General features: G+C 65.0%; 420 protein-coding genes, 9 pseudogenes and 2 riboswitches (2 of these 431 running past the window's edge). Of the genes and pseudogenes, 205 read left to right on the forward strand and 224 right to left on the reverse strand.

Annotation, left to right across the window (positions count from 1 at the left end; genetic code table 11):
- On the forward strand, positions 1-287 hold the 3' portion of the coding sequence (locus tag AC4QBL_RS16315) for a MaoC family dehydratase (protein ID WP_472900113.1). The gene continues 211 nt to the left of window position 1, outside the view; the window shows 287 of its 498 coding nt (coding positions 212-498); its start codon lies off the left edge, out of view; the stop codon is at positions 285-287.
- 71 nt (positions 288-358) lie between these two features.
- Complete coding sequence (locus AC4QBL_RS16320) at positions 359-976, forward strand: MarC family protein (protein WP_472900112.1); 618 nt, start codon at positions 359-361, stop codon at positions 974-976.
- Positions 977-982: 6 nt separating this feature from the next.
- Here AC4QBL_RS16320 and AC4QBL_RS16325 read toward each other — a convergent pair whose 3' ends face one another.
- The 10 genes from AC4QBL_RS16325 to hpaR all read right to left on the reverse strand — a co-directional run bounded on the left by AC4QBL_RS16325 (position 983) and on the right by hpaR (position 9,585).
- On the reverse strand, positions 983-1,981 hold the full coding sequence (locus tag AC4QBL_RS16325; RefSeq protein WP_472908271.1) for a 2-dehydropantoate 2-reductase: 999 nt from the start codon (positions 1,979-1,981) through the stop codon (positions 983-985).
- A 4-nt stretch (positions 1,982-1,985) separates the two neighbouring features.
- Positions 1,986-2,786 carry a class II aldolase/adducin family protein gene (locus AC4QBL_RS16330; RefSeq protein ID WP_472908270.1) on the reverse strand — a complete coding sequence of 267 codons (801 nt, stop codon included), beginning with the start codon at positions 2,784-2,786 and terminating at the stop codon, positions 1,986-1,988.
- 29 nt (positions 2,787-2,815) lie between these two features.
- Entirely contained in the window at positions 2,816-3,634 is an 819-nt protein-coding gene (locus tag AC4QBL_RS16335; protein ID WP_472908269.1) for an aldolase/citrate lyase family protein, read from the reverse strand.
- 14 nt (positions 3,635-3,648) lie between these two features.
- Positions 3,649-4,476, reverse strand: coding sequence for a 2-oxo-hept-4-ene-1,7-dioate hydratase (gene hpaH / locus AC4QBL_RS16340; RefSeq protein WP_472908268.1), 828 nt, complete (start codon positions 4,474-4,476; stop codon positions 3,649-3,651).
- Between the two features lie 4 nt (positions 4,477-4,480).
- Positions 4,481-4,927, reverse strand: a complete 447-nt coding sequence (locus AC4QBL_RS16345) for a 5-carboxymethyl-2-hydroxymuconate isomerase (protein ID WP_472908267.1) — start codon at positions 4,925-4,927, stop codon at positions 4,481-4,483.
- Positions 4,928-4,941: 14 nt separating this feature from the next.
- On the reverse strand, positions 4,942-5,868 hold the full coding sequence (hpaD, locus tag AC4QBL_RS16350; RefSeq protein WP_472908266.1) for a 3,4-dihydroxyphenylacetate 2,3-dioxygenase: 927 nt from the start codon (positions 5,866-5,868) through the stop codon (positions 4,942-4,944).
- 348 nt (positions 5,869-6,216) lie between these two features.
- Positions 6,217-7,689, reverse strand: a complete 1,473-nt coding sequence (hpaE, locus tag AC4QBL_RS16355) for a 5-carboxymethyl-2-hydroxymuconate semialdehyde dehydrogenase (RefSeq protein ID WP_472908265.1) — start codon at positions 7,687-7,689, stop codon at positions 6,217-6,219.
- Positions 7,686-8,459 (reverse strand): fumarylacetoacetate hydrolase family protein, encoded by a 774-nt coding sequence (locus AC4QBL_RS16360; RefSeq protein ID WP_472908264.1) that lies wholly within the window; start codon positions 8,457-8,459, stop codon positions 7,686-7,688. The genes hpaE and AC4QBL_RS16360 overlap by 4 nt, the downstream gene beginning before the upstream one ends.
- The gene (locus AC4QBL_RS16365; protein ID WP_472908263.1) at positions 8,456-9,106 is read right to left on the reverse strand and encodes a fumarylacetoacetate hydrolase family protein; all 651 of its coding nucleotides are present in this window, start codon (positions 9,104-9,106) and stop codon (positions 8,456-8,458) included. The genes AC4QBL_RS16360 and AC4QBL_RS16365 overlap by 4 nt, the downstream gene beginning before the upstream one ends.
- The gene (gene hpaR, locus AC4QBL_RS16370; RefSeq protein WP_472908262.1) at positions 9,103-9,585 is read right to left on the reverse strand and encodes a homoprotocatechuate degradation operon regulator HpaR; all 483 of its coding nucleotides are present in this window, start codon (positions 9,583-9,585) and stop codon (positions 9,103-9,105) included. The genes AC4QBL_RS16365 and hpaR overlap by 4 nt, the downstream gene beginning before the upstream one ends.
- A 104-nt stretch (positions 9,586-9,689) precedes the next feature.
- Between hpaR and AC4QBL_RS16375 the strand changes: the two genes are divergently transcribed.
- Both AC4QBL_RS16375 and AC4QBL_RS16380 read left to right on the forward strand, forming a co-directional pair.
- On the forward strand, positions 9,690-10,742 hold the full coding sequence (locus AC4QBL_RS16375) for an NAD(P)H-dependent flavin oxidoreductase (protein WP_472908261.1): 1,053 nt from the start codon (positions 9,690-9,692) through the stop codon (positions 10,740-10,742).
- A complete protein-coding gene (locus AC4QBL_RS16380) occupies positions 10,730-11,026 on the forward strand; it encodes an antibiotic biosynthesis monooxygenase family protein (RefSeq protein WP_472908260.1) in 297 nt (98 codons plus the stop codon). The genes AC4QBL_RS16375 and AC4QBL_RS16380 overlap by 13 nt, the downstream gene beginning before the upstream one ends.
- A gap of 19 nt (positions 11,027-11,045) precedes the next feature.
- Here AC4QBL_RS16380 and AC4QBL_RS16385 read toward each other — a convergent pair whose 3' ends face one another.
- Positions 11,046-12,188: a YceH family protein gene (locus tag AC4QBL_RS16385; protein ID WP_472908259.1), complete on the reverse strand. Its 1,143-nt coding sequence runs from the start codon at positions 12,186-12,188 to the stop codon at positions 11,046-11,048.
- A 63-nt stretch (positions 12,189-12,251) separates the two neighbouring features.
- Between AC4QBL_RS16385 and radA the strand changes: the two genes are divergently transcribed.
- The 5 genes from radA to AC4QBL_RS16410 are packed head-to-tail and all read left to right on the forward strand — an operon-like array spanning position 12,252 to position 15,971.
- Positions 12,252-13,745, forward strand: coding sequence for a DNA repair protein RadA (gene radA / locus AC4QBL_RS16390; RefSeq protein ID WP_472908276.1), 1,494 nt, complete (start codon positions 12,252-12,254; stop codon positions 13,743-13,745).
- Positions 13,746-13,747: 2 nt separating this feature from the next.
- Positions 13,748-14,176: a glycerate kinase gene (locus AC4QBL_RS16395; protein WP_472908258.1), complete on the forward strand. Its 429-nt coding sequence runs from the start codon at positions 13,748-13,750 to the stop codon at positions 14,174-14,176.
- A 33-nt stretch (positions 14,177-14,209) separates the two neighbouring features.
- Positions 14,210-15,160, forward strand: coding sequence for a branched-chain amino acid transaminase (locus tag AC4QBL_RS16400; protein ID WP_472908257.1), 951 nt, complete (start codon positions 14,210-14,212; stop codon positions 15,158-15,160).
- A gap of 11 nt (positions 15,161-15,171) precedes the next feature.
- Positions 15,172-15,378: a zinc-finger domain-containing protein gene (locus AC4QBL_RS16405; protein ID WP_472908256.1), complete on the forward strand. Its 207-nt coding sequence runs from the start codon at positions 15,172-15,174 to the stop codon at positions 15,376-15,378.
- A 20-nt stretch (positions 15,379-15,398) separates the two neighbouring features.
- A complete protein-coding gene (locus tag AC4QBL_RS16410) occupies positions 15,399-15,971 on the forward strand; it encodes a methyltransferase domain-containing protein (protein ID WP_472908255.1) in 573 nt (190 codons plus the stop codon).
- A 21-nt stretch (positions 15,972-15,992) separates the two neighbouring features.
- Here AC4QBL_RS16410 and AC4QBL_RS16415 read toward each other — a convergent pair whose 3' ends face one another.
- Complete coding sequence (locus AC4QBL_RS16415; protein WP_472908254.1) at positions 15,993-16,595, reverse strand: hypothetical protein; 603 nt, start codon at positions 16,593-16,595, stop codon at positions 15,993-15,995.
- 866 nt (positions 16,596-17,461) lie between these two features.
- On the opposite strand from AC4QBL_RS16415, the gene istA (AC4QBL_RS16420) reads away from it, so the two are divergent.
- Genes istA (AC4QBL_RS16420) through AC4QBL_RS16430 form a run of 3 tightly spaced genes read left to right on the forward strand, consistent with a single transcriptional unit; the run spans position 17,462 to position 19,939 of the window.
- Complete coding sequence (istA, locus tag AC4QBL_RS16420; protein ID WP_472906279.1) at positions 17,462-18,973, forward strand: IS21 family transposase; 1,512 nt, start codon at positions 17,462-17,464, stop codon at positions 18,971-18,973.
- Positions 18,960-19,724: an IS21-like element helper ATPase IstB gene (gene istB / locus AC4QBL_RS16425; RefSeq protein ID WP_472906280.1), complete on the forward strand. Its 765-nt coding sequence runs from the start codon at positions 18,960-18,962 to the stop codon at positions 19,722-19,724. Before istA (AC4QBL_RS16420) ends, istB (AC4QBL_RS16425) begins: the two co-directional genes overlap by 14 nt.
- On the forward strand, positions 19,721-19,939 hold the full coding sequence (locus AC4QBL_RS16430; protein WP_472901141.1) for a hypothetical protein: 219 nt from the start codon (positions 19,721-19,723) through the stop codon (positions 19,937-19,939). The genes istB (AC4QBL_RS16425) and AC4QBL_RS16430 overlap by 4 nt, the downstream gene beginning before the upstream one ends.
- A gap of 174 nt (positions 19,940-20,113) precedes the next feature.
- Here AC4QBL_RS16430 and AC4QBL_RS16435 read toward each other — a convergent pair whose 3' ends face one another.
- Positions 20,114-20,452, reverse strand: a complete 339-nt coding sequence (locus AC4QBL_RS16435) for a glycosyltransferase family 2 protein (protein ID WP_472908079.1) — start codon at positions 20,450-20,452, stop codon at positions 20,114-20,116.
- 59 nt (positions 20,453-20,511) lie between these two features.
- Here AC4QBL_RS16435 and AC4QBL_RS16440 point away from each other — a divergent pair, with 59 nt between their 5' ends.
- The 8 genes from AC4QBL_RS16440 (at position 20,512) to rfbC (ending at position 27,153) form a co-directional block, all read left to right on the forward strand.
- On the forward strand, positions 20,512-21,417 hold the full coding sequence (locus tag AC4QBL_RS16440) for a glycosyltransferase family 2 protein (protein ID WP_472908080.1): 906 nt from the start codon (positions 20,512-20,514) through the stop codon (positions 21,415-21,417).
- A 320-nt stretch (positions 21,418-21,737) separates the two neighbouring features.
- Entirely contained in the window at positions 21,738-22,907 is a 1,170-nt protein-coding gene (locus AC4QBL_RS16445; protein ID WP_472908081.1) for a sulfatase-like hydrolase/transferase, read from the forward strand.
- Positions 22,908-23,026: 119 nt separating this feature from the next.
- On the forward strand, positions 23,027-24,094 hold the full coding sequence (rfbB, locus tag AC4QBL_RS16450; RefSeq protein ID WP_472908082.1) for a dTDP-glucose 4,6-dehydratase: 1,068 nt from the start codon (positions 23,027-23,029) through the stop codon (positions 24,092-24,094).
- Complete coding sequence (gene rfbD / locus AC4QBL_RS16455; RefSeq protein ID WP_472908083.1) at positions 24,091-24,990, forward strand: dTDP-4-dehydrorhamnose reductase; 900 nt, start codon at positions 24,091-24,093, stop codon at positions 24,988-24,990. Before rfbB ends, rfbD begins: the two co-directional genes overlap by 4 nt.
- 135 nt (positions 24,991-25,125) lie before the next feature.
- Complete coding sequence (locus AC4QBL_RS16460) at positions 25,126-25,320, forward strand: type II toxin-antitoxin system VapB family antitoxin (RefSeq protein ID WP_472908084.1); 195 nt, start codon at positions 25,126-25,128, stop codon at positions 25,318-25,320.
- Entirely contained in the window at positions 25,317-25,688 is a 372-nt protein-coding gene (locus AC4QBL_RS16465; protein ID WP_472908085.1) for a type II toxin-antitoxin system VapC family toxin, read from the forward strand. The genes AC4QBL_RS16460 and AC4QBL_RS16465 overlap by 4 nt, the downstream gene beginning before the upstream one ends.
- A gap of 32 nt (positions 25,689-25,720) precedes the next feature.
- Positions 25,721-26,608: a glucose-1-phosphate thymidylyltransferase RfbA gene (gene rfbA, locus AC4QBL_RS16470; RefSeq protein ID WP_472908086.1), complete on the forward strand. Its 888-nt coding sequence runs from the start codon at positions 25,721-25,723 to the stop codon at positions 26,606-26,608.
- Positions 26,605-27,153, forward strand: coding sequence for a dTDP-4-dehydrorhamnose 3,5-epimerase (rfbC, locus tag AC4QBL_RS16475; protein WP_472908087.1), 549 nt, complete (start codon positions 26,605-26,607; stop codon positions 27,151-27,153). The genes rfbA and rfbC overlap by 4 nt, the downstream gene beginning before the upstream one ends.
- A gap of 25 nt (positions 27,154-27,178) precedes the next feature.
- On the opposite strand, the gene AC4QBL_RS16480 is transcribed toward rfbC, so the two are convergent.
- The 27 genes and pseudogenes from AC4QBL_RS16480 to AC4QBL_RS16610 all read right to left on the reverse strand — a co-directional run bounded on the left by AC4QBL_RS16480 (position 27,179) and on the right by AC4QBL_RS16610 (position 54,124).
- Positions 27,179-28,624: a mannose-1-phosphate guanylyltransferase/mannose-6-phosphate isomerase gene (locus AC4QBL_RS16480; protein WP_472908088.1), complete on the reverse strand. Its 1,446-nt coding sequence runs from the start codon at positions 28,622-28,624 to the stop codon at positions 27,179-27,181.
- Positions 28,625-29,022: 398 nt separating this feature from the next.
- Entirely contained in the window at positions 29,023-30,330 is a 1,308-nt protein-coding gene (locus AC4QBL_RS16485; RefSeq protein ID WP_472908089.1) for a sensor histidine kinase, read from the reverse strand.
- 44 nt (positions 30,331-30,374) lie between these two features.
- Positions 30,375-31,103, reverse strand: a complete 729-nt coding sequence (locus AC4QBL_RS16490) for a response regulator (RefSeq protein WP_472900079.1) — start codon at positions 31,101-31,103, stop codon at positions 30,375-30,377.
- A gap of 54 nt (positions 31,104-31,157) precedes the next feature.
- Positions 31,158-31,916 carry a sulfite exporter TauE/SafE family protein gene (locus AC4QBL_RS16495; RefSeq protein WP_472900078.1) on the reverse strand — a complete coding sequence of 253 codons (759 nt, stop codon included), beginning with the start codon at positions 31,914-31,916 and terminating at the stop codon, positions 31,158-31,160.
- Positions 31,917-32,104: 188 nt separating this feature from the next.
- The gene (locus AC4QBL_RS16500; protein ID WP_472900077.1) at positions 32,105-33,451 is read right to left on the reverse strand and encodes a PAS domain-containing sensor histidine kinase; all 1,347 of its coding nucleotides are present in this window, start codon (positions 33,449-33,451) and stop codon (positions 32,105-32,107) included.
- Between the two features lie 153 nt (positions 33,452-33,604).
- Complete coding sequence (locus AC4QBL_RS16505; RefSeq protein WP_305334659.1) at positions 33,605-35,062, reverse strand: nickel-dependent hydrogenase large subunit; 1,458 nt, start codon at positions 35,060-35,062, stop codon at positions 33,605-33,607.
- Positions 35,059-36,009, reverse strand: a complete 951-nt coding sequence (locus tag AC4QBL_RS16510) for an NADH-quinone oxidoreductase subunit B family protein (protein ID WP_492131605.1) — start codon at positions 36,007-36,009, stop codon at positions 35,059-35,061. The genes AC4QBL_RS16505 and AC4QBL_RS16510 overlap by 4 nt, the downstream gene beginning before the upstream one ends.
- A gap of 175 nt (positions 36,010-36,184) precedes the next feature.
- Positions 36,185-37,645 (reverse strand): sigma-54-dependent transcriptional regulator, encoded by a 1,461-nt coding sequence (locus tag AC4QBL_RS16515; protein ID WP_304836613.1) that lies wholly within the window; start codon positions 37,643-37,645, stop codon positions 36,185-36,187.
- Positions 37,642-39,387 carry an enoyl-CoA hydratase-related protein gene (locus AC4QBL_RS16520; RefSeq protein ID WP_472908090.1) on the reverse strand — a complete coding sequence of 582 codons (1,746 nt, stop codon included), beginning with the start codon at positions 39,385-39,387 and terminating at the stop codon, positions 37,642-37,644. The genes AC4QBL_RS16515 and AC4QBL_RS16520 overlap by 4 nt, the downstream gene beginning before the upstream one ends.
- A 165-nt stretch (positions 39,388-39,552) precedes the next feature.
- On the reverse strand, positions 39,553-40,560 hold the full coding sequence (hypE, locus tag AC4QBL_RS16525) for a hydrogenase expression/formation protein HypE (RefSeq protein ID WP_472908108.1): 1,008 nt from the start codon (positions 40,558-40,560) through the stop codon (positions 39,553-39,555).
- A 101-nt stretch (positions 40,561-40,661) separates the two neighbouring features.
- Positions 40,662-41,837, reverse strand: a complete 1,176-nt coding sequence (hypD, locus tag AC4QBL_RS16530) for a hydrogenase formation protein HypD (protein WP_472908091.1) — start codon at positions 41,835-41,837, stop codon at positions 40,662-40,664.
- Positions 41,838-42,115: 278 nt separating this feature from the next.
- Positions 42,116-42,337, reverse strand: a pseudogene (locus AC4QBL_RS16535) (HypC/HybG/HupF family hydrogenase formation chaperone); the annotation flags it as partial.
- On the reverse strand, positions 42,328-43,476 hold the full coding sequence (locus tag AC4QBL_RS16540; RefSeq protein ID WP_304836626.1) for a Kae1-like domain-containing protein: 1,149 nt from the start codon (positions 43,474-43,476) through the stop codon (positions 42,328-42,330). The gene AC4QBL_RS16540 and the pseudogene AC4QBL_RS16535, both read right to left, overlap by 10 nt.
- A gap of 4 nt (positions 43,477-43,480) precedes the next feature.
- Positions 43,481-44,560, reverse strand: a complete 1,080-nt coding sequence (gene hypB / locus AC4QBL_RS16545; protein ID WP_304836628.1) for a hydrogenase nickel incorporation protein HypB — start codon at positions 44,558-44,560, stop codon at positions 43,481-43,483.
- A gap of 31 nt (positions 44,561-44,591) precedes the next feature.
- Complete coding sequence (locus AC4QBL_RS16550) at positions 44,592-44,939, reverse strand: hydrogenase maturation nickel metallochaperone HypA/HybF (RefSeq protein ID WP_305334664.1); 348 nt, start codon at positions 44,937-44,939, stop codon at positions 44,592-44,594.
- Positions 44,932-46,110, reverse strand: a complete 1,179-nt coding sequence (locus AC4QBL_RS16555; protein ID WP_472908092.1) for a hypothetical protein — start codon at positions 46,108-46,110, stop codon at positions 44,932-44,934. Before AC4QBL_RS16555 ends, AC4QBL_RS16550 begins: the two co-directional genes overlap by 8 nt.
- The gene (gene hybE / locus AC4QBL_RS16560) at positions 46,107-46,688 is read right to left on the reverse strand and encodes a [NiFe]-hydrogenase assembly chaperone HybE (RefSeq protein ID WP_492131606.1); all 582 of its coding nucleotides are present in this window, start codon (positions 46,686-46,688) and stop codon (positions 46,107-46,109) included. The genes AC4QBL_RS16555 and hybE overlap by 4 nt, the downstream gene beginning before the upstream one ends.
- A 1-nt stretch (position 46,689) precedes the next feature.
- Entirely contained in the window at positions 46,690-46,926 is a 237-nt protein-coding gene (locus AC4QBL_RS16565) for a rubredoxin (RefSeq protein WP_304836668.1), read from the reverse strand.
- A gap of 83 nt (positions 46,927-47,009) precedes the next feature.
- Positions 47,010-47,891, reverse strand: a complete 882-nt coding sequence (locus AC4QBL_RS16570) for a hydrogenase expression/formation protein (RefSeq protein ID WP_305334666.1) — start codon at positions 47,889-47,891, stop codon at positions 47,010-47,012.
- Between the two features lie 26 nt (positions 47,892-47,917).
- Positions 47,918-48,418, reverse strand: coding sequence for a thioredoxin domain-containing protein (locus AC4QBL_RS16575; RefSeq protein WP_472900070.1), 501 nt, complete (start codon positions 48,416-48,418; stop codon positions 47,918-47,920).
- 22 nt (positions 48,419-48,440) lie between these two features.
- Positions 48,441-48,746, reverse strand: a complete 306-nt coding sequence (locus tag AC4QBL_RS16580) for a HypC/HybG/HupF family hydrogenase formation chaperone (protein ID WP_304834369.1) — start codon at positions 48,744-48,746, stop codon at positions 48,441-48,443.
- A 1-nt stretch (position 48,747) separates the two neighbouring features.
- Positions 48,748-49,524, reverse strand: coding sequence for a HyaD/HybD family hydrogenase maturation endopeptidase (locus AC4QBL_RS16585; RefSeq protein WP_370870989.1), 777 nt, complete (start codon positions 49,522-49,524; stop codon positions 48,748-48,750).
- A 20-nt stretch (positions 49,525-49,544) separates the two neighbouring features.
- Complete coding sequence (locus AC4QBL_RS16590; protein WP_304834370.1) at positions 49,545-49,892, reverse strand: HigA family addiction module antitoxin; 348 nt, start codon at positions 49,890-49,892, stop codon at positions 49,545-49,547.
- Between the two features lie 118 nt (positions 49,893-50,010).
- On the reverse strand, positions 50,011-50,760 hold the full coding sequence (gene cybH, locus AC4QBL_RS16595; protein ID WP_472900069.1) for a Ni/Fe-hydrogenase, b-type cytochrome subunit: 750 nt from the start codon (positions 50,758-50,760) through the stop codon (positions 50,011-50,013).
- Between the two features lie 26 nt (positions 50,761-50,786).
- Positions 50,787-51,005 carry a hypothetical protein gene (locus tag AC4QBL_RS16600; RefSeq protein ID WP_304834372.1) on the reverse strand — a complete coding sequence of 73 codons (219 nt, stop codon included), beginning with the start codon at positions 51,003-51,005 and terminating at the stop codon, positions 50,787-50,789.
- Positions 51,006-51,161: 156 nt separating this feature from the next.
- Positions 51,162-53,021, reverse strand: coding sequence for a nickel-dependent hydrogenase large subunit (locus AC4QBL_RS16605; RefSeq protein ID WP_304834373.1), 1,860 nt, complete (start codon positions 53,019-53,021; stop codon positions 51,162-51,164).
- Between the two features lie 20 nt (positions 53,022-53,041).
- Positions 53,042-54,124: a hydrogenase small subunit gene (locus AC4QBL_RS16610; RefSeq protein ID WP_304834425.1), complete on the reverse strand. Its 1,083-nt coding sequence runs from the start codon at positions 54,122-54,124 to the stop codon at positions 53,042-53,044.
- A 635-nt stretch (positions 54,125-54,759) separates the two neighbouring features.
- On the opposite strand from AC4QBL_RS16610, the gene AC4QBL_RS16615 reads away from it, so the two are divergent.
- Positions 54,760-55,137: a hypothetical protein gene (locus AC4QBL_RS16615; protein ID WP_472908094.1), complete on the forward strand. Its 378-nt coding sequence runs from the start codon at positions 54,760-54,762 to the stop codon at positions 55,135-55,137.
- On the opposite strand, the gene AC4QBL_RS16620 is transcribed toward AC4QBL_RS16615, so the two are convergent.
- Positions 55,134-56,798: a GMC family oxidoreductase gene (locus AC4QBL_RS16620; protein WP_472908095.1), complete on the reverse strand. Its 1,665-nt coding sequence runs from the start codon at positions 56,796-56,798 to the stop codon at positions 55,134-55,136. The genes AC4QBL_RS16615 and AC4QBL_RS16620 overlap by 4 nt on opposite strands.
- 33 nt (positions 56,799-56,831) lie before the next feature.
- A complete protein-coding gene (locus AC4QBL_RS16625; protein WP_472908096.1) occupies positions 56,832-57,116 on the reverse strand; it encodes a putative signal transducing protein in 285 nt (94 codons plus the stop codon).
- 129 nt (positions 57,117-57,245) lie between these two features.
- Here AC4QBL_RS16625 and AC4QBL_RS16630 point away from each other — a divergent pair, with 129 nt between their 5' ends.
- The gene (locus tag AC4QBL_RS16630) at positions 57,246-58,178 is read left to right on the forward strand and encodes a LysR family transcriptional regulator (protein WP_472908097.1); all 933 of its coding nucleotides are present in this window, start codon (positions 57,246-57,248) and stop codon (positions 58,176-58,178) included.
- Between the two features lie 38 nt (positions 58,179-58,216).
- On the opposite strand, the gene AC4QBL_RS16635 is transcribed toward AC4QBL_RS16630, so the two are convergent.
- Positions 58,217-61,378 (reverse strand): ATP-binding protein, encoded by a 3,162-nt coding sequence (locus AC4QBL_RS16635; protein ID WP_304834377.1) that lies wholly within the window; start codon positions 61,376-61,378, stop codon positions 58,217-58,219.
- A gap of 132 nt (positions 61,379-61,510) precedes the next feature.
- Here AC4QBL_RS16635 and AC4QBL_RS16640 point away from each other — a divergent pair, with 132 nt between their 5' ends.
- Complete coding sequence (locus AC4QBL_RS16640; RefSeq protein WP_304834378.1) at positions 61,511-61,726, forward strand: hypothetical protein; 216 nt, start codon at positions 61,511-61,513, stop codon at positions 61,724-61,726.
- 47 nt (positions 61,727-61,773) lie between these two features.
- Positions 61,774-62,145 (forward strand): group I truncated hemoglobin, encoded by a 372-nt coding sequence (locus AC4QBL_RS16645; RefSeq protein WP_304834380.1) that lies wholly within the window; start codon positions 61,774-61,776, stop codon positions 62,143-62,145.
- Between the two features lie 9 nt (positions 62,146-62,154).
- On the opposite strand, the gene AC4QBL_RS16650 is transcribed toward AC4QBL_RS16645, so the two are convergent.
- Together AC4QBL_RS16650 and AC4QBL_RS16655 are read right to left on the reverse strand one after the other, a co-directional pair.
- Positions 62,155-63,087 (reverse strand): OmpA family protein, encoded by a 933-nt coding sequence (locus tag AC4QBL_RS16650; protein WP_304834382.1) that lies wholly within the window; start codon positions 63,085-63,087, stop codon positions 62,155-62,157.
- A gap of 50 nt (positions 63,088-63,137) precedes the next feature.
- Positions 63,138-63,551: a DUF4398 domain-containing protein gene (locus AC4QBL_RS16655; RefSeq protein ID WP_472908098.1), complete on the reverse strand. Its 414-nt coding sequence runs from the start codon at positions 63,549-63,551 to the stop codon at positions 63,138-63,140.
- Positions 63,552-63,808: 257 nt separating this feature from the next.
- Here AC4QBL_RS16655 and AC4QBL_RS16660 point away from each other — a divergent pair, with 257 nt between their 5' ends.
- Complete coding sequence (locus AC4QBL_RS16660; RefSeq protein WP_472908099.1) at positions 63,809-64,072, forward strand: CsbD family protein; 264 nt, start codon at positions 63,809-63,811, stop codon at positions 64,070-64,072.
- Positions 64,073-64,184: 112 nt separating this feature from the next.
- Here the strand turns inward: AC4QBL_RS16660 and AC4QBL_RS16665 are convergent, their stop codons facing one another.
- On the reverse strand, positions 64,185-64,817 hold the full coding sequence (locus AC4QBL_RS16665; RefSeq protein ID WP_472900214.1) for a Crp/Fnr family transcriptional regulator: 633 nt from the start codon (positions 64,815-64,817) through the stop codon (positions 64,185-64,187).
- Between the two features lie 371 nt (positions 64,818-65,188).
- Here AC4QBL_RS16665 and AC4QBL_RS16670 point away from each other — a divergent pair, with 371 nt between their 5' ends.
- Together AC4QBL_RS16670 and AC4QBL_RS16675 are read left to right on the forward strand one after the other, a co-directional pair.
- Complete coding sequence (locus AC4QBL_RS16670) at positions 65,189-65,815, forward strand: glycine zipper 2TM domain-containing protein (RefSeq protein ID WP_472908100.1); 627 nt, start codon at positions 65,189-65,191, stop codon at positions 65,813-65,815.
- A 99-nt stretch (positions 65,816-65,914) separates the two neighbouring features.
- Entirely contained in the window at positions 65,915-66,664 is a 750-nt protein-coding gene (locus AC4QBL_RS16675; protein WP_472908101.1) for an SDR family NAD(P)-dependent oxidoreductase, read from the forward strand.
- A gap of 32 nt (positions 66,665-66,696) precedes the next feature.
- On the opposite strand, the gene AC4QBL_RS16680 is transcribed toward AC4QBL_RS16675, so the two are convergent.
- The 9 genes from AC4QBL_RS16680 to AC4QBL_RS16720 form a co-directional block, all read right to left on the reverse strand.
- A complete protein-coding gene (locus AC4QBL_RS16680) occupies positions 66,697-67,536 on the reverse strand; it encodes a response regulator (RefSeq protein ID WP_472900062.1) in 840 nt (279 codons plus the stop codon).
- Positions 67,533-69,212 (reverse strand): PAS domain-containing hybrid sensor histidine kinase/response regulator, encoded by a 1,680-nt coding sequence (locus tag AC4QBL_RS16685; protein ID WP_472908102.1) that lies wholly within the window; start codon positions 69,210-69,212, stop codon positions 67,533-67,535. The genes AC4QBL_RS16680 and AC4QBL_RS16685 overlap by 4 nt, the downstream gene beginning before the upstream one ends.
- 100 nt (positions 69,213-69,312) lie before the next feature.
- The gene (locus AC4QBL_RS16690) at positions 69,313-69,462 is read right to left on the reverse strand and encodes a lmo0937 family membrane protein (RefSeq protein ID WP_472900060.1); all 150 of its coding nucleotides are present in this window, start codon (positions 69,460-69,462) and stop codon (positions 69,313-69,315) included.
- A 15-nt stretch (positions 69,463-69,477) separates the two neighbouring features.
- On the reverse strand, positions 69,478-69,903 hold the full coding sequence (locus AC4QBL_RS16695; RefSeq protein WP_472908103.1) for a hypothetical protein: 426 nt from the start codon (positions 69,901-69,903) through the stop codon (positions 69,478-69,480).
- Positions 69,900-70,283: a hypothetical protein gene (locus tag AC4QBL_RS16700; protein WP_472908104.1), complete on the reverse strand. Its 384-nt coding sequence runs from the start codon at positions 70,281-70,283 to the stop codon at positions 69,900-69,902. The genes AC4QBL_RS16695 and AC4QBL_RS16700 overlap by 4 nt, the downstream gene beginning before the upstream one ends.
- A 17-nt stretch (positions 70,284-70,300) precedes the next feature.
- Positions 70,301-70,669, reverse strand: coding sequence for a hypothetical protein (locus tag AC4QBL_RS16705; protein WP_472908105.1), 369 nt, complete (start codon positions 70,667-70,669; stop codon positions 70,301-70,303).
- Between the two features lie 71 nt (positions 70,670-70,740).
- Positions 70,741-70,974: a YMGG-like glycine zipper-containing protein gene (locus AC4QBL_RS16710; RefSeq protein ID WP_472900056.1), complete on the reverse strand. Its 234-nt coding sequence runs from the start codon at positions 70,972-70,974 to the stop codon at positions 70,741-70,743.
- A gap of 65 nt (positions 70,975-71,039) precedes the next feature.
- Entirely contained in the window at positions 71,040-71,354 is a 315-nt protein-coding gene (locus AC4QBL_RS16715) for a BON domain-containing protein (protein ID WP_472908106.1), read from the reverse strand.
- A 254-nt stretch (positions 71,355-71,608) separates the two neighbouring features.
- Positions 71,609-72,427: a ParB N-terminal domain-containing protein gene (locus AC4QBL_RS16720; RefSeq protein WP_472908107.1), complete on the reverse strand. Its 819-nt coding sequence runs from the start codon at positions 72,425-72,427 to the stop codon at positions 71,609-71,611.
- 109 nt (positions 72,428-72,536) lie between these two features.
- Between AC4QBL_RS16720 and AC4QBL_RS16725 the strand changes: the two genes are divergently transcribed.
- Positions 72,537-72,992 (forward strand): acyl-CoA thioesterase, encoded by a 456-nt coding sequence (locus AC4QBL_RS16725; protein WP_472902337.1) that lies wholly within the window; start codon positions 72,537-72,539, stop codon positions 72,990-72,992.
- Positions 72,993-73,013: 21 nt separating this feature from the next.
- Here the strand turns inward: AC4QBL_RS16725 and AC4QBL_RS16730 are convergent, their stop codons facing one another.
- The 4 genes from AC4QBL_RS16730 to AC4QBL_RS16745 all read right to left on the reverse strand — a co-directional run bounded on the left by AC4QBL_RS16730 (position 73,014) and on the right by AC4QBL_RS16745 (position 75,523).
- Positions 73,014-73,220: a hypothetical protein gene (locus AC4QBL_RS16730; protein ID WP_472902338.1), complete on the reverse strand. Its 207-nt coding sequence runs from the start codon at positions 73,218-73,220 to the stop codon at positions 73,014-73,016.
- 49 nt (positions 73,221-73,269) lie between these two features.
- The gene (locus tag AC4QBL_RS16735; RefSeq protein WP_472902339.1) at positions 73,270-73,581 is read right to left on the reverse strand and encodes a BON domain-containing protein; all 312 of its coding nucleotides are present in this window, start codon (positions 73,579-73,581) and stop codon (positions 73,270-73,272) included.
- A 142-nt stretch (positions 73,582-73,723) separates the two neighbouring features.
- Entirely contained in the window at positions 73,724-74,920 is a 1,197-nt protein-coding gene (locus AC4QBL_RS16740; protein ID WP_472902340.1) for a multidrug effflux MFS transporter, read from the reverse strand.
- Positions 74,921-75,049: 129 nt separating this feature from the next.
- Complete coding sequence (locus AC4QBL_RS16745) at positions 75,050-75,523, reverse strand: acyl-CoA thioesterase (protein ID WP_472902341.1); 474 nt, start codon at positions 75,521-75,523, stop codon at positions 75,050-75,052.
- 187 nt (positions 75,524-75,710) lie between these two features.
- Between AC4QBL_RS16745 and AC4QBL_RS16750 the strand changes: the two genes are divergently transcribed.
- Entirely contained in the window at positions 75,711-77,036 is a 1,326-nt protein-coding gene (locus AC4QBL_RS16750) for an IS1182 family transposase (RefSeq protein WP_472907800.1), read from the forward strand.
- Positions 77,037-77,259: 223 nt separating this feature from the next.
- Entirely contained in the window at positions 77,260-77,757 is a 498-nt protein-coding gene (locus tag AC4QBL_RS16755) for a GlcG/HbpS family heme-binding protein (protein WP_472908373.1), read from the forward strand.
- A 3-nt stretch (positions 77,758-77,760) separates the two neighbouring features.
- Here the strand turns inward: AC4QBL_RS16755 and AC4QBL_RS16760 are convergent, their stop codons facing one another.
- A complete protein-coding gene (locus AC4QBL_RS16760) occupies positions 77,761-78,903 on the reverse strand; it encodes an extracellular catalytic domain type 1 short-chain-length polyhydroxyalkanoate depolymerase (RefSeq protein ID WP_472908372.1) in 1,143 nt (380 codons plus the stop codon).
- A gap of 115 nt (positions 78,904-79,018) precedes the next feature.
- A complete protein-coding gene (locus AC4QBL_RS16765) occupies positions 79,019-79,438 on the reverse strand; it encodes a CopG family transcriptional regulator (RefSeq protein ID WP_472902344.1) in 420 nt (139 codons plus the stop codon).
- Positions 79,439-79,854: 416 nt separating this feature from the next.
- Between AC4QBL_RS16765 and AC4QBL_RS16770 the strand changes: the two genes are divergently transcribed.
- From AC4QBL_RS16770 to AC4QBL_RS16780, 3 genes are read left to right on the forward strand one after another with little or no spacing between them, the layout of a single operon-like run.
- Complete coding sequence (locus AC4QBL_RS16770; RefSeq protein WP_472908371.1) at positions 79,855-80,586, forward strand: HupE/UreJ family protein; 732 nt, start codon at positions 79,855-79,857, stop codon at positions 80,584-80,586.
- Positions 80,583-81,137 (forward strand): hypothetical protein, encoded by a 555-nt coding sequence (locus tag AC4QBL_RS16775; RefSeq protein ID WP_472908370.1) that lies wholly within the window; start codon positions 80,583-80,585, stop codon positions 81,135-81,137. The genes AC4QBL_RS16770 and AC4QBL_RS16775 overlap by 4 nt, the downstream gene beginning before the upstream one ends.
- A gap of 20 nt (positions 81,138-81,157) precedes the next feature.
- Complete coding sequence (locus AC4QBL_RS16780) at positions 81,158-81,967, forward strand: DUF4198 domain-containing protein (protein WP_472908369.1); 810 nt, start codon at positions 81,158-81,160, stop codon at positions 81,965-81,967.
- A gap of 152 nt (positions 81,968-82,119) precedes the next feature.
- Here AC4QBL_RS16780 and AC4QBL_RS16785 read toward each other — a convergent pair whose 3' ends face one another.
- The 4 genes from AC4QBL_RS16785 to AC4QBL_RS16800 all read right to left on the reverse strand — a co-directional run bounded on the left by AC4QBL_RS16785 (position 82,120) and on the right by AC4QBL_RS16800 (position 85,290).
- Positions 82,120-82,740 carry a phosphoribosyltransferase gene (locus AC4QBL_RS16785; RefSeq protein ID WP_472908368.1) on the reverse strand — a complete coding sequence of 207 codons (621 nt, stop codon included), beginning with the start codon at positions 82,738-82,740 and terminating at the stop codon, positions 82,120-82,122.
- A gap of 27 nt (positions 82,741-82,767) precedes the next feature.
- Entirely contained in the window at positions 82,768-83,334 is a 567-nt protein-coding gene (locus AC4QBL_RS16790; RefSeq protein ID WP_472902078.1) for a phosphoribosyltransferase family protein, read from the reverse strand.
- Positions 83,335-83,420: 86 nt separating this feature from the next.
- Complete coding sequence (locus AC4QBL_RS16795) at positions 83,421-84,296, reverse strand: heme-dependent oxidative N-demethylase subunit alpha family protein (RefSeq protein ID WP_472908367.1); 876 nt, start codon at positions 84,294-84,296, stop codon at positions 83,421-83,423.
- A 103-nt stretch (positions 84,297-84,399) separates the two neighbouring features.
- Positions 84,400-85,290: a LysR family transcriptional regulator gene (locus AC4QBL_RS16800; RefSeq protein WP_472902080.1), complete on the reverse strand. Its 891-nt coding sequence runs from the start codon at positions 85,288-85,290 to the stop codon at positions 84,400-84,402.
- Between the two features lie 153 nt (positions 85,291-85,443).
- On the opposite strand from AC4QBL_RS16800, the gene AC4QBL_RS16805 reads away from it, so the two are divergent.
- From AC4QBL_RS16805 to AC4QBL_RS16815, 3 genes are read left to right on the forward strand one after another with little or no spacing between them, the layout of a single operon-like run.
- Positions 85,444-85,842, forward strand: coding sequence for a TerB family tellurite resistance protein (locus AC4QBL_RS16805; RefSeq protein WP_472908366.1), 399 nt, complete (start codon positions 85,444-85,446; stop codon positions 85,840-85,842).
- Between the two features lie 37 nt (positions 85,843-85,879).
- Positions 85,880-86,278, forward strand: coding sequence for a hypothetical protein (locus AC4QBL_RS16810; protein WP_472908365.1), 399 nt, complete (start codon positions 85,880-85,882; stop codon positions 86,276-86,278).
- A gap of 25 nt (positions 86,279-86,303) precedes the next feature.
- Complete coding sequence (locus AC4QBL_RS16815) at positions 86,304-86,948, forward strand: exopolysaccharide biosynthesis protein (RefSeq protein WP_472908364.1); 645 nt, start codon at positions 86,304-86,306, stop codon at positions 86,946-86,948.
- 13 nt (positions 86,949-86,961) lie between these two features.
- Here the strand turns inward: AC4QBL_RS16815 and AC4QBL_RS16820 are convergent, their stop codons facing one another.
- Positions 86,962-87,726 (reverse strand): sulfite exporter TauE/SafE family protein, encoded by a 765-nt coding sequence (locus AC4QBL_RS16820; protein WP_472908363.1) that lies wholly within the window; start codon positions 87,724-87,726, stop codon positions 86,962-86,964.
- Between the two features lie 93 nt (positions 87,727-87,819).
- Here AC4QBL_RS16820 and AC4QBL_RS16825 point away from each other — a divergent pair, with 93 nt between their 5' ends.
- From AC4QBL_RS16825 to AC4QBL_RS16845, 5 genes are all read left to right on the forward strand, one after another.
- Entirely contained in the window at positions 87,820-88,542 is a 723-nt protein-coding gene (locus AC4QBL_RS16825) for an ABC transporter ATP-binding protein (protein ID WP_472908362.1), read from the forward strand.
- On the forward strand, positions 88,526-91,042 hold the full coding sequence (locus AC4QBL_RS16830; protein ID WP_472908361.1) for an ABC transporter permease: 2,517 nt from the start codon (positions 88,526-88,528) through the stop codon (positions 91,040-91,042). The genes AC4QBL_RS16825 and AC4QBL_RS16830 overlap by 17 nt, the downstream gene beginning before the upstream one ends.
- A gap of 137 nt (positions 91,043-91,179) precedes the next feature.
- Positions 91,180-92,655: a UbiA family prenyltransferase gene (locus AC4QBL_RS16835; RefSeq protein ID WP_472908360.1), complete on the forward strand. Its 1,476-nt coding sequence runs from the start codon at positions 91,180-91,182 to the stop codon at positions 92,653-92,655.
- Positions 92,656-92,705: 50 nt separating this feature from the next.
- Positions 92,706-93,065 (forward strand): SMR family transporter, encoded by a 360-nt coding sequence (locus AC4QBL_RS16840; RefSeq protein WP_304824244.1) that lies wholly within the window; start codon positions 92,706-92,708, stop codon positions 93,063-93,065.
- A 47-nt stretch (positions 93,066-93,112) separates the two neighbouring features.
- Positions 93,113-94,663 (forward strand): ArnT family glycosyltransferase, encoded by a 1,551-nt coding sequence (locus AC4QBL_RS16845; RefSeq protein WP_472908359.1) that lies wholly within the window; start codon positions 93,113-93,115, stop codon positions 94,661-94,663.
- A gap of 5 nt (positions 94,664-94,668) precedes the next feature.
- On the opposite strand, the gene AC4QBL_RS16850 is transcribed toward AC4QBL_RS16845, so the two are convergent.
- The 7 genes from AC4QBL_RS16850 to alr all read right to left on the reverse strand — a co-directional run bounded on the left by AC4QBL_RS16850 (position 94,669) and on the right by alr (position 103,543).
- Positions 94,669-94,962, reverse strand: a complete 294-nt coding sequence (locus tag AC4QBL_RS16850) for a metal-sensing transcriptional repressor (RefSeq protein ID WP_472908358.1) — start codon at positions 94,960-94,962, stop codon at positions 94,669-94,671.
- Positions 94,959-96,008 carry an SLAC1 anion channel family protein gene (locus AC4QBL_RS16855; RefSeq protein WP_472908357.1) on the reverse strand — a complete coding sequence of 350 codons (1,050 nt, stop codon included), beginning with the start codon at positions 96,006-96,008 and terminating at the stop codon, positions 94,959-94,961. Before AC4QBL_RS16855 ends, AC4QBL_RS16850 begins: the two co-directional genes overlap by 4 nt.
- A 77-nt stretch (positions 96,009-96,085) precedes the next feature.
- On the reverse strand, positions 96,086-96,319 hold the full coding sequence (locus AC4QBL_RS16860; protein WP_472902091.1) for a YgaP family membrane protein: 234 nt from the start codon (positions 96,317-96,319) through the stop codon (positions 96,086-96,088).
- A gap of 34 nt (positions 96,320-96,353) precedes the next feature.
- The gene (locus tag AC4QBL_RS16865; RefSeq protein ID WP_472902092.1) at positions 96,354-99,632 is read right to left on the reverse strand and encodes an efflux RND transporter permease subunit; all 3,279 of its coding nucleotides are present in this window, start codon (positions 99,630-99,632) and stop codon (positions 96,354-96,356) included.
- A gap of 10 nt (positions 99,633-99,642) precedes the next feature.
- Complete coding sequence (locus AC4QBL_RS16870; protein WP_472902093.1) at positions 99,643-100,821, reverse strand: efflux RND transporter periplasmic adaptor subunit; 1,179 nt, start codon at positions 100,819-100,821, stop codon at positions 99,643-99,645.
- A 147-nt stretch (positions 100,822-100,968) separates the two neighbouring features.
- Positions 100,969-102,210, reverse strand: coding sequence for an MFS transporter (locus tag AC4QBL_RS16875; RefSeq protein ID WP_472902094.1), 1,242 nt, complete (start codon positions 102,208-102,210; stop codon positions 100,969-100,971).
- A gap of 199 nt (positions 102,211-102,409) precedes the next feature.
- Positions 102,410-103,543: an alanine racemase gene (alr, locus tag AC4QBL_RS16880; protein WP_472908356.1), complete on the reverse strand. Its 1,134-nt coding sequence runs from the start codon at positions 103,541-103,543 to the stop codon at positions 102,410-102,412.
- Between the two features lie 203 nt (positions 103,544-103,746).
- Here alr and lplT point away from each other — a divergent pair, with 203 nt between their 5' ends.
- Complete coding sequence (gene lplT / locus AC4QBL_RS16885; protein ID WP_472902096.1) at positions 103,747-105,030, forward strand: lysophospholipid transporter LplT; 1,284 nt, start codon at positions 103,747-103,749, stop codon at positions 105,028-105,030.
- A 210-nt stretch (positions 105,031-105,240) separates the two neighbouring features.
- On the opposite strand, the gene AC4QBL_RS16890 is transcribed toward lplT, so the two are convergent.
- Positions 105,241-106,353 (reverse strand): response regulator, encoded by a 1,113-nt coding sequence (locus tag AC4QBL_RS16890; protein ID WP_472908355.1) that lies wholly within the window; start codon positions 106,351-106,353, stop codon positions 105,241-105,243.
- Positions 106,354-106,542: 189 nt separating this feature from the next.
- On the reverse strand, positions 106,543-107,505 hold the full coding sequence (locus AC4QBL_RS16895) for an IS5 family transposase (protein WP_472906996.1): 963 nt from the start codon (positions 107,503-107,505) through the stop codon (positions 106,543-106,545).
- A gap of 379 nt (positions 107,506-107,884) precedes the next feature.
- On the opposite strand from AC4QBL_RS16895, the gene AC4QBL_RS16900 reads away from it, so the two are divergent.
- Positions 107,885-108,370: a glutathione peroxidase gene (locus tag AC4QBL_RS16900; RefSeq protein WP_472908394.1), complete on the forward strand. Its 486-nt coding sequence runs from the start codon at positions 107,885-107,887 to the stop codon at positions 108,368-108,370.
- A gap of 2 nt (positions 108,371-108,372) precedes the next feature.
- Here the strand turns inward: AC4QBL_RS16900 and AC4QBL_RS16905 are convergent, their stop codons facing one another.
- Together AC4QBL_RS16905 and AC4QBL_RS16910 are read right to left on the reverse strand one after the other, a co-directional pair.
- Positions 108,373-108,717, reverse strand: a complete 345-nt coding sequence (locus AC4QBL_RS16905; protein WP_492131669.1) for an Lrp/AsnC family transcriptional regulator — start codon at positions 108,715-108,717, stop codon at positions 108,373-108,375.
- Positions 108,718-108,933 (reverse strand): annotated as a pseudogene (locus tag AC4QBL_RS16910) (Lrp/AsnC family transcriptional regulator); the annotation flags it as partial. It lies immediately after the preceding gene.
- Between AC4QBL_RS16910 and AC4QBL_RS16915 the strand changes: the two are divergent.
- Positions 108,890-109,843, forward strand: a complete 954-nt coding sequence (locus tag AC4QBL_RS16915; RefSeq protein ID WP_472902100.1) for an EamA family transporter — start codon at positions 108,890-108,892, stop codon at positions 109,841-109,843. The pseudogene AC4QBL_RS16910 and the gene AC4QBL_RS16915 overlap by 44 nt on opposite strands.
- Before the next feature lie 175 nt (positions 109,844-110,018).
- On the opposite strand, the gene AC4QBL_RS16920 is transcribed toward AC4QBL_RS16915, so the two are convergent.
- The 4 genes from AC4QBL_RS16920 to glcE form a co-directional block, all read right to left on the reverse strand.
- Positions 110,019-110,768, reverse strand: coding sequence for an LrgB family protein (locus AC4QBL_RS16920; RefSeq protein ID WP_472902101.1), 750 nt, complete (start codon positions 110,766-110,768; stop codon positions 110,019-110,021).
- Entirely contained in the window at positions 110,765-111,139 is a 375-nt protein-coding gene (locus AC4QBL_RS16925; protein WP_472902102.1) for a CidA/LrgA family protein, read from the reverse strand. The genes AC4QBL_RS16920 and AC4QBL_RS16925 overlap by 4 nt, the downstream gene beginning before the upstream one ends.
- 10 nt (positions 111,140-111,149) lie before the next feature.
- The gene (gene glcF / locus AC4QBL_RS16930; protein ID WP_472908396.1) at positions 111,150-112,382 is read right to left on the reverse strand and encodes a glycolate oxidase subunit GlcF; all 1,233 of its coding nucleotides are present in this window, start codon (positions 112,380-112,382) and stop codon (positions 111,150-111,152) included.
- A 99-nt stretch (positions 112,383-112,481) separates the two neighbouring features.
- Positions 112,482-113,603: a glycolate oxidase subunit GlcE gene (glcE, locus tag AC4QBL_RS16935; protein WP_472908397.1), complete on the reverse strand. Its 1,122-nt coding sequence runs from the start codon at positions 113,601-113,603 to the stop codon at positions 112,482-112,484.
- Between the two features lie 179 nt (positions 113,604-113,782).
- On the opposite strand from glcE, the gene AC4QBL_RS16940 reads away from it, so the two are divergent.
- The 7 genes from AC4QBL_RS16940 (at position 113,783) to AC4QBL_RS16970 (ending at position 122,422) form a co-directional block, all read left to right on the forward strand.
- Positions 113,783-114,373, forward strand: coding sequence for a restriction endonuclease subunit S domain-containing protein (locus AC4QBL_RS16940; protein WP_472908398.1), 591 nt, complete (start codon positions 113,783-113,785; stop codon positions 114,371-114,373).
- A 155-nt stretch (positions 114,374-114,528) separates the two neighbouring features.
- Positions 114,529-114,774, forward strand: coding sequence for a GIY-YIG nuclease family protein (locus AC4QBL_RS16945; RefSeq protein WP_492131607.1), 246 nt, complete (start codon positions 114,529-114,531; stop codon positions 114,772-114,774).
- A 42-nt stretch (positions 114,775-114,816) separates the two neighbouring features.
- The gene (locus tag AC4QBL_RS16950; RefSeq protein WP_472908400.1) at positions 114,817-116,370 is read left to right on the forward strand and encodes a type I restriction-modification system subunit M; all 1,554 of its coding nucleotides are present in this window, start codon (positions 114,817-114,819) and stop codon (positions 116,368-116,370) included.
- The gene (dinD, locus tag AC4QBL_RS16955) at positions 116,367-117,224 is read left to right on the forward strand and encodes a DNA damage-inducible protein D (protein WP_472908401.1); all 858 of its coding nucleotides are present in this window, start codon (positions 116,367-116,369) and stop codon (positions 117,222-117,224) included. The genes AC4QBL_RS16950 and dinD overlap by 4 nt, the downstream gene beginning before the upstream one ends.
- Positions 117,221-118,429: a restriction endonuclease subunit S gene (locus tag AC4QBL_RS16960; protein WP_472908402.1), complete on the forward strand. Its 1,209-nt coding sequence runs from the start codon at positions 117,221-117,223 to the stop codon at positions 118,427-118,429. The genes dinD and AC4QBL_RS16960 overlap by 4 nt, the downstream gene beginning before the upstream one ends.
- Positions 118,426-121,731: a type I restriction endonuclease subunit R gene (locus tag AC4QBL_RS16965; RefSeq protein ID WP_472908403.1), complete on the forward strand. Its 3,306-nt coding sequence runs from the start codon at positions 118,426-118,428 to the stop codon at positions 121,729-121,731. Before AC4QBL_RS16960 ends, AC4QBL_RS16965 begins: the two co-directional genes overlap by 4 nt.
- Positions 121,724-122,422, forward strand: coding sequence for a M48 family metallopeptidase (locus tag AC4QBL_RS16970; RefSeq protein ID WP_472902169.1), 699 nt, complete (start codon positions 121,724-121,726; stop codon positions 122,420-122,422). Before AC4QBL_RS16965 ends, AC4QBL_RS16970 begins: the two co-directional genes overlap by 8 nt.
- 43 nt (positions 122,423-122,465) lie before the next feature.
- On the opposite strand, the gene AC4QBL_RS16975 is transcribed toward AC4QBL_RS16970, so the two are convergent.
- The 3 genes from AC4QBL_RS16975 to glnK all read right to left on the reverse strand — a co-directional run bounded on the left by AC4QBL_RS16975 (position 122,466) and on the right by glnK (position 124,724).
- Positions 122,466-122,711, reverse strand: a complete 246-nt coding sequence (locus AC4QBL_RS16975; protein ID WP_472902168.1) for a hypothetical protein — start codon at positions 122,709-122,711, stop codon at positions 122,466-122,468.
- A gap of 191 nt (positions 122,712-122,902) precedes the next feature.
- Positions 122,903-124,354 (reverse strand): ammonium transporter, encoded by a 1,452-nt coding sequence (locus tag AC4QBL_RS16980; protein WP_472908404.1) that lies wholly within the window; start codon positions 124,352-124,354, stop codon positions 122,903-122,905.
- Positions 124,355-124,385: 31 nt separating this feature from the next.
- Complete coding sequence (gene glnK, locus AC4QBL_RS16985; protein ID WP_056264790.1) at positions 124,386-124,724, reverse strand: P-II family nitrogen regulator; 339 nt, start codon at positions 124,722-124,724, stop codon at positions 124,386-124,388.
- A gap of 324 nt (positions 124,725-125,048) precedes the next feature.
- Here glnK and AC4QBL_RS16990 point away from each other — a divergent pair, with 324 nt between their 5' ends.
- The 4 genes from AC4QBL_RS16990 (at position 125,049) to AC4QBL_RS17005 (ending at position 129,403) form a co-directional block, all read left to right on the forward strand.
- The gene (locus AC4QBL_RS16990) at positions 125,049-126,605 is read left to right on the forward strand and encodes a YifB family Mg chelatase-like AAA ATPase (RefSeq protein ID WP_472902166.1); all 1,557 of its coding nucleotides are present in this window, start codon (positions 125,049-125,051) and stop codon (positions 126,603-126,605) included.
- A gap of 145 nt (positions 126,606-126,750) precedes the next feature.
- Positions 126,751-127,536: a hypothetical protein gene (locus tag AC4QBL_RS16995; RefSeq protein WP_472902165.1), complete on the forward strand. Its 786-nt coding sequence runs from the start codon at positions 126,751-126,753 to the stop codon at positions 127,534-127,536.
- Positions 127,537-127,595: 59 nt separating this feature from the next.
- Positions 127,596-127,913 carry a hypothetical protein gene (locus tag AC4QBL_RS17000; RefSeq protein WP_472902164.1) on the forward strand — a complete coding sequence of 106 codons (318 nt, stop codon included), beginning with the start codon at positions 127,596-127,598 and terminating at the stop codon, positions 127,911-127,913.
- Positions 127,914-128,080: 167 nt separating this feature from the next.
- On the forward strand, positions 128,081-129,403 hold the full coding sequence (locus AC4QBL_RS17005) for an ISL3 family transposase (RefSeq protein ID WP_472907315.1): 1,323 nt from the start codon (positions 128,081-128,083) through the stop codon (positions 129,401-129,403).
- Here AC4QBL_RS17005 and AC4QBL_RS17010 read toward each other — a convergent pair.
- Positions 129,384-129,866 carry a hypothetical protein gene (locus tag AC4QBL_RS17010; protein ID WP_472908479.1) on the reverse strand — a complete coding sequence of 161 codons (483 nt, stop codon included), beginning with the start codon at positions 129,864-129,866 and terminating at the stop codon, positions 129,384-129,386. The genes AC4QBL_RS17005 and AC4QBL_RS17010 overlap by 20 nt on opposite strands.
- A gap of 348 nt (positions 129,867-130,214) precedes the next feature.
- Here AC4QBL_RS17010 and AC4QBL_RS17015 point away from each other — a divergent pair, with 348 nt between their 5' ends.
- Positions 130,215-131,117: a D-hexose-6-phosphate mutarotase gene (locus AC4QBL_RS17015; RefSeq protein ID WP_472902162.1), complete on the forward strand. Its 903-nt coding sequence runs from the start codon at positions 130,215-130,217 to the stop codon at positions 131,115-131,117.
- On the opposite strand, the gene AC4QBL_RS17020 is transcribed toward AC4QBL_RS17015, so the two are convergent.
- The 3 genes and pseudogenes from AC4QBL_RS17020 to metH all read right to left on the reverse strand — a co-directional run bounded on the left by AC4QBL_RS17020 (position 131,114) and on the right by metH (position 134,729).
- Positions 131,114-131,437 carry a hypothetical protein gene (locus AC4QBL_RS17020; RefSeq protein ID WP_472908482.1) on the reverse strand — a complete coding sequence of 108 codons (324 nt, stop codon included), beginning with the start codon at positions 131,435-131,437 and terminating at the stop codon, positions 131,114-131,116. The two genes, AC4QBL_RS17015 and AC4QBL_RS17020, sit on opposite strands and share 4 nt — an antisense overlap.
- A gap of 351 nt (positions 131,438-131,788) precedes the next feature.
- Positions 131,789-131,932, reverse strand: a pseudogene (locus AC4QBL_RS17025) (zinc-ribbon domain-containing protein); the annotation flags it as partial.
- Between the two features lie 100 nt (positions 131,933-132,032).
- On the reverse strand, positions 132,033-134,729 hold the full coding sequence (gene metH / locus AC4QBL_RS17030; RefSeq protein WP_472902173.1) for a methionine synthase: 2,697 nt from the start codon (positions 134,727-134,729) through the stop codon (positions 132,033-132,035).
- A gap of 79 nt (positions 134,730-134,808) precedes the next feature.
- Positions 134,809-134,918, reverse strand: a riboswitch (S-adenosyl-L-homocysteine riboswitch).
- Positions 134,919-135,202: 284 nt separating this feature from the next.
- On the opposite strand from metH, the gene AC4QBL_RS17035 reads away from it, so the two are divergent.
- A complete protein-coding gene (locus tag AC4QBL_RS17035) occupies positions 135,203-136,798 on the forward strand; it encodes a sigma-54-dependent Fis family transcriptional regulator (protein ID WP_472908480.1) in 1,596 nt (531 codons plus the stop codon).
- A gap of 160 nt (positions 136,799-136,958) precedes the next feature.
- Here AC4QBL_RS17035 and AC4QBL_RS17040 read toward each other — a convergent pair whose 3' ends face one another.
- Both AC4QBL_RS17040 and AC4QBL_RS17045 read right to left on the reverse strand, forming a co-directional pair.
- Complete coding sequence (locus AC4QBL_RS17040; RefSeq protein WP_472902159.1) at positions 136,959-137,216, reverse strand: SWIB/MDM2 domain-containing protein; 258 nt, start codon at positions 137,214-137,216, stop codon at positions 136,959-136,961.
- A gap of 233 nt (positions 137,217-137,449) precedes the next feature.
- Positions 137,450-137,785 (reverse strand): RidA family protein, encoded by a 336-nt coding sequence (locus AC4QBL_RS17045; protein ID WP_472908481.1) that lies wholly within the window; start codon positions 137,783-137,785, stop codon positions 137,450-137,452.
- A 132-nt stretch (positions 137,786-137,917) separates the two neighbouring features.
- Here AC4QBL_RS17045 and istA (AC4QBL_RS17050) point away from each other — a divergent pair, with 132 nt between their 5' ends.
- From istA (AC4QBL_RS17050) to AC4QBL_RS17060, 3 genes are all read left to right on the forward strand, one after another.
- Positions 137,918-139,444, forward strand: coding sequence for an IS21 family transposase (gene istA / locus AC4QBL_RS17050; protein ID WP_492131608.1), 1,527 nt, complete (start codon positions 137,918-137,920; stop codon positions 139,442-139,444).
- Positions 139,437-140,252 carry an IS21-like element helper ATPase IstB gene (istB, locus tag AC4QBL_RS17055; RefSeq protein WP_472901868.1) on the forward strand — a complete coding sequence of 272 codons (816 nt, stop codon included), beginning with the start codon at positions 139,437-139,439 and terminating at the stop codon, positions 140,250-140,252. Before istA (AC4QBL_RS17050) ends, istB (AC4QBL_RS17055) begins: the two co-directional genes overlap by 8 nt.
- Positions 140,253-140,346: 94 nt before the next feature.
- Positions 140,347-140,811, forward strand: a complete 465-nt coding sequence (locus AC4QBL_RS17060) for a PaaI family thioesterase (protein ID WP_472907768.1) — start codon at positions 140,347-140,349, stop codon at positions 140,809-140,811.
- Between the two features lie 49 nt (positions 140,812-140,860).
- On the opposite strand, the gene AC4QBL_RS17065 is transcribed toward AC4QBL_RS17060, so the two are convergent.
- From AC4QBL_RS17065 to AC4QBL_RS17080, 4 genes are all read right to left on the reverse strand, one after another.
- A complete protein-coding gene (locus tag AC4QBL_RS17065; RefSeq protein ID WP_472907767.1) occupies positions 140,861-141,280 on the reverse strand; it encodes a DsrE family protein in 420 nt (139 codons plus the stop codon).
- A 190-nt stretch (positions 141,281-141,470) separates the two neighbouring features.
- Positions 141,471-143,207, reverse strand: coding sequence for a SulP family inorganic anion transporter (locus tag AC4QBL_RS17070; RefSeq protein WP_472907766.1), 1,737 nt, complete (start codon positions 143,205-143,207; stop codon positions 141,471-141,473).
- A gap of 43 nt (positions 143,208-143,250) precedes the next feature.
- Positions 143,251-144,144, reverse strand: a complete 894-nt coding sequence (locus AC4QBL_RS17075) for an MBL fold metallo-hydrolase (protein ID WP_472907765.1) — start codon at positions 144,142-144,144, stop codon at positions 143,251-143,253.
- Positions 144,145-144,257: 113 nt separating this feature from the next.
- Positions 144,258-144,896 (reverse strand): peroxiredoxin, encoded by a 639-nt coding sequence (locus tag AC4QBL_RS17080; protein ID WP_472907764.1) that lies wholly within the window; start codon positions 144,894-144,896, stop codon positions 144,258-144,260.
- On the opposite strand from AC4QBL_RS17080, the gene AC4QBL_RS17085 reads away from it, so the two are divergent.
- Positions 144,895-145,170 carry a hypothetical protein gene (locus AC4QBL_RS17085; RefSeq protein WP_472907763.1) on the forward strand — a complete coding sequence of 92 codons (276 nt, stop codon included), beginning with the start codon at positions 144,895-144,897 and terminating at the stop codon, positions 145,168-145,170. The two genes, AC4QBL_RS17080 and AC4QBL_RS17085, sit on opposite strands and share 2 nt — an antisense overlap.
- Here the strand turns inward: AC4QBL_RS17085 and AC4QBL_RS17090 are convergent.
- From AC4QBL_RS17090 to AC4QBL_RS17100, 3 genes are read right to left on the reverse strand one after another with little or no spacing between them, the layout of a single operon-like run.
- Positions 145,160-145,324 carry a DUF2474 domain-containing protein gene (locus tag AC4QBL_RS17090; protein WP_472907762.1) on the reverse strand — a complete coding sequence of 55 codons (165 nt, stop codon included), beginning with the start codon at positions 145,322-145,324 and terminating at the stop codon, positions 145,160-145,162. The genes AC4QBL_RS17085 and AC4QBL_RS17090 overlap by 11 nt on opposite strands.
- On the reverse strand, positions 145,321-146,325 hold the full coding sequence (gene cydB / locus AC4QBL_RS17095) for a cytochrome d ubiquinol oxidase subunit II (protein ID WP_472907761.1): 1,005 nt from the start codon (positions 146,323-146,325) through the stop codon (positions 145,321-145,323). Before cydB ends, AC4QBL_RS17090 begins: the two co-directional genes overlap by 4 nt.
- Before the next feature lie 10 nt (positions 146,326-146,335).
- Positions 146,336-147,748, reverse strand: coding sequence for a cytochrome ubiquinol oxidase subunit I (locus tag AC4QBL_RS17100; RefSeq protein WP_472907760.1), 1,413 nt, complete (start codon positions 147,746-147,748; stop codon positions 146,336-146,338).
- A 660-nt stretch (positions 147,749-148,408) separates the two neighbouring features.
- On the opposite strand from AC4QBL_RS17100, the gene AC4QBL_RS17105 reads away from it, so the two are divergent.
- From AC4QBL_RS17105 to AC4QBL_RS17120, 4 genes are all read left to right on the forward strand, one after another.
- Positions 148,409-148,978, forward strand: coding sequence for an OsmC family protein (locus AC4QBL_RS17105; RefSeq protein WP_472907759.1), 570 nt, complete (start codon positions 148,409-148,411; stop codon positions 148,976-148,978).
- A gap of 68 nt (positions 148,979-149,046) precedes the next feature.
- Positions 149,047-150,192 (forward strand): acyl-CoA dehydrogenase family protein, encoded by a 1,146-nt coding sequence (locus AC4QBL_RS17110; RefSeq protein WP_472907758.1) that lies wholly within the window; start codon positions 149,047-149,049, stop codon positions 150,190-150,192.
- Positions 150,189-151,487: an FAD-dependent oxidoreductase gene (locus AC4QBL_RS17115; protein WP_472907757.1), complete on the forward strand. Its 1,299-nt coding sequence runs from the start codon at positions 150,189-150,191 to the stop codon at positions 151,485-151,487. The genes AC4QBL_RS17110 and AC4QBL_RS17115 overlap by 4 nt, the downstream gene beginning before the upstream one ends.
- 156 nt (positions 151,488-151,643) lie before the next feature.
- On the forward strand, positions 151,644-153,206 hold the full coding sequence (locus tag AC4QBL_RS17120) for a methyl-accepting chemotaxis protein (RefSeq protein ID WP_472907756.1): 1,563 nt from the start codon (positions 151,644-151,646) through the stop codon (positions 153,204-153,206).
- Positions 153,207-153,357: 151 nt separating this feature from the next.
- Here AC4QBL_RS17120 and AC4QBL_RS17125 read toward each other — a convergent pair whose 3' ends face one another.
- Entirely contained in the window at positions 153,358-153,996 is a 639-nt protein-coding gene (locus AC4QBL_RS17125) for a Crp/Fnr family transcriptional regulator (protein WP_472907755.1), read from the reverse strand.
- Between the two features lie 118 nt (positions 153,997-154,114).
- Between AC4QBL_RS17125 and AC4QBL_RS17130 the strand changes: the two genes are divergently transcribed.
- Positions 154,115-154,894 carry a DUF4395 domain-containing protein gene (locus AC4QBL_RS17130; protein WP_472907754.1) on the forward strand — a complete coding sequence of 260 codons (780 nt, stop codon included), beginning with the start codon at positions 154,115-154,117 and terminating at the stop codon, positions 154,892-154,894.
- 143 nt (positions 154,895-155,037) lie between these two features.
- Here AC4QBL_RS17130 and AC4QBL_RS17135 read toward each other — a convergent pair whose 3' ends face one another.
- A complete protein-coding gene (locus AC4QBL_RS17135; RefSeq protein WP_472907753.1) occupies positions 155,038-155,445 on the reverse strand; it encodes a transcriptional regulator in 408 nt (135 codons plus the stop codon).
- A 102-nt stretch (positions 155,446-155,547) separates the two neighbouring features.
- Here AC4QBL_RS17135 and AC4QBL_RS17140 point away from each other — a divergent pair, with 102 nt between their 5' ends.
- Positions 155,548-157,683, forward strand: a complete 2,136-nt coding sequence (locus tag AC4QBL_RS17140; RefSeq protein ID WP_472907752.1) for a DNA methyltransferase — start codon at positions 155,548-155,550, stop codon at positions 157,681-157,683.
- Entirely contained in the window at positions 157,680-160,652 is a 2,973-nt protein-coding gene (locus AC4QBL_RS17145) for a DEAD/DEAH box helicase (protein WP_472907751.1), read from the forward strand. Before AC4QBL_RS17140 ends, AC4QBL_RS17145 begins: the two co-directional genes overlap by 4 nt.
- A gap of 64 nt (positions 160,653-160,716) precedes the next feature.
- On the opposite strand, the gene AC4QBL_RS17150 is transcribed toward AC4QBL_RS17145, so the two are convergent.
- Positions 160,717-161,814, reverse strand: coding sequence for an NAD(P)-dependent alcohol dehydrogenase (locus AC4QBL_RS17150; protein ID WP_472907750.1), 1,098 nt, complete (start codon positions 161,812-161,814; stop codon positions 160,717-160,719).
- 190 nt (positions 161,815-162,004) lie between these two features.
- Entirely contained in the window at positions 162,005-163,036 is a 1,032-nt protein-coding gene (locus AC4QBL_RS17155; RefSeq protein WP_472907749.1) for an RNA methyltransferase, read from the reverse strand.
- A gap of 114 nt (positions 163,037-163,150) precedes the next feature.
- On the opposite strand from AC4QBL_RS17155, the gene AC4QBL_RS17160 reads away from it, so the two are divergent.
- Positions 163,151-164,020 (forward strand): pirin family protein, encoded by an 870-nt coding sequence (locus tag AC4QBL_RS17160; protein WP_472907748.1) that lies wholly within the window; start codon positions 163,151-163,153, stop codon positions 164,018-164,020.
- A gap of 167 nt (positions 164,021-164,187) precedes the next feature.
- Here AC4QBL_RS17160 and cynS read toward each other — a convergent pair whose 3' ends face one another.
- The 6 genes from cynS to AC4QBL_RS17190 all read right to left on the reverse strand — a co-directional run bounded on the left by cynS (position 164,188) and on the right by AC4QBL_RS17190 (position 169,885).
- Positions 164,188-164,631 (reverse strand): cyanase, encoded by a 444-nt coding sequence (cynS, locus tag AC4QBL_RS17165; RefSeq protein WP_472907747.1) that lies wholly within the window; start codon positions 164,629-164,631, stop codon positions 164,188-164,190.
- Between the two features lie 74 nt (positions 164,632-164,705).
- A complete protein-coding gene (locus AC4QBL_RS17170; RefSeq protein WP_492131609.1) occupies positions 164,706-165,578 on the reverse strand; it encodes an ABC transporter ATP-binding protein in 873 nt (290 codons plus the stop codon).
- Positions 165,568-166,431, reverse strand: coding sequence for a nitrate ABC transporter permease (gene ntrB, locus AC4QBL_RS17175; protein WP_472907745.1), 864 nt, complete (start codon positions 166,429-166,431; stop codon positions 165,568-165,570). Before ntrB ends, AC4QBL_RS17170 begins: the two co-directional genes overlap by 11 nt.
- Before the next feature lie 2 nt (positions 166,432-166,433).
- Positions 166,434-167,840 carry a CmpA/NrtA family ABC transporter substrate-binding protein gene (locus AC4QBL_RS17180; RefSeq protein ID WP_472907744.1) on the reverse strand — a complete coding sequence of 469 codons (1,407 nt, stop codon included), beginning with the start codon at positions 167,838-167,840 and terminating at the stop codon, positions 166,434-166,436.
- Between the two features lie 156 nt (positions 167,841-167,996).
- On the reverse strand, positions 167,997-168,680 hold the full coding sequence (locus AC4QBL_RS17185) for a response regulator transcription factor (RefSeq protein ID WP_472907743.1): 684 nt from the start codon (positions 168,678-168,680) through the stop codon (positions 167,997-167,999).
- Positions 168,677-169,885, reverse strand: a complete 1,209-nt coding sequence (locus AC4QBL_RS17190; protein ID WP_472907742.1) for a PAS domain-containing sensor histidine kinase — start codon at positions 169,883-169,885, stop codon at positions 168,677-168,679. Before AC4QBL_RS17190 ends, AC4QBL_RS17185 begins: the two co-directional genes overlap by 4 nt.
- A 193-nt stretch (positions 169,886-170,078) precedes the next feature.
- On the opposite strand from AC4QBL_RS17190, the gene AC4QBL_RS17195 reads away from it, so the two are divergent.
- Positions 170,079-170,618 (forward strand): cyclic nucleotide-binding domain-containing protein, encoded by a 540-nt coding sequence (locus AC4QBL_RS17195; RefSeq protein ID WP_472907741.1) that lies wholly within the window; start codon positions 170,079-170,081, stop codon positions 170,616-170,618.
- A gap of 142 nt (positions 170,619-170,760) precedes the next feature.
- Here AC4QBL_RS17195 and AC4QBL_RS17200 read toward each other — a convergent pair whose 3' ends face one another.
- Together AC4QBL_RS17200 and AC4QBL_RS17205 are read right to left on the reverse strand one after the other, a co-directional pair.
- The gene (locus tag AC4QBL_RS17200) at positions 170,761-171,711 is read right to left on the reverse strand and encodes a TerC family protein (RefSeq protein WP_472907740.1); all 951 of its coding nucleotides are present in this window, start codon (positions 171,709-171,711) and stop codon (positions 170,761-170,763) included.
- Between the two features lie 266 nt (positions 171,712-171,977).
- Positions 171,978-172,166 carry a helix-turn-helix domain-containing protein gene (locus tag AC4QBL_RS17205; RefSeq protein ID WP_472901918.1) on the reverse strand — a complete coding sequence of 63 codons (189 nt, stop codon included), beginning with the start codon at positions 172,164-172,166 and terminating at the stop codon, positions 171,978-171,980.
- A gap of 159 nt (positions 172,167-172,325) precedes the next feature.
- Between AC4QBL_RS17205 and AC4QBL_RS17210 the strand changes: the two genes are divergently transcribed.
- Positions 172,326-173,051, forward strand: coding sequence for a hypothetical protein (locus AC4QBL_RS17210; protein ID WP_472901873.1), 726 nt, complete (start codon positions 172,326-172,328; stop codon positions 173,049-173,051).
- A gap of 51 nt (positions 173,052-173,102) precedes the next feature.
- On the opposite strand, the gene AC4QBL_RS17215 is transcribed toward AC4QBL_RS17210, so the two are convergent.
- Positions 173,103-174,149: a homocysteine S-methyltransferase family protein gene (locus AC4QBL_RS17215; RefSeq protein ID WP_472901874.1), complete on the reverse strand. Its 1,047-nt coding sequence runs from the start codon at positions 174,147-174,149 to the stop codon at positions 173,103-173,105.
- Positions 174,150-174,249: 100 nt separating this feature from the next.
- On the opposite strand from AC4QBL_RS17215, the gene AC4QBL_RS17220 reads away from it, so the two are divergent.
- The 4 genes from AC4QBL_RS17220 to AC4QBL_RS17235 all read left to right on the forward strand — a co-directional run bounded on the left by AC4QBL_RS17220 (position 174,250) and on the right by AC4QBL_RS17235 (position 178,056).
- Positions 174,250-174,669 (forward strand): rhodanese-like domain-containing protein, encoded by a 420-nt coding sequence (locus tag AC4QBL_RS17220; RefSeq protein WP_472901875.1) that lies wholly within the window; start codon positions 174,250-174,252, stop codon positions 174,667-174,669.
- Positions 174,670-174,702: 33 nt separating this feature from the next.
- On the forward strand, positions 174,703-176,604 hold the full coding sequence (recQ, locus tag AC4QBL_RS17225) for a DNA helicase RecQ (protein ID WP_472901876.1): 1,902 nt from the start codon (positions 174,703-174,705) through the stop codon (positions 176,602-176,604).
- 189 nt (positions 176,605-176,793) lie between these two features.
- Positions 176,794-177,138, forward strand: a complete 345-nt coding sequence (locus AC4QBL_RS17230) for a hypothetical protein (protein WP_472901877.1) — start codon at positions 176,794-176,796, stop codon at positions 177,136-177,138.
- A gap of 192 nt (positions 177,139-177,330) precedes the next feature.
- Entirely contained in the window at positions 177,331-178,056 is a 726-nt protein-coding gene (locus tag AC4QBL_RS17235; RefSeq protein WP_472901878.1) for a glutamine amidotransferase, read from the forward strand.
- On the opposite strand, the gene AC4QBL_RS17240 is transcribed toward AC4QBL_RS17235, so the two are convergent.
- Positions 178,046-180,322, reverse strand: a complete 2,277-nt coding sequence (locus AC4QBL_RS17240; RefSeq protein ID WP_472901919.1) for an ATP-binding protein — start codon at positions 180,320-180,322, stop codon at positions 178,046-178,048. The genes AC4QBL_RS17235 and AC4QBL_RS17240 overlap by 11 nt on opposite strands.
- Before the next feature lie 321 nt (positions 180,323-180,643).
- On the opposite strand from AC4QBL_RS17240, the gene AC4QBL_RS17245 reads away from it, so the two are divergent.
- From AC4QBL_RS17245 to AC4QBL_RS17265, 5 genes are all read left to right on the forward strand, one after another.
- The gene (locus AC4QBL_RS17245) at positions 180,644-181,843 is read left to right on the forward strand and encodes a threonine ammonia-lyase (protein ID WP_472907739.1); all 1,200 of its coding nucleotides are present in this window, start codon (positions 180,644-180,646) and stop codon (positions 181,841-181,843) included.
- A 162-nt stretch (positions 181,844-182,005) separates the two neighbouring features.
- Positions 182,006-183,466, forward strand: coding sequence for a mechanosensitive ion channel (locus tag AC4QBL_RS17250; RefSeq protein WP_472901880.1), 1,461 nt, complete (start codon positions 182,006-182,008; stop codon positions 183,464-183,466).
- A 4-nt stretch (positions 183,467-183,470) separates the two neighbouring features.
- On the forward strand, positions 183,471-183,902 hold the full coding sequence (locus AC4QBL_RS17255) for a PaaI family thioesterase (protein WP_472901881.1): 432 nt from the start codon (positions 183,471-183,473) through the stop codon (positions 183,900-183,902).
- A gap of 74 nt (positions 183,903-183,976) precedes the next feature.
- A complete protein-coding gene (locus AC4QBL_RS17260) occupies positions 183,977-184,120 on the forward strand; it encodes a hypothetical protein (protein WP_322303182.1) in 144 nt (47 codons plus the stop codon).
- 401 nt (positions 184,121-184,521) lie between these two features.
- A complete protein-coding gene (locus AC4QBL_RS17265) occupies positions 184,522-186,393 on the forward strand; it encodes a phosphoenolpyruvate carboxykinase (GTP) (protein WP_472901882.1) in 1,872 nt (623 codons plus the stop codon).
- Positions 186,394-186,548: 155 nt separating this feature from the next.
- On the opposite strand, the gene AC4QBL_RS17270 is transcribed toward AC4QBL_RS17265, so the two are convergent.
- The gene (locus AC4QBL_RS17270; protein WP_472901883.1) at positions 186,549-187,103 is read right to left on the reverse strand and encodes a hypothetical protein; all 555 of its coding nucleotides are present in this window, start codon (positions 187,101-187,103) and stop codon (positions 186,549-186,551) included.
- A gap of 107 nt (positions 187,104-187,210) precedes the next feature.
- On the opposite strand from AC4QBL_RS17270, the gene AC4QBL_RS17275 reads away from it, so the two are divergent.
- From AC4QBL_RS17275 to AC4QBL_RS17290, 4 genes are all read left to right on the forward strand, one after another.
- Positions 187,211-188,176 carry a LysR family transcriptional regulator gene (locus AC4QBL_RS17275; protein WP_472901884.1) on the forward strand — a complete coding sequence of 322 codons (966 nt, stop codon included), beginning with the start codon at positions 187,211-187,213 and terminating at the stop codon, positions 188,174-188,176.
- A gap of 31 nt (positions 188,177-188,207) precedes the next feature.
- Positions 188,208-188,600: a universal stress protein gene (locus AC4QBL_RS17280; protein ID WP_472901885.1), complete on the forward strand. Its 393-nt coding sequence runs from the start codon at positions 188,208-188,210 to the stop codon at positions 188,598-188,600.
- 47 nt (positions 188,601-188,647) lie between these two features.
- Positions 188,648-189,556 (forward strand): metallophosphoesterase, encoded by a 909-nt coding sequence (locus AC4QBL_RS17285; RefSeq protein WP_472907738.1) that lies wholly within the window; start codon positions 188,648-188,650, stop codon positions 189,554-189,556.
- Positions 189,557-189,639: 83 nt separating this feature from the next.
- Positions 189,640-190,062, forward strand: a complete 423-nt coding sequence (locus AC4QBL_RS17290; RefSeq protein WP_472901887.1) for a universal stress protein — start codon at positions 189,640-189,642, stop codon at positions 190,060-190,062.
- Between the two features lie 210 nt (positions 190,063-190,272).
- Here the strand turns inward: AC4QBL_RS17290 and AC4QBL_RS17295 are convergent, their stop codons facing one another.
- Positions 190,273-190,920 carry a TetR/AcrR family transcriptional regulator gene (locus AC4QBL_RS17295; RefSeq protein ID WP_472901888.1) on the reverse strand — a complete coding sequence of 216 codons (648 nt, stop codon included), beginning with the start codon at positions 190,918-190,920 and terminating at the stop codon, positions 190,273-190,275.
- Between the two features lie 232 nt (positions 190,921-191,152).
- Here AC4QBL_RS17295 and AC4QBL_RS17300 point away from each other — a divergent pair, with 232 nt between their 5' ends.
- Positions 191,153-191,608, forward strand: a complete 456-nt coding sequence (locus AC4QBL_RS17300; RefSeq protein ID WP_472901889.1) for a fasciclin domain-containing protein — start codon at positions 191,153-191,155, stop codon at positions 191,606-191,608.
- A gap of 6 nt (positions 191,609-191,614) precedes the next feature.
- Here AC4QBL_RS17300 and AC4QBL_RS17305 read toward each other — a convergent pair whose 3' ends face one another.
- Positions 191,615-192,562 (reverse strand): LysR family transcriptional regulator ArgP, encoded by a 948-nt coding sequence (locus tag AC4QBL_RS17305; protein ID WP_472901890.1) that lies wholly within the window; start codon positions 192,560-192,562, stop codon positions 191,615-191,617.
- A gap of 197 nt (positions 192,563-192,759) precedes the next feature.
- Here AC4QBL_RS17305 and AC4QBL_RS17310 point away from each other — a divergent pair, with 197 nt between their 5' ends.
- The 5 genes from AC4QBL_RS17310 to AC4QBL_RS17330 all read left to right on the forward strand — a co-directional run bounded on the left by AC4QBL_RS17310 (position 192,760) and on the right by AC4QBL_RS17330 (position 197,860).
- On the forward strand, positions 192,760-194,115 hold the full coding sequence (locus tag AC4QBL_RS17310; RefSeq protein WP_472907737.1) for a D-amino acid dehydrogenase: 1,356 nt from the start codon (positions 192,760-192,762) through the stop codon (positions 194,113-194,115).
- A 131-nt stretch (positions 194,116-194,246) separates the two neighbouring features.
- A complete protein-coding gene (locus tag AC4QBL_RS17315) occupies positions 194,247-194,468 on the forward strand; it encodes a hypothetical protein (RefSeq protein WP_472901892.1) in 222 nt (73 codons plus the stop codon).
- Positions 194,438-195,823 carry an alanine/glycine:cation symporter family protein gene (locus AC4QBL_RS17320; RefSeq protein WP_472901893.1) on the forward strand — a complete coding sequence of 462 codons (1,386 nt, stop codon included), beginning with the start codon at positions 194,438-194,440 and terminating at the stop codon, positions 195,821-195,823. Before AC4QBL_RS17315 ends, AC4QBL_RS17320 begins: the two co-directional genes overlap by 31 nt.
- A gap of 193 nt (positions 195,824-196,016) precedes the next feature.
- Positions 196,017-197,003, forward strand: coding sequence for a hypothetical protein (locus AC4QBL_RS17325; RefSeq protein ID WP_472901894.1), 987 nt, complete (start codon positions 196,017-196,019; stop codon positions 197,001-197,003).
- Positions 197,004-197,029: 26 nt separating this feature from the next.
- Positions 197,030-197,860, forward strand: a complete 831-nt coding sequence (locus AC4QBL_RS17330; RefSeq protein WP_472901895.1) for a hypothetical protein — start codon at positions 197,030-197,032, stop codon at positions 197,858-197,860.
- Between the two features lie 42 nt (positions 197,861-197,902).
- Here the strand turns inward: AC4QBL_RS17330 and AC4QBL_RS17335 are convergent, their stop codons facing one another.
- The 4 genes from AC4QBL_RS17335 to AC4QBL_RS17350 form a co-directional block, all read right to left on the reverse strand.
- Positions 197,903-198,793, reverse strand: a complete 891-nt coding sequence (locus AC4QBL_RS17335; RefSeq protein WP_472901896.1) for a M14 family zinc carboxypeptidase — start codon at positions 198,791-198,793, stop codon at positions 197,903-197,905.
- A 99-nt stretch (positions 198,794-198,892) separates the two neighbouring features.
- Positions 198,893-200,161 (reverse strand): acyl-CoA dehydrogenase family protein, encoded by a 1,269-nt coding sequence (locus AC4QBL_RS17340; protein WP_472907736.1) that lies wholly within the window; start codon positions 200,159-200,161, stop codon positions 198,893-198,895.
- Between the two features lie 32 nt (positions 200,162-200,193).
- Positions 200,194-201,006 carry an alpha/beta fold hydrolase gene (locus AC4QBL_RS17345; RefSeq protein ID WP_472907735.1) on the reverse strand — a complete coding sequence of 271 codons (813 nt, stop codon included), beginning with the start codon at positions 201,004-201,006 and terminating at the stop codon, positions 200,194-200,196.
- 73 nt (positions 201,007-201,079) lie between these two features.
- Positions 201,080-202,132 carry a 2,5-dihydroxypyridine 5,6-dioxygenase NicX family protein gene (locus AC4QBL_RS17350; RefSeq protein ID WP_472901899.1) on the reverse strand — a complete coding sequence of 351 codons (1,053 nt, stop codon included), beginning with the start codon at positions 202,130-202,132 and terminating at the stop codon, positions 201,080-201,082.
- A 120-nt stretch (positions 202,133-202,252) separates the two neighbouring features.
- Between AC4QBL_RS17350 and AC4QBL_RS17355 the strand changes: the two genes are divergently transcribed.
- Genes AC4QBL_RS17355 through AC4QBL_RS17365 form a run of 3 tightly spaced genes read left to right on the forward strand, consistent with a single transcriptional unit; the run spans position 202,253 to position 204,157 of the window.
- Complete coding sequence (locus AC4QBL_RS17355) at positions 202,253-202,774, forward strand: flavin reductase family protein (protein WP_472901900.1); 522 nt, start codon at positions 202,253-202,255, stop codon at positions 202,772-202,774.
- 2 nt (positions 202,775-202,776) lie between these two features.
- Positions 202,777-203,250: a MarR family winged helix-turn-helix transcriptional regulator gene (locus AC4QBL_RS17360; protein ID WP_472907734.1), complete on the forward strand. Its 474-nt coding sequence runs from the start codon at positions 202,777-202,779 to the stop codon at positions 203,248-203,250.
- Between the two features lie 4 nt (positions 203,251-203,254).
- Positions 203,255-204,157 carry a DMT family transporter gene (locus AC4QBL_RS17365; RefSeq protein WP_472907733.1) on the forward strand — a complete coding sequence of 301 codons (903 nt, stop codon included), beginning with the start codon at positions 203,255-203,257 and terminating at the stop codon, positions 204,155-204,157.
- A gap of 4 nt (positions 204,158-204,161) precedes the next feature.
- Here the strand turns inward: AC4QBL_RS17365 and AC4QBL_RS17370 are convergent, their stop codons facing one another.
- From AC4QBL_RS17370 to AC4QBL_RS17390, 5 genes are all read right to left on the reverse strand, one after another.
- Positions 204,162-204,722: a hypothetical protein gene (locus AC4QBL_RS17370; RefSeq protein WP_472907732.1), complete on the reverse strand. Its 561-nt coding sequence runs from the start codon at positions 204,720-204,722 to the stop codon at positions 204,162-204,164.
- Positions 204,723-204,780: 58 nt separating this feature from the next.
- Entirely contained in the window at positions 204,781-206,613 is a 1,833-nt protein-coding gene (locus AC4QBL_RS17375; protein ID WP_472907731.1) for an NAD(P)/FAD-dependent oxidoreductase, read from the reverse strand.
- Positions 206,614-206,800: 187 nt separating this feature from the next.
- Positions 206,801-208,720 carry a sigma-54-dependent Fis family transcriptional regulator gene (locus tag AC4QBL_RS17380; RefSeq protein ID WP_472901904.1) on the reverse strand — a complete coding sequence of 640 codons (1,920 nt, stop codon included), beginning with the start codon at positions 208,718-208,720 and terminating at the stop codon, positions 206,801-206,803.
- A gap of 85 nt (positions 208,721-208,805) precedes the next feature.
- The gene (locus AC4QBL_RS17385; protein ID WP_472901905.1) at positions 208,806-209,804 is read right to left on the reverse strand and encodes a tripartite tricarboxylate transporter substrate binding protein; all 999 of its coding nucleotides are present in this window, start codon (positions 209,802-209,804) and stop codon (positions 208,806-208,808) included.
- Positions 209,805-209,932: 128 nt separating this feature from the next.
- Positions 209,933-212,125 carry an acetoacetate--CoA ligase gene (locus AC4QBL_RS17390; protein ID WP_472907730.1) on the reverse strand — a complete coding sequence of 731 codons (2,193 nt, stop codon included), beginning with the start codon at positions 212,123-212,125 and terminating at the stop codon, positions 209,933-209,935.
- A 214-nt stretch (positions 212,126-212,339) separates the two neighbouring features.
- Between AC4QBL_RS17390 and AC4QBL_RS17395 the strand changes: the two genes are divergently transcribed.
- From AC4QBL_RS17395 to AC4QBL_RS17435, 9 genes are all read left to right on the forward strand, one after another.
- Positions 212,340-213,710: a vanadium-dependent haloperoxidase gene (locus AC4QBL_RS17395; RefSeq protein ID WP_472901907.1), complete on the forward strand. Its 1,371-nt coding sequence runs from the start codon at positions 212,340-212,342 to the stop codon at positions 213,708-213,710.
- Positions 213,711-213,749: 39 nt separating this feature from the next.
- Positions 213,750-214,235, forward strand: coding sequence for a DUF3237 domain-containing protein (locus AC4QBL_RS17400; RefSeq protein WP_472907729.1), 486 nt, complete (start codon positions 213,750-213,752; stop codon positions 214,233-214,235).
- 145 nt (positions 214,236-214,380) lie between these two features.
- Complete coding sequence (locus AC4QBL_RS17405) at positions 214,381-215,667, forward strand: solute carrier family 23 protein (RefSeq protein ID WP_472901909.1); 1,287 nt, start codon at positions 214,381-214,383, stop codon at positions 215,665-215,667.
- A 138-nt stretch (positions 215,668-215,805) separates the two neighbouring features.
- Complete coding sequence (locus tag AC4QBL_RS17410) at positions 215,806-220,065, forward strand: Eco57I restriction-modification methylase domain-containing protein (RefSeq protein WP_472907728.1); 4,260 nt, start codon at positions 215,806-215,808, stop codon at positions 220,063-220,065.
- A 102-nt stretch (positions 220,066-220,167) separates the two neighbouring features.
- Positions 220,168-221,301 carry an ImmA/IrrE family metallo-endopeptidase gene (locus AC4QBL_RS17415; RefSeq protein WP_472907727.1) on the forward strand — a complete coding sequence of 378 codons (1,134 nt, stop codon included), beginning with the start codon at positions 220,168-220,170 and terminating at the stop codon, positions 221,299-221,301.
- A complete protein-coding gene (locus AC4QBL_RS17420; RefSeq protein WP_472907726.1) occupies positions 221,298-221,918 on the forward strand; it encodes a hypothetical protein in 621 nt (206 codons plus the stop codon). The genes AC4QBL_RS17415 and AC4QBL_RS17420 overlap by 4 nt, the downstream gene beginning before the upstream one ends.
- Positions 221,919-221,991: 73 nt before the next feature.
- Positions 221,992-223,116 (forward strand): PilT/PilU family type 4a pilus ATPase, encoded by a 1,125-nt coding sequence (locus tag AC4QBL_RS17425; protein ID WP_472907725.1) that lies wholly within the window; start codon positions 221,992-221,994, stop codon positions 223,114-223,116.
- A gap of 219 nt (positions 223,117-223,335) precedes the next feature.
- The gene (locus tag AC4QBL_RS17430; RefSeq protein ID WP_472907724.1) at positions 223,336-223,926 is read left to right on the forward strand and encodes an OmpA family protein; all 591 of its coding nucleotides are present in this window, start codon (positions 223,336-223,338) and stop codon (positions 223,924-223,926) included.
- 4 nt (positions 223,927-223,930) lie between these two features.
- Entirely contained in the window at positions 223,931-224,797 is an 867-nt protein-coding gene (locus AC4QBL_RS17435; RefSeq protein WP_472901912.1) for a patatin-like phospholipase family protein, read from the forward strand.
- Between the two features lie 33 nt (positions 224,798-224,830).
- On the opposite strand, the gene AC4QBL_RS17440 is transcribed toward AC4QBL_RS17435, so the two are convergent.
- Positions 224,831-225,160, reverse strand: coding sequence for a hypothetical protein (locus AC4QBL_RS17440; protein WP_472901913.1), 330 nt, complete (start codon positions 225,158-225,160; stop codon positions 224,831-224,833).
- Entirely contained in the window at positions 225,157-225,726 is a 570-nt protein-coding gene (locus tag AC4QBL_RS17445; RefSeq protein ID WP_472901914.1) for a cob(I)yrinic acid a,c-diamide adenosyltransferase, read from the reverse strand. Before AC4QBL_RS17445 ends, AC4QBL_RS17440 begins: the two co-directional genes overlap by 4 nt.
- A 208-nt stretch (positions 225,727-225,934) precedes the next feature.
- On the opposite strand from AC4QBL_RS17445, the gene AC4QBL_RS17450 reads away from it, so the two are divergent.
- From AC4QBL_RS17450 to AC4QBL_RS17460, 3 genes and pseudogenes are all read left to right on the forward strand, one after another.
- Positions 225,935-226,174 (forward strand): hypothetical protein, encoded by a 240-nt coding sequence (locus AC4QBL_RS17450; RefSeq protein WP_472901915.1) that lies wholly within the window; start codon positions 225,935-225,937, stop codon positions 226,172-226,174.
- A 138-nt stretch (positions 226,175-226,312) separates the two neighbouring features.
- The gene (locus tag AC4QBL_RS17455) at positions 226,313-227,737 is read left to right on the forward strand and encodes an FAD-binding oxidoreductase (protein ID WP_472901916.1); all 1,425 of its coding nucleotides are present in this window, start codon (positions 226,313-226,315) and stop codon (positions 227,735-227,737) included.
- Positions 227,738-228,059: 322 nt separating this feature from the next.
- Positions 228,060-229,094, forward strand: a pseudogene (locus AC4QBL_RS17460) (IS630 family transposase); the annotation flags it as partial.
- A gap of 126 nt (positions 229,095-229,220) precedes the next feature.
- Here the strand turns inward: AC4QBL_RS17460 and AC4QBL_RS17465 are convergent.
- From AC4QBL_RS17465 to mnmG, 8 genes are all read right to left on the reverse strand, one after another.
- A complete protein-coding gene (locus tag AC4QBL_RS17465) occupies positions 229,221-231,698 on the reverse strand; it encodes a peptidoglycan-binding domain-containing protein (RefSeq protein ID WP_472907900.1) in 2,478 nt (825 codons plus the stop codon).
- A gap of 265 nt (positions 231,699-231,963) precedes the next feature.
- Positions 231,964-232,746 carry a class I SAM-dependent methyltransferase gene (locus AC4QBL_RS17470; RefSeq protein WP_472907901.1) on the reverse strand — a complete coding sequence of 261 codons (783 nt, stop codon included), beginning with the start codon at positions 232,744-232,746 and terminating at the stop codon, positions 231,964-231,966.
- A gap of 12 nt (positions 232,747-232,758) precedes the next feature.
- Positions 232,759-233,694, reverse strand: a complete 936-nt coding sequence (locus tag AC4QBL_RS17475) for a ParB/RepB/Spo0J family partition protein (protein WP_472907902.1) — start codon at positions 233,692-233,694, stop codon at positions 232,759-232,761.
- A gap of 10 nt (positions 233,695-233,704) precedes the next feature.
- Positions 233,705-234,244 carry an RBBP9/YdeN family alpha/beta hydrolase gene (locus AC4QBL_RS17480; RefSeq protein ID WP_472907903.1) on the reverse strand — a complete coding sequence of 180 codons (540 nt, stop codon included), beginning with the start codon at positions 234,242-234,244 and terminating at the stop codon, positions 233,705-233,707.
- A 29-nt stretch (positions 234,245-234,273) separates the two neighbouring features.
- Positions 234,274-235,044 (reverse strand): ParA family protein, encoded by a 771-nt coding sequence (locus tag AC4QBL_RS17485; protein WP_472907904.1) that lies wholly within the window; start codon positions 235,042-235,044, stop codon positions 234,274-234,276.
- A gap of 21 nt (positions 235,045-235,065) precedes the next feature.
- The gene (locus AC4QBL_RS17490) at positions 235,066-235,680 is read right to left on the reverse strand and encodes a LysE family transporter (protein WP_472907905.1); all 615 of its coding nucleotides are present in this window, start codon (positions 235,678-235,680) and stop codon (positions 235,066-235,068) included.
- 93 nt (positions 235,681-235,773) lie between these two features.
- On the reverse strand, positions 235,774-236,502 hold the full coding sequence (gene rsmG / locus AC4QBL_RS17495) for a 16S rRNA (guanine(527)-N(7))-methyltransferase RsmG (RefSeq protein WP_472907906.1): 729 nt from the start codon (positions 236,500-236,502) through the stop codon (positions 235,774-235,776).
- Complete coding sequence (mnmG, locus tag AC4QBL_RS17500; RefSeq protein ID WP_472907907.1) at positions 236,499-238,472, reverse strand: tRNA uridine-5-carboxymethylaminomethyl(34) synthesis enzyme MnmG; 1,974 nt, start codon at positions 238,470-238,472, stop codon at positions 236,499-236,501. The genes rsmG and mnmG overlap by 4 nt, the downstream gene beginning before the upstream one ends.
- A 208-nt stretch (positions 238,473-238,680) precedes the next feature.
- Here mnmG and AC4QBL_RS17505 point away from each other — a divergent pair, with 208 nt between their 5' ends.
- Both AC4QBL_RS17505 and AC4QBL_RS17510 read left to right on the forward strand, forming a co-directional pair.
- Entirely contained in the window at positions 238,681-239,271 is a 591-nt protein-coding gene (locus AC4QBL_RS17505) for an NADPH-dependent FMN reductase (protein WP_472907908.1), read from the forward strand.
- A complete protein-coding gene (locus AC4QBL_RS17510; protein WP_472907909.1) occupies positions 239,268-239,522 on the forward strand; it encodes a YkgJ family cysteine cluster protein in 255 nt (84 codons plus the stop codon). The genes AC4QBL_RS17505 and AC4QBL_RS17510 overlap by 4 nt, the downstream gene beginning before the upstream one ends.
- A gap of 148 nt (positions 239,523-239,670) precedes the next feature.
- On the opposite strand, the gene AC4QBL_RS17515 is transcribed toward AC4QBL_RS17510, so the two are convergent.
- The 3 genes from AC4QBL_RS17515 to AC4QBL_RS17525 are packed head-to-tail and all read right to left on the reverse strand — an operon-like array spanning position 239,671 to position 241,426.
- Positions 239,671-240,237: a YceI family protein gene (locus tag AC4QBL_RS17515; RefSeq protein WP_304835269.1), complete on the reverse strand. Its 567-nt coding sequence runs from the start codon at positions 240,235-240,237 to the stop codon at positions 239,671-239,673.
- Positions 240,238-240,284: 47 nt separating this feature from the next.
- A complete protein-coding gene (locus AC4QBL_RS17520) occupies positions 240,285-240,848 on the reverse strand; it encodes a YceI family protein (protein WP_472907910.1) in 564 nt (187 codons plus the stop codon).
- 20 nt (positions 240,849-240,868) lie between these two features.
- Positions 240,869-241,426: a cytochrome b gene (locus AC4QBL_RS17525; RefSeq protein WP_472907911.1), complete on the reverse strand. Its 558-nt coding sequence runs from the start codon at positions 241,424-241,426 to the stop codon at positions 240,869-240,871.
- Between the two features lie 127 nt (positions 241,427-241,553).
- On the opposite strand from AC4QBL_RS17525, the gene AC4QBL_RS17530 reads away from it, so the two are divergent.
- From AC4QBL_RS17530 to AC4QBL_RS17540, 3 genes are all read left to right on the forward strand, one after another.
- Positions 241,554-242,207, forward strand: coding sequence for a Crp/Fnr family transcriptional regulator (locus AC4QBL_RS17530; protein ID WP_304835263.1), 654 nt, complete (start codon positions 241,554-241,556; stop codon positions 242,205-242,207).
- Between the two features lie 163 nt (positions 242,208-242,370).
- On the forward strand, positions 242,371-242,556 hold the full coding sequence (locus AC4QBL_RS17535) for a YgaP family membrane protein (protein ID WP_304835261.1): 186 nt from the start codon (positions 242,371-242,373) through the stop codon (positions 242,554-242,556).
- A gap of 218 nt (positions 242,557-242,774) precedes the next feature.
- Entirely contained in the window at positions 242,775-243,548 is a 774-nt protein-coding gene (locus AC4QBL_RS17540) for a class II aldolase/adducin family protein (RefSeq protein ID WP_472907912.1), read from the forward strand.
- Between the two features lies 1 nt (position 243,549).
- Here the strand turns inward: AC4QBL_RS17540 and AC4QBL_RS17545 are convergent, their stop codons facing one another.
- The 11 genes from AC4QBL_RS17545 to AC4QBL_RS17595 form a co-directional block, all read right to left on the reverse strand.
- On the reverse strand, positions 243,550-244,320 hold the full coding sequence (locus AC4QBL_RS17545; protein ID WP_472907913.1) for a BUD32 family EKC/KEOPS complex subunit: 771 nt from the start codon (positions 244,318-244,320) through the stop codon (positions 243,550-243,552).
- Between the two features lie 64 nt (positions 244,321-244,384).
- Positions 244,385-245,695 (reverse strand): type III glutamate--ammonia ligase, encoded by a 1,311-nt coding sequence (locus AC4QBL_RS17550; RefSeq protein WP_472907914.1) that lies wholly within the window; start codon positions 245,693-245,695, stop codon positions 244,385-244,387.
- A gap of 46 nt (positions 245,696-245,741) precedes the next feature.
- Positions 245,742-247,046, reverse strand: coding sequence for a 4-aminobutyrate--2-oxoglutarate transaminase (gene gabT / locus AC4QBL_RS17555; protein ID WP_472907915.1), 1,305 nt, complete (start codon positions 247,044-247,046; stop codon positions 245,742-245,744).
- A 131-nt stretch (positions 247,047-247,177) separates the two neighbouring features.
- Positions 247,178-248,659 (reverse strand): aldehyde dehydrogenase, encoded by a 1,482-nt coding sequence (locus tag AC4QBL_RS17560; protein WP_472901701.1) that lies wholly within the window; start codon positions 248,657-248,659, stop codon positions 247,178-247,180.
- 140 nt (positions 248,660-248,799) lie between these two features.
- Positions 248,800-249,660 (reverse strand): ABC transporter permease, encoded by an 861-nt coding sequence (locus AC4QBL_RS17565; RefSeq protein ID WP_472901702.1) that lies wholly within the window; start codon positions 249,658-249,660, stop codon positions 248,800-248,802.
- Entirely contained in the window at positions 249,657-250,577 is a 921-nt protein-coding gene (locus AC4QBL_RS17570) for an ABC transporter permease (RefSeq protein WP_472907916.1), read from the reverse strand. Before AC4QBL_RS17570 ends, AC4QBL_RS17565 begins: the two co-directional genes overlap by 4 nt.
- Positions 250,578-250,727: 150 nt before the next feature.
- Positions 250,728-251,822 carry an ABC transporter ATP-binding protein gene (locus AC4QBL_RS17575; RefSeq protein ID WP_472907917.1) on the reverse strand — a complete coding sequence of 365 codons (1,095 nt, stop codon included), beginning with the start codon at positions 251,820-251,822 and terminating at the stop codon, positions 250,728-250,730.
- Positions 251,823-251,906: 84 nt separating this feature from the next.
- Positions 251,907-253,070 carry an extracellular solute-binding protein gene (locus tag AC4QBL_RS17580; protein WP_472907918.1) on the reverse strand — a complete coding sequence of 388 codons (1,164 nt, stop codon included), beginning with the start codon at positions 253,068-253,070 and terminating at the stop codon, positions 251,907-251,909.
- A gap of 144 nt (positions 253,071-253,214) precedes the next feature.
- Positions 253,215-254,654 (reverse strand): aspartate aminotransferase family protein, encoded by a 1,440-nt coding sequence (locus AC4QBL_RS17585; RefSeq protein WP_472907919.1) that lies wholly within the window; start codon positions 254,652-254,654, stop codon positions 253,215-253,217.
- Between the two features lie 22 nt (positions 254,655-254,676).
- Positions 254,677-256,044, reverse strand: coding sequence for a glutamine synthetase family protein (locus AC4QBL_RS17590; RefSeq protein ID WP_472907920.1), 1,368 nt, complete (start codon positions 256,042-256,044; stop codon positions 254,677-254,679).
- A 32-nt stretch (positions 256,045-256,076) separates the two neighbouring features.
- On the reverse strand, positions 256,077-256,874 hold the full coding sequence (locus AC4QBL_RS17595) for a gamma-glutamyl-gamma-aminobutyrate hydrolase family protein (RefSeq protein WP_472907921.1): 798 nt from the start codon (positions 256,872-256,874) through the stop codon (positions 256,077-256,079).
- Positions 256,875-256,986: 112 nt separating this feature from the next.
- Here AC4QBL_RS17595 and pdxR point away from each other — a divergent pair, with 112 nt between their 5' ends.
- Positions 256,987-258,492, forward strand: a complete 1,506-nt coding sequence (gene pdxR / locus AC4QBL_RS17600; RefSeq protein WP_472907922.1) for a MocR-like pyridoxine biosynthesis transcription factor PdxR — start codon at positions 256,987-256,989, stop codon at positions 258,490-258,492.
- 100 nt (positions 258,493-258,592) lie between these two features.
- Positions 258,593-260,026, forward strand: a complete 1,434-nt coding sequence (locus AC4QBL_RS17605) for a beta/gamma crystallin-related protein (protein WP_472907923.1) — start codon at positions 258,593-258,595, stop codon at positions 260,024-260,026.
- 43 nt (positions 260,027-260,069) lie between these two features.
- On the opposite strand, the gene AC4QBL_RS17610 is transcribed toward AC4QBL_RS17605, so the two are convergent.
- Positions 260,070-261,380, reverse strand: coding sequence for an NAD(P)/FAD-dependent oxidoreductase (locus AC4QBL_RS17610; protein WP_472907924.1), 1,311 nt, complete (start codon positions 261,378-261,380; stop codon positions 260,070-260,072).
- Between the two features lie 2 nt (positions 261,381-261,382).
- Complete coding sequence (gene speB, locus AC4QBL_RS17615) at positions 261,383-262,318, reverse strand: agmatinase (protein ID WP_472907925.1); 936 nt, start codon at positions 262,316-262,318, stop codon at positions 261,383-261,385.
- Positions 262,319-262,520: 202 nt separating this feature from the next.
- On the opposite strand from speB, the gene AC4QBL_RS17620 reads away from it, so the two are divergent.
- Positions 262,521-263,684, forward strand: a complete 1,164-nt coding sequence (locus AC4QBL_RS17620; RefSeq protein ID WP_472907926.1) for an ATP-binding protein — start codon at positions 262,521-262,523, stop codon at positions 263,682-263,684.
- A 37-nt stretch (positions 263,685-263,721) separates the two neighbouring features.
- On the opposite strand, the gene AC4QBL_RS17625 is transcribed toward AC4QBL_RS17620, so the two are convergent.
- The 5 genes from AC4QBL_RS17625 to AC4QBL_RS17645 all read right to left on the reverse strand — a co-directional run bounded on the left by AC4QBL_RS17625 (position 263,722) and on the right by AC4QBL_RS17645 (position 269,949).
- A complete protein-coding gene (locus AC4QBL_RS17625; RefSeq protein WP_472907927.1) occupies positions 263,722-264,981 on the reverse strand; it encodes a YbfB/YjiJ family MFS transporter in 1,260 nt (419 codons plus the stop codon).
- On the reverse strand, positions 264,954-265,562 hold the full coding sequence (locus tag AC4QBL_RS17630; protein WP_472907928.1) for a hypothetical protein: 609 nt from the start codon (positions 265,560-265,562) through the stop codon (positions 264,954-264,956). The genes AC4QBL_RS17625 and AC4QBL_RS17630 overlap by 28 nt, the downstream gene beginning before the upstream one ends.
- Positions 265,563-265,712: 150 nt before the next feature.
- Complete coding sequence (locus tag AC4QBL_RS17635; RefSeq protein WP_472901716.1) at positions 265,713-266,309, reverse strand: hemerythrin domain-containing protein; 597 nt, start codon at positions 266,307-266,309, stop codon at positions 265,713-265,715.
- Positions 266,310-266,454: 145 nt separating this feature from the next.
- Complete coding sequence (locus AC4QBL_RS17640; RefSeq protein WP_472907929.1) at positions 266,455-267,510, reverse strand: alkene reductase; 1,056 nt, start codon at positions 267,508-267,510, stop codon at positions 266,455-266,457.
- A 165-nt stretch (positions 267,511-267,675) separates the two neighbouring features.
- Positions 267,676-269,949 carry a heavy metal translocating P-type ATPase gene (locus AC4QBL_RS17645; RefSeq protein WP_472907948.1) on the reverse strand — a complete coding sequence of 758 codons (2,274 nt, stop codon included), beginning with the start codon at positions 269,947-269,949 and terminating at the stop codon, positions 267,676-267,678.
- A 229-nt stretch (positions 269,950-270,178) separates the two neighbouring features.
- On the opposite strand from AC4QBL_RS17645, the gene AC4QBL_RS17650 reads away from it, so the two are divergent.
- The 6 genes from AC4QBL_RS17650 to AC4QBL_RS17675 all read left to right on the forward strand — a co-directional run bounded on the left by AC4QBL_RS17650 (position 270,179) and on the right by AC4QBL_RS17675 (position 276,925).
- Entirely contained in the window at positions 270,179-270,376 is a 198-nt protein-coding gene (locus tag AC4QBL_RS17650; RefSeq protein WP_472901719.1) for a heavy-metal-associated domain-containing protein, read from the forward strand.
- Positions 270,373-270,825 (forward strand): Cu(I)-responsive transcriptional regulator, encoded by a 453-nt coding sequence (cueR, locus tag AC4QBL_RS17655; protein ID WP_472901720.1) that lies wholly within the window; start codon positions 270,373-270,375, stop codon positions 270,823-270,825. The genes AC4QBL_RS17650 and cueR overlap by 4 nt, the downstream gene beginning before the upstream one ends.
- Before the next feature lie 187 nt (positions 270,826-271,012).
- Positions 271,013-271,630, forward strand: a complete 618-nt coding sequence (locus tag AC4QBL_RS17660) for a Spy/CpxP family protein refolding chaperone (protein ID WP_472907930.1) — start codon at positions 271,013-271,015, stop codon at positions 271,628-271,630.
- Between the two features lie 110 nt (positions 271,631-271,740).
- On the forward strand, positions 271,741-272,958 hold the full coding sequence (ubiM, locus tag AC4QBL_RS17665) for a 5-demethoxyubiquinol-8 5-hydroxylase UbiM (protein WP_472907931.1): 1,218 nt from the start codon (positions 271,741-271,743) through the stop codon (positions 272,956-272,958).
- Positions 272,959-273,234: 276 nt separating this feature from the next.
- Complete coding sequence (locus AC4QBL_RS17670; protein ID WP_472907949.1) at positions 273,235-274,116, forward strand: histone deacetylase family protein; 882 nt, start codon at positions 273,235-273,237, stop codon at positions 274,114-274,116.
- A 130-nt stretch (positions 274,117-274,246) separates the two neighbouring features.
- Entirely contained in the window at positions 274,247-276,925 is a 2,679-nt protein-coding gene (locus tag AC4QBL_RS17675) for a bifunctional acetate--CoA ligase family protein/GNAT family N-acetyltransferase (protein ID WP_472907933.1), read from the forward strand.
- A gap of 1,025 nt (positions 276,926-277,950) precedes the next feature.
- On the opposite strand, the gene AC4QBL_RS17680 is transcribed toward AC4QBL_RS17675, so the two are convergent.
- Complete coding sequence (locus AC4QBL_RS17680) at positions 277,951-278,928, reverse strand: prenyltransferase (protein WP_472907934.1); 978 nt, start codon at positions 278,926-278,928, stop codon at positions 277,951-277,953.
- Positions 278,929-279,170: 242 nt separating this feature from the next.
- On the opposite strand from AC4QBL_RS17680, the gene minC reads away from it, so the two are divergent.
- The 3 genes from minC to minE all read left to right on the forward strand — a co-directional run bounded on the left by minC (position 279,171) and on the right by minE (position 281,078).
- Positions 279,171-279,938 carry a septum site-determining protein MinC gene (gene minC, locus AC4QBL_RS17685; protein WP_472907935.1) on the forward strand — a complete coding sequence of 256 codons (768 nt, stop codon included), beginning with the start codon at positions 279,171-279,173 and terminating at the stop codon, positions 279,936-279,938.
- Between the two features lie 61 nt (positions 279,939-279,999).
- On the forward strand, positions 280,000-280,815 hold the full coding sequence (minD, locus tag AC4QBL_RS17690; RefSeq protein ID WP_472901726.1) for a septum site-determining protein MinD: 816 nt from the start codon (positions 280,000-280,002) through the stop codon (positions 280,813-280,815).
- Positions 280,816-280,817: 2 nt separating this feature from the next.
- Positions 280,818-281,078, forward strand: coding sequence for a cell division topological specificity factor MinE (gene minE / locus AC4QBL_RS17695; RefSeq protein ID WP_439112399.1), 261 nt, complete (start codon positions 280,818-280,820; stop codon positions 281,076-281,078).
- 196 nt (positions 281,079-281,274) lie between these two features.
- On the opposite strand, the gene rbp (AC4QBL_RS17700) is transcribed toward minE, so the two are convergent.
- On the reverse strand, positions 281,275-281,628 hold the full coding sequence (gene rbp / locus AC4QBL_RS17700) for an RNA-binding regulator (RefSeq protein WP_472907936.1): 354 nt from the start codon (positions 281,626-281,628) through the stop codon (positions 281,275-281,277).
- 311 nt (positions 281,629-281,939) lie between these two features.
- On the opposite strand from rbp (AC4QBL_RS17700), the gene AC4QBL_RS17705 reads away from it, so the two are divergent.
- The 3 genes from AC4QBL_RS17705 to infA all read left to right on the forward strand — a co-directional run bounded on the left by AC4QBL_RS17705 (position 281,940) and on the right by infA (position 284,853).
- The gene (locus AC4QBL_RS17705; protein ID WP_472907937.1) at positions 281,940-283,643 is read left to right on the forward strand and encodes an ABC1 kinase family protein; all 1,704 of its coding nucleotides are present in this window, start codon (positions 281,940-281,942) and stop codon (positions 283,641-283,643) included.
- A 447-nt stretch (positions 283,644-284,090) separates the two neighbouring features.
- A complete protein-coding gene (locus AC4QBL_RS17710) occupies positions 284,091-284,585 on the forward strand; it encodes a hypothetical protein (RefSeq protein WP_472907938.1) in 495 nt (164 codons plus the stop codon).
- A gap of 13 nt (positions 284,586-284,598) precedes the next feature.
- Positions 284,599-284,853, forward strand: a complete 255-nt coding sequence (gene infA, locus AC4QBL_RS17715; protein WP_304826126.1) for a translation initiation factor IF-1 — start codon at positions 284,599-284,601, stop codon at positions 284,851-284,853.
- A gap of 61 nt (positions 284,854-284,914) precedes the next feature.
- Here the strand turns inward: infA and AC4QBL_RS17720 are convergent, their stop codons facing one another.
- The 6 genes from AC4QBL_RS17720 to AC4QBL_RS17745 all read right to left on the reverse strand — a co-directional run bounded on the left by AC4QBL_RS17720 (position 284,915) and on the right by AC4QBL_RS17745 (position 288,724).
- A complete protein-coding gene (locus AC4QBL_RS17720; RefSeq protein ID WP_472907939.1) occupies positions 284,915-286,027 on the reverse strand; it encodes a 3-deoxy-7-phosphoheptulonate synthase in 1,113 nt (370 codons plus the stop codon).
- A 59-nt stretch (positions 286,028-286,086) separates the two neighbouring features.
- Positions 286,087-286,557: a C40 family peptidase gene (locus AC4QBL_RS17725; RefSeq protein WP_472907940.1), complete on the reverse strand. Its 471-nt coding sequence runs from the start codon at positions 286,555-286,557 to the stop codon at positions 286,087-286,089.
- 53 nt (positions 286,558-286,610) lie between these two features.
- Entirely contained in the window at positions 286,611-287,234 is a 624-nt protein-coding gene (locus AC4QBL_RS17730; RefSeq protein WP_472907941.1) for a 3'-5' exonuclease, read from the reverse strand.
- A gap of 30 nt (positions 287,235-287,264) precedes the next feature.
- On the reverse strand, positions 287,265-287,618 hold the full coding sequence (locus AC4QBL_RS17735) for a zinc ribbon domain-containing protein YjdM (RefSeq protein WP_472902354.1): 354 nt from the start codon (positions 287,616-287,618) through the stop codon (positions 287,265-287,267).
- Between the two features lie 85 nt (positions 287,619-287,703).
- A complete protein-coding gene (locus AC4QBL_RS17740; RefSeq protein WP_472907942.1) occupies positions 287,704-288,369 on the reverse strand; it encodes a nitroreductase family protein in 666 nt (221 codons plus the stop codon).
- A gap of 121 nt (positions 288,370-288,490) precedes the next feature.
- Entirely contained in the window at positions 288,491-288,724 is a 234-nt protein-coding gene (locus AC4QBL_RS17745) for an ATP-binding protein (RefSeq protein ID WP_472907943.1), read from the reverse strand.
- A gap of 18 nt (positions 288,725-288,742) precedes the next feature.
- On the opposite strand from AC4QBL_RS17745, the gene AC4QBL_RS17750 reads away from it, so the two are divergent.
- Positions 288,743-289,153, forward strand: a complete 411-nt coding sequence (locus AC4QBL_RS17750; RefSeq protein WP_472907944.1) for a CoA-binding protein — start codon at positions 288,743-288,745, stop codon at positions 289,151-289,153.
- Between the two features lie 67 nt (positions 289,154-289,220).
- On the opposite strand, the gene rbp (AC4QBL_RS17755) is transcribed toward AC4QBL_RS17750, so the two are convergent.
- Positions 289,221-289,532, reverse strand: a complete 312-nt coding sequence (rbp, locus tag AC4QBL_RS17755) for an RNA-binding regulator (RefSeq protein WP_472907945.1) — start codon at positions 289,530-289,532, stop codon at positions 289,221-289,223.
- An 831-nt stretch (positions 289,533-290,363) separates the two neighbouring features.
- Between rbp (AC4QBL_RS17755) and AC4QBL_RS17760 the strand changes: the two genes are divergently transcribed.
- Positions 290,364-290,618 (forward strand): hypothetical protein, encoded by a 255-nt coding sequence (locus AC4QBL_RS17760; RefSeq protein ID WP_472907946.1) that lies wholly within the window; start codon positions 290,364-290,366, stop codon positions 290,616-290,618.
- 283 nt (positions 290,619-290,901) lie between these two features.
- Here AC4QBL_RS17760 and AC4QBL_RS17765 read toward each other — a convergent pair whose 3' ends face one another.
- The 3 genes from AC4QBL_RS17765 to istA (AC4QBL_RS17775) all read right to left on the reverse strand — a co-directional run bounded on the left by AC4QBL_RS17765 (position 290,902) and on the right by istA (AC4QBL_RS17775) (position 293,686).
- Positions 290,902-291,264 carry an HNH endonuclease gene (locus tag AC4QBL_RS17765; RefSeq protein WP_472907947.1) on the reverse strand — a complete coding sequence of 121 codons (363 nt, stop codon included), beginning with the start codon at positions 291,262-291,264 and terminating at the stop codon, positions 290,902-290,904.
- Between the two features lie 87 nt (positions 291,265-291,351).
- Positions 291,352-292,167 carry an IS21-like element helper ATPase IstB gene (gene istB, locus AC4QBL_RS17770; RefSeq protein WP_472901868.1) on the reverse strand — a complete coding sequence of 272 codons (816 nt, stop codon included), beginning with the start codon at positions 292,165-292,167 and terminating at the stop codon, positions 291,352-291,354.
- Complete coding sequence (gene istA / locus AC4QBL_RS17775) at positions 292,160-293,686, reverse strand: IS21 family transposase (protein ID WP_492131610.1); 1,527 nt, start codon at positions 293,684-293,686, stop codon at positions 292,160-292,162. The genes istB (AC4QBL_RS17770) and istA (AC4QBL_RS17775) overlap by 8 nt, the downstream gene beginning before the upstream one ends.
- A gap of 150 nt (positions 293,687-293,836) precedes the next feature.
- On the opposite strand from istA (AC4QBL_RS17775), the pseudogene AC4QBL_RS17780 reads away from it, so the two are divergent.
- Positions 293,837-293,974: pseudogene (locus AC4QBL_RS17780) on the forward strand (IS256 family transposase); the annotation flags it as partial.
- Between the two features lie 399 nt (positions 293,975-294,373).
- On the opposite strand, the gene gyrB reads toward AC4QBL_RS17780, so the two are convergent.
- From gyrB to dnaA, 3 genes are all read right to left on the reverse strand, one after another.
- On the reverse strand, positions 294,374-296,989 hold the full coding sequence (gyrB, locus tag AC4QBL_RS17785; protein WP_472902248.1) for a DNA topoisomerase (ATP-hydrolyzing) subunit B: 2,616 nt from the start codon (positions 296,987-296,989) through the stop codon (positions 294,374-294,376).
- 168 nt (positions 296,990-297,157) lie between these two features.
- Complete coding sequence (gene dnaN / locus AC4QBL_RS17790) at positions 297,158-298,264, reverse strand: DNA polymerase III subunit beta (protein WP_472908374.1); 1,107 nt, start codon at positions 298,262-298,264, stop codon at positions 297,158-297,160.
- A gap of 184 nt (positions 298,265-298,448) precedes the next feature.
- On the reverse strand, positions 298,449-299,855 hold the full coding sequence (dnaA, locus tag AC4QBL_RS17795) for a chromosomal replication initiator protein DnaA (protein ID WP_472902246.1): 1,407 nt from the start codon (positions 299,853-299,855) through the stop codon (positions 298,449-298,451).
- A gap of 219 nt (positions 299,856-300,074) precedes the next feature.
- Here dnaA and rpmH point away from each other — a divergent pair, with 219 nt between their 5' ends.
- From rpmH to AC4QBL_RS17830, 7 genes are all read left to right on the forward strand, one after another.
- A complete protein-coding gene (gene rpmH, locus AC4QBL_RS17800) occupies positions 300,075-300,209 on the forward strand; it encodes a 50S ribosomal protein L34 (RefSeq protein WP_066096666.1) in 135 nt (44 codons plus the stop codon).
- Between the two features lie 70 nt (positions 300,210-300,279).
- The gene (gene rnpA, locus AC4QBL_RS17805) at positions 300,280-300,735 is read left to right on the forward strand and encodes a ribonuclease P protein component (RefSeq protein ID WP_472908385.1); all 456 of its coding nucleotides are present in this window, start codon (positions 300,280-300,282) and stop codon (positions 300,733-300,735) included.
- The gene (yidD, locus tag AC4QBL_RS17810) at positions 300,725-301,012 is read left to right on the forward strand and encodes a membrane protein insertion efficiency factor YidD (RefSeq protein WP_472902245.1); all 288 of its coding nucleotides are present in this window, start codon (positions 300,725-300,727) and stop codon (positions 301,010-301,012) included. The genes rnpA and yidD overlap by 11 nt, the downstream gene beginning before the upstream one ends.
- Complete coding sequence (yidC, locus tag AC4QBL_RS17815; protein ID WP_472908375.1) at positions 301,009-302,724, forward strand: membrane protein insertase YidC; 1,716 nt, start codon at positions 301,009-301,011, stop codon at positions 302,722-302,724. The genes yidD and yidC overlap by 4 nt, the downstream gene beginning before the upstream one ends.
- A 76-nt stretch (positions 302,725-302,800) precedes the next feature.
- Positions 302,801-304,234 (forward strand): tRNA uridine-5-carboxymethylaminomethyl(34) synthesis GTPase MnmE, encoded by a 1,434-nt coding sequence (mnmE, locus tag AC4QBL_RS17820; RefSeq protein ID WP_472908376.1) that lies wholly within the window; start codon positions 302,801-302,803, stop codon positions 304,232-304,234.
- Positions 304,235-304,340: 106 nt separating this feature from the next.
- Positions 304,341-304,832: a Crp/Fnr family transcriptional regulator gene (locus tag AC4QBL_RS17825; RefSeq protein ID WP_472902242.1), complete on the forward strand. Its 492-nt coding sequence runs from the start codon at positions 304,341-304,343 to the stop codon at positions 304,830-304,832.
- Between the two features lie 90 nt (positions 304,833-304,922).
- Entirely contained in the window at positions 304,923-305,588 is a 666-nt protein-coding gene (locus AC4QBL_RS17830) for a hypothetical protein (RefSeq protein WP_472902241.1), read from the forward strand.
- Positions 305,589-305,610: 22 nt separating this feature from the next.
- On the opposite strand, the gene AC4QBL_RS17835 is transcribed toward AC4QBL_RS17830, so the two are convergent.
- The 3 genes and pseudogenes from AC4QBL_RS17835 to AC4QBL_RS17845 form a co-directional block, all read right to left on the reverse strand.
- Positions 305,611-306,156, reverse strand: a complete 546-nt coding sequence (locus AC4QBL_RS17835; RefSeq protein WP_472902240.1) for an adenine phosphoribosyltransferase — start codon at positions 306,154-306,156, stop codon at positions 305,611-305,613.
- Positions 306,157-306,251: 95 nt separating this feature from the next.
- Positions 306,252-307,214 (reverse strand): MBL fold metallo-hydrolase, encoded by a 963-nt coding sequence (locus AC4QBL_RS17840; RefSeq protein WP_472908377.1) that lies wholly within the window; start codon positions 307,212-307,214, stop codon positions 306,252-306,254.
- A gap of 115 nt (positions 307,215-307,329) precedes the next feature.
- Positions 307,330-309,315: pseudogene (locus AC4QBL_RS17845) on the reverse strand (monovalent cation:proton antiporter family protein).
- An 81-nt stretch (positions 309,316-309,396) separates the two neighbouring features.
- Here AC4QBL_RS17845 and AC4QBL_RS17850 point away from each other — a divergent pair.
- From AC4QBL_RS17850 to AC4QBL_RS17885, 8 genes are all read left to right on the forward strand, one after another.
- Positions 309,397-310,395, forward strand: a complete 999-nt coding sequence (locus AC4QBL_RS17850) for a KpsF/GutQ family sugar-phosphate isomerase (protein WP_472902003.1) — start codon at positions 309,397-309,399, stop codon at positions 310,393-310,395.
- A gap of 132 nt (positions 310,396-310,527) precedes the next feature.
- Positions 310,528-311,094, forward strand: coding sequence for a KdsC family phosphatase (locus tag AC4QBL_RS17855; RefSeq protein WP_472908378.1), 567 nt, complete (start codon positions 310,528-310,530; stop codon positions 311,092-311,094).
- Complete coding sequence (gene lptC / locus AC4QBL_RS17860) at positions 311,091-311,753, forward strand: LPS export ABC transporter periplasmic protein LptC (RefSeq protein ID WP_472908379.1); 663 nt, start codon at positions 311,091-311,093, stop codon at positions 311,751-311,753. Before AC4QBL_RS17855 ends, lptC begins: the two co-directional genes overlap by 4 nt.
- A 29-nt stretch (positions 311,754-311,782) precedes the next feature.
- The gene (locus AC4QBL_RS17865; protein WP_472908380.1) at positions 311,783-312,592 is read left to right on the forward strand and encodes an SDR family oxidoreductase; all 810 of its coding nucleotides are present in this window, start codon (positions 311,783-311,785) and stop codon (positions 312,590-312,592) included.
- A gap of 125 nt (positions 312,593-312,717) precedes the next feature.
- Positions 312,718-313,680 carry a sodium-dependent bicarbonate transport family permease gene (locus tag AC4QBL_RS17870; protein WP_472908381.1) on the forward strand — a complete coding sequence of 321 codons (963 nt, stop codon included), beginning with the start codon at positions 312,718-312,720 and terminating at the stop codon, positions 313,678-313,680.
- Between the two features lie 14 nt (positions 313,681-313,694).
- On the forward strand, positions 313,695-313,997 hold the full coding sequence (locus AC4QBL_RS17875; protein ID WP_472908382.1) for a P-II family nitrogen regulator: 303 nt from the start codon (positions 313,695-313,697) through the stop codon (positions 313,995-313,997).
- Between the two features lie 134 nt (positions 313,998-314,131).
- Positions 314,132-314,494 (forward strand): c-type cytochrome, encoded by a 363-nt coding sequence (locus AC4QBL_RS17880; RefSeq protein ID WP_472908383.1) that lies wholly within the window; start codon positions 314,132-314,134, stop codon positions 314,492-314,494.
- Positions 314,495-314,501: 7 nt separating this feature from the next.
- Complete coding sequence (locus AC4QBL_RS17885; RefSeq protein ID WP_472901996.1) at positions 314,502-315,764, forward strand: FCSD flavin-binding domain-containing protein; 1,263 nt, start codon at positions 314,502-314,504, stop codon at positions 315,762-315,764.
- A 152-nt stretch (positions 315,765-315,916) separates the two neighbouring features.
- Here the strand turns inward: AC4QBL_RS17885 and rbp (AC4QBL_RS17890) are convergent, their stop codons facing one another.
- From rbp (AC4QBL_RS17890) to AC4QBL_RS17905, 4 genes are all read right to left on the reverse strand, one after another.
- Positions 315,917-316,363 carry an RNA-binding regulator gene (gene rbp / locus AC4QBL_RS17890; RefSeq protein WP_472901995.1) on the reverse strand — a complete coding sequence of 149 codons (447 nt, stop codon included), beginning with the start codon at positions 316,361-316,363 and terminating at the stop codon, positions 315,917-315,919.
- Between the two features lie 288 nt (positions 316,364-316,651).
- Positions 316,652-319,369, reverse strand: coding sequence for a hypothetical protein (locus AC4QBL_RS17895; RefSeq protein ID WP_472908384.1), 2,718 nt, complete (start codon positions 319,367-319,369; stop codon positions 316,652-316,654).
- A 167-nt stretch (positions 319,370-319,536) separates the two neighbouring features.
- Positions 319,537-320,862: an IS1182 family transposase gene (locus tag AC4QBL_RS17900; protein ID WP_472907858.1), complete on the reverse strand. Its 1,326-nt coding sequence runs from the start codon at positions 320,860-320,862 to the stop codon at positions 319,537-319,539.
- Positions 320,863-320,889: 27 nt separating this feature from the next.
- The gene (locus AC4QBL_RS17905) at positions 320,890-321,153 is read right to left on the reverse strand and encodes a hypothetical protein (RefSeq protein ID WP_472908475.1); all 264 of its coding nucleotides are present in this window, start codon (positions 321,151-321,153) and stop codon (positions 320,890-320,892) included.
- Positions 321,154-321,346: 193 nt separating this feature from the next.
- Positions 321,347-321,419: riboswitch (SAM riboswitch) on the forward strand.
- A 72-nt stretch (positions 321,420-321,491) separates the two neighbouring features.
- On the opposite strand from AC4QBL_RS17905, the gene metX reads away from it, so the two are divergent.
- Both metX and metW read left to right on the forward strand, forming a co-directional pair.
- Positions 321,492-322,667, forward strand: a complete 1,176-nt coding sequence (gene metX / locus AC4QBL_RS17910) for a homoserine O-succinyltransferase MetX (RefSeq protein ID WP_472908474.1) — start codon at positions 321,492-321,494, stop codon at positions 322,665-322,667.
- A gap of 2 nt (positions 322,668-322,669) precedes the next feature.
- The gene (gene metW / locus AC4QBL_RS17915; protein ID WP_472901992.1) at positions 322,670-323,251 is read left to right on the forward strand and encodes a methionine biosynthesis protein MetW; all 582 of its coding nucleotides are present in this window, start codon (positions 322,670-322,672) and stop codon (positions 323,249-323,251) included.
- A gap of 5 nt (positions 323,252-323,256) precedes the next feature.
- On the opposite strand, the gene AC4QBL_RS17920 is transcribed toward metW, so the two are convergent.
- On the reverse strand, positions 323,257-323,958 hold the full coding sequence (locus AC4QBL_RS17920) for a transglutaminase-like domain-containing protein (protein WP_472908473.1): 702 nt from the start codon (positions 323,956-323,958) through the stop codon (positions 323,257-323,259).
- 321 nt (positions 323,959-324,279) lie between these two features.
- On the opposite strand from AC4QBL_RS17920, the gene AC4QBL_RS17925 reads away from it, so the two are divergent.
- From AC4QBL_RS17925 to AC4QBL_RS17940, 4 genes are all read left to right on the forward strand, one after another.
- The gene (locus AC4QBL_RS17925; protein WP_472908472.1) at positions 324,280-326,022 is read left to right on the forward strand and encodes a methyl-accepting chemotaxis protein; all 1,743 of its coding nucleotides are present in this window, start codon (positions 324,280-324,282) and stop codon (positions 326,020-326,022) included.
- A 20-nt stretch (positions 326,023-326,042) separates the two neighbouring features.
- Positions 326,043-326,567, forward strand: coding sequence for a chemotaxis protein CheW (locus tag AC4QBL_RS17930; protein WP_472908471.1), 525 nt, complete (start codon positions 326,043-326,045; stop codon positions 326,565-326,567).
- A gap of 19 nt (positions 326,568-326,586) precedes the next feature.
- Positions 326,587-328,521 carry a methyl-accepting chemotaxis protein gene (locus AC4QBL_RS17935; RefSeq protein WP_472908470.1) on the forward strand — a complete coding sequence of 645 codons (1,935 nt, stop codon included), beginning with the start codon at positions 326,587-326,589 and terminating at the stop codon, positions 328,519-328,521.
- A gap of 187 nt (positions 328,522-328,708) precedes the next feature.
- Positions 328,709-328,912: a transposase gene (locus tag AC4QBL_RS17940; protein ID WP_492131611.1), complete on the forward strand. Its 204-nt coding sequence runs from the start codon at positions 328,709-328,711 to the stop codon at positions 328,910-328,912.
- 603 nt (positions 328,913-329,515) lie between these two features.
- On the opposite strand, the gene AC4QBL_RS17945 is transcribed toward AC4QBL_RS17940, so the two are convergent.
- Positions 329,516-330,838, reverse strand: coding sequence for an ISL3 family transposase (locus AC4QBL_RS17945; protein ID WP_472907315.1), 1,323 nt, complete (start codon positions 330,836-330,838; stop codon positions 329,516-329,518).
- Positions 330,839-330,933: 95 nt separating this feature from the next.
- Here AC4QBL_RS17945 and AC4QBL_RS17950 point away from each other — a divergent pair, with 95 nt between their 5' ends.
- From AC4QBL_RS17950 to AC4QBL_RS17990, 9 genes are all read left to right on the forward strand, one after another.
- Positions 330,934-331,374 carry a hypothetical protein gene (locus AC4QBL_RS17950; RefSeq protein ID WP_472907548.1) on the forward strand — a complete coding sequence of 147 codons (441 nt, stop codon included), beginning with the start codon at positions 330,934-330,936 and terminating at the stop codon, positions 331,372-331,374.
- A gap of 291 nt (positions 331,375-331,665) precedes the next feature.
- A complete protein-coding gene (locus tag AC4QBL_RS17955; protein ID WP_472907547.1) occupies positions 331,666-332,187 on the forward strand; it encodes a chemotaxis protein CheW in 522 nt (173 codons plus the stop codon).
- Positions 332,188-332,224: 37 nt separating this feature from the next.
- Positions 332,225-334,387 (forward strand): methyl-accepting chemotaxis protein, encoded by a 2,163-nt coding sequence (locus AC4QBL_RS17960; protein WP_472907546.1) that lies wholly within the window; start codon positions 332,225-332,227, stop codon positions 334,385-334,387.
- Between the two features lie 30 nt (positions 334,388-334,417).
- Entirely contained in the window at positions 334,418-336,220 is a 1,803-nt protein-coding gene (locus AC4QBL_RS17965) for a methyl-accepting chemotaxis protein (protein ID WP_472907545.1), read from the forward strand.
- A 30-nt stretch (positions 336,221-336,250) separates the two neighbouring features.
- Positions 336,251-337,993, forward strand: a complete 1,743-nt coding sequence (locus tag AC4QBL_RS17970) for a methyl-accepting chemotaxis protein (protein ID WP_472907544.1) — start codon at positions 336,251-336,253, stop codon at positions 337,991-337,993.
- A gap of 85 nt (positions 337,994-338,078) precedes the next feature.
- On the forward strand, positions 338,079-339,518 hold the full coding sequence (locus AC4QBL_RS17975; protein ID WP_472901983.1) for a methyl-accepting chemotaxis protein: 1,440 nt from the start codon (positions 338,079-338,081) through the stop codon (positions 339,516-339,518).
- Between the two features lie 46 nt (positions 339,519-339,564).
- Positions 339,565-341,151: a methyl-accepting chemotaxis protein gene (locus AC4QBL_RS17980; RefSeq protein WP_472907543.1), complete on the forward strand. Its 1,587-nt coding sequence runs from the start codon at positions 339,565-339,567 to the stop codon at positions 341,149-341,151.
- A gap of 209 nt (positions 341,152-341,360) precedes the next feature.
- Entirely contained in the window at positions 341,361-342,860 is a 1,500-nt protein-coding gene (locus AC4QBL_RS17985; RefSeq protein ID WP_472907542.1) for a M20 family metallopeptidase, read from the forward strand.
- Between the two features lie 61 nt (positions 342,861-342,921).
- Positions 342,922-343,773, forward strand: coding sequence for an alpha/beta hydrolase (locus tag AC4QBL_RS17990; protein WP_472907541.1), 852 nt, complete (start codon positions 342,922-342,924; stop codon positions 343,771-343,773).
- 102 nt (positions 343,774-343,875) lie between these two features.
- On the opposite strand, the gene AC4QBL_RS17995 is transcribed toward AC4QBL_RS17990, so the two are convergent.
- The 4 genes from AC4QBL_RS17995 to AC4QBL_RS18010 all read right to left on the reverse strand — a co-directional run bounded on the left by AC4QBL_RS17995 (position 343,876) and on the right by AC4QBL_RS18010 (position 347,544).
- Complete coding sequence (locus AC4QBL_RS17995) at positions 343,876-344,367, reverse strand: YidB family protein (RefSeq protein WP_472901979.1); 492 nt, start codon at positions 344,365-344,367, stop codon at positions 343,876-343,878.
- Between the two features lie 83 nt (positions 344,368-344,450).
- Positions 344,451-345,626 carry an MFS transporter gene (locus tag AC4QBL_RS18000; protein ID WP_472901978.1) on the reverse strand — a complete coding sequence of 392 codons (1,176 nt, stop codon included), beginning with the start codon at positions 345,624-345,626 and terminating at the stop codon, positions 344,451-344,453.
- 72 nt (positions 345,627-345,698) lie between these two features.
- Complete coding sequence (locus tag AC4QBL_RS18005; RefSeq protein WP_472907540.1) at positions 345,699-346,442, reverse strand: 16S rRNA (uracil(1498)-N(3))-methyltransferase; 744 nt, start codon at positions 346,440-346,442, stop codon at positions 345,699-345,701.
- A gap of 10 nt (positions 346,443-346,452) precedes the next feature.
- Positions 346,453-347,544 carry an aminoglycoside phosphotransferase family protein gene (locus tag AC4QBL_RS18010; RefSeq protein WP_472907539.1) on the reverse strand — a complete coding sequence of 364 codons (1,092 nt, stop codon included), beginning with the start codon at positions 347,542-347,544 and terminating at the stop codon, positions 346,453-346,455.
- Between the two features lie 237 nt (positions 347,545-347,781).
- Here AC4QBL_RS18010 and AC4QBL_RS18015 point away from each other — a divergent pair, with 237 nt between their 5' ends.
- Genes AC4QBL_RS18015 through rsmA form a run of 3 tightly spaced genes read left to right on the forward strand, consistent with a single transcriptional unit; the run spans position 347,782 to position 352,445 of the window.
- Complete coding sequence (locus AC4QBL_RS18015; RefSeq protein WP_472907538.1) at positions 347,782-350,238, forward strand: LPS-assembly protein LptD; 2,457 nt, start codon at positions 347,782-347,784, stop codon at positions 350,236-350,238.
- Positions 350,231-351,616 (forward strand): peptidylprolyl isomerase, encoded by a 1,386-nt coding sequence (locus tag AC4QBL_RS18020; RefSeq protein ID WP_472907537.1) that lies wholly within the window; start codon positions 350,231-350,233, stop codon positions 351,614-351,616. Before AC4QBL_RS18015 ends, AC4QBL_RS18020 begins: the two co-directional genes overlap by 8 nt.
- A gap of 34 nt (positions 351,617-351,650) precedes the next feature.
- The gene (gene rsmA / locus AC4QBL_RS18025; protein WP_472907536.1) at positions 351,651-352,445 is read left to right on the forward strand and encodes a 16S rRNA (adenine(1518)-N(6)/adenine(1519)-N(6))-dimethyltransferase RsmA; all 795 of its coding nucleotides are present in this window, start codon (positions 351,651-351,653) and stop codon (positions 352,443-352,445) included.
- A gap of 270 nt (positions 352,446-352,715) precedes the next feature.
- Here the strand turns inward: rsmA and AC4QBL_RS18030 are convergent.
- The 7 genes and pseudogenes from AC4QBL_RS18030 to AC4QBL_RS18060 all read right to left on the reverse strand — a co-directional run.
- A pseudogene (locus AC4QBL_RS18030) lies at positions 352,716-353,111 on the reverse strand (barstar family protein); the annotation flags it as partial.
- Positions 353,112-353,163: 52 nt separating this feature from the next.
- A complete protein-coding gene (locus tag AC4QBL_RS18035) occupies positions 353,164-353,598 on the reverse strand; it encodes a guanyl-specific ribonuclease (RefSeq protein WP_472907535.1) in 435 nt (144 codons plus the stop codon).
- A gap of 220 nt (positions 353,599-353,818) precedes the next feature.
- Entirely contained in the window at positions 353,819-356,119 is a 2,301-nt protein-coding gene (locus AC4QBL_RS18040) for an NADP-dependent malic enzyme (RefSeq protein ID WP_472901971.1), read from the reverse strand.
- 170 nt (positions 356,120-356,289) lie between these two features.
- Positions 356,290-357,249, reverse strand: a complete 960-nt coding sequence (locus tag AC4QBL_RS18045) for a 1-phosphofructokinase family hexose kinase (protein WP_472907534.1) — start codon at positions 357,247-357,249, stop codon at positions 356,290-356,292.
- Positions 357,250-357,289: 40 nt separating this feature from the next.
- Complete coding sequence (locus tag AC4QBL_RS18050) at positions 357,290-357,865, reverse strand: MOSC domain-containing protein (RefSeq protein WP_472907533.1); 576 nt, start codon at positions 357,863-357,865, stop codon at positions 357,290-357,292.
- Positions 357,866-357,869: 4 nt separating this feature from the next.
- A complete protein-coding gene (locus AC4QBL_RS18055) occupies positions 357,870-359,276 on the reverse strand; it encodes an aminopeptidase P N-terminal domain-containing protein (protein ID WP_472907532.1) in 1,407 nt (468 codons plus the stop codon).
- 72 nt (positions 359,277-359,348) lie between these two features.
- A complete protein-coding gene (locus AC4QBL_RS18060) occupies positions 359,349-360,089 on the reverse strand; it encodes a nucleotidyltransferase family protein (RefSeq protein ID WP_472907531.1) in 741 nt (246 codons plus the stop codon).
- Positions 360,090-360,388: 299 nt separating this feature from the next.
- Between AC4QBL_RS18060 and tkt the strand changes: the two genes are divergently transcribed.
- The 3 genes from tkt to AC4QBL_RS18075 all read left to right on the forward strand — a co-directional run bounded on the left by tkt (position 360,389) and on the right by AC4QBL_RS18075 (position 365,550).
- Positions 360,389-362,377 carry a transketolase gene (gene tkt / locus AC4QBL_RS18065; RefSeq protein ID WP_492131670.1) on the forward strand — a complete coding sequence of 663 codons (1,989 nt, stop codon included), beginning with the start codon at positions 360,389-360,391 and terminating at the stop codon, positions 362,375-362,377.
- Between the two features lie 41 nt (positions 362,378-362,418).
- Positions 362,419-363,417 (forward strand): type I glyceraldehyde-3-phosphate dehydrogenase, encoded by a 999-nt coding sequence (gene gap, locus AC4QBL_RS18070; RefSeq protein ID WP_472907529.1) that lies wholly within the window; start codon positions 362,419-362,421, stop codon positions 363,415-363,417.
- A gap of 189 nt (positions 363,418-363,606) precedes the next feature.
- Complete coding sequence (locus tag AC4QBL_RS18075) at positions 363,607-365,550, forward strand: S8 family peptidase (protein ID WP_472907528.1); 1,944 nt, start codon at positions 363,607-363,609, stop codon at positions 365,548-365,550.
- 26 nt (positions 365,551-365,576) lie between these two features.
- On the opposite strand, the gene AC4QBL_RS18080 is transcribed toward AC4QBL_RS18075, so the two are convergent.
- The 3 genes and pseudogenes from AC4QBL_RS18080 to AC4QBL_RS18090 all read right to left on the reverse strand — a co-directional run.
- Positions 365,577-366,425, reverse strand: a complete 849-nt coding sequence (locus AC4QBL_RS18080) for an SPOR domain-containing protein (RefSeq protein WP_472907527.1) — start codon at positions 366,423-366,425, stop codon at positions 365,577-365,579.
- Positions 366,419-367,219, reverse strand: a complete 801-nt coding sequence (locus AC4QBL_RS18085; RefSeq protein WP_472907526.1) for a biotin--[acetyl-CoA-carboxylase] ligase — start codon at positions 367,217-367,219, stop codon at positions 366,419-366,421. Before AC4QBL_RS18085 ends, AC4QBL_RS18080 begins: the two co-directional genes overlap by 7 nt.
- A gap of 222 nt (positions 367,220-367,441) precedes the next feature.
- Positions 367,442-367,960, reverse strand: a pseudogene (locus tag AC4QBL_RS18090) (SET domain-containing protein); the annotation flags it as partial.
- Positions 367,961-368,056: 96 nt separating this feature from the next.
- Here AC4QBL_RS18090 and AC4QBL_RS18095 point away from each other — a divergent pair.
- Together AC4QBL_RS18095 and AC4QBL_RS18100 are read left to right on the forward strand one after the other, a co-directional pair.
- Positions 368,057-371,044, forward strand: coding sequence for a DNA topoisomerase III (locus AC4QBL_RS18095; protein ID WP_472907525.1), 2,988 nt, complete (start codon positions 368,057-368,059; stop codon positions 371,042-371,044).
- A 37-nt stretch (positions 371,045-371,081) separates the two neighbouring features.
- Positions 371,082-371,726, forward strand: a complete 645-nt coding sequence (locus AC4QBL_RS18100) for a glutathione S-transferase family protein (protein WP_472900510.1) — start codon at positions 371,082-371,084, stop codon at positions 371,724-371,726.
- Between the two features lie 103 nt (positions 371,727-371,829).
- Here AC4QBL_RS18100 and AC4QBL_RS18105 read toward each other — a convergent pair whose 3' ends face one another.
- The 3 genes from AC4QBL_RS18105 to AC4QBL_RS18115 form a co-directional block, all read right to left on the reverse strand.
- Complete coding sequence (locus AC4QBL_RS18105; protein ID WP_472907524.1) at positions 371,830-373,305, reverse strand: sensor histidine kinase; 1,476 nt, start codon at positions 373,303-373,305, stop codon at positions 371,830-371,832.
- Between the two features lie 139 nt (positions 373,306-373,444).
- Positions 373,445-374,119: a response regulator gene (locus AC4QBL_RS18110; RefSeq protein WP_472907523.1), complete on the reverse strand. Its 675-nt coding sequence runs from the start codon at positions 374,117-374,119 to the stop codon at positions 373,445-373,447.
- Between the two features lie 150 nt (positions 374,120-374,269).
- Positions 374,270-374,803, reverse strand: coding sequence for a MarR family winged helix-turn-helix transcriptional regulator (locus AC4QBL_RS18115; protein ID WP_472900507.1), 534 nt, complete (start codon positions 374,801-374,803; stop codon positions 374,270-374,272).
- A gap of 140 nt (positions 374,804-374,943) precedes the next feature.
- On the opposite strand from AC4QBL_RS18115, the gene recA reads away from it, so the two are divergent.
- Complete coding sequence (gene recA, locus AC4QBL_RS18120; protein ID WP_472900506.1) at positions 374,944-376,071, forward strand: recombinase RecA; 1,128 nt, start codon at positions 374,944-374,946, stop codon at positions 376,069-376,071.
- Between the two features lie 55 nt (positions 376,072-376,126).
- On the forward strand, positions 376,127-376,576 hold the full coding sequence (gene recX / locus AC4QBL_RS18125; protein ID WP_472907522.1) for a recombination regulator RecX: 450 nt from the start codon (positions 376,127-376,129) through the stop codon (positions 376,574-376,576).
- 100 nt (positions 376,577-376,676) lie between these two features.
- Here the strand turns inward: recX and argC are convergent, their stop codons facing one another.
- Positions 376,677-377,600, reverse strand: a complete 924-nt coding sequence (gene argC, locus AC4QBL_RS18130) for an N-acetyl-gamma-glutamyl-phosphate reductase (protein ID WP_472907521.1) — start codon at positions 377,598-377,600, stop codon at positions 376,677-376,679.
- 189 nt (positions 377,601-377,789) lie between these two features.
- On the opposite strand from argC, the gene sucC reads away from it, so the two are divergent.
- The 12 genes from sucC to tfpZ all read left to right on the forward strand — a co-directional run bounded on the left by sucC (position 377,790) and on the right by tfpZ (position 390,084).
- Entirely contained in the window at positions 377,790-378,953 is a 1,164-nt protein-coding gene (sucC, locus tag AC4QBL_RS18135; RefSeq protein ID WP_472900503.1) for an ADP-forming succinate--CoA ligase subunit beta, read from the forward strand.
- Between the two features lie 23 nt (positions 378,954-378,976).
- On the forward strand, positions 378,977-379,870 hold the full coding sequence (gene sucD, locus AC4QBL_RS18140) for a succinate--CoA ligase subunit alpha (RefSeq protein ID WP_472900502.1): 894 nt from the start codon (positions 378,977-378,979) through the stop codon (positions 379,868-379,870).
- Between the two features lie 241 nt (positions 379,871-380,111).
- The gene (locus tag AC4QBL_RS18145) at positions 380,112-382,868 is read left to right on the forward strand and encodes a CHASE2 domain-containing serine/threonine-protein kinase (RefSeq protein ID WP_472907520.1); all 2,757 of its coding nucleotides are present in this window, start codon (positions 380,112-380,114) and stop codon (positions 382,866-382,868) included.
- Between the two features lie 11 nt (positions 382,869-382,879).
- Positions 382,880-383,665, forward strand: coding sequence for a Stp1/IreP family PP2C-type Ser/Thr phosphatase (locus AC4QBL_RS18150; protein ID WP_472907519.1), 786 nt, complete (start codon positions 382,880-382,882; stop codon positions 383,663-383,665).
- A 44-nt stretch (positions 383,666-383,709) separates the two neighbouring features.
- Positions 383,710-384,339 (forward strand): FHA domain-containing protein, encoded by a 630-nt coding sequence (locus tag AC4QBL_RS18155; RefSeq protein ID WP_472907518.1) that lies wholly within the window; start codon positions 383,710-383,712, stop codon positions 384,337-384,339.
- 67 nt (positions 384,340-384,406) lie between these two features.
- Positions 384,407-386,668, forward strand: coding sequence for a CHASE2 domain-containing protein (locus AC4QBL_RS18160; RefSeq protein ID WP_472907517.1), 2,262 nt, complete (start codon positions 384,407-384,409; stop codon positions 386,666-386,668).
- A gap of 37 nt (positions 386,669-386,705) precedes the next feature.
- On the forward strand, positions 386,706-387,518 hold the full coding sequence (locus AC4QBL_RS18165; RefSeq protein ID WP_472907516.1) for a 3',5'-cyclic-nucleotide phosphodiesterase: 813 nt from the start codon (positions 386,706-386,708) through the stop codon (positions 387,516-387,518).
- 101 nt (positions 387,519-387,619) lie between these two features.
- Positions 387,620-387,790: a YhfG family protein gene (locus tag AC4QBL_RS18170; protein WP_472907515.1), complete on the forward strand. Its 171-nt coding sequence runs from the start codon at positions 387,620-387,622 to the stop codon at positions 387,788-387,790.
- Entirely contained in the window at positions 387,787-388,389 is a 603-nt protein-coding gene (locus tag AC4QBL_RS18175) for a putative adenosine monophosphate-protein transferase Fic (protein ID WP_472900495.1), read from the forward strand. The genes AC4QBL_RS18170 and AC4QBL_RS18175 overlap by 4 nt, the downstream gene beginning before the upstream one ends.
- Complete coding sequence (locus AC4QBL_RS18180) at positions 388,390-388,512, forward strand: hypothetical protein (protein WP_472907514.1); 123 nt, start codon at positions 388,390-388,392, stop codon at positions 388,510-388,512. It abuts the gene before it with no gap.
- Between the two features lie 196 nt (positions 388,513-388,708).
- Positions 388,709-389,224, forward strand: a complete 516-nt coding sequence (locus tag AC4QBL_RS18185) for a pilin (protein ID WP_472907513.1) — start codon at positions 388,709-388,711, stop codon at positions 389,222-389,224.
- A gap of 80 nt (positions 389,225-389,304) precedes the next feature.
- Positions 389,305-390,084 (forward strand): TfpX/TfpZ family type IV pilin accessory protein, encoded by a 780-nt coding sequence (tfpZ, locus tag AC4QBL_RS18190; protein WP_472907512.1) that lies wholly within the window; start codon positions 389,305-389,307, stop codon positions 390,082-390,084.
- Positions 390,085-390,365: 281 nt separating this feature from the next.
- Here the strand turns inward: tfpZ and AC4QBL_RS18195 are convergent, their stop codons facing one another.
- Positions 390,366-391,316 carry a GSU2403 family nucleotidyltransferase fold protein gene (locus AC4QBL_RS18195; RefSeq protein WP_472907511.1) on the reverse strand — a complete coding sequence of 317 codons (951 nt, stop codon included), beginning with the start codon at positions 391,314-391,316 and terminating at the stop codon, positions 390,366-390,368.
- 102 nt (positions 391,317-391,418) lie between these two features.
- The gene (gene moaC / locus AC4QBL_RS18200; protein WP_472907510.1) at positions 391,419-391,925 is read right to left on the reverse strand and encodes a cyclic pyranopterin monophosphate synthase MoaC; all 507 of its coding nucleotides are present in this window, start codon (positions 391,923-391,925) and stop codon (positions 391,419-391,421) included.
- A gap of 59 nt (positions 391,926-391,984) precedes the next feature.
- Between moaC and AC4QBL_RS18205 the strand changes: the two genes are divergently transcribed.
- On the forward strand, positions 391,985-393,685 hold the full coding sequence (locus tag AC4QBL_RS18205) for a M48 family metalloprotease (protein ID WP_492131612.1): 1,701 nt from the start codon (positions 391,985-391,987) through the stop codon (positions 393,683-393,685).
- 158 nt (positions 393,686-393,843) lie between these two features.
- Here AC4QBL_RS18205 and AC4QBL_RS18210 read toward each other — a convergent pair whose 3' ends face one another.
- Together AC4QBL_RS18210 and AC4QBL_RS18215 are read right to left on the reverse strand one after the other, a co-directional pair.
- A complete protein-coding gene (locus AC4QBL_RS18210) occupies positions 393,844-394,197 on the reverse strand; it encodes a phage holin family protein (protein WP_472907508.1) in 354 nt (117 codons plus the stop codon).
- A gap of 70 nt (positions 394,198-394,267) precedes the next feature.
- Complete coding sequence (locus AC4QBL_RS18215) at positions 394,268-394,987, reverse strand: TerC family protein (RefSeq protein ID WP_472900486.1); 720 nt, start codon at positions 394,985-394,987, stop codon at positions 394,268-394,270.
- Between the two features lie 210 nt (positions 394,988-395,197).
- On the opposite strand from AC4QBL_RS18215, the gene AC4QBL_RS18220 reads away from it, so the two are divergent.
- Positions 395,198-395,659, forward strand: a complete 462-nt coding sequence (locus tag AC4QBL_RS18220) for a DUF3717 domain-containing protein (protein WP_472900485.1) — start codon at positions 395,198-395,200, stop codon at positions 395,657-395,659.
- Between the two features lie 202 nt (positions 395,660-395,861).
- On the opposite strand, the gene AC4QBL_RS18225 is transcribed toward AC4QBL_RS18220, so the two are convergent.
- Both AC4QBL_RS18225 and purB read right to left on the reverse strand, forming a co-directional pair.
- Positions 395,862-396,629: an oxygen-binding di-iron domain-containing protein gene (locus AC4QBL_RS18225; protein ID WP_472907507.1), complete on the reverse strand. Its 768-nt coding sequence runs from the start codon at positions 396,627-396,629 to the stop codon at positions 395,862-395,864.
- A gap of 208 nt (positions 396,630-396,837) precedes the next feature.
- Complete coding sequence (gene purB, locus AC4QBL_RS18230; RefSeq protein ID WP_472907506.1) at positions 396,838-398,265, reverse strand: adenylosuccinate lyase; 1,428 nt, start codon at positions 398,263-398,265, stop codon at positions 396,838-396,840.
- Positions 398,266-398,401: 136 nt separating this feature from the next.
- Here purB and AC4QBL_RS18235 point away from each other — a divergent pair, with 136 nt between their 5' ends.
- Positions 398,402-399,016, forward strand: coding sequence for a glutathione S-transferase N-terminal domain-containing protein (locus AC4QBL_RS18235; RefSeq protein WP_472900482.1), 615 nt, complete (start codon positions 398,402-398,404; stop codon positions 399,014-399,016).
- A 20-nt stretch (positions 399,017-399,036) separates the two neighbouring features.
- Here AC4QBL_RS18235 and AC4QBL_RS18240 read toward each other — a convergent pair whose 3' ends face one another.
- The 9 genes and pseudogenes from AC4QBL_RS18240 to AC4QBL_RS18280 all read right to left on the reverse strand — a co-directional run bounded on the left by AC4QBL_RS18240 (position 399,037) and on the right by AC4QBL_RS18280 (position 407,522).
- A complete protein-coding gene (locus tag AC4QBL_RS18240) occupies positions 399,037-399,480 on the reverse strand; it encodes a nuclear transport factor 2 family protein (protein WP_472900481.1) in 444 nt (147 codons plus the stop codon).
- A 7-nt stretch (positions 399,481-399,487) separates the two neighbouring features.
- Positions 399,488-400,363, reverse strand: a complete 876-nt coding sequence (locus tag AC4QBL_RS18245) for an SDR family NAD(P)-dependent oxidoreductase (RefSeq protein ID WP_472907505.1) — start codon at positions 400,361-400,363, stop codon at positions 399,488-399,490.
- A 141-nt stretch (positions 400,364-400,504) separates the two neighbouring features.
- A complete protein-coding gene (locus AC4QBL_RS18250; RefSeq protein WP_472900479.1) occupies positions 400,505-401,038 on the reverse strand; it encodes a DUF3833 domain-containing protein in 534 nt (177 codons plus the stop codon).
- A gap of 10 nt (positions 401,039-401,048) precedes the next feature.
- Entirely contained in the window at positions 401,049-402,398 is a 1,350-nt protein-coding gene (locus AC4QBL_RS18255; RefSeq protein WP_472907504.1) for an MFS transporter, read from the reverse strand.
- Positions 402,395-402,994, reverse strand: coding sequence for a chalcone isomerase family protein (locus AC4QBL_RS18260; protein WP_472907503.1), 600 nt, complete (start codon positions 402,992-402,994; stop codon positions 402,395-402,397). Before AC4QBL_RS18260 ends, AC4QBL_RS18255 begins: the two co-directional genes overlap by 4 nt.
- A gap of 24 nt (positions 402,995-403,018) precedes the next feature.
- Complete coding sequence (locus tag AC4QBL_RS18265) at positions 403,019-404,248, reverse strand: class I SAM-dependent methyltransferase (RefSeq protein ID WP_472907502.1); 1,230 nt, start codon at positions 404,246-404,248, stop codon at positions 403,019-403,021.
- A 14-nt stretch (positions 404,249-404,262) separates the two neighbouring features.
- Entirely contained in the window at positions 404,263-405,126 is an 864-nt protein-coding gene (locus AC4QBL_RS18270; RefSeq protein WP_472900475.1) for a DUF1365 domain-containing protein, read from the reverse strand.
- Positions 405,123-406,542: pseudogene (locus AC4QBL_RS18275) on the reverse strand (NAD(P)/FAD-dependent oxidoreductase). The gene AC4QBL_RS18270 and the pseudogene AC4QBL_RS18275 overlap by 4 nt, the downstream one beginning before the upstream one ends.
- 344 nt (positions 406,543-406,886) lie before the next feature.
- Positions 406,887-407,522: a glutathione peroxidase gene (locus tag AC4QBL_RS18280; protein WP_472907501.1), complete on the reverse strand. Its 636-nt coding sequence runs from the start codon at positions 407,520-407,522 to the stop codon at positions 406,887-406,889.
- Between the two features lie 43 nt (positions 407,523-407,565).
- Here AC4QBL_RS18280 and AC4QBL_RS18285 point away from each other — a divergent pair, with 43 nt between their 5' ends.
- The 4 genes from AC4QBL_RS18285 (at position 407,566) to AC4QBL_RS18300 (ending at position 411,247) form a co-directional block, all read left to right on the forward strand.
- A complete protein-coding gene (locus AC4QBL_RS18285) occupies positions 407,566-408,618 on the forward strand; it encodes a MerR family transcriptional regulator (protein WP_472907500.1) in 1,053 nt (350 codons plus the stop codon).
- A gap of 62 nt (positions 408,619-408,680) precedes the next feature.
- Positions 408,681-408,755 carry a hypothetical protein gene (locus AC4QBL_RS18290; RefSeq protein WP_492131671.1) on the forward strand — a complete coding sequence of 25 codons (75 nt, stop codon included), beginning with the start codon at positions 408,681-408,683 and terminating at the stop codon, positions 408,753-408,755.
- A 12-nt stretch (positions 408,756-408,767) separates the two neighbouring features.
- Positions 408,768-410,333, forward strand: coding sequence for a cryptochrome/photolyase family protein (locus AC4QBL_RS18295; RefSeq protein WP_472907498.1), 1,566 nt, complete (start codon positions 408,768-408,770; stop codon positions 410,331-410,333).
- A 62-nt stretch (positions 410,334-410,395) separates the two neighbouring features.
- A complete protein-coding gene (locus AC4QBL_RS18300) occupies positions 410,396-411,247 on the forward strand; it encodes a ferritin family protein (RefSeq protein ID WP_472907497.1) in 852 nt (283 codons plus the stop codon).
- Positions 411,248-411,306: 59 nt separating this feature from the next.
- On the opposite strand, the gene AC4QBL_RS18305 is transcribed toward AC4QBL_RS18300, so the two are convergent.
- Together AC4QBL_RS18305 and glnE are read right to left on the reverse strand one after the other, a co-directional pair.
- Positions 411,307-411,939, reverse strand: coding sequence for a rhomboid family intramembrane serine protease (locus tag AC4QBL_RS18305; RefSeq protein ID WP_472907496.1), 633 nt, complete (start codon positions 411,937-411,939; stop codon positions 411,307-411,309).
- The gene (gene glnE / locus AC4QBL_RS18310) at positions 411,936-414,842 is read right to left on the reverse strand and encodes a bifunctional [glutamate--ammonia ligase]-adenylyl-L-tyrosine phosphorylase/[glutamate--ammonia-ligase] adenylyltransferase (RefSeq protein ID WP_472907495.1); all 2,907 of its coding nucleotides are present in this window, start codon (positions 414,840-414,842) and stop codon (positions 411,936-411,938) included. Before glnE ends, AC4QBL_RS18305 begins: the two co-directional genes overlap by 4 nt.
- A 14-nt stretch (positions 414,843-414,856) precedes the next feature.
- On the opposite strand from glnE, the gene AC4QBL_RS18315 reads away from it, so the two are divergent.
- From AC4QBL_RS18315 to AC4QBL_RS18325, 3 genes are all read left to right on the forward strand, one after another.
- Complete coding sequence (locus AC4QBL_RS18315; RefSeq protein WP_472907494.1) at positions 414,857-419,059, forward strand: YhdP family protein; 4,203 nt, start codon at positions 414,857-414,859, stop codon at positions 419,057-419,059.
- 59 nt (positions 419,060-419,118) lie between these two features.
- A complete protein-coding gene (locus AC4QBL_RS18320) occupies positions 419,119-419,925 on the forward strand; it encodes a carbon-nitrogen hydrolase family protein (RefSeq protein ID WP_472907493.1) in 807 nt (268 codons plus the stop codon).
- A 91-nt stretch (positions 419,926-420,016) separates the two neighbouring features.
- Positions 420,017-422,062: a two-component system sensor histidine kinase NtrB gene (locus tag AC4QBL_RS18325; protein WP_472907492.1), complete on the forward strand. Its 2,046-nt coding sequence runs from the start codon at positions 420,017-420,019 to the stop codon at positions 422,060-422,062.
- Between the two features lie 31 nt (positions 422,063-422,093).
- Here AC4QBL_RS18325 and mrdA read toward each other — a convergent pair whose 3' ends face one another.
- Genes mrdA through AC4QBL_RS18345 form a run of 4 tightly spaced genes read right to left on the reverse strand, consistent with a single transcriptional unit; the run spans position 422,094 to position 426,645 of the window.
- On the reverse strand, positions 422,094-424,079 hold the full coding sequence (gene mrdA, locus AC4QBL_RS18330) for a penicillin-binding protein 2 (protein ID WP_472907491.1): 1,986 nt from the start codon (positions 424,077-424,079) through the stop codon (positions 422,094-422,096).
- 2 nt (positions 424,080-424,081) lie between these two features.
- On the reverse strand, positions 424,082-424,612 hold the full coding sequence (gene mreD / locus AC4QBL_RS18335; RefSeq protein ID WP_472907490.1) for a rod shape-determining protein MreD: 531 nt from the start codon (positions 424,610-424,612) through the stop codon (positions 424,082-424,084).
- Positions 424,609-425,556, reverse strand: coding sequence for a rod shape-determining protein MreC (gene mreC / locus AC4QBL_RS18340; protein WP_472900462.1), 948 nt, complete (start codon positions 425,554-425,556; stop codon positions 424,609-424,611). Before mreC ends, mreD begins: the two co-directional genes overlap by 4 nt.
- Positions 425,557-425,601: 45 nt before the next feature.
- Positions 425,602-426,645 carry a rod shape-determining protein gene (locus tag AC4QBL_RS18345; RefSeq protein ID WP_439112553.1) on the reverse strand — a complete coding sequence of 348 codons (1,044 nt, stop codon included), beginning with the start codon at positions 426,643-426,645 and terminating at the stop codon, positions 425,602-425,604.
- Positions 426,646-426,918: 273 nt separating this feature from the next.
- Here AC4QBL_RS18345 and gatC point away from each other — a divergent pair, with 273 nt between their 5' ends.
- From gatC to gatB, 3 genes are read left to right on the forward strand one after another with little or no spacing between them, the layout of a single operon-like run.
- Positions 426,919-427,218, forward strand: a complete 300-nt coding sequence (gene gatC, locus AC4QBL_RS18350; RefSeq protein ID WP_472907489.1) for an Asp-tRNA(Asn)/Glu-tRNA(Gln) amidotransferase subunit GatC — start codon at positions 426,919-426,921, stop codon at positions 427,216-427,218.
- On the forward strand, positions 427,215-428,711 hold the full coding sequence (gatA, locus tag AC4QBL_RS18355) for an Asp-tRNA(Asn)/Glu-tRNA(Gln) amidotransferase subunit GatA (protein WP_472907488.1): 1,497 nt from the start codon (positions 427,215-427,217) through the stop codon (positions 428,709-428,711). The genes gatC and gatA overlap by 4 nt, the downstream gene beginning before the upstream one ends.
- A gap of 2 nt (positions 428,712-428,713) precedes the next feature.
- Positions 428,714-430,168, forward strand: coding sequence for an Asp-tRNA(Asn)/Glu-tRNA(Gln) amidotransferase subunit GatB (gene gatB, locus AC4QBL_RS18360; protein WP_472900460.1), 1,455 nt, complete (start codon positions 428,714-428,716; stop codon positions 430,166-430,168).
- A gap of 132 nt (positions 430,169-430,300) precedes the next feature.
- Here the strand turns inward: gatB and AC4QBL_RS18365 are convergent, their stop codons facing one another.
- Positions 430,301-430,957: a DUF4124 domain-containing protein gene (locus AC4QBL_RS18365; protein WP_472900459.1), complete on the reverse strand. Its 657-nt coding sequence runs from the start codon at positions 430,955-430,957 to the stop codon at positions 430,301-430,303.
- Positions 430,958-430,966: 9 nt separating this feature from the next.
- Complete coding sequence (gene pyrE, locus AC4QBL_RS18370; RefSeq protein WP_472907487.1) at positions 430,967-431,689, reverse strand: orotate phosphoribosyltransferase; 723 nt, start codon at positions 431,687-431,689, stop codon at positions 430,967-430,969.
- Between the two features lie 10 nt (positions 431,690-431,699).
- Between pyrE and AC4QBL_RS18375 the strand changes: the two genes are divergently transcribed.
- The 6 genes from AC4QBL_RS18375 to AC4QBL_RS18400 all read left to right on the forward strand — a co-directional run bounded on the left by AC4QBL_RS18375 (position 431,700) and on the right by AC4QBL_RS18400 (position 435,920).
- Positions 431,700-432,491 (forward strand): exodeoxyribonuclease III, encoded by a 792-nt coding sequence (locus tag AC4QBL_RS18375; RefSeq protein WP_472900458.1) that lies wholly within the window; start codon positions 431,700-431,702, stop codon positions 432,489-432,491.
- An 8-nt stretch (positions 432,492-432,499) separates the two neighbouring features.
- Complete coding sequence (locus AC4QBL_RS18380; RefSeq protein ID WP_472907486.1) at positions 432,500-433,138, forward strand: MBL fold metallo-hydrolase; 639 nt, start codon at positions 432,500-432,502, stop codon at positions 433,136-433,138.
- A 300-nt stretch (positions 433,139-433,438) separates the two neighbouring features.
- Positions 433,439-434,245: an SGNH/GDSL hydrolase family protein gene (locus AC4QBL_RS18385; protein ID WP_472907485.1), complete on the forward strand. Its 807-nt coding sequence runs from the start codon at positions 433,439-433,441 to the stop codon at positions 434,243-434,245.
- A gap of 134 nt (positions 434,246-434,379) precedes the next feature.
- Positions 434,380-434,508, forward strand: coding sequence for a hypothetical protein (locus AC4QBL_RS18390; protein ID WP_472907484.1), 129 nt, complete (start codon positions 434,380-434,382; stop codon positions 434,506-434,508).
- Between the two features lie 155 nt (positions 434,509-434,663).
- Entirely contained in the window at positions 434,664-435,530 is an 867-nt protein-coding gene (locus AC4QBL_RS18395; RefSeq protein ID WP_472907483.1) for a baeRF3 domain-containing protein, read from the forward strand.
- Positions 435,531-435,575: 45 nt separating this feature from the next.
- On the forward strand, positions 435,576-435,920 hold the full coding sequence (locus AC4QBL_RS18400) for an HPF/RaiA family ribosome-associated protein (RefSeq protein WP_472907482.1): 345 nt from the start codon (positions 435,576-435,578) through the stop codon (positions 435,918-435,920).
- A 42-nt stretch (positions 435,921-435,962) separates the two neighbouring features.
- Here AC4QBL_RS18400 and AC4QBL_RS18405 read toward each other — a convergent pair whose 3' ends face one another.
- Together AC4QBL_RS18405 and AC4QBL_RS18410 are read right to left on the reverse strand one after the other, a co-directional pair.
- Positions 435,963-437,747: a hybrid sensor histidine kinase/response regulator gene (locus AC4QBL_RS18405; RefSeq protein ID WP_472907481.1), complete on the reverse strand. Its 1,785-nt coding sequence runs from the start codon at positions 437,745-437,747 to the stop codon at positions 435,963-435,965.
- Complete coding sequence (locus AC4QBL_RS18410) at positions 437,747-438,454, reverse strand: response regulator (RefSeq protein WP_472907480.1); 708 nt, start codon at positions 438,452-438,454, stop codon at positions 437,747-437,749. Before AC4QBL_RS18410 ends, AC4QBL_RS18405 begins: the two co-directional genes overlap by 1 nt.
- Before the next feature lie 467 nt (positions 438,455-438,921).
- Here AC4QBL_RS18410 and AC4QBL_RS18415 point away from each other — a divergent pair, with 467 nt between their 5' ends.
- From AC4QBL_RS18415 to AC4QBL_RS18425, 3 genes are all read left to right on the forward strand, one after another.
- Entirely contained in the window at positions 438,922-439,959 is a 1,038-nt protein-coding gene (locus AC4QBL_RS18415) for an IS630 family transposase (RefSeq protein WP_472906699.1), read from the forward strand.
- Positions 439,960-440,017: 58 nt separating this feature from the next.
- Positions 440,018-442,150 (forward strand): hypothetical protein, encoded by a 2,133-nt coding sequence (locus AC4QBL_RS18420; protein ID WP_472907950.1) that lies wholly within the window; start codon positions 440,018-440,020, stop codon positions 442,148-442,150.
- Positions 442,151-442,234: 84 nt separating this feature from the next.
- On the forward strand, positions 442,235-442,828 hold the full coding sequence (locus AC4QBL_RS18425) for a hypothetical protein (protein ID WP_472907951.1): 594 nt from the start codon (positions 442,235-442,237) through the stop codon (positions 442,826-442,828).
- 12 nt (positions 442,829-442,840) lie between these two features.
- Here the strand turns inward: AC4QBL_RS18425 and AC4QBL_RS18430 are convergent, their stop codons facing one another.
- On the reverse strand, positions 442,841-443,719 hold the full coding sequence (locus AC4QBL_RS18430; RefSeq protein WP_472907952.1) for a M48 family metallopeptidase: 879 nt from the start codon (positions 443,717-443,719) through the stop codon (positions 442,841-442,843).
- A 59-nt stretch (positions 443,720-443,778) separates the two neighbouring features.
- On the opposite strand from AC4QBL_RS18430, the gene AC4QBL_RS18435 reads away from it, so the two are divergent.
- On the forward strand, positions 443,779-445,221 hold the full coding sequence (locus tag AC4QBL_RS18435) for an AmpG family muropeptide MFS transporter (RefSeq protein WP_472907953.1): 1,443 nt from the start codon (positions 443,779-443,781) through the stop codon (positions 445,219-445,221).
- Here the strand turns inward: AC4QBL_RS18435 and AC4QBL_RS18440 are convergent.
- A complete protein-coding gene (locus AC4QBL_RS18440; protein WP_472907954.1) occupies positions 445,191-446,786 on the reverse strand; it encodes a class I adenylate-forming enzyme family protein in 1,596 nt (531 codons plus the stop codon). The genes AC4QBL_RS18435 and AC4QBL_RS18440 overlap by 31 nt on opposite strands.
- A gap of 67 nt (positions 446,787-446,853) precedes the next feature.
- Here AC4QBL_RS18440 and AC4QBL_RS18445 point away from each other — a divergent pair, with 67 nt between their 5' ends.
- Positions 446,854-447,495 (forward strand): response regulator transcription factor, encoded by a 642-nt coding sequence (locus AC4QBL_RS18445; RefSeq protein ID WP_472907955.1) that lies wholly within the window; start codon positions 446,854-446,856, stop codon positions 447,493-447,495.
- 12 nt (positions 447,496-447,507) lie between these two features.
- Here the strand turns inward: AC4QBL_RS18445 and AC4QBL_RS18450 are convergent, their stop codons facing one another.
- Positions 447,508-447,681, reverse strand: a complete 174-nt coding sequence (locus AC4QBL_RS18450) for a hypothetical protein (protein WP_472900451.1) — start codon at positions 447,679-447,681, stop codon at positions 447,508-447,510.
- On the opposite strand from AC4QBL_RS18450, the gene mltA reads away from it, so the two are divergent.
- Positions 447,614-448,488, forward strand: the 5' portion of a protein-coding gene (mltA, locus tag AC4QBL_RS18455; protein ID WP_472907956.1) for a murein transglycosylase A. The gene runs 421 nt beyond the window's last position; 875 of the gene's 1,296 nt are visible here — the first part of the coding sequence; its start codon is at positions 447,614-447,616; its stop codon lies off the right edge, out of view. The two genes, AC4QBL_RS18450 and mltA, sit on opposite strands and share 68 nt — an antisense overlap.

The raw sequence follows: 448,488 nt of genomic DNA on the forward strand, positions 1-448,488 counted from the left end.
CCTGCGCCATGGCCATGCGGCTGATGGTGACGAACTTTTTGTGCGAAACGTCCAGCCTGGGCTCACCCGGCCTGGAGAGCCTGAAATGGACCAAGCCGGTCTACCCCGGTGACGTGCTGCGGCTGCAGCACACCATCACCGAAAAGCGCCCCATGAGCAAACGGGCGGACGTGGGCCTGGTGCGCACGGTGTGGGAAATGTTCAACCAGCACGGCGACAAGGTGCTGCACATGGAGGGCTACGGCATGTTCCGCAGACGCCTGCCGGGCGACGGATCGCCACGGTAGCGGCGCATGAATACCACCTGAAATCCGCTGATGCTGCGTGGCGGCGCGCTTCCTGCCCCACAATCCGCAGCATGGATTTCAAGCCCCTCATCACCCTGCTGGCCATCGTCAACCCGCTGGCCATCGTTCCGTTTTTCATCCACTACACGCAGGGCTTTTCGGCCAAACAGCGCCGGCGCACGGTGTTGATTTCGTCGGTCAGCGCGTTCGCGGTGATCGCCACCTGCGCCATCATCGGCCTGCAAATTCTGGAGTTTTTTGGCATCTCGCTGGCCAGCTTTCAGGTGGGCGGTGGCATGTTGCTGCTCACCTCAGCGCTGTCCATGCTGAACGCCCAACCCGCTGAAGCCAAGACCACCCAGGGCGAGGTGGACGACGCTTCGGCCCGGGCCTCCATCGCTGTGGTGCCGCTCACCATTCCGTTGCTCACCGGGCCGGCCACCATGTCCACCGTGGTGATTTACGCCGACCAGGCCGCCACCTTTTTGCAGCACGCCGCGCTGGTGGGCTACGGCGTGGTCATCGCGCTGGCCACCGCCGTGTGTTTCACGCTGGCCCAGCCCATTTCGCGGTTCCTGGGCCAGACCGGCATCAACGTGATGACCCGGCTGATGGGCCTGATCCTGGCCGCACTGGCGGTCGAGGTGATGGCCACCGGGCTGGTGAAGCTGTTTCCGGCGCTGCTGTAAACAGACTCAAGCCGGGTACAGGCCCAGCGTCTGCGCCTGCAGACGGCTGAGCCCCAGCAGCGCATCGGTGAACGGCGTGGCCACACCGGTGAGCTGCCCCAGCTCGCGCACCACGCTCACCAGCGCATCCAGCTCCACCGGCTTGCGGGCCTCCACGTCTTGCAGCATGGACGTTTTGAACGCCCCGAGCTTGAGCGTCACGGCGTGACGGTCAGCCGGCTGCTGCTCAATGGGAATGCCGATGCGCTCGCCAATGGCCTTGGCCTCCAGCATCACCGCACTGATGAAACCGCGCACCAGTTCGTCGCTCAAGATGCGGTCGGTGGTGGCGCCCGTGAGCGCACTCACGGGGTTCACCGTCATGTTGCCCCAGAGCTTGTACCAGATGTCTTTTTGAATCTGGGGCGACACCGTGGCGCTGAGCCCTGCATGCTGCAGCAGTGCGGCCAGCGCCTGCACGCGTGGGCTTTCACCCCCAGCCGGCTCACCCACGATGAGACCGTTGCCAAAGTGGTGGCGAATGGCGCCCGGCGCGTCCACCGAGCAGCTGGCGTGCACCACGCAGCCGATCACGTGGGCGGCGGGCATGGCACGGGCCAGGGCACCCTCGGGGTCGATGGTTTGCAAACGGGTGCCCGCATGGTTGCCACCAAAGCCGTCGAAAAACCACCAGGGCACGCCATTCATGGCCGTCAACACCACGGTTTTGGGGCCCAGCAACGGTGCCACCAGCGGCGCCACCTTGGCCAGCGCCGGTGCTTTCACGGCCACGATCACCAGGTCTTGCGGGCCGAGCTGGCTGCCATCGGCCACAGCTTGAACGCTCACGGTTTGCTCGCTGTCGCCGCTGCGCAAACGCAAGCCCTCGCGCTGCAAGTTGGCCAGCGTTTCGCCTCGCGCGATGGCGCTCACCGTACAGCCCGCCTGCGCCAGCCGCACACCCAGCCAGCCGCCAATGGCGCCCGCGCCCACGATGGTCACACGTTGAAATGTCGGTTCGTTCATGGTTTCAATGCTTGTAGGAATCGTCAAGGCGGTCCACCTGACGCACCAGGGCGTTGAACACGTCCTGGCCTGCGCCGTGGTTCGGGTTGAACTGCAGCGCGTCGCGGGTGCATTTTTCAGCAATGGCCTCGGGCACCGGGATGGCCGCTTCAGCTCCACCCATGCTGAAGGTGGCCAGCTGGATTTCGCAGGCCCGTTGCAGCGTCCACAAAATGGCAAAGGTCTGCGCCAGCGTGGCGCCCCAGGCCAGCAGGCCGTGGTTGCGCAAAATCACCGCCGGTTTGTTGCCGATGCTTTGCAGCACGCGCGGCCCCTCCTCCGCGTGAATGGTAATGCCCTCGAAGTCGTGGTAGGCCACCATGCCGTGCAGCTGGGCGCTGTAAAAGTTGGTCTGCTGCAGGCCGCCTTTGAGGCAGGCCACGGCCACGCCGGCCGTGGTGTGGGTGTGCATGACGCAGTGCGCGCCTTCCAGTCCACCGTGGATGGTGGCGTGCACCACGAAGCCCGCTGGATTGACCCGGTGCGAAGAGCCATCGAGCACCTCACCCTGCAGGTTGATCTTCACCAGATTGCTCGCTGTGACTTCGCTGTAGTGCAGGCCAAACGGGTTGATCAGGAACTGTTTTTCGGCGCCGCTCACGCTGTCGGGCAAGCGCAGCGTGATGTGGTTGTAGATCATCTCGGTCCAGCCCAGGTGGGCGAACACGCGGTAGCAGGCGGCCAGCTCCAAGCGGGCGGCCCACTCGTCGGGATGCATGCCGGAGGGTGCGGCCGAGGTGGTGTTGACAGGCAAGATGGCGTTCATGGGGGCATTCCTTCGCTGCAGATCAAGGGTCAGTACACACTGCCCTTGGGCAAATCGGCGGTGGCTGTGGCACCGGTCTTGAAACGTGCAGCCAACGCGCTGGTCTGGCGCGCCAGTATCTGCGTGTCCAGGCCCACCGCCACAAACACCGCGCCCAGCGCCAGGTAGTGACTGGCTTGGGCTTCGTCGGTGGTGAGGATGCCGGGCGCCTTGCCGGCGCGCAGGATGCGGCAAATGGCATCCTCAATGGCGGCCTGCACCTCGGGATGGCCAGGGTTGCCCACATGGCCGAGCGATGCCGACAAGTCGGCCGGCCCAATGAAAACCCCGTCGACCCCCGGCGTAGCGGCAATGGCGTCAAGGTGACGTAGCGACTCACGGGTTTCGGCCTGCACCAACAGGGAAACCTGTGCGTTGGCTTCCTTTGCATAGTTCGGGTATCGGCCCCACCGCGACGCACGGGCTCCCGCCATGCCGCGCACGCCACCCAGGCCATCGTCCTGCGGATAACGGCAGGCACGCACCAGCTGAGCGGCCTGCTCGGGCGTGTCCACCATGGGTACCAGCAGGGTCTGCAGGCCAAGGTCGAGGTACTGCTTGATCAGGGTCGTGTCACCGACCGGCACACGGGCGATGGCGTGCGAACCGGGGTAGGCCGCAATGGCCTGCGCCTGCGCCAGCACGTCCTGCAGTCCGTTGGGTGCATGTTCGCCGTCGATCAACAGCCAGTCGAAGCCGGCCCCGGCGCAAATTTCAGCGCTGTAAGCATGAGCCAAACCGAGCCACAGGCCAATTTGCTGCCGGCCTTGAGTGAGCGCTTGCTTGAAGGTGTTGGTGGGTGTTTTCATGCTGGAGTGTGGGTTCAGACAAAACGAAATTTCAGGCAACCCAGCGGGCCGTAGTCGGCCTCGAACAGGTCGCCTGCTTGGGCGGCCACGGGCCGCGTGAAGCTGCCCGCCAGCACCAGCTCGCCTGCCTCCAGCCGCTCGCCCCAGGGCGCGAGTTTGTTGGCCAGCCAGGCAATGCCGACAGCCGGGTCGCCCTGCACGCCCGCGGCCAGACCGGTTTCTTCCACCGCGCCGTTTTGCCGCAGGATGGCGCCGCACCACGGGCGGTTGGTGCTGTGCGGGTCGGCACGAAAAGCCGGGTCGCCGGCACCGACGACGATGCCGGCGTTGGCCGCGTTGTCGCTGATGGTGTCGTAGACCTTGCGCATGGCCTTGGTGTCGCGGTCGAACTGCTCAATGCGGGCGTCGATGATTTCGATGGCGGGGGTGATGTAAGCGGTGGCGTTGAGCACGTCGTCCACCGTCACGTTGGGCCCGGCCAGTGGCGCCTTGAGCACGAAGGCCAGCTCGACCTCCACACGCGGGGCGATGAAGTTCTTCATCGGGATCTCCAGCACCTCGCCGGCCTTCGCGGTGTAAAGCATGTTGTCGAGCAGGGTGCCGTAGTCCGGCTCGTCGATCTGGCTGCTGATCTGCATGGCGCGGCTGGTCAGGCCGATCTTGTGACCGATCACTTTGCGGCCTTCGGCTTGTTGCAGCTCGACCCAGGCGCGGCCAATGCGGTAGCCGTCTTCAATCGTCATGCCCGGGTGGCGTTTCGAAAAGTGCTCGACCGGGCTGCGCGTCTGCTGCGCGCGCTGCAGCTCGGCCGCAAGTTGCTGGATAAGGGTGTTGTCGAACATGGTTTTAGGGTTTGGGAAAGAGCGGGTGCAGCGAACTGTTCTTGGCGTCAAAGACCTCGTGGCCTTCGTCCACCTGCACGGTGATGCCGATAGGGCGTTTCGCCAGCTGTTCGGCGAAGCGCTCTTTCACGCAGGCGTTGAGCGCGTCGCCCACGCGCTGGTGCACGGCCGCGCTGCGGCCTTTGGCCATGCGCACGTTCATGTAGACAAAAGCGTAGTCACCGCCCAGCCCGGCGGCGATGCCCGCTGCGCCGCCGTCGGACACGGCGCTGTGCGCCGCCGGGTAGGCCAGCACGCGCGTGCCGCCGGTGGGGAAAACCTGGCGGTCCTGCTCGTCGCGCACCGCGAGCATCGTGTCGGCGAGTGCGCGGCAGAGGCCGGTCATGTCGACACCGCCTTCAGCAGCCGGCTTGTCCAGGTTGGGGGTGTAAAGGACGACGAGGTGAGGCATGGGGACACTTCCGGTCAGAGGCGCGAACTCACAAGGCTGAAGCCATCGGCGGCCGATGCCTGCGCCTTGGGGATGGCCTGGCCTGTGACTGGGGTGACGGGAAACACGGCGTTGATCTGGCCGGTGCCACTGGCGCCGAAGTACGGCGTGATGACCTCGGCCTTGCCGGTGTATTCGCTCCAGCCCAACACGCCCAGCATCATGGCGGTGTCGTGCATGAAGCCTTCGCCGTGGCCCTTGGCGGCGTACTCGGGCAGCATGCCGCAGAAGTCGGCCCATTCGCCGTTTTCCCACATCTGCACCACGCGGCGGTCCAGCGTTTCCAAAAATGGGCTCCAGACCTTGAAGGCGAATTCGGGCGCGAGGCCGTTCTGCGCGAAACGGTGGCTCAAGCTGCCGCTGGCGAGAAAGGCCACCGTGCCGTCGTAGTGGTCTTCCACCGCACGGCGCATGGCCCAGCCCAGCCGCGCGCTGTCGTTGAGGTAGTGAACCATGCAAAGAGCCGAGACGGAGACGGCCTTGAAGTGCTGATCGGCGTTCATGTAGCGCATGGGCACGAGGGTGCCGTATTCGGGGCCGAGCGTGGTGGCGTGGTGGGCCAGGGTTTCCACCCCGTGTTCGTTGCACACCTGGGCCAGCAGCTGACCCAGCTCGGGGTTGCCAGGAATAGCAAACGGCAGGTTGCTGATGAAGTGCGGCAGCTCGTTGCTGGTGTAGCTGCCTTCAAAATGCGGCGCGCAGTTGATGTGGTAACTGGCGTTGACGAGCCAGTGGGTGTCGAACACAACGATGGTGTCCACCCCCGCTTCGCGGCAGCGGCGGCTGATTTCCTGGTGGCCGTCTATGGCGTCTTGGCGCGTGCCTTTGCGCGGGCCGTCAAGCTCGCTCAAGTACATGGAGGGAACGTGGGTGATCTTGCCGACCAGTGCTACTTTGCCCATTTGGCTTGTCTCCGTTGGGTTGCTTGTTCGCTGCGGTTTCTCTTCTGACGTGTGTTCGGAGAAGGCGGTGACGGGCATGTACCTACGCTCATGTCCCCCGGTCCGCGCTGCGCGCAGCCCTCCGCCTTGACTTCGCTGCGGCACACCCCCATCACCACCTTCTCGCTGCGCATTGGCAATCGAACGTTGATCTCCAACATCGGCCCTGGAAGGGCGTGACGTGGCGTTCTGTGTAGCGAAGTAAAGGAGGAGAAACGGGCGCAGCCCGTCTCGGGGGACATGAGCGCAACAGAGCGCCACGGCGCGCCCTTCCCGCCCAGGTCCAAGCGTGCAATGCAGGAGAGCAAATCAAGCTCCCCAATGAGGAATGTGATGCGACCCCAGAGAAACCGCCACGTTCTTAGGCTCCAAAAACACCTCGTAACTCCAGGTCCCGCCCTCACGCCCCGTGCCCGACGCTTTGGTACCGCCAAACGGCTGCCGCAGATCGCGCACGTTCTGCGAGTTCACGAAACACATGCCCGCTTCCACCGCAGCGGCCACGCGATGCGCCTTGCCAATGTTTTCCGTCCACACGTAGCTGGAAAGGCCGTAGGCAATGTCGTTCGCCAGCTCGATCGCATGGGCCTCGTCGCGGAACGGAATCAGGCAGGCCACCGGGCCAAAAATCTCTTCCTGGGCGATACGCATGCGGTTGTCCACGTCGGCAAACACCGTGGGCCAAACGAAGTTACCCGCCTGCACATGCGCGGACAGTTCGGCCGCATAAGAGGGCCGGTCGATGCCGCCGCACAACAGCGTCGCGCCCTCTTTCGGCCCCAGCTCAATGTAGCTGCGCACCTTCGCCAGATGGGCCTTTGAAATCATCGGCCCGATGGTGGTGTTTTCGTTTTGCGGGTCGCCTACGGTGATGCGCTTGGCGCGCTCGGCGAACTTCGCGGCAAAGTCGGCGTAAATGCTCTGCTGCACCAGAATGCGACTGCCCGCCGTGCAGCGCTCGCCGTTGTTGCTGAAGATCATGAACAGGGCGGCGTCCAGCGCGCGGTCCAGATCGGCGTCGTCAAACACCACAAACGGGCTCTTGCCGCCCAGCTCCATGCTGAACTTCTTGAGGCCAGCCGCTTTGACGATGCGGTTGCCGGTGGCGGTGGAACCGGTGAAGGAAATCGCGCGCACATCGGGGTGCGCGCACAGCGGCTCGCCCGCTTCCTTGCCGAAACCGTGCACCACGTTGAGCACACCAGCTGGGATGCCGGCCTCCAGCGCCAGCTCGCCCAAGCGCGCGGCGGTCATGGGCGAAAGTTCGCTCATCTTCAGCACCGCCGTGTTGCCAAACGCCAGCGCGGGCGCCACCTTCCAGGTGGACGTCATGAACGGCACGTTCCACGGGCTGATGAGCGCGCACACCCCCACCGGGTGAAACAGCGTGTAGTTCAGGTGCGTGGGTGTGGGGTAGGTGTGGCCATCCACGCGGGTGCACATTTCGGCGAAGTAGTTGAAGTTGTCTGCTGCGCGTGGCACCAGCTGCTTGCCGGTTTGAGCAATGGTCTGACCGGTGTCGTCGGTCTCGGTCCGAGCAATTTCAGGCACGTGTTTCGCTATCAGATCACCCAGCGCACGCATTTTTTTTGCGCGCTCGGTGGCTGGCAAGCCAGCCCACTTCGGGAACGCGTCTTTGGCGGCCTGCACCGCGGCGTTCACTTCCGCTTCGGTGCCCGAAGCCACTTCGGCCAGCACACCCTGCGTGGCGGGGTTGATCGTTTCGAAGTAGTCGGCGCCGGCGACGGTTTTGCCGTTGATGAGGTGGTCAATGCGGGTCATGCGTGGCTTTCGAAAGTCATGGTGTTCGTGAGGGCGCCAATGCCCTCGATCTCGGTGACGACCACGTCACCCGGCTGGCAATCGACCACGCCGTCGGGCGTGCCGGTGAGGATCAGATCGCCGGGCATGAGCGTCATGAAGCTGCTGAAATATTCGATCAGCGTGGGCACGTCGAAGATCATGTCTTTCGTGTTGCCCTGCTGCGTGACGTTGCCGTTCACCGTGGTCTTGAGCGCCAGGTTCATCGGGTCAGGGACATCGGCCGCGTCCACCAGCCAGGGGCCGATGGGCGTGCAGGTGTCGCGGTTTTTCACCTTCAGGTTGGGGCGGTACCAGTTTTCCAGATAGTCGCGGATCGCGTAGTCGTTGGCCACGGTGTAGCCGGCCACGTGCTGCAACGCGTCAGCTTTCTTCACACGTTTCGCGGGTTTGCCAATCACCACCGCTAGCTCACATTCGTAGTGCATGAACTGCACGCCCTCGGGCCGCACGGTGAACGCGCGGTGGCCAATGAGCGAAGCCTCGCCCTTCACGAAAGCCAGCGGTTCTTCGGGCGCCTTGAAAGCCAGTTCTTTGGCGTGGTCGGCGTAGTTCAGACCCAGCGCCAGCACCGTGCGAGGGCGCGGCACGGGTGCCAGCGGCGGCAACCAGACCACCTCGTCAAACCCCACGCGGCGGCCTTTGAACGCGGGCGTGAGCAACGCCAGTTGGCCATCCGATTCGATGGCGTCGTGGACCGCTCCGGCCCAGGCGATGCGGGCTCTTTTCATAGGGACTCCTGCACGAATTGGTGGGTTAAGGGTTTGAAGCCGGCAGCTGTGATCTCCACCGCATCGCCCACCTTTGCCCGTGGCCGGTTTCCGTCGGCCAGGCAGTCGGTGCCGAGCATCAGCACGTCGCCGGGGCGCATGCTCTGGAAGGCGTTCACGTCGGCCCACAGCGTGGCGGCGTCGCGCACCAGATCGGCCAGCGAAATGACTTGCTTCAACACGCCATGCACGCGCAGTTCCAGGGTCATTGCGCCCAGCCCGGCCAGACCGCCAACGGCGTCCAGAGACACCACCTCGCGCCCGACACCCAGAAACCCGTCCACACACCGAAATTTCACTGGCGGGCGGTAATAGCTCTCGTGGGGAATCGCCACGTCGTTGAACAACACACAGCCCGCGACGGCACCGCCCTCACCCGCCACCAGGCCCAGCGAAGCGCTCACCTCCACCTCGGCCACACCGGGCGGCAGGGCAATGGCGTGGCTCGCCGGCGTGAAGGTGTTGGCGGTCTTGATGTAAAGCACCGGCGCCTGCGGCGGCTCTTTGTAGGGCGCCTCGCTCATGCGCGGCGCCCACAGTGCGTGCTCGCGCTGAAAGTTCAGCAAGGTGCCGTACACCGTGCCGGTGGGCAGGTAGGGAATGTTCATTCGGTTTCCATCTCAGGTTCGTCCTCGCCCAGGGGCGCTTCCAATGCGATCACCTGGTCCAGCAACGCATACAACTGACCCAGTTGCGCTTTGCCCAGGCGTTCTTCCATCCACGCGTAATGCGCCTCAATGGTGTGCGACAGCGTGCGCACCAGCTTCAAGCCCGCGGGCGTGGCGCGCACCACGGTGCGGCGGGCGTCTTGCGGGCAGCGGGCGCGGCGGATCAGCCCGTCGCGCTCCATACGCGTCAGCACACCGGTGAGGCTGGGGCCCAGCAACAAGGCCTCGCGCGCCACCCGGCCGGTTTCCACGCCCGCCCGCTCGGCAGCGTGTTCGCCCAGCACACGCAGCACGCGCCACTGCTGGTCTGACAAGCCGTGCTCGCGCAGGCTGGGCCGGGTGTGCTGCATCACGGCCTCACGCGCTTCGAGCAGCAGGCGCGGCAGGTTGCGGTGGACAAAAGGAGTTGGCTCGTTCATTTATTTAATATGTTAAATGTTTTGACAGCCTGCCAGGCAAGGGTTTTCCCGGATGCTTCTGCCCGAATCGCTCAGACGCGCCCACACAGGGGAAAATGCCCGCCATGACCACCTTGACCGCCCTGCTGGGCACCCCATTTCCTTTGATTCAGGCGCCCATGGCCGGCGCGCAAGGCGCAGCGCTGGCCGCCGCCGTGTGCAACGCCGGTGGACTGGGCTCGTTGCCGGGCGCCATGCTCACACCCGAGGCGCTGCAACGCGAGCTGAGCGCCCTGAGCGCAGGCACGCCGCACCCCTGGAACGTCAACTTTTTTTGCCACACGCCCCCAGCGCCCGACGCCGCCCACGAGGCGCGCTGGCGCGACGCGCTGGCACCCTTCTATGCCGAAGCCGGGCTGGACATCTCGGCTGTCCCCGCCGGCGCCGGACGCGTGCCGTTCAGCGAAGCGGTGGCCGATGTGATCGAGCCCTTTCGCCCGCCGGTGGTCAGCTTCCACTTCGGCCTGCCCGCGCCCGACTTGCTGGCACGCGTCAAAAGCTGGGGCAGCGTGGTGCTGTCCAGCGCCACCACGGTGGAAGAAGCGCGCTGGCTGGAAGCGCACGGTGCAGACGCGGTGATTGCCCAAGGCCTGGAAGCCGGTGGCCATCGGGGGCACTTTCTGTCGCACGACTTGAGCGTGCAAATGGGCACCTTCGCGCTGCTGCCGCAAATCGTGGCTACGGTGCGCGTGCCGGTGATCGCAGCCGGCGGCATTGCCGACGCTGCGGGCGTGGCTGCGGCCATGGCGCTGGGCGCCGCCGGTGTGCAGGTGGGCACGGCTTACCTGTGCAGCGCAGAAGCCACCACCAGCGCCCTGCACCGCGCCGCCCTGCAAAGTGAGGCAGCGCGCCACACGGCGCTCACCAACGTGTTCACCGGCCGGCCGGCGCGCGGCATCGTCAACCGCGCCATGCGCGAGCTCGGCCCGATGAGCCTGGCCGCCCCGGCTTTCCCGCTGGCCACTGCCGCCATGGCGCCGCTGCGCGCGCACTTCGAAGCGCTGGGCCGTGGCGACTTTTCACCGCTGTGGGCGGGGCAAAACGCGAGCGGCTGCCGTTCGTTGCCCGCGGCCGATATCACCCATCAGCTCGCCCGGGGATTCGAATGTTCGTTGTGATCTTCCGCGCCAAAGCCCGCGCGCTCGACGCCGCCTACAGCGCCATGGCCGCGCACATGCGCGAACTGGCGCTGACGCAATTCGGCTGCCTCGACTTCACCGCCGTGACCGAGGGCGAGCAGGAAATAGCGTTGTCGTATTGGCCCGACGAAGCCAGCATCCGCGCCTGGAAACAGCACACCGACCACCTGGCCGCACAGCGCCTGGGCCGCGAGCGCTGGTACGCCAGCTACACGGTGGACGTTGCCGAGGTGACACGTCATTACAGCCACCCGGCACCGTGAGCCAGGACATGCTGCCAGGTCAGCAGTAGTCGTCGGGGTCGCGATTTACTCGCACCCGGTTCGGTGCTTCGCGCTGCGCATTCAGCCAGCGCTTGAGCCCGGCGGGCTCCTGCACTTGTTCAAAGTCTCGCTCCAGCTCCGCCACGTCTTGCTCCAGCGCGTCCACCTGAGCCAGCAGGCTTTGCTTGAGCGTGTTCGGGTTGGTCACGGCGCCGGGCGGCAAGTCAAACTCGGCGGCCAGGCGCTGCTGGCGGGCCGCGCGTTCACGCTCCAGCTCGGCCACCTGCTGCTTGAGCAACAGGGTGAGCGCGGCCAGCTTGTCGTCGGCCAGGCGCGACACGGCCGCCGGGTCGGCCAGCTCGGCACGCAGCTGAATCTGCATCAGCGTCACCAGGTCTTTGCGGCCGTAGGCGGCGTTGGCCTCGCTCATGAGCGCGGTTTTGCGCAAACGCTCCTGCGCGTCGGGTTCGCGGTCGGGGTGCAAGGCGCTGGCCAGCTGGCGAAACAGCGTGCGCAACTGGGTGTCGGCATCGGCCTGCTGGGCTTGGGCTTGTTCCTGCTCGGCGCCCGGCTTCTGGCGGGCTTTGCGGGCATTTTTCTTGTCGCGGCGGCGCGCTTGCGCGGCGTCTTGCGCCTCGCGCCAGCGCGCCATGCCGGCGCGCAATAGCTCTTCCATCGGCGCGTCCGGGTCGGTGTCGGCCAGGGGCTCACCCAGCACCGCTTCCAGCTTCGCGCGCATGGCGTCGGCAGCGGCCTGCTTTTTCTGCGCCAGCGTGTGGCGGCTGTGCTGGTTGTGCAGCGCGGCCATGGCTTTGTCGCCCTCTTCGGCCAGTGTTTGGGCCAGGCGGCACAGCGCCTCGGTGGCGGTGTCGTGTTGCAGCCGGCTCAGCGTTTTGCCCTGCACGCATTCAGCCAGCCACAGGGCCATGTCGCGCGTGCGTTGGCGCTGGCGCTGCTGCAGCGGCGCCACCCAGCGGTGCAGTTCCACCCGGTGCGTCTGGCCCAGGGTGTCCAGGTCGTCGAGCTGAGCCTTGAGCTTGTCGATGCGGGCCAGTTGCAGGTTGAACGCGCGGGCGGCGCCCGAGGCGGGCACGTCGCCCGGCGCCAGCACGCGCAGCGCCTGCGCCACGGTGGGGGGAAAAGAATCGGGGCTGGTTGACAAGTGGTGTCTCACGGAAGCGGGCTGCGCCAGGGCGCGGCGGGACTCGACTATATTGCCAGCCACATGGCCAAAGAAAAAACCCAATACACCTGCAACGAATGCGGCGGCAGCAGCCCCAAGTGGCTGGGCAAGTGCCCGCACTGCAACGCCTGGAACACCCTCATCGAATCGGTGGCCGAGTCGTCAGCGCCCACCAAAAATCGCTTTGCGTCGCTGGCCAAGACCGCCGCTGTGACCGCACTGGCCGACATTGAAGCCAGCGACGTGGAGCGCACCCCCACCGGCCACGACGAGCTGGACCGGGTGCTGGGCGGCGGCATTGTGGAAGGTGGCGTGGTGCTGATCGGCGGCGACCCCGGCATTGGCAAGTCCACCCTGCTGCTGCAGGCGCTGGACTCGCTGCAGCGGCGCTGGGAAGCGGCGCCGGGCAACGCGGGGCAGCGCGGGGGCACGCTTGCCATGAGCGACGCCGGGCCGCCCCAAGGCGCGAAAGTCCCCTTGGGGGGCAGCGGACCGCGCGAAGCGGGGCAGCGTGGGGGCACGCTCTACGTCACCGGTGAAGAAAGCGGCGCCCAGGTGGCGCTGCGCGCCCGCCGGCTCGGGCTGGACGGCTCAAGGGTCAACGTGTTGGCCGAAATTCAGCTGGAAAAAATACTGGCCACGCTGGACGCGCACCGCCCTTCAGTGGCCGTGATCGACTCGATCCAGACCGTGTATTCCGAACAGCTCACCAGCGCGCCCGGCTCGGTGGCGCAGGTGCGCGAATGCGCGGCCCACCTGACGCGCGCGGCCAAGGCCAGCGGCACGGCCATTGTGCTGGTGGGGCACGTGACCAAAGAAGGTGCGCTGGCCGGCCCGCGGGTGCTGGAACACATGGTGGACACGGTGCTGTATTTCGAGGGCGACACACACAGCAGCTTTCGGCTGATTCGCGCTATCAAAAACCGCTTTGGCGCGGTGAACGAAATCGGCGTGTTTGCCATGACCGAAAAAGGGCTGAAGGGCGTGAGCAACCCCAGCGCCATCTTCCTCTCGCAACATTCGGAACCCGTGCCCGGCAGCTGCGTGATGGTGACGCTGGAAGGCACGCGGCCCATGCTGGTCGAAATTCAGGCGTTGGTGGACACGGGCGGACCCAGCCCCCGGCGCCTGAGCGTGGGCCTGGACCGCGACCGCCTGGCCATGCTGCTGGCGGTGTTGCACCGCCACGCGGGCGTGGCCTGCATGGACCAGGACGTGTTTGTGAACGCCGTGGGCGGCGTGCGCATCACCGAGCCAGCAGCTGACCTGGCAGTGATGTTAGCGATCACTTCAAGCTTGCGCGGCAAGCCCCTGCCCAAGGGCTTCCTGGCCTTTGGCGAAGTGGGCCTGGCCGGCGAGGTGCGCCCGGCGCCGCGCGGTCAGGAGCGCTTGAAAGAAGCCGCCAAACTCGGTTTCAGCGTGGCCGTGGTGCCCAAAGCCAACATGCCCAAGAAGAACGACAAGGCCTTTGAGGGCCTGACCGTGCACGGCGTGGAACGCATTGAAGAGGCCATGGAACTGGCCAGGAGCTTGTGAACATGCCCCAATTGCCTCACCGCTTGCGCGCTCTGATCTTCCCCGCCCTGGCCGCTGCCATCGCCTACGCCGCTTGGCGCAGCTACGGCGGGCAAGGCCTGATCTTGGCCGCACTCATGATCGCTTTTTGGGTGCTGCTGCATTTCACCAAGCTCATGCGCCTGCTGCGCACCGCAGCCACCCGGCCCATCGGCCATGTGCAAGACGCGCGGCGGCTGCACCGGCAACTGAAACGGGGGCAACCGCTGGTTGACGTGGTGCGCCGCACGCTCAGCCTGGGGCAACGGCTGTCGGCACCCGGGCACGAGCCCGAAGCGCTAGAGTGGCGCGACGAACAAGGCCACACCGTCACCTGTACCTTTCACCACGGCCGCCTGGACACTTTTGAGCTGCGGCTGGCCAACCCTGAAGACCCGCCAGCCGGGACGTAAAATCGCACGATCAACCCACCAAAGGCAATGCAAATGTCACCCATTCCCTCAATGTCAGACCGCGACGGCAAGATCTGGATGGACGGCCAGATGGTCGAATGGCGCGACGCCAAGATCCACGTCCTGACCCACACCCTGCACTACGGCTGTGGCGCCTTTGAGGGCGTGCGGGCTTACAAAACGGCCGACGGCGGCACCGCCATTTTCCGCCTGGAAGAGCACACCGAACGCCTGTTCAACAGCGCCAAGATTCTGCGCATGAAGCTGCCGTTCACCAAAGAAGAAGTGAACGAAGCCCAAAAGGCCGTGGTGCGCGAAAACAAGCTGGAAAGCGCCTACATCCGGCCCCTGACCTGGATCGGCGACAAAAAGCTCGGCGTGTCCCCCAAAGGCAACACCATCCACCTGATGGTGGCAGCTTGGCTGTGGGGCGCCTACCTGGGCGAAGAAGGTCTCAAGCGCGGCATCCGCGTGAAAACCAGCAGCTACACCCGCCACCACGTCAACATCACCATGACGCAGGCCAAGGCCGTGAGCAACTACACCAACAGCATCCTGGCCAACATGGAAGTGACCGACGAGGGCTACGACGAAGCCCTGCTGCTGGACACCTCGGGCTTTGTGAGCGAAGGCGCCGGCGAAAACATCTTCGTCATCAAAAACGGCGTCATCTACACGCCCGACCTTTCGGCTGGTGCACTCAACGGCATCACCCGCAACACGGTGTTCCACATCGCCAAAGACCTGGGGCTGGAGATCGTGCAAAAGCGCATCACCCGCGACGAGGTCTACATCGCCGACGAAGCCTTCTTCACCGGCACCGCCGCCGAAGTGACCCCCATCCGCGAACTCGACCGCATCGAGCTCGGCAAAGAAGACTACGTGGGCAGCCGCGGCCCCATCACCGAAAAGATCCAGAGCGCGTTCTTCGACATCGTCGGCGGCCGCAACCCCAAATACGCCCACTGGCTCACGCAGGTTTAAGGTCCACCACCATGAGCAACGCCGCCATAGAACTAACCGCCAAAGACCTCAACGCCCACGGCGGGGTGTTCTGCCCCAGCCCTCTCGCCGACATGAAGCTCTGGAACACCCACCCCAAGGTGTACCTGGACGTGGCCAAAACCGGCGAAGCCCGCTGCCCGTATTGCGGGACGGTGTACCGGCTGAAGGCTGGAGAGACCTTGGCGCACGGGCATTGACGATCTCTATGCGACTTCACTTGGACCTGGGCTGCGGCAATATACCCAGAAACCCCTATTGTTGCGAAACCCTGTACGGAATTGACATTCGTGATGGTTTGTCAGCTCCCGGTGTCGCCGCAATCGTGGCTGCCAACTTGACTCTGGAGCCTATTCCGTTTCCAGACAAGCACTTCGATAGCCTGTCTGCCTATGACTTTTTAGAGCACGTCCCCCGAGTGGGTAACAGTGCATCGGGCCATCTCAGCAGGTTCCCGTTTATCGAGTTAATGAACGAGGTGTGGCGGGTTTTGAAACCGGGTGGCCATTTCTACGCTGTTTTTCCGGCCTTCCCCCATGCATTGGCTTTCTGCGATCCGACGCATGTCAATGTGCTGACCGACCGCAGCCATCTGTATTTCACAGGCTCAAATCCCATGGGAGCCATGTACGGATTCCAAGGCCGCTTCGAATTGGTGAGGCAACATCGCATTCACCCTCGCGGCGATTACCACCCTGTAAGACGCTCTCCCAAGCTTGCCATCAAGACAGCGGTGGACCATCTTGCGGGCCGCCGAAGCCACCTGGTGTGGGAGCTCACCGCCGCACCTTAAGCTGAGGCAAACTTTGCTTCGCTACCTGCGCCAGTTCGACCAGGCCAGGTTCAGCCCAGGCCACTGCGCGGCCAGCAGCTGGACAAAGCCCCATGCCCAACCGGCCTTTGAATGTTGTTTCAAAAGCGCCCAACGGGTGCTCCAACCTTGGGCTTCACTCAAAGACAACACCAACTCACTTTGGTGCAGTTTCTTGACCAGCTTGCCGCGCCACAAATCCAACCGCCCCACAGTAGCCAGATCTTGCTGAACCTGCAGATACAACGCACGCTGGCGGCGATGCTTAACGTTCAAGCGTTGCTTATTCGCGGCCACCGTCAAACGCTCGCCAGCCCCAGCTGACACACCGCCGCGTCGGTACATCACCAGTGCCTCTTGCACGGTGATACCGCCCCCCATGCAGCTGGCCCGCAAGGCCATGGCCTGGTCCTCGTAAGGCAGATCAGCTCGAATAGGACCAAACCGTTCATGTAGTCGGCGCGTGAAAGCATGAGACGCACCCACCACATAGGGTCGCCTGCGCACCCAGTCCTCAGGGCGTCTCCAGCTTGCAAGGTCGACGACATGAATCGTGCCCATGTCCAAACCGTCAGCGCTCATATCCACCAGGTGGCTGGCCAGCAAATCAGCTTTCTGGCCCGATGCGTCCCATGTGTTAGCGGCGCTCTAAACCCGCGTAAATCTGGTGTCGGCAAGCAGTCGGTGGCGGTCATCCGCGGCAGTCAGCTGACTGCTTTGAATTTCCTTTGAATCGAAGGGTGCCCGTTGCACAGGGCACAGACGTGTCCTGAGCGTGCCTGCTTTGGCCATGGCGAGCGGGCTTGAGCCAGCGCAGGGGTATGGCGCAGCGCTGGTGTTTTGCGTTACATATCGCCTACCTGTGTAAGAAGCAGGCGCGACAGTGACAGTCACTTTCCGGTAAACCCACTGTCGCGCCCCGAGACCCACCGCTTTGGAGGGCGCCGTTGCCGCTGTCAGTATTCACGAAGCGGGCGTGGCTGTCCAGCAGCGTGGGCCCACGCATGGGAATGGACCGCCCATGCCCACTGCCCAACACGCACCACCACAGCCGCCGTCACCACCGCCCAGACGTTTTCTGTGCGCCCTGTGTCGCAGCCCTGTGCTCATCTGCAGCCACTGCGACCGCGGCCAGCGCTACTGCAGCGCAGTCTGCTCACTCCAGGCCAGAAGTTGCGCCCAGCGCGCCGCTGCCAAACGCTACCAGGACAGCCGCAAGGGCCGCCACGCTCACGCCACACGCCAGGGGCAATGGCGCGCGCGCCAACAAATAGTGACGCATCAGGGTGGCCCACCACCGCCCTGCGCTGATGTACTCCCATCCAGCGACGCAACCGCTCTGAATCCAGACGCAAGCCAGCGCTGCAAGTGCCAGTTTTGCGGCCGTTCGGTCTCGGCTTTTGTGCGTCAGGACTTTCTGCGATGCCGCTTTCGCCATCCATCCCAACCTTCCGTATGGAGTACCGACTCACATGGCCATTTCACCTGAACTCAAGGCGCAGATCCTGCGCTACCACCACGCCGAGCGCTGGCCGGTGGGAACCATCTCGTCCCAGCTGGGCGTGCACCGCGAGACCGTCATGCGCGTGCTCACCCAGGCCGGCGCGGCCCCAATCGTGCCCGCACAACGCACTTCGGGCGTGACCCCCTACCTGCCCTTTATCCAGGAGACCTTGAAGCAGTTCCCCAACCTCACGGCCAGCCGGCTGCACACCATGGCCGCCGAGCGCGGTTACGAGGGGCGCCCCGACCACTTTCGCCACATCGTCGCCCGCCACCGTCCGCGCCCCCCAGCACAGGCCTACTTGCGCCTGCGCACCTTGCCCGGTGAACAGGGGCAATGCGACTGGGGCCACTTCGGCCACATCCAGATCGGGCAAGCCCGCCGACCCTTGATGGCCTTCGTGATGGTCCTTTCCTGGTCCAGACGCATCTTCCTGCGCTTCTTCCTGGGCGCGCACATGGAGAGCTTCCTGCGCGGGCACGTCCAGGCCTTTGAATCCTGGCACAGCGTTCCCAGGGTCGTCTTGTACGACAACCTCAAGAGCGCGGTGCTCGAACGCAAGGGGCAGGCCATCCGCTTCAATCCCACGCTGCTGGCACTCTCGGCGCACTACCGTTTCGAGGCCAGGCCCGTGGCCCCGGCCCGGGGCAATGAGAAGGGGCGCGTGGAGCGGGCCATCCGCTATATCCGCACCGCCTTCTTTGAGGGACGCAGCTTCACCGATATCGACGATCTCAATGCCCAGGCCGATGCCTGGGTGGCTGGTCCTGCCAGCGCTCGGCGCTGCCCCGAGGACTCCCAGCTGTCGGTGCAGCAGGCCTTTGACCAAGAGCGCTCGCACCTGATGGACATCCCGGCCACACCGTTTTGTTGCGATGAGATCCGCGGCGTTACAGCGGCCAAGACACCCTACGTTCGGTTCGATCTGAACGACTATTCCATCCCCCACACCCACGTTCAGCGCAGCCTCACCGTGCACGCCAGCTTGCGTGAGGTGCGTATTCTGGACGGCCAGCAGGCGCTGGCCTCGCACCCGCGTTGCTGGGACAAGGCTCAGCAGATCGAGATCGAGGCCCATGTGCAGGACCTGGTGCAGCACAAGCGAGGCGCGCGAGCGCACCGCGACACGGACCGCCTGGTACACGCGCTTCCTCAGGTGCAGGATTTGCTGACAGAGGCGGCCAAGCGGGGTGAGCCGTTGGGGCGGATCGCCCGTGAGTTGCAGGAGCTCCTGGACGTGCATGGACGCACGCAGATGATGGCCGCCGTCACGGACGCCATGAGCCGCGGTGTGCCGCACCCCCATGCGGTTCGTCTGGCGCTTGAGCGCCAGCGTCAGAGCAAGAGCCAGCAGCAAACCCCGCCCCCGCTGGGCGTGGCCCTGTCTGCGCAGGTGCGCGCGCGCGACATCGCCGTGCGCCCCCACAGCCTGGACGGCTATGACCGCCTCACGCAGGAGGGTGACGATGCCAACAACTGATTCGGCCACACTCAAACTCCGAGCCCAGGCGCTGCAACTACACGGGGTGCTGTCCCACTGGGATACCTGCTGCACAGAGCCCTGGGTGGGCACGTTGCTGGAATGGGAGGAGCACGAGAGAAGTCGCCGCTCCATGGAGCGCCGGCTGCACAGTGCGCGCATCGGGCGCTTCAAACCCCTGGTGGATTACGACTGGAGCTGGCCCGAGCAGATTGACCAGGCCAGCGTGAGCGAGCTGATGACGCTGCAGTTTCTGCACAGTGCCAGCAATGCCATCCTGGTGGGCCCTTCTGGCGTGGGCAAGACAACCATTGCCCAGAACATTGCACATCAGGCGGTGCTGCAAGGGCACACCGTCATGTTCACCACCGCCGGCAAGCTGCTGGGCGAGTTGGCCAGCCTGGACAGCGATTCGGCACTGCGTACAAGACTGCGCCACTACGCCAGACCCGCGCTGCTGGTCATTGATGAGGTCGGGTATCTGTCGTATTCCAGCCGGTATGCCGATCTGCTGTTCGAGTTGATCAGCCGGCGCCACGAGCACAAGAGCACGCTGATCACCACGAACAAGTCCTTTGCCGAGTGGGGCGAAGTGTTCCCCAACGCGGCCTGCGTGGTCGCCCTCGTGGACCGCCTAGTTCACCACGCCGAAATTGTTGGCATCAAGGGCAACTCGTACCGGCACAAGGAGGCGCAAGAACATGCCCGGGCGCGCACGGTAAAGCGCAAGCCTTCAAAGGAGACCGTATGAAACCGTGGCATCCGCCTTCAGGACTGCGCCAAGGGCTGCCATTCGCGGTGGACGACACCTGGACACCGGAACAAGCCATGGCGGTGATGGAGTTGCTCGATGATCTGCGCGATCGCGTCTGGACCCATTACGGAGGGGTCATCCAGGATCTGCTGCGTGCGCAGCGCGTGACCACTGATTCACTGGAAGACTTTGACACGGACTTGCCGTTCTGAGCGCCAACGAGTCTCCCGCGCCAACAACAAGGGCCCCTGACGGGGCCCTTGTTGTTGGCACGCTCAGCACCGAAAACCGCACCCAGAATCGGCCACCAAAAATGAACGCCGGATTACGTCACCAAATTCCGCCACCACTTACCGCCGCCAAATTTACGCGGGTTTAGACCGCCGCTAACACCATGCCGCCGCCAGCGTCTGAACCCGGTGCGGCAGGCTGATGTCGTCCCCTGCGGCCGTCACCAACAGCTGCCCTGCGCTGTCATTGATGGCTGCGTTGTAGTGCGCCCCTATGCCCAGGTTCTGCGGGTTGCGGCGCACCCGCACCTGGTGTGGCCCGCGGTAGGCTGCCGCCATTTCAAGCAACAGCTCGTAGGTGCCATCGGTGGAAGCATCGTCAGACAACACAATTTCCAGCGGCTCGCCAATTTGTGCAAGGCACGACTGCACCGCCGTCTCAACCATGGTTACCTGGTTGTAGGTGAGCACAAGCAAAGAAATGCGGGGGGTCATGGGCTGAAGGTGCTTTTTCAAACTGAAGGACAATTGGACCCGAACTTAGCTCAAGCCCCATGCCCCAGACGGACACGCTTCAACACCTGGACCAGGTCACCATCATTATCGTGACCTACAACAGTGCGCACTGCCTGCAGGCACAGGTGCCCATGTTGTCTGGCGCAGCCCATGTGATGCTGGTGGACAACAACAGCCGCGACGACACCGTGACCACCGCCCGTGCCCTGCTGCCGCAAGCGCAGATCATTGAAAACACGGCCAACCGGGGTTTTGGTGCGGCCAACAACCTGGCGTTGCGGCAAGTTAAAACGCCCTACGCGCTGCTGCTAAACCCAGACTGCAACCTCTCGCCCGAAGCGCTGGGGCGCCTGGTGAACTTTGCCAAATCGAACCCTGAAACGGCCATCGTCGCACCGCAAATTGTGGACCCCAAAGGCCGACCCGACCTGAACTACCGCTGGCCCAACTTTTCGTGGAAGGCCAAAGGCCCAGCTGCCGAGGGCCCTTGCTGTGTGGGCTTCGCCTGCGGGGCCTGCCTGCTGCTCAACATGGCGCAGATGCAACAGGTGGGGTTTTTCGACGAGTCGTTCTTCCTCTATTACGAAGACGACGACCTCTGCACCCGGGCCTTTTTGCAGCAACGCCCCATCGTGGTGGTGCCCGACGCGCTGGCGGTGCACGCCTCGCGCGGCTCTGTCGGCGGGCAGTTTCGCTGGCGCTCGGAATATCTCCGCGGCTTTCACCACGCCCAATCCAAACTGTTGTACTCGCATAGATACCAAGGCCCTCAGGCCGCCAATCGACTACGCTGGCGCGTATTGACCGGTGCCCTGCTGATGATTCCCTTTCGCACTTTGTTTTTCTCCCCCTCATTAATTTCGCGCTTGGCCGGAAGGATCGCTGGACTATGGAAATTCAAAGCAAGAGCGTCCAGCATTCGCGCGACGCGAAGTAATTATTGAATATAAACGAGACATGAATAATGCGCTCAAGAGCAAAAAGCAGCCTTGGTTGGTGGCGGTTTTTTTCATAGCAGTGGCCGTCTTCTGCTACAGAATGCCCCTACTAATAGCTGGAACGTTTGGCGATATATCAGTCGAGCAACTGCTGTTTCATCTAAACACGCGCACCGAAGGAATGCCGTCATTATTTATTAAAGACTCTCTGAGAGAGTTGTTTTTTAAACCCCTCATAGCTGCGTTTTTAGTTTATCTAATTCTAACGAAACTACCATCAAAGCTTCAAACATTTACAAGGATTAGCCTTTTTTTTTGCCGCCTTATTGACGGCAACCGGACTATCTGCAACTGCAGTGACAGTCAATCTCCAAGACAGTCTTAGCAATTCTCAGGACCCTTCGACAAGCAGCGACTGGATATCAGAATGGTATCAAAATCCAGACGTAAAAAAAATCCCGCATACACCTCAATACAACTTGATATGGATCTATGTCGAGTCTCTAGAGCATAGGCATATTCCAGCAGACTCACGGCTGCTGCAGTTAGCGAAACAACACATCGCGCCCAAATTTTTTCAAATATTGCCAGGGACTCAGTGGACGTTAGCTGGGATGGTTGCCAGCCAATGCGGCATTCCCCTTATGCCCGTTGGCATGCTTGGCGGCAATAACTTAGGTCAAATAGATCAGCCGCTTCAGCGAGCCACCTGCATCGGAGACATACTCAAAACTGCTGGCTATCACAATGAATTTATCGGCGGTGCAGATCATGCCTTTGCAGGAAAGGGGCAATTCCTCAAAACACATGGATTCACCAAAATTACGGGCAAAATAGAACTAGAGACAATCTTTTCAGAAGAGAACCCTCCCAAAGGATGGTGGGGATTTTCTGACCACACAGTACTCAAACACGCACGTGAACGTCTAGATGCGCTTCGCAACCAACAGCAACCTTTTTTTCTAAATATTCTAACCCTAGACACCCACGGTCCAAAAGGAGTTCTCACACCGTATTGCCAAATGTTAGGACACTCCTCATCCATTGATGAAATCTACAACTGCTCAATCAAGCAGGTTGAACTTTTTGTAAGCTGGCTTGAGTCTACAGGCCTGAACCAGAACAGCGTCATTGTGATCACTGGCGACCATCCGTTCATGGGCCCGAGCAAAAACAACCTAAGTTTTGAGCGAATGTTGAGCCTAGGCATAAAAACATCCTCCCAAACGATACAAAGTGATATCTTCAGTTTAATCATGACGCCCGAACGCATCAGGCACCATCCCGTGATCATGAATCACTTCGACTATTTCCCTACCATACTCTCAGCCATGCACTTTAGCGTAGGAGAAAGTCGAGCAGCACTAGGCGCAGATATTTTCAAGGCAAACTCAATCAGTACCACCAGTAATTTTAACGAAGTTGGGCGGAAATTGCGATCAAAATCTGATGGCTATCTAAGGCTTTGGGATCAGAAAATTCCTTCAACACCATAGACTAAAGATCGATCTATATCTAAAAATATTCATTCGGATACCAATTAATCTGTGCGCAGATACAGATATCTGTAAATTCGCTCACTAAAACCCAATATACAACTTTAGGCACATTCAAAATGATTCTCGTCACAGGCGGCGCCGGCTTCATAGGCGCCAATTTCGTCCTCGACTGGCTCGCTCAACACAACGAGCCCGTCGTCAACCTCGACAAGCTCACCTACGCGGGCAACCTCGAAACCCTGGCCAGTCTGCAAGGCGATGCGCGCCATGTGTTTGTGCAGGGCGACATTGGCGATGCAGCCCTGGTGGCCCGCCTGCTGGCAGAGCACCGCCCACGTGCGGTGGTCAATTTCGCCGCCGAAAGTCATGTGGACCGTTCCATCCACGGCCCGGAAGACTTCATCCAGACCAACATCGTGGGCACGTTTCACCTGCTGGAAGCGGTGCGCGCTTACTGGGGCGGTTTGGCAGGCGCCGAGCGCGAGGCGTTTCGCTTGCTGCATGTGTCCACCGACGAGGTGTATGGCAGCTTGGGCAAAGATGACCCCGCGTTCACCGAGACCCATCGCTACGAGCCCAACAGCCCGTATTCGGCCAGCAAGGCCGCCAGCGACCACCTGGTGCGCGCCTACCACCACACCTATGGCCTGCCGGTGCTCACCACCAACTGCAGCAACAACTACGGGCCGTTTCACTTTCCTGAAAAGCTCATTCCGCTGATGATCGTGAACGCGCTGGCGGGCAAGGCCCTGCCGGTGTATGGCGACGGTATGCAGGTGCGCGACTGGCTGTATGTGAAGGACCACTGCAGTGCCATTCGCCGCGTGCTCGAAGCTGGCCGTCTGGGCGAGGTGTACAACGTGGGTGGCTGGAACGAGAAGCCCAACATTGAGATCGTCAACACCGTGTGTGCGCTGCTCGACGAACTGCGCACACGAACCGACGGCCAGCCTTACGCCAGCCAGATCAGCTACGTGACCGATCGCCCCGGCCACGATCGGCGCTACGCCATTGACGCCCACAAGCTGGAAGCCGAACTGGGCTGGAAGCCCGCTGAAACGTTTGAGAGCGGCATTCGCAAAACGGTGCAGTGGTACCTGGACCACCCGGACTGGGTGGCCCACGTACAAAGCGGCGCCTACCGCGAATGGGTGGGCAAGCAATACAGCGGAAGTACGGTATGAAGATCCTCCTGCTTGGCAAAAACGGCCAGGTGGGCTGGGAATTGCAGCGCAGCCTCAGCATCCTGGGTGACCTGGTGGCGCTGGACCGCCACAGCTCCGACACCGAAGGCGGCTGCGGCGACTTGACCCAGCTGGAAGCCCTGCGCCAAACCGTGCTGACCCTGCGGCCTGACGTGATCGTCAACGCCGCTGCCCACACCGCCGTGGACAGGGCCGAAAGCGAACCTGAACTGGCCCGCACCCTCAACGCGCTGGCCCCCGGCGTGCTGGCAGAAGCCGCGCACAGCATCGGCGCGCTGTTGGTGCACTATTCAACAGACTACGTATTTGACGGGGCCGGCACCACGCCCTGGACAGAAAATGCGCCCACCGGACCACTGAGCGTGTACGGCCGCACCAAGCTGGACGGCGAGCGCGCCATACAAGCCAGCGGCTGCCGCCACCTGATCTTTCGCACCAGCTGGGTGTATGCCGCGCGCGGCGGCAACTTTGCCAAAACCATGCTGCGCCTGGCCGCTGAGCGCGAGCGCCTGACCGTGATCGACGACCAACACGGTGCCCCCACCGGCGCCGACCTGATTGCCGACGTGACGGCCCACGCCATCCGACAGGTGTTGCAGCGCCCGCAGGACGCCGGCACCTACCACCTGGCCGCTGCAGGCGAAACCACCTGGAACGGCTATGCCCGCTTCGTGCTGGACACAGCACGCGCTATAAAACCCGAGCAACCGATCAAGGTGCAAGAAGTATCGCCAGTGCCCACCACCGCCTTTCCCACGCCAGCAGCCCGCCCGCTCAACTCGCGACTGAACACCACCCACCTGCGCCAGACCTTTGCCCTGGTGCTGCCCGACTGGCGACACGGCGCGCACCGCATGCTGACTGAAATTCTCTGACCCACGCTGAACACCCGTCACGCAGCACGAGAGCATCACGGCAGTCAAACCTGCGCCGGCCATGCGCGCCCATTGACCGAAACACCAATCGACGCACAAAATGATGCTTTTATTGATGCACAAAGGACCGCAACCATGAGAACGACCCTGACACTAGACGATGATTTGCTAGCCCAGGCTCAACAAATCAGTGGTTTGAAGGAACGCAGCCAGCTGTTGCGCGAAGCCTTGCTGGCCTTGGTGCAGCGCGAAAGCGCCAAGCGCCTGGCACAACTGGGCGGCAGTGAGCCTCAGCTCCAAAGCATTCCCCGGCAACCGTCCAACACATGATCTTGGTCGATACATCGGTCTGGATAGACCACCTGCGGCATGGCGAGGCTTTGCTGGCCCGGGCGCTTATGGCGATGGAAGTGGGCATACACCCCTTTGTGGTGGGTGAAATCGCCTGTGGAAATCTGAAGAACCGGCAAGAAGTGTTGCAGCTGCTGCAGGGGCTCCCGCCCATGCAGAAAGCACTGGACTCTGAGGTGATGCACTTCATTGAGCACAAGAGCCTGATGGGGCGCGGTATCGGCTATGTGGACGCACACCTGTGCGCGAGCGCCCGCCTGTCTGGGGCCAGACTCTGGACCCGAGACAAACGCCTGTTGGCCACAGCACAAGCGCTCGACCTGGCCTGGCAAGAACCCGTCCACTGACACTGAGTACAACCTTGACTGGCAATACCCCCATGACCCAACGCAAAGGCATCATCCTCGCTGGCGGCTCCGGCACCCGCCTGCACCCGGCCACGCTCGCCATCAGCAAGCAACTGCTGCCGGTGTACGACAAGCCCATGATTTATTACCCGCTGAGCACGCTCATGCTCGCGGGCATTAGGGACGTGTTGATCATCAGCACGCCGCAAGACACCCCGCGCTTTCAGCAGCTGCTGGGCGACGGTAGCGCCTGGGGCATGAACCTGCAGTACGCGGTGCAACCCAGCCCTGACGGCCTGGCCCAGGCCTTCATCATTGGTGAGCAGTTTGTTGGCAACGCGCCCAGCGCCCTGGTGCTGGGCGACAACATTTACTACGGCCACGACTTCACCACCCTGCTGGCCGACGCCGATGCCCAAAGTGGCGGCGCCACCGTGTTTGCCTACCATGTGCAAGACCCCGAGCGCTACGGCGTGGTGGCCTTTGACGCCGCGGGCAAAGCCAGCAGCATCGAAGAAAAACCGCTGCAGCCCAAGAGCAACTACGCCGTGACCGGCCTGTATTTTTACGACAACCAGGTGATGGATATTGCCAAGGCCGTAAAACCCAGCCCCAGAGGCGAGCTGGAAATAACAGCGGTAAACCAGGCCTACCTGGACTTGGACCAGCTCAACGTGCAGATCATGAAGCGGGGCTATGCCTGGCTGGACACAGGCACGCACGAGAGCCTGCTGGAAGCCAGCCAGTTCATTGCCACGCTGGAACACCGCCAAGGGCTGAAGATTGCCTGCCCGGAAGAAATTGCCTGGCGCCACGGCTGGATTGACAGCGCTGCGCTGGAAGCCCTGGCCCAGCCGCTGCTGAAAAACGGCTACGGCCAGTACTTGAAGCGTATCTTGAGCGAGAAGGTGTTTTCATGAAGGCCACACCGACCGCCATCCCCGACGTGATGGTGATTGAGCCAAAAGTATTTGGCGACGCACGCGGCTTTTTCTTTGAAAGCTTCAACCAGCAAGCCTTCAACGAAGCCACGGGCACCAACTTGAACTTTGTGCAAGACAACCACAGCCGCAGCGCCAAGGGCGTGCTGCGCGGCCTGCATTACCAACTGCAGCAGCCCCAGGACAAGCTGGTGCGGGTGGTGCGCGGCGCGGTGTTTGACGTGGCGGTGGATATACGCAAAAGTTCACCCACGTTTGGGCAATGGGTGGGTGTGGAACTGAGCGAAGACAACCACAAACAACTGTGGGTGCCAGCGGGCTTTGCGCATGGGTTCCTGGTGCTCAGCGAAACGGCGGACTTTTTGTACAAGACGACGGATTACTACGCACCGGCGCATGAGCGGTGCATTGCTTGGGATGACCCGGAAATTGGAATTGCCTGGCCAGACCTTGGTGCTGCGCCGGCTTTGTCTGTCAAGGACAGCAAGGGCACGCGATTGGCCGCCGCCGACCTGTTTGCGTAAAGCCCTTAGCTGGAACAGAGAAAGGTTACCTCCCGTACCGATCCTCAAACCGAACAATATCGTCTTCGCCTAGGTAGCTGCCCGACTGCACTTCAATGATTTCTAGCGGGATGGTGCCGGGGTTGGACAGGCGGTGCACTTCGCCCAGTGGTATGTAGGTGGACTGGTTTTCGGTCAGGACCACCACCTTGTCGCCGCAGGTAATTTCGGCGGTGCCTTTGACGACGATCCAGTGTTCGGCGCGGTGGTAGTGCTTTTGCAGGCTCAAGCTGGCCTTGGGCTTGACCTGGATGCGCTTGACCTTGAAGCGCTCAGACTCGTCAATGCTGTCGTACCAGCCCCAAGGGCGGTGCACTTTGCGGTGCAGGTTGTGTTCTTCGCGGTGCTGGTCTTGCAGCAGGCCCACGATCTGTTTGACGCCCTGGGCGCTGGCGCGGTGCGCCACCAGCACGGCGTCGGGGGTTTCAACCACCACCAGGTCATTCACCCCCAGCACGCTGACCAGGCGGCTGCTGGCGTGTACCAGGTTGTTGCGGCTGTCGACCGCCAACACGTCACCTTTTGTGGCGTTGCCGAGGCCGTCCTTGGGCAACGCGTCCCACACAGCGTCCCAGGCGCCCAGGTCGCTCCAGCCGGCGTTGAGCGGCACTACCTGAATGGGCAGGCCGCTGCCCGGGCAGTGCTCCATCACGGCGTAGTCGATCGAGTCGGCGGGTATGGCGGCGAACTCGGCTTTGCCGGGGCGCACAAACGATGCGTCGGTGCTGCGCGCCGCCCAGGCGGCCTGACTGGCTTGCACCATGTCGGGCCGAAAACGCTCAAGTGCCTGGAGCCACACCGAGGCTTTCACCACAAACATGCCCGCGTTCCACAGGTAGTCGCCCTCTTTCACGTAACGCTGGGCAGTGGCCGCGTCGGGTTTTTCGACAAAGCGCAACACAGGCCATGCCGCATGGGGCTGCCCGCCCTGCACCTGTATGTAGCCGTAGCCGGTCTCGGGCCGGGTGGGCGCCACGCCCAAAATGACGATCTGCCCTTGCGCAGCATGGGCCACGGCAGTGGTCACAGCCGATCTGAACGCCGCTTCGTCGGTGATCACGTGGTCGGCCGGGGTGACCACCAGCACGGGGTCTTGCCCCTGAGCCATCGCGGCCATCGCGGCCAGCGCCAGCGCGGGCGCGGTGTTGCGTCCCATGGGCTCCAACAGCACCGTGGCCGCGTCAGTGCTCACCTCACGCAATTGCTCCAGCACCAAAAAACGGTGGCCTTCATTGCCCACCACCAAAGGCGCCTGCAACACCACACCGGCTGACCGCAGCCCTGCCAAACGCATGGCGGTTTGCTGAAACAGACTGTGGGCACCGTCCAGACACAAAAATTGTTTGGGAAAGCCCGCGCGTGACAGCGGCCACAAACGGGTGCCGGAACCACCCGCAAGAATCACGGGGCAAATGGGGGGCATGGAAGTCATTTGAAACACCTTCTGAGGTCGAGCACGGCTGAGCACCGAGGCCGTTTGTGGCTGCTATGGACCCCACGGGTTGGAGAGTGGGCATAGCCAGTGCACAAGCATGCCACACCGGGTGAAACGCCCAAAAAAAAGCCACCTTGCGGTGGCTTTGTAAAGTCCTTGGAAGGACGTCGTTGGGAGACCAGATTCAAACGTTTTTGATAACGTATCTTGTTTGCCGGATCCGTTTTCTTCGCGGTGTTGTGACAGCAACAGGGTAAATTGTGCGCTGCCGCATAAATTTCGCCAATCCCCTATTTGGGGGAGTTGTTACATATTTTTAGGTAATAAAACCCAAAATTCAGGCCGGGTTGTCGGCACGCGGACAAGCTTGACCGCTGGCTGACAATGGCCCGCTTTCAGAGCGGCAACTCGACCACAAAGCGGGCGCCGCCGCCTTCTCGGGCTTCGCAGCGCACGTGGCCGCCGTGGCGCTCGGCAATGGTTTTGACGAGTGACAGGCCCAGGCCCACGCCACCTTCGCGTTCGCTGGCGCCGGGCAGGCGGTAAAACGGCTCAAAGATGCGTTCGCGCTGGTCGGGCGGCACACCGGGGCCGCGGTCTTCGACGCAGATCACGACCGTGGTTTGGGCCCGACCCGCACCCGGTTTTTTACCGGGTGTATTGCCGGGTTTGCCGGGCGTGTCCAGCAGGGCCATGGTCAGGCGCACGTCGGCAGCAGCGCCTTCGTCAGCCATGCTGGGCGGGGTTTTGGTGCCGTAGCGGCGGGCGTTTTCCAGCAGGTTGCGCAGCAGGCGGCGCAGCAGGCGGGCGTGGCCTTGCAGCAGCACGGGCGAAGCGCCGGGGGCGATGTCGAGATCGGCGCCGGTGCGGGCGCACTCTTCGGCGGCCAGCCCCACCAGGTCCACCTCTTCGGTGGCGCCCAGAGCCGATGGGTCGTTGGCGTCGCGGGCGTCGAGGCGGCTGGCCAGCAAGATTTCGTCAATGAGCTGGTCCAGCTCTTCGATGCTGCGCGCTATTTCCTGGCGCTGCGGAGCGCTGGCGCTGTCGCGGCCCATCAGCTCCAGCCCCATGCGGATGCGGGCCAGGGGCGAGCGCAATTCGTGTGAGGCGTTGGCCAGCAGCGCTTTGTGCGATTGCAGCAGGGTTTGCACGCGCTCGGCGGCAGCGTTGAAGCGGGTGGCCAAAAATGCAATTTCGTCATGGCCTTGCACCGGCAGGCGGGTGGACAGGTCGCCATCGCCCCAGCGTTCCACGCCTTTTTGCAGGGCTTCGAGCCGCTTGGTGAGGCGCCGCACGATGGGGTAGGCGCCCAGCGCCACGGCCAGCGCCACCAGGCCCAGCAGCCATGCAAAACCGGGGGCGGATTGCAACCAGGCCTGGGTGCGGCGCGCGGGCAGCGGGCTGCCGGGCTGGCGGTTGGCGCGGGGCAGCTGCACGTAGAGCGTTTGCCCGTCTTTCATGGTGACCTGAAACTCAAGCCCTTCGCCGGGCACGCGCACGGCGCGGGCGGGCGCCTGGCCCACAATGTCGCCGGCGCTGTTGCGCAGCACAATTTCGCGCCCGGCGCGGCTGGCGTTTTGCTCGCGCTCGTGGTCCAGCGCCACCTGCCAAAGCCAGCCCACCACCAGGGCGAGCACAGCCACAGCGGCCACCACGGCGAGCCAAATGCGCAGGTAGAGCTTTTGGCCGATCAGGGAATCCATCGGGGTTCAGTCATGGCACATGAATGGGTGCAGGCGGGGTGCCATCAGTCTTGCTGTTTGGCAAACACATAGCCCACGCCGCGCACGGTGAGGATGCGCTTGGGGTCTTTGCTGTCGGCCTCGATGGCGTTGCGGATACGGCCGATGTGCACGTCAATGGAGCGGTCAAACGCTTCCAACTCGCGCCCGCGCACGGCCTCCATGATCTGGTCTCGCGTGAGCACGCGCCCGGCGCGCTCGGCCAGGGCCACCAGCAGGTCAAACTGGTACGAGGTGAGTTCACAGGCGGTGGCGCCCACCTGCACGGTGCGGGCATCGCGGTCGATTTCGAGCGAGCCAAACCGCAGCACCGGCGTGCTGCGCGTGGCGTGGTTGGTGCCCGGCTCGCCGCGGCGGCGCAGCACGGCGCGGATGCGCGCCAGCAGCTCGCGCGGCTCAAAGGGTTTGGGTACGTAGTCGTCGGCACCCATTTCCAGGCCAATGATGCGGTCCATCGGGTCGCCCTTGGCGGTGAGCATGATCACCGGCACGCGCGCGGCGTCGCCCGGCAGGGCACGGATGCGGCGGCACACTTCCAGGCCGTCCATGCCGGGCATCATCAGGTCCAGAATGACCAGCTCGGGCAGCATCGACTGCAGGTGTTCCAGACCCTGCTCGCCGTCGGGCGCGTGGGTCACGGCAAAGCCCGACTGGCCCAGGTAGTCAACCACCATCTGGGCCAGACGGGCGTCGTCTTCAATCATCAACAGAGAGGAAGTGGGGGATTGCGCCATAGTGTTTCTACTATAGCCCCCGCAGACCCATGAGCGGGTGAGCGCCCCGGCGGCTTACCGCAGCCAGGCGTCGTAGGTGGTTTTCAAGATCAGCGCGCTCACCACCACGATGAACACCTGGCGCACGAAGCCGCTGCCGTGTTTCAGCGCCAGGCGGGTGCCCAGCAAGCTGCCCGCCACGTTGGCCACCGCCATCACCACCACAAAATGCCACCACACATGGCCTTTCCAGGCGAACAACATGAGCGCCGACAGGTTGGACGCGGTGTTGAGCAGCTTGGCGCTGGCGCTGGCATGCAGGAAGTCGTAGCCCAACCAGCGCACAAACAGAAAAACGAAAAAACTGCCGGTGCCGGGGCCAAAGAAGCCATCGTAAAAGCCAATGGTCACCCCCAGCAGGCTGGCCGCCAGCGCTTCCCGGCGGCCCGTAAAGCGGGGCGCATGGCTGTGGCCCAACTGCTTTTTGGCCAGCGTATAAGCCAGCACACCCAGCAGCACCAGCGGCAAGGCGCGGCGCAAAAAGTCGGGTGAAATCACGGTCACCGTCCAGGCGCCCACCAGCGACCCGGCAAACGCCACGGCGGCCGCCGGCAGCAGCGCGTGCCAGGGCATTTGAACCCGCCGGGCGTATTGCAACGTGGCTGCGGCGGTGCCCCACACCGAAGCCCCTTTGTTGACGCCAAACAGCGTGGCGGGATGGGTGGAGGGAAACACCGCAAACAACGCCGGCACCAAAATGAGCCCGCCGCCACCCACGATGGCATCGACAAAACCGGCAAACAGGGAGGCAAGGGTGACAAGCAGCAGTTCCATGCGGCGATTGTCACGGGAACCGCAGCAGCCGGAGCTTCCGGCTCCGACTGCTGCAACATCCTGCGCAACGGCTGGGTGCGCACCGAACCCAACGCTCACAAAATGAGAACCGCTGTCGGGCTTTTACAAGGCCGATCGGGGGCTATTTAAGCTGATGAGCGGACATCAGCGAACACCTCTCACCCGCGTCAGGCCCCTGCCAGAGGGAGCTCCATCTGGAACTCGGCCCCCCTACCTTCAGCGTTGCATGCGCTCAAGCGTCCGCCGTGCTGCTCCACGATGCCGTAGCTGATCGACAGGCCCAGACCCGTACCCTTACCCACTGGCTTGGTGGTGAAGAAGGGATCGAAGATACGCAGCAGGTGCTCGGGCGGGATGCCGGGTCCGTTGTCGCGCACGCACACGCGGGCCCGGGTGCCATCGCAAACCACAGACACCCAGACGCATGGCGCCACCGCACCAAGGCCTCCCACGGCGTCGAATGCGTTTTGCAACAGATTCATCATCACCTGCTGCAACTGGCCTGCGCTGCCCATGACGATGCAGGGCGTGCCCGCCTGCCAGCGCACATCCATGGGTGAGTGTCGACCTTTTTGCACCCAATGAATGGCGCGTTCAATCACCTCGATCAGGTTCACCGGCGTGCGCTCTTCCGGGTCCATGGCCGAGAAGCGTTTGAGTCCGTGCACGATGTCAGCGGTGCGCTGTGCGCCTTCCAGCGTGCCTTCGATGAGGGACGGCAGGTCGCCCATCAGGTGTTCGATGCGCAGCTTCTGGCGCAGCGCCTGCAGCGCCGGCTCGGGCTCGTGGGCGTGCAGCGCGGCCATGTAGGTCTGCAGGCGGTCGCAGTACTTGCGCAGCGCGTGCACATTGCCCAGCACAAAGCTGATCGGGTTGTTCAGCTCGTGCGCCACGCCGGCCACCAACTGGCCGAGCGAGGCCATTTTTTCCGAATGCAGGAGCTGCTGCTGCGTGCGCTTGAGGGCCTCGTGTGCGGAGCGCATCTCGTGGTACGCGCGCTTGAGTTCGGCCGTGGGCCGACCCACCCACACGGTGCCGACACGCCGCCCGCTGGGGCCAATGCGCGGCGTGCAGTTGGCATCGACTGGCACCGGTTGACCCTCGCGATCGAGCAAGTTGAGCTCAATGCCCTGGCCTGAACGCGGCGTATCGCTGCAGTCCATCGCGGCGCGTGCGGCGTCCACGCTGGCGGCGTCGGCCAGCAAATCGGCCAGGCAGTTGCCGCGCAGCTGTTCCTCGTGGCGCCCGACCAGCTCGCACAAGGCCGCGTTGGCCTGCTCGATCAAACCGCGCTCGTCGCACACCACCAGCACGTCCGACATCGACGTGAGCACACTGAAGATGAACTGCTGCGACTGCTCCAGTTCGGTGTTCTTCTTCTCCAGCTCCACCTCGTCGTCGATCAGTCGGGTGTAGACCTCGTCCATCTTCTGGATCACGTCCAGCCAGGTGGAATCGTCCACACCCTCCATCGGCACGGTGGGCAGCGGGCTCGGGGCGCGGTCTTTGCTCATGATGAAAAGAAGCCCTCGCAACGCGGGACAGCACCTCGTCCAGGGGTGCCGCGAAACCGGCTTCGCCGGGGCGCGGGCGCCGTCCCCCTGCCCAGCGCCGAAGGCGCGCCAGAGCGGGGGGAAGCCGCACAGCGGCGCAGGGGGGTGTCCATATCAGTGCACGGTACAGACCATGCAGGGGTCGAACGAACGCACGATGTGTTGGACGGCGATGGGTGTCTGCTCGCCATCGCGCACCGGCGCATCCACCAGCGCCTGCTCCAGCGCGCCGGGCGTTCCCTGCGCGTCACGCGGCGAAAAATTCCAGCTGGTGGGCGCGACGATCTGGTAGTTCGCGATACGCCCGCGCCGCACCACCAGCCAGTGGCCCAGGCTGCCGCGCGCGGCCTCGCTCAGGCCTACGCCACTGCCCTCGTCCGGCAGTATGGTCGGCACGCAGAAGGCCTCGGTCGGTCGGATCGCCTGCAGCCATTCTTCCATCAGCGGCACCACGCGGGCGAGCTCGATCAGCCGTGCCAGCACGCGCGTGTAGACCGTGCCGCCGTGGCGCACCACCGCGTCCAGCACCAACGGTTGGGCGCTGGCAAGTTGGCGCGCAACAGCGCCGGTTTCAACCACTTCACCACCCAGGCGCGGCGCCTTGTTCCAGGTGTAGGCGCCGGGCTTGTCGGGCTCGGGGCGGGTGATGCCGTGCAGCGGATGCAGCGGCTCGCGCGCGTGGGCCAGCCAGGTGTGGGTGGCGTCTTCGGTGATGCGGTGCGGGTTCAGCACTTCGACCGCGCCGGTCTGCGCGCGCCACACACCACCGGGCAAGGCCCAGCCACCACCCGACTGTGCATAAGCGCCATAACTCAGGTAACGCCCCGGTCCGGGGCCGAGCGTGTCGAGTTGCAGGTCGCGCACGAGGGTGAGGAAAAAGCGCAGGTCGCCGCCCAGCGGGTCCTGCGCGTGCCAGCCCCACAGCGCGGCTTCGTTGGTCAGCGCCGCCACCGCTTCGAGCGGCGCGGCGAACAGCTGGCGCTCCAGGAAACTGCGGAACTCACGCACTTTCGCCAGCAGGCGCACGCGCTCGGCGGCATCAATGGCGCGGGTGGAGCCACCGGGTTCTACCGACTGCGTGTGCGGCCACTTGCCGCCCAGCGTGCCCACCAGCGTGAACCAGCGCTGGCGCGCAGCGGTCGCCGCGCGCACCTGCTCGCCGTGGTCGGGCGCGAAGCGGCGTTGGGCTTCGACGTGCCAAGGCCGGTCGGCGTAAGCCGGGCGGGCGAAGTCCGGCATGAAAAACAGGTAGAAGTGCGTCAGGTGATCGGCCAGGTTTTCGGTCGCCAGGATCAGGTTGGTCGCGTGCTGGCCGTTGGCCGGCATGGTGATGCCGGCCAGGTCGGCCAGCGCACGCGCCGAGGCCACCGACTGAGACACCGAACAAATGCCGCAGATGCGCGGCACATAGACCAGCGCATCGTGCGGCACCTTGCCCTGCAGGATCTGTTCGAAGCCGCGGTACATGGTGGCGTTCACCTGGGCGGAGGTGACGCGGCCGTCGGCGATGTCGAGCTGGACTTCGAGGTCGCCTTCGACGCGGTTGAACGGACCGACGAGCAGGCGACTCATTTCAACCTCGTTTTTCGAACGGCGGGTATCACCACCAGGTGATCCGCCACCGCGTTGTTCTTCACCCGTTTCGGCGTCGCGCTCTTGGACAAGGAAGCCAGCGCGACGAACCAGGCCTTGGGCATGTCGGTCGGCAGGCCGATGGGAATGCCGGCGAGCTTGGGCGTTTCGTGGAACGGGTGACCGGGTTCCTGGAAGCCGGGCTCGGTGCAGGCGATACAGGCGTAGCCGCCGCGTGTGCAGCTGCCCTCGCCGTTCCACAGCCGGGTGTTGCAATCAGCGTGCACCTGCGTGCCTTTGCAGCCCATGTGCTCCATCATGCAGCCGAGGTCCGACGGCTTTTCGGCGCTGGCCTTGAACTCGTAATACTCGTTGCGCGTGCAGCCGTGGTGCACCAGTTGGTCGGCATAGAAACGCGGCCGGTTCAGCGGGTCCAGGTCGTCGGCCGTAAAGCCGTCGGCGGCCAGCGCCATGAGTGTGTCAATCACCCAGCTCGGGTGCGTGGGGCAGCCCGCGATGTTGATCACCGGCAGGCCGCTGCTGGAGCGGAAATCCGCTCCGAGCAGTCCTCCGGTGCGGTCATCTTCGTACTGCAGGCCGCAGGCGTCGGTGGGGTTGTCGCCGCCGGCGGTGATGCCACCCCAGGCCGCGCAGCTGCCGACGGCCAGCACGTGTTTCGCTTTCGCCGCCAGCTCGCGCACCCAGTGGATCATGGGCAGGCCGGTACCGGCCAGCATGTGAAAGCGCCCCGTGCCGTTCGGGCCGCGCAGCAGCGAGCCTTCGACGCACAGCGCGTCGAGCCGGGTGCTGCCGTCCAGCACCGCGTGCAGGAGCGCGATCACCTCTTCGCCACTCGCCATCGACAGCGAGGGGTGCCACAGCAAGTTCACGCCACCATCGCGCAGGTGGCCCCGGAAATCGGGGGTGTCGGCGCACAGCAGCGACATGCTGCAGCCGCCGCAACCGCCCGACTGAAGCCACAAAACGTTGAGACCAGCGCCATGCTTCACAGCGACACCTCCATCCGGCAGACGCCGCGGAACTGGCTTTGCCGTGCCACTGGCGTCACCCCCTTGAGGTGGGATGCGGCTACGCGCAAGGCGCAAGCGACGGAGGTGGACCTCACTTCGGCTCCAATCCGAAGCGCTGTATTTTGGCGCGAAGACCCACGCGGGAGAGGCCCAGTTCCTGGGCCGCTCGGGTCTTGTTCCAGCGGTGGCGCAGCAGGGTTTCGCGCAGCAGCATCGCCTCGATCACGTTCAGCCGCTCGCTCAGCGTGCCGCTTTGGGGGATGGCGGCGGTGAGGTCGTCGGCCGTGCCCGATGCGCGGCCTTGCAGCACCCGGCTGGAGAACGCCGCGGCGTCCAGCCGCGCGCCGTCGTGCAGGGCCAACGCCCGCGCGATTTCATTGCGCAGCTCGCGGATGTTGCCCGGCCAGGGGTAGGCCACCAGGCAGGCCATGGCTTCGTCGGGCAGGATCGCGCCCGGGTGCCCCAACTCGGCGGCCACGTCATGCACCAACTGGTGCGCGATGGGCGGGATGTCGGCCACGCGATCGCGCAGCGGCGGCACGGTGATCGTGATGCCGGCGATGCGGTAGTAGAGGTCTTCGCGGAACAGGCCATCGCGCACGCGCTGCTCCAGCTGGCGGTGGGTGGCAGCGATCAGGCGCACGTCCACCGGCACCGGGCGCGCACCGCCCACGGGCCGCACCTCGCCCTCCTGCAACACGCGCAGCAGCTTGACCTGGAAGGCGGGGGACGTCTCGCCGATCTCGTCGAGAAAAACGGTGCCGCCATCGCCGCGCTGGAACAGGCCCCGATGGTCTTCATACGCGCCCGTGAAAGCGCCGCGCTTGTGGCCAAAGAGCTCGGATTCGAGCAGCGTGTCGGGAATGGCCGCGCAGTTCTCTACCGCAAAGGGGCCGGTGCTCCGCGGCGAGGCGTAGTGGATGGCTCGCGCCAGCAGTTCCTTGCCCGTGCCCGATTCGCCCAGCACGAGCACCGGGATGTCGTAACGCGCGGCGCGCTGTGCCATGTTGCACACCTGGTCCAGCGGGCTGCCGGGCGCACGCACGAGGCGGTCGAAGCCGAAGCTGCTGCGCGCCTGCGCCATCTGGGTGGCGGTGCGCTGGCGCAGCACGCGCGTGTTGGTGCGCAGCTCCAGGTCGAGCCGGCTGGTCTGACGCTGCAGCGCCTGCGCCTCGACCGCGTTGCGCACCGACTCCAGCAGGTGGTCGGGCGACCAGGGTTTCAGGATGTACTGGTAGATGCCGGCCTCGTTGATGCCCGCGATGATGTCTTCGGAATCGGTGTAGCCCGAGATGACGATGCGCACCACGTCGGGCCACTGCTCGCGCACCTCCTTGAGAAAGTTCACGCCGGTCATGCCCGGCATGCGCTGGTCGCACAGGATCACGCTCACCGGCTGGCGCTGCAGCAGGCCGCGCGCCTCGTCGGCGCTGCTGGCAGTGAAGACCGTGAAGTCCTCGTCCAGCGTGCGCCTCAGCGCGTCCTGCGAACGCACCTCGTCGTCCACCACCAGCACGGTGGGCAGGGCTTCGAGAAGGAGGGGTTGCGTCACGGCCGATGCACCGCCAGATGGCGGGGTGTCCAGGCGTGCGGCTGCTTGTGCACGAAGTGGTGGCGTGCCACGTGGTAGCTGGGATCGAAGCCGTAGAAGTTGCGGTGCATGCGCGCCAGTTCCTGTTCGCGGTAAAGGGCCAGCGGACGGTGGGCCTCGTCCTGCTCGCGCCGGGCCTGCTTGGCAGCCAGCTCTCCGCTCTGATTGTAGGAGCTGGCCAGCGCCAGCGCGCGCTCCAGGCCGCGCTCTTCGAAGCCTTGGCGCGGCCCCTCATCGTTGTGGTCGAGCAGGCCGATCTTCAGCGCCTCGGCGGCCAGCAGCGGAAGGCGCTGCGTCATCAGCGCCTTTGCGCCGGCGTCGCCGAGGCGGCGCGGCAGCAGGTAGGTCCAGTACTCGGAACCATACAGGTTGCCCATGTTCTTGTAATGTGGGTTGAGCACCACGCTGCCGTGCGCCCACACCTGGTCGGCCGCCAGCGCGAGAAAGGCGCCACCCGCGCCGGCGTTGCCGCGCAGCACACTGACCGTGAGCCGGTCGGTGGTCTGCAGCACCGCCAGCGCAACGTCGTTCATGGCCTGGATGTTGCGCCACGAGGCATCGGCGGCGCTGTCGCCGGGGCGGTGCGCGGCGGCCTCGATGCTGTTGAGGTCGATGCCGTTGCTGAAAAACCCGTCGCCGCCCAGCAACAGCAGCACTTTCGTGGGCCGCTCGCGCACCTGCAGCAACGCGGCGCGCAGGCGCTCGCAGCGGGCGGTGGACATGGCACCGTTGTAGAAGTCGAAGCTCAGGCAGCCCACGCGCGCGCGCTCCGGGCCGTGCTCGGTGTAGCGCAATTCGCCCCACTCGTCCGCTGCCCGCACCAGTGGCACCGGGCGCTGCGGCAGGCATTCCGCTTCCCTGGCGAACAGCTCGGCCGCCACCTGCTTGAAGCTGCCCAGCGCGGGCGGCGTGCCGGGCGGGTCGGCGCGCCGGGCCTGACCGATCCAGACGCCACCGTCCACCGTGCAGCGCAGCAGCGCGCCTTCGCGCACGGCCAGCATGGCACCGGGTTCGGCGTCGCTGAATTCGGCCATGGCGGCGGCGCTGGCCGGGTGGGCATCGCCCAGGTAACAGGCTTGACCCCACAGCGTGTCGAACACGCCGGGCTGGCCGTCGCCGCTGCGGAGCTTGGCGAGCACGCTGGTGGTGCTTTCGGTGGCCCAGTGGATCGCGCGTTCGCTCTGGCGCAGCAGCGGCTGCCAGCGCACCAGCGGTGCGTCGTCTGGCAACGCCGGGGCTGAGCGCTCGCCACCCGCAAAGCGCTGCACGGCGGCCAACGTGGCCCGCCACGCGGCCTGCGTGACCTCACGGCGGTACAGACTGCCTTTTGTTGCAGGGCGCATGTCAAACGAGGCATGGGCCCAGACCGGGCCGGCGTCGAAATCGCCATTGGCCTGTAGCACCGTCACGCCCCAGTGCGGCTCACCGCGCCAGACCGCCCAGTCCAGCGCAGACGGCCCCTGGTCGCCCGGCGGGCCGGGGTGCACCACCAGGCAGGTCACGCGCTGCCACACCGTTGGCGGGATGCGGCGCTTGAGGAACGGTGCCAGCACCAGGTCGGGCCGGAACAGCGCCACTGCCTCTTCGGTCACGCTGTCGGCAATGTCAAGCTCCACACTCAGGGTGTGGCCGTGCGCGCGCAGCTCGGCGAACAGCCGCTGGCTGAGGCTGTTGAAGCTGTGGCAGAGCAGGAGGATGCGCAAGGGGTTCTCAGGTGACGTTTTCAAGCAAATCGGCAAACACAACGGAGCATGACCCATGCAAGCGCCCGAAGCGCGTGCAGCGACCCACCCAGAACGCCGCGGAACCGGCTTCGCCGGGCCGCCAGCGTTGCCCCCTGGGGGGTCGCGCGCAGCGCGGCGGGGGGATCAACAAATCCGTGGCAGCTGCTCTCCACTGAGCCAGTCCACCACCCGGCGGCCGCCGAAGCGCGTGGCCATCTGCACGAAGTGGTGCGGGTCGGCCGTCACTTCGCCGATGCGCTCGGCCTCTTGCCCCAGCGGGTGCGCACGCATCGCCGCCAGCACCACATCCGCGAACTCGGGCGCCACCACCGCGATCAGCTTGCCTTCGTTGGCGACGTAGAGCGGGTCCAGGCCCAGCAGTTCGCAGGCCGCGTCTACCTGCGGTTTGACGGGAATGGCGGCCTCTTGCAGCAGCATGCCCACGCCCGACTGGCGCGCCACCTCGTTGAGCGTGGTGGCGAGGCCGCCGCGCGTCGGGTCGCGCAGCACGCGCACCGCGCCGGGCGCCGCCGCGAGCATGGCGGCCACCAAGGTGTGCAGCGCGGCGGTGTCGCTGGTGATCGTGGTTTCGAAGGCGAGCGACTCGCGCTGCGAGAGCACGGCCACGCCGTGGTCGCCGATGCTGCCGGAGAGCAGCACCACGTCGCCCGCACGCGCGTGGCGACCGCTGATCTGCACGCCCGGGGGCAGCACGCCCACGCCGGTGGTGCTGATGAACACGCCATCGCCCTTGCCTTTTTCCACCACCTTGGTGTCGCCGGTGACCACCGGCACGCCAGCCTGGCGCGCCGCAGCCGCCATGGACTTGACGATGCGCTGCAGCTCGATCAGGGGGAAGCCTTCTTCGATGATGAAGCTCGCGCTCAGGTACAGCGGCTGCGCGCCCATCATCGCCACGTCGTTGACCGTGCCGTGCACCGAGAGGCAGCCGATGTCGCCACCGGGGAAAAACAGCGGCGAAATCACATGACCGTCGGTCGCCATCACGAGGCGACCCTGCGCCGGGTCGAAGGCCGGTAGCGCCAGCACCGCAGCGTCGTCACCCTGGCGCAGGAACTCGTTGTCGAAGGCGGCCAGGAACAGCTCCTCGATCAGCTGCGCCGCGGCCTTGCCGCCCGCGCCGTGGCCCATGTCGATGCGGCCGTGTTTGATGTCCAGCGGACGGATGTAATTCTTCTTCACCGGCTTGGGCGCGGGCGCCTCGCCGCCGGGGGGTTGCTCGATGTCGGCTCTCACGGGGTGGCCTCCTCGATGGCAGCGGCGGTGGCGGTGACCGGGACAATGGGAATGTCTCGGAAGCGGCCGTAGGTGTAGTGCGCGGCGCAGGCGCCTTCGCTGGACACCATGCAGGACCCGACCGGGTTTTCCGGCGTGCAGACGGTGCCGAAGATCTTGCAGTCGGTTGGCTTCTTCACGCCGCGCAGGATCGCGCCGCACTCGCAAGCCTTGTTGTCGGCCACGGGCGTGTAGTTCAGGTCAAAACGGCGTTCGGCGTCGAAGGTGGCAAACGCCTCGCGGATCTTGAGCGCGCTGTAGGGCACCTCACCCAGGCCGCGCCACTCGAAGCTGGGCCGCAGCTCGAACACCTCGGACACCAGGGCCTGGGCCTTGAGGTTGCCTTCGGGCGTGACGGCGCGGGTGAACTCGTTTTCCACATGGGCACGGCCTTCGTTGACCTGGCGCACCAGCATCAGGATGGCTTGCATCACATCCAGCGGTTCGAAGCCGGCGATCACCACCGGCTTGCGGTATTCCTCGGCGAAGTGGTCGTAGGGCGCGGAGCCGATCACGATGCTCACGTGTGCCGGGCCGATGAAGCCGTCGATCGGCACGGTGCCGAGTTGGCGCACCTCGGGCGATTCGAGGATGTGGGTGATGGCCGAGGGCGTGAGCACGTGGCAGCACAACACGCTGAAGTTGGCCAGGCCTTCGCGCGCCGCATCGCGGATGGCGAGCGCCGTGGGCGGCGTGGTGGTCTCGAAACCGATGGCGAAGAACACCACCTCGCGCTGCGGGTTCGCGCGCGCGATGGCCAGCGCGTCGGCCGCGGAATAGACCATGCGGATGTCGCCGCCGCGCGCCTTGGCCCTGATGAGTGAGAGGCTGTCGCTGGCGGGCACGCGCATGGTGTCGCCATAGGTGCAGACGATGGCGCCGCGCTCCAGGGCCAAACGGATCGCCAGGTCGATGCGACCAATGGGCAGTACGCAGACCGGGCAACCCGGGCCGTGGATCATGCGCACATTGGGCGGCAGCAGCTCGAGAACGCCGTACCGGCTGATGGCATGGGTGTGGCCGCCACAGAACTCCATGAAGCTGTAGTGGCGCTGCGGGAGCGCTTCGGCGGCGATGCGCGCGCCGATCTGGCGGGCGAGCTCGCCATCGCGGAATTCGTCGATGTATTTCATGCTGGCACCTCCACCCCCACGCTCCCCGCTTTGTGCGATTCGCTGCCCCCCGATGGGGCTGGCCCCGCTTGGGGCAGCCCGGCGCTGAGTTGCTTGAGCCCCCGCGCTTCACCGCTGCGCGATTCGCTGCCCCCCGAGGGGGCTGGCCCCGCTTGGGGCGGCCCGGCGCTGAGTTGCTTGAGCCCCCGCGCTTCACCGCTGCGCGATTCGCTGCCCCCCGAGGGGGCTGGCCCCGCTTGGGGCGGCCCGGCGCGGGTCCCGTCCTCCGGTGTGGGATCGGACGCGAACCGGGCGATGTCGGCAAACAGCGCCAGCGTGCTCAGCGCCTCTTCAGGGTCAAGCACGCCGATGGCGTGGCCCACGTGAACGATCACGTAGTCACCCACCTTCACGTCGGCCACGAGGGCGATGGAAATCTCTTTGCGGATGCCGCCGAGGTTCACCACGGCTTGGTCGTGGGGGCGCAACTCCACCAGTTGAGCGGGAATGGCTAGGCACATGGTTCGGTTTCCTTTGACGAAATGTTCTGTGGGGTCGCTGCCCGTTGCTGCGCCGCGACCCAGGCCTGACCGATCGCGAGGCCGGCGTCGCCGCAGCCTTTTTCCAGCGGTCGGTGCACACGCAGATCCGCCGCTTGCAGGCGCTCGGTCACGCGCTCGCGCAGGATGCGGTTGAAGAAGCAGCCACCGCCCAGGCACACGTCGCGGCAGCCGCGTTCGCGGGCGGCGCGCGTAGCCCATGCAGCCAGTGCGTCGGCCAGCGCGAGGTGAAAGCCCGCGGCAGCGGCGTCCGCACCCGTGGCGTCGGCATCGAACAAAGCGGGCATGAGGCCGCGCAGGTCCAGGCGGTTCTGCGCGTCGATGACCGCGCTGGGCTGCGGGGTGGTGTGTGGGTGTTGGGCGAGCCAGCGGGCGGCGGCGGTTTCGAGCGCGATGGCGGCCTGGGCTTCGTCGGCCTGGCGAACGCTGAAGGCCAGCGCGCCGGCCGCCGCGTCGAACCAGCGGCCAGCACTGCTGGTGGTGGGGCAGTTCAAGCTCTTGGCCAGCATCTGCTGCACCCCCGCGGCCACAGCCTCGCCCACGTGCGGTGCGAAGCGGGTGGTGATCTGCCCGCCCCGGCCCAGCGCGTGTAACGCGCTGGCCGCCATGCGCCAGGGCTCGCGCGCGGCGCGGTCGCCGCCGGGCAGGGCCAGCGGGAGCAGATGGCCCAGGCGCTGCCACTGCGCGCCGTCCACCCAGAGCAATTCACCGCCCCAGGCCTGCCCGTCTGTGCCCAGACCCACGCCATCCAGCGCGAGACCGATCACCGGTTCCGCGAGGCCGTGCTCGGCCACCACCGCCGCGATGTGCGCATGGTGGTGCTGGACGCCGATAGCGGGCACACCGAGCGAAGCCGCCAACTGCACCGCGAGTTGGGTGCTGAAGAAGTCTGGATGCAGATCGTGTGCCACGGCGGCAATGGGCGCACCGTGTTCGGCCAGCAGGCGCTGCACCGACGTCTCCAGCGCGGCACAGGCGGCGGGGTCGCTGAGGTCGCCGTGCACCGCCGACCACACGGGTGCGCCGTTCACCAGCAGGCAGGCGGCATTTTTCAGCCAGGCGCCGCAGGCGAGCACGGTGGGCACAGGCGTGGTGTTCATGGCGTCAGATCGAGGCGTCGGCGGAGAGGGCGGTTTCGCCGCCGGGCCGCCCCAAGGCGAAACCAGCCCCCTCGAGGGGCAGCGACCCGCGCAGCGGCGGAGTGTGGGGGCTCAATGCTGCGCGGGCTTTGGCCAGCTCGGCTTCGAGCTGCTGCACCCGATCCCGCAGCGCCGATTCCGAGACCGATGGCGCGGGCTCTTCGTGGTGGTGATGGCCGTGACCCATGGCGTGGTCCAGCCAGTGCAGCCAGGCGTCCATGCCTTCGCCGGTGGTGGCCGAGAGCTGCAAGATCTCGATGGTGGGGTTCACGCGCCGCGCCAGTTCGATGCAGCGCGCCACGTCGAACTGCACGTGCGGCAGCAGGTCGATCTTGTTGAGCACCATGAGCCGCGCGGCGGCGAACATGTCGGGGTACTTGAGCGGCTTGTCCTCGCCCTCGGTCACCGAGAGAATGGCCACCTTGGCGGCCTCGCCCAGGTCCCAGACCGCAGGACAGACCAGGTTGCCCACGTTTTCAATGAACAGCAGGCTGTGGGCATCGCCGTGGTGGTGATCGTGTGCATGACCGTGCCCATGGGCGTGGCCGTCGTGGCTGTGCAACTGTGCAAAGGCTTCGCTCACCATGGGCGCGTCGAGGTGGCAGCCCTTGCCGGTGTTGACCTGGATGGCGGGGGCGCCGGTGGCGCGAATGCGATCGGCATCGAAACTGGTCTGCTGATCGCCTTCGATCACCGCGACGTGCAGACCTGGCGCGTGGCTCTTCAAGGCTTCGATGGTCGCGCACAGCAGCGTGGTCTTGCCCGAGCCGGGGCTGGACACCAGGTTGAGCGCGGTCACGCCGTGCGCTTCGAAATGCGCGCGGTTCTGCACCGCCACGCGGTTGTTGGCGCCGAGAATGTCGGTCTCCAGCTGGATGGCGCGCGCCTGGCTCATACCGGGCACCGATACGCGGGCCGCTCCGGCACCAAAATGCAAGTCGCCATTGCCGGGGTTGACCTGCACCACGCCGGCTTCGCCCGCCTGGCTCTGCACATGCCGGGCATGGGCCACGCTGTTGTTACTGCATCCGCACACGACACACATGTTGGTTCTCCTGGTTCATTAAATCAAACAATCAATCATCGCTCACTTGCATGTCCAGCACACGCAAGGCCATGCCGCCAGTAGGCTGTAGCTGGTAGCTGCCACAGGCCGGACAGGCGTCGCCGCGCTGGGCGATAGCCACAGTCTGGGTGCAGCCCAGGCACCAGGCCTGGCCGGGGGGTTCTTCGATGTCAATCTGGGCGCCCTCGAGCACCGTACCGGGCGCCAGGCACTCCAGCGCGAAACGCAGGGCGCGCGCGTCCACCCCCGCGAGCTGACCGGCTTCGAGCCGCAGCGACAACAGACGCGAGAAGCGCTCGCGCAGGGCCGTGTCTTCGACCAGCTTCAACACACCGCAGGCCAGACTGACTTCATGCATGTGGCACCTCCTGAGCGGCAGCCAGCGGGTGCGCCACGTCAAACGGCACACAGGGGTCGAACGCCGCCATGAGCAGGCGCACGCGGCGTTCCACGGTGGCAACCGGCTCGCTCGCGCTCAAGTCGGCGATGTGTTGCGCCACCACGCCCTGCGGGTGGAAATTCCAATCGGTGGGCGCAAGCACGCGGCAGGCCAGCACCCGCGCGGGCGCATCGCCCAGGGGCGTATCGATCTCCACCTGGTGCACCAGCAGGCCACGCGCCATTTCCACCCAGGCCAGGCCTTGGCGCGGCCCGGTGTTCAGCGCGCCGAAAGACAGCCAGCCCGCACCGCTCAGGCCCGGCGCGTCGGGCTGGCACAGGCGGATCAACTCGGCCAGGCGACTGCCCAGCAAGGCCCAGGGACTCAGCGGCAGCCCGACGTCCATGCCGTTCAGTCGTGTCCAGCTGCCGGTGTGGGCGCTGGCGCCGTGCCACTGCGGGCACAGCGCGAAGGCGGGCTGCAGCGCCAGCGCAGCGGACAGGCTGCGCTGGTCCAAAACATCGGCGTGGGCGCGCAGCGCTGCGGCTGGTTGCAGCGGTGTGCCGGTGTCAACCGCGCGGGCGGCGCACAGCAACGCGGGCAACCAGCCGGTGTGGCGGCAACTCCAATCGAGCAGCCAGTCGGCACCGGACGCCTGCCAGGCCCGGAGCCATGTGGCGGCGGGCATGTGCAGCAGCTGTTCCTGCAGCCAGGCGAGCGTGGCTGGCCAGGGGGTGGGCGAGGCTGCGGCGACGAGCAGCGGACAACAAGACAGCGCGGCATGCGCCTGGGCAGCCTGCGGTCCGGGCGTGTCGGTGGCCAGCAGACGTGGCCAGTCCAGGCCCATGCGGCGGATGTGTTCCTGCGCGGTCTCGGTGCGCAGACGCTGGTCCACGGCTGGCGGTGTGCTCAGCAAGCCGGGCGCTGCGGCATCGATGGCGAGCGATGAGCACAAGCGATGCGCGTGGCCACAGAGGTTGAACAGGCTGGCCACCAGACCGGGCAAGGCCGCCACCGGCTGGCCTGGCGCCAGGCGCGCAGCCCAGTCCTGGCGCGAGCTGCGCAGGCTGAGCGGCAGCGGCGCGCCCGGTGACACGCGCAGCCGACCGGCAAGGTCTGCGAGTCCGGTGGGTGCGAACGTGGTGTTCATGGCGCGAGCGCTCCCCGGCGACCGAGCAAGAAGGCGCGGCGCGCCGGCAGGGCGCTGGGCTCTGGCAAGGGGGTGATCGGTTCGGGCGGCGCCGCTCGGGTCAGAGCGAGCGAGGCCAGCGCGGTCTCCCGCGCCAGGTCCTGGCTGTTGAAGCCATTCATGGGGGAAAACAGCGCGCAGGTCTCGTGGTACCCGACGGCGGGATCGTGCGCACCGATGAAATCGAAGCGCTCGCTGCCGAATTCACGCACGAAGCTGCGCGTCACCCGGTTTTCGTGAGGCAGGTTCGCGGCGGGCAGCCGCAGCAGGCTCATGAACCAGGGTGTGATCAACACGCCTTCGGCCACCGGCTCTGCCCCCTCTTCAGCACCACCCGCCCATGCAAAACCGACCGCCTCGACCGACAGCGCCGGGTTGAGCAAGGGAATGCCCACCATGCGCTCGGTCTGCACGTGCTTGTAGAAGTCCACCAGGGTCTGGACGCGCTGGTCCAGCACACGCTGCAGAACCGGCTCTGCCGGGCCGCTGGTGTGCTCCCCCTGCAAGGGGGAGGTCGCGGAGCGGTGTAGGGGGTTCATCTCAATCCGGCAGCATCAGGAACTGCTCGGCATCGCAATCGCAGTTCGGGCAACGCCAGTGGGCGGGTAAATCTGCAAACGGCGTTCCGGGCAGAATTTGCCACTGTGGATCCCCCAGGGCGGGATCGTAGACCCACCAGCAGATCTTGCATTCAAGACGCGACTCGGGGCGCAGCACCTCGCGGTTGCCGAGGTACGAGCCTTCAAAGCCTTCGAAGCCTTTAGGTCGGTCAGCGATCGCGCGATCCGGCGTCGGGCCGCCCCAAGCCGGATCAGCCCCCTCGGCGGGCAGCGACCCGCGCAGCGGTGGAGTGTGGTGGCTCATGCCTGTTCAAGGTAGGTCATCACGTCGAGCAGGCGCTCGTGGGAATCGCGCAGGTCTTCGGGCGCGGCCATGGCCACTTCGGGCATGTCCACCACCTCGACCGTGTTGAGGATCACCTTGTCCATCGAGTTGTAATACACCACGCGCCAGCAATTGGACAGGCGCGTGTTGGAAATGCGGCAGTTGCCGTAACCGCGCGAAAGCATGAGCACGCGACCGGTACCGAGGTGATGATCCAGGAAACCGATGTCTTCGGGTGTGACCGGCAGCAGCGTGAGGTTGACCACGTGCGGCACCTGGCCTGGTTTCCAGCCCGCGACCTGGTCGCGGATTTCTTCCACCAGCAGGGGCGCGTTCTGCACGTTGGGCGGCAGAGGGCCGGCCCAATGCGGCATCTCGCCCTGGGGCCATACATCGTCCACCGCCATCGCGCGCAGCAGCGCGGGCACCGGGCCGACCTCGAGCACATCGTCAATCAGCGTGCGCTCGCCATCCACGGTGCGCAATGTCATGAGGCGCCAGACGCCCGCCAGCACCGCTTCCTGGATGTGCACTTCCAGCGCGCCGTCTTCTTCACGCACCAGGGCGCTGACCTCGCCCTCGCCCATGATCTGGTTGATCAGCCGCAGGTCCTGCGCAGGCAGCGTGGTCAGTGACACCTGGCCGCCCGGGCCGCGCTCTGCCGTGCGGTTCAGCAACACCAGCACCTGACCGAGCACCGCGCGCGCCGCATCGCGTCCGACGAGGTCTTCGGGCTCCGGCAGCACGGGTGGGCGGTAGGTGTCCATGTCTTTGGGCATGTGCACGTAGTCCAGCTTTTCGTCTTCGACCTGGGTACCCGGGCCGAGGGCAACGAGAGGAATGGGAAATTCTTTCATGGGGCGTCCTTGTCTGTCGGTGGGTTTCAGTGGCAACCGCTGTCCTTGGCCGCACCGGACTGGCTCACCACCGGGATGCCGATGGTGGGCGGACGCGAAGGCGGCATGGCGAGCGCGGCGGCCACGCCGTGCAGGTACACGTCCCAGTCCTGCATGCCGGCGATGGCGGTCACGTACTGGCCGTCGCGAAAAAACAGCAGGGTGGGCCAGCGTTGCGAGCCGTAGCGGCGTGCCACCGCGTCCTCGCTGTCGCGCGGCACCACGGCCACCTGAAAACGGTTCGGAAAATTTTTCATCAGTTCGGGCAGCACGGCCGCCACGTCCTGGCCTTCGGGGAACCGCACCGGGTCGCCCGCGAGCAGCACCACGCGGTCACCGCCGCCGGCACTCCAGGGGGACACGCTGGTTTCATCGACCCAGGCGGCGCCGAAATCGCGCGCCAGGCGCATCACCAGCGGCGGCGCGGGGTTGGTGTCGGGCAGTGGCAAGGCAAAAGCCCGGTGGGTGGTGTCGGTGGCGGTGTTCATGGTGTCTCCTGTGTGCGAGGTTTCAGGTCTGTCCGGACAACTGCCTGAGTTGTTCGGTGGTCATTTGTGAGGGCAAGGCAAAGCCGGCATCGCCACAGGCGTCCAGGCCCTGCATGGCGTCCAGCACCAGATCCAGCGCAGCGTTCACTTCGACAGCGCGCTCGGTGGTGATGGTTTCGCGCGCGTCACCCAGGAACACCAGCAGCCAGTCGCCCGGCACCAGCGTGCCGACCAGCGCGGTGTTGACGCGACGGCGCTCGCCACGGCCTTCACACCAGGCATGGCCGGGCTCGACAGCACTGACTTGCATGGGTATGCCGATGCACATGTCAAACACCCACCTGGTTGAGAGAAGGGGCTCCGCCCGGGGGCACCGCCGGGCCGGCTTCGCCGGACGGCTGGTGCCGCCCCCCTGGGGGGGTGACGCGAAGCGGCGCGGGGGGGCTTCTGAGAAATCGTTCATCGCCCTCGCGACAGGCCGCCTCTGGCGCCGGGCGTTGCGTCTCGTAGGCGGCCAGCGCCAGCTCGTCCATGGTCACGGCTTCGCGTTCGCCCAGCGGCCTGCGCCGCGGTGCGGGCTGGCCGCCCCAGCGCGCGATCTGATCCACCCCCAGGGCCAGCGCCTCTTCCATCGCCGCCTTGACCACCGGACGCAGGCTGCCGCCGTAGTCTTCCAGCTCCTGCGGCTGGCAGCCGATCAGCAGCACCTGGGCCGGGAACTTGCCCGTGAGCTGCGCGAGCGAGAGCACCTCCTGGAAACCGGTCTGGTGCAGGCTCATCTTCTTGGCACCCATGAAGCGCGGCACCGCGTCGTCGCGCACCTGCTTGAGCGTGCCGGGTTCCAGGCCGTAGTCGATGGCATCGAAGATCAGCAGCGCGTCGGCCGCCTGTACGTGCTGGATCAGGTACAGGCCCTGGGTGCCGCCGTCGATGAGCGACACGTGTTCGGCACACTCGTAGCGACGCTGCAGGGCTTCGATGCAGCGCACACCAAAGCCCTCGTCGGCCCAGAGCAGGTTGCCGATGCCCAGCACCACGATGGTCTGCGGCTGGGCGAGGGTGTCACCACCGGGGTGACAGGTGGATTCGGACGGATGGGCGCTCATGGTGGGTGGTCCCGAAAAACTCAAGGGGAGACGGAAGGGGTGACCGGACCGGAACAGAAGCGCTTCCAGGCGTGGAAGCTGTCCCAGGCGGCCTGGTGCGCGAGCCAGAAGCCGGCGTCGATGCCGAACTGCCGCGCGCAGCGGATGGCGGTGTCGGGCGACATGGCCCGCTGACCATGCACCAATTCGTGCAGGCGGCGGCGCGAGAGGCCCAGCAAGCGCGCCGCCTGACTCTGGTTGAGCGCCAACGGCACCAGACAGGTCCGCTCCAGCAAACGCCCCGGATGCATCGGCGCACGCACCGGCACACCCCGCGGCGGGATCACCGGCGCGATAGGGTACTGACGATGTGGAGCGGAACGTGCCATATCAAAGAGCCGAAGTTGGAGCGAAGTGCCTGAATCAAGGGCGCCGAGGAACCGGCTTTGGCGGGCCTCCAGCGCTGCCCCCTGGGGGGTGACGCGAAGGCCGCGGGGGTCCATCTTTTCAGTCCTTAAACGTTCTGTAACCCGAAATCATGGTCGACACGATGCTCTGGCGCCCCATGATGTCCTCTCGGATCGCGGCGTAGATGTGCAGGATGACGAAGATGATCATGGCCCACATGCCCAGGCGGTGCCAGGTGTGCACGTCCTGGCTCTGGCCGAACAGCGGGATCACCCAGGTGGTGAACAGCGTGTGCGCCCAGGAGCCGGATTGCGTCCCTTCGCCGTAGAGCGCAAAACCGGTGACGATCATGAACAGGCCAATGCCGAGAAACAGGGTGAACATGGCGAACCTGGCCAGCGGGTTGTGTCCCACGTACTGGTTGGGCTTGGGGGCGATGAACAGATACCACGCCATCACTTGAATCACTTCGCGCCAATAGGCTTTTTGGAACATCGGTACCCAGAACAGTTCGCGCGCATGGTGGTTGCCGACGATGGCCCAGTAGGCACGCCCAGCCAGGCCCACCGCCAGGATGTAGCCGGCGGTGAAGTGCGCGAAGCGGATGTAGCCCATCAGGTAGTTGTCGCTGGCCTCGCCCGGCATGGTCGGCAGCGGCACGCCGATGAAGTAGCCGGTGATGGCCAATACCGTGATGGCCAGCGCGTTGATCCAGTGCCATATGCGCACCGGCGCTTCGTACACATAGACCGACTGGACGGACTGGCCGTTCGAGACGGCGTTCTCGTCGATGCCGGTGACATCGGCCAGACGCTGCTGGGCCAGTTCTTGGGCAGACAGTGTGGACATGGTGTGCTCCGGGTGGGGAACGACGGTCACTTCGACACGGTCTGGCCACGGCGTGCACGCCACTGACGCACAGCCCAGACGACCCCGCCCGTCCCCAGCAGGACCAGCCCCTGTTCCAGGCCAATGGCATGGGTGAGCATGTCCCACAGTTCGTGCGGTCCGTGGCCCCCGTGGGCCTGGGCTGCGCCGGTCAGGCTGGCCAGCAGCGTGCTGATCGAAAGGCGGCGGATGGTATTGGCTTGCATGTGTTTCTCCTCGTGTGGTTTCATAACGTTTCACAGATCCATGGACACTTCGAGCGGGCAACGGTCTTGGTCAAGGCACCCGTGGAACCCGCTTTGCCGGGCCACAGGGTGCGCCCCCCTTCGGGGAAGACGCGAAGCGGCGCAGGGGGCTTCATCTCACCTCACCGTGACGCGGGCCATTTCCTGACCGTCTTCGCTCATCACGTGGGTGGAGCAGGCCAGACAAGGGTCGAAACTGTGCAGTGTGCGCAAGATCTCCAGCGGCTGCTCGGGGTTGACCATGGGCGTGTTCAGGAGCGAGGCCTCGAAGGCCCCGATCTGGCCCTTGGTGTCGCGCGGCGAGCCATTCCAGGTGGTGGGCACCACGCACTGGTAGTTCTCGATCTTGCCGTCCTTGATCTTGATCCAGTGACCCAGCATGCCGCGCGGCGCAGCCACGGTGCCCACGCCCTTGGCCTCTTTGGGCCAGGTGGCGGGGTCCCATTTCTCGACGTTGACGGTGTTGCTGTCGCCGTTCTTGATGTTCTGCACCATCTGGCGGAAGTCGTCCATCATCATCTCGCCAGAGTACTGGCTCTCCAGCGCACGGGCGAGGGTGCGACCGATGGTGGTGGGCAACAGTTGCTTGAGGGTGTAGTTCGTCTCCGGCAGGCCCAGCGCCTTGGGCAGTGCGCTGTTGATGGCCACGGCCGATTCATCGACCTGTTGCTTGACGCGCTGGCAGTACTTGTTGCCTTTCATCGCATGGGCGTAACCCAGGATGTAACGCGACAGCGGGCCGACCTCGACCGAGTGTCCGCGCCAGCGCGGCGACTTGATCCAGGAGTACTTGGCGCTTTCGTCGACGGCCTCAATGTTCGTGCGCGTGCCCTTGAAGTTCGGACCCTCGGGCTTGTAGTTGGCCTCGGTCACGCCGTCCCAGGGGTGCAGGCCCTTGGACTCGTCAGCGTATTTGTACCAACTGTGGTTCACGAATTCCTGTACCTGCTCAGGGTCGCGCGGGTCGATGGCGTGGATCTTGTCCCAGTTGCCGTCCAGGATCACGCCGCCAGGCAGCTGTTGCGTGCTGGGGTCGTTCTGCACTTTCTCGTAGGTGCCGTAGTCGGCCACGTTGGTGGCCGACAGGCCACCGCCGTAGAGCCAGCCGGCCTGCTTGTAAATGGTGCCAATGGCGAGCACGTCCGGCACGTAGACGTTCTTGTTGAACTCGATGATCTCGTTGATGCGCGCTTCAACGAAGTTCAAGCGCTCCATGTTGATGGGCGCGCCGGCCGCGCCGTCGCCGTCGATGTTGATCGCGCAGGGCACGCCGCCCACCAGGTAGTTCGGGTGCGGGTTCTTGCCGCCAAAGATGGTGTGGATCTTCACCCACTCTTTTTGCAGATCCAGGGCTTCCAGGTAGTGCGTAACCGCCATCAGGTTGGCTTCGGCCGGCAACACATAGGCCTTGGAACCCCAGTAGCCGTTGGCAAAGGGGCCGAGCTGACCGCTCGCAACAAACTTCTTCAGACGGTTCTGCACGTCGCGGAAATAACCGGGCGAGGACATCGGGTGCGAGGGCGACACCAGGTGCTGCAGATCGCTGGTTTTCTTCGGGTCGGCGTTCAGGGCCGAGATCACGTCCACCCAGTCCAGCGCGTGCAGGTGGTAGAAGTGCACCGCGTGGTCGTGCACCTGCAGCGTCTTGGCCATGATTTCGCGGATGAGGTAGGCGTTGAGCGGAATCTGGATGCCCAGCGCATCCTCCACCGCGCGCACCGAGGCCAGCGCGTGGCAGCCGGTGCAAACGCCGCAGATGCGCTCCACAAAAGCCCAGGCGTCGCGCGGATCGCGGCCCTTGAGAATCACCTCCAGGCCGCGCCACATGGTGCCGGTGGACACCGCGTTGCGAATCACGTTGTTGCTGTCGAGGTTGACTTCGCAGCGCATGTGACCCTCGATGCGGGTCACGGGATCGACGACGATGCGTCGGCCGGTGTTGTCGAGCTTGAAGCCCTGTGTTTCGTAGACACCCATGATCTTTTCCTTGTTTTGTTTCAGGCGTTGGTGTTGGACTTTTCACGCGAGGTGTCGCGCGCCCGCTTGGCCACCGTGATGGCGGCGTGGGCTGCCACCGAAGCACCCACCACGGCCGCTGCCGTGCCGCCGATCTGGTCGGCGTTGGCTTCGATGCCGAAGGCGTGGATGTCGGTCAGGCGGTCGTAAAACGAGCCTTTGTCCCAGAAGCCATCTTCCGAGCAACCGATGCAGCCGTGACCGGCCTTGATGGGGAAGCTGGTGCCCTCGTTCCACTCCATGGTGGAGCAGGCGTTGTAGGTGGTCGGGCCCTTGCAGCCCACCTTGTAGAGGCAGTAACCGCGGCGCGCGGACTCGTCGTCCCAGGCCTCGACGAACTGACCGGCGTCAAAGTGCGGGCGGCGGTAGCACTTGTCGTGGATGCGCTGGCTGTAGAACATCTTCGGCCGGCCCTGGCGGTCCAGCTCGGGGATGCGGTCGAACGTCAGCATGTAGGTGATCACGCCCGTCATCACCTCGGGAATGGGCGGGCAGCCCGGCACCTTGATGATCGGCTTGTCGGTGATGACCTTGTGGATCGGCGTGGCCTGTGTCGGGTTGGGTTTGGCGGCCTGCACGCAGCCCCAGCTGGCACACGAACCCCAGGCGATGATGGCCTTGGCGTCCTTGGCCACCTTCTGCAGTTTTTCGAGAAAGGGCTTGCCCGACTGGATGCAGAACATGCCGTCTTCATTCAGCGGCGGATTCCCCTCCACGGCCAGGATGTACTGGCCTTTGTACTTCACAAGCAGCTCTTCCAGCAGCTCTTCAGCCTGATGGCCGGCGGCGGCCATCAGGGTGTCATCGTAGTCCAGCGAGATCATGGACAGCACCACGTCTTTGGCCAGCGGGTGCGCCGAACGGATGAACGCTTCGGTGCAGCAGGTGCACTCCAGCCCGTGCAGCCAGATCACCGGTGTGCGGGGCTTGTTCTCCATCGCGTAAGCAATTTGCGGGACAAACGCGGGTGCCAGCCCGAGCGAGGTGGCGGTGAGCGAGCAGTACTTCAGAAAGCTGCGGCGCGAGATGCCCTTGCGGCGCATCACCTCGTAAAAAGTTTCCATCATGGTTGTCTCCATAGGCTGGCGTGAATGGGGGCCGGCAATCGCCGGTGGGGCCACCTGATTCCATTGAACAAAAAGGCAGATGACCTACCGCTTGCAAAGCACAGGCCACCCAATGCCGGTCAAGGGAAAACACCTAATGCTTCATTTAAGTGTTTGATTTTTATCAATTTTTTTGATCAATTTGATCAGGAAAAACAAGCTCTGCCTGCGGCATGGAAGGTATGTTTCCATTTTTGAATACAAGATGTAATCGCAATATTCAGCTGATTTCCGCACACCGCCGTCGTTTGCGCGTTGCCCACAGAGGCCCAAGCCGAGGCCCGATCGGCCCCTTGCAGGCAGCGCGGCCCTGCACCCTGCGAGGCACCCTGACCGGGCCCAGGCGAAAAAAAACCAACCCCGAAGGGCTGGCTTGTGATTTCTGGCATCTCTCGGGACGCTGAAACAATTTTTTGAGTTGGACTGGGCTTGTCTCCTCGGTCCCCCGCGGTCACCAGCGGCATGCGCTGTTTGCGAGTGACGCGACTTTAAGCGCTCGCACCAGACTTGTGCATCGGGAGTTTCCCTTGGTTTCCTGGGGCTTTGGCACGGGAAATGCTGCGCACCGGGGATCGTTGGAACTGGAGCAAAAGATGTCGCAAAACGACGTATTGGCCGCGGCTGCGCACCTTCATGTGCAACTGCGCCGCAAAACCGGGCGGGTCACCGACACCGAATGGATGGCGAGCAACGCAGACTATGCGCACGCCATCGTGCGGTTTGCGCGGGAGAAAGCCGAAACCGACGGCCACGCCGAACTGCTGCCCCTGGCCCAGCGGCTGGAGACGCTGGTGGCGCAGATACAGCCCCGTGTGCGCCCACCGCTGATCGATACCGCGCAGCTGGGGTTGCGCCCCGAAACGGTGCCGTTGCAGCGCCCGGTGGAAGACCCGGACTGGAACGCCCAGGCACCGCCCGGCAGCAACGCGCGCGACGAGCTCAGCACACGCTACATCGGGCGCTTGCGTTAAACCCCTGCCAAGATCCAGCGCGCCGCCTTTTCCGCCACCATGAGCGTGGGGCTGTTGGTGTTGCCGCTGGTGATGGTGGGCATGACGCCAGCGTCCACCACACGCAAGCCCGCCACACCGCGCACGCGCAGGTGGCTGTCCACCACGGCCTGCGGGTCGCCCGCAAGTCCCATGCGCGTGGTGCCCACGGGGTGAAAAATGGTGCTGGCAATGTCGCCGGCCAGGCGGGCCAGTTCTTCATCGGTCTGGAACTGCACGCCCGGCCTGTATTCCTCGGGCTGGTAGCGGGCCAGCGCGGGCTGCGCCACGATGCGCCGGGTGACGCGCAGGCTGTCAGCGGCCACCTGGCGGTCTTCGGGCGTGCTGAGGTAGTTGGGCGCAATGGCGGGCGCGTCTTGCGGGCGCGGGCTGGTGATGTGCACATGGCCCCGGCTGGTGGGGTTGAGGTTGCACACGCTGGCGGTGAACGCGGGAAAACTGTGCAACGGCTCGCCAAAGGCGTCCAGGCTGAGCGGCTGCACGTGGTACTCGATGTTGGGCCAGGGCTGCGCCGGGTCGCTGCGGGTGAAGGCCCCGAGCTGGCTGGGCGCCATGCTCATGGGGCCGGTGCGTTTCAGGGCGTATTCGAGTCCGATCTTGGCCTTGCCCCAGAGCGAACTGGCCAGGGTGTTGAGCGTGGTGGCGCCCTGCACCTTGAACACGGTGCGGATCTGCAGGTGGTCTTGCAGGTTGGCGCCCACGCCGGGCAGATCGTGCTGCACGGCCACGCCGTGGCGCTGCAACAGCGCCGCCGGGCCAATGCCCGAGAGCTGCAAGATTTGAGGCGAATTGATGCTGCCCGCGCTCAACACCACCTCGCGCGCGGCGCGCACGCGCACCGCCTGGCCTTCGCGCACCAGCTCGGCGCCGACGCAGCGCAGTTCGCCGCTGGCCGCGCGCTGCAGGGTGAGGCGCTGCACCTGGGTTTCGGTCCACACGGTCAGGTTGGGGCGCCGCTGCGCCGGGCGCAAAAAGGCCTTGGACGCGTTCCAGCGCCAGCCGGCTTTCTGGTTCACCTCAAAGTAGCCCACGCCCTCGTTGTTGCCGGTGTTGAAGTCGGTGCTGGCGGGTACGCCGGCTTGCTGGGCGGCGGTGGCAAAGGCGTCGAGCAGGTCCCAGCGCAGGCGCTGCTTTTCAATGCGCCACTCGCCGGTGCTGCCGCGGTGTTTGTGGCCGTGCAGGGCGGCAAACGCGGGGTCGCTGGCGTTTTGCAGGTCCAGGCGGTGGTGGTCTTCGTGCGCCATGAAATCGGGCAGGCAGCGGTCCCAGCGCCAGTCGTCGTCGCCGGTGAGCTGGGCCCACTGGTCGTAGTCGCGGGCCTGGCCGCGCATGTAAATCATGCCGTTGATGCTGGAGCAGCCGCCCAGCGTTTTGCCGCGCGGGTAGCGCAGGCGGCGGCCGTTGAGCCCGGGGTCGGGCTGGGTTTCGTACAGCCAGTCGGTGCGCGGGTTGCCAATGCAATACAGGTAGCCCACGGGAATGTGGATCCAGTGGTAGTCGTCTCGGCGGCCGGCTTCCACCAGCAGCACGCGGTTGGCCGGGTTGGCGCTGAGCCGGTTGGCCAGCAGGCAGCCGGCGGTGCCGGCACCGATGACGATGAAGTCGAAGGTGGTGTCGCTCATGTTGTGGGGGGTGGTTGCGTTTGCGGTGGACATCTACGGGGTGGGGATTTGGTCGTCGGGCAGGGCAAAGTCGCCGCGCTGGTAGGCCGCCACCACCGCTTCGGCCTCGGCCATGCGGTGCGCGGGCACCATCACCCGCACCGGTATGGCGCTGGCCAGCAGCGAGTGGGTTTGCACCAGGTGGGCGTCGGCCACCACCGCGGGCACGCCGCCGGCTTGCAGGCAGCCGCGCAGCAAATAAGCCTCGGTGGGGCTGAAAAAGGTCACCAGCGTTTGCCAGTCGCCTTCGGCCGGGTCGTAGGGGCTGTCGCCGTGCATGGGTCTCCGATCGTTATTTGCGGGGCTCATGGTCTTGCGCCATCTGGGCCGGAAGTGTGAAAGCATTTTGGCCAAAAATCCAATGAATTTGTGCAGCGACCGCCATAAGCTTGGCAAATAATGGGTGCCATGACGAAGCCCGAAACCCAACGCCCCGCCCTGCCCGCGGTGGAGCCGCAAACGCTGCGCGCCTTTGCCGCGGTGGCGCGCGAAGGCAATGTGTCGCGTGCGGCCCAGCGCCTGCACCTGAGTCAGCCGGCGGTGAGCCTGCAGCTGAAAACCCTGAGCGAAGCCACCGGGCTGCTGCTGTTTGTCCGCACACCGCAGGGAATGGCGCTGACCCAGGACGGCGCGGCCCTGCTGCCCCTGGCCGACAAGGCGCTGGCCGCCCTGGCCGACTTTGGCCAGGCCGCTGCGGCGCTGCACACCACGGTGCGCGGCACGCTGCGCATCGGCACCATCCTCGACCCGGAGTTCACCCGCCTGGGTGCCTTTTTGAAGCAGCTGGTGGAAACCAGCCCGCAGGTGGGCACCGAGCTGAGCCAGAGCATGAGCGGCGATGTGCTGGCGCGCCTGGCGCGCCGCGAGCTGGACGTGGGCTTTTTTCTGGACCTGCCACAAGACCCGCTGGACGCCACCTACCGGCTGCGCCCGCTCACCCGCTTCACCTACCGCGTGCTGGCGCCGGCAGGCTGGGGGCCGCAGGTGCGCGGCAAAGACTGGAAGGCGCTCGCCGCCCTGCCCTGGCTGGCCACCCCGCCCGCCAGCGCGCACCACCGGCTGCAGCGCCGCGTGTTTGGCCCCGGTTCACTCACCGGCCTGGAGCCCCGGCGCGTGGCGCTGGTGGACCAGGAAGCGTCCATGCTGGACCTGGTGAAAAGCGGTGTGGGCCTGAGCCTGGTGCGCGACTCGATTGCCATGCGCGAAGCACAGGCGCGCGGCCTGGTGGTGGCCGACCAGGTGGCGCTGGAGTGCGACCTCAGCTTCATCTGCCTGGCCGAGCGGGCCGGCGAACCGGTGCTGGCCAGCGCCTGGGCCGCGCTGGACGCGGTGTGGGGTTGAAGGGTTGAAGGGTTGAGCAGGCTTTCCTTGCACCTTACTCAACGGCGACCGGGTGCTGCCGCGGCCAGCTGCTCACAGCGCGCCGCATCCAGCGGCTGCCCGGCCTCGCGAAAGCGCGCGGCGGCGGCCGCAAACCGGGCCACGGCGTCGTCTGCGCTGTCGCCACGGGCAGCGGCCAGGTGGCCGCGCACCTCGTCGTGCGCGGCGTACCACGCCGGCAGGCGCATCACCACGTTGGCGAGGTAGGCGCATTGGGCTTCGTGCTGACTGGCCAGCGTCAGCTCACCGGCGCGGGCGGCGGCAATGGCGGCGGGCACGGCAAAGGTGATACGGCAGCCGGGGCAGGTTTCCAGCGGGCCACGCACCGACACGCTGGCGTCTTCCATCACATGCAACGCCGCAGCCGGGTCGTCGGCGTGCAGGTTGATGCGGGTGCCGTAAATGCGGTCCAGCAAGTGAAAGCCGATGTCGGTCTGGCGCGCCACGTCCAGGGCTTCATCAATCAGGGCCTGAGCCTCGTCGCGTCGGCCTTCGTGCAGCGCCACCTCGGCCAGCCGCTGCAGCGACAGCGCTTCGCCCACCGACCCGCCAATGGCGCGGTGCAGGCGGGCGCCCTCGCGCAGGTGCAGCCGCGCGGCCGACAGGTCGCCCGCCAGCCACTCGGCTTCGCCGCGCAGCGTGACACCAAAGGCATGGCCGCGCGCGGCGCCCAGCCGCTGTGCTTCGGTGGACAGGGCGCAGGCAAATTCGATCACGTCGGCGTAGGGCCGTGCGCCGTACAGAAAGCGCTGCGTGATGCAGAGGTGACCGTCAAACACCCGCAGCGCCAGGTGCGGTACAGCGCAGGTTTCCTGCAAGTCGGCCCACACGCTGCGGTGCAACTCACCGCGGGCGTGCGCCGCCGCAGCCTGCGCCCACGATGCGATCACCAGCGCCGTGGTGTCGCCCGATTCGAGCGCCAGCCGGCGCGCCACGGCAGCCTTGGCGGTACCCATGGCGGGGTCGGCCACCCCCAGCGCGGCGGCGCCGCTGTAGGCCAGGGCTTCGCTCAGAAGGCCGTCCACCGAGGTGGGACGCACGCCCTGCAGCGCCAGCAGCGCGCCTTTCGGGTCGCCCTGCTTCACCTGCGCCAGGGCGGCCTTGGCCCGCAGATTGTGGCTGTCGGGTTCACCGGCCGCGTCCGCCGCGAGCCGGTAGGCGGCCATGGCAGCGGGGTCGCCCATGGCGTCCAGCGCTTCAGCGCGCAGTTGCAGCGCCTCGGCGTGGTCCGGCTGCAAAACCAGCAAGGGTTTGAGATGGTTCAGGGCGTCGCTGAAGGCGGCCAGCCGCACGGCCTCGCGGGCGGCGGCCACTTGCCAGGGCACGGCGTTGCGCGGCTGGCCACCTTCCAGCCAGTGGCGGGCCACGCGGGCCGGTACGGCGTCCATCTCGGCCAGTTGCGCGGCCATCTGCCGGTGCATGGGCTGGCGGCGGTGGGGCGGCACCTGGTCCATCAGGGCCTGGCGGACCAGACCGTGCCGAAAACGGTAGCGCCCGTCGGCCACCACCAGCACGCCAGCATCCAGCGCGCCATCCAGCGCCGCAAGACCGGGCACCTCGGCCAGCACCGCCAGCGCCTCCACCGTGCGCACATCCAGCTCGTCGCCACCCAGCGCCAGCCAGCGCAGCAAGGCCAAGGCATCGGCGGGCACGTCGCACAGCCGCGCGGTGATGGCCTCGGCGCTGCTGCCTGGTAGCCGTCCGTGGTGGCCCGGCGCGGCGCAGCGGGCGAGCTCGATCACGGCAAACGGGTTCCCTTCGGCGGCCTGCACGATCCGGGACAGCACCTCGTCGGGCAGCGGCGCGGGCCGCGCCTGCAGGGCAAGACGGCGACCATCGTCGTCGTCCAGCGGCTCCAGATCGATCGTCTGCAGCACGCCCGCACGCTGCAGCCGCGACACGGCCTGCGCCAATGCCGCGGCCGCGGCCAGCGGCCGTGTGGCCAGCAGCAAGCACACCGGCGCCCCCGCGATCGCCAGTTGCATCAGGACATCGACATCGGCGTCGTCCAGGCGGTGAGCGTCGTCCACCAGCAACAAGACGGGGGCGCCGGGCGCAGCCGCCAGCAGCAGGCGCCGCAGGGCACCCACCACCTGGTGGCGACCCAGCGGTCCGAGTGGTGCATGGGCCGGTGCGGCCAAAGCGCTGAGCTGCGCGAGCACGGTGCGGGCCGGCGCGCCGATGCGGTCCAGCACCGCACGGTCGTCCAGGATCAGGCGCTCGGCGAGGGACGCCACGACTTCACAGGTTCGGCCACTCCCGGCGGCATCGATACGCAGCGCGGTCCAGCCGCGCCTGCGGGCCTGGACCTCGATCTCGCGGCACAACGCGCTCTTGCCCATGCCGGCCGACCCGCGCAGCACGATGCCGGCCGGTCGCTCGGTGGCCGGCATGCCCAGCCACGCCGCCACCTGGGCCAGCACCGGCCCCCGGCCCACCAACGTGGGGCCCACGGCCTGCAAGCCGGCCACACACCGCTCGTACAAAGCCTCGGTCTGCGCTTCGGGCGACACGCCCAGCGTGTGCTGCAGCGCTTCGCGCAATTGCGCGTACCAACGCACCGCCGCGGCGCGGTTGCCCGCGGCCAGTTCGCGCTGCATCAGCGCGCGGTGGGCGGGCTCGTCGGTGGGATCCTGCTGCGCCAGTCGCTCCCACTGGGCGCTCGCGCGCAACAGCTCCAGGAAGCGCGCCTGCAGGCGTTCACGGGCCGGCTCGGTCCAGGCCTCGTAGCGGGCACCGGGCAGCAGGTCGCCCGCGTAGTGGCCTGCGGCATCGGCGCAGGCCGTGGCATCGCGCAAACCCAGCGCCGCCAGGGCGCGCTGCTCGAACGCATCGGCATCGACGCTCAACGGGCGGTCGGGCCACAGCACCAGTTCACCGGCCTGCAACACCAGACTGTCGTGCCGGCCCAGCGCCTGCCGGGCATGGTGCACGGCCTTGCGCAGGTTCGCTGCAGCGGCTTCGGGTTCCAGCTGCGGCCACAAGCTGTCCATGATCAGGTCGCGGTGCAGGCGGTGGCGTGCTTGCAGGCTCAGCAGTTGCACCAGCTGCATGGCGCGCAGGCTGGGCCAGCGGTCGGCAGCGATCTCGACGCCATCGACCGCCACGGCGAAACGCCCCAGCAAACGCACCTCCAGCGGGACTGGTTCCATCATGTCCATGACCCGCAGTGTGCGGCGCCCGACCGCACTCCGCAAGTGCCGGCGGTCCGAGGAACGTTTGAGGAACAGGGCCGGTACATGCTCCATGACGGCAGGTCAAACCCGACCTGCCGTACCGTTCAGGAGCACATCATGACCACGACCCATCTGGATGTTCACTCGCCCGGCAACGGACACGCGGCACTGACCTTGCCGCAACCGCTGTCGCCCGAGGCGCTGCTGCAACTGGAGCAGGCGCTGGCCAGCGCGCTGGGGCAGTTGCACCACGAAGTCTGCATCCACAGCAGCGACCCCGGCCAACTGGAGTACGCCTCATGGCTGCACCAACTGCGTTCGCCAGTCCCTTGAGCAACCGGGGCAGGCATCCCTTCACCGCTTCACCAAAGGAGAGCACCATGAGTCAGGACACGGCTACTTTGTACGATCGCCTCGGCCGCCACGAGGGCATCACGCGCATCACCCGCGAGCTGATCAAGAACCACATGGCGAACCCGCTCGTCAACATCCGCTACGCACAGGTCGACGACATGAACCGCCTGGAGCGCAACGTGATCGATTTCTTCTGCATGGGCGCGGGTGGCCCCGAGACCTATGGCGGCAAAGACATGCTGAGCACGCACCGGGGCATGAACATCAGCGAGCAGGAGTTTGTGACCGTGATCGACGATGCCATGGCGGCGCTGGAGACCTGTGGCATCGACCTTCCGGTGCGCAACGAAGTGCTCGCCATCCTGTGGTCGCTGAAGGGTGAGGTGGTGCGCGTCTGAGGGGCCCGCTCAGCGCGCCACGGTGCGGCCGTTGTCGTCTGACAGCACAATCTCGACGCGGCGGTTCATCTGGCGGCCGGCGGCGGTTTCGTTGCCGCTCACGGGCGAGGCCTTGCCATAGCCGCGGGCGGTCACGCGCGCGCTGTCGATGCCCTGGCGCATCAGCGCGGTGCGCACGGCGTCGGCGCGCTGGCCCGACAAGGCCAGGTTGTGGCTGTCGCTGCCGGTGCTGTCGGTAAAGCCTTCCACCAGCACCGTGCGTTGCGGGAACTCTTTGAGCACCGCCACCAGCTGGTCGACCATGCGCAGGCCGCCGGGCTTGAGTTCGGCGCGGTTGACGTCAAACAACACATCGCCCAGCGTGACCACCAGGCCGCGCGGGGTTTGCTTGGCGTTGAGTTCCTTCAGCTGGGTTTCGAGCAGGCGGTTGCGCTCCATGGCCAGCTGGGTCTGCTGCTGGGCCTGGGCCGACTCGTTGCGTGCCATCTCGGTGCTGCGCTGGGCGGCGGCGGCGTTCAGCTGCGCGGTGGTGGCGGCCTGCTGGGCCACGGTGGCGCTGCGCTGGGCGGCATCGGCTTCCTGGGTGCGGGCCTGCAACTGCACCTGGGTGCGGTCGGCACCCGCGCTGGCCACCATAGTTTCAGCGGTTTTCATGTTCATGGTTTCGCGCACGATGGCCACGCGCTGTGACGCCAGGTAGGCGAGGTGGTTGACCTGTGCTTCGTCTTCCTTGCTGCTCCAGGCGGTGTTGGCCTTGTTCATGGCGTCGCTGGCCAGTTTCATGTCGGAGCCGGCGTTGTTCTGGGCACGCGGGTCGGCTGTCACGGCGCGGTATTCGGTGCGCGCCTGCTCCAGCTGGGCATTGCCCTTGGGCACGCTGCTACAGCCCGCCAACACAGCCAGGGCAACGGCAGACAGAGCGATCAGATGGGAAGTTTTCATGGGATTCTTTCGGATGAGGATGCGGGGCGGCGTGGCGTGTGAACGGCGCTTTACTGGGCGGCTCGCTCAAGTTCCTGACGCAGCACCCGGTTGCCTTCACGCAGTTCGGTGGCGGCTTTGGCGGCCTGGACGTTGCGGGCCTTGGCCTCGGCCAGACGAGCATCCACCTGCGCGGCCTCGGCCAGCATCCGGGCGCGTTCAAACTTTTCTTCCACCATGGAGGCATTGGCCCGGGCCAGCTTGTCGCGTGCCATGGCCATTTCGGTCGGTGCCAGCGCCACGGCGCCCGCCCGCTCGGCGCTGGCCACGGCAGCGGTGCTCAGGGCCATCTGCTCGGTGGGTGCCGGAAAGCTGGCGCAGCCGATTTGCAGCGCTGCGGCCACCAGCGCCACCAAAGGCAGCCAGGGCAGCGTGCGGCGGGCGGTGGTGGGCTGGGAGGCAGCTGTTTTGGAAAAGGCGTTCATGGTGGGGTGCTCCGTGGCCATCAAATAAGGGGGTGGGTTTCGGTTGCGGATGGCCCGCGGCGTCAAGGAAACCCACCGCTGCAGCTTGCGCGCTGCGGGCGCCCGCGTCGGTGCTGTGGCGCACATAGGCCAGCCTGTTTGACAACACCCCGCTGCAGACGCACTGGCGTGTGCCAGCGCACAGACGCGCGCATGCACGCCGTTTACAAAGGGTTGGTGCGGTGAAGGTTTTCTTCGCCCCCAACCAAAGGACACACATGAACTGGGACACCATTCAAGGCAACTGGAAACAGGTCACAGGCCAGGCCAAGCAGCAATGGGGCAAGCTGACGGACGACGACCTGCAAGTCGTCGCAGGCCACCGCGATCAATTGGCGGGCAAGCTACAGGAGCGCTACGGGATCGCCAAAGACGAAGCGGAAAAGCAGCTCAAGGCATGGGAAGAGCAGGCCACAGAGGCTTGGTTCACAACAGCAGAAACCCCTGCAGCCGACAAGTCAGCGCCAGCCGACAAGGCTTGAGTCCAGGCAAGAACAGGTGGTGCGCCGCGGGTTGACCACCGACCCGAAAGCCCACCGCCATCCGGCCGCGCCGGCAACAGCAAGGCACCCTAAGCCAAGCACCGCCCGGGGCTCAAAGCTGCGGAGGCAGCAAGCGGTCGTACTCGGTCTTCACCAATTGGTAGCACTCGCATGTGCGCTGCTCCAGGCCCGGCCGGTCCAGCACACTGATGTGGCCTCGCGCGTACCGGATGAGTCCCGCCTTTTGCAAATTGAGCGCAGCCTCGGTCACGCCCTCGCGGCGCACGCCCAGCATGTTGGCAATCAGTTCCTGGGTCATCACCAGGTCGTTGCCAGGCAGGCGGTCCAGGCTTAGCAGCAGCCTGCGGCACAGCTGCTGGTCCAGCGAGTGGTGGCGGTTGCACACCGCGGTTTGCGTCATCTGGGTGATGAGCGCCTGGGTGTAGCGCAGCAGCAAATGCATCACGGGGCCGGAGCGAGCAGACTCGTCCTTGAGAGCGCTGGCCCGCAAGCGAAAGCCCTTGCCCGCGCTCTGCACCACCGCCCGGCTGGGGGTAGAGCCGCCACCCATGAAGACAGAAATACCCACCATGCCTTCGTGACCCACCACGGCAATTTCTGCTGACGCCCCACTTTCCAGCACGCAGAGCAGCGAGACGATCGCGTTGCTGGGAAAGTACACGTGGCCCATGGTGCTGCCCGACTCGTACAGCACCATGCCCAGCGGTAAATCCACCAGCTCCATCTGGGGTTGCCAGCGCAGCCATTCCGCGTCGGGCAGGGCGTCGAGCAGCTGGTTCCCGCAGGTTGGTCTGGTGGTGGTCAAGCGTGTCCTTAATTCGGCGTGTGTTTGAGAGTCGACATGCAACAAACGGTGGAGTTTTTCACGCGCATGAGCCCTCGTCTGTTCGGTATAGCACACAAGCCCAAACAAAGCGGGTAAGCGCCACCGCGTTACGCAGCGATACAAGCCGGGTGTGCGCGCCAGCGAACAGACGCGCCTACCGTGGGCGCATAACGTGGACCTGTCACCTGGTTTTTCAACCGCCCAAGCGCCCGTGGCGCCGCGCGGTTTGAAGGCCAGGCCCCGCCACGCGGTCACGCCCAAGGAACCCCATGTCACACACCACCACACCCGCACGCTTTCACTGGAAAGCCCTCGCCACCGGCCTCACCGCCGTGGCGGCCCTCACGCTGGCAGGCTGCGCCGCACCCTACCGGAGCTACGACCAGCCGGTGGTGCAAGCCGCCCCGGCCACGGTGTACACCTACCCCAGCCAGCAGGCACCCACGCGGGACTACCGCCGCCGCAGCAACGAGCAGCTGTACCAGGCCGACGTGTTGTCGGTGCGCGCCGTGATGGGCGCCACCGAACAGCGCTGCTGGATCGAGCGCGAAGAAGTGCAGCTGGACCGCCCGGCAACCAACGTGCCCGGCGCGCTGATTGGCGCGGTGATTGGTGGCGTGCTGGGCCACCAGGTGGGTGGCGGCAGCGGGCGCGACCTGGCCACCGTGGGCGGCGTGGTGGCGGGTGCGGCCATTGGCTCCACCGTGGGCACCGACCGCTACGGCAACACCGTGAGCACACAAGACGTGCAGCGCTGCGCCAACGAACCCTACCTCAACGCGCCCGCTTACTGGGATGTGACCTACACCTTCCGCGGTATCACGCACCGCGCACAGATGACATCGGCGCCCGGACGCACCATCACGGTGAACGGCGCGGGCGAACCGCGCACCTGAGCTGCAGCGGACACCGCGGGCCATTGAAACTATTTACGCTGCGTGGGTCTCACGATCCACGCGGCTTTTTTTTGCCCATCCATTCACAGGAGAACCCCCATGCTCAAGAACAAAGTGGTTTTGATCACCGGTGCCGCTTCAGGCATTGGTCGCGCCGTGGCGCTGACCTGTGCGCGCGAAGGCGCTGCGCTGCTGATCTCGGACCGGGACGACGCCGGCCTGCAAGAAACCGCCGCGCTGGTGCGCGCGGTGGGCAGCGAGGTGCTGACCGTGACCGCCGACGTGGGCAACCCCGCCGACTGCCAGAACCTGGTGGACCGCTGCTGCGCCCACTTTGGGCGGCTGGACGTGGCGGCGAACAACGCCGGCATTGGCGGCCCCAGCGCCCGCACGGCGGACTACCCGCTGGATGGCTGGGCGCAGGTGATTCAAGTGAACCTTTCGGGGGTTTTCTACGGCATGAAATACCAGATCGAGGCCATGCTGCGCACCGGCGGCGGCGCCATTGTGAACATCACGTCCATCCTGGGCGCGGTGGGCTTTGCTTCAGCGCCGGCCTACGCGGCGGCCAAACACGGCGTGGTGGGCCTCACGCAAACCGCTGCGCTGGAATACGGGGTCGAGGGCGTTCGCGTCAATGCGGTGGGGCCTGGGTTCATTCAAACGCCCATGATCGCGGCGCTGGACCAAGACCCTGCCGTGCACGACATGCTGGTGGCGGCCCACCCCATTGGGCGCCTGGGCGAGCCCGCCGAGGTGGCCGAGCTGGTGGTGTGGCTGGCATCCAGCCGCGCGTCGTTTGTGACCGGGGCCTACTACCCGGTGGACGGCGGCTACCTGGCCCGCTGAGCAGGCTGCCAAGCGGGCCGACGGGTCGGGATTCAACCCAGAATTTCGACCCCGAAGCCCCGATAACCCACAAAGTTGCAGGCAGCGTCAAACATGGGGGTGCCGCTCACGCGGTACTCTTTTTTCACGCCGTTGGGAAACAAACGGCTCAGGCGCACATCCAGAAACGGCGTGCGGGCGGTGATGCGGTCTTGCAGTGCCTGGCGCTGGGCTTCGTCCCAGCCGTCTTCAGCGGGTGCAGCAGCGGCGCCCTCGGCACCGTCAACGCTGTCCACCAGCGCATCCACACGGATACCCAGCATCTCCAGCACCGGGCCTGACACCTTGGTGAAATGCCCTGCGCTGTCTTGCTCCCAATACCAGTCGGTGGCCAGCTCGGTCAGGCTGCGGTAGCGCGCTTCGCTCTCGCGCAGCTCGGCGGTGCGCTCCAGCACCTCGGCTTCCAGCAGCTTGTTCTGGTTGGCCAGGCGCTGGTACAGCAAGCGCACTTCCACCAGGTTGTGGATGCGCGTTTTCACCTCGACCAGGTCGAACGGTTTGCTCACAAAGTCTTTGGCGCCGGCTTGCAGCGCACGCACCTTGTGGCCTGGCTGGGCCGTGATCACCAGCACCGGCACGTAATCGTTGGCGTTGTTGGCCTTCAGGCCTTCCAGCACCTGAAAGCCGTCCATCACCGGCATTTGCAGGTCCAGCAAGATCAGGTCAAACGGCTGGCGGCGGTGCAGCGCGCACACGGTGGTGGGGTCTTGCGTGCTGGTCACCTGGGTGTAGCCGGCTGCGGCCAGCATCTCTTCAAGCAGGAGCACATTGGCCGCCTGGTCGTCCACGATGAGAATGCGGGCGTTGAACAGGTCCTGGGCGGCTATCGTCATGCGGGTTCCTTGGTGAGCGCGGTGCCGCGGTCGGTCTGGGCAAATGCAAGCGCCTGGTCCAGCGCCTCCATGAACTGGTTGACCTGGATCGGCTTGGTGATGTAGTTAAAAAACCCGGCGGACATGGCGCGCGCAATGTCGCGAGGCACCGCGTTGGCGCTCAGCGCAATGATCGGAATGTGGGCGGTGCTGGGGTCGGCGCGCAAAATTTTCATGGCCTCCACCCCGCTGATGCCAGGCAGGTTGATGTCCATCAAAATCACCTCGGGCTGGTAGACCCGGGCAAATTCAATGCCCACGCTGGCGTCTGCCGCGCCCAGCAGCCGCAGGTCGGGGCGGCGCGCCACGATCAGCTCCACCAGCTCCAGGTTGGCCGGGTTGTCTTCCACATACAGCACGGTGTGTTGCGGGGCGCCCAGGGGCGCTTCGGTGCGCGGCACGTCCAGCACCAGGGCGTCGCTGGCCAGCGACTGCGGCGCGGCCGTGAGCGGCATTTCAACCCAGAACACACTGCCCACGCCGGGCGTGCTTTCCACACCAATCAAACCACCCATGAGCTCTACCAGGCGCTTGGTCACCACCAGGCCAATGCCGGTGCCCTCTTCCCCGCCAGACTCTTGCCCCAGCCGGTTGAACGGCTGAAACAGTTGGCCCAGCTGCTCGGTGGTGAGGCCGGGGCCGGTGTCGCGCACGCTGATGCGCACACGCTCTTGTGCACTCAGGGTGCAGACCACCGTCACATGCCCGCCGGACTGGTTGTATTTGATGGCGTTGAACAGGAGGTTGATCAGCACCTGCTTCAAGCGCGTGCGGTCGGCCTTGACGAAACGCGGTGCTTCCAACCGGGCAAACGTCATGCCAATACCGCGCTGGCGCGCCTGGTCTTCCACCATGGCGCGGCACTCAAGCAGCACCTCGGCCAGCGACACCGGCTCGCCCGACAGGCTCATGGTGCCGGACTCGATCAGGGCCAGGTCAAGAATTTCGTTGATCAGGTCCAGCAGGTACCAGCCGGCTTTCAGAATTTGGTTGATGCCCCGCTTTTGCGTGGGCGTGGGTGCGGGCGTGCCCGACTCGACCAGCTGCGCAAAACCCAGGATCGCGTTGAGCGGCGTGCGCAGCTCGTGGCTCATGCTGGAGATGAAGTCGGTCTTGGCGCGGTTGGCGTCTTCGGCGGCCACCAGGGCTTCGTTGAGCTGCAGTTCGACCCGCTTGCGCACCGAGTTGTCGGTGCCGATCAGCAGGTAGCCGATAAGGTCGGCATGGTCGTCGCGCAGCGCGGTGATGGACACGATGGCCGGGAACGAGCTGCCGTCTTTGCGGATGTAGGTGAGCTCGTAAATGTCCTCCATGCCGCGAGAGGCTTTGAAGGCCAGCGCCTCGAAGCCGGGCGCAATGGGCGTGTCGAGCTCCTCGCTCAGCTGCAAGGCCCGTGCACGCACCTCTTCGGGGTCGTGCATGTCGCTGGGCCGGATCAGGTTGACCACCTCGTCTGCCCGGTAGCCCAGCATGTGCTCGGCGCCCACGTTGAACAGCTGGATGATGCCTTTCTCGTCGGTCGCGATGATCGAAAAGTTGGGACTGGTCAGGATCGCGTTTTGCAACGCGCCGGCCTTCAGCAAGGCGCTGCGCCGGTCTTGCTCGGTGGTGTCTGGGCGGTGTGGTGTGTCTGGCATGTTAGTTGGGGGGACAGTGCAACCCCGGGGAAACGGGCGCAACGGCGCACCCTACCCCTGGTGGGTGGGCGGCGTCTGTGCGCCAGCCCACATAAGCCCCTTACAGCGGCTTGCGCCCGCTGATGATCCGCAACAAGACCACGACCACGGCAATCACCAGCAGCACATGGACAAAACCGCCCATGGTGGTGGAGGTGACGAGGCCCAGCAGCCACAAAATAAGCAGCACGACGGCGATGGTGTAAAGCATGGGATGACTCCGGTTTCATGGATTGGAGGGCCTGCCGCGTTGGCGCCAGCGGACCCAGAACACAGTGGCCGCGGCGAGCGCGACCGAGATCAGCACGGTTTTGGGGCGGCGGCGCAGCACCGACACCGCCGTACCCAGCACCAGCACTTGCAAAGCCGGGGTGGTGCCGTCAGACGACTTGCGCTGCCAGGCACGCACCGCCGCGCCCAGCGCCAGCGCAGCCAGCGGGTGGTTACGCCAGCGGCTGAGCCAGGGCAGGCTGGCCAGGGCCGCCAAGCCAAGGCTTGGGGCAGCGCTGCGGGTCTCGCGGTCGTGGTCGAGCCAGCCGGCCAGCTGCGCCCGGCTCAGGGTCAGCCGCTCACTGGCTGCGCTGGGCACCAGCGGCGGCACGGCCGCTCGCGCGGGTGCCGCTGCAGCGCCTGGCGTGTGCGGTGCGCTCATGCGGCGCCCGTGCGGCGCAGCAGCGCCAGGTCTTCGGCCAGTTGCAGGCGCAGGGTGGCAAACGATTCGCCGGGGTCGCGGTTTTGGCCGGCCCACACGCACACCCCACCCACCACAGCAGGCACCAGCGGGGTGAGCACAAAGACCCACAGGCTGCGCGCCACCGCTTCGGGCAAGGCAGCCCAAAGCAGCACCGCCACGCCCACCAGCACCGCAGCCACCACCAGCAAAGCCGCACCGGCCGCCTGGAGAACCACCCGCCGCTGCAGGCGAGCGCTGCTCACCGCCAGCGCTTCAGACAACAAGCCCGCATAGGCACCCGCGTGCTCTGCCAGCAGCTGGGGCTGCGCCGCAGCCAGACGAAACACCGGGTGGATCATGCGAGCGTGCCCTGCTTTCAGCGACCCGAGCCGCTGTGCTTGCTGAGCAAGGCCACCAGACCCATGAGGGCTGCGCCCACGGCAGCCGCCATGAGCACCGACTTGACCGGCTCGTGCTGGATGTAGGTGGTGGTGATGTCTTTGGCGTGCGCCGATTTCTCGCGCAGTTGGCCGGCACCGTCGCGCATGGCGTCCATGCCGCGGTGGGCCAGCGTCTCGGTGTCGTGGGCGAACTGCTTGAGCGCAGCGCTGGTGTGCGAGCGCGCGCCGTCCAGGCTTTCGGCCATGCGGTCGATGCCTTGGTGGGCTGCACGCTCGGTGCTGTTGGCCGACGAACGGGCCACGGCTGCGGCGTCGTCGCTCAGGGTTTGAATAGGGGTGCTCATAGCGTGCTTTCGAAAGGGAATGGGGGAGTCAGGCCCGCGCAGTGGCTGGGCGGGCCTGCTGGGCCGCTGGCTTATTTCTTGGTGTCAATCTGGTTGCCGATGAGGCCACCAATGGCCGCGCCGCCCAGGGTGCCGATGGTGCTGCCACCGGTCAGCACAGCGCCGCCGACCGCGCCCACGCCAGCGCCCACGGCGGTGTTCTGGTCTTGGCGCGACATGTTGCTGCAAGCTCCCAGGCCCAGGGCCAGGACGAGTGCGGCGGCCAGGGCAAGGCCGCGGGGAAGGGTTTGTGTGTGTGTGTTCATGGAGAGACCTCGAATCTAAATAGGGGGAGAAACCGCGTGGCGCCGGGTGTGGCGCCCAAGGCGGGTTACTTCAGGCGCATGTCGTTCTTGATCGAGCGCACGCCGCTGATGGCCTGCGTCACAGCCACGGCCTTGTTGATGTCGGCCTGGGTGCCGACGAAGCCGCTCAGCTGCACAGCGCCTTTGAAGGTTTCGACGTTGATCTCGGCCGACTTCAGGGTGGGCTCGTTGAAGATGGCGGCCTTCACCTTGGTGGTGATGGCGGTGTCGTCCATGTACTGGCCGGTGCTTTCTTGCGTGGCGCTGGAAGCGCAGCCGCCCAGCGTGGTGAAGGCAGCAGCAACGAGCAAGAGGATGGAGAAACGGTGGTTGATACGCATGGTGAACTTTCTTTGAAGGTTGAACGAACGGCGCAACCCAGGGGCAGCACCGCATGGCACACCAGTTGAGTTCCCAGCGCCAATGGATGGACCTTAGGGCTTGGTGCACGGCGCGTCTGTGCGCTGGCGCACGCAGGCCGAAGCGCGCAGGCGCAGGCGCAGGCCAGCCTGCCGGGGCTGGCCTGCAGGCTTGGAGCATTGAAAAAAAGCGACCAGCTGCGCGCAGCTGGCTCAACGGGCCTGGGTCTGGCCGGTCAGACCAATTGCGCTTCGAGGGCTTGCACCTGCTGGCGCAGCGCGGCGTTTTCGGCCTGCAGCGTGGCCACCTGTCGTTGCAGGGCCTGCACCGCGTCGGGCGCGTCGGTGTCCACCGGGGTGGTGGCTTCGGGTGCTGCGTCTTCGTGCGGTTTGCGCTTGGCCTCGCGCACGCGCTTGGCGGCCAGCTTCAGCTCGTCTTTGCCGGCGTGGGCGGCGGCCACTTGTTCGTCAGCGGGCAAAGAAGCCACGGCGGCGGCGGTGTTGAGCGAAATGGTGCCCGACTTCACCGCCGCCACCAGCTCGGGCGCGGCTTGCTTCTGGATCTTTTCAATCGCCACCACCTGGCTGCTGCTGAGGCGCGCGGCACGGGCAATGGCTTCGCGGCTCTTGAGCGCGTCGGGCTCGGGCGCACCCGGTGCGGCGGGCGCAACGGCCTCGCCTACGGTGCTGTCGGTGCGCTCAGCGCTGGCCGCTGCCTGGGTGCGCACGCGGCGTTCGGCCATGATCTCGCGCTGGCGCAAGGCCAGCACCCCGCGCTGGAAATCGGACACGCTGCGCCGCCCCAGGTGCTGGCCAATCATCCACAGGTGCACGTCTTCCATGGAACGAAACAGCGTGTTCTGCACGGTCTGAAACGGCAGCCCGTGTTTCTGGCAAATGCTGTAGCGGTTGTGGCCGTCCACCAGCGTGTCGCCCCACAGCACCAGCGCATCGCGGCAACCCTCGGCCAGGATGCTGCGCTCCAGCGCCTCGTATTCGTCCGGGGTCAGGGGGTCGATATAGGCTTTGAGTTCTTCGTTGACGGCGATGTGCATGGCAAGCGGTCCAGGGTGCGGGATACGGGGAAAGGGGTGCCATTCTATGTGCCGGCGACAATGCCCTGATTCCCCCCTCCAGCCCCTTTTCAGAGCACGTTTTCACCCCATGAGCCGCATCACTTTTGAACTCCCCGAGCGCTTTGTCTTTGCCACCGACATGCAGATCTACATCAGCCATGTGAACCAGGGCGGCCACCTGGACAACGCGCAGCTGCTGACGCTGGTGTCAGAGGCGCGGGTGCGGTTTTTCCGCTGGCTGGGCTACACCGAAGGCAATGTGGCCGGGAGCCCCATCGTGGTGGGGGACCTCGTGGCGCAATACAAGTCCGAGGCGTTTCACGGCGAAACCCTGCGCGTGGACATGGTGCCCGCCGACTTCAACCGCTACGGCTTCGACCTGGTGTTTCGCATGTCCGAACTGAGCCAGGGCCGCGAGGTGGCGCGCGGCAAAGTGGGCGTGGTGTTTGTGAACAAGGCCGACCGCAAGGTCGCGCCGGTGCCTGAGGCCTTTCAGCAGCGTCTGCGCGAAGCCACGCAAGCCGCTCAGCCCAAGGCGGGCTGAGCGGCTGAACGCTTGCCGGTTTCAGCGAGCGGAATTGCCCGGCGGCGCCCGGCGCGACTGCGACTGGTTGCTGCCACCCACATGCGATTCGCGGTCGCTGCGGCTGGCGGGCGTGCGCTGGCCCTGGTTGAGCTGCGTCGGGTCTTGCTCACCCACCTTGTTGGTGTCGTTTTCCACCTTGTGGGTGTGCGGCTCTTGCTTGTCTTGCGGGTTCAGGTTGTGCTTCATGGCATTGGTCTCCGTGGGATGGAAGGGGAAAGACGCGCAGGCGGGCTGCTCAGGGCCGCACCACGATGTTGTTGATGACGCTGGACACCCCGGGCGTGGTGCGCGCAATGCTTTCGGCGCGGCTCTTTTCAGCCGCGCTCTTGGCAAAGCCCGACAGCTGCACCGCGCCGCGCAGCGTTTCCACGCTGATCGACAAGGCGCTGACCTCCCGGTCTTCGGCAAACTTGGCCTTGACGCGCGCGGTGATGGTGGCGTCGTCCACGTACTCGCCCACGGTGGACTGTTCGCGCGACACCGCGCAGCCCAAGGTGCTGAGCACCAGCAGCCCGGACAGGGCCATGGCAACGGCGGGGTGTTTCATAGCGTTCTCCTTGTAAATCGTGACTTATGGCACGACCACAGGCACCCGTCAAACGCAGCGCTCAACGCGTGTTTAAAAGCCGCCCGCAAGGACCTCCAACAAAGCTTTTTTGGCCACCGGGGACCCGGTTTCGGCTGGACGGCTAGGATGGCCGCCGGTGCAGCAGCCAATGCGCCAGCGCCGCGCACAGGGCGTAGCCCAGCATCAGCAGACCCAGGTTGACGGCGCTTTCGTGCGGGAACAGGCCCACGGTGAAGCCGCCCACGGCGCCCATCATTTGCTGCATGAGGCCGGCCACGGCGGCGGCTGAGCCGGCCAGTGCGGGCACGAGGCTGACGGTGCCTGCCAGCGCCGGCGGCACCAGAAAACCGTGCCCGATGCCCAGCAAAATGAGCGGCAAGGCAAAGGCCAGCGGGGAATGCCAGCCGGCCAGCGCCAGGCCGAGCATGAGGGCCACGCCGCTCAGGGTGAGCGCCTGGCCCAGCCGCATCATGGGGCGCTCGCCGGTGCGGTGCACCAGGTGCGAGGTGAGGTAGTTGCCCACGATGTAGGCCAGCGGAATGCTCATGATGTAGTACCCAATGCCTTCCGGGCCCACGCCGTAGCTGCCGAGCACGATGGGGGCGCCGCTGAGGAAGGTGTAGAAGGTGGCCGTGATCATGGACAGGAGCGCCACATACAGGATGAACGCGGGCTCGCGGGCCAGGCGCGCATACGAGGCCCACATGGCGCGCAGCCAGTGCGGCTGCACGGTGGTGGCTTTCTGGTGGTCGGGCAGGCCGCGCCAGGCGGCCACAAACAGCACGGCGGCCAGCACCGCAATGAGCACAAAGTTGGACTGCCAGCCCAGGCGCACGTGCAGCTGCCCGCCGATGATGGTGGCCAGCGGCGGGCACAGGCCCATGGTCATGCCGATGTAGGCCATGACGCGGGTGCGCGCGGGGCCTTGAAACAGGTCTTGCACCATGGCGCGCCCCACCACCATGCCGGCCGCGCTGCCCGCGCCTTGCAGCACGCGCGCCAGGGTGAGCAGGCCGAGGTTGGGCGCCAGGGCCGCCAGCACCGAGCCCACGCCGGCCACAAAGAGGCCAAACAACAAGATGTTTTTGCGCCCCAGGCGGTCAGACAGCGGGCCGTAGAGCAACTGCAGGCCGCCGTAGGCGATCACATAGCCGCTGAAGGTGAGCTGCACGCTGGCCTGGCTGGCGCCAAATATGCTGGCCCATTCCTGCATGGAGGGCAGGCAGATGGTCATGGCCAGCAGGCCAAAGGCGAGCTGGGCCAGCAGGTTGGCTACCAAGAGCGCGTGGGTGGGGGGTGGGGTTTGGGCAGCGGTCATTCAGCGGTGCGGGGCCAGCGGCGGGCCCCAAAAAAGTCAGCGGCCTCTGTGGCCGCACGCCACTGTAACCGCCACCGGGCTGAAAGCCTGTCACCCGCAGCCGGTGGGGTGGGCCGGCCCGGCGGCGCTTCAGCGCACGGCCAGAAAGCGCTGTTCCATTTCGCGGCGCATGGCCTTGCGCACCTCGGCGGCGGCGTGGCGGCGGCGCTCGTCGGGGGTGAAGGGGCGCAGCGGCGACACCGCCGTGGGCTTGCCCGCGTCGTCCACCGCCACCATGGTGAAAAAGCAGCTGTTGACGTGGCGGTTTTCCTGCGTGCGGATGTTTTCGGCAATCACCTTGATGCCGATTTCCATGGACGAGCTGCCGGTGTGGTTGACGGAGGCCAGAAAGGTGACGAGTTCGCCCACATGGATGGGTTGTCGAAACGTGACCTGGTCGACGCTGAGCGTGACCACGTAGGTGCCGGCATAGCGGCTGGCGCAGGCGTAGGCCACCTGGTCGAGCAGTTTCAATATGGTGCCGCCGTGGACGTTGCCTGAAAAGTTGGCGGTGTCGGGCGCCATCAGCACCGACATGCTGAGCTGGTGTGCAGGGAGTTGCATGGGTTTGAATGGAAGGCGGGCGGTGGGTGAACCGCTGTTGGGGAAGCACCGATCGTGCCACGGCGCTACCGCGGCCTCGGGATGGGCATGTTGATTGACGCAACGCAGGGCGCCGCACGGGCGCTGTGGCTAGGAGTCTGCGCGGCAGAAGCGCACTGAGGTCGCGAAGGCTTGGTAAATTGTGGGCATGGCCGCAAGTTACCTCCCCTACGAACCCCAACAGCAGCGACTGCTGCCCGACGCACTGCAAGACTGGCTGCCCGAAGGGCACCTGGCGTACTTCATCAGTGACAGCGTCGACAGTCTGGATCTGAGCGCCTTCCACGCCCGGTACGCCAAGGGCGGACCGCGCAACCAGCCGTTTCACCCGGCCATGATGGTCAAGGTCCTCATCTACGGCTACGCCACGGGCACCTTCAGCTCACGCAAGCTGGCGGCCAAACTGCACGAAGACGTGGCGCTGCGGGTGCTGGCTGCGGAGAACTATCCGGCGCACCGCACGCTGTCGGACTTCCGTGCGCTGCACCTGCAGGAGTTGGCAGCCCTGTTCGTGCAGGTGGTTCACCTGGCGCGCGAGTGTGGCTTGGTCAAGCTGGGCACGGTGGCAGTGGACGGCACCAAGCTCAAGGCCAACGCCAGTCGCCACAAGGCCATGAGCTACGAGCGCATGCTCAAGGCCGAGGCCGAACTCAAAGCCCAGATCGACGGCCTGCTCAACCGAGCGAAGGCGGCCGACGATCTGGAGAAGAACGAGCCCGACATCGACATCCCCGGCGAGATCAAGCGCCGGGCCGATCGGTTGAGCGCCATCACGGCGGCCAAGCTGCGGCTGGAGCAGCGCCAGCAAGAAGCCGATGCCGCGCGCGGACGCAGCGAGAACGACCAGCGCAAACCCCGGGACAAGGACGGCAAACCCAAGGGCGGGCGCTACAAGCGCGACTTCGGCGTTCCCAAGGACAGCGCCCAGGAGAGCTTCACCGACACAGACAGCCGGATCATGAAACGCGCCGGTGGGGGCTACGACTACAGCTACAACGCGCACACGGCGGTGGACGAGACCGCGCAGATCGTGGTGGCGGCCGAGCTCACCAACAACGCCGCCGACAACGATCGCCTGCCCGTATTGCTGGCGGCAGTGAAGGCCACCCTGGGCGATGACGCCAAGCAGGTTCTGGCCGATGCGGGGTTCCGATCGGAGTCGGTGTTCGAGCGACTCAAGGACAGTCCGAGCGAGTTGATCGTGGCGCTGGGCCGCGAGGGCAAGCAGGACCTTGAGATCGACGCCCAGAAGTACCCGCACAGCGCAGCGATGGATGCCAAGTTGAAGACACCCGAAGGCAAGGCTGCCTACCGCAAGAGGAAGTGGATCGTGGAGGCGCCCAACGGTTGGATCAAGAGCGTGCTGGGGTTCAGGCAGTTCAGCCTGCGGGGATTGGAGAAGGTCAAGGCCGAGTTCAAGCTCGTGTGTCTGGCGCTCAACCTGAGGAGGATGTGCAGTTTGCGAGCAACTTGAGGGAAAACGGGGCATCGAGGGCCTCGAAACGGAGCCTTCAGACCCGCACAAGGCCGCCGCACAGACCACGCCAAACAACGGGAACGATCAAATCACCCGAGGCACCGCGCAGTTATCCTCAAATCAGCCCGCGAAACGTTCTGCCGCGCAGGCTCCTAGCATGGGTTTGGTGCGGCGGCTCGCTGGGCTGGCCGTGGTTTCAACCCTTTGTGGAGACTTCGATATGCGACACGTTGTGATGGCTGCGGCCAGTTTGTGTGTGGCTTTGCCTGCTTTTGCACAGGCCCCGGCGGCCACGTTCCAGATCAAGGCCCTGACGCCCGAAACCGCGCTGGTGGCGGCGCAGGCGGCCATGGCGGCTTGCCGCGCGCAGGGTTTTCAGGTGGGCGTGGCGGTGGTGGACCGCTCGGGCCTGACCCAGGTGTTTTTGCGCGACCGCTTTGCGGGCGCCCACACGGTGGACGTGGCGACCAACAAGGCCTGGACGGCGGCGAGTTTTCGCACGTCCACGCTGGACCTGGCCACCGAATCGCAAGCGGGCAAGCCCATGAGCGGTATTCGCAGCACACCGCGCATGCTGGCGGTGGGCGGCGGTGTGGTGATTGAGGGCGGCGGCTCCAGTTACGGTGCCATTGGCGTGTCGGGCGCGCCCGGCGGCGACGCCGACGACGCCTGCGCCAAGGCGGGCATCAAGGCGATTGCCGACAAGATCGAGTTTTAAGACTCAGCGCTGGCCCTGCCCTGGCAGCGCCAGGAAGAAGCGCAGCATTTCGGCCGACGCGTCGGGGCCATTGCCGTCGGTGAACGAGCCCGCGGCAGCACCACCCGACCAGGCGTGGCCCGCGCCGTGCAGCGTCCACGCCTCCACCAGGCACTGGCCTTGGGCATTGGTGTGGCGCGTGCGGGTGTAGCTGCGGCCGCTGGGCGACTGGCCTTGTTCGGTGCGGGCGCTGAGCCCGGCCGCGTGGGCGCTGGTGGCCTGGCGCACGATCTGCTCGCCGTTGCTGTGTTGCACGGTGTGGTCACGGTCACCATGAAACACGATCACCGGCACCGCCTGCTGGGCCTGGCGGCGCGGGTCGGCCGGCGTGCCGGGCAAGTGGCCCATGCCCATGGGGCTGTGGCCTTTCATGGCCGCCATGGCCGAAGGAATGTCGTGTGCGGCGGCATAGGGCAGGCCCGAATGGGCGCCCACGGCGGCAAACAGCTCGGGGTAGGTTTCACCCAACACCACCGCCATGGCCGCGCCGGCTGACAGCCCGGCCACATACACACGCGCGGGGTCCACCGGGTGCTCGGCCACCACGGCCTGCACCAGGCCGGCCAGCAACGCTGGCTCGCCAGCGCCGCGAACCTGGTCTTCGGCGCGAAACCAGTTCCAGCAGCGCGAGGCGTTGGCGCCCGAGGCCTGTTCGGGGTAGACCACGACAAAGCCGTGTTCGTCGGCCAGCCGGTTCATCTGGGTGCCGGCGGCAAAGTCGTCGGCCGACTGGGTGCAGCCGTGCAACATGACCACCAGCGGCAAGCTGCCGGCCTTGGGCTTTTGGGAGCCCACGGCCTGCGCCGGCACATACAGCTTGTAGGCCCGGGTGCCCGCCGGGGCGCTGAAGCTGCGCAGCACAAACTGGCCGCCGGCCGCATCCGCTTCGGCCGCCTCAGCGCCCGGCGCAGGCACTTCGCGGGCCACCACGTCGATGGTGTTGTCGTTGGGCGGGGCGGCTTGCGCTGGCGTGGCCGCTGCGCCCACCGCCAGACCCGCCGAGGCCAGTGCGTTGCGGATGGTGTCGGTCACCCCGCGCAGGGGGCCGCTCTGGGTGTCGAGCCCGGCCGACGCCAGCGCGCGTTCAATGGTTTCCTGGATGTTCATGGCAAGGGCGCTCGGTGGTGAAAAGGCAGAGGGGTTGCGGGGAAGGCGTGGGGTCAAAAAAGGCTTTCGTGTGGGGTGTCGTGTTCAGGCAGGTAGGGCGCGGTGCAAGGCGCGCTCACACCATGCGCCCGGCCAGCGCGCGGCGCACCTCGGGTGATGCATGAAACGCGCCCAGCACCGACACCGACTCGATCGCGGCCAGCGCGAGTTCGGGTGGCACGTCTTCGGCAATGCGGGCCAGGCCCACCACCTGCACCCGCAGCCGCTGGCCGGCGGCCACGGCACGCTCCAGGTCGGCCCGGCTCAGGTGCTGCAGACCCAGCATGAGGGTGCGCCGCGCCACGGTTTGGCGCACCGTGTCGGCGTGCACCGCCAGCTGGTTGCGCACGGCGGTACGGATCAGGTCGGAGCGGTTGGAATAAAAGCCTTCCTGCACCAGCAGGTCGACCTGCCCCAGGTCCACCACGCCCAGGTTGATGGTGAGTTTTTCGGTATCGCCCACCCGGGCTTTGGGTTCGGTTGGAGTGTTTGCCATCTGTAAACCATCTGTTTGGATTCCAATTGGATTCCATTTGGATGGTATTTAAACACATTGAGCGATCCAGCGCTGGCGCTGCGCGTTGAGCCCACTCAAATCGTTCGCCGGGCGCCTGTGCAAAAGTGGCGTGGTGCGGTGGCTTGCGCGCGCACACCACGATCACCCAGGCAGAGCAAGCGCACCAGCGTTTCAGCCTGGTTGCGCTGGCCGGCGGTGTGCTGGTTGCGGTGGTCATCGTGGTGTCCAAAACCTGAGCCGGGGCTGCGCCGGGTTTGCGGTTCCAGACCGTTGACGGGCGATCGGGATAGCAAGCAAGCCCCCCATATGAACATCCCCTTGAGCCCAGGGCAGGAGCCGATCGCCATGGAGACCCGCCGCCTGTTCCTGAACGGTGCTGTGAGATACTTTGTTTCATGCCCCTGAACGCTTGGTCTGCGCCGACCACACCGCACCATGACGCCGTTTTCGACGCTGCCGTCCACCGCCGATTGAAGGCGCCGAATGGGATCCGGGGCCACGGTGTCTGGGCAGGTCTGCAGGCGCTGGGTCAGCGCCTGACCCGCTGCCTCGGCCGGGTGGCTGTGGTGGTGGGCGCCTGCGCCGCTTCGGGGGCCGCTCTGGCACACGAAGCCAGCGGGGTTGCCGGAGGGTTCGCGAGCGGCTTGCTGCACCCGCTGGCTGGTCCCGACCACCTGGTGGCGATGGTCGCGGTCGGCCTCTGGGGCGCCTTTCTTGGCCGGCCGGCGCTGTGGTTGTTGCCGGTGGTGTTTCCGCTGGTGATGGCTGCGGGTGGAGCGGCCGGTGTGCTGGGCCTGCCCCTGCCGGGCGTGGAAGTGGGCATTGCGTTGTCGGCCATTGCGCTTGGTGCGGCCGTGGCCTGGGGCTGGCGGGCGCCGCTGGCGCTGGCGGCTGTGATCGTGGCGGCGTTCGCTGTTTTCCACGGCCATGCGCACGGCACCGAGCTGCCCCAGGCCGCCGATCCGATCGCCTACAGCCTGGGCTTCGTCGTTTCAACGGGCTTGCTGCATCTCTGCGGCATCGCCTTTGGTGAGCTCACCCGCTGGCCCTGGGGCACCAAGGCGGTGCGGGGGCTGGGTGCCCTCATTGCCTTGGTGGGCGCGGTGTTTCTCGTGCGCGCCTTTTGAGGTCCATCACCGTGCTGGAACCGGGCTTCGTTTCTGGGTTGACACAACCGCTGCTGGCGTCCGGCATGCTGCTGCCGTTGCTGGCCGCGGCGCTGTTCATTGGGCAGCAGTGGGGCGCGCAGCCCGGCTGGCCCGTGGTGGCGTGGCTGGCGTTTGCGCTGCCGCTGGGCGTGGCGCTGGTGCTCTCGCTGTCGGATGCACTGCCCTTGGCGCGGGTGCCTTGGCCGAGCCTGCTGGCGGCGGCGCTCGGCGGACTCGCGGTGGCGGTGGGGCGGCCCTGGGGCGCTCCCGTCACGGCAACGGTGGCGGCCATGCTCGGCGCCGGGGTGGGTTTGGCGGCCTTACCGCCTCCCGCGGCGGCGTCTGCCAACGCGCTGCCTTGGGCCCTGGCCATGGGACTCTTTGTGGGCAGTCTGGTCTGGGCGTTGGCCGCAGCGGCGCTGGTGCGTCTGCCCCGCTGGGCCTGGGCTCAGGTCGGCGTGCGCGTGCTGGCGTCGTGGGTGGCGGCGGCCTCGCTGATCGTTCTGGCCTTGAGCGCCTCTCAAACATGAATATGAACAGGAACGCTGCCATGGCCATGACCGCCCGGCTGACATCGCTTGGTCGCAGCTTGGCGTTCGCCTTGTTGATGCTGTCGGCTTGGCCGGCGATGGCGCACGACACCTGGTTTGAACGCGTGGACAACCCGGAAGGCGGCGCCGGACAGCCGCTGCAACTGGCGCTGGGCACGGGCAACCTGTACCCGCGTTACGAGGCGCCAGTGGAGCCGAAGGTGGTGACCCACTGGGCCTGTACCGATGCCAAGGGCACGGTTCACAAGCCGGCGTCAACGCGCGTGGGTCGCCGGCACACGCTGTATCGCGTGCCCGGTCCCGAGGTCGGTACGTTCAGCTGCGTGGTGCGCCTGCAGCCCTTCGAGGTCGAGCTCGCGTCCGCCATCGTCGACATCTACTTCGACGAGATCCGTGCCAGCGACACGCTGCGCGCGGTGCTCGCCCGACAGCGTGCACAAGGCCGCCCTTTTCAGGAACGTTACCTGAAGGTCGCTCGAATAGAAGGCGCAGCGGCACCGGCGCGCGACAACAGCCAGCCGCTGGATGTGCTTCGCGTGGCTCCCCGCGGCGTGCTGCAGGCCGGTAGCGATGCGGTGTTTGAGGTGCAACGCGACGGCAAGCCCCTGGCCGCTCTGCCCGTGGAGCTGCTACACGAGACCACGCCGGGCGGCCTTTGGGCGCGTACCGATGCCGCGGGACGCGTCAGCTTTCGCCTGCCCCAGCCTGGCCGCTGGTTGTTGCGTGGCGTGGACCTTCGCCCGCCGATTACAGAAGATGCGCGCTGGGAAAGCCGCTTCATCGCCTACACCTTCGAAGTGGCTCGCTGAGCGCCTTTGGCTGCGGTGCATGCACCCGGCCGAAACGGTCCGCGACGGGTTTCCCCACCGCTCCACCAGTGTCCATCTCTTCGGAGGGTGCGGTGGGCAGCTCCTGCTCTGGCGCTAACGGACTGGACAGTCTGCAGGCGGTGGGCTGCGATTCAGTCCCTCAGCAGGGCCATCACTTCGTCGTCGTCCACCTGCGGAAAGTGGCGATAAAACTGGCCGACAGCCTGGAAGTCTTCGGGGGCGTGCAGGCACACCACCTCGTCGGCCATGGTGCGGATGCGGGCCAGGGCCTCGGGCGATGACACGGGCACCGCACACACCAGTTTGGCGGGCAGGCGACGGCGCAGGCTGTGCAGGGCCGAGATCATGGTGGCGCCGGTGGCCAGACCGTCGTCGACCACGATGACGGTGCGGCCTTCGGGGTCGATGGGGGCGCGGATCGGTGAGTACTGCACGCGACGCGAGTGGATGGTTTGCAGTTGCTCGTGTTTTTCGGCGGCGATGTAGTCCTGGTCAGCCCCCACGGACGCGGCATACGGCGCGATGTAGCTCCAGCCGCTTTCATCGACCGAACCAATGGCCACCTCGGGCTGGTAGGGCGCGCGCAGTTTGCGCACCAGCACCACGTCCATATCGCCCTGCAGCAGCTCGGCCAGCACCTTGCCCATGGGCACGGCGCCGCGGGGAATGGCCAAGATCAGCGGGTGCTGGCCCCGGTAGGCGGCGAGCCGGGTGGCCAGTTGGCGGGCTGCGTCTTCGCGGTCTTTGAACATGGTGGCTCCTTGGGGCGGCGGGCGGGTTCAGCGGGCGCGCGGGGGTTGCAGCAGCTGGATGCTGAAGTCGGTTTCGTAGGGCGGCACGTGGCATTCGACGATGTGGCTGGGCGCCACTTGCAGCCGCAGGCCCACCACGTCGGCGCGCAGGGGCAGCGTGGCCACGCCACGGTCCACCAGCACGGCCACCCGCACGGCCGCGGCGTGCTTGCGGTTCAGGTGCTCCAGCACTTTCAGCAGCGACTGCCCGGTGTAGAGCACGTCGTCCACGACCAGCACGGTGACACCGCTCAGGTCCAGCGACACGTCGCGCGGGAATTCGGTGAGCTGGGTGTCGGGGTAGACGAGGGTCAGGTCGTCGGCGTAGCGTTTGACCGACAGGTCCAGCCGCAGCGGCGGCGGCAGGCCGTGGCGCAGCACCAGGCGCTCGGTGAGGCGATCGGCCAGCGGCGCACCGCGGCGCAGCACGCCCACCACCGCCACCGGGCCGTTGCCGCGCAGCAGGCCAGCCGCCTGCTGCGCCATGTGGTCCAGCACGGCGTCCAGCCCGGCGCTGTTGTAGAGACAGGTGCGTATGCCAGGCGGGAATTTCATGGGCGTGCTCGTTGGGTAGGGAGGCGTTCAGCGCACTGTAGGCCGGACGCGCCACGCGGCCTTGAGCGCTCTCAACCAACGGCGTTTCAGGGGCTCTCGAGCGCGGCCAGTTCGGCCAGCAGGCGCGGGCGCACGCCGGCCATGCCGCGGTAGGCCACCACGGCGTCGCTCATGGAGGCGAGTGCGGCGTGCAGTTCGGCTGCGCGCGTGGGCGCCACCTGCAACACGCTCGGCAGCGGGCACACCATGACGCGGATGAAAAACACGCCGCGCTGCAGGGCAGGCAGGGGCAGCGTGGTCTGGCGTTCGACGCGATAAAACACCTGTTCCAGCAGCCGCTGACCGGTGGCGTCGGCCTGCGCCACAGCGTCCTCCCAGCGGGTGCGGCGGGTTTCGGGGTGCTGCGCCAGGTCGCTGCTGGGCGAGAGCAGCCACACATGGCGCAGCATGCTGGCCTGGCGAAATGCCATGTCCACAATGCCTTTGCCGCCGGCTTGCAGCAGCGCGTTGTCGGCCACGGGGGCGTGAATGGCGGTGAAGTCCAGGCCCAGCTTGTCGGCCGGGCTCCAGTTGGACGGAAAGCACACGCCAAGCCAGCGTGTGCGCATGGCGCCCGGCTCGTCGTGCAGCACCACCATGTCTTCTTGCATGCCCAGCGCCAGCGCTTGGGCCGTGGGCGCCAGGGCCACGCCGGTTTGGGCGGCATAGGCGTCGGCAATGGCCTGCAGCACGGCGGGCTCGGCCTGGCCCACCAGGGCGCGATCTGGGTGGGTTTGCAGCACGGCCTGTTTGTGGTGGGCGTAGGCGGCAGCTTGGTCGTCGCGCAGAAACAGGGGCGGTGGCTCGGGCGGCGGTGTGTGCAGAGCCTGAGCGGCGGGCGCCAGACGCGACAAACCGGGCCGCATGCGAAACGGGCTGGCCACGGGCCAGGGCATGTGGGCGGCAGGGGTGAGGGTGTGCATGGCGGCATTTTGTGGCAGCGGGCGCTGCAACATGGCGCCACCCGGGCCAGCCGGCACGGCGCCACCGTGCACGCTGCCTCCACAGCGGGCGGTCCCTCAGGCGCTAGTCGGCCAGCTTTTGCACCAGCAGTTTTTGCACCAGCGGGTGCTGCACCTTGCGCGCCGTGCCAATGGCATAAAAGTGTTCTTGCACGCCATCGCAAGGCGCAAACCAGCTCAGGCCGTAGCCGTGCGAGAGCTTTTCGCGCATGCGCTCAGAAGCGGGAAACACGCCCATGCCGGACGAGCCAAACGTGGCCAGCAGGGCGCTGTCTTCAAACTCGCCCACCAGGTTGGGCGTGACGCTCTGGCGTTCAAACCACTGGTCAAGCCGCAGGCGCACCGAAGCGTGTGCGGTGGGCAGCAGCACGGGCACCTGGGCCAGGCTGTGCGGAAAGTTGTGGCTGGCCTGCGTCAGCCATGCCTTGGGCGCGTACCAGCCCAGCGCCGACGACCCCAGCGCGTGGCTGTAGAGCCGCAGGTTGGGGTTGGCGGGTGCGGGGCGGTCCGACAGCACCACGTCCAGGCGGTGCAGGGCCAGGTCGGCCAGCAGGTCGTCAAACTTGTCTTCGTGGCACAGCAGGCGCAGGTTGGGCTCTTCCATGGCGGGGGCCAGCAGGTCGCGCACGGCCAGCTTGGGCAAGCCATCAGAAATGCCCACCACCAAGCGCACACCGACGTGTGTGCCGGCCTCGCGCACGGCGGTTTGCAGGTGCTCACCCAGGTGAAAAATCTGCTCGGCCACTTGCAACGCGGCCTGTCCGGCGTCGGTCAACGCCAGGCCACGGCCGGCCGGCTTGAACAAGGCATGCCCCAGCGACTGTTCGAGCAGGCGCACCTGCGCGCTCACGGTTTGCACCGCCAGCCCCAGCCGGTCGGCCGCATGCGACATGCCGCCCTCTTTGGCCGTGACCCAGAAGTAATACAGGTGCTTGTAGTTGAGTTCCTGGTTCATTGTTCGTATTTTAAGGAATATTTTTCACTCATTGTCTGCTTTTTTATGCCTCCGTGGGGCCCTATCTTAGGTTCCTGTTCGGGGCACGCCAGGCGCCCCCCACAACGAACAATTGGCCTGGTTCTTTTTTGCACTCTACGAAAGCAGTGACCCATGAGAACTTACCCCACCAACAGCCCCCAGGCCGCCACGCGCCTGCTGGCCATGGCCCTTGTAGCCGACGGCAATTATTCAATGACCGAGATCCGCGCGCTGGACCGGCTGGAGGCGCCACGCCGCCTGGGCCTGCCGGCTGACGAGATCAAGGCGGTGATCGACCTGTTTTGCCAAGACCTGCTGCACGCTGCCCACGGCGAGTGGACCGGTTCGTCGCAGATCGACGATGCGACCCGCCAGGCCCTGATGAACGAGGTGCAAGACCCGCAGCTGCGCGCGCAGATCTTGGATTTGTGCGAAGGCATTGCCTTGGCCGACGGGCACCTGGCCGAAGGCGAAGCCGAGATGCTGGACGCCATGGTGAAGGCCTGGCGCACGCTGCCCGCAGCCGCATGACACCCGCCAGCCCATCACCGAAAAAAGGACGCTTTGTATGAAAGCCATGATCTGGGTCGCGTTTGTGGTGCTGGCCGGCCTGTGGACCGGGCTGGTGGCGCTGACCGTGCAAGTGACCGACTGGCTGCTGGCGGCGATGGCCTCCGGACAAGCCACCGACCTGGCCACCGCCGCGGGGCAGTGGCCCGTGCCGGCTTGGCTGGCCCTGTGGTTGGACACGGCCTGGCTGCAAGGCCTGCAGGCGGCCGCCGTGGACTTGGTGCAGTGGCTCGGGCAGGTGCTGCCGTCGGCCGATGGCCTGATGGCCTGGATCGCCCCGCTGCTGTGGATCGGCTGGGGACTGGTGATGCTGTTGCTGCTGGCGTGTGCGGTGGCTGGGCACTGGCTGGCGGGGCGCCTGGGTACACCTGCCGCGCTGCGCCGGGCACAGGCCTGATGCGTCGAAGGGCGCGCGCAACACCATGAGCATCCATCTGGCGCAGCGGCTGCGCGAGGCCGCCGACGGACACCGCGCCAGCACCGTGTCGGCCGCGGCAAGGGCCAGCAGCACCGCCGACCTGCGCCTGAGCCTGGCGGGACTGCTCGGTTTGCACCGCGAGTCATCGGCTGCGGTGTTGCTGATGCTGCTGGCCGTGGTGTGCTCGGTGCCGCTGCCGGGCACCGGCACGGCCATGAGCCTGGGCATCTGGGCGCTGGCCTGGGCCTGGGCACGCGGGCACGACACCTGGCCCCTGCCTGCCCGCCTGGGCAACGTAACGCTGAACGAACGCTGGACCGGCCGCTGTCTGCACGGCCTGACCTGGATGTACGAGCGGGGCAACCGCTGGCTGCGACCGCGGTGGGCGCTGTGCTCACACGACCGCACGCGGGTGTGGTGGGGCGTGTGGATCGCGCTGATGGGCGTGGTGATTTTCTTGCCGCTGCCACTGGGCAACCTGCTGCCCAGCCTGAGCCTGATCTTGCTCAGCCTGGGCTGGATGTTTCGCGACGGCGTGGCCCTGCTGCTGTCCACTGCCACGGGCGTGGCCGCAGTGGCCTATGTGGTTTCGCTGTGGCAACTGGTGACGCAGGCGCTGGGCCAGGCCTGGACCTGGCTCCCGGCCTAGTGGCTTGGTGGCCTCAGGCGCTGCGCGCAAAAAACAGCGCGCTCATCACCAGCCCGACCACGATCACGCCCACGCGCACCCACTGTGCGGGCAGCCGCTTGGACCAACGCGCACCAAAGAAGCCGCCCGCCGTGGCGGCCACCATCATCAACAGGCCTTCTTTCCAGGCAATGGCACCGGCCAGCACAAACGCGCCCACGGCCAGCCACGACAGCACCAGCGAGTTGAGGTTTTTCAGCGCGTTCACGGTGTTGATGCGCGACTCGCCGGCCACGGTGTACAGCGCCATGAGCAAGATGCCCAGGCCACCGTTGAAATAGCCGCCGTAAATGGCCACCAGCAACAGCCCGGGCTCGCGCCAGGCGGCCAGCCCCTGCCCTTCTTTGGATGCAGCCTGCGCGCGCCGTGCCAGCACCGGCCCTGCCGCAAACAGCGCGGTGGCAAACAACAGCAACCAGGGCACTATGCCGGCAAACAGGTGCGCCGGCGTGATCAGCAACAGCAGCGCACCCGCCACACCACCCCCCGCCGACAGCGCCATTTCACGTTGCAGGCGCCGCGTGGGCAGCTCGCGCAGCTCGGCCCGAAAACCCAGCGTGCTGCCCAGGTAGCCCGGGCTCACCGCCAGCGCACTGGTGGCGTTGGCCATGATGGGCGGCACGCCGGCAAACACCAGCGCGGGAAAGGTGAGAAAGCTGCCGCCGCCGGCGATGGCGTTGAGCACACCGGCCGCAAACGCAGCGCCGGCCAGCAGCAAAGAGGTGATCCAGAAATCCATAAGAGCGACTTGCGCAAACGCGCGGGCTGAAAGCCGGTCATTATGGCCACCCTGACACCGGGAACCTCAGCCCCAAGACTCGCTCCGACTCGCATGACAAAAACCACCGCCCTGATTGAAACCCGCCAGCTCGGCATGTCTTACCCGCTCGGCAACACCCGCGTGGACGTGCTGCGCGGGCTGGACATGCGCATCGAAGCCGGCACCCGCGTGGCCATTGCCGGCCCGTCGGGCTCGGGCAAAACCTCGCTGTTGCTGTTGCTCTCGGGGCTGGAACGGCCCAGCGCCGGGCAGGTGCTGATCGACGGCATCGACCTGGGCACGCTGGACAGCGACGGCCTGGCCGACCTGCGCCGCGAGCGCATCGGCATCGTGTTTCAGAGCTTTCACCTGTTGCCCAGCCTGAGCGCGCTGGACAACGCCGCCCTGCCGCTGCAAATGGCCGGGGCCAGCGGCGCACGCCAAGCGGCGGCCGAGATGCTGCGCCGCGTGGGCCTGGCCGACCGCATGCACCACAAGCCGTCGCAGCTCTCAGGCGGCGAGCAGCAGCGCGTGGCCATTGCCCGCGCGCTGGTGCACCGCCCGCGCCTGCTGCTGGCCGACGAACCCACCGGCAACCTGGACGACCACACCGCCGAGGCGGTGCGCGAGCTGCTGTTTGGCCTGAACCGGGAACTGGGCACCACCCTGGTGCTGGTGACGCACGACCTGGACTTTGCCGCCCGCTGCGACCGCGTGCTGCGCCTCCACGAAGGCCAGCTGCAGGAAACGCCCACCGAACGCCAGCCGGAGCACCGCCATGCTGTTTCTGCTTGACCTGGCCTGGCGCGACCTGCGCGCGAGTGGTCGGCGCCTGTGGATTTTTGTGGCCTGCCTGGTGCTGGGTGTGTCGCTGGTGGCCGCGGGCGGTGGCCTGTACCGCCAGGTGGCCGACGCGATGCGTACCGATGCCCGGCTGATCTTTGGCGGCGATGTGGAAATTGAATCGCCCCAACCCCTGCCCAACGACACGCTGGCCTGGATGCAGGCGCGCGCCACGGTATCGCGCGTGATCGAGCTGCGCACCATGCTGCGCACCGAAGACGGCCGCGCCCAGCTGATCGAGCTGCTGAGCGCCGACGCGGCCTACCCGCTGGTGGGCCAGGTGGAACTGAACCCGGCCGCGCCGCTGGCTGACGCACTGGCCCAGCGCGACGGCCAGTGGGGCGCCGCCATTGACGCCGCTTTGGCCACCCGCTTCAGCTTGCAGCCCGGCAGCCGCATTGCCATTGGCGAGCTGGAACTGGTGGTGCGTGCCATCACCGTGCGCCAGCCCGACCGCAGCCTGCGCGCCGACTGGGGCGCCGCCCCGGTGCTGGTGGCCGAGGGCGCGCTCATGGCCACCGGTCTGGTGCAGCCGCTCAGCCGGGTGGAATACCGCTACCGCGTGCGCGTGGACGAGCCCAGCGCCCAGGCCGCCACCGCCTGGCGCGACAGCTTCATGGCCGCCTTTCCCGCGCTGGACGCCGAGGTGCGCAGCTTCGACGAACGCAGCGACCGCATGGCCGAGGTGCTGGGCCAGATCGCTTCGGGTCTCATGTTGATCGGCTTTTCCGCTTTGTTCATTGGCGGCCTGGGTGTGTTCAACAGCGTGCAGGCCTACCTGCAAGGCAAGCTCACCAGCCTGGCCACGCTGCGCGCGCTGGGCCTGCGCGACGGCCGGCTGGCCGCCATGGTGCTGCTGCAAATACTCATGCTGGCGCTGCTGGCCAGCGCGGTGGGCGTGGCGCTGGGCATGGGGCTGGCGCTGGCTGGCGCCCAGCTGGCCGCCGACAAACTGCCGGTGACGCTGCTGCTGCAAGGCCTGTGGCAGCCCGCGCTGGTGGCACTGGCGTTTGGCGTGCTCACCGCGCTGGCGTTTTCGCTGCCCGCGCTGGGCCGCGCGCTGTCGGTCAGCCCGGCCACCCTGTTTCGGGGTGTGGAAGGGCAGGCGCTGCGCACGCCGCGCCGCGCCTGGTGGCTCACGGCCGCCGTGGCCACCGCCACGCTGGCGCTGCTGGTAGCGGTGCTGCCCGACCCGCGCTTTGGTCTGGCCTTTGTGCTGGCCACCGCCGCCTTGCTGGGCGTGCTCGACCTGGCCACGCGCGGCCTGCGCCGCCTGGCCGCCCGGTTGCAACACCACCCGCGCCTGCCCTTGCCGCTGCAACTGGCGCTGGCCGGTTTGCAGCAGGCGCATTCACCGCTGCGCACCGCCCTGCTTTCGCTGGGCTCGGCCCTCACGCTGCTGGTGGCCTGCACGCTGGTGGTGATGACGCTGCTGCGCACCGTGAACGACACCGTGCCCGCCAACGCACCGGCGCTGGTGTTTTACGACGTGCAGACCGAACAAATTCCGCTGCTGCGCGACACCTTGCAAAGCGCTAGCGGCAGCGCTGAACTGCGCACCGCCCCGCTAGTGCTGGGGCGGCTGTCGGCGGTGAACGGCGAAACCCTGCGCGAAAGCGGCAACAGTGAGCGCGCCCGCGAAGCCCGCGACGAACACAAGCTGAGCAACCGCTCGGGCAACTTCGACGACGTGGTGATCGACCGCGGCGCCTGGTGGCCCCAAGACCACAGCGGCGAACCGCTGGTGGCCATGGAAGACCGCGAGGCCGACGAGCTGGGCTTGAAGGTGGGCGACCAGCTGCGCTTTGAGATCATGGGCACGCCGGTGGAGGCCACGCTGGCCGCCATCTACAGCCAGCGGCGCATGCAGTCGCGCCTGTGGCTGGAAGCCATCTTCAGCGACGGCGCGCTGGAGCCCTTCATCACCCGCCATGTGGGCGCAGCCTGGCTGCCGGTGGAACAGACGCTGGACGCCCAGGACCGCCTGGCCGCCGTCGCGCCCAACATCGCCACCGTGCGCACCGAGTCGCTGCTGCGCGAAACCCGCGCCCTCATGGGTCGCGCCAGCAGCGGCCTGGCGGTGGTGGCGGGCGTGTGCCTGGCAGCCAGCCTGCTGGTGCTGGCCAGCGTGGTGGCGGCCAGCCGCAGCCGCCAGCTGTTTGACGCCACGGTGATGCACGCACTGGGCGCGCGCCACTCGCTGCTCAGGCGCGTGCTGGTGTGGGAATACGTGGTGCTCGCCACCGTCACATCGTCCTTTGCCCTGCTGGCCGGCAGCGCGCTGGCCACCGGCCTGCTGCTGTGGCGCCTGGACATGAGCCCGGTGGGCCTGTATTGGAGCGGCGGGCTCACGGCGCTGCTGGTCAGCGGCGTGAGCCTGGGCATGGGCGCGCGCTACCTGCTAGGGCAGATGCGGCTGAACCCGGCGCTGCTGCTGCGCAGCGGGGGTTGAGAGGCGCGGGGCCGCTGCGCACCACGCGCCATGGCAACGCAGGCGCTGGGCATGCTGGCGCGGCGGTTGGTGCGCAAAGCCAGCGCCGGCGGCCAGCGACCTAAAATCGCCCCAGCCCTCCCCAACGGACGCCCAGCTTGCCGCACCCCAACACACCCCCACCGCCGCACGACGCCAGCCCCCTTTATGTGGACCTGGACGGCACACTGACGCTGTCCGACACGCTGTACGAATCGGTGATGCTGCTGGTGCGCCGCAACCCGCTGAACCTGTTGCGCTTGCTGGCCTGGCTGCTGCTGGGCAAGGCGGGTTTCAAGCACCAGCTGGCCGACGCGGTGCGCCCCGATCCAGCCCGCCTGCCCTACCACGAGCGCTTTGTGCAGTACCTCCGCGACGAACACGCCCGCGGCCGCCCCCTGGTGCTGGCCAGCGCGGCGGACGCGCGCATCGTGAGCGAGGTGGCGGCACATTTCAAAATTTTTGATGGCGTGCTGGGCACCCACGGGGGCGCCGGTGGTCCCAACCTGAGCCGCGCCCACAAGCGCGCCGCCATCGACGAGCACGCCCGTGCGAGCGGCCACACCCGCTGGACCTATGCCGGCAACAGCCGCGATGACCTTGCCGTGTGGCAAGGCAGCACACAAGCCGTGGCCGTGAACGCGCCACCCGCCGTGGTGCGCGCGCTGCAGCGCCAGCACCCGCAGGCGCGCGTGTTTGAACAAGCGCCACTGAAGCTCAAGACCGTGCTGCGCGCCATTCGCCTCAAACAGTGGTCCAAAAACGCGCTGCTGTTTTTGCCGCTGCTGGCCGCGCACGCGCTCGACCCGGCGCTGTGGGGCCTGGCGGCGCTGGCCTTTGTGGCGTTTGGCCTGTGTGCGTCGGCCACCTATTTGTTCAACGACCTGCTGGACCTGCCCAACGACCGGGTGCACCGCCTAAAGCGCCACCGGCCGCTGGCTTCGGGCGCGATCAGCATTGCGCTGGCGGTGGTGCTGGGCGTGGTGATGATGGCGCTCGCCTTTGGGCTGGCGCTGGCGGTGTCGGGCGGTTTTGCCGCCATGCTGCTGGCGTACACCGTCACCACGCTGGCGTATTCGCTGTGGCTCAAACGCGTGGCGCTTTTGGATGTGCTGGTGCTCTCAGGCCTCTACACCCTGCGCATTGGCGCGGGCGGGGTGGCCGTGAGCGTGGCGCCGTCCAACTGGCTGCTAGCGATCTCAATCTTTCTGTTTTTGAGCCTGGCGCTGGTGAAACGCTGCGCCGAGCTGGAGGAACTGGACGGCGAACGCGCCGACCTGGCGCCCGGCCGGGGTTACCAGCCGCGCGACCTGGCCTCGCTGCGGGCCATGGGCTTGTCCAGCGGCTTCCTGGCGGTGCTGGTGCTCACGCTCTACATCGACAGCCAGAACAGCCAGGCGCTGTATGTGCAACCCGAGTGGCTGTGGGGCGCTGCGCCCGTGTTGCTGCTGTGGGTCATGCGCATCTGGCTCAAGACCGGGCGGCGCGAGCTGCACGGCGAAGACCCGCTGCAGTTTGCGCTGCGCGACCCCTTCAGCTGGGTCACGCTGGGCGTGATGGGCGCCATGGGGCTGGCCGCCACCGTGGGCATTTGACCGAGCCCGCGCCGACCCATTTCCTGCCGCCACCACGAGACGTCTTTTCCATGAAATCCATTGCGCTGGGCCTGGCCCTTTTTTGTGTGCTGCTGTCGTCAGCGGCTCAGCTGGCCATGAAACGCGGTATGGGCGCACCCGCAGGTGGCGACGTGGGTGCCACCTACCTGCATGCGCTCTCCAGTCCGCTGGTGTGGCTGGGCCTGGTGCTGTATGGCGCCAGCGCGGTGCTGTGGCTGTGGGTGCTGTCGCGGCTGGACGTGAGCCTAGCCTACCCGCTGGTGAGCCTGGGCTTTGTGGTGACGATGGGCCTGGGTGTACTGTGGCTGGGCGAGCCCTTTTCGTGGCTGCGGGTGGCGGGCTGCACGCTCATTGTGGTGGGCGTGAGTTTGCTGGCCATGGACGCCTGAAGCCCCGATCTGGAAAGTAATTTTTTTGTTTTGAATGACACATGGCCATGACCGCTTCTGACCTTTCCCTCGCGGGCGCACGCCGACTGTTCTGGGCCACGTTGGCGACCACGTTGTTGCTGAAGATCGGGGTGGCGGCCACGTTCCCGATGACCGGGGACGAGGCCTTTTTCTACCAGTGGGGCGTGTTCCCGGCCTGGGGCTATTCCGACCACCCGCCCATGGTGGGCTGGCTGCTGGCGGTGCTGCACGGCATCAGCGACCACCCGCTAGTGCTGCGCAGCGTGACGCTGCTGGTCACCAGCGCCATTGCGCTGCTGGTGGTCGATCTGCTGCGCCGCTTTTTGCCCGAAGCGCGCGAGTCCAGCGCCTGGCTGGCCGGCGCGGTGTACCTGGTCATGCCCTGGTCGTGGATGTTTGTGCTGGTCACGACCGACACGCCACTGATTCTGTTCATGGCGCTGTCGGCCTACGCTTACCTGCGCGCCAGCGACTGCAGCGGCCGGGGCACCGGCTGGTACGCGCTGGCGGGCCTGTTCGTGGGGCTGGCGTTTTTGTCCAAATACTTCGCTGCCCTGCTCGGCTTGGCCTACGCGGTGCATGTGCTGGGCTGGCGGCGCGAGCGCTGGTGGGCGCTGCCGCTCATGTTTGCGCTGGCGCTGCCGTCCATTGGCATCAACCTGGGCTTCAACGCCACACACGGCTGGAGCAACGTGATGTTCAACGTGTTCAACCGCCACGAGGGTTCGCACTGGCAGTTGAAGACTTTTGCCGTCTACGCCGGCATGGCGCTGTACCTGCTCACGCCCTGGCTGGTGTGGCAGGGCCTGCGTGCGCGCGCGGTGCCTGGCGTGTCGGCCAGCACACAGCGGGCGGCAGCCGTGCTGTGGCTGTTCCCCATTGTGCTGTTTGCGTTTTTAAGCCTGCGCCGCAGCGTGGGCCTGCACTGGGTGCTGGGCTTTGTGCCGTTGTTTGTGGTGTGGGCCGGGCTGAAGCTGGAGCCGCGGGCGCTGCGCCGCAGCCTGAACTGGACGGTGGCCCTGTCGGTGCCGCACCTGCTGCTGGTGGCGGCCATTGCCTGGCTGCCCTTGTCGCTGTGGCAGCCCACCAAGCTGTACGACAAAGCGGTGTTTCTGCGCGAAGCGCCGGCCATTGTGAGCGCCTTGCAGCAAGATCTGCCGCCCGGTGCCACCGTGATGGCGCGTGCGTACAGCACGGCCAGCATGCTGGGCTTTTTCCACACCGCCTATGTGCCGGTGTTTGGCGTGGGACGCCACCATGCTCGGCAAGACGACCAGCTGGTGGACTTTCGCACGCTGCAGGGCCAGCACATGCGCATCCTGGATTTCAAGGAACCGAAGCTGAGCGACTTCACGCCGTATTTCGAGGGCGTGAGCGTGCGGTCGTTTGAGGTGGCCGGCGTGCGCTACTTTGCGGTGGACGGCGAGGGCTTTCGCTACCAGCCCTACCGCGACACGGTGCTGAGCACCATCGCCCGTGAGTTTCACGATATCCCGACCTGGCTGCCGCTTCTGGGCAACCCGTTTTGCGAGCGCTACGGGTTTGCCGAGTGCTCGCCTGGCAGCCCGGGCCGCTAAGCGCTTCAGCGCGAACGCCCAAGCCGGCTCTGCAACCGGTCCAGCACGTCGGTCACGTGCTGCGCGCCTTCGGGCGAAGGTGACGACAGTTCTTGTTCGGCCACCGAGAGGTTGAGCCGCACATAGGTGCTGTCCAGCGCGTGGCGGGTGGCCAGCAGTTGCTGGGCGATCTTGGCGCAGTCGGCACCTTCGTCGAGCAACTTTTGCAGACCGCGCACCTGGCCTTCGGCCCGGCGCAGGCGGTGCATCAGCTCGGCCTTGCGCTCGGCGGGGAGGGGCTGAACGGCGGTCTTGCTCATGCCGACACGGGAATGATGTTGGCAACCGGTTCGGGTGCCAGCAGGGTGCCGTCGCGCAGGCCGCGCACGGTGGCCAAGGCCAGCCACAGCACCACCATGGAGGTGGACGCCAGCAGCAGCACGCCCGCGTTTTGCAGCAGGCCGTGCCAGCGGCTGTCGGATTGCAGTTGCGCCAGGCGCAGGGTGAGTGTGGTGAAGGCAGCGAGCGGGAACGACAGCGCCCAGAACGCCACACCAAACGGCTGCGCGACGATGCGCTTGATCACCGGCGCCACCCACAGCAGAAAGAACAGCCCCACACCCCACAACGCCTGCACCACGGGCAGCGGTGCCTGCATCTGGACGAGCACCAAGCCAATGACAGCGGGCGGCGCAATGGTGATGAACCAGGCCGGTAACACGCGCTCGGGCAGCGGACTGTGGGCGATGCGCCGCGCCAGCGTGAGCAGCAGCACCAGCGGCCAGAAAAAGACCCCAATGCCCATTTGCGCGGCCGACCAGCCGTCCATGCCCAGCGGAATACCCGCCAGGGGTGCGACCACGTTGCCCACCACCGGAATCAGCAGCACCGGCGTGACCGCCGGCCACAGCCCCGTGTTGCCCGGCCCTTGGCCCGGCTGGGCCGCTGCGGCCGGTGCGATCCAGCGGCTCAGCACCCACACGGTGGCCCAGAGCTGCGTCACGCTGCCCAGCCACCACACACCGCGCCACGCGGTGGACAAGCCCCCCGTGGCCCCGCCCAGGGCCACACCCACCGTGGCTAGCAACAGCAGTGACACCGGCAGCGCCGCCACAAAAGCGTGGCGCACCGGGTGCTTCAGGTCGTCGGCCAGGGCCTGCGGGTAGCGCACCATGCGCAGCACCGAAGCCACCAGCAACACGCCAAACACCAGCACCGCCAAACCGCCCACCACCAGCGCGATGCCGGTGGCCATGTCACCCAGGGCCGCCTGCGCGCTGTGCCAGGCCAATGCCAGCCCGCTCAGGCCCATGACCAGCGAGAACCAGCCGGGCATGAGGAATTTCAACGGGGTAGGACTGGTCATAAAGCCATTCAAAAGAAGAACACATGCGCCGACTCAGACAGCCCGCAGCGAAGCGAACGGCCGAGCACCCTACCGGTTCAGCGCTTGCCGGTGCTGCAGGCGCCGTTGCCTTCGGGCACACCCAGTTTTTTGAACAAAAACGCGGGTGGGCAAAAGCCGGTGATCCCGGATTGGAACAGGTTGAAGCCGGCGAAGGCGGTCAACGCCAGGAACCACTCGCTCACGAAGATCGGGCTTTTGTCAAAGCCCAGGGCCAGCGACAGCATGACCACAAAACCAGCCATGAGGCGGATGTAACGTTCAACAGTCATTTCAAACTCCTTTAAAAAAACACGGGGGGAAGAATCAGGTGGCAGCGGTGGCCAGCGCCTCGTACTTTTTCCGGTACACAGCGAAATACAGCACCGGAATGACCACCAGCGTGAGCAGTGTGGACACGGCGATGCCGAAGATCAGCGAGATGGCCAGGCCGTTGAAGATCGGGTCGTCCAGGATGAAGAAGGCGCCCATCATGGCGGCCAGGCCGGTGAGTGCAATGGGCTGCGCGCGCACGGTGGCAGACTGCACCACGGCTTCGGCAAACGGCACGCCGCGCCGGGTTTCCAGCTCAATAAAGTCCACCAGCAAGATGGAGTTGCGCACGATGATGCCGGCCAGCGCGATCATGCCGATCATGGAAGTGGCGGTGTACTGCGCATTAAGCAGCGCGTGGCCCGGCATGACGCCGATGATGGTGAGCGGAATGGGCGCCATGATGATCAGCGGCGTGACGTAGCTCTTGAACTGCGCCACCACCAGCAGGTAGATCAGGATCAGGCCGACGCCGTAAGCGGCGCCCATGTCGCGGAAGGTCTCGTAGGTGATCTGCCATTCGCCGTCCCACTTCACCGCGTACTGGCGGTACGGGTCTTTGGGCTGGCTGATCCAGTACTCACCGAGTTCGCCGGTGTTGGGCAATGCGGCGGCGTCCATGCGTGTGCGGATGTCAAACAGGCCGTACAGCGGCGAGTCCAGCTTGCCGGCCATGTCGCCCATCACGTAGGTCACGGGCAGCATGTTTTTGGTGAAGCGGGGCTGGTCGATCACGCCGCGTTCCACCGTCACCAGCTCGGACAAGGGCACCATCGCACCGTTGGCCGCTTTGAGGGGCAGCGCCAGCAGCGCTTCCAGCCCAACCTGCTGGTCCAGCGGCAGCTGCAGGCGCACAGGCACCGCAAACTTGGCGTGGCCGTCGTGCAGGTAGGCGGCGTCCGAGCCCGAGAGCGCGGCGTACACCGTTTGCGCAATCACCTGCACCGGAATGCCGAGCGACTCGGCGCGCTGGCGCTGGATGCGCAGGAACGCGCGTGGGGCGTGCTCTTTCAACGAGGTGTCCACACCCACGATGTCGGGCGTGTCGGCATAGGCCTGGGCCACGCGCAGTGCGAGTTCGGCACGGCCTTTTTCGTCGGGACCATAGACCTCGGCCACGATGGGCGACATGACCGGCGGGCCGGGCGGCACTTCCACCACCTTGATGCGCGCACCATGCACTGCGGCGATTTTTTCCAGATCGGGGCGGTGGCGCTGCGCGATGGCGTGGCTCTTTTCGCTGCGGTGCGCGGCGTCGGTGAGGTTGATTTGCAGGTCGCCGCTTTCCGCGTCGGCGCGCAGGTAGTACTGGCGCACCAGGCCGTTGAAGGTGATGGGGCTGGCCGTGCCGGCGTAGCCCTGCACGTTGGCCACCTCGGGCTGCTGCGCGAGCCAGGCGGTCAGGTCTTGCAGCGCAGCGGCGGTGTTTTCCAGCGGGGTGCCGGCGGGCATGTCGAGCACCACCTGGTACTCGCTCTTGTTGTCAAACGGCAGCATTTTCAGCACCACCCACTGCACCAGCGCCAGGCCCACCGACAGCAGCAGCGCAACCAGAATGCCGGCCAGCAACAGCCAGCGCTTGCGCGCGCTTTGCAGCAGCGGCGTGAGCACCCGCGCGAAGGTGTTTTGCAAAGCGTTGGTGAGCTTGCTGGGGCCGTGCGCGGCGTGGCCGGGGCCGGTCTTGGTGAGCTTCAAAGCCAGCCACGGCGTGATGGTGAACGCGATGGCCAGCGAGATCGCCATGCCCATGCTGGCGTTGATGGGAATGGGGCTCATGTAAGGGCCCATGAGGCCGCTCACAAACGCCATGGGCAGCAAGGCCGCGATGACGGTGAAGGTAGCCAGAATGGTGGGGCCGCCCACCTCGTCCACCGCGCGCGGGATGATCACCGCCAGCGATTCGTCGGGTGTGAGTTGGCGGTGCCGGTGGATGTTTTCCACCACCACGATCGCGTCGTCCACCAAGATGCCGATGGAGAAAATGAGCGCAAACAGCGACACGCGGTTGAGCGTGAAGCCCCAGGCCCAGCTGGCAAACAGCGTGGCCGTGAGCGTAAGGATCACCGCCGCGCCGACGATGATGGCTTCGCGCCGGCCCAGCGCCAAGCCCACGAGAATGATCACGCTGCCGGTGGCAAAAATCAGCTTCTGGATCAGCTTGTTGGCTTTGTCCGCGGCGGTCTGCCCGTAGTCGCGGGTGATGGCCACTTCCACGTCGTCCGGGATGATGGTGTTCTTCAGGTTGTCCAGCCGCTCGCGCACGCCAGCGGCCACGTCCACCGCGTTTTCACCCGGCTTTTTGGTCACGGTGATGGTCACGGCCGGGTGGTTCTGGCCTTGCTGGCCGGGGTGGGCCGCATCGGCCGCGCCGGGGGTGAACCACACGTAGCGCTTGGGCAGTTGGGCACCGGCTTCGACCCGCGCCACTTCGCGCAGATAGATCGGGCGACCGTTCGAAACACCCACCACGATGTCGCCCACGTCTTTTTCGTTTTGCAGAAACTCGCCCGTTTCCACCGACAACATGCCGGGCTCACCCGCGGCCGGGTTGGGGTTGATGACCGCACCCGAGGGCAGCGCCTGGTTGGCCGAGGCAATGGCGCCGTGCAGCGTCTGCACGCTCACGCCGCGCTCGCGCAGGCGGGCGGGGTCGAGCCACACGTGCACTGCACGGCCAGGGCCGCCAATGGTGACCACTTCGCGCGTGCCTGGCACGCGCTTCAGCTCGGTTTCCACCGCGTGCGCCACGCGCTCCAGGTCGTGTGCGCTTTGGGCGTCTTTCGTCCACAGCGTGGCAGCCAACACTGGCACGTCGTCAATGCCTTTGGGCTTGACGATCGGGGTCAACACGCCCAGGCCCTGGGGCAGCCAGTCTTGGTTGGCGTTGAGCACGTCGTACAGACGCACCAGCGCTTCGGTGCGCGGCACGCCCACCTGAAACTGCACGGTGAGCACGGCCACGCCGGGGCGCGACACCGAGTAGGTGTGCTCAATGCCCTGGATTTGCGAGAGCACATGCTCCGCCGGGGCCGCGACCATTTTTTCCACGTCGGCGCTGGAAGCCCCCGGGAAGGGGATCAGCACGTTGGCCATGGTCACGTTGATCTGCGGCTCTTCTTCGCGCGGGGTGACCAGCACGGCAAACAGACCCAGCAGCAAGGCCACCAGCGCCAGCAGCGGCGTGATGGCGTTGCTCTGAAACATGCGCGCCACCGAGCCAGAAAAGCCCAGCTTTTCAGGGGTGGCGTGGGAAATGGGTTCGGGGTGGCTCATGGCGGCGTCCTTACTGGGCGGCGGGCACAGCGCCCGACAGGCCGGCGCGCACCGGGTCCAGCGCCACACGGTCGCCGGCTTTCAGGCCTGCCAACACTTCCACCCCGGCGCTGCCGTGGACCGCACCGGTGCGCACCGCACGCAGCGCAAACCCGGCTGGCTGGCCTTCGCCCTTGCTGGACACCACATACACGCCGGTGAGCTCACCGCGGCGCAGCAGGGCCGTTTCGGGCAATACCAGCCGCTGGCTGTCGGGCTGTGCGGTACCACCCACAAAGCGCACGCGCACCTGGCGACCGGGCACCTGGCCGGCGCCATCGGCGGCGCTCAGGTCCAGGCGCCATTCCACGGTTTGCGATACCGGGTCGGCCGCGGGCAGGCTGGTCTGGCTGGCGGGGGTCACCCAGCGGTCGGTGCCGGGCAACTGCACTTCAATGCGCTTGGCCTGCTGGGCCAGGGTTTGCTGCGAGGCGGGCACATGCACCACCGCGCGAATGGGTTGCGGCGCGTACACCGTGAGCACCGGCGCACCGGGCATGGCCAGGCCACCGGCTTCGGCGTGGGTGGCCAGCACCCAGCCGTCGTAAGGCGCGGTGAGGCGGGTGAAACCCTGGGCCACACCGGCTTGCGTTTGCCCGGCGCGGGCAGCCGCCACACCGGCTTGCGCTGCTTTGAGCTGAGCCTGCGCAGTGTCCAGCGCAGCCTGGGCCACGAAGCCCTGGGCGCGCAGGTCGCGCGTGCGCTCAAAGTGGGCCTTGGCGTTGGCCAGGTTGGCGTCGGCTTCGGCAAAGCCAGCCTGCGCCTGCGCCACACCAGCCTGGGTGGCGCGGTCGTCGATCACGGCCAGCACCTGGCCGGCCTTCACCCGGTCGCCGGCTTTCACCGACAGGCTGGCAATGCGGCCGCTGGCCTGGGCCGACAACACGCTCTGGCGCACGGCCTGCAAGCTGCCGTCCAGCGCCACACCGGCGCCCACCGCCTGGGCACCCACCACCACCACGGGCACCTGCGGCGCGCCGGCTGCGGCCTGCGCGTGCACGCCGCCAGCGGTGAACAAGGCCACCCCGGTCACCATGGCCAGCGACAAACCCGCCAGCACCCAGCGGCGCTGGGACTGCGTGTGGGGCGCCAAAGCTTGCGCACGGGCAACGACAGACTGGGACAAACGGGCGGTTTTTCGGGGGATCATGGTGCGTTTCTCCTATACGGCCTGCAGTATACACATATACCCCCAGGGGTACAACATTGAGCGGTCATTGGCCTACCTGCGCCGGGAAGGGCCAAGCCTCACAACAGGTTCAGGTGAAATGCAGGGTGCGCCGTTGAGCGCAAGCAATCAAGTGGCCAACGCGCGCGCGCGCAGCCGGCCCAGCTGCCAGACACAGCCCACAAACGCCACGGCGGCCAGCACCAGGGTGGCGTACGCCACTCGCAGCCCGTGGGTTTCGGCCAGCTCGCCCATGAGCAGTGCGGCCAGTTGGGCGCCCACGGTGAAGGCGATCATGAGCAGGGCCGAAAGGCGCGGGGCCTCTTGCGGGAAACCGCGCAAGGCGCTGCCCAGCAAGATGGGAAACGCCACCGACACGCCCAGCCCCGCCGCAAAGTTGCACAGGGCCAGCCACACAAACGGCGCGCCGGCCGGGGTGAACCACACGGCCGCCAGCGCCACGCTGGCCAGTGTGCCCAGCCGCAGAATCTTTTGCTCCAGCGACCAGCGGCTGTGGCCAAACGCCTGCCAGACTCGACCCACCACCATGCCCGCCATGAGGAAGCCCAACGCGAGCCGGGCGCTTTGCTCGTGCAGGCCGAGCGACTCGGTGGCAAAGCTCACAAACCAGAAATACTGGCCCCATTCCGTGAGGCCGCTGCACACACCGGCCGCCAGCACCCAGCGCACCAGCGGCTGGCGCAACAACCCGGCGTAGCCCAGCGGACGGTGGCTGGCGCGGGACTCGGTGGCGTCCAACACATGCACCCGAAAGCCCACGCCGCGCAGCCGAGAGCGCTGCAGCGTCATGACCAGCATCACCAGCGCCAGCAACCCAAACGCCGCGTAGGGCGCGCGCCATTGCGGTGACCACAACAGCACCGCAGCCACGAGCAGGGGCGACAGCACCGTGCCCAGGCTGTAGGCCACGTCCACCAGGCTGACGATACGGGTGCGCAGTTCCGGGTCGTCACTCAGTTCGGCCAGCAGACCATGGCCCAGGGTGAACAACGCGGTCTCAAACGTGGCGATGGTGACCATGAACAAGGCCAGCCAGCCAAAGCTGGGCGCCAGCAACACGCCCGCCAGGGCCCCCACCACCAGCACGGTGTAGCCCACGAGCAGCTTGTAAGGCGGGAAGCGCTTGGCAATAGACCCCCCGAGCAACGAACCCACCGCACCGCCCGCGCTCCACAGGGCCATGAGCCAGCCGATTTGCTGAAACGACACGCCCATTTGCGCCCGCAAGTTGGGCGTGACCGCGCCCAGCAAGGCTCCGAAAATGCCCCAGGTCACGGCGCAGTACAAAATGACCCAGGCCACAAAGGGCAAGCCCATCAACATGGCCAGGGGGGAGCGGAAGGTGGTCAAGGCAGGGCTTTCGGTGCGGCGGTTGCAGGGCAGTGCAATCGATTGTCACGCGCGACCCAAACCACAAGCCCACCACCTGCCAAAAAGAATCCGCTTGGTAACCACCCACGCCAGATCCGGCGCGCGCGACAGGGCTCAGGATGCGGTGGAACCAGCCAGACCACTCGCACCGCCCATAGGGGTGACGGCGCGGGGAAAACTACTCGAACCGCACCCGCGGAGCCACCGCGCACAGCAGCTCGTAAGAGATGGTGCCCGCCGCCGCCGCCACCTCGTCCACCGGCAACACCGCGCCCGACGCGCTCACGCCCCACAACACCACCTCGGTGCCCACGCCGCAAGGCACGCCCAGGGCGTCCAGCGGCGCCAGGTCGACGGTGATCATGTCCATGCTGACGCGACCCACCACACGGGTGCGCACCCCGGCCACCAGCACCGGTGTGCCGTTGGGCGCGTGGCGCGGGTAGCCGTCTGCATAGCCGCAGGCCACCACGCCAATGCGTTGTGGCCGCTCGGCGGTGAAGGCCGAGCCGTAGCCCACGGTGTCGCCCGTCTGCAGTTGCTGCACCGCAATCAACCGGCTGGACAAGGTCATGGCGGGCTGCAGTCCCCAGTCGGCGGCGGTGCGCTGGGGATGGTCGGGCGCGCTGCCGTAGGTGGCAATGCCTGAGCGGACCCAGTCCGCGCTCAGGGTTTCGGTGGCGGGCGCGCCCGGGTCCACCCCCAGCGCTTGGCGGGCAAAGCGCAGCATGGCCGCGCTGTTGCACAGGGTGCGCTCGCCCGGCAGGTCGGCGGTGGCGGCTTCAAAGGCCGCCACCTGGTGGGCCACACCGCGCGGGCCGTCGGCGTCGCTGAAGTGGGTCATGAGCGAAATTTCTTCCACCTGCGGCAGCGCGTTGAGCCGCGCCCAGGCGGCGCGAAAGGCGGTGGGCGTGAAGCCCAGGCGGTTCATGCCGCTGTTGAGCTTGAGGAACACGCGATGGGGCAGCTGCGTTTTGTGCGCTGCCAGCCAGTCAATCTGTTCGCTGCAGTGCACCGTGTGCCACAGGTGCAGGCGCGAACACAGCTCCAGGTCGCGCGGCTCAAACACGCCTTCGAGCAAAAGAATGGGCCCGCGCCAGTCGAGCGCCCGGATGCGTTCGGCCTCGGCCAGGTCGAGCAGGGCAAAGCCGTCGGCGCTGCGCAGGGCGTCAAACGTGCGCTCAATGCCATGGCCGTAGGCGTTGGCCTTGACCACCGCCCAGACCCGCGCGTCAGGCGCGCAGTCGCGGGCACGCTGCAGGTTGTGGCGCAAAGCGTCGGGGTGCACGGTGGCGAGGATCGGACGGGGCATGGCAGTCGGCAAAAAAGCGGGCAGCAACCAAAGGGCAAGGGCCTGCGGCCAGGGGGGCCGCGGCACCGGTTGTTTACAGACGCTCACAAGTGGCGTGCTATAACCCGGCATCCTTGGAGACCCGCTGACTTTCGCATAAAAAAGCCGCATCAGGCCACCCCACCAGCGTCCCCTGGCGTGGCCCGGCGTACAAAATCATCCCCATGAAGCGCGGCTTCTACACCATCATGACGGCGCAGTTTTTCAGCTCTCTGGCTGACAACGCGCTGTTCGTGGCCGCCATTGAACTGCTGCGCACGCGCGGCGCACCCGAATGGCAGAGCGCGGCGCTGGTGCCGCTGTTTGCGCTGTTTTATGTGGTGTTGGCGCCTTTTGTGGGCGCTTTTGCCGACGCCAGACCCAAAGGCCAGGTCATGTTCATCAGCAACGCCATCAAGGTGGTGGGCTGTCTGATGATGCTGGTGGGTGTGCACCCCCTGTTGGCCTACACCCTGGTGGGCCTGGGTGCGGCGGCCTATTCGCCGGCCAAATACGGCATCTTGACCGAGCTGCTGCCGCCGTCGCAATTGGTCAAGGCCAACGGCTGGATCGAAGGCTTGACGATCGCTTCCATCATCCTGGGTGTGCTGCTGGGTGGTCAGCTGGTGGGGCCGTGGCTGTCCGGCTTGTTGCTGTCCATTGACATTCCTGGTGTGGACACCGGCATCGACAGCGCAGCGAAGGCGGCCATTGGGGTGCTGGTGCTGGTGTATGTGGTGGCGTCGGTTTTCAACCTGCGCATACCGCTGACCGGCGTAACACCGCGGCCCATGCCCAAGAACCCGCTGGCCCTGCTGCCCGACTTCTGGCGCTGCAACAGCCGCCTGTGGCGCGACCGCCTCGGCCAGATTTCGTTGGCCACGACCACCCTGTTCTGGGGCGTTTCGGGCAACCTGCGCTACATCGTGCTGGCCTGGGCCGGCGCCGCGCTGGGCTACAGCACCACACAGGCCTCCAGCCTGGTGGGCGTGGTGGCACTGGGCACGGCGGTGGGTGCGGTGGTGGCCTCGATGCGCATGAAGCTCGACCAGGCCACCCGCGTGATGCCACTGGGCATCGCCATGGGGCTGTTGGTGATCTTGATGAACTTCATCGACAACGTGTGGGTGGCCGCACCGTTCCTGGTGCTTCTGGGCGGCCTGGGCGGTTTTTTGGTGGTGCCCATGAACGCGCTGCTGCAGCACCGCGGCCACAACCTGATGGGGGCAGGCCGCTCCATTGCGGTGCAAAACTTCAACGAACAAGCCTGCATCCTGATTTTGGGGGCGATGTACAGCTTCTCCACGGCAGCCGGCTGGTCGGCGTTCATGGCCATCACCGCGTTTGGCGTGCTGGTGGCCGGCTTCATGTGGGTGATTGCCCTGTGGCACCGCCACAACCAGCGTGCGCACCCGCACGAGCTGGAGCGCCTGCTGGAAATCGCCCGCCGGGACGACTTGCACGGGTAGATCGGCTCCCCCCGCGCCGCGCCTAAGGGCGCGTCACCCCCCAGGGGGCGATGCGAGTGGCCCGGCAAAGCCGGTTCCACCGCATCCTGCGTAAAAGCATTTCGCTTCGGAAGGGGAGTTGACCCCAGGGCACCGCGGAACTGGCTTTGCCAGGCCGCCAGTGCCGCCCCCTGGGGGGTGACGCGCCCTTAGGCGCGGCGCGGGGGGTGGTCAAAACCCTATATTGGTTTTCTCAAAGCCATCCAGGCTCACCAGCCGGTGCTGCGCCAGCACTTTGTAGAGATCGGCCTCGCCGACCGAGCGCGACAGGTAGGCGTCGCTGCCGGCCAGGCCGGCTTTCATGCGGTCCATGCTGCCCGCCGTGGGCGCAAACATGATCACCACCGGCGCCTGGCCGTTGGCCAGCTTGCGCTGTTTGGTGTTGCGGCACACCTGGTAGGCATCGGGTTCGCCGTTGAGCCGGTCGATGACCACCAGCCGGTACGGATGGGCTTTGAGCATGACCAGCGCTTGCGCCGCTTCGCGCGACCAGTCGATCGACAGACCGTAGCGCTTGAAGCGCTTGTGCAAAATGCGCCCTTCCACCAGGCTTTCGGCCACCAGCAGCACGTCGCCGCGCTGCACCTCAGGCACCGGGGCTTTGCTGGCGCTGAGCTGGGAGCGGGGTGAGCGCGAGTTTTTGCTGCTGCTGCGCGAAGACGCCGGCGCTGAAGGCGGGGCGGGCAGTTCGTCCAGTCCCCCAAAGTCGGTCAGGCGCATCACACCCGGGCGCGCGGACCTGCCGGATACGGCGGGGACCATGGGCGCACCGACGCGGCGAACGGGTGCCTGTGCTGGTGCAGGGGCTGCGGGCGCATCCCCTCCCGTGGGCCGTTTTGGCGCAGGCGCCCCGGCAGCGCTGCTTCGCGTCATGGGCCGGGTGGGCGGGAATTCAGACTCGGCGGCTTTGCGCCGCCCCGTCACGGCCGGGACCATGGGCGCCGGAACGCTCTCAGAAAACGGCTGGGTCGCAGGAAAATTGCGGTCTTCGCCCGCACGCGAGCGCTTGAGGGCGGGCTCGGCCGCCGCCAGCTGGCCACTGGCCCGGCGCATGCTGGCATCTAGCCCCTGGGTTTGTGAGGCCTGAAAAGGCTGCGTGGCGGCGAACTTGGCCGACGCCGCCGCGGGCTTGCGGGCCGGCGCCGCCGGGCTGACCCCAACAATGGCGTCCAGCGCCGCCAGCACCGACACCAGCTTCACCGGCTTGCGCTGTAGCGGCCAGCCGGTGCCCCCGTCGCTGTTACCCAGCAGCAGCACTTTGCCCGGCAATTCGGCGTAGCGCACCAGGTGCAGGGCCTGGGTGTTGTCGGCGTTAAGGATGCTCTGAAAAACCCACCAGCCAGCGTGTTACGTGCCTGACGGAGTTTCGTCCGATGAGCTTTCGCGCGATCCGGCCCAGTTTGGGTTGGAATTCGTATCCGGTTTGCCCCATTTGGGGCCGCCTGAGGGCCACTGACCCGGTTTCGGTCGCACTCACGCCTGTGCTCCGATCAGTTTGTGACGGGCCATCCACAAGTTGGACAACGCAAACAGCGTCTTGATCTGCAAGGTGTTCTTCTTCAGACCCCGATATCGCACCTTCGTGAAGCCGAACTGGCGCTTGATCACCCGAAACGGGTGCTCCACCTTGGCGCGAATCCCGGCCTTGATCTTCTCGACTTTGTCGATCAGCGCATCCCTCGGGTTGCTGTCTTTGTCCAGCTTCTTGCGCTTGCCTGGGCGCATGGCCACATGCCATTTGTGGCTGGCTTTTGCATCGGGGCGCTTGTCTGCGCCTTGGTAGCCCGCGTCACCGAACACGTCCGTCTCTTGACCATGCAGCAGGCTGTTGCCCTCGGTGACATCGGCTACGTTGCCCGAGGTGCCTCGCACGGTGTGCACCAAGCCCGATTCGGCATCCACGCCTATGTGGGCTTTCATGCCAAAGTGCCACTCGTTGCCCTTTTGACTCGAGTGCATCTCGGGGTCTCGCGCTTTGTCTTTGTTCTTGGTGGAGCTGGGCGCGGCGATGAGGGTGGCATCTACAGCGGTGCCGGCCTTGAGCAGCAAGCCGCGCTGCTGCAGCAGTTCGTTGACGGTGGCCAGGATCTGATCGGCCAGCTTGTGTTTCTCCAGCCTGTGGCGGAACCGAAGAATGGTGCTCTCGTCGGGCAGTCGGCCAAAGGTATCGAGCTGAGCGAATTCGCGGTAAAGCGGTGTGTCGAAGAAGGCTTCCTCCATGGCCGGGTCTGACAGACTGAACCACTGCTGCATGAAGTGCACTCGCAGCATCGTCTCCAGCGCAAAGGGTGGGCGACCATTGCGCCCTTCGCTGTAATACGGGGCTATCAGCTCGACCAGGGCAGCCCATGGAACCACGGTTTCCATCTGCTGCAAAAACACCTGCTTGCGGGTCTTGCGCGTGCTCAGGTTCAAGTCAAAGCTGCTTTGTTTCATGGTGCCCGAGTGTGCCGCGCTGGGCTTACATCTGCCATGCCGCTGGGGTGGTTTTGCAGAGTTTCCTTAACGATCAGGATTTGCGCGTCCATGACTTCGTCTTGCACCAGGTACCCAGGTGGGCGACGGGCGGCCAGCCGAAAAAACGACTCGAAGGTTGACGACTCATTTTGGGCAAAACCCACCAAAGCCACTGTGTACGAACCGCCCATGTAGACACCCTGAAATAAAAGCCAGACGCCGTTTTGAGCTGAGTATGCCCGCGAACGGTGCATACCCCCCACACCACCTGCCGCTGGGCAGGGCCGCTGTGACGGATTGCGCGCCCCAGCCCACATGCCGCCACAATCGCGCCATTCGTCACCACCCAGGAGTTTTCATGAGCAGCATTTACGACTTTGAAGCCCAATCCATCGACGGCAAACCGGTCGCACTTGAGCAATTCCGCGGCAAAACCTTGCTGATCGTGAACACCGCCAGCGCCTGTGGCTTCACACCCCAGTTTGGCGGGCTGGAAAAATTGCACCAGAGCTACGCCGCACGCGGTCTGGTGGTGCTGGGCTTTCCCTGCAACCAGTTTGGCAGTCAGGACCCGGGCAGCAACGAAGAAATTGGGGCTTTTTGCCAGAAAAACTTTGGCGTGAGCTTTCCCATGATGAGCAAAATCGACGTCAACGGCGCCGAGGCCCACCCGCTCTACCAGTGGCTCAGCGCCGAAGCCCCCGGCCTGCTGGGCAGCAAGGCCATCAAGTGGAACTTCACCAAGTTTCTGGTGGGCAAAGACGGGCGGGTGCTCAAACGCTACGCACCGCAGGACGCACCCGAGAAGCTGGCCAAGGACATCGAGGCCGCCCTGACAGCCTGATTTCAGCGTTCGAATTCCGTGTTGAGCACCACCGTGCTCGTGGTACGCAGCACGCCCGCAATGGCCTTGATGGCGTAGAGCACGTCTTCCAGCGCCCGTGCGTTGGCGCAGCGCACCTTGACGAGCGAGTCGTGCTCGCCGGCCACGCTGTGCACCTCCACCACTTCGGGCAGTTCCCGCAGGCGCTCGGCAATGTCGCGGCAGTGGGCGCCGCCGTCGTTGCGAATGGCCACAAAAGCCGTCAGGTGCAAGCCCAGCGCCTCGGGCGCCACCCGGATCGAAAAGCGCTCAATCACGCCCCGCTCCACCATTTTTCGCACGCGCTCGTGCACGGCAGCGGTCGACATGCCCACTTCGGAAGCCACATCAGCGTACGAACGGCGGCTATCCGAGGCCAAGGCCGTAAGAATTCTCCTGTCAAGGTCGTCTGTCTGGAAATTGTCTTGCATTGGGTGCATTCTTCGGATAAATTCGGCTCCGCCAACTCGGCACCGAACATTTTCCGTCTTGAGACCCGAAATGCCAATCATTTTCCGCTTGCCTGGCGCCAGAGATGCCCGCATCAAGCTGATCACCGCGCTGCTGATCGTCTACATCGTCTGGGGCACGACCTACAACGCGCTGAACCTGGCCATGCAGTCGATGCCGCCGCTGCTGATGAACGGCACCCGCTTTGTCGCTGCGGGCGCCATCATGCTCGCCATTGCGCGCTGGCAGCGCCTGCCCTGGCCCACCGGTGCGCAGTGGCGGCACTCGGCCCTGATCGGCGGCCTCATGGTCTGCGGTGCCATGGGCATGGTGGTGATGGCGCAGAAGATGGGCATTGGCTCGGGCTTGATGGCCACCGTGGTCACCACCATGCCCATGTGGCTGGCGCTGTGGACCCGCTGGGGCGGCGAAGCTGTGCCCGTGACGAGCTGGATCGGGCTGGCGCTTGGCGTGGCCGGTGCGGCCGTGCTGGCGCTGGAAGGTGACTTTTCAGCCACCTGGCTGGGCGCCCTGCTGGCTTTCGGCGCGCCGCTGCTCTGGAGCATCGGCTCTTACGCCTCGCGCAAGCTGGACCTGCCCGCGCCCGCCATGGCCTCGGCTGCGCAGTGGCTGCTGGGTGGCCTGATGGGCACCGCCGCCGCCGCGCTGCTGGAGCCCGCTGCCCAGACCTGGAGCCCGGCGCAGTTGAGCCTGACATCGGCCCTGGCCTGGGGCTACCTGGTGGTCATGGGCACGCTGGTCACGCTCAACGCGTATTTGTGGCTGCTCAAAAACACATCGGCCGCGCTGGCGGGCAGCTATTCGTTCGTCAACCCCGGGGTGGCGCTGTGGGTGGGTGTGGCCCTGGGCGGTGAGGTGCTGACCGGTCAGGTCTTCATCGCCCTGCCGCTGATCTTGCTGGCGCTGGGCTTCATTGCCTACGGCCAGCCGGTGTGGCGCTGGTTACAGCCGCGCCTGCGCCCGGGCGGGTTGCGCGGCGCATGACGCGCGGCAGGTTCAGAGGCTGAGCGTTTTGGGCGTGTCCGAGCAGCGCCTCAAACAAACGTGCCCGGTCCAGGCGCAAAGCACAGCCATGGCTCGGGCTATGGCGCGCATTGGTAACGCCGAGCGGGTGTGTTTTGGGGTGGTGAGCGGGCGCGAATGAGAGACGCTCAGCCTCTCAGACCCAGCGCAGCAGCAGCCCCGCCACCAGCGGCAACGCCAGCGCGCTGAACAGCGCGCTCAAACCCATGGCCAGGCCGGCGAAGGCGCCCATTTCTTCGCTCACCTGAAACGCGCGTGCGGTGCCGATGCCGTGGGCGGCCGTGCCCAGCGCGAAGCCGCGCACGGTGGGGTCGGTGATGCGCAGGGCATCAAACAAAAAGCGGGCACTGGCCGCCCCCACAATGCCGGTGCTGACCACCAGCACGGCGGTGAGCGAAGGCAGGCCGCCAATCTTTTCGGCAATGCCCATGGCCACCGGCGTGGTGACCGACTTGGGCGCCAGCGATGCCAGCGTGGCCTTGGACGCACCCAGCGCCCAGCCCACACCGATGGCCGTGACCGTGGCGGCCAGCGTGCCCACCACCAGCGCACCCACCATGGGCAGCCACAGGCGCTTGAGGCGCGCGAGCTGTTCAAACAGCGGCACCGCCAGCGCCACCGTGGCCGGACCGAGCAAAAAGTGGACGAACTGCGCGCCCTCGAAATAGGTGGCGTAGGGCGTGCCCGTGGCCCACAGCAAAGTGCCCAGCGCCACCACGGCCATGGCCACCGGGTTGGCCAGCGGGTGAAAGCCGCTGCGCTGGTAGAGCATGAAAGCGGCCTGGTACACCAGCAGCGTCACGGTCAGGCCCAGCAGCGGCGTGGTGGCCAGGTAGACCCACACATCGGCCAGGCGCTCGGCCGCCGCAGGCAACACCGGGTTCATGGCTGTTCTCCATCCACCGCCTGGGGCGGGGGCGCCACGCGCTTCATGAGCCAGGCCATGGTAAGGGCGGCACTGGCCAGCCCCACCAGCGTGCTCAACACCAGCGCCACGCCGATGGCCAGCGCCTCGTCACCCAGGCGCTGCAGGTGCAGCATGACGCCCACACCCGCCGGCACAAACAGCAGCGACAGGTGTTGCAACAGCGTTTGCGCCGTGGGCTTGATGGCCTGCAGCCAGGCCGGGCGCAGCACCAGCACCAGCAACAACAGCGCCAAACCGACCACCGGGCCCGGCACAGGTGCGGCGAGCGCAAACACCAGCGCTTCGCCCAGCAACTGGAAAACAAGCAGGGTGGCGAGCGCGGGGATCATGCGGGCGAGCTTACCCCGCGAGCGCGTCGTCCAGAATTTCGACCCAATGCCGCACCGGCGTTTCGGTGCCGCTTTGCAGGTGGGTGATGCAACCGATGTTGGCGCTGGTGATCACGGCGGGCTTGAGCTCGTCCAGATGGCCGAGCTTGCGGTCGCGCAGCTGGTAAGACAGCTCGGGGTTGAGCACCGAATAGGTGCCGGCCGAGCCGCAACACAGGTGCGCCTCGTTTTTTGCCACCTGCACGGTGAAGCCCAGGGCCGCCAGGTGCGTTTCAACGCCACCCTTGAGCTGCTGACCGTGCTGCAATGTGCAAGGCGGGTGAAAACCGATCACCTTGTTGGCGTCGGGCTGGCCGGCCAGCTTGGGCTTGAGCACCGGCACCAGCGCAGGCAGCAGCTCGCTCAGGTCCCGGGTCAGTTCACTGATGCGCGCCGCTTTGGCGGCATAGGTCGGGTCGTCGGCCAGGATGTGTCCGTATTCCTTCACGGTGACGCCGCAGCCCGAGGCGTTCATGACGATGGCCTCGACACCGTCTTCGATCACTGGCCACCAGGCGTCGATGTTGGCGCGCATCTCGCGCTTGCCGCCGTCCTGGTCGTTCAGGTGGAACTTGACCGCACCGCAGCAGCCGGCCTTGGGCGCGATGACGGCCTGGATGCCCGCCGCGTCGAGCACGCGCGCAGTGGCCGAGTTGATGTTGGGCATCATGGCCGGCTGCACGCAGCCCGCCAGCATGAGCACCTTGCGCGCATGCACGGTGGTGGGCCAGCGACCCGCGTCCTGCTTGGCGGGCACCTTGTTTTTCAGCGTGCCCGGCAGCAGACCGCGCACCATCTGGCCCATCTTCATGGCCGGGCCAAACAGCGGCGACGGCAGGCCTTCTTTGAGCAACCAGCGCACCGCTTTTTCGCTCGCCGGGCGCGGCACCTTTTCGTCCACCAGCTTGCGGCCAATGTCGATCAGATGGCCATAGTCAACACCGCTGGGGCAGGTGGTTTCGCAGTTGCGGCAGGTCAGGCAGCGGTCCAGGTGCATCTGCGTCTTGCGTGTGGGCTCGGCGCCTTCCAGCACCTGCTTCATCAAATAGATGCGCCCGCGCGGTCCGTCCAGCTCGTCGCCCAGCAGCTGGTACGTGGGGCAGGTGGCGGTGCAAAAGCCGCAGTGCACGCACTTGCGCAAAATCGCCTCGGCGGCGCGTCCATCGGCACGGGCCTGGTATTCGGGGGAGAGGTTGGTTTGCATGTGTGTTCAGCTCAAAAAACCTGGCGCCGGGCCACCCCGAGCCGGGTTAGCGCCCCCTCAGGGGGTCACCAACCATGCTCAGTGGCGGAGCATGGGGGCTTATGTTCTGCCGGGGTTGAAGATGCCTGCCGGGTCAAATTGCTCGCGCAGGCGCTGGGTGATGGTTTCAATGGCCGGCGTTTGGCGGCTGAAGCGGGGTACACCGGGCGCCCCGTCGGCGCCCGCACGGAACAGGGTGGCGTGGCCGTTGACAGCCGCTGCAGCGCCGCGCAGTTCGGCCGCTGCGGACGCGGGCGCCCACAGCCAGCGCTGGGCGCCTTGCCATTCGATCAACTGGGCGTAAGGCAACGCCAGCACCGGCGCGGTTTGCGGCAGCGACAGGCGCCACAGGCACAGGTCGGGGGCTGGCGGGGTGAAGAACGGCAAGGCCTGGTCGCGGCAGGCGGTCCAGTCGGCGCCGGCCTGGGCGTTGTCCATACGCTTGCCACCCGCTTCCTGGGCCATGCGGACGCAGGCCGCTTCCACGGCGGCCACCGCGCCGCGCAGGCGAACAAACAGCAGCTCGGGCGCGCCGGGCGCGGTGTCGTCGCGCACCCAACACGAGGCATTGATGGGCAAGGGCTGGCCGCCCCAGCGGTGCAGTTGCTCCAGGGCGTTGGCCTGGCTCAGCTCAAACACCAGCGTGGCTTCGGCCGGGGCCACCGGCAGCACCTTCAGGCTGAGCTCGGCCAGCACACCCAGCGTGCCGAGCGAGCCGGCCATGACGCGGCTGACGTCGTAACCCGCCACGTTTTTCATGACCTGGCCGCCAAAGGTGAGCAGCTCACCCCGGCCGTTGATGAACTGGGCGCCGAGCACGAAGTCTCGCACGCTGCCCACGCAGGCGCGGGCCGGGCCCGCGAGGCCGGCAGCCACCATGCCGCCCACCGTGCCACCGGCGCCAAAGCGCGGCGGCTCAAACGGAAAGCACTGGCCTTTTTCGGCTAACACCGCTTCCAGCTCGGCCAGCGGGGTACCGGCGCGCACCGTCACCACCAGTTCGGTGGGCTCGAAGCTGACGATACCGGCCCAGTCGGCGGTAGACAGGGTATCGCCCACCGTAGGCTCGCCGTAGAAGGTCTTGGTGTCACCACCGGTGATGCGCATCGGCCGATTTGCCGCTCTCGCGGTCCGCACCTGTTCGATCAAGTGGTTGGGAAATTGGGAAAGTGTGGAAGACATGCACACATATTAAGAGCGGCAAGCCAACAGCAGAATGAGAATTCCTGTGGTCTTCTGTGCAAGTTTTTCAGCTGGGCAACAAGCACGCCTTCTATCAACACCCTTAACTCATATAAAATAATCTGCAGTATGCGACAAACTGCATTAATAAAATTCAAATTCGTGCTACGATCCGCCGCATGCTGAATGCAGAAATCTCAATCGACACTGTAACGGACCTCTTGCCGGGGTTCGCGTTCCGGGGCGCCATCACCGATGAGCCGCCCGGGCCGGTGCGTGTGGTGAACATGGCCAACGCCATGGGCGACTCGTTGACGGACGACGTTGAGCTGCCATTCATCGCCTTCACCGGCGATCAGACCAAGCTGCAAGTGCGCCCGGGCGACCTGATCTTTCGCTCGCGGGGGGTCAGCAACCAGGCCGTCCTGGTCGAAAGCGTGCACCAGCCGGCGATCCTGGCCTCGCCGCTGATCCGCATCCGCGTTCGCGACCCCGAGGTTCTTAACCCGCTCTACCTGCAATGGGTGCTCAACAGCGGCCCCACCCAGCGAGCCATCGACGCGATCGCCCGGGGAACCATCGTCCGCATGGTGACGGTTCCCAGCCTGCGCCAACTCAAGATTCCCGTGCCGCCCATGGCGGTGCAGCAGCGCATCGCCGCGTTTGCCTTGTTGCAGAGAGAAGAGCAAAGCCTGTCGGCGGCGTTGATCGAGAAGCGCCGCCAGTTTGCAGAGCAGGTTCTCTGGGCGAAAGCCCAGGAAGTGCGTTGACCCGTGGTCTGGGTCATCGCTCAAAAGATGAAGGCCAGGGTGCTACCAACACCCCAGCCTTCGGGACCGCTATCCACCAACCCTTACGAGGTACAGCCATGTCGATCCGACTCAAATCTTACCCCTTCGATGGACCCTTCGATCACACAGGGCCTTTGCGCTCTCAGTCTGGCGTCTACGCCATCCTGGGCAAGCGCCCCACCGACGCGCAATACCGCGTGCTCGACATCGGCGAGTCGCACAGTGTGCGCGAGCGGGTTGAGAACCACGACCGTACGCCCAGTTGGCAGGGGCACAACCAACCGCTCTTCGTTGCGGCGTACTACTGCAACCAAGCCGAGCGCATGAAGATCGAGCAAGAACTGCGCGCCTTCTACCACCCGCCTTGCGGCAAACGGTAGGTCCAACCGCGCCCGGCCACGCCGGGCGCCCCAAAGAACACCATGACCGAAACCACCACCACCCAAGACATCTTCCGCAAGGCCTGGGCCGCGTGCAACACCTTCCGCGGCACCATCGACCCGGCCCAGTACAAGGACTACATCCTCACGATGATGTTCCTCAAGTACATCAGCGACGTCTGGCACGACCACTACGACAACTACAAAGAGAAGTACGGCAACGACCCCGAGCGCATTCAGCGCCTGATGGAGCGCGACCGGTTCGTGCTGCCCATGGTCCTGCTCACAGACCCCAAGACCAAAAAACCCACCGACACCTTCCGGGCCGATTTCGACAGCCTGTACGAGCGCCGCAACGCGCCCAACGTGGGTGAACTGATCGACATCACCCTGCGCCACATTGCCGAAGCCAACCAGGACCGTCACAAGCTCGACGAAGTGTTCAAAAACATCGACTTCAACACCGACCGCCTGGGCGACACCAAAGAACGCAATGGCCGCCTGAAGCACCTGCTCGAAGACTTCTCCGATCTGGACCTGCGCCCCAGCCGCGTCAAAGAAGACGCCATCGGCTCCGCCTACATCTACCTGATTGAACGCTTTGCCTCCGACGCGGGCAAAAAGGCCGGCGAGTTCTACACCCCCATGGCCGTCTCGCGCTTGTTGGCCGTGCTGGCCAACCCTCAGCCGGGCATGCGCATCTGCGACCCCGCCTGCGGCTCGGCCGGCCTGCTGCTCGAAGCCGCCACCGCCGTGGGCAACAACAACGTGTCGCTCTACGGGCAAGAGTTGAACCAGAGCACCTACGCCCTGGCGCTCATGAACATGTTCATCCACGGCTTCGACTCCGCCCGCATTGAGCGCGGCGACAGCCTGCGCAACCCTCTGCTGGTGGAAAACGATCGCCTGCTGCGCTTCGACATCGTGGTCGCCAACCCGCCCTTCAGCCTGGACAAATGGGGCGCAGACGACGCCGAACACGACCGCTTCAACCGCTTCTGGCGCGGCATTCCGCCCAAGAGCAAGGGCGACTACGCCTTCATCAGCCACATGGTCGAAGTCGCCCTGCCCCAGCGCGGCCGGGTCGCCGTGGTCGTGCCGCACGGCGTGCTGTTTCGCGGCGGCGCCGAAGGCCGCATCCGCCAGCGGCTGATTGAAGACAACCTGCTCGACGCCGTGATCGGCCTGCCCGGCAACCTCTTCCCCACCACCAGCATCCCGGTCGCCATCTTGCTGCTGGACCGCGCCCGCGAAAAAGGCGGCGAGCGCGCCGACAGCGACGACGTGCTCTTCATCGACGCCAGCGGCCAGTACACCCCAGCCAAGACCAAGAACCAGATGGAGGAGACGCACATCCAGCACATCGTGGCGGCCTGCCGCGCCCGCCAGGGCGTGGACAAGTTCGCCAGCTTGGTCAGCCGCGCCACCCTGGCCGAGAACGACTTCAACCTCAACATCCCGCGCTACGTGGACACCTACGAAGAAGAAGCGCCCATCGACCTGAAAGCCACGGAAGCCGAGATTGACCGCCTGGAAGAAGCCCTCAGCGCCGTGCGTCTGAAGATGAAACAACACCTCAAGGAGCTGGGACTGTGAACAAACCCTTGCAACCCAACGCACCGCGCAACGTGTTCGAAGGCATCCGCCACACCAGCGCGGAAGGTGCTGAATACTGGCTGGCCCGCGAACTGGCGCCGGTGCTGGACTACCCGCAATACCGCAATTTCCTGCCCGTGATCGAGAAGGCCCGTGAGGCTTGCCTCCAGAGCGGTCTCCCGATCGCAGACCATTTTGCGGATGTCCGCAAAATGGTCGACATTGGCTCCGGCGCCCAGCGCCCCGTCGAAGACATCGAACTCTCGCGCTACGCCTGCTACCTCATCGTGCAGAACGGCGACCCGGGCAAACCCGTCATCGCGCACGGCCAGACCTACTTCGCCGTGCAGACCCGCCGCCAGGAACTCAACGACGCGGCGCAGTTCCAGCACCTGAGCGAAGACGAACGGCGCCTGGCCATCCGCAACGAACTGGCCGAACACAACAAGGCCCTGAGCGCCGCCGCCAAAGACGCGGGCGTGGAAACACCGCTCGACTACGCCGTGTTTCAAGACCACGGCTACAAGGGCCTGTACGGCGGCCTGGGTGCCAAAGACATCCACGCCCACAAAGGGCTCAAGAAGAGCCACAAGATCCTCGACCACATGGGCAGCACCGAGCTGGCGGCCAACTTGTTCCGCGCCACGCAGACCGAAGAAAAGCTCAAACGCGAAGGCGTGCAAGGCAAAGCCCAGGCCAACAAAACCCACCACGCCGTGGGCGCCAAGGTGCGCCAGACCATCCGGGAACTGGGCGGCACCCTGCCCGAACAACTGCCGGTGCCGGACAAGAGCATTCAGCAAATCGAGCGCGGGAAAACCAAGCAGGTGGCGGCGCCCAAGAAGAAGTCATGACGGCAAGTCCCACTTACAAACCACTTGTTCGATACAAGCTGGATGACATCGCTATTCGTGGAAGCGGGCACACGCCAAGCCAACGCCATCCCGAATATTGGGATGGTGATATTCAGTGGCTCTCACTCGCCGACTCTGGTTCACTGAACCGAGGGTGGATTGCACGGACCCACCGCAATATCACGCCAGAAGGCATCAAGAACTCCTCTGCCGTTGTTCATCCTCGCACCACTGTGGTTCTCTTGCGTGACGCGGGCGTCGGCAAGAGCGCGATTCTTGGTACCGACATGGCGGTCAGCCAGCACTTCATTGCTTGGCAGTGCGATGAGAGCTTGCTGCATCACAGATACCTTTACCAATGGCTTCAATGGAAAGCCACCGAGTTTGATCGCATGGCGGTTGGGTCCACCGTCAGGACCATTGGCCTCCCCTACTTCAAACGGCTTGAAATCGATTTGCCCCCGGTGGAGGTGCAGGCAAAGGTCGCCGACGTTTTGTTCCTTGCAGATCAAGCCATCCACCAGTCAGAGGCGATCATTGAACAACTGGCTGAGCGCAAACAAGGCCTGATGCAGCACCTGCTGACCGGGCGCAAGCGCCTCAAGGGGTTCCAGGGCAGTTGGAAGCCTCAACGCCTGGGCTCGTTCCTGATGCGGATAACGCGCAAGAACGCTGATGGCTGCACCCGCGCGCTGACCGTGTCAGCACAGCGCGGTCTGGTGGAGCAAGGCAGTTACTTCGCCAAGCAGATGGCGGCCGAAGAAAACGAACACTACCTGTTGATCCAGCGCGGGGAATTTGCCTACAACCGCAGCGCGGCGGCGGGCTACCCGTTTGGTGCCATCAAGCGGCTGGACCGGTATGACGAAGGCATTGTGTCCACGCTGTGCCTGTGTTTCGGGATCACCGACGCGGCCCAGACCGACACCGACTTCCTCACCGCAGTTTTCGAGGGCGGCCTGCTCAACCGGCAGTTGCGCGCCATCGCCCATGAAGGCGCCCGCAGCCACGGGCTGCTGAACGTGACGAGCACCGACTTCTTCAAGCTGCAACTGAACCTGCCGCCGCCAGAAGAGCAAGAAGCCATCGCCCAGGTGCTGAACGCCGCCGACCAAGCATTGCAGTTGCAACGGCAACAGCTCGCCGCCCTGCAACACCAAAAGCGCGCCCTGATGCAACAACTGCTCGCCGGAGAACGCCCATGACCAGCGCCCAGGCCACCAGCCCGCCGCCCGACCCGGACTTCGACCCCAGCGAAGTCATGGCCAGCCAGGCGCCGGCCTTGCAGTTGCTGCTGGCCATGGGTTGGCAGTACCTGAGCCCGGCCCAGGCGCGGCAGCTGCGCGGCCCCCGGCTGGGCCAGGTGGTGCTGGACGAGGTGTTGCGCGACGCGCTCAAGCGCTTCAACCGCATCCACACCACCTCCGGCGAACACCTGTTCACCGAAGAAAACCTGAGCGCCGCCATCCAGCGCCTCAAAAGCCTGCCCTACAACGGGCTGCTGCGCACCAACGAGGCGCTGTACGACCTGATCACCCTGGGCACCAGCCTGGAGCAGACGATCGACGGCGACTCGCGCGGGCGCTCGCTGCGCTACATCGACTGGCAGCACCCGCTGGACAACACATTTCAGGTGTCGCCCGAGTTCGTGGTGCAGCGCACGCGCAGCCAGAACACAATACGCTGCGATCTGGCGCTGTTCGTCAACGGCATCCCGCTGGGCCTGATCGAGTGCAAGGCGCCGGGCGTTGACGTGGCGCAAGGGGTGGCGCAGCTGGTGGGCTACCAGGGCGAGAGCCAGGCGCCGCACCTGTTTGTGATGGCGCAGGTGTTGCTGGCCATGAACGGGCAGACGGCGCGCGTGGGCACGGTGGGCAGCCCGGGGCGTTTCTGGTCGGCCTGGCGCGACGACACGGTGAGCGACGCTTCGGTGGCCGCGCTGCTGGCGCAGCCGCTGCCCGACGGGGTGCGCGCAGATCTGTTTGAACTGGTGCAGCGCCTGAGCGGCGCGCACACGGTGCCCGGCGTGGCGGAAGAACCGGCCGAGTACCTGGTGGCCCGCAGCGTGACCGACCAGGACCGCGCAGTGGCCGCGCTGCTGGAGCCGCAGCGCTTGCTGCGCCTGGTCTTTCACTACACGGTGTTTGACGGCGGCACGCGCAAGCTGGCGCGCTACCAGCAGGTGCGCGCCATCGAGCGCATCGTTGAACGCATCAACCATTGGGAAACCACCGACAGCGGCGCGCGCCGCCGCACGGGCGGCGTGGTGTGGCACACGCAAGGCTCGGGAAAATCGCTCACCATGGTGATGCTGGCGCGGCGGCTGGCCCTGCTGCCGGGGGTGTTGAACCCGCGCATCGTGCTGGTGACGGACCGCGACGACCTGGACAAGCAGATCGAGGGCACCTTCAAAACCTGCGGCCTGGAGCCGCAGCGCGCCACCTCGGCGCGCGACCTGCTGGCGCTGGTGAAGAGCCCGCGCGCGCAGGTGATCACCACGCTGATCCAGAAATTTGAACGGGTGAGCCAGATCGCCCGGCGCTTTGCGGTGGATTCGCCCGATGTGTTCGTGTTGGTGGACGAGGGTCACCGCACCAATTTCGGCACGCTGGCGGCCAAGATGCGGCTGCTGATGCCCAACGCCTGCTACATCGGCTTCACCGGCACGCCGGTGACCCGGCTCGAGCGCAACACGCTGGGCCGTTTTGGCGGGCTGATCGACAGCTACACCATGGATGAAGCGGTGCGCGATGGCGCGGTGGTGAAACTGCTTTATGAAAGCCGCCTGGTGGATGTGGAGCAGAACCAGGAAGCGATCGACAAGTGGTTTGAGCGGCACACCGCCGGCCTGAACGACGCGCAGCGCGCCGACCTGAAGCGCAAATACTCGCGCGAGAAGATGCTGCAACAGGCCGACCCCTACCTGTACATGCTGGCGTTTGACATCAGTGAACACTTTCGCAGCACCTGGCAGGGCACGCCGTTCAAGGGGCAGGTGGTGGCGGCCAGCCGGGCAGCGGCGGTCCGGCTCAAGGAGTACATCGACGAGATTGGCCAAGTGAGCTGCGAGGTGCTGATCTCCGGCCCGAACGGGCGAGCCAACAGCGATGGCGAAGACGACGAGCCCACGGAAGCCGTGCACCGCTTCTGGGACAAGATGATGCAGCGCCACGGCAACGAGGAGGAATACAACAAGCGGCTGATCAGCTCGTTCAAACACGGCGAGGCACCGGAGCTTCTGATCGTGAAAGACAAGCTGCTCACTGGCTTTGACGCACCGCGCAACCGGGTGCTGTACTTGACCCGCGAGCTGCACGAGCACACGCTGCTGCAGGCCATTGCGCGGGTGAACCGGCTGTATGAGGCGCCGATTGAAGAGTCGGGCGGCGAAGACGAGCCGGTGGCGACGGTGGAAAAGGACTTCGGCCAGATCGTGGACTACGCCGGTGTGCTGCAAGAGTTGGACAAGGCGATTTCCAGCTACCAGGCGCTGGCGGGGTTTGAGGAAGGCGACCTCACGGGCATGCTGGTGAACATTCAGACCGAGGTGGCCCAGTTGCCCGACGCCCATGCGCACCTGCTGGAAATTTTCCGCCGCGTGGGCAACCGGCACGACACCAACGCCTACCTGGACGAGCTGCGCGACGACGACGTGCGTCACGACTTTTACGAGCGCCTGTCCGCGTTGGGCCGTTTGCTGCAACTGGCCTTGTCGAGCGAGCGTTTTCTGATGACCACACCGGTGGAGCAGATCGACCGCTACAAAGCCGACATGCTGCGTTTTGCGAAGCTCAAACAGGCGGCGCAGCTGCGCTTTGCCGACGCGGTGGACTTCAAACGCGACTATGAGCCACGCATTCGCAAGCTGCTCAACACGCACTTGCAGGCCAGCGATGTGCTGGTGCTGCGCTCGGCGGTGAACATCCTGGACAACGCCTCGCTGCGCAAGACCATTGACGATCAGGAGGCGACCACGCCGGCCTCGCAGGCCGACATCATCGCCTTCAACACCAAGCGGGTGATTGAAGAGCGCATCAAGGTGGACCCGGCCTATTATGAGAAATTTTCCCGGCTGATTCAGCAGGCGATTGACGACTACCGCGCCCGCCGTATCAACGAGCTGACCTACCTGCAGCGTGCGCAAGAAGCGCGGGATGCCGTGATGAGCCGCCCTCGGGATGACGTGCCGCCCGGGCTGCGTGGCAACGACCACGGCCTGGCTGTGTACGGAACGGTCAAGCGGGTGCTGGACGGGATTCCCGATCTGGCCACAAGCGCAGAGCTGGCCGAAGACATTGCGCTGGCCGTGCTGAACGCCCTGGCTGCGCACCATGTGGTGGACTACTGGCGCAACCTGGACGCCATGAACCAGACACGCATCGGCCTGGACCACTTTCTCTACGACGTGGTGGGGGACGACCGCGGGGTGAAGCTCTCCGCGGTGCAGATGGACGCGATCATTGACCAGGCATTGAACCTGGCCAGGGCGCGGGGCATCAATGGCTGATGTGCTGGACCGCGTACAGGTGATCCGGACGGGGCTTCGGCGCAAGACACTGGCGCTGGAGGTGCACCCGTCGGGTGAGGTTTTTGTGCGCGCACCCGAGGGCTGCGACGGGACACGCATCGACGCCTTGCTGCTCAAGCGCCAGCGCTGGATTGCAGAACAACGGGCGTTCTTTCTGCAGTTTGACCCACGCACGCCGACCCGTGCCTGGGTGCCAGGCGAGTCGCACCTGCACCTGGGCCGCCGCTACAAGTTGCAGATGGAAGCGGGACCAACGCCAGGGGTTCAACTTCGCGGCTCGGACATGGTGGTGACGGTGGAGCCTGGCGACCGCCATCACCCAGAGGTCATCGAAAGCACCGTTCAGCGGTGGCGGCACCAGCAAGCCAAAGCGGTGTTCTTACGGGCATTGAAACACTGCCATGGGCACTATCGCTTCAACCACCTCGATATGCCGCACCTGCGTGTTCAACGTTTGGCCAAACGCTGGGGCAGCCTGTCGCCCAGCGGCTCCATGACATTGCACTCGGCGTTGGTGCAGGCCCCCGGCACGTGTATCAGCTACGTGATTTTTCATGAGTTGTGCCATGCGATCCACCCCGACCACTCGCGCGCCTTCTTCGATTTGCTGACGGAGGTTTGTCCGAAGTGGGTGGCGCACAAGCATCGGCTTGAAACACTGCTGAGGTAAACGTCACTTCAGCCAAACACGTCGATAAGTAAAGTTGAAAACGTCAGCGCGTGTGGCCCAGGCACATGCCTGCGTTGGGCCGGCCTTTGCACTCGCGCTTGAGCCGCTGCTTGCGCGCAGCCGGCTTTTCACTGGACGGCGCGTCAACAAAGGTGACCTTGGCCGGCTTGCGCGGGGCTTCTTTGGCGGTGGTGTTGCCCGCAGCCAGCGTGGGCAGTGCGGCGCCACAAAGCACCACGGCGAACAAAAAAGGCCGCCAAGGCGCGGCACGCGAAACAAGCTTGAACATGGTTTTCCTCCTGAGCATGCCCCGTTGGGTTGGGGCGGTGTGTGACGGAAACCATCTTACGGCGCGAGTTTGCAAAACCCGAAAAAAAACCCGCGTGCCTTGCGGCAACGCGGGTTCAACATCCAAAGGAGACACTCAGAAACAACGGGGTGGCAACAGCCTGTGAAGTTTGTTGCGCACACCTGAACCGCTCAGCGGTTGTAGGCGGTTTCGCCGTGGGACGTGATGTCCAGGCCTTCGCGTTCGGCTTCTTCCGACACACGCAAACCGACCATCATGTCCACAATCTTGTAGGCCACAAAAGCGACCACAGCGGACCACACCATGGTGATGACCACGCCTTCGGCCTGAATGAACAGCTGACCGGCGATGGAAAAGTCGTCGCCCTTGATGCCGCCGAGCGAGCCGGCCGAGAACACGCCGGTGAGCAAGGCGCCGACGATACCGCCCACACCGTGCACGCCGAACACGTCCAGCGAGTCATCAGCGCCCAGCATTTTCTTGAGACCCGACACGCCCCAGAGGCAGGCGAAGCCAGACACCAGACCGATGATGATGGCGCCCATGGGGCCCACCGAACCGCAGGCCGGGGTGATGGCAACCAGGCCAGCCACCGCACCCGAAGCCGCACCCAGCATGGACGCTTTGCCCTTGCCCAGCGCTTCACCGATGCACCAGGCCAGCACCGCAGCGGCGGTGGCCACCAGGGTGTTGATGAAGGCCAGGGTGGCGCCACCGTTGGATTCGAGGTTGGAACCGGCGTTGAAACCGAACCAGCCCACCCACAGCAGTGAGGCACCGACCATGGTCAGCGTCAGGCTGTGAGGCGCCATGGATTCTTTGCCGTAGCCAATGCGCTTGCCCAGCATGTAAGCACCCACCAGGCCAGCCATGGCCGCGTTGATGTGCACCACGGTGCCGCCAGCGAAGTCCAACGCGCCTTTGTCCAGCAGGTAACCGCCCGTGCCCCACACCATGTGGGCAATTGGCAGGTAGCTGAAGGTGAACCAGATGGCCGAGAACAGCAGCACCGCGCTGAACTTCATGCGCTCGGCAAACGAGCCCACGATCAGCGCGCAGGTGATGCCGGCAAACGTGGCCTGGAAGGCAATGAAGATGAACTCGGGGATGGCCACACCGGGGGTGAACGTGGCGGCCAGCGAATCCATGGTGACGCCCATCAGGAACACCTTGTCAAGGTTGCCGATGATCAGGCCTTCGCCGCCAAACGCCAGGCTGTAGCCGTACATGGCCCACAGCACCGTGATCAGCGAGAACACCACCATCACCTGCATCAGCACCGACAGCATGTTTTTGCTGCGCACCAGGCCGCCATAAAACAGCGCCAGGCCGGGGATGACCATCAAAATCACCAGCACGGTGGAAATCATCATCCAGGCCACATCGCCCTTGTCGACGGTTGGTTTGGCTTCTTCTGCGGCAGGCGCTTCAGCGGCCACCGCAGCAGCGGGCGCTTCAACGGCAGGGGCGTCTGCAGCGGGTGCGGCTTCGGCTGGAGCGGCCGACGCTGCATCAGCCGGTGCGGTCACCGCAGCCGGCGCTTCGGTGGTCTGGGCCACGGCGTTCAGACCGCCAAAGGCCAGACCCATGCCCAACAACAGGGTTGCAAGTAGTTTTTTCATGTCCGTGATCTTTCTTGAACTGTGGCGGTGATCAGAGCGCTTCTTTGCCGGTTTCACCGGTGCGGATGCGAACCACCTGTTCCAGCGAGGTGACGAAAATCTTGCCGTCGCCGATCTTGCCGGTGCGTGCAGCACCTTCGATGGCTTCGATCACGCGGTCCACCAGGTCGTCGGACACAGCGGCCTCGATCTTGACCTTGGGCAGGAAATCGACCACGTATTCCGCGCCGCGGTACAGCTCGGTGTGGCCCTTCTGGCGGCCGAAGCCCTTGACTTCGGTAACGGTGATGCCTTGCACGCCCATGCCGGAGAGCGCTTCGCGCACTTCGTCCAGTTTGAACGGCTTGATGATGGCGGAGACCATTTTCATGCTGTGATTCCTCTTCTAGATCAGGAGGGTGATCAGGCCGGCTGGCCCACACCACGGGTTGGATTCGGTTGCATTCACACCCAAGCATGGACCGTGCCAACTTTGCACGCCTGTGGCCAAAAACAGGTCGCCATGTGTTGCAAAAGCACCTCCATCCCCCAGACGTGTGCAGGCCGAAGGCCGCCCCTGTGCCATCATGAAAACTCTTTGCCACGCTCGGCGGGTGTCACACCAAAGACGTGCGCACCAAAACAGTGCAATACCGGAAACGGGCCTTCGGGGCCGTTCAACCCGGGTCATGCACCGAAACAGGGAGGAATTCACATGAGTCTGTCGTTGGTGCACAGCCGCGCACTGCTGGGTCTTGAAGCGCGGCCAGTCCAGGTTGAAGTCCATCTGGCCAACGGCCTGCCCAGCTTCACCCTGGTGGGCCTGGCCGATACCGAGGTGAAGGAAGCACGCGAACGCGTGCGCTCGGCCATTGCCAATTCGGGGCTTGAATTTCCATCCAACAAACGCATCACGGTGAACCTGGCGCCGGCCGACCTGCCCAAAGACTCTGGGCGGTTTGACCTGCCGATTGCCGTGGGCATCTTGGCCGCCAGCGGCCAGCTGGACGCCGCGCGGCTGGCGGGCTGGGAGTTTGCCGGTGAACTGTCGCTGGGCGGTGAGCTGCGCCCGGTGCGCGGCGCGCTGGCCATGAGCCTGGCGCTGCACCGCGCCGCTGACACCGAAGCCGCCGCGCAAACCCGGCTGGTGCTGCCACCGGGCAGCGCCGAAGAAGCCGCCCTGGTGCCGCAAGCCCAGGTGCACCGTGCCCGCCACCTGCTTGACGTGGTGGCCCACTTTCTGCACGAAAACGCCAACGCTCCCGGCGAGCCACCGCCCGACGACGGCGGCTGGGTGCGCCTGGCACCCACGCAGCTCGGCCAGGCGCCCAGCTACGCCGACCTGGCCGACGTGAAAGGCCAGGTGGCTGCCAAACGCGCCCTGGAAATTGCCGCCGCCGGTGGCCACAGCTTGTTGATGATGGGCCCGCCGGGCTCGGGCAAAAGCATGCTGGCGCAGCGCTTCGCCGGCCTGCTGCCGCCCATGAGCACACAAGAAGCGCTCGAATCCGCCGCCGTGGCGTCGCTCGCCGGGCGCTTCGCCCTGGATCGCTGGGGCCAGCGCCCCACCTGCGCGCCACACCACACCGCCAGCGCCGTGGCCCTGGTGGGCGGCGGCTCACCACCGCGCCCCGGTGAAATTTCGCTGGCGCACCACGGCGTGCTGTTTTTGGACGAACTGCCGGAATTTCCCCGTGCGGCTTTAGAGGCGCTGCGCGAGCCGCTGGAAAGCGGCCACATCCGCATTTCGCGCGCGGCCATGCAAAGCGAGTTCCCCGCGCGGTTCCAGCTCGTGGCCGCCATGAACCCCTGCCCCTGCGGTTTTCTGGGCCACCCCACCAAAGCCTGCCGCTGCACGCCCGACCAGATCAACCGCTACCAGAGCAAGCTCAGCGGCCCGCTGCTCGACCGCATCGACCTGCACGTGGAAGTGCCCGCCCTGCCCGCCGACGACCTGCTGCACGGCGTGGCCGGCGAACCGAGCGACGCGGTGCGCGAGCGCGTGCAAGCCGCCCGCGAGCGCGCCCAAGCCCGCCAGGGCCAGCCCAACCAGGCGCTGGCCGGGCAGGCGCTGGACGAACACGTGCACCCCGAGCCCGCCGCCCTCAAGTTCCTCAACACCGCCGCCGCCCGCCTGGGCTGGAGCGCCCGCAGCACCCACCGCGCGCTGCGCGTAGCCCGCACCATTGCCGACCTGGCCGGGGCCGATGCGGTGGGCGTAGGGCACGTGGCGGAAGCGGTGCAGTACCGGCGGGCGCTGCGGCTGGGGTGAACACAGTGGACCGTCAGATCCACCGATGAACATGCGCAATCACAGCTTTAGCAGGACAGACTGGGGCCGATCCGTGCCAGGCGAAATCAGTCCGCTCGTGCACAATCTGTAACATCTAAAGCCCCGCATTCAACGAGAAAGCGCCGTGAAGCCCGCCAAAAAGTCTCTTTACGAATGGCTGCAAGTGAGCCGGCACGCGTCCACTGAGGACATCCAGCAAGCACATGGCCGCCTAGTGGACAAACTGATTGCCGAGCGCTCGAAACTCAGTGCAGCCGACCTCGATCTGCACATGCAGACGCTGAAGCTCGCACTCAACACCTTGTCGAGCCCATCATCTCGCTTTGCTTACGACGCCAAGCTGGCACACGACGAGGCAAGGCAAGAAAGCCTGGCCGCCAGTGCCGCTGCGCAGCCGGAGCAGCTGGGAACTCCGAGTGGATTCATGAACCACCTGCCGCCCGTGAAAGCAGCCACGGCGCGCCATGCCCACCGCACCGAAGCTTCGAAGGAAGAGCGCCTTTCGACGTTGGTGTGGTTGCTGTCCAACCTCAAGTCGTCGCTCACCAAATCGCTGGTATTCATTGGCCTGTTGGCGGTGATGGGCATGGTGCTGCAAATGATGTTCATGCGCGCGGCCGTGACGAATCCACCCAGTGCGCTCCAGCGTTCGGCCGAAGACAAAGCAGTGCTGCAAGAGTATTACCAGACACATGGCGTGCGCCCTGCCAGCCGCGAAGAGGCTGATCTGTTGTCTCGCGAGAACCAGCGAAAGGAAGCTGAAGCGCGCGAGGCGCAACGCAAGCAGCAGATGGCCGAGATGGAGCAGCTCCGTTTCGAACAGGAAACCAAACGCCGGGCCGACGAGGTATCGGCGGCGCTGCGGCGCTCAGAAGAGGAAGCGGTGCGAAAGGCGCTGAACAAACCGTGAGCAGACACCCTGGTGCGCAGCGAATACGCCCCAACCGCCTCAGGTTGGGACTTGCGTGCATGTTCATAGCGGGCACGCTGACGGCCTGCTCGGGCGACGAAGCCTTCAGCCAGAAAGCATTCGCCGGGAAATGGCAGTCGTCGCGCTCCACCATTCCTATTCATCTGTACGAAAACGGTGAGTGGGAAATCAGGCGCGACAGTGGTGAGGTGCTGCAATACGGTGTCTGGCATTACCAAGGCCACCGCATCGTCTGGACTTTCAAGGCCGGCGACCATTTAGACCACGAGGCCAATTCGGTCCTTTCGGTCACGAAGGAAACGTTCAGCCTGCGCGAGCAGGATCAAAGCACCACCGTGTTCAGTCGCCTGGATTGAACACGTCCCTTCAGGGCGCTTAATTGCAGCGCTCTTGGTACCGGGTTTCAAAGGCTCAATGCCGATTTGCATGGAACTTGACCTTCAACACCTATGCGTGCTGAGTGCGTGAGGTTGCTGGATACTCTGGCCTGATTGCCGCCACCCTGACACCTTCGTAACCGACCATGAGCCTGAGCACCGAAGCCCTGTTCACCGCAGCCCTTGGGCTGCAAGCCCCCTGGCGTGTCGAGCGCGCCGAGTTGAGCACCGCCAAGAAACGCATTGACTTTGAAGTGGTCTGCACCGAGCGGCGTCTGACCTGCCCGCACTGCGGCGCACCCGATCAAGGCATCCACGAGAGCATTGAGCGATCTTGGCGCCATCTGGATTTTTTCCAGTTCGAAGCCTGGCTGCACGCGGCCATACCCCGCGTAGCTTGTACCGCCTGCGGCAAGACCAGCCAGGTGCCGGTGCCCTGGGCGCGCGAGGGCAGCGGCTTCACGCTGCTGTTTGAAGCGCTGGCGCTGAGCCTGTGCAAAGAACTGCCCGTGGCCCACGCGGCCCGTCACCTGCGTGCCGACGCCAAAGCCTTGTGGCGGCGCATTGAGCACTACGTCAAGCTTGCGCGTCAGAAGGACGACATGAGCGGCGTGCGCCACATCGGCATTGACGAGACCAGTCTGCGCAAGGGCCACGAATACGTCACGGCCGTGCACGATCTGCAGCAAAAGCGCCTGCTCTTTGTCACCGAGGGACGCGATCACCAGACGGTCAATGCCTTCACCCAAGACCTGTCCGAACATGGCGGGAGCGCCCAGGCGATCAGCCATGTGAGCATGGACATGAGTGCGGCCTACCTGAAAGGGGCACAGCAGCAACTGCCGCAGGCGGCCATCTGTTATGACCGCTTTCATGTGGCGGCCCTGGCGGGCAAGGCCATGGATGAGGTGCGCGCGGCCGAATTCAAAAGCCGGCCCACCGCCGTGGCGCAAGCGCTGGGCGAGCTGGACCGCGCCAGCAGGCGCAGCCTGAGCTGGGCGATGCGCACGCACCATGCGAGCTGGAATCAGCGGCACATACAGGCGATGTACACCCTGCAGCGCACGAACTTGCAAAGCGCACGGGCCTGGCGCATGAAGGGGGCGCTGCGCGAGGTGTATGAGGCAGCGGCGCAGGGTCACGGTGAAGAGGTCGCCCGCACGGGTCTGACCAAGTGGATCGGTTGGGCCATGCGCTCGCGCCTGGAGCCCTTCAAGCGGCTGGCGCGTACGCTCAAGACGCACTTCGAAGGTGTCATCACGGGCATGCAGCAAGGACGCAGCAACGCGTTTGTGGAGGCCATGAATGGGCTGATGCAAAACGCCAAGCGGGCCGCACGCGGATTCAGAACGAGCAGGAACTTCATCGCCATTGCGCACCTGCGCCTGTCCAAGCTCAAGCACCTTCCAGCCAACCCGTTCGAGTACGCAGCGCCGCGCTTCGCAGGCCTCAGCACGCATAGGTGTTGAAGGTCAAGTTCCATGCAGATCGGCATTGAGCCGTTTCAAACAACCCCAGGTCGCGCTTTTCGCCTTCGGTCAGGTTCGTGCGTTTCTTGCGGGATTCCAGTGCACTGCGCATCTCCATGCATTGATCCGACTTGCGTTTGACCTCGTTGGCGCTGAGCAACTGCTGTTTTTTCATCGCGTAGTCTTGTTCGGCATTCAGTTGCTCGGTCTCGCGCTTTTCGGCGTACCAGCGCCGCTGCGCTTGCGACTGGTCCTCAGCACACTGATCGTTGTAGTTCCGCCGCATCTCGGCAAAGGAAGGCTGATTGCGCATCACACTCGGAGCCGTGCGCTGAGCTTCCAGCATCGAAGCGCACTTTGGACTCATGTATTTCAGTTCGGGTACCGGGCCTCTTTGAGCCATTACAGGCAAAGCCAAAAGGGCCATGGAACCAGCCAGGCAAACCGAAAGGGAAGACGTCATGCGTACCAGGCTTCGAATCATTTTCACTCCGTGAATCTTTATATGGAATGCGAAATGGCACAGCAACACGCCTGTTCGCAATACCCCGATTTTAATCAACGCGTATTCACTATCTGGACCCTGCAGCGCCCACGCGCGTCCTTTTGTCGTCCCGGCCTCCATCCGTGGGCAGGCTTTCTATGACCAACCCTTGGCACGCAGACGCTAAGCCATGCGGGACAAGAGAATGGGTTCGGCTACTGAAAATCGACTTGCCATGGAGGCAAATCGCGTGGCTCATCAGGTCAACGGCCAAGTGCTCACGGAAAATGAACGACCTCCGGCTTATCCAACCCACTGCACGCTCTTATGACGCTCGAAGATCTCAACGCCACACACGCCTTGGCCAATCACCTGACCTTCATCAGCGGTCCTGGTGGCCTGCCCTTTTTGCAGGTGCGCAACGCGCACGCCGAGGCGGTGGTGTCGTTGTACGGCGCTCAGGTGCTGTCGTACCGACCGGTGGGCGCGGAGGCCGATGTGCTGTTCCTCAGCGAGCGGGCGAGCTACGAGGCGGGCAAGGCCATACGCGGGGGTGTGCCGGTGTGCTGGCCGTGGTTTGGCCCCGACCCGCAGGGCCTGGGGCGGCCGAACCATGGTTTTGCGCGTACCCGGCTGTGGTCGGTGCTGAACACGGACGCCACTCCAGCGGGCGAAACGCAGGTAACGCTGGGCCTGCGGGACACGCCCGACACCCGCGCCCTGTGGCCGCACGCGTTTGAGCTGACGCTGCAAATCACCGTGGGCACCACGCTGCGGCTGGCGCTGACCACGCGCAACACGGGCGATGCGCCGTTTCAGATCACGCAGGCGCTGCACAGTTACTTTGCGGTAGGCGACATAGCGCGCACCGCAGTGACTGGGCTGGAGGGCTGCAGCTACATCGACAATGCCACCGGCGCGGGCGGCGCGGTGAAGCGGCAAACGGGTGCCGTGCACATCGCCGCCGAAGTGGACCGCATTTACACCGGTGTACCCGCCGCACTGACGATCGTTGATGACGCTTTGCAGCGCCGCACCCGCCTGAGCGCACAGGGCAGCCGCACGGCGGTGATGTGGAACCCCTGGATCTCCATCGCTGCAGGCATGACCGACCTGAAGGACGACGCGTACCTGCGCTTCGTCTGCGTGGAAACCGCCAACGCGGCGGACGAGGTGGTGACAGTGCCGCCAGGTGGCGAGCACGGTATGGCGGTCGAGGTATCGGTCTAGTTCTGCTGCCTCTGGCGGTTCGCCTCTTCCATCTGGCGGAACCGGACACAGACCGGGTCGGCCGCCCGGGCGGCGTCGTTGCAGGCTCGAATGCGGCAGATGTCCCGGGCGATGAAGTTGCTGCGATCGGCACACTGCTGGTCCACCGATGCGGTAACTGCGGGCAAACGGTCCGATTCGCCTGGGGCCGATGGTCGCGGCAATCCATCAGCCTGGGTTGCGGCAGGTTCCGGCTGTGGGGTAGCGGGCGGGCTCTGTCGTTCGGCCTGCGCAGTACCGCGCGGGTTGGAAGCTTTGGCGGATTTGGGTTCTTTTTTCATGGGTACCGGGCGGGGCGGGACTTCGCTCGGGAGCAGGGCTTCTGCAACGGCTGGCACCGTTAGGGCGGCGGTGATGGTGACCTGCACCCGTGGCCCTGCGGTCGGCTCTGGCTGGGCCACCACAGGCGCCCCAACCGGCACATAGGGCGCAGCAGGGTGCTGTGCCTGTACCCACCAGGCAGCACCAATTGCAACCAGCAAAGCCGGGCCGATGATCCAGCCCCAGCGGCGGCGAGCCAACACCACACCGGTGCTGGCCGCTGTACCAGGCAGGCTCGGGCTCAGCGAGGCCTCGCAGGACTTGCACACCGTGGCGGAGCGCCGGTTGAGCGCATGGCACGCAGGGCAGGCCAGCCCTCTAGACGCCGGCGCAGGCGCAGGCGCAGGCGCAGGCGCAGGCACAGCCGCAGCGAGCGGCACGAGCGCCTGGGCGCACCCCTTGCAAAATTTGGCTTTGTCCCTGTTTTCGGCACCGCAAGCCGCGCACACCGCCATGAATCACCCCAAGTCCAACACTGTGCTGGCCTTGTAGCACGCGCTTCCTGCACCACCCCCCACCGTCAGGTCGGCGGCCAACCCGGCTGGACGAGCGGCTTCAGAGGTTGGTGCCCAGCCAGCGCTTGAGATCGGTCACAGCCACGCCGCTGCGCGCGGCCAGGTCTTGCATCTGGTCTTCGCCGAGTTTGCCCACGTTGAAATAGGTGCTGTCGGGGTGGCTCAGGTAGAAACCGCTCACGCTGGCGGCCGGCGTCATGGCCAGGCTTTCGGTCAGACCCATGCCAATGTCGTCGCACTGCAACAGCGCAAACATGGCGCGCTTGACCGAATGGTCGGGGCAGGCCGGGTAGCCCGGTGCGGGGCGGATGCCCTGGTACTTTTCTTTGATGAGCTCTTCGTTGCTCAGCGCCTCACCCGCGGCGTAACCCCACAGGTCGGTGCGCACGCGGTGGTGCAAACACTCGGCAAAGGCTTCGGCCAGGCGGTCTGCGAGCGACTTGAACAGAATGGCGCTGTAGTCGTCGTGCGCGTCGAGAAACTGCTTTTCTTTCTTTTCGCTGCCCAGCCCGGCGGTCACGGCGAACAGGCCCACGTAGTCGTTGGCCGCGCCCTTGGGCGCCACAAAATCGGCCAGGCAGCGGCTGGGGCGCATCACGCCTTCCACCATCTGCTTTTCGGTTTGCTGGCGCAGGCCGTGCCAGGTCAGCGCCACCTGGCTGCGGGTCTCATCGGTGTACAGCTCAATGTCGTCGTCGTTCACCGTGTTGGCCGGGTACAGACCGATCACGCCATTGGCGCTGAGCCAGCGGCCTTCAATGATCTTCTTCAGCATGGCCTGCCCATCAGCAAACACCTTGCGGGCCTGCTCGCCCACCACGGCGTCGTCCAGGATGGCGGGGTACGGGCCGGCCAGGTCCCAGGTCTGAAAGAACGGCGCCCAGTCGATGAATTTGGCGATCTCGGCCAGGTCGAAATTCTTGAACTGGCGCTTGCCAATGAACTTGGGTTGGGTGGGTGTGAAGCCCGCCCACTTGATGGGCGTTTTGTTGGCGCGCGCCTGCGCCAGCGGCCACAGCGTCACCTGCTTTTTGTTGGCGTGCTGGGTGCGCACCTTGTCGTAGTCGGCGTTGAGTTCGGCGATGTATTTGGCCGCCTGATCGCTCAGCAAACCCTGCGCCACGCTCACGCTGCGCGAAGCGTCGGGCACATACACCACCGGGCCGCTGTAGTGCGGCGCGATCTTCACGGCGGTGTGCACACGGCTGCAGGTGGCGCCACCAATGAGCAGTGGAATCTGCGCGTCGCGAAAGTGCGCGTCTTTCTCCATCTCGCTGGCTACGTACTGCATTTCTTCCAGGCTGGGCGTGATCAGGCCCGACAGGCCCACGATGTCTGCGCCCTCTTTCTTCGCCATGGCGAGGATCTCGTGGCAGGGCACCATCACGCCCATGTTCACCACCTCGAAGTTGTTGCACTGCAAAACCACGGTGACGATGTTTTTGCCGATGTCGTGCACGTCGCCCTTCACGGTGGCAATCACAATCTTGCCCTTGGCTTTCACGTCGCCACCGGCCGCCTGCAGCGCCAGCTTTTCGGCTTCGATGTAGGGCAGCAAGTGGGCCACGGCCTGCTTCATCACGCGCGCGCTTTTCACCACCTGCGGCAGAAACATCTTGCCCTGGCCAAACAGATCGCCCACCACGTTCATGCCGTCCATGAGCGGGCCCTCGATCACGTTCAGCGGGCGCCCGCCGGCGGCCTCAATCAGGCGCCACATTTCTTCCGTGTCTTCGGTGATGTGCTCGTTCATGCCGCGCACCAGCGCGTGTGTGAGCCGCTCGCGGATGGGCAGGCCGCGCCACTCGTTTTTCTTGCTGTCGTCCTTGGCCGCGCCCTTGGCGTTTTCGGCCACTTCCACCAGGCGCTCGCCCGCATCAGGCCGGCGGTTCAACACCACGTCTTCCACGCGCTCCCGCAACTCGGGCTCCAGCTCGTCGTACACGCCCACCATGCCCGCGTTGACGATGCCCATGTCCATGCCGGCTTTGATGGCGTGGTACAGAAAGACGGTGTGGATCGCCTCGCGCACCGGGTCGTTGCCCCGAAAGCTGAACGACACGTTGGACACACCGCCGCTCACCTTGGCGCCCGGCAGGTGCTGCTTGATCCAGCGCGTGGCGTTGATGAAATCGACCGCGTAGTTGTTGTGCTCTTCAATGCCGGTGGCGATGGCGAAGATGTTGGGGTCGAAGATGATGTCTTCCGGCGGGAAACCCACTTCATCCACCAGCACGCGGTAAGCGCGCTCGCAAATTTCCACCTTGCGCTCGTAGGTGTCAGCCTGGCCCTTTTCGTCAAAGGCCATCACCACCGCAGCGGCGCCGTAGCGCTTCACCAGCCCGGCCTGGCGCTTGAACTCGTCCACGCCCTCTTTCATGCTGATCGAGTTGACGACGCCCTTGCCCTGCACGCAGCGCAGGCCGGCTTCAATCACGTCCCACTTCGAGCTGTCCACCATCACCGGCACACGCGCAATGTCGGGCTCGCCGGCGATCAGGTTCAGGAACTTCACCATCGCGGCCTTGCTGTCCAGCATGGCCTCGTCCATGTTGATGTCGATGATCTGCGCACCGTTTTCCACCTGCTGACGCGCCACGGCCAGCGCCTGCTCGTATTCGCCGTTCAGGATCATGCGAGCAAACGCCTTGGAGCCGGTGACGTTGGTGCGCTCGCCCACGTTCACAAACAGGCTGTCGGTGCCAATGCGCAGCGGCTCCAGGCCAGACAGCAGCATGGGCGGCACGGCCACGGCGGACGAAGAAGAAGACGAGGTGGAATCAACGGACATGGGGCTCACCAGGGTTGCAGGCTGAAACTGGTGAGCGCCGTTGGGGGCCGGACGGACCGGCGGGGCGGTAGACGCCCGGTGTCTCAAGCCTGACGCCCACCGGGTCGGTGGGTCGCTGCAGCGCTCCTTGAGAGGGATTGATTTTAAAGCATGGCCCAGTGGCACTCTGCTGCGGGGCTTGTGCGCTCATGGAGTGCTTCAGCAGCTAGGTAGACCTGCCTTGACCTCGTTTGGGTGAGGTAGCCGCTCAAGCCTCTCAAGATCGCCCGGCCAGCAGCCCCACCAGCTCAGCAGGGCCCGCCTCACGCGTGTAAAAGCCTTCTTTCGTTGGATGGCAGGGTTTTAAAGCCTGCTTTCATGTGGTTCATCACGTCTCTGGTGCGATGTTTGCTAGCAGTACCCGCAACCGCCACACAGCCATGCCACCGCAACGCCCACTTTCCGACGCCAGCGACCCCGCCACCGACTGGCCCGCTCAAGAGCTGCTGCTCATGCGCGAGGTGATGAAGCTCGTGGGCCGTAGCCTGGCGCCGGCGTTTGTGCTGCGCGAAATGCTGCACCTCATGAGCGAGCTGCTGGGCCTGAACCGCGGGCGCATGGTGCTGGCTGACGAGGTGTTGCCGGGCCAGCCGCGCACGGCTTCGGTGCGCCATGCTTACGGCCTCACCACCGACGAGGCGGCGCGCGGCGTGTTTCAGTGGGGCGAGGGCATCACCGGGCGGGTTCTGGCCAGCGGGCTGCCCGCCATCGTGCAAGACGTGGACGCCGAACCCCTGTTTTTGTTTCGCACCGTGGCGCGCACCGAGCTGCCGCCGCAGACCGTGGCCTACCTTGCGCTGCCCATTGAAATCAACGGTGCCACCGTGGGCGTGCTGGGCTGCCACCGCATCCGCAGCCGCCAGCGCCACCTGAACGACGACCTGGCCGTGCTGCGCCTGCTGGCCACGCTGGCTGGGCAGCTGCTGCAGCTGGAACAGCTGGTGGCCGAGCAAACCCGCCAGCTCGAAGCCCGCAACGAAGTGCTCAGCCGCGCGCTGGACACCCACACCGCGCGCTACGGCCTCATTGGCCGTTCGCCCGCGCTGCTGCAAGCGCTGGGCGAGCTGGAAAGGGTGTCGCAATCTCAAGCCACGGTGCTGCTGCTGGGCGAGTCGGGCACGGGCAAAGAGCTGTTTGCCCGCGCCGTACACCTGGCCAGTGGCCGGCATGCGCAGCCGTTCATCAAGGTCAACTGTTCGGCCATTCCCGAGACGCTGTTTGAAAGCGAACTCTTTGGCCACGAGCGCGGCGCCTTCACGGGCGCCCACAGCGCGCGCCCCGGCTGGTTTGAGCAGGCCAACGGCGGCACCATTTTTCTGGACGAAATTGGCGAACTGCCGCTGCCCATGCAGAGCAAGCTGCTGCGCACCCTGCAAGAAGGCACGCTGGTGCGACTGGGCGGCCAACGCGAACTGCACATCGACGTGCGGCTGGTGGCCGCCACCAACCGCGACCTGGCCCGCGAGGTGCAGGCCTGGCGCTTCCGGCAAGACCTGTATTACCGGCTCAACGTCATCCCCATACGCCTGCCCAGCCTGCGCGAACGCCGCGAAGACGTGCGCGCCCTGGCGCTGCACTTTGTGAGCCGCGCCAACCAGGCGCACCAGCGCAACGTGTACCTGGCGCCCGACGCGCTGGCCCGGCTGGAAGCGCACAACTGGCCCGGCAACATCCGCGAGCTGGGCAACCTGATTGAGCGGCTGGTGCTGCTGGCCGATCACCCCGGCATCAGCGCCGCCGCGCTGGAACGCTTCATGCCCGAAGCCTGGGCACCGCCGGCCGCAGCCGAGCCGCCGCCCAGCTTACCCCTGCCGGCAAGCCACGTGCGCGACTACCAAAGTGCCCGTTCACACAGCACCCAAACCCTGCAAGACGCCCTGCTGCGCCACCACGGCAACCAGAGCCAAGCCGCGCAAAGCCTGGGGCTCACGCTGCGGCAGTTTGGCTACCGGTTGAGGAAGGCGGGATTGAGGTGAGGCGATTCAAGCGCCGACGGAATCGTCAGGAGGCTGGCGACCGGACCGGCGAGGCGCGGCCCGTCGAGCTGGGTGGGCGCTGCTGTGGCAGACCCGTGCGCATGAGCCGCCTATGGCTCACCGCACAGCGCCCGGCCCGAGAGCCGGGCGCCGTAGTGGGTTAGCTCAGGTGCTTGCCCACCAGCCCGGTCATTTCAAACATGGTGACTTCGTCTTTGCCGAACACCGCCTTGAGTTTGGCGTCCGCCAAGATGTTCCGCTTGTTTGCCGGGTTCTGCAGGTTGTTGGCCTTGATGTATTCCCACATGAGCTTCACCACTTCGGTGCGGGGTTGCGGCGTTGCACCGATCACAGCGGCCAGCTCGGCGCTGGGGGTGAGGGCTCGGCTGAATGCGGTTGGCTTCTTGGCAGTGGTCATGTGAAACTCGTGGGTTAAAGCGGCCCATTCTAGGGCGTGCGCCAGATCCCTCTGCAACCACCCGCCTAGGACCAAGCGGGGTCGGGGATCTTGGCGCCTGTTCTGAGGCAGGCGCAGGGTCGATGACCAAGCTGGGCAGACGCTGGCGCTAGCACAGGGGCAGCCGACGGTTGTCCGAGTCCGAACGGCTCTTGAAGGTCAAGCGGGCATCAACTTCATGGGTACCGAAATGCTTATCGCGCCGTTCCTTCAGCGTTCGAAACCACGGCATCGATCTGGATCAACGCGCCCTTAGGCAGTTCCGAAACACCAACGAAGCGACTGGCCGGTCCTGCGCTCTGAAAATGCGTGGCACAGAGTCTATTGACAGCCTCTGCATCAGCAAGGTTCTTCAGGTAGATATTGACCTTGACCACGTCGGCCATCGAGTGGTTGATGCTCTCCACGATGGCTTTAATATTGGCCAAGCACTGCTCGGCTTGCTCTGCAACGCCGCCGGAAACCAGGTTGCCCGTCTTTGCATCGATCGGCAGTTGCGCCGACAGGTGGTTGTAATGCGAGAACGCCACGGTTTGCGTTGACAGCGTGTTGATTCATTTCCAAAACTGGGCCATTTCGGGACGCGTTCACGTTGAAATCTGAGCCACGTTGCCGCTCTATCCTGCTGAATTTTTCAGCACGGAGGAGCAGGAGTGATCAACGTGAGCACATTGAGCAAGTTACGCCGCCTCGTGCTGAGGCAGGACGTGTCGGTGCGCGAGGCCAGCAGGCGCCTCGGTATCTCGCGCAACACAGCCACCAAGTGGCTCAAGGACGGCCAGATGGCCGAGCCCCAATACCCACAGCGGGACTCGGGGCCCAGCATCCTCGATCCGTACAAAGAGCAGTTGAGCCAGTGGCTCAAGGCCGATAGCCACCGCAGCAAGCGCGATCGGCGTGGGGTCAAGGCGATGTTTGAAGCACTGCGGGCGCAGGGCTACAGCGGCAGCCGAGGGCCGGTCTACGCCTTTGCCCAGCGCTGGCAGCAAGAGCAAGGCAACGCTGCGCGCGGCGCAGGGTTTGTGCCGCTGAGCTTCGAGCTGGGCGAGGCGTTCCAGTTCGACTGGAGCTGCGAGTACCTCTTCATAGGGGGACTGCGCCGCCGTCTGGAGGTGGCGCACACCAAGCTGGCGGCCAGTCGCGCCTTCTGCCTGGTGGCGTACTACAGCCAGGCGCACGAGATGCTGTTCGACGCGCACGCACGGGCGTTTGCCCTCTTCGGTGGCGTGCCCCGGCGGGGCATCTACGACAACATGAAGACTGCGGTAGACAAGGTCGGTCGGGGCAAGCAGCGCAGCGTCAATGCGCGTTTCGAGGCCATGACCGGGCACTACCTGTTCGAGCCGGAGTTCTGCAACCGGGCTGCCGGCTGGGAGAAGGGAGTCGTCGAGAAGAACGTTCAGGATCGGCGCAAGGACATCTGGCGCGAGGCCAGTGAGCGGCGCTGGGGGACGCTTGGCGAGCTCAACGACTGGTTGCAGCAGGCCTGCGTGAAGGCCTGGGCCGAGATGAGTCACCCTGAGTGGGTGCATCTCACGGTGGCTGATGTCTGCCAGGACGAACGTGTTCGCCTCATGCCCAACCCGCGTGCGTTTGACGGCTATGTGGAGCAGCCGGTGCGGGTCTCTGCCACCTCGCTGATCCACTTCCAGCGCAACCGCTACAGCGTGCCGTGTGAATGGATCCACGCGGTGGTCAGTCTGCGGGCCTACGCGGATGGCCTGCTGGTGGTCGGACCCGATGGGCGGCAGGTGCGGCTGGAGCGCAGCTTCGAGCGGGATCAGACGATCTACGACTGGATGCACTACATCGCGCTGGTCGAGCGAAAGCCCGGTGCGCTGCGCAATGGTGCGCCCTTCAAGACCATGCCCGAACCCCTGCAGGAACTGCAGCGCCAGTTGCTGCGCCACAGCGGGGGCGACAGGGTGATGGCGCAGGTGCTCATGGGGGTGAGCCTGCACGGGCTGGAGGCCGTGCAGGTGGCGGTGGAGCTGGCGCTGCAGTCCGGGCGGGTGAGTGCCGAGCACGTGCTCAACGTGCTCTCTCGCTTGCAGGAGCAGCGTGCGCCCGAGCCGCCAGTGGCCACGATGCTCACGCTCAATACGCCACCACTGGCCAACCTGCGGCGCTATGACGCACTGCGCAACCCCCAGCCTCATGAGGCGTCACCGGAGTCCGACCATGCATGATGTCATTGATGCTTTCAAAGCGCTGGGCCTGCACGGCATGGCCAGTGCATGGCCGGAGGTGCTGGGCACCGCCCGCATGAAGTCGCTCGACCATGAGGCCGTGTTGCACCAGCTCATCAAGGCTGAGACGGCGCAGCGCGAGGTGCGCTCCATGGCCTACCAGATGCGCGTGGCGCGGTTCCCATCGCACCGCGATCTCGCTGGCTTTGACTTCGTCCATGCGCAACTCGATGAAGCGCTGGTGCGCCAGCTGCACACCCTTCGATTCCTGGAGTCGGCGCACAACGTGGTGCTGGTCGGTGGCCCCGGCACGGGCAAGACCCACCTGGCTACGAGCCTGGGGATCGAGGCGATCCGCATGCACGGCAAGCGGGTTCGTTTCTTCTCTACGGTGGAGTTGGTCAACGCCCTGGAGCTGGAGAAGGCTCAGAACAAGTCTGGGCAGTTGGCACATCGCCTGATGTATGTCGATCTGGTGATCCTGGATGAACTGGGCTACTTGCCGTTCACGCAGTCGGGCGGCGCGATGCTGTTCCACCTGCTCTCCAAACTCTATGAGCGAACGAGCGTGGTGATCACCACCAACCTCACCTTCTCGGAGTGGAGCAGCGTCTTTGGCGACGCCAAGATGACCACCGCCTTGCTCGACCGTCTCACGCACCACTGCCACATCGTGGAGACGGGCAACGAGAGCTGGCGATTCAAGCATTCCAGTGCCGCTGGCGCGGCACTGCCAAAGCAACGCCCAAAGACTCAGAAAGGGGATCGAAAACCAGCGGACCCTATAGACTTATCCACAACCGAATAGCCAAAAAACCCATCAACCCGGTGGCTCAGTATTCGACGTGATCACTGGCTCAGTTGTACTGATGAATCAACATCCACCACACCGGAGCCCACCCATGAAAGCCTTTCAAGACCACTACCCCGACAACGTGTCGCACTGCTACGGCTGTGGCAGCAACAACCACCATGGTCACCAGATCAAGACCTACTGGGAAGGGGATGAAACCGTGACCCGCTTCAAGCCCGAGCCGTTCCACACCTCGGTACCGGGCTACGCCTATGGCGGGCTGATTGCCTCGCTGATCGACTGCCACAGCACCGGCACGGCCGCAGCCGCCATGTACCGCAGCGAAGGCCGCGACATGGACACGCTGCCCCCGTTTCGCTTCGTCACCGGTTCCCTGCACGTGGACTTTTTGAAGCCCACGCCGCTGGAGACCACGCTGGAGATTCGCGGTCAGGTGAAGGAGATCAAAGGCCGCAAAGTGGTGGTGGAAACCACGGTGATGGCGGACGGCGTGGTGACAGCTCGGGGCAGCGTGGTGGCGGTGCAAATGCCCGACAGCTTCGGCCAGGCCTGAAAACACCAACGGCGCCCCGCGGGGCGCCGTTGGCTGGGTTCACACCCGATCAGAAAGCCAGCGTGTTCACACCCGGCTTGAGCAAGTGGGCCGCCACGTCAGCGGGCTTGGCCGGCTGAACGCCCTCGATCAGATCCGACGCCTTCAGGCCGGTGTTGGGCAGGTACAGCGCGCACACCTCCACCTTGGCGCCGGCCTTGATGACGCCTTGCAGCATTTGCTGCGTGGTCACCTCACGCGGCTTGAGCTTGGGGCCTTGCTTGCCCGCCACAGCCATGTCGCCAGCGGCGTCACACAGCAACACGCGCACACTGGCTTTTTGTTCCAGGGCCTGCCCAGCCAGCACCAGGCCTGCGCCTTGTGCCATGGCGTTGCCGCTGTGGATGTTGACAAACAGTTCCTGGGTCTGGGCCTGGGCCACACCGGACAACAGCAGGGCGGCAGCGCCCAGGGCGATCAGCTTCTTCATGTGCAAATTCCTTGAAATGATGGCGCGCCGCGAATTCGGCTCACCTGCGCTGAACTCAACCAGCACACACCCTATTTTTCACATACCTGCTGGGGTATCCATGAGAAATCGCAAGCGCCTGAAAATTTCCGGGTTTTGATGGGCATGCCATGCCCACTTGGGCGTGAAACCAGCGGCGGGCGAAAACCCATCAGCGCGGCGGTGTTTCCGACACGAGCGCGGTGACCGCCTGGTGGTGCGTGAGAAACACACGCCCCGTGAGGTGTGCCAGAAAATCACTGCGCTGCAGCCGGTCCATGACCGGACCTTTCACCTCGCTCAGGTGCAGTTGCACGCCCGCATCTTTCAGGCGCTGCGTGATCATTTCCAGGCTTTCCAGCGCGCTGGCGTCAATCGCGTTGATGGCCGTGCACTGCAGCACCACATGGGCAATGGCGGGGTGGGCGGCCACCTCGGCGGCAATGTGGTCTTCCAGGTAGCGGGCGTTGGCAAAGTACAGGCTTTCGTCCACACGCAAACTCAAAATGCGGTGGTGCGTTTGCACCGCGTGGCGCAAGACATTGCGGTAGTGCTCGGTGCCCGGCACCCGGCCCACGGTGGCGATGTGCGGACGGCTGGTGCGCCACAGATACAGCAGCAGCGAAGCACTCACGCCCGCCGTCAAGCCCGCTTCCACGCCCCACAACAGCGTGAGCGAAAACGTGAGCGCCAGCGCGGTGAAGTCGGCGCGGGCGTAGCGCCAGGTGCGCTTGAAGGCGCCGAAGTCCACCAGGGTGAGCACGGCCACCACAATGGTGGCGGCGAGCGTGGCCTGGGGCAAATAGTGCAGCGCAGGCGTGAGCAACAGCGCGGCCACCAACAGGCCCAGCGCGGTGAAAACGCCCGCGGCGGGCGTGCGCGCACCGGCATCAAAATTGACCACCGAGCGCGAGAAACCACCGGTCACCGGAAAGCCCCCGGTAAGACCCGCCGCCATGTTGCTCGCCCCCAGGGCGCGCAGTTCGGCATCGGGTTCAATGCGTTCACGGCGCTTGGCGGCCAGCGACTGGCCCACCGACACCGACTCCACAAAACCCACCAGGCTGATGAGCAGCGCCGCCGTGGCGAGCTGCTCCAGCTGGGGCCACAGGCTGGCGTCCAGCACCGGCAAGCTCAGGGGTGGCAGGCCGCCGGGCACAGCACCCACCACGCGCAAGCCGGCCTCGTCCAGGCGCAGCCCCCAGGCCAGCAGCGTGGTGACGGCCAGCGCCAGCACGGGTGCTGCCTTGGTGATCACATCTGAGGCCAGCGCACCCAGGCCCCAGGCGCGCAACCGCGCCTTGAGGGAGCGGCGCACCCACAACAGAAAAGCCAGCGCACCCAGCCCGATGGCCAGCGTGGGCCCATGCACCTGCGCGGCGTGGTGCCACAGGCTGGGCAACAGCTCGGGCAGGGTCTGCCCGGTCAAGGGCACGCCCATGAGGTGCTTGAGTTGGGTGGCGGCAATCAGCAAGCCCGAGGCGGACACAAAGCCCGAAATGACCGGGTGGCTCAAAAAGTTGGCGACAAACCCCAGCCGCAGCGCGCCCATGGCAAACAGCATGGCGCCGCTGAGCAAGGCCAGCAAGGCGGCTGCGGTGGCGTAGCCCAGGCTGCCTGCGGCCGCCACCGGGCCCAGCGCCACGGCGGTCATGAGCGATGTGACCGCGGCCGGCCCCACCGCCAGTGTGCTGCTGGTGCCAAACACGGCGTAAACCACCAGGGGCGCCATGCTGGCATACAGCCCGGCTTCGGGTGGCAAGCCGGCGAGCAAGGCATAGGCCAGGCTCTGCGGGATCAGCATGAGGGTGACCACCGAAGCGGCTACGGCGTCGGCGCTGAAATGCGCGCCAGTGTATTGACGCCCCCATTGAAGAATGGGGAACCACTGTGCCAGGGGACTCTTCATATAGGGCGCTTACGGGCTTGGGTGACTGGGCTCAACAGGCCTCTTAAACGGCGTTGATGGGTATCTTGAGGTAGGTCACGCCATTGTCTTCGGGTGGCGGCATTTGGCCAGCCCGCATGTTGACTTGCACCGAAGGCAGGATCAGCACCGGCATGGCCAGGGTGGCGTCGCGCTGCTGGCGCATCTGCACAAAGTCTGACTCACACACGCCCTGGTGCACATGCACATTGGCGGCTTTCTGCGCGCCCACGGTGGTCAGGCATTGGGGTTCGCGGTCGCTGGGCGGGTAGTCGTGGCACAGGTAGAGCTCGGTGTCGTCGGGCAGGCTCAACACCTTTTGAATGGACTGGTACAGCGTGCTGGCGCTGCCGCCCGGAAAGTCGCAGCGCGCGGTGCCGTAATCGGGCATGAACAGCGTGTCACCCACAAACGCAACGGTGCGGATCGGGTCCACGCTGTGGTCGCGCACCACGTAGGTCATGCAGGCGGGTGTGTGCCCGGGTGTGTGCAGGGCGCAGGCCTGCAAGTGGCCGATGGAGAAGCTTTCGCCATCCACCAGCAGGCGGTCAAACTGGCTGCCGTCGCGGGCAAATTCGGTGCCGGCGTTGAACAGTTTGCCAAAGACATGTTGCACGGTGGTGATGTGCGAACCAATGGCAATGAGCCCACCCAGGCGCTGCTGCAAATAGGGCGCGGCGGAGAGGTGGTCGGCATGCACGTGGGTTTCAAGCAGCCACTGCACGCTCAGGTCCAGCTCGCCCACGCGGTCGATCAGACGGTCGGCGCTGGCGGTGTCGGTGCGACCCGATTTGGGGTCGTAGTCGAGCACGCTGTCGATCAGGGCGCACTGCCCTGTGGACGCGTCCCACACGATGTGGCTGAAGGTGGAGGTGGCCGGGTCGAAATACGACTCGATGTGCATGCGAGGGGTGTTCATGGTGTTCATGGGGCGGGGCGCTGACTTTGTGGGCCAGACCCCGCCGCCGTTGCAGGTGGGATGGGCGGTCAACAAACCTCAGGCCCGTGGCCTTGCGGCCACGCACGGGCGTGTCAGAGCGACTTGGTGGAGAAGTACCAGTCGGTCGTCTTGTAGCCTTCGGCCATGCGCGCCTTGATCGCGTCGGGGCTCTTGGGCGGTGGCACGATCACGTCGCAGCCGGGCGTCCAGCCTTCGGGGGTGGCAATTTTGTTGGCGTCGCTGGTCTGCATGGCTTGCAAGAGGCGCACGAACTCTTCGATGCTGCGGCCGTTGCTCATGGGGTAATAAACCATGGCGCGCAGGACGCCGTTGGGGTCGATGAAGAAGGTGGCGCGCACGGCCTGCGTGTCGGCGGCACCGGGGTGCACCATGCCGTAGGCGCGGGCCACGTCCATCTTGATGTCTTCGATGATCGGGAAGCTGATCTCGACGCCAAACTTCTCCTGGATGTTCTGCGTCCAGGCCAGGTGCGAATACAGGCTGTCGATCGACAGGCCGAGCAGTTCGCAGTTCATGCCGCGGAAGGTCTCGGCGTGTTTCTGGAAGCCGATGAACTCGGTGGTGCAGACCGGGGTGAAGTCGGCCGGGTGCGAGAACAAAATCAACCACTTGCCGTTGTAGTCGGCGAGCGAGCGGTCACCGTGCGTGGTCTTGGCGTGGAAGGCGGGGGCGGCTTCGTTGAGGCGGGGGAAGCTGAAGACTTGTTCCATGATGAACTCCTTTTGGGTTGACTATCAAAAAAAACCGATCAAGAGTTTTTCTCAATCGATGATTGAAGTATGGATACCCGTGGGGGTTACCCGTTTGCGAAAAATCAAGTGGCCGGTTGGATTTGCTGATCGGGTCGATAGGCCTGCGCCATGCCTGCACGCAGGGTGCACAAGTGAAGCGGGCGCCCTGACGCTGCGACCGCACCGCACCGCGCCCGACCTGGCGCCAGCAGCCGTTTGCGCCCACCTTGCCGATGAAGCGTTCATGTCTTGAGCACCCAGCGCAGCACCATGGCCACCGCCGACAGCACGGCGATGCTGGCCACCCAGATACCGGCCATCCAGAGCAGGCGGCGCCACAGGGGCTGCAGCGGCTCTTGAGGGCTCGCCGGGGTGATGGCGGGCCAGCGCAAAAGAGGGGGTTTCATGCGTGGTACCCGTCTGCGCTGACCTTGCCGCGAAACACCCAGTAAGACCAGGCGGTGTAGCCCAGGATCATGGGCAGCACGAAGGCCGTGCCCCAGAGCATGAAGACCTGGCCACTGCGGTCGGTGGCGGCATCCCAGATGGTCACGGCGCCAGGCACAACATACGGGAACACGCTGATGCACAGGCCCACGAAGCTCAGCAAAAAGATGCCCAGCGTGAGCAGGAACGGCGCGGTCTCGTGACCCGCCTTGAGGCTGCGCACAAAGGCCACGCTGGCCAGCGCCACCAGCAGCGGCACCGGAGCCACCCACATCAGGCTGGGCCAGCTCAGCCAGTTGCTGAAGTAGTCGGCGCTCAGGAACAGGGTGGCGATGCTGACCGCTGCGATGGCCGCCAGCGTGGCGCCACCGAGCCACCAGGCCATGGCGCGTGCCTGGCGCTGCAGCGCGCCTTCGGCCTTCATCACGAGCCAGGTGGAGCCGAGCAGCGCATAGGCCACCACCACGCTCACGCCGGTGAGCAACGAGAAGGGCGTAAGCCAGTCCCACCAGCCCCCGGCATAGGCCCGCCCGCTGATGGCCACGCCCTGCAACAGCGCACCCAGGATGACGCCTTGCGAGAACGCGGCCAGCAGCGACCCACCGGTGAACGCAAAGTCCCAGAAGCCCCGGTGGGCCGGGTCGCGCCAGCGAAATTCAAACGCCACGCCGCGAAACACCAGCGCCAGCAGCATGGCAATGATGGGCGCATACAGCGCGGAGAAGATGAGGCCGTAGGCCAGCGGAAAAGCTGCGAGCAGCCCGCCGCCGCCCATCACCAGCCAGGTCTCGTTGCCGTCCCACACCGGTGCGATGCTGTTCATGGCGGTGTCGCGGTCGTGGCCCACCTCGAAGGTGTTGAACAGGATGCCGATGCCGAGGTCGAAACCATCCAGCACCACGTAAATGAAGACGGCCACCACGATGATGAGGGCCCAGATGAGGGTGAGGTCGATGTTCATGGGGTTCCCTTTATTCGGTGGCGAGGGCGTCGGGGCGCAGGGCCACGGCGGGCGTGGTGCCGGCGGCGCGCGCGGGGATGTTGGGCGGTGCCGACTCGTGCACCCCCGGCGGCTTGGCCATCAGCTTCAGGATGTAGAGCACACCGGCACCGAAGACCGCGAAGTACACGACCACAAAGGTCACCAGCGAGGCCGCCACGGCGGGTGCTGCCAGCGGTGAGGCCGACTCGGCCGTGCGCATCAGGCCCTGGATGGTCCAGGGCTGGCGGCCCACCTCGGTGGTGATCCAGCCCGCGAGCACTGCCACCAGGCCCGAGGGGCCCATGGCCAGCGCGAAGCGGTGCAGCCACCGCCATTCGTACAGCCGACCACGAGCACGCGCCCACAGGCTGAGCATGCCCAGCCCGGCCATCAGAAAGCCTAGGCCAACCATGACGCGAAAGGCCCAGAACACCGTGCCCACCGGCGGGTGGTCGGCCACGGGCACGGTGTCCAGTCCGTTCATGGGTGCGTTGAGGTCGTGCTTGAGGATCAGCGACGACAGCTTGGGGATTTGCACCGCGTAGTCCACACGGCCCTCAGCGCTGTTGGGAATGCCGAACAGGATCAGCGGCGCGCCTTCCGGGTGGCTCTGGTAGTGGCCTTCCATGGCCATCACCTTCACCGGCTGGTGTTCCAGCGTGTTCAGGCCGTGCAGGTCGCCCAGCACGATCTGCAACGGCGCCACGATGGCAGCCATCCACATGGCCATGGAAAACATGAGGCGCGCGCGCGGGTTGGCGCGGTCTTTCAGCAGGTGCCAGGCACCCACTGCGCCCACCAGAAAAGCGGTGGTCAGGTAGGCGGCCGAGAGCGTGTGCACCAGCCGGTACGGGAAGCTGGGGTTGAAGATGATGGTGAACCAGCTGCCGGCCGAAATGAACTGGCCGTTGGCGTTGATGGCGTAGCCCGCCGGGGTCTGCATCCAGCTGTTGACCGAGAGAATCCAGAACGCTGAAACAAACGTGCCCAGGGCCACCATGAGCGTGGCGGTGAAGTGCAGGCGCTTGCCCACGCGGTTCATGCCAAACAGCATCACGCCCAGAAAGCCGGCCTCCAGAAAGAAGGCCGTCAACACTTCGTAAGCCATCAGCGGGCCGATGATGGGGCCGGCCTTGTCGGAAAACACCGCCCAGTTGGTGCCGAACTGGTAAGACATGACGATGCCAGACACCACCCCCATGGCGAACACCAGCGCGAAGATCTTGATCCAGTAGCGGAACAGGTTCATGTAGTCTTCGCGGCCCGTCTTGAGCCACAGGCCTTCGAGCACCGCGAGGTAGCTGGCCAGGCCGATGGTGATGGCGGGAAACAAAAAGTGAAAACTCACCGTGAACGCAAACTGGATGCGCGCCAACAGAAGAGCGTCGGGAAGGTCAAACATGGTGGGTTCCTTGAATCAGAGGCATGCACGTCACCCATCAAAACCCATGCCACCGGTGCGTATTCAAAAAAGCTGAATCAATTCAACCGTCTGTGCGAAAAGGCGCCGCTGAGCACACGCAATGGCTGGCGGTTTTTTGTGCCAGAACTGGCCGTTTTCTGCCAGCCTGTCAGGGTGCATTGGCAGTTGGCCGCTGCGGTGTGGCTCATGAAACAAGCTTGAACCGCAGCGATGGCGGGTGTTTTGGCCGGGCTGCGCAGCGGCTCCAGCACCCATGCCCCGCCGCCACTGTGTTGACATTTTGTTAACACAGTGGCCACAACCCACAGCAGCCATTGGCCGCGCACAGGGGTGCCTGGCACACACAAACCCAAACAAATCAACCACTTGCGCGCACAGCCCCCGCTGTGCGCCGCCCTGGCACGTCCATTGCAATGAAGCTCGCAGGTCATCCCGCCCGCCGAGCTTCACGAGAGGACTTTTGCCATGCGCATGGACGCCAACCTGCAAACCACCGAGCCGGTGGTGGTGATGGCCAGCCGCGAGCCGGGCAGGTGCCCGCCCCCGCACCTGCCAAACCGCCTGCTGGCCGCCTGAGACCGGTTCGTTTTCCCTTTGCTTTTCCCTATCCCATCAACCTTGTCCACTTTGGAAACCTTTATGTCTGCAACCGATTTGCTCGAACCCGCCGCCGCTGTGACCACCGTGAAGACCTACCTGCGCCCGATTGACGGCACCGGCCTGGCCGCGTTTGCCGCCAAGGGCCAGGCCAACCCGGCCAGCCGGGGCACCAACAAGGTTCACACCGTGATGGAAGGCCAGTACCGCTCGCTGAGCTACGTGGGCAACCACGCGCCGGTGGTGGTGGACGAGCCGCTGCACCTGTTTGGCGAAGACACGGCGCCGGCGCCGGGCGAAATCGTGCTCTCAGGCCTGGGCGGCTGCATTGCCGTGGGGGTCACCGCCGTGGCCACCTGGAAGGGCGTGAAGCTGAGCAAGATCGAAGTGTTCATGGAGGGCGACATTGGCAACCCGGCCGCCTGGGGCGCGGGCGGTGCGCTGGAAAAAGCGCCACCCGAGATGGGCTTTCAGGCCATTCGAGTGAAGGTGCTGGTGGAAGGCGACGCGAGCCGCGAGGTGCTGAACGAGATCGTGCAGCACGCCAACTTTTATTCGCCGGTGGCCAACAGCATGCGCAACCCGATTCCGTTTGAGATTTCGATGGTCTGAACCCTCACCCCGGCCCTCTCCCGCAAGCGGGAGAGGGAGTGAATACAACGCCTCACCCTGGACCCGCCATGAACCCCGCTGACCTGCCACCCGAACTCGCCACCCCTGCCGAACACAGCCTGCTGGCCGCCGTGCGCGCCATTGCCCAGGGCCCGCTGGCCGAGCAGGTGGAGGGCATTGACCGCCAGGGCCACTACCCGCGCGCGGTGTTGCAGCAGCTGGCCGCAGCCGGCGCCATGAGCGCGCACTTGGCCGCGCCGGCTGGCCTGGGCAACTACGGCCTGGCCATTCGCGCCATGGCCGAGGCGTCCAAGGTGTGCGGCGCCACCGGCTTCATGATGTGGTGCCAGGCGGTGTGCGGGCTGTACCTGGAACAGTCGGGCAACCCCGCGCTCACGGGCGACGCGCTGATGCAGATGGCCAGCGGGCAGCGGCTGGGCGGCACCGCGCTGTCCAACCCCATGAAAAGCTACGCGCAGATTGAGAGCCTGTTGCTCAAGGCCACGCCGGTGGACGGCGGCTACTTGGTCAACGGCACCCTGCCGTGGGTGAGCAACCTCGGGCCTGACCACTGCTGCGGCGCCATTGCGGCGGTGGAAGCCGACGGCCAGAGCCTGGGCAAAGAGCTGATGTTTCTGCTGCGCTGCGACGCGCCGGGCGTGACGATGCGCGACTGCCCGAGCTTTTCAGCCATGGAAGGCACGGGCACCTGGGCGCTACACCTGAAAGACTATTTTGTGGGTGCCGGTGAGCTGATTGCCGACCCGGCCAAACCCACCATTGCGCGCATCCGCGCGGCGTTTGTCATGCTCCAGTGCGGCATGGCGGTGGGCATCACGCAGGGCGCCATCGACAGCATGTGGGCGGTGGAAGCGCAGCTGGGCCATGTAAACCAGTTTCTGGAAGACCGGCCCGACGCGCTGCAGGCCGAGCTGGACGCGCTCACCGAGCGCGTGATGAAGATGGCCGAAACGCCGTTTGACGGCAGCACCGAGTTTTTCATTGACGTGCTGGACGCCCGCGCCCACGGTGCCGAGCTGTGCCTGCGGGCCGCGCAGTCGGCGCTGATGCACCAGGGCGCGCGCGGCTACCTCATGAGCTCGGACGTGCAGCGCCGCGTGCGCGAATCGCACTTTGTGGCCATCGTCACACCGGCCATCAAGCACCTGCGCAAAGAAATCGCGCGGCTGAGCCAGGAAGTGATGCCACTATGAGCGCCCTCTCCCACATTTACGGCGAAGTGCGCGACCTGCCGCTGGCCGCGCCCATTGCAGCGGTGGCCACCGGCGAGCCGTTTCGCCAATACATTTGCGACGCCTGCGGCTACATCTACGACGAAGCCGTGGGCGACGCCGACAGCGGTCTGGCCGCCGGCACGCGGTTTGAAGACATCCCCGAAGACTGGTACTGCCCGCTGTGCGGCGTGACCAAAAGCGACTTTGCGTTGTACGAGGCCCCCAGCATCGAAGCCCTGCGCGCCCAGGCCAGCCGACACGCCCCGGTGTGGAACGCAGCCACGCGCCATCAGGCGGGCGTGGTGATCGTGGGCGGTGGCCGGGCCGGCTGGCAAATGGCCGAAGCGCTGCGTGCGCTCGATGCAGCGCTGCCCATCACCCTGGTGAGCGCCTGCGCCGCTGACGTGTACGACAAACCCCTGCTGTCCATTGCCATGGCGAGGCAGGTGGACCTGGGCCGGCTGGTGAAAGAAACCGGCGCTGACGCGGCCCGCCGCCTGAACCTGCGCCTGCTGGCGCACACCGACGCCGTGCGCATTGGCACCGACACCCGCACGCTGCGCACCACCCGCGGCACCCTGCGCTACGACCACCTGGTGCTGGCCCACGGCGCACAAGCCGCACTGCCCCCTGCACTGCCCGCCGCGCTGTGCTGGCGCATCAACCACCTGGGCGCTTACCAGCGGCTGCGCGCCGCGCTGGGTGACGCAGGCAAAGACGTGGTGATCGTGGGCGCCGGGCTGATTGGCAGCGAACTCGCCAACGACCTGGCGCTGGGCGGCCACCGCATCACCCTGCTCGACGTGATGACCCAGCCGCTAGGGCGCTGGCCGAACGAGCAGGCCGGCGCCCCGCTACTGGCCGCCTGGCAAGACCTGCCCATCCAGTTCAAGGGCGGTGTGCAAGTGGCCAGCGTGGAAAAGCTGGGCGCACGCTACCGCGTCACCACCACCTGCGGCCAGCGTTTCGCCGCCGACCAGGTGATCGCCGCCGCCGGCCTGGCCACGCCGCCGCGCCTGGCGCACAGCGCCGCCCTGGCCTGGGACAACGGCATTGCCGTGGAACCCGTGGGCCTGCGCACCAGCGTGGAGCGCATCCACGCGCTGGGCGACTGCATCACGGTGAATGGCCAGGCCAGCCGCTTCATTGAACCCATTGCCCGGCAAGCCCGCAGCATCGCCGCCGCCATCACCGGTGCCGCCCCCGTGCCGTATGAAACCAAGCCCGCCGTGGTGCGGGTGAAAACCACCACGCACCCGCTGACGCTGCATTGATCCCTTGAGGGCCGGTTGGGTGCCGCAGCCGCAAGGCCATTGCTCATGGACTGCTCAAGATCGCTCCGAGTCGACCGATAAGCTCCCACGGATGGCCTGAACTGGACACCGCGACAGGGTGTCGCAGTGCCTGCGAGACCACCTGTGGAGCCACATATGAAAAGGGAAACAATGACGATGACGGTATCGCGCCGGTTGGCGATTGCCTTTGCTGCGGTGATCGCGGTGTTCATCGCGGTGGCTGGCACCACGCTTTACACCGGTCATCGGCTGCAGGCAGCCGCAGACTGGAACACCCATACCTACAAGGTACTGGACGAATCGGGTCACATCCTGACCAGCATGATCAACATGGAAACCGGTGCACGCGGGTTTCTGCTGGCCGGTGACGACCAGTTCCTCGAGCCGTGGAACAAGGGCCTAGAGACCTATGGCGCCAGCTGGGCCGAACTCAAGAAGCTCACATCAGACAACACGGTTCAGCAAGAGCGGCTGGAGAAAATACAGGCGCGCCACCAGGAATTCGTGGGCGTGGTGAGGGCCACCCAACAGCTGCGCCGGGACGTCAAGGCCGGCTCCAGGACCTATGAGGAACTCTTGGCCGAGTTTGGGCTGGCCAAGGACAAGTCCGCGATGGACGGCTTCCGCGCGTTGGCGTCCGAGTTCGAAAAGGCCGAACGCGACCTGCTGGCCACCCGCTCTGCCGACGCACAAGCGCTGCGCGAATTGAACCGTGTTGTGGTGATCGGTGGCGCCTTGCTGGCTCTCGCGGTGGCCATTGGCATGGGCTTGTGGGTGTCGCGCTCCATCCTCGGCCAGCTGGGTGGCGAGCCCGGCTATGCCGCCCGCGTCGTCAAGGAAATCGCGGACGGCAACCTTGCGGTGGAGGTCAGCGTGCGCCAGGGCGACAACACCAGCCTGCTGGCGGCCATGAAGGGCATGCGTGACAGCCTGGCAACCATCGTTGCCAAGGTGCGGACGAACAGCGAAAGCATCGTCACGGCCTCGTCGCAAATCGCAGTCGGCAATTCGGATCTCAGCCAGCGCACCGAAGAGCAGGCCAGCAACCTGCAGCAGACGGCGGCTTCCATGGAGCAACTCTCCGGCACGGTCAGAACCACCGCCGACACCGCAAGCAAGGCCAATCAGCTGGCGGCCAGCGCGTCGGCAGCGGCCATCAAGGGCGGTGAAGTGGTGAGCACCGTGGTGAACACCATGCAAGGCATCGATGCCTCGTCCAAGAAAATCGCTGACATCATTGGTGTGATCGACGGTATCGCCTTCCAGACCAATATCCTGGCACTCAACGCCGCGGTGGAGGCGGCCAGAGCCGGCGAGCAAGGTCGCGGCTTCGCCGTCGTCGCCAGCGAGGTGCGCAGCCTGGCCGGGCGGTCTGCCGAGGCCGCCAAGCAGATCAAGTCGTTGATCGGTGCCAGCGTCGAACAAGTCGAGGTTGGAGCGAGCCAGGTCAACGACGCTGGCGAATCAATGAAGTCCATCGTTTCCGAGGTACAGCGTGTGAGCCAGCTCATCAGCGAGATCTCCGCGGCCAGTGCCGAACAGTCTCAGGGGATCATGCAGGTCGGCCATGCCGTGACCCAGCTGGACCAGGTGACCCAGCAAAATGCCGCGCTGGTGGAAGAAAGCGCTGCAGCGGCCGACAGCCTGAAGCACCAGGCCAAGAACCTGGCTGAGCTGGTGAGCGTCTTCAGGCTTTGACCGTGCGCACATGCAAGGTTGGCGTGCCAGGTCGGAGGGGCGTATCGACACCTCGCACCCCATAACGCTGCACCGCAACGCTGCAGCGATCGGCCCATAAGGTTTCCGTGCAAGAAACGCAACGCAAGGCTGGGGTCAACACCGTCCAGCGTCAGAGGGCTGGCAACAACCGCAGCGCACCCGCTTCACGGGCCAAGCGCCCCGCTTGCTCCAGTGCCGAAAGGCCGCGGTACAGCGCTTCGTGCGTCACGCCCAGTTCGGCCGCGAGCGACTTGATTCCGCCCGGCACCAGGTAGCGCCCGGCCTCGCCTTCGGTGGCCAGCAGGTGCAGCACCCGGTCTTGCACGCGGTGCAGCGCCAGCCGCTCGCACTGCAGGCGCAGGCGGCGCACTTCGCGGTTGAGCATGCCGATCCAGCGCGAGGCAAAGGCCGGGTCGCTGGCCAGCGCAGCGCGCACCGCGCCCAACGGCACGCGGGTGATGCGGGCGTCGGTGAGCACGCGGGCGTCGCAGTGGTAGTGCTCAAACTGCAAGCTGGCCTCGCCAGTGAAACCGCGCCGTGAGCGCTGCAACACCACCAGCTCGCCATGCAGGCCGGGGCGCTCCAGCACCGCTTCACCGTGCTCCATAAAAAACAGGTGCGCCGGGCGGGCGCCGGTGGCAAACAGGCGCGTGCCCCGCACCAGGTCAACGGCATCGCACAGCGGGTGCAGCGCAGGTGGCAGCAGGGCGGCCAGCTCGGGCGGCAATGCGGGCACCAAACGGGTTGTGGCGCTGGGCAGGCTTTTCATATGATTTTGATCATAGGCGCTGCGGCTGTGTTTGGTGAATACTGCGCAGCCATGTCATGCCCCATTCTGGGCATGTTCAGCCTGTCTTTTGATGCCCAGCTTCCAACCACCGCCCACCATGCCCTTGTTTCAGTTTGGCCAGATCCGCCCCGAATTTGCCGTGCCCGTGCTCAACGAACGCGCCGTGCGCGCCAGCGCTGGCTTGTTGTTTGCCGCCGCGCTGATCACCTTCATGCACGCGTTTTTGCTCGGCAACTTCCAGCCCACGCGCGTGTTTGTGGTGGCCTTTGTCCTGGAGTTTTCGGTGCGCCTGTTCGCCGGCCCACAGTATGCGCCGGTGTACCGGCTGGGGCAGTGGGTGGTGCGCCATCAGCAGCCCGAATGGGTGGGCGCGCCCCAAAAGCGCTTTGCCTGGGGCATTGGTCTGGTGCTGGGCCTGAGCATGTTGTGGCTGCTGGTGGTGCAGCAGGTCATCGGGCCGGTCAACATGCTGGTGTGTGGCCTGTGCCTGGTGTTCATGTTTTTTGAATCGGCCTTTGGCATTTGCATTGGCTGCAAGGTCTACAACCTGTTCAACAAAGAACAGGCTCAGCTGTGCCCAGGCGGGGTGTGCGAAACCAGCCCGGCACCCCGCGAACGCTTGCCGGCCAGCACCCGCGCCCTGCAAGCGCTGGTGTTGCTGGGCTTTGCGGTGGCGGTGCTGGGCAGCGCCCGCTGGGTGCGCGACAACGCCATGCCCACGCCCGCCATGTGGCAAACCACACCGGCCAGCAGCAGCGCCCCCGCAGCAGCTACCGCAGCGCCCACCGACCCCGCCGAGTCGGCGCGCTGCGAAGTGCCCGCCTTTGCCAAGGCCATCGGCCACGAGGCCATGTGGAAGCTGCACAACGGCTGCTGACGCGGCGCTTCACCGCAACCGGCCACCTCGGCAAGGGTGGAGATCGCCACAGGCGGTTCAGCGGTTCTGGTTTTGGGATTAAAAATTTGCTCGTCTTGCCTTCGGCGCTGCCGGCTACTGAAATAGCCCTCTCACCTGGCACGTCAATTAGATGTATCCGGCTCGGTGTGCGCCTTGGCGAACGTCAGGATCACCTCTCGGATCACCTTTCGTTGCGCGGCAGGCAGACGTAAAAACGCATCGAACACCTCGCGCTCCTGGTAACCGACGCCTTCGTCCCAACGCTGACGATGCTCCGTTACCTTATTGCGCACCGCCTCGCCAAAGCGCAATACCTCCGGTTCAACTTTCAGCCACTCGGCCAACACCTGCAGCTTGTCTTGCTTGGGTATGGAGCGGCTGTTGAGCCAGCCCCAGGCCGCTTGGTTGCTGATGGATCGCCCAGGCCAGCGCAGATTGAATTCGTGTTCCAACACCGACGGGCTGGCGGCGTAACCCGCATGGACCATCGCCGCGCGCAAGCGATGGGTGAATTCGATCTTTTCGTCCATCCCAGCAAACTAAGATTCGCTTGAACGGTATTTCAAGTTTCTGTTGAATATGATCTCAACAGTCACTTGATTTTTGATTCAACCACCGGTTGAAAACCGCTCATGCCCAAATCCCTGCTCGAACAGCTGCCCGAGATCGTCGCCAACGGGCGCAAACAAGCCGAAAGAATCCTGGAGGGGCTGGAAGGCCGTCAGCGCGTGCGGCTGCAAACCCGCGAACTGGTACTGCCCGCGCGCGACGCCGCCGCGCAGGACTGGATCACCGCGCAGAAGCGCGCCGCCCAGCGCGAGGTGTTCGCCCCGGGCCAAACCAGCCTGCTGCCCAACCCCCAGGGCACGCTGGGCGATGCGGCTGCCACCCCGCCCGCTGACGCACCCTGGACCAACCGCCTGATCTACGGCGACAACCTGCTGGCCATGGCCGCGCTGCTGGCGGGCGACGAACACACGCCCAGCCTGCGCGGCAAGGTGGACCTCATCTATATAGATCCCCCGTTCGATTCCAAGGCGGACTACCGCACCAAGGTCAACCTGCCCGGCGTGGAGCTGGAGCAGAAGCCCACCGTCATCGAACAGTTCGCCTACAGCGACACCTGGTCAGACGGCACCGCGTCCTACCTCGCCATGATCACGCCGCGCCTGGTGCTGATGCGCGAGCTGCTGGCGGACACGGGGTCGATTTATGTGCATTTGGACTGGCATGTGGGGCACTACGTGAAGATCGTGATGGATGAGGTGTTTGGCAAATCCAACTTCGTGAACGAGATCTGCTGGTGGTATCGACGCTGGTCAGCCGCGGCGAGCACCTTCCAGCGGATGCACGACTCGATTTATTTCTATCGCAAGACGGAAAACAACAAGTTCAAACAGCTGTTCCAACCGCTAGCACCTTCAACTGCTGCCATCCATGGAGACACAAGGCGCATAAACGTCCCGGACGAAACCGGAAAGCTCATCACGATCCGCACCGAAGAACCCAGTAAGGGCGTCCAAATGCACGACGTTTGGGAAGTCCCCTTTGTTGTGGCGCACTCACAGGAGCAAGTTGGCTATCCAACACAAAAGCCTATCGAATTGGTGTCCCGAATCATCGAAGCAGCCACTGATCCCGGAGACCTCGTCGCTGACTTCTTTGGGGGAAGCGGAAGCTTCGTTGCTGCAGCTGAAGGAAGACGTGTAGAGAAGGACGGGAACAAAAGCATCTACAAAAGCGCCGGGGCAAGAAGATGGATTACGACCGATCTAGGAAAACCCGCCTGTATGGTCATGCGCAAGCGCCTGATCGACCAGGAGGCCAAGCCCTTTCTGTATCAAGCCATCGGCGACTACCAGGTCGAAGCCGCCAAGGTGGCGCTGGGCCGGGACTTCCGCATTGGCGACCTGTCTGCCATCGTGCTCTCCCTCTACGGCGCCCTGCCCCTGCCACCGGACGCGAACCCGCAGCGCAACCTGGGCCAGATCGCTGGCGTCGAACTCGGCGGCAAGCGCGGCAGCAAAACCCTGGTGCTGGCCGATTCGCCCAACAAGCTGACGGGCGCGGCCACGCTGAAGAAGGCGATTGCGCAGCGCGACAACCTGATGGGCGGCTGGGACCGCGTGGTGGTGCTGGGCTGGAACTTCGAGCCCAGCATCGGCGAGACCATCACCGCGCTCAACGACGCGCGGCTGGAGGTGCTGGTGATCCCGCCGGACCTGATGGACCGGCTCAAGAAAAAAGGCGGCATCGACAAGCTGCGCGGGCAGGTGCGCTTCTCGTCCCTGCAGTACCTGACGCTGCACCCAGTGGAGCGCAAACGGCGCACTGTTCGCCCTGAGCCTGTCCTTCGACAAGCTGAGGATGATCGGAACCAGGGGGCTTCGACAGGCTCAGCCCGAACAGATGAAGTGCCAGGCGCGCAAGAGACGATCACGGTGCGCCTGAAAAACTATGTGTTGCTCTCGCCCGAGGCCATCAACCTGGACGACGCCAACCGCGCCAAGCTGCAGGCCGTGGCCAACGCGGAGCCGCTGGCGCTGATCGAGTACTGGGCGGTGGACCCGGACTACGATGGCCAGGTATTCCGCTCGGTCTGGCAGGACTACCGGGGCAACACCGCCAACGACGCCGACGCGCTGCGTGTGGTGACGCAGGCGCACCTGTCGCTGCCGCTCAAGACCGGCCCGCGCAAGGTGTGCGTGCGGGTGGTGGATGTGTTCGGCTTTGAGGCTGAGGTGGTGACCATGGTGGAGGCGGCATGAGCGGCGCGGTGAACGCCAAGGACGCCGAACACCCCCTGGCCTTGTCCATCGGCCTCACGGCCAAAACCAACGCGCTGTGTCTGGGGCTGGAGAGCGGAGCAGCCGACCTACTGGAGCTGGTGACGCCCACCACCGCCGAGCTGCTGGGCTGGTGGTTTGGCGAGGACATGGTGGCAGCGCGTGGCGGGCTGAACTTTCACGCCGGGCAGAAGCAGGCGATCCTGAACGCCATCGTGGCGCACGAGGTACTGGGCGCGGAACACACCCACTGGGGTCTGCTGGACCTGTACAAGGCCGCAGCGCCCGATGCGCTGCTGACCGGCGCGCGACTGGCCGAGGTGTCGACCAGCAAACACGCGCACCCCAAGTACTGCTTCAAGATGGCCACCGGCACTGGCAAGACCTGGGTACTGCAGGCGCTGATGATCTGGCAACTGCTGAACAAGACGGCGGCACAGGCAGCGGGTGTGGACGACGCACGCTTCACGCGCCACTTCATGGTGGTCGCGCCAGGGCTGATCGTGTACGAACGGCTGCTCGATGCGTTCTGCGGCAAGCTGTTTGAGAACGGCAATGGCGCGCGCGACTTCAGCCGCTCGGACGTGGCCTTGTTTGCCGACTTGTTCATACCCGAGGCCTACCGCGAGCGCGTGTTTGCCTTTGTGCGCGGCAACGTGTGCAGCAAGAACGAGATCGGCCTGAAGGCTACGGGAAACGGGATGATTGCCATCACCAACTGGCACCTGCTGGCCGAGGGTGATGTGGTGGACGACGCGGAGGAACTGGAAACGCCCGGCGCACCGCTACCGCCCGAGCGGGTGGTGGGCGCGGTGCTGCCGCTCACACCAGGCCGCGCCACTGGCAACAGCCTGGACGTGCTGGACCGCCGATACGCACGCGGCAATGTGCTGGCGTTCCTGGCCGACCTGCCCGAGCTGATGGTGTTCAACGACGAGGCGCACCACATCCACGAGTTCAAGCGCGAGGGCGAAACGACCGAGGTGGAATGGCAGAAGAGCCTGAGCCGCATCGCCGAAACCAAGGGCCGGCGTTTCGTACAGGTGGACTTTTCGGCCACGCCATACAACGACGTGGGCACGGGAAAGAGCAAGAAGAAGCTGTACTTCCCGCACATCGTGACGGACTTCGATTTGAAGGCTGCCATGCGCGCCGGGCTGGTGAAGTCGCTGGTGCTGGACCGCCGCAAGGAGATCGGTGCGCTGCCTTTAACGTTCAAGGCCGAGCGCGACGAGAACGGCAACCCGGCCTTGAGCGAAGGACAGCGCGTGATGCTGCGCGCGGGCCTGAAGAAGCTGCGCAAGCTGGAAGCCGACTTTGCTGCGCTGGACCCGCACCGCCACCCGAAGATGCTCGTGGTGTGCGAGGACACGACCGTGTCGCCGCTGGTCGCGCAGTTTCTGCAGGACCAGGAAGGGTTGAGCGCCGACGAGGTGATGACCATCGACTCGGGCAAAAAGGCCGAGCTGGGCGAGAAGGACTGGGCGCCGGTGCGCGAGCGCCTGTTCAGCGTGGACCGGCATGCTACGCCGCGCGTGATCGTGAGTGTGTTGATGCTGCGAGAAGGCTTTGACGTGAACAACATCTGCGTCATCGTCCCGCTGCGCTCGTCGCAAGCGCAAATTCTGCTGGAGCAGACGATTGGCCGTGGCCTGCGCCTGATGTGGCGCGATGCGGAGTACAGCGACCTCAAGCGCGAGAACCGTGAGCGCATCAACGCGGGCCAAGAGCCAGGCAGCCTGATCGACGTGCTATCCATCGTGGAGCACCCGGCATTCCAGTCGTTTTACGACGACCTGATTGCGGACGGGCTGGCGGGCACGACCGGTGAAGACATGGACGACACCAGCGCCACCGGCGACGTGATCGCCGCCGAACTGCGCGAAGACTTCGAAGCGTTTGACTTCGGCATCCCGTTCATCTTGCAAGAGGCCGACGAGCTGCGCGACCACCAGCCGCTGGACGTGGAGAGCCTGCCCGCCTTCACCAGCATGTCGGCCGCCGAGCTGACCGGCCTGCTGGGCAAGGGCGACACCTTCATCTCGCAAGACCTGCAAAGCGCCACGCTGTTTGGCGACTACCGGGTGGACGGCGCGGTGATGAACGTGGGTGGCTACAACGACTATTTGTCGCGCCTGACGCGGCGCATCAGCCAGGCACTGCACGAGCCCTTGCCAAAAGGCAACAAAATCGCCACCCACCTGGCCAAGCCGTATTTGCAGGTGAACACGGCCGACCTCACCGGCTGGCTAGACGACTACATCTGGACCCGCCTGTTTGACGGTACCTTCAACCCGCAGGAGGATGAAAATTGGCGCGTTTTGCTGCTGCAGCCTGTGGTGGACCACCTCACCAAGGTGTTTGCGGTGGCGCTGCTGGAATCGGAGCAAAAACACGTGACCGGGCAGATTGAGGTGCACCGGCGCCAACTGTCTGAAGTGCCCCGACTGATGGTGCGCGAAAGCCATTCGGCGGAGGTGGCCAAATGCATTTACACCCGGCTGGGCTGGCCGGCGCGCAACGGGGGACTGGAGCGCGCCTTCATCCACTGGGCAAAGGCCGATGCGCAGGTGCACGCCTTCTGCAAGATCAGCGAGAACCGCCACAGCTTTGCCCGGCTTCGCTACGTGAAAGACGATGGACTGCCCGCGTTTTATTCACCCGACTTTCTGGTGCGCACCGAGGGCGCGATCTATCTGGTGGAAACCAAGGCGCAGCAACAGGCCATTCACCCCAACGTGCAGCGCAAGCTCAAGGCCGCTGTGGGCTGGTGCAACCGCATTAACGAGCTGCCGCCGGAACATCGCAACGGCTTGCCCTGGCATTACGTGCTATTGGCCGAAAACGTGGTGTACGAGTGGCAGGGCAAGGGCGCACACCTGGCCGAACTGCTGGACTATGCGCGGCTGCGGCCGCTGAACGAGGCTTCGTTGCAGCAGCGGTTGATCTGATCCGTTGGGCGCGCCCGCGTGAGCGGCGCCGGCCAACCGCCAGGGACGCAACGAAACCAACCGCTTACGGCTTGATCGCGATCTTGAGCACGCCGTCGCGCTGGTGTGAAAACAGGTCGTAGGCGGCGACGATGTTTTCCAGCTTGTATTCGTGCGTGACCATCACGCCCAGATCAAGCCGGCCAGAGGCCAACACATTCATGAGCCGGCGCATGCGCTCTTTGCCGCCGGGGCAGAGCGCCGTTCGGATCTGGTGGTCGCCCAGCCCGGCGGCGAAGGCCGAGAGGGGAATGGTCAGGTCGGTGGAATACACGCCCAGGCTGGAGAGCGTGCCGCCCGGCTTGAGCACGCGCAGCGCCGACTCAAAGGTGGCCTGCGTGCCGAGCGCTTCAATGGACGAATCGGCGCCACGCCCGCCGGTGATCTTCATGATCTCTTCGACCACGTCGCAGTGGTTGAAGTTGAGCATGACGTCGGCGCCCAGTTGCTTCGAAATACCGAGCCGGTGGTCGTTGCCGTCCACGGTGATGATGGTGCTGGCGCCCAGCAGGCGGGCGCCTGCGGTGGCGCACAGGCCAATGGGCCCCTGGGCGAACACCACCACGGTGTCGCCAATGCGGATGTTGGCGTTTTCGGCGCCCTTGAAGCCGGTGGACATGATGTCCGGGCACATCAACACCTGCTCGTCGGTGAGGCCGTCGGGAATGGGGGCGAGGTTGGCCTGCGCGTCGGGCACCAGCACGTACTCGGCCTGCGTGCCGTCGATCAGGTTGCCAAAGCGCCAGCCGGCCGTGGCCTTGAAGCCGTGGCACCCGCACAGGCCCATGGGCACGAGGTAGCTGCCGTCCTGCGAGGGGGCGCCGTCCTGGGCGGCGTAGGAATTGAAGTTGGGGCAGATGGCCCCGGCGATCACGCGCTGGCCCTCGGCGTAGCCCTGTACGGCGCTGCCCAGTTTCTCGATGACGCCCACCGGCTCATGCCCCACCGTCAAACCTTTGGCAACCGGGTACTCGCCCTTCAGGATGTGGACATCGGTGCCGCAAATGGTGGTGGTGGTGATGCGCACCAAGGCATCGTTGGGGCCAACGTCCGGGATGCGCTTGTCGGTGATTTCGATGCGGCCGGGTTCAACAAACACGGCGGCTTTCATCATGGCGGTCATAGACACTCCTTGGGTGGTAAACGAGATGGGCGGGCGGGCTCAACCAGCCATGGACGACCCGACCTTCCCCGCAATTTTTCAGTCTACGCCCATGAGCGGTACAACCAAGCTGATGTGCGTCAACCCAAGTGCACACCCCGCCGGTGGCTGGCGCCCGGATCGGTTTGCAGACCGGTCAGCGCCGCGCCGATCAGGCTGCGCGCAGCGTGATCACTTTGCGTGCCGGCTTCTCAGCCCGGGCCCGCAGCTGGCCGCAGCCGCCGTCCACGTCTTGCCCGGCCGACTGGCGCAGCTTGGTGAGGATGCCGCGCTGGTGCAGGCGGCGGGCTATTGCCGCGGCTTTTCCCCAGCTGGGGCGCTGGTAAGGCAGCTCGGGCACGCTGTTGTACGGAATCATGTTCAAAATGGCGTACTTGCCCGTGAGCAGGCGCACGATGCCGTCCAGCTCTTCGTCGGTGTCGTTGATGCCTTCCAGCAGCGTCCACTGGTACTGAATGGGGTAGTCGGTGGCGCGGGCGTACACCTCACCCGCCTCCACCAGTTCTTCGGGCGACAAACGCGGTGCACGCGGCAGCAGCTGGGCGCGCAGGTCGGCGCGGGTGGTGTGCAGCGAGAGCGCCAGCGCAGGCTTCACGCGGCCTTGCGGCAGCGCTTCAAACACGCGCGGGTCGCCCACGGTGGAGAACACCAGGTTTTTGTGGCCGATGTTGCCCACGGTGCCCAGCAGGTCGATGGCCTCCATCACGTTGTCCAGGTTGTGCGCGGGCTCGCCCATGCCCATGAACACCACTTTTTTCACCGGCCGCAGGCTGCGCGCCAGCGCCACCTGCGCCACGATCTCGGCGCTGCCCACATGGCGGATCAACCCCGTGGTGCCGGTCATGCAAAACACGCAGCCCACCGCACAGCCGATCTGGGTGGACACGCACACCCCGTCGCGCGGCAGCAGCACGGTTTCTGCCATCTGGCCGTCAGCCAGCTTCAGCAGCAGGCGGGCCGAACCGTCTTCACCGGGGTGTTGTGATTCAAGCGTGGCCAACGCAGCCAGCTCGCGGGCGATGGCGGGCAGCTCGGCCACCAGGGCGGCGGGCAAGAAGTGTTCAACCTGGCGCCGGCCGCTGGTTTGCGGCAGGGCCTGGCTCCACAGGCGCAGCACGCGCTGCTGGTGGCGGGGGTTGGCGCCGAGCGCTTGCAGGCGCTCGCGCAGTTGTTCGATACGCATGGGTGGCGATTGTCGCGCGCCTGCGCCGTTTGCCGGATGGGGCGGCACGGCGAGCGGATGCGGTGGTGGGTTAAGGTCGGCTGCCGTTGCCCACAGAAACCCGAGGAGAACACGATGCTGGAAACCGTCATCAACGCCCGAGCCGCCGACCTGGGCCACGGCCTGATGGTGCGGCGTGTGCTGCCGTTTGCCCAGCGGCGCAGCGTGGGGCCCTTTGTATTTCTGGACCACGCCGGCCCGGTGCCGCTACCGTCGCAATACGACCGTGCGTCGGACGTGCGCACGCACCCGCACATTGGCCTGTCCACCGTGAGCTATTTGCTCAGCGGCCAGATCACGCACCGCGACAGCCTGGGCACGCTGCAAGTCATTCGCCCCGGCGAGGTGAACTGGATGACGGCGGGGCGCGGCATCACGCACAGCGAGCGCTTCACCCACCCCGACTCGTACCTGGGTGGCGGCCTGGAGCTGATGCAACTGTGGGTGGCGCTGCCCGAGGCTTTTGAGGAATGTGATCCCGCCTTCACCCACTACCCAGCCAGCACCTTGCCGGTGCTGGAAGCCGATGGCGTATGGATGCGGCTGGTGGCTGGCAGCGCCTACGGCGAAACCAGCCCGGTGCGCACCCACTCGCCGCTGTTTTACCTGCACACCGAATGGCAGGCCGGCGCCCGCAAGGCGCTGCCGGGTGGCTACCGCGAGCAAGCCGTGTACGTGGCCAAAGGCGAGATTGAGCACGCCGGTGAGGTGTACCAGCCCGGCCAGTTGCTGGTGTTTGGCGACGACGCAGACGCTGCCATCACCGCCCGCACCCCGGCCACGCTGATGCTGTTTGGCGGTGAACCGCTGGGCGAGCGCCACATCTTCTGGAACTTCGTGTCGTCGCGCAAAGCGCGCATTGAGCAGGCCAAAACCGACTGGGCGGCGGGCCGCTTTGCGCTTCCGCCGGACGACAAGGACGAGTGGATTCCGCTGCCGGGTTGAGGCCAGACCCAACCTGCACACCGGCGCGAACCAGCCAAAGCCCCACGGGATCGGACCCGGCATCCGGCGCGCAGTGCACCACCCAGAGATGCCGTGGAACCGGCTTTGCCAGGCCACTGGCATCACCCCCCTAAAAAGGGGGGTGACGCCGCAGGCGGCGCGGGGGGTTAATACGACTTGTAAGGCAAGAATTTGCCCGACATCACGATGTTCACGCGGTCGCCGTTCGGGTCGGCCTGGCGCTGCATGTCCATCTTGAAGTCGATCGCGCTCATGATGCCGTCGCCAAACTCTTCGTGGATCAGTTCCTTGAAGGTCGTGCCGTACACGCTCACCAGTTCGTAGAAGCGGTAGATCAGCGGGTCGGTGGGCACGCTGGTGGGCAGCGAGCCTTTGTAGGGCACCACCATCAGCCACTTCTGCTCATCGGCACTCAGGCCAAAGATCTTGCCCAGCACCTTGGCCTGCGCCGGCGTGGCGGTCATCTGGCCCAGGCACAGCGCCGTGGTCCATTCCTTGGACTGGCCGACCTTGGTGGCCACGTCGGCCCAGCTCAGACCCTTGGTGACTTTGGTGGTGATGATTTTTTCGGTGACGTCGAGTCGGCTCATGTGTTGCCTTTTGGAGTGAGAAAAGAAGCAGGAGTGGAACAAAGGGGATCTGACCGAGGAGGCTCAGTATGGTTTCAATGGGCTTTCGCACGACTGACCAGAAAGTCAACGATGTGGTTGCGCAATTCGTAGTAGCCTTCCAGGTGGTGCAGTTGCGCACGCGTTCGGCTGCGCGGCAGCGGGTTCACCACCACCTCGGCCATGCCACCGGGCTTGTAGCCCTGGTCGGTCTCGGTTCCGTTGCTCATGAGCAAGATGCGGTCGGCCAGCAGAATCGCTTCGTCCACATCGTGCGTGATCATGAACACGGTCTGGTGCGTCTCGCGCACGATGCCCATCAGCTCGTCCTGAATGGTGCCGCGCGTGAGTGCGTCCAGCGCACCAAAGGGCTCGTCGAGCAGCAGCATCTTGGGCTGGATGGCGAAGGCCCGCGCAATGCCCACGCGCTGCTTCATGCCGCCTGAGAGCTGGCTGGGTTTTTTGTCGATGGCCGGGCTCAGGCCCACCATGGCCACGTGTTTTTCCACCTGCTGGTTCACCTCGGCCTGGCCCCAGTCGGGCCAGCGCGACTTGACGGCAAACGCGATGTTTTGCCGCACCGTGAGCCAGGGCATGAGCGCGTGGCTCTGAAACACCACGCCGCGCTCCAGGCTGGGGCCGGCGATCTCGCGGCCGTCCATGAAACAGTGGCCGCTGGTGGCGGTGTCGAGCCCCGCCAACACATTGAGCACCGTGGTTTTGCCGCAGCCGCTGTGGCCAATGATGCAAACGAACTCACCCTTGTCGATGGTGAAGGACACGTCGGCAAACACCGGTTTGTCGGCCTGGTAAGCCTTGGCGAGGTGCTCGACTTTGAGGAAACCGGACATCGAATAAGCCTTTTCAGTGGGGGCGTTCACAGGGACCGACAGTGCCGCGCTTTCGCGCACGCTGGTATCACTCCACATAGGTCACCGCCTTCTGCAACTGCGCAAACATGAGGTCGAGCAACATGCCCACCACACCGATCAACAACACGGCAAAGATCACGTTGGTGAGCGAGAGGTTGTTCCACTCGTTCCACACGAAATAGCCCACACCCGTGCCACCCACCAGCATCTCGGCGGCCACGATCACCAGCCACGCAATGCCCATGCTGATGCGCATGCCCGTGAGGATGGTGGGCGCCGCCGCCGGCAAGATCACCTGAAACGCTTTGCGCAGCGGGTTCACCTCCAGCGTGCTCGCCACGTTGAGCCATTCGCGCTTGACCGCCGCCACACCAAACGCGGTATTGATCAGCATGGGCCACACCGAGCAGATGAAGATGACGAAGATGCCACTCACGTCCGAGTCTTTCAGCGTGTAGAGCGCCAGCGGCATCCAGGCCAGCGGGCTGATGGGTTTGAGCACCTGCACGAACGGGTCAAAAGCCTTGCGCATGAGAGGCGACATGCCAATGAGAAAGCCCAGCGGTATGGCCACCGCCATGGCCAGCGCAAAGCCCAGGCCCACGCGCCAGAGCGAATGCGCCAGCTGAATGCCGATGCCTTTGTCGTTGGGGCCCTTGTCGTAAAACGGGTCGGACAGGTGCACCCAGCTGGCCTTGGCCACTTCCAGCGGTGGCGGGAAGCCGGTGCTCTTTTCAGCCCCCGGGTCTTTGCCCATCATCTTGGCGTACTCGATCTCCTCGGCGGTCATGCCGGTGGACGCTGCGCCGATGGAAGGGCCGGTGGTGGCCAGCTGCCACGCACCCACAAAGCAGATGAACAGCAGCAGCGAGACCACCGCTGCACGCAGGTTGAGACTGAGGGCTTTCATGGTCACGCCGCCTTGCTGATGGCGAAGCTTTTCAGGTATTCCTCGGGCTTGGCTGCATCAAATTCCTTGCCCATGATCTTGTGCTTCACATAAGCGGGGCCGGCGGTGAACGGCTGGCCCAAGTCTTTCATGTGCTTGCGCGCGTCGGTGATCAGGAACACTTTTTCAGCTACCTGCTTGTAGTTCACGTCGCCCTTGAGGTAGCCCCAGCGCTTCATCTGCGTGAGCATCCACACGGCCATGCTCTGCCAGGGCATCGGGTCGAAGTCGGCACGGTCGGGCACGTTCTGGATCTTGCCCAGGCCGTCGGCAAACTTGCCGGTGAGCACCTGGTTGATCACCGCCTCGGGCTGGTTCAGGTACTGGCTGGGCGCAATCACCTTGGCAATGAGTTCGCGGTTTTTGGGGTCGCGCGCCATGGCCGCTGAGGTGAGCACCGCGCGGTACAACGCAGCGAAGGTGTTGGGGTTTTTCTGGATGAACTCGGTGCTGGTGCCAAAGGCGCAGCAGGGGTGGCCGTTCCACAGGTCTTTGGTGAGCAGGTGGATGAAGCCCACTTCGTCGTACACCGCGCGCTGGTTGAACGGGTCTGGGCCAAGGAAGCCGTCGATGTTGCCGGCGCGCAGGTTGGCCACCATTTCGGCCGGCGGAATCACGCGCAGCTGCACGTCGGTGTCGGGGTTGATGCCGTTTTCGGCCAGGTAGTAGCGCAACAAGAAGTTGTGCATCGAGTAGTCAAACGGAATGCCGAACTTGAAACCTTTCCAGTTTTTCGGATCCCGGTTGTTCTTGTGTTTCAGCGCCAGCGTGATGGCCTGCCCGTTGATGTTCTGGATGGTGGCCACGTTCATGGGCGTGGCGTTGCTGCCCAGCCCCTGGCTGATGGCCAGCGGCATGGGCGACAGGAAGTGCGTGGCGTCGTATTCCTTGTTGATCATCTTGTCGCGCACCAGCGCCCAGCCGGCGGTCTTGGTGACTTCCACGTTCAGGCCCTGCTTTTGGTAGAAGCCCAGCGGGTGGGCCATGATCAGCGGCGTGGCGCAGGTGATCGGGATGAAGCCGATCTTGAGGTTGGTTTTTTCCAGGCTGCCTTTTTCCTGCGCCATGGCCTGCATGCTGGCCACGGGCAACACACTGGCAATGGCCGCCATGGCCGTGCCCTTGCCCACCGCGCGCAGAAAGCGGCGGCGCTCTTCGTCTTGCGGAAACAGCGCCTTCACCAGCGTGGCTTCAATGAACTCGTTGCTGTAGGCCTCGAACTCGGCGGTCTCGCTGCGCCGGCGCAGCTCGACGGCCGCGCTGTCGGCGGCCACCTCGGCGTGGTGGTCGGCCAGCGTGTGGTCGCGGCCACAGCTGCACTTCATCATCAAAGGGCGGTCGGCGTTGTAGGGATCGAAGAATTCGGACATGGCACACCTCGTGAGTTGTAGACGCGGTGTGTATTGCAAGCTGCGGGCCAACCGGCGTGCCAAGCGGCTGCGTTTGCGCTCTGGCGTGGCATTTCGCGGCAGCGGGCCCCACGCGGTGTAGGGGTAGCCCTACAAATGCTGCCAGAACAGCCCGGTTCAGGCCGGTTTGGGGGCGCGCGCGTGGCGCTCGGCGTACAGCGCCAGCTCCACGTCGTTCTTGGCGCCGGTCTTTTCCAGGATGCGTGCACGGTAGGTGCTCACCGTGTTGGGCGCCAGGCCCAGCTGTGCACCAATTTCGCTCACGGTGCGGCCTTGCGTGAGCAAGCGGTAGACCTGGTACTCCCGGTGCGACAGCGCCTCGGGCCCGCCCTGGGCCGAGGCACTGCCCACCGCTGCGGCCAGCGCTTCGGCCGTGGCCTGGCTCAGAAACACCCCGCCGCCGGCGGCCTTGCGCACGGCGGCCAGCATGTCGTCGGGGTCGGCGCTTTTGTTCAGGTAGCCACAGGCGCCCAGGCGAATGCAGCGCACCGCGTATTGCTTTTCGGGGTAGGTGCTGAGCATGAGCACCGGCAGGCGCGGGTACTCGCGCTTGATCGCTTGCAGCACATCGAGCCCGTCCAGCCCGGGCATGGCAATGTCGAGCAGCACCAGGTCCAGCCCCAGCGGACCGCCCAGCGCCTGCACCGTGGCCAGCACCTCGATGCCCGTCTGCGCTTCGGCCACCACCTGCACGTCGGGCGCATCGGCCAGGATCTGCTTGAGCCCTTCGCGCACGATGCGGTGGTCGTCCCCGATCAGCACGCGGATGGTTTCGGGCAAGGTGTCAAACACGGTGTTCAAGCGGTGGCTCCGTCCGGCAAGGTGAGCGTGAGGCACATGCGCGTGCCCCGTCCTGGTGCGCTGGTGATCTGCACGTCGCCCCCAAAGTGGCGGGCCCGCTCGCGCATGCCCATCACGCCGTAGGCGTCGGCGGCCTCAAAGGCCTGCGCCGGCGCACCCACGCCATTGTCCTGCACCGCCAGGCTCAGCGCCCGCCCCTGCACCGCAATGGACACGGCCAGGTGCCGGGCCCGCGCGTGGCGGCCCACGTTGCTCAGCATCTCCTGAAAAATCCGAAACACCGCCATGGCCAGCGGCTCGGGTGGCTCGGGCACGCCGTCCACGTCCAGGCACCAGTCCAGTGTCATCTCGGCCGACTGCACAAACTCCTGCGCCTGCCATTCCAGCGCGGCCCACAGGCCCTGGTGGTCGAGGATGCTGGGGCGCAGGTCGGTGATGATGCGGCCCACGTTGTCCACCGCGGTCTCGATCAGGCGGCTCATGTTCTGGCATTTGCAGCGCATGCGCTCGCGCATGTCGCCGGCCGCCTCGGGGCTGCGCTGGGGCTGTTCGGCCAGGCGCTTGTCCATCCAGTTCACGTCCATTTTCAGCGCCACCAGCAGGCTGCCCAGCTCGTCGTGCACCTCGCGCGCAATGCGGGTGCGCTCGTCTTCGCGCACGGTTTCAGACCACGCAGCCAGTTCACGCACCTGCTTCAGCGCCGTGGCCAGTGCGAGCGTGCGCTCACTCACGCGCTCTTCCAGCTCGTCTTTGGCGCGCTGCAGCGCATCAGCCGCGCGCTTGCGTTCGGTGATGTCCACAAACGTGACCACCGCGCCGCGCACCTGGCTGCCGTCCATGATGGGGTGGCTCGAATACTCCACCGGGAACGCCGTGCCGTCGCGGCGCCAGAACACTTCGCTGTCGATGCGGCACGGCAAGCCCTGGCGAAAAGCGTTGAAGATGGGGCACTGCGCCTCGGGGTAGGGGGAGCCGTCCGCCCGGGCGTGGTGGGTCAGGTCGTGCATGTTGCGGCCCATCAGTTCGGCCGGCTCAAAACCGATCATGCGGGCGCCCGCCTGGTTGATGAACACACACAGGCCATCCAGATCCACCCCGTAAATGCCCTCGCCGGTGGAGGCCAGCAACAGCGCCAGCGGGTCGCGCCAGGCTTCGGCGGTGGGCGCTGGTGGGCGGTTGAACAGGGTGTGGGCGGCAAACGGCATGAAGCGATACAAGCAAACGATGTGCCCAATCGGTGCATTTCTTCGCACCATGCAGTCGTCAACAAAGGAAAAATGATCATCTACCGCCACTTCTCTCGCCCACCCGACCCATGGCTTTGTTCGACAACCTGTTTGGCGCCCCACGCGCCAATGGCGCCCCCGAGCCACGCCTGCCTGCAGAACGCGAGGCTGGGTGAGTGGATCTTCCAGCACACACGAAGCCACCCGCCTGCTGCGCGCGCCCACCGTGCTGATGCAACCGAGCGAAGCCGAAGCGCTCACCGTGGTCAGCTTCACGACGCCACGCCGCTTCGCCAGGGGCAGCACCATCATCCGCCAGGGCGAAGCCACCGACACCGGCTTCATGGTGCTGGTTTTGAGCGGTGAAATCACCGTGGAAAACCTGATCGCCCGCCGGGGCAACCCGGTCACGATCAACGTGCTCGGGCCTGGCAGCCGGATGGGCGAAATGGCCTTGGTGGACGGCGCCGCACGCTCGGCCACCGGCACCGCCAGCACCCCCATGCAGGGCGCCGTGCTCGTGCGCACGGCGCTGGAAGCGCTCATCCCCGAACAACCCGCCACCGCCGCCAAACTCATGACCGCCGTGGCCCGGCGCCTGGCCGAACGGCCACGCGACAGCGTCCACAAACAGCGGATCGACAGCAAGCGGGTGCAGTCCATGCACGGGGAACTGGACGCGTTGATGCCCGGGCCCGACCGCAGGCGGTAACCCAGCACCGCGTTTTCAGGTTCACCCGGCAGCGCTTGGCTGCGGCGGGCCGGCGGCCTGACCTGCAGCATGTTTCAAACACCCAACAAAAAACCGGGGCAAGCGCCCCGGTTTTTCGTGTCAGCGTGTTGCCCGCTCCAGATCAGGTGTTGGGTGCCGTCTTGGCGCTCCAGACCATGGTGATAGCCAGCACGCCCATCACCACCCCCAGCGACACCGACACTGGAATCTTGAAGATGTCGATCAGCATCATCTTGGTGCCGATGAACACCAGGATCACGGCCAGACCGTAGTTCAGCAAGTGGAAGCGGCTGGCCGCCGCTTGCAGCAAGAAGAACATGGCGCGCAGCCCCAAAATGGCAAACACATTGCTGGTCAGCACAATGAACGGGTCTTTGGTGATGGCAAAAATGGCCGGGATCGAGTCCACCGCAAAGATCACGTCGGTCATGCCGACCAGGGCAATCACCATCAACAGCGGCGTTGCAATGCGCTTGCCGTTTTCAACGGTGAAGAACTTCTCGCCGTCGTACTCTTTGCTCACCGGCATGATCCGGCGCAGCAGCTTCAGGGCTGGGTTGTCGTCCAGGTTGGCCTCGGAATCCGCACCCACCCACATCTTGATGCCGGTCAGGATCAGGAAAGCGCCGAACACGTAGAGGATCCAGTGGAACTGGTCCAGCAGCCAGGCACCCACCAGAATCATGATGGTGCGCAGCACGATGGCGCCCAGAATGCCGATCATCAGCACCCGTTTCTGGAACGTGGGCGGTACCGCGAAGTAGGTAAAGATCAGCAGAAAGACAAAGATGTTGTCCACCGCCAGGCTCTTCTCAATCAGGTAGCCGGTGAGGAACTCCAGCGCCTTCTCGTTGGCGACCTCGACAGACCCGGTGGTGTCCTTGATGGCCCACCAGAACATGGCGTTGAAGACCAGACTGACCACCACCCAGGCCAGCGACCAGTACAGGGCCTCTTTGACACCCACCTCATGGGCGCCCTGCTTGGAGAGCACGACAAAGTCGACAAACAGTGCGACGAGCACGAAGGCGACGAAAACGCCCCATAGCCAAAGGGGAGCAATGGTTTCCATAGAAATACCTTGAAGGACGGTGTTGAAAAACAAACACCCTCCAAGGTCTGGCCTGAACCGGGCATGGCGCCCAGCCCGGAGTTTCCGGCGGCCTGATCGCATTGAACCAGACCACGTATTGACGAAAACCCCACCCGCCGAAACCGGGCAAAGCCCGGTGGCAGGTTGGTTACTCCCCTTGACGGGAACCGAGTAGTTTGGGGGCAGTTGGTTGCCGGCGCAAACTGAAGGTTCTTCAGGATTTGACTGAAGGACGTGGGCTGACCTCAGTCTCTGGCAAATTTTGCGATGGCTTCCTGAGGCTCAACATTGCATGCGCGGCACCAGTCGATGAACACCATCACATCCACATACATTTCACCGCGCTCCACTTTGGAAACGTAGGACTGTCCAACACCCAGTGTTTGAGCAAGCTGCACCTGTGAAAGCCCGGCGGACTGGCGAGTCCGCGCCATTTCAGCCTGCAAGGCTTGGTAGCGAGGATGGTGTATGGAGACGGGCACATATGGATGCTCTATCCCGATTTGGAATAGTCCATTTACGACTATTTCAGATTAAGATCCATTTGGCCGTGACATGTCGTTACAGGCTCTATCAATTAATTCAGGGAATCCATGAACAAATTCAAACTTCGATGGGCGGCATTGGCTGTCAGCACTGCCGTTTTGACCGCATGCGGGGGTGGAGATGACGCTGCCACCACATTGGCGGTCGAAGGCTTTTGGAGTGGCTCAACCACCACAGGGGTTGGTGTCAATCTGGCGATTTTGGAGAACGGAGAGACTTGGGGTGTCTACACCTCAGGCGGTGGGATCGCTGGTGCTTTGTATGGGAATACCACGGCCAGCGGTAACACCCTAAGCGGCTCAGGTTCGGACTTCAACATCCCATCCCGCACGACCTCCTCGGCCACTTATTCAGGCACCTTTGCCCCAAAATCTTCGATCAGCCTCACCACGTCAGGCGGCGTCTCCTTTACGGGGACTTATGAGGCAGCCTACGACCAGCCTGCTTCGTTGGCAGCTGTTGCAGGCTCTTTTACCGGTGAGGGCGTTTCGGGCAGCAGTCCGGTGCAAGGGGTATCTGTCACCATCTCTTCTTCAGGTGCCGTCACGGTACCTGCCAATCTGGGCTGCTCTGCATCAGGTTTAATTACTCCCCGCGCCAGTGGCAAGAACGTGTTCAACGTGTCCGTCACGTTCTCGGGCTCTACCTGCGCCTTGGGGAACGGGGCCACAGCGACAGGCATGGCCTACTACGACTCAGTCGATCAAGGCTTGGTAGTGCTGGCCTTGAACTCTGCGAAAACCGACGGTTTTATCTACATCGGTAGCAAGTAAACCCCGAAAAGGTCCCCGAGCGAATTTCGCTCGGGGACACTTCCACCACACTCAAACCGCCTCTTTGTAAAACGCTTGCCGCCCCACCGCCCGCGGCGCCTGGCTCGCCACCGCGTCGTGAATCGCGCCAATGTGCTGCGGCGTGGTGCCGCAGCAGCCGCCCACGATGTTCACCAGGCCTTCGGCGGCAAACTCGTGCAGCAGGCGGCTGGTCACGTCCGGCGTTTCGTCGAAACCGGTGTCGCTCATGGGGTTGGGCAGTCCGGCGTTGGGGTAGCAGCTGATGAAGGTGTCGCCCGCGACCTTGGCCAGTTCCTGGATGTAGGGACGCATGAGCGTGGCGCCCAGCGCGCAGTTCAGGCCCACGGCCAGCGGCTGGATGTGGCGCACGCTGGCCCAGAAAGCGGTGACGGTCTGGCCGCTCAAGATGCGGCCGGAAGCGTCGGTCACGGTGCCGCTGATGATGACCGGCAGGCGCTCGCCGCTGTTTTCAAAATACTCGTCGATGGCAAACAGCGCCGCTTTGGCGTTGAGGGTGTCGAAGATGGTTTCGACCAGCAACACGTCAGAGCCGCCTTCCACCAGCGCTTCCACTTGCTCGTAATAGGCGGCGCGCAGCTGCTCAAAGGTCACGTTGCGGGCGCCGGCGTCGTTCACGTCGGGGCTGATACTGGCGGTCTTGGGCGTCGGGCCCAGGGCGCCGGCCACGAAGCGGGGCTTGTCGGGTGTGCTGAATTTGTCGCAGGCTTCGCGGGCGATGCGGGCCGACGCCAGGTTCATCTCGCGCGCCAGGGGGGCCATGTCGTAGTCTTCTTGCGCAATCGTGGTGGCGCCGAAGGTGTTGGTCTCGATCAGGTCGGCGCCGGCGGCCAGGTAGCCTTCGTGGATGTCGCGGATCACGTCCGGGCGGGTCAGGCTCAGCAGTTCGTTGTTGCCCTTCACATCTTTGTGAAAGTCTTTGAAGCGTTCACCGCGGTACTGCGCCTCGCCGAGCTTGAAGCGCTGAATCATGGTGCCCATGGCGCCATCCAGAATGGCGATGCGTTTCGAGAGGATGTCAGGCAAGGCCTGGGCGCGGGTGTAGGTCGGGAAAGTCATGGATGGGATTGTAGGAACTGTGGCGGCGGCGGGCCAAAGCCGCGGCACGTGGCCTGCCCCGCAGCAAGGGCGCCCACACGCATACCCGACAATAGGCGCCATGAAACACCTCAACCCCCAGGAAGCCTGGGCCTGGCTGCAACAGGAGCGCGCGCGCAGTGCCGCCGACGGCAGCGCCGGCCCCTTGTTTGTGGACGTGCGCATGGAGATCGAGTCGCTCTACGTGGGCCGCCCGCCCGAGGTGGAGAACATTCCCTGGTACGAATACCCCGACCTCACGCCCGACCCGCAACGCTTTGCTGCGGCGGTGGAGAAAGAAGCGGGCGACAAAACCCGCCCGGTGCTGCTGATCTGCCGCAGCGGCAAGCGCACGCTGGACGCTGGCGCTGCCCTGGAAGCCGCCGGCTTTGCCCAGGTGGCGCATGTGGTGCACGGTTTTGAAGGCGAGCTGAACGACGCGTTCAAGCGCTCCAGCCTGAACGGCTGGCGTTTTGAGGGTTTGCCGTGGGAGCAAATGTGACCGGTGGCCTGAAATCACCCGATGGCGTTGTCCATGATTGATATTTCTCCCCAGGGCGAAACCCTGGAAGCTTGCGTGGGCGTGCTGCAGGAAGTGTTTGGCTATGACGCCTTTCGCGGCCCGCAGGCCGACATTGTTGGGCACGTGAGCGCGGGCGGCGACGCCCTGGTGCTCATGCCCACGGGCGGCGGCAAGTCGCTGTGTTACCAGGTGCCGGCCATCGTGCGCGAGCGCGCCGGGCACGGCCTCACAGTGGTGGTGTCGCCGCTGATCGCGCTCATGCACGACCAGGTGGGCGCGCTGATTGAAGCCGGCGTGGCCGGCGCTTTCCTGAACTCCAGCCTCACCAGCGAAGAAGCCCAGCAAACCGAAAAGCAGCTGCTGCGCGGCGAACTCACGCTCATTTACGCCGCCCCGGAGCGCCTGACCACACCCCGTTTTCTGGCGCTCATGGATTCGCTGCACGAGCGCGGCAAGCTCAGCCTGTTTGCCATTGACGAGGCGCACTGCGTGAGCCAGTGGGGCCACGACTTCCGGCCCGAGTACCGCTCGCTGGCGATATTGCACGAGCGCTACGCCGGCGTGCCCCGCGTGGCGCTCACCGCCACGGCCGACGACCTCACCCGCGCCGACATCGTGGAACGCCTGCAACTGCAACAGGCGCGCACCTTTATCAGCAGTTTTGACCGGCCCAACATCCGCTACCAGCTGGTGGAAAAGAAGGACGCCACCGCCCAGCTGATGCGTTTCATACGCGACGAACACACCAGCAGCGCGGGCCACGACGCGGGCATCGTCTACTGCCAGTCGCGCCGCCGGGTAGAAGAAGTGGCCGGCATGCTGAACGACGCTGGCCTGAACGCCCTGCCCTACCACGCGGGCATGGACGCGACCAAGCGCCAGCAACACCAGGACCGTTTCTTGCGCGAAGAAGGCCTGATCATGGTGGCCACCATCGCGTTTGGCATGGGCATCGACAAGCCCGACGTTCGCTTCGTGGCGCACCTGGATATGCCCAAAAACATTGAGGGCTACTACCAGGAAACCGGCCGTGCCGGTCGCGACGGCGAGCCCGCCAACGCCTGGATGGCCTACGGCCTGCAAGACGTGGTGAACCAGCGCCGCATGATCGACGAGAGCCCCGCGGCCGACGAGTTCAAGCAGGTGCTGCGCGGCAAGCTCGACGCCCTGCTCACCCTGGCCGAAGCCAGCGACTGCCGCCGCGTGCGGCTGCTGGCCTACTTTGGCGAAAAAAGCGAGCCCTGCGGCAATTGCGACAACTGCCTGCACCCGCCGGCGCTAACGGACGCCACCGAGTCGGCCCGCAAGCTGCTCTCCTGCATCTACCGCGTGCAGCAGACCAGCGGCACCGCGTTTGGCGCGGGTCACATCATGGACATCTTGCGCGGCAAGCAGACCGAAAAGATGGCGCAGTACGGGCACGACAAGCTGAGCACCTTTGGCATTGGGGCCGACCTGTCAGAAACCCAATGGCGCGCGCTGCTGCGCCAGCTGATCGCCATTGAAGCGGTGCAGGTGGACGCGGCGCACTACAACACGCTGCACCTGGCCGACGCCGCCCGCGAGATTTTGAAAGGGCAGCGCCCGGTGGCGCTGAAACTGGCGGCTGAAAAAACCCCGGGCCGTACCAGCCGCAGCAAGGCCGCGCGCAGCAGCGCGGCCGCAGCGCCCGACGGCCAGCCGCTGAGCCTGGCCGAACGCGACTGCCTGGACGCCCTCAAGGCCTGGCGCGGCGAAGTGGCGCGCGAGCACAACCTGCCCGCTTTTGTGATTTTTCACGACAGCACCTTGCGCGCCATTGCCAGCCGCATGCCCCAAACCGACGCCGACCTGGATGGAATTGCAGGTCTGGGACAGAAAAAGCGCGAGGCTTACGGTGCGGACGTGCTGCGGGTGGTGAGTGCTTTTGGGTAGTTTGGGCGCGCTGGAAAAAGCGATCTGAACACCATCGTTTGACCTGTTTTTCATAGCGCGACCACTCGTCGGTCGAAGCCTGTTTGAAGGGTAAAAAACCTCAAGGCGGAAGCGGCACCGCCGATGTTGAAGGTGAGCCCGGGGGCAACCCCGTTCACTGACTTTGAACATCGCGAAATGGAGTGCGGCATGTTTTTCAAGCTGCCATGGTTCGGCAAACGCCACCACGAGAAGTACCACGACACCCAGGTGCTGGAACTGGATTTCCTCGTTGACGAATTCCACGACGCGATGGCCGACATCAAAGATCCCGTGCGCACACGCCTGCACGCGGCCCTGATTTCTTGCCAGAGCCCCAAAGACCTCTGGTTTCTGCGCGGCAAGCTGTTCAACCTGATTTCCAAGCACCACTGCGAAAGCGAAGCCCACCAGCGTGTGGGCCGGCTCGACCAGAAGCTGCGTTTCTTTGTGGACCACCACCCGGACTACACGCCGGAAGAACTGCCCTCGGGGCCAATGGCGCTTCTTCACTGACCCCCCGCGCCGCGCTGCGCGCGTCACCCCCCCAGGGGGCAACGGTGGCGGCCCGGCCGGTTCCGCGGCGTTATGGAACAAGACATCTCTCTCACGCATGCTTGCTTGTCTCCTCGTTTGGCCCGTCGTTGAGACGGGCTTTTTCTTGGGCGCAACCCGCGCGGCGAGGGCGGTGTTTCTAGAATCACGGGCATGACTGCACCCCGCCCCCTGCTCATCGTCCAGACCGGTCGCACGCACGACCACATCCGCGAACGCCTGGGAGACTTTCATGACTGGATCGAGGCGGGTCTGCGCACAGGCGGTGCCGAGGTGACAACCTACGACGCCCGCTCGGATACACCGCCCCCCGCGCCGCAAACCGTAGCGGGCATTGTGCTCACGGGTTCACACGCCATGGTGAGCGACCGCGAAGCCTGGAGCGAAGCGCTGGTGCCCTGGCTGCAGCAGGCCGTGGCGGTGCAAACGCCGGTGCTGGGCATTTGCTACGGCCACCAGCTGCTGGCGCACGCGCTGGGCGGCGAGGTGGCACACCACCCACAGGGGGTGGAGATTGGCACGGTGCGCGTGCAGCGCCACGCTGCTGCACAGACCGACGCCCTGCTGGGGCACCTGCCCGACGACTTTGAAGCGCAGGCCACGCACTGGCAGTCGGTGCGCCGCCTGCCGCCGGGGGCGGTGCTGCTGGCCGGCAATGCGTTTGAGCCGCACCACGCCTTTCGGGTGGGGCCCAGCGCCTGGGGCGTGCAATTTCACCCGGAGTTTTCAGCCGAAGCGCTCAGGGCTTATGTGGAGGGCATGGGGCCGGTGCTGGCGCGCGCGGGGCGCGATGCGGCACAGATCAGCGCGGGCTTAAAGGACACGCCGCTAGCGGCTTCGGTGTTGCCGCGGTTTGCGCGGTTGGCCCTCAATGAGTAAAGCCGATACCGCGTGATTCGCGCACCTCGGGTTTGATGCGGTGCTCGGCTTCAAGCTGGGCCAAAAATTCGTCGGGCGCCAGCGTTTCAGCCAAAATTTCCACCTGCCGCTTCACCGCGGCGAAGTCGCCGGGGCACAGCTGTTCCAGCCGGGCCAGCCGTGAGCGCCAGGCGTCCGTCAACACCGCCGCCTCACCGCCCAGCGCTTCCACCACAAACATGCGCTCGCGCTGCTCACGGGTGAGCGGCTTGAAATGGATCTTGAACGTGAAGCGCCGCAGCGCCGCCTGGTCGATGCTGTCCATCAGGTTGGTGGTGCAAATGAAAATGCCCGCGTAGCGCTCCATGCCCTGCAGCATCTCGTTCACCTCGGTCACCTCGTAGGTGCGCTGGGCGCCGCGGCGGTCTTGCAAAAAGCTGTCGGCTTCGTCCAGCAGCAGCACCGCTTTTTCCGCCTCGGCTTCGCGAAACATGGCCGCCATCTGCTGCTCGGTTTCGCCCACAAATTTGCTCATCAGGTCGCTGGCGCGGCGCACCATGAGCGGTCGCTCCAGCTGCTGCGCCATGTGCTCGGCCAGCGCGGTTTTGCCGGTGCCAGGGGCGCCATGGAAACACAGGCAGCCGTGGCCGCGTGCCTTGAGCGCGCTGACGATGCGCGGCAGTTCGTAACGCGACTCCACGTTGAGCATGTCCAGGCTGTACTGCGTCACGCTGGGTCGCTGCAGCGCGTCGGGCCGACGGCCCAGGGCAAGGTCGGCGTGTTTGAGCTGGCGCTCGATCAGGTCGTCCAGCACCGGGGCCGGCGCAGCGCTCATGGCGGCTTTGCCCGCACGGCGGGGGGTGGGCTTGGCCGGTGCGGTGGCCAACTGGGCGAAGCGCACGGCGGTGCGAATCTGCGCCGGCGTGAGGCCTTTGCGCTCCGTCAGCCGGGCCACCAGCGCGTCCGACACACACACGTCTTCCAGCGTTTTGCGCACGAGCTGCTCGCGCGCGCCCGGTGGTGGGCTTTTCAGCTCCAGGTGGTAAGCGAAACGGCGGCGAAACGCCGGGTCAATTTGCTCGATGCGGTTGGTCACCCACAGCGTGGGCACGGCATTGGTTTCCAAAATCTGGTTGACCCAGGCCTTGCCGCTGACGCTGCCGGTGTGCGGCGCGGCCACGTGTTCGGCGCGCGCCATGAGCTGCGCCGCTTCGCTGGAGATGGGCGGAAAAACGTCTTCCACCTCGTCAAACAGCAGCACCGAATGGGCCGTGCCTTTCAAAAACACCTGGGCGATTTGCAACGAGCGATAGCGGTCGCGGCCGCTCAGGGCGTTGCCGTCGCGGTCGGCGTATTCCACTTCAAACAGTTCCAGCCCGGCGGCTTGTGCCACCACCCGGGCCAGCTCGGTTTTGCCGGTGCCAGGCGGGCCGTACAAGAGAATGTTGACGCCCGGTTCCTTGCGCGCCACGGCTTCGCGCAGCAGGCCACTCAGCAGCTGCACATCGTCGCCCACAAAGGCAAAGTCTTTGTCGGTCAGCGCCGAGCGGGCTGCCGGCCGGGTGAACACCGCCATCAGTTCGCTCTGCGTGCGGTACTCGCGCATCAGCACCGGCGGCAGCTTTTCACTCACTTTCATGAGGTCGGCCAGGTCGGTGATGTTGTGCTCGGAGATCAGGTTTTCGACCATGCCGATGCGCTCCAGCCGCGAGCCGGCGCGCAGCGCCTCGCCCACTTCGCTGGCTTTCACGCCCGCCACATCGGCAATGGCAGCATAGGCCTCGGGCGCGTTGTTGACCTTGAACTCCACCAGAATGGAACGCAGGTCGCGCTGGTAGCGCGCCAGCGTGCCGTAGAGCAACAGCGCACGCTCGGCGCGGTTGAGCTGCAGCAGGCCAGCCAGCGCGTCGATGTTTTTTTCCACCAGGGTGGACTGCTTCTTCAGCGCCTGGCTGAGCCAGTCGCCGGTGACGGCCAGCACGGCCAGCAGGTCTTTGGGCGATTCTTTGGCGTACTCGTCCAGGTAGAAAAACAGCGTGCCTTCTTCGTACGGGCCGCGCCAGATGCCGTAGCGCTCCATAAAGGCGTTGGTGCTCAGGCGGTCGTGGTCGCTCCAGAGTTCGTTGTCTTTGCAGCGGCGCTGCAAAAATTCCCGCAGCCGGCCCAGCACGGTCAGCGGCCACACCAGATGGCGCCCGGCCAGCGACAGCAAGGTGTTCAGGTCGCGCCGCACATTGAAGCGCGGGCCTTGGCGGGCGGCCAGTGTGAGCACGAAATGCGAACACATGAGGTCGAGCACCGGTGCCTGGCGCAGACCATGGGGCACGAACACCCGGCCTTCCGCCGCGCAGGGGCTGCGCCCTTCGCGGGGCTCTCGCGGTTCCAGCACCGCCCGCGCCAAAGGGCTTGCGGGCTGCACCGTGCGTTTGGTCATCCAGACACCTCCAGAAAAACCTCGGGCCGCCCAAGCCGGGCAGCCCACATGCGGCTCTGAGCGGAACATAACCCAGCTTGATGTTTCATGGAAGAGCGTGATGGAGCGTGTTTGAGCAATTTGTGGGGCTTTTCCCCAAGCCCGTTGGCGGGGACGGCGGGCCACAATGGCGCCATGCTGGAACTACACGACATTGAAGCCGCCGCCGCCCGTCTGACCGGGCAGGTGCTGGACACCCCATTTGTGGAATCGCGCACCATTTCGCAGCTCACCGGCTGCCAGGTGTTTTTGAAGTTTGAAAACCTGCAGTACACCGCTTCGTTCAAAGAGCGCGGCGCCTGCAACAAGCTGACCCAGCTCAGCGCCGACGAGCGCGCGCGCGGTGTGGTGGCCATGAGCGCGGGCAATCACGCGCAAGGGGTGGCCTACCACGCCCAGCGGCTGGGCATTCGGGCGGTGATCGTCATGCCCCGCTTCACACCGGGTGTGAAGATTGACCGCACCCGCGGCTTTGATGCCGAGGTGGTGCTGCACGGCGACACCCTGGACGAAGCCCGCGCCCACGCCTACGCCCTGGCGCAGCAGCAAGGCCTGGTGTTTGTGCACCCTTACGACGACGAAGCGATCGTGGCTGGCCAGGGCACGGTGGCGCTGGAAATGCTGCGCGCGCAGCCCGATCTGGACACCCTGGTGGTGGCCGTGGGCGGGGGCGGCCTCATCGCCGGCATGGCCACGGTGGCCAAGGCCCTGAAGCCCGGTATCCGCATCATCGGCGTGCAGACCGAGCGGTTTCCGGCGATGTACAACGCCATCAAGGGCACGCACCTGCCGCAGGGCAGCAGCACGATTGCCGAGGGCATTGCGGTGGGCACGCCGGGCGAGATCACCCAGGCCATCGTGCGCGAGAAGGTGGACGACCTGGTGCTGGTGGACGAGGGCGACATTGAGCAGGCCATCGTGATGCTGCTGGAGATTGAAAAGACCCTGGTGGAAGGCGCGGGCGCCGCCGGGCTGGCCGCGGTGTTGAAGTACCCCGAGCGGTTTGCCGGGCAGAAAGTGGGCCTGGTGCTGTGCGGCGGCAACATCGACCCGCTGCTGCTGGCCTCCATCATTGAGCGTGGCATGGTGCGCGCCGGCCGGTTGGCGCGTATTCAGGTGAACGCGCGCGACGTGCCGGGCAACCTCGCGCGCATCACCGGCATCGTGGCCGAGGCCGGCGCCAACATCGACGAGGTGCACCACCAGCGCGCCTTCACCTTGTTGGCGGCGCAAAACGTGGCGATTGAACTGGTGTTGCAAACCCGCGGCCGCGAACACATTGCGCAGGTGATCGAGTGCCTGCGCGAAGCCGGCTTCGACACCACGCTGCTCTAACGCACAGACCACCAAAACACATTTGCCGGCAACGCGCCGGCATTGGCGGCGTTTGCCATTTTTCCTCTGCGATCGGCGGGCATCTTGCTTCACACGGGTTGACGCCTGCCCAGTGGCTCTGCATCATGGTCCGGTGTCCAACACCAATCGGGAGGAAGCGCCATGAACACGAACGCCTTGTGGGACTCGCTGCAAAGCACCTTGGGCAGCCACATACCGCAACTGCTCGGGGCCTTGGCCATTTTTGTGCTGGGCTGGCTCATCGCCGTGGTGGTGCGCGCCGCCGTGCGCAAAAGCCTGGGCTTCATTGGCGTCAACCACCGGTTTGGCAAACTCACCGGCACCGGGGTCGACATTGAAGGCGCGGTGGCGCTGGGCCTGTTCTGGGTGGTGATTTTGCTCACGCTGGTGGCGGTGTTCAACTCGCTGAACCTGGCCATCGTGTCGGGTCCGTTTTCGGCCCTGGCTACCGAGCTGTTTGCCTACGCGCCGCGCCTGCTGGGCGGCCTGGTGCTGGCGCTGGTGGGCTGGCTGGTGGCCAGTGTGGTGCGCGCCGTCGCGCAAAAGCTGCTGGACAAGTCCACGCTGGACGAAAAGCTGTCGGAGCACGCCGACATGGCCCCCATGAGCGAAGGCCTGGCGGGTGCGTTGTTCTGGCTGGTCATTTTGCTGTTTGTGCCCGCGGTGCTGGGTGCGCTGGACATGGAAGGTTTGCTGGACCCGCTGCGCACCATGGTCACCCAAACCCTGAGCATGCTGCCTAACGCGCTGGGTGCCCTCATCATTGGGGGCGTGGGCTGGATCGTGGCCACCGTGCTGCGCAACCTCACCACAAACCTGAGCCGTACTGCGGGTGTGGACAAGCTGGGCGGGCAGGCGGGGCTGGCCGAGTCGGTCCGCTTGTCCACCGTCATCGGCCTGCTGGTGTTTGTGGCGGTGTTTCTGCCCTCGCTCATTGCGGCGCTGGACGCACTGAAGATCGAAGCCATTTCGCGCCCCGCCACCGACATGCTAGCCCTGCTGATGCAAGGCGTACCCCACCTGATTGCCGCCGGCCTCATTTTGGTGGTGACCTGGCTGGTGGCTTCGTTTGCCAGCAAACTGCTCGCCAGCCTGCTGGCCACGCTGGGTTTTGACACCCTGCCCGCCCGCATCGGCATGGCCCATGCCTTTGAGCGCACGCCCGCTTCAACCGCCGTGGGGCGGGTGGCGCTGTTTTTTGCCATGCTGTTTGCCAGCGTGGAAGCAGCCAGCCAGCTCGGTTTTTCGCAGGTGAGCGACATCGTGTCCACCTTTATCCGCTTTGGGGGCGACATCTTGCTGGGCTCGGCCATTTTGGTGATCGGCTTCTGGCTAGCCAATGTGGCCTACGACGCCATTGACCGGGCCAGCGGCGCCAGCACGAAAGGCCTGGCGCGCGTCGGGCGCTATGCCATTTTGGCGCTGGTGATCGCCATGGGTCTGCGCGCCATGGGCATTGCGGACGACATCGTGAATCTGGCGTTTGGCCTCACCCTGGGCGCTGTGGCGGTGGCGGTGGCCCTGGCGTTTGGCCTGGGTGGACGCGAAGCCGCCGGCAAAATGATGGAACACTGGCTGTCCCAGCTGCGCCGCAAAGAATGAACCCATGACCCAAGACACCCCTTTCGCCTCCGTCACCACCGACACCCTGCAACACGCGCTGGCCGACTGGTTTGCCCCCTGGGTGCAAGCGCTCGGCCTCACCGTGGAGGCGTTTTCAGACGGCGAAGTAACCCTGCGTCTGCCTCAGAACGACCAGCTCAGCCGCGTGGGCGGCATGGTGTGCGGCCAGGCGCTCATGTCGGCGGCCGACACCGCCATGGTGCTGGCCATCGTGACCCGCCTGGGCAACCAGCGGCCCATGACCACGGTGCAGCTCAACACCAGCTTCCTCAAGCCTTTGTCTAACCAGGACGCCCTGGTGACGGCGCGCATCGTCCGCGCCGGCAAAAGCCTCGTGTTTGGCGAAATTGACATCAGCGGGGCACGCGACGGCCAGAGCGTGTGCCGCGCCAGCACCACCTACGCGCTGCTGTAACCCCGTTTTTTTCGCCGTTCCACGGCGTCTGCCCTAAAATCAGCGGCAGTTTTGTTCATTCCTCTGGAGAACCCATGTCCCACCACGATCACGACAGCCACAAAGACCAGCCGCAAGATGTGGTGGAGTCCATCGTTCCCCTGATGCCCATCGTCCTGCCCATCGCCGGCGCTGTGCTGATCTTCCTGCTGGCCTTCATTGCCGTGTTCATGGCCTGACACCATCCCGTCAGCCCACCAGGCCGAACGCCCGCCCGGGCCTTCGGCCTTTTTCTTGTCACAGGCACGACCCAGCGCACGGTCGCCCTACACCACACAGCGCGAACCGGCCACAGCCCGCCGTCATACGCATAAGGTTATGCGGGTTTTGCATGTAACTTGCCGGTAACTGACCCGGCGCTTTCATAAAATTGTGCGAATAGGCCGACACGCGGATCAAAACCCGGGATCATCCTCCCGCTTTTTTCCTTCGTGCTGCATCCGCAACCCGTACAGCAGCCCCGAGCGCCGACCGCCCTTTTTCGCACAAGGGAGCCTCACAGCCGCCCCCAGTCTTGACTGGCTTGCGGCTGTTGGTGTCTCTTGGGCTTGCCGCTTTACAAACTCTGGAGCTTCTTCCCATGAACTCACCCGTGATGCAGGGCCTCAACCTGAACACCCCCGCCTACGTCAAAAATGCCCGGCTGATTGCCTGGGTGGCCGACATGGTTGCCCTGTGCAAGCCTGCCAGCGTGGTCTGGTGCGACGGCAGCGATGCCGAATACGACCGCCTGTGCCAACAGCTGGTGGACGCCGGCACCTTCAAACGGCTCGACCCTGCCAAGCGCCCCAACAGCTTCCTGGCATGGTCGGACCCGTCCGACGTGGCCCGTGTGGAAGACCGCACCTACATCTGCGCCGAGAAAAAAGAAGACGCCGGCCCGACCAACAACTGGATGGCCCCAGCCGACATGCGCAAAACCCTGCAGCCGCTGTTTGACGGCTGCATGACCGGCCGCACCATGTATGTGGTGCCGTTCAGCATGGGCCCGCTGGGCTCACACATCGCTCACATTGGCGTCGAGCTGACCGACAGCGCCTACGTGGTCGTGAACCAGAAGCTGATGACCCGCATGGGCAAGGCCGTGTACGACGTGCTGGGCACCGACGGCGAGTTTGTTCCCTGTATGCACACCGTGGGCGCGCCGCTGGCTGCGGGCGAGCAAGACAGCACCAGCTGGCCCTGCAACCCAACCACCAAGTACATCGTGCATTACCCCGAAACGCGCGAAATCTGGAGCTACGGCTCGGGCTACGGTGGCAACGCACTGCTGGGCAAAAAGTGTCTGGCGCTGCGCATCGCGTCCACCATGGGCCGTGACCAAGGCTGGCTGGCCGAGCACATGTTGATTCTGGGTGTGACCAACCCGCAGGGCAAGAAGTACCACGTGGCAGCGGCCTTCCCCAGCGCCTGCGGCAAGACCAACTTCTCCATGCTGGTGCCACCGGCCGGCTTTGACGGCTGGAACGTGACCACCATTGGCGATGACATCGCCTGGATCAAGCCCCACGCCGACGGCAAGCTCTACGCCATCAACCCCGAAGCGGGCTACTTTGGCGTGGCACCGGGCACCAACACGCTGACCAACCCCAACTGCATGGCCAGCCTGAACGAAAACGTGATTTTCACCAACGTGGCGCTGACCGACGACGGCGACGTGTGGTGGGAAGGCATGGAAAAGGACCAGGGCAAGTTCCCGGCGCACCTGGTTGACTGGCAAGGCAAAGACTGGACGCCCGAGATTGCCAAGCAGACCGGCGCCAAGGCCGCCCACCCCAACGCCCGCTTCACCGTGGCCGCCACCAACAACCCAGCGCTGGACAGCGCCTGGGACGACCCGGCCGGCGTGCCGATTGACGCCTTCATCTTCGGCGGCCGCCGTTCCACCACCGTGCCACTGGTGACCGAAGCCCGCAGCTGGACCGAAGGCGTCTACATGGCCGCCACCATGGGCTCGGAAACCACCGCCGCCGCCTTCGGCGCGCAGGGCGTGGTGCGCCGCGACCCGTTCGCCATGCTGCCGTTCTGCGGCTACAACATGAGCGACTACTTCCAGCACTGGCTCAACATGGAACAGCGCCTGAGCAGCCAGGGTCACAGCCTGCCCAGCATCTTCTGCGTCAACTGGTTCCGCAAAGACGAAGCCGGCAAGTTCGTCTGGCCCGGCTACGGCGAAAACATGCGCGTGCTGAAGTGGATGATCGACCGCATTGAAGGCCAGGCCGCCGGCACCGAGACCATGTTTGGCGTGGCCCCGACCTACGGTGAACTCAACTGGACCGGCCTGGACTTCACGCCCGAGCAGTTCAACACCGTGACCAGCATCGACAAAGCCGCCTGGCTGGAAGAGCTCAAGCTGCACGAAACCCACTTTGAGCAGCTGGCCTACCACCTGCCCCAAGCGCTGGTGGACACCAAGGCCGCGCTTGAAAAGCGCCTGGAAGCGCTGTAAGTACACACAGCGGCCCGAAAAAAGCGGTTCAGGGCACGACCTGCCCTGGGCTGTTGAAGCTCCCGGATGATCCATTCGGGCGAAAAAAAGCCACCGGTACCGCCGGTGGCTTTTTTGCTGGGCGCAGCCTTGTGGGCCGCGCGCTCAGCGCTTTGTCAGATGTAGTGCAAGTGCATGTTGCGGGTGCGGCTGGCGGCCATGCGCTCAATGAATGCGTCCCAGCCGGCCAACTTGACCGGGGTCACAGCGGTGTCCAAGCCCATCGGGGCCAGCGCATCGCTGAAATCGTTGTGGTCTTCCAGCGCGCGCAGGCGTGCCTGCGTCAGGTCGGCCATGAGCCGGGGATCGTTCTGGGCCAGATCCCACAGCCGGGCCTCGGCGCGCGCTTGAGCCAGGGTCTGCGACCAGCCGTCCAGCGAGCGCATGGTGCTGTGTGCCAGGCGGCGGGCGGTGCCGGCAAACAGCGCCGAGCCCGCGAAAATCACGACCCACAAGAAAACCCAGGCCAGAAAAAGGTGGCCATCGGCCCAGGTGCTGATGAGGCGGTCGGCGACCACCACGATGGCCGCGACCACAGCGGCCAGCAGCATGGCGGCGAGACCACGGGCACCGTCAAAACGGCGGCGGACACGGTAAGCCCCGGCCTTGGTAGCCAGGGAGGATGGGTTCAAACCCAGAGATTCGGGGGTAGGAGAGAAAACGGTGCTCATGAAGAACTCCTTAAAAAATGGCAAATGTCTTTTGGACAAACGGATATTAGGGTAAACCCCCATGTCATGCCAATTTATTTTTGTGATGCATTACATTCATATTGATGATGAATGAACGCAATTTCCGCACCCTCGACCTGAACCTGCTGCGGGTTTTTGACGAGGTGATGACCGAACGCAACCTCACCCGGGCGGCGCACAACCTCGCCATGACACAGCCCGCCGTGAGCAATGCGCTGAAACGCTTGCGCGAGGCCATGGGTGACGAGTTGGTGCGGCGCTCAGGCTACGGCGTGGAACCCACCCCGGTGGCGATGCTGCTGTGGCCCACCGTGCGCGACGCGTTGCAGCAACTGCGCGAGGCCCTCGACCCTGGCGACTTCACACCCGGTAGCGCCGCCAATGCCTTTGTGCTGGCCATGGCCGACGCCACCGCCGCCAAAATCGTGCCCGGTCTGATGGACATTCTGGAAAGCGAAGCCCCAGGCGTGAACCTGCGGGTGCTGCCCTTGACCACACGCGACCCGCGCGACTTGCTGGAATCGGGCTCAGCCGACCTCGCCATTGGCCATTTCCCCGGCGTGCTGGCCGAGCTGGGGGCTTTGCACCTGCAAGAAAGCAGCCCCCGTTTTTTGCACCAGCGCCTGTACGACGGCGAGTACGTGGTGGTGATGCGGCGCGGACACCCACTGGCTGGCCAGCCGCTGACGCTGGACAGTTACTGCGCGGCCCGCCACCTGCTGGTGAGTTTTTCAGGGCGGGCCTTTGGTTTTGTGGACGAGGCTTTGGCAGCGATGTCGCGCCAGCGGCGGGTGGTGTTGACGGTGAACCAGTTTTTCACCGCTGGGCGTGTGGTCGCCACCACCGACCTGCTGACCGTGCTGCCACGCCACTTTGTCGAGGCCACCGGCCGCGAACACGAACTGGCGCTGAGCGACTTGCCCCTGCCCGTGCCACCCGTGCATGTGGACGCGCTATGGCATCGGCAGGCATCGCACAGCAGCGCCCACCGCTGGTTGCGCCAGACCGTCGAGCGCGCTTCAGCCAGCGGTTTTTTGGCCGATAACGCTTAAAAACGCCTTGTTGGCTTTAAAAGATCGCTCCATGTCCATGAAACTCCTGCTCGCCGTTGACGGAAGCCGCTACACCCGGCGCATGCTGACCTACATCGTGTCCAACGAGCTGCTGTTTCGGCCCCACTACGAGTACGTGCTGTTCCATGTCCTGCCGGGCGAAGGTGGGCGTTTTGACGTAGCGGCCAACGATTCGATCCTGGACGAACCGAGCCATTTCCTGCAAACCCATGGTTTCAGCCCGCAACGCATGCTGCGCCAGGGCACGCCAGCGGCCGAACTGGTGTACGCCGCCAACCAGCTGCAAAGCAACATGGTGGTGATGGGTTGCCGAGGCCAGTCGGCACTCGAAACCGCCGTCATGGGCTCGGTCACCACCGAGGTGCTGGCGCGCTCACACGTCCCGGTGCTGGTCATTCGCTGAGTGGTCAGGCGGCTGCGGGGCGCAACGATCTGGCCGACAATGCCCGCATGAATATCCAGCTTCTGAGCGACCTGCATCTCGAAGCCAATCCCGAATTTGTCGCCAGCCCCGCGCCGGGTGCGCAGGTGCTGGTGCTGGCCGGCGACATTGGTTCGTACCAGATCCGCCGCGACGGCAGCGCCATGGCCGAACCCGACTGGGGTTTGCAACGTTTCTCTCCGCTGCCGCAGTACGCTGGCTGGCCCGTGCCGGTGCTGTTTGTGCCAGGCAACCACGAATACGACGCTCTGGACCTGGACGAGGCCCACCAGCGCCTGCGCAGCACCTGCGATCGCCTGGGCATTGCCTGGCTGGAGCGCGAAACGCTGGCGATGGACGGCGTGCGCTTTGTGGGCACCACGCTGTGGAGCGACTACGACGCGCTGGGCGACGTGCACGCCAAGCCTGCCAAGGCGCCGCGTGCGCCGCGAAAGGGCGCGCACACGGCCTTTGCCGCTCCCGCTGCCGCTTCGCTCGCCACCGACCCGCTCACCCACCGCCTGCGCCAGCGCGAAAAAGCGTTCCGGGCCGCCAATTTTTACCTCACCAAAATGGCCGGCCAGCGCCACGGCCGGCTGTTTGACGCCGAGGCCATGCGCGCGCTGGCACTGGACTGCCAGCACTGGCTGCGCAGCGCGCTGGACCAGTCCTTTGACGGCCCGACCGTGGTCGTCACCCACTTCGCGCCCACCCTGCACAGCGCCGACCCGCGCTACGGCCTGAGCCCGGGCACGGCCGGCTTCTGCAACGGGCTGGACGAATTGCTGCCCCTGGCCGACCTGTGGCTGCATGGCCACCTGCATTGCCCCACCGACGTGCAGGTGGGCCGCTGCCGCATCGTGGCGAATCCGCTGGGCTATGCGGACAAGCAAGAACAACGGGCCTTTGTGCCGCACCACCTGATCAGCCTGCCCTGAAGGCGCTGTTGCGCCAGGTAAAAAAGCGCGGCCTTGGCTGCTCTTACACTGCAGATTGATCAACCCCAACAGGAGACGCTTTCATGAAAATTTTGCTCGCGGTCGATGGCAGCAGCTACACCAAAAAAATGTTGGCTTACCTGGCCACGCACGACGAAGTGTTCAGCCCCACGAACGAGTTCACCTTGTTCACCGCGCAAACGCCGCTACCTCCCCGCGCCCGCGCGGCTGTGGGCGCCGACATTGCCAATGGCTACTACGCCGACGAGGCGGAAAAGGTCACCGCCCCGGTGATCAAGTTCCTGAAGCGCCATGGCATAGAAGGCAAAGTGGTCAGCAAGGTGGGCGCCGCTGGCGAGCTGATCGCCAAAGCGGCCGAGGCCGGTAAATTTGACCTGGTGATGATGGGCTCGCACGGCCACAGCGCGCTGGGCAACCTGGTCATGGGCTCGGTGGCCACCCAGGTGATTGCGCACTGCAAGGTGCCGGTGTTGCTCGTTCGATAACCCCCCGCGCCGCCTGCGGCGTCACCCCCCAGGGGGCGATGCGAGTGGCCCGGCAGAGCCGGTTCCACTGCATCCCTGGGTGAAGTCGCGCTCTCCGGAGGGGACATTGATTTTCCGGCGGAAAGGGTTTGACCAAGGGCACCGCGGAACTGGCTTTGCCAGGCCGCCAGTGCCGCCCCTTGGGGGGTGACGCGTAGCGGCGCGGGGGGGTTATCTGGCCCTCAAGCCGTCAAAACAGGTGCTCAGCACCATGTCAATGATTTGCTCGGTGCTGTAGAGCCCGGTGCTTTTCAGAAAACCCAGCACCGGGTCGCAGGCGCGGGCGTACAGCGTGTACAGCACCGCAATGGGCGGCAGCGCCGGGTTCAGGCTGCCATCGGCCTGGGCGGCCGTGATCCAGGCGCCCATGCGGTCGCTCACGTCCATGAGCCCGTCCACGTAGGCTTTGTTGGTGGTCAGCGCGGCGCGCAGGCTGGAGTTTTCGCTCGGCAGCGACGGCATTTCGCCCGCCAGCTGCACCTCCATGGTCCAGCGTGCCACCGCGCGCAGCTGCTCAATGGGTGGCACCTCACCGGCTGGACGCTCCAGGCTGTCCAAAAACGCCCTTGCCCGCTCCATCACCCGCACCATGGCGGCAGCGGCTAGGTCTTCCTTGCTTGGAAAGTGCTTGTAGAGGCTGGCTTTGGCAATGCCCACCTCGGCCGCCACCTCGTCGACGGTCATGGCGTCAAAGCCTTTTTCGGCCAGCAGGCGGTTCACCGCTGAAACGATGGCGTCTTCACGGGCAATGTGCATTTGCTCGCGAAAACTGCGCTTGGGTGTGGCTTGCGGGGGAGATTTGAGGGCTGCGCTGACCATGGAAAACCTTTTTGTAGGACTCGGATTCTGCCCGATTTCGACGGCAAAGTCGATAACCCAACTGATAAGTATCTTTACATACTAATTGGTATTTTTTCGGACGATTAAGGATAAAGTGCGCTCAGCCCCCGGGTTTTCGGCGCGGTGTCCTTAGGGCACCACCCAGAAATCCAAGCTTGCCTCCCCTGGGGCGGTTCCTGTTTCACCTACTCAACCTGAAAAGACCCACACCATGAAAAAGACCCTCATCGCTTCCATCCTGGCCTTCGGCGCCCTCACCTCTGCCCAGGCCGCTGACATCGTGGACACAGCGGTGGCCGCCGGTTCGTTCAAAACCCTGGTGACCGCCATTCAGGCAGCCGGCCTGGTGGACACGCTCAAGGGCAAAGGCCCGTTCACCGTGTTCGCCCCCACCGACGCCGCCTTTGCCAAGGTGCCCAAGGCCGATCTGGACGCCCTGCTGAAAGACAAGGCCAAGCTCACCGCCGTGCTGACCTACCACGTGGTGCCCGGCAAGGTGATGGCGGCCGACGTGAAGGCCGGCAAAGTGAAAACCGTGCAGGGCTCGGAACTGACCATCGGCACCATGGGCGGTGTGACGGTGGACAACGCCAAGGTCACGGCCACGGACATCGCGGCCGACAACGGCGTGATCCATGTGATCGACTCCGTGGTGATGCCGAAGTAAACCGGCTCAGCCTCGGGCTCCAGACCCCGCCTCAGGCGGGGTTTTTTGCGTCAGGCTGTGGGCGGCAGCACTGCGCAAAGCGGTGCTGAGTGCATCGAGCACGTCGGAGCTGAGGTTCCAGCAATGCCAGTGCAGGGCCACGCCCAGGCGGTGGCGCGGCGCCAGGTTGACCAGTTCGCCGCTGGCCAGCAGCTCGCGCACCCGCAGTTCGGGCAACACGCTCACGCCCCAGCCGGCCTGCACCGCGCGCACCTGCCCTTCGCTGGACGGCACAAACAACTGCTTGAGCATGACGCGGGGCAAGCCAAACGCCTGCGACACAAAGCCGTGCTGCAGATTGTCTTTGCGGTTGAAGGCCACAAACGGCAGCTTGTGAAAGTTGTGCGCGCTCAGGCCTTTGGGGCAATGGGTGGCGGCGTAGTCGGCTTGTGCCACCACCACGTAGTCCATGGTGCCCAGCGGCTCCATCTTGCAGCCGCGCAGCGCCTGCCCCAACGAGGTGACACAGCCCAGCACCTGGCCTTCGCGCAGCCACTCGTGGGTAAATTCCTGGTCGTCGGTGATGATCTCGATCGGCAGGCCGCCCTGCGCCAGCGCGTTCAGCGCGGGCAGCGCCCAGGTGGCGATGCTGTCGGCGTTGATGGCCACCGAAATGCGCTCGTCTTCGCGGCCACCGCCGGTGGAACTGGGCGCGAGTTCCTTCAGATCTTTTTCCAGGTCGGCGCGCAGCAGCCGCATCATCTTGGCGTGCTTGAGCATGAGCTGCCCGGCCGAGGTGGGCTTGAGCGGGCGGCTGCGCACGATGAGCACCGTGCCCACCTGCGCTTCCAGGGCGCGCAGGCGCTGCGACACCGCCGACTGCGTGATGGACAAGCGCTGCGCGGCGCGCTCAAAACCGCCCTCTTCAATGATGGCGGCCAGGCATTCGAGGGCGTCGGGGTCAAAGGTGCTCATGGGGTGGGCGGCAACTTGGGTGGATGAACACGACCTGCATACCAGGTAACGGCCCGCAGGTCGGATGGGGCGTCGCACGGGGGTGGCACATGCATAAGCCAATCTGATGCAAGAAATTTTAAGTTAATTCCGCTTCACTTCAAGCCGGGTTTTTCCCATACTGCGCACCTGTTTCTTCCACTTTTTCGGAGCGGGTCATGCAAGTCACGGTATTGGGCGCGGGCATCATCGGGGTCAGCACGGCGTGGCATTTGCTGCAGCGCGGCCACACCGTCACGCTGGTTGACCGCCAGCCCGACGCGGCGCTGGAAACCAGCTTTGGCAACGCAGCGCAAATTTCGGTGAGCTACTGCGAGCCATGGGCCAACCGCGAAGCGCCGCTGAAGGCGCTGAAATGGATGTTTTCGGCCACCTCGCCGCTGCTGTTTCGCCCACAGATCGACCCCGCCCAGTGGCGCTGGGGTTTGCAGTTTCTGGGCCAGTGCAACGACGCCGCGTTTGAGCGCAACGTGGCGCAACTGGTGGCGCTGGGCTCTTACAGCCACGCGGCCTTGAAAGACGTGGTGGCCGAGACCGGCATCGAATACCACCGGCTCGAACGCGGTATTGCCCACTACTACACCGACCAGAAATCGTTTGACGGTGCGGCAGGCGCCGCTGCCGTGATGCAGAAGTTTGGTGTGAAGCGCAAAGTAATCAGCCGCGCCGAGCTGCTGAACATTGAACCCGCGCTGACGGCCTTTGCCGACCGCATCGTGGGCGGCACGTTCACCCCCAGCGACGAGTCGGGCGACGCGCGGGTGTTTACCCAGCAACTGGCCGCACTGTGCACCCAACGCGGCGCGCAGATGCTTTACGGCCACGACATCGAAGCGATTGACGTCACCGGTGGCAGCGTGCAGCAGGTGCGCGTGCGCGACCGTGCAACCGGGGCCACACGCGCCCTGAAGGCCGACGCCTATGTGGTGGCCTGCGGCTCGTACACCACCCCGCTGCTCAAGCGCGTGGGCGTACACGTGCCCATTTACCCCGGCAAAGGCTACAGCGCCACCCTGCCGCTGCTGCAGCCGCACATGGCACCCCAGGTGAGCATGATCGACGACCAGCTGAAGATTGCGATGTCGCGCCTGGGCAACCAGCTGCGCGTGGCCGGCACCATCGAGCTGGGCGGGTTCGATGTGTCGCTGGACACGCCGCTGGCCAAAAAACGCTGCGAGATGCTGGTCAAGCGCATTGAAGAAGTGTTCCCCGGCGTGGCCGACACCCGCACACCCGAGCAAGGCGGCGACCCGCAGTTCTGGACCGGCCTGCGCCCGGCCACCCCCACCAACATTCCGCTCATGGGCCGCACGAAAGTGGGCAAGCTGTGGGTGAACGCTGGCCACGGCACGCTGGGCTGGACGCACGGCGCCGGCTCGGGCAAGGCGCTGGCCGAACTCATCCACGGCGAGCAGCCCGCCATGGCGTTTGATTTTTACGGCATGAAGCCCCAGACCCAGGCGCCCATGGCCCGCACAGCACGGCTGCAAACGCCACCGCCCAGCCAGGCCTGAGAATATCGATCAAGGCCGGTGGCTGCGCGCGGCAGTCACCGGCCTTTTTGCATCCCGGCGAGAAAGCCGTGCGCTGCGGCTGCGGTGACCCACACGCCGCCCGGCGCCCCAAAAAAAAACAGGAGACAAGCATGATCCCAACCTCTTTCAAGCTTGGCGATGGACGCGCGCTGGGCGGTGCATGGCTGGCGGTGGCCAGCATGCTGGCCCATGGCGCAGCGCAAGCGCAAGCCGCTGAGCCACCCACGCTGGACGAGCGCATCAGCGCCGTGGTGCAGCCCTATTCCGAGCCGTGGCCGGTGCCATTTTTTACTCGGTGCCCGTGGGCGGCACCAGTTTCCCACTCATCGTAGGCTGGCTGATCGCTGCGGCCGTGGTCTTCACGCTGTATTTCGGCTTCATTCAGTTCCGGGGCTTTGGCCATGCCATCCAGGTGGTGCGCGGGCGCTATTCCCATCCGTCCATGGCCGGTGAGGTGACGCCGTTTCAGGCCCTCACCACCGCCGTATCGGGCACCGTGGGCCTGGGCAACATTGCCGGCGTCGCGGTGGCGGTGGGCATCGGCGGCGCGGGTGCCACGTTCTGGATGATTCTGGCTGGCCTGCTGGGTATGGCGTCCAAATTTACTGAAGTCACCCTCGGCGTGAAGTACCGCAACGTGCACCATGCGGCGGGCACCGTCTCAGGCGGGCCCATGCGCTACCTCTCCAAAGGGCTGGCCGAGCGCGGCCTGCCACGGCTGGGCAAGTTTCTGGCGGCGTTCTTTGCCATCTGTTGCGTGGGAGGTGCCCTCGGCGGGGGCAACATGTTCCAGGCCAACCAGAGCTTTCAGCAGGTGGTGGGCGTGACCGGGGGGGCCGACAGCTTCCTGGCCGGCAAAGGCTGGTTGTTTGGTCTGATCATGGCCGTGCTGGTGGGCCTGGTGATCATCGGCGGCCTCAAGTCGATCGCCCGAGTGACGGAAAAAGTGGTGCCCTTCATGGCCGGCCTCTACATGGTGGCGGGCCTGGTGGTTCTGTTCGTCCACATCGACATGCTGCCCTGGGCCCTGGGCCAGATCTTCCTGGGTGCGTTCTCGGCCGAAGGCGTGGCCGGCGGCGTGGTGGGTGCGCTCATCCAGGGCTTCAAACGGGCCGCGTTTTCCAACGAGGCCGGCGTGGGCTCGGCGGCCATTGCGCACTCGGCGGTGCAGACCGACCAACCGGTGTCGCAAGGCTTTGCCGCGCTGCTGGAGCCGTTCATTGACACCGTGGTGATCTGCACCATGACGGCCCTGGTGATCATCATCACCGGCCATGTCGACGCCAGCGGCGTCACGCCCTTGGCCCATGGCGCCTCCGGTGTGGGCCTGACCTCGGCCGCCTTTGGCAGCGCGGTGCACTGGTTCCCCTATGTGCTGGCGCTGGCGGTGGTGCTGTTTGCCTTCTCCACCATGATCACCTGGAGCTACTACGGCCTGAAAGCCTGGACCTACCTGCTGGGCGACAGCCTGGCATCGGAACTGGTGTTCAAATTTTTGTTCCTCGTCTTCGTGGTCATTGGCTCCAGCATGGGGCTGGGCCCGGTGATCGACTTCTCAGACTCGATGATCTTCGCCATGGCGCTGGCCAACATCGTGGGCCTGTATTTCCTCATGCCCGTGGTCAAACGCGAGCTGGACAAATACTGGGCGGGTATTCGCTCGGGCCACATCAGCGTGACCAAGTAGGCCCTTTTTTTCCTTTCTTCCCCGCAACACGCGGGGTGTCTTTCACGGCCCGCCCTGCGCGGGCCGTGCCCGTTTCAGAGGCCCTTGTTCGCGCCCATTGACGCGACGCAACGGGACCACACATGGCCCGGCCACCGCCGAGTGCGCGCTTCCTAGAATGAATTTTCATCATTCATCTTGAGGAGTTGGGCCCATGTTTTCCTTCAAAAAATCGGTGCCCTGGGTGGCCTGCGCTGCGCTGGTGGCTTGCGGTGGCAGCAGCGATTTGACCGACAACCCGGTGGGCGAACCCCTGGCCATCACGGCGGCCAACTACCTCACGGTGACGCAAGAGGTGCTGATGACCTCGTTCAGTCTGGTGGACACATCAGAAGCACTGGTGTACGGCGCCAGCGTGAGTGCCGTGCCCCAACCGCTGCGCTACGCGCGCCTGCAGCTGCCCCGGTTGCCCGAACGGGTGGCGGGCATAGGCGCCGTGGTGGTGGGCGCCGAGTACAGCGACATCCTGCCCTGTGAGAGTGGCAGCGTCACGATCACGTTTGACGACCGGGACAACAATGGGGTCGTCTCAGCCGGGGACGTGCTCACAGAAACCTTCAACAACTGCGTGGAGCTGGGGGAGACGGCCAACGGCACGCTGCGATTTGCTTTCAACACCCTCACGGGCGACCTGCAATCCACCGTGTTTGCGGCCAAGCTGACCTTGTCGTTCGAAGTTTTCCGCGTCACCTCGGCAGCGGGTTCGGTGCTGGCCAACGGCACGGTGACGCTCGACACCGTGTCCACCGGGCTTTACGCACAAACATTTGGCCTGACCACGGCCAGCTACCGCGAAGAGCTGAATGTGGGCGGTACCCTGACGAGCCGCACCCTGACCAACTTCACCACCCACGAAACCATTGAGCCCGCGCTGCTGGACTACGCGTACTCGGCCACGGTCAACGGCACCCTCACGTCGTCGGCCTTGGGCGGCAAGTCGGTGGTCATCGCCAACATCACGCCCTTCAGCGGGCTGGGCGCCCAAAACTACCCGCCCAACGGCCAGGCCCTCGTGACAGGCTCGGCCAGCAGCTTGCGCATCACGGCGGTGTCTGACACCCAGGTGTTCATCAGCGTGGACACCAACGGCGATGGCAGCGCGGACCTGTCGGAAACACACGCCTGGAGCGAGTTCATTTGACGCCACGGGCTCGCTGCAGCGGTTCCATGGCTGTGGCGCTGGCGTTGGTTTTTTCCAGCGCTGCACTGGCCATGGACTGCGGCACGCCCACGCTGGGCCTGGGAGCCGGGCGCGAGCACAGCCACTGGGCCGAGCGGGATGCTCAAGGCGCTACGGTGCTGACCGAACGCGGCTGGCTGGACCGTGTCGCGCTGGCGGCGGGAGGCCAATGCGGCACGGCCACATGGGAAGCGCAGTGGGCCCGCAGCCAGGGCACGCGCCACTACGACGGCCAGACCCAGACCGGCACGTCGGTGCAAACCAGCAGCCGCCTGCGCGTGGATGCACTCACGCTGAGCGGCTGGCTACCGCTGGGCACGCTCGCCCAGACAAGCCCGCAAGACGCTGACACCCCTTGGGCCTGGGGCGCTAGGCTGGGCTGGCGGCAGACCGACCGGCACATCGCCAGCACCACCACCGCGCTGGGCTACCCGGAGCGTTTTCGGGCCTGGCAGCTCGCGCTGGGCGCGCGCTGGCGCTTGCACAAGGCCGCCACCTGGCAACTGAGCGCCAGCAGCTGGGCCGGCGGTGGCCCTGGCGGCACAGCGCGGGTGGGCCTGCCCAACGCCGACCCGCTGACCCTGCCGCTGGGCCCCAACCGCCTGCTGGCGCTGGGCCTGCAGCTCGACGGTGGCGCGCGCAGCGCGCGGCCCGGCGCCTGGTCGTGGCAACTGCGGCTGGAAAGCCAGCTGGAGACCACCGCCGCCGGGGCAGCGCGGGCGGTCACCCGCAACGGCGTGCCGGTGGCCGTGGCGTGGATGCCTGAAATACGCCAGCGGCAGACGGTGCTGGCGGCCGCGCTGAACCGGCGGTTTTGAAAAAGCTGTTTGGTTTGAAACGGTTTGGGGAGCCCAGCGCGCTCAGCGCACCGGCCCGCCCATGCCTTGGCCCACGCGCTCGCTCATCCAGCGCAGCAGGTCCAGCCACATCTGGCGCATTTCGGCGTCCAGCGGCGTGCGAAACGCGCTGGTGAGTTCAATGGTGACCACCGGCATGCCTTTGTGCACGCCGCCGTAGTTGCCCAGGCTGCCGGGAAAAATGCCCACCTGGTCAAGGTACAGGCGGCCGAGCTGGGGCGGCGGCACACCGGGGCCGTCGAAGTCGAGCACGCCGTAGGGCGCGTGGATGCTCACCACCAGGTCGGGCTGGAAGCGCTCCATCTCGTCGTGCAGGTACTTCGATTCGGGCTCGGACAAGGGGCTGGGTCCGGGCCAGCGGCGCGGGTCTTTTTTGGTGCGCTGTTCCCAGTAGACCTTGGCGTCGCGTGCCCAGTTGGGCGTGGGAAAGTTGCGGTTCAGGTCCACGCCGCGGGCGTTCACCCGCTTGGCGGGCCGGGCCATCAGGCCGTCGGGGTTGAGCGCGGGAACGAAGCGCCAGTGGGCGTTGGACGGCGTTTCGGTGGCGCGTTGAATCCAGTGCAGCGCCAGCGAGGCCGACGACAGTTCGTCGCCGTGCATGGCGCCCACCACGAGCACGCGGATTTTGGCGTCGGGGGCCACCACGTCGCGGTAGTAAAGCGTGCGGCCTTGCACCGAGCGGCCCACGGTGGGTTTGAGCTGGGCGGCTGAGCACAAGGCGCCTGACACATTGGGCAAGCGCGCCACAAACTCACGGCAGGGATCGCTGCCCGGCACATCGGCCAGCGGGTGGCCAGGCCCGCGCGCCATGGCCAGGGCCGGGGTCAGCACCGCCGCAGCCAAAGCCAGCAGCACCAGACGCTTGCCCATTCGGAACGTGTCAATTTCACTCATGCAGGCATTCTAGGAGCCAGCCCGGCTTGAACGCCTTGCGCCCCAGGCAAGTGCCTGGGCAGAGCGTGACAGCTTGCACGCAGGGCGCCATGCTCGCCTTCAAGCGTCTTTTTCGCCGGCTTCGTACAGCGTCTCGCGGCCCATGCGGTCCAGTATCAGTTCGGCCGTCCAGGGCAGCATGAGGGCGCCGCAGCGGCTGTCGCGGTACAGGCGCTCCAGCGGCAGGTGTTTCATCATGCTTTGTCCGCCGCAGGTGCGAATGGCCAGGCGGGCAATGTCGTTGGCGCCTTCCATGACGCTGTAGTGCGCGGCGTACAGGCGCAGTTTTTCGTCTTTGCTCGGGTTGGGCTTGGCCTCGGCAATGGCGCGGGCAAAGATGCTTTTCATGTTCTCCAGCTGGATGCGCATTTGAGCCACCGTGATCTGCTTGGTGGGGAACTGGCGGCGCTTGATGGGCGGCTCGCCTTCGACCTCACCTCGCAGGTATTTCACGGTGAAGTCGTAGGCCGCGTTGGCCAGGCCCAGGTAGGTGGGCGAGAGCGTGAAGAACATGGCGGGCCAGGTTTGCGCGCCCTTGAAGTAAATGCCGCGCGGCATGAGCTGCTCGGCGTCGCTCACAAACACGTCTTTGAAGGCCAAGTTGCGGCTGACGGTGCCGCGCATGCCCAGCGGGTCCCAGTCGCCGCTGATGCTGAAGCCTTCGGACGTGGCGGGCACGCTGATGTAGAGCGTGTCGCGCGCGTCGGGGTGGTCGTCGCCTTTGTCTTCGGTGCACAAGATGCCGTAGTAATTGGCTGCGCCCGAGAGGCTGGCCCAGATCTTTCGGCCGTTGATGAGCCAGCCACCGTCCACCTTTTTGGCGGTGGTGCCGAAGGGCGCGCGCCCGGCAGCGGCGGCGGTGCCTTCGCTGAAAGGCTGGGCGTAAATGGCGCCATCGTTCACGATGCGGCTGAAGTGCAGCTCGCGCCGGGCCAGGTGCTCGGCACGCTGCTCGTCGGTCATGGCAATGCCGTCGGCCAGCACACCGGTCCACATGGTGCTGCAAATGTGCATGTTCCAGGTGAGCGCGGTGGCGCCGCAAAAGCGGCCAATTTCAGCGGCCACCATCATGTAGGTGGTGTAGTCAGCGCCCAGGCCGCCGTGGGCGGTGGGCACGCAAAGTTTCAGAAAACCGGCGGCGCGCAGGTCGTCGTAGTTGGCAAACGGAAAGCTGGCTTCGCGGTCCCATTGCGGCGCGCGGGCGGCGAACACGTCGCGGCCCAAGGCGTGGGCCTTGGCCAGCAGCTCACGCTGCAGCGGGTTGAACGGCATGTCGCCCACGGCGGGGGTGAAGTCCAGGCCGGTGTGTGGGTTGACGGGGTTGTTCATGGGGCTTGTCTCCTGCGAGTGGGGTGATGGGCTCAATGCGTGTCGGGCAGCGGCTTGGGCGTGGGCTCCTGCAGGAAAGCGAGCAACAGCGCGTCAAACTCGTCGGGTGCTTCCAGGTTCATCAGGTGGCCGATGCCAGCGAGTTCGGCGTAGCGCGCGCGCGGGATCGCGGCCGCCATCTGCTTCATCACGGCGGGCGCGGCCACGCGGTCAAACTCGCCGCCGATGAGCAAGGTGGGCACGCGGATCTGGGCCAGATCGGCCTGCCGGTCAAACGTGACAAGACACTCCAGCGCGCGGCGGTAGGTGGCGGCGGGTACGCTGGCCATGCAGTGCTCGGCCAGCTTCAGCCCCTCGGGCAACGAGCCGGGGCCAACCATCTGCGGCACCAGCTTGGCCGCCATGTGTGCCATGGTCTGGCCCGCGTCCAGCGGCGCCGTGCGCTGCGCAATGAACTGCTGCGCCCAGGCCTCGGCGCTCTTGCCGTCGGTGCGTTTGCCGAAGGCTGCGGAAGTGCCGCACAAGATGAGCTTGTTCACCTTGTCCGGGCGGCGGGCGATCACTTCTTGCGCCACCATGCCACCCATGCTGTGGCCCAAAAGCGCCACGCTGTCGCATTGCAGCGCGTCGATCAAGTCCACACAGCGCTGCGCCAGGCCTTTGAAGGTGTAAGGCTCAATGGGCGCGCTGCGGCCATAGCCGGGCATGTCCCAGGCCACGGCGCGGTAGCCCAGGCTGGCCAGCGTTTCCACCTGCGGCGCAAAGGCGCGGTGACCACCGCCAATGCCGTGCAACATGAGCACCGTGGGGCCGCTGCCCAGGGTCATGAATTTCGGTAATGTCATAGAAATGCCCCCTTGCGTTCCGGGCTGCCGCCCGGCCCGGGGCTTGTCGCTGCGCGCACTGCGCTGCGGGCGTTCATGCGTCCACCACCCGGCCTGCGCCCACCACCACTGCGTCGTCCAGCGACACGGTGCAGCCGCGCATCGGCCAGTCGAAATGGCCGCGGGTGTAGCGGCCAGCGGTTTCGTTGGCGCCGGTGCTGTAGAGAAAATTGCCGGCAAAGGCGCGCAGCTCGGTGCCGTTGAAGTCACGCTTGTCGTAAAGCGCCATGCTGTCCCAGCGGGCGGCATCGTTCAGGCCGTAGCCCACATGCGAAACGGCGTAAGCGTCTTTTTCGCCCCAGGCGGCAAAGTGCGAGCGCAACAGTTCGGCATCCACCCCGGTGCCGTAGATGCGGGTCACGTAGTCGTTTTCAATCGTCAACGTGATAGCGCGCTCGATGTAGCGCTTGAAGGTCAGGTTCACGTCACCCTCGGCCAGCACCAGCGTGCCGTTGACGCTACCGGCGGCGGGAAACGCCAGCACCAGGCCGCCCGGCCAGTGGGTGAGCGTGCCGGGGCGCGTGGTGCTGCCCCAGTTGCCACCAGCCACCGCGCCTGGCAGGGCGATGCTGAGGTCGGTGCCCGCGGCTGAGCGCACGCGCATGGCCTGGGCGCCGCGCAGGCGTTTCACATGCGCTTTCACGCGGGCTTCGGTGGCGTCGTCGGGCAGCAGGCGGGCCAGCGCTTCGGGGTGCTCGTTGCTCACGTACACCACGCGCGGCTGGGTGCTGCCGTTTCCCTGCAAAATGGCGGGCAGCTCGGGCGCGTGCATCAGGCCTTCTACCGTGCAGTCCACCACCAGGGTGCAGGCTTGCAGCGCGGCCACCACCGGCGCCAGCTGCTGAATGGCCGGCGTGGCGCCGGTGGACCGGGTGACCGGCTCCCGGGCGCTGAACACCGAGGGCAGCGTGAGCGTGAAGCTGCGCGCCCCCAGGCGGTCAGCCGCCAGGCGCGCCAATTCCATCAGCACCGGCCGACTTTGGGTTTCACCGAGAATGGCTACCGTGTCACCCGGTTGCAACGCGCAGCGGCGCAACACGGCCTCAAACGCGTCGACCCAGGCGGGTTCGATCCGCTCTTGCAACATAACGTCTCCTAAAGAAATACGCGCGCCCTTCCAAGGCGCGTTGGCCGGGTGGTTCCCTGCGGGCTTGATGCCTGGCACGGCACCGCCTATTATTGATGAATTTTCATGTAAATGGCACCCATGTCACCAGCCCGCTCTGCCGGCCACCAGGCCCGCCCACCCGACTTTTCTGCGCGCGAATTCCGCGCGTCGCTGGGCATGTTTGCCACCGGTGTCACCATCGTCACGGCGCGCACCGCTGCGGGTGAGCTGGTGGGCCTGACCGCCAACTCCTTCAACTCGGTCTCGCTCGACCCGCCACTGGTGCTCTGGAGCCTGGGCCGTGCGGCGGGCTCCATGGCGGCGTTTTCCAACGGCATGCACTACGCCATCAACGTGCTGGGCGCCGACCAGCAAGCCCTGGCCGAGCAATTTGCGGCCAAGGGCATCGACCGCTGGGCCGGTGTGGCATTCACCGAAGGCGTCAGCGGGGCGCCGCTGCTGGCGGGTGCTGCCGCCACGTTTGAATGCTTCAACCGCAGCCAGTACGCCGAGGGCGACCATGTGATTTTTGTGGGCGAAGTAGAGCGCTGCGCCCACCGCGCCGACGCGTCGCCGCTGCTCTACCACGGCGGTAAGTTCTACACCGAACACCCCCTTTGACGATGGGCAGAAGGACGGACACCGCGCGGCCGCAAGGACCCGTCGAAGCAACCGGCTCCCGCTTTGTGGACGACTACCTGGGCTACCTGCTCGGCCAGGCCAACCATGCGCTGTTCAAAGACTTTGAAGCCGCGGTGCGAGCCGCCGGGCTGGGCTCGCTGGAATGGCGTGTGCTGGCAACGCTGAGCGACCAGGCCCCCATGCCCGTGGGCCAGCTCGCGCAAGAGGTGCTGAGCCAGCAGCCCACCGTCACCAAGCTGCTGCAGCGCCTGAGCGCACAAGGCTGGGTGCAGTTGACGGACGATCCACAAGACCAGCGGCGCACGCTCGTGGCCATCACCCCCGCAGGGCAGGAAAAAGTGAACCCCCTCATGGCCCAGGCCCGCGAACACGAAACCCAAACCCTCGCCGGCCTGAGCGCCGCCGACATTCAGCGCCTGAAAGCCCAGTTGCGCGCGCTGACCCTCACCCGCTGATGCCATGACCACGATTCAACGCAAAGACCACCTCGACACGTTTGCCATCACCCTGCTGGTGGCGTGCTGCGCGTTCTGGGGTTTCCAGCAAATTCTGATCAAGTTCGCCAGCCGCGAAATCCCGCCGCTGTGGCAGGCCTCCATCCGCATGTGGGGCGCCACCACCCTGCTCTGGCTGTGGTGCCAATACCGCGGCGTGCCGCTGTTCAAACGCGACGGCACGCTGTGGGGCGGGTTGCTGGTGGGTCTGCTGTTTGCGGGCGAATTCTGCTTTATTTACCTGGGCCTCACGCACACCAGCGCCTCGCGCCTCACGGTGTTCCTGTACACCAGCCCGTTCTGGGTGGCGCTGCTGCTGCCGCGCTTCGTGGCGGCCGAAAAGTTGCGCCGCATCCAGTGGGTGGGCCTGTTTGTCGCGTTCAGCGCCGTGGCCGTGGCCTTCAGCGAAGGCTTCATGCACAGCTCCCCCGTGGCCGGGCAATGGAAAGGCGACGCCATGGGCCTGGCCGCCGGCATGCTCTGGGGCCTGACCACACTGGCCATCCGCACCACCAAAATTGCCACCGCAGCGGCCGAAAAGTCGCTGTTCTACCAACTCGGCGTCACCGCCGCCGTCACACCCCTGCTCTCGCTCGCGCTGGGCGAAACCTGGAGCCTGAACTATTCCGCGCTGGCCTGGGGCTCCATTTTTCTGCAAACCGCCGTGGGCGCCTTCGCCAGCTACCTGGCCTGGATGTGGATGCTGCGCCACTACCCCGCCACGCAGATGAGCACCTTCACCTTTTTGACGCCGGTGTTTGCACTGGTGTTTGGCGTGGTGCTGCTGAGCGAGCCACTCACGCTGCAGCTGGTGCTGGCGCTGCTGGGCGTGGCGGCGGGGATTGTGCTGGTGAGCCGGAAGGGGTGAGGGTTCAGCCAAACGCCAGGTTCAACACCAGGAACAACAGGAAGCCCTGCACCGCCGGCGCGGTGTCTGCCGGCAGCTCGGCGCACAGCCGCCGCCGGGTGGTGATGGCATCCGGCTCGTGAATGAGTCCCTGCGACTGACCACCCCGCAGCAACTCGAAGCGGGTCTTGAACAGGCTGCTGCGCCTGACCAGTTCGCCGCTGAACGGCTCGGTCACGGTGAGGGTCGCACGGCCCCAGAAGCCTTGAGGCACCGCCACCGCTGCCGAGGCCAGCCGCGCACCATCGTGCATCAGCTCGAAGCGGGTGTCGTTGGTCCAGCCGCGGCGTGTGTACTCAAATTCAATGGTGTATGCCGCGCCCGACAGGCGCAGGTCGATGCTGGACCGCAGCCGCTTCGGCGCCGGGTTCTTCAGCCGCGCGTTGCGGGCCTGCGCCCAGTCGGGAAAACACAGCTCGCCCAGCACCACGCCATCCGCCGACTTCAGGTCGTAGGTGAAGCCGGAGAGGGCCGAGCGCTGTTCGGCGATCAGCAAGGATCGCTCCAGCGGTGGGGTTCGTGGCATGCGGGCATGGCGTGGGCAGGCGTTTGGGCCTGCCCACTATAGCGATGCCCTCAGCCGATCAACGCAAATGGTGCACCGGCGCCTGCCCGTAGACCGGCGTGTCCAGGCCCTCGTAGCGCGCCTTCAGCTGAAGCGACAGGAACTGCGAGTAGTGCCGGCTCTGGTGCAGGTTGCCACCGTGGATCCACAGCTGTTTCTGGTTGGTGGGCTTCCACATGTTGCGCAGCTCGCCTTCCCACGGCCCCGGGTCTTTGGTGGTGTTCGAGCCCAGCCCCCAGACCTTGCCCACGCGGTCGGCAACCTCGGGCGACACCAGGTCAGCCAGCCAGTGGTTCATCGAGCCGTAGCCGGTGGCGTAGACCAGCAGGTCGGCTGGCAGCTCGGTGCCGTCGGTCAGCGTCACGCTCTTGGGGTTGATGCGCTCGATGTTGTTGTGGCTCTTGAGCTTCACGCTGCCGTTGGCCACCAGCTCGCTCGCGCCCACATCAATGTAGTAGCCCGAGCCGCGGCGCAGGTACTTCATGAACAGGCCCGAGCCGTCGTCGCCGAAGTCGAGCATGAAACCCGCCTTCTCCAGTCGGCCGTACAGGTCGGCGTCGCGCTTCTTGATCTCGTCGTACACGGGGATGTGGAAGGTGTGCATGATCTTGTAGGGCACGCTGGCGAACACGAGGTCGGCCTTGTGGTGGTCAATGCCGTTCTTCAGCGCTTCCTCGCTGTACAGCCCGCCCAGCGCCAGTTCCATGAGCGAGTCCGACGGCGCAATGTGCGTGCTGCTGCGCTGAACCATGGTCACGTCGGCGCCGTTCTCCCACAGCGCCGCGCAGATGTCGTGGGCCGAGTTGTTGGAGCCCAGCACCACCGCCTTCTTGCCCTTGTACTGCTCGGGGCCAGGGTGCTTGCTGGAGTGGTGCTGATCACCTTCGAAGGTCTCGGCGCCGGGGATCTTGGGCACGTTGGCGTAGCCCGAGACACCGAGCGCGAACACCAGCTGTTTCGGCCGCAGGGTGACCTCTTCGCCGTTGCGGTCGACCACCACGGTCCACTCGCCTTTGGCCTCGTCGTAGCTGGCCTTCTTCGCAGTGGTCGAGCCCCAGTAGTTGATCTCCATCACCTTGGTGTACATCTCCAGCCAGTCGCCCACCTTGTCTTTCGGCGCGAACACCGGCCAGTCGTCCGGGAAGGGCATGTAGGGCAGGTGGTCGTACCAGACCGGGTCGTGCAGGCACAGCGTTTTGTAGCGGTTGCGCCAGCTGTCGCCGGCTCTCGGGTTCTTCTCGATCACGATGGTCGGCACGCCCAGGCGGCGCAGCCGCGCGGCCAGCATGATGCCGCCCTGCCCGCCGCCGATGATCACCGTGTAGGGCTGCTCGTCGTAGCCCAGCCGCGCCTCTTCTTCGTGGCGCCGCTCCAGCCAGCTCTTGCGCCCCTGCTGTGCGCCGTGCTCCGCGCCCTTGACGCGGCGTGTGCCCTTCTTCTCTTCAAAACCTTTCAGCTCGACCATGGTGGTCAGCAGCGTCCAGACCTTGTCGTTTTTCAGGCGCAGGTGGCCGCGCCCGCGAGAGACCTGGGTCTCGAAAGTGAACCAGGCCTCTAGCACACCGTCGGCTTCGGTCGCCTCGCCTTCGAGCTGGAAGTTCGATGCGCCGGTTTCGGCCTGGCGCGCCGCGAGCATGTCGCGGATGGCATCAACACCTTCTTGGGTTCGGATGTTCCAGGTGAATGAAACGAGGTCGCGCCAGTAGCAGTCGGCGTCGAACAGCGGCAATACGGCGTCGGGTTGGCCGGATGCGAGGGCGGCGCCGAACTGGTCCAGCCAGGCCTGGGCACGCTGGGAAGGCGTGGTCACGGTCGTGGTGGTGGGCGCGGTGTCGGTTGCGGTATCGGTCATCGGTCTTGTCTCCTGTGGGTGCCGACCTCGAAGCGGGCCGGTGCCCCATACAACTCAAGACGCGTGCCATGCGGCGGACGCGCGCAAGTGCTTGATTTGCCGAGACTTTCAGAAGCGGTGCGGGTGTCACACCTCGTGCACCTGTCACCCGCAAAGTGACAGGTGTCACAACCTCTCGGCCGGGCTTTTAGTGGAGCGAGGGGCCGTCCTGCCTGTTCGGGGGAAGGATGTTGAACCGCTTCATCCGCCGGTACAACGTCATCCTCGACAGACCCATGGCGCGTGCCACGGCGCTCACGTTCCAGTGCGCCGCGCGCAGCGCCTGCAGCAGCGCCTCAGGCCCGTCGCCAGTCATGGCCTCCGCCGTATCAACCCGCGAAGTCAGCCGCGCGACCGACAACTCCGGCAGATCGTCCAGATCCATCGCCCCGCTCGCGCAGATGCTTGCCGCGTAGTCCAGCACGTTGCGCAGCTCGCGCAGGTTGCCAGGCCAGCGGTGCGCCAGCAGGCGCTGAAGCGCGGCGGGCGTGAGCGTGCGCCCGCCCAGCATCCGCGTGATCATGGCGCCCAGGTCGCTGCGTTCGCGCAGCGGCGGCAACTGGATGTGCGCGCCCTTGAGGCGGTAATACAGGTCGTCGCGGAAGCAGCCCGCCAGCACCCGCTGCTCCAGCGGCGCGTGCGTCGCCGCGATCACGCGGATGTTCACCGGCACCGGCCGGGTGGCGCCCACCGGCAACACCTCGCGCTCGGACAGCACGCGCAGCAACCGCGTCTGCAGTGCCAGCGGCATGTCGCCGATCTCGTCGAGAAACAGCGTGCCGCCGTCGGCCTCGGCGATCAGGCCGCGCTTGCCCTTGATGGATGCACCCGAGAAGCTGCCCGGCAGATGGCCAAACAGCTCGCTCTCGATCAGGTGCTCGGGGATCGCCGCACAGTTCACCGCCACAAAGGGCCGCGCGCGGCGCTCGCTGCTACGGTGCACCGCCTTGGCAAAAAATTCTTTGCCCGAACCCGTTTCGCCCGTGATCAGCAGGCTGATGGGCGTGTTCACCAGCCGCGCCACGCGCTCCACCTGCCGGTCCAGCGCGGCGTCGCCCGCCGAGAGCGCGGCCAGCGGCGCTGGCACCGCGCGCTCGCGCTGCGCAGCGGCCACCGGGCGCGGCGGCGGCGGCACGGCCGAGAGAAACAGCAGCTGCCGTCCACCCGCCAGCATCACCGCGCGCTGGTCCGAAGGCTGGGTCAGCACGAAGCGGCCGATCTGGCTGAACGACAGGTCAAACAGCGCCTCGAAGCTGCGCCCCACCAGCGGCGGCGCGTGCGGCGCTGGGCCCTGCAAAGCCAGTTGGGCACGCCGGTTGTGGCCCACCACGCGGCCGTGGCCGTCCAGCGCCAGCAGGTACTCGGGCTGCACGTCCAGGAACTGCGGCGCCGCCGAGAGTCGCAAGATCCAGTCGTGCCGATGGCGGTGCAGAAAGGCCGCGTGCTCGATGTCGTGCGCCGTCATCTTCACCAACTGCAGCGCCAGGTGCTGGCTGCTCTTGGGCTGGCTCGAACTGAGCTGCGAAATGTCGAGCACTGCGCTCAGCTCGCCCGCGCTGTCGTACACCGGCGCGGTGGTGCAGGTGAGCGGAATGTGGGTGGCGTCAAAGTGGTCGTCCAGGTGCACGGTGAGCGCTTTGCCGGTGCTGATGCAAGTGCCGACGCCGCAGGTCCCTGCGTGCTGCTCGCTCCAGTCAGCGCCGAGGTAGAGGCCCGCCTTGCGCAGACTGGGCTCAAACACCAGGTCACCCAGAAAGTCCACCGTCACGCCGCGCGCGTCCGTCAGCAGCACCACATAACCCAGGCCAGCCACTTTGCTGTAGAGCGCCTCCAGCCCGTGACGCGCGATTTGCAACAGCGCCTCCATCTGGTCCTGGTGCTCGCGCAGCCGCGCCTGCGGCAGGATCACCGCTTCCTGCATGCGCGTCGGGTCCAGCCGGTGCTCGTGCACGCAGCGGTGCCACGAGTCGCGGATCACCTGCTCGTGCCGCGCTGCGGCTTGTGCGCCCACGCCGTCCGCAGCGACCTGCATCACGGTGGCAATGTGCTGGTGCGGTGTGCTGGGCATGCAAAAACCTTGTGAAAGCGGCCGAACAATCTGCCACCTTCACCCCAGAACGACCGCCTGTCAATTGCGGGTTTTCACCGAGGCTTCAACTTTTCTTCGCCAGCCCCAGCCGCTCAATCGTCGCCTTCTCGGCCTTGAACGTGCGTTCGCCATACGCCGTGTAGTCGGCGGTGCTCATGTAGATACTGGGCATGTAGAACTTGTCCAGCGTGGCCTGCACCGCTGGGTCTTCCAGGGTCTTGCGGAAAGCGTCGTGCAGCACCTTCACCACGGCCGGGTCCATGCCCTTGGGGCCGCCGATGCCAAACGGCGATTCGGTGATGGTGTCCCAGCCGCTTTCTTTGACGGTGGGCACGTCGGGAAAGGCTTTGTTGCGCTGGCTGCCCAGCGTGGCCAGCAGGCGCAGCTTGCCGCTGAACACGTGCGGTGCAAATTCGGTGGTGCCGCTCATGACGCGGATGTGCCCACCCAAAATGGCCTGCATGATTTCGGCCGAGCCTTTGTACGGAATGGGGTTGAGCTGGATGCCGGCTTTGGTGCTGAACTCTTCGATGGCCAGGTGCGGCGTGGTGCCGGTGCCGGTGTGGCCGTATTCGAGCTTGCCGGGGTTGGCCTTGGCGTAGGCCACCATGTCTTTGAGGGTCTTGAACGGTGCGTCGGCGGTGCAGGCAATGCCAAAGGTGTAGCCGGTGAGGCAGACGATGTGGCTGATGTCTTTGACCGGGTCAAAGCTCATGTTTTGCATGTGCGGCAGGCGGTAAATGCCCAGTGGCAGTTGCGTGAGGGTGTAGCCGTCGGGCTTGGCATTGACCATGGCGGCCGCGCCCATGGTGCCACCGGCACCGGGCTTGTTTTCAATCACCACCGGCACGCCCAGGCTCTTGCTGGCGCTTTCGGCAAAGGCGCGCATCACGCCGTCGCTGCTGCCGCCAGCCGGCCAGGGGGCAATGAGCGTGATGGGGCGCGAGGGAAACTTGTCTTGTGCCCAGGCGGTGGCGGGCAGCAGGGCGGGCGCAGCCACGGCAGCGGCTGCGGCAGACAGGACCTGGCGGCGGTTGAATTCGGCGGGTTGGCGGGGGTTCATGCGGGTCTCCTGGTGGGTGGAATGGACAACCCGCAACATAACCCGGCGCGCCCCGACTGAAAACAGGGGCAGCCCCATGCCTGGCCCGCTTTGGGTCACCCACGCGACCGCGCCGGTGGCCCGCCGCTTCAGCTGGCCACCGCGCGCGCCTGGTGTTCGGCGGCAAAGGCCACGTACCAGTCCAGGCAGCCCGGGTTGGCCATGGCTTCCTTGTTGATCACCTTGTCCAGCGGCTGACCAAGCAGCAGCTTTTTGATGGGCAGTTCCTGCTTCTTGCCCGAGAGGGTGCGCGGTATTTCAGCGACTTGAAGGATGGCGTTGGGCAGGAAGCGCGGCGACAGCGCGGTGCGGATGGCGCCGTTGATCTGGGCGGTCATGGCGTCGTCCAGCTCCAGGCCGGGCCGCAGCACCACGAAGAGCGGCATGTAGCTTTCTCGGCCCAGGTACTCCAGGTCCACCACCATGCTGTCGAGCACTTCCGGCAGGGCTTCGACCGCGCTGTACAGCTCGCTGGTGCCCATGCGCAGGCCGTGGCGGTTGATGGTGGCGTCGGACCGGCCGTAGATGACGCACGAGCCGTCCGGGTGGATGCGCAGCCAGTCGCCATGGCGCCAGACGGCGCCGGCTTCTGGGCCGAGGTCCCGGTCGCCGGGCCGCCCCAAGACCGGGGCAGCCCCCTCGGGGGGCAGCGGACATCGCGCAGCGGGGGAGCGTGGGGGTAACGGCTGACCGCCGCCGGGCTTGCGCCCATGACCCGCCGGGTACATGTCGAAGTAGCTGCCCAGCAGGCGCTGGTTGTCCACGTCGCCCACGAAGTACAGCGGCATGGACGGGATGGGTTGCGTGCAGACCAGTTCGCCCACAGCGTCGATGACGGGCTGGCCCTGTTCGTCCCAGGCTTCCACCGCGCAGCCCATCAGGCGGCACTGCATGCGGCCAGGGGTTTGCGGCAGTTCACGGTGGCCGCCGATGAACGCGCCAGCGAAGTCGGTGCCTCCAGAAATGTTGCACCACCAGATGTCGCGCTGCGCTTCGGTTTGGGCGATGGCAGCGAACTGCGCCGTGCCCCAGTTCTGGGCGTCTTCCGACAGCGGTGAGCCGGTGGTGCCGAGCGCGCGCACGCTGGAAAGGTCGCCGCACGCCGACAGGTCCACACCCGCCTTCAAACAGTTCGCAAAAAACGCTGCGCCGGCGCCGAAGAAGGTGACACCCTGCTCGGCCGCGAAGCGCCAGAGCACGGTCCAGTCGGGCTGGTCTTTGCTGCCGCCGGGGTTGCCATCAAAGATGACGCAGGTGGTGCCGTTGAGCAGGCCGCTGGTCTGCGCGTTCCACATCACCCAGCCGGTGGAGCTGTACCAGTGGTAGCGCTCGCCCCAGCTGTTGGGGTGGTAGCTGCAGCCCACGTCGTTGTGGATGATCTTGAGCGCCAGCGCCACGATGAGCGTGCCGCCGTGGCCGTGCACGATGGGCTTGGGCAGGCCGGTGGTGCCGCTGCTGTAGACGATCCACAGCGGGTGGTCGAACGGCAGCCACAGGGGCTCGAAGGCCTGCACCGCGGCGTCGTCCTGCGCCACGGCGGTGCTGAAAGCGGTGCAAGGCTGGGCCGCTTCGAGCGCGTTGTCCACTGCGGCGGGTTCTACGGCCAGGTTGGTGTGCAGGATCACATGGCGCACGGTGGGCAGGGCCGCACGCAGCTCGGCCACCACGGCCAGGCGGTCGAAGTCTTTGCCACCATACGTCACACCATCGCAGGCGATCAGCGCCACCGGCTCGATCTGTTTGAAGCGGTCGAGCACGGCGTTGGTGCCCATGTCGGGCGCGCACACGCTCCACACACCGCCGATGCTCACCACCGCGAGGAAGGCGACCATGGTTTCAGGAATGTTGGGCAGGTAAGCCGCCACGCGGTCGCCGGGCACCACACCCTGCGCCTGCAGGTGCAGCGCGAGCGACGCGACCTGGCGGCGCAGTTCGGGCCAGCTCAGCTCCAGCGCGCGGCCTTTTTCGTTGCGGCTGACCACTGCCGCAAAGCCCGCAGCGTGGGCCGGCTGCACATGGCGAAACACCTGCTGCGCGTAGTTGGCCTGCGCGCCCGGGAACCAGTGGGCGCCCGGCATCACGTTGCGCTCCAGCACCGCCTGGTGGGGCGTGGGCGAGCGCAGGTCGAAATAATCCCAGATGCTTTGCCAAAACGCGTCCAGGTCGGTGGTGGACCAGCGCCAGAGCGCGTCGTAGTCATCAAAACGCAGACCTCGGTGCTCGGCCAGCCACTGCTGGTACAGGCGAATTTGCGGAACGTAGGGCGGCGGGCTCTGGCGCATGGCGGTCTCGTGGTGTCTCCGGGACGGGCAGCGTAGCAGTTGGACCGCCAACCGACCAGTGCCGAGGTGACAGCCCAAGCCGCCGCGCGTGGCCGCCCTTGGCGGCGCGGGATATCCCCCTTTTGAGGACGTTTCCCCCCATTGGGTGAATGGCGCCCACAACGGCGCAGGTTTAGCTTAGAGCCTCCTTCAACCCCGTCATGAGGAGCCTGCCATGGATACCCTTTCCGTCAAATGGACCCACACCGCGCTCGAAGCCATCCGCCACATCGGTGCGACCGGCGTGGGCGCAGACCGCAACCGCATCGGGCCGCCCATGGTGGCGCGCTCGCTCGCGCTGCTGCACACCGCCCTATTCGATGTCTGGGCCGTGCACGACGCGCAAGCGCTGCCGGTGCACCTGGGCACAGCGCGCGTCACGGGGGCCACCGAAACGCAGATCGAAAAAGCCATCAGCCACGCCGCCCACGCCGTGCTGAAAGACCAGTTCCCCAGCGAAACCGCCACGTTTGACGCCATGCTCGCCAGCCAGGGCAGTGCGCCGAGCACGAGCACCAACCCGGCCACGCCCGAAGGCCTGGGCAACCTGGCCGCGCAGGCCGTGCTGGCCCATGCGCACACCGACGGCGCCAACCAGGCCGGCTTGTACGCCGACACCACCGGCTACAGGCCGGTCAACATGCCGATGCACGTCACCTCGCCAGCCACGCCGTCGGACATCCTGGTGCCCGAACGCTGGCAGCCACTGGCTTATGCGGACGGCAGCGGCGCGGTCAAGGTGCCAGGCTTCATCGGCCCGCAGTGGCAAGACGTGCGTCCGTTCGCCCTGACCTCGGCCGGACAGTTCCGGCCGTCGGCACCGGCTGCACTCACCTCGCAGGCGTTTCTGGACCAGGCCAGACACGTGGTGGATGTGCAGGACAAGCTCAGGGTCAAGCAAAAGGTGATCGCCGAATACTGGGCCGATGGCCCCAGCTCCGAGCTGCCGCCGGGCCACTGGGAGGTGTTTGCGGCCTTCGTTTCGGCGCGCGACCACCACACCCTGGCGCAGGACGTGAAGATGTTTTTTGCCCTGGCCAACGCGATCCACGATGCCGCCATTGCCACCTGGGAATGCAAGCGCTATTACGACTATGTGCGCCCGGTCACCGCCATCCGGCACCTCTTCCGTGGCAAACGCATTCGCGGCTGGACCGGCACCACCGAAGCCACCATCGACGGCGAAGCCTGGCGCCCTTACCAGGTGAGCAGCTTCCCCACGCCGCCGTTCCCGGAGTTCACCTCGGGGCACAGCGCGTTTTCCATGGCGGGCGCCGAGGTGCTGAGCCGCTTCACCGGCAGCGATGCGTTTGGCGCCAGCTACACCCAGCCAGTGCCCCTGCGCGTGGAGCCGGGCCTGGCCACCGCGGCTGGCACGGTGCTGAGCTGGAGCAGCTTCAGTGCAGCCGCACAGGAAGCGGGCGAATCGCGGCTGTACGGCGGCATCCACTTTTATGAAGGCAACGTGGCCGGTCTGGCCATGGGTCGCAAGGTGGGCGCACAAGCCTTTGAACGCGCCCAGGCTCACTGGCTCGGCCGGCCCTGATAACAAGGGCCAAGGGGCAGTGGCGGTAGCATCGGACCCATGCCCCTGCCCACCCCCACGCTCGAACCCGCCTTCGACCTCACCGTCTTCGTCGCAGCCCCCTTGGAGGCCGGCGACATCACCGGGCTCAACAGCCGGGGCCGCCGGCGCATCATTCCCATCACCGGCGGCACGGTGAGCGGCCGGGTCAACGGCGCGGTGTTGGCCGGCGGTGCCGACTTTCAGCTGGTGGTGAGCGACACCTGCGCCGACCTGGATGCACGCTACCTGCTGCAACTGAACGACCCGGCCTGGCCCGGCGCCCATGTGTTTGTGCAAAACCGCGCGCTGCGCCGTGGCTCGGCCGAAGACATTGCCAAGCTGGTGCGCGGCGAGCCGGTGGACCCAGCGGCCATTTACTTTCGCTGCGCGCCCAGCTTCGAGGTATCGCACTCTGCACTGGCGTGGCTGACCGAGAGCCTGTTCGTGGGCACCGGCGCACGCTTTCCAGACCGGGTGGAGATGCGGTTCTTCCGCGTCGCCTGACACCGGGGCTGCGCATCGGCAGCCCCTGTTGTCCCGCGCGGGTCTGCGCTGCTGCAGCGCGGCTTGTGGGCGTCTCTCGCTGCGGTCAGAATCGCGGCCGCACGCTTTCCTGATTTTTACTTTAACAACAACGGAGTTTCTTCCCATGGGTCTATTCAACTGGACAGAAAAACCGGCCTCCACCCTCGCCAGCGGCGGCGTGGTGGGGCCCGACGAGCGGCTGTCGTGGCCACAAACCACGGTGATGGGTGTGCAGCACCTGATCGCCATGTTTGGTGCCACCGTGCTCGCGCCCATCCTCATGGGTTTTGACGCCAACGTCGCCATCCTCATGAGCGGCATCGGCACGCTCATCTTCTTCGTCATGACGCAGGGCAAAGTGCCGAGCTACCTGGGTTCGAGCTTCGCGTTCATTGGCGTGGTGATTGCCGCCAGCGGCTACGCCGGCCCCGGGCCCAACGCCAACATTGGCGTGGCGCTGGGCGGCATCATCGCCTGCGGCATCGTCTACACCCTCATCGGCGCCATCGTGCAGGCCGTGGGCACCGGCTGGATCGAGCGCTTCATGCCGCCGGTGGTCACTGGCTCGGTGGTGGCCGTGATCGGCCTGAACCTGGCCCACATCCCCATCAAAAACATGGCGCCCACCAACTTCGACGCCTGGATGCAGGGCGTGACCTTTGTCTGCGTGGCGCTGGTGGCGGTGTTCAGCAGCGGCATGCTGCAGCGCCTGCTGATCCTGATGGGCCTGATCGTGGCCAGCGTGGTCTACGCCGTGCTCACCAACGGCCTCGGTCTGGGCAACCCGATGGACCTGTCGGGTCTGATCAACGCTGCCTGGTTTGGCATGCCCAACTTCAGCGCACCGGTATTTGAAGCCAACGCCATGCTGCTGATTGCGCCGGTGGCCGTGATTCTGGTGGCGGAAAACCTGGGCCACATCAAGGCCGTGACCGCCATGACCGGCAAAAACCTGGACAAATACATGGGCCGCGCCTTCATGGGCGACGGCGTGGCCACCATCGTGGCCGGCAGCGCCGGCGGCACCGGCGTGACCACCTACGCCGAAAACATCGGCGTCATGGCCGCCACCAAAATTTACTCCACCGCCATCTTCATGGTGGCGGGCATCATGGCCATTTTGCTGGGCTTCAGCCCCAAGTTTGGCGCGCTGATCCAGGCCATTCCGCTGGCGGTCATGGGCGGTGTGTCCATCGTCGTGTTTGGCCTGATCGCCGTGGCCGGCGCCAAGATCTGGGTCGACAACAAGGTCGATTTTTCGAACAACAAAAACCTGTTGGTGGCCGCCATCACGCTGGTGCTGGGTACGGGCGACTACACACTCAAGTTCGGTGAATTCGCGCTGGGTGGCATCGGAACGGCTACGTTCGGCGCGATCTTGTTGCACGCGCTGCTGAACCGCAAAGCCTGATCCACCACTTTTTGGGTTTCACCCCTCAGCCTGGCCCCTGCATCGGGGGTCAGGCTTTTTTTTGCGCTCGTATCAGCCGGTCCCGGCACACACCCCGCTTAAACTGCCTCTCCAACACAGCCAGCACACGGGAAAGCCATGCAGGGACAGCTATTCACACAAGATTTTCTGACCCGAGGCGTCACGGAAACGCCGCCTTTCCAGGAGTTTGACGACACTGCCTTTGCAGCTTTCAAAGCAGCCCTTCAAGGCATCTTCACAGGTCTAGACAGCACCGCCACCATCAACGAGGCGCAAACCGAAGCCCTGGTGATCAACAAGGTGCTGGTGGAGCTGGGCTGGGGGGACGACGTCCTCCCGCAGGTGAACCTGTCGGGCAAACGGCGGGAAGACGTACCGGACGTGCTGCTCTTCCCCGATGCAGCGTCCAAAGCCACGGCGTTGCCGTTGAAAGACGACCAACGCTACCGCCACGGCATAGCCATCCTCGAAGCCAAGCGCTGGTTGCGCCCACTGGACCGCAGCGATACCAGCGATGCGCACGACCCCGACGCGCCCTCGTCGCAGATGCTGCGCTACCTGAGCCGTGCCGACGTGGTGTCGGACCGCGCCGTGAAGTGGGGCATGTTGACAAACGGTGCCGTGTGGCGCCTCTATTGGCAGGACGCCCGCTCCCGAGCTGAAGAATTCTTTGAAGTCGATCTGTCAGCCGCGCTGGGCGTTCCCGGTATACAGCACGAGCTGGACGAGATCGCCCCCGACCACGCGCTCAGGCTCTTTTTCCTGTTCTTCCACCGTGGCGCTTTCATGCGCCAAAGCTGGGACGACAGCGAACGCACCTTCCATGCGTACGCGCTCAACGAAGCGCGCTTGTACGAAGAAAAGGTGTCGCAAGACCTGGGAGCCCGCGTGTTTGGCGAGGTGTTCCCGCGGCTTGCCGATGCGCTCGCGCGTGGCGACCTCCACGCCAAGACCCAGGAAGTGGGGTACGGCCAGTTCAAACGGCCCCAATACACCACCGACTACCTGGACGAGGTGCGCGAAGGCGCGCTAGTGTTGCTCTACCGGCTGCTGTTTCTCTTCTACGCCGAAGACCGCAACCTGCTCCCAGTGCGCGACGAACGCTATGCGCCCTACAGCGTGCGCCGACTGCGCCAGCGAGTGCGCGACGACATCGACGCTTCCAAGGTGTTTTCCACCAAGCTGGACAACATCTGGCGCGACCTGAAAGGTGCCTTCCTGCTGATCGACGAAGGCGACGACGCGGTGGGCATGCCCGCCTACAACGGCGGCCTGTTCGACCGCGCCCGCTCGCCGCTGCTGGAGCGCACCCGCGTGCCCGACGCAGTGATGGCGCCCATCATCGACGCGCTGTCCCGCCGCACCGAAGACGTGATCCGGGGCTGGATCAACTACCGCGACTTGTCCGTTTCGCACCTGGGTGGCATCTACGAACGGTTGCTGGAATACAACCTGGTACATGAGGTACAGGCCCGCGACGACTACAAAGACAAACCCGAGATCAACCGCATCACAGCGCAGCCCGCCAGCTTTGCACGCAAGGTTTCAGGCAGTTACTACACGCACGACGATCTGGTGCGCCTGATCCTGCGCGAATCGGTGGGCCTGCTCGCGGGCGAGAAAGCCGACGACTTCGAGGCACAGATCAAGAAGCTCGCCAAAAAAACCTCGATGAACCCCGGCGACTGGGAAGCTCTGGATGCCAAAGACCCGGCCAGCCAGATCCTGGAGCTGCAAATCTGCGACCCCGCCATGGGCAGCGGCCATTTTCTGGTGGCGCTGGTGGACGATCTGGCCGACCGCATTCTGGAAGCCATCACCACCGCCACGCTGAGGGTGAACGAGCAGCCCTGGGCCGCGCATCTGGCGGAACGCGGGCAACCCTGGCAAAGCCCGGTGCTGCAACGCATATCGGCCATTCGCTCCAGCATCCGAAAAACCGCCAAGAACCACGGATGGGCCGTGACCGATGCGCAGCTGGACGACCGCCACATCGTGCGCCGCATGATTCTGAAGAAATGCATCTTCGGTGTGGATAAGAACCCCATGGCGGTGGAACTGGCCAAGACCGCGCTCTGGCTGCACACCTTCACCGTGGGCGCGCCGCTCAGCTTTCTGGACCACCACCTCAAAATCGGTGACAGCCTGCACGGCGAGCAACTGCCGACGGTGCAGCGCGGCCTGCAGCAGCTTGGCGCGTTGCTGCTGCAAACAGAGTTCGACCGTCTGGCGCTGGCCGCCAAGGCCATGGCTCAGGTGGCCGACCTCACCGACGTGGACATTGGCGAAGCCGAGTTGTCCAAACAGCTGGCCACCGAAGCGCAGGCCCAGCTCGCGCCTTTACACGCAGTATTGGATTTTTGGCGCGCGCTGCGCTGGCTGGTGCCGGGCTGGCCTGTGGAGAAAATCAGCCAGTTGCCGCGCTTGCTCAAGCTGCCCAAAGACGCCGAGCAAGCCAAGGCCGCGATCGCTGCGGGTCAACACCCTGAGTACGCTGGTCTCATGCGGCTGCTGGACCCGAACCACAACCTGGTGTCGGTGCTCGCCACCGGCAAGCTGGATGGCGACGACGCGGCCACCTCGGCGGCCAACGCCCTCATCGCCCGCGCTCGCGCACTGGCCGCGCGCGAAACCTTCTTCCACTGGTGGACGAGTTTTCCCACCGTGTTCGCGGGCAACTCCTCAGGCTTTGACGCGCTGATCGGCAATCCGCCGTGGGACAAGATTCGCTTCGAAGAGGTCCCCTGGTTTTCCGAGCGTGTTGAAGCCATCGCGAAAGAACCCCGCGCTTCTGATCGAAAACGGCGGATCGCAGAGCTTCAGGTTCAGAAATCCGGGTTGTGGACCCAATACGTGGAAGCCACAGAACGCGCCGAGGCCAACGCGCGCGTGCTGGGCAACGGCAAGCTGGGTAGCGGTGACTACCCGCTGCTCGGCGGGGGTGACATGAACCTCTACAGCCTGTTTGTCGAGCGTGCGCAAACGCTGTGCGCACCAAAAGGTGTGGTGGCCCTGCTCACACCCAGCGGTATTGCGGCCGACAAAAGTGCGTCTGCGTTTTTTCGCTCCATAAGCGCCACCGGTCGTCTGGGCGCGTTGTTTGATTTCGAGAACCGCAAGGGATTTTTCCCGGACGTGGACTCGCGTTTCAAGTTTTGCACCCTGGTCTTTGCCGGCAACCAGCGTGTGTTCCCGAAGAGCCGCTGCGCTTTCTACCTGCACCGCATTGATGAGCTGGACAACGCCGAGCGCACGCTTTCATTGAGCGCCGAGGACTTTGAGCGCGTCAACCCGAACACCGGAGCGGCGCCCATCTTTCGCAACCGGCGCGACGCCGACATTGCGCTCAACGTGTATACAAATCACCCGGTTCTGTTGCGTCACGGCAGGTTCAGCGAAAGTCTCGGTCAGCTACCCGATCAGAGGGCTTGGCCTGTGCGACTTGTAAGGATGTTTGATATGACGATCGACTCCAAGCTGTTTATCAAGCCTAGTGAGCTGAAGAAAGACGGTTGGGCGCCTGGACCGATGAACCGCTGGTTCCGAGGAGGGGAAGAGGCGTTGCCTCTGTACGAGGGCAAGATGGTGCAAATGTTCGATCACCGGGCTGCCGATGTGGTTGTGAACGCGGCCAACCTCAAGCGAGCGGCTCAACCAGAAAGCATTTCGGCTGTCGAAAAGGCCTCGCCCATGCGGATGCCCGAGCCTCAATATTTCGTCAACACGGCCTCCATTGCCCCTGAACTCCGTTTCAACTGGGCCATCAGCTTCAAACAGGTCACGTCGCCGACCAACGTACGCTCCTTCATCGCCGCTGTGTTGCCGTTCTGCGGCGTTGGACATTCGATGTCTGTGATATTGCCGGACGCAGGAGCAGGGTCAGCAACCCCGCCCTGGACACATGCCCTGTTGCTTGCAAATTTGAATTCGTTTGCATTTGACTTTCTCGGGCGACAAAAACTCCAGGGGCAGAACTTCAGCGCCTACATCTTGGAGCAACTTCCCATCATCGCCACCGAGCGTTTCCAAGCCAGCGTCGGTACCCAAAGCATCGCCGACTTCATCCGCCAGCAGGTACTGGCCCTGACCTACACCGCCCACGACATGGCGCCCTTTGCCCGCGACATGGGCCACGTGGACGCACAGGGCGAGGTACTGCCACCGTTTATCTGGGACGAGGAAGACCGGCGCGCCCGCATGGCTTCGCTGGATGCGCTGTTCTTCCACCTCTACGGCATCAATGCCAAAGACGCGGCCTACATCCTGGACACCTTCCCCATCGTGCGCGAGCAGGACATGAAGCTGTTTGGCCGCTACCGCACCAAGGAAGACATCTTGGCGAAGCTCAAAGCCATTGAGGGCGGCCAGCTGGTTTGACCGGGTGCCAACGGTCTGGGTGGACCGAAAGGCCACTCAGACCAGTCAGGAAAACTTGATAAAACTTGATTTATTCGACCCAGGCGTCACAATTCACCGCCTATGCACAAAGTTATCCACAGCCCGTCCATCAAAGCGGCCCTGGCCGAACGCGGATGGACCCAGGATCAACTAGCCGAGGCCATTGGCGAATCTGCCCAGGTGGTGTCGAACTGGCTTCAGGGGAAGAACTTTCCCCGGCCGGCCAAGCTGCTGAAGCTGGCCACCACGCTCAAGCTGGGCTTTGACCAGCTGGTGATGCCCGAGACGGATGCACCCGTCATCGCTTTTCGAAAAAAGGGCGGTGCCAAAACAACAGACGAGCACATCGTCAAAGCCATGGCCATGGCAGCCCTGCTCAAACCTCTGGTTGCGTATTTGCCCGAGAGGCGAGCACTGCACACATCGCTGCCCACCCCAACGACCGACTATGCGCCGTTGCAAAGCGCTGTGGCTCAGGTGCGGCAGAAGCTGGGCATCGGCTTGGCTTCGGTGCTTCGGTACGAGCACCTGATCAACGAGTTCCGCGACAACGACGCTTTGCTGGTACCCGTGCTGTGGGGCGAAAAGCAGAACCACAAGAACGCGCTGCACATCTTGCTGCCGGCAGACAAGGTGACGTTTGTCTACCTGAATCTGGACACCCACCTGGAAGACTTCAAGTTCTGGATGGCACACGAACTGGCCCACGTGTACACCCCAGAACTGGCGGGCAAGGACGAAGGCGAAGACTTCGCCGACGCTTTTGCCGGTGCCCTGCTTTTCCCGCAGGCATGTGCTGAAGGCGCCTACGCGAAGGCCATGCAGACACGTGGGGGGCAGGCCATGATCGCGGCCTTGCTGGAAGCGGCTCACGAGCACGTCATTTCTCTGAACACCGTGTTTCTCCAGGTCCAGGCCTATGCTCAAGCCAAGGGTCTGAAGCTCCTGCCACTGGAAGGCCGACAAATTCATGCGGTGCGCAACAGCGTGCGAGACGGACTGGTCAGTCAAGCTTTGTTTGCGCCTGCGCCACCAGACGCCACCGAGCTGATCAAGGCAACCAGCAACGTGTTCAGGTCCGACTTCTACGTGGCCATGCGCCAATTGCTCAATGAGCGTGAAACGGGCGCTGGCTACCTGCAACAGGTGCTGGACATCGGATTGCAGGACGCAACCGCCATGCGCGCATCTCTGGTGGGAGACCCAGCGCGTTGACCACACTGGTCCTGCTTGATACGAACGCCTACCTGCGGTTGGCGAAACGGGTGCGACCGCTGTTGGGCAAGAAGTTCGGGCAGAAGGACTACGTCCTGACCGTCTTGAAGGATGTGCAAAACGAGGTGCTGCGTCAGCCCAGACTGCAGTTTCTCTTTCCTTGGTTTGATGCCGACGAGTTGCTGGCACAGGAACGACTGAGCAACACCATCAAGCTCAGCAAAGACGAAAAGGCAACGCTGGATGCGGCCGCCAGCGCGCTCCACGGAATCGTCCAAATGGACCCAGTGCGGTTCATGAAACACCGGCGTTCGCCCCCTTCTTATACCGATTGCCGCGTACTGGCGTTCGGCCAGATTCGTCCAGCCGTGGTCGTGACCGATGACCTGGCGATGCACGAACTGGCCGAGCTGACCGAAATTGGCGGTCTTTGGCATGGCCATGCACTGCTCAAGAAAATGCTGACAGCCAAGCTGATCGACAACGATTTGGTTCGGGAAATCTACACAGCGCTGGAGTCCAACAGCTTGGATGGCAGCAGTGACTTGCCAGCCTCTTGGCAAAAGGTCAAATACACCGCATTTCTGAAAGTCTTTGGGAAACCAAAGGCTTCGTAGCAGGGGCTTGATTCAAGCTGGCCAGTCAACTGCCGATACGGTAGGCAACTGCGTTCTGTATTGCGAACACCCCATGGACCCCGCCCTGCCCGCACCAGACGACGATCTGGGCCACTACCTCTCGCTGATGGTTACCCACGGCGCATCCGACCTGTTCCTGTCCAGCGGCACCGCTGCGGCCATGAAGGTGCAAGGCGTCATCAAGCGGCTGTCTGAAGGCAAGCTGGACGCCACCCACACCCAGCGGCTGGCCTATTCGGTCATGCGCGAGTCGCAAATCCGCGAGTTCGAGTCCACCCTGGAATGCGACCTGGCTATCGCCCTGCCCGGCCTGGGCCGCTTTCGCGTCAACGTGTACCGCCAGCGCGGCGACGTGGCTGTGGTGGTGCGCCACATCAACGCCAAAATCCCGTCACTGGACGCGCTCAAACTGCCACCGGTGCTGAAAAAACTGGCCCTGCTCAAGCGCGGCCTGGTGCTGGTGGTGGGTGCTGCGGGTTCGGGCAAGTCCACCACGCTGGCGGCCATGCTCGACCACCGCAACCGCAGCGTGAGCGGCCACATCCTCACGGTGGAAGACCCGATGGAGTTTGAACACGCCCACGGCCTGTCCATCGTGGACCAGCGCGAGGTGGGGCTGGACACGCAGAGCTTTGACGAAGCGCTGCGCCACGCCATGCGCGAAGCACCCGACGTGATCATGATCGGCGAGATCCGCGACCGCGAAACCATGCAGCACGCCATGGCCTACGCCGAAACGGGGCACCTGTGTGTGTCGACCCTGCACGCCAACAACGCCAACCAGGCGGTGCAACGCATTCTGAATTTTTTCCCCGAGACCGCGCACCGCCAGGTGTTGATGGACCTGTCGCTCAACCTCAAGGGCGTGGTGGGCCAGCGGCTGATACGCGGCTCAGCGGGTGCGTTGGTGCCGGCGGTTGAAGTGATGCTGCTCTCGCCCTACGTGGCCGACCTGATCCAGAAGGGCCAGACCGACGAGATCAAGGACGTGATGGCCAAGAGCACCGAACTGGGCATGGCCACCTTTGACCAGTCGCTGTACGAGCTGTACCAGCGCGGCGACCTCACGGCCGAGCAAGCGGTGGAATACGCCGATTCGCGCACAGACCTGTCGCTGCGCATCCGCCTGCACGCAGGCAAGCGGCCCGACGCCGGCAGCCTGCGCATGGCCGGGTGAATCCAGGAACCCGGTTGATCGCTGCGTGAAGCAGTGCTCACCCCGCCACCAGCGCTGGCGCCCACCGGGTTGTGCGCACGCCACAGGGCCGGCAATGTCACACGAATGGATGGTCGGAGCAAGCGCAAAGCCCGGGTCGGGAGGGTGCCAGCACTTACGCTGAACACCCCAAGAGGTGCCTGCGGGCACACCCCAACGCCTTGATTTCCGAAAAAACCCATGTCCTATTTGCCCCCCATTCGCCGTTTCGTATGGCCTCTGGTAACCGCCGCGCTGCTGTCTGCCTGCCAAACAGCACCCCCCGCACCAGCGCCTTACAGCGGTCCGGTGCTGCCGATCCAACAAGCCGACCGGGGTGTGGAGATCATGCTGCCAAGCTCTGCCTTGTTTGAAGTGGGAAAAAGCTCACTCAATGCGCAGGAAGCGGGGCCGTATCTCGACCGTATTGCGTACCTCATCAAGACCAAGAGCGACAAGCAAGTGGCGCTTGAGGGCCACGCAGACAATGTGGGCAATCCCGATCTGAACCAAAAATTGTCCGATGAACGGGCTGCCGAAATTGGCAAAGGCCTGGCGGCCCGGGGTGTACCTGAGCAGCGCATCAAAACTTCGGGCTTCTCTTCACGGCGCCCGGTGGCATCCAACACCACCGCCGAAGGACGGCAACTCAACCGCCGTGTCGAGGTGGTTTTGCTGGACGAAAAGGTGGAAAACATCACCCGGGGCGAGCCCGCGGGCGCTTTTGCCTCGGCGTGGGACCAACTCAAGAACCTGATTGATCAGGGCGTCGTCAAGGCCGTGGATAAATAAGAGCATGCAACGCAGACAATGGCTGGCCTTGGGTGCCGGTGTGATCGCATCCGGAAACGCCCTGGCACAGTCTGGCAACCGCAAAGCAGCTGCCACGGGCAACAAGGTGATCGGCATCGCTTTGGGTGGCGGCTCTGCGCGCGGATTTGCCCACATTGGGGTGCTCCAGGCGCTGGACGAAGCCAAGGTCCCGATCAGCATCGTGGCGGGTACCAGCGCGGGTTCGCTGGTGGGTGCCTTTTACGCTGCGGGGTTTTCACCCTGGAAGATGCAGGAAGTGGCGCTGAAAGTGCGCGACATCGATGTGGCCGATCTGTCCTCTGGCAACCGGCGCGGCATGTTGGGTGGAGCAGGCCTGAGACGCCTGGTCAACAGCTACCTGGACAACATGCCCATCGAGAAAATGCCCCGTCGGTTTGCGGCCGTGGCCACCGACCTGGCCACTGGCGAACTGGTCGCGCTGAAACGCGGCGACACCGGCGGTGCAGTGGCGGCCTCTTGCTCCATTCCGGGCGTTTTCATTCCAGCCCTTTTTGAAGGCCGGGAACTGGTGGATGGTGGACTGACCAGCCCGGTGCCTGTGGGTGTGGCGCGGCAGATGGGCGCCGATATGGTGATTGCTGTCGATGTGGGCGGACGCCCCACCAGCAAACCCCGCTCGGGGCTTTACGAGATCATCTTGCAATCGTTCGAGATCATGGGGCGCTCACTGGCGCAAATGGAAAGCAAGACGGCGAACCTGCTGATCCAGCCCAAGACGGACCGCTTTGACAGTTCCGATTTTTCCGCCCGCAAGGAAATGATCGAAGCGGGCTACTTGGCAGGCCAGGCGGCCTTGCCAGACCTGCGCCGCCGGCTCGGTCTCTCGTAAACGCCAGCAGGCCGGGGGCGCACGGCTCGCCTTTCAGCCTTCCCGCTCGCAGCGCCCCTGCGCCGTGGCCAGGCCACGGAAATCGCTGGTCCAGGTCTGGCTGGCGGTGTCGATCTGGATGCGCTCGTTGTCCAGCGCGGTCAAGATCAGCGTCTCGCGGACGTTGAAGGTGTACACCGGCACGCCGTCAATCTGCACCGAACGCACGCGCTGCTGGTCGTAAGCAATGGCCACGGTGCGCGTCCAGGTGGTGCGCGCCGGCAGGTACACGGCTTCGCACACCAGCGTGGTGCTGGCGGGTTCGGTCTGGGCGCCAGCCAGCACCGTGAACCCGGCCAACACGGCTGCCAGCGGGCGTTTCACGGCTGTGGGTCCTGCTGCGCCATGCGCTCGCTTTTCCAATACACGTCGTCGCCGCCGTTCATGCGGTTGAGCACGCGCGCCAGCACAAACATGAGGTCGCTCAAGCGGTTCAGGTACTGGCGCGGGGTTTCTTTCAGCGCCTCTTCGTTGCCCAGTGCCACCACAGCGCGCTCGGCGCGCCGGGCCACGGTGCGGCAAACATGGGCTTGGGCGGCGCCGCGGGTGCCGGCGGGCAAAATGAATTCTTGCAACCGCGGCAGTTGTTCGTTGTAAGTGGCCAGGGCATCGTCCAGTGCCAGCACCGCCTCGGGCTTGAGCAGCTCGAAGCCCGGAATGGACAGCTCGCCGCCCAGGTTGAACAGTTGGTGCTGAACCTCGACCAGCAGCGTGCGCACGTCGGGCGCCATGTCTTCGCACAGCAGTACGCCGATGTGGGAATTGAGCTCGTCCACCTCGCCCATGGCGTGCACGCGCAGACTGTTTTTGGACACGCGGGTGTTGTCACCCAGCCCGGTGGTGCCGGCGTCGCCGGTGCGGGTTGCAATTTGTGTGAGTCGGTTGCCCATGAAAAGTCCTCAGGTGGCGGGTGTGCAGACAAAACCGCATTGTGCGGGAACGCGGGGCCCAGCGCCCTCTGTGCGGCCCGTAACCACACGCGTGCAGATGTGTCCCAGGCAAATATCCTGTCAACCAGGCAACAGGTGGCAAAACCACTGGCCGGCCGGGCTGGCGTGGGTTGGAATGGGCGCTCGTTCAACGCACTGGAGCCCGACCATGACACGTCAACGAAACCGCATCACCCCATTTGAGATCCGCAGCGTGCAGCTGATGGCCGCCTGCACGCTGGGGCTGGCTGGCCTGGCGAGCAACCAAAGCGCGCCCAGCTCGCCGTCGGGCGGTGCCAAAACGAGTCTGTCTTCTGCGGCCGGCGCCGCACACACCCAGCGCCCCAACACCCCGGCCACCTTGCGCCGGCCAGAAACCCTGGAAGAACAGAAAAAGAAGGCGGCTTGAAGGGCGAGCAGCGGTCCTTTGGTGTGACTTGCCAAGTGCCACCCAACCGCCCCGAAAGCGACAGCCACCGAGCGCACGGCGGAGGTGCGACCGCGTAAACTGGCGGCCTGCAGACACCCGCTGCGCAGGAGACACGCCATGAACGCCCCCACACCACATACCCACCTTGCCCCCGACATTCAGCCCCGCGAGGTGCCCGCCGAACTGATGGCGGCGCTGCAAACCCGTTTTGGTGCGCAGTGCTCCACCGCGCTGGCGGTGCGCGAGCAACACGGGCGCGACGAGTCGGTGTACGACGTGCCGCCACCCGCTGCGGTGGTGTTTGCCCAGAGAACGCAAGACGTGGCCGACGCCGTGGCGCTGGCCGCCCGGTACCGGGTGCCGGTGATTCCCTTCGGCGTGGGCTCGTCGCTGGAAGGCCACTTGCTGGCTGTGCAGGGTGGTATCAGCATCGACGTGAGCCGCATGAACACGGTGTTGTCCATCAACGCCGAAGACCTGACCGTGACGGTGCAGCCCGGCGTGACGCGCAAGGCGGTGAACGAAGCGGTGAAAAGCGAAGGCCTGTTCTTCCCCATCGACCCCGGCGCAGACGCCTCCATTGGCGGCATGGCGGCCACGCGCGCCAGCGGCACCAACGCCGTGCGCTACGGCACCATGCGCGAAAACGTGCTGGCGCTGGAAGTCGTCACCGCCAGCGGCGAAGTCATTCGCACCGGCACCCGCGCCAAAAAAAGCAGCGCCGGCTACGACCTCACCCGCCTCATGGTGGGCAGCGAAGGCACGCTGGGCGTCATCACCGAAGTCACGCTCAAGCTGTACCCGCTGCCCGAAGCCATTTCGGCCGCCACGTGTTCGTTCCCCAGCATCGAAGCGGCGGTGCGCACCACCATTCAGGTAATCCAGATGGGCATTCCCATTGCCCGCTGCGAGCTGATCGACGCCGGCACCGTGCGCATGGTCAACGCGCACAGCAAGCTCGGCCTGCGCGAAGAACACATGCTGCTGATGGAATTCCACGGTTCGCCGGCCAGTGTGAAAGAGCAGGCCGAAACGGTGCAAGAAATTGCCAGCGAGTTCGGCGGTAACGCCTTTGAATGGGCCACCACGCCCGAAGAGCGCACCCGCCTGTGGACCGCCCGGCACAACGCCTACTTTGCCGCCATACAGAGCAAGCCGGGTTGCCGCGCCGTGTCCACCGACACCTGCGTGCCCATCAGCCGCCTGGCCGACTGCCTGCTCGACTCCGTGGCAGAAGCCGACGCCAGCGGCATCCCCTACTTTTTGGTGGGCCATGTGGGCGACGGCAACTTCCACTTTGGCTACCTGATCGACCCCACCAAACCCGAAGAGCGCGAGCAGGCCGAGGTGCTGAACAACCTGCTGGTGGCGCGCGCGCTGAGCCTGGAAGGCACCTGCACCGGCGAACACGGCGTGGGCCTGCACAAAATGGACTTCTTGCTGACCGAAGCCGGCAGCGGTGCGGTGGACATGATGCGTACGATCAAGCGCGCACTCGACCCGCACAACATTTTGAATCCGGGCAAGATCTTCGCACTCTGAACGGGCGTCTGCGCCTCAACCCCCTGCCACAATGGGCGGAGCCGCGCGCCACTTGCGGCCGCCGAAACAACAAAAGGCTGACAGACCTTGGCTATACCCCGGCTAAAAGAATACTTATATATTACATGGAGCTGGCCTCACATGATCCGTCACATTTCCCCATGGTTGCTGGCGCTGGTATCTGCTTCAGTAGAACGCTACCTGGTTCCACGCTTGCTTCACACCAAGTCGGTGAATTGAACGCGGCCGTGCCCTGCTTTGATCGCTATAGATAAGGCCCGTTAAAGTCTGAACTTTGTCTGATTTTCGCGATCAGAGTGTCATGGAAAAAGAAAGCGCAAGAAGTCAGACACTGGAGCAACTTCACGAACGGCGCAAACAGGTCGTGAGGCTGTACAGACAAGGCACCAAGATCATGCAGATCGTCACGATGACGGGGCTGAGCTACCCGACAGTGCGAACGGCTATCGATCTGTTTGACGCTGGCGGCTGGGGTGCGATACGTCCCGCTGTTCGTGGACGAGCCAGAGGCGATGGCCGGGTGCTCGGTCAGGCGCAGGAAGACACCATCCAGCGCCTGATCATCGACAAACGCCCCGAGCAGCTCAAGATGGATTTCAGCTTGTGGAGCCGGGCCGCAGTGGGTCAGCTCATCGAACAGGAATTTGGCATCAAGCTGCAAGTGCGCAGCATCGGCAAGTACCTCACCCGCTGGGGCTTCACACCGCAAAAGCCCATCAAGCGCGCTTACGAGCAAAGCCCTGCTGCCGTGCAGGCTTGGTTGGAGGGCGAGTACCCCGGCATTGAGCAGCGCGCCAGGGCCGAGGGGGCCGAGATTCACTGGGGCGACGAGACGGCCTTGGTCAACACCGATGTGCGCGGCAGGAGCTTCGCGCCAGCGGGCAAAACACCGGTGGCCATGGCCGTGGGCGGCACCCGTCAAAAGCTCTCCATGATTGCCACGGTGACCAACCAGGGCAAGACGCGGTGGATGATCATTGACGAGGCTTTCGATGCTGAGAAGCTCATCGAATTCCTACAAGCTTTGATCAAGGACGCGGGTAAAAAAGTCTTTCTGATTCTGGACAACCTGCGGGTCCACCACAGCAAGCTGGTGAAGGCTTGGGTGGCTGAGCGGCAGGACCAGATCGAGTTGTTCTACCTGCCCAGCTACAGCCCACAGCTCAACCCAGAGGAGCGGCTCAATGCGGACTTGAAGCAGGAGATGGGCAAGCGCGTGCCGGTGCGAACCAAGGCCAAGCTACGCGATGCGGCCAACGATCACATGGCGATGCTGGAGCAAAACCCCGAGCGCGTCATGAGCTACTTCCAGGACCGTCACGTTCGATATGCAGCTTTAGACTTCACAGGGCCGGATCAATCGGGCCAACACGCTGACCCACTGGAAATGCCAGGTTGGAGGCTGTGGCGCGGAGACAAAAAAAGCCTTCCCGAAGGAAGGCTTTTTGAACCGACCTGCGGATCAGTTGGGCGACACGCCCAGCGCTTTCACGGTGTCGAGGTTCAAGAAACCATCCACAGGCAAGCCCTTGGCCTGCTGGTACTGGTTCACGGCGTTCATGGTCTGGCCTCGGATCACGCCATCAATGGCGCCCGGGTTGTAGCCTGCGCTGCGCAGGGCACGCTGGATTTCCATGATCTTGGCGGGTGAGGCATTGGTCTCGCACAACACCGCACGGCGATCGGCCTTCGCCTCGGAGACCTTGAACTGGTAGCTCAGGGTTTCAAACTGGGCCGGCACATCGATTTCACGTGTGGTGGCTGGGGTGTCCACCACCTGGCGCTCAACCGTCTTGAACACCGCAGGAATCACCTCTTCGCGGAACGAGGCGGGGGTGTCCACCACACGCCGCGACAAGGTTTGCATCACCGCAGCCACCGGGATCTGACGGGTGGACGCTGGCGTGTCAACCACTTGGCGCTGCACGGTGCCCATGATGGCAGACACCGGAATTTCTCGCGAGCTGGCCGCGGTGGCGACAACCTGGCGGGACACGGTCTTGAATGTGGCGGGGATGATGGTCTCTTCGGTGCGGGCAGGACTTGCCACAACCCGGGTTTTGACGGTCTTGTAAGTCGCGGGAATTTCCACGGTGCGTACCGTGGCTGGCGTGGCTACCACCTGGCGAGTGAGCGTGCGGTATTCGGCGGGCTGCTTGATTTCACGCACATAGCCCTCTTCACCGGACTGGGCTCCAGCGGTGGTGTCAGCGCCCGCCAGACCGGCAACGGCTGCCGCGCGCAACACCCTCTCGCCTTTTGGCGTGGCTACGATGTCGCCTTTCTCGTCAAACCGGTAACCCATGGCACGCAGCTTGTCGGTATCAATGACCTGACGCGTCACCGACTGGTAGGTGGCAGGGATGTCAACCTCACGGGTACCTGCTTCGGTGTTGAGCACCTGGCGGGTGACGGTGGCGTATTCGGCGGGAATCTCCACCTCCCTCACCGACGCAGGCGTTTTGAGCACTTGGCGGGTGATGGTCTCAAAGCGCTCGGGAATTTCCACTAAACACATCACGTCGTCGTCAAGGTTGGTGTTGTTGGCCGTCACCACACGGGTGTCCACCACACCTGTGCTGCGGTTTTCTACCGCGGCATCCAGTTCAACGCGGTTGCCATCCACCTTGCCATCGGCCCCCACCACAAAGCCTCGCAAAGGCCGCACATTGATCGCTTGCCCGACCCAGGCACGGCCACGCTTCCATTCCCGGGTAGCGTCAGCCACTTTTACGCGCTCGGTCACGGTCTCGAACACCGCCGGCACTTCAATCAGTCGCTTGCTCGCCTCTTTCACCAGTACGCGCTCGGTGACGGTACGCAAGGTCGGCTTCACGGCCTCCAGGCGGGCGCTGGCTTCGGTACGCAGCACCTCCTCAGACACGGTGCGCAGCGGCAGCGCAATAGGCTCATAACGCAGCGACTCTGCCTTAACCAGTACCTGCTCGGTTTCGGTCTTGAAGGTGGCGGGCACCGCTTCAACACGGGTTGTTGCCGGGCGGTCCACCACGGTTTCTTCTGTTTCTGCGTAGGTCGCGGGAATCACGCGCAGCTCTTTGCGCTCGGGCGTGGCAATGACTTGCTCAGTCACCGTCTTGTAGGTGGCAGGCACCACTTCAACACGCGTGCTGGCAGGCTTGGTGACGACGGACTCCACCACCGTTTTGTACGTGGCGGGCACCGGTTCTTCGCGGAAGGTGGCGGGGCTCACAACCACCTCTTCGGTCACCGTTTTGTAAGTCGCTGGAATAGGAATCTGGCGCCGGGTTTCCGGCCTGACCAGTTCTTGCTCGGACACGGTCTTGTAGGTGGCGGGCACCACCTCATAGCGCTTGGTGGCCGGCACCTTGACCACCTGTTCGGTGCGCGTCTCAAAGCGCGCCGGAATCAACACGTTGGCGAAACACTCGGTCGCAGGCACCACCGACACCGGGGTTGAGTTGCCCACCGGGCGCGGCAGGTTGCGGCTGAAGTTGTTGTCGCATTGCTGCATGCTGGCACGAACCGGCGTGCCCTGGCGGTCGAAGTACACGTTCACCGACATCGCCGGGCTGTAGGGTACGTATTTGCCGATCAATTCCGGGCTCACGCCGTCGCGGCTGTTGCTGCGGCCCACGCCCACGTCGCAAGCGCCTTTGGCGTAGCCTGCTGCGTCGTAACCCAGGGCCGCGGCAGCTTGTTGCGCTGCCATCAGTTCGCTGAGTTTCATCACTTTCACGTCGGCCTCGCCTGCACGCTTGAGGGGCGGATGCTCGGTGAAGGGTTGGTAGTAACGGGCGCTGCCAGCGGCCACAGCGGCATCGCACTCAGCGGCGGTGTCGTAGCCCACATTGCCGTTGCGGTCGGTCACCATACCGGCCTGCGCCGTGGCCACCAACAGCAAGCCACCACCCAAAACGGCCATGCGCTTGACGCTCTGCAGATTCATCCCGTTGCTCATCACAAGTTCCCTTCAAAAACAGACAGATCAAACCGGTCTACATCGGTCCGCTTTCGTTTTGAATACCAAAGTACTTGAAGCGGCGACGTCCGGCCTGGATACTATGCCTTTGAAACTCTAGTGGATGCCTTGATGGCGAGCGTGCAACTGGAATGGATTGACTCATGTGTGCTCGACTGCACAGGCAGGGAGCCCCGTCGCAACACCACTCCGGACGTCCGTCACGTGCGCGTCAGAACGTCTTGCAGCCGCTTGGCGGCAGCGCTCACCGAGGTTTTAACGGCGAGCCGGCCAATTTTTCGGGTACCGAACGGCGCTGAAACGGCACCTGGTAAGCCCACACCGGCCGCCCGCGGTCTTGCAGTGCGGCGTTGGGCACCAGGCCTGGGGCCGGGAATTCCAAGCTCACCAGCCAGGCGCCGGGCTGGAGCTCTGCCGCCGCTTTTTCCACCGCACGGCCCATGCTCTCGGGCCGTTGAAACAGGTAAACCATCTGGTAAGGCGCCCAGTCGGCGCGCCATATGTCGCCCTGGCGCACCCGCGCCCAGGGGCAACGCAGCGCGCAGGCAGCCCGCAGTGGCCAGCTCCACTCCAGCCCGTGCAGCATGGCGCCGGGGTACACCTGGCGCAAGGCTTTCAGACCATCGCCCAGGCCGCAACCGGCTTCCAGCACCAGCGCGTTTGCGGGCAAGGGCACGCGCTGACCCAGCCCATCCAGCCCGTTGCGCGGGGTGGGAAACAGCGGCGCGTCGCGCCAGGCGTTTAGCGGGTAGATCAGCAACAACAGCGCCAATGGCAACAGCCAGTGCCAGGCGGCCAGGCTGGCCGCCCCGGACAGCGCCAGCGACAGCGGAAAACCCAGGCCCACCATCAGCCGGCGCCACCAGCTTCCAGCCAGCAGGCTGCCCGCGACCCCCAGCGCGCACGCCAGCAGCACCCCCACCAGCGCGCCCATGCCGAGCTGCCCGGCCAGTACAAAAACGCCCCACGCCGCCGCCCAGACCAGCAAAGCCGGCAGGGGCCACCAGCGCGCCAGGGTTGCCAGCATGGGAACGACCTTTCAGCGGTTGGCGGTTCGGCCCAGCCGCTCAATCAGGCCGTTGAGCTCGTCCAGCGAGCCAAAGTGGATGGCGATTTCACCCAGTTCTTCAAAGCGCCCATGGCGCTTCACGCGCTTTTTCACCCGCACCTCCACGTCGGCGGTCAGCAGGTCGGCCAGCTCTTCTTCCACCCGCTTGATGTCGCGCGACTTTTCTTTTTTCAGCTTCTGGGGCGCCAGCGCAAATTCGGCGCTGAGCTTCTTCACCAGACTCTCGGCCTCGCGCACCGACATTTTTTTGGCCGCAATCTGGTTGCCCGCTGTGATCTGGGTGGCCTTGTCCAGCGCCAGCAGCGCACGCGCGTGGCCCATATCCAGGTCGCCCGCCATGAGCATGGTCTGCACCGGGTCGGCCAGCTGCAACAGGCGCAGCAGGTTGCTGGCGGCGCTGCGCGAGCGGCCCACCGCCTGCGCGGCCTGTTCGTGAGTGAGTCCAAACTCTTTCACCAGGCGTTGCAAACCCTGGGCTTCTTCCAGCGGGTTGAGGTCTTCGCGCTGGATGTTCTCGATCAGCGCCATGGCCGCGGCGGCCTCGTTCGGCACATCTCGCACCAGCACCGGCACGCTGTCCAGCCCGGCCAACTTCGAGGCCCGGAAGCGGCGCTCGCCGGCGATGATCTCGTACTTGCCAGCGTTCGGGCCATCAGCCAGCTTGCGCACCAGAATGGGCTGCATGATGCCCTGCGCCTTGATGCTCTCGGCCAGCTCGTACAGTGCGCCCTCGTCCATGCGGGTGCGGGGCTGGTAAACGCCAGCCACCAGCTCGGTCAGCGGCAAGCTGCTTGGCGTGGCGTTGCGCTCGTTTTCCTGCGCGTCGGGCGAAGCGGCTTCCGCCACTTTGGGGCCCAGCAGGGCTTCAAGTCCACGGCCGAGGCCTTTGGGTTTTTTGGTGACCATGGTGTCCTTTTTATAGGTTCGTCAGTTCAAGCAGCATGGCATGCCCCTCGGGCCAGTCGCCCAGGCCCGATTCGGCGTTGATGTGGCCGCGTTCACCGAGGTCAATGAAGCGCGAACCCCAGCTGTCGGCGAGCGACTGCGCTTTGGCAAAATCGCAATACGGGTCGTTGCGGCTGCCCACCAGCACGCTGGGAAACGGCAGGCGCTGGCGCAGGATGGGCGACCAGCTGGGCAACACGCCGCGCAGTTCGTCGCGTTCGGCATCGCCCGGCGCCACCAGCAGCGCGCCTTGCACACGCGCGGTGCTATGCGAAACCTGTGCCCAGTCGGTGGTGAGGACGCAGCCCAGGCTGTGGGCGACGAGCACCACCGGCCCGTCTGTGGCGAGGATCACGTCTTCCAATCGCGCAATCCAGTCACCACGGCGCGGTCGCATCCAGTCGTGCTGGTCGACGCGGCGGTAGCCGTGCAAGGCTTCCCAGCGGCTTTGCCAGTGGTCTGGCCCGCTGTTTTGCCAGCCGGGCAAGATGAGGACGTTGTCAGGCTTCATGCCAGTGTTTCACGTGGAACGGTGAGCGCTCAAGGCGTGCCGCTGCGCTCGACCATTTCTTTGGCAAAGGCCACAAAGGCTTGACTGCCTTTGGCCGCCGGGTCAAACACCACACCCGGCAGGCCGTAGCTGGGCGCTTCGGCCAGGCGCACGTTGCGCGGTATCACGCTGTCAAACACCTTGTCGCCAAAGTGCGCCTTGAGCTGGTCGCTCACCTGCTGCTGCAAGGTGATGCGCGGGTCAAACATGACGCGCAGCAAACCAATGATTTGCAGGTCTTTGTTCAGGTTGGCGTGCACCTGCTTGATGGTGTTGACCAGATCGGTGAGACCTTCGAGCGCAAAGTACTCGCACTGCATGGGCACGATCACACCGTTGGCAGAGCACAGACCGTTGAGTGTGAGCATGGACAGCGAGGGCGGGCAGTCGATGAGCACGAAGTCGTAGTCGGCCTCCACCGCCGCCAACGCGGTCTTCAGCCGTTTTTCGCGCCGCTCCACATCCACCAACTCCACCTCGGCGCCGGCCAGTTCGCGGTTGGCGCCGAGCACGTCGTAGCCGCACTTTTCAGACTTGATGGCCGCTTCAGCCACCGACGCCGATTCGAGCAACACGTCGTACACCGACAGCGCCATGCTGCGCTTGTCCACGCCTGAGCCCATGGTGGCATTGCCCTGGGGGTCCAGGTCCACCATGAGCACGCGCTGCCCCACCTTGGCAAGCCCGGCCGCCAGGTTGACGGTGGTGGTGGTCTTGCCGACGCCACCCTTCTGGTTGGCAACGCAGAAAATTTTGGCCATGGGTGATTTCGGTAGTTGTAATTATTTGGAAATGGCCAGCTTGATGCCGAAGCCGATCAGGAAAACACCGGCGAGCTTTTCCAGCGTGCGCGCAATCACGGGGTTGGCCCGCATCCGCTCAGCCAGGAAATGGGTGAGCAACACAGCGGTCAGGCCATACAAGAAAGTGAGTACAGCCACGGTGGCCGCCATGGCGCCAAAGGTCACGAGGCCCTGGTGTCTGGCGGGGTCCACAAACAAAGGAAAAAACGCCATGTAAAACACAATGGCTTTGGGATTGAGCAGCGTGATGGTGAGCGCCTGTTGAAAGTACTGGCGCGGTCGGATGTTGAGCACGGGCTTGTCACCGGGCTTGGCGCTGATCATTTTCCAGCCCAGCCAGGCGAGGTAGGCGGCGCCCAGCCATTGCACCGCACTGAAAGCGGCTGGGTAAGCCACCAGCAGCGCGGCCACGCCCGCCACAGCCATCCACATCAGCACCTGGTCACCCGCGATGACGCCGAAGGTAGCCGCCAGGCCGCCGCGTATGCCGCCCTTGCTGGTGGAGGTGATGAGTGCCAGATTGCCAGGACCCGGAATGGCCAGAAACACCACAATGGCTGCGACAAATGCGCCGTAATCTGCAACGCCAAACATGAAAACCCCCAGAAGTAGAGGGGTGAGTTTACGTGAACGGGGCCAAGCAGCCGTGGGCCACGCGCCGGGGTGGCAACGCCCGCCTCAAGCCATTCAGGCGATCGGGCGCTCGCGCAGCCAAACGATGCAGCGCTCGGCGTCCAACCCGGGCACCTGCAAGGGTTCCACGTGAAACACTTCGGCCCATGGGGCCGCATTTTGCAAGTCCAGCAATTCATCGGCCGGGTGCTTGCCCTTCATGGCCATCCACACGGCACCAGGCTTCAGCGCCGGGCGAGACCACGACACAAAGTCCACCAGCGAAGCAAAGGCGCGCGAACACACCACATCAAAGCCACCGCCCTCCTCGGCTTTCAGGCTTTCCACCCGGGCATGCACGCCGCGCAGGTTGGGCAGCTTGAGGGTGGCAGCGGCCTGCTGAATGAACGCGGCTTTTTTACCCACCGTGTCTACACAGCTGACGTCGATGTGGGGACAGGTGATGGCGATCACCACACCAGGCAAACCACCGCCCGAGCCCACGTCGAGCAACTTGACAGACCGACCGGCCGTGTGGCGCAGCAGCGGCTGAATGGCCGACAGGCTGTCCAGCAGGTGGTGCGTCATCATCTCGGCCGGGTCGCGCACGGCGGTCAGGTTGTAGACCTTGTTCCACTTTTGTAGCAGAGCCAGGTAGTCCAGCAGCAGCGTCACCTGCGCTTCGGCCAGCGGCAACCCCAAGGCCTGCAAGCCTTTCAGCAACACATCGCGGTGAACGGGTGTACCTTCGCCCTGCGGGCTGAGGTGCGAGCTGGCTTGGGGGCGGCCCGGCGCTGCGCTCATGCCGACACTTCGCTTTCTGCAGGCAAGGTGGCAAAGCCCCGGAAGCCGCCTTTTTTCAGGTGAATCAGCAACAGCGAAATGCTGGCCGGCGTGATGCCCGATATGCGCGAGGCCTGCCCCAGCGTTTCGGGCCGGTGCTTGGCCAGCTTTTGCCGCGCCTCAAACGACAAAGCCGCCACCTGCATGTAATCCAAGTCGCCCGGCAGCGGCATGCCTTCGTGGAAGGCTGCGCGCTCCACCTCACTCTTCTGACGGTCGATGTAGCCCGAATACTTGGCCGCTATCTCCACCTGCTCCACCACAGGCTCCAGCAAATCGCCCAGCGTTACACGTGAAACATCAGGGCCGGCGTACTTGCCACCGTCCATGCCTGCCAGATCGGCGTAGCCCACACCGGGGCGGCGCAGCAGGTCAAACAGGTTGTGTTCGTGCTCAATGGCCTTGCCCAGCACGCGCACGCTCTCTTCAGCCGGCAGGCTGCGGGGGTTCACCCAAGTCGCCTTCAAGCGCTCGGTTTCGCGCGCCACGGCGTCGCGCTTGCGGCTGAAAGCGTCCCAACGCGCATCGTCCACCAAGCCCATGCGGCGCCCGGCTTCTGTCAGGCGCATGTCGGCGTTGTCTTCGCGCAGCTGCAGGCGAAACTCGGCCCGGCTGGTGAACATGCGGTAAGGCTCGGTCACGCCCTGGGTCACAAGGTCGTCCACCAGCACACCCAGGTAAGCCTCGTCGCGCCGGGGCAGCCAGGGTGCTTCGCCCTTCACTTGCAGAGCCGCATTCAGCCCGGCAAACAGGCCTTGTGCGGCAGCTTCCTCGTAGCCGGTGGTGCCGTTGATCTGGCCGGCAAAAAACAAGCCCTGAATCTGCCGGGTTTCAAAACTGTTTTTGAGCGAGCGCGGGTCGAAGTAGTCGTACTCAATGGCGTAACCGGGCCGCAAAATGTGCGCATTTTCCAGGCCGGGCATGCTGCGCACCAACGCGTACTGAATGTCAAACGGCAGGCTGGTCGAGATGCCGTTGGGGTACACCTCGTGTGTGGTCAGGCCCTCGGGTTCCAGAAAAATCTGGTGGCTGTCCTTGTCGGCGAAGCGGTTGATCTTGTCCTCCACGCTCGGGCAGTAGCGCGGGCCCACGCCCTCAATCTTGCCGGTGAACATGGGACTGCGGTCAAAACCGCTGCGAATGATGTCGTGCGTGCGGGTGTTGGTGTGCGTGATCCAGCACGGCACCTGCTGCGGGTGCGCCACCGCGCCCCCCATGAAGCTGAACACGGGCACCGGCTTGTCGGCGTTCATGCCGCCCGGCACGCCGTCGCCGGGCTGCTCGGTGCATTTGCTGTAGTCGATGCTGCGGCCGTCCAGGCGGGGCGGCGTGCCGGTTTTGAGCCGCCCCTGGGGCAGCTTCAGCTCTTTCAAGCGGGCCGACAACGACACCGCCGGCGGGTCACCCGCGCGCCCGGCCGCGTAGTTGTTCAACCCCACATGAATCTTGCCATCCAGAAAGGTGCCCGCCGTGAGCACCACCGTGCGGCTGCGAAACTGGATACCCACCTGCGTCACGGCACCCACCACCCGGTCGCCCTCCACCATCAGGTCGTCCACGGCCTGCTGAAACAGCCACAGATTGGGCTGGTTTTCCAGCATGCGGCGAATGGCGGCCTTGTACAAAATGCGGTCGGCCTGGGCGCGCGTGGCACGCACCGCCGGGCCTTTGCTGCTGTTCAAAATACGAAACTGGATGCCGCCTTCGTCCGTGGCCAGCGCCATGGCGCCGCCCAGCGCGTCCACTTCTTTCACCAAATGGCCTTTGCCAATGCCGCCAATGCTGGGGTTGCAGCTCATCTGCCCCAGTGTTTCGATGTTGTGGGTGAGCAGCAGCGTGGTGCAGCCCATGCGGGCAGCCGCCAGCGCGGCCTCGGTGCCAGCATGGCCACCGCCCACAACAATGACATCAAATTCCTGGGGGTACAACATAAATGGGGCTCCGGGGCTCCGCCAAAGGGCGGCGCCCAACAATGCAAAAGAGAGGGTGTTTCACGTGAAACAGCTGCCAGGCGCGGTGGCGCTCGCGCGCCGGTGCCCGATGGACACCCGCAAGGCAGGCGCCAATTCTCCCATCTTTGTCCTCAAGGCGCCTGCTCCAGCCACCAGCGTGCACCACCGGGTGCGCCACAATGGAGGCATGACCACACCCATCCCCCTCCTCGTATTCGCGGGCAGCACACGTGCCCAGTCTTACAACCGCCAGCTCGCAGCGACCGCTGCCGACATGGCCCAAGCCGAAGGCGCGCAGGTGACGCGGCTGGACCTGGCCGACTTTGACGTGCCGATGTACAACGCCGACCTGGAAGCCAAGGGCACGCCCCGCGACGCGGTGCGCCTGAAAGAAATCTTCCACGCGCACCCCGCCTGGCTGGTCGCCGCACCCGAATACAACGGCAGCATGACGGCGCTGCTGAAGAACACCATTGACTGGGTGTCCAGCCCCATCAAGGGCGACCCCGATTGGGGCCAGGGCACCAAAGCTTTTGCCGGCAAGGTGGTGGGCTTACTCAGCGCCTCGCCCGGCGCACTGGGCGGCCTGCGTGGCCTGGCACATCTGACGCCGGTGTTGATGAACCTGCAGTGCTGGGTGGCGCCCAAGCAGTTCGCCCTGCCCAAGGCCTTTGAGGCGTTTGACCCCAACGGTCAACTCTCGCTCGAATCGAACCGCACCGCCCTGCACGGGGTGGTGGACCAGGTGCTGTGGGCGGCCCGGAAATTTCAGGCTTGAACTGCCGCCCCGGCTGCGCGGCGTGCTGCATCGCACCGTCCATCAGCAGCCCCATGCCCGGTTTACCGGCGGGCAAACCAGCCGGTGTGCCCTGCCCTCACCTGGATGAAGCGCTGCGCTGCAAGCTGTTTGGCCTGCCTGAACGGCCAACAGTCTGCGGTTCGCTGCAACCCAGCGCAGAGATGTGCGGCGATAACCGGGAACAGGCCATGCGGTTTCTGAGCCGATTAGAAAACGCTACCCGCCCATGAAAAAAGGCCCGCTTATGCGGGCCTTTTTTAGCCGCCAACAACTTCCCCGGAGCAGGTGTCTGAACCTAGACGCACCGCGGAACTGGCTCCGCCAGGCCGCTGGTGCGGTCCCCCTCGAGGGAAGCCGCGCAGCGGCGCAGGGGGGGGATTACTGTTTAACGGCTTCCACCTGCAGCACCAGACGCACGTTTTTCGGGAAACCCCAGTCCACGCCGTAGTTCACACCAAACGCGGTGCGGTCGATGGTCGCTTCGAAGTCGCCACCACACACTTCGCGCTTGAGCATGGGGCTCTCGAAGCAGTTGAACTGGTTGGCCTTGAGCGTCACCGGTTGGGTCTTGCCCAGCAGGGTCAGGTTGCCATCCACAGAGCTGACCTTGTCACCATTGAAATGGAACTTGGTGGACACGAACTGGGCCTTGGGAAATTTCTCAGCGTTCAGGATGTCCGCGCTCTGCAGGTGCTTGTCAAAGCCGGCCGTGCCGGTGTTGACCGATGCCACATCAAAGGAGATGTCCACGGAACCGGTCTTGGCGGCCTTGTCAAACGAGATCTTGCCTTCTTTTTTGTCGAAACGGCCGCGGTTCACGCTGGCGCCAAAGTGGCCGATCTCGAACGTGGCAAAGGTGTGCGTCGGGTCGATCGCGTAGTCGGCGGCGAAAACGCCGGTGGACAAGGTGGCGGCTGCGGCCAGCAAGGTCAGGGATTTGCGCATGGGTGAACTCCTAGGTGGGGTTGGGGGTGAAAAAAACAAAAAATGGATCAGAGCTTGGGCACACCGGTCAGGGCGATCTTGAATTTGACTTGCACTTCGTCGGCCACCATCGAGGTGTCGGCCCACTCTTTTTCGCCAATGCGGAAGGCCAGGCGCTTGATGGGGAAGGCGCCAGTGGCGGTGGTGGTGGCGCCGTTCTGGGCCAGCGTCACGGGCACGACCACGTCGCTGCTCAGGCCTTTGATGCTCAGCTTGCCAGTGACTTCAAATTTGCTGGCATCGAGCCGCTTGATGCTGCTGGACTGGAATGTGGCTTTGGGGAAGGCGGCCACGTTGAACCAGGTGGCCTTGGGCAATTCGGCGTTGGCTTCGCGGCTGATGTCGGCGCTGCCCGTGTCCACCGTGAAAGCGATCTGGCTGGTGGCCAGCTTGGCGGGGTCAAACGCCACCTGGGCGCTGAAGGTCTTGAACTTGCCTTCGACCGGCACGCCCATCTGGCGGCTCACGAAAGAGACTTCGCTTTGCGCAGGGACCAGGGCCTGTTGGGCCTGGGCAACCAGCGGGGAAAGGGCTGCGGCGGCCAGCGCCAAAGATACAAAAGACAGTTTCATGGAAGGACTCCCGGGAAAATTCAACGGCGGCCAAAGGCCATGCGCCGGATCAGACCATCGCGGTCAACAAAGTGGTGTTTAAGCGCGCCAGCCACATGCAGTAACACCAGCACCGCCATGGCGTAAGCCGAAAACTTGTGCAGCGGCTTTAGCACATCGGCCAGGCCTTCGCTCACCGGCACAAAGTCGGGCAACTGCACCAGACCCAACCACACGATGGGAAAGCCCTCGGCCGAACTGTAGGCCCAGCCAAGCAACGGCACCGCAAAAAACAGCACATACAAACCGAAGTGGGTGGCGTGGTGCGCCATGCGCTGCCAGGCAGGCATGGCCATTTCAATAGCCACCGGCAAAGCGGGCGGGCGGTGCGTGAGGCGCCAGAGCAACCGCACGAACGACAACGTCAACACCGTCACCCCGGCCCACTTGTGCCAGCTGTAAAACTGCAAGCGCTGGGGCGAGAACGGCAGATCGGCCATGTACAGACCGAGCGAAAAAATAGCGATCAGCGCCACGCCCAGCAACCAGTGCAGAGCCACGGCCACAGGGTGGTAACGAGAGACGAACGCTTTAGACATACACGCAGTTTAGGCAATCGCCTGTTCCCGCTGCGTCAAAGCGCTTGAAGCCTAAGTTCAAAATATTTGAACGAACTAAGCCAAGCCATTCGAATCCGGGACGCGATCAGACTCCTACAATGCGCCCATGCCCGACACCGATGCCCTGAGCCTGCTGACGCTGTACCCCGCCATGGGTTCGCTGCCGGAACTGCTCCCCCGGCTGAACCTGGTGCGGGTACCCGCCGGCACGCCCCTGTTTCGGGAACACGACACCTGCCAGGGCTTTCCCATGGTGCTGCAAGGCGAGGTCCGCGTGTCGCGCAGCGCCGCCAATGGGCGAGAGCTGGAACTGTACCGCGTGCTGCCCGGCGAGATGTGCCTGGTGTCTTCCGCCGGGCTGTTTGCGGACCAGCCCCTCACCGCCCACGGCGTGACCACCACCGACACCACCCTGACCCTGCTGTCTCCGCCCGACTTCCAGGTGGCCATGGCCGACGCGGGTTTTCGCAACTTTGTGCTCGGCCTGTTTGCATTGCGCATGGCCGACCTGACCAGCCTGATCGAGGCCGTGGCCTTCCAGCGGCTCGACAGCCGCCTGGCGGCCACCTTGCTCGGCCACGGCCAGCAGGTGCGCGCCACCCACCAGGCGCTGGCCGACGAGCTGGGCACGGTGCGCGAAATCGTCACCCGGCTGCTCCACCGCTTCGAGCGCGACGGCCTCGTTGAACTCTCGCGCGAGTGCATCACCATTTGCGACAGCGCGGCCTTGCGCAATCTGGCGGCCCTGCAAACACGCTGAGCGACCGGTGAACGACCGGTGAACGCTTTGTGACGCAGGTCACATACCCGCTGCCAGCAACCCGGTTCAATAGCGCCACCCCCCAACATGGTTTGTGAGCCGCCCTCGGCGGCCGCCACGTTGGACCGGTTCTTTTGTTTTCAGCCTTCCCAGGAGCACTTTCATGACCAAAAACGTTGGCGGCATCGACCGCACCATCCGCATCGTCGTCGGCCTGGCCCTCATAGCCGCAGCAGCCACCGGCAGCGTGGGCCTGTGGGGTTACGTGGGCGTGGTGCCCTTGCTCACCGGCCTGATGGGCTGGTGCCCGCCTTACGCGCTGCTGGGGTTCAACACATGTAAGCGCTAACCCCCGCGGCGCCTTCGGCGCCACCCCCCACGGGGGCGATGCCTGCGGCCTGGCGAAGCCAGTTCCGCGGCATCCTGGGTTTGAAAGCCGTCGCACCGGACAGCGCGTGGGGTCGCTGCCGAATCGTCACATGTCCATCGTGCGACAGCAGCACTGGCCTGTGCGCGCCACCATGTCGCCCATTGCCGCGCACCCCGCTGCGGCGCAGGAGACACGGCATGCTCAACATTCCCTCACTGAAAGACGCGGTCAGCGCCGAAGAATGGGCGCTGCGCTGCGACCTTGCAGCCTGCTACCGGCTGGTGGCCGCCTACGGCTGGAGCGATCTGGTGTTCACCCACATCAGCGCCAAGCTGCCCGACAGCGTCACCGGCGGCGAGCACCAGTTCCTCATCAACCCCTACGGGCTGATGTTTGACGAAATCACCGCCAGCAGCCTGGTCAAGGTCGACATGGCCTGCAACAAGCTCATCGACAGCCCGTTCCCGGTCAACCCGGCCGGGTTTGTGATTCACAGCGCGGTGCACGAAGCCCGCCCCGAAGCCGGCTGCGTGCTGCACACCCACACGCGCGCCGGCGTGGGTGTGAGCGCCCAAAAGGGTGGCATCCTGCCCATCAGCCAGCAGAGCACCTTCGTACTGGCCTCGCTGGCGTACCACGACTACGAAGGCGTGGCCTTCCGCCCCGACGAGAAGCCACGCCTGCAGGCCGATCTGGGTACAGCCAACTTTCTGGTGCTGCGCAACCACGGCCTGCTGACGGTTGGCCGCACGATCGCCGACGCTTTTCTGTCAATGTACACGCTGGAAAACACCTGCCGCATCCAGGTCGATGCGCAGGCCGGCGGTGGCGAACTGACCCAGGTGCACCCGGCCATCCTGGCGGGCATGGCAGACGTGATGCGCGTGGCCACCGCAGGCCAGGGCGCGCAACTCGCCTGGCCCGCGCTGCTGCGCAAAGCCGAGCGGCTGGACCCGGGCTACAAAACCTGAATCAGGGCGCCCCGGCAGGCGCAGACTGCTGCACAAATGCGGCCATGCCGTCGAGCACGGTGCGCAAGCGCACCAGCTCGCGCGAACCGTCCAGCCGGCTCGACCAGGCCGCCACCCGCGACACGAGCCGCAAGCGCGGCAACAGCCGCCGCAAAAAGCCCGACAAATCGGGCGCAGGGTGCACCGCCCCCCCGGCCGGTGCGCTGGCCCGGTCGTAGGCGTTGAGCACGGCCAACACGGCTTGCGGGCCCAGGGCGTCCAGATGGCGGGCCAATGACAGCACCAGCTGCAAGGCGTCGTACACCTGCACCGTGGCCAGCGGCAGGCCCGGTTGCAAACGTTCCTCGAAATCCAGCCGGGCGAAATGCTGCCCGTCCCAGGTCAGGTTGCGCACCTGAGCGCCGCCGTGCCACTGGCCCCGCGCGTGAAAGCCGGCCAAATCGGCGCTGGCCGCACACATCAGCGCCAGGCGTTCGCCCTCGGGGGTGCGGTGCAGCACATGGTCCAGCGTCGGTCCGATGTCACCGGTTTCCAGCGTGTACCCATCAAAAGCCAGCACCGGTGGCACCCTTTCGCCAGCAGCGGCCAGGGCTTGCAGGCGCTCATGCTCAAACGCCAGCAACACCGATCCGTCCACCTGGCGCACCGAGCGCCACGGCACCGCCACCCCCACAAAGTGGGCAAACAACCAGATGCCCAACGACTGGGCAGCGCTGCGCAGCGGCCGGTCGGCGGTTTTGGTCCAGGTTTGGGTGGGTTGGGTCGGGCTCAAGGGGTGGATTATGGCGAAACCGCACACACCACCGTCCAGAGACACGGTTCCGCCTCAGAACCTCTTAGGCCGCGTCCGCATAGCGCTCCAGCTCCCACCCGCTCACGTGCTGGCTCCAGGCGTCCCACTCGGCCTGCTTGATGGCCAGAAACTGATCGCAGAAAGCTGAGCCCACCGCCTCGTGCAAGGCGGCGTCCTGCCGAAGGGCCTCCAGCGCAGCGCACAGGTCGCGGGGCAAGCGGGCCGGCATGGCGTCGCCGCGTGCCTGGCGCTGGTAAAGATCTTCGTTGCAAGGCTCTACCGCGGGCAGCCCTTGGTCGATACCCGACAGCCCGGCGGCCAGCGTGCCCGCCAGCGCCGCGTACACGTTGCACGACGGGTCGGGCAGGCGCCATTCCAGCCGGTTGGCCACGGTACGCACGAGGCAGGTGCGGTTGTTGTCACCCAGGGTTTTCCACACCGGCGACCAGGTGGTACCCGAGGCACTTTGGCTGCTGGCCAGGCGTTTGTAGCTGTTGACGGTGGGTGCACACAGCGCCGCCAGCGCATCGGCATGGTGCAGCAGGCCAGCAGCAAACTGGTGGCCCAGCGCGCTCAGACCCAGCGCCCCGCCAGGGTCGGCCATCACGGCCACACCTTGTGCATCGGTGAGGCTCAGGTGAAAGTGCAGGCCGCTGCCGGGCGCGTGCGCCAGCGGCTTGGGCATGGTGGAAAACGTGAGGCCGTGCTGCTGCGCCACCGTGTGTGCGGTCAGCTTGAACAGCTGGTAGCGGTCGGCGGCGGCCAGAGCGTCGTCAAACCGGTAGTTGATCTCGTACTGACCACAGGCGTCTTCGTGGTCCATCTGCTGCAACTCAAACCCGAGCGCACCCAGGTGGCGCCGCATGTCATCCAGGAAACCCAGGTTGCGGCCGATGGCGGCCAGGTCGTACGACGGTTTGGCGTGCCGGTCCGCTGTATCGCCCACCTGCCAGGCGCCGTCGGGCCCGCGCTTGAGCAAAAAAAACTCCGGCTCAATGCCCACCCACAGCGTCAGACCTCGCGCTTGCAGACGTGCCACCTGCCGCTTCAGCAACTGGCGCGAACAGGTCTCCAGCGCCTCGCCGCCCGCAAAACCGTCGCACACGGCGTGCGCCACGCCGGGCATGAAGGGCAATGGCCGCAAAGACGCCGGCACCACCCGCCCAAAATACTCGCTGCGTGCGCCCATGCGTGGCAGGCCTGTGCCCCAGATACTGGGGCCAGCGAAACCTGCGCCCACCTGCACCACGTCAGGCAGCGCAGCCAGGGGTACCAGCTTGCCTTTGGGCGCACCGTGCAGGTCGGTGAAGGTGGTCAAAATGGAATGGATGCCTTGCGCCTGCAAAGCGCCCATACGCTCGGCAAGGCTGGTGCTTGCGCCTGGTTCCAGCCTCACGCATTCACCCCATCACCTCGGCCATGGCCGCGTCCAGCACACCCAGGCCTTCGGCAAACACGGTGTCTTCGATCGTCAGCGGGAACAGGTAGCGGATCACGTTGCCGTACACGCCGCAAGTCAACAGCAGCAGACCGCGTTTCAACGCAGCGGCTTGCACCCGTTTGGTCAGGTCGGCATCGGGGGCGCCGTGGGCATCCACAAATTCACACGCCACCATGGCGCCCAGGCCGCGCACGTCGCCCATGCGCGGGTACTTCGCCTGGGCTGCCTTCAGGTGCGCCAGCAGGCGGTCGCCCAGCAGCTGGGCACGCTCGGGCAGTTTTTCTTCAGCCATCACGTCCAGCACCGCCAGCGCGGCCGCAATGGCCAGCGGGTTGCCGGCATACGTGCCACCCAGACCACCCGGGGCCGGGCCGTCCATGATGGCCTTGCGGCCCGACACGGCCGACAACGTGGTGCCGCCCGCCATGCTCTTGGCCATGGTGATCAGATCGGGCTTGGCACCGTAGTGCTCCATGGCAAACATCTTGCCGGTACGGGCAAAACCGGTTTGCACCTCGTCGGCAATCAGCAAAATGCCGTGCTGGTCGCACAGCTCGCGCAGCCACTTCACGGCGGCTGGCTGAATGGGGTTGAAACCGCCCTCGCCCTGCACCGGCTCGAAGATGATGGCCGCCACCCGGCTGGGCTCAATGTCGCACTTGAAGAGCTGCTCCATCGCGTGTTTGGTGTCGTCCAGCGACGCACAGTGGCACGGAAACGGCACGTGGTAAATCTCGGGCGGAAACGGGCCAAAGCCCGCCTTGTAGGGTTGCACCTTGCCGGTCATGGCCACGGCAAACAGGCTGCGGCCGTGAAAGGCTGCGCCAAAGGCGATGACGCCACTGCGCCCGGTGCTGCTGCGCGCAATCTTGATGGCGTTTTCCACCGCCTCGGCGCCGGTGGAAAAGAAGGCCGTCTTGGCCGGACCTTCAATGGGCACGATCGCGTTGATGCGCTCGGCCAGCTGCACGTATTCGGTGTAGGGCACCACCTGGTAACAACTGTGCGTGAAGCGCTGCAGCTGCGCCGCAATGGCCGCCTGCACCTTGGGGTGCACATGCCCGGTGTTGAGCACCGCGATACCGCCCGCAAAGTCAATGAAACGCCGGCCCTCAATGTCCCAGAACTCGGCGTTCTTGGCGCGGTCGATGAAGAAGTCACCCATCACGCCCACGCCACGCGGCGTGGCGTCAAGCCGGCGCTGGTGCCAGGCGGCGTTAGTGTGGGGCGCGTTCAGGTTTTCAGGTTTCTGCGGTGCGTTCATGGGGGTCTCCTTCAAATACAAACATGGCGGCGCGAGCTGTCTTTTTCGAGGGCACCGCGGAACGGGCTTTGCCCGGCCGCCAGTGCCGCCCCCCTCCGGGGGGTGACGCGAAGCGGTACGGGGGGTGTTTTCTAGACCGGGCTATCAATCCTGATCCACGTCGTCTTCGTTTCTGTGTACTTGTCAAACGCGTGCAGCGACTTGTCTCGCCCCACGCCGCTCTGCTTGAAGCCGCCAAACGGCACGGTGATGTCGTCTTCGTCGTACTGGTTCACATGCACCGTGCCGGCGCGCAGCGCGCGGGCCACGCCGTGGGCTTTGTTGATGTCGCTGGTCCACACGGCCGCTTGCAGGCCGTAGATGCTGTTGTTGGCTTCGCGCACCACGCTGGCCGCATCGGTAAAGCCCAGCACCGACAGCACCGGGCCAAAAATCTCTTCGCGCGCAATCGTCATCTGCGGCGTCACGCCGTCAAAAATGGTGGGCTGCACATAACAACCGCCCGCCACGGGCGCCGCCAGCGAGCCACCAGCGATCAGCTTGGCGCCTTCGCTCTGGCCCAGGCCGATGTAGCGCATCACGTTGTCCAGCTGCACCTGGTCCACGATGGCGCCCATGACGGTGCCTTTGTCCAGCGGGTTGCCCGGCTGGTAGTTGGGCACCAGCTTCAGCGCCTTTTCCAAAAACGCGTCTTTGATGCTTTCTTCCACAAACAGGCGCGAGGGTGCGTTGCAGCTCTCGCCTTGGTTGAAAAAGATGCTGCCCACAGCGGCCTCCACCGCACGGTCCAGGTCGGGGCAGTCGGCAAACACGATGTTGGGCGACTTGCCGCCCAGCTCGGTCCAGGCGCGTTTCAGGTTGCTCTGCCCGGCCATCACGTGAATCTGCTTGCCCACGCGGGTGCTGCCGGTGAAGGCGATGCAGTCCACGTCCATGTGCAGCGCGAGCGGGCTGCCAGCCTCGGGGCCGTAGCCCGGCACCACGTTGAACACACCGGGCGGAATGCCGGCGGCCAGTGCCAGCTCGGCCAGGCGCAGGGCGGTGAGCGGGCTCTTTTCAGACGGCTTGAGCACCACCGAATTGCCCGCCGCCAACGCGGGCGCGATCTTCCAGGCGGCCATGATCATGGGGTAATTCCACGGCACGATGACGCCCACCACGCCCACCGGCTCGCGCGTGATCAGCGCCAGCGCGCTGCGGCCCGTGGGTGCAATTTCGTCGTACACCTTGTCCACCGCCTCGCCATACCAGCGGATGCAGTTGGCCGCGCTGTTCACGTCCACGCTCTTGGCGTACTTGATGGGCTTGCCCATGTCCAGCGTTTCCATCAGCGCCAGCTCATCGGCGTGTGCCAGCAACTGGTCGGCAAACTTGATCATGATGCGCTTGCGCTGCGCCGGCGCCATGCCGCTCCAGCGGCGCGACTCAAACCCCGCCCGGCCCGCCGCCACCGCAGCGTCAATGTCGGCCTGGCCGCAACGGGCCACGGTGGTCAGCAGCCGGCCATCCACTGGCGAGAGGCAGTCAAAGGTCTGGCCGTCCAGCGCGGCCACGCGCTCGCCATTGATAACGGCGCGGCCGTCGAACGTCTGGGCAGGTGTGGTGTCGGTCATGGGCTTGGGTCCAAGGGTCGGAAAACTCCGCAATGGCACCATGCTACGCCGGATTCAAGCCCTTTGGCCCATCCACTTTGCACGCAGATCAACCATCCAGTCGGCACCGGTTGGAAGCCAGCGGGCCACCGCGCAAGGCCCTATTGCGGCGACAGCGCCACCAACTCGGCCCGGGTTGCAGCCGCAATTTCGCGGTCGCGCCGACGCGTGGCCCGGGCCACCCACACCGCGTAGGCCACGATCACCACCGTCACGGTGGCGATCAGCAGCGTGGCGGCGGCGTAAATGGTGGGGTTGATACCGCGCCGGGCGTAGCCAAATATCACCTGCGGCAGCGTGTTCACCCCGGGGCCGGACAGAAATTCAGCAATCACCACGTCGTCAAAACTGAGCGTGAAGGCCAGCAGAAACGCCGCCAGGATGGCCTGAAAAATATTCGGCAGGGTGACCAGGAAAAACACCTGCATGGGCCGTGCGCCCAGGTCCATGGCGGCTTCTTCGATGCTGCGGTTCATCTCCAGCAAACGGCTCTGGATCACCACCATGCCGTAGGCCATGCCCAGCAGCGTGTGGCCCACAATGATGGTTCCCATGCCACGCTGCGGGAAGCCGAAGAAGTTTTGTGTGCCCACAAATAGCAACAACAGCGACAGGCCGATGATCACCTCGGGCATCACCAGCGGCGCGTTGACCATGCCGGAGAAAACGGTGCGCCCCAGAAAGCGCCGGTACCGTACCAGCACAAAGGCCGCAAACGTGGCCAGCACGGCAGAGAGCAAACCGGTCACCGTCGCGATCTTGAGCGACAGCCAGAAGCCCTCAACAATTTTGGTGTCGCGGGTGAGCGCTTCGTACCAGCGCAGCGAAAAGCCGGTAAAGCGCGCGTCCTGCCGGGTGCTGTTGAACGAAAACACGATCATGAACAGCAACGGCAGGTAAAGAAAGGCGAACACCATCGCCAGCCAGAACTTGCCAAAGTGTTTTTCGAGCAGCTGTTTCATGCCTTGGCTCCTTCACTTTTTTCACCGGTGTAGTGGTAATAAATGGCCAGCGGAATCACGATCAGCGCAATCATCACCACCGCCAGCGCGGTGGCCTTGGGCCAGTCGTTGGCGGTGAACATTTCGTCCCACACCACGCGCCCGATCATCAGGTTTTCAGGCCCGCCCAGCAGCGACGGAATGACGAACTCGCCCACACAGGGAATGAACACCAGCATGAAGCCGGCAATGATGCCGGCCTTGGACAGCGGCACGGTGATGAGCCAAAACGCCTTGAACGGTGAGGCGCCCAGGTCGTAGGCGGCCTCGAGCAGGCGAAAGTCCATCTTCACCAGGTTGGCGTACAGCGGCAAGATCATGAACGGCAGGTACACATAGGTCATGCCCACCAGCATTGAGACGTTGGTGTAAAGCATCTGCATGGGCTCGTCGATGACCCCGATGCTCATCAAAAAGCGGTTGATCACACCCTGGTCCGCCAGCAGGCCCTTCCAGGCGTACACGCGCAGCAAAAACGAGGTCCAGAACGGCAGCATCACCATCAGCAGCAGCGCCGGGCGCACGCTCTCGGGCGCGCGCGCAATGAAATATGCAAACGGATAGCCGATCAACAGACACAGCAGCGCGGTGCTCAGCGCGTACAAGATGGAGCGCAGGTAGGCATCGATGTACAGCGTCTTGAACAGCGGCGCACCCTCTTCCGTGCGGAAGATCGACAGGTAGTTCTCGTACTTCAGCCGCAACACACCGGCCTCGCTGTCCCAGATGGGCTTGAACGGGCTGATGTCGCCGCCCATGTCCACAAAGCTGATGTAGAGCAGGATCAGGAACGGCAGAAAGAAGAAGAGGATCAGCCAGCCATACGGCACGCCAATCACGAAGCGCCTGCCGGGCATGGGGAGCGATGAAACAGCCATCAAGAACCTCCAGAAACTACAAACCTTGGGGAACGGGCCATCCGAACCCGGAACGCCGCGGAACCGCCCTTCGACACGCTCAGGACGGGCCGCCCGCGTTGCCCTACTCTGGGGGGTGACGCGAAGCGGCGCGGGGGAGACTGATCACGGTCAGTCCCTCAAGACCACCCCGGCCCGGTCACCCCACCAGAAATAAACCTCGTCTTCCCAGGTGATGTCCGACAGGTCCTGGCGCGAGGTGTTGGCCTCGGTGATTTTCACTTTCGAGCCGTCGCTGGCTTGCACGATGTAGGTGCTGTAAGAACCCAGGTAACCAATTTCCTTCACCCGACCCTTGAACAGGTTGGGGCCCACGTCGGTCGGCATGATCTTGCTGATCTCGATCTTTTCGGGCCGCACCGCCACCGCCACGGGCATGTCCAGGGTGCCGCTGATGCCGTGGCCCACATGCATCAGGCCCAAGGCTGTCGCGACCGCGCAGTGGTCGGGCTCGTCCACGCTGAGCTTGCCCGCAAACAGGTTCACGTTGCCAATGAAGTCGGCCACAAACCTGTTGCGCGGGTGCTCATAAATCTCTTCCGGCGTGCCCACCTGCAGCACGCGGCCCTTGCTCATGATGGCAATACGCCCAGCCATGGTCATGGCCTCTTCCTGGTCGTGCGTCACCATCACCACCGTCACGCCCACGCTCTCGATGATGTTGACCAGCTCGAACTGCGTCTGCTCGCGCAGCTTCTTGTCGAGCGCGCCCAGCGGTTCGTCCAGCAGCAGCAGTTTGGGCTTCTTGGCCAGACTGCGCGCCAGCGCCACGCGCTGCTGCTGGCCGCCCGAGAGCTGGTGCGGCTTGCGCTTGGCGTAGGGCGTGAGCTGCACCAGGCCCAGCATCTCATCGGTGCGTTGCTGCACCTCGGCCTTGGGCAGGCCCTCGCGCTTGAGGCCAAAGGCCACGTTTTCCCAGATGTTCAGGTGCGGAAACAACGCGTAGCTCTGGAACATCATGTTCACCGGGCGGTCGTAAGGCGGCATGGCCGCCACGTCCTGCCCGCCCAGCAAAATGCGCCCCGACGTGGGTTTCTCGAAGCCGGCCAGCATGCGCAGCAGGGTGGACTTGCCGCAGCCCGAACTGCCCAGCAGGGCAAAAATCTCACCTTTGCCGATGGAAAGTGACACCTCGTCCACCGCAACCGCCTCGTCAAACCGTTTGACCAGCTTTTCGGTCACCAGATAGCCCGTTGTGTCTGTCATCGCTCGTTCCATCTTCTTGTGATCAAGCCAAAAAAAGGGCCGCTCAACCGCAACGGAAGAACAGCCCTTGGCGCAAACGGCAGCTTATTTGCCGCGCTTGAACGCGTTGTAGGTGTCGTTCAGCACACCACCGATTTCGTTGGAGAAGCCCCCGGTGGGAATCAGGCGGGCCGTGTCTTCGTCCGACAGGAAAATGGTCTTGTTGCCCTTGACTTCGTCCTTGATCATGGGCAGCGCAGCCTTGTTGCCGGTGGGATAGTTCATCTCGTTGGCCATGGCCGCACCGTTTTCGGCACGCAGGTAGAAGTCCATGAAGGCATGAGCGTTGTTCGGGTGCTTGGCGTCTTTCGGAATCGCCATGGTGTCAATGAACACCAGGCCACCGCCAGTGGGCAGCAGTGGCACGATCTCGTCCTTGCCCCCGGTTTCTTTCACACGGTCGGCGGCGATGTTGATGTCGCCCGACCAGCCGATGAAGGCGCAGCCCTTGCCACCCGCAATGTCGTCGATCATGGTGCTGGAGAACAGGCGCACGTCCTTGCGCACCTTGGCCAGCATGGCGCCGGCTGCCTTGAAGTCCTCGGCGTTTTCGCTGTACGCCGGCTTGCCCACGTAGTGCAGCGCCACCGGCAAGATCTCGCTGGGCGAGTCCAGGTAGATGATGCCGCAGCTTTTGAGCTTGCTGGAGTACTCGGGCTTGAACACCAGATCCCAGGCGTTTTCAGGCATGGGCATGTCACCCAGCGCCTTCTCCACTTTCTGCTTGTTGATGCCCACGGTGGTGAAACCCCAGGCCCAGGGCACAAAGTGCTTGTTGCCCGGGTCGACACCCGCGATCTTTGCCATGAACTCGGGATCGAGGTTGGCGTAATTGGGCACCTTGTTGCGGTCGATCTCCTGGTACAGGCCGCCGTCGATCTGCTTCTTGCCGAAACCGGCGGTGGGCACCACGATGTCGTAACCCGAATTGCCGGCCACCAGTTTGGCGTGGAGCGCTTCGTTGTTTTCAAACGTGTCGTAGTTCACCTTGATACCGGTTTCCTTCTCAAAGTCGGCAATCAGGGTTTCGGTGATGTAGTCGGGCCAGTTGTAGATGTTCAAGACCTTTTCATCGTCCAGCACCGGGCCGGCAGGTGCTGCGGGCGCTGCGGCCACAGGTGCCGCAGGGGCCACGACGGGCTCTTCCTTTTTGCCGCAGGCGGCGAGCAAAACGGCCGTGATGGCCAGTGCGAGAACATGCTTTTTCATGGTGAAGAACACTCCAGAAAGGGTTGAATGCAAGCCGAAGATTCGGGTGTGACACCGGAACCCGTGCAGGCCTACAAGGAAAGCAACAAACGGACCCGAAGACGCCCCAAAAGAGGGATTCAGTCACTGTATCAAAAAATCGCTTCAGGACAGCAGGCCCGCAGAGCGCAAATCGGCCAGCGTAGCGTCCAGGCACAGGCGAATCAGCGCCATCATGTCGTCGATCTGGGCGCGCGTCATCACCAGCGGCGGCGCAATGATCATGCGGTCACCCACCGCGCGCATGATCAGCCCGTTCTTGAAGCAATGGCCGCGGCAGATCATGCCCACACCCAGCTCTTCGTCAAACATGGCCTTGGTGGCCTTGTCTTTCACCAGCACCAGCCCGGCCACGAAACCGCAGGTTTCGGCCTCGGCCACCAGCGGGTGCTGGTTGAGCTCGGCAAAGCGCTCGGCCAGGTAGGGGCCCACGTCGTCGCGCACGCGGGACACCAGGTTGTCGCGCTCCATCAGTTCAATGTTGGCCAGCGCCACCGCGCAGGCCACCGGGTGGCCGCTGTAGGTGTAGCCGTGGTTGAACTCGCCGCCCTGCTCGATCAGCACCTTGGCCACGCGGTCGCCCACCATCACGCCGCCCAGCGGGATGTAGCCGCTCGTCACGCCCTTGGCGAAGGTCACCAGGTCGGGGCGGTAGCCAAACTTTTCATAGGCAAACCAGTGGCCCAGGCGGCCAAAGGCACAGATCACTTCGTCCGAAATCAGCAAGATGCCGTACTGGTCCACGATGCGCTGGATCTCGGGCCAGTAGGTGTCGGGCGGAATGATCACGCCGCCCGCACCCTGCACCGGCTCGGCGATGAAGGCGGCCACCTTGTCAGCACCCACTTCCAGAATTTTTGCCTCCAGCCAGCCCGCGGCACGGCGGCCAAAGTCGGCACGGCTTTCGCCCGGCAGCGCGTTTTCCAGAAAGTAGGGCTGCTCAATGTGCGTGATGTTGGGAATGGGCAGGTCGCCCTGCGCGTGCATGCCACTCATGCCGCCCAGTGAAGCGCCCGCCATGGTGCTGCCGTGGTACGCGTTCTGGCGGCTGATGATCACCTTGCGCTGCGGCTGGCCCAGCAAATCCCAGTAGCGGCGCACCATGCGCACGTTGGTGTCGTTGCTTTCCGATCCGCTGCTGGAGAAGAACACGTGTTCAAACTTGCGCCCACCCACTACCGGCGCCAGCGCCGCCAGCTTGGTGGCCAGCTGCACCGCCGGCACGTTGGTGGTGTTGAAAAAGCTGTTGTAGAAGGGCAGCGTCATCATCTGCTGGTAGGCCGCGTCGGCCAGTTCCTTGCGGCCGTAGCCGGCGTTCACGCACCACAGCCCGCTCATGGCGTCGAGGATCTTCTTGCCCTCGGAATCCCACACATAAATGTTGTCGGCGCGCGTGATCACCCGTGCCCCGCGCGAAGCCAGGCCCGCGTGGTCGGTGAACGGGTGCATGAAGTGCGCGCTGTCCAGCGCCTGGATGGCCTGGGTGTCTTGCTGCTCGGCGCGGCGAACCAGGGCGGGGGGTGCGATGAGGGTTGAGGTGATCATGGTCGGTCCTTGGATGGCGTGTTCAGACGTGCAACAAGAGATGCTCTCGTTCCCATGGCGAAATCACCTTCATGAACTCGTCGAACTCCAGCTCCTTGATCTCGGTGTAGATCGTGATGAACTCCTTGCCCAGGATGTCGTGCAGGTCGGTCTCGCGGCGCAGCCAGTCCAGCGCCTCGCCCAGCGAGCGCGGCAGCGAATACGGCGCCAGGTACGCGTCGCCCTTCATTTCGGGCTTGGGCTTGATCTTGTTTTTCATGCCCAGGTAGCCGCAGGCCAGCGTCATGGCCATGGCGACGTAGGGGTTGGCGTCGGCGCCAATCACGCGGTTTTCCACCCGACGCGCTTCGGGGCTGGAAATGGGCGAGCGAATGCCCACCGTGCGGTTGTCATGGCCCCACTCGATGTTGATCGGCGCGGCCGTGTGGCGGCTCAGGCGGCGGTAGCTGTTCACGTACGGCGCCACCAGCACCATGGCGGCCGGGATGTAACGCTGCAGCCCGCCAATGTAGTGGTGGAAAGCATCCGATGCGGTGCCATCTTCGTTGCTGAAAATGTTCTTGCCGGTGGCCTTGTCCACAATGCTCTGGTGCACGTGCATGGCGCTGCCGGGCTCGCCGGCAATCGGCTTGGCCATGAAGGTGGCGTACATGTCGTGGCGCAGCGCGGCTTCGCGCACCGTGCGCTTGAAGAAGAACACCTCGTCGGCTAGGCCCAGCGGGTGGGCGTGGAAGAAGTTGATCTCCATCTGCCCCGCACCCACCTCGTGGATCAGCGTGTCCACGTTGAGGTGCATCTTGTCGCAGTAGTCGTAAATTTCTTCAAACAGCGGGTCGAACTCGTTCACCGCGTCAATCGAATACGCCTGGCGCGAGGTTTCTGCCCGGCCGCTGCGGCCAATCGGCGGCTTCAACAGCGTGTTCGGGTCGGTGTTGCGCGCGGTCAGGTAAAACTCCAGCTCGGGCGCCACCACCGGGTCCCAGCCCTCGGCGTCGTACAGATCGCAAATCTTGCGCAACACGCTGCGCGGTGCAAAGGGCACCAGCTTGCCGGCGTGGTCAAAGCAGTCGTGGATCACCTGCGCGGTGGGGTCGGTGGCCCAGGGCACGATGCGCACGGTGCTCGGGTCGGGCCGCAGCTGCATGTCCTTGTCGGTCGGGTCGATCACGTCGTAATAAGGACCGCTCTCGGGAAACTCGCCCGTCACGCCCATGCCCACAATGGCTTGCGGCAGGCGCATGCCCCGGTCTTCGGTGAACTTGCCGCGCGGCAAAATCTTGCCGCGGGCCACCCCGGTCAGGTCGGGCACCAGGCATTCCACCTCGGTCACGCGGTGCTCGTTGAGCCAGTTTTCCAGGTCGTTGAAAGTCATGGTTTTTCGGTCTGTCATGGGCCGGGTCCTCGGTGTTGTGTTTGTCGGTATCAGCTGGTGTGGCGGGCCAGGTCGGCGGCCTGCAGGCGCAGGCTGCGCCGCTGGCGGCAGGCGTGGCCAAACGCCTCAAAAATGGCGGCGTAAAACGGCGTTTCCCAGCAGCGCCATTCGGGGTGAAACTGCACCGCATAAGCAAACGTGTGGGCGCCCTTCACGGCAAACGCTTCCACCACGCCATCGGGTGCATGGGCCAGCGCTTCCAGGCCGTCGGCCAGCCGGTTGATGCCCTGGCCGTGCAGCGAATTCACCTCCGTCTGCGGGCCGCCCGCCCAGGTTTCAAACACGCTGCCGGGTTTGAAGCGCACCGCGTGGCGCGGGGCGTATTGCTCTTCAAAAGGCGCACCCTTGGGCTCGCGGTGGTCCATCAGGCCGGGCACTTCCTGCACCCGCTGGTGCAGCGTGCCGCCCAGCGCCACGTTGATTTCCTGAAAGCCGCGGCACACGCCCAGCAGCGGCACGCCTTCGTGTACGCAAGCTTTCACCAGCGCCAAGGTGAGCGTGTCGCGCGCCGGGTCCAGCGGCAGGCTGGGGTCGGCCACGTCTTCGGCAAAGTGGGAAGGGTGCACGTTGGACGGCGAACCCGTGAGCATGACGCCGTCCACCATCGACAGCAATTCGCTGATCTGGTCGGGTTCGGCCAGCGGGAACATCACCGGCTGGGCCTGCGCGCCCACCTTCACGGCGCGGGCATATTTGTCGCCGAGCAGCAGAAAAGGCATCTGGTGCCCGTGGTCGCCCATGAGGCGGTGGTCGGCCGGCAGCCAGACCATGCAAGGCGTTGGGTTCATGTTGTCTCCAAACACGTTAAGGCATTGTGCAACTCAAATTGGATCACAATAAGAGCCATTTGTTGTCACCTTATGGTGCCACTCTCGGAAACCACCTTGCCCATCACCACCCATGCTGTCCGAATTTCTGCTCAGTGAAATGACCCGTCTGGGCAAGCAAGATGCCCTTCCGCTGCACCGCCAGCTGTACGAGGCGCTGCGCCGCGCCATGCTGGACGGCAAACTGGCCGCCGGTGAGCGCCTGCCGTCCAGCCGCGATCTGGCGCAAGACCTGCAACTTTCGCGCAACACGGTGGTGGCCGCCATCAACCAGCTCAGCGTGGAGGGCTACCTGGCCAGCCGCGTGGGCAGCGGCACCTATGTGAACGACAGCGTGCCGCGCGCGCTGCCCGGCCAAAGCGGCCGGCGCGCCGGTGGCCCGGCCCGTGCCAGCGTGCCGGGCGGGCGGCTCTCGGCGCGTGGCGTGGCCCTGTCCACCACCTTTTGCGCCACCGAACTCGAAGTTCAGCCGTTCACCCCCGGCATTGCCGACTTCAGCGCCTTCCCGCTCACGCTCTGGCAGCGCCTGCAAAACAAACACTGGCGCATGACCTACCCGGACATGCTGGACTACGCCACCTCGGGCGGCCACGCGCCGCTGCGCCGCGCCGTGGCCGACTACCTGCGCGTGTTCCGCAGCGTACAGCTCGACGCCGACCAGGTCATCATCACCACCGGCACCCAGCAGTCGCTCGAGCTCTGCGCCCGGCTGCTGGCCGACCATGGCGACACCGTGTGGGCCGAAGACCCGGCCTACTGGGGCGCCGTCAAAGCCTTCATGGCCACCGGCCTGCACATCCACCCGGTGGAAGTGGACGTGGAAGGCATCCGCCCTACCGAGGCCGACAACGCAAAACCGCCGCGCCTGATTTACCTCACGCCCTCGCACCAGTACCCCACCGGCGCCGTGATGAGCCTGCCCCGGCGCCACCAGCTGCTGGCCACCGCCCGCACCCACAACGCCTGGGTGCTGGAAGACGACTACGACAGCGAATACCGCTTCAGCGGCCCGCCCATTTCCAGCCTGGAAGGGCTGGACACCGACGGCCGCGTGCTCTACATGGGCACCTTCTCCAAGGTGCTCTACCCCGGCATCAAGTTAGGCTATCTGGTGGTGCCCAAACCGCAGGTGGCCGCCTTCAAGCAGGCCCACTACGACCTCAACCGCCCCGGGCACATGCCACTGCAGGCCGCACTGGCCGAGTTCATTGAAATGGGCCACTTCAGCAGCACGCTGCGCCGCGCCAGGCAAAGCTACGCCGAACGCCGCCACTGCCTGCTGCAAGCGCTGGCCCCCCTACTGCGGGAGCACAGCGAAGGCCCCCGCATCACCGGCGCCGAACAGGGTCTGCACCTGTGCCTGCGCTTGCCCAACCGGGTGGACGACCGCGCCCTGGCCCAGCGCCTGGCACAACAAGGTCTCACGGTGCGCCCGCTCTCGGCTTACTGCCTGGCCCGCACCGACCTGCGCGGCCTGGTCATTGGCTACGGCTACGCACCGCTGGCCGACATTGCGCGTTACGGCCCGGTGCTGGCCGCTGCCGTGCGCCAGGAACTGGCGGCTGTACCGGCCCCGTGAGCGCCGCGCACCCGTCACCTGGGTGATGTGCGCCATCGCACAGACAAGCGCCAACCCAGGGGAACATGCTCGCCTTGACACATTTTCTGGAGACACTCAAATGAAAACCCCGATCAAAGGCCTTTTTGCAATTCTGGGCCTGGCGTTTGCCGCCCAGGTGGCCGCCCAGGCCACCTTCTACGAAAACCCGGACTTTACCGGCCGCTCCCTCACCGCCACCGAGCAGGTGCCCAGCTTTGAACGCTATGGCTTCAACAACAGCACCTCATCCGCCGTGGTGGTAGGCGAACGCTGGGAGGTGTGCCAGCAAGGTGCCTACAACGGCCGTTGCACCGTGTTGCGTCCCGGGCGCTACCCGTCGCTCGCCGCCATGGGGCTGAACGACCGGATCTCCTCCGCCCGGGTGATTGACCGCAACGAGCGCATCGACGACAACCGCTACGCTCCGGTGGTTCCGGTCGCGGCTGCGCCGGTGCGCCCGCAAGTCACCTTCTACGAGCGGGAACGCTTCGACGGCCGCTCTTTCGTGGCCACGGGACAGGTGGTGAACCTGCGGCGCCAGGGCTTCAACGACCGTGCCGCTTCTGCTGTGGTGGTGGGCGAGCGCTGGGAAGTCTGCAACGACAACCGCTTCCGCGGCGACTGCGTGGTGCTGCGTCCAGGCCGCTACCCGTCGCTCGCTGCCATGGGTCTGACCGACCGCATCTCGTCGGTGCGCGCCATCGCCCCCAACGTGCGCATCGCCGACAACCGCTACGCCCCCTCGCCAGTGGCGGCCGTGGCGTCGGTGGCCCCACAACTGACCTTTTTTGAACGCGAAGGCTTCGGCGGTCGCTCATTTGCCACCGAAGAACCTCTGGCCAACCTGCAACGCGCCGGGTTCAACGACCGCGCGGCTTCTGCCGTGGTGGTGAGCGAGCGCTGGGAAGTATGTGACGACAACCGCTTCCGCGGTGACTGCGTGGTGCTGCGCCCGGGACGTTACCCGTCGCTGGCCGCCATGGGTCTGAGAGACCGCATCTCGTCGGTGCGCATCATTGATCCAAGCGATCGCATTGCCGACAACCGCTACGCACCTCTGCCGGTACCGGTCTACGACAGCCGCCGCCGCGGTGGTGAACGCCTGTTCGACGCCAACGTCACGTCGGCCCGCGCCGTGCTCGCCACCTCGGGCCAGCGCTGCTGGGTCGAACGCGAACAGGTGCCGCAAGCGCAAAGCGCCGCCAACGTACCCGCCGCCCTGGCCGGTGCCCTGATCGGTGGCATCCTGGGCCACCAGGTGGGTGGCGGCACTGGCAAAGACATTGCCACGGTCGGCGGTGTGCTCGCCGGTGCCGCACTCGGCTCCCAGGTGGGTCGCGACAACCCGGTCGCCACACAAGATGTGCAGCGTTGTGAAAACGTTCCCGGCGGCGCCAAACCCGCTTACTGGGACGTGACTTACAACTTCCGCGGCATCGAGCACCGCGTGCAGATGACCTCGGCACCCGGCAACACCATCGCCGTCAACGACCAGGGCGAACCGCGCCAGTAACCGCAGGCGCCTGGGGCGGATGCACCGCAACCGCCCCAGAACCTCAAAGCGCGTCGCGCAGCCGGTACCACAGCATGCCCAGCGCCAGGCTGGGCGTGCGTAACAGCGCACCACCCGGAAACGCGCGGTGCTTCAGCCGGGCAAACACATCAAAGCGCCCGGCCTGCCCGGCCACCGCCTCGGCCACCAGTTGGCCAGCCAGCCCGGTCAGCGCCACGCCGTGGCCGCTGAAACCCTGCAGGTAATACAGGTTGTCGCCCAGGCGGCCAAAGTCGGGCGCGCGGTTCATGCTGATGTCGACAAAGCCGCCCCACACATGCTCAATCGGCACGTCCTTGAGCGCCGGGAACACCGCCCCCATGCGCTGGCGCATCACCGCTTCCAGGTGGCGCGGCGTCTGGGTGGTGTAGCTCACACGGCCGCCAAACAGCAGCCGCAAGTCGGCGCTGAAGCGAAAGTAGTCCAGCACAAAGTTGTTGTCGCACACCGCCGAGTTGCTCGGGATCAAGCGCGCGCACAGCGCCGGGTCCAGCGGGGCTGTGCCCACGATGTAGGTGCCCACCGGCATGATGCGCGGCGCAATGTCGGGCGCCACCTGCGGGCCGTATTGCGCCAGCATGCTGTTGCCCGCCAACACCCCAAACCGCGCTTTCACCAACCCCTGCGGCGTGGTGGCCACCAGCGTGGTCCCGCGCTGCAGCGCCGTCACCGGCGTGTGTTCAAAAATACGCACGCCCGCCGCCTGCGCCGCCTGCGCCAGGCCCAGCGCGTATTTCAACGGGTGCAGGTGGCCCGAGCGGGTTTCGCGCGCCGCCGCCACATAGCGCGGGCTGTCGATCAGCCGGGGCACCTGTGCGCCCTCGGCCCAGTCGCACGCCAGGCCGCGCTGCTGCAGGCCGTCCACCTCTTGGCGCAGCGCCCGCGCCTTGCGCGCCGAATCGGCCACATACACATAGCCCTTGACCCAGTCGCAATCGATCTTGTGCGTCGCCATGCGCTGCTCCATCAGGTCAAGTGCCTGCAGCGACATGTCCCAGGCGCGCTGCGCATCGGCCGCGCCCAGCTGCGCTTCAAACGGCTCTTGCCCGCTGGCGTAGCCCACGATCGCCTGCCCGCCGTTGCGCCCGCTGGCACCGCTGCCCACGCGGTCGGCCTCCAGCACCACCACGCTCAGGCCGCGCTGCGCCATCTCCAGCGCTGCACTCAGGCCGGCAAAGCCTGCGCCCACCACCACCACGTCGGCCTGCACCGCGCCCTCCAGCGCCGGGCAAGGCTCGGGGCGGTTCACGCTGGCTTCGTAGTAGCTGCGGCGGTTGAGCTGCGTGTCCGAGCCCACCAAAGAACGCTGGAACATGCTCACACCCCCCGGTTCCGTTTGGCCACCTGGCCGCTCAGGTACGTCCACACAAACGTGGCCGCCGCGTTCGTCGTCAGCTCCGCGTGGTCGTAGGCCGGGGCCACTTCCACACAGTCCATGCCCACCCAGTTCAAGTCCGCCAAGCCTTCCAGAAACGTCAGCACCTGCGAACTCGTCAGCCCGCCCGGTTCGGGTGTACCCGTGCCTGGCGCAAACGCCGGGTCCAGGCAGTCAATGTCCAGCGTCAAATAACAAGGGCGCTGCCCCATGCGCTCGCGTATCGCGTCCAGCGCCGGCTGCAGCCCCGCGCCGTCGAGCCCGCGCAGCGCCCGCGCCGTGAAAATCTGCCCGCCCTGGTCGGCCACATACTCGCGCGCTGCCCGCTCCCCGCTGGAGCGGATGCCCACCTGCACCGTGTGCGCCGGGCTGATGAGGCCTTCCTGGATCGCCTCATACGTCCAGGTGCCGTGGCCCGAGGGCTCGCCAAAGTGGTCGCTCCAGGTGTCGCAATGCGCGTCAAAGTGCAGGCAAGCCAGCGGCTCCCCGCCGCCGTAACGCGCCTTCGCCGCTCGCAGCAGCGACAAGGTGATGGAATGGTCACCACCCAAAAACACACAATGGTGCCGCGCCATCAGCGCCGCCGCCTGCGCCTCCAGGTGTCGGCGCACCTCGGGCAGCGGCGAAGCATTGGGCAGGCGCATGTCCAGCGCGTCACCCAGGTAAGCCAGTGGCGACACATCAAACACCGGGTGAATGCCGTCACACAGCATCAGGCTGGCCGCGCGTATGGCCTGCGGGCCAAAGCGCGCGCCCGGCCGGTTCGTCACCACGCCGTCAAACGGCACCCCCGCAATGGCAAACGGCTGGTCCGCCAGCGGATCGGCGCCCAGAAAACGGTTGGTGTTGCTGGCGTATGCAAATTGCCCCATGGCCATGGCGCGGTCCTTCAAAACAAAGCGTGCAAGCGGCGAACAGCACCGCCCGATTGGACCCACACGATACCGCTGCGCGTGGCCAAAGGTAAGGCCAATTGCGGGGCGCGGCTGGCGTCCACCGGAATACCCGCACCCAGCCAGCACACACCGCCTTACCAGCCCACTATAATTTTCTATAGTCGTCTATAAAAGGGTGTAAAACATGAATGCCAACCCGCCTATCTTCAAGCGTACCGAGCTGGCTCAGCGGCTGGCGACCCAGATTCTGGCCAACAAAGTGGGCTCGGTGGCTTCATCAGGGCTGTTCCTGGCAGCGCCCCGGCGCACCGGCAAGTCCACCTTCATGCGCGAGGACCTGCGGCCTGCACTGGAGCAAAGCGGCGCCCATGTGCTGTACGTGGATCTGTGGTCCAACAAGGCCACGGACCCCGGCGAAATGATTGTGTCCACCGTGCGGGCTGCGCTCCACCAGAATGCCAACGTCATGGCCCGGCTGGCCCGCAAGATCGGGGTGAACACCGTCGCCGTGCCCGGGGTTTTGGAGCTGTCACTGAACCAGATCGGGCTGGGTGTGGCCATTTCGCTGAGCGATGCGCTGGCTGATCTTTCAGACGAACTGAAAAAGCCCATCGTTTTGATCATTGATGAAGCGCAGCATGCGATCACCAGCGACAAGGGCTACGACGCCCTCTTTGCCCTCAAGGCGGCACGCGACGAGCTCAACTCAAGCCAGCACAATGGCTTGAGGATCGTCGCCACCGGCTCCAACCGGGACAAGCTCGCCATGCTGCGCAACAGCAAGGAGCAAGCGTTTTTCGGTGCACCGCTGGTGGCATTCCCGGCCCTTGATGCGTCTTTTGTGCAATGGTTTTGCGAAGGTGTCGATCTCCCAGCGCCGCTGGACCCCGAAGCGGTCATAGCGCTGTTTGCCAAGGCTTCCAACAGACCCGAAATACTGGGCGCGGCAGCCGAGGAACTGCGCTTTGACTTCGAACTGCAACCCGGTGACGTGCCTGCCCGGTTCGAAGCCTCCGTGCTGGCCCAGATCTCGTCTGCGGAAAAAGAGACCCTGCGGGTGGTCAACTCGCTCACACCCCTGCAGTCTGCGGTGCTGCGTGTCATGGCCGCGCGCCAAGCCGACTTTGCTCCTTTTCAAGAGGACACACTCTCCGCCTACAAAGTGGTGCTGCGCAGCATCGCGCCGCACGAGACCCTGGAACCCGATGGATCAAACGTCCAGCAAGCCCTTATGGCGCTGCAAAACAAGGGACTGATCTGGAAGGAAACACGCGGGGTGTACGCGATCGAGGAAGGCTCTACGATGGACCTGATGCGCCAGCAGGGCATGTTGGACATGGTGCCCTAACGCCGCAACCCGGGGTCATGCACATGGCGCATGCGCATCACAAAGCCCGCTGCCGCAACGCCAACGCCGCCCCCACCCACAGCGCCAGCGCTGAAAACACCAGGCCGCGGGCCAGGCCGCCGGGGCCGTCGGCGATGAAGCCGACCACGGTGGGGCCAACGATCTGGCCGGCGGCGAAAACGATGGTGAAGGCGCTGATGCCGGCGGCCCATTGCGCGGGTGGCAGGTTGTGGCGCACCAGCGCCGTGGTGCTGGCCACCACCGACAGAAACACGCCGCCAAACAACAGGCCCGATGCGATGACCAGCGGCCACGCGGTGGTGAGGGCGGGCAGGATAGCGGCCACACCGAGCAGGGCGTTGAGCCGGGCCAGGGCCTGGCCGTTTTTGTGGCGGTCCAGCAAACCGGCCCAGATGCGGGACGACGCAATGACAGCCACACCGAGCAGGGCGTAATAGAGGGTAATGGCGCCGGGGGTGCTGCCCTGCTCGCGCAGCAGGGCGATCACAAAGGTCATGTAGCCGATGTAGCCCACGCCGAAGCCGGTGTAGCCGGCCAGGGCAAAGGCGAAATCGCGCGGGCGAAACACGCGCCCGGCCAGCGCGCGGGCCGCGTGGCCCACCTCACCCGGTGCCGCCACAGGTGTTGGGGGCGCCCCCGCTTCGCTGGCGGCGAGCACCCGGGCGGGCCAGGCCAGCAGCGCGGTGGCCAGCGCGCACAGCAGCGCCAGGCCCCACCAGGCCCAAGTCCAGGCGTGGGGCTGGCCGGCGGCGTGTTCCAGCACCCAGGGCACGCCCAGCGCCGACAACACAATGCCCACGCCGGTGCCGCCGTAATACAGCCCCAGCAAAAAACCACTGCGGTGCGGCTGGCGCGCGCCCAGGCGCGCGGCCAGCAGGCCACCGGCAATGAACACCAGCGCACTGGCCACACCGGCCAGCAAGCGCTGCGCCAGCAGCGGCCCGGCGGTGGTGAAAAAACCGCTGAGCGCCATAAACACGGTGGCCAGCGCCGAGCCCCACAGCAGCAAAGCGGTGGGCGCGCTGCGCCGCAGCAGCCAGGGCGTGGCCAGGGCGCCGAGCAAATAGCCCACGGCGTTGAAGGTGTTCATGGCCCCGGCCAGGGTGTAGCTCCAGCCCAGGTCTTCGCGCATGGTGGGCAGCAACAGGCCGTAGGCAAAGCGGGTGATGCCCAGCGACACCGCGGCGCCCAGCGACAGCGCCAGCGCCAACCGCACGTAGGGGGTGGGGTCGGCGGCTGGGTCCGGGTTCAGGCGGGGCTGGATGGGGCTTGGCATGGCCCGGCCATTGTCGGCCAGTCCACCACCACGCCGGGTTGCCGGGCGCGACTGTCGGGCTCTTGGGACTCGTTGGGCTCCGGGAGCGCTGCCACCGCCACGCGCTGGCCAGGGCGCAGGTGCCAGGGCAGGTTAAGGGTGTTCCAGTCGACCACCTTGGGCCGCTCGCTGCGTGCCGCTGCAGCGGGTGCCTCGGGCAGCTCAGACTCTTGCCAGAACAGGCGCACATGCCGGTCCACCAGGCGGCTGAGGGTGGACAACAGCAAAGCGCCGCGTTCACCCGCCATGAAGCCATAGGTGCGCAGCACTTGCATCAGGTCGTACACCAGCGGGTCGTGCCCCAGGGGGCGGCGCTCCAGCTGGGCAATGGCCACCAGCACCAGCGCGTCGTTGGCGGCTTGTTCAGACGGCACCTTGGCACACACGTCGATCATGAGCGCGTTAACCGCATCAAAAAATGCGGCATGCCCGCCGCGGCCCTGTTCGTCGGGCAAGCGCTGCACCAGCAACACCAGGGTGTGCAGCAACCTGGACACGCCATAAGGGTCGTCAAAAGGGGTACGTTGGGCTGATTGAGACATGGTGCGGGCACACGTGTAATACAAATAGTTACATAAGTATGCACGATCAACCACAGATCGCCATTGATCCGCGTCAACTAAAACTATTTGTATTACCCGCCGAACCCGGACACCCCGCCGCGCCGGCCAGGCGCCGCATCGCTCAATCGCTCAGTCTTGCCCCAGCCCCACGGGTGCGGGCGCCCGCATCACGATGCGGGTGAACAGGCGGTCAAACTGCGGGTCGCGTGGAACCCGGTTGCTCAGCGGGTCCTGGTTGGTGGCAAAGGCGGCGTTCAGCGCATGCCAGTCGGCGTCGGTCAGGTGCTTTTCGGCTTCGGGCAGCACCACGGTTTCTTCCAGCCGCATGTGCTGCAAATAGAAATCCACATAGGCCGTCACCTCGTCCTCAAACGCCTTGCGCCGCGTATCGCCCAGGTACTCCCAGGCCATCAGCAGGTGCATGAGCTCGCGCACGCGCAGCTCGCCCGCACCGTGGTCACGCTCCAGCTGGTCAATGGCGCTCATGACGTGCGGCGCGGCCCGTGCCACGCGGGGAAACAGCAGGTCCGACTCTTTGGGGTGGTGCAGCTTTTCAGGGAACTCGTCGATGTAGAACAGCATGGCGCGCAGCACGTCAAAAAACAGCTCGTGCTGGTCTTTGCCGTCGGGGCTGGGGCCGCGTTTGACCATCTGCATGAGCGACTGCAACATGGCCGCCAAGGTGGCATGTTCGTCGCGGATGACGCGCAGGGCTTCGTGGTTCATGGCGTTGTCTCCGGAGGGTTGTTATGGCTGACAAGCAGCGTCCCTAGCATCCCGCAGATCGCCGTTTCGGGTCTTGATACAGGTCAACAAGCACCCGCCCTGCGCGGCCGACACCGACACGGCCGGCGACGCCGGCCGTGTCGGTTCACAGCGCCGGGTAGTCGGTGTAGCCCTTGGCGCCGGGCGTGTAAAACGTACTGGCGTCGGGGGCATTGAGCGGCGCACCGGCCTGCAGGCGCGCCGGCAGATCGGGGTTGGCCAAAAAGGCGGTGCCAAAGGCCACGGCGTCGAGCAACCCGGCCTGAACGGCCTTTTCAGCCTCGTCGCCGCTGTAGCCCATGTTGCCCACCAGCACGCCTTTGTAGTGGGCGCGTGCGGGCGTCATCACGTCGGCTTGCTGGGCCTGGAAAAAGTCGGCACGCATCACGTGCAGGTAAGCCAGGTTGAAGCCGTTCAAGCGCTCGGCCAGGAAAGCCGTGAGCCCCATCGGGTCGCTGTCGATCATGCTGTTGTAGCTGTTCAGGGGCGACAAACGCAGGCCCACGCGGCCTTCGCCAATGGCGGCGTTCACCGCGGTCAGCACCTCAAACAGGAAACGGGCTCGGTTCTCCAGCGAGCCGCCGTAAGCGTCGGTGCGCTGGTTGGCACCATCGCGCAAAAACTGGTCGATCAGGTAGCCGTTGGCGCCGTGCACTTCCACACCGTCAAAGCCGGCTTGCACCGCGTTGCGGGCGGCTTGGGCAAAGGCTTCCACCAATGCGGGTATTTCGTCGGCGCGCAGCGCACGCGGCACCACATTGGGCCGCTTGCCTTCGGGGGTCTGGGTGTCGCCGTCCACCGCCAGCGCGCTGGACGACACGGTTTCTGCACCCCCGTTCAGTGCCGGGTGGGCCGCGCGCCCGGCGTGCCAGATCTGCATGAAGATGCGCCCGCCACGGGCGTGCACCGCGTCGGTCACCACCTTCCAGGCTGCAATCTGCTCGGGGCTGTACACGCCCGGCTCAGACACAAAAGCCGACGTGCCGGGCAGGATCATGGTGCATTCGGTGATGACCAGGCCGGCACTGGCGCGCTGCGCGTAGTACTCGGCCATGAGCGCGTTGGGCATGTGGCCCGCGCTGGCGCGCGCCCGGGTGAGCGGTGCCATGAGAACGCGGTTGGGCATGGTGATGGCGCCGGCTTGCAAAGGGGTGAACAACATGAGAACTTTCAGAAGGGAGGGAATGGGGAGCCAAGGCCGCGACCCAGGGGAAGTGGCCAGCGGGGCGCGACCTTAACACCGCCCCACCGCCGGCGCTGCAGCAAGGGAACAGCAAAACCTGTAAGCGCTCAGGCAGGCGCCAAACGCGACTGGCCATGCCGCAGCTCATGCGCCCGGCGGGTGCTCGGCCACTGCCGGCGGCGTCACCGGGGGTTTCCAGCGCTTGAGCAGCAAGGCGTTGCTCACCACACTCACTGAACTCAGCGCCATGGCGGCACCCGCCAGCACCGGGCTCAGGTAGCCCAGCGCGGCCAGCGGAATGCCGGCCGCGTTGTAAGCAAAGGCCCAAAACAGGTTTTGCCGGATCTTGGACACGGTGCGGCGCGAAATGTCCAGCGCGGCGGCCACCAGCATCGGGTCGCCCCGCATCAGCGTGATGCCAGCGGCGTGCATCGCCACGTCCGAACTGCCGCCCTGGCTGTGGCTCATGGCCAGGCCCACGTCGGCCGCAGCCAGCGCAGGTGCGTCGTTCACGCCGTCGCCCACCATGGCAACGGTGTGATGGCTTGTTGCTTGGTCTGCGCCGGCGCCTTCTCCAAGCCTCAGTTGCTTGATCACCGCCGCCTTGTCACCCGGCAGCACCTCGGCAATCACCTCGCCCGCTTCAGCCTTCAGACCCAGCTTTTGGGCCATGGCCAAGGCGGCGCCCCGGTTGTCGCCCGACACCATGAACAAGCGCATGCCCTGCGCGCGCAGCCCCGCCAGCGCGGCAGCGGCGCCGGGCTTGGCTTCGTCGGCAAACGCCAGCAGCGCCAGCGGTGCCCAGGTGCCGGCCTCGTTTTGCGCGGCCAGCACCGACACCGTGGCGCCTTCGTTTTGCAACACCTGCGCACGCTCGGCCAGCGGGCCCAGCGCTGCGGCGAGTTCGTCCATCCAGCGCAGGCTGCCCAGCGCCAGCCGCGCGCCCTGCACGGTGCCCCAGCCGCCGCGCCCGGCCACGGCTTGCACGTCTTGCGCAGCGTCGGGCGCCACCGCCAGGCCGCGGGCGGTGGCAGCGTCCAGCACGGCGCGCGCCAGCGGGTGGGCGCTCTGCGCCTGCAGTGCGCTGGCCGCCTGCAGCACCGCCAGCTCGTCCACACCAGCGGCGGCTTCAATCACCTGCAACCGGGGGTGGCCCACGGTCAGGGTACCGGTCTTGTCAAACGCCACCGTGTCCACGCGGTGCGCGATCTCCAGCGCTTGCGCGTCTTTGATCAAAATGCCGTGCTGCGCGGCCACACCGGTGCCCGCCATGATGGCCGTGGGCGTGGCCAGGCCGAGCGCGCAGGGGCAGGCAATCACCAACACAGCCACGGCATGCAGCAAGGCCTCTTCCACTGGCGCGCCGAGGTACAGCCAGCCGCCCAGCGTGACCAGCGCGATGACCAGCACCACCGGCACAAACACCGCGGCCACCTGGTCCACCAGGCGCTGCACCGGCGCCTTGGCGGCCTGCGCGTCCTGCACCAGCGCAATGATCTGGGCCAGCACGCTTTGCGCGCCAATCGCACGCACGCGCACCTCCACCGAGCCCTCGCCGTTGAGCGCGCCGCCGGTCACAAAATCACCCGGCTCTTTGGCCACCGGCATGACCTCGCCGGTCAGCATCGACTCGTCGGCCTGCGTGTGCCCCAGCAGCACCTCGCCGTCGGCCGCAAAGCGCTCACCGGGCAACACGCGGATGATGTCGCCCGGCAACAGCTCGTCCACCGGCACGTCGGTGAGCTCGATGCGGCGCACGCCATCGGGCAGCAAATGAGCGCGCTCGGGCCGCAGCGCGTGCAGCGCACGGATGGCGCTGGTGGTCTGGCGCTTGGCGCGGGTTTCCAGCCATTTGCCCAGCAGCACCAGCGTGATCACCACCGCCGAGCCCTCGTAATACAGGTGCACCATCTCGCCCGGCTCGGCCTTCCACCACAGCCAGGTGGACAGCGCCCAACCCGCCGTGGTGCCGATGGCCACCAGCAGCTCCATGTTGCCGGTGAGGGCCTTCAGCGCGTGCCAGCCGGCTTTGTAAAAGCGCGCACCCAGCACAAACTGCACCGGCGTGGCCAGCACAAACTGGATCCAGGCGGGCAGCATCCAGTGTTTGCCAAACAGGTCGCCCACCATGGGCAGCGCCAGCGGTGCCGACAACAACACACCCACCAGCACGGGCCACAAATCCAGCGGCACACCCAGCCAGTGTGCGGGGCTGGCGTCGTCCATGGCGTCGGTGGTGCGCGGCTCGTAACCGGCGTCGCGCACAGCGCGTTTGAGCCGGGCCAGCGTCTCAGCGTCGCCCGTGCCCGCCAGCGTGATGCGGGCCGACTCGGTGGCCAGGTTCACCGTGGCGTCGCTCACACCCGCCTGCTTCTTCAGCGTCTTTTCCACCCGCGACACGCACGAGGCACAGGTCATGCCGCCAATGCCCAGGTCGATCTGGCTCGAAGCGTTGGGGTCGGTCTGGTGGGCGTGGCTCGTGGCTTGGTTCGGTACATTCAAACTTGTCATGCCAGAAGCATAAGCTTTACCCCGGTGGGAAGGTCAAGCGACAAGGTGTATCTTGTTTTCTGCAGCAGACTTGACCTTGACACGGTGTCAAGCCTGAACATAGGCTCACCCCCAACCAACACCATTGGAACTCACCATGAACCAGATCTTTTCCGTGCAAGGCATGACCTGCGGCCATTGCGAAAAAGCCGTCACCACCGCCATCAAACTGCTCGACCCCCAAGCCGTCGTCAGCATCGACCGCAGCCAGAACCGGGTTGAAGTGGACACCGAACAGCCCCGCGAAACGGTGGCCGAAGCGATCCGCGAAGAAGGCTACACGGTCGCGGCATGAAGGCCTGCAGCCACGCCAGCGAAGCCGATCCGTCGCTCGACGCGGTCAACGCCTGGCCGGTCAACATTGGCACGGCGGCGCGGCTCAGCGGCATTTCGCCCAAGATGCTGCGCCACTACGAATCGCTCGGCCTGCTGGGCACCGTCAACCGCACCGACAGCAACTACCGCCAGTACAGCCTGGCCGATGTGCACACGCTGCGCTTCATCCGCCGCTCGCGCGACATGGGCTTTGGCCTGGACGCCATTGCCGAGCTGGTGAGCCTGTGGCACAACCGCCGGCGCAGCAGCGCCAGCGTGAAACGCATTGCCCAAAAACACCGCGACGAACTGAGCCAGCGCATCGAAGCGCTGCAAGCCATGCAGCGCAGCCTGGACGGTTTGCTGCACCTGTGCCCGGGCGACGGGCGACCCGGCTGCCCCATCCTGGACGACCTGAGCCATCCTTGATCTGGCGCAAGGTTCAACCCGGACACGGGATCAAGACCCATGGGGTATTCGGAACAAAACTTTACAGAAGCGACTCAATAGGTCACCGAGCCGATACACGGTGCTCGCACACTGAACCCATTCCAGAAACACACACCCGCTGCGGTTTCAGGAACGTCTTTCAACCACCGACTCAGGAGTGAACACCATGAAACTGATTTCCAAAAAAGGCCTCATCGCCGCCGCACTGGCCACCGCTTTTGTGGGCATCTCGGCCACCGCCATTGCACAAGGCATGGGTGGCATGCCGCACGGCGCACACGCACAGCACATGGCCCAGGCCACCACCGAAGCTGGCAAGCCCGACATGAGCCAACGCCATGCCCAGCGCATGGAGCGCATGCAGCAACACCACGCCGAGCGCCAGGCCAAGCTGAAGGCCGAGCTGAAGCTCAGCGCCGAGCAAGAACCTGCCTGGAACGCCTTTGTGGCCCGCACCGCGCACGAGCCCCGCGCCATGAAGGCCGGTGCGCGGGAAGACTGGTCCAAGCTGACCACGCCTGAGCGCCTGGACAAAATGCAAGCCCTGAAAGCCGAGCGCGACGCACAGATGGCCAAACGTATCGACGCCACCAAAAGCTTCTACGCCGCGCTCACGCCCGAACAGCAAAAAGTGTTTGACACCCAGGCGCACGGCGGCATGCAGCGCGCCGGCATGAAGGGTGAACACCGCATGGGTGGCAAAGGCGGCCACCATGGCATGCACGGTGACCACAAAGGCATGGGTGGCATGGGCTGTGAAGCCGGCATGCCCAAACAAAGCTGAACCCTGGGCGCCAGACGCCTGCCCAGCCCAACAGCCCCGGCCACCCCGGGGCTGTTTTGCTTGATGCACATCAAGCCCCGCGCAGCAGCCTGCCGATAAGCTGCCCCGCCATGGACTTTGACCTCATCATCATCGGCGCCGGCCCCGCCGGGCTGTGCCTCGCCCAAGCTTTGCGAGGCAGCGGTTTGCACATCGGCCTGGTGGAGCAAAGCAGCGTGGCCACGCTGCAAAACCCGGCGTTTGACGGCCGCGAAATTGCCCTCACCCAGCACAGCGCGGCGCTGCTGCGCCAGCTCGGCGTGTGGCACCACCTGGGCGAAGCCCACATCGCCCCGCTGCGCGACGCGCTGGTGCTCGACGGCGGTGCGGGCCGCGGCCAGTCGCGCATGCGCATCAGCCACACCCTCAGCCCCAAGCCAGAGCTGGGCCACCTGGTGGCCAACCACCACATCCGCCGCGCCGCCTTTGAAGCATCCATGGCCACAGAAGGTGACACACCCGGGGCGCCACCCACTTTATACGGCGAGCAACAGGTCACGCACATCCACACCACCGCCCAGGGGGCCCACATCACCCTGGCCAGCGGCACCACCCTGAGCGCACGGCTGGCCGTGGCCGCCGACAGCCGCCATTCCAGCACCCGCCGCGCCATGGGCATACCGGCCGACCTGCACGACTACGGCCGCACCATGCTGGTGTGCAACATGACGCATGAGCAGCCTCACCATGAAACCGCGTGGGAATGGTTTGACCACGGCCAGACGCTGGCCCTACTGCCCATGAACCCCTGCCCGCAGACGGGCCTGCCGCGTTCGTCGGTGGTGCTCACCCTGCCCAGCCAAGCCTTGCAACCGCTGATGGACCTGCCCGAATCCCCATTCAACGCCGCCATGGCCGAGCGCTTTGGCCACCAGCTGGGCGCCATGCGCCTGTGCAGCACCCGCCACGCCTACCCGCTGGTGGGCGTGTGGGCGCGCCGCCTGGTGGCACAGCGCTTTGCTGCGGTGGGCGACGCCGCCGTGGGCATGCACCCCGTTACCGCCCACGGTTTCAACCTGGGCCTGCGCAGCATCGACACCCTGGCGCAACTGCTCACCCAGGCGCACCAGCAAGGCCAGGACATTGCCTCGCCCGCCCTGCTGGAACGCTACCAACGCACCCACCAGCGTGCCAGCCGCGGCCTGTACCTGGCCACCCACGCACTGGCCCAGCTCTACACCCGCGAAGAAGCACCCGCCCGCTTCGTGCGCCAGGCCCTGGTGGGTTTGGGTGAGCGGTTCACCCCATTCAAACGTGCGGTAGCAGCCAGCCTGACCGGACTGCATTAAAAACAACCCATCAGCGGCAGGTGCTTCAACACCCCAACCGGCCGCTGAGCATCAGCCGCCTGCTCGAACAGGTTCGCCTCGTCCAGAGGCACGCCACGTGCATGTTGCGCTGCATCAAGGCAGCCGTCAGCATTCGGGTCTAGATTGGCAAATTCACCCTGCACAGGCACGTCCGATGCCTGCGGGAACACCGCCAGATCACCACCCGTACCAAAGCCGAGGAGACCCGACTTGCTGTCCGCCTACATCACCCACGCCGACTGCGCCCGCCACGACATGGGCCCACACCACCCCGAATGTCCCGACCGCCTGGGCGCCATCAACGACCACCTGCTGGTCAAGGGCTTGCTGGACTACATGATCCCGTACGACGCGCCCCTGGCCACCCAGGAGCAATTGGCGCGCGCGCATGCTTCGCTCTACGTCAGTGAAATCATCAACGCCTCACCCGCCGAAGGCCTGCACGCAGTCGACCCCGACACCAACATGTGCCCCCACACGCTCACGGCCGCCCTGCGCGCCGCCGGCGCCGCCGTGCAAGCCACCGACCTGGTGCTGGCCGGCGACGCGCCCACCGCCTTTTGCTGCGTGCGCCCGCCCGGCCACCACGCCGAACGCTCGGCCGCCATGGGCTTCTGTTTTTTCAACAACGTGGCCGTGGGCATTCGCCACGCGCTCAACGCACACGGTGTGCAACGCGTGGCTCTGATCGACTTTGACGTGCACCACGGCAACGGCAGCGAAGACATTTTTCGAGGGGACGAGCGCGTGCTGATGTGCTCCATCTTTGAAAAAGGCCTGTACCCGTTCAACGGCGAAACCGCCACCGGAGACAACATGGTCAACGTGGGCCTGCCCAGCCGATCGGGCAGCGACGCGTTTCGCGAAGCCGTCACCCAGCACTGGGTGCCCGCGCTTGACGCCTTTGCACCCGAGTTGATCTACATCTCGGCCGGCTTCGACGCCCACCGCGAAGACGACATGGGGAACCTGGGCCTGGTGGAAGCCGATTACGCGTGGGTGACACAAGAACTCATGAAAATCGCCCGAAAACACAGCCAGGGGCGCATCATTTCCTGCCTGGAAGGTGGCTATGTGCTCAGCCCACTGGCGCGCAGTGTGGCGGCCCATGTGCGTGTGCTGATTGGCGCTGACTGAACGGCCGAATCGCCACACGTCACGGGACGCGCTTGCCTTGTCGCTGCCGGGTGTGTGGGTTGGGTTCAAAGGTTTTCGCCACCCATCCACACCCCTTCATATTCCTTTTTTGCAGCAACCTGAGTCCCCCATGGACAAACACTACCTCACCCCCCTCTTCGAGCCTGAAACCATTGCGGTCTTTGCTGGCCAGGCCGACAACGCCGAGCTACAAACCCCTCAGGCCCGGGCGCTGGTCGCCGCCATCACCCAGCAACGCTTCAGCGGCACGCTGGTGTTTCTGGACATCCACACCACCGGCACCCTGGCCGACCTGGCCCAAACCCGGGCCGACCTGGCCATCATCGTGCTGCCACCGGCCGAAGCCATTGAAGCGCTGGAAGTGGCGGGCCGCATCAAGTGCCGCGCCGCCCTGGTGGTGGGCAGCGGCATCACAGCCGAACTGGCGCTGGAAATGCACCGCGTGGCGCGCCGCCACGGCATGCACCTGCTGGGCCCCAACAGCATGGGCTTTCAGCGCCCCCGCAGCGGCCTCAATGCCAGCGTGGCTGGCCCACTGACCAACCCCGGCCCTTTGGCCCTGGTTTCGCAGTCGGGCGCGCTCACCGCCTCCATCCTCGACTGGGCCAGCCTCAACGCCGTGGGTTTCTCCACCGTGGTCTCGCTGGGCCCCAACACGTCGGTGGACATTGCCCAGGTGCTCGACTACCTGGCGTCGGATGCGCAAACGCACAGCATCGTGGTCTACATGGAAGGCATTTCCAACGCCCGGCGCTTCATGAGCGCGCTGCGCGCAGCCGCCAACGCCAAGCCGGTGGTCGTGCTCAAAGCCGGGCGCAAAAAAGCCGGTAACCAGGCCGCCCAGACCCACAGCGGCACCATTGTGGGCAGCGACGACGTGTTTGACGCCGCCCTGCGACGCGCCGGCGCGGTGCGGGTGCGCTCGTTCGTCGAGCTGTTTTCTGCCGCCAAATGCCTGGCCTCGCGCTACCGCCCGGTGGGCAAGCGCCTGGCCATCGTCACCAACGGCGGCGGCCCCGGCGTGCTGGCGGCCGACTGGGTGAGCGAAATCCACCTGGAACTGGGCCGCCTGGCACCCGACACCGTGAAGGCGCTGCAACCCCAGCTGCCCGCCCTGGCCTCGCTGTGCGACCTGATTGACCTGTCTGAAGAAGCCACACCGGCGCACTACCAGGCCGCCATCGACGCCGCCGGCCACGACCGCAGCATCGACGGCGTGCTGGTGGTGCACTCACCCAAAGCCGGCACCAACGCCGCCGACGTGGCGCGCGCCATGGCCAGCCTCAAAACCCAGATGAGCAAACCGCTGCTGTGCTGCTGGATGGGCGACGCCTCGGTGATCGAAGCCCGCGAAGTGCTGGCGGCGGCCGCCATCCCCAGCTTTCGCACGCCCGAAGCCGCCGTGGGCGCCTTTGGCAACATCGCCAGTTTTTACGAAAACCAGCAACTGCTGCAGCAAACACCGCCCCCGCTGTCCACCCTGGCCAAGCCCGACATTGAAGGCGCGCGCCTGCTGATTGAAAACGTGTTGACCGAGCGCCGCAAGGTGCTCACCGAAATGGAGTCCAAGGCCCTGCTCTCGGCCTTTCACATCCCGGTCACACAAACCATTCTGGCGCGCAGCGCCAACGAAGCCATGATGATCGCCACCCAGCTGGGCTACCCGGTGGCGCTCAAAATCGACTCACCCGACATCAGCCACAAAAGCGATGTGAACGGCGTCGCGCTCAACGTGATGAACGCCGTGGGCGTGCGCGATGTGTACAACACCATGATCCAGGCCGTGGCCAAAGCCCAGCCCGGCGCCCGCATCAACGGCGTCACCATCCAGAAAATGGCGCGCAACAAACGCGGCCGCGAACTCTACATCGGCCTCGTCACCGACGACCCGTTTGGCCCGGTCATTGCCTTCGGCGCCGGTGGCACCATGATCGAGCTCATCAACGACCGCGCCATGGAACTGCCACCGCTCAACCAGTTTCTGGCCCGCCGGCTCATTGACCGCTCCCGCGTGGCCGAAACCCTGGGCGAATGGCGCGGCGCCAGCGCGGTAGACATGGATGCGCTCGAACATGTGCTGCTGCGCGTGTCCGAAATGGTGTGCGAACTGCCCCAGCTGCGTGAAATGGACATCAACCCCATCATCGTGGACGCATCGGGTGCGGTCGCGGTGGACGCGCGCATCGTCATCGATAACGCGCCCGCCACCGCCCGCAACTACGCCCACCTGGCCATCCTGCCTTACCCGGCGCGTTACGAGCAGGTCTGGCCGCTGCGCGGCGGTGGCGAATACACCATCCGCCCCATCCACCCCGACGACGCCCAGATGCTGCAAGACCTGGTGCAACACCTGTCGCCCGAAAGCCGGTATTTCCGCTTTGTGTCGTCGCTCAAAGAGCTGCCGCCATCCATGCTCTCGCGGCTCACCTTGATCGATTACGACCGCGAAATGGCGCTGGTGGCCATCCACCGCACCCGCCAGCCCGGCCCAGGGGGCGAACCGGTGGAAACCGAGCGCATCGTGGGCGTTTCGCGCTACATCACCAACCCCGACAAAGCGAGCTGCGAGTTTTCACTCGTGGTGGCAGACGATTTCAACGGCAAAGGTCTGGGTTCGCGGCTCATGCTGAGCATCATGGAAGAAGCACGAGACAAGGGTTTGACCGAAATTGAAGGCTTGGTGCTGGCGAACAACCCGGGCATGCTCAAGCTCATGAAAGGCTTGGGCTTTGCCGTGAAAACCTTTGCAGAAGACCCGGACTTCAAGTTGGTGACGCACGCCCTGTAGAGCCCGGCATGTTTTTCGATCAAAACCGCCCGTCCAGGCGGTTTTTTTCGCCTTCGGGTTCCCGCTTCTTATCTCTCTATAGCTTTAATACAAATTAGTAGCAGTAGTAGAGGAGGCCGTTTTGTGTGGATAAGCTGGTTTTCTTCAAGCGGGACAAGCACTTGGGTGCTGCCAAAGCCTGTGCAGACGGCCCTGTTTCCTGGCGACCCAAAAGGGGACAACTGGGCCAAGCGGCGGTCTTCTGTGGATAACCCCGTGGTTATTAAAAAGTTACCCACAAGGTTGTGATCAACCTCTTTAAGAAGCCGTTTTTTTCGGACCAAAACAACGGTTTGGGCCGTTGTTACCGACCCGCCAGCCTCTGAGAGCTGGCAAATCCATGGTTTTGAAGGTCCTGAACGCTTTCAAACCCCCGGGCGCCCGGTCTTGCCAAGCCAGGTGATTGCGCTGCAGGGCGTTCATCACGCGCTCAGGCAGGTCACGGTGCATTTCTCAGGCATTTGGAGCGCCTGATCGGTCCTGGCCCTCCCAGGACCCCGCTTGGCCGCTTCCAGGCGCTCACAACCCCCCTGCTGGGCACGGCTGAACCGTTTGAACGTCGAAATCAGCTGCCACAAAGGATCTGGTACACGCAAGGGGTCACGGAAGTGATGGTTGCGTCAGCCGAAAAAAATCAACTTTTTGCCTACCAAGGTGTTGGCAGGCAACCCAAAGCGGCGCAAAAAACGGGTTTTCGGTTCCCGCTTCTTATCTCTCTATAGCTTTAATACAAATTAGTAGCAGTAGTAGAGGGGGCCGTTTTGTGTGGATAAGCTGGTTTTCTTCAAGCGGGACAAGCACTTGGGTGCTGCCAAAGCCTGTGCAGACGGCCCTGTTTCCCGGCGACCGAAACGGGGACAACTGGGCCAGGCGGCGGTTGTCTGTGGATAACCACGTGGTTATTAAAAAGTTACCCACAGGGCTGTGATCAATTGCTTTGGCAAGCCAGTTTTGGGCTGGCGTTTCGAGCGGCTGTGGCGCGTTTTTCAGTGCAACCGCGCCAGTTGGGCAAAACCGGCGGCGAGACCCAGTCCGTGCAGCAACACCGCTATGACGCTGAGCACCAGAGCAGGTTTCAACCTGTCGGGCTGGTGCCTGTGTTGGGCCAGCCATCCTGCAGCCGCCAGGGAAAACGGCAAAGAAACCAGCCCCCAAAGCGCCTGGCTTGGCGGCACCAACAGCCAGACGCCGGCCACCAACCACAGGTGAGCGCCGAGCGCCAGCACGGCATACAACGCGCTGGCCTTTACGGGACCAAGCCTCACCACCAAGGTGCGCTTGCCCACTTGGGCATCGGCTTCAGCGTCCGGAAACCCGTTGATCAGCAGCAGCGCTGCCACCAGCAGCGCAAAACCCAACGCCACCCAGGCGGGTATGGGGAAAAAGTGGCGGCGCTGCACATAGTCCGCGCCCACCACCACCAGAAACCACACGAGTGCCACCGTCAGTTCGCCCAACCCGCGCGACATCAACCGCAGCGGTGGTGCCGAGTAAGCCCAGGCCAGCACCAGTCCCGCCAAGCCCAGCAGCAACACACCACCACCGGCTTTAACCGCCAGCAGCAGTCCGGCCGGTACCAGAAACAACACTAGCGCGAAGGCCAGTTCGGCGGTTTGCCGCTCGGTCGCCACGCCGGTCTGTATCAGCCGCGAACCGCCTGTGAACGGAAAGATACCCCGCTGGTTGGCCGCATCTGCTCCATTGCGTGCATCGTGCAGGTCGTTCAACACATTGCCTGCCGCGTGTGCCAGCACGGCCAACGCGGTGGCACCGAGCGCCAGCGGCAGGTCGAGCCCGCAGCCGCAGGCTGCAGCGGTTGCGGTGCCCAGCACACAAGCCACCACCGTGAGCCACAAAAAAGCCGGACGTGTCATGCGCACCCACACCAGCGCCTGACCCAAGCCCGGGTCAGGCGGTTTCTTTTGGGGTTGGCGCACCACAGAGACTTTGGGCAGAGGTTTCATACCGATCAAGTGTGTGGCGATGCAGCCCGACGCGCCTTGTCCAATCGCAAGCCCAGCCCATCGCAGGCGTCTGGCCGCGGGCCCGCCATGGCGCTGGTCGCTCACACTTGGCTACAAGCGCTCTGTAGCGGTGCAGTACCCGGCTGTTAAGATGCCAGCGCTTGGTTGCGGGCCTGAACGGTGATTCGAGCCCGTTGCTTTTTCCCCTGGAATCCCCGGTTTTTGAGTCTGTTGCCCCACCCATGTCCGTTGCCCTCGCTGCCAACGCGCCTGCCACCTTCGAGATCAAGAGTGCCAACCTGCCTCTGGTGGCCTTGCTGCTCAAATCTGCCGACCTGGCCCGCCTGAGCACCGAATTTGCCCAGCGGTTTGGTGACATGCCCGACTTCTTTGACCACGACTCGCTGGTCATCGACCTGTTCCCGCTGCAAGTGGCCGAACCCGACGCCAGCCTGGACTTTGCAGCGCTGGTGCACCTGTTGCGCCAATACCGGCTGACCCCGCTGGCCGTGCGCGGCGGCAACGAAGCGCAAATGGCCGATGCCATTGCCGCCGGCCTCACTCCGGCGCCCGACGCTACCGTGCAGCGCGCTGCGCCAGCCCCCGCGGCCAGCACCACCGCAGCGCCAGCCCCAGAGCCGGTGGCAGCACCGCAGCCCGCTGCAGGTGCCCTGGTCATCGACAAACCCCTGCGCTCGGGTCAGCAGGTCTATGCCCGCGGGCGCGACCTGGTCGTGATGGCCATGGTCAACCCTGGTGCAGAAGTCATTGCCGATGGGCACATCCATGTGTACGCGCCGTTGCGCGGCAAAGCCATTGCAGGTGCGCGCGGCAACACCGATGCGCGCATATTTGCCCTCAGCATGGCACCCGAGCTCATTTCCATTGCCGGCATTTACCGCACCAGCGAAGTGGCCCTGCCCGACGCCGTGCTGGGCAAGGCGGCCCAGGTGCGCCTGGTGCCGGGTCCCGACGGTGACAAGCTCGTGATCGACCCTTTATCGGTGTAACGCCCCAGGCCACCCGCCCGTTGCACCCCGCACCCCTTTTGCATTTGAAAGAACCCGCACCATGACCAAAATCGTTGTCGTCACCTCCGGCAAAGGCGGGGTGGGCAAAACCACCACCAGCGCCAGCTTTGCCACCGGCCTTGCCCTGCGCGGTCACAAAACCGCCGTGATCGACTTCGACGTGGGCCTGCGCAACCTGGATCTGATCATGGGCTGCGAGCGCCGCGTGGTGTACGACCTGATCAACGTCATCCAGGGTGAAGCCAACCTGAACCAGGCGCTCATCAAAGACAAACAGTGCGACAACCTTTTTGTATTGGCCGCCAGCCAGACGCGCGACAAAGACGCCCTGAGCCAGGAAGGCGTGCACAAGGTACTGACCGACCTCTCGGCCATGGGTTTTGAGTACATCGTGTGCGACTCGCCCGCCGGCATTGAAACCGGCGCGCTCATGGCCATGCACTACGCCGACGAAGCGCTCATCGTCACCAACCCCGAAGTCTCCAGCGTGCGCGATTCCGATCGCATCCTGGGCATGCTGGGCAGCAAGACGCAGCGCGCCATTGACGGCAAGGAGCCCATCAAGGAGCACCTGCTGATCACGCGCTACAACCCCACGCGCGTGGCCGACGGCCAGATGCTGTCGCTCGAAGACATCCAGGACATCCTGCGCATCAAACTCATCGGCGTGATTCCCGAGAGTGAAAACGTGTTGACCGCGTCCAACCAGGGCACGCCAGCGATCCACCTGAAAGGCACCGACGTGGCGGAGGCCTACAGCGATGTCATCGACCGTTTTCTGGGCGCCGACAAACCGCTGCGCTTCATCGAAGCCGAAAAGGCGGGCTTCTTCAAGCGTGTGTTTGGAAGGAAATGAGCATGTCGTTCCTGTCCTTCTTGCTCGGCGAGAAAAAGAAAACCGCCAGCGTCGCTAAAGAGCGGCTGCAGATCATCCTGGCGCACGAGCGCAGCGGCCGCAATGCCGCAGAGCCCGATTACCTGCCCGCGCTGCAGCGCGAACTGGTGGCCGTGATCAGCAAATACATCAAGATCAATCCGGACGACATCAAGGTCATGCTGGAGCGCCAGGACAACCTGGAAGTGCTTGAGGTCAAAATCGAACTGCCTGATCGCAAATAAGCCCCAATCACCAGACGGGTCTGCCCAGACAAAAACCCCCTGTTTTGCTGGGTTGCATAACAGGGGGTTTTTATTGGCTACACCAAAGCAAAAAGGCTTCAAAACATGGTTTTGAAGCCTTTTCTACTGGACTCAGCACAGGGCTGTGTCAGCTGGGGTGCAACGGCATCGCTGCCGTTGACTGGGATTGCAGGGCTTAGTAGCCGCCGCGACCGCCACCACCGCCGTAGCCGCCACCGCCGGAGCGGTCGCCACCACCGGAACGGTCACCACCGTAGCCGCCGGTACGGGGAGGACGTGCCTCCATCGGACGAGCTTCGTTCACGGTGATGCTGCGGCCGCCGAGCGACTGGCCATTCATGCCGTTGATAGCAGCTTGTGCTTCAGCGTCATTGCCCATTTCGACGAAACCGAAACCTTTGGAGCGGCCGGTGTCGCGCTCCATCATGACTTTGGCGCTGTTGACAGAGCCGAATTCGCTGAACGACTGTTGCAGGTCTTCGTCGCGAACGGTGTACGGCAGGTTGCCGACGTAAAGTTTATTGCCCATGGGGACTCCTCAAAAATACATAAAACAAAGCGATGGGGTCCCGAAAGCACAACAAACCAAAAAAGTACCGCCGTAGCGCGCGAAACTGACCGATCACCTAACTTGCACGGGCAGCGAAACCGCCCGAACATTTGGATTATGCGCCTTTAAACGCGCCGTGATGAAATTCTTGCCGCATACCGTTGCTGGCTGGATAAAAAGTGGTTCACGTCAAGGCGCAACGCCACCGGCCCAAGCGGGCTTTTCGCCCTGCGTTTCGCTTGCCCTTGTTCAGCCGCGCACACGCCTGACGGGCCGTCTATCATCCGGCCATGCTGATCGAAACGCTGGGCGCTGCCCGAGACATGGGGCGGCTCAATCAAATTTTGGGTGTGCTGATTCGCCATGGTTTTGGCGACAGCGTGCGCCGCCTGGGCCTGGCCGACCGGCTGGAAAGCGCGGGCCACGCTCTGAAATGGGAACATGCGGCCGACCTCGCCCGGCTTGAACCGCCGGTGCAGGTGCGCTTGGCCATTGAAGAACTCGGCCCCACCTTTGTGAAGCTCGGCCAGATCCTGGCCGGCCGTGCCGACCTGTTTGGCCCTGAATTCATTGCCGAATTTGAAAAACTGCACAGCCATGTGCCCGCTGTGCCGCTGGACACCTTGCGCCCCCAGCTGCGCGAAGACCTGGGCGGCGAACCCGAAGACGTGTTTGCCCGCTTCGACCCCGAGCCCCTGGCCGCAGCGTCCATTGCACAGGTGCACCGCGCCCAGCTCAAAGACGGCACCGAAGTGGTCGTCAAAATTCGCCGCCCCGGCATCACCGACACCATTGAGGCCGACCTGCGCCTGCTGGGCCGCATGGCCGCCGTGGCCGAGGCCGAGATACCCAACCTCAAGCCCTACCGGCCCCAGCAACTGGTGCGCGAACTGGCGCGCTCCCTCAAGCGCGAGCTGGACCTGGCCAGCGAATGCCGCAACGCCGAACGCATTGCCGCCAATCTCGCACCCATGCCCTGGATCGTGGTGCCCAAGGTCCACTGGCAGCACACCACCGAGCGCGTCAACGTCCAAGACTTTGTGGGCGGTGTCGCCGGCAACGACCTGGCTGGGCTCGATCTCAACGGCTTCGACCGCAACCTGCTCGCCCAACGTGGCAGCCAGGCCGTGCTGAAAATGATCGTGCAAGACGGTTTTTTCCACGCCGATCCGCACCCCGGCAATGTGTTCTATCTCGAAGGCAACCGCATCGCCTTCATTGACTTCGGCATGGTCGGGCGCCTTTCGCAGCGCCGGCGCGAAGAGCTGCTCAACCTGTTGCTCGGTCTGGTCGAGCGCAACCCCCAGACCGTGGCCGACGTGTTGCTCGACTGGACCGGGGACGAACACGGCGTCAACCTGGCCGTGCTGGAAACCGAAATTGAAGCTTTCGTCGACCAGTACCACGGCACCCCGCTGGCCCAGCTCAACCTGGGCCAGATGCTGGCCGACGTGACCACCATCTTGCGCGAACACCACCTTGGCCTGCCGTCTGACATGGCCCTGCTCATCAAAGCCTTCATCACCCTGGAAGGCATGGGCCGCGGGCTCGACCCCGAATTTCACATGACCACCGAAGCCCTGCCGCTGTTGCGCCAGGTGGTGCGCGCCCGCTACCAGCCCAAGGTGGTGGCCAACCGCGCCTGGCAAACCCTGCGCCGCACCCTGGCCGTGGCCGAACAGCTGCCACACGACGTGTCGCGCCTGCTGCGCAACGCCCGGCGTGGCCGCATGCACGTGGGCATTGAGCTGGCCCACCTCAAACGCGTGGGCGACCAGATCGACCGTGCCGCCAACCGCCTCACCATGGCGCTCGTCATCGCCGCGCTCATCATCGGCTCGTCCATCGTCATGACCGTCAAAGGCGGCCCGACCCTCTTCGGCCTGCCCGCTTTCGGCTTCATCGGCTTTGCCAGCGCCTTCGTGGGCGGGCTGTGGCTGGTGCGCGCCATCTGGCGCAGCAGCAAGGGGCGCGATGTGGGGGAGGGAGATTGACGTGTGATGCGCTATCTTGGTTTTTGAGTTGCCACACAACAATCGGGGGGAAGAGGCCATGGGCTTGCAGGACAGGGACTACATGCACGAGCCGCACCGGCGTGATTCACCATTCGCGCCACCCCTAAGCCCCGTCAAATTGTTCCCCCTGTTGAATCCTGCAAGCTTGTTATACCCGACCCTTTTCCCGCTGAAGTGGCCAAACTGATGCGCTTTTAAAGCGATACAAAGCGGGTGTGCTGTCAGCGCTCACGCTTGCGGGCCAGCTCCCACCGCGTGCACAGTTCCCTTCCTCGTGCTACATTAACTGGTTCGCCTTGGGCGACCGGCCGCGCGTAAGTTGTCAGCAACCTGCGCGCACCACCCCAGGCAGAGGGGTTGCTGGTCCAGTCCCACCTTGGTGAGCCACGCCAGCCCCGAACCCGTCTTGGGTCGGCGCCGTGGCAAATGTTTTCCCTCCTGTTGCCGATGCCCCTGCCGTGGCTCGTGCGCCGGATCTGGCCTGGTGTTCCCAACACCGCGCTGGCTCCGGGAGATTCAGTTGGGCACCCCGGCGCTTGGGGCTGCCACTTTGTTTTTCGGGCGTTTTCAGGTTTTGCGGCTGTTGCTGCGGGCCCTTGCCCACTGATGTTTTTAATGATTCATACGACCACGATTACGACAACGAAGAGTCTTTCTCCTCTCACTTTGGGCAAATACCGCATTGCGGCTTGCCCGCGTCCGCTCCCCTGCGGGCGCTTTGCCGCACAGGTGTCCATCGCCAGTGGTCGCGGCAGCGCTTCCACTGCCCGAGTGATGCGCTTTGTTGACGATTTCTCGACCCACGATGCCGCGGCAAAATACGCTGTTGCGCAAGGCATTGACTGGGTTAACGACACACTGCGCACCCACGCGCGCCCGATCGCTGTGGGGCAGGTGCTGTCACCCCAAATCTGTATTTGAAAAGGAGCCACACATGGCCAAAGAAGATCTGATTGACATGATGGGTATCGTCAACGAGGTGCTGCCCGACACGCGTTTTCGCGTGACTCTGGACAACGGTCACCAGCTGATTGCGTATTCGGCAGGCAAGATGCGCAAGAACCACATCCGCATCCTGGCGGGTGACCGCGTGTCGCTGGAGCTGTCCCCTTACGACCTGAGCAAGGGCCGTATCAATTTCCGCCACATCGAAGGCCGCGGCCCGATGGTGCCGCGCAAGCCGCGCTGATTCGACCTTGAAACCGCCTCGGCGCCGCCAGCGTGAGCGGTGCCAAGGCTTGCGCCTGACGTCAGTTGCCTGATTTCAGGCGCTTTCGGCGCGCCTGCACGGCCGCCGCCAGCCCTTCGAGCACCGGCACGGTCTGCTCAAAGCTGATGCAAGCGTCGGTGACGCTGACACCCGCCTGCAGCGCCTGGCCAGGCACGATGTCCTGCCGTCCTTCGTTCAGATGGCTCTCGATCATCAAACCGGTGATGCGCGTTTCGCCTGCGGCGATCTGCTGCGCCACGTCGGCGGCCACGTCGATCTGTTTGCGGTGCTGTTTGCTGCTGTTGGCGTGCGACACGTCCACCATCACTTGTTCGCGCAGGCCGGCGGCTTTGAGCAGCTGGCAAGCGGCGTCCACGTCGGCCGCACTGTAGTTGGGTGCTTTGCCGCCCCGCAAAATCACGTGGCAGTCCTGGTTGCCCCGGGTTTCAAAAATGGCCGCCTGGCCCATTTTGGTCATGCCCATGAAGGCATGGGCGGCCTGCGCGGCTTGTATCGCGTCGGTCGCCACTTTCACGCCGCCGTCGGTGCCATTTTTGAAGCCCACGGGGCAGCTCAGGCCGCTGGCCAGTTGGCGGTGGCTCTGGCTTTCGGTGGTGCGCGCACCAATGGCGCCCCAGCTCACCAGGTCGCTGATGAACTGCGGGCTCAACAAGTCCAGAAACTCGGTACCCACCGGCAGGCCCAGCGCCAGCACGTCCAGCAGCAGCTGGCGGGCCAGTTCCAGGCCTTCGTTGATGGCGAACGTGCCGTCCAGGTGGGGGTCGTTGATGTACCCCTTCCAGCCCACCGTGGTGCGTGGCTTTTCGAAATACACCCGCATGACCACCAGCAGGTCGCTGGCCAGTGCGTCGGCCTGGGTTTTGAGCCGCTGTGCGTAGTCCATGGCCTGCGCGTGGTCGTGGATGGAGCAGGGCCCGACCACCACGATCAAGCGGTCGTCTTGCCCGTGCAGCACGCGCGAGAGCGCGCTGCGGCTGCTCTCCACCAGCGCCAGCGCCTCGGGCGGCGTGGGCAGCCATTCCTGCAGCAGTGCGGGCGTGATGAGTGGGCGCACCGCGCCGATGCGCAGGTCGTCAATGCGGGTGGTGTCCTGGGTGGACAGCGGGGTGGAGGTGCGTTGGGCGTGGGTCATACTTATATTGTCGCGCGGCCTTGGCAGGCTGCTGCCTAGCGCGCGCGCCGTGAACGCGCTCAGGGGCGGCGAAAAGCGGTGGGCTGGGCGGCCCAGTAGCGGTTGTCCAGGCGGTCCATGCGCACCGTGCCGCCGGTGGACGGCGCGTGCACAAACCGGCCTTCACCCACATAGATGCCCGCATGAAACGGCCTGCCAGCGCCAAAAATCACCAGGTCACCGGTGCGCCGCTCGCGGGCATTCACAGGTTGGCCAAAGCCTGCCAACTGGGCCACGGTGCGCGGCGGCGCCACACCGGCACTGCTTTTGTACACATAACCAATCAGCCCGCTGCAGTCAAAGCCGCTTTGCGGTGTGTTGCCGCCGTACCGGTAGGGCGTACCCACCAGGCCCAGCGCATGGATGGCGATGTCGCTGGCCTGCCCCGTCAACAGCGGGCGGTGAGCCGGTCCGGGTGCCGGGGGCGCACTGCCGCAGCCCCCCATCAGCAGGACGAACAACAGGGCAAGGCTGGGTACAACGAGGCGCATGGTTGCCCAGCGTACCGGATCGCCCCGCTTCTGTGCGTGTGTTGGCTGGGGTGTCATGTGGGGCAAGCCTGAGCTGCCACCTGGCGCAGCAGCTTGGCCACGGCTGGCTTGGTGCAGCGCTGCAGCCCCATCAGGAAGGCATGGTCGGGGTTGGGCACACCGTGGCGGGTGCGCAAATCGTGCTGAATGCGCCCCAGCAATTCGGCCGCCATTTCGGCGTCGGCCAGCGCGCGGTGGGCCTTTCCGGTGCGCGGCAGGTGGAAAAAATCCACCAGGTTGCCCAGCTTGTGGCTGGGCGCCTCGGGGTACAGCCGGCGCGACAGCAGCACCGTGCACGCAAACGGCTGCTGCGCCGGTTGTCCGGCGCGCGCGAGCTCGGCCACCCAGTAGCGGCGGTCAAACGAAGCGTTGTGCGCCACCATCGGCACCTCGCCTACAAAGCGGGCGGCCTCGGCCATCACGGCTTCGGCCGGCGGCGCGGCCTGCACCATCGCGTTGGTGATGCCGGTGAGCTGCGTAATGAACGCCGGAATGTGCACACGCGCGTTCATCAGGCTCTGAAAGCGGTCGACCACCTGGCCGTGCTCCAGCAACACAATCGCCACCTCGGTGGCACGGTCGCCCTGGCCGGGCGAGATACCGGTGGTTTCGAAGTCGATGACGGCGATGCGGCTCATGGCGGTGCGTTGTGTGGGTGTGCTGGGCGCTCAGGCTTTCTTCAGAAACTCCGATTTCAGCAGCATGCTGCCCAGCTCGGTTTTGCAGTCCACGTTGTGGCCATCGGCACCGTCCACCAGGCGGATGCTTTTGATCTTGCTGCCCTTTTTGAGCACACTCGACGAACCCTTGACCTTCAGGTCCTTGATCAAGATCACCGCGTCACCGTCGGCCAGCGGGTTGCCGTTGGCGTCTTTCACGGCGGCGCTGCCAGCGTCTTCATCGCCTGCGCCTGCCTCAGCCTTGGGCCATTCGTGGGTGCAGTCGGGGCAGACGAAGTTGTCGCCGTCGGCGTAGGTGTTTTCAAGGCCGCATTGTGGGCAGGCGGGAGCGGTATGGGGCATGGTGAGCAGGAGCCAAACGGAACGAAGACTCCAATGGTAGTGGACCGGCCCAACACCGGTCCCACAACCCACCAAACCGCGAGCGTCAGCGCACCTCGGTCACAAATTCAGCCATCGGGCGGCGCACCTTTTTCAGGTTCACCAGCCAGTCGCCTTCTTCGGCCCGGTAGCCCAGCGGCAAGATCGCCACGCTGCGCAAGCCGCGTTCGCGCAGCTTCAAAATGGCGTCCAGCTTTGCCGGGTCAAAGCCCTCCATGGGTGTGCTGTCCACCGCCTCAAACGCAGCCGCAATTAGCGCAGCGCCAAGGCCAATGTAAGCCTGCCGCGCAGCGTGCTCAAAGTTCACCTGTGGATCGCGCGCGGGGTAGCTGTTCAGCAGCATCTGGCGATAGTTTTCCCAGCCCTCGTTGGTGCCGCCGCGTTGCGCGTTCGTCAGGTCAAACATGTGGTTGATGCGCTCGGCGGTGTAGTTGTCCCAGGCGGCAAACACCAACAGGTGTGAGCCATCGGTGATCTGCGCCTGGTTCCACGCGATGGGCTTGATCTGTTCGCGCACGGCAGGGTTGGTCACTACGATGATTTCGAACGGCTGCAAGCCACTCGAAGTGGGTGCCAGGCGCGCCGCCTCCAAGATGCGGTCCACCTTGTCTTGCGGCACCACTTGGGTGGCGTCCAGCTTCTTGGCCGCGTAGCGCCATTGCAGCTTGTCCAGCAAGACGGGGGTGTGGGTGGGTTGTGACAAATCGCTCATGGGTTTTTCCGTTGAAATGGTGCCCACACGGTGTGGGACATAGGGTGATCATCACCGAACGAAGCGCATGCTGCTGGTGGCCTGGCAAAAGCCGGCTGTGCTTTGACCGTGCGCTGCTGGTTCAGCGCATTTCACGGGGTTCAGTTAAGCGCACCATGGCAATCGCGTCGAAAGGACACGTCACTGCACACTTGGCGCAGCCGGTGCAGCCCGGTTCGTCGTGCACCAGCGAATACTTTTTCCCACTTTGCACAGCCAGCGACATCACGTGCGGCGGGCACACCGCCACACACCAGCCGCAGCCGGTGCAGCGCGTGGTGTTAACGGCAGGCAGTGCTTTGCGTTCGGTCGCCATGGTCGTATTGTGGAGGCCATGCCAAAAGACACCACCACCCTTCGCCGAATCCTTGAGCGCGACCGCACCATCGCCGTGGTGGGTTTGTCGGCCGATGCGCACCGCCCCAGTTACGGCGTGGCCCGCTACATGCAGCAACACGGCTACCGCATCGTGCCGGTGAATCCGCGCTACCCAGCCATCTTGGGCGAGACCGCTTACGCACGGCTCGAAGACATCCCTTTCGCCGTCGACATGGTCAACGTGTTTCGGCGGGAAGAAGACATACCCGACATCGCGCGCAGCGCGGTCGCCATCGGCGCCAAAAGCTTTTGGCAGCAGCTCGGCCTCAAGAGCCAGGAAGCCGACCGCATAGCCACCGCCGCCGGGCTCGACACGGTCTGGGACTGCTGCCTGAAAGTGGCCCACGCCCAACTGCTCGGCCGCTGATTGCGGGCTGTTGCAGGCGAAAAAAAACCGGCCCTCAGGCCGGTTTCATGGCAAGCGCCAAACGCGCTCAGTAGCCGCCGCGCCCGCCGCGCCCGCCGCGGTTGCCACCGCCAAAACCACCAGCGCTGGCCTCTTTCGGGCGGGAAATGTTCACCACAATCGAACGGCCGCCGACCGACATGCCGTTCAGCCCCTCAATGGCCGCGTCAGCCTGCTCGCTGGTGCCCATTTCCACAAAGCCAAAGCCTTTTGAACGGCCCGTGTCACGGTCCATCATGACCTTGGCCGACGAGACGTCGCCGTACTCGGAAAAATTGTGGCGCAGCGCCTTGTCGTCGGCGTCATAGGGCAGATTGCCCACGTAAAGCTTGGTGCTCATGAAAGAGCCTTTCAGAGAGATGGCGCCGAAACCAGGCAAAGCCCGGCGGCGCAGGAGAAAGCGGCGCCCAGTGGACACAGCAAGAACACGTGCTGCGCTTGCCAAGGGCAGAGCACAACACAGACAGGGGCGCTGCGAGCGGGCGTTTAACCCGTGCGAATCAGCGCCACACAACAACGAACATTTGGTTTTGGCCCGCCAGCTGCGCGTTGCAACCGACCGAGCCCATCGAGACCAATCCGGCCTTTTTGCTGCAGCCGTGAAGTCGCTGCAAGCCAGTACCAGACTCGTTCGCCGAGCGTCCCATCATATTCTGCAAAACCACATCCATTCTGGTCAAAGCCAAAAGCCAGAAAGTCGGGCCCATCCCCGAAGCCACGTTCCACCCACCGTCCCTGCAAACCCAGGAAGACGCCGACGCCGTCATGTACGAACTCCAAGACCTTCCATGCGTCAACCAGCCCGAACACACCGCCACCACCCGCCACCTGCACATCACCGGTTGCTTGCCGGGCGCGGGCTACTGCTGGAACATGGCGCGTCAGGCAAAAACGCTGGGCTTGAGTGGTTGGGTGCCCAACCGACTGGTAGTGTGCAGGCGCTTCTTCACTGGGCGCAGCATGGGCCTCCGGGCGCGCGTGTGGACGGTGCTGTGGTGGGCGAGGTCAAGGTGGAAACCTTGCTCATCGGTTTTGAGCAGTGGGGGCGGTATAGGGCGTTTCGCCACTCCATCTTGGCGCACGTTTCATATAACGTCACCCCAGGCAAAGCCCTGGGTGTCAGACCAGATCCTTTTGAATAGTCTTTGCTCCTCACCACAAGAGGAACGCAATGACCCCAACAGATCCGACCCCGCAGCGCCTTCAGTACGGCGAGCGTCCGACGCAGCCCGGCATGTACCTCGGTCTTTTCCATGGTCGGAACAGCCGCAAACAAGACATGGACGATTGGGGTTTCGCTGGGCCAGTGCTCGGCCCGCTGAACTATTGCCACACCACGTACATGGCGTACGTTCACCTGCAATTTCTGAATGGGCAAGACGCGCGTATCTGCTGCAATTCAGGGGATCTCGACGTCGATCTGTAGGTGGTGGAAGACATGATCCATTTCGAGGGCGCTTACTATGGAGATTGGACGGTGTTCTTCGTGGCGCCAGATGAGTGCCGCCGTCCTGATGACGCTTTTCGGAACAAGCCCCGCAACAACGTGTACCAGTGGCACAACCACTTGAAGAACGCCCAGCATTCGAACGACCCATAGGAAGAATCCATGCCGAGATATCTTGTCCTAATGCATTTCTGCTTCCATGAGGAGTTGGCGGGTAGCTGTGTCCCGAAACAGGGCGGCACCTGCCTCAGTCACTTGCGAACTAGCGCTTTACCTTTGCCTTGAGAAAAACCATGTCGCGGTGAAAATCGAGATAACGGCTTTGGCCAGCAGAGAAGAGACCAACGTTCTCCAGCATGCTTGATGTGATTCCCATCCGTTCTATCGAACCGAGATCGGCCACTGGCGAAACAAGAACATCGCCATTATTTTTGAATGAGATAAATCCACGGTCAAATAGCAAATCAGCATCGGGCGTGAGAAGAAAACCATTTTCGCCGTCAAGGCGTTCTTCATTACTGGCGTCGCGCCAAGGCTTTGTGTGACTCGCGCGTAAGTACTCGGAATTTGAGACGCCGGTTAGCCGGCAGCGTCTTTCAATTTGAGTGACCCTCGAACGGAACAACCCTTGACCTCTGCGTGTTGATTCATCAGTACAACTGAGCCAGTGATCACGTCGAATACTGAGCCACCGGGTTGATGGGTTTTTTGGCTATTCGGTTGTGGATAAGTCTATAGGGTCCGCTGGTTTTCGATCTCCTTTCTGAGTCTTTGGGCGTTGCTTTGGCAGTGCCGCGCCAGCGGCACTGGAATGCTTGAATCGCCAGCTCTCGTTGCCCGTCTCCACGATGTGGCAGTGGTGCGTGAGACGGTCGAGCAAGGCGGTGGTCATCTTGGCGTCGCCAAAGACGCTGCTCCACTCCGAGAAGGTGAGGTTGGTGGTGATCACCACGCTCGTTCGCTCATAGAGTTTGGAGAGCAGGTGGAACAGCATCGCGCCGCCCGACTGCGTGAACGGCAAGTAGCCCAGTTCATCCAGGATCACCAGATCGACATACATCAGGCGATGTGCCAACTGCCCAGACTTGTTCTGAGCCTTCTCCAGCTCCAGGGCGTTGACCAACTCCACCGTAGAGAAGAAACGAACCCGCTTGCCGTGCATGCGGATCGCCTCGATCCCCAGGCTCGTAGCCAGGTGGGTCTTGCCCGTGCCGGGGCCACCGACCAGCACCACGTTGTGCGCCGACTCCAGGAATCGAAGGGTGTGCAGCTGGCGCACCAGCGCTTCATCGAGTTGCGCATGGACGAAGTCAAAGCCAGCGAGATCGCGGTGCGATGGGAACCGCGCCACACGCATTTGGTAAGCCATGGAGCGCACCTCGCGCTGCGCCGTCTCAGCCTTGATGAGCTGGTGCAAAACGGCCTCATGGTCGAGCGACTTCATGCGGGCGGTGCCCAGCACCTCCGGCCAGGCACTGGCCATGCCGTGCAGGCCCAGCGCTTTGAAAGCATCAATGACATCATGCATGGTCGGACTCCGGTGACGCCTCATGAGGCTGGGGGTTGCGCAGTGCGTCATAGCGCCGCAGGTTGGCCAGTGGTGGCGTATTGAGCGTGAGCATCGTGGCCACTGGCGGCTCGGGCGCACGCTGCTCCTGCAAGCGAGAGAGCACGTTGAGCACGTGCTCGGCACTCACCCGCCCGGACTGCAGCGCCAGCTCCACCGCCACCTGCACGGCCTCCAGCCCGTGCAGGCTCACCCCCATGAGCACCTGCGCCATCACCCTGTCGCCCCCGCTGTGGCGCAGCAACTGGCGCTGCAGTTCCTGTAGGGGTTCGGGCATGGTCTTGAAGGGCGCACCATTGCGCAGCGCACCGGGCTTTCGCTCGACCAGCGCGATGTAATGCATCCAGTCGTAGATCGTCTGATCCCGCTCGAAGCTGCGCTCCAGCCGCACCTGCCGCCCATCGGCTCCGACCACCAACAGGCCATCCGCGTAGGCCCGCAGACTGACCACCGCGTGGATCCATTCACACGGCACGCTGTAGCGGTTGCGCTGGAAGTGGATCAGCGAGGTGGCAGAGACCCGCACCGGCTGCTCCACATAGCCGTCAAACGCACGCGGGTTGGGCATGAGGCGAACACGTTCGTCCTGGCAGACATCAGCCACCGTGAGATGCACCCACTCAGGGTGACTCATCTCGGCCCAGGCCTTCACGCAGGCCTGCTGCAACCAGTCGTTGAGCTCGCCAAGCGTCCCCCAGCGCCGCTCACTGGCCTCGCGCCAGATGTCCTTGCGCCGATCCTGAACGTTCTTCTCGACGACTCCCTTCTCCCAGCCGGCAGCCCGGTTGCAGAACTCCGGCTCGAACAGGTAGTGCCCGGTCATGGCCTCGAAACGCGCATTGACGCTGCGCTGCTTGCCCCGACCGACCTTGTCTACCGCAGTCTTCATGTTGTCGTAGATGCCCCGCCGGGGCACGCCACCGAAGAGGGCAAACGCCCGTGCGTGCGCGTCGAACAGCATCTCGTGCGCCTGGCTGTAGTACGCCACCAGGCAGAAGGCGCGACTGGCCGCCAGCTTGGTGTGCGCCACCTCCAGACGGCGGCGCAGTCCCCCTATGAAGAGGTACTCGCAGCTCCAGTCGAACTGGAACGCCTCGCCCAGCTCGAAGCTCAGCGGCACAAACCCTGCGCCGCGCGCAGCGTTGCCTTGCTCTTGCTGCCAGCGCTGGGCAAAGGCGTAGACCGGCCCTCGGCTGCCGCTGTAGCCCTGCGCCCGCAGTGCTTCAAACATCGCCTTGACCCCACGCCGATCGCGCTTGCTGCGGTGGCTATCGGCCTTGAGCCACTGGCTCAACTGCTCTTTGTACGGATCGAGGATGCTGGGCCCCGAGTCCCGCTGTGGGTATTGGGGCTCGGCCATCTGGCCGTCCTTGAGCCACTTGGTGGCTGTGTTGCGCGAGATACCGAGGCGCCTGCTGGCCTCGCGCACCGACACGTCCTGCCTCAGCACGAGGCGGCGTAACTTGCTCAATGTGCTCACGTTGATCACTCCTGCTCCTCCGTGCTGAAAAATTCAGCAGGATAGAGCGGCAACGTGGCTCAGATTTCAACGTGAACTCGTCCCGAAATGGCCCAGTTTTGGAAATGAATCAACAGTGACTTCTCTTGACCCCTATCTGCGCTGGCTATCGAGCCTGCCAGCAAACTGATCTGGCTGGCGCTGCGCAACATCACGGCCGAATGGGGCCGTGCGGCGCACAACTGGAAGGATGCGATGAACCAGTTTGCGATCCTCTATGAAGATCGTTTCACGAAGGTTGCCACGTAAGATGTGGCACCGACTTGACCACCGTGTCGGTCGTTCGTCGCCAAGCGACGCCCGCCACCGTGGACAAGTCTCTCAGCGCCTCGAACACAAAAATTCGGACACTCCCTGGCTATCTGACCAGCGCGGCGCGGCCGGAATTTTGCAGTAACCGTGTCAGTAATTTTTCGCTAACTTGGCGAAGTTTTACTTTCACTGTCACCTGACATATCTCTCACTCACCTGGTGCAGATTTCGGTTTCTGCATAAGCCAACACTTCGGTCTCGCTTCAGACCGCTCCCACTTCGAGGTCATTCAAGAACTGTGGCGCGCAATAGGTCAATCGCAGCAACTAGCGTCACTCAGTCGCAGCACTATGGCGCAAGTCGCAAATAATTTGGCGCCCTACGGCTACACCGAAATCAGATATCGATATTCCCCGCCCGCAGCGCATTGGTCTCAATGAAATCGCGGCGCGGTTCCACTTCGTCGCCCATCAGCATCGTGAACACGCGGTCGGCTTCAATGGCGTCGTCGATCTGCACGCGCAGCAGGCGGCGCACGGTGGGGTCCATGGTGGTTTCCCAGAGCTGGGCTGGGTTCATTTCACCCAGACCTTTGTAGCGCTGGCGGCTGGTGGTGCGCTCGGCTTCGCTGATGAGCCAGCGCATGGCGATGCGGAAGTCGCCTACTTTTTCTTCTTTTTGCTTGTCGCCTTCACCGCGCATGACCTTGGCGCCGTCGCCCAGCAGGCCGCGGAAGGTTTCGGCGGCCACGGCCAGGGCGGCGTAGTCGGCCCCGTGCACAAAGTCTTGCGTGAGCACGCTGCTTTTCACGTTGCCGTGGTGGCGGCGGCTGATGCGCAAGATGGGTTTGTCGGTGCGGGCGTCAAACTCGGCTGCCACTTCGGCGGGCACGCCGGTGGTGGTGAGTTCGCGCAGTTTGGCTTGCAGCGCCACGGCGCTGGCTTCGGCCTGCTCCATGTTGTCCAGGTTGAGCGACACGCCGTCGGCAATGGAGCGCAGGGCTTCGGCGTCCATGAAGTTGGACAGGCGGGCAATGACGTGTTCGGCCACCTGGTGCTTGCGCGCCAGTTCGCCCAGGGTGTCGCCTTCGAGCGTGGCGGCGGTGGCGCCGCCGGTGAACACTTTGGCGTCTTTCAGGGCAATGCGTAGCAAGAAGCCGTCGAGTGCGGGCGCGTCTTTCAGGTACAGCTCTTCTTTGCCGGCCTTCACTTTGTAAAGCGGGGGCTGCGCAATGTAGATGTGGCCGCGCTCCACCAGCTCGGGCATTTGCCGGTAGAAGAAGGTGAGCAGCAGGGTGCGGATGTGGGCGCCGTCCACGTCGGCGTCGGTCATGATGATGATGCGGTGGTAGCGCAGCTTGGCGACGTTGAAGTCGTCTTTGCCGTCGCTGCTGGCGCCTTCACCGCCGGCTTTGCCGATGCCGGTGCCCAGCGCGGTGATGAGCGTCAAGATTTCGTTGCTGGTCAGCAGCTTTTCATAACGCGCTTTTTCCACGTTCAGAATCTTGCCGCGCAGCGGCAAGATGGCCTGGAATTTGCGGTCGCGGCCCTGCTTGGCCGAGCCACCGGCGGAGTCGCCCTCCACGATGTAGATTTCGCACAGCGCCGGGTCTTTTTCCTGGCAGTCGGCCAGTTTGCCGGGCAGGCCCATGCCGTCGAGCACGCCTTTGCGGCGCGTCATTTCGCGTGCTTTGCGGGCGGCTTCGCGGGCGCGGGCGGCTTCCACAATCTTGCCGCAGATGATCTTGGCGTCGTTCGGGCGCTCTTGCAGGTAGTCGGTCAGCAGGCGCGAAACGATGTCTTCCACCGGGCCGCGCACTTCGCTGCTCACCAGCTTGTCCTTGGTCTGGCTGCTGAACTTGGGCTCGGGCACCTTCACGCTCAACACGCAGCACAGGCCTTCGCGCATGTCGTCGCCGGTCACTTCAACCTTGGCCTTTTTGGCAAACTCGTGTTCTTCAATGTATTTGTTGATGACGCGCGTCATGCCCGCGCGCAGGCCGGTCAGGTGGGTGCCGCCGTCGCGCTGGGGAATGTTGTTGGTGAAGCACAGCACTTGCTCGTTGTAGCCGCTGTTCCATTGCATGGCCACTTCCACGCCGATGTTGGTGCCCTGGTCGCTGGCGCGGTCACCGGTGGCGTGGAAGATGTTGGGGTGCAACACCGTCTTGCCTTTGTTGATGAAGCCCACAAAGCCCTGCACGCCACCCGCGCCCGAAAAATCGTCTTCCTTGCCGCTGCGTTCGTCTTTCAGGCGAATGCGCACGCCGTTGTTCAAAAAGCTCAGCTCGCGCAGACGCTTGGACAAAATTTCGTAGTGGAAGTCGGCGTTCTCTTTGAAGATGTCGTAGTCGGGCAGAAAGTGCACCTCGGTGCCGCGCTTTTCGGTGTCGCCGGTCACTTTCATGGGTGAAATCTCGACGCCGTTTTGCGTTTCCAAGATGCGGTTTTGCACAAAGCCGCGCGCAAAGTCGATTTGGTGCATTTTGCCTTCGCGGCGCACCGTCAAGCGCAGCCACTGGCTGAGCGCGTTCACGCAGCTCACGCCCACGCCGTGCAAGCCGCCCGAGACCTTGTAGCTGTTCTGGTTGAACTTGCCGCCGGCGTGCAGTTCGGTCAGCGCAATTTCGGCAGCCGAGCGCTTGGGCTCGTGCTTGTCGTCCATCTTCACGCCGGTCGGAATGCCGCGGCCGTTGTCCACCACCGAAATCGAGTTGTCGGTGTGGATGGTGACCATGATGTCGTCGCAGTGGCCGGCCAGCGCTTCGTCAATCGAGTTGTCCACCACCTCAAACACCAGGTGGTGCAGACCGGTGCCGTCGGACGTGTCACCGATGTACATGCCCGGGCGCTTGCGTACCGCTTCCAGGCCTTCCAGGATCTGGATGGCACCTTCGCCATAGCCTTCGCTCGCGCCGGCCTGGTGGGCGTCGATGGTGGGCTGAAAGTTGGAGCTTTCCGTGCTGACCTCGCCAGTGTTGACGGAATCGGCGGGCTTGTTGGCTTCGGACATGGTGAAATTTCTCTGACTTCTAGAAACGCCAAACCCGCAGAGTAGCGGGTTGAGCAAAAGGTACCGGTGCGCGGGGCTTGGTCCAGGCCAGCGCGGAACCGGCTTTGCCGGGCCGCTGCTGTCGCCCCCCAGTGGGGGGTGACGTCGAAGGCGGCGCGGGGGGCGTCGTCATATCCGCATCGGCATGACAACGTATTTGAACGCGTTGTCATCGGGGTTGGTCACCAGCGCGGAGCTGTTGCCGTCGGACAGTTCGATACGAACCATTTCCTGCGACATGTTTTGCAGCGCGTCGATCAGGTAGGTCACGTTGAAGCCGATTTCAATGGTGTCGCCACCGTAATCAATATCGAGTTCGTCGACCGCTTCTTCCTGTTCGGCGTTGCTTGACGCCACACGCAGCACACCGGGCTCGATGTTCAGGCGCACGCCCTTGAACTTCTCGCTCGTCATGATGGCGGTGCGCTGCAGCGAAGCCAGCAGCGGCACGCGGCCCAGGGTGATGATGTTTTTGTGGTTGCGCGGAATCACGCGGTTGTAGTCTGGGAACTTGCCTTCCACCAGCTTGGTGACGAACTCCATGCCGTCAAAGCTGAACTTGGCCTGGTTGGCCGCAAACTGCATTTCAATCGCGCCTTCCTTGTCGCTCAGCAGGCGCTGCAGTTCCAGCACCGTCTTGCGCGGCAAGATCACTTCTTGTTTGGGCACTTCCACGTCCAGCGTGGCACTGGCAAATGCGAGGCGGTGGCCGTCGGTGGCCACCAGGCTGAGCTGCTGGCCTTCGGCCACAAACAAAATACCGTTCAGGTAATAGCGGATGTCGTGCACCGCCATGGCAAACGACACCTGGCCGAGCAGGCTTTTCAGGGTTTTCTGCGGCACGCTGAACGCCGGGCCGAAGCTGGCCGACTCTTGCACCAGCGGAAAGTCTTCGGGTGGCATGCTTTGCAGCGTGAAGCGGCTTTTGCCGCCTTTCAGAATGAGTTTGCCCGCGCTCGATTCCAGGCTCACCGACTGGTCACCCGGCATGGTGCGCAAAATGTCGATCAGCTTGCGCGCCCCCAGGGTGGTGGCAAAGTTGCCTTCGTCACCGTCCAGCTGCGCGGTGGTGCGAATCTGGATTTCCAGGTCGCTGGTGGTCAGCTGCACCGCCGAGCCGGTCTTGCGCAGCAGCACGTTGGCCAGAATGGGCAAGGTGTGGCGGCGCTCAACAATGCCGGCCACCGACTGCAGCGCAGCCAAAACCTTGTCCTGGGTCGATTTCAAAACGATCATGTCAGACTCTTTCGTCTCTGGTTAACTCGGTGGCCGGGTTCTGTTGCCCCGCTCGTATGGGCCTTGGCGCAGGCCAAACAGTCGCTATTTTCGCCTTTTTGCAGCGCCCACCCTGAAATGGGCCGCAGCGCCATGACCGCCGTGTTGCTGGGGCCGTCCAAGGGTGTGCACCGTGTCACGCGCCTCATCCCTTGAGGGTTTGTTCCAGCACGTGCAGTTGCTGGTTGAGTTCGGTGTTTTGCTGGCGCTCGGCGCCAATTTTCCGCACCGCATGCAGCACCGTGGTGTGGTCGCGCCCGCCAAACAGCTCGCCAATTTCGGGCAGGCTCTTCTGGGTCAGCTCCTTGGCCAGAAACATCGCAATCTGGCGCGGACGGGCAATGCTGGCCGGGCGCTTCTTGCTGTACATGTCCGCGACCTTGATCTTGTAATAGTCGGCCACGGTTTTCTGGATGTTTTCCACCGAAATCTGCCGGTTCTGAATGGAAAGCAGGTCTTTCAGTGCATCGCGCGCTAACTGGATCGAGATTTCTTTCTGGTTGAAACGCGAATAGGCCAGTATTTTGCGCAGCGCGCCTTCCAGTTCGCGCACGTTGGAGCGCACGTTTTTCGCCACGAAAAACGCCACCTCTTCGGGCATCACTGCGTGTTCCACGGCCGCCTTGTTGATCAGAATCGCCACCCGCATTTCCAGCTCGGGCGGCTCGATGGCCACCGTCAGACCCGAATCGAAGCGCGAAACCAGGCGCTCATGGATGTCGGCCAAGCCCTTGGGGTAGGTGTCGCTGGTCAGCACAATGTGCGATTTGCGCGCCAGCAGGGCTTCAAACGCGTTGAAGAACTCTTCTTGCGTACGCTCTTTGTTGGCAAAAAACTGCACATCGTCGATCAGCAACAGGTCCAGCGAGTGGTAACGCTCTTTGAACTCGTCAAAGGTTTTGCGCTGATAGGCCTTGACCACGTCCGACACGAATTGCTCGGCGTGGATATAAAGCACCTTGGCCTGTGGACGATCGGCCAGCAGGTGGTTGCCAATGGCGTGCACCAGGTGAGTTTTGCCCAGGCCGACGCCGCCGTAAATAAACAGCGGGTTGTACAACTGGCCCAGGCTGCCCGCTACGTGCATGGCGGCAGCGCGAGCCATGCGGTTGGCCGAGCCTTCCACCAGGGTTGAGAAGGTAAGTGCCGGGTTCAACCGGGTCTTGGGGGCGCTGGGGCTGGCCACTTCCACGGGTGCCAGGTCGGGCAGTTCGGCCAACACCTGTTCTTGCACCGTGCGAGGTGCCGGTGACGTGCGGCTGGGGCCCTCACGCGGAGCGAGCACCAACTCCAGATTGACCGGTGAGCCGTTCACGGCTTCCATCAGCACCGTGATACGGGCCGCGTATTGGGCGCGAATCCAGTCGAGCTTGAACCGGTTTGCCACCGACACCACCACCTTGCTGCGGTCGGCGGCCACGGTGGCCGACAGGGGGCGAATCCAGGTGTTGAACTGCTGCTCGGGGATTTCCTGGGCCAGGCGGTCCAGGCAGGTGAGCCATAAAGACTGGGCGTCAGTGGGCGGAATGTCTGGGGTGGTGCCCTCGGTCATGCTGGGAATGGCGGATACGCTGTTATTGTGGACAAATGGCTCGGGGCAGACCACTGATTGTAGTGCGCGCACCAACTTATCCACAAGCTGACACCCGCGCTCTGACCGGTGAAAACAGGGCTTTGCTGATGTGTTGGAACGAGATATACCTGCAAGTGCTTGCCGCGCATCGGGTTTCTTTGCGATAATTGCGGGTTTCCCCGATTTCTACTGAGCACCATGAAACGCACTTACCAGCCTTCCAAGATCAAACGCGCCCGCACCCACGGCTTCCTCGTCCGCATGAAAACCCGTGGTGGCCGTGCTGTGATCAACGCTCGCCGCGCCAAGGGCCGCAAGCGTCTGGCCGTCTGAGCCCGCGCGTGCTGTGCCGCTGTCGGCCGGCCCGGCGCAACCACTGAACGGGCCTGAGGGTTCAGCAGTGGTGCAGCGGCTCAAGTCCAGGCAGCAATTTCAAGCCGTTATGGCGGGTGCCCTTGTGGCCAAAACCCCCCACTTCGCCTTGCACCGTGTGGCGTTGGACGCTGCACATGAGAGCGCCCACGAAGGTCGGGCGCTTTTTCCTGTCGCCGATGCTTGGTTGGGTGTACTCCTGCCCAAGCGCTGGGCGCGCCGCGCGGTGACGCGCAACGCCATTCGTCGCCAGATTTACGAAGCCGCTCGCGAAAAAGCCCACCAGCTGCCGCAGGCGGCGTTTGTCGTTCGTCTGCGCACCGAATTCAGCCGCAAGCAGTTTGTGAGCGCCACGTCCGACGCTCTGAAACGCGCGGTGCGGGCCGAGCTCGACCAATTGCTGGACCGGGTGGTGCAGCGGGTGCCTGTTGTGAAGGCGCTCAGCTCTGCGGTGCCCGCTTCTCCAGAGGTGCCCCATGTTGTCTGACTGGCCGCGCCAAGGCCTGATGGGTCTGGTCAAGGGTTACCGTTTGCTGCTCAGCCCCTCGCTGGGCAGCAGTTGCCGTTTCGAGCCTTCGTGTTCGGTCTATGCCCTGGGCGCGCTGGAGCGCCACGGTGCGCTGGCGGGCAGCTATCTCACGCTCAAGCGGCTGGGCCGCTGCCATCCCTGGTGCGAAGGCGGCTTTGACGCGGTTCCCGAGGCTGCGCCCGCTTTGTTTTCCCGTCTGATTTCACCCCCCTCAGAAAAGAAGAACCCGTCATGAATGACATCCGTCGATCCATCCTGTGGGTGGTTTTTGGTCTTTCGATGGTCCTGATCTGGGACAAGTGGCAGATCCACAACGGCCAGAAACCCACCTTTTTCCCGGCTTCCGCCGTGACCGCACCGGCCCCGGTGGCTGGTCAGGCGCCTGCTGCCGATGCCAGTCTGCCGTCTGCGGCGGGTGTGGCCTCTGTCAGCGGTGAAGCGCCTGCGGGTGCGCCATCCGCTGCGGCGGTGCGTCACGAAGTCACCACCGACGTGCTCAAGCTGGTGTTCAACAGCGAAGGCGGCTCGGTTATTGATGCCCAGCTGTTCAAACACGCCGAAGCCACCGGATCTAGCGAAGACCAGGAAGACAAGCCGTTCACCCTGTTGACCCAGAACGCCAACAGCACGTACGTCGCACAGAGCGGTTTGATTGGCGGCAGTTTCCCGACCCACAAAACGCCGATGACGCTGGTGCCCGGTGCCACGTCGCTGGCCGAGGGCCAGAACGAGCTGCAGGTGCGCTTTGAGTCGGCCGAGGTGGGCGGCGTGAAGCTGGTCAAGACCTACACCCTGACGCGTGGCCGCTACGACATGACGGTCCAGCACGACGTGGTGAACAACAGCGGCCAGGCCGTGAGCCCGCAGCTGTATCTGCAACTGGTGCGCGACGGCAACAAGCTCAGCAGCGAAACGCCGTTCTATTCCACCTTCACCGGCCCAGCCATTTACACCGAGGCGCAGAAATACCAGAAGGTGGAATTTGCCGACATCGAAAAGAACAAGGCCGATTTCGAGAAGTCCGCGACCAATGGTTATGTGGCCATGGTGCAGCACTACTTTGCCACCGCCTGGGTGCTGGGCGAGGGTGTGGCGCGTGACAACTTTGCCCGCAAGATCGACAACAACCTGTACGCGGTGGGTGCCATTACCGCACTGCCCGCGGTAGCCCCTGGCCAGACCCAGAGCGTGCAGGCCCGTCTGTTTGTAGGCCCGCAAGCCGAGAAGGTGCTCGAGACCATTACCCCCGGCCTGGAGCTGGTGAAAGACTACGGTTGGCTCACCATTTTGGCCAAGCCGCTGTACTGGTTGCTGGAAAAAATCCACGGCTTTGTGCAGAACTGGGGCTGGGCCATCGTGCTGCTGGTGGTGCTGATCAAGGCGGCTTTTTACTGGCTCAACGCCAGCGCCTACAAGAGCATGGCCAAGATGAAGGCGATCAACCCGCGCATCATGGAAATGCGCGAGCGCCTCAAGGGCAACCCACAGGCGATGCAGCAGGAAATGATGAAGATGTACCGGGAAGAAAAGGTCAACCCGCTGGGTGGCTGCTTCCCCATTCTGATCCAGATCCCCGTGTTCATTGCGCTGTACTGGGTGCTGTTGTCGAGCGTGGAAATGCGCAACGCGCCGTGGTTGGGCTGGATCACCGACCTGTCGTCGCCCGATCCCTACTTCATCTTGCCGCTGGTGATGGCCGTGACCACCATGATCCAGACCGCGCTGAACTCGCTGCCACCCGATCCGCTGCAGGCCAAGCTGATGTGGATGATGCCGCTGGTGTTCTCGGTCATGTTCTTCTTCTTCCCGTCCGGCCTGGTGCTGTACTGGATCACGAACAACGTGTTGACCATTGCGCAGCAGTCGTTCATCAACAACCGCATGGGCGTGCCGCTGAAATTCACGCTGCCGTTTGACTTGTTCAAAGGCAAGCCTGCTGCCAAATAAGGCACCTGCTCCAGCAAAGGGCCGCGCAAGCGGCCCTCGCTGTTTCTGATCACCAAACGCACGCAAAATATTCGCCATGCTCAGCGCACAAACCGACCCCATTGCCGCCATTGCCACCGCGCCCGGCCGGGGTGCTGTGGGCATCGTGCGCGTGTCCGGCAGCGGTTTGAAGCCGTTTGTGCAGGCGCTCTTGGGCCGCGAGCTCAAGCCCCGCGAAGCCACCTACCTGCCGCTCCTCGACGCGCAGGGGCAGCCGATTGACCATGGCCTGGCGCTGTGGTTTCCAGGACCGCACTCGTACACCGGGGAGGACGTGCTGGAGCTGCAGGGCCACGGTGGCCCGGTGGTGTTGCAGCTGTTGCTGGCGCGTTGCCTGGCGGTGGCGCAGTCGGCCACCACCGAGGGCCAACCGCTTTTGCCGGGGCTGCGCCCGGCGCGCCCGGGCGAATTCACCGAGCGGGCGTTTCTGAACGACAAGCTCGACCTGGCGCAAGCCGAAGCTGTGGCCGATCTGATCGACGCCAGCACCGAAGCGGCTGCACGCAGCGCGTCGCGCTCGCTGGCCGGGGTGTTTTCCGAGCGCATCCACACCTTGCGTGACGCGCTGATTCACCTGCGCATGCTGGTTGAAGCGACGCTGGACTTTCCGGAAGAAGACATCGATTTTTTGCAAAAGGCCGATGCCATGGGCCAACTGCAACGGCTGCGTAGCGCACTGGCCGACGTGCAGGGGCAGGCCCGCCAGGGCGCCCTGTTGCGCGACGGGCTGAAGGTGGTGATTGCGGGCCAGCCCAACGCGGGCAAAAGCTCGTTGCTCAACGCGTTGGCCGGTGCCGAGCTGGCCATCGTCACCCCCATTGCGGGCACCACGCGCGACGTGGTGCAGCAGACCATCCAGATCGAGGGTGTGCCGCTGCACGTGATTGATACCGCCGGCTTGCGCGACAGCCCGGATGTGGACGAGGTGGAGAAAATTGGCATTCAGCGCGCCTGGGGCCAGATTGAGCGGGCCGATGCCGTACTGTTTTTGCACGATCTGACCCGCAGCGCCAGCGCCGACTACCAGGCCGCAGACGCCGCGATTGCCGGGCACCTGAGCGCGGCGCTGCCGCCGGGTGTGGCGGTGTTGCAGGTGTGGAACAAGCTCGACCAGTGCCCGGCCGATGCCGAGGCGGCATTGGCTGCACGCCTGCAGGCTGGCGACTTGGCGCTGTCGGCCAAAAGCGGCGATGGACTGGAAACCCTGCGTCAGCGTCTGCTGGCCCTGGCGGGCTGGCAGCACGCGGGTGATGGCTTGTTCATGGCGCGGGAGCGCCATTTGCAAGCGCTCAAGCGCGTGGGAACCCACCTGGACAGCGCCCACGCGCTGCTGGCTGCGGGTGCCGAGCATCTGGACTTGCTGGCCGAAGAGCTGCGGCTCGCGCAGCATGCCTTGGGTGAGATCACCGGTGAATTCACCGCCGACGATTTGCTCGGCGAAATTTTTTCGCGTTTTTGCATCGGAAAGTGAGCCGCCGCGCGCCGCCCGGCGCTGCCCGCGCACCGTTGGGAGTGCAACTGTAAGAAGCCGTAAAAGCGCCTTGCCCTTAGGCGCTGCCCGCGGTTATCTTGGCGGCATGAACGCTTCTTCTGCGGCCGCATCGCGCTACGACATCCAGGGTTTGGCGCAGTCCATGCGCCATTGCAATGCCTTGGATGCGGTGCCCCTGAGCCTGAGCGAGGGCCAGTGGACCACGTTGGCCAATTACCTGCAGCCGGTCAGCCTGTCGCAAGGGCAGGTGCTGATTGAGCAAGGCGTGAAAGACCGCACCGTGTATTTCGTCGAAAGCGGCAGCCTCACGGTGCACTACGAAGACGATCGTGAGCGCATCCGCATTGCCATGGTGGGCGCGGGTTCTTTGCTGGGGGAAGGCGCTTTCTTCAGCCATCTGCCCCGCAGCGCCACCGTGCATGCCGGGTCGGATTGCCGGCTCTGGTGCATGACACCGCTGCGCTTTCGTGAGCTGTCCGTGCGCCACCCTGATGTGGCACTCGACCTGGCTGTGGCCATGTCGGCCGTGCTGGCCCGGCGCATGTACAACAAACCCAAACGGGTGGCGGTCACCTGAGCGCCGTGCGCCGGGCCACCGATTCATCAGCGCCGGTATTGCACCGCTTTTTCACCCACTGCCCTGCGCGGTTTTCGCCATACTTTGCCCATGTCCTTGTTCAGCTGGCTGCAAGCTAAAAAAACCAGTCCCTTGCGCAAACCGGGCGCTGCGCGGGCACGCCGTGGGTTTGCCCAGACCAACCTGCCGATGATCTCGCCGCGCCGCGGCCGGCGCATCTTGCGGCGCGAGCAGCTGTTTTCGGTGGTGCGCGAGTCGCTGATCCGCGGTGGCGTGCTGTCCACCAGTTACGAGTTCAAGGTGCTGACGCTGGACGCCAATGGCGATAGTTTTTTGGTGCTGATCGACCTGGCACTGCCCGCCGAGGTGATGCCCGACGAGTACCTGCTGGAGATTGAGCGCTGGATACAGTCCAGCGCCCAGTCGCGCCACACGATGGAGGTGCGTTCGGTGTACTGGCGGCGCAAGGCGGTGCACGACCAGCGGGGCATGGCGTTGAAGGCTGCGGTGGCGGCGCAAAGGCGGCGCGACGTGCCGCTGCCCAGCGACACCGCGATTCCGGCCCCGCTGAAACCGGTGCCTGCTGCCCGGGCGCAGCCGGTGGCACCCGGCGAGGTGGAGGCCTTTCGGCGCGCACTGCAAAGCGCAGCACCGCCGGTGCGGCGTGAGCCGCCTGAGGCCGACCTGTTGTTGCCCGTGCCCGAGTCACACAGCGACTTTTCAGCGCTGAGTGAGACTCAGCACGGCAAGTTGTGAAGGCAGCGCGGGCTCAGGCTGCTCAGTGCCCGGCGAAATTCAGCAGTGTGAACAGCTTCAAGCCCGAGGCGCGCAGCTTGTCAGAGCCGCCCAGTTCGGGCAGGTCCACGATGGCGGCCCCTTCCATCACCTCGGCCCCCAGCTTTTCCAGCAGCCGGCAGCCGGCCATCATGGTGCCGCCGGTGGCAATCAGGTCGTCGATCAGCACCACGCGGTCGCCCGGCTTCACCGCATCGGTGTGCAGTTCCACGGTGGCGCTGCCGTATTCGAGCTCATAGGTTTCCTGCACCGTGGTGAACGGCAGCTTGCCTTTTTTGCGAATCGGCACAAAGCCCACGCCCAGTTCGTAGGCCAGCACCGAGCCAATGATGAAGCCGCGCGCGTCCAGACCGGCCACGACGGTGGGCCGCAAGGCTGGGTCCATGTAGCGGTGCACAAACACGTCGATCAGCACGCGAAACACCTTGGGGTCTTGCAGCAGCGGCGTGATGTCACGGAACTGCACGCCGGGCGCTGGCCAGTCGGGCACGGTGCGGATGTGGGATTTCAGATAGGCAGAGGTGTCCATGGGGTCGGGTCCGTTGAGCGGCTTTCATTATCGCCCCGCCCATGAAAAAACCCCGGTTTGGAGCCGGGGTTTTGGGTGCAGCGGCGGGCGCCGGGTCAGGCCATGGGCTTGAACTGGTAACCGTTGCCTGCCGTTTCCAGGGTACCAAACGCCGGGAATGGGAAGTGGAAGCCACCGGCCACGGTTTTGTCTTTCACCAGCATGTCAAACACGCGGCGGCGGGTTTGCTTGGCCATCTCGGCGTCCATGTCAAAGGCCACCGCCCATTCGGGGCTGCGCGCAAAAAGTGACGGCACGTTCACCACATCGGCCACGTACACAAACGATTGGCCTTCGGAGCGGATGGTGAAAATGCTCATGCCAGGGGTGTGTCCAAAGGCGGCCGACGAGGTGATGCCGGGGGCGATTTCTGCGCCGGGTTCAAACATGACCAACTGGCTGGCGGGCAGGCTCCCAACGGTTCGGCGCACCGCCTGGAACGCGCCCTTCATGGCGGGTGGCGCGGCTTCCATGCGTGCGTCGTCCATCCAGTGGGCGTGCTCGGGCGCGGGCACATGCACCTTGGCGTTGGGGTACACCAGCGAACCGTCTTTGGCGCGCAGGCCGTTGATGTGGTCGCCGTGGTAGTGGCTCAAGATGACATGGTTGATGTCTTCCGGCTTGTAGCCGGCCGCGGCCAGGTTGGCGCGCAGCTTGCCGGTGGTGGGTGGGCCGTTGTCGGCAAAGCCGGTGTCGATCAGGAACTTGGTGTTGCCGCTGACGACGAGGAACGCGGTGAACGAAATGTCCACGTAGTCGGTGGGCAGGTTTTGCGAAGCCAGCAGGGCTTTGACCTGCTCGAGTGGTGCGTTGCGCACAAACTCTTCACCCAGCGGGCGGCGCACGGCACCGTCGTTGAGCGCAATGATTTCCATGGCGCCCAGCTTCATGCGGCGAAAACCGACCTCGGGCAACACGGGTGCGCCGACATTGGGCGCGCTCTGCGACCACACGGACGAGAAGGTGAGCGCAGAGGCGCCCGCGATACCGGCACCCAGGAAAAGTCGGCGGTCCATCATGTTGCTGCTCCAAATTGGTAAGGAGCCGAAAGCATACAGACTGACTGGTCGTCATGTATACCAATCGTTCCATTTAACCACCAGGCTGTCATGGGATTGGTATGGGGCGGGGCGCTCAGCCCGACAGCAACTTGTCCTCGGCCAGCGCGAGCGCCGGCGCCTTGCCGCTGAGCACCAGGGTGTCGCCGCCTTCCAGCACCGACGCGTCGCTGAACGCACTGGGCAAGCCGTTGGCCCGGCGCAGGCTCACCAGGCGCACGCCCACAGCGTCCAGCGCCAGGGCACCCAGCGTTTTGCCCACGGTGCGCCCCGCCGCCGGCATGGTCACGGTGTGCAGGCGCTCGTGGTCGACCTCGTCCATGCTTTCGTCGCCTGCGCCGTGGAAATAGCCGCGCAGCAGGTTGTAGCGCGCGTCGCGCTGGTCTTGCACCACGCGGATGACGCGGCGCATGGGCACGCCCACCAGCGCCAGTGCGTGGCTGGCCAGCATCAGGCTGGCCTCAATCGCTTCGGGCACCACCTCGGTGGCGCCCGCCTGGCGCAGTTTTTCCAGGTCGGTGTCGTCCACCGTGCGCACCACCACCGGCACGTTCACCGCCTGTTCGTGGGTGTGGTGCAGCACCTTGAGCGCGCTGGGCGTGTCCAGGTAGGTCACCACCACCGCGCTGGCGCGGTGCAGGCCGGCGGCCATCAGGGCTTGCAGGCGCGCGGCGTCGCCATACACCACCGAATGCCCGGCCGCAGCGGCCTGGCGCACGCGGTCGGGGTCGAGGTCGAGCGCCATGTAGGGAATGCCTTCGGCTTCCAGCAAGCGCGCCAGGTTTTGGCCACAGCGGCCGTAGCCGCAAATGATGACGTGCTTGTCGGCGTTGATGGCCTTGCGCGCGATGCTCGTCATCTACACCGACTGCATCAGCCAGTCGCTGCCCACCAGGCGGCTCACGATGCTGTTGGTGTACAGAATGATGAACGGCGTGGCGAGCATGGAAATCACCATGCTCGCCAGAATCGGGTTGAACAGCGCCGGCGGCACCAGGTTGTTTTGCCCGGCCAGCGTCAGCAGCACCAGCCCAAACTCACCGCCCTGCGCTAGGTACAAGCCCACGCGCAGCGACACACCGGTGCTGGCACCAAACAGGCGGGTCAGGCCGGTGATGAGCGCGAGCTTGAAGGCGAGCGACAGTGTGAGCAACAGGAGCACCAGCGGCCAGCGCTCGATCACCAGCCACCAGTCCAGCATCATGCCGATGGTGATGAAGAACAGGCCCAGCAACACGTCGTGAAACGGCCGGATGTCGGTTTCCACCTGGTGCTTGTATTCGGTTTCCGAAATCAGCATGCCCGCCACAAAAGCACCCAGCGCCAGCGACAGGCCGGCGTGTTCGGTCAGCCAGGCCAGCCCCAGCGTGATCAGCAGCAGGTTCAGCATGAAGAGTTCGTCGCTCTTTTGCCGCGCCACCAGCGTGAGCCACCAGCGCATCACCCGCTGTCCGCCGGTGAGCAGCACACCCAGCAGCACCACGGCTTTCACCAGCGCCCAGCCCAGCGCTGGCAGCAGGTCTTCGGGCGCCGCGGCCAAGGCTGGAATCAGCACCAGCAAGGGCACCACCGCCAAATCTTGAAACAGCAAAATGCCCACCACGCGCTTGCCGTGTTCAGACTCCAGTTCCAGCCGCTCGGCCAGCAGCTTGATGACGATGGCGGTGCTGCTCATGGCCATCACGCCGCCCAGCGCGAGTGCGATCTGCCACGACACGTTCCACCAGGTGGGCAGCAGCAGCGCCAGGCCCAGGGAGGCGCCGGTGGTGATCAGCACCGTCAGCAGCACCTGCGACATGCCCAGCCCAAACACATAGCGTTTCATGCTGCGCAGCTTGGGCAGGCTGAATTCCAGCCCGATCACAAACATGAGAAACACCACGCCAAACTCGGCCAGGTAGCGCACGCCGCTGGAGTTTTGCGCCAGCGCCAAGGCGTTGGGGCCAATGATCACACCCACCACCAGGTAACCCAGCATGGGCGGCAGCTTCAGCTGACGGCAGGCCACCACACCCAGCACAGCGGCCAGCAGGTACAAGAGCGTGATGTCGAGCGAATTCATACCTTTGAATGGTAACGGGCGACGGAGGCCATTCACCCGCGCCGGCGGGCGCCTGGGCGGTGCGGCGGCGATAATCGCGCCATGAGTTCACCCACCCCGTTTGACCCCCTGCGCGCTCGAGCGCTGGCCATTGAGACCCTGACCATTGAGGCCCTGGCCGTCACAGCCATGGCCGAGCGACTGGGCGACGCGTTTGCCCAGGCCACCCAGCTGGTGCTGAACAGCCAGGGCCGCGTGGTGGTGATGGGCATGGGCAAGAGCGGCCACATTGGCCGCAAGATTGCTGCCACGCTGGCGTCCACCGGCACGCCCGCCATGTTTGTGCACCCGGCCGAGGCCAGCCACGGTGACTTGGGCATGATCACCGCCGCCGACGTGGTGCTGGGCATCAGCAACAGCGGCGAGAGCGAAGAGCTCACCGTGTTGCTGCCGCTCATCAAGCGCATGGGCGTGCCGCTTGTGGCGCTCACCGGGCGCCCGCAGTCCACCCTGGGCCGCCATGCCGACGTGGTGCTGGACGCTTCGGTGGAAAAAGAAGCCTGCCCGCACAACCTGGCGCCCACCGCCAGCACCACCGCCCAGCTCGCCATGGGCGATGCGCTGGCCGTGGCCCTGCTCGATGCGCGCGGTTTCAAGGCCGACGACTTTGCCCGCTCGCACCCCGGTGGCGCACTCGGGCGCAAGCTGCTCACGCATGTGAGCGACGTGATGCGCGCCAGCGCCGATGTGCCGCGCGTGCTGCTGGATGCCGACCTGATGACGCTGATGCGCGAGATCAGCGCCAAAGGCCTGGGCATGAGCGCCGTGGTGGACGCGGACGACCGCGTGCTGGGCATCTTCACCGACGGCGACCTGCGCCGCTTGATCGAAAAAACCGGCAGCAGCGCCGACTTGCGCAGCCTCACCGCGCGCGACGTGATGCACGCCAACCCGCGCACCGTGCGGTCCGATGCGTTGGCCGTCGAAGCCGCCGGCCTGATGGAGGCCAGCCGCATCACCAGCGTGCTGGTGGTGGACGGGGCGGGCCAGCTGTGTGGTGCGCTCAACAGCAACGATTTGATGCGCGCGAAAGTCATCTGACCCCCCGCGCCGCGCTGCGCGCGTCACCCCCCCAGGGGGCGGCGCTGGCGGCCTGGCGGAGCCAGTTCCGCGGCGCCCTGGGTTGGCGTTTCTTCACTCGGTGCTTTTGTCCTCCCCGGTTAGCATTGCTCCATGTCCCTTGATCTGCCGCCGCTGCGCCCCACCTTGAACTTCGACCCCGAGCTGTTGCTGCGTGCGCAGCCGGTGCGGGTGGTGTTTTTTGACGTGGACGGTGTGCTGACCGATGGGGGCCTGTATTTCACCGAAGCCGGTGAGACGATCAAGCGCTTTCACACGCTGGACGGCCATGGCCTGAAGCTGCTGCAGCGTGCCGGCATCACGCCGGCGGTGGTGACCGGGCGCGACTCGGCCCCGCTGCGCAAGCGCCTGGAGGCGCTGGGTGTGGTGCACGTGCGCTACGGCACCGAAGACAAGCGCCCAGCGGCCGAGTCCATCTTGACCGAACTGGGGCTGGACTGGTCGGCCGCAGCCGCCATGGGCGACGACTGGCCCGACCTGCCGATGCTGCGCCGTGCCGCGTTGGCCTGCGCCCCTCCCACCGCCCACGCCGAGGTGCTGGCGCTGGCCCATGTGGTCACGCAGCGCCTGCCTGGGGCTGGTGCGGTGCGCGAGCTGTGCGACCTGCTGCTGGTGGCCCGTGGCGCCTACGCCGGCGAACTTGAGGCAGCCGCCCGGTGAGTAGCCCCGCGCCACTGCAACCACTCGGCCCCGCAGCGCCCAGCCGGTCTTCGGCCTGGCGGCCCGGGCGCGTCTGGGACCAGGTATCCATTTACCTGCCGGTGTTGCTCATGGGCCTGATGGCGCTGGCTTCTTACTGGCTGCTGCGCGCCACGCCCGAAGCTGCCTTGCCTGCGGTTGCCCGCCCGGTTACGCACGAGCCCGACTATTTCATGCGCCGCTTTTCCGTCAAGGTGTTTGACGCCGACGGCGTGTTGAAGAGTGAAATTTATGGTACCGAAGCGCGCCACCGTCCCGACACCGACTCGGTGGAGATTGACCAGGCCCGCATCCGCTCGGTGCAGGCCGACGGCTTGCTCACCACGGCCACCGCACAGCGCATCACCAGCAACGGCGCACAGACCGAGTTTGTGCTGGAAGGCGACGCCGTGGTGGTGCGCGAGGCCGGTCGCACGGCCGCCGGCGCGGTGCTGCCCCGGCTGGAATTTCGTGGCGACCTGTTGCAGGTGTTCACCGAGCCGCAGCGGCTGGTGTCCGACCGCCCGGTGACCGTGGTGCGCGGCAACGACCGCATCAACGCCGACTCGCTCGACTACCAGGGCGATGACCGGGTGGTTTTGTTCAAGGGCCGGGTCAAGGCCCAGCTGTCCCCGCGCTGAGCCAGCGCCCTCCACCCAAAGCCGCTTCTATGCCCGACACGCCAGCGCTCACCCCAGCCCCTCTGGTGTTCATCACCGGCGCCTCCAGCGGCATTGGTCAGGCGCTGGCCGCCCGCTTTGCCCGCGCCGGTTACCGGCTGGCGCTGGTGGCCCGGCGCACCGCCGACATGCAGGCCTGGGCCGACGCGCAGGGCCTGGGCACCGAGCGCTGCCGCATCTATGGCGCCGACGTGGCCGATGTGGACAGCATCGTGGCCGTGGGCCACGCCTGCCTGGCCGCGCAAGGTGTGCCCGACGTGGTCATTGCCAACGCCGGCGTGAGCATCGGCATGGACACGGCCGAGCCGGACGACATCCACGTCAAGGCCCGCACCTTCGCGATCAACAACACCGGCCTGGCCGCCACCTTCCACCCCTTTGTGACCGCCATGACCGGGCGGGGCAGCGGTGCGCTGGTGGGCATTGCCAGCGTGGCCGCCATTCGCGGCCTGCCCGGGCACGGCGCTTATTGCGCCAGCAAGGCCGCTGTGGTGGCCTACTGCGAAAGCCTGCGCGGCGAACTGCGCGGCAGCGGTGTGGCGGTGGTCACCCTGCTGCCAGGCTATGTGGACACGCCGCTGACGCAAAAAAACCGCTACAGCATGCCGTTTCTGATGAGCGCCGAAGCCTTTGCCGACCGCGCGTTTGATGCCATACAGGCGCGCACCAGTTACCGGGTGATTCCCTGGCAAATGGGCGTGGTGGCCAAGCTGCTGCGCCTGCTGCCCAATCCGCTGTTTGACCGGCTGTTGTCGGGGCGCCCGCGCAAGCACCGGCAAGCCACAAAAGCCGCCCCTTGAGCGGCCCCGCGCCAGGCGCATCGCGCACAATCGGTGCCCATGATCCCTGACACCCCCTTGGACCACAGCAACCCGACTGCGCCGGCCACGCAGCCCTTCCCCTTGTCGTTCCTGGAGTCCGTTCCATGATCGATGTGGTGGTGCTTTTCTTTCTGCTCGGTGTTTTTGCCCGTCTGGTCAAGAGCGATCTGCGCTTGCCCGAAGCGCTGTACGAGACGCTGTCCATTTACCTGCTGCTGGCCATTGGCCTGAAGGGCGGTATCGAGCTGAGCAAGCAACCCCTGCTCGACCTGTTGCCGCAGATGTTGGCCTGCATGGCGCTGGGCTTTGCCATTCCGTTTGTGCTCACGCCGGTGTTGCGTGCGCTGGGCCTGAGCCGGGTGGATGCGGCGGCCATGGCCGCGCACTACGGCTCGGTCAGCGTGGTCACCTTTGCGGTGGCCAGCGCCTACCTGGCCGCGCAGGGCGTGGAAACCGAAGCCCATGCTGCCTTGTGGGTGGCCATCATGGAAGCGCCCGGTATCGTGGCGGGCATTTTGCTGGCCCGCTTAGGGGCTCCCCCAGCACCGGGTGGCGCCAAGGCCCGCATCAACTGGGCCGAGCTGGGCCACGACGTGTTTTTCGGCAAATCGGTGCTGCTGCTCGCGGGCGGCCTGATCATTGGCGCCGTCATGGGCGAAGCCGGCACCGCGCCCATTGCCCCCGTGTTCATGGCGCCCTTCAAGGGCGTGCTCGCGCTGTTCCTGCTGGAGCTGGGCTTGGTGGCGGGTGGGCGCCTGGGCGAGTTGCGCCGTTACGGCGTGCGCATCATTGGTTTTGCGCTCATCGCGCCGCCACTGCTGGCGGTGGGCGGTGCGCTTACCGGGGTCATGCTCGGCCTGAGCACGGGTGGCGTGGCCATCATGGCCACGCTGGCGGCCAGTGCCAGCTACATCGCTGCGCCCACGGCCATGCGCATGGCCGTGCCCGAAGCCAACGCGGCCCTGTCCATCACCGCTGCGCTGGGCCTCACTTTTCCGTTCAACATTGTGCTGGGCGTGCCGCTGTACCTTGAGCTGGCGCGCTGGCTCCAAAACCTGTTCGCCTGACCTCCGCACCCGCCATGGAAAAACACACCCGAACCCTGCTGGTCATCATCTCCGAAGCGGCCCTTGAAAAGCGGCTGGTGGCCGACAGCCAACGGCTGGGAGCGCAAGGCTACACCGTGCACGATGTGCGCGGCGGCAGCCGCCTGAGCACGCGCGAAGCCCTGTGGGAGGCCGACCGCAGCATCGAAATGAAGCTCATCTGCTCCGCCGAGGTGGCCGATGCCATTGCGCGCCACGTGCTCGCCACCTACGCGCCCCACTACAGCCTGACCTTGTTTTTCTCAGGCGTTGACGTGGTGCGAGCCGAAAAATTCTGAGCCTGCAGCCTGGCATGCGCCAGCCACTGGTCGCCTGACTGGCGGAGTTTGTCGGGCCGCGTTGCGCGGCCGGCTTGACATCCTGGCCGGGTGTTGCAACATGTAAACATCTGTCGTGCACACCCAGGTTTTACATGGCCAAGAACCACCAGCGCTTGATCGATCGTCCGCGTGAATGGGCAAAAAAGGGCCGGCGCATGGCGCTGATGGCCTCAGTGGCTTGGCCATTGGGTGCCTGGGCGCAGGCGCCAGCCTTAGACCCGGCTGCCTTTCAGGTGAAGCTGTGGGCCGCGAGCTGCATGGCATGCCACGGTACCGACGGCCGCGCCGAGGGCACCGGCTTGACCATTGGCGGGCGCCCAGCCCAAGACCTTTTGAGCAAGCTGCTGGGCTACAAGAGCGGCAAATTGCCCGCCACGATCATGCACCAGCATGCCAAGGGCTACAGCGACGACGAGCTGTCGCGCATCGCGGACTATTTTTCCAGCCTGAAGTGAGACCGGCATGATCCAACGACGCGTTTTTCTCAAGGCTGGACTGGTTGCTGCTGCTGCAGTGGCGGCACCCCACGTGGCGGCGCAGGCCGGTGAGCGGGTGGTGGTCATTGGCGGTGGCTTCGGTGGTGCCACCGCGGCCCGGTATTTGCGCCGCCTCAACCCGGCGTTGCAGGTGACGCTGGTGGAACCTGCCGGTGAATTCGTCATGTGTCCCATGAGCAACCGGGTGATTCACGGTGGGCTGCAACTGCGTGATATTTCCCGGCCCTACAGCCGTTTTGTGGCCAACAACGGGTTGCGCTGGGTGCGTGCACGGGCGGACAGTATCGACCTGTCGGCGCGCGAGGTGCGTGCGGGTGCCGAGCGGCTGCCGTACGACCGGCTGATCGTCTCGCCCGGTGTGGACTATGTGTACGACGGCATCGAGGGCCTGGGCACGCCAGCCCAGCAGGCGCGCGTGCCCCACGCCTGGAAGGCCGGCGAGCAGACCCAGCAGCTGCGCAACATGCTGCAGGCGCTGCCCGACGATGGCGTGGTGGCCATGACCATCCCCAAGGTGCCTTACCGCTGCCCGCCTGGCCCTTACGAGCGGGCGAGCCTGATTGCCCATTACCTGCAGACCCGAAAGCCCAAGGCCAAGCTGCTGGTGTTCGACGCCAATCCCGAGATTCAGGCCAAGAAGGGTCTGTTTGAGGCCGTCTGGAAAAGCCGCTACGGCGGCCGTATCGAATACGTGCCCAACGCCGACCTCAAGGGTGTGGACACCCAGGCGGGGGTTCTTGAATTTGACGTGCAGGGCAAGGTCAAGGCCCAGGTCATCAATGTGATTCCACCCCAGCGTGCCGGCGCCATTGCGCGCAGCAGCGGGCTGGCCAATGTGGCTAACCGGTGGTGCGGTGTCGATTTTCTCAGCTACGAGTCGACCGTGGCCCAAGGGGTGTACGTGCTGGGCGACTCGATTGCGGGTGCGCCGGGCATGCCCAAGTCGGGCCACATGGCCAACCAGGAGGGCAAGGTCTGTGCTGGCGCCATTGCCGCCCAGTCGCTCGGCATGGGCGTGCCCACGGAGCCCATCATTGCCAACACCTGCTACAGCTTTGTGTCGCAAAGCGAAGTGATCCATGTGGCGGCCGTGTACCGCTACGACGCCGCCAAGAAAATCATGGTGCCCGCGCCGGGCGCTGGCGGGGTGTCGGCCCAACCCAGCACCATGGAAGGCCTCTACGCCATGGCCTGGGCCACCAACATCATGAACGACACCCTGGGTTGAGCGGCCTGGTTGAGGGTTGGCGGCGGATCGAGCCGGCCCCGCTACCCGACTCGCCATGAAAAAAGCCCCGCGGCATGCCGAGGGGCTTTTTTCTTGCACCGACCGGCTGCGGGAGCTGGCTCGGTGCTGTTCAGAGCTGAGGCGCTGAGCGATTAATAACCGCCACGGCCACCGCCGCCACCGCCGTCACGACGGCCACCGCCACCGTAGGGGCTGCGGAAACCGCCGTCGCCGCCGGAACGGTCGCCACCGCCACCGTAGCCGCCACCGCCGGAACGGTCACCGCCACCACCGAAGCCACCGCCACCACCGCGGGGGCCGCCGAAGCCGCCGGTGCGGGGAGGACGTGCTTCCATCGGACGGGCTTCGTTCACCACCAGGCTGCGACCGCCCAGGGACTGGCCGTTCATGCCTTCAACAGCGGCTTGCGCTTCGGCGTCGTTGCCCATTTCGACAAAGCCGAAACCTTTGGAGCGGCCGGTGTCACGTTCCATCATGACCTTGGCGCTGTTGACAGAGCCGTAGGCGCTGAAAGCTTGCTGCAGGTCTTCGTCGCGGACGGTGTAGGGCAGGTTGCCCACGTACAGTTTGTTGCCCATGGTTGGGACTCCTAGTAACACTGATAAAAATAGCGATGGAGCCCCGTTAGCAAACAAAACCTGTAGCACGCGAAACCAACCGATCACTTGTCAAGCGAGCGTTTCGGACGCGCGCGCTGCGATTATGCGCGCAATGCCGCAGAAACAGGGACTATTTTTCGATGGCGATCGGCGCCCTTGTTGGCCGATGCGCCATAACAACACCCACGGTGCCAGGGCCCGGCAACGCGCCGGCGCCGGGCCTGTTTGGTCGCCGCGTTCAGCCCCGATCCTGGCGTGTGGGCGTGTTTATGTGCCGCTGGCTGTGACCGTGCAGCGCACCAAAAAGGTGAGTGCGGCCCCGGCGGGGAAGTTGCTCGCGATCACGCCCGACGGGCCCAGCAGGTCGGCGGGCGCGGCCGGGCAGCTGGCTGCCACCGGGCTGCCGCCGCTGGCGCTGCAGGACGTGACGCTGCAACTGCTCAGGCCTGCGCCGGGCACATCGGTGAGCACGGCGCCGTCGGCGCTGGACGGGCCGTTGTTGGTAAACACCACGCTGTAGGTGGTGGTGGTGCCGGTCACCACGGTGTCGGTTCCGTTGGTTTTGCTCACGTTCAGGTTGGCGTTGCAGTTGAGCGTGGTGCTGGCGGTGCCGGTGTTGTTGCCGGGTGTGCTGTCGGCGTAGGGCGCCTGGAAGCCGCTCACGGTGGCGGTGTTGATGAGCGGTCCGACGCAGGCGGTGTTGCTCACCCGCACGGTGCCGGTGATGGCCGCGAGATCGGTGCTGGCCGCGACCGGCAGTGGTGCGGTGCTGTCACAGGTGAGGGTCTGGCCAGCCTGCGAGCAGTTCCAGCCTATGGGCGCGACCGGGTTGGTGAGCGTGAGGCCGGCGGGCAGGGTGTCCACCACGCGCACCGCGCTGTTGGACAGCACACGGGTGGTGGTGCTGGTGTTGCTGGCTTCGGTGGCCTGGTTGGCGCTGAACGTCAGGTCGCTGATGGCGCGCCCGTTGTTGCGGGGTGTCAGCGTGTAGGTCAGCGTCTGGCCGGCGGTCACGCTGGCGGGTGCGGTTTTGGTGATCGACAGATCGCCCTGCAGGCACACGTCTTCCTGGCTCAAGCCGCTGGGCAGACCCGAATAGTTGCTGCCACCGACCGTGGTGCCTGGCCCGGGGTTGGTTTCGTAACCGGTGTTGGCGGTGCCGCCCACTTGGGCGCCATCCCGGTTGGCGGTGTTGTTCACCGCGGGCGTGATCTCGCGCCCGGCGGTGCTGCGCGTGGGGTCCAGGTACTTCACGCCGGCCGGATTGTGGAAACAACCCACCGGCGCGCTGGCCGGCACGTTGACGACAAAGCTCAGGGTGACGCTGCCGGGAATGTTGTTGGCCAGGCCGGGAAGGGTCAGGTTGGCCCAGACCGGAGCGCCGGCGGGGGCGCCGTTGGTGCTGAGGTTGGCTGTGGTGCCCGGACTGCCGGCCACCGCAGGCAGGCCCGGCGTGGCACCTTCCACAAAGCCGCCCCAGCTGCTGGCTGAAAGCGCGGGCGCGAACGTCAGCGCGCTGGTTTGGGCAAAGGTCCAGCCTGGCGGCAGCGTGTTGTCCACCAGGTCGGCACCCAGGGCCGCGCCGCCGCTGTTGCTCACCACAATGGTGTAGCTCACCGACGTGGCGCCGGCCGTGGTGACGGTGGGCGTGAGGGTGCGTTTGGTGACCGTGAGGTTGGGCAGGCACTGGGCGCTGGGCCGGGTACTGAACGAGCTGTCGCCCGGGGTGGTGTTGCTGCCGGGGGCGCCCGGGGTGGCGCCGTGGGCGGCACCGCCCACCGGGTTGCCGCCGGTGTTGGTGGTGCCGTTCAGCGCTCCGGGCACATTCACCGCCGTGGCGGCACCCGAACGAATGACCACGCCGCCCGCGCCGCCACCGCCGCCGGCGTGGGCCGGGCTGCCGCCCAGGTACGAGTCACCGCCCGCGCCACCGCTGGCATTGACGGTGATCCCGCCCAAGCCACCGCCCACGCTCATCAGCACCGCAGAACCACCCGCGCCGCCGCCGCCCGAGCCGTCGTTGAGGGGCTGTGTGCGGCCCGCAGCGCCGTTGGCGTTGACGGTGCCGGTACCGCTCATGCTGCCTGCGCGCACGACCACGATGCCACCGCCGGCCCCGCCGCTGGAGTTGATGGGGGTCGTACCGTCGTTGTTGCTGCCACCGGCGCCGCCACCGCCGCCCATCACCACCCGGTTCGGGGCTGCCGAGGCGAATGCGCCGCCGCCGATACCGCGCAGGTCGACGTCCGACGCGGTGAACACGCCGGCCCAGTCGGCGTTCTTCCAGCCATAGGCACCAAAGCCGCCGATACCGCCGTTGCCGCCACCGCCGCCGCCGCCGTTGTCGCGCCCGTTGTTTCGGTTGTCGCCGCCGCCGCCCGCGTTGCCGGGGGCGCCGCGACCCATGTCACCGTCGGCGTAGCCACCCCAGGTGTCGCCGAGGTCACTGCGAACGCTGTTTTCCTGGTCAAGGACCCAGCGCGGCGTTCCCCCGATGCCTTCGCCTTTGGGTGCGTGCTGGTTACTGGCAAATGTGGCCACGTAGTCTGGCGTGGCGTCGGTGTCCTGACCACCCGTCCACTGCACGCCGCCGCCGCCCCTGAAACCCCGCCCGGCCACATCTACCGTCTGGCCGTTCCAGTTCAGCGCGCCCGCCACGTCCAGCACCACCACGCCGCCTGTGCTGCCATTCCAATAGGGCGCGTTCACCGTACCGGTGAGGGTCAGCGCCGAATGCTGGGGCACGCGAATCACCTGGAACGTGCGGCGGTTGGTGGCGGTGGCGGCGTCCTGCACGTAGGCGGATGTGAGCGGGGAGCCGCGCAGGTCCAGCGAGGTGGAGGTGGTGCCTGCACCGGCGCGCACGTACTCGTAGCGCCCGGCCAGGCAGCTGCCGGCCGGGTCGGTGTAGCCGCGGCCGGTGCCGTTGCCTGCGCCGTAGTTGCTGGTGTTGGTGGTGTTCAGGTTGGCGCACTGCATCTGCATCACCACCACTAGGAGCCTGCGCGGCAGAACGTTTCGCGTACTGATTTGAGGACCGCTGCGCGGTGCCTCGGGCGATTTGATCGCTTCCGTTGTTTGGCGTGGTCCTTACGGCGGCCTTGGTCAGGTCTGAACGCTCCGTTTCGCGCCCCGAGATGCCCCGTTTTCCCTCAAATGCCGCGCAAACTGCACATCCGTCTCAAGTTCAGCGCCAGACACACGAGCTTGAACTCGGCCTTGACCTTGTCCAGTCCGCGCAAGCTGAACTGTCTGAACCCCAGCACGCTCTTGATCCAGCCGTTGGGCGCCTCCACGATCCACTTCCTCTTGCGGTAGGCCGCCTTGCCCTCGGGTGTCTTCAACTTGGCATCCATCGCCGCGCTGCGCGGGTACTTCCGGGCGTCAATCTCCAGCGCCTGCTTGCCCTCGCGCCCCAGCGCCACGATCAACTCGCTCGGGCTGTCCTTGATCTGCTCGAACACCGACTCCGAGCGGAACCCCGCATCAGCCAGCACCTGCCTGGCGTCTTCGCACAGGTTGGCTTTCACCGCCGCCAGCAACACGGGCAGGCGGTCGCTATCGGTGGCGTTGTTGCTCAGCTCGGCCGCCACCACGATCTGCGCGCTCTCGTCCACCGCCGTGTGCGCGTTGTAGCTGTAGTCATAGCCCCCACCGGCACGCTTCATGATCCGGCTGTCCGTGTCGGTGAAGCTCTCCTGGGCGCTGTCTTTGGGCACGCCGAAGTCGAGCTTGTAGCGCCCGCCCTTGGGTTTGCCGTCCTTGTCCCGGGGTTTGCGCTGATCGTTCTGACTGCGCCCACGGGCTGCATCGGCTTCTCGCTGGCGTTGTTCCAGCCGCAGCTTGGCCGCCGTGATCGCGGCCAGCCGATCGGCTCTGCGTTTGATCTCGCTGGGGATGTCGATGTCGGGTTCGTTCTTTTCCAGGTCGTCGGCCGCCTTCGCTCTGTTGAGCAGCCCGTCAATCTGCGCTTTGAGTTCGGCCTCGGCCTTGAGCATGCGCTCGTAGCTCATGGCCTTGTGACGGCTCGCATTGGCCTTGAGCTTGGTGCCGTCCACCGCCACGGTGCCCAGTTTGACCAGGCCGCACTCGCGCGCCAGGCGAACGACCTGAACGAACAAGGCCGAGAGCTCTTGCAGGTGCAGTGCCCGAAAGTCCGAGAGCGTGCGGTGCGCCGGGTAGTTCTCTGCGGCCAGCACCCGCAGCGCCACGTCTTCATGCAGTTTGGCCGCCAGCTTGCGCGAGCTGAAGGTGCCCGTGGCGTAGCCATAGATCAAGACCTTGATCATCATAGCCGGGTGAAACGGTTGGTTGCGTGGGCCGCCCTTGTCGTAACGGGCGTGAAACGCCCTCAGGTCCAGGCTGTCGACGCTGTCGCTGATGAAGTACGCCAGATGCCCTTCGGGCAGCCAGTCTTGCAGTGCGTCAGGCAGCAGTCGCTGCTGTTGCGGTTCGTAGGGGAGGTAACTTGCGGCCATGCCCACAATTTACCAAGCATTCGGACCTCATGGCGCTTCTGCCGCGCAGGCTCCTAGGTCGCCGGGTGCCACGGCCGTGGCGGCGCCGCGTGACACGCCCAGCGCGATACTGGTGCTGGGCGCGCTGTAGCTGCCGGCGGCCGGCGGGTAGTAGGTGTTTACGGTGCCGCTGCTGGCGGCGGTACCGTCGCGGCCGGGCGCCGCACAGGTTTGGGCCTGTGCGCTCAAGGCGGCGCACAAAACCAGCGCCAAACCGGCGCGGGCCCATGCTGCTGGGTCGTAAAAATTCATGGTGGTGGGGTCTGTGGCAGCGGTGCCCCAAACGGGCGTCAGGCTAATACTAAATAGTGCGGATTGTTGCACTCAGGTCGGCGCCAAGCGGCTGGACGCGCCAGCCACAGCGCCGTTTGCGGGTTTTTCGCACGGCTTTGGCCATCCAGAGCCGCGTCTGCGCTGGGCTGCACGCGGCAGCGCTTCAATTTATACTTGCTCCAGCGCCGATTTGATCCAGATTGCGGGCGCTTTAGAAATGCCGCTAAAGGGGGGATTCCCGGCCTCGCCTTTGAAACACTTGTGTTGGGCGGCGCCGGGTTTTTGTTTTTTGGACCCTGCCCAGCAGGGAATGCCCAGTGATCGTCACGCCCCAAACGTTCCGATTTGACCAACCGCTGCCCTTGCGCAGCGGCGCCGTGCTGCCCACCTACGAGCTGGTGGTGGAAACCTACGGCACGCTCAACGCCGACCGCTCCAACGCGGTGCTGGTGTGCCACGCGCTCAACGCATCGCACCATGTGGCCGGCGTGCACGCCGACGCGCAGGGCCAGCCGCTGCCGCGCAGCGAAGGCTGGTGGCACAACATGATCGGTCCTGGCAAGCCGCTGGACACCGACAGCTATTTCGTCATCGGCGTCAACAACCTCGGCTCCTGCTTTGGCTCCACCGGCCCCACGCACACCAACCCCGCCACCGGCCAGCCCTGGGGGGCCGACTTTCCGGTCGTCACGGTGGAAGACTGGGTGGACGCGCAAGCCCGCCTGCTCGACGTGATGGGCATCCAGACGCTGGCCGCCGTGATGGGTGGCAGCCTGGGCGGCATGCAGACGCTGAGCTGGACGCTGCAATACCCCGAGCGCGTGCGCCACGCCGTGGTGGTGGCCAGCGCGCCCAACCTCACGGCCGAAAACATCGCATTCAACGAAGTGGCCCGCCGCGCCATCGTGACCGACCCCGATTTCTGCGGGGGCCACTACCTGCGCGAAGGCACTCTGCCCCGGCGCGGCCTGCGCATCGCCCGCATGATTGGGCACATCACGTATTTGAGCGACGACGTGATGAATGAAAAGTTTGGCCGCAAGCTGCGGGCGGTCGATGGTGAAGATCCTGTCGCGGTGGCCGAGCTGGCCTACCGCTACAGCACCCAGGACGTCGAGTTCCAGATCGAGAGCTACCTGCGTTACCAGGGCGACAAGTTCAGCGAATACTTTGACGCCAACACCTACCTGCTGATCACCCGCGCGCTGGACTACTTCGACCCCGCGCGCGAGCACGGCGGCTCGCTCAGCACCGCGCTGGCCCGCGCCAAGGCCAAGTTTCTGCTCATCAGCTTCACTACCGACTGGCGTTTTTCACCCGCGCGCAGCCGCGAAATGGTGAAGGCGCTGCTGGAAAACGGCCGCGACGTGAGCTACGCCGAAATTGACGCGCCCCACGGCCACGACGCCTTTTTGCTCGACGACCCGCGCTACCACCAGGCCGTGCGCGCTTACTTTCAGCACACCGTGCGCGCCAGCGTGGGAGGGAACTGACCATGGCCGAACACAGCGTGATGGAATCCATTGCCCGCCTGGTGCCGCCCGGCTCCCGCGTGCTTGACCTTGGTTGCGGTGACGGCGCCCTGCTGGCCCACCTGCAGGCTACCCGCGCCTGCACCGGCTACGGCGTGGAAATTGACGACGCCAAAGTGCTCGCCTGCGTGAAGCGCGGCGTCAACGTGTTGCAGCTCAACCTGGAAGGCGGGCTCACCATGTTTGGTGACGACGCGTTTGACGTGGTGCTGCAGATCGACACCCTGCAACACCTGCGCAACGCCCAGACCATGCTGCTGGAAACCGCCCGGGTGGGGCGCCTGGGCATCGTGGCGTTTCCCAATTTTGCCCACTGGCCCAACCGCCTGGCCGTGCTGCAGGGCCACATGCCGGTGACCAAACGCCTGCCCTACCAGTGGTACGACACGCCCAACATCCGCGTGGGCACCTACCGAGACTTTGAGGTGCTGGCGCGGCGCAACGGCCTCACCATTGAAGACAGCTTTGGCCTGCACGAAGGCCGCGAAGTGCGCAGCCTGCCCAATCTGCTGGCCAGCACCGCGGTGTTTCGCTTCAAGCGGTGAACCGGTCAGGGCGCGGCTGACGCAGCCCCTGTTTCGCGGGCGGCATCGGCAGCGAAGTCGCCGGTCACGGCGGAGCCGACCAGCAAGCCTGGATAAATTTCGGCAAACGTGGCCGCAATCTGTGCCAGCGGCAGGTCGTCAAAAGGCCCACGCTCGGCCACGTATTCCATGTGCCGCTGGCCGCTGCGGTCAAACGGGTGGTACAGCGAGTCGTGCACGCCGTCAAATTCCAGCGGCAGCAGCCCAAACTTGTCACACAGCTCCACGTTGAAGGCGGGTGTGGCCTTGCGCCACGCGCCGTCCAGCCACAGCTCGGTGTAGCCGTGCCAGGCAAACACGTCGGTTTTCATGGTGTCGCGCAGCCGCTGGGTAGACAAATGGTTGCGCACATCGGCAAACCCCAGCCGCGCCGGTATGCCCGCCGCCCGCGCCACCGCGGCCAGCACCACCGCCTTGGGCACGCACCAGCCATGGCCTTGCTGCAAAGCCGTGCTGGCGCGCATGCCGTGGGCTGACAGGTCGATGCGGTAGGGGTCGTAGCGCAGCTGGTCGCGCACGGCCCGGTAGATCGACACCGCCTGGTCGCGCCCGGTGGCGCCCTGGGCGTGGGCTTGTGCAAACGCCACCACGGCGGGGTGTTGGCTGTCGATGCAGGACGTGGGGGCCAGGTGGCGCGCGTCGGGTTCGGTGTGGGGGGTGCTTGGCATAGCAAGCAAGGTACCAGAACGTGGCCGCCGAAGCGACACCCGCGCGACTGCCCGCGCGGGCTGGGCGCCACAGAAGATGCCACAGGGGTGCCACCAAAGTGCCATTTGATTTGCATCAAGGTTTGGGAACTGGGAGGCAAAGTACGACTTGTTTCCTGTTTTTCCAACTTCAGTCGGCAGGGTTTGCGCCGATATTTTTCCCAGACAAACCGGAATTCAGGCCGCCAAGGCCCATGGGCATGCCGGTGCGTTGTGTGCGGGGCTTGGTGCCCGCCCGCTGCACACACCTTCACCTTCAGGCAGCTTCGGACAGGAAAAAACATGGGAAATGGTTCAACTTTTGGCATTGCCAAGCGCTTGTATGCGGTGAGCGTGGCGATTGCCGTGGCTTTGGCCGCCTTGGGCGCCTATGCCTACATCACGCTGCACAACGCCAGCGATCTGGCGGCGTTCACCGAAGAAAACCGGGTGGCCCAGCTCAATGCCATGGGCGAGCTTGAACTCAATGTGACCCAGGTGTCGCTGCAGATCCGCCACGCCATTTTGGCGCGCACCCCACAAGAGCAGCAGGAAGCGCTGGCTTACATCGCCAGCAAGCGCCAGAACATGGACGCGGTGCTGTCAGCCTTCGAGCAGCGCCTGTTTTCGCCCGAGGGCAAGGCGCATTTCGGCAGCTTGCCGCCGGTGTTGGCGGCTTTCTGGAAAGCGGGCGAAGCCAACGTTGCGCTGATCCAGCAAGGCCAGAAAGACGAGGCTTTTGCGTACCTGGTGGACGTGACCATTCCCGCTCGCAACGTGTTGCTCAAGGCCATTGTTGACGGCAAGGCGATTCAGGGCACGGGTTTGACGCAGGACATCAACCGCATTGAAAGCAGCGTGGTCATCACCTCCAACCTGATCACCGCTGCGGCGCTGGCCATTGCCTTGGCGCTGCTGGCTTTTTCGGCTTATGTGGCGGGGGTGTTGCGTGGCCGGGTGGCGTTGTCGCAGGCGGTGGCCGAGCGCGTGCGCGACGGCGATCTGAGTACCGACGTGCGCGACGACGCCCGCGACGAATTCACGCCCCTGCTGAGCGCCCTGCGCGATATGCAGGGCTCGCTGACCCGTGTGGTGTCTGGCGTGCGCCAGAGTGCTGATGGCGTGGCCACGGCCAGCGCCCAGATTGCCCAGGGCAACGCCGACCTCTCCAGCCGCACCGAGCAGCAGGCCAGCGCGCTGGAAGAAACCAGCGCCTCCATGGAAGAAATGGGCTCCACCGCGCGCCAAAACGCCGACAACGCCCAGCAGGCCAGCCAGTTGGCCACCAGCGCCAGCCATGTCGCCGTGCAAGGCGGCGAGGTGGTGAGCCAGGTGGTGCAGACCATGAAGGACATCAACGACAGCAGCAGGAAGATCAGCGACATCATTGGCGTGATCGACGGCATCGCATTCCAGACCAACATCCTGGCGCTCAACGCCGCCGTGGAAGCGGCCCGCGCCGGCGAGCAAGGCCGGGGCTTTGCGGTGGTGGCCGGCGAGGTGCGCAACCTCGCGCAGCGCAGCGCCGAGGCGGCCAAAGAAATCAAGGGCCTGATCAACGCCAGCGTGGAGCGCGTGGCGCAAGGCACGGCGTTGGTGGACCGCGCGGGCTCGACCATGCAGGAAATTGTGGGCTCGATTCAGCGCGTGAGCGACATCGTGGGCGAAATCAGCAGCGCCAGCCGCGAGCAAAACGCGGGCGTGGGCCAGGTCAGTGAAGCCGTGACCCAAATGGACCAGGCCACCCAGCAAAACGCTGCGCTGGTGGAAGAAAGTGCCGCCGCCGCCGCTAGCCTGCAAAACCAGGCCCAGCAGCTGGTGCAGGCGGTCAGCGTGTTCAAGCTCTCGGGTGCGCCAGGCAGCATGGCCGTGGTGCGCGCAGCGCCGCCGGCGCCGCAGCCCAAGCCGTTGCACGCCCAGCCCGCGGCCCGCGCGCCGGCCTTGCCGCGCGCCACCCCAGCGCCAGCTCCTGCCGCAAAAGCCATCGAGTCCGCACGCGCCCCGGCCAGCCGCCGCCGCGACGCGGACGAGTGGGAAAGTTTCTAAACCCCAGCCCGGAGCACACCATGGACATGCGTCACGAAGCCACCCACCTGGCCCAACAAGACAGCGCGCGCAAGGCCGCCGCTGCCACGGCCCAAAAAGCCGAATTCCTCACCCTGCGCCTGGGCGCAGAAGAGTACGGCATCGACATCCTGCGGGTGCAGGAAATCCGCTCTTACGAAGAGCCCACCCGCATCGCCAACGCGCCGCCGTTCATCAAAGGCGTGGTCAACCTGCGCGGCGTGATCGTGCCGGTGGTGGACCTGCGCATCAAGCTCGGCTGCAACACCGTCGAATACAACGGCCTGACCGTGGTGGTGGTGCTCAATGTGCACGGCCGCGTGGTGGGTGCGGTGGTGGACTCGGTGTCGGATGTGCTGGAGCTCAGCCAAGACCTGATCAAGCCCGCGCCCGAGATGAACACCACGGTGGACACCAGTTTCATCACCGGCATTGCCAGCGTGGGTGAGCGCATGTTGATTTTGATGGACATCGACGCGCTCATGAGCAGCGCCGACATGGGCCTCATGGACACCCACCACGCTTAATTTTTTCCAGGTTACTTTCATGCAACGCTTCATCGCCAACCTTCGTTTCGCCCACAAGTTCATCCTCATCGGTTTGGTGGCCCTGCTCATGGTGGTCGCACCCGTAACGATCGCCGTGCGGGGTGAGATGAGCTACTTTCAAGCGGCCCGCAACGAGGCCAGTGGCATTGCGCCCGCGGGCGACGTGCTCAAGCTGCTGCAGCTGTCGCAGCAGCACCGGGGCATGTCGGCCGGTTACCTGGGCGGTAACGAAGGCGTGAAAGCGGCGCGCGAAGCCAAGCGCGGCGAGGTAGACGCTGCTTTGAACACGGCGCTGCTGTCGGTGGCCAGCCTGTCTTCCAGCCAGGCCAATGAACGGGCCCAGCGCATTCGCAGCGACTGGACCGCACTCGCCGACGCGGTGGGCAGCCGCGCGGTGGATGGTCCGCAGAGCTTTGCGCGCCACACGGCCCTGATCGCCCAGCAGCTGGACCTGCTGGAAGACGTGGCCGATGCGTCGGGGATGACGCTGAACCCCATCGCCGAGACCTATTTCATGATCCAGGCGACCTTGGCCTACTTGCCGCAACTCACCGAGAGCCTGGGCCAGGCCCGTGCGCAAGGTGCCCTGGTGCTGGCGCGGGGTGAGGCCTCGCCCGAGCAGCGCGCCCGCCTTGCGGCGCTCAACAACCTGTCCCGCATGCACATGCGCAATGCCCAGAAGGACATGGAGAAAGTGTTTGCCGCCGCCCCCCACCTGCAGCAAACGCTGCAGGCGCCGGTGGCGGCAGCCTGGAAAGCCGCTGACGAAGCCTTTGCCCTGATCGATCAGCAGGTCGTGCTGGCTGAAACGCTCACCTACCCTTCAGCAGACTATTTCGCTGCCACGACCCGCCACATCGACGCGCAGTTTGCGTTGATCGACCGTGTGTTCCATGCGTTGTCGACCGAACTGCGCGACCGCGAAAGTGCCGCGGGTCAGAGCCTGTGGACGATGGCCCTGGCTTTGGCCGCGCTTGGCCTGCTGGGTGTGTGGGTCATGGTGCTGGTAGCCGGCACCACCACCCGCTCCATTGGGCAGGCGGTGCGCGTGGCCCAGGCCGTGGCCAGTGGTGACCTCACGTCGTCCATTGACACCAGCGCGCGGGACGAAACCGGCCAGCTGCTGCTGGCGCTCAAGGCCATGAACGACAGCCTGGTTCGCATCGTCTCCGAGGTGCGCCAGGGCAGCGACAACATCGTCACCGGCAGCAGCCAGATTGCCACCGGCAACGCTGACCTGTCGCAGCGCACCGAAGAGCAAGCCAGCAACCTGGAAGAAACCGCGGCCAGCATGGAGCAGCTGACCGCCACCGTGCAGCAAAACGCCGAAACCGCCCGCCAGGCCAGCGAACTGGCCCATGGCGCCAGCGCCGCCGCCGTGGCCGGTGGCGAGGTGGTGGGCCAGGTGGTGCACACCATGCAAGACATTGCCACCAGCTCGCGCCGCATCAACGACATCATTGGCGTGATCGATGGCATCGCGTTCCAGACCAACATCCTGGCCCTGAACGCCGCCGTGGAAGCCGCCCGCGCCGGAGAGCAAGGCCGGGGCTTTGCGGTGGTGGCCGGCGAGGTGCGCAACCTGGCCCAGCGCAGCGCCGCGGCAGCCAAGGAAATCAAGACGTTGATTGGCGAAAGCGTGGAGCGTGTGGATGCGGGCACCGCCCTGGTGGAGCAAGCCGGCCAGCGCGTGGGCAACATCGTGAGCCAGGTCAAGCGTGTGAGCGACCTCATTGGTGAAATCACCTCGGCCAGTGCCGAGCAGTCCAGCGGCATTTCGCAAGTGGGCGACGCCGTGGCCCAGCTGGACCAGGTGACCCAGCAAAACGCGGCCCTGGTGGAGGAAAGCGCGGCCGCTGCCGACAGCCTGAAGCACCAGGCCACCCAGCTGGCCGAGCTGGTGAGCGTGTTTCGGGTGGGTGCTGCGGCCTGACAAAGGCCCATTTGGGCAACGCGGAGCAAGTCCCTTCGCTGTGCCCGCGCATCCCCCTTGGCGGTCGGCTGCGCTACAAATTTTTGCCATGGCCACGCCCATGGCTTCGGTTTGCGCCTTGCAATCCATCCCGATACGGAGCGCGTGAGCACCCGCGAAGACGCACTTTGAAGGCGTGATCGGGGGCATGCCGCAGGGGCGCGGCAACGCATGTGTGGAAGCCATGAATGGGCGGATGCAAAACGCCAAGCGCGCTGCATGCGGGTTCAGAACAAGCGCGAACTTCAACGCGATTGCTGACCTGCGTCTATTCAAGCTCAGGCACCTATCGGCCCACCCGCTTGAACACGCCGCACCACGTTTCGCGGGTGTGACCACGCGCAGGTGCTGAGGTCAAGCTCCATGCCATATGGCATGGATCCTCGCATGTGACCGTACCTCGCTAGCCCCGCTTTCATCTGAGCCTCGCTTCGTTGGTTCACCGCGAAGCATTCCCGTGTCGTTTGAGCATGGACAGGTGGGTCTCAGAGGGGGAAGCCATTGGCGCTGACTTCACCCGGTGGCGGGGTTGTGTTCAACAAGCGCTTCGGACCCATTTCGTCTTTTCACACCCGCGCCGCCGAGGTCTTGTCCTGCGATTTTTAAATGATAAAAATAATATCTTGACATATTTGCGTATTTTATGTAAAGTGTCAACTTTTTAAGATATTAAAAATGCAGTTGCAAACGCAAGACTCATCTATCGCCCGGTGGCTTTATTCATATACCGGGTATTGAAGCTCCGTCTTTGATAAGAGCAGCATTGCCCGCCAGGCATTCAAAAGATCTGGTTGGGGATTCATTTTTTCAGGTACCCAACGTGTGTACTTATTACGATGTTAGATTTAAATACCCGTGGCGTGGAGATGGAATTTTTCCGTCTGATGCGGTGGTGTTTGATCGGTTTACGGGGTACCGGCGCTGGCTCAATGCCGATCTGCATGGAACTTGACCTTCAACACCTATGCGTGCTGAGGCCTGCGAAGCGCGGCGCTGCGTACTCGAACGGGTTGGCTGGAAGGTGCTTGAGCTTGGACAGGCGCAGGTGCGCAATGGCGATGAAGTTCCTGCTCGTTCTGAATCCGCGTGCGGCCCGCTTGGCGTTTTGCATCAGCCCATTCATGGCCTCCACAAACGCGTTGCTGCGTCCTTGCTGCATGCCCGTGATGACACCTTCGAAGTGCGTCTTGAGCGTACGCGCCAGCCGCTTGAAGGGCTCCAGGCGCGAGCGCATGGCCCAACCGATCCACTTGGTCAGACCCGTGCGGGCGACCTCTTCACCGTGACCCTGCGCCGCTGCCTCATACACCTCGCGCAGCGCCCCCTTCATGCGCCAGGCCCGTGCGCTTTGCAAGTTCGTGCGCTGCAGGGTGTACATCGCCTGTATGTGCCGCTGATTCCAGCTCGCATGGTGCGTGCGCATCGCCCAGCTCAGGCTGCGCCTGCTGGCGCGGTCCAGCTCGCCCAGCGCTTGCGCCACGGCGGTGGGCCGGCTTTTGAATTCGGCCGCGCGCACCTCATCCATGGCCTTGCCCGCCAGGGCCGCCACATGAAAGCGGTCATAACAGATGGCCGCCTGCGGCAGTTGCTGCTGTGCCCCTTTCAGGTAGGCCGCACTCATGTCCATGCTCACATGGCTGATCGCCTGGGCGCTCCCGCCATGTTCGGACAGGTCTTGGGTGAAGGCATTGACCGTCTGGTGATCGCGTCCCTCGGTGACAAAGAGCAGGCGCTTTTGCTGCAGATCGTGCACGGCCGTGACGTATTCGTGGCCCTTGCGCAGACTGGTCTCGTCAATGCCGATGTGGCGCACGCCGCTCATGTCGTCCTTCTGACGCGCAAGCTTGACGTAGTGCTCAATGCGCCGCCACAAGGCTTTGGCGTCGGCACGCAGGTGACGGGCCGCGTGGGCCACGGGCAGTTCTTTGCACAGGCTCAGCGCCAGCGCTTCAAACAGCAGCGTGAAGCCGCTGCCCTCGCGCGCCCAGGGCACCGGCACCTGGCTGGTCTTGCCGCAGGCGGTACAAGCTACGCGGGGTATGGCCGCGTGCAGCCAGGCTTCGAACTGGAAAAAATCCAGATGGCGCCAAGATCGCTCAATGCTCTCGTGGATGCCTTGATCGGGTGCGCCGCAGTGCGGGCAGGTCAGACGCCGCTCGGTGCAGACCACTTCAAAGTCAATGCGTTTCTTGGCGGTGCTCAACTCGGCGCGCTCGACACGCCAGGGGGCTTGCAGCCCAAGGGCTGCGGTGAACAGGGCTTCGGTGCTCAGGCTCATGGTCGGTTACGAAGGTGTCAGGGTGGCGGCAATCAGGCCAGAGTATCCAGCAACCTCACGCACTCAGCACGCATAGGTGTTGAAGGTCAAGTTCCATGCAAATCGGCATTGAGCCCCGGCGCTTTTGTGTGGGTGTGAATGTGGATCACACTTTTTCGTACCTGAAAATTTATGATGAGCGCGGTGGGGTTCGTTTTGAAAGCGAGTTGTCCAATATTGAGTTGGCAGGTATTGAGTCCTTGATTCAATGGCGGCTCTCGACGCCAGCGGCTGTGTTAAACAGCATGGCTGTCGCTTGTCTGGGGCCTGAGTTGTCCATGGTGGGTGGTTCCAAACCAAAACGCGTTTCAAAGTTTTCAGTCAATGACGCCAGTTTTACCTTGCCCATGGCCCAATTGGGTCGTGATGCCTTGATTGAATCCGACTGTGTGGTGTTGATAGCGAAGTCATCACAAAAATGCGTCGCGCAAGCAGACAGGGGTCGAGAGTTGGTTGTTTTTGCCATGGCAGAGCAAGGGACCGACATGGTGCGCTGACTGCACAGGCAGGTGAGCGATGGGCATTCAAAAATGGAGACCGCCCGCAGATTCATTCGTGGCAACCGGTTCTCACTTTTTCCAGCACGTTTCGCCAAATCGACATCGGCAAGGTGGAGCCACCGGATCCTTCGGCGCGGGGTGATGAGGGCGTGGGCGGATGGTTCACTTTGGTACTCATGTCCTCTTAAGCTGGGGTAAGCCAGGGGTTTCGACTTTTTATTAGAGCTTCAGGTCTGGCGCGCCAAGCCGATAGTCCATGGACCAACCCGTTAATCGAGGACCCATCCCATGGACATGCGCAACGAGGCCACCCTGCAGGCCAACCAACACAGCGCGCGCGCTGCTGCCGTCAAAAAGGCCGAATTTCTGACCTTTCGCCTCGGTGGCGAAGAATATGGCATCGACATCCTGCGCGTGCAGGAGATCCGCTCGTTTGAAGAGCCCACCCGCATCGCCAACGCGCCGAGCTTCATCAAAGGCGTGGTCAACCTGCGCGGCGTGATCGTGCCGGTGGTGGACCTGCGCATCAAGCTCGGCTGCGACAAGGTGGAATACAACGGCTTCACCGTGGTGATCGTGCTCAACGTGCACGGCCGCGTGGTGGGTGCGGTGGTGGACTCGGTGTCGGACGTGCTGGAGCTGGCTGGCGACCTGATCAAGCCAGCGCCCGAGATGAACACCACGGTGGACACCAGCTTCATCACCGGCATTGCCAGCGTGGGTGAACGCATGTTGATTTTGATGGACATCGACGCGCTGATGAGCAGTGCCGACATGGGCCTCATGGACAGCTCGCAGAGCCTGCAGTAAGTCTGTTGAACCGCTCTGCCCCCACGAGAAGATCCGCATGAACACACCTCCTACCCGACACCGTTCGATTGCGCGTCGCGTCGCGCTCCAGGCGGTGGGCATGCTGGCCAGCGTGCTCTTGCTCATCAGCGTGGGCATGGCGGTGGTGGCCGAAGACCGTTCGCGCGAGCGCATCGTGGTGTGGGCCGGAGACAAGGCGCAGGCCGTGGCCGATTCGGTAGACGCCTTTGATGCCACCGCCCGCATGATGACCGACCGGGCCTACCGCCCGTTCCGTCAGAAGTTTGCGGAAAAACTGGAACTGGATGCCGAGGCTGGCCAGTTGAAAAGCTGGGGCATGTTGCTCAACAACGACTTTGCCGAGGTGGACACGTTTCACCAGCAAAACGGCGGTGTGGCCACCATCTTCATGCGCAAAGGCGATGACTTTGAGCGCATCACCACCTCGCTGAAAAAGGAAAACGGTGAGCGTGCCATGGGCACCCTGCTGGCGCGTGAGCACCCCGCCTACCCGCTCATGCTGCAGGGCAAAACCTACACCGGCCGCGCCGTGCTGTTTGGTAAGCCCTACATGACCCACTACGAGGCGGTGGCCAACGACGCCGGTCAGGTGGTGGGGATCCTGTTCATCGGGTTTGACATTGGCGACTTCCAGGCCTCGCTGACCCAGCTCGTCAACGAAGCGCGCTTTTTTGAAACCGGCGGCACCTATGTGATCGACCCGCGCAGTTCCAGCGCCGAGGCGGTGTTTGTGGCCCACCCCACAGCCGCAGGCAAAAAAGTGCTCGATGTGTTCCCCGACGCCGGTCCCGTGCTGGACCAGCTGCGCGATGCACCGCAAAACTTTGTGGACGGCGGTACGGCGCTCTTTCAGGCCGACATACCCAACCCATGGCGCGTGAAGCGCACCGCCAAGGCGGGCGGCTGGTGGGTGGTGGCCGAGGTGTCTGACGATGAAGCCATGGCCACGCACTGGGAAACCATCTACGCGTTCTGGGCCTTGCTGGCCGCCACCACGGTGGTGCTGGGGCTGGGTTTGTTCTGGCTGGTTCGGCGCAATGTCAGCCGTCCGCTGGCCGAACTGACCCAGGCCGTCACCAGCGTGGCCCAGGGCGACCTGACCCGCCCGTTCAGCACCGACCGCCACGACGACATTGGCCGCCTGGTGCTGGAGGTGGAAAGCATGCGCCAGCGCTTCCTGTCCATGATGCGCGAACTGCGCAGCGCGGCCGACAGCATCAACACCGCGTCGGCCGAAATTGCCAGCGGCAACCAGGACCTGAGCGCCCGTACCGAGCAAGCCGCCAGCAACCTGGAAGAAACCGCAGCCAGCATGGAAGAGCTCACCAGCACCGTGCGCCAAAGCGCCGACGCTGCGCGCCAGGCCAACCAGCTCGCGGCCAGCGCCTCTGAGATTGCGGTGCGCGGTGGTCAGGTGGTGGGCCAGGTGGTCACCACCATGAACGAGATCAACCACAGCAGCAAAAAGATCAGCGACATCATTGGCGTGATCGACGGCATCGCGTTTCAGACCAACATCTTGGCGCTCAATGCGGCGGTGGAAGCGGCCCGCGCGGGTGAGCAAGGCCGGGGCTTTGCGGTGGTGGCCGGCGAGGTGCGCAACCTGGCGCAGCGCAGCGCCGAAGCCGCCAAAGAAATCAAAGGCCTCATTGGTACCAGCGTGGACAAGGTCGAGACCGGCAGCCGCCTGGTGGCCGATGCGGGCCAGACCATGAGCGAAATTGTGGGCTCGGTGCAGCGCGTGAGCGACATCATTGGCGAAATCACGGCGGCCGCGGGCGAGCAAAGCGACGGCATTGGCCAGGTGAACACGGCGGTGAACCAGCTCGACCAGATGACGCAGCAAAACGCGGCACTGGTGGAGCAAAGCGCGGCGGCCGCCGAGAGCCTGAAAGAGCAGGCCGCGCGCCTGTCGCAGGTGATCGCCACGTTCCGCACGGGTGACGATGCTTCTGCCCTGACCCCGCTCACGGCCGTACCCAACAGAAAGCCGGTGCCGGTGCAAAGCCCCCGGCGCAAGCCCGCCGCTGTGCCGTTGTCGGTGCCGCAACGCAAGGCGCTGGCGGCGCCCACCCAGCGCCTTCGTCCCCCGGCCCCCAGCGCCCCCTCTGCCAGCCCAGCCCAGCCCAAGCGTGCCCTTACCCAGGCCACCGCCGAAGGCGACTGGGAAAGCTTTTAAGCGATTCCCTCAGATTTACGGAGACCTTTCATGTACTTCAACCAACTCAAAATTGGCCAGCGTCTGACGCTGGGTTTCGCCTCCGTGCTGGTGCTGCTGGTGGTGCTCACGGTGGTGGCCTGGAACAGCCTGCAAGCCGCACGCCAAGGCACCATTGACGTGGTGGCCATGGAGCGGCGCGCCTTCATGGCCGACGAATGGCTGGCCAGCACCCAGCTCAACATCAACCGGGTGATGGCCTTGGCCAAATCGCGCAACGACGCCGAGGTGGACGCCTACTTCAAGCCGCTGATTGCGCAGACCACGCAGCGCATCAACGAGCTGCAAAAGGGGCTGGAAGACGAAATTGACAGCGACAAAGGCAAGGCATTGCTCAAAGACATTGCCGCGCGCCGCACCGAATACATCGCGGTGCGCAAGACCTATTTCGACACCCTCAAAGCCGGCGACCTGGACGGCGCCAACCAGCAATTGCAGTCTGCCCTCATGCCGGCCGCTGAGCGCTACACCAGCACCATGGGCGAGCTGAAGACGCTGGAGCACCAAGTGGTGGCCGATGCGGTGGCCGCCTCGGACGCCGTGATACAGCGGGAGATCATGCTGTTGGCGGGCTTGGCTGCGCTGGCTGTTTTGCTGGGGCTGGTGGTGTCCTGGCGCATCACCCGCTCGGTGACCGCACCCGTGCTAGAAGCGGTGAGCATTGCCCAGTCGGTGGCCAGCGGCGATCTGAGCCGGGAAGTGAACACGAAACGCACCGACGAACTGGGCGACCTGCTCAAAGCCTTGGGCGCCATGAAAGCGTCGTTGGTGAACACCGTGGGCCAGGTGCGCAGCGCGGCCGACAGCATCAACACCGCGTCGGCCGAAATTGCCAGCGGCAACCAGGACCTGAGCGCCCGCACCGAGCAGGCCGCCAGCAACCTGGAAGAAACCGCGGCCAGCATGGAAGAGCTGACCAGCACCGTGCGCCAAAGCGCCGACGCTGCGCGCCAGGCCAATCAGCTCGCGGCCAGCGCCTCTGAGATTGCGGTGCGCGGTGGTCAGGTGGTGGGCCAGGTGGTCACCACCATGAACGAGATCAACCACAGCAGCAAAAAGATCAGCGACATCATTGGCGTGATCGACGGCATCGCGTTCCAGACCAACATCTTGGCGCTCAATGCGGCGGTGGAAGCCGCCCGCGCCGGTGAGCAAGGCCGGGGCTTTGCGGTGGTGGCCGGCGAGGTGCGCAACCTGGCGCAGCGCAGTGCCGAAGCCGCCAAAGAAATCAAAGGCCTCATTGGCACCAGCGTGGACAAGGTCGAGACCGGCAGCCGCCTGGTGGCCGATGCGGGCCAGACCATGAGCGAAATTGTGGGCTCGGTGCAGCGCGTGAGCGACATCATTGGCGAAATCACGGCGGCCGCGGGCGAGCAAAGCGACGGCATTGGCCAGGTGAACACCGCGGTGAACCAGCTGGACCAGATGACGCAGCAAAACGCGGCACTGGTGGAGCAAAGCGCGGCGGCCGCCGAGAGCCTGAAAGAGCAGGCCGCGCGCCTGTCGCAGGTGATCGCGATCTTCCGCACCGATGGCAGCGCCATGGTCAACGCACCCGCGCGCGCCGCGAGCACGTACGCCCACATCACGCCTACCCAGCGTGCGACCACCAGCTTCAAGCCCAGCGCCAAGCCCACCGCTGCGCTGGCCAAGCCTGCCGCACCGCGCATCGCGGCATCGGCGCCTGCTTCCGTTCCGGCTTCTTCTACAGCCCTCAAGCGGCCGCAGCCCGCCGCCAGCAAGTCCGCACAGTCCACCGCGGCCGGTGCTGAAGGCGACTGGGAAAGCTTCTGAATCCCACACCAATGCCCGTAGGTGAACACCATGCGATTCAACCAGCGCCTCTTGATAGCCTTTGTTGTGCCCTCGGTGCTGTTCGTGGGCGGTTTGACCGCCGCCATCGGCTCGCTGATCAACACGCAGCGCGAGTTTGATGGCTACCTTCAAACCGAAGCGGCCATTGCCAACGGCGTGCGTGAGATGTATGCCCAAGGCCTGCAGATGGGCCAGGCCATGCGCAACATCGTGCTGGACCCAGGCAACCTGACCGCTTACAAAAACCTGGACGGCGCCCGAGAGGCCTACGACAAGGCCTTTGACGAAAGCCAGCAGCTGGCCAAGGGGCTGACGGTTGAGCCAGCCATTTTGGCGCTGGGCGAGCTGCGAGCCACCCAGGGCCGCGCCCAGCAACAGGTGCTGGACACGCTCAAGACCGACCCGACCCAGGCCGGGGCCTTGCTTAACAAAGTCGAAACGCCGGCCTGGCGCCAGCTGCGCACCGCGCTGTTGAAGCTGCGCGATGACATGGGCGTGTTGTCGCATGCGACCCATGTCGCCGTCAACGCACGCGCCGACCGCATGCGTTGGATTTCCATGGGGCTGGCCGCGCTGGCCATGGCGGTTTCGGTGGTGCTGGGGATGCAATTGCGACGCACCTTGCGCCGTGAAATTGGGGGTGACCCGGCGGTGGTGCGAGCCACCTTGCAACAGATGGCCGGCGGTGATCTGACGGGCCATGTGCCGCCCACGCCGGAGCCGCAGAGCCTGGTGGGCGCACTGTCGTCCATGCAGGCGGCCATGCGCACCCTGGTGGCGCAGGTGCAGCAGTCGAGCGCCAGCATTGAAGTGGCCACCAGCGAAATTTCACTGGGCAACCACGACCTGTCAGCCCGAACGGAAGCGGCTGCAAGCAACCTGGAGCAAACGGCAGCCAGCATGGAAGAGCTCAACAGCACCATGCGCCAGAGTGCGGATGCGGCGCGCCAGGCCAGCCAGCTGGCGGTGGCCAACGCCGAAGTGGCTGCGCGCGGCGGTCAGGTGGTGGGCCAGGTGGTGGCCACCATGGAAGAGATCAACCAGAGCAGCAAAAAGATCAGCGACATCATTGGCGTGATCGACGGCATTGCGTTCCAGACCAACATCCTGGCGCTGAACGCGGCGGTGGAAGCCGCCCGCGCCGGCGAGCAAGGCCGGGGCTTTGCGGTGGTGGCCGGCGAGGTGCGCAACCTGGCGCAGCGCAGCGCCGAAGCCGCGAAAGAAATCAAGACGCTCATTGGCACCAGCGTGGACCGGGTGGAAGCGGGCTCGCGCCTGGTGGGCGAAGCGGGCAGCACCATTGGCGATGTGGTGGCCAACGCCCAGCGCGTAGCCGACATCATCGGTGAGATCACCGCCGCCAGCGGCGAGCAAAGCAGCGGCATTGGGCAGATCAACGCCGCGGTGAACCAGCTCGACCAGATGACGCAGCAAAACGCCGCGCTGGTGGAAGAGAGCGCTGCGGCGGCAGAGAGTTTGAAGGACCAGGCGGTCCGGTTGTCGCAAGTCATTGCGATGTTCCGCACCGGTGGCAGCAGCCCCACGCATCCGGTTGCCGCGCCGCGCGCCGGAGTGCCCAAAGCGCCGTTGTCCACCGTCCGCCCCGCTGCGCAAAAAACCGCGCCTCCCGTGTTGGCCGCACGACCGCCGGCGCGTGCCCTCCAGCGGCCGCCGGACCTGCAGACCGTTGCCTCCCAGCCAGGCAAGGCAGCTGTGGCCGCTGGCCATGAAGGCGACTGGGAAAGTTTCTGAACGGCCCGCTCGCAGGCGCTGGGGCTTGCCCCCGATGCCGGGCACTTTCTTTTCGACCAAATCACGATAAACCAGGGTTTTCGACATGAGCAACACAAACCAACGCAGACACGCCGACAACGGCCAGGCCCTTTTGGGTGACAAGGTGATGCTGGCCGCCATCGTGGTCAGCGCCATCGCCGCTGTGGTCATTGGCTTTCTGTATTACGAGCCTACGCTGGGCGTGATCGGTGCGCTGGCGTTTGCGGGCCTGGGCGCTGCGGTCTTCGCTGTGGCGCGCGGCACCATGGTCTCGCGCCTGGTGTTGGTGTTTGCGCTGGTGGCGCTGGTGGCGCTGCACATTCAACTGGCGCGCGGCGAAATCGAATACCACTTTGGCGTGTTCGTCACACTGGCGCTGGTGCTGGTGTATCTGGACTGGCGGCCCATCGTGTTCGCGGCGGGTTTGTTTGCGGTGCACCATGTGCTGTTTGACCGTTTGCAAGCCGCTGGCCTGGGCTTTTATTGCACCACCGAAGCCAACTTCTGGCGTGTGATGCTGCATGCCGGTTATGTGGTGATTCAGACCTCGCTGGAGGTGGTGCTGGCGGTGAGCATGGGGCGCACCGCCCGCGAAGGCGTTGAACTGGCCGGCATGGTGGCCGCGGTGGACCAGCCCGACGGCATTGCGCTGGACATGAGCGGCATGGACGTGACCACGCCGCGCGCGCAGGCCCTGAGGGCCGCGCTGCAGCGCATGCAGGTGGTGGTGGCGTCGGTGCAGGCCTCAGCCGTACACATCGAAGCCGCCAGCCGAGAAATTGCCAGCGGCAACAACGACCTTTCAGCGCGCACCGAGCAAGCGGCCAGCAACCTGCAAGAAACCGCCGCCAGCATGGAGCAGATCAACAGCACCGTGCGCCAGAGCGCTGACGCAGCCCGCCAGGCCAGCCAGATGGCGGTGGCCAACGCAGAAGTGGCCGCACGCGGTGGCCAGGTGGTGGGCCAGGTGGTGGCCACGATGCACGAGATCAACCACAGCAGCAAAAAGATCAGCGACATCATTGGCGTGATCGACGGCATTGCGTTCCAGACCAACATCTTGGCGCTCAATGCGGCGGTGGAAGCCGCCCGCGCCGGCGAGCAAGGCCGGGGCTTTGCCGTGGTGGCGGGCGAGGTGCGCAACCTGGCGCAGCGCAGCGCCGAGGCGGCCAAAGAAATCAAGACGCTCATTGGCAACAGCGTGGACAAGGTGGACGCCGGCTCGCGCCTCGTGGCCGAAGCGGGCAGCACCATTGACGAGGTGGTGGCCAACGCGCAGCGCGTGGCCGACATCATTGGCGAGATCACGGCGGCGTCTTCCGAGCAATCGGGGGGCATCAGCCAGGTGCACACCGCGGTGAACCAGCTCGACCAGATGACGCAGCAAAACGCGGCGCTGGTGGAAGAAAGCAGCGCGGCCGCCGAAAGCCTGAGAGAGCAAGCGCAGAACCTGGCCCAAGCCATTTTGGTGTTCAAGCCCAGCGGTTCGCTGCGCTTGGTCTGACTCTCGGTGCGTTGCCATCCAACCTCTGCTTGATCGGGACATTTCCATGGGACTCAACCACCTGATGCGTCAGTTTTCCATTCGCACCCGCATGCTCGGCGCCATCGGCGTGGTGCTGGCGCTGCTGGTGGTGGTGGGCGGAGCTGGCCTGTGGGGCATGCAGCGCTTGCACCAGCTGAGCCAAGAGTTTGTGAGCCATGCGTTTGAAGAAACGCTGATCCTCTCGCGCCTGCGCGTGGCCATGGCCGACCTGAGCCGCTACGAGAAGGACATGGTGATCCACTACGAATCGCCTGAACAACTGTCGCTGGCCAACATGCGGTGGGAAAAAGCCCGCGCCGAGATAGACAAGCAGATCGGCCACATGCTGGAAGGCGATGACGACGAGGACAACGCCTTGCTGCGCGAGATGCAACAACGGCTGGGCGTGTACGTGGCGGCGGTGGAGCCGGTGGTGGTGCAGATCAAGGCGGGTGGTTACGACAGCGCCACCGTGGCCAACCGCATGCTGGCACGCGCCCACGAGCAATACGCAACGCTGCTGGCCGACATGGCCCAGATTGAAAAAATCATCTTGGGCGAAGCGGCCAGCCTGCAGGCCGAGGAGCAGTCCACCAGCGACCAGACGCTGTGGCTGTTTGGCTTGGCGGTTGCGCTGGCGGGGCTGGTGGTGGTGCCCACCACGCTGGCCAACATGCAGAGCATTTGCCGCCCGCTCGACCACGCGCAGCGCCTGGCCACCGCCATCACACAGGGGGATCTGACCCAGTCCATGGCCATCGATGGCAAAGACGAGCTTTCGCGCCTCATGCAGGCGCTGGGCGGCATGCAGGACGCCTTGGCGCGCATTGTGGGCGAGGTGCGCAGAAGCTCTGACGGCATTGGCACCGCCAGCGCGCAGATCGCTTCGGGCAACCAGGACTTGTCCACCCGCACGGAGCAAGCCGCCAGCAGCTTGCAGCAAACGGCCAGCAGCATGGAACAGATCAACGGCACCGTGCGCCAGAGCGCCGACGCGGCCCGCCAGGCCAGCCAGATGGCGGTGGCCAACGCCGAGGTGGCCGCGCGCGGTGGCCAGGTGGTGGGCCAGGTGGTGACCACCATGGAAGAGATCAACCAGAGCAGCCGAAAGATTGGCGACATCATTGGTGTGATCGATGGCATTGCGTTCCAGACCAACATCCTGGCGCTGAATGCCGCGGTAGAAGCCGCCCGCGCCGGCGAGCAAGGCCGGGGCTTTGCGGTGGTGGCCGCCGAGGTGCGCAACCTGGCGCAGCGCAGCGCCGAGGCGGCCAAAGAGATCAAGACGCTCATTGGCAACAGCGTGGACAAGGTCGACATGGGTTCGCGCCTGGTGGCCGAGGCGGGCAGCACCATCAGCGAAATCGTGGCCAACGCCGACAAGGTGTCGGCCTTCATCAGCGACATCACGACCGCCGCCAACGAACAGTCCAGCGGCATGGGCCAGGTGAGCGGCGCGGTCAGCCAGCTCGACCAGATGACGCAGCAAAACGCCGCGCTGGTGGAAGAAAGCGCGGCGGCAGCCGAGAGCCTGAAAGACCAGGCCGCCCGGCTCGCCGATGTGGTGCGCGTGTTCCGCTTGAGCGGCCGCACAGACCTGGCCACAGTCTGAGCGCCAGAGCGCTTTGAGCACTGCCCAAGGCGGCGTTTGAGGCGCTGCGAAGCCTGCCTTGACCCCATGACGGTGTCTGCGCACCTGCCAGCGGCACCGCATCGTGCCTATACTTGCGCCAGCTTCTGAAACCCCGGCCCGGTGGCTGCTGCCTCGGGACGCGGCCCGCCCGGTGCGCGCTGGGCTTTGATCCCCTGGAGACCGATGCCATGAACGCCCGCTTGCCCCAGCCCCTGCCGCTCGAACCCACGGCGCTGCAAAGCCATGTGAACGCCGCTTGGTCCAGCACCATCGTGCCCGAGCTGCAGCGCTACATCGAGGTGCCGGCCAAGTCGCCCGCGTTTGACGCCGACTGGGCCAGCCACGGTCTGCTCGACCGGGTGTTGCAAAGCGCCGCCGACTGGGTGCAGGCCCAGCGGGTGCCCGGCCTCACGCTCGAAGTGATTCGCCTCAACGATGTCCAGGGTGTGCCTCGCACGCCGGTGCTGTTTTTTGAAATGCCCGCCAGCGCCGGGCGAGACGGCACGCCCGCCCCCGCTTCAGGCCAGACCGTGCTGATGTACGGCCACCTCGACAAGCAACCCGAATTCACCGGCTGGCGCAGCGACCTCGGCCCCTGGACGCCGAAAATTGTGGACGGCAAGCTCTATGGCCGTGGCGGCGCCGACGATGGCTACGCGGTGTACGCCAGCATCGCGGCGGTGCAGGCGCTCAAGGCCCAAGGCGCGGCGCACCCGCGCATCGTGGGTCTGGTGGAAACCTGCGAAGAAAGCGGCTCGGGCGACCTGCTGCCCTACGTGGACGCATTGCGCACCCGGCTGGGCGACGTGGGCCTGGTGATCTGCCTGGACAGTGGCGCCGGCAATTACGACCAGCTGTGGCTGACCACCAGCCTGCGTGGCATGGCCAGCGGCGTGCTGAAGGTGGAGGTGCTGACCGAAGGCATCCATTCGGGCGACGCTTCCGGGCTGGTGCCGTCCAGTTTTCGCATCATGCGCCAGGTGTTGGACCGCCTGGAAGACAGCGCCACCGGCCGCCTGCTGCCGGCCAGCTTTCACTGCGAAGTGCCCGCCGAACGCGTGGCGCAGGCCAAGGCCACGGCGGCCATTCTGGGCGACGAAATTTACAAGCGCTTCCCCTGGGCACACCACGACTGCGGTGGCTCTACCGTGTTTGCCTTGCCCACCACCACCGACCCGGTGGACGCCTTGCTTAACCGCACCTGGCGGCCCACGCTCAGCGTCACCGGGGCCGACGGTTTCCCTGAGTTGCGCAACGCAGGCAATGTGTTGCGGCCTTACACCGCGTTCAAGCTCAGTCTGCGCCTGCCCCCGCTGGTGGACGCGCCCAGCGCCGTGCAAGAGCTCAAAGCCTTGCTGGAAGACAACGCGCCGTACCAGGCCCGCGTGACGTTTGAGGGCGAAGGCGCAGCCAGCGGCTGGAACGCGCCCACCACCACACCGTGGTTTGAAGCCGCGCTGCAAGACGCTTCGCAAGCGCACTTTGGCGCCGGCTGCGGCACCATCGGCCAGGGCGGCACCATTCCGCTCATGAACATGCTCAGCAAAGGTTTCCCCACCGCGCAAATGATGGTGTGTGGCGTGCTCGGCCCCAAGAGCAACGCACACGGCCCCAACGAGTTTTTGCACCTGGACTACGCGCAGCGCCTCACCGCCTCGGTGGCCCAGGTGATTGCCCGCATGCCTTGACGGCAGGCGCGTTTCGCCAAAACCCGCGTCCCCGGCCCCAACGCCTTCGCTTGCCCCCGCCATGTCCGACACCACCCAGGCCCCTTTCACCCTCGAAGACGGCCTGAACCTGGCCCTGTACGACTGGCCGCTGCCCATGCGCTGGCGCCCGCGTGGCGTGGTGCTGGTGGTGCACGGCCTGGGCGAACACGCCTGGCGCTACGACCCGCTGGCCCAGCGTCTGAATGAATGGGGCTTTTGCGTGCGCGCCTACGACCAGCGCGGTCACGGCGAGTCGGGTGGCGCCCGTGGCGTGATCCCGTCCGACACCGCTTTGCTGGACGACCTGGCCGAGGTGCTGGACGACACGCGGCGGCACATTGCGCGGCCCTGGGCCTGCCCGCTCATTCTCATGGGCCACAGCATGGGGGGGCTGGTGGCGTCCACCTTTGTTCAGCGCAACATCGCGCCGGTGGATGCGCTGGTGCTGTCGTCTCCCGCGCTGGACGCGGGCATCGGCCCCAAGCAGAAAAAAATCATGCGGTTGCTTTACCGCTGGGCGCCCAACCTGGCGCTCTCAAACGGCCTGGACGCCAGCAAGATTTCACACAGCGCGGCGGTGGTGGATGCCTACGCGAACGACCGGCTGGTGCACGACCGCATTTCGGCCCGGTTGGCCCGGTTCATCGACAGCAACGGCCCCCGGGTGGTGGCCGCCGCACCGCGCTGGCATGTGCCCACCTTGCTCATGTATGCCGGTGCTGACCGCCTGGTGCGCCCCGAAGGCAGCCGCGCTTTTGCCGCCATGGCGCCGCGCGACAAGGTCACCAGCCATTGTTTTGAAGGGCTGTACCACGAGATCTTCAACGAGCAAGACCCGTCGGCTGTTTACGTTGCGCTCAAGGCCTGGCTGGACCAGCGTGCGCCCGCCTGAGCGTCAACTGCCGGGCACACGTTTCAAATAAAACAGCCTCGCTTGGGGCTGTTTGTTTGCGGGTCGAAACGCTGCGTTCAATGGCCCAGCGGCCACACCCGATCAGCGTTTTTGCAACAGGCCGCCGAGCATGCCCATCAGGTCGCCCGCGTTGCCGCCACCTTGGCCGCCCAGCAGGGCACCCAGAGCGCCCGTGCCGTTGTCGGTGGGCATCTGGCCTTGCGGTGTGAGTTTGTCGATCAGGCCCGGCAGCAGGTCGGCCATGGTGCCAGCGGCTTGCTGGGCGTTGCCGCCGAGTTGCTGGGCGATCATGCCCATGAGGTCGGGGCCCAGGGCGCCACCGAGCTGGTCGGCAGACACGGGCTGGTTGGCACCCGTGCCCACCCACGACTGGGCCGCTTCACCCAGGCCACCCTGTTGCAGCTTGGCCAAAATGCCTTGCAGGCCACCGGCGTTGTTCATCAGCGCACCGACGATGCCCATGAGCATCTGGGGGTCGAGCCCACCGGCTGCGCCCGTGGCGCCTGCCGACGCTTGGTTGCCCTGCAGCGAGCCCATCGCTGCGTTGGTGGCGGCGCCAATCAAAGAGTCCATCAAGCCCATGTCGTATCCCTTGTGTGAAGTGGAGCCGCAGCGGCTGCTGCGGCCCAGGCCCGGGTCAGTCGATGTGCCCCGGGTCAGGCCGCATTGTGGGCTTGGCGCCGCAGCCACGCAAGCCACGCCAGGGCCACGCCGGTGAGGGCTACAGGCACCAGCGAACCTACGTTCAGCCACTGCCAGCCCTGGGTGGTGACGAGGGCGCCCGAGGCGAACGACGTGACCGCCATGGTGGCAAAAACAAAAAAGTTGATGGCGGCCTGTGCGCGGTCTTTTTCCTCAGGTCTGTAGGCTTGAAGCGACAGCGTGGTGCTGCCCGTGAACAGGAAGTTCCAGCCCACACCCAGCAAAAACAGGGCAATCAGGAACTGGTGCAGGTCCACACCCGAGAGCGCAATGGCAATGCAGGCGATGTTGAGCACCACGCCCACGCCCATGATGGTCAGCACCCCGAAGCGCTTGATCAGGTGGCCGGTGAAGAAGCCCGGTGCAAACATGCCGATCACATGCCACTCCAGCACCAGCGCGGCGTCGTCAAACTCAAAGCCGCACACCTGCATGGCCAGCGGCGTGGCCGCCATCAGCAGGTTCATCACGCCATAGCCCAGCGCCGCCCCTGCGGTGGCCACAATGAAAACCGGCTGGCGCATGATGACCGACAGCGGGCGCCCCGGGTCGGCATTCGCCTTTTTGGGTGGCAGCGGTGGAAATTTGAGGAACGACATGATCGCCATCGACAGCAGCGCCACCACGGCCAGCGCCAGGTAGGCGCCGGCAAACGGCACATCAAACAGGCTGCGTGTGCGGCTCGCCAGGTTGGGCCCCAGCACCGCGCCCACCAGGCCGCCGGCGAGCACCAGCGACACCGCTTTTTCGCGGAAATCGGGCGCGCTCAGCTCGGCTGCGGCAAAGCGGTACAGCTGGCCGTTGGCGCTGTAGTAACCCGCGATCACGGTGGCGCTCACCAGCAGCCAGAAGTTTTTGTCAATGGCGGCCCAGAAACACAACAGGGCCGACGCAAACGCCACCAGCAAACCGATCTGGAACGAGCCCTTGCGGCCGTAGGCGCTTTGTGTGCGTGCCACCAGCGGTGTGGACAAGGCACCGCCCACCACATAGCCCATGACCGGCAAGGTGGCCATCCAGCCCAGCGGCGCCAGCGACAAGCCCACCAGACCGTTGATGGCGATGAACACCACGTTGTTGGTGAGAAACAGGCCTTGCGCGGCGGCCAGCAGCCAGAGGTTTTTATTCATAAGCGGGTGTTTATACAGCGGCTGACCTCGGGTGGCTGTCCGGTGCGGGGCAGCCGCTTCAGGTGGGGCGCGTCAATGTGCTGCCAGCACCAGCGCAGCCAGCGCAGCGGTCTCGGCGCGCAGCACGCGCGGCCCCAGCGTGACCGGCACAAACCCGGTGGCCCGGGCCGCGGCGTCCTCGCTGGGGCTCAAGCCCCCTTCGGGCCCGCTGAGAAACAGCACCGGCGTTTGGGCCGGCTGGCTGGCCAGCACCGCCGCCAGCGGCTGAGAGCCATCGGCCAGCGACAGCACGCACCGCAGCAGGGGCGTTGCGGCGTCAACTGGGTCAGCGGGGTTGGCGGTCTTGAGCCAGGCGGTCAGTTCGGCCACCGGCATCACGGTGGGCACCCGGTTGCCGCCGCACTGCTCGCACGCGGCGGTGGCCACGGCTTGCCAATGGGCCTGCTTTTTCGTGGCGCGCTCTCCGCTCAGGCGCAGCACGCTGTGGGCGGTGTGCAGCGGCTGCACGCTGGCCACGCCGAGTTCGGTGGCTTTCTCCACCAGCCAGTCCATACGGTCGTTGGCGGGCATGCCCACGGCCAGGTGCACGCGGCGGCTGGGCTCACATTCCCGGGTCTGGTGGCTGTCCACGCGCACCGCCACGTCCGAGCGGCCCATGCGCAGAACGGTGGCGCTGTATTCGCCGCCGTCGCCGTTGAACAGCGTGATGACGCCACCGGGCTGCAGGCGCAGCACCTGCACATGGCGGGCTGCCGCAGCGGGCAGGTCCAGTTCGGTACCCGCAGCGAGCGGGACGGGGCAGTGAAAGCGCGGCATACCTGTGGCCTCAGACGCGGCCGAAGGCGTAGCCCGAGGCGGCTTCAAACCCTTCCACCTGGTCGATCACTTTGAGAAACGGCCCCAGCTCGCGGTAGCGGTGTGTGGTGTTGCGGATGTAGTGGATGAAGCGGTGCGTGTCGGCCAGGTATTTGGGCTTGCCGTCGCGCAGGGTGAGCCGCGCAAAGATGCCCGCCACTTTCAGGTGGCGCTGCAGGCCCATCCATTCCACCGCGCGGTAGAAGGCGCCGAAGTCGCTGTGCCAGTCTTCAAAGTCCATCAGCCCGGCTTTGCGCGCCTTTTCCCAGTAACGAATGGTGATATCGATGACGAAATCTTCCTCCCAGGTGAGGAAGGCGTCGCGCATGAGGCTCGCGATGTCGTAGGTGATGGGGCCGTACACCGCGTCCTGGAAATCCAGCACGCCGAGTTGCTGGGCCGGGGTGCTGCCGGGCAGGGCGGGGATCATCAAGTTGCGCGGCATGAAGTCGCGGTGCACATAGACGCTGGGTGCGGCCAGATTGCGCTTGACGATGCTGTCAAACGCCTTGCTCAGCGTCTCGGCGTCTTTGCCCTGCAGCGTGGTCTGGCGGTGCTGGGCCAGGTACCAGTCGGGAAACAGCTGCAATTCGCGGCGCAGCAGCGGCTCGTCGTAAGCCGGTAGCACGCCGGGCTTGGAGGCGAGCTGCCAGGCCAGCAGCGTGTCCAGCGCCTGCAGGTAGCGGGCGTGGTTGGCGGCCGGGTTGTCGGGCTGTATCTGCTCCATCATGGTCTGCGTGCCCAGGTCGGGCAGCAGCATGAAGCCCAGCGGCTCGTCCCAGGCCAAAATCTGCGGCACCAGCAGGCCGGCGTCCTGCATCAGGCCGGCCACGTGCACGAAGGGCTGGCAGTTTTCTTTGTCGGGCGGCGCGTCCATGACGATGCGGCTCGCGCCATCCACCGTGTCCACCCGCAGGTAGCGGCGAAAGCTGGCGTCGGCCGAGGCCGGGCGCAGCGTGGCGGGCAGCAGGCCCTGGGCGCCGGCCAGGCAGTGCAGCCAGGCGTTGAAGGCGGTTTCGCGCTGGGGGTCGGCCCACGTAACAAGGGGTTGGATCGGGGTCATGGGAGTGGGCTGGTGCACAGCGACAGCCGCTGTGTTGGCATAGGATAATCGCCGCAGATTCTACAAACCCGCTTCGCGTGGCCCATGGGCGCCACAATGAGCGCCGCAACCCGCCTTTGTCTCACCAGCATCCCGCTGTTCTTTGTACTTTTCAGGCTCTGCTGCCGCGGGTCCGCCTCCTCACTCTCTGAGCCCTACGCCTTGAACCGCCGCCCCGCACCGCCGGTCCCTGCCCTTGTGGCCGGGAACCCCCTTGAACCCCGCTTCGTGCGGGTGCCGGTGGCGTGTGCCGTGCGCGGCTTGCTCGCCTGTCTGGCGCTGGGCGCCCTGGCCGCGCCCGGGCTGGTGTGGGCCCAGTCGGGCGATGGCGACGAAGCCTTGACCCTGGGCGCTCAGCTGCAGCCCAGCCCGCTGCTGCAAGAAAACCTGCCCAAAGCGGTGCAAGGGCAGTTGCCCACCTTTGTGTCGGGTGATCGCCTGTCGGGCCAGACCGACGGGCTGGTGCTCATTGAAGGCGGAGCCGAGCTGCGCCGCCACGACACCGTGATCCGTGCCGACCGGCTGGAATTTGACCAGGCCACCAACGATGCCCGTGCCGCAGGCAACGTGCTCATCAACCGCAGCGGCAACCGGTACGAGGGCCCCGAGCTGCAGATCAACGTGGAAACCAGCCGCGGCACCTTTGTGCAACCGGCGTTTTCGCTGCTGAAAAACGGCGGTCAGGGCGACGCCAGCCGCATCGACTTTCTCGGCGAAGACCGCATGGCGGCGCACGATGCCCGCTATTCCACCTGCCCGCGCACGCCGGGCCAGAAATGGATGCCCGACTGGCTGGTGCGCGCCACACGGATTGATATCGACAACGTCGAAGAAACCGGACTGGCCACGGGGGGCGTGCTGGAGTTCAAAGGCGTGCCGCTGCTGGGCCTGCCGCTGCTGAGTTTTCCGCTCACCGACAAGCGCAAGTCCGGTGTGTTGCCGCCCACCATCAACATCGACAACATCAGCGGCCTGGAACTGACGCTACCGTATTACCTGAACCTGGCGCCCAACTTCGACGCCACGCTCTACCCCACCTTCATGAGCAAGCGCGGTGTGGACCTGGGCGGCGAGTTTCGTTACCTGGAGCCGAGCTACAACGGCGAGGCGCGCGCGGCCTTCATGCCGTCGGACCGCTTGCGCGACAGCAACCGGTGGGGCTATTCGGTGCAGCACAACCACCGCCTGCAAGAACAGGCCGGTGTGCGCCTGCTGGGGCTGGACAGCCCGGTGGGCCTGCGCCTGAACCTCAACCGCGTGAGCGACGACGACTATTGGCGCGATTTCCCGCGTTCCAGCACCTCGCTCACCTCGCGCCTGCTGGCCAGCGATGCGGTGCTGAACTGGGGGCGCGGCCCCTGGTCGGTGGAGGCGGGCGCTTACCAGTGGCAGACCCTGCAAGACGTGGAGGCACCCATCACGCCGCCTTACGACCGCCTGCCTTCCTTGGCCGTGCGTTATGCGCGCAACGACGCCCGCATTGGCGGGCTCGGCGGCTGGGACTGGTCGGTACGCACCGAGATGACCCGCTTCCGGGCCGACGCGGTGGTGGCGGCACCGGACCGGCAAAACGGCACCCGCAGCCTGGCCGTGGGCGAGATCAGCCGCAACTGGCAGGCGCCAGGCGGCTACGTGAAGCCGCGTCTGCAGTTGCACGCCGCCCACTACCGGCTGGACGATGGGTTGATGGCCGGCAGCCAAAGCGCCTCGCGCGTGGTGCCCACCTTCAGCGTGGACAGCGGGCTGGTGTTTGAGCGCCAGGCCAGCCACTTCGGCCGCGCATTCACCGAGACCCTGGAGCCACGGGCTTTTTTCAGCTGGACGCCTTACCGCGACCAATCGCTGCTGCCCAACTACGATTCGGCCGCCAACGACTTCAACTTCGCATCGATCTACACCGAGAACGCTTTTGGTGGCAACGACCGCATTTCGGACACGCGTGCCTTCACCTTGGGCGTCAGTTCGCGCCTGTTGGACCCCCAAACTGGCGCTGAAGTGGTGCGCGTGGGCATTGCACAGCGCTATCTGTTGCGCGACCAGACGGTGGTGCTCCCCAATGCCGCTGGCTTGCCGGGTGGTGATCCCCTGCTGGAGCGTCTGAGTGACGTGCTGGTGGGCGGGCGCATCCAGTGGGATCCGCGCTGGTCCATGGACGCCAATGTGCAGTTCAACCCCAAAGAGCGCGAGTCGGTGCGCACCACCCTCAGTGCGCGCTACACCCCCAGCAAATACCGTGTGCTCAGCGCCGCCTACCGCTTGCAGCGCGGCAGCAGCGAGCAGTACGACATCGGCTGGCAATGGCCACTGAACGACCTGTGGAGCACCCCGGTGCGCAACGGCGTACCCGGCCAGGCGCTGGGTGCCGGGCAGTGGTACAGCGTGGGCCGCATCAACTACAGCGTGCCCGACCGCAAGGTCGTCGATCTGGTGGCCGGCTTTGAGTACGATGCGGGTTGCTGGCTTGGCCGCGTGGTGCTGGAGCGCTTGCAGCGCAGCAGCGCCAGTGCGAACCAACGCATCCTGTTTCAACTTGAATTCTCAGGCTTCTCGCGCATCGGGTCCAATCCGTTGAAGACGCTCAAGGAAAGCGTGCCCCGCTACCAGTACCTGCGAGAAGAAATCAACCCGCCGAGTCGGTTCCAACAATATGACTGATGACCTCCTGTTTCCAGCCCGCCCGTCCCGTTTGGCCGTTTTGCTGCTGTGCGCGCCCTTGGTGTGGGGTGGTGTGGCCACGGCGCAGACCTTGCGTCCCTCAACCCAGCTCAACTCGCTGCGCAGCGTGTTGCCCACCGGGCCACAGACCGCCGACTTCATCGTGGCGCTGGTCAACTCGGAGCCGGTGACCAACAACGAGGTGCGCCAGCGCATGCTGCGCGTGGAACAGCAACTGACCCAGCAGGGTGCCGCCATGCCAGCGCGCGACGAGTTGGCTCGCCAGGTGCTGGAGCAGCTGGTGAGTGAGCGCGCACAACTGCAACAGGCCGCTGAAATGGGGCTGCGCGTGGACGAGGCCACGCTGCTGCAGGCCGAGCAATCCATTGCCGAGCAAAACCAGCTGAGCCTGGAAGACTTCCGCCGCCGCGTCGCGGCCCAGGGCATGGACCTCAACCGCCTGCGCAACGACTTGCGCAACCAGATCCTGCTGCAACGGGTGCGCGAACGCGAGGTCGAGTCCCGCGTGCGTGTCACCGAGTCCGACATCGACGACTTCATCCGTGAAAAGCAAACCAACGTCGACCCCAGTCAGCTCACACTGAACCTTGCGCATGTGCTGGTGCTGGTGCCCGAAGGCGCCAGCGAAGAGCGCGTGCGTGAACTGCAGGTGCGCGCGCAGGCCGTGGCCGACCGCGCCCGCAGCGGGTTTGACTTTGCTGCCCTGGCCCGCGAGTACTCGGATGCGCCCGAACGCACCAACGGGGGCGTGTTTGGCATGCGCCCCGCCGACCGCTTGCCAGCCCTGTTTGTCGAAGCTGTTGCACCCGTGGCCGCTGGCGGTATTGCCGGACCGTTTCGCAGCCCGGCCGGGTTCCATGTGCTCAAAGTGCTGGAAAAGAGCCAGGCCGGTCTGCCCGACGTGGTGGTCACCCAGACCCGCGCGCGGCATGTTCTTTTGCGCGTCACCCCGCAACTCAGCCAGGACGCTGCCGTGGCGCGGCTCAGCCAGTTCCGCGAACAGGTCGTCTCGGGGCAGGCCAGCTTTCCAGCGCTGGCGCGCGAACACAGCCAGGACGGTTCGGCCCGAGAAGGCGGCGATCTGGGCTGGGCCAACCCCGGGCAATTTGTGCCCGAGTTCGAAGAAGCCATGAACGCCCTGCGCCCGGGAGAAATTTCGCAGCCGCTCGTGTCGCGCTTTGGCGTGCACCTGATCCGCGTGGATGAGCGGCGTGACAACACCCTGAGCCAGCGCGAACAGCGCGAAGTGGTGCGCGGCTTGGTGCGCGAGCAAAAGGCGGGTGAGGCGCTGCAAAGCTGGGCCCAGGACGTTCGCAGCCGGGCATTTGTCGAATACCGCGAAGCGCCCCAGCTGTGATGCCCGTTGCCGGCAGGCGCATAGGTCGCTCCGCATGAAACACATTGCCCGCAAACGCTTTGGCCAGCACTTCCTGACCGATCGCGCCATCATCGACGCCATTGTGGATGCCATCGGTCCGCAGCCTGGCGATGCCATGGTGGAGATTGGCCCCGGTCTGGCCGCCATGACGCAGCCCCTGGTCGAGCGCCTGGGTCACCTCACCGTGATTGAGCTCGACCGCGATCTCGCTGCCCGCCTGCGCAGCCACGGGCAGCTGGAGGTGATCGAGTCGGACGTGCTCAAGGTCGACTTCACCGCGCTGTCTGTCCGCCTGAACCCCGAAGGCGGACGCAAGCTGCGTGTGGTGGGCAACTTGCCCTACAACATTTCCACACCCATCCTGTTTCACCTGCTCGACCATGTGGCCGAGGTGCAAGACCAGCACTTCATGCTGCAAAAGGAAGTGATCGACCGCATGGTGGCCAGCCCGGCTTCGTCCGATTACAGCCGCCTCTCGGTCATGCTGCAGTGGCGCTACGCCATGGACAACGTGCTGTTTGTGCCGCCCGAGAGCTTTGATCCACCGCCCCGCGTCGACAGCGCCATTGTGCGCATGGTGCCGCTGGCCGAGCCGCCCGCGATCGACATCCGGCTCTACGGCGAACTGGTGCAAACGGCCTTCAGCCAGCGCCGCAAGATCTTGCGCAACACGCTGGGCAAGTGGCTCGAAGCCCGCGGTTTTACAGGCACGTTTGACGTACAACGCCGCGCCGAAGAAGTGCCGGTGCACGAATACGTGGCCCTGTGCCAAGCCGTGCAGCAGGCCGCTCCCAACACGCAAGCGTGAAAAAGCCGCTGCAAGCAGCGGCCGAATTCACCAAGGGCACAGCGGATCTGGCTTCGCCAGGCCGCCAGTGTCGCCTCCCTGTAGGGGGGTGACGCGCCGCAGGCGCGGCGCGGGGGGGCAGCATCAGGCTGCGGCCAGCCAGTACCCGGCGTTGAACGGGCTGCTCATGCGCAGCGCCATGGGGCTCACGTCGAGCAGCTTGTCCGTGGGCATCGGTTCTTCGCTTTCCACTTCGATCTGCTCTTCGCCCTTGGGTGTGCGGGCCACCGAGAACGAGTAGAAGCAGCGGAATGGAATCTTGCGGTCGCTCCAGTAATCAGCTGCATCGCGGAAGATGTCGAGCAGTTGCTCGCGCGCTTCCTTGTCGAACTTGGTGTGGGCCGGAATGTGCTCCAGCACCACAATGAAACCCGTCTGCGGTCCCGACTTGTGGACCATGTCGGTCATGCAGTCGTAGAGCGCATCGAAATTTTTGCCAAAGTGTGCGGGCAAGGTGTATTGAGCTGCGATCAACTCCAGCACGTCCTGTTTGCTTTGGGCTTTCGCCAGGTTGGCATACAGGAAGTGATGGCCCAATTGCTCGGCCGAAGCCTGCAGGTCTTTCACGCCATAAGCGCGAATCGACTGAACGATATTGGGGCGTACGTTACGAAGTGGCATGTCCATCTCCGCGTCTCTTTCAAAGGTCAAAGTTAAAAATCTAATCGCCACCCAAGATTCACTGCACGATCAGCCGGAAGCTGTTGTAGTGGTCTTCGGTGTAATAACACGCATCAGGAACCCGGGGCTTCAGCCCTCCGCACACTATTCGCCTGGCACCCCGGTGACTCAGACCCGGGGTGGGTACGGTGTATTCACGGTAAAAACCCCGCTTCTGGCTTGGCAGCAGACGCTCGCGGTTGCCAAACACGGTGCCGTCTTTTTCGTACCGGAATGGCCCACCTTCGCGGATCTGTTCCATCACCTGCCGACCTTGCGGAGGCAAACCAGACCATGTCAGCACAGCGGTGTGGGTGTCGGACGGTGACGTGGGCACTGGTGCCCGGGCTTGCACCCATAAGGTGCTCAGCGTTCCCGTCAGCGCCACGGCCACCACGAGTCCCAAAACCCGTTTGACGCGCCAGCTGTGTGTCCGGATCTGTTTAAGACCCATGAAAATCCCTGCTCCTGATGCAATCAACCCGCCACCTACACCGGTCAAAAGTCGCTAAAAGCGGCTTTTGACCCCGTGTCGGATGGGCGGGTTAACCCTGAAATTCAAGTGTGCTAGTGTGCCTGAAGCGTTACAAAAATGCAAGCCGATGCTGAATAAACAGGCAGGGGTTCGGGTGAAAAATGTGTTGAAAAGTTAGCGCTTGCTTTTTCCCGAGCGATCAGCGGACCACGTTGGCTTCGGCCACGGTCAGGGCCGTCATGTTCACGATGCGGCGCACCGTGGCACTGGCTGTGAGAATGTGCACAGGCTTGGCCACGCCGAGCAACATCGGGCCAATGGCAATGTTGCCGCCGGCCGCGGTTTTGAGAAGGTTGTAGGCGATGTTGGCGGCGTCGATGTTGGGGCAGACCAGCAGGTTGGCGTCGCCCTTGAGGGCCGAGCGCGGCATCATGGCCAGCCGGGCTTCGGCGTCCAGCGCCACATCGCCGTGCATTTCGCCGTCCACTTCCAGCCAGGGTGCATCTTTTTGGAGAATGGCCAGCGTCTGGCGCATTTTGACCGCGCTGGGCTGGTTGCTGGACCCAAAGTTGGAGTGCGATAGCAGGGCGGCTTTGGGCGTGATGCCAAAGCGCATCATCTTGCGCGCGGCCATCTGCGTGATTTCGGCCAGCTGCTCGGCGGTGGGGTCGTAGTTGATGTGGGTGTCCACCAGGAACACCTGGCGCCCGGGCAGCATCAGTGCGTTCATGGCGGCGTAGCAGTTGGCGTTTTCGCGTTTGCCGATCACCTGATCCACGTAGTCCAGGTGCAGCTGGGTGTTGCCCCAGGTGCCGCAGATCACGCCGTCCACGTCGCCGCGGCGCAGCAGCATGGAGCTGATGAGCGTCAGTCGGCGGCGCATTTCGATCTTGGCCAGCTGCTCGGTCACACCACGGCGTTCCATGATCTGGTGGTAGGTTTGCCACAGTTCGCGGTAGCGGTGGTCTTGTTCGACGTTGACCACGTCGTAGTCCAGCTCTTCTTTCAGGCGCAGACCAAATTTTTCGATGCGCTCGGCGATGACGGCCGGACGCCCGATCAGCGTGGGGCGGGCCAGACCCTCGTCCACCACGATCTGGCAGGCACGCAGCACGCGCTCTTCTTCGCCTTCGGCGTAGGCCACGCGCTTGCGGGTCGCGGTTTTGGCTGCCGCATAGATCGGCTTCATGATGGTGCCCGAGGCAAACACGAAGCTCTGCAGCTTTTCGCGGTAGGCCGCCATGTCCGTCACGGGGCGCAGGGCCACGCCGCTGTCGGCCGCAGCCTGGGCCACGGCGGGGGCAATCTTCATCATCAAGCGCGGGTCAAACGGCTTGGGGATGAGGTACTCGGGGCCAAAGGCCAGTTTTTCACCGGCGTAGGCGGCAGCCACCACTTCGCTTTGCTCGGCTTGGGCCAGCTCGGCAATGGCGTGCACCGCTGCAATCTCCATCTCGTCGGTGATGGTGGACGCGCCTGCGTCCAGTGCGCCGCGGAAGATGTAGGGGAAGCACAGGACGTTGTTGACCTGATTCGGGAAGTCGGAGCGACCGGTGGCGATGATCGCGTCGTCGCGCACGGCCTTCACGTCTTCCGGCTGGATTTCGGGGTTCGGGTTGGCCAGCGCAAAGATCAGCGGGCGGGCGGCCATTTTGGCCACCATGTCTTTCTTGAGCACGCCGCCGGCCGACAGGCCCAGGAACACGTCCGCGCCTTCAATCGCTTCGCTCAGCGTGCGCTGGTCGGTTTTTTGGGCGAACTGGATCTTGTCCTCGTCCATCAGCTCGGTGCGGCCCTCATAGACCACGCCGGCCAGGTCGGTGACCCAGATGTTTTCACGCGGGATGCCCAGCTTGACCAGCAAGCCCAGACAGGCGAGCGCCGCCGCACCCGCGCCGGAGGTGACGAGCTTGATGGTCTTGGGGTCTTTGCCGGCCACTTTCAGGCCGTTGAAGATGGCCGCGCCCACCACGATGGCGGTGCCGTGCTGGTCGTCGTGGAAGACCGGGATCTTCATGCGCTCACGCAGCTTGCGCTCCACATAAAAACAGTCGGGCGCCTTGATGTCTTCCAGGTTGATGCCGCCGAAGGTGGGCTCCAGGCTGGCGATGATGTCGACCAGTTTGTCCGGGTCTTTTTCGTTGATCTCGATGTCGAACACATCGATGCCCGAAAACTTCTTGAACAACACCGCCTTGCCTTCCATCACCGGCTTGGCCGCCAGCGGACCGATGTCACCCAGGCCCAGCACGGCGGTGCCGTTGGTGATGACGGCCACCAGGTTGCCGCGGCTGGTGTACTTGAAGGCGTTGTTGGGGTCGGCCACGATTTCTTCGCAGGGCGCGGCCACACCGGGCGAGTAGGCCAGTGCCAGGTCGCGCTGGTTGGTCAACTGCTTGGTTGCCGCAATCGCCAGTTTGCCGGGGGTCGGGAACTCGTGGTATTCGAGCGCAGCCCGCTTGAGTTCGGCGCGCTTGTTCTCTTTGTTTTCCGGGGTCATGGGCTTGTCTCCTGACGAATCAATTTATTGCAATGTGAAAGCGTGTTGCGCATTCTAAATCTTCAGGGGGAAAAACCCCAGTCCGTAGAAGCGCGTAGCGGTTGATGCGGCCGTGACATTTTCGGTGGGAATCGCCCGTCCGGTGGAAACGGTGCGGGATTCAGGGCCGTTCACAAGGGGGTTGTCTGCACCTGGGCAAACAGCTGTTGCGCATCTTCTTTGCAGCACAAACCCGTGCTGACGCTGAGCAGCGCCGCTGAGCCGGCTGCCACACCCCAGGCAAAGGCATCGGTCAAGGGGCGGTGGTGTTGCAACGCCCAGACCATGCCACCCACAAAGCTGTCGCCCGCGCCCACAGCGCTGGCCACCTGGATGGGCAGTGGGGGGGCATTCCAGGCGCCGTCGCGCGTGACCAGCAGCGCACCCAGGTGCCCCAGCGTGAGCGCCACCACCTCGGCCTGGCCACGCGCCACCAGGGCACGCGCGGCAGCGTGCCACTGCGCTGGCGTGTCCAGCGGTTGCCCGCACAGCTCGGTCAGTTCGCGCAGGTTGGGTTTGACGAGGTACACGCCTTCGGCCAGCGCGGCGGCCAGCGCGGGGCCGGCGGTGTCGAGCACCAGGCGTGCGCCGCGCTCACGGCACAGGCGCGCCAGCCGGGCGAAAAAGTCTGTGGGCACGCCGGGGGGCAGGCTGCCGCTGGCCACCAGCAGGTCGTGAAAGTCGGGCATGGCTTCCAGGTGGCTTAGGCAGGCTTGCCATTCGGCGTCGCTCAGCATGGGGCCAGGCATCACAAAGCGGTATTCGGCGCCGGTGGCGTGTTCGTGCACGGTGAAGCTGACCCGGGTTTCACCCGCAATCGGCAGGAACACGCCGTGCATGCCTTCTTGCGCCATGCGGGCCTGCAGCCACTGGCCCGACGAGCCACCGGTGGGGCACAGCGCGGTGCACTGCCCACCCATGCGGGCGAGCACGCGCGCCACGTTGATGCCGCCACCGCCGGCGTCGTGCAGCGTGTCGGTGCAGCGCAGTTTGTGGGTGGGTACCACGCGCTCGGTCTCGGTTGACAGGTCAACCGACGGGTTCATGGTGAGGCAGAGGACGCGCAGGGGTGGGGAGGTTGGGGCAGACATGCGGTGTTTCTACCGCAAAACACCGCGCGGGCGGGCGGATTCAGCGCAGGTGTTTGAGGCGCTTGGCCGCAAAGGCGTCCAGCACGCTCAGGCCGCGCACGCCGGGCGCCAGCGTGAACGGCTGGCCAGCTTCCACATGGCCGGGTTGCACCACCGCCAGGTAAAAGCCGGGGCAGGCGTGTTCCATCATCAGCCGCCCCGCGTGGGGCAGCCCCATGACGGCGTTGAACTTGAAGCAGGGTTCGCGCGGTGCCGTCACGCGCAACACGCAGTCGGGGAAATGCAGGGTGTCGCCGATCCACACCTCGCGTTCCAGCAGCCCGGCAAGGCTGAGGTTTTCGCCCATGAAGCCGGGCGGCAGTGCTTCGTTGAAGAGGCTGGCGCCCTGTTCAAACCGCTGCGCCTGCCAAAACGCCAGGTGTTCGGTGGGGTAGGCGTACACCGCCTTGTCCAGCCCGCCGTGTACGCTGGGGTCGGCCTGCTCATCGCCTTGCAGCCCGAGCCGGCCCACGCTCACACAGCCCGGCACAGCGGTTTTGCCAATGGCCGACAAATAGTTGCGGCTGCCGATGCGCAGGGGCCGCGCGCTGCCGGTGTTGACGCTGAGAACGCGCACCGCTTCAGCCGCGCATCAGTGCTTCGATCTCATCGGCTTTCACCGGCACGTCGCGGCTGATGAGTTCGCAGCCGGTTTCGGTCACGATGGCATCGTCTTCAATGCGGATGCCGATGTTCCAGAATTCGCGTGGAATGCGGTCGCTGGGGCGCACGTAAAGGCCGGGCTCGATGGTGAGCGCCATGCCGGGGCGCAAGATGCGGCTGGGCCGGTCTTTGATGGTTTCACCGCTCAACGGGTCTTTGCGCTCGCTCACCGTTCCCAGCTCGGAGGGCTCCACGTAGCTGCCGCAGTCGTGCACGTCCATGCCCAGCCAGTGGCCGGTGCGGTGCATGTAGTGGGCGAAATAGTGGCGGTGTTCTATGGCGTCTTCCAGCGTGCCGACCTGGTTTTTGTCGAGCAGGCCCAGGTCGAGCATGCCCTGGGTGAGCACCTTCACCGTGGCTTCGTGGGGGTCCACAAAGCGGTTGCCCGGTTTGGTAGCCGCAACGGCTGCGTCCTGGCTGGCCAGCACCAGGTCGTACAGCGCGCGCTGCGGCCCGGTGAAGCGGCCGTTGGCCGGGAATGTGCGGGTGATGTCGGAGGCGTAGCCGTCGAGTTCGCAGCCGGCGTCGATCAGCACCAATTCGCCGTCGCGGATGGGTGCGTTGTCGGCCCGGTAGTGCAAGACACAGGCGTTGGCGCCAGCGGCCACGATGCTGCTGTAGGCCGGGTATTGCGAGCCGTGCTGGCGGAACTCAAACAGCAACTCGGCGTCCAGGTGGTATTCGCGCACGTCTTGACCGGCACGCAGCATGGCGGCACTGCGCTGCATGGCGCGCACGTGAGCGCGTGCGCTGATCTGCGCGGCGCGCTTCATGATGCCCTGCTCGTGCGCGTCCTTGATCAGCCGCATTTCGTCGAGCACGCCGCACAGGTCGCGCTGCACGTCCGGGCACAGCGCGCCGTAGCGCACGCGGGAGCGCACGCTCTGTAGCCAGCCGTCGACCCGGCCTTCCAGCCCCTTGTGGGTGGCAAACGGGTACCAGACGGTGTGGCGGTTTTCCAGCAGCCGGGGCAGGCGCTGGTCCAGTTCGGTGACCGAAAACGCCTGGCTCACGCCCAGGTGGCTGGGCGCTGCTTCGGGGCCCATGCGGATGCCGTCCCAGATTTCGCGTTCCAGGTCTTTGGGCTGACAAAACAGCGTGGTTTCGCCGTCGGCGGTGATCACCAGCCAGGCGTTGGGCTCGGTGAAACCGGTCAGGTAATAGAAGTAGCTGTCGTGGCGGAACAGGAACTCGCTGTCGCGGTTGCGCGAGCGCTCGGGCGCGGTGGGCACGATGGCAATGCCGCCGGCACCCAGTTGGGCGGCCACGCGGGCGCGGCGTTCGGCGTACAGATGGAAGTGGGTGGTGGTGTCCATGGCCGACATTGTGCGGCTTTTGGATCGCCCTTGCCCTGCCTGGGACGTGCCTCTGGGTCGGGTGCCGTGGTCCGGCCCGGGTCAGCGCGCCGGCGCGTTCAGCTCGGCAAGCCGCTCGGGTGTGCCCACGTCGGTCCAGGCGCCGGTGTAGAGCTCGGCGCTCACCCGCCCGGCGTCCATGGCCTTGCGCAGCAGGGGCGCCAGCGGCTCGGCGGTGCCCTGTGGGTTGCCCGGAATGGTGTCGCACCACGGGGCTTCAAACAGCGCGCGCCGGTACAGACCGATGGTGCTGTAGGTGAATTTCTCTTCGGCCTCGTTCAGGGCGAGGCCGTCAGCGATGAGGCCAAAGTCACCGCGCGGGTTGTGTGGCGGGTTGGGCACCAGCCAGATGTGGGCCAGCTGCTCGCTGGCGGCGAAGCGGGCCACGCTGCCTTCGGTGAAGGCGAAGTCGGGCGCAAACACGTCACCGGCCAGCACCCAGAACACATCGCCTAGTAAGGGCAGCGCGCGCGAAATGCCGCCTGCGGTTTCCAGCGCGTAGCCAAAGTCCTGGCCTTCGTGTGAAAACGCAATCTCGGCGCCCGGCTGTTGCTGCGGCCAGTCGGCATACCGCTGCGCAATCTGTTCACCCAGCCATTCGGTGTTCACCACCACGCGAGAAAAACCGCCCCTCAGCAGCGCTTCCATGGGCCACTGCATCAGCGGTTTGCCCCGCACCGGCAGCAAGGGTTTGGGCGTGTGGTCGGTCAGCGGGCGCATGCGCATGCCGCGCCCGGCGGCCAGCAGCATGGCAGGAACGGAGGGGGGTGAGGTGCGCAACATAGGGTGTCCAGCGGTGGGGTGATCCAGACGAGCTGGAGCGGTTGAATTATGTGCGAGGGCTGCGCTTTGCAGGCATGCCCGGCCGCCGTTTGGGTGAGGGGGCTCAACGGCCCGATAAAATCAGCGGTTTGGCGCATTTGCGCCGCCATCCCCACCACCCATTGGTCCTCCCCATGTCCGACGCCGCCAGCACCCCTTCCAGCACCGCCCCTGTTGAAGCCCCGATTGCCGCCCCCGTGGCTGCAGCCGCGCCCAGCGTGTCGGCCCAGACCCAGGCCAACGCCATCCGCGCGCTTGCCATGGACGCGGTGCAGGCCGCCAACTCGGGCCACCCCGGCGCACCCATGGGCATGGCCGACATGGCCGTCGCGCTGTGGGGCCGCCACCTGCGCCACAACCCGACGAACCCGCAGTGGGCCAACCGCGACCGCTTCGTGCTGTCCAACGGCCATGGCTCGATGCTGATCTACGCGCTGCTGCACCTGACCGGCTACAAGCTGCCCATGCAGGAGCTGAAAAACTTCCGCCAGCTGGGCAGCAAGACCGCTGGCCACCCCGAAGTTGGCCACACGCCCGGCGTGGAAACCACCACCGGCCCGCTGGGCCAGGGCATCACCAACGCGGTCGGCATGGCGCTGGCCGAGAAGCTGCTGGCCAGTGAGTTCAACCGCGAAGGCCACACGGTCGTTGACCACCACACCTACGTGTTCCTGGGCGACGGCTGCCTGATGGAAGGCATCAGCCACGAGGCCGTGGCCCTGGCCGGCGCCTGGAAGCTCAGCAAACTGGTCGCCCTGTACGACGACAACGGCATCTCGATCGATGGACAGGTCGCGCCCTGGTTTATTGACGACACGCCCAAGCGTTTCGAAGCCTGCGGCTGGAACGTGATCCGCGCGGTGGACGGCCACGACGCCGACGCTGTGGACGCCGCCATTGCCGCCGCCAAAAACAGCGCCGACAAGCCCACGCTGATCTGCTGCAAGACCGCCATCGGCAAGGGCAGCCCGAACCGGGCCAACACCGCCAAGGCCCACGGCGAGCCGCTCGGTGCCGAAGAGATCAAGCTCACCCGCGAAGCGCTGGGCTGGCCGCACGCCCCGTTCGTGATCCCGAAAGACGTGGCCGCTGCCTGGGACGCCAAGGCCGCTGGCAAGGCCTTTGAGGCTGCCTGGAACACCCAGTTCGCCGCTTACAAGGCCGCCTTCCCCGAGCTGGCCAAAGAGTTTGTGCGCCGCATGAAAGGCGACTTGCCCAAGCAGTTTCACCAAGTGGCTGTCGACGCCGTGCTCGCGGCCCACACCAAGGGTGAGACCGTGGCCAGCCGCAAGGCCAGCCAGATCGCGCTGGAAACTTTCACCGCCGCGCTGCCCGAGCTGCTGGGTGGTTCGGCCGATCTGACCGGTTCCAACCTGACCAACACCAAGTCCACCCCCAACCTGCGCTTTGACCTGGCGGGCAACGTGGTGAAGAACGAGGCTGGCCAGGGTGGTCGCCACATCAACTACGGCGTGCGCGAATTCGGCATGGCCGCCATCATGAACGGCGTGGCCCTGCACGGTGGTTTCATCCCTTACGGTGGCACCTTCCTCACGTTCAGCGACTACAGCCGCAACGCCATCCGCATGGCCGCGCTGATGAAGCAGCGCGTGATCCACGTGTTCACGCACGATTCCATCGGCCTGGGTGAAGACGGTCCGACCCACCAGTCGGTCGAACACGCCGCCAGCCTGCGCCTGATCCCCAACCTGGACGTCTGGCGTCCGGGCGACACGGCCGAGACCGCCGTCGCCTGGGCCGTGGCCCTGCAAAACAGCAACAAGCCCACCGCGCTGCTGCTGAGCCGCCAGAACCTGCCCTACGCGCCCAAGCACGAGCTGGGCGACATCAGCCGTGGCGCCTATGTGTTGGCCGAGCCCAGTGAAGTGGGCCTGAAAAAGAAAGCCCAGGCGGTCATCATCGCCACCGGCTCTGAAGTGCAACTGGCCCTGAAAGCGCAAGAGCTGCTGGCCAAAGAACACAAAATTGCCGTGCGCGTGGTGTCCATGCCCAGCACCACCACCTTTGACCGCCAGGACACCGCCTACAAGGCCGTTGTGTTGCCCAAGGGCCTCCCCCGCATCGCGGTTGAAATGGGCTCGACCGATGGCTGGTGGAAATACGGCGTGGCCGCTGTGGTGGGCCTCGACACCTATGGCGAGTCGGCCCCGGCGCCGGTGCTGTTCCAGCACTTTGGTTTCACGCCTGAAAACGTGGCCGATACGGTTCGCACCGTGTTGGCGAAGTGACCCGCTTTCTTTAACTTTTTGACACCTCAGGAGTACAGGATATGACCATCAAGATCGGTATCAACGGTTTCGGCCGCATCGGGCGCAACGTGCTGCGCAGCGCGATCCAGAACTTTTCGGACATCGAAGTCGTCGCCATCAACGACCTGCTGGAGCCCGACTACCTGGCCTACATGCTGCAATACGACAGCGTGCACGGCCGCTTCAAAGGCACCGTCAAGGTGGAAGGCGGCAACATCGTCGTCAACGGCAAGACCATCCGCCTGACGCAAGAGCGCGACCCCGCCAACCTGAAGTGGAACGAAGTCGGTGCCGACATCGTGATCGAGTCCACCGGCCTGTTCCTGGACAAAGTCACCGCCCAGAAACACCTGGACGCCGGCGCCAAAAAAGTCATCCTGTCTGCGCCCTCCAAAGACGACACCCCCATGTTCGTGTTTGGCGTGAACGACAAGACCTACGCCGGCCAGGCCATCATCTCCAACGCTTCATGCACCACCAACTGCCTGGCCCCCGTGGCCAAGGTGCTGAACGACAAGTGGGTCATCAAGCGCGGCCTGATGACCACCGTGCACGCAGCCACCGCCACGCAAAAGACCGTGGACGGCCCGAGCAACAAAGACTGGCGCGGTGGCCGCGGCATTTTGGAAAACATCATCCCCAGCAGCACCGGTGCCGCCAAGGCCGTGGGCGTGGTCATTCCCGAGCTGAACAAAAAGCTCACCGGCATGTCTTTCCGCGTGCCCACGTCCGACGTGTCGGTGATCGACTTGACTGTGGAGCTGAACACCGAAGCCACCTACGCTGAAATTTGCGCCGAAATGAAAGCGCAAAGCGAAGGCGCCCTGAAGGGCGTGCTGGCCTACACCACCGACAAAGTGGTGGCTACCGACTTCCGTGGCGAGACCTGCACCAGCGTGTTCGACGCTGATGCCGGCATCGCGCTGGACAGCACCTTTGTGAAGGTGGTGGCCTGGTACGACAACGAATGGGGTTACTCCAACAAGTGCCTGGAAATGGTGCGCGTGGTGGCCCAGTAAGCATCCGTTTGCCTGGTTCGAAAAAGCGCCTGCGGGCGCTTTTTTGTTGCTTGGCGGATTCGTGTGCGGTCAACCGGGTCTACAGGTAGGCACCGCTGATCGGTCAAACCCGGCGCTTGGTCGTCACCTGGTGCGGTGAGACCTGTTGGAACCCTGCAGCAAACAACGCCTTCGTGCTACAAAAGCCCCATGCACCTATTTCATTGGCGAACGCTGATCGCCCCCGTTGTGCTGGCTGCAGGCTTGGCTGTGGCTGCGCCTTTGTTTGCTCAATCCATGCTGTCGGCCCCAACGGCAGATCCGGTGGCGTTTGGCTTGATCATCGGGTTTCGTGCCTCTGAAGAAGATGCGTCCCCCCCTGAAGCGCCACAGGCTTCGCGGCGCGGCGGGTTTGCACCCGGCCAGCAAGCTTGGGAGCACAAGGCAAGCCAGGGGCGAGAGCGCACCGCCCGCCTGGCCCGCGAAGCCGGTTTGCCGATGCTCGCTGCCGGTGAAGCTGGCAACGCCCAGCTGCTGCGTTTTGAGCGGCCGCTGCGTGGCCAGGCGCTGCAAGATGCCGTGCGCAGAGTCCGCCTGCATCCCGACGTGGCCTGGGTGGAGCCCAATGTGTTGCTCAAACGGCTGGAAACCACGCCGAACGATAGCGACTTCACGAAGCAATGGCATCTCCAGACACCCGATGCCGTGCGTGTCTCAGCCATCAATATGCCGCCGGCCTGGGCGCTCACCACGGGCAGCGCAGCCGTCACGGTGGCGGTGCTGGACACTGGCATCTTGCCGCATCCGGATTTGGCGGGCCGCACCTGGCCCGGTTATGACTTTGTGAGCGAGGTGGAGTTTGCCGGCGATGGCAGTGGCCGCGATGCCGACCCCACCGACCCCGGCGACTGGGTCACGCGCACCGGCAACCCTGCCCCAGTGCAGCAGCTGGTGGATGCTGGGTTGTGCGCCGTCTCAGACAGTTCCTGGCACGGCACATTCATTGCCGGTCAGCTGGCGGCTGCATCCAACAACAGCCTGGGTGTTGCGGGCATCAACTGGGCCAACAAAGTGTTGCCGGTGCGCGTGTCGGGCCAATGCGGCGCTTTTCTGAGCGATGTGCTGGATGGCATGCGCTGGGCTGCGGGCTTGCCGGTGGCCGGCGTGCCGGCCAACCCCAACCCGGCCCGTGTGATCAACCTGAGCTTTGGCGGCGACGTACCTTGTGCCAGCAATGCGCTCTACCAGTCCGCCATTGACGATGTGACCGCTCTCGGCACGTTGGTGGTGGTGGCAGGCGGCAATCTCAGCAGCCAGTTGTTGCGCCCGGCCGATTGTCAGCGGGTGCTGTCCGTGGGGGCTGCACGGCAAGATGGGTTGAAGACCGACTATTCGAGCTACGGCCCCAAACTGGGTCTGATGGCGCCGGGTGGCTCGGTGAATGAGCGGATTGAACTCTACTCCACCATCAACTCAGGGCTCACCACGGCGGTACCTGCAGAAAACGCCTACGGGTATTTGCAGGGCACCAGCTTTTCAGCGCCGCTGGCTGCAGGTGTGGCCTCCCTGATGCTCTCACTCAATCCTGCGTTGTCGCCCGCCCAGCTGGTGGACCGCATGCGCGCCGGTGCGCGCCCCTGGTCGTCCATTGCGCGGGTGCCGATCTACCCGCTTTGCAGCAGCTTGCGTGTGACGCAATCTGTTTGCAACTGCACCCCCGACACTTGCGGCCCCGGGCTGCTGGACGCAGATGTTGCCGTGCGGCTCGCGCTGGGTCCTGCGGTGGTGATTGCACCCATAGCCGACGTGCGCCCCGGTACAACCCTGGCGCTGGACGGGCGCCAGAGCGTACCCCTTCCCGGCGCCACCATCGTCAGCTTCGCCTGGCAGCAGCTGGAGGGCCCATCCGTGCCAATTGGGTCGGCCAACACAGCGCTCGCCAGCGTGGCGCTGGCCTCTGGCCCTGCCACCTACGTGTTTCAGTTGACCGTGATCGACAGTCTGGGCCGCACCGGCACCGACCGTTTGCAGGTGGTTGCGGCGGTGCCGGTGGCTTCGGGCGGCGGGGGATCCACCAGCTGGTTATGGGGTCTGGTGTTGTGGGCCTGGGTACTGGCCACAGCTGGGGCGGTGGGCCGCCGCGCTGCGGTCTGACGCCGTCTGGCGGCGCACGCCGCGTTTCAGTTGCAGGGGCGCAAGGGCTTACCCGCCAGCGCAGCACCGAGACCCGCCACCGCGTTACGCTGGGCCGGTGTGGCATCGGGCAGGCGCAGGCTGAAGCTGGTGGACTCGGCCCTCTCCTGGGCCACCCGGGCCGTGCGAACGCCTGCGCGCACGGCATCTTGAAGCGCTTGCTGGGCGGCGGCTTCACTTGAATACGTGCCCAGCGCCAGTCCAGGGCCCAGGCCCGGCGCTGACACCTGGCGGAAATCCACTTTCAGTTCGCGCAGCTCGGCTTTTTTGCGTTCCAGTTGCTCGGCGTTGTCGTAGCGTCCCATGTAGACGATCCAGCGGCCGCCGCTGCGGCTTTCGTTCAGCTGCCAGCTGCCCCGTGGCAAGTCCAGCAGCGTCAGTGCGGCGCGCAGCGTGTCGGCCTGCGGTGCGGTGAAAGCACCCGCTAGCCAGCAGGCGCTGGCGCCAGCGGCCACTGGCGCGGGGGCTGCTGGGGGGGCAGGCGGTGGAGCGGAGACCACCGGGCTGGGTGGCGGTGGCGCAGGTGGTTCGGGCGGTGCTGGCTCTGCAGCCGGCGCGGTCTCTTGGGCCAGGCTTGGCGTTGGGGTCGGCGGCGTTTCCGAATCAGCGGGTGCGGTGGCGGGTGTCTGGCTGCTGTTGAGGCCAGCGTCGGTTGGTGTGCTGGCACTGCGCGGCGCGTTCAGCAGCCGCAAGGTGTCGGGTTGGATCTGGGCCTGCAACCGCTCGGGCTCGCGTTCTTCCTGGGGCATCAGGCCCAGCGGGGACAAGTAGCCCTGCGTCCAGGCGAAATAGCCCGCATTGGCCAGCACCAGCAGCCAGATCACCCACCTCAACATGGCCGCACGCTCACTTCAGCGCTGCTGATGGCACGCATGCCTTCGGGGGTCAGCACCTGCAAGGCGCCGGTCGCGTCCACGCCGCATGCGGTGCCCCGGGTGCCATCGGTCAGCTGCACCGCCAGGCCTTGCAGCGCGTCGAGCTGGGCAAAGCGCTGCGAAAACGCGGCGAAGCCTTGGGATTCAAACGCCAGCAGGTCACGCACCAGCGCTGGGGCCACCTGAGCCAGCACCTCGCCCGCCGTTACGCCCACCAGCACCTCTGCTAGGCCGGCAGGCGCCATGGCGGCCACTTGGGTGTCAGACGGGGCCTGCACGGCCACTGCGGAGGCGTCTGGGCGGGCAATGTTGATGCCCACACCCACCACCACCAGCCGTTGGCGCACCGCCGGGTCGCCGGTGCCCGCTGTTTCCACCAAAATGCCGCCCAGCTTGCGCTGGTGCAGCCAAAGATCGTTGGGCCATTTCAGGCGCACATCGGGGTGCAGGCTGTTTGCCAGGCTCACGCCCACCGCCAGCGACAGGCCCGACCAGTCGGCCGGTGCCATGGGCAGGGCCAGCGAAAACGTGAGCGACTGCCCGGCCCGGCTGTGCCAGCCCTTGCCCAAGCGCCCGCGCCCAGCGGTTTGTTCGTCGGCGGCCAGCAGCACCGGCTCCATGAGGCCCGCGCGTGCGCGGCGCATGAGTTCGGTGTTGGTGGAATCGATGCTGGGCAGCACCTCGACGGTGAAACCCGGCAGGTCGGGCACGACCGCCTGCCAGACGGCCTCTACGTGGGGCAAGAGATCAGACATGCGCGCAAAGTGGTTGCATGTGTGCACGCCTGACCGGAGCGACGACTTTCTCCGAGGCAGCCGTGGAAGCGGCTTTGCCGGGCCACCAGCTGCGTCCCCCCTTTCGGGGGGCTGAGGGCCGCAGCTCCGAGCCTGCCTGCGCAGGCTCGGACAGCCCGAAGAAGCATGGGCTCTGTCCCATGCTGCGGCCTGCAAGGCGAGCGAAGCGGCGCAGGGGGGTCATCCTAGTTTCGATGGTTTGCCCGCCCGCTTGGGGGCCAATAAAGTGCCGCGGCATGTGGGCGCACCGCACCAGCACGGGTACTGGGCCTTGAGCTTGGGGGTGTAGGGCTCGTCAATCACCAGGCCGTAGTCGTAAAACAGCTCTTCGCCAGCCGCAATGTTGCGCAGCGCCCGGATGAACACCCGGCCGTCATCGATCTCGGCTTCGCAGTTGGGTGCGCAGCTGTGGTTGATCCAGCGCGATGAGTTGCCACCGAACTTGGCGTCGATCACGTGCTCTTCGTCGATGTGGAAATAGAAGGTGTGGTTCGGATCGGTGGGGTCGTGCGGATGGCGCTTGAGCGCTTCGTCCCAGGTGATGACCTCGCCCACGTACTCAATCAGCGTCTCGCCTTCGGCCAGATCCACCACGGCGTAGACGCCTTTGCCGTGCACACCCGAGCGGCGGGTCTGGATGCGCCGTGCAGCCGATGGTTTATTTTGGGCGGGCGAGAGCGGCGGGCGGGGGCTTTGCGTCACGGCCAAAATTTTTGGTAAGGTTGATTCATGCAGGTGCGCGCGAGTGTGCGCGTGCCCATGTGTGCGCGTGTGTACGCGCGAAAGCTGATTGTAGAGATGAAAACTGAAGGTTTCGCCAAAACCCTGGTCATTGCGGAGAAGCCATCCGTGGCCCAAGACATCGTGCGCGCACTGACCCCCACCGCGGGCAAGTTCGACAAACACGATGACCATTTTGAAAACGATCAGTACGTGGTCACGTCCGCCGTGGGCCACTTGGTGGAAATTGCCGCGCCCGAGCAGTTCGATGTGAAGCGCGGCAAGTGGAGCTTTGCCCACCTGCCGGTGCTGCCGCCTTACTTTGACCTGAAGCCGATCGACAAGACCAAGTCGCGGCTGAGCGCCGTGGTCAGGCTGGCCAAGCGCAAAGACGTGGGCCGCCTCATCAACGCCTGCGACGCGGGCCGCGAGGGCGAGCTGATCTTCCGTTTGATCGAGCAGTACGCCGGCGGCCAGAAAAACGGCCAATACCAGAGCCTGGGCAAGCCGGTGCAGCGCCTGTGGTTGCAGTCCATGACGCCAGCGGCCATCCGCGACGGCTTTGCGCACCTGCGCAGCGACGAGCAGATGCAGGGCCTGGCCGACGCCGCCCGCAGCCGTTCCGAGGCCGACTGGATGGTCGGCATCAACGGCACGCGCGCCATGACCGCGTTCAACTCGCGCGACGGTGGGTTCTTCCTTACCACCGTGGGCCGGGTGCAGACGCCCACGCTGTCCATCGTGGTCGAGCGCGAGGAAAAAATCCGCGCCCACCGCAGCCGCGATTACTGGGAAATCCACGCGTCCTTCCAGGCCGAGGCCGGCGCTTACCCCGGTAAGTGGTTCGACCCCGCCTTCAAGAAACCCAGCGGTGAAGACGCCGACGCCGAGCTCAAGGCCGACCGCGTGTGGAACGCCCGCGAAGCCACCGCCATTGCCGACGCCGTGCGCGGCCAGCGTGCCACGGTGAAAGAAGAGAGCAAGCCCACCACGCAGGCCAGCGGCTTGCTGTACGACCTGACCAGCCTGCAGCGCGAGGCCAACGGCCGTTTTGGCTTCTCGGCCAAGACCACGCTGCAGCTGGCGCAAAGCCTGTATGAGCGCCACAAAGCGCTGACCTACCCGCGTACCGATTCGCGCGCCCTGCCCGAAGACTATTTGCCCACCGTCAAGCAGACCTTTGAGATGCTGGCCGACAGCGGCATGAAGCACCTGGCGCCGCACGCGCTCACCGCGCTCAACAACGGCTACATCCGACCCACCAAGCGCATTTTTGACAACAGCAAGGTGAGTGATCACTTTGCCATCATCCCCACGCTGCAGGCACCCAGCGGCCTGAGCGACGCCGAGCAGAAGCTGTACGACCTGGTGGTACGCCGCTTTCTGGCGGTGTTCTTCCCCAGCGCCGAATTCACCGTCACCACCCGCATCACCACGGTGGCGGTGCCTGCTGTGCCCGCTGGCCACAACTTCAAGACAGAAGGCAAGGTGCTCGTCAAGCCGGGCTGGATGGCCGTGTACGGCAAGGAAGCCGCCGAAGACGTGCTAGAGGCCAAAGAGGGCGACAAGGGCCAAAACCTGGTGCCGGTGCGGCCGGGCGAGACCGTGCGCACCGACAGCGTGGAGCCCAAGGGCCTGAAAACCAAGCCGCCTGCGCGCTATTCAGAAGCCACGCTGCTGGGCGCCATGGAAGGCGCGGGCAAGACGATTGACGACGACGAATTGCGCGAAGCCATGCAGGAAAAAGGCTTGGGCACGCCCGCCACCCGCGCCGCCACCATTGAAGGTTTGCTGACCGAGAAATACATCATCCGCGAAGGCCGCGAGATCATCCCGACGGCCAAGGCGTTTCAGCTCATGACGCTGCTGCGCGGCCTGGGCGTGGAAGAACTGTCCAAAGCCGAACTCACCGGCGAGTGGGAATACAAGCTCGCGCAGATGGAAAAGGGCCAGCTCAGCCGCAGCGCTTTCATGGCCGAGATTGCGCAGATGACCGAGCACATGGTCAAAAAGGCCAAGGAATACGACCGCGACACCATTCCCGGCAACTACGCCACGCTGCAAACGCCTTGCCCCAACTGCGGCGGCGTGGTGAAAGAAAACTACCGCCGTTACACCTGCACCGGCGCCGACGGCCAGTCGGACGGTTGTGGTTTCTCTTTTGGCAAGTCGCCCGCTGGCCGCACCTTTGAGCCCGAGGAAGCCGAAACGCTGCTCGCCGTCAAGAAGATCGGGCCGCTGGAAGGCTTCCGCTCCAAAGCCGGTTGGCCTTTCGTGGCCGAAATCGTGATCAAGTTCAACGAAGAAGACAAGAATTGGAAGCTTGAATTTGACTTTGGCGACGACAAAAAAGGCGAAGAAACCGGCGAGCTGGTGGACTTTTCAGCCAGCGAGTCGCTGGGCGCTTGTCCCAAGTGCGGCAGCCCGGTGCACGAGCACGGCGCCAACTACGTGTGCAGCAAAGCGGTGCCCACCGAAGCCCAGCCCACGCCCAGTTGCGACTTCAAGAGCGGCAAGATCATCTTGCAGCAACCGGTGGCGCGCGAGCAAATGCACAAGCTGCTGGAAACCGGCAAAACCGATCTGCTCGACAAGTTTGTATCCATGCGCACGCGCCGCGCCTTCAAGGCCTTCCTGGCCTGGGACAAGGAAGCCGGCAAGGTGAATTTCGAGTTTGCGCCCTCCAAGTTCCCACCGCGCAAGACCGCTGCTGGCGCGTCCGCGAAAGCAGCACCTGCCAAAAAAGCAGCGCCGGCGAAAAAGGCAGCCGCCAAGAAAACCGCGGCCACCAAAACCGCCGCCGTGAAGGTGCCCAAAGCGCCGCGCAAAACCACCCCCGGCGCCGGCCTCAAGCCCAGCGAGGCGCTGGCCGCCGTGATCGGCGCCGAGCCGGTGGCGCGCACCGAGGTCATCAAGAAGCTGTGGGACTACATCAAGGCCAACGGCCTGCAAGACGCCACCAACAAACGCAGCATCAACGCCGACGCCAAGCTCACCCCGGTGTTTGGCAAGCCGCAGGTCACCATGTTTGAACTGGCTGGCATCGTTGGCAAGCACCTGAGCTGAACCCCTTTTCATTCCCCCAAAACAAGGAGACTGTTCCATGAGCCTCAAGCTTTTCTTCGCCCCCGGCGCCTGCTCGTTTGTGCCGCACGCCATGCTCGAGCTGGCCGGTGTCGAGTTCGAACCTGTCAGCGTCAAGCTGCACAAAGGCGAGCAGCGCTCGGCCGAGTACCTGGCCATGAACCCACGCGGGCAGGTGCCGGTGCTGGTGGACGGCGGCGAGGTCATCACCCAGATCGTGACCATCTTGCTGCACCTGGACGCCAAGCTGCCCGAGGCCGGCATCCTGCCCGCCAGCGGCATGGCCCGCACCCGCGCGCTGGAAACGCTGACCTGGATGAACAACACCGTGCACCCCACGTTCACGCACGTGTTCATGCCGCAAAAATTCACCGACGACGAAGCGGCGCAGAACGCGATCCGTGGCTTTGCCGTGGCGCGTTACCGCGAGCTGCTGGGCGAAATCGAAACCCTGGCTGCCCAGGCCACGCCCTGGATGGCGGGTGAAAAGCCCGGTGCGCTGGACGCATATGCCCTCACGCTGCTGCGCTGGGGTGGCTACGCCGGCATTGATCCCACCGACTTTCCCAAGACCTGGGACCTGGCTCAGCGCTTTGCAGCCCTGCCAGCCGTAGCGCGCGCGGTGGAGCGCGAGAAGCTGCAGCTCAACGTCTACAAAGCGTAGGCCATCGCCCCCACGCTCCGCCGCTGCGCGGGGGCTAGGGCCTGCCTTGGGGCGGCCCGGCGTCTGGTCCGGTTGCCCTACAGCTCTGGCGCTGTAAAGAGGCTTATTCCTGCGGCGGCTGCTTGGTGGGTGCGAAGCGCACCGACACCAGCAGGCCGCGGTTGGGTTGGTCGGGGTGGGCGTCGTCCATGTACACGCTGGCGCCGTGCTGCTGGGCTATTTCATGCACGATGGCCAGGCCCAGGCCGGAGCCGTCCACGTTGGTGCCCAGCGCGCGGTAAAACGGTTGCAGCACCAGGTCGCGCTCGTTTTCCGGAATGCCGGGGCCGTTGTCTTCCACCTGCAAAATCTGCACGCCGCTGAAGCGGTCAAGCAGCACCCGCGCCGTCACCACGCCACCCCGGCCTGAATAGTTGATGGCGTTGTCCACCAGGTTGCGCACCATTTCTTGCAGCAAGGTCGGGTTGCCGTCCATCATGCAGTCGGCAGGCACGTTGTCGGGGCCCTCGTAGCCCAGGTCGGTGCCATGTTCCAGTGCCCGCGGCACCGAGTCTTGCACCACGCTGGTGACCAGCTTGGCCAGGTCGATGCGGGCGCTGGGCAGTGTGCGGCCGGTGGTTTCGGCCCGCGCCAGGGCCAGCAGCTGGTTCACGGTGTGGGTGGCTCGCGCACTGGAGCGGGCGATCTGCTGCAGCGAACCGCGGATTTCAACCGGATCGGTTTCGCGCTGCGCCAGTTCGGCCTGCATGCGCAGGCCGGCCAGCGGCGTTTTCAGCTGGTGCGCTGCATCGGCCAGAAAGCGCTTTTGCGTGGTCAGCGAGGTTTTCAGGCGGGTCAGCAGGTCGTTGATGGACGACACCAGCGGTGCCACCTCTTGCGGAATGAACGACTCTTCAATGGGGCTCAGGTCGTCGGGTTTGCGCGCGCGGATGCGCTGTTCCAGCTCGTTCAGCGGCCGGATGCCACGCACCAGGGCCAGCCACACCAGCAGCACCGCCAGCGGCAGGATGACGAACTGCGGCACCATCACGCCCTTGATGATTTCGGTCGCCAGCGTGGAGCGCTTGCCCTTGGTTTCCGCCATTTGCATGAGCACCAGGCGCTGTGTGCCGTTGCCGCGTGACAGCCAGGTGTAGGCGACCCGAACCTCGTCACCGCGCACCAGGTCGTCACGCATCAGCACACGGCCCGGTTCGGGGGTTTCGTTGTCGCGCGGTAGAGGAAAATCGCTTTCGCCGCTGATCAGTTCGCCACGTGGGTCCACCACCTGGTAATACACCAGGTCGCTGTCATCGGCCCGCAGCAGGTCGCGCGCCTGTGGCGTGAGCGTGAAGCTCACCTTGCCGTCCTGGCTCACCACAAACTGCGTCAGCGCTTGCAGGTTGAATTCCAGCGCCCGGTCAAACGGTTTGCTGGCGATGCCCTGCGCCACAAACCAGGTCAGCGCCAGCGACAACGGCCACAGCAACAACAACGGCGTGAGCATCCAGTCCAGGATCTCGCCAAACAGGCTGCGCTGCTCACGCTGGAACAGCCCGAACGACATATGGCCGTTGTCTTGTTTCTCGGGTTCGGACATGTCAGGCGCGGCTGTTCATCGCAAACTTGTCCGGCGCGAAGGGTTCCAAGCCAGAGCACCGTGGAACCGGCTTTGCCAGGCCGCCCGTGCTGCCCGCTGGGGGGTGACGGGCTGCAAGCCCGGCGCGGGGGGTGCTCATCTACCCAGGGATCTTTTCAAGGCAGTAACCCAGGCCTCGCACGGTGGCGATACGGATGGGGCCTTTTTCAATCTTCTTGCGCAGGCGGTGTATGTAAACCTCGATCGCGTTGTTGCTCACCTCTTCGCCCCATTCGCACAAGCGCTCCACCAGCTGGTCTTTGCTCACCAGGCGCCCGGCGCGCTGCAGCAGCACTTCCAGCAGGCCCAGTTCGCGGGCCGACAGTTCCACCATGCGTCCCTCAATGGTGGCCACGCGCCCGGCCTGGTCGTATTCCAGCGGGCCGTGCTTGATGGTGTTGGTGCTGCCGCCCATGCCGCGGCGCGAGAGCGCTCGCACCCGGGCTTCGAGTTCTTGCAGCGAAAACGGCTTGGCCATGTAGTCGTCGGCGCCGTAGTCCAGCCCTTTTACACGCTCTTCCACGCTGTCGGCGGCCGTCAGGATCAGCACCGGCAGCGACGATCCGCGCGCGCGCAGGCGCTTGACCACTTCCAGCCCGTGCAGCTTGGGCAGGCCCAGGTCCAGAATCAGCAGGTCAAACTCGTTGTTCGTCATCAGCGCGGCATCGGCCTCGCTGCCACTGGCCACATGGTCCACGGCGGCTCCGGCGGCGCGCAAGCTGCGCAACAGGCCATCGGCCAGAACCTGGTCGTCTTCGGCAATCAAGATGCGCATGGGTGTCTCCTCTGGTCTGGCGGGCGGTTTTTATGCTGCAACGGACGGATCTCTTTGTGTCAGGGCGCACAAACGCCACACAACCAAGATCCGTGCCGGTCCATTTTAGGCTCCGGGCTGGCCCTTGGGCGCCTTTGGACCCCCGGGGTTTCACCGGGTCGCGGTGTGCCGGCGTGTGTCCACCGCCTCCGAGCCATAGGCCTCCAGGCCCAGCGCCACCACGGTGGCCACGTCGTTGCCCACCTGTGCCCGGAACTCGCTTTCTGCCTGCGCCACTGCCTGGCGAAAAGCTTCCAGCCACAGCAGCCCCGTGTCGGTGAAAACGATGCGGCGCGCCCGGGCATCCAGCGGGTCGGGTTCGCGCCGCACCAGGCCCCACGCATCGCATTGCGTCACCAGATCGCCCATGGCCTGCTTGCTCATGCCGGCCTGCTGGGCCAGATCGGTCAGGCGCGAGCCTTGCAGGCCCAGGTGGCGCGTGATGTGGATGTGGGCAGCCCCAATTTGCGCGCGTGCCGCCAGGTTGGACAACGCCAGCGGCACCTCCGCGTTGTGCGCCATCAGGTGCAACACCCGCTCGTCAAAACGGCGCAAGGCCTGGCCCATCAGACGGCCCAGGTGGCCCACGCGCCAGCGGTCGTCCGCACCTGCGGTGGTGTCTGTTGAAAAGGTCGGTTCAAACATGCCGCAAATAGTAAGGCAAACTGACCATAAATCTGGTGTTTGGCGTTTTACTTGGCTGTAAACTGCTGTTCAAGCATCCAGCCTGTACGCAAAAACACATGCTGGGAGCGACCACCCACTTACCCGCCCAGGAGCTTCAAATGGACGCAGCCGTCAAACCCAACCCCCTCAACAGCGAAAAAGCCAAGGCCTTGCAGGTCGCGCTGGCACAGATCGAAAAGCAGTTCGGCAAAGGCACCATCATGCGGCTGGGCGAGGGTGAGGTCATTGAAGACATCCAGGTCGTGTCCACCGGCTCGCTGGGGCTGGACATTGCCCTGGGCGTTGGTGGCCTGCCGCGCGGTCGGGTGATCGAAATCTACGGTCCAGAATCGTCGGGCAAGACCACGCTCACGCTCCAGGTGATCGCTGAAATGCAAAAGCTCGCCGGCACCTGCGCCTTTGTCGACGCCGAACACGCGCTGGACATCCAGTACGCACAGAAGCTTGGCGTGAATCTGCAAGACCTGCTGATTTCTCAGCCCGACACCGGCGAGCAGGCGCTCGAAATCGTGGACAGCCTGGTGCGCTCCGGCGCGGTGGACCTGATCGTGGTGGACTCGGTGGCCGCACTCACCCCCAAGGCCGAGCTCGAAGGCGAAATGGGCGACAGCCTGCCCGGCCTGCAGGCACGCCTGATGAGCCAGGCGCTGCGCAAGCTCACCGCCCACATCAAGAAGACCAATTGCATGGTCATCTTCATCAACCAGATCCGCATGAAGATCGGCGTCATGTTTGGCAGCCCCGAAACCACCACCGGCGGCAATGCGCTGAAGTTCTACGCGTCGGTCCGTCTGGACATTCGCCGCACCGGCACCATCAAAAAGGGCGAAGACGCCATTGGCAACGAAACCAAGGTGAAGGTGGTCAAAAACAAGGTGGCGCCACCGTTCAAAACCGCCGAGTTCGACATCCTCTTTGGCGAGGGCATCAGCCGCGAAGGTGAGATCCTGGACCTGGGCGCCAACAACAAGGTGATCGAAAAGTCGGGTGCCTGGTATGCCTACAACGGCGAAAAAATTGGCCAGGGTCGCGACAACTCGCGCGAATTCCTGCGCGAAAACCCCGACCTGCGCGTCGAAATCGAAAACAAAGTGCGCGCCTCGCTGGGTGTGCCGCTGCTGCCGGTGGATGAGCCCGCCGCCGCAGCCAAGGGGGCCAAAGCGGCCAAGGCAGACAAAGCCGAGAAAGCTGACAAGGCTGAGCGCGCAGCTCCGGCTGCCGAATAACCACCCTTGAACTTCCGCTGCCCGCACCTCGGCGTGGGCAGCGCCTATTCCCGCGATGGCCTTCGATCAAATTTCCCTCAAAGGGCGGGCCCTGCGCCTGCTGAGCGGCCGTGAGCATTCGCGTGCCGAGCTGGAGCGCAAGCTGCGCGCTCACGAAACCGAACCTGGCGAGCTGGCGCGGGCGCTCGATGAGCTGGAGGCCAAAGGCTTCATCAACGAGCAGCGCGTGCTCGAATCGGTGGTGCACCGCCGGGCCAGCCGCCTGGGCGCGTCGAGGGTGAAGCAGGAGCTGCAGGCCAAGGGGCTGGATCCCGCGGCGGTGGCCGACGCCGTGGCCGCGCTGAGAGGGACCGAGTTGGAGCGTGCACGCGAGGTCTGGCGCAAGAAGTTCGGCGAACCCGCCACCGACGCCGCAGGCCGCGCCAAACACATGCGCTTTCTACTGGCGCGTGGCTTTGGCTCCGAAGTTGTCCGCCGCGTGGTCTCAGGGAGTGACGACGACTGAATCACGCGGTTTCAAACAGGACTTGCGCAAAGCCGCAGGCGGTGCGAGCACACGATGGCACCCTCTAGAGGGAAAGCCGCGCAGCGGCGCAGGGGGGGCCTTAAACCCCGAGCATCAATTGAAGGTTTTGCACCGCAGCGCCGCTGGCGCCCTTGCCCAGGTTGTCCAGGCGTGCGATCAAGACGGCGTGGTGGTGACTGTCGTTGCCAAACACACGCAGTTCGAGTTTGTTGGTGTCGTTGAGCGCGGTGGCGTCGAGCTTGCCGCTCTCGGTGGCGGGTTCCACGCTCACCCAGCCGCCCGCGGCTGCGCTGGCCGCGTAGTGCGCCACCAGCGCATCCACCAGGTCGCTGGCCTTGGGTGTGCCCGGCAGCGTATCCAGGTGCAGCGGCAGCTGCACCAGCATGCCCTGGCGGAAATTGCCCACCGCCGGAATGAAGATGGGGCGGCGTTGCAGGCCGGTGTAGCGCAAGATCTCGGGAATGTGCTTGTGTGCCAAGCCCAGCGCATAGGCCTCGTGCAAGGGCGCTTCGCCCTTTTCATAAGCTTCGATCATGGTGCGTCCACCGCCCGAATAACCGCTGACCGAGGGCAGCGAGATGGGGAAGTCTTTGGGCAGCAGCCCGGCATCCACCAGGGGGCGAATCAGTGCGATGGCACCGGTGGCGTAGCAGCCAGGGTTGGCCACGCGCGCTGCGGTGGCCACGGCTTCGCGCTGGCCGGCACACAACTCGGGGAAACCAAACACCCAGTCGGGTGCGCAGCGGTGCGCGGTCGACGCATCAATGATGCGGGGCTTGTTGCCGGGCAGGCTGTCGATCATGGCCACCGATTCGATGGCGGCATCGTCGTGCAGACAAAGAATGACCAGGTCCACCTGCGCCATCAGGTCGCGCTTGGCGGTCGGGTCCTTGCGGTGCTCGGGTGCAATGCTGACCACATCAACACCCGGCATGTTGTGCAGACGCTCGCGAATTTGCAGTCCGGTGGTGCCTGCTTCGCCATCTATGAAGACTTTGGCCATGACGCTGTTTGCCTTGTCAGTTTGGGTTCAGAGATGCATCAATATAATTATGCATTACGTATCGCGCAGCAGTGCATGCCTTTGGTGCGCTGCAGCATGATACATTCCCGGGTTGCTGTTCCCAGCGCCCGATTTTCGGCCGCCTCTGGTTGGTCGTTGACCCTTTTATCCATTCCTGAGAGAGACCTCATGAAGATTCACGAGTACCAAGGCAAGGAAATCTTGCGCCAATTTGGTGTGCCAGTGCCCCGCGGTATTGCGGCGTTTACGGTGCAAGAGGCGGTGGAAGCCGCTCAAAAGCTGGGCGGCCCCGTGTGGGTCGTGAAGGCGCAGATCCACGCCGGTGGCCGTGGCAAGGGTGGCGGCGTCAAGGTGGCCAAAACCATTGAAGACGTGAAGCGGATTTCGGGCGAAATCCTGGGCATGCAGCTCAAGACCCACCAGACCGGCCCCGAAGGCCAGAAGGTGCGTCGCCTCTACATCGAAGACGGCGCCGACATCAAGAACGAACTGTATGTGTCGCTCGTCACCGACCGCGCCACGCAGAAGGTTGCCCTGATCGCGTCGAGCGAAGGCGGCATGGACATTGAAGAAGTGGCCCATTCCACCCCCGAGAAGATCATCACCGAGATGATCGATCCGCTGACCGGCATCACCGTCGAGCAGAGCAAGAAGGTGGCTGCAGCCATCGGCTTGACCGGCGCTTCCGTGGACCAGGCGGTCGACATCTTCGCCAAGATCTACAAGTGCTACATGGACACCGACGCGTCGCTGGTGGAAATCAACCCACTGAACTGCGACTCCAAGGGCAACCTGATGGCCCTGGACGCGAAGTTCAACTTTGACGCCAACGCGCTGTTCCGCCACCCCGAAATCGTGGCCTACCGCGATCTGGACGAAGAAGACCCGGCCGAAATCGAAGCCTCGAAATTTGACCTGGCTTACATCAGCCTCGACGGCAACATTGGCTGCCTGGTGAACGGCGCCGGTCTGGCCATGGCTACCATGGACACCATCAAGCTGTTCGGCGCTGAGCCGGCCAACTTCCTGGACGTGGGCGGCGGTGCCACCCCCGAGAAGGTCACCGAAGCCTTCAAGATCATGTTGAAGAACGACAAGGTCAAGGCGATCTTGGTCAACATCTTTGGCGGCATCATGAAGTGCGACACCATCGCCACGGGCGTGATCACGGCTTGCAAGGCCACCAATCTGAACGTTCCGCTGGTCGTGCGCATGAAGGGCACCAACGAAGAACTGGGCAAGAAGATGCTGGCCGAGTCCGGTCTGCCCATCATCAGCGCCGACACCATGGCCGAAGCCGCCCAAAAAGTGGTTGCCGCCGTCAACGCCTAAGCCCAGAAAAGCGAGAACAAGTCATGTCGATCTACATCAACAAAGACACCAAGGTCATCACCCAGGGCATCACCGGCAAGACCGGTCAGTTCCACACGGAAAAGTGCCAGGAATACGCGAACGGCAAAAATTGTTTCGTGGCTGGCGTGAATCCGAAGAAGGCCGGCGAGTCGATCTTCAACATTCCAATTTACAGCTCGGTGCGCGAAGCCGCCTCTGAAACCGGCGCCACCGTGTCGGTGATCTATGTGCCGCCAGCGGGTGCCGCCGCCGCCATCTGGGAAGCCGTTGAAGCCGACCTGGACCTGGCGATCTGTATCACCGAAGGCATTCCGGTCAAGGACATGCTGGAAGTGCGCAACCGCATGAAGGCCAAGGAAGCCGCCGGCGGTAAGCGCACCCTGCTGCTGGGCCCCAACTGCCCCGGCCTGATCACGCCCGACGAGATCAAGATCGGCATCATGCCCGGTCACATCCACCGCAAGGGCCGCATCGGTGTGGTGTCCCGCTCGGGCACGCTGACCTATGAAGCCGTGGCGCAGCTGACCGAAATCGGTCTGGGCCAGTCGAGCGCGGTGGGCATTGGTGGCGACCCCATCAACGGCCTGAAGCACATCGACGTGATGCGCGCCTTCAACGACGATCCCGACACCGACGCCGTCATCATGATTGGCGAGATTGGTGGTCCGGACGAAGCCGAAGCCGCTCTGTGGTGCAAGGCCAACATGAAGAAGCCGATCGTCGGTTTCATCGCTGGTGTGACCGCGCCCGCTGGCAAGCGCATGGGCCATGCCGGTGCGCTGATCTCTGGCGGTGCTGACACGGCCGACGCCAAGCTCGCCATCATGGAAGAGTGCGGCTTCAAGGTCACGCGCAACCCGTCTGAAATGGCCAAGTTGCTCAAGGCGATGCTGTAAGCACCGCTTGCGCAAACGCCCGGCGGGCGAACCAAAAAGGGCAACAGAAACGTTGTCCTTTTTTTTTGGCCTCTGCGTGAAATAACGCGTCAAGTCCACACAGCGCCTTGATGGGGCCGCCTGTCTTGCAACAAAATGCAACAACTTCGACGCCATTGACAATACTCAACCAGCGTTGAATACGCGCCCGCCCGAGTATTCACACGCCACCGCGCCATTTTGTTCACGCACAGAGGCCCATTTGTTTAACCGACGCCACACCGGAAAGTCCACAGGCCCCAAGCCGGTCTGGCGTTCGGACGCCCTGGTGGGTCTGCTGGTGGTGTTGGCTGTGCTGTTGTTGCATGCCGCCACCGACCTGTTTGGCGGGCTGGAGCGGCGCTTTTACGATTTCGCCAGCACCCGCACCGACCGCGTGCCGAGCGACCGCATTGCGATCATCGCCATTGACGACCAGAGCATGGCCAACATCGGCCGCTGGCCCTGGCCGCGCGAGGTGCACGCCCAGTTGATCGACCAACTGGCCAGCGCTCAGGCCAAAACGGTGGCCCACACCGCCTTTTTCTTTGAACCGCAAACCGACCGGGGCCTGGACAGCCTGCGGGAATTGCGCACGCTGCTCGGTGACCCATCGCCCGAGCCCGCTTTCCAAGACTTGGGCGAAGCGTCCCGCCAGCGCCTGTTGGGCTTCATCAGCAGCGCCGAGCAAACGCTGGATTCAGACGCCCGGCTTGCGGCCAGCATGGCGCAGGCGGGCAGGGTGATCGTGCCATCGGTGTTCAGCCTGGGCGAACCGGCGGGCCCGCCCGATGCGCCCTTGCCTGCGTTTGCCCAGCGCAGTGCCCTGGCGGCCAGCACGGGTGTTGCCGCCTTGGGCGTGCCGGCTTTCAAGTCGCAGCAGCCCTTGCAAGCCATTGGCCAGGCGGCCGCGGCTGTGGCCCACCTGAACCAGTTGCCCGACCGCGATGGTGTGGTGCGCCAAGAGCCGCTGCTGGTCGGTTTTGACGGTTTCAGCGTGCCGTCCATGGGGCTGATGGTGGCCGCCCACAGCCTGAATCTGGGCGCGCAGGACATCCGGGTGCGTCCCGGAAAAGGCCTTGAGCTGGGTCGTAACTTCATTCCCACTGCGGCTGGCGGCACGGTTTTGCCGCAGTTTTACCCAGAGCGGGGTGGAAGGGCGGCCTTCCCCGAAGATTCTTTTTACGACGTCATCTCGGGCAAGATCCCCGCCACCAAGTACGCCGACAAGATCGTCATCATTGGCGCCACCGCCGCCGGTGTGGGCACCTTGTTCACCACCCCGGTGTCGGCGGCCATGTCACCCGCCGCCACCGTGGCGCACATCACCTCCAGCATCTTGAGTGGCCATTTCATTGCACAGCCTGCTTGGGGTGGTGCGGCCATGTTGGCTGTGCTGCTGCTGGTGGCCGCCTATGTGGTGGTGGTGATCCCACGCTTGTCTGCGGCCATGGCAGCCTCCATGACGGCTGCCATGTTTGTGGCGCTGCTCGGCACGGAATACGCTTTGCTCGCCTCGGCCGCCACCTGGCTGCCACTGGTGTTGCCTGCAGCCTTGTTGCTGATTGGTCACCTGGCGCTGACCACCAAACGCTTTCTGGTGACCGAGGCCGGCAAGACGCGTTCTGACGAAGAGTCGGCCGAGACCAACCGCATGATGGGCTTGGCGCTTCAAGGGCAAGGCCAGCTGGACATGGCGTTTGACCGCTTCCGGCGCGTGCCCCACACCACCGCCTTGATGGACAACCTCAAACACCTCGCGCTCGATTTCGAGCGCAAGCGCCAGTTCAACAAGGCCGAAGCGGTCTATGAACACATGGCCCAGCTCGACCGCAACGATGCCGATGTGCAGATGCGCCTCAAGCGCGCCCGCAACCTGTCTGAAACGGTGGTGCTCGGTGGCGCTTCGTCGCACCCGGGCGGTACCCTGCTGTTGGGTGGTGGCGGCATTGAAAAACCCATGCTCGGGCGCTACCAGGTGGAAAAAGAGCTGGGCAAGGGCGCCATGGGCGTGGTGTACCAAGGCCGCGATCCGAAAATCGGTCGCGTGGTCGCCATCAAGACGCTGGCGCTGAGCGCCGAGTTTGAAGGCAGCGAACTGCAGGACGCCCGCGAGCGCTTTTTTCGCGAAGCCGAAACCGCCGGGCGGCTGCAGCACCCCAACATCGTCACCATTTTTGACGCCGGTGAAGAGCACGACCTGGCCTTCATTGCCATGGAGTTTTTGCACGGCCGCGATCTCACCGAGCACACCCGCCCTGGCCACCTGCTGCCGGTGGCCACGGTGCTGGACATGGGGGCGCAGGTGGCGCTGGCGCTGGACTACGCGCACAGCCAGCAGGTGGTGCACCGGGACATCAAGCCCGCCAACATCATGTACGCCCCTGAAACGGGGGCCGTCAAAGTGACCGACTTTGGCATCGCCCGCATCACCGATTCGAGCCGCACCAAGACCGGTATGGTGCTGGGCACTCCCAGTTTCATGTCGCCCGAACAACTCGCCGGCCAACACATCGACGGGCGATCCGATTTGTATTCGCTCGGCGTGATGCTGTTTCAGCTGCTCACCGGTACCCTGCCCCTGCGCGGCGATTCCATGGCCGCGCTCATGTACCAGATTGCCAACCAGGCCGCGCCCAATGTGCGCACCCTGCGCCCGGAGCTGTCCGAAAAATTGGCCGGTGTGCTGGAAAAATTGCTGGCCAAACAGCCGCAAGACCGCTACCAGACCGGGCGCGAGCTGGCCAACGATTTGCGGCTAGTGGACGCCAGCGCAGAGCCCCCGGCCGCCGTTCCCGCTGCGTTACCGGTGGCAGCGCCGGGTCCCACCGAGTTCGAAAAGACCCACATCCAGTCCGTTCAAGCCACTGCAGCGCTGGGCGCGCACGACAATGCCGATACATTCGCCGCCACAGTTGCCACACAATCGGGGGACGAAGCCACCAACCCTGGTTCGGCAACGGTCCATGTCCGGCTATAAACAACCACACCATGATCTTCGAGTTTTTCAGCCTGACAGACCCCGGCCTCTTGCGTGAGAACAACGAGGATGCGGTCATGGTCGACCCGGACAACCAGGTGGCGGTGCTGGCCGACGGCATGGGCGGCTACAACGCGGGCGAAGTGGCCAGCGCCATGGCCACCACCTTCATCAAGACCGAGCTGGGCCGCTGGTTGTCCGAAGGCGGTGTGGACGCGAGCGCCCGCGAGCTCAAGCGTGCCATGGAAATCTGCATCGACAACGCCAACCGTTCCATCTTCAACGCGGCCAATTCCAACCCCCAGTACGCGGGCATGGGCACCACGCTGGTCATGGGCGTTTTTCAGGGTACGCGTGCGCTCATCGGGCATGTGGGCGATTCCCGTTGTTACCGGCTGCGTGCGGGTTCTTTCTCGCAGCTCACCCGCGACCATTCCCTGCTGCAAGAACAGATCGACGCCGGCCTCATTTCTGTGGAGCAGGCGCAGTACGCCACCCACAAAAACCTTGTCACCCGTGCGCTCGGTGTTGAAGACACGGTGTTGCTGGAAGTCAACGAATACCGGGCAGAAGACGGCGATCTCTACCTGCTGTGTTCAGATGGCCTGAGCGACATGATGACCGACGAGCGCATCGCCGCCATACTCGTGACCGCGGGTACGTTGGAGGAGAAGGGCCGTGCCCTGATCGACGCAGCCAATGACAGCGGCGGTCGCGATAATATTTCTGTGATACTGGCGTGTGCTCGTTCGAAGCCGGTCCGCAGGGGGTTGCTGTCGCGCATGCTGGGTCAGTAAGCACATCTTTAGAATTAATTATTCAGGTTCCACAGGAGTCGGCCATGCCGAAAATGATCGTTTCCATCGACGGTGTTGTCATCAAGGAGGTGCAACTCACCAAAGACCGCACCACACTCGGTCGCCGTCCCTACAACGACATCGTGATCGACAACCTCGCCGTGAGCGGGGAACATGCCGTCATGCAAATGTCGGGTGCCGACGTGTTCCTGGAGGACCTCAACAGCACCAACGGCACCTACGTCAACGGCAAAGCCATCAAAAAGCAGCAGCTGCAAAATGGCGATACGGTCGAGATTGGCAAATACAAGATCAAGTTTGTGCACGACGGCGCGTCGGACAATTTTGAGAAAACCATGGTCATCAACTCGGGCGCCATGGTGGCACCCAACGAGCCAGTGGCCCCAACGACAGGCAACGCCGCCATCAAGGTGATGTCGGGTGCTGCGATCGGCCGCGAGGTGCCCTTGGTCAAAGTGGTCACCACCATTGGCAAGCCCGGCGTGGCGGTGGCGGCCATTACCCGCCGCCCTCAGGGTTACGTGGTGGCGCTGGTTGAAGGCGCCATCAAGCCCACCATCAACGGCAAACCGATCGGTACCGAAGCGGTCAACCTGCGCCATGGTGACCTGATCGAGCTCGCGGGCACGCAAATGCAGTTCATCCAGCAGTGACGCTGGCCCACGCAGGCCAACGTGCCTGCGTGAACGGCCGGTCGCACGCTCCCACCTTCCGGCACCCATGCAGGCCCTGACCAAGCACGGCCCGCGCATCGCCGTCACCCTGCTGCCGCTCATTTTTGCCATCTTGCACGCGGTGGGCATGGTGCCCATGGGCGTGCTGCAGCGGCTGGACGACATCATTTACGACACCCGGCTGCGCGCCACCATGCCCGCCACGCTGGACGACCGGGTGGTCATTGTCGATATCGACGAAAAGAGCCTGGCCGAAGTGGGCCGCTGGCCTTGGTCGCGCCACCACATGGCCCGCCTGGTGGACACCCTGTTTGAAGACCAGCGCATTGCGCTGCTCGGTTTCGACACCGTGTTTGCCGAGCCCGACGAAAGCTCGGGCTTGCGCCAACTGCAGCAGCTCGCCAGCGGCGCCCTGGCCAACCAGCCCGGCTTTGCCGAACGCGTGCAAAGCCTGCAACCCGAGCTGGACTACGACGCCCAGTTTGCCCGCGCCCTGCAGGGCCGCCCCGTGGTGCTGGGCTACTACTTCACCAGCGACCGCGACGGCCGCACCAGCGGCGTGCTGCCCGCGCCCGTGATGCAGCCCGAAGCCCTGCAAGGCCGCAGCGTGCTGGCCACCCGCTGGGACGGTTATGGCGCCAACATCGCCCCGCTGGCCCAAGCCGCTCCCCGGGCCGGCTTTTTTAACGCCATCACCGCCCGCGACGGCGTGGTCCGCTCGCTGCCGCTGCTGGCCGAGCACCAGGGCCGCTATTACGAGTCGCTTTCGCTGGCCATGTTTCGCCTGCTGCTGGGCTCACCCCGGGTGGAGCCTGGCTTTCCGGCCGAGCGCTTTCTTGCGCCCGACTACCAGGCGCTGGAAAGCGTCCAGCTGACCCAGGGCACACCGTCAGGCACCACGTCCCTCGCCATTCCGGTGGACGACCGCGTGGCCACCCTGGTGCCTTTTCGCGGCCCGGGCGGGCCGCAGGGCGGCTCGTTCACCTACGTGTCGGCGGTCGATCTGCTCGCCGGTCGCGTCCCGCCGGGCCAGCTGCGAAACAAGATTGTGCTGGTGGGCACCACCGCCCCCGGCTTGCTCGACCTGCGCGTGACCCCCGTGGGCGAAACCTACCCCGGCGTGGAAACCCATGCCAACCTCATTGCCGGCCTGCTCGACGGCGATCTCATCACCCAACCCGACTACGCCCTGGGCTACGAGCTGGTGGTGCTGGTGGCGTCCGGGCTGGTGCTGGCCCTGGCCTTGCCGCTGCTCAGCGCTGGGCGCGCGGTCGCGCTCAGTGTGGGTGTGGTGGGCGCGGTGGTGGGGCTCAATTTCTGGCTCTACCTGGGCCACGGCCTGGTGCTGCCGCTGGCCAGCACCCTCGTCATGGCCGCGCTCGCCTTTGCGCTCAACATGAGCTACGGCTACCTGGTGGAAAGCCGGTCCAAACGCGAGCTGGCCCAGCTGTTTGGCACCTACGTGCCGCCCGAGCTGGTCGACGAAATGGTGAAAGACCCCGACAGCTACAGCATGACCGCCACCACCCGTGAGCTCACGGTCATGTTTTGCGACATGCGCGGCTTCACCCAGTTGTCTGAAACCATGGAGCCTACCCAGCTCCAGGCCCTGCTCAACACCGTCTTCAGCCGCCTCACCCTCGTCATACGCAGCCACCGCGGCACCATCGACAAATACATGGGTGACTGCGTCATGGCCTTCTGGGGCGCCCCGGTCGACACCCCCAACCACGCCAGCCTGGCCGTGCAGACCGCGTTGGAAATGGCCGAAGCCGTGCAGCAGATCAACCGCGAACACGCCGCCCTGGGCCTGCCCGCCATTGGCGTGGGCATCGGCATCAACACCGGCGCCATGTGCGTGGGCGACATGGGCTCTGACGTGCGCCGCAGCTACACCGTGGTGGGCGACGCCGTCAACCTCGGCGCCCGGCTCGAAGGCCTGTCGCGCCTGTATGGCGTGGATGTGGTCGTGAGCGAAACCACCCAGGCCCAGGCGCGCCAGTTTGTCTGGCAAGAGCTCGACCGCGTGCGCGTCAAAGGCAAAGCCAGCGCCGTCACCATCTACGCCCCGCTGGCCCCCTCCGCCAGCCTGAGCCCCGCGCAAGCCGAAGAGCTGCGCGGGTGGAGTCTGGCGCTCAAAGCCTGGCGCGCCCAAGACTGGGACGCTTGCGACGTTCATCTGCTCAACCTGCAGCGCCAAAACGCGGAAAAAGTCCTTTACCGGCTCTATGCCGAGCGGGTAGCCTCAAGCAGGCAACAGCCGCCCCGCCCCGCGTGGGACGGCACCACCACTTTCGATACCAAATAAGCCAGCCCAGGCTGGCCAACCCCGGGTTACACCGCCAATGCGCGTCAGAGTTCTCGGCTGTTCCGGCGCCATCGCGCACGGCTGCCGCACCACTTCCTTTTTGCTGGACGACGACGTCCTCATCGACGCCGGCACCGGTGTGGGCGACCTCACCCTGGACGAAATGGCGTGCATCAACCACGTGCTGCTCACCCACTCCCATCTTGACCACGTGGCCAGCCTGCCCCTCATGCTCGACGCCGTGGCCGCCCGCCGCCTGGCCGCCGGTGCACCGCCGCTGCAAGTGCACGCCCTGCCCGCCACCATCAGCGCGCTCAAGGCCCACATCTTCAACAACCTCATCTGGCCCGACTTCTCCAGCATCCCCAGCGCCACCGCACCGCTCATGCGCTTTGTGCCCATTGCCGTGGGCCAGGTGTTGCAAGTGGGCGGCCAAGCCATTGAAGTGCTGCCCGCCGTGCACACCGTGCCCGCCGTGGGCTTTGCCGCCGCCTCGGCCACCGGCTACTGGGTGTTCAGCGGCGACACCGAGCGCAACCCCGCCTTCTGGCAGCGCATCAACCAGCTGCCCGTGGCCCTTCTCGTCATTGAAACCGCCTTCAGCGACCGCGAAAAAGACCTCGCTCGCCGAAGCCTGCACCTGTCGCCCGGCACCCTGGCCGAAGAGCTCGACCAGATCAACCCCGCCCAGCCCCACCCGCGCTACCCCATCTACATCACCCACACCAAGCCCGCCGAAACCGGCTTGATCATGGAAGAAATTCAGCGCTTCGACACCACACCCAGCCACGCCCAAGACCTGCGCCACGACATCCGCTGGCTCAGCGCCGGCATGGTGTTTGAGTTGTGAACGGGTCGTGGCCAGTGGGCCTCGCAATGGGCGAAACAGATGCCAACCCGCCGGCCTGGCAAGTAAAATACAGGGTCGTTTTATCCACTGAGGCCCTACCCGTGAAAACGCTCAGCTTGAAAGCCAAAGCGGCCTACTGCGCCCAATCCCGCCAATCCAACTACGTCGCCAGCCTTCGACTAGAGGGCTACAGCGTCAAGCCCGTAGATGCCGAGCGCAAGCTACCCACCCGGGAAGCCGTGTTGAAAACCTATCAACAAGCACGGACTTGACCGCTGACAAGTACGGCACAGGCCAGGACCCCTATTGCTATCCTGGCTCAGATACCCTGAAGAATCGTCTCGGTCTTCTCGACGATGCATTGTTGAGTGAGGCCGAACGAGAGATCTCGAGCGTCGCAGCCAACGAAATCGACTTCTCACCTCCCCCTTACGACCTTGGCTATCTGAAGCGCATCCACCAGCGGTTGTTTGCCGATCTCTATGACTGGGCGGGCGAACTGCGTAGCATCGACATCGCCAAGGGCGGCACCCGCTTTTGCAACATCCATCGCATGGAGCCTGAATCCGCGAAGCTCTTCGAGCGCCTGCGAAGGGCGCAGTGGTACGAGGGGTTTGAGCGCATGGAGCTGGTCAGGCTGGTGGCGCAACTGTTCGGTGATCTCAATGTGATTCACCCGTTCCGCGAAGGCAACGGCCGCGCCCAGCGCATCCTCTTTGAGCACATCATCATCAACGCAGGCCACCAGATCAGCTGGTGGGAGGCAGAGCCCGGTGAATGGGTTCAAGCCAACATTGACGCAGTGCTTTGTGACTACCGCGCACTGGAATCAATTTTTGAGCGATGCATCGGTCGAGGCATTGAGGAGTGATTGACCCCAGCCCGGGCTGCGGTGACCCAGGGGCAACAGCGCGTCGACGCCACACCCAGCCACGCCCAAGACCTGTGCCACGACATCCGCTGGCTCAGCGCCGGCATGGTGTTTGAGTTGTGACAAAACTTGTCTGTGCGGCCTGATGTGACAAGTTTTGTCACCCCAAAACGGCGGGGCAAGACACAAAATGTCACCCGCAAGTTCTAAACCGTGAAAAAGGCCGCGAAAACAGCGTCATTTCAGGTTGGCACGGTCCCTGCTGAATAGAACCCGTAACCGACCCAACCCTGTTTTTTCCCTTCCAAGGAGTTTTCAAATGAAGCGTTCCATGCAAAAAGGTTTCACCCTGATCGAACTGATGATCGTGGTGGCCATCATCGGTATTTTGGCTGCTGTGGCTCTGCCTGCTTACCAGGACTACACCGTCCGTGCCCGTGTGTCAGAAGGCTTGGTCGGTGCATCAGCCGCCAAAGTGAACGTTCAGGACATCCTTGCTTCCGGCAACCCTTCGTCAGATGCGCTTGGCTACTCTGTCGGCTACACAGCGCCTACTGCATCGCGCAACGTTGCCGCTATCGCTATCGCTCCTGCGACCGGCTTGATCACGATCACCACGACTGCGGCTGCTGGTAACGGAACGCTGACGATGATGCCCTACTTGGGCGCTGCACTTCCTGGCGTGGCATTGCCTGTTGGCACCGCAGCATTCACGCCTCCTGCTGATTCAGTGCGGTGGCGCTGTGCAGCTGCAGGCGTAGTCGCAGCCCAGCTGGCTGTCGGCCAAGCGGCTGGTACCTTGCCTGCTCGTTTCGCTCCTTCTGAGTGCAAGTAAGCTAATTTGAGCATTGAGCTGAAAGAGAGCGCTTCGGCGCTCTTTTTCGTTGCTGTTTACATCCAGTCAATTGCGTCCAGATGAACCTTGCCCTTCGACTCAAACCGGCTCTTGGCGCCGCATTCAAGCACCTATTACTCAGCCTGCTGCTGGCTGGGATCGTTGCTGCGCTGGTTTTTGGCATGTGGTACCCGAGCCCCTACGGTCAGTTGGCGGGGGGGCAAGGGCTGTTCTGGCTGATCGTGATCGTCGACGTGGTCTGCGGGCCGCTGCTAACCCTGGTCATTTACGATCTGAAGAAGCCGCGTGCCGAGCTGGTTCGCGACATCGGTCTGGTGGTGCTGATCCAACTCGCGGCACTGACCTATGGGCTAAACAGCCTTGCACAGGCGCGACCCGTTTGGCTGGCTTTTGAGAAAGACTCGTTTCGAGTGGTCAGCGTGCCCGACATAACGCCCGGAACCCTGGAGCTTGCGCCTGAGGCATTGCGCTCGCTCAGCCTCACAGGCCCCAAACCGCTGGGGGTGCGCCTCGCGCAAGGCACGGACCCCGATTTCTTGGCGAATGTCCAACAGTCCATGGCGGGTAATTACGCTGCCTTTCGCCCAGACCGCTGGGTGCCTTACAGCGACCAAGCCGCCGAGGTGGCCCGTGTTGCAAAACCTTTAGCCGCCCTTCGGGCCCGATACGCTGATCAAGTGGACTTTATTGACGGCGCTGTAAGGCACAGTGGTCGAGCAGCCGACGCATTGGGGTATCTGCCATTGATGTCTGAAGACCGTTCCGACTGGGTGGTTTTGGTGGACCGCACCACCGGAGAGCCCGTAGCTTATTTGCCGTTGGACGGCTGGGATAACTGAGGTCTGGCAGAGCCTTTTAAACAATCGGGATCAGATTCCAATTGATTGATTCTCAAGCCCAAGAAACAATCGGGGAAAATTGGGGTCAGATTCTAATTTTCCATGAATGCGGTGCAGCCATCATCCTGCTGGGCAGGTTTCTTGTGATGACGATCGTGCCGCGCACGAGGGCGGGGATGTGGCAAGGCCATCCTGCTTCGGTGACTGGATCTGTGTGCAACGATGTACTCATCGTGTAACACACAGAGGTTCAAGCCATGGTAATCGGGGTCAGATTCCAATTACCTCAGGTGTACCAAATAGTCGTCCCAGAGGCGCTGGACAATCTGGGCTTGCAGTGCGTCTTTGGGGCGCTTGAGCGGGTCGCGCTGGGGCGACGCGGCAATGGCGGTTTTGACCCTCACGAAGTCCAGCGGGTGCACGGTACGCATCATGGCCATGTCACCCTTGGGTGATACAACCATCCGCTCGAACTTCCGGCCCGACACCAGTTGGTTGCCCGATGAAACCTGCACGGCCCAGAAGTCTTCTTCCTTGGCGCTCATGGGCAAGGGGTGCGGATCGCCATCGATCGCGGTACGACGGATCAGGTCTATTTCAAAGCCGTCGTCATTGACCGCAGTTTGCAACTGGTCTGAGCGGACGCGAAAGGTTTTGTCGGCCTTGCGGAAGATGTCGATCAGCGAAGAGTCCAGGCGTTTCAGGGTGGTCACGAACGACACATGTCGGCGGGTGTCGTACAGCAGGTCCATGTCACGTGTGGCCAGCGCGTCGGTGCCCACCCGCACGCCGCAAGCCGACTCGTAGGCGTACAGCGCATGGGTGCCCACGGTCAGGAACTGTTCGGCAATGCCCGCCTTCTCCATCGATTGCAGCAGCGAGACCACGACGTGCGGTGTGCGCCCGACGCCATAGACCCTGTTGAGCTTTCGCATCTCGTCGAGCTTGAGGGCCAGCGACTTTTTGCTTTGTTCGGCCTGCTCTTTTCGCTTCATGAAGCTGGCGTAGATCGCTTGTGTCTGCTCAGAATCGGGACCCAGGCTGCGTTGGGCACCAGCCGCCGAGGTGCGAATGAGGGTGTTGACGCCCCTGAGCTCGCGCCAGAACATGGTGCCCCGAACGGCGGCGGCTTCCTTGACTGCGCGCGAGTGGGCACCGAAGACGGCCGCCGCGTCGGTGTACTGGCGCAACTGGTTTTCGCTGTTCTCGGTGACGAGGTGCGCCAGGGTCATGGCTTGTTCAATGATGTTTGCGGAAAATCACTTTTACATTGAACAATGAAATAAATCAATAATCTCTTGCGACAGGGTGCTCCGAAGGCTGGGGATGCGTGGTCAGTCCTTTGCCGCCACAAAGTGCCCGCTTTTCCCACCCCGCTTTTCCATCAGGCGCACCCCGCTGATGGTCATGCCCCGGTCTACGGCTTTGCACATGTCGTAAATGGTGAGCAGCGCCACGCTGCACGCGGTGAGGGCTTCCATTTCCACGCCGGTCTGGCCGGTGCATTCGGCGGTGGCTTTGCACAGCACGCTGTTGGCCGCCGCGTCCACCTCAAATTCCACCGCCACGCGGGTGAGTGCGAGCGGGTGGCACAGGGGAATGAGGTCGCTGGTTTTTTTGGCGCCTTGTATGCCGGCAATGCGGGCGATGCCGAGCACGTCGCCTTTCTTGGCGCTGCCGCTCTGGATCAGCGCCAGCGTGGCGGGCTCCATGCGGATGCGGCCTTCGGCCACGGCCACGCGGTGCGTGCTGGCTTTGGCAGACACGTCGACCATGTGGGCCTGGCCCTGGGCGTCGAAGTGGGTGAGGGGGCTGCTGGGGGTGGCGTTTGTGTCGTTCATGGCGGTGGCTTTGCGCGTGCTTTACAGAAACCTTGTGGGGTTGGCGGCATCATACGGGCATGCGTTTGCCTTTGACTTTCCCTGTACACCGCCCCAGCCGTGGTGTGTGCGGGCTCACGGCCGCCTTGGTGGTGGCGCTGGGCCTGGCCCCGGTTTCTTTGACGGTGGCCCAAAACCTGCCGCCCGCGGCCGAACCCCCTGCGCTGGTGTCGGGCGGTTTGCCGGGCTTGGGCGATGTGCAGGGCATGTCGATTGCGGCCGAGAGGCGGCTGGGTGACCGCATTGCACGCGACATTTACCGCGACCCGGACTACCTGGACGACCCGGTGCTGGGAGACTACTTGCAGGCCATCTGGCAGCCGCTGCTGGCGGCGGCGCGAGCACGGGGCGATGTGCCGCCCGAGCTTTCAGAGCGTCTGGCCTGGGAGCTGATGATTTCACGCGACCGGCGGGTGAACGCCTTTGCGCTTCCCGGCGGTTACCTGGGCGTGCACCTGGGGCTGATCGCCGCCACCGACAACGTGGCCGAGCTGGGCTCGGTGATGGCGCACGAGCTGAGCCATGTGTCGCAACGGCACATTGCGCGGCTGGTGGCCCGGCAAGACCGCATGGCGCCCTGGATGATGGGCGCCATGATTTTGAGCGCCCTGGCCGCCCGCGCCAACACCGAGGTGGCCAGCGCGGCCATGATGGGCAGCCAGGCGGTGGCCGCGCAAACGCAGCTGAACTTTTCGCGCGACATGGAGCGCGAGGCCGACCGCGTGGGCTTTGGTGTGCTCACCGGCGCGGGCTTTGACGGCCAAGGCTTTGTGGACATGTTTGACAAGTTGCAGCAGGCTTCGCGCCTGAGCGACGACGGCTCGTTTCCCTACCTGCGCAGCCACCCGCTGAGCAGCGAGCGCATGGCCGACATGCGTGCGCGCCTGCCGCTGGAGCCCACGCGCTCTGCCGTGGGGCCGCTGCGCGATGCACCCTCATCACCAGCGTCGGCTGGGCCGGGGCTCACGCTCAGCCTGCCAGCGGGCACCGGCGCCGCCATGAATGGCGCGCCCACGCTGCGCAGCGCTGCCCCGGTGGCGCCTGAGCTGCACACGCTCATGGCGGCGCGCGCGCGCGTGTTGGCCGAAAACGGGCCCGACAGGCTGCGGGCGTGGCTGCAAAGCGGCCAAGGGCCGCAAGCTGCACCGGGCGAGCGCTACGCCGCGGCGTGGGCAGCTTTGCGCCTGGGGCAACCCGACCGCGCGTTGGACCTGGCGCAGCGCCTGCGCCCGCAGGTGGTGCCGGCGGCGCACTGGGTGGTGGACGCGCTGCTGCTCGAAGTGCTCTTGACTGCCCCGCCCGCCACCGGCCCCGCCGCCACGGCACGGGCCAGCGCTCTGGCTGCGCTGCGAGACCAGGCCCTGGCCGGCAGCGGGCGCACGCTCACGCTGCTGGGCGCCCAGGCGGCCCTGGCCACTGGCGAACCCCAGCGCGCGGCCACGCACCTGCAAAACTGGGTGGTGCAGCACCCGCGCGACGCGCTGGCCTGGCAAACGCTGGCCCGGGCGTACCAGGCGCAAGGCCAGACGCTGCGCGCCATACGGGCCGAAGCCGAGTCGCGCGTGGCGCACCTGGACTACGCGGGCGCGGTGGACCGTTTCAAGGCCGCACAAGCTCTGCCCGCAGCGCAGCGCGCTGCCGACCCGATGGAGCTGGCGATTGTGGACAGCCGCCTGCGGCAGGCCGAGGTGCTGCTGCGCGAGTCGGTGCTGGAGGAGTAGGCTGTTGATGCGACCAGGCGACGGATCAACCGTTGGCCCTGGACCGGACCTTCGACAGGCTCAGGACGAACGGGATACAGGGCTTCGACAGGCTCAGGACGAACGGAAATTAAGACTTCACTGGACCGGATCGATGGGAGCCCGCGCGGCGGGGCGCTTTACGAGCGGGGAAACAGCGCCTTCAACGCCGCGTCCACCACCAGCATCAGCACGGAATAGATCAACGAGCCCAGCAACGCGGCCCAGAAGCCGTCGACGTGGAAACCGTCAAGCAGGCTGGCTGCCGCCCAGAACATCAGGGCGTTGATGACGAACAGAAACAGGCCCAGCGTGACCACGGTGACCGGTAGCGTGAGCACCACCAGAATGGGCCGCAGCAGCGTGTTGAACAAGCCGATGAAGGCCGCAGCGATGAGCGCCGAGCCGTAGCTCTGGATGTGCACGCCAGGGTGGAGGTAAGCCACCAGCAACAGGGCGCACGCGGCAAACAGCCATTTCACGATGAGTTTCATGCGGCTCAGCATAGCAGCGCACCGGCCTTGGCCCAAGCAAAAAAGCGCGGGCGGCCAGCGGCTGGGTGCGTCAGGCCTGTTGCAGCGCGTTGCGCGCGGCCAGCCGTTTGCCCACCGTCAGCACCAGCAGCGCACCGGCCACTGCCGCACCGTAATGGATGGCGTTTGTCTGCTCCAGCTTGAGCATCCAGGTCCATTGGTCGGGGCTGGCAAAGGCAGGGTCGGACACCAGCATGCCGCCCGCGATCCACCCCAGCAGCATGGCGCCAGCGGTGATGATGATGGGGAAACGCGCCATGAGCTTGATGACCAACTGGCTGCCCCAGACGATGATGGGAATGGAGATGAGCAGACCCAGCACCACCAGCAGCATCGAGTGCTCGCCGGCATTTTGAGCGGCGCCGGCAATGGCAATCACGTTGTCCACGCTCATCACCAGGTCGGCCACGATGATGGTTTTGACGGCGGCAAAGAGCTTGTCGCTGCCCGCCACGTCGCCGTGGCCGTCTTCGTCGGGTGCGAGCAGCTTCACGCCAATCCACACCAGCAGCAGCGCGCCCACAAATTTGAGGAACGGCACGTTGAGCAGCGTCATGGCAAACGCGATCAGGATCACGCGCAGCACGATGGCACCCGCCGTACCCCAGATGATGCCCTTGGTGCGCTGTGCCGGCGGCAGCTTGCGGCAGGCCAGGGCGATCACCACCGCGTTGTCGCCACCGAGCAAGATGTCGATGATGACGATCTGGCCCAGCGCAACCCAGAATTCGGGTGAAGTGAGGAAATCCATAGAGCTTTGTTGGTCGAGTTGTTGGGGGCCGGCTGGCCTGCGTCAGGCCCCGCTGAATCCGACACGGGATGTTGTGCGGCCTGGGGCCCCTGGGGGGCGAATTGTATCGGCGGGTACCTGTCGGCAGCTGTCAACCCGGTACGCACTTTCCACACCTGCAAAGGCCCGGCACGGCGCGGGGCGGGGTGGTGCTCGTTATCATCCGCCCCCATGGCAGGCATTCACATCACCGACATTGAAGCCGCGATCAACTTCTGGCGTGAGCGCTCACCCTCGCCCGACGGCTTGTCGCTGGCCGTACCTTTGCGTGCGTTGGCCGAGGTGTATGCGCTGATGGTGTACTTTCATGAAGCCGAGGCCGACGAAGCCACCCTGCCCGCAGCCGCCCGTGAGGCATGGCTGGCCTGGTTTGACAGCATGCCCGACACGCCCTGCATTGCCATTTGCTCCACCAGCCAGGGCGATGCCCTGTGCAAAGGTTGTGGCCGCACATTTGACGAAGTGCAGCGATGGACCGAAATGTCGCCCGGCGAAAAGCGCGTGAGCTGGCGGCGCATCACGCTGGAAGGCGATTCCTGGCGGTTCAACCGCTACGCCGAACGGGCGCTGGAGAAAGGCTCCCCCCGCGCCGCAGTACAGTGCTCACCCCCATCGCTTGTTCGCTTCGCGTAACCGCTCCGCCCCACAAGGGGCGATGCGAGTGGCCCGGCGAAGCCGGTTCCACCGCATCCTGGGGCTGAGGCTTCTCGCGCCGGAGAGAAGAACTATGCCGCTGCGGGGGAGTTGATCCCAGGGCACCGCCGGGCCGGCTTTGCCGGACGGCCAGTGCCGCCCCCTGGGGGGTGACGGCGAAGCCGGCGCGGGGGGTTACTTGTTACTGAGGAACCGTGTAGTTGGCCTGCGTCAGGTGGTCCACGCCACAGTCCACGGTGCCAACCCAGTCGATGAATTCTTTCACCGCCGGCCCAGCCAGGGGCGCGCCGTGCTGCGGCACGATCATGTGGATGGGCAGCGTGCGTGCCATGTTGGCCCACAGGCGCAACACCTTGTTGGACACCATGTAGCGGCGGTGAAACGCTTCCATTTTCGGGATGTGGGCGGCCAGCGACGTGATGGGTTGGGCGGCGTCGGCCGAGGTGCCCATGGACACGCCGAGGTCGCCCGAAAACAGGATGCGGCTGACCGGGTCCCAAAACTGGAAGTTGCCTTCGGAGTGCATGAAGTGCGCCGGCAGCGCCACGATTTCGCTGCTACCCAGGCGGATGCGCATGCCGGGGTCGGGAATGCCGATGATGCGGCCCTGCGTTTTGCCGGGCTTGCAAAAGTGCGGTGCAAAGCGCTCCCACAGGCGCGAAATGTAGAGCGTGGCCTGGGTGCTGGTCATCCAGCGGTCGAGTGAGGCGATGATGTCCGGGTCGGCGTGCGAGGCCAGGATCATGGACAGCTTTTGCGGCGAAAAATAGCGGCCCACGGTGAGCAGCAGCTCGTTGTAGGCCATGTTGCCGCCGGGGTCGATGATGGCGCCGGTGTCGCCGTGGATCACCAGAAACTGGTTGGCCTGCACCGCTTCACCGCCCTCGTCGCTGAGGTGGGCAAACATGAGGCACACATGGCCGTTTTGGTTGAACAGTTCGATCGCCATGGCGGCAGCTCCGGTGTTGGTCGTTGGGGGTCGCTTGTGTGCGACAAGGGCGGACCAACAGGGTGCGGCCGCGCAGGTGGCGACTGTAGGGGCGCGCCAGGAGCGGCTGTTTGCGCTATGTCAAACGGGTGGCAAACGCCGCTGGCGAGCCCGCCAGCGGTAAGTGCAAAGTGTGCAGTTCAGGCCGCTGAGCGCGGCGACCGGGCCATCAGACGCGCTGCGCCAGCTCGGTGGCCTTGCCGATGTAGCTGCCCGGCGTCATGGCCAGCAGGCGGTCTTTCTCGGCCTGGGGAATCTCCAGGCTGCGAATGAGTGCGTGCAGCGCCTCGGCCGTCACGGTTTTGCCGCGGGTCACTTCTTTGAGCTTTTCGTAGGCGCCTTGCACGCCAAAACGGCGCATCACCGTTTGAATGGGCTCGGCCAGCACTTCCCACGAGGCGTCGAGGTCGGCCGCCAGGGCTTCTTCGTTCAGTTCCAGCTTGCCCAGGCCTACGCTCAGCGAGTGGTAGGCCAGCACCGCGTAGCCCATGGCCACACCCATGTTGCGCAGCACGGTGGAGTCGGTCAGGTCGCGCTGCCAGCGCGAAATGGGCAGCTTTTCAGACAGGTGGCGCAGCACCGCGTTGGCCAGGCCCAGGTTGCCTTCGGCGTTTTCAAAGTCGATCGGGTTGACCTTGTGCGGCATGGTGCTGGAGCCAATTTCACCGGCCTTCAGGCGCTGCTTGAAATAGCCCAGGCTCACATAGCCCCAGATGTCGCGCGAAAGGTCGATCAGGATGGTGTTGGCGCGGGCCACGGCGTCGAACAGCTCGGCCATGTAGTCGTGCGGCTCAATCTGGATGCTGTAGGGCTGGAAGGTGAGGCCCAGACCCAGCGGCTCGGCGGTTTCCACCACCTCGCGGCTGAAGGCTTCCCAGTCAAAGTCGGGCCAGGCGCTCAGGTGCGCGTTGTAGTTGCCCACGGCGCCGTTCATTTTGGCCATGAGCTTCACGCCGGCAATGCGGTCGCGGGCGGTGTTCAGGCGCACCACCACGTTGGCCAGCTCCTTGCCCACGGTGGTGGGGCTGGCGGTCTGGCCGTGGGTGCGGCTGAGCATGGGCACGGCGGCAAAGGCATGGGCCATGTCGCGCAGCTTGGCGATCAGGCCGTCCAGCGCGGGCAGCAGCACCACGTCGCGCCCGCCCTTGAGCTGCAGGGCGTGGCTGGTGTTGTTGATGTCTTCGCTGGTGCAGGCGAAGTGCACAAATTCGGAGGCTTTTTCCAGCTCGGGGCGGGCGTCAAACTTGGATTTGATCCAGTACTCCACGGCTTTCACGTCGTGGTTGGTGACCTTTTCAATGTCCTTGATCGCCACCGCGTCGGCCTCATTGAAGTTTTTCACCAGGCCCATCAGGTAGGTGCGGGCACCGGGCGAGAGCGGCTTGAATTCGTCGAACCCGGCATCGGACAGGGCGATGAACCAGGCAATTTCGACCTGCACGCGGCGGTGCATGTAGCCCTGCTCGCTCATGAAGGGGCGCAGACTGGCCAGGCGGCCGGCGTAGCGGCCGTCCAGCGGGGACAGGGCCGAAACAGGGGACAGGGCGGCAGAGGCCGGGGCGGATGAAGCGGTGGGGTTGGGTGTGGTCGGGCGCATTTGTCGATTGTAGGAGCAGGGCCGGCGCGGGCCTCGTGGTGTGGCCGGGGCGCTATGGGCCGTGTCAGCGCAGCGGTATGCGCGCATCGCTAAAATGGCGAGCCCCAGGGAACCCTGCAACAAAAAACCCACGTCCATGAAACTCATCGGTGCCATCACCAGCCCTTACGTGCGCAAAGTGCGCGTCGTCATGGCCGAGAAAAAGCTCGACTACCAGTTCGTGCCTGAAGACGTGTGGGCGGCTGACACGAAAATTGCCGCGTCCAACCCGCTGGGCAAGGTGCCTTGCCTGGTCATGGAGGGTGGCGAAGCGGTGTTTGACTCGCGCGTGATCGTGGAATACCTGGACACGCTGTCGCCCGTGGGCAAGCTCATTCCCACGCAGGGGCGCGAGCGCGCCGAGGTGAAAACCTGGGAAGCACTGGCCGACGGCGTGCTGGACGCGGCCATTCTGGCCCGCCTGGAAGCCACTTGGCCCGGGCGCACCGAAGCCCAGCGCAGCGGCGCCTGGATCGATCGCCAGATGGGAAAAATCCACGCGTCGCTGGCCTCCATGAGCCAGGGCCTGGGTGACAAGGCGTTTTGTTCGGGCGTGCACCTGAGCCTGTCTGACGTGGCGGTGGGCTGCGCCCTGGGCTACCTCGACTTCCGCTTTCCCGCCATTGAGTGGCGCGCGCCCTACCCCAACCTCGCCAAACTCAGCGACAAGCTGGCGCTGCGCCAGAGCTTCATCGACAGCAAGCCGGACTGAGCTTCGCTTGGGCGCCCCGCTCAGCTGTTGGCGCGGCGCTTGAGCCAGCGCATCAACCTGCCCACCACGGGCAGCTTTTCATACAGCTCCTCGGCTGCGTCCCAGTAGTCGCGGTGGTCGCTGATGCGGCCGTCCGCTGCCAGTACCAGGTGCGAGCCGCCCCGGATCACCTGTTCGGTGGTGGTGTCAAAGCGCTTGAAGCGAAAGCGAAATTCCCACACCAGAAAGGCCTGCGCGCCGTCCACCACTTGCTGCGTGACCACGAAGCGCGGCTCGTGGAGGTTGTGGAACATGTGCTCAAAAATGCCGGTGATGGCGGGCACGCCCTGCACCGCGTTGAACGGGTCTTTGAAGCGAGCGTCGGGCGCGTAGAGCGTATCCATCAGCGCCAGCGACTGCGGCGACAAGGCTTCAAAAAATGCGCTGATGCGCGCCACGGCGGCCCGGGGTTCGGTGGGGTTCATCGTTGGTTCACAGGCCGGTGAAGCGGCGCACGGCCGGGAAATACAGGCGGTAGGGCAGCAGGCGAAGCAGTTTCATCCAGCGCGTGAAGCGCTTGGGGTAGTGGATGTCAAAAGCTCCGTTGGCCCAGCCGTCAACCATGGCCTGCGCGGCCTGGTCGGGCGTGATCAGGGCGGGCATGGTGAAGTCGTTTTGGGCGGTGAGCGGGGTTTGCACAAAGCCGGGGTGTACCACGCTCACGCCCACGCCCAGCGGCCCCAGGTCGAGGTAGAGGGTTTCGGCCAGGTTGGTGAGCGCGGCCTTGGTGGGGCCGTAGGCCAGGCTCTTGGGCAAGCCGCGAAAGCCGGCCACGCTGCTGATCAGGCTCACATGACCGCTGCCCCGGGCAATCAGGCTGGGCAACACGGCGTCGATCACGTGCAGGGCGCCGGTGTAGTTGATGTCCAGGTGGCGCTTCAGGTCGGCCATGTCCATGGCGGTGGCCCGCATTTCGCGGTAGTGCCCGGCGCAGTAGAGCACCAGGTCCAGCGGCCCTTGTTGCAAGATGGCCTGGGCGGTGCGGGTCACCGCCTGCGCGTCGGTCACGTCCAGGGGCCAGGCCTGGGGCGTGAGGCGGGTGCCGTCGGCTTCGGTGTGTTCGGCCACAAACGCGTCGAGCGCGCCGGCGCTGCGGGCCGACACCAGCACCTGCGCACCCCGCGCCTGCAGCGCCGTCGCCGTGGCCGCACCAATGCCGCTGGACGCGCCAATCAGCCAGACGCGTTGGCCGCGCCAGTCGGCGATGGGTGGGTTGAAGGGGCGCAGCAGATGCCAGTCACGTTGCCGCTGCGCGGGGGGGGCTTTGCGCGCGGGGCTGGGTTCAACAAAACTGCTTTGGGGTGTCATGGGTGGGGCCGGTAGGTCGAGAAAGTCGTGTCAGGTGTTCGTGGCGCCGGAGTGCGACTGCAGCCAAGGGCACCGCCGGGCTGGCTTCGCCAGACGGCCAGTGCCGCCCCCCGGGGGGGTGACGCGAAGCGGCGCGGGGGGTCATCTTTTTATGAAGGTCAGCGTGACTTCACCCAGGCGCACGCCGAACTTGCTCATGACCGCTTTGTTGAGCATGACGCGCTCGTCCATCAGGTACATCCAGTCGTCAAACGTGACGTTCCAGACGCGACCGTCCACCGGCAGGGCCAGGGTGTATCCCCAGCGAAAGGCGTTGCCACGGGTTTCGCCCAGGGCCTCGCCCACCACGTCGTCGGCGGTGCCGCTGTAGCGGCCGTCGCCCAGGTGTTTCATGCGCCAGATGCGCTTGCCGGTGGTGCCGTCCGAGTACACAAAGTCTTCATCGAACACGCCGTTGTCGCCGTCCCAGGTGCAGCGCATGACCACGGTGAAGCGCTTGACCACCTGGCCCGAGCGGTCGGTGAACACGCCGTAGGCGTCCAGCATGCCGTTGAAATAGGTGCGCAGGTCCAGGGCAGGCTTTTCGCCCGCGTATTGGGCGATCTGTGGGCCAGCGCAGCCGGCCAGGGTGGCCGCGCCAGCCAGGCCGGCGGTGAGCAAAAGGCGTCGTTGCATGGTGGGGCTTTCAGGAAACAGGGGTGTGGACGAGGTGGCTGGCGGCGGCCCGGCGTTCGGGTCGGATCACCAGCCCATACAGGGCGCCAGCGGCCAGCAGCTTGAGGGCGCAAGGCAGCAGGCAGTAGGCGATGGTGAGGGTCAGCAGGGCTTCGGGCTCGCGCGCGCCGGGGGTGTAGCCAAACCAGGCCAACAGCGGCAGCGCCAGGCCGGCGGCGAGCGCCAGGTTGAGCTTGGCGGCAAAGCTCCACCAGCCAAAGTAGGCGCCTTCGCGCTGGCCGCGCTCGCCCAGCCGGCCAATCAGGCCCGCCAGCAGGGCGCTGGGCAAAGCCAGATCGGTGCCCAGCGCGATACCAGAGAGCGCGCACACGATGAGAAACGCGGTGGTGTCGCCAGCGCCCAGCGTGGCCGCCCATATGAACACCGCCACCGACAAACCCATGCCCGCCAGCCAGGTGCGCGCCAGGCCCAGCCGGCCCACCAGCTTCACCCACAGCGGCATGGACAGCGCAGCGCACAAAAAGTAGGTGGCCAAAAACGCGGGTTCCAGGGCGGGCGACGCCTGCAAACGGTCTTGCACAAAAAACAGCACCAGCGTGGCGGGCACGGCGCTGGCGGTGCCGTTGAGCACAAAGACCGCGAGCAGCCGCAAAAAGGCGGGCTGGCGCAGCGGAGAAGGCGCTGGCACCGCACCCGGCAGTGGCGAAGCCGCCATGGCAGCCGGCACCAGCGAACGGCTCCAGGCCCAGCCGCCCAGGGCCAGCAGCACGGCAAAGGCCGACACCGTGGCGCCCAGACCCAGCGTGCCGGGCAACACCGCGGCCAGCAGCACGCCCACCAAAGCCAGCCCTTCGCGCCAGGCCACCACGCGGCTGCGTTGGGCTTCGCTGCCGCCCAGCCGCGCGCCCCAGGCCTGGTGCGCCACGCTCACCACGCTGTAGGCGGTGTAGGTGACAGCCATCACCGCGCCCGCCCAGCCCAGCAAGGCGGCCATGCCGGCGCTGCGCACAGCCGGAGGCGGAAACAGCAGGCCCCACAGGCCCAGCGCCAGCACCACGGCAGCCACCGCCGCAGCAGCCAGCACGGCGCGGGTGGAGCGGGCAAACAGGCGGTCGCACCAGCGGCCGATCCAGGGGTCGAGCACGGCGTCGATCAGGCGCGCGCCCAGCAGCACCGCGCCGAGGGCGGCCAGCGGCGCGCCAAATTCGCGGGCGTAGTGGTTGGGCAAGATCACATACAAGGGCAGCGCTACAAACGCCAGCGGCAGCCCCAGCAGGCCGTAGCCCAGGCCGTGGCGCCAGGCCCCCGGGCCAATGAAGCGCGCCGCCGGGTCTGTGGCCGCTGCGGCGGTGGGGTTCATGGTGTGCGCGGCGCCGCAGCGGCCGCCTGGATCAGCGTGGCGCGCATGGCGGGTTGCGATGTTTTGGGCGACAGCCAGATGCCAAAGAACAGGCGCGAGAAATTTTCGTCGGCCAGTTCGCCGCGCAGCCGGCCGTTCAGGTAAAAGCGCGCGCCGCTGCCGGGCACGTGCACGCCGGTGATGCGGTCGCCGCGCTGCACGTCGGGAAACAGCGTGCTCATGGCCGCCAGCCAGCGCGTGGCCTGTTCGGGCGTGATGGCAGCAATGCCGCGCATTTCGTCGATGGACCGCTCGGCGATGTCGCGCCCCTTGAAGCTGCGCAGGTAGTTGAGCTCCAGCGCAAAGCGGTGTTGCTCGTAGCGCTGGGCGTCAAAGGCGTTGCCGGCCCACAGGGTGGCGTCGTACACCTCAAAGCCCCACACGCGCAGCCGTGCGTTGCCCTGCAGCTGTTTGTCTTGCAGCGCGGCGCTCACGGTGGGCTCGGGCGTGGTGGCTTGCACCAGGGCGGGCCACCACGCGGCGGCTGTCACAGACAACAAAAACGCGGCCGCGGGGTGGACGCGACGCAGGCGCAGGGGGCGGGTGGTGGACGGCATGACAGGCTTTCGGTGGACGGGCTTTTAGCCGGGTTTGCGCAGGGTGAACTGCACCACGTCAATGTTGGCGCCGGTGAAAGCGGCTTCGCAGTAGGCCAGGTAAAACTCCCAGATGCGCAGGAAGCGCTGGTCAAAACCCAGCTGGAGCACACGCTCTTGTTCGTGCAAAAACTGCTCGCGCCACAGCTGCAGGGTGCGGGCGTAGTCGGGGCCGAACGCGAACTCGTCCACCACCTCCAGGCCGGCTTTGGCCGCCTGGGCGCGCAACTCGCTCGGGCACGGCAGGCAGCCGCCGGGGAAGATGTACTGCTGAATGAAGTCGGTGCCGGCGATATAGCGTTCAAACAGCGCGTCGTCGATCACGATGCTCTGGATGCAGGCGCGCCCGCCCGGCTTCAGCAACTTGGCCACCGACTGGAAGTAGGTGGGCCAGTATTCGCGGCCCACGGCTTCGAGCATTTCAATGGAACAGATGGCGTCAAACGGCGCGTCGGCAATGTCGCGGTAGTCCTGCAAACGCAGGTCTGCACGGCCTTGCACGCCCAGCGCTTCCATGCGCTGCTGCGCAAACGCCAGCTGTTCGGTGGACAGGGTGACGCCGGTGACGGACGCGCCGAATTCGGTGGTGGCCTTTTCGGCCAGGGCGCCCCAGCCGCAGCCAATTTCCAGCACGCGGTCGCCCGGTTGCACACCGGCCATGCGCAAGGCGCGGCGCACCTTGGCGTGTTGGGCGTCCACCATCGGCTGGTCGGGTGCTTCAAACAGGGCCGACGAATAGTTCATCGTGCCGTCGAGCCAGAGTTCGTAAAAGGCGTTGCCCAGGTCGTAGTGGGCGTGGATGTTTTTGCGGCTGTTGGCTTTGGAATTGCGGTTGAGAAGGTGGCGCACGCGGTAGGCCAGGCGGCCCAGCCACGAGCCGTAAATGGCGTCTTCCACTTCGCGCCGGTTGGCCACCATCAGGCCCAGCAGCGCGGTGAGGTTGGGCGTGTTCCAGTCGCCGGCAATGAAACTTTCGGCAAAGCCAATGTCGCCCGACTTGAGCACCGCGCGGCACATGTTCCAGTTCACCATGTGCAGGCTGGCGTGGGGGCCGTCGGTGCTGCCAAAGCGCTGCACCGAGCCGTCGGGCAGTTGCAGCGTGAGGCTGCCATGTCGCAGCCGCTGCAGCAGTTGCATGAGCGTGCGGGCGGCGGCGGGGGCGTTGCGGGGCAGGGCGAAGCCGGCGGGGTTGTCGGTGGCGGTGGTGCTGTTCATGGGCATTGAAGGGTTCAGCTGCGGCGCGTGTGCGCGGGCGTGTCGCCTGCGGTCACGAAGTCGGTTGGGGCAGCGGGCTGGCGAAAAAACGGGGTGTGCTTGAGCCACAGGCGCACGGCCTGCCAGTGGATGCGGGCGATCACGCCCAGCGTCATGGCCGGGTGCGCCCACAACGCGCGGCGTTGGGTTTGTGCGGTCAGCGGCTGCAGCACACCGCTGACGCTGGTGTTGATGAGCACCGGCTCGCCGGCGGCGTCGAAGTAGTCGATGCGGGCCACGGTGCGGTCTTGGCCGCCCTGCTGGGTGCGCATGAACACGAAACGGTAGTGGCCGCGCACGGGGCAAAACGGCGATACGTGAAACACCTTGTCGGCTGTGCAGGGCACGCCCAGGCGCGGTGCGTCCAGCAGGTAGCAGTGGCGCTCGCCAAAGGTGTTGTTCACTTCGGCCAGCACGGCGCGCAAGCTGCCGTCGGCCCGGTGGCAATACCAGAAGCTCACGGGCTTGAAGCTGTAGCCCAGCACGCGCGGGTAGGTGTGCAGCCACACCTCGCCCTGTGCGTCGGTGACGCCGTGTTGCAGCAGCAGCTGGTCAAGCCAGGCCAGGCTGTCCGGGCCGCCGTCGCCGTGGTCGCTGTCGTGAAATGCGAGCGCGGCGCGCCGGTTGCGGGACAGCGCGCCGGGGCCGTGTGCGCGCAGGCTGCGCATGGGCAGCATCAAGAAATAGGTGGGGTAGGCAAAGGCGTTGCGCTGGGGGCGGTGGCGCACGTGGCGCACCTGGCCGAAACCAATGAGGGCTGACCCGGCTTGGGTTGACCCGGCTTGGGGCGGCCTGGCGCTCAGGTCGGTGGCCCCCACGCTGGCGCCATTCCCACTCATGCAAACACCCCAGGCAAGGCGGCGCGGCGCGAGTCGGCAGGGTTGGCGGTGGTGGTGAGGCCGTGGACATCCATCAGGGCGCGGGCGGCTTGCAAGCCGGCTTTCAGGCCGTCTTCGTGGAAGCCGTAGCCCATCCAGGCGCCGGCAAAAAAGCTGTTTTGCTGGCCCTGCATGGCGGGCACGCGGGCCTGCGCCCGGATGGCGGCCAGGTCAAACACCGGGTGGGCGTAGGTGTATTCGCCCACCACTTTGGCCGGGTCGATGGGGCTTTGCGGGTTCAGCGACACCACCACCGGCTGCTGCACCGGCAGCGGCTGCAGCTGGTTCAGCAGGTAGTGCAGGCACACCTGGGCCGACTCCTGGCTGGCACTGGGCGAGCGCTCGTAGTTCCACGCGGCCCAGGCCTGTTTGTGCTGGGGCAACACGGCGGTGTCGGTGTGCAGCACGGCGTGATTGGGCTGGTAGCGGATGGCGCCGAGTACCGCGGTTTCTTCGGCAGACGCCTGGTTGCCCAGCAGCGCCAGCGCCTGGTCGCTGTGGCAGGCAAACACCACCGCGTCAAAACGTTCGACCTGGCTCTGGGTGACCACGCGCACGCCTTGCTCGTCGCGCAGCACCTGGTGTACCGGGGTGTTCAGGCGGCGGTCGGGGATGCGGGCGGTGATCTTGTCGACATACTGGCGCGCGCCGCCGGCCACGGTGTACCACTGCGGCCGGTTGGTGATCTGGATCAGGCCGTGGTTGTGGCAAAACCGCACCATGGTGGCCACGGGGAAGGCCAGCATCTGGTCGGTCGGGCAGCTCCAGATGCAGCCCATCATGGGCAGGAAATACCAGTCGCGGAACTCGTCGGAAAAGCGCTGTTCCCGCAAAAATTCGCCCAGGGTTGCAGCAGCGGGTGTTGGGTTGCAGGTCTTCACCGCGCTGCGCCAGCTTCGTGGTGATGCGGTTGAAGCGCACGATGTCGGCCAGCATGCGCCAAAAGCGCGGGTTGGTCAGGTTGCGGCGCTGGGCAAACACGGTGGACAGGCTGGAGCCGCTCCATTCCAGCGTGCCGCCGCCGGGCGCAGCGCCGGGCGCCTGCACCGAAAACGACATGTCGGACTTGGCAATCGGCACGTCCAGGGCGGCGAAAAGCGCCAGCAGGTTGGGGTAGGTGCGCTCGTTGAGCACCAGAAAGCCGGTGTCTACCCCAAACGTGGTGGGCACGCCCTGCGCGTTGGGCAGGGTCATGTCCACGGTGTGGGTGTGGCCCCCAAAGTAGTCGCCCGCTTCAAACAGGGTGATGTCGGCCAGCCCTTGCAGCGTGTGGGCGGCGGCCAGCCCGGCAATGCCAGAGCCGATGATGGCGACACGCGGTTGGCGTGGGCGGTGTGCGGAAGGCTGGGCGGCGGGTGCGTGGGGGTCTGAATACATGGGTCAGACTCCGCTGCCTTGCGGCAGTGCACGGCCGGTAGAAAAAGAAAAGCCTGCGAAGCGCCCCAAGACGAACAAGGGAGGGAGGGAGGAGGAGGAGAACCGCCTCGGGATTGCATCCAGACACACGCCTGGAAGGCTTCGCAGTGCAGAAACGGGCTGAGGGTGGGCTACTGGCGCCTGCACCCGCAAGTTGCTTGTTATGAGCGTTGGCGGTTCAAAAAAGTTCCGCTGAATGTGGGTCATGGTTCCCTCCCGACCGGTGGTTGGCGTCCGCTTGCGTGGTGTGTTCAAGTGTGGCGGGCTCAAAAAATATACTAATTGGTTTTATTGTGACTGATCGGTCACAATTTAGTCGATAGAAATCGTTCAATGTCCTTGATTAATTCAGGGTTATTGGGTTCCACCGCACTGCCAAAGCTGCGCACCGTCTGGCCATCGCGCCCGATCAGGTACTTGTGAAAATTCCACTGCGGCGTCTGGCCGGTGCGCGTGGCGAGTTGTCGGTACAGCGGGTTGGCGTCGCGGCCCACCACGTTGGTTTTGCTGAACATCGGAAATTTCACGCCAAACGTGTTCTCGCAAAAATCGGCAATGGCCTGGTTGTTGCCGGGCTCCTGGCGCCCAAAGTTGTTTGACGGGAAGCCCAGCACCACCAGCCCGCGCCCCTGGTACCGCGCGTACAGCGCTTCAAGGCCTTCGTATTGGCCGGTGAAACCACAAAAGCTGGCGGTGTTGACCACCAGCACCACCTGGCCGGCGTACTGGCAGAGCGATTGGGGTTTTTCGTCCTGCAGCCGGTCAAAGCGGTGCTGCAGCAGGGGCGCGCAGGTGGCGCTGGCACCGGCCTTGGCTGGCAGCGGCTGGGCCTGCACAGCTGGGCTCAAGCTCAAGCCAAGCGCCCACCCCAAAGCAACAGCGGCGCGCCAGGGTTGCCATCCGCGTTGTGCGGGCTTGCCATAGACAACTCGCTCGTTCATATATAAAACTCCATAATGCGGTAAACCATTGGATCATTTGTCCATGACAAGTTCAAGCCTTACCGCCGAGATACGCCACACCATTGCCGATGTCGAACGCGACACCGGGCTGTCCAAAGACACGTTGCGGGTGTGGGAGCGGCGCTATGGCTTTCCCACGCCCGAACGCGACGCGCTGGGCGAGCGCCAATACGACGACACCCAGCTGCTGCGGCTGCGCCACATTCGCCGCCTGCTCGACGCCGGCCACCGCCCAGGTGGCGTGGTGGCGTTGCCTTTGCAACAGCTGCTGCAACTGGGTACGCAAGCGAGCGACGAACGGATTCAAACCCCTGCCGCCGAACCACCAGCGGCACGCCTGGGCAAAACCCGCCCCCGAGCGGCCGCCCAGGCCGCTGAGGCCCCGCGCGGCGTGCCGGTGGATCACTGGATGCAGTTGCTGCGCCAGCACCAGGCCCACGAGCTGCGCCAGTCCATGAACCAGTACCTGCTGGCCCACGGCCTGGCTGCGCTGATCCGCGACGGCGTCACCGCCATGAACGTGCGGGTGGGCCAGTCCTGGCTGGACGGTCAACTCGCGGTGTTTGAAGAGCACCTGTACACCGAGGTGGTGCAAGCCCTGCTGCGCCACGCCATGGCCCAGGTGGCTTCGAACCAGCCGCGCCACCCACCCCGGGTGCTGCTGACCACGGTGCCCGGCGAGCCCCACGCCCTGGGCCTGCTCATGGCAGAAAGCTTCATGGTGCTGGAAGGCTGCGACACCGTGGCGCTGGGGGTGCAAACCCCCCTGCCCGACATCGTGGCCGCAGCCAGCGCTTACCGCGCCGACGTGGTGGCCCTGAGCTTCACCGCCGTGCAAAACCCGCGCGACGTGCTGGCGGCGCTGGACCGTTTGCGCGAGCGCCTGCCGCCCACGGTGGAGATCTGGGCCGGCGGGCAGTCGCCAGCGCTTTACCGCCAGCGCCGCGGCTTGGGCGCTGCGCAAGCGCCCGCCTTTTGGCCCATGGGCCAGCTCGACGACATCACCACCGGTGTGGCGCGCTGGCGCGCGGGCGCAGCCGAAATCCAGGCGCAGCCAGCGCCGGAGGCCGCATGAGCGGTTTTCGCGGCAACAAGGCCAGCCTGCCCCAGAAACCCTGCGCCGCCTGCGGCCGCCCCATGACCTGGCGCAAAATGGGCGCGCACCTGGGAGCAGGTGAAGTTTTGCAGCGACCGCTGCCGCGCCGCCGCTAAAGACCGCCCAGCATGACCCCGGCCGCTCAAAACCCGCTGCGCCGCCTGGTGCTGGTGCTGGGCGACCAGCTCTGGCTGGGCAACCCGGCACTGGCCGGCTTCGACCCGGCGCAAGATGCCGTGCTCATGATCGAAGCGCCCGGTGAAGCCACCCAGGTGTGGAGCCACAAGGCGCGCATTGCCCTGTTTTTGTCGGCCATGCGGCATTTTCGCCAAGCCCTGGCCGAGGCCGGCCTGCCCTGCCACTACCTGGCGCTGGACGACCCGGAGCTCGAAACGCTGGGCAGCCTGCCCGCACGCCTTGCGCACACGCTGAAAGCGCTCGCACCGCAAACGCTGTGGGTGTGCGAGCCGGGCGAATGGCGGCTGCAACAACACATGGAAGCCGTGGCGCAAGCCGCCGGCGTGCCCTTGCAGTGGTTGGAAGACACGCATTTTTTGTGCAGCCGCCCGCGCTTTGCGCGCTGGGCCAGCGGGCGCAAAGAGTGGCGCATGGAGTACTTTTACCGTGAGATGCGCCGCGAACACGGCGTGCTCATGGAAGGCAAAGAGCCGGTGGGCGGCCAATGGAACTTTGACGCCGACAACCGCAAAAGCTACCCCAAGGCCGGCCCGGGCTGGATTCCCGAGCCCGCCCGCTTTGAGCCCGACGCCACCACCCGCGAGGTGATCGCGCTGGTGCAGGCGCGCTTTCCCGAGCACCCTGGCGAGTTGGCGCACTTTGGCTGGCCCGTGACCGCTGCACAGGCCCAGCAAGCGCTGCAGCGCTTTGTGGACGACCGGCTCGAATGTTTCGGTGCCTTCCAGGATGCGATGTGGACCGACACGCCCTTTGGCTGGCATTCGCTGTTGTCGGTGGCGCTGAACCTGCACCTGATCGACCCGCGCGACGTGATCCGTGCGGCCGAAGCCGCGCACTTTGAGCGCGGCCTGCCGCTGGCCAGCGTGGAAGGGTTCATCCGCCAGATTCTCGGGTGGCGCGAATTCATTCGCGGCGTGTACTGGCTGGACATGCCTGGCATGAAGACCGCCAACCACTTTGACCACCAGCGCCCGCTGCCGCGCTGGTACTGGACCGGCCAGACCCACATGGCCTGCATGAAAGACGCCATCGGCCAGACCCTGAAACACGGTTACGCGCACCACATCCAGCGCCTCATGGTTACCGGCCAGTTTGCGTTGCTGGCCGAGGTGCAGCCGCAGCAGGTGGCCGACTGGTACCTGGCGGTGTATGTGGACGCGGTGGAATGGGTGGAGCTGCCCAACGTGGCCGGCATGGCGCTGTTTGCCAACGGCGGGCGTTTCACCAGCAAACCCTACGTGGCCAGCGGACAGTACATCGCCCGCATGAGCGACCACTGCCGCGGCTGCCGTTACCAGCCCGACCAGCGAACCGGCCCCAGCGCCTGCCCCATGACCACGCTGTACTGGAACTTTTTGGACCGCCATGAGACCGAACTGGCAGCCAGCCCCCGCACCGCGCTCATGGTGCGCAACCTCACCCGCCTGGCCCCCGCCGAGCGCGAAGCCCTGCGCGTGCAGGCCGCACGTACCCTTGCCAACCTCGATGGTTTGTAAGCGCTCTTTCACACCCGCCGCATAAAATCAAACGCCACCCGCTAGCCGACCGAAAGCCCGACATGCTGTACCCCGAACTCTTCAAGCAACTCGAATCCGTCCGCTGGGACATGGACAAGGACATTCCCTGGGACAAGTTCGAGGCCGGCGCGCTCACCGACGAGCAGGCCCAGACGATCAAGATGAACGCCATCACCGAGTGGGCGGCGTTGCCGGCCACCGAAATGTTTTTGCGCGACAACCGCGACGACTCCGACTTTTCGGCCTTCATGTCGATCTGGTTTTTTGAAGAGCAAAAACACTCGCTGGTGTTGATGGAATACCTGCGCCGCTTCCGGCCCGAACTCGTACCGACCGAGCAGGAACTGCACGACATCCGCTTTGAATTTGACCCCGCCCCGCCACTGGAAACGCTGATGCTGCATTTCTGCGGCGAGATCCGTTTGAACCACTGGTACCGCCGCGCCAGCGAATGGCACACCGAGCCGGTGATCAAACAGATTTACGCCACCCTGAGCCAGGACGAAGCCCGCCACGGGGGTGCTTACCTGCGTTACATGAAGCGCGCCATTGGCAAGTTTGGTAACGACGCCAAGGTGGCGTTTGCCAAAGTGGGTGTGCTCATGGCCAGCGCCCGGCGCACCGCGCAGGCCCTGCATCCGACCAACCTGCACGTGAACAAGGCCATGTTCCCGAATGACACCATCCAGAGCAAGCTGCCCAACCCCGAGTGGCTGGAGCACTGGTTGGACAAGCAGATCGACTTTGACGCCGTGTGGGAAACCCGGGTGGTCGACCGCATCTTGCACAACATGAGCTTGCTGATGGAACAGCCCTTCAAGACCGTGCAGGAACTCAACCGTTTTCGCAAGTCGCTGGCAGCGCCCGCTGCCGCCGAGCCCGTGCCGACCTGAGCGGCTTGAAGGCCCAAAAAAATGCCCGCTGCTGCGGGCATTTTTGATAGTGAACGGGTTCAGCGCAACGTGGCCAGGGAGCTGTCCGCCGTGGTGCCCATGGGCTGGCTGCGGTCGCGCCGGCCCAGCGCCAGCCCGAGCACGGCACCCCAGAAGGCGCCGGCCAGGTGGGCGGCTTGGACCACCGACATGTCGTTGCCCGCGTTCCACACCACCGGATAAGACCAGCCGCTTTCCAGCGCCAGTTTGGCCAGCAGGCCCAGCGCCAGCAGGCCGCCCCAGCGGCGCGCCTTGGGCACGGCGATGCGCTTCAGGATCAGCTGCACCGCCAGCACCATGGCGCCCGCGTGCAGCAGGCCCGACAGACCCACGGCATAACCAATTTGCGGCCACAGCAGCAGCGAGAGCTGCGTCAGCGGCCAGGCCAGCAGCCAGGCCAGCGCGCAGGCCAAGGTAGGGCGAATCGTCCAGGCAAACGCAGCCAGCGCGCCCAGGGCCACCTGGTTGCCAATCAGGTGCGGCGTGTTCATGTGCACCCAGGGGCTGGTCCACAGGGTCCAGGGTTGTTGCAACCAGCCGTCGGCGCGCCAGGTGAGCGCGTCCACCGCCCGGTCGCCGGCCCACCACATCAGCATGCTGGCCACGCCATGCAGCGCGCACAGCGCCAGCCAGGTGCGCGAAGCCTGGTTCATGCGCTGGCTGCAGGGGCCACTGGCTGGCCGAGCACGTGTTGCCACAGCGCGCGCACCGCCGCCGCTTCTTCCGTGACCAGCGCTGTTTCCACCTGGGTGGGCGCTTCGTCGAGCCGGGCGCGGTGCTGTATCTGGCGCAGCGTGCGGTAAGCGTTGGCGGCCGCAGCGCCCATGCCGGCCCGCAGCAGGCCGACGCGTTCGGCGCGTTCCAGCAGGTTGATGTTGCCGGTGTTGGCGCGCAGTTCGGGGTGCGTTTGCGACTGCGACAGCACCAGGTACTGCACCACAAACTCCACGTCCACCATGCCGCCCACGCTGTGCTTGACGTCAAACTGCGAGCCGCGCACGGGGTGTGCAGCGCGCACTTTTTCGCGCATGGCCACGATCTCGGCCGCCAGTGCCACCGGGTCGCGCTCGGCCGTGATGACGGCTTCGCGCACGGCGTCGAAGCGGGTCGCCAGGTCCAGGTTGCCCATGACGAAGCGTGCCCGCGTCATGGCCTGGTGTTCCCAGGTCCAGGCGGTGTTGCTGCCGCGGCGTTCCTGGTAGTTGGCGTAGGCGGTGAAGCTGGTGACGAGCAGGCCCGAGTTGCCGTTGGGCCGCAGCGCGGTGTCGATCTCAAACAGATCACCTTCGCCGGTTTTCACCGTCATCCAGTTGATCATCTTGCGCACAAACGCGGCGTAGATTTCCGACGCGTTTTCGTGCTCGTCTTCGTACACGAACACGATGTCCAGGTCGCTGCCGTAGCCCAGCTCTTTGCCGCCGAGCTTGCCGTAGCCAATGATGGCAAACGCGGGTTCTTCGCGGTGGCGGTTTTTCAGCCTCGCCCAGCACCACCGGGCGGTGGTGCGCAGCACGGCGTCGGCCAGGGCCGACAGGTCGTCGGCCACCTGTTCCACGCTGAGCACCTGCTCCAGGTCGCGCGCCAGCGTGCGGAACACCTCGGCGTGGTGGGCCCGGCGCAAGATGTTCAGCAGTTCCTCTTCGTCGTCCTCGCCGGTGGACTGCAGCGCCGCACGGCGGGCTTCCAGCTCGGCTTCAAATTGCACCGGGTCGAAGCGGTCGGTCAGCAGTTGCTGGCTGGCCAGTTCATCGATCACACCGGGGTGCTGGAGCAGGTACCGCGCGGGCCACTTGGCCGCGCCCAGCAGGCGCAGCAGGCGCTCGTGCACCGACGGCCGTTCTTGCAGCAGCGCCAGGTAACTCTCGCGGCGCAGCAGGGGCTCGATCCATTCGGCCATGCGCAGCGCGGCCGTTTCGCTCACCCGGCCTTCGTCCAGCCAGGCGCCGGTGCGCTGCACCAGCCGCACCAGGCGGGCGCGCGCGTCTTCACGCAGAGCCAGCACCCGGGGGTGTTCTGTCCAGTCGCGCACCTTGGCGGCAAAGGCTTCAGGCAGTTGCGACAGCACGCCTTGCAGGTCGTCGGGCGCCCGGCCGTTGCCGTTTTTGCCGTTGCAGCCCTTGCCGTTGCAGCCGCCGTTGCTCGGGCCGCCCAGCAGGGTGTCAAATTCCTGGGCCACCACCTCGCGGTGACCGTCCAAGGCGTGCAGAAACGCGCACACATTGGCGCAGCCCATGCTGGCTGCGATCCAGTTCAGGTCGTCGTCCCGCGTGGGCATGACGTGGGTTTGCTGGTCGTCCAGGTACTGAATGCGGTGCTCCACCCGGCGCAGAAAATCGTAGGCCTCGGCCAACGCGTCGGCGGTGGCCTGGGGCATCAGGCTGGCGCGGCACAGGCGGGTCAAGGCGTCGAGCGTGGGGCGGGTGCGCAGCTCGGGGAACTGCCCACCGCGCACCACCTGCAACAGCTGCACGGTGAATTCAATTTCACGGATGCCGCCACGCGAGAGCTTCACGTCGTTGGCGCGGCCCGGGTTGCCGGCAGCGCGTTTGGCCGCGTGTTCGCGGATCTGGCGGTGCAAGGTGCGCAGCGCGTCGAACACGTTGTAGTCGAGGTACTTGCGAAACACGAACGGCAGCACCGCGCTGCGCAGCGCGCTGGCGCTTTTGTCTTGCACGCAGGCGGCGGGCGCAATCACCCGGCTTTTGAGCCAGGCAAAGCGCTCCCACTCGCGCCCCTGCACCAGGAAATACTCTTCCAGCGCACCCAGCGACACCGCGCTGGGCCCGGAATTGCCGTTGGGCCGCAGCGCCAGGTCGACCCGGAACACGTTGCCATGCTCGGTGGTTTCGCCCACGGTGTTGTATATGTGTTTGACGGCTTTGCCGAAATACTCGTGGTTGCTGATTTTGTTGCGGCCCTGCGCGTTGCCTGCGGTCTCGCCGTCGGCGTCGTACACGTAGATCAGGTCAATGTCGCTGGACACATTGAGTTCGCGCGCACCGAGCTTGCCCATGCCGATCACCCACAGCTGGGCCCGCGCGCTCGCTTTGGGCTGGGCCGTTGCCGCTGCGTCGACTGCGGTGCCGTTTTCGCCACCGCGCAGGCGCACCGGCAAGGGTTCCGGCGCGTCGGCCAGCGGCGCGCCGTACAGGTCGTCCAGCTCGGCAAAAGCGAGGGTGCAGGCGGCGTCCAGCGCCAGTTCGGCCAGTTCGGTCACCGCGCGGGTAACGGTGGCCAGCGGGGCGCCTTGCTCGCAGTCCAGCACCACCAGCCGCTCCAGCACCAGCTGGCGCAGCACGCGCAGCGCGGCCGGCAGGGGCAGCCCGCGTTCGCGCAACTGCGCCAGGCACACCTGCATGCTGGCGTGCACCGGTTCGCCCGGCGGCAGGCAGTCGAGCTCTTGGGGGTAGCGCCGCCGCACGCGCTGCACGAAGCGCGAATAGTCGGCCTGGCGGTCAGCGGCGGTGAGCGGCGGGCACGGATTGGACGGGGGATTCACATGTGGTGACAAAGCGGCATCGTGGAGCGCGGAACCTGGGGTGTGGCTGGCCGTCATAATTTGCATTGGACATGAATCAAACCCCGGCGCCTATCGCATCAGCCACGCGAACCCTTAAAACACTTGCTGCCGTGACGCGGCTGCTGCTGTGGGTGGTTTTGGCCGCTTGGGGGCTGTTTGCACTGACCTGGGGGACATTGCACTTATTGATTGTGCCCCGAATCGGCGAGTGGCGCCCCGAGCTCGAACGCTGGGCCAGCGCGGCGGTGGGGGTTCCGGTGCAGGTGGGTGAGATCCGGGCCGAGCCCCGGGGCGCGGCCCAGGGCTTGCTGCCGGCCTTCATGCCCAGCTTCGAATTGCGTGGTGTGCAGCTCTTGGACCCGCAGGGGCGACCGGCGCTGCAGCTGCCGCTGGTGCGGGCATCGGTCTCGGTGGGGTCGCTTTGGCGGCTCGGGTTTGAACAGATCGTGATCGACCAGCCGGTGCTGGACGTGCGGCGCACCGCACAAGGGCGGATCGAGGTGGCGGGCCTGGACCTGTCCGGCCCGGGCGAAGCCGACAGCGCTGGCGCCGACTGGTTTTTTTCGCAGGACGAGTTCGTCATTCAGGGCGGCACCGTGCGCTGGACCGACGACCTGCGCGGCCAGCCAACGCTGGCGCTGGACGCCCTCAACCTGGTGATGCGCAACACCGCACGCACGCACCACATGCGGCTGGACGCGACGCCACCACCCGAATGGGGCGAGCGCTTCAGCCTGCGGGCCCGCCTGCGCGAACCGCTGCTGAGCCTGGGGCGCCACCGCGCGCCCGGACAAGCGCCCTGGCACCGCTGGGACGGTGAGCTGTACGCCGACTTTGAGCGGGTGGACGTGGCACAGCTGCGTGCCTACGTGGACTTGTCCAACTGGGGCGTTGAGGTGCGCTCTGGCCACGGTGCGTTGCGCGCCTGGGCCGACGTGGCGCGCGGGCAGATCGCCGGCACCACCGCCGACCTGGCTTTGCAGGGTGTGGCGGTGCAGCTGGGGCCGCAGCTGCCCGACCTGGTGCTGGATACCCTGGAAGGGCGGCTGGCCGCGCAATGGGACGACCGGGGCTTTGGCCTCACCACGCACAACCTGCGCTTTCGCACCGGCGAGGGGGCGGAGTGGCCCGGTGGTGTGGTGTACCTGAAGCACACCACCGGCGAGGGCCAGCGCCCGGCCACCCTGGCGCTGACGGCCGACCAGCTCGACCTGGCCGCGTTGACCGCCATCGCCACCCGCCTGCCGCTGACCACCGCCACCCACAGCCTGCTGGCCACGCTGCAGCCAGCGGGCCGGGTCGAGGGCTTGTCGGCCAGCTGGCAGGGCGCCAAGCCGTCCCCTTCGGCGCCCGATGCGCCCACACCCGACTGGCGCGGCGGCGATTACCAGGCCAAAGGCCGCATCGTGGGACTGGCGCTGACGGGCGAGCCCAGCGGCCGGTTGTCGGCTTCGGGCTTGTACCCGCTGCCCGGGCGGCCCGGTATTGCCGGCGCCACGGTGGACTTCGATCTGACGCGTGACGGGGGGCGCGCCAAACTGGTCATCGACAACGGTGCCATCGACCTGCCCGGCGTGTTTGACGAGGCCCGCTTGCCGCTCACCCGCCTGGACGCCGACGCGTCCTGGCGCATCGAGGGCGAGCGCATTGAGGTGGATGTGAAGGCGGCGCGCCTGGCCAACGCCGACGCCGAGGGCACAGCGCAGCTGCGCTGGCACACCAGCGATGCCTCGCGCAGCGCATCGGGCTCGCGGTTTCCTGGCGTGCTGGACTTGACCGCCACGCTCAGCCGCGCCGACGCCACGCGCGTGCACCGCTACCTGCCACTCACCATTGGCACGCAGGCCCGGCGCTACGTGCGCGAGGCCGTGCGCGGCGGCTCGGCCAGCCGCGTGGACTTCCAACTGCAGGGCGACATCTACGACATGCCGTTTGACGCGCCCGGCGCCACCGGCGTGTTTCGCATTGGCGCCCAGCTGCAGGGGCTGGACTTCAACTATGTGCCCACTTATCTGCAAACGCCCGACGACGTGGCCTGGCCGGGCCTGCGCGGCGTGGCCGGCGAGCTGGTGCTGGACCGCACCGCGCTCAAGCTCTCCGGCTTGCAAGGCGGGCTGGAAGCGGCGCCCAATGTGCGCTTGAGCCAGGCCGACATCCGCATCGATGATCTGGCCCAGACCTCCACCCTGGTGGTGAGCGCCCGCGCGCAAGGCCCGGCCGGCGAGGTGTTGGGCTTTGTGCGCAACAGCCCGCTCAACGCCATGACCGGCGAGGCCCTGGCCCGTGCGCGCATGGGTGGCCCGGCCAACGTGCAGTTTCAGCTCAACCTGCCTTTCTTTGACATGCCCGCCACCGCCGTGGCCGGCACGGTGCAGTTTGTCGGCAACGACGTGCAGATCAGCCCCGACTCGCCCCTGCTCGGGCGCGCCACCGGCACCCTGCAGTTCAGCGAAAAAGGCTTCAGCGTGGCGGCGGCCCAGGCCCGGCTGTATGGCGGCGAGATACGTTTTGAAGGCGGCATGCGGCCCGACGCCAGCGGCCCGCCGCGCATCCAGTTTCGCGGCCAGGGCATGGCCAGTGCCGACGGCTTGCGGGACGCTGGTCTGGGCTTTGTCTCGCGCCTGTTTCAAAACGCCCGGGGCAGCGCCGCCTACACCGCCCAGCTGGGTTTTCGCGCGGGCGTGCCCGAGTTGCTGGTCAACAGCAACCTGCAGGGTATGGCGATCAACCTGCCTGCGCCGCTGAACAAAGCCACAGACGCCAGCTTGCCGCTGCGCTTTGAATCCAGCGTGCTGTCGGTGGTGAGCGGTGTGGCGCAGACCGACCGGCTGGCGGTGCAGCTCGGCGCTCCGCTGAGCCCGCTGGCCAGCTTGCAATACGAACGCGACATCCGTGGTGACGAGCCGCAGGTGTTGCGTGGCAGCGTGGCCGTGGGGCTGGGCGGCAACGAGGCGGCACCGCTGCCCTCAGACGGCGTGCTGGGCAACATCCGGCTGGACCAGCTCAACCTGGACGCCTGGGAGCGCGCGTTTGCTTCAGCCACCGGGGTTGATGTGCGCAGCGCGGCGCCCGCGCCGCGCGCCGAGGCCGCCGCCCCGAACGCCAGCCTGGGCTACCTGCCCACCACGCTGGCGGTACGCGCCGACCGCCTCACCGTGGCGGGCCGTGTGTTCAACGGGGTGGTGCTCGGTGGCGCACGCGAGGGCACGCAGTGGCGCGCCAACGTCGACGCCGACGAACTCAACGGCTACGTGGCCTACCGCCAGCCGGGCGCGGGCACGGCCGGCAGTGTGTTTGCGCGCCTGGCGCGCCTGAGCCTGGCGCCCACGGTGGCGACCGAGGTGGAGCAACTGCTGCAGCAACCCGCCAGTGTGCCCGCGCTGGACATTGCGGTGGACGAACTGCGGGTGGCCAACCGCAGCTTGGGCCGGGTCGAAATCGAAGCCGTCAACCGAGGTGGCACGGCGCGCAACAGCGAATGGCGTCTGACCAAGCTCAAGCTCGGCCTGCCCGAAGCCCGGCTCAGCGCCACCGGCAACTGGGCCGCGCAGGAAACGCCCAACGGCTCGGGCACCGCCACGCAGCGGCGCACCGCCCTGGATTTCCAGCTCGACATCGACGACTCGGGGCGGCTCTTGTCGCGTTTTGGTCGCGAAGGCGTGGTGCGCGGTGGCAAGGGCCGCATGGAGGGCAGCGTGGGCTGGCTGGGCTCGCCCCTGGCGCTGGACTACCCCAGTCTCACCGGCCAGTTGAAGGTCGACATTGAGCGTGGCCAGTTCCTCAAAGTGGACCCCGGGGCCGCCAAGCTGCTCGGCGTGCTGAGCCTGCAGGCGCTGCCGCGGCGCCTGGTACTCGACTTTCGCGATGTGTTTTCCGAGGGTTTTGCGTTCGATTTCGTGCGCGGCGATGCGCGCATTGAGCAGGGTGTACTGCTCACCAACAACCTGCAAATGAAGGGCGTCAACGCCGCCGTACTCATGGAAGGCAGCGCCGACCTGGCGCGTGAGCAACAAGACCTGAAGGTGGTGGTGGTGCCCGAAATCAACGCCGGCACCGCGTCGCTGATTGCGACCGCCATCAACCCCGCCGTGGGGCTGGGCACGTTTCTGGCGCAGTTTCTGTTGCGCCAGCCGCTGCAAAGCGCGGCCACACAAGAATTTCACATCACTGGCGGCTGGGCCGACCCGCAGGTCGAAAAAATACAGCGCCAGCCGCCCAACCCCGCTGCATCGACCGCCCCAGCGCTACAGTAAGCAGCCATCCCACCGGGTGTCCCGGAGCGATTGCCCACACCCCACCACAAGGAGCCGCCATGAAAGTCGCCGCCATTCAAATGGTCTCGGGCATCAGCCTGGACGCCAACCTCAGCGAGGCCCTGCGCCTGCTGCGCCAGGCCGCCAGCGCCGGGGCCGAGCTGGCCGTGCTGCCCGAATATTTCTGCTTCATGGGCCACAAGGACGAAGACAAGCTGCTGCTGGCCGAAACGCCCGGCCTGGGCACTGTGCAAGACTTTCTGTCCGACGCCGCGCGCGACCTGAAGCTCTGGATCGTGGGTGGCACCCTGCCCATGGCCACCGACGATCCGCTGCACGCGGCCAACGCCTCGCTGGCCTACAGCCCGCGGGGTGAAAACGCCAGCCGCTACGACAAGATCCACCTGTTCCGCTTTGACAACGGCCGCGAAAGCTACGACGAAGCCAACGTGTTGCGGGCGGGCGAAACGCCCACCGTGTTTGACTGCAAAAGCCGCAGCGGCGAGCGCTGGCGCGTGGGGCAGAGCGTGTGCTACGACCTGCGTTTTGGCGAGCTGTACCGTGCGCTGGCCGCCGACCTGCTGCTGGTGCCATCGGCCTTCACCCACACCACCGGCCAGGCCCACTGGGAGGTGCTGCTGCGCGCTCGCGCCATTGAAAACCAGGCCTACGTGATCGCCAGTGCGCAGGGCGGTCTGCACGAAAACGGCCGCCGCACCTGGGGCCACAGCATGGTGATCGACCCCTGGGGCGAGGTGATGGCGATGCAGGCCGAAGGCCCGGGTGTGGTGCTGGCCGATATCGACATGGCACGTCTGCAGGACGTGCGCAAGCAGCTACCGGCGTTGCAGCACCGGAGGTTGTGACCTTGGTAAACCCCTTGCGCCGCACCCTTGGGCGCGTCACCCCCCGCGGGGCAGCGCCACTGGCTGCCCTGTGGCCACGCCACGCGGTTGCATGACTTCCGTGGTGGTGACCAAGGCGCCTGGCCGCTCCAGCCTGCGCTCGCGCCGCTGGCTCCTCTGGGGTGCGCTCATGGCGCTGGTGCTGGTGCTGCTGGGTGTGCTGGTGTTTCTGGCAGCCGAATACGAAGAGGGCCGCGACCAGGCCGCGCTGGAACGCGATGCGACCCAAGTGGCCAACGACATCCGCGGTGAGCTGATTCGCAACGTGCAGACCTTGCAGTCGCTGCACAGCGTGGCCCCCACCGCCGATTCATGGACCGCCCCGGCAGCCGACCTGCTGACGGCCCACCGCGAGATGGTGCGGCTGGAGTGGCGCAGCAACACCCATGCGCTGCTGGCACACCGCGACACGCCCTACCTCGCCAGCCTGTCGGGTTATCTGAACCGCGATCAGGCCTTGCCCGATGTGCGTCAGGCCTGTGAAAACGCGCGGCGCCTCTCCGGGCCTGCGTTCTCGCCCAGCTACTTCTGGCCCTTGAGCGGTGGCCAGGGGCTGGAACTGATGGAAATGTGCCTGCCGGTGGTGCGCGCTGGTCTGCCCAACGGGTTTTTGGTGGTCACTTACACCCTGCCCGGCCTGCTCACGGAGCTGACGAACAAAGCCATGTTGCAAGGCCGAGGTCTGGCCTTTACCGAGCCCGACGGCACCCGCCTGGCGCTGCACAGCACCGTGGCCAGCAGCCGCCGCGTGCTCCATGCCAGCATCTTGCTGGACCTGCCCGGCCACACCCTCATGCTGCGCATGGAAAGCCCGCGCCGGGCGGTGGGCCTGTTTCCCAACGTGCTGACCGCGGTGGTGGGCGCCTTGTCGCTGGCGCTGCTGGCGGTGCTGGCCTTGCTGGGGCGCGACATGCGAAGGCGCCAGCGCGCCGAGCTGGACGTGGCCGACGCTCTGGCCTTTCGCAAGGCGATGGAGAACTCCCTGGTCACGGGCTTGCGCGCACGTGGCATGGACGGGCGGATCACCTACGTGAACCCGGCTTTTTGCCAAATGGTGGGCTACAGCGCCGAGCAACTCATTGGCACCGGCTTGCCGGCTCCCTGGTGGCCCCCCGAGCTGGTGGACGAATACCAGCAGCGCCTGGCGGTGCGCCTGGCCGGGCAGACGCTGCCCCGCGAAGGCTATGAGTCGGTGTTCCAGCGCAGCGACGGCACCCGGTTTCCGGTGCTCATCATCGAAGCCCCGCTGATCGACGCGCAGGGCGTGCAGACCGGCTACATGAGCGCCATTCTCGACCTCACCGAGCAGCGCCGGGTGGAAGACATCAACCGCGCTTCGCAAGACCGCCTGCAGGCCACCGCACGCCTGGCCACGGTGGGCGAAATGGCCTCGCTGCTGAGCCACGAGCTCAACCAGCCGCTGGCGGCCATTGCCAGCTACGCCACGGGCACGCTCAACCTGCTGGAAGACACCACCCAGGCAGCCCCCCAGGCCGACCTGCAGTTGGCCATGCGCCGCATCAGCGAGCAAGCCGAGCGCGCCGGCCGTGTCATCAAGAGCGTGGCCGACTTCGTGCGCCGGCGCGAGCAGGTGCGCGAGGCGGTGGCACCGCAAAGCCTGATTGATGCCATTGCGCCGTTGCTCGGTCTGCAGGCCAAAAAACAGGGCATTCGCGTGCAGATCGAGGTGGCCCCGGGTGTGCCGCCGGTGTTGTGCGACCGCACCATGGTCGAGCAGGTGCTGCTGAACCTGGCGCGCAACGGCATGCAGGCCATGCCCGACGGCGATCCGCCGGCCCGCTCTGCCGAACGCCTGCTCACGTTGTCGGTGCGCCAGTCGCGTTTGCAATCGGGCGTGTTGGTGGGAGGGCTGGCCCAGAAGTCCTGGGTCGAATTCGCCGTCACCGACCGGGGGCATGGCCTGAGCGCCGAGGTGCAGGCCAGGCTGTTCACGCCGTTTTTCACCACCAAGGCCGAAGGCATGGGGCTGGGCCTGAGCCTGTGCCGCACCGTGATTGAGCAGCACGGCGGCGCGCTCACCCACGAGCCGTTCGTGCCGCGGGGGACGGTGTTCAGGTTCACGCTGCCGGCGGCCTGAGCCTGCAACGGCCCCGCGGGTTCTTGTCCCCTCAGGGCGCCGTGCGGGGGCTGGCTTCAGCCGCTTTTTCGGTCGGCGGCCAAGGCATCTCACTGGCTTTGAGCGGCGTGCCGATGGGGCTGGAGGCCAGGCCTTTTTGTACCGCGGCCAGGTCCTGGGCGTTGGGGTACTGATCCATCAGCAGGTAGTCAAACACCCGGCGTGCAATGGGGGCTGCGTGTGCCGAACCAAAGCCCGCGTTTTCCACCACCACCGCCAAGGCCACGCGGGGCTGTTCCATGGGCGCGAACGCCACGTAGAGCGAGTGGTCGCGCTGGTGTTCTTCGAGCTTGCTGGCGTCGTAACGGTCTTTCTGGCCGATGGTCACCGCCTGGGCGGTGCCGGTTTTGCCACCGCTTTCGTAGCCCGCGCCAGCAAAGACGCGGGCCGAGGTGCCTTCGGTGGTCACGCCTTGCATGGCACGCAACACCGTTTGCACGTGCTCGGGCTTGTAGCCCAGGTTCGTGGCCACAGGCACCTTGGGTAGGCTGCGCTCGCGCGTCACCACGTCCTCGGTGGCCAGGGTGAGGTGCGGTGTGTATTTCACGCCACCGTTGGCCAGTGTGGCCATGGCGTGGGCCACTTGCAGCATGGTGAAGTTGTTGTAGCCCTGGCCAATGCCCAGCGAAATGGTTTCACCGGCGTACCAGCGCTTTTGCTCGGGCCGTTTGTAGTTGTTGCGCTTCCATTCCTGGCTGGGCAACACGCCGCGCACCTCACCGCGCAGGTCAATGCCAGTGATCTGCCCAAAACCCAGCGGCTTCATGAAGTCGTGCATCATGTCCACGCCCATTTCGCTGGCCAGCGAGTAGTAGTAGGTGTTGCTCGACTTGACGATGCTGCGGTGCATGTCCACGGCACCCAATCCGCCGTCGCCGTGGCTGCGAAAGCGGTGGTTGCCAAACATCCAGAAGCCGGGGTCGTTGATTGTGGTGCCCGCGCTGCGGGTACCGGTTTCCAGCGCCGCCAGGGACATGAACGGTTTGTAGGTCGAGCCCGGCGGGTAGGTGCCGCGCAGTGCCCGGTTCAACAGCGGTTTGTCCAGCGACTCGTTGAGCGCGCGCCAGTTTTCCACGTCGATGCCTTCGACGAACAGGTTCGGGTCAAAGGTGGGTTTGCTGACAAAGGCCAGCACCTCGCCGTTGCGCGGGTCAATGGCCACCAGCGCGCCGCGGCGCTCGCCAAACATGTCTTCCACCAGCTTCTGCAGCTGAATGTCGATGGCCAGCACCACCGTGTTGCCCGGGGTGGCCGGCGTGTTGGCCAGCGAGCGCACCGCGCGCCCGCCCGCCGACGTTTCCACCCGCTCAAAACCCGTGATGCCGTGCAGCTCGCGTTCGTAGCTTTGCTCGGCGCCAAGCTTGCCGATGTATTCGGTGCCCCGGTAGTTGGCCTGCTCTTCTTCGGGCCACTCTTCGATGCTGGTTTTTTCCCGCTGGTTGATGCGGCCGATGTAGCCGATGACGTGGCTGGCCACTTCGCCATGCGGGTACTGGCGGATCAACCGTGCCCGCACATCCACACCCGGAAAACGGTAGCGCTGCGCCGTGAAGCGCGCCACCTCTTCGTCGCTCAGGCGGGTACGCAGCGGCAGCGAGTCGAAACGGTGCGATTCTTCCAGCAGTTTGCGAAAGCGGCGCTTGTCGCGCGGCTGCACGTCGACGATGTCGCCCAAGGCTTCGATGGTGGCGTCCAGGTCGGACACCTTGGAGGGCGTGATCTCCAGGGTGTAGGCAGAATAGTTGGTGGCCAGCACACGGCCATGGCGATCCAGAATCTGGCCCCGGTTGGGCACCACCGGCAACACCGCCGTGCGGTTGCTCTCGGCTTGGGCCAGCAGGTCGTCGTGCCGCATCACCTGCAGGTACACCATGCGCGCTGCGATCAGGCCAAACGCCAGCAACACGGCCAGCCCCGCGACCACCACCCGGGTGCGGAACTGCGCCAGATCGGCTTCGACGTTACGCAGCTCGGTCATGCTCACAAAGGTCTGTTGTCGTCGGGGTTGGGCGCACGGCGCTGGGGCGCCAGCAGCAGCACGCTGGCCACCGGCCAGAGCAAGGCTTCAATGAATGGCGCCAGAAAGAACAACGCGCCTGGGAACGTACCACCCGAGGCCATGCGCACCAGCAATTCGAGCAGATGCACCCCCAGGAACAGCGGAAATAGCTGCACCGCCTGCGTGGGCACCGCAAACCAGAGCAGGCGCCGGTGCATGAACACGGCAAAGTAGCCCAGCACGGTATAGGCCAGCGCGTGCTGGCCCAGCAGTGCGCCCTGCTGCACGTCCATGGCCAGGCCAAAGGCAAAAGCCACGCCCACGCCAATGCGCAGCGGCTGGTGCACGCTCCAGAACACCAGCACCACGGCGAGCAGGTCGGGCACCCAGGCCGCACGCCCCCACAGACCCATGTTCAGCGTCATGTTGACCAGCAACGCGCCGATCAGGGTGAAACAGATGAAGAACGGGTTGGCGGGCAGCAGCAACTGCTGGCCGGGTCGCATGATCATGGCGCGCTCCGGGGGGCGGTTGCAGCGGTACCCGGCGCATTGCGCTGCGACATGGGTCCGCTCGCTGGCGGGCGCGAAGGCGGCAGGCTCGGGCCCACGGGTGCCAGCACCAGCACATGCAATGCACCTTGTACCCGAGCCAACGGCTCGCAGCCAATGCGGGTGAAGGACGATTCGGCACGCCGCTCAACCAATGTGACCCGCGCTACCGGCAAGCCCGGCGGGTACACCCCGTCGACGCCGCTGGTGGTCAGCAAGTCGCCTTCAACGATGTCGGCATTGGCCAGTGTGTAGCGCAGCTCCAGCCCGTCGCCGTGGGTCGAGGGCTGGCCATAGGCCACATTGCGCACACCGGTGCGGGTGTTGAGCACAGGAATGGCCTGGTCTCGGTCCACCAGCAAAGTCACTTCAGACACCAGGGGGTACACCCGGGTAACCTGGCCAAGCACGCCGCTTTCATCGATCACCGGGGAGCCTGGCTCGATGCCGTGGGTTTGTCCGCGGTCGATCACCACCTTGCGCGAAAACGGATCGGCCGCGTCGTACAGCACCTGTGCGCCGGTGGCTGGTGTGGTGATGCGCGCTCGCATGGCCAGCAGTTCGCGCAGGCGCTGGTTTTCCAGGTTGAGCTGTTCCAGCTGCAGCGACTGCCCAGCCTGGGTGGCCAGGCGTTGCAGTGCTTCGCCCTCGCTGCGCTGCGCCTGATGCAATGAGGTGAAGTAGCTTCCGGCCTGGCCCACCGCCTGCACCGGTTGCAGCACCAGCCATTGCACCGGGTAGAGCACCGTGGCCATGGCCGAGCGCACGGGCACGGTGAGTTTGAAACGCACGTCGGCCACCATCAGAAACAGCGCGAGCGCGCTGAACACCACCAGTTTGGACAGCGCGGATGGCCCCTGTTTGAAAAACGGTGGCGGGGTGCGGTCCAGGGTGCCCAGTGGCATGGAGGGTCGGTGGGGGCTGGATCTGTGCCGGCGGACGGCGCGGGCTTATTCGCTGGTGAAAATGGTGCCCAGGCGCTCCATGCGCTCCAGCGCCATGCCACAGCCACGCACCACACAGGTCAGCGGCTCTTCGGCCACCAGCACCGGCAGGCCGGTTTCTTCGGCCAGCAGGCGGTCCAGGTCGCGCAGCAGCGCGCCGCCACCGGTCAGCATCATGCCGCGCTCGGCAATGTCGGCACCCAGCTCAGGTGGCGTGTGCTCCAGCGCCATTTTCACGGCCGACACGATGTTGTTCAGCGGGTCGGTCAGGGCTTCGAGGATTTCGTTGCTGGAAATGGTGAAGCTGCGCGGCACGCCCTCAGACAGGTTGCGGCCCTTGACTTCCATTTCCTTGACTTCGCTGCCCGGAAAGGCCGAGCCAATGTGCTTCTTGATGGCTTCTGCCGTGGGCTCGCCAATCAGCATGCCGTAGTTGCGGCGGATGTAAGCAATGATGGCGTCGTCAAAGCGGTCACCGCCCACGCGCACGCTGCCCTTGTAGACCATGCCGCCCAGCGAGATCACGCCGACTTCGGTCGTGCCGCCACCAATGTCCACCACCATGGAGCCCGAAGCGTCCGACACCGGCAAACCAGCGCCGATGGCTGCGGCCATGGGTTCTTCGATCAGGTACACCTCGGAAGCACCGGCGCCCAGAGCCGACTCGCGGATGGCGCGGCGCTCAACCTGGGTGGAACCGCAGGGCACGCAAATGATGATGCGCGGGCTCGGCTTGAACATCGAGCGCGGGTGCACCATCTTGATGAACTGCTTGAGCATCTGCTCTGTCACGGTGAAGTCGGCGATCACGCCGTCTTTCATGGGGCGGATGGCTTCGATGTTGCCGGGCACCTTGCCCAGCATGGCCTTGGCTTCTTTGCCCACGGCCTGAATGGTTTTTTTGCCCTGCGGGCCGCCTTCGTGGCGGATGGACACCACCGAGGGCTCGTCCAGGACGATGCCTTTGCCGCGAACGTAGATCAGGGTGTTGGCGGTGCCAAGGTCAATGGCCAGGTCGGTCGAAAACTGCCGACGAAACGCTTCAAACATGGTGCAAAAGTCCTGTGGGGCATGGGCACGGCTTCGCGTGCTCATCGCCGGGTGTGGGTTTGGCTTGTGGGCCGAAAGGTGAGGCTAAGTGTTTGATTCGAGGGCAAAAAGCGTCGCAAGACGGGTATTGCCGCTAAACCTTGGATAATACCGTATCCCCTGTGCATAACTGCGCGCATTGCGGGGCAAATTCTTCTCTTTACAACCCGTTGCAGGGGCGTTTTTCACGCCCTGGGTTGTTTCTTTTGTATTACACCGCAACCGAGTCCTGTCATGTCCCTGACCCTGTCCGACATCGGGCGCATCGCCAATCTCGCCCGGCTGGAGCTGTCTGCAGTCCAGAGCGAACGCATGCTGACCCAGCTCAACGGTTTCTTTGAAACGGTTGAGCAGATGAACGCCGTCGACACCTCCGGCGTGGAGCCCCTGGCCCACCCCACGGCTGTGATCGACCATGTGAGCCTGCGCCTGCGCCCCGACGTGGCCAGCGAGCCCAACAACCGCGAAGCCAACCAAAAAAGCGCGCCCGCCGTGGAGCGCGGCTTGTTTCTTGTGCCGAAAGTCATCGAATGAGCGCCACCGAATTGCACCAGATGGGCGTGGCCGAACTGGCCGCCGCCATTGCCGACAAAAAGACCTCCAGCGTGGAAGCCGCGCAGCACCTGCTGGCGCGTGCCAAGCAGCATGCCGGCCTGGGCGCCTACCTCGCTTTCAACGAAGACGCCACCCTGGCCCAGGCCAAGACCGCAGATGCTCGCCTGGCTGCAGGCGAGCGCACGCCGCTGCTGGGCGTGCCACTGGCGCACAAAGACATCTTCGTCACCCGCGACTTTCCCACCACCGCGGGCTCCAACATGCTGGCCGGCTACCAAAGTCCGTTTGACGCGACCGTGGTGGCCCAGCTGGCCGCTGCGGGTGCCGTGACGCTGGGCAAGCTCAATTGCGACGAATTTGCCATGGGCTCGGGCAACGACAACTCCGCTTTTGGCCCAGCCCACAACCCCTGGGACACCTCCCGCGTGCCCGGCGGATCGTCGGGCGGCTCGGCCGCTGCGGTGGCCGCGCGCCTGGTGCCCGCTGCCACCGGTACCGACACCGGCGGCTCCATCCGCCAGCCCGCCGCGTTTTGCGGCATCACCGGCATCAAGCCCACCTACGGCCGCTGCTCGCGCTACGGCATGGTGGCGTTTGCGTCCAGCCTCGACCAGGCCGGCCCCATGGCCCGCAGCGCTGCCGACTGCGCCGTGCTGCTCAGCGCCATGGCCGGCCCTGACATCGACCGCGATTCCACCAGCCTGGACCACCCGGCCGAAGATTACAGCGCGGCGCTCACCCGTGTGCGCGAAGGCGCCACCGCCGCGCAGCCGCTCAAAGGCCTGCGCATTGGTTTGCCCACCGAGTTCTTCGGCGCCGGTTGCGCACCCGACGTGCTGGCTGCCGTGCGCGCAGCACTGGCCGAATACGAAAAACTGGGCGCCACGCTGGTGGACATTTCGCTGCCACGCACCGAGCTGTCCATTCCGGTGTACTACGTGATTGCGCCGGCCGAGGCGTCGAGCAACCTCAGCCGTTTTGACGGCGTGAAGTTCGGCCACCGCGCCGCGCAGTACGACGACCTGATCGACATGTACAAGAAGTCGCGCAGCGAAGGCTTTGGCCCCGAGGTGCAGCGCCGCATCATGATCGGCACCTATGTGCTGAGCCATGGTTATTACGACGCGTACTACCTGCAGGCCCAAAAAATCCGCCGACTGATTGCACAAGACTTTCAGCACGCCTTCACCCAGTGCGACGTGATCGCCGGGCCGGTGGCGCCTACGGTGGCGTGGAAAATTGGCGAGAAAAGTGCCGACCCCATGGCCAACTACCTGGCCGACATTTACACCCTGTCCACCAGCCTGGCCGGCTTGCCCGGCATGAGCGTACCGGCCGGTTTTGGCGCTGCCAACATGCCGGTGGGGTTGCAACTGGTGGGCAACTATTTCAAGGAAGGCGAGCTGCTGCACACCGCCCACGCCTTCCAGCAAGCCACCGACTGGCATACCCGCGCACCGCAAGGCTACTGACCATGAGTTCCAGCAAATCCCTCCTGGTGCAGGGTTACGAAGTCGTCATCGGCTTCGAAACCCACGCCCAACTTTCCACGCAAAGCAAAATTTTTAGCCGAGCGCCCATCGCTTTTGGCGCCGAGCCCAACACGCAAGCCTGCGCGGTGGACCTGGCCCTGCCCGGCACGCTGCCGGTGATGAACCGCGGCGCGGTGGAAAAAGCCATTCGCCTCGGTCTGGCGCTCGGTTCGCACATTGCCGAGCAGAGCGTGTTTGCCCGCAAAAATTACTTCTACCCCGACCTGCCCAAGGGCTACCAGATCAGCCAGTTCGAGATCCCGGTGGTGCAGGGTGGCGAGGTGTCGTTCTTCCTCGGTGACGAGAAGAAGACGGTGCGCCTTGTGCGCGCGCACCTGGAAGAAGACGCGGGCAAAAGCCTGCACGAAGACTTCATTGGACAAAGTGGCATCGACCTGAACCGGGCCGGTACGCCGCTGCTGGAGATCGTGACCGAACCCGACATGCGCAGCAGCGCCGAGGCCGTGGCCTATGCGAAAGAGCTGCACAAGATCGTGACCTGGATCGGCATTTGCGACGGCAACATGCAAGAAGGCAGCTTCCGTTGCGACGCCAACGTCTCGGTGCGCAAGCCCGGTGGCGAGCTGGGCACGCGCCGCGAGATCAAGAACCTGAACAGCTTCAAGTTCATGCAGCAGGCGATCGACTACGAGGTGCGCTGGCAGATCGACCAGATCGAGGACGGCCATGCCATCCAGCAGGCCACGGTGCTGTTCGACCCCGACACCGGCGAAACCCGCGCCATGCGCACCAAGGAAGACGCGGCGGACTACCGCTACTTCCCCGACCCCGACCTGCCACCGCTGGTGATTGGGCGCGACTGGGTGGAGCGCGTGAAAGGCGAGATGCCCGAGCTGCCGCGCCAGATGGCCGAGCGCCTGGTGCAGACCTACGGCCTGCCCGAATACGACGCCACCACGCTCACGCAGAGCCCGGCCATGGCGGCTTATTTTGAGACCGCTGCCAAGGTCTGCGGCCAGGCGAAGCTGGTCAGCAACTGGATCATGGGCGAGGTGTCTCGCCGGTTGAACGCCGAAGAGCGTGACATGGCCGACGTGCCGGTGAGCGCCGAGCAGTTGGCTGCGCTTATTGGCCGCATTGCGGACGGTACCGTGTCCAACAACGCGGCCAAGCAGGTGTTTGAATCGCTGTGGACCGGCGAGGCCAGCGACGTGGACGCCGTCATTGAAGCCAAAGGCCTCAAACAGATGAACGACACCGGCGCGCTGGAAAAAATCATCGACGAGGTGATGGTCGCCAATGCGCCCATGGTCGAGCAGTTCCGCGCTGGCAAAGACAAGGCCTTCAACGCGCTGGTGGGCCTCGTCATGAAAGCCAGCAGAGGCAAGGCCAACCCGCAGCAGGTCAACGACGTGCTGAAACAGAAACTGCAGTAGAGACCAAAGGAACCGGGCTCCGGTGTACCCGGAGCGCGTGTCCGAGCCCGGAAACATCGTGCAACCGGCTTGCCGGGCCACAGATGTTGTCCCCTCTCAGGGGGAAGCCGCGTCAGCGGCGCAGGGGTGAGCTCACCGTCCGTTCCAGAGCTGGCGCAGCTTGGCCAGCTCTTCGTCAAAGCGCGCATTGATGCGTTTTTTCTCCTGCGCCTGTTCGTCCAGAAAACGCTTTTGCACCAGCACCTGCTGCTGGTTGTCTTCGTACTTGCGGCGCAACCAGGTCGGGGCTTTGGCGGGGTCCCGCTGGTAAAACTCCATTTCGGTGTCGATGTCTTTGCGCTGCTGTTCCAGCGCCCGTTCGCGCTTGTTCACCGCACCAATCACCTCGTCCACCTGGCTCAGTGCGTCGGCCCGCTCCTTGTCGTGCGAGGCCTGCGTGGGGTAGCGGATCAGCAGTGCACGGTCACGGCGTTTTTCTTCGGCGAGCCGGGCACGCTGCTCTTCCTCTTCCTTGCGCTGCGCGTCCAGCCGGGCGCGTTCGTCGGCCGTGTAGCTGGGCGGCAGCACGCGGCGCACCACGCCGGTGCTGCCCAGCTGGCGCTGTTCACGGTCCAGGCATTCGGGAATGGGGCGGTCCGAGGTGATGCGGCGGCCCTTGCTGTCAATGCAGGTGTAGATGCCTTGTGTGTTGGATTGGGCCGACGCGCCCGCCGCCCAGCCCAGCGCCAGCAGCGCAACACAAACCGCACCCCGGTGGGTGCGCGACAAAGACAGGCGGATTCGGTGCACAGGGTTTCCTCAGGCCACACCGTAGCGCTGGCGGTAGGCCAGCACACGCTCAAAGTGAGCGCCAAGCTCGCCACCGGTGTGATCCGTCAGATATTGCAGCAAATCGGCCAGCCTCGCAATGGCGCAGACCTGCAGACCCAGCTGGTGCTGAACGTATTGCACCGCACTGTGGTCCACGTCACGCACCTGGCCGTCCGGCCCGATTTTGGTGGCTTTTTCCTGGCGGTCCAGGGCAATGGCCACCGCGTGTGGCGTGGCGCCAGCGGCTTGTATCAAGGCGATGGATTCGCGCGCGGCCGTGCCAGCGCTCATCACATCGTCCACGATCAATACCCGACCCCTGAGCGGTGCGCCCACCAGCGTGCCGCCCTCGCCGTGGTCTTTGGCTTCCTTGCGGTTGTAGGCAAACGGTACATTGCGGCCCATGCGCGCTAGCTCGATGGACACCGCCGCGCCGAGTGGGATGCCCTTGTAGGCGGGGCCAAAGATCATGTCGAACTCAATGCCGCTGTCGACCAGGGCTTTTGCATAAAATTGCGCGAGCCGACCCAGCTTGGCACCGTCGTCAAACAGGCCCGCATTGAAAAAATACGGCGACAGACGCCCAGCCTTGGTCTTGAACTCGCCAAAGCGCAACACGCCCGAGTCCACGCAGAACTGCACAAAGTCCTGCGCCAACGCGCCGCCGCCACCTTCAGCACCGGCAGCCGCCGTGCCCACATCCAACACCATGGGGAATTCCTTGTTCAAACTGACCAGCCTCAACCTCAACGGCATCCGCTCTGCCAGCACCAAAGGACTGGAGGCGTGGCTCGCCGGGCACCAGCCCGATTGTATTTGTGTACAGGAAATCAAGGCGCAGGCCTCCGACCTGAGCGGCCGTTTTGAAGCGCTGGCGGGCTTGAATGGCTACTTTCACTGCGCCGAGAAAAAAGGCTATTCCGGCGTGGGCGTTTACACCCGCCACGAACCGAGCGACGTGGTGGTGGGCTTTGACGGCGGTGAATTTGACGCCGAAGGCCGTTATGTGGAACTGCGTTTTGACACGCCCGCGCGCAAGCTCTCCCTGATCAGCGTGTACTTTCCCAGCGGCTCGTCGGGCCCAGAGCGCCAGGAAGCCAAATACCGCTTTCTTGCCCTGATGTACCCGCACCTGATGGCGCTCAAAGGCGAGCGCGAGTTTGTCCTGTGCGGTGACATCAACATTGCCCACCAGCAAGCGGACCTGAAGAACTGGCGCAGCAACCAGAAAAACAGCGGCTTCCTGCCCGAGGAGCGCGCCTGGATGACCCAACTGCTCAGCGACGGCGGCCTGGTTGATGTGTACCGCCAGCTGCAGCCCGACACCACCGACGCCTGCTACACATGGTGGAGCAACCGCGGCCAGGCCTACGCCAACAACGTGGGCTGGCGCCTCGACTACCACCTGGCCACGCCCGCGCTGGCGGCGCACGCGCGCACCGAGGCCATCTACAAAACCGAGAAGTTCTCGGACCACGCGCCTATCACCATCGAATACGATTTTTCGATCTGAGACCCAACATGCTGCACTACCTCACCGTCCCCGTCACCGCGTTCGCCCAAAACTGCTCCATCGTCTGGTGCGGTGACACGCTGGATGCCGCCGTGATCGATCCCGGTGGTGACCTGGACCGGCTGCTGGCCGAAGTGAAGCGGCTGGGCGTCCACCTCAAGGCCATCTGGCTCACCCACGCGCACATTGACCATGCGGGCGGCACCGCCGAGCTGGCTGAGCGCCTGGGTCTGCCCATCATTGGCCCGCACCCGGGCGACCAGTTCTGGATTGATGGCCTGCCCCAGCAGAGCCAGATGTTTGGCTTTCCACCGGCGGGCCACTTCACGCCCACGCGCTGGCTGGCCGACGGTGACACGGTGCAGATCGGGCGCTGCACGCTCAACGTGCGCCACTGCCCAGGCCACACGCCTGGCCATGTGGTGTTTCACAGCCCCGAGGCGCAGCGTGCGTTTGTGGGCGACGTGCTGTTTGCCGGCAGCATTGGCCGCACCGACTTTCCGCAAGGCAACCACGCCCAGCTCATCAGCAGCATCCGGGAGCGCCTGTGGCCCATGGGCGACGACACGGTGTTCATACCCGGACACGGGCCTGAGAGCACGTTTGGTGAAGAACGGCGGTTCAACCAGCACGTGCGCGGTGCGTAGACCAGCCCGGCCTGCGCGCGGTGCTGCGGCGATCGGGACGCCCTTGGTCGGATCGGCCCGTTGGGGCATGCCGGGATGCTTCTCGGTCTGAGCGTGCATGCTGGGCTTCGGGGTTGTGGATGGCGTGCAGCTTTGTCACCCGGTGTGACCCGTCACCCCAGGCCAAGTCCACCGAGGAGTCTGCTCGGTGTCGCACCCAGGCCACAAAGCACACAGCTGTGTTCGGTGGCACACAGACGCACAGAGCGTTCGCGGGAAACATCCATGGTCTATGCGATGTATCCCATGAAAGCCCCTGTGTTGAACCGCTCTGTCCGCTCTGCTCCGACCAAGCTGGCACCCGCTGGCGGCACGCCCACGGCCAGCCTGCTGAGCCGTTGGCTGCCGTCTTTGCTGCTGCTGGTGCTCGCCGCAGGCGTGGTGCTGGTGGCGGTGCGTACTGTCAAAAACTTGCGAGAATCCGTCGAGTTGGTCCGTTTGAGTGAGCCACTGCAACACGCTCCGCGCGGGGCGCGCATGCGATTGCTCATTGTGGGCGACAGCACCGGGGTTGGCACCGGGGCTAGCGATGCACGGCGCAGCGTGGCCGGGCTGCTGGCCCGCGAGTTCCCGACCCTGCACATCGAAAACCGGGCCCGCGACGGTGCCACCCTGGCCGACGTGACCCGTCAGTTCGTGGGGCCCGGCCAATTCGATATGGTGCTGGTGCAGGCGGGCGGCAACGACGTCATCCGCCTGCGTGGGCTGGACGCGCTGCGCAGCGACTTGGACCGAATAGGGTTGCTGGCCCGAGAACGGGCCGACCAGGTGGTGATCATGCCGGCGGGCAACATCGGTAATGCCCCGTTTTTTCGCGCACCGCTTTCCTGGTGGATGACTTGGCGCTCGCGCCAGATGCATCACATCGTACGGGTGGCTGCGGAGCAGCACGGACTGGTTTACGTTGACTTGTTCCACGAGTACGACGCTGATCCGTTCGTCCTGCAGCCCGAGCTCAACGCGAGCGATGGCCTGCATCCCAGTGATGCGGGCTACCGAGCCTGGTTCGATGCGCTGGCGTTGCAGGCGGACCTGACGCGCCAGCTCGCGAATGCACGGGCGCCCTGATCCACTGCGGGCTGCAGCCCAGTCGGTGCGCTAGCGAACCGACCCCACCGGGGTGCCGCTCTAGCATGGGGCAACGATGGGTTGCGTGACCTGCCAGGTCTCGCGGCCCGCCGCATCCCCAGGAAAAACCACCCATGCATGCACTGACCCCCGACTCCCTGAAGGCGCTGACCGCAGGGGCCCAGCCGCCTTGCTTGTCGCTGTACCAGGCCACCCACCGCAGTCATCCCGACAACCGGCAAGACCCGGTCCGTTTTCGGTAAGGCATCGAAACGCTGGAAGCTTCCCTTCGGCAGGCCCATCCGCAAGCGGATGTGCAGGCGCTGGTGGCGTCGTTTCATGCGCCCGCCGACGATGAAACTTCTGGCAGCACACCCTCGACGGCCTGGCCGTGCTGGGCTGCGCCGATGTGTTCCGCGTGTTTGTACTGCCCCGCGCCATGCCCGAGCTTGCGCTCGCTGCCGACAGTTTCCACACCAAACCGCTGCGGCGTTTTCTTCAGTCGGTGGACCGCTACCAGGTGCTCAGCCTGAGCCGCGACAAGGCCCGTTTGTTTGAGGGCAACCGCGATGGCCTGGTCGAGATCGACCTGGCTGAACCGGTGCCGCGCACCTCGGTCGATGCGCTCGGCGACGAGCTCACCGAACCGCAGCAAACGGTTTCTTCGCACGGCGGCATCGGTCGGGGCAGCTCGCCCATGGTGCACAGCTCGGGCGGCAAGAAGGACGAATCGGACCTCGATGCCGAGCGTTACTTTCGCGCCCTGGACCGTGCTTTGCTTGAGCACCATTCGCGACCGAGCGGTTTGCCGCTGATGCTGGCCGCACTGCCCGAGCACCACCACCGTTTTCGCCAAGTCAGCCACAACAGCCTGCTGCTGCCCGACGGGCTGGAAACCAACCCCGAGGCGCTGGACATGGCCACCCTGAGCCAGCGCGCCTGGGCGGTCGTGCAACCCCAGTATCAAGCCCGCCAGCAGGCCTGGGGCGATGCATTTCAGGCCGCTCTCGCCAGCGGGCGGGGCAGTGACGACCTGAACGCGGTGGCCCAAGCCGCAGTAGAAGGCCGAGTGGCTTCGTTGCTGATCGAAGACGAACGGCAGGTGGCCGGCCGGCTGGACTCCAGCACCGGCCGGGTGAGCCTGGCCGAACGTTCAGCCCCCGCCGTGGACGACCTGCTCGACGACATTGGCGAACTGGTGGAGCAAATGGGCGGCGAGGTGCGCGTGATCCCCGCGCAGCGCATGCCCACCAAAACCGGTGTGGCCGCGACCTTCCGCCACTGAACGCGCCACCGCTGCGCCTATTCCATTGAACAACACGACACTCCCATGAAAATCCAGATCAACACCGACGCTAACATCCAGGGCAACGGGACCCTCGCCGAACAAGTGAGCACCACCGTCGAAAACGCGTTGCGGCACGTCAAGGACCACATCACCCGCGTGGAGGTTCACCTGGGCGACGAAAACGCAGGCAAGAGCGGCCAGAACGACCAGCGCTGCATGGTCGAAGCACGCCTGGAAGGGCGCCAGCCAGTCGCGGCAAGCGCGTTGGCGCCCACCTCGGCTCAGGCGGTGCAAGCGGCGTCAGACAAGCTCGTCCGTTTGCTGGCGACCCAACTCGGCCGCCTGGTCAGCGCACAGCGCAGCCCACGCCCGCCCGCGGGTGCATGAAGGAGGTCCAGCCTAGGCGGTGTACTTTTGCCTCGGAGATGTCTAGAGCCGTCCGTCGCTTTGCGCAGCATCGATCGGCTGCGCAGCCTGGCTGCCTAGCAGCCCAACCAGCGTATCCAGCCGCATCGGCTTGTGTAACAGCGGCAAACCGGCGAGCTCAATTGCTTGAAGCTGGGCAGACCCGACGTCACCGCTGACGATCGCGGCGGGCAGGCCCGGGTGCAGTTTGCGCAGGGCACGTACCACCTCGATCCCGTTGTCCTCGCCACGCAGCCGGTAGTCGGCGATGAGAAAGTCAGGGCGCTGACGCTTCGCTCCGCGCAATGCGCCAGCCAGGTCTTCGGCCTCCAGGCAGCGGCAACCCAGCTCTGTCAACAGCAGCGCGGTTGCGCTGCGAACGCCGGTTTCGTCATCGACCACCAGCACCGTAAGGTTCAGTTGCAGCCGCTGCTGCTGAGCTGGAAGGTGTTCCCACTCCTTGGCTGGCGTCGACAGTAGCGGCAGCAACAGCTCGAAAGTTGAGCCCTGACCTGGGTTTGAGTACAGTTTCAACGGTACACCCATCAGGCGGCACAGCCGACTGACGATGGAAAGGCCCAAACCCATACCCTTGGTGCGGTCTCGTTCCGGGTTGTTGAGTTGCACGAACTCGTGGAACACCTCGTCCAGGTGCTCTGACGCAATGCCGCAGCCGGTGTCTCGCACCGTTATCTTCGCGAAATCACCGCTTGTGCTCAGGTTCAGCCCGATCTCGCCTTGCTCGGTGAATTTGACTGCATTGCTCAGCAAATTGCGTAGGACGCGTTCCAGCAGGTTGGGGTCGGTGTGGACGTTCGCGTCCTGTGGTACTTCAAGCCGGGTAGTGAGACCTTTGGCCTGCGCGTCGTTTTGAACCTCATCCAACCTGCGTTGCAAAAAACGCCTCAGCGACAAGGGTTGTGCTGCCACCTTGACCACACCAGCATCAAGTTTTGAAATGTCAAGCAGGTCGTCAAGCTGCTGCGACAGGCTTTGCACCACCGAGTCGAGCAACGTCACCACCTCGGTGCTGGTGTCTTGCTGATGGCGCAGCTTGAGCACACCGGTCAACAGGGCAATTGTGTGAATGGGTTGCCGCAGATCGTGGCTGGCTGCCGCAAGGAAGCGTGTCTTGGCATGGCTGGCGGCTTCGGCTGCGCGAACAGCCACTGCTAGGCGATGGCTTTGCTGCGCTTCCTGATGCCGCATGGCTGCTGCATTTAGGAAGATGGTCCATGTGTCCCGCGCATAGCCCAGCAGGTTAAAACCGTAGACCGCGATCAGTAGGCCAAAGCCAACAGCGAGCCAAGGACGCTCCTGTGCCGCAGCAGACAGCGTCCACCAGGCCAACACCAGGCCAGCGATGATCGGCGCTAGGTAGGGAATGTAGGTTCGAGGATGGCCAGCGGTATAAACCACAGCTCCGGTTGCCATCACCAGCAGGATCACGGTGTGCAGCGACTGCTCAAACGCATCCATCAGTGGGAAAAATGCCAGTGAAATGGCCTGTGTCACACCGGATCCCAGAGCCGACGCGCTGGCGATGTTGACGCGCTGTGACAGCGGCCGCGCCGATGTCGACTGGCAGGCTGACACCTCGCTCCAGATGCGAAAGCCCTGGCTGGCCAGCACCACACAGAACCACAGGGCAAACCAACGCCAGTGCTGCAAGGGGGACCAAGCCAGCGCCACAACCAAGGCACTGGCGCCGCATACACCGAACAGCACGCGGGTGCTTGTACCCACCCGCAGCAGCAGCATGGCCTCTTCGGCATCGGCCCGGATCTCTGGAGCAAAACCCTCGGCCACTAGAACACCTTCAGGCCTTTGCGGGACAGCGAGTAAATGGCCTCGGTCCGGCTGCTCACGTTGAGTTCACGGTAGACCGCATTGAGGTGTTGCTTGACGGTTCCCTCTGAAATGCCAAGGGTGCGTGCGATCAGCTTGTTGGACTGTCCCTTCACGGCCCACACCAGTACTTCAATTTGACGCGGTGTGAGTTGCGGATAGGCCCCCTGCAGCGACAGAGCGCCTTCGACCTTGTTCTCGGCGGGCGTGTTGGCCGGAGCGTCCAGTACGCTGGCCGGGAGGTAGATGCCGCCATGCGAGGTGATGCGGATCGCATCAATCAGCAATTCAGACGATGCTTCTTTTGGCACGAAACCCACAGCGCCCGCTTCAATCGCTTCGTGCACACGCCGCGAGCTTGATTCGGCAGAAATCACCACAATCCGCATCTGCGGTTGCAGGGCCATGAGCGTGGCGATCAGTTCAGCGCCACCTGTTGAGTTCGCGCCCATGTTCCAGTCCACCAGGAGCAAGTCCCAAGGCCCATTCTTGGCCATCGAAATTGCCTGGTCTGCGCGTGTGCAAGATGCGACTTGCGAAGCCACGCCCAAGGTTTTGAGCAAAAGCTTGAGTCCGTCGCAAAACATTGAATGATCGTCAACGATCAGCACACGCATGCAGGCCTCCTGTCTGATTTCCCCCCCAACCGGCAGCTGTGCGTCGCGCACCCTTCAGACTGCGTCTACAAGATAGCATGCAGCGTGATCTTTTGTCCTGTATCAGGTGCGGATTGTGTCGGTCCATAACCAAAAACTGGGATGCCTGCGATTTGTGCCGGAACCACAAACCCTCCCAAATTTAGGCTTGGTTTAGGACGATGTCCAGCTCGCGGCACGCTCTACTTGCTCCGAAAAATGGCTAACGCCGCTAAAGCGGATTCCAGGGCCAACGGTTGCTGTCAACTTGCACGCCAATCAGGCCGCACAGCTGCGCAGGAGGACATGGATCGGCATCACTGCAAGAGTGCAGTTTCTATAACTTTTGGGGGAGGCCGCTGTGTCCTGTTGTAACTTTAGGGCAATGGCATCCCAAGTCTCAGCCGCTGACACTGCACTCCTGCGCCAGGTCTCTGTCCGACCTATAGATAAGGCCCGTTAAAGTCTGAACTTTGTCTGATTTTCGCGATCAGAGTGTCATGGAAAAAGAAAGCGCAAGAAGTCAGACACTGGAGCAACTTCACGAACGACGCAAACAGGTCGTGAGGCTGTACAGACAAGGCACCAAGATCATGCAGATCGTCACGATGACGGGGCTGAGCTACCCGACAGTGCGAACGGCTATCGATCTGTTTGACGCTGGCGGCTGGGGTGCGATACGTCCCGCTGTTCGTGGACGAGCCAGAGGCGATGGCCGGGTGCTCGGTCAGGCGCAGGAAGATACCATCCAGCGCCTGATCATCGACAAACGCCCCGAGCAGCTCAAGATGGATTTCAGCTTGTGGAGCCGGGCCGCAGTGGGTCAGCTCATCGAACAGGAATTTGGCATCAAGCTGCAAGTGCGCAGCATCGGCAAGTACCTCACCCGCTGGGGCTTCACACCGCAAAAGCCCATCAAGCGCGCTTACGAGCAAAGCCCTGCTGCCGTGCAGGCTTGGTTGGAGGGCGAGTACCCCGGCATTGAGCAGCGCGCCAGGGCCGAGGGGGCCGAGATTCACTGGGGCGACGAGACGGCCTTGGTCAACACCGATGTGCGCGGCAGGAGCTTCGCGCCAGCGGGCAAAACACCGGTGGCCATGGCCGTGGGCGGCACCCGTCAAAAGCTCTCCATGATTGCCACGGTGACCAACCAGGGCAAGACGCGGTGGATGATCATTGACGAGGCTTTCGATGCTGAGAAGCTCATCGAATTCCTACAAGCTTTGATCAAGGACGCGGGTAAAAAAGTCTTTCTGATTCTGGACAACCTGCGGGTCCACCACAGCAAGCTGGTGAAGGCTTGGGTGGCTGAGCGGCAGGACCAGATCGAGTTGTTCTACCTGCCCAGCTACAGCCCACAGCTCAACCCAGAGGAGCGGCTCAATGCGGACTTGAAGCAGGAGATGGGCAAGCGCGTGCCGGTGCGAACCAAGGCCAAGCTACGCGATGCGGCCAACGATCACATGGCGATGCTGGAGCAAAACCCCGAGCGCGTCATGAGCTACTTCCAGGACCATCACGTTCGATATGCAGCTTAAGACTTCACAGGGCCGGATCAATAGCATGTTTAGGCGGAACGAATTAGGGAGACACACCATGCAACGCGAATACATCCAATACGGCCGGGCGTTCGCTGCCGCGTGCCTGATCGCATGGCTGGCGGCCTGTGGGGGTAGCAACAACCCTCCTTCGGCCAGCCCGCCGCCTGCGCCTGCTGCACTGGTCGGCACCGCTGCAATTGGTGCGGCACTGCCCAACGCTCTGATTTCAGTGACCGACCGAATCGGTGTATCGGCATGCACGAACGACCCGGTGACCACCGGTCCAGATGGTGGGTACCGGTGCGTGCTGAGCATTGCCAGCCAGGCGCCGTTTGCCGTCGTGGTCACCGACCCCGATGGGCTTGTGAACCCCATGATCAGCATCGTTGCGACCAAGCCGGCCACAGGTTCAGAGTCCACCGCCAACGTCACGCCGCTGACCACAGCTATCGCGGCGCAACTGGATATCAACAGAGATCCGTTCGCACTTCTCAAGGACCCTGCTGCCCTGGCGAGTGTGAGTTTGGGAGACTTGGCTGCCGTTACGGCCAACGTGGTGACCCAATTGGCTGCCGTGCTGCAGAGCGTTGGTGTTGACCCCGCCACCTTTGACCCAGTGACTTCACCTTTTGTCGGCGGCAGTGGCACAGGGGCTGACCAAATGCTGGATCAGATTCGAATCACCTTTGACAACGGTACCCCTGCGATTTCGAATGTGCTCAACCCGGGCGCGCCCTCTGTGCCATTGGCCGGAACTAGCTCCAGCAGTGTTTCAGCTGTTAGCACCGCGACGGTTAGTACTGCAACGTTCAGCTTGCGAGAGCTGGACTTTGCGAAAATCGAACTGGAGCGTTGTTTCGCTGTGCCGGCAGCGAACCGGGCGCCCAACCCAGACACCGTCAACCGTCGACTGCAGGGCGTCGCGCCTGAATGCGAGGACTTCGTAGCCAGTGCGGGCGACGCGCCCAACGTGGACATCGATTTCCTGCACAACGGGTACGACCCGGAGGCCTATTTTTATGGTCTGTTGACCAGCGCCGACATGGACGGCGCACAGTTCAACCTTCCAGAGTTGATGCGTTACACCCCGCGCTCAGACGGGCGCGATGAAGCCTTGCTGAACATTAAGTTCCGCGACCGGAACGGCTTTATCGATAACCGTATCTTGACCGCCAAGAAGTTTCCTGGCTCGCGATCCAGCGGAACACAATGGTGGTTGATTGGTAATCAGCGCCCTGTTGATGTGTTCATCCGTGCCGCGATTCGGCAGCGTGAGCAGACCATTCCCCAGTCCATCCTGGACGGCTCCTCTTTCTTCAATAACGCGCCGCGAAGCCGGTTTGAGGTGGGCCTGGAAATCTTTGTCCAGCGTCCGAACAACGGCGGAACAGTCAACTTCTCCAACAACCCCAACAACGCAATCCGTTACGTCCGGGTCAGCGGGCCCGGCCTGCCCACCAACGGCCTGGTGTTGGGCGACGTCTCACCCAACCTGCCGCAGAATTGGATGGGCATCCTCAATGCAACGGGCAGCAACCCCAACGAGGTGACCACCACGCAGCAGCTTGCAAGCTCCACCAGCAACATCTTCCGTATCCAGCGCACCCAGGGCATCACTGGGACAGCCGCGATCACGTTACGACCCAATCCCAATGTGGGTTCTGCCACCGTGTCATTCATCGAATGGGCCCACCCCACCATGTACGGCGAGCCACCCAGTGCAAGCTGGCAGTTCGACCTGTCCACTGTGCCAGCTTGGTCGCTTTATACCTTCAGGGCCTATTGCGGCACCGAAGTTGCGCCTTGCCACACCTTTAACTCGCGTATCACGACGCCACTGTTGCCCGCGCAGTACGCGGCGACCCAACAGTGGCACAGCTTTAATCCGGTGAGTCGCGCATTTGTGACCGATGGTGCCGCCGCTACCAGCAGCGCAGAGATCGCCTGGACGTCCAACGCCCTGGCCGAGCGCATCGGATCGGTCAACGCGTACAGCTTCAGTCCTGCGGGTTCGGTGAATTCCCCCAGTACCGGTGTGCCCAAAGGGATTTTCAGCCGGACCGTTTCGTCTGTGGGTGGCAGTTTCCCGGTAATTTCCGTCACTGACAACCTGTCGGGTCGATCGCTGCAGATCCGTCACACGATGCTGGATGGCAGTTACAAGGATCACCTGATTCAGTTCAACTGACCGCCCAGACTTTCCTTGAATGTGCCAGTCGGCTGTCATTGACGGTGTCGCTTGTCAATCGTTCAAACTTTTGGGAGAGCCATTATGTCCGTATTCGCTCGTTTGATTTGCTTGTTGGCCCTGTCCGGGGCGCCGTGGGCCGCCTTCGCGCAGACCGCTGAAATGCCCGCGCCCGAAGCCTATGCGGTGGGCGAGTCGTGGGAGTGGCGGCGGGTTGATGCCCTGACCAAGCTGGAAGAGGCACGCATCGTGGCTACAGTGGCCAAGTCCGATGCTGGCCCCGTCTTCTCGATGGACGGCAAGACCGTGCCCATCGCGGAGCGTCTGATACAGGGTCCGTACAACCCGTCAGCCAAGCCTTGGCGCGTATGGCCGCTGGTGGTTGGCAAACGCTGGGAGTTTGAGGCTGACTGGGCACGTCCCGATGGTGTGACCGGCAGCACCCAGCAGAAGGTGGAGGTGGAGGCGTACGAGGAAGTCACCGTGCCAGCTGGCAAGTTCATGGCCTACAAGATCGTGCACCGCGGATTCTTCAGAAATTCCAGAGGCAACAGCGGCCAGCAGGATGACACGTTTTGGTACGCACCAGACGTCAAATCCGACGTGAAGTTTGAACGCAAATCCAGCCGACCGGTTTTTGTGACTGAGTTGATGAGCCACAAGCGCTCCGCGCCCTGAGGTAAACGCTGGTCACTCCCTGCGCGCCGCCTCGTACAACCCCTGCACCTTGGGCACATTGGCCTGCAGGTCGCGTATGCGGTTGGGTCCGCTGGGGTGGGTGGACAAAAAGCCTGGCCCCGCGCCGTTTGAAGCAGCGGTCATTTTTTGCCACAGGCTCACGCTGGCCTGGGGCTTGTAGGCGGCGCGGGCGGCGAGTTCCAGGCCCACCAGATCGGCCTCTGACTCGTCTTCGCGGCTGAACTTCAGGGTCAGCAACTGCGTGCCCAGGCCGGCGGCCACGTTGCCCAGTTCGCCCAGGCCCAGCAGCTGCGCGCCCAGGCGCAGGCCGAGGTTGGTGGCGCTGCTTTTGGCCACCCGTTCCCGGGCGTGCTCGCGCAGCGCGTGGGCCATTTCGTGGCCCATGATCATGGCGGCCTCGTCGTCGTTCAGTTTGAGCTTGTCCAGAATGCCGGTGTAGAAAGCGATCTTGCCCCCGGGCATACAAAACGCGTTCACCTGCGGGCTCTGGATCAGGTTCACTTCCCATTGCCATTGGGTGGCGCGCGCGTTCCAGGCTGGTGCGTGCGGGATGATGCGCCGCGCAATGGCACGCAGGCGCTTGACCTGCGGGTGGCTGGCGGGGAGCAGGGCCTGTTGGCCGCCAGCCTCGCCCATCATTTGGGTGTATTGCTGCCGGGCAGCGCCTTCTAGCTCTTCGGCGGGCACCAGTTTGCGCAGCGCAGACGATTTGCCCACGTCCACCTGCGCTGCAGCAGGCAACGCGGCCGCCGCTGCGCCTGCCAACACAAAGGCGCGCCTGGCGGACCACACGGGTTGCCCGCCCGCTGAGGCCGTAGCGGGCGAGGGAGCAGTGGACGAGGCCGAACGGAGGTCGCAGAAAATGCACATAGGTCAATAATAGACAAAGCAGCGCATCTGCGCCTGCACAAGCCAATCTGCCCCAACCGATGCCGCTGCCCCCGCCCACCGCCTTGCCCGCTGCGCCCTCCGCAGCCACCGAACCCGACGCCCCTGCCGCCGAGCCGAAGCCCACTTGGGGTGAAACCCTGCGCGTGTACCTGGAGCCTGCCAGCCTGCGCATGTTTGCGCTGGGGTTTTCGGCCGGGTTGCCGCTGCTGCTGGTGCTGGGCACGCTGAGTTTTCGGCTGCGCGAAGCCGGGCTGGACCGCACCACCATTGGTTACCTGAGCTGGGTGGGGCTGGCCTATGGTTTCAAGTGGTGTTGGGCGCCGTTGGTGGACCGCATGCCCATTCCCCTGCTCACACGCCTGATGGGCCGGCGGCGCAGCTGGTTGCTGTTGTCGCAGCTGGCCATCATGGCGTCGCTGGTGGGTATGGCGCTGGCCGACCCGCGCAGCCAGCTCACGCTGGTGGTGTGGTGTGCGCTGGCGGTGGCGTTTGCTTCGGCCACCCAAGACATTGCGCTGGACGCCTTTCGCATCGAGTCGGCCGACGCGCGCCACCAGGGCGCGCTGGCCGCGACCTACCAGACCGGTTACCGCCTGGCCATGATCTGGGCCGGCGCTGGCGTGTTGTGGCTGGCGGCCCGTGCCGAGGTGGCGCCTGCTGCGGCCACCGCCGGGGCTGTCGGGCCGGGGGTGCTGTACCAGCAGGCGGCCTGGACGTCGGCCTACCTGGTCATGGCGGCCAGCATGCTGGTGGGCGTGCTCACGGTGCTGTTTACGCGTGAGCCGGTGCGCGTGGCTTTGGCCCCGTCAAAAAACGCGGCCGAGTGGCTGCGCAGCGCGCTGGTGGAGCCGTTTGCTGACTTCTTGAAGCGCTACGGCAAGCAGGCCCTGTTGATCCTGGCGCTGATTGGTGTGTACCGCATCAGCGACGTGGTGATGGGCATCATGGCCAACCCGTTTTATGTGGACATGGGCTATACCAAGGACGAAGTGGCGGCGGTGACCAAGGTCTACGGCATCATCATGACGCTGGTGGGCGCCTTCATTGGCGGCGCGCTGTCGCTCCGGCTGGGCGTCATGCGGGTGCTGATGCTGGGCGCCGTGTTGTCGGCGGCTAGCAACCTGCTGTTTGCCTGGCTGGCTGGGCACGGGCACGACGTGACAGCTCTGATTGCCGTGATTTCTGCCGACAACCTCAGCGCGGGCGTGGCTTCGGCAGCGTTCATCGCCTACCTGTCGAGCCTGACCAACGTGACCTATTCGGCCACGCAATACGCACTCTTCAGCTCCATGATGCTGCTGGCGCCCAAGTGGCTGGCGGGCTATTCGGGTGCGTTTGTGGACGCTTACGACTACGCCACTTTCTTCACTGCCACCGCGTTTCTGGGTGTGCCGGTGCTGGTGCTGGTGTGGCTGGCCACGCGGTTGCAGCCCGCCGCCGTGGCGCAGCCTCAACCGGCCGACGCTGCCAACACCCTCTGAAGCGTCGCCTTTTGCACCTTGCCCAGCGCGGTTTTGGGCAAGGCGTCTGCCCGCAACCAGCGGCGTGGCCACTTGTAGCGCGCCAGCCGCCCGTCCAGAAACTGCTGCAGCGGTAACGCCCAGTCAGCACCAGGCGGCATGCCTGCGCGCAGCACCACCACGGCCACCACCGTTTCGCCCCAGCGGGTGTCTGCCTGGCCCACCACGGCGCATTCGGCCACGCTCGGGTGTTGCGCCAGCAGGTTTTCAATTTCGGCGGGGTAGATGTTTTCGCCACCCGAAATGATCATGTCTTTGGCCCGGCCCACCACGGTGTGGCTGCCATCGGCCGCCTGTTGCGCCAGGTCGCCGGTGTGGAAGAAGCCGGCGCCGTCCAGCGCGGGGCGGTCGGGCCAGTAGCGGTGCACCACGTTGGGCGCTCGCACCCACAACTCACCCACGGCGCCGGGCGCCACCGGCCGGCCTTGCGCGTCGCTTAGCACCACGTCCACCCCCGGTGCTGGCCAGCCGCACGAGCCCACGTGGCTGCGGGCGTGCGTGGGCGGCAGGGCCATGGAAAACGGCCCGGTTTCGGTGCTGCCGTACACATTGCACACCGGCACGCCCCGCGCCATGAAGGCCCGCAGCGGCTCGGGGGGTAGCAGGCTGGAGCCGGCCCACACCGCGCGCAGGCCAGCAATGTCGGTGGCCGCCCACTGGGGGTGGCTGGTGAGGGCTTGCAGCGTGGCGGGCACCTGCAGCGTGAGCGTGGGGCGCTCGTGCTGGATGCAGGCCAGCGTGGCGGTCGCGTCAAAGCGCGCAAACAGCAACACGTGTGCGCCCACCGACAGCGCCGGCAGGGTTTGTATGCCCAGCCCGCCCACATGAAACAGCGGCAGCACCGTGAGCACCGTATCGGCGGCGGTCAGACCCTGCACCTGCGCGGCAATGGCCATGTTGGCCAGCAAATTGCCCTGGGTGTGCACCGCGCCTTTGGGCTGCCCGGTGGTGCCCGATGTGTAGACCAGCAGCAGCGGTGTGTCCAGCCCATCGGCGCCTGCATCGGAGGGCCGCGCGGGTTCGCTGGCGGTGCTCAGCGCCTGCACCGGCCACAGCGCCAAGGGCTGCTCAAGCCGGTGCGGCAGTTCGTGCGCGGCCGTGGCCAAGGTGTCGTCGTGCACCAGCAACGTGGGCGCGCAGTCTTGCAGCACCGCGCACCACTCGGCGGGAGAGAGTCGGTGGTTCAGCGGCACCAGCACGGCGCCCAGCCGCGCCAGCGCAAACAACAGCGCCAGCTGCGCCGGGTGGTTCAGGCCGAGCCAGGCCATTCGGTCGCCGCGTTGCAGGCTGGGAGCCAGTTGGGTCGCGATGGCGTTCACGCGATTGGCCAGGCCCGCGTACGTGAGCTGGGCCCAAGGCCCATCGGGCGCCGTGCCTGCCGGGTCGCGCCAGCTGAGCGCCAGCGCGTCGGGGCGCTGCGCCGCCAGTTGGTGCAGCAAAGCGCCGAACGACACCGCGGGCAGGGCCGGCGCGGTGTGAATACCAGCGGGTGATGGGGCGCCAGGCCCGGGCGGTGTGGTCCACATTCTGGCGACTTTACGCGAGCCGTGGCGCGGCGAGAGCCGCCGCACAGAGCGCTATAGTAGAAAACTTATGGCTTCCCTCTCCACCCTGCACCCCGACGCCAAAATTTTCCTGGTGGACGACGATGCCAGCGTGCGCGAAGCGCTGGCGTGGTTGCTGCGCACCCGCCGGCTGCTGAGCGAGAGCTATGACAGCGCCGACGCGTTTCTGGCCGAAATGGAAAGCTGGCGCCGCGAGCCCGACGTGCCGTGTTGCGTGTTGCTCGACGTGCGCATGCCCGGCATGAGCGGTCTGACGCTGTTTGAACACCTGCTCACCCTGCCGTGGCAAGCGGCCATGCCGGTCATCTTTTTGTCTGGTCATGCCGACGTGCCCACCGCGGTGGATGCGGTCAAGCGCGGTGCGTTTGATTTTTGCGAAAAACCGTTTTCGGATAACGCGCTGGTCGACCGGGTGGAGCAGGCGCTGGCCCAGTCGGCGCAGGTGCTGGCGCAGCGCCAGACGCAGCGCAGCGTGCAGCAGCGGGTAGACAGCCTGACCGAGCGCGAGCGCGCCGTGATGGACCTGGTGGTGGCTGGCCTGCCCAACAAGCTGGTGGCCGATCAGCTCAACATCAGCGTGCGCACTGTGGAAGTGCACCGCTCGCGCGTGTTTGACAAAATGGGCGTGAAGTCGGCTGTGGAACTGGCCAATGCGCTGCGTGCCCCATGAGCCTGAGCGGTGTCAGTCCTTGGCGCGGGTGTCGTTTGCCGGTGCGGCTTTCTCTTTTTTTTCCTGCTCATCGTCCATCACGCTGTCGGGCAATTCGCCATTTTTGCGACCCGAAAACATGGTCCACCACACGATGAACACCAGCAACACCAAGGCGCCCAGCGCTTCAAGCAACAACAAAGTCATGGATCGTTTCAGTGTGGGGGTTAACCGAGAGGAAAAAACGGCGGCCCAAGTGCCGTCGGGCGGAGCTGGTCAACGGTGGGTCGGCTTGCGCCTGTCGCTGGCAGCGCTGATTGTAGGAACCCTGGCCGCCTGCGCGGTGGACCCGGGCCCATACCCGACGCCCGCACCGGTCACCCCCGCTCCAACCCCTGCGCTCACCGGTGACGAACCCTTGCCACCTGCCATCCAGCGCGGCAAAAGCCGCTGGACGCCGGTGCGCTGGGCCGATGTGCCCGGCTGGGGGCAGGACAGCCTGCACGAAGTCTGGAACGCCTGGGTGCGCGGCTGCGAGCGGCCCGCGCCCGGCCAGGCAGCGCTGTGCGCCGAGCTGCGCCAGCTCGCCATTGCCACACCCGCCGAACAGCACGCCTGGGTGGTGCGCCGCTTTGTACCCTACCGCGTGGTCGAGACCGATGGCACCGAGCCCCAGGGCCTGCTCACCGGGTACTACGAGCCCATCATGCCTGCCAGCCGCGTGGCCACCGCCACCCACCGCACACCGCTGTATGCGCCGCCCGCAGGGCTGCGCTCGGGCCAGCCCTGGTACAGCCGCCAGGACATCGACACCCTGCCCGCCGCGCAGAGCGCGCTGCAGGGCCGCGCCATTGCGTGGCTGGCCGATCCGATCGACGCGTTGATTCTGCAAATTCAGGGCTCAGGCCGGCTGAACATCACCGAAACCGATGGCAGCCAGCGCCAGGTGCGCGTGGCATTTGCGGCGCACAACGGCCAACCCTACAAAAGCGTGGGCCGCTGGCTGCTCGACCA

This window comes from Hydrogenophaga sp. L99 (assembly GCF_058731905.1).

Bases quoted from the DNA above. Each gene is read 5' to 3' on its own strand.
- AC4QBL_RS16320 (WP_472900112.1), top strand. From the start codon at position 359: ATGGATTTCAAGCCCCTCATCACCCTGCTGGCCATCGTCAACCCGCTG.
- AC4QBL_RS16325 (WP_472908271.1), bottom strand. From the start codon at position 1,981: ATGAACGAACCGACATTTCAACGTGTGACCATCGTGGGCGCGGGCGCC.
- AC4QBL_RS16330 (WP_472908270.1), bottom strand. From the start codon at position 2,786: ATGAACGCCATCTTGCCTGTCAACACCACCTCGGCCGCACCCTCCGGC.
- AC4QBL_RS16335 (WP_472908269.1), bottom strand. From the start codon at position 3,634: ATGAAAACACCCACCAACACCTTCAAGCAAGCGCTCACTCAAGGCCGG.
- hpaH (WP_472908268.1), bottom strand. From the start codon at position 4,476: ATGTTCGACAACACCCTTATCCAGCAACTTGCGGCCGAGCTGCAGCGC.
- AC4QBL_RS16345 (WP_472908267.1), bottom strand. From the start codon at position 4,927: ATGCCTCACCTCGTCGTCCTTTACACCCCCAACCTGGACAAGCCGGCT.
- hpaD (WP_472908266.1), bottom strand. From the start codon at position 5,868: ATGGGCAAAGTAGCACTGGTCGGCAAGATCACCCACGTTCCCTCCATG.
- hpaE (WP_472908265.1), bottom strand. From the start codon at position 7,689: ATGACCCGCATTGACCACCTCATCAACGGCAAAACCGTCGCCGGCGCC.
- AC4QBL_RS16360 (WP_472908264.1), bottom strand. From the start codon at position 8,459: ATGAAAAGAGCCCGCATCGCCTGGGCCGGAGCGGTCCACGACGCCATC.
- AC4QBL_RS16365 (WP_472908263.1), bottom strand. From the start codon at position 9,106: ATGAACATTCCCTACCTGCCCACCGGCACGGTGTACGGCACCTTGCTG.
- hpaR (WP_472908262.1), bottom strand. From the start codon at position 9,585: ATGAACGAGCCAACTCCTTTTGTCCACCGCAACCTGCCGCGCCTGCTG.
- AC4QBL_RS16375 (WP_472908261.1), top strand. From the start codon at position 9,690: ATGACCACCTTGACCGCCCTGCTGGGCACCCCATTTCCTTTGATTCAG.
- AC4QBL_RS16380 (WP_472908260.1), top strand. From the start codon at position 10,730: ATGTTCGTTGTGATCTTCCGCGCCAAAGCCCGCGCGCTCGACGCCGCC.
- radA (WP_472908276.1), top strand. From the start codon at position 12,252: ATGGCCAAAGAAAAAACCCAATACACCTGCAACGAATGCGGCGGCAGC.
- AC4QBL_RS16395 (WP_472908258.1), top strand. From the start codon at position 13,748: ATGCCCCAATTGCCTCACCGCTTGCGCGCTCTGATCTTCCCCGCCCTG.
- AC4QBL_RS16400 (WP_472908257.1), top strand. From the start codon at position 14,210: ATGTCACCCATTCCCTCAATGTCAGACCGCGACGGCAAGATCTGGATG.
- AC4QBL_RS16405 (WP_472908256.1), top strand. From the start codon at position 15,172: ATGAGCAACGCCGCCATAGAACTAACCGCCAAAGACCTCAACGCCCAC.
- istA (WP_472906279.1), top strand. From the start codon at position 17,462: ATGGCCATTTCACCTGAACTCAAGGCGCAGATCCTGCGCTACCACCAC.
- istB (WP_472906280.1), top strand. From the start codon at position 18,960: ATGCCAACAACTGATTCGGCCACACTCAAACTCCGAGCCCAGGCGCTG.
- AC4QBL_RS16430 (WP_472901141.1), top strand. From the start codon at position 19,721: ATGAAACCGTGGCATCCGCCTTCAGGACTGCGCCAAGGGCTGCCATTC.
- AC4QBL_RS16435 (WP_472908079.1), bottom strand. From the start codon at position 20,452: ATGACCCCCCGCATTTCTTTGCTTGTGCTCACCTACAACCAGGTAACC.
- AC4QBL_RS16440 (WP_472908080.1), top strand. From the start codon at position 20,512: ATGCCCCAGACGGACACGCTTCAACACCTGGACCAGGTCACCATCATT.
- rfbB (WP_472908082.1), top strand. From the start codon at position 23,027: ATGATTCTCGTCACAGGCGGCGCCGGCTTCATAGGCGCCAATTTCGTC.
- rfbD (WP_472908083.1), top strand. From the start codon at position 24,091: ATGAAGATCCTCCTGCTTGGCAAAAACGGCCAGGTGGGCTGGGAATTG.
- AC4QBL_RS16460 (WP_472908084.1), top strand. From the start codon at position 25,126: ATGAGAACGACCCTGACACTAGACGATGATTTGCTAGCCCAGGCTCAA.
- AC4QBL_RS16465 (WP_472908085.1), top strand. From the start codon at position 25,317: ATGATCTTGGTCGATACATCGGTCTGGATAGACCACCTGCGGCATGGC.
- rfbA (WP_472908086.1), top strand. From the start codon at position 25,721: ATGACCCAACGCAAAGGCATCATCCTCGCTGGCGGCTCCGGCACCCGC.
- rfbC (WP_472908087.1), top strand. From the start codon at position 26,605: ATGAAGGCCACACCGACCGCCATCCCCGACGTGATGGTGATTGAGCCA.
- AC4QBL_RS16480 (WP_472908088.1), bottom strand. From the start codon at position 28,624: ATGACTTCCATGCCCCCCATTTGCCCCGTGATTCTTGCGGGTGGTTCC.
- AC4QBL_RS16485 (WP_472908089.1), bottom strand. From the start codon at position 30,330: ATGGATTCCCTGATCGGCCAAAAGCTCTACCTGCGCATTTGGCTCGCC.
- AC4QBL_RS16490 (WP_472900079.1), bottom strand. From the start codon at position 31,103: ATGGCGCAATCCCCCACTTCCTCTCTGTTGATGATTGAAGACGACGCC.
- AC4QBL_RS16495 (WP_472900078.1), bottom strand. From the start codon at position 31,916: ATGGAACTGCTGCTTGTCACCCTTGCCTCCCTGTTTGCCGGTTTTGTC.
- AC4QBL_RS16500 (WP_472900077.1), bottom strand. From the start codon at position 33,451: ATGAGCAAAGACCGCGCCCCGAGCCCGCTGCCCACCGTGCCGATGGAG.
- AC4QBL_RS16505 (WP_305334659.1), bottom strand. From the start codon at position 35,062: ATGAGTCGCCTGCTCGTCGGTCCGTTCAACCGCGTCGAAGGCGACCTC.
- AC4QBL_RS16510 (WP_492131605.1), bottom strand. From the start codon at position 36,009: ATGTCGCTGCTGTGCGCCGACACCCCCGATTTCCGGGGCCACCTGCGC.
- hypE (WP_472908108.1), bottom strand. From the start codon at position 40,560: ATGGGCCACGGCGCGGGCGGCAAGGCCGCGGCGCAGCTGATCGAGGAG.
- hypD (WP_472908091.1), bottom strand. From the start codon at position 41,837: ATGAAATACATCGACGAATTCCGCGATGGCGAGCTCGCCCGCCAGATC.
- AC4QBL_RS16540 (WP_304836626.1), bottom strand. From the start codon at position 43,476: ATGAACACCACGCCTGTGCCCACCGTGCTCGCCTGCGGCGCCTGGCTG.
- hypB (WP_304836628.1), bottom strand. From the start codon at position 44,560: ATGTGTGTCGTGTGCGGATGCAGTAACAACAGCGTGGCCCATGCCCGG.
- AC4QBL_RS16550 (WP_305334664.1), bottom strand. From the start codon at position 44,939: ATGCATGAAGTCAGTCTGGCCTGCGGTGTGTTGAAGCTGGTCGAAGAC.
- AC4QBL_RS16555 (WP_472908092.1), bottom strand. From the start codon at position 46,110: ATGAACACCACGTTCGCACCCACCGGACTCGCAGACCTTGCCGGTCGG.
- hybE (WP_492131606.1), bottom strand. From the start codon at position 46,688: ATGAACCCCCTACACCGCTCCGCGACCTCCCCCTTGCAGGGGGAGCAC.
- AC4QBL_RS16570 (WP_305334666.1), bottom strand. From the start codon at position 47,891: ATGAAAGAATTTCCCATTCCTCTCGTTGCCCTCGGCCCGGGTACCCAG.
- AC4QBL_RS16575 (WP_472900070.1), bottom strand. From the start codon at position 48,418: ATGAACACCGCCACCGACACCACCCACCGGGCTTTTGCCTTGCCACTG.
- AC4QBL_RS16580 (WP_304834369.1), bottom strand. From the start codon at position 48,746: ATGTGCATCGGCATACCCATGCAAGTCAGTGCTGTCGAGCCCGGCCAT.
- AC4QBL_RS16585 (WP_370870989.1), bottom strand. From the start codon at position 49,524: ATGAGCGCCCATCCGTCCGAATCCACCTGTCACCCCGGTGGTGACACC.
- AC4QBL_RS16590 (WP_304834370.1), bottom strand. From the start codon at position 49,892: ATGGCACGTTCCGCTCCACATCGTCAGTACCCTATCGCGCCGGTGATC.
- cybH (WP_472900069.1), bottom strand. From the start codon at position 50,760: ATGTCCACACTGTCTGCCCAAGAACTGGCCCAGCAGCGTCTGGCCGAT.
- AC4QBL_RS16600 (WP_304834372.1), bottom strand. From the start codon at position 51,005: ATGCAAGCCAATACCATCCGCCGCCTTTCGATCAGCACGCTGCTGGCC.
- AC4QBL_RS16605 (WP_304834373.1), bottom strand. From the start codon at position 53,021: ATGGGTGTCTACGAAACACAGGGCTTCAAGCTCGACAACACCGGCCGA.
- AC4QBL_RS16610 (WP_304834425.1), bottom strand. From the start codon at position 54,124: ATGGAAACTTTTTACGAGGTGATGCGCCGCAAGGGCATCTCGCGCCGC.
- AC4QBL_RS16615 (WP_472908094.1), top strand. From the start codon at position 54,760: ATGTCGCAAAACGACGTATTGGCCGCGGCTGCGCACCTTCATGTGCAA.
- AC4QBL_RS16620 (WP_472908095.1), bottom strand. From the start codon at position 56,798: ATGAGCGACACCACCTTCGACTTCATCGTCATCGGTGCCGGCACCGCC.
- AC4QBL_RS16625 (WP_472908096.1), bottom strand. From the start codon at position 57,116: ATGCACGGCGACAGCCCCTACGACCCGGCCGAAGGCGACTGGCAAACG.
- AC4QBL_RS16630 (WP_472908097.1), top strand. From the start codon at position 57,246: ATGACGAAGCCCGAAACCCAACGCCCCGCCCTGCCCGCGGTGGAGCCG.
- AC4QBL_RS16635 (WP_304834377.1), bottom strand. From the start codon at position 61,378: ATGGACATGATGGAACCAGTCCCGCTGGAGGTGCGTTTGCTGGGGCGT.
- AC4QBL_RS16640 (WP_304834378.1), top strand. From the start codon at position 61,511: ATGACCACGACCCATCTGGATGTTCACTCGCCCGGCAACGGACACGCG.
- AC4QBL_RS16645 (WP_304834380.1), top strand. From the start codon at position 61,774: ATGAGTCAGGACACGGCTACTTTGTACGATCGCCTCGGCCGCCACGAG.
- AC4QBL_RS16650 (WP_304834382.1), bottom strand. From the start codon at position 63,087: ATGAAAACTTCCCATCTGATCGCTCTGTCTGCCGTTGCCCTGGCTGTG.
- AC4QBL_RS16655 (WP_472908098.1), bottom strand. From the start codon at position 63,551: ATGAACGCCTTTTCCAAAACAGCTGCCTCCCAGCCCACCACCGCCCGC.
- AC4QBL_RS16660 (WP_472908099.1), top strand. From the start codon at position 63,809: ATGAACTGGGACACCATTCAAGGCAACTGGAAACAGGTCACAGGCCAG.
- AC4QBL_RS16665 (WP_472900214.1), bottom strand. From the start codon at position 64,817: ATGGAGCTGGTGGATTTACCGCTGGGCATGGTGCTGTACGAGTCGGGC.
- AC4QBL_RS16670 (WP_472908100.1), top strand. From the start codon at position 65,189: ATGTCACACACCACCACACCCGCACGCTTTCACTGGAAAGCCCTCGCC.
- AC4QBL_RS16675 (WP_472908101.1), top strand. From the start codon at position 65,915: ATGCTCAAGAACAAAGTGGTTTTGATCACCGGTGCCGCTTCAGGCATT.
- AC4QBL_RS16680 (WP_472900062.1), bottom strand. From the start codon at position 67,536: ATGACGATAGCCGCCCAGGACCTGTTCAACGCCCGCATTCTCATCGTG.
- AC4QBL_RS16685 (WP_472908102.1), bottom strand. From the start codon at position 69,212: ATGCCAGACACACCACACCGCCCAGACACCACCGAGCAAGACCGGCGC.
- AC4QBL_RS16690 (WP_472900060.1), bottom strand. From the start codon at position 69,462: ATGCTTTACACCATCGCCGTCGTGCTGCTTATTTTGTGGCTGCTGGGC.
- AC4QBL_RS16695 (WP_472908103.1), bottom strand. From the start codon at position 69,903: ATGAGCGCACCGCACACGCCAGGCGCTGCAGCGGCACCCGCGCGAGCG.
- AC4QBL_RS16700 (WP_472908104.1), bottom strand. From the start codon at position 70,283: ATGATCCACCCGGTGTTTCGTCTGGCTGCGGCGCAGCCCCAGCTGCTG.
- AC4QBL_RS16705 (WP_472908105.1), bottom strand. From the start codon at position 70,669: ATGAGCACCCCTATTCAAACCCTGAGCGACGACGCCGCAGCCGTGGCC.
- AC4QBL_RS16710 (WP_472900056.1), bottom strand. From the start codon at position 70,974: ATGAACACACACACACAAACCCTTCCCCGCGGCCTTGCCCTGGCCGCC.
- AC4QBL_RS16715 (WP_472908106.1), bottom strand. From the start codon at position 71,354: ATGCGTATCAACCACCGTTTCTCCATCCTCTTGCTCGTTGCTGCTGCC.
- AC4QBL_RS16720 (WP_472908107.1), bottom strand. From the start codon at position 72,427: ATGCACATCGCCGTCAACGAAGAACTCAAAGCCTATATCGACCCCCTG.
- AC4QBL_RS16725 (WP_472902337.1), top strand. From the start codon at position 72,537: ATGAGCCGCATCACTTTTGAACTCCCCGAGCGCTTTGTCTTTGCCACC.
- AC4QBL_RS16730 (WP_472902338.1), bottom strand. From the start codon at position 73,220: ATGAAGCACAACCTGAACCCGCAAGACAAGCAAGAGCCGCACACCCAC.
- AC4QBL_RS16735 (WP_472902339.1), bottom strand. From the start codon at position 73,581: ATGAAACACCCCGCCGTTGCCATGGCCCTGTCCGGGCTGCTGGTGCTC.
- AC4QBL_RS16740 (WP_472902340.1), bottom strand. From the start codon at position 74,920: ATGACCGCTGCCCAAACCCCACCCCCCACCCACGCGCTCTTGGTAGCC.
- AC4QBL_RS16745 (WP_472902341.1), bottom strand. From the start codon at position 75,523: ATGCAACTCCCTGCACACCAGCTCAGCATGTCGGTGCTGATGGCGCCC.
- AC4QBL_RS16750 (WP_472907800.1), top strand. From the start codon at position 75,711: ATGGCCGCAAGTTACCTCCCCTACGAACCCCAACAGCAGCGACTGCTG.
- AC4QBL_RS16755 (WP_472908373.1), top strand. From the start codon at position 77,260: ATGCGACACGTTGTGATGGCTGCGGCCAGTTTGTGTGTGGCTTTGCCT.
- AC4QBL_RS16760 (WP_472908372.1), bottom strand. From the start codon at position 78,903: ATGAACATCCAGGAAACCATTGAACGCGCGCTGGCGTCGGCCGGGCTC.
- AC4QBL_RS16765 (WP_472902344.1), bottom strand. From the start codon at position 79,438: ATGGCAAACACTCCAACCGAACCCAAAGCCCGGGTGGGCGATACCGAA.
- AC4QBL_RS16770 (WP_472908371.1), top strand. From the start codon at position 79,855: ATGCCCCTGAACGCTTGGTCTGCGCCGACCACACCGCACCATGACGCC.
- AC4QBL_RS16780 (WP_472908369.1), top strand. From the start codon at position 81,158: ATGGCCATGACCGCCCGGCTGACATCGCTTGGTCGCAGCTTGGCGTTC.
- AC4QBL_RS16785 (WP_472908368.1), bottom strand. From the start codon at position 82,740: ATGTTCAAAGACCGCGAAGACGCAGCCCGCCAACTGGCCACCCGGCTC.
- AC4QBL_RS16790 (WP_472902078.1), bottom strand. From the start codon at position 83,334: ATGAAATTCCCGCCTGGCATACGCACCTGTCTCTACAACAGCGCCGGG.
- AC4QBL_RS16795 (WP_472908367.1), bottom strand. From the start codon at position 84,296: ATGCACACCCTCACCCCTGCCGCCCACATGCCCTGGCCCGTGGCCAGC.
- AC4QBL_RS16800 (WP_472902080.1), bottom strand. From the start codon at position 85,290: ATGAACCAGGAACTCAACTACAAGCACCTGTATTACTTCTGGGTCACG.
- AC4QBL_RS16805 (WP_472908366.1), top strand. From the start codon at position 85,444: ATGAGAACTTACCCCACCAACAGCCCCCAGGCCGCCACGCGCCTGCTG.
- AC4QBL_RS16810 (WP_472908365.1), top strand. From the start codon at position 85,880: ATGAAAGCCATGATCTGGGTCGCGTTTGTGGTGCTGGCCGGCCTGTGG.
- AC4QBL_RS16815 (WP_472908364.1), top strand. From the start codon at position 86,304: ATGAGCATCCATCTGGCGCAGCGGCTGCGCGAGGCCGCCGACGGACAC.
- AC4QBL_RS16820 (WP_472908363.1), bottom strand. From the start codon at position 87,726: ATGGATTTCTGGATCACCTCTTTGCTGCTGGCCGGCGCTGCGTTTGCG.
- AC4QBL_RS16825 (WP_472908362.1), top strand. From the start codon at position 87,820: ATGACAAAAACCACCGCCCTGATTGAAACCCGCCAGCTCGGCATGTCT.
- AC4QBL_RS16830 (WP_472908361.1), top strand. From the start codon at position 88,526: ATGCTGTTTCTGCTTGACCTGGCCTGGCGCGACCTGCGCGCGAGTGGT.
- AC4QBL_RS16840 (WP_304824244.1), top strand. From the start codon at position 92,706: ATGAAATCCATTGCGCTGGGCCTGGCCCTTTTTTGTGTGCTGCTGTCG.
- AC4QBL_RS16845 (WP_472908359.1), top strand. From the start codon at position 93,113: ATGACCGCTTCTGACCTTTCCCTCGCGGGCGCACGCCGACTGTTCTGG.
- AC4QBL_RS16850 (WP_472908358.1), bottom strand. From the start codon at position 94,962: ATGAGCAAGACCGCCGTTCAGCCCCTCCCCGCCGAGCGCAAGGCCGAG.
- AC4QBL_RS16855 (WP_472908357.1), bottom strand. From the start codon at position 96,008: ATGACCAGTCCTACCCCGTTGAAATTCCTCATGCCCGGCTGGTTCTCG.
- AC4QBL_RS16860 (WP_472902091.1), bottom strand. From the start codon at position 96,319: ATGACTGTTGAACGTTACATCCGCCTCATGGCTGGTTTTGTGGTCATG.
- AC4QBL_RS16865 (WP_472902092.1), bottom strand. From the start codon at position 99,632: ATGAGCCACCCCGAACCCATTTCCCACGCCACCCCTGAAAAGCTGGGC.
- AC4QBL_RS16870 (WP_472902093.1), bottom strand. From the start codon at position 100,821: ATGATCCCCCGAAAAACCGCCCGTTTGTCCCAGTCTGTCGTTGCCCGT.
- alr (WP_472908356.1), bottom strand. From the start codon at position 103,543: ATGCCCCGTCCGATCCTCGCCACCGTGCACCCCGACGCTTTGCGCCAC.
- lplT (WP_472902096.1), top strand. From the start codon at position 103,747: ATGAAGCGCGGCTTCTACACCATCATGACGGCGCAGTTTTTCAGCTCT.
- AC4QBL_RS16895 (WP_472906996.1), bottom strand. From the start codon at position 107,505: ATGAAACAAAGCAGCTTTGACTTGAACCTGAGCACGCGCAAGACCCGC.
- AC4QBL_RS16900 (WP_472908394.1), top strand. From the start codon at position 107,885: ATGAGCAGCATTTACGACTTTGAAGCCCAATCCATCGACGGCAAACCG.
- AC4QBL_RS16905 (WP_492131669.1), bottom strand. From the start codon at position 108,717: ATGTCGACCGCTGCCGTGCACGAGCGCGTGCGAAAAATGGTGGAGCGG.
- AC4QBL_RS16915 (WP_472902100.1), top strand. From the start codon at position 108,890: ATGCCAATCATTTTCCGCTTGCCTGGCGCCAGAGATGCCCGCATCAAG.
- AC4QBL_RS16920 (WP_472902101.1), bottom strand. From the start codon at position 110,768: ATGAACCCGGTGTTGCCTGCGGCGGCCGAGCGCCTGGCCGATGTGTGG.
- AC4QBL_RS16925 (WP_472902102.1), bottom strand. From the start codon at position 111,139: ATGATCCCCGCGCTCGCCACCCTGCTTGTTTTCCAGTTGCTGGGCGAA.
- glcF (WP_472908396.1), bottom strand. From the start codon at position 112,382: ATGCAAACCAACCTCTCCCCCGAATACCAGGCCCGTGCCGATGGACGC.
- glcE (WP_472908397.1), bottom strand. From the start codon at position 113,603: ATGTCTTCCACACTTTCCCAATTTCCCAACCACTTGATCGAACAGGTG.
- AC4QBL_RS16940 (WP_472908398.1), top strand. From the start codon at position 113,783: ATGCTGAATGCAGAAATCTCAATCGACACTGTAACGGACCTCTTGCCG.
- AC4QBL_RS16950 (WP_472908400.1), top strand. From the start codon at position 114,817: ATGACCGAAACCACCACCACCCAAGACATCTTCCGCAAGGCCTGGGCC.
- AC4QBL_RS16960 (WP_472908402.1), top strand. From the start codon at position 117,221: ATGACGGCAAGTCCCACTTACAAACCACTTGTTCGATACAAGCTGGAT.
- AC4QBL_RS16965 (WP_472908403.1), top strand. From the start codon at position 118,426: ATGACCAGCGCCCAGGCCACCAGCCCGCCGCCCGACCCGGACTTCGAC.
- AC4QBL_RS16970 (WP_472902169.1), top strand. From the start codon at position 121,724: ATGGCTGATGTGCTGGACCGCGTACAGGTGATCCGGACGGGGCTTCGG.
- AC4QBL_RS16975 (WP_472902168.1), bottom strand. From the start codon at position 122,711: ATGTTCAAGCTTGTTTCGCGTGCCGCGCCTTGGCGGCCTTTTTTGTTC.
- AC4QBL_RS16980 (WP_472908404.1), bottom strand. From the start codon at position 124,354: ATGAAAAAACTACTTGCAACCCTGTTGTTGGGCATGGGTCTGGCCTTT.
- glnK (WP_056264790.1), bottom strand. From the start codon at position 124,724: ATGAAAATGGTCTCCGCCATCATCAAGCCGTTCAAACTGGACGAAGTG.
- AC4QBL_RS16990 (WP_472902166.1), top strand. From the start codon at position 125,049: ATGAGTCTGTCGTTGGTGCACAGCCGCGCACTGCTGGGTCTTGAAGCG.
- AC4QBL_RS17000 (WP_472902164.1), top strand. From the start codon at position 127,596: ATGTTCATAGCGGGCACGCTGACGGCCTGCTCGGGCGACGAAGCCTTC.
- AC4QBL_RS17005 (WP_472907315.1), top strand. From the start codon at position 128,081: ATGAGCCTGAGCACCGAAGCCCTGTTCACCGCAGCCCTTGGGCTGCAA.
- AC4QBL_RS17010 (WP_472908479.1), bottom strand. From the start codon at position 129,866: ATGACGTCTTCCCTTTCGGTTTGCCTGGCTGGTTCCATGGCCCTTTTG.
- AC4QBL_RS17015 (WP_472902162.1), top strand. From the start codon at position 130,215: ATGACGCTCGAAGATCTCAACGCCACACACGCCTTGGCCAATCACCTG.
- AC4QBL_RS17020 (WP_472908482.1), bottom strand. From the start codon at position 131,437: ATGAAAAAAGAACCCAAATCCGCCAAAGCTTCCAACCCGCGCGGTACT.
- metH (WP_472902173.1), bottom strand. From the start codon at position 134,729: ATGCTGCTGTCTGGCCTGGAGCCGCTGCGCATTGGCACCGACAGCCTG.
- AC4QBL_RS17035 (WP_472908480.1), top strand. From the start codon at position 135,203: ATGCCACCGCAACGCCCACTTTCCGACGCCAGCGACCCCGCCACCGAC.
- AC4QBL_RS17040 (WP_472902159.1), bottom strand. From the start codon at position 137,216: ATGACCACTGCCAAGAAGCCAACCGCATTCAGCCGAGCCCTCACCCCC.
- istB (WP_472901868.1), top strand. From the start codon at position 139,437: ATGCATGATGTCATTGATGCTTTCAAAGCGCTGGGCCTGCACGGCATG.
- AC4QBL_RS17060 (WP_472907768.1), top strand. From the start codon at position 140,347: ATGAAAGCCTTTCAAGACCACTACCCCGACAACGTGTCGCACTGCTAC.
- AC4QBL_RS17065 (WP_472907767.1), bottom strand. From the start codon at position 141,280: ATGAAGAAGCTGATCGCCCTGGGCGCTGCCGCCCTGCTGTTGTCCGGT.
- AC4QBL_RS17070 (WP_472907766.1), bottom strand. From the start codon at position 143,207: ATGAAGAGTCCCCTGGCACAGTGGTTCCCCATTCTTCAATGGGGGCGT.
- AC4QBL_RS17075 (WP_472907765.1), bottom strand. From the start codon at position 144,144: ATGAACACCCCTCGCATGCACATCGAGTCGTATTTCGACCCGGCCACC.
- AC4QBL_RS17085 (WP_472907763.1), top strand. From the start codon at position 144,895: ATGATGAACTCCTTTTGGGTTGACTATCAAAAAAAACCGATCAAGAGT.
- AC4QBL_RS17080 (WP_472907764.1), bottom strand. From the start codon at position 144,896: ATGGAACAAGTCTTCAGCTTCCCCCGCCTCAACGAAGCCGCCCCCGCC.
- AC4QBL_RS17090 (WP_472907762.1), bottom strand. From the start codon at position 145,324: ATGAAACCCCCTCTTTTGCGCTGGCCCGCCATCACCCCGGCGAGCCCT.
- cydB (WP_472907761.1), bottom strand. From the start codon at position 146,325: ATGAACATCGACCTCACCCTCATCTGGGCCCTCATCATCGTGGTGGCC.
- AC4QBL_RS17100 (WP_472907760.1), bottom strand. From the start codon at position 147,748: ATGTTTGACCTTCCCGACGCTCTTCTGTTGGCGCGCATCCAGTTTGCG.
- AC4QBL_RS17105 (WP_472907759.1), top strand. From the start codon at position 148,409: ATGTCTGCAACCGATTTGCTCGAACCCGCCGCCGCTGTGACCACCGTG.
- AC4QBL_RS17110 (WP_472907758.1), top strand. From the start codon at position 149,047: ATGAACCCCGCTGACCTGCCACCCGAACTCGCCACCCCTGCCGAACAC.
- AC4QBL_RS17115 (WP_472907757.1), top strand. From the start codon at position 150,189: ATGAGCGCCCTCTCCCACATTTACGGCGAAGTGCGCGACCTGCCGCTG.
- AC4QBL_RS17120 (WP_472907756.1), top strand. From the start codon at position 151,644: ATGAAAAGGGAAACAATGACGATGACGGTATCGCGCCGGTTGGCGATT.
- AC4QBL_RS17125 (WP_472907755.1), bottom strand. From the start codon at position 153,996: ATGAAAAGCCTGCCCAGCGCCACAACCCGTTTGGTGCCCGCATTGCCG.
- AC4QBL_RS17130 (WP_472907754.1), top strand. From the start codon at position 154,115: ATGCCCTTGTTTCAGTTTGGCCAGATCCGCCCCGAATTTGCCGTGCCC.
- AC4QBL_RS17135 (WP_472907753.1), bottom strand. From the start codon at position 155,445: ATGGACGAAAAGATCGAATTCACCCATCGCTTGCGCGCGGCGATGGTC.
- AC4QBL_RS17140 (WP_472907752.1), top strand. From the start codon at position 155,548: ATGCCCAAATCCCTGCTCGAACAGCTGCCCGAGATCGTCGCCAACGGG.
- AC4QBL_RS17145 (WP_472907751.1), top strand. From the start codon at position 157,680: ATGAGCGGCGCGGTGAACGCCAAGGACGCCGAACACCCCCTGGCCTTG.
- AC4QBL_RS17150 (WP_472907750.1), bottom strand. From the start codon at position 161,814: ATGACCGCCATGATGAAAGCCGCCGTGTTTGTTGAACCCGGCCGCATC.
- AC4QBL_RS17155 (WP_472907749.1), bottom strand. From the start codon at position 163,036: ATGCGTATCGAACAACTGCGCGAGCGCCTGCAAGCGCTCGGCGCCAAC.
- AC4QBL_RS17160 (WP_472907748.1), top strand. From the start codon at position 163,151: ATGCTGGAAACCGTCATCAACGCCCGAGCCGCCGACCTGGGCCACGGC.
- cynS (WP_472907747.1), bottom strand. From the start codon at position 164,631: ATGAGCCGACTCGACGTCACCGAAAAAATCATCACCACCAAAGTCACC.
- AC4QBL_RS17170 (WP_492131609.1), bottom strand. From the start codon at position 165,578: ATGTGGAGTGATACCAGCGTGCGCGAAAGCGCGGCACTGTCGGTCCCT.
- ntrB (WP_472907745.1), bottom strand. From the start codon at position 166,431: ATGAAAGCCCTCAGTCTCAACCTGCGTGCAGCGGTGGTCTCGCTGCTG.
- AC4QBL_RS17180 (WP_472907744.1), bottom strand. From the start codon at position 167,840: ATGTCCGAATTCTTCGATCCCTACAACGCCGACCGCCCTTTGATGATG.
- AC4QBL_RS17190 (WP_472907742.1), bottom strand. From the start codon at position 169,885: ATGCCGTTTGCCGCCCACACCCTGTTCAACCGCCCACCAGCGCCCACC.
- AC4QBL_RS17200 (WP_472907740.1), bottom strand. From the start codon at position 171,711: ATGGAAACCATTGCTCCCCTTTGGCTATGGGGCGTTTTCGTCGCCTTC.
- AC4QBL_RS17205 (WP_472901918.1), bottom strand. From the start codon at position 172,166: ATGGCGCGGACTCGCCAGTCCGCCGGGCTTTCACAGGTGCAGCTTGCT.
- AC4QBL_RS17210 (WP_472901873.1), top strand. From the start codon at position 172,326: ATGAACAAATTCAAACTTCGATGGGCGGCATTGGCTGTCAGCACTGCC.
- AC4QBL_RS17215 (WP_472901874.1), bottom strand. From the start codon at position 174,149: ATGACTTTCCCGACCTACACCCGCGCCCAGGCCTTGCCTGACATCCTC.
- AC4QBL_RS17220 (WP_472901875.1), top strand. From the start codon at position 174,250: ATGAAACACCTCAACCCCCAGGAAGCCTGGGCCTGGCTGCAACAGGAG.
- recQ (WP_472901876.1), top strand. From the start codon at position 174,703: ATGATTGATATTTCTCCCCAGGGCGAAACCCTGGAAGCTTGCGTGGGC.
- AC4QBL_RS17230 (WP_472901877.1), top strand. From the start codon at position 176,794: ATGTTTTTCAAGCTGCCATGGTTCGGCAAACGCCACCACGAGAAGTAC.
- AC4QBL_RS17235 (WP_472901878.1), top strand. From the start codon at position 177,331: ATGACTGCACCCCGCCCCCTGCTCATCGTCCAGACCGGTCGCACGCAC.
- AC4QBL_RS17240 (WP_472901919.1), bottom strand. From the start codon at position 180,322: ATGTGTTCGCATTTCGTGCTCACACTGGCCGCCCGCCAAGGCCCGCGC.
- AC4QBL_RS17245 (WP_472907739.1), top strand. From the start codon at position 180,644: ATGCTGGAACTACACGACATTGAAGCCGCCGCCGCCCGTCTGACCGGG.
- AC4QBL_RS17250 (WP_472901880.1), top strand. From the start codon at position 182,006: ATGAACACGAACGCCTTGTGGGACTCGCTGCAAAGCACCTTGGGCAGC.
- AC4QBL_RS17255 (WP_472901881.1), top strand. From the start codon at position 183,471: ATGACCCAAGACACCCCTTTCGCCTCCGTCACCACCGACACCCTGCAA.
- AC4QBL_RS17260 (WP_322303182.1), top strand. From the start codon at position 183,977: ATGTCCCACCACGATCACGACAGCCACAAAGACCAGCCGCAAGATGTG.
- AC4QBL_RS17265 (WP_472901882.1), top strand. From the start codon at position 184,522: ATGAACTCACCCGTGATGCAGGGCCTCAACCTGAACACCCCCGCCTAC.
- AC4QBL_RS17270 (WP_472901883.1), bottom strand. From the start codon at position 187,103: ATGAGCACCGTTTTCTCTCCTACCCCCGAATCTCTGGGTTTGAACCCA.
- AC4QBL_RS17275 (WP_472901884.1), top strand. From the start codon at position 187,211: ATGAATGAACGCAATTTCCGCACCCTCGACCTGAACCTGCTGCGGGTT.
- AC4QBL_RS17280 (WP_472901885.1), top strand. From the start codon at position 188,208: ATGTCCATGAAACTCCTGCTCGCCGTTGACGGAAGCCGCTACACCCGG.
- AC4QBL_RS17285 (WP_472907738.1), top strand. From the start codon at position 188,648: ATGAATATCCAGCTTCTGAGCGACCTGCATCTCGAAGCCAATCCCGAA.
- AC4QBL_RS17290 (WP_472901887.1), top strand. From the start codon at position 189,640: ATGAAAATTTTGCTCGCGGTCGATGGCAGCAGCTACACCAAAAAAATG.
- AC4QBL_RS17295 (WP_472901888.1), bottom strand. From the start codon at position 190,920: ATGGTCAGCGCAGCCCTCAAATCTCCCCCGCAAGCCACACCCAAGCGC.
- AC4QBL_RS17300 (WP_472901889.1), top strand. From the start codon at position 191,153: ATGAAAAAGACCCTCATCGCTTCCATCCTGGCCTTCGGCGCCCTCACC.
- AC4QBL_RS17305 (WP_472901890.1), bottom strand. From the start codon at position 192,562: ATGAGCACCTTTGACCCCGACGCCCTCGAATGCCTGGCCGCCATCATT.
- AC4QBL_RS17310 (WP_472907737.1), top strand. From the start codon at position 192,760: ATGCAAGTCACGGTATTGGGCGCGGGCATCATCGGGGTCAGCACGGCG.
- AC4QBL_RS17315 (WP_472901892.1), top strand. From the start codon at position 194,247: ATGATCCCAACCTCTTTCAAGCTTGGCGATGGACGCGCGCTGGGCGGT.
- AC4QBL_RS17325 (WP_472901894.1), top strand. From the start codon at position 196,017: ATGTTTTCCTTCAAAAAATCGGTGCCCTGGGTGGCCTGCGCTGCGCTG.
- AC4QBL_RS17330 (WP_472901895.1), top strand. From the start codon at position 197,030: ATGGCTGTGGCGCTGGCGTTGGTTTTTTCCAGCGCTGCACTGGCCATG.
- AC4QBL_RS17335 (WP_472901896.1), bottom strand. From the start codon at position 198,793: ATGAGTGAAATTGACACGTTCCGAATGGGCAAGCGTCTGGTGCTGCTG.
- AC4QBL_RS17340 (WP_472907736.1), bottom strand. From the start codon at position 200,161: ATGAACAACCCCGTCAACCCACACACCGGCCTGGACTTCACCCCCGCC.
- AC4QBL_RS17345 (WP_472907735.1), bottom strand. From the start codon at position 201,006: ATGACATTACCGAAATTCATGACCCTGGGCAGCGGCCCCACGGTGCTC.
- AC4QBL_RS17350 (WP_472901899.1), bottom strand. From the start codon at position 202,132: ATGTTGCAAGAGCGGATCGAACCCGCCTGGGTCGACGCGTTTGAGGCC.
- AC4QBL_RS17355 (WP_472901900.1), top strand. From the start codon at position 202,253: ATGTCACCAGCCCGCTCTGCCGGCCACCAGGCCCGCCCACCCGACTTT.
- AC4QBL_RS17360 (WP_472907734.1), top strand. From the start codon at position 202,777: ATGGGCAGAAGGACGGACACCGCGCGGCCGCAAGGACCCGTCGAAGCA.
- AC4QBL_RS17365 (WP_472907733.1), top strand. From the start codon at position 203,255: ATGACCACGATTCAACGCAAAGACCACCTCGACACGTTTGCCATCACC.
- AC4QBL_RS17370 (WP_472907732.1), bottom strand. From the start codon at position 204,722: ATGCCACGAACCCCACCGCTGGAGCGATCCTTGCTGATCGCCGAACAG.
- AC4QBL_RS17375 (WP_472907731.1), bottom strand. From the start codon at position 206,613: ATGACCGATACCGCAACCGACACCGCGCCCACCACCACGACCGTGACC.
- AC4QBL_RS17380 (WP_472901904.1), bottom strand. From the start codon at position 208,720: ATGCCCAGCACACCGCACCAGCACATTGCCACCGTGATGCAGGTCGCT.
- AC4QBL_RS17385 (WP_472901905.1), bottom strand. From the start codon at position 209,804: ATGAACCCCCGCCAACCCGCCGAATTCAACCGCCGCCAGGTCCTGTCT.
- AC4QBL_RS17390 (WP_472907730.1), bottom strand. From the start codon at position 212,125: ATGCGCCAGAGCCCGCCGCCCTACGTTCCGCAAATTCGCCTGTACCAG.
- AC4QBL_RS17395 (WP_472901907.1), top strand. From the start codon at position 212,340: ATGGATACCCTTTCCGTCAAATGGACCCACACCGCGCTCGAAGCCATC.
- AC4QBL_RS17400 (WP_472907729.1), top strand. From the start codon at position 213,750: ATGCCCCTGCCCACCCCCACGCTCGAACCCGCCTTCGACCTCACCGTC.
- AC4QBL_RS17405 (WP_472901909.1), top strand. From the start codon at position 214,381: ATGGGTCTATTCAACTGGACAGAAAAACCGGCCTCCACCCTCGCCAGC.
- AC4QBL_RS17410 (WP_472907728.1), top strand. From the start codon at position 215,806: ATGCAGGGACAGCTATTCACACAAGATTTTCTGACCCGAGGCGTCACG.
- AC4QBL_RS17415 (WP_472907727.1), top strand. From the start codon at position 220,168: ATGCACAAAGTTATCCACAGCCCGTCCATCAAAGCGGCCCTGGCCGAA.
- AC4QBL_RS17425 (WP_472907725.1), top strand. From the start codon at position 221,992: ATGGACCCCGCCCTGCCCGCACCAGACGACGATCTGGGCCACTACCTC.
- AC4QBL_RS17430 (WP_472907724.1), top strand. From the start codon at position 223,336: ATGTCCTATTTGCCCCCCATTCGCCGTTTCGTATGGCCTCTGGTAACC.
- AC4QBL_RS17435 (WP_472901912.1), top strand. From the start codon at position 223,931: ATGCAACGCAGACAATGGCTGGCCTTGGGTGCCGGTGTGATCGCATCC.
- AC4QBL_RS17445 (WP_472901914.1), bottom strand. From the start codon at position 225,726: ATGGGCAACCGACTCACACAAATTGCAACCCGCACCGGCGACGCCGGC.
- AC4QBL_RS17450 (WP_472901915.1), top strand. From the start codon at position 225,935: ATGACACGTCAACGAAACCGCATCACCCCATTTGAGATCCGCAGCGTG.
- AC4QBL_RS17455 (WP_472901916.1), top strand. From the start codon at position 226,313: ATGAACGCCCCCACACCACATACCCACCTTGCCCCCGACATTCAGCCC.
- AC4QBL_RS17465 (WP_472907900.1), bottom strand. From the start codon at position 231,698: ATGAGCAACGGGATGAATCTGCAGAGCGTCAAGCGCATGGCCGTTTTG.
- AC4QBL_RS17470 (WP_472907901.1), bottom strand. From the start codon at position 232,746: ATGCTGGCAACCCTGGCGCGCTGGTGGCCCCTGCCGGCTTTGCTGGTC.
- AC4QBL_RS17475 (WP_472907902.1), bottom strand. From the start codon at position 233,694: ATGGTCACCAAAAAACCCAAAGGCCTCGGCCGTGGACTTGAAGCCCTG.
- AC4QBL_RS17480 (WP_472907903.1), bottom strand. From the start codon at position 234,244: ATGAAGCCTGACAACGTCCTCATCTTGCCCGGCTGGCAAAACAGCGGG.
- AC4QBL_RS17485 (WP_472907904.1), bottom strand. From the start codon at position 235,044: ATGGCCAAAATTTTCTGCGTTGCCAACCAGAAGGGTGGCGTCGGCAAG.
- AC4QBL_RS17490 (WP_472907905.1), bottom strand. From the start codon at position 235,680: ATGTTTGGCGTTGCAGATTACGGCGCATTTGTCGCAGCCATTGTGGTG.
- rsmG (WP_472907906.1), bottom strand. From the start codon at position 236,502: ATGAGCGCAGCGCCGGGCCGCCCCCAAGCCAGCTCGCACCTCAGCCCG.
- mnmG (WP_472907907.1), bottom strand. From the start codon at position 238,472: ATGTTGTACCCCCAGGAATTTGATGTCATTGTTGTGGGCGGTGGCCAT.
- AC4QBL_RS17505 (WP_472907908.1), top strand. From the start codon at position 238,681: ATGACCACACCCATCCCCCTCCTCGTATTCGCGGGCAGCACACGTGCC.
- AC4QBL_RS17515 (WP_304835269.1), bottom strand. From the start codon at position 240,237: ATGCGCAAATCCCTGACCTTGCTGGCCGCAGCCGCCACCTTGTCCACC.
- AC4QBL_RS17520 (WP_472907910.1), bottom strand. From the start codon at position 240,848: ATGAAACTGTCTTTTGTATCTTTGGCGCTGGCCGCCGCAGCCCTTTCC.
- AC4QBL_RS17525 (WP_472907911.1), bottom strand. From the start codon at position 241,426: ATGTCTAAAGCGTTCGTCTCTCGTTACCACCCTGTGGCCGTGGCTCTG.
- AC4QBL_RS17530 (WP_304835263.1), top strand. From the start codon at position 241,554: ATGCCCGACACCGATGCCCTGAGCCTGCTGACGCTGTACCCCGCCATG.
- AC4QBL_RS17535 (WP_304835261.1), top strand. From the start codon at position 242,371: ATGACCAAAAACGTTGGCGGCATCGACCGCACCATCCGCATCGTCGTC.
- AC4QBL_RS17540 (WP_472907912.1), top strand. From the start codon at position 242,775: ATGCTCAACATTCCCTCACTGAAAGACGCGGTCAGCGCCGAAGAATGG.
- AC4QBL_RS17550 (WP_472907914.1), bottom strand. From the start codon at position 245,695: ATGGGCGCTTTGCAGGCGCAAGGCATCCATTCCATTTTGACCACCTTC.
- gabT (WP_472907915.1), bottom strand. From the start codon at position 247,046: ATGAACGCACCGCAGAAACCTGAAAACCTGAACGCGCCCCACACTAAC.
- AC4QBL_RS17560 (WP_472901701.1), bottom strand. From the start codon at position 248,659: ATGACCGACACCACACCTGCCCAGACGTTCGACGGCCGCGCCGTTATC.
- AC4QBL_RS17565 (WP_472901702.1), bottom strand. From the start codon at position 249,660: ATGAAACAGCTGCTCGAAAAACACTTTGGCAAGTTCTGGCTGGCGATG.
- AC4QBL_RS17570 (WP_472907916.1), bottom strand. From the start codon at position 250,577: ATGGCTGTTTCATCGCTCCCCATGCCCGGCAGGCGCTTCGTGATTGGC.
- AC4QBL_RS17575 (WP_472907917.1), bottom strand. From the start codon at position 251,822: ATGACAGACACAACGGGCTATCTGGTGACCGAAAAGCTGGTCAAACGG.
- AC4QBL_RS17580 (WP_472907918.1), bottom strand. From the start codon at position 253,070: ATGAAAAAGCATGTTCTCGCACTGGCCATCACGGCCGTTTTGCTCGCC.
- AC4QBL_RS17585 (WP_472907919.1), bottom strand. From the start codon at position 254,654: ATGATCACCTCAACCCTCATCGCACCCCCCGCCCTGGTTCGCCGCGCC.
- AC4QBL_RS17590 (WP_472907920.1), bottom strand. From the start codon at position 256,044: ATGACAGACCGAAAAACCATGACTTTCAACGACCTGGAAAACTGGCTC.
- AC4QBL_RS17595 (WP_472907921.1), bottom strand. From the start codon at position 256,874: ATGAACCCAACGCCTTGCATGGTCTGGCTGCCGGCCGACCACCGCCTC.
- pdxR (WP_472907922.1), top strand. From the start codon at position 256,987: ATGCTGTCCGAATTTCTGCTCAGTGAAATGACCCGTCTGGGCAAGCAA.
- AC4QBL_RS17605 (WP_472907923.1), top strand. From the start codon at position 258,593: ATGAAAACCCCGATCAAAGGCCTTTTTGCAATTCTGGGCCTGGCGTTT.
- AC4QBL_RS17610 (WP_472907924.1), bottom strand. From the start codon at position 261,380: ATGTTCCAGCGTTCTTTGGTGGGCTCGGACACGCAGCTCAACCGCCGC.
- speB (WP_472907925.1), bottom strand. From the start codon at position 262,318: ATGGCCATGGGGCAATTTGCATACGCCAGCAACACCAACCGTTTTCTG.
- AC4QBL_RS17620 (WP_472907926.1), top strand. From the start codon at position 262,521: ATGAATGCCAACCCGCCTATCTTCAAGCGTACCGAGCTGGCTCAGCGG.
- AC4QBL_RS17625 (WP_472907927.1), bottom strand. From the start codon at position 264,981: ATGCCAAGCCCCATCCAGCCCCGCCTGAACCCGGACCCAGCCGCCGAC.
- AC4QBL_RS17630 (WP_472907928.1), bottom strand. From the start codon at position 265,562: ATGTCTCAATCAGCCCAACGTACCCCTTTTGACGACCCTTATGGCGTG.
- AC4QBL_RS17635 (WP_472901716.1), bottom strand. From the start codon at position 266,309: ATGAACCACGAAGCCCTGCGCGTCATCCGCGACGAACATGCCACCTTG.
- AC4QBL_RS17640 (WP_472907929.1), bottom strand. From the start codon at position 267,510: ATGTTGTTCACCCCTTTGCAAGCCGGCGCCATCACCATGCCCAACCGC.
- AC4QBL_RS17645 (WP_472907948.1), bottom strand. From the start codon at position 269,949: ATGACCTGTGCCTCGTGCGTGTCGCGGGTGGAAAAGACGCTGAAGAAG.
- AC4QBL_RS17650 (WP_472901719.1), top strand. From the start codon at position 270,179: ATGAACCAGATCTTTTCCGTGCAAGGCATGACCTGCGGCCATTGCGAA.
- cueR (WP_472901720.1), top strand. From the start codon at position 270,373: ATGAAGGCCTGCAGCCACGCCAGCGAAGCCGATCCGTCGCTCGACGCG.
- AC4QBL_RS17660 (WP_472907930.1), top strand. From the start codon at position 271,013: ATGAAACTGATTTCCAAAAAAGGCCTCATCGCCGCCGCACTGGCCACC.
- ubiM (WP_472907931.1), top strand. From the start codon at position 271,741: ATGGACTTTGACCTCATCATCATCGGCGCCGGCCCCGCCGGGCTGTGC.
- AC4QBL_RS17670 (WP_472907949.1), top strand. From the start codon at position 273,235: ATGGGCCCACACCACCCCGAATGTCCCGACCGCCTGGGCGCCATCAAC.
- AC4QBL_RS17675 (WP_472907933.1), top strand. From the start codon at position 274,247: ATGGACAAACACTACCTCACCCCCCTCTTCGAGCCTGAAACCATTGCG.
- AC4QBL_RS17680 (WP_472907934.1), bottom strand. From the start codon at position 278,928: ATGAAACCTCTGCCCAAAGTCTCTGTGGTGCGCCAACCCCAAAAGAAA.
- minC (WP_472907935.1), top strand. From the start codon at position 279,171: ATGTCCGTTGCCCTCGCTGCCAACGCGCCTGCCACCTTCGAGATCAAG.
- minD (WP_472901726.1), top strand. From the start codon at position 280,000: ATGACCAAAATCGTTGTCGTCACCTCCGGCAAAGGCGGGGTGGGCAAA.
- minE (WP_439112399.1), top strand. From the start codon at position 280,818: ATGTCGTTCCTGTCCTTCTTGCTCGGCGAGAAAAAGAAAACCGCCAGC.
- rbp (WP_472907936.1), bottom strand. From the start codon at position 281,628: ATGGGCAATAAACTTTACGTCGGCAACCTGCCGTACACCGTTCGCGAC.
- AC4QBL_RS17705 (WP_472907937.1), top strand. From the start codon at position 281,940: ATGCTGATCGAAACGCTGGGCGCTGCCCGAGACATGGGGCGGCTCAAT.
- AC4QBL_RS17710 (WP_472907938.1), top strand. From the start codon at position 284,091: ATGTTTTCCCTCCTGTTGCCGATGCCCCTGCCGTGGCTCGTGCGCCGG.
- infA (WP_304826126.1), top strand. From the start codon at position 284,599: ATGGCCAAAGAAGATCTGATTGACATGATGGGTATCGTCAACGAGGTG.
- AC4QBL_RS17720 (WP_472907939.1), bottom strand. From the start codon at position 286,027: ATGACCCACGCCCAACGCACCTCCACCCCGCTGTCCACCCAGGACACC.
- AC4QBL_RS17725 (WP_472907940.1), bottom strand. From the start codon at position 286,557: ATGCGCCTCGTTGTACCCAGCCTTGCCCTGTTGTTCGTCCTGCTGATG.
- AC4QBL_RS17730 (WP_472907941.1), bottom strand. From the start codon at position 287,234: ATGAGCCGCATCGCCGTCATCGACTTCGAAACCACCGGTATCTCGCCC.
- AC4QBL_RS17735 (WP_472902354.1), bottom strand. From the start codon at position 287,618: ATGCCCCATACCGCTCCCGCCTGCCCACAATGCGGCCTTGAAAACACC.
- AC4QBL_RS17740 (WP_472907942.1), bottom strand. From the start codon at position 288,369: ATGAGCGATTTGTCACAACCCACCCACACCCCCGTCTTGCTGGACAAG.
- AC4QBL_RS17745 (WP_472907943.1), bottom strand. From the start codon at position 288,724: ATGGCGACCGAACGCAAAGCACTGCCTGCCGTTAACACCACGCGCTGC.
- AC4QBL_RS17750 (WP_472907944.1), top strand. From the start codon at position 288,743: ATGCCAAAAGACACCACCACCCTTCGCCGAATCCTTGAGCGCGACCGC.
- rbp (WP_472907945.1), bottom strand. From the start codon at position 289,532: ATGAGCACCAAGCTTTACGTGGGCAATCTGCCCTATGACGCCGACGAC.
- AC4QBL_RS17760 (WP_472907946.1), top strand. From the start codon at position 290,364: ATGACCCCAACAGATCCGACCCCGCAGCGCCTTCAGTACGGCGAGCGT.
- istB (WP_472901868.1), bottom strand. From the start codon at position 292,167: ATGCATGATGTCATTGATGCTTTCAAAGCGCTGGGCCTGCACGGCATG.
- gyrB (WP_472902248.1), bottom strand. From the start codon at position 296,989: ATGTCCGAAGCCAACAAGCCCGCCGATTCCGTCAACACTGGCGAGGTC.
- dnaN (WP_472908374.1), bottom strand. From the start codon at position 298,264: ATGATCGTTTTGAAATCGACCCAGGACAAGGTTTTGGCTGCGCTGCAG.
- dnaA (WP_472902246.1), bottom strand. From the start codon at position 299,855: ATGACCGAGGGCACCACCCCAGACATTCCGCCCACTGACGCCCAGTCT.
- rpmH (WP_066096666.1), top strand. From the start codon at position 300,075: ATGAAACGCACTTACCAGCCTTCCAAGATCAAACGCGCCCGCACCCAC.
- yidD (WP_472902245.1), top strand. From the start codon at position 300,725: ATGTTGTCTGACTGGCCGCGCCAAGGCCTGATGGGTCTGGTCAAGGGT.
- yidC (WP_472908375.1), top strand. From the start codon at position 301,009: ATGAATGACATCCGTCGATCCATCCTGTGGGTGGTTTTTGGTCTTTCG.
- mnmE (WP_472908376.1), top strand. From the start codon at position 302,801: ATGCTCAGCGCACAAACCGACCCCATTGCCGCCATTGCCACCGCGCCC.
- AC4QBL_RS17825 (WP_472902242.1), top strand. From the start codon at position 304,341: ATGAACGCTTCTTCTGCGGCCGCATCGCGCTACGACATCCAGGGTTTG.
- AC4QBL_RS17830 (WP_472902241.1), top strand. From the start codon at position 304,923: ATGTCCTTGTTCAGCTGGCTGCAAGCTAAAAAAACCAGTCCCTTGCGC.
- AC4QBL_RS17835 (WP_472902240.1), bottom strand. From the start codon at position 306,156: ATGGACACCTCTGCCTATCTGAAATCCCACATCCGCACCGTGCCCGAC.
- AC4QBL_RS17840 (WP_472908377.1), bottom strand. From the start codon at position 307,214: ATGATGGACCGCCGACTTTTCCTGGGTGCCGGTATCGCGGGCGCCTCT.
- AC4QBL_RS17850 (WP_472902003.1), top strand. From the start codon at position 309,397: ATGAGTTCACCCACCCCGTTTGACCCCCTGCGCGCTCGAGCGCTGGCC.
- AC4QBL_RS17855 (WP_472908378.1), top strand. From the start codon at position 310,528: ATGTCCCTTGATCTGCCGCCGCTGCGCCCCACCTTGAACTTCGACCCC.
- AC4QBL_RS17865 (WP_472908380.1), top strand. From the start codon at position 311,783: ATGCCCGACACGCCAGCGCTCACCCCAGCCCCTCTGGTGTTCATCACC.
- AC4QBL_RS17870 (WP_472908381.1), top strand. From the start codon at position 312,718: ATGATCGATGTGGTGGTGCTTTTCTTTCTGCTCGGTGTTTTTGCCCGT.
- AC4QBL_RS17875 (WP_472908382.1), top strand. From the start codon at position 313,695: ATGGAAAAACACACCCGAACCCTGCTGGTCATCATCTCCGAAGCGGCC.
- AC4QBL_RS17880 (WP_472908383.1), top strand. From the start codon at position 314,132: ATGGCCAAGAACCACCAGCGCTTGATCGATCGTCCGCGTGAATGGGCA.
- AC4QBL_RS17885 (WP_472901996.1), top strand. From the start codon at position 314,502: ATGATCCAACGACGCGTTTTTCTCAAGGCTGGACTGGTTGCTGCTGCT.
- rbp (WP_472901995.1), bottom strand. From the start codon at position 316,363: ATGGGCAACAAACTGTACGTGGGCAACCTGCCCTACACCGTCCGCGAC.
- AC4QBL_RS17895 (WP_472908384.1), bottom strand. From the start codon at position 319,369: ATGCAGATGCAGTGCGCCAACCTGAACACCACCAACACCAGCAACTAC.
- AC4QBL_RS17900 (WP_472907858.1), bottom strand. From the start codon at position 320,862: ATGGCCGCAAGTTACCTCCCCTACGAACCGCAACAGCAGCGACTGCTG.
- AC4QBL_RS17905 (WP_472908475.1), bottom strand. From the start codon at position 321,153: ATGAATTTTTACGACCCAGCAGCATGGGCCCGCGCCGGTTTGGCGCTG.
- metW (WP_472901992.1), top strand. From the start codon at position 322,670: ATGGCCGAACACAGCGTGATGGAATCCATTGCCCGCCTGGTGCCGCCC.
- AC4QBL_RS17920 (WP_472908473.1), bottom strand. From the start codon at position 323,958: ATGCCAAGCACCCCCCACACCGAACCCGACGCGCGCCACCTGGCCCCC.
- AC4QBL_RS17925 (WP_472908472.1), top strand. From the start codon at position 324,280: ATGGGAAATGGTTCAACTTTTGGCATTGCCAAGCGCTTGTATGCGGTG.
- AC4QBL_RS17930 (WP_472908471.1), top strand. From the start codon at position 326,043: ATGGACATGCGTCACGAAGCCACCCACCTGGCCCAACAAGACAGCGCG.
- AC4QBL_RS17935 (WP_472908470.1), top strand. From the start codon at position 326,587: ATGCAACGCTTCATCGCCAACCTTCGTTTCGCCCACAAGTTCATCCTC.
- AC4QBL_RS17940 (WP_492131611.1), top strand. From the start codon at position 328,709: ATGCCGCAGGGGCGCGGCAACGCATGTGTGGAAGCCATGAATGGGCGG.
- AC4QBL_RS17945 (WP_472907315.1), bottom strand. From the start codon at position 330,838: ATGAGCCTGAGCACCGAAGCCCTGTTCACCGCAGCCCTTGGGCTGCAA.
- AC4QBL_RS17950 (WP_472907548.1), top strand. From the start codon at position 330,934: ATGCAAATCGGCATTGAGCCCCGGCGCTTTTGTGTGGGTGTGAATGTG.
- AC4QBL_RS17955 (WP_472907547.1), top strand. From the start codon at position 331,666: ATGGACATGCGCAACGAGGCCACCCTGCAGGCCAACCAACACAGCGCG.
- AC4QBL_RS17960 (WP_472907546.1), top strand. From the start codon at position 332,225: ATGAACACACCTCCTACCCGACACCGTTCGATTGCGCGTCGCGTCGCG.
- AC4QBL_RS17965 (WP_472907545.1), top strand. From the start codon at position 334,418: ATGTACTTCAACCAACTCAAAATTGGCCAGCGTCTGACGCTGGGTTTC.
- AC4QBL_RS17970 (WP_472907544.1), top strand. From the start codon at position 336,251: ATGCGATTCAACCAGCGCCTCTTGATAGCCTTTGTTGTGCCCTCGGTG.
- AC4QBL_RS17975 (WP_472901983.1), top strand. From the start codon at position 338,079: ATGAGCAACACAAACCAACGCAGACACGCCGACAACGGCCAGGCCCTT.
- AC4QBL_RS17980 (WP_472907543.1), top strand. From the start codon at position 339,565: ATGGGACTCAACCACCTGATGCGTCAGTTTTCCATTCGCACCCGCATG.
- AC4QBL_RS17985 (WP_472907542.1), top strand. From the start codon at position 341,361: ATGAACGCCCGCTTGCCCCAGCCCCTGCCGCTCGAACCCACGGCGCTG.
- AC4QBL_RS17990 (WP_472907541.1), top strand. From the start codon at position 342,922: ATGTCCGACACCACCCAGGCCCCTTTCACCCTCGAAGACGGCCTGAAC.
- AC4QBL_RS17995 (WP_472901979.1), bottom strand. From the start codon at position 344,367: ATGGACTCTTTGATTGGCGCCGCCACCAACGCAGCGATGGGCTCGCTG.
- AC4QBL_RS18000 (WP_472901978.1), bottom strand. From the start codon at position 345,626: ATGAATAAAAACCTCTGGCTGCTGGCCGCCGCGCAAGGCCTGTTTCTC.
- AC4QBL_RS18005 (WP_472907540.1), bottom strand. From the start codon at position 346,442: ATGCCGCGCTTTCACTGCCCCGTCCCGCTCGCTGCGGGTACCGAACTG.
- AC4QBL_RS18010 (WP_472907539.1), bottom strand. From the start codon at position 347,544: ATGACCCCGATCCAACCCCTTGTTACGTGGGCCGACCCCCAGCGCGAA.
- AC4QBL_RS18020 (WP_472907537.1), top strand. From the start codon at position 350,231: ATGACTGATGACCTCCTGTTTCCAGCCCGCCCGTCCCGTTTGGCCGTT.
- rsmA (WP_472907536.1), top strand. From the start codon at position 351,651: ATGAAACACATTGCCCGCAAACGCTTTGGCCAGCACTTCCTGACCGAT.
- AC4QBL_RS18035 (WP_472907535.1), bottom strand. From the start codon at position 353,598: ATGGGTCTTAAACAGATCCGGACACACAGCTGGCGCGTCAAACGGGTT.
- AC4QBL_RS18040 (WP_472901971.1), bottom strand. From the start codon at position 356,119: ATGACCCCGGAAAACAAAGAGAACAAGCGCGCCGAACTCAAGCGGGCT.
- AC4QBL_RS18045 (WP_472907534.1), bottom strand. From the start codon at position 357,249: ATGTCTGCCCCAACCTCCCCACCCCTGCGCGTCCTCTGCCTCACCATG.
- AC4QBL_RS18055 (WP_472907532.1), bottom strand. From the start codon at position 359,276: ATGTCGGCCATGGACACCACCACCCACTTCCATCTGTACGCCGAACGC.
- AC4QBL_RS18060 (WP_472907531.1), bottom strand. From the start codon at position 360,089: ATGTTGCGCACCTCACCCCCCTCCGTTCCTGCCATGCTGCTGGCCGCC.
- tkt (WP_492131670.1), top strand. From the start codon at position 360,389: ATGGACGCGGTGCAGGCCGCCAACTCGGGCCACCCCGGCGCACCCATG.
- gap (WP_472907529.1), top strand. From the start codon at position 362,419: ATGACCATCAAGATCGGTATCAACGGTTTCGGCCGCATCGGGCGCAAC.
- AC4QBL_RS18075 (WP_472907528.1), top strand. From the start codon at position 363,607: ATGCACCTATTTCATTGGCGAACGCTGATCGCCCCCGTTGTGCTGGCT.
- AC4QBL_RS18080 (WP_472907527.1), bottom strand. From the start codon at position 366,425: ATGTTGAGGTGGGTGATCTGGCTGCTGGTGCTGGCCAATGCGGGCTAT.
- AC4QBL_RS18085 (WP_472907526.1), bottom strand. From the start codon at position 367,219: ATGTCTGATCTCTTGCCCCACGTAGAGGCCGTCTGGCAGGCGGTCGTG.
- AC4QBL_RS18095 (WP_472907525.1), top strand. From the start codon at position 368,057: ATGAAAACTGAAGGTTTCGCCAAAACCCTGGTCATTGCGGAGAAGCCA.
- AC4QBL_RS18100 (WP_472900510.1), top strand. From the start codon at position 371,082: ATGAGCCTCAAGCTTTTCTTCGCCCCCGGCGCCTGCTCGTTTGTGCCG.
- AC4QBL_RS18105 (WP_472907524.1), bottom strand. From the start codon at position 373,305: ATGTCCGAACCCGAGAAACAAGACAACGGCCATATGTCGTTCGGGCTG.
- AC4QBL_RS18110 (WP_472907523.1), bottom strand. From the start codon at position 374,119: ATGCGCATCTTGATTGCCGAAGACGACCAGGTTCTGGCCGATGGCCTG.
- AC4QBL_RS18115 (WP_472900507.1), bottom strand. From the start codon at position 374,803: ATGTTTGAACCGACCTTTTCAACAGACACCACCGCAGGTGCGGACGAC.
- recA (WP_472900506.1), top strand. From the start codon at position 374,944: ATGGACGCAGCCGTCAAACCCAACCCCCTCAACAGCGAAAAAGCCAAG.
- recX (WP_472907522.1), top strand. From the start codon at position 376,127: ATGGCCTTCGATCAAATTTCCCTCAAAGGGCGGGCCCTGCGCCTGCTG.
- argC (WP_472907521.1), bottom strand. From the start codon at position 377,600: ATGGCCAAAGTCTTCATAGATGGCGAAGCAGGCACCACCGGACTGCAA.
- sucC (WP_472900503.1), top strand. From the start codon at position 377,790: ATGAAGATTCACGAGTACCAAGGCAAGGAAATCTTGCGCCAATTTGGT.
- sucD (WP_472900502.1), top strand. From the start codon at position 378,977: ATGTCGATCTACATCAACAAAGACACCAAGGTCATCACCCAGGGCATC.
- AC4QBL_RS18150 (WP_472907519.1), top strand. From the start codon at position 382,880: ATGATCTTCGAGTTTTTCAGCCTGACAGACCCCGGCCTCTTGCGTGAG.
- AC4QBL_RS18155 (WP_472907518.1), top strand. From the start codon at position 383,710: ATGCCGAAAATGATCGTTTCCATCGACGGTGTTGTCATCAAGGAGGTG.
- AC4QBL_RS18160 (WP_472907517.1), top strand. From the start codon at position 384,407: ATGCAGGCCCTGACCAAGCACGGCCCGCGCATCGCCGTCACCCTGCTG.
- AC4QBL_RS18165 (WP_472907516.1), top strand. From the start codon at position 386,706: ATGCGCGTCAGAGTTCTCGGCTGTTCCGGCGCCATCGCGCACGGCTGC.
- AC4QBL_RS18185 (WP_472907513.1), top strand. From the start codon at position 388,709: ATGAAGCGTTCCATGCAAAAAGGTTTCACCCTGATCGAACTGATGATC.
- tfpZ (WP_472907512.1), top strand. From the start codon at position 389,305: ATGAACCTTGCCCTTCGACTCAAACCGGCTCTTGGCGCCGCATTCAAG.
- AC4QBL_RS18195 (WP_472907511.1), bottom strand. From the start codon at position 391,316: ATGACCCTGGCGCACCTCGTCACCGAGAACAGCGAAAACCAGTTGCGC.
- moaC (WP_472907510.1), bottom strand. From the start codon at position 391,925: ATGAACGACACAAACGCCACCCCCAGCAGCCCCCTCACCCACTTCGAC.
- AC4QBL_RS18205 (WP_492131612.1), top strand. From the start codon at position 391,985: ATGCGTTTGCCTTTGACTTTCCCTGTACACCGCCCCAGCCGTGGTGTG.
- AC4QBL_RS18210 (WP_472907508.1), bottom strand. From the start codon at position 394,197: ATGAAACTCATCGTGAAATGGCTGTTTGCCGCGTGCGCCCTGTTGCTG.
- AC4QBL_RS18215 (WP_472900486.1), bottom strand. From the start codon at position 394,987: ATGGATTTCCTCACTTCACCCGAATTCTGGGTTGCGCTGGGCCAGATC.
- AC4QBL_RS18220 (WP_472900485.1), top strand. From the start codon at position 395,198: ATGGCAGGCATTCACATCACCGACATTGAAGCCGCGATCAACTTCTGG.
- AC4QBL_RS18225 (WP_472907507.1), bottom strand. From the start codon at position 396,629: ATGGCGATCGAACTGTTCAACCAAAACGGCCATGTGTGCCTCATGTTT.
- purB (WP_472907506.1), bottom strand. From the start codon at position 398,265: ATGCGCCCGACCACACCCAACCCCACCGCTTCATCCGCCCCGGCCTCT.
- AC4QBL_RS18235 (WP_472900482.1), top strand. From the start codon at position 398,402: ATGAAACTCATCGGTGCCATCACCAGCCCTTACGTGCGCAAAGTGCGC.
- AC4QBL_RS18240 (WP_472900481.1), bottom strand. From the start codon at position 399,480: ATGAACCCCACCGAACCCCGGGCCGCCGTGGCGCGCATCAGCGCATTT.
- AC4QBL_RS18245 (WP_472907505.1), bottom strand. From the start codon at position 400,363: ATGACACCCCAAAGCAGTTTTGTTGAACCCAGCCCCGCGCGCAAAGCC.
- AC4QBL_RS18250 (WP_472900479.1), bottom strand. From the start codon at position 401,038: ATGCAACGACGCCTTTTGCTCACCGCCGGCCTGGCTGGCGCGGCCACC.
- AC4QBL_RS18255 (WP_472907504.1), bottom strand. From the start codon at position 402,398: ATGAACCCCACCGCCGCAGCGGCCACAGACCCGGCGGCGCGCTTCATT.
- AC4QBL_RS18260 (WP_472907503.1), bottom strand. From the start codon at position 402,994: ATGCCGTCCACCACCCGCCCCCTGCGCCTGCGTCGCGTCCACCCCGCG.
- AC4QBL_RS18265 (WP_472907502.1), bottom strand. From the start codon at position 404,248: ATGAACAGCACCACCGCCACCGACAACCCCGCCGGCTTCGCCCTGCCC.
- AC4QBL_RS18270 (WP_472900475.1), bottom strand. From the start codon at position 405,126: ATGAGTGGGAATGGCGCCAGCGTGGGGGCCACCGACCTGAGCGCCAGG.
- AC4QBL_RS18280 (WP_472907501.1), bottom strand. From the start codon at position 407,522: ATGAACGAGCGAGTTGTCTATGGCAAGCCCGCACAACGCGGATGGCAA.
- AC4QBL_RS18285 (WP_472907500.1), top strand. From the start codon at position 407,566: ATGACAAGTTCAAGCCTTACCGCCGAGATACGCCACACCATTGCCGAT.
- AC4QBL_RS18295 (WP_472907498.1), top strand. From the start codon at position 408,768: ATGACCCCGGCCGCTCAAAACCCGCTGCGCCGCCTGGTGCTGGTGCTG.
- AC4QBL_RS18300 (WP_472907497.1), top strand. From the start codon at position 410,396: ATGCTGTACCCCGAACTCTTCAAGCAACTCGAATCCGTCCGCTGGGAC.
- AC4QBL_RS18305 (WP_472907496.1), bottom strand. From the start codon at position 411,939: ATGAACCAGGCTTCGCGCACCTGGCTGGCGCTGTGCGCGCTGCATGGC.
- glnE (WP_472907495.1), bottom strand. From the start codon at position 414,842: ATGACGGCCAGCCACACCCCAGGTTCCGCGCTCCACGATGCCGCTTTG.
- AC4QBL_RS18315 (WP_472907494.1), top strand. From the start codon at position 414,857: ATGAATCAAACCCCGGCGCCTATCGCATCAGCCACGCGAACCCTTAAA.
- AC4QBL_RS18320 (WP_472907493.1), top strand. From the start codon at position 419,119: ATGAAAGTCGCCGCCATTCAAATGGTCTCGGGCATCAGCCTGGACGCC.
- AC4QBL_RS18325 (WP_472907492.1), top strand. From the start codon at position 420,017: ATGACTTCCGTGGTGGTGACCAAGGCGCCTGGCCGCTCCAGCCTGCGC.
- mrdA (WP_472907491.1), bottom strand. From the start codon at position 424,079: ATGACCGAGCTGCGTAACGTCGAAGCCGATCTGGCGCAGTTCCGCACC.
- mreD (WP_472907490.1), bottom strand. From the start codon at position 424,612: ATGATCATGCGACCCGGCCAGCAGTTGCTGCTGCCCGCCAACCCGTTC.
- mreC (WP_472900462.1), bottom strand. From the start codon at position 425,556: ATGCCACTGGGCACCCTGGACCGCACCCCGCCACCGTTTTTCAAACAG.
- AC4QBL_RS18345 (WP_439112553.1), bottom strand. From the start codon at position 426,645: ATGTTTGAAGCGTTTCGTCGGCAGTTTTCGACCGACCTGGCCATTGAC.
- gatC (WP_472907489.1), top strand. From the start codon at position 426,919: ATGTCCCTGACCCTGTCCGACATCGGGCGCATCGCCAATCTCGCCCGG.
- gatA (WP_472907488.1), top strand. From the start codon at position 427,215: ATGAGCGCCACCGAATTGCACCAGATGGGCGTGGCCGAACTGGCCGCC.
- gatB (WP_472900460.1), top strand. From the start codon at position 428,714: ATGAGTTCCAGCAAATCCCTCCTGGTGCAGGGTTACGAAGTCGTCATC.
- pyrE (WP_472907487.1), bottom strand. From the start codon at position 431,689: ATGGTGTTGGATGTGGGCACGGCGGCTGCCGGTGCTGAAGGTGGCGGC.
- AC4QBL_RS18380 (WP_472907486.1), top strand. From the start codon at position 432,500: ATGCTGCACTACCTCACCGTCCCCGTCACCGCGTTCGCCCAAAACTGC.
- AC4QBL_RS18390 (WP_472907484.1), top strand. From the start codon at position 434,380: ATGCATGCACTGACCCCCGACTCCCTGAAGGCGCTGACCGCAGGGGCC.
- AC4QBL_RS18400 (WP_472907482.1), top strand. From the start codon at position 435,576: ATGAAAATCCAGATCAACACCGACGCTAACATCCAGGGCAACGGGACC.
- AC4QBL_RS18415 (WP_472906699.1), top strand. From the start codon at position 438,922: ATGGAAAAAGAAAGCGCAAGAAGTCAGACACTGGAGCAACTTCACGAA.
- AC4QBL_RS18420 (WP_472907950.1), top strand. From the start codon at position 440,018: ATGCAACGCGAATACATCCAATACGGCCGGGCGTTCGCTGCCGCGTGC.
- AC4QBL_RS18425 (WP_472907951.1), top strand. From the start codon at position 442,235: ATGTCCGTATTCGCTCGTTTGATTTGCTTGTTGGCCCTGTCCGGGGCG.
- AC4QBL_RS18430 (WP_472907952.1), bottom strand. From the start codon at position 443,719: ATGTGCATTTTCTGCGACCTCCGTTCGGCCTCGTCCACTGCTCCCTCG.
- AC4QBL_RS18435 (WP_472907953.1), top strand. From the start codon at position 443,779: ATGCCGCTGCCCCCGCCCACCGCCTTGCCCGCTGCGCCCTCCGCAGCC.
- AC4QBL_RS18440 (WP_472907954.1), bottom strand. From the start codon at position 446,786: ATGTGGACCACACCGCCCGGGCCTGGCGCCCCATCACCCGCTGGTATT.
- AC4QBL_RS18445 (WP_472907955.1), top strand. From the start codon at position 446,854: ATGGCTTCCCTCTCCACCCTGCACCCCGACGCCAAAATTTTCCTGGTG.
- AC4QBL_RS18450 (WP_472900451.1), bottom strand. From the start codon at position 447,681: ATGACTTTGTTGTTGCTTGAAGCGCTGGGCGCCTTGGTGTTGCTGGTG.